A 426311-nucleotide genomic window follows, 5' to 3' on the forward strand; every position below is an offset into this window, starting at 1 on the left:
CAACTTCCGAATCGAGAATCGATTCGATGTCATTGCGAGTGGAATCAGCAGGATAAACGCCGTCATCCCAAAAAGCAGATAGGGCCGTTTGACGATATCGCTAAGCATTTGCGCCCAAAGAAGGCCCATGTCGAAGAACGCCCAGGCCAGAAGATGCAGAAAGGCATAGCTGAAACTCAAAAGACCCAAGGCGCGGCGAAGATGTGTCGCGTTGATTCTGAAAGCCATTCGAATAGGCGAAACAGCCAGAGTCACGATCAGGAAATACAGCGCCGTGCGCCCCAGACGATGCTCGATATCGCGGACAGGGTCCACGCCAAGCCGACCGTAAAGTGTATCATAGACCAGCAGCGCCAGTGGCACGGCGCCGGCAAGCCAGACCGCCCATTCCGGGATTCGGCGAAGCAGTGCATTTGCAGAACGCATCAATAGTTCTGGGCGAGATCCATGCCCTGATACATCCCGGCCACCTGATCTGCGTAGCCATTGAACATCAGGGTTTCTTGCCGACCACCCAAAAGGCCGGCACCGATACGACGCTCTGTCGCCTGGCTCCATCGGGGGTGGTCCACCTGCGGGTTCACATTCGCATAGAAACCATATTCGCTTGGTTGCAGTGACTGCCAGCTTGTGGCGGGCTGCTTATCGGTCAATGTGATCTTCACAACCGACTTGATGGATTTGAAGCCGTATTTCCAAGGGACCACCAGTCGGATCGGGGCGCCATTCTGGTTAGGCATCGGCTTGTCATACAGACCCGTCGCCAGAATGGTCAGGGGATGCATCGCCTCATCCAAACGCAAGCCCTCGCGATAGGGCCAGTCAATGCCGCCGCCGCGTTGGGCGACCATTTCCTCGGGTCGCAGCACGGTTTCAAAGGCAACAAATTTTGCGCCGGGCTGCACGCCAACCTTGTTCAGCACGCCAGCCAGAGGAACGCCCAGCCAAGGAATCACCATTGACCACGCCTCAACGCAGCGTAGCCGGTAAATCCGCTCTTCCAAGGCAGCCTCCGGAGCGAGATCATCGACTCCGTAGCTTCCGGGCCGATCAACCATGCCACCGATTTCGACGCTCCACGGATCGGTTGTCAGCGCGCCTGCGTTGCGGGCAGGATCTTCCTTGCCGAAACCGAACTCATAGAAGTTGTTGTAGTTCGTGATCTCCTCAAAGCTGTTCGGCTCTTCGTCGGTCGAAAACGCCGAAGGCGACCCGCTCAGCGCAAAGGCGGGCGTCGCGGCAAGGGCAGTCGCCCCTGCCATGAAGGCACGACGGTTCAACCATACCGCCTCCGGGGTAACGTCAGACCAGCCCAGTTTCATAGCGCCCTCCAGATTTGTGCTGCGCCCATCATGCGGCAATGGCAGGAATCCGCCAACTAAATATCAGTCACAAAAGCGTTCATTGGCGCGGCGTCAACAGAATGCCCCCGCCATTCAGGGCGGGGGCATTTAAGTCTCACTTGATGGTTCAGTGGATCGTGGCGTCCTTGGGACCTTCCCCAACGGCGCCCAGCTTGTCGCCGGCCTTACCGATGCGGTCGCCGATCCGCAGACCCTCATCATCTGCCGTTACCTCAACCGACTGCCCATCCAGAACCTCTCCGGACAGAAGCATTTCGGCCAGCGGATCCTGCAGAGCCCGCTGAATGACGCGCTTCAGCGGCCGTGCGCCATAGACCGGATCATAGCCTTCTTCGCCCAACCAGTGCAGCGCCTTGTCATCGACTTCCAGCGTAATCTTGCGATTCGCCAGCCGCGCCTCCAGCAGAGCGAGTTGAATCTTGACGATCCCATCCATGTTTTCCCGCGTCAGACGACGGAAAATGATGATCTCATCCAGGCGGTTCAGGAACTCGGGGCGGAAATGCGCCCTGACGGCCTCCATCACATCCTTCCGTGCGGCGGTCGAATCAGCATCGTCCGGCAGCGATGACAGTGCCTGACTGCCGAGGTTCGAGGTCAGAACGATCAACGTGTTCTTAAAGCTGACCTTGCGGCCCTGCCCGTCAGTCAGCTGACCGTCGTCCAGAACCTGCAACAGCACGTTGAAGACGTCCGGGTGCGCCTTTTCGACCTCGTCGAACAGGATCACGGAATAGGGACGCCGACGGACTGCTTCGGTCAGCACGCCGCCTTCATCATAGCCGACATAGCCGGGCGGGGCACCGATCAGCCGCGCGACAGAGTGTTTCTCCATGAATTCCGACATGTCGATGCGGACCATCGCATCCTGATCGTCGAACATATATTCGGCCATCGCCTTTGTCAGTTCCGTCTTCCCGACGCCGGTCGGGCCAAGGAAAAGGAAACTGCCAAGCGGTCTGTTCTCATCATTCAGACCTGCACGCGCGCGCCTGACCGACTTGGAGATCGCCGAGACAGCCTCGTTCTGGCCGATCACCCGCTGGCCGAGGATTTGTTCCATCTGCATCAGCTTCTCACGCTCGCCTTCCAGCATCTTGCTGGTCGGGATGCCGGTCCAGCGTTCCACGACTTCGGCGATCTGTTCCGGCCGAACACTCTCTTCGACCATCATGCCATCACCGGCGCCATCGGCTTCGTCCGTTTCAGCAAGCTGCTTTTCCAGACCAGGGATGATTCCATAGGAAAGTTCCCCCGCACGTGCGAGGTTGCCCTCACGCTTGGCCTGATCCAACTCGGCCCGTGCGCGGTCAAGCTGCTCTTTCAGGTTCCGGGAACCTTCCAGCTTGTCACGCTCTGCCTGCCAGCGGGCAGTCATTGCCTTTGCATTGTCGGTCAGGTCGCCAAGCTCTTTCTCAAGACGCTCCAGCCGATCCTTTGATGCAGCATCGTCCTCTTTCTTCAGCGCTTCCGCCTCGATCTGCATCTGCAAAATCTGACGGTCGAGCGCATCAAGCTCTTCCGGCTTTGAATCAACCTCCATCCGCAGGCGGCTGGCCGCCTCATCCACAAGGTCAATCGCCTTGTCGGGCAGGAAACGGTCGGTGATATAACGGTTCGACAGCTCTGCCGCGGCGACAAGCGCCCCGTCCGAGATGCGAACACCGTGGTGAAGTTCGTACTTTTCCTTGATGCCGCGCAGGATGGAAATCGTGTCCTCTACCGTTGGCTCTTCAACCAGAACGGGCTGGAAGCGGCGTGCAAGGGCCGCGTCTTTTTCGATATACTTGCGATATTCATCAAGCGTGGTGGCGCCGACGCAATGCAATTCGCCCCGCGCCAAAGCAGGTTTGATCAGGTTGGCCGCATCCATTGCACCATCCGTTTTACCCGCCCCGACCAGCACGTGCAGTTCGTCAATGAACAGGATGATCTCGCCAGCGGCGTTTTCAATTTCCTTGAGGACCGATTTCAGACGTTCCTCAAATTCACCGCGATATTTTGCACCCGCGATCAAAGCACCCATGTCGAGCGCCCAAAGCTGCTTGTCGCGCAGGCTTTCAGGCACGTCGCCATTGACGATGCGCAGCGCAAGACCTTCGGCAATGGCCGTCTTGCCCACACCGGGCTCACCGATCAGCACCGGGTTGTTCTTTGTCCGACGGCTAAGAACCTGCATCGCGCGGCGGATTTCCTCGTCGCGACCGATGATCGGGTCAATTTTGCCATCATCCGCAGCCTCGGTCAGGTTGCGAGCATATTTCTGCAACGCTTCATAGCTGTCCTCGGCACTGGCGCTGTCGGCGGTACGCCCCTTACGGACATCATTAATAGCAGAATTCAGCGATTGCGCCGACACGCCGCCAGCTTGCAGCGAATCGCGTGCATTGGTGTTCGAGATTGCGAGCGCGGTCAAAAGGCGCTCGGCAGGAACAAAACTGTCACCAGCCTTTTGCGCCAGCTTTTGCGCCTCATCCAGCACGCGCACAAGCGAAGGGTCGACATAGACCTGACCGTCGCCACCCGATACCTTCGGCAGCTTGGCCACCGCCGCATCGGCTGACTGCCGCACAACGCGCGCATCGCCGCCGGATTTCGCAATAAGGTTAGAAGCAAACCCCTGATCATCATCCATCAGGGCTTTCAGCAGGTGCTCTGGCACCACACGCTGGTTCTCTTCACGGATCGCAATCGTCTGCGCCGACTGCATGAACCCACGAGAGCGCTCGGTAAATTTTTCCATATCCATGGACTTCTCCTTTTCAGCCCCCGGAAATGCGCCGCCCGAATTGGCACGGCGCGGGCCGGGTCTCGGATATGATTTGGGTATTGAGCGCGCCGGTTGCAATGGAGCAGGAAGGGGGGCAACACCCAGAAGCTGCCCCTGAACTTCCGCCTGTTTTTTTCAGGCCGTCAGCTCAGTCATCGTTAATATCGCGGTCCCAAATGCGGACCTGCCCTGTCCTGACGCCCATGACACGCCGAAGAACCAGCCAGATCAGGCCCGACATGACCGCGATGATAATCAGCAGGACCGGCAGGGTTGGTGAAAATGCGCCGGTCAGCAGAACCAGCCCCATCAGACCGCTTGCCACCGCGACGCCAAGAAACACATAGCCCGGTGCAAAAAGCTCCAGCAGGCCCAGAACCAAGGCGATGATAATCCAGGTCCATCCGCTTTCCCACATCATCGCTTCGCGGACCCCGTCAGCATTTTGAAGGCATCGCCAAGCGCATCGGTCACGCTGGCTGGCAGAAGCACCGTCTGCTTGCCGCTGCCCTGCCCTATCGTGGTCAGCGCATCCACCTGCTTCATCGCAACCTGATATTGCGCCGCTTCAAGCCCCCCTTTCGCAATCGCTTCAGAGATCGCGGTCGTGGCGAATGCCTCTGCCTCGGCGAGGATTCGCTTTGCCTTTGCCTCCTGCTCGGCGGCGTAAAGATCGCCGTCTGCTGCGAGTTCGACCGCACGCCGCTTGCCCTCTGCCTCTGTGACATGGGCGCGACGGGCACGTTCGGCGTTCAGCTGCTGCAACATTGCGGCGCGGGTTGCATCGTCAAGGTTCACGTCAAGGATCTCTGCCCGCGTCACCTCGACGCCCCATTCGTCCACGGCATTGGCAACGGATTCCTTTACACGCTGGATCAGCTGGGCACGGTTCGCCTGCACCTGATCAAGCTCCATCTGGCCGATTTCTGAGCGGACAATACCTGCGACCGTCGTGGCAATGGCCGCATCAACGTCGCGGATGCGGTAAACCGTCTTTTCCGGCTCCAGAATGCGGTAGAAAACCGATGTTTCAACCTGAACCAACACGTTATCCGCCGTAATCGCATCCTGACTGGAGGTCGGAAGCTGGCGCTCCAGAATGGAAATCCGGTGCCGGACCCGGTCGATGAACGGGAAGATAAAGTTAATGCCCGGTCCAAGCACCGCGCGCAGCCGCCCGAAACGCTCTACCACATATTTTTCTGACTGCGGGACAATCCGCACAGCCATCATGACCATGATCAAAATGACAAAAGCGATCAGAAACAGCGCCGAATTGCGCATCAGAAACTCTGTAATGAACTGGCCTTGCATCAACTTCTCCGGTAATCGGCTTCCGGTCATACCCTGAACAGGCGTGGCCGTTAAATCAAGCGGAAGCGGACAAGAGGGTGACTAAATGGATAACAGACTGATCGTTGCACTGGATGTTGGCAACGCTCTGGCAGGTCTGCAACTTGCCGAGCGGATCGGAGACGCGGTTTCCTTCTATAAAATCGGCCTTGGGATGCTGACTGGCGGCGGTTTGGCGCTCGCGCAGGAGCTGAAGGACGAACACAACAAGAAGATCTTCCTTGATATGAAGCTGTTCGACATCGGTGCGACTGTCGAGGCTGCGGTTCGCGGGCTGGTGCAGTTCGATCTGGATCTGCTGACGGTTCATGGCGACCCCCATGTCGTTCGCGCCGCCAAGGAAGGCGCTTCCGGCTCCAAAACGAAGATTCTGGGCGTCACCGTTCTGACTTCTCTTGATCGGGCAGACCTCGATGCCGCAATGATCCAGCCTGGCGATATCCATGAACTGACGGTAGAGCGCGCAGCCCGCGCGTTCGATGCAGGTGCCGATGGTGTCATTGCGTCCCCGCAAGAGGCCGCCGCGATCCGTGCCCTGCCCGAAGCTGCTGGCCGCCTGATCGTGACGCCGGGTGTCCGGCCCACGGGTGCGGACATGGGCGATCAGAAGCGCGTGGAAACACCGGCCGATGCGATTGCAGCCGGTGCAGATCACATCGTTGTCGGCCGCCCGGTCTGGCAGGCGGCCGATCCGCGTGGCGCGGCGCAGGCCATTCTGGCCCAGCTTCCTTAAAGGCTGCTGATCACCAACCACGGGAAGATCAGCAGCAGCGCCATACGAATGACATCCGCTGCGATAAAGGGCAGGATACCGCGAATGACGGTTTCCTGCCGCAGTCCCGGTGCCGTCGCCTGCACGACAAACAGGTTCATCCCCACCGGCGGCGTAATCAGACCAATCTCGGCAACTGTCACGATCAGCACACCGAACCAGACCATGTTGAAATCGAGCGCAATGGCGACCGGTGCCAGCAAGGGCACGGTCAGCAGGATCATGGACATGGAATCCATGAAGCAGCCCAAGACCACATAAAACAGCAGGATCAGCAGCATGACAACGGTCGGGCTAAGTCCGGAATCACCGATCATCTCTGACAGGGCCATCGGAAGGCCGGTCGTCTCCAGAAAGAAGTTGAAGAAGGCCGCGCCGATCAGGATCAGAAAGATCATGCCCGTCAGTGCCGCGGTCTCTCTCACAATCTCTCGAAGCACCTGCTTGTTCAGGCCGCCCATAACCAAGGCCAGAAGGAAGGCACCAAACGCGCCAACAGCTGCGGCCTCGGTCGGTGAGAACCAGCCAAGCTGCATCCCGCCGATCACGACACCAAACAGCAGCGCCACAGGCCACACCTTGCCCAGCAGGGCAAGCCGCCTTGACCAATCCGCGCGCCCGCCCGCAGGGGCAAGCCGAGGGTTACGCCGGACCCGGATGATGACGGCAAGCGCGTAAAGCGCCGTTCCCAGCAGACCGGGAACAATCGCCCCCATGAAAAGCGCACCGATGGAGGTTTGCGTCAGCAGGCCAAATATCACCAGCAGGATCGATGGTGGTATCAGCACGCCCAACGTCCCGCCGGCGGCAACCGAAGCCGCCGCAAGGCTGTCATCATAGCCGAAGCGCCGCATCTCTGGCATCGCAACCCGCCCGATGGTGGCGACAGTTGCCAGTGACGACCCGCAGATTGCGCCGAACACCGCAGATGCGCCAACCGTCGAAACGGCCAGCCCGCCGCGCCAGTGACCGACGAAAGCATTGATCAGATCGAAAAGTGAGCGCGACAACCCCGCATGGGCAGCAAATACCCCCATCATCACGAACAGAGGAATGACGCTGAAACTGTAAGGGAAGATCGATTCGAAGGGTGCTGTGGACAGAACATAGGCAGCCTGATCCCAACCGCCGCTCAGCATGATGCCGATCAGGCCGATGACGGCCATGGAAACGGAAACAGGAAAGCCCAGTCCAATCAGCAAAAGGGTCATCAGAAAGCCGGTCAGGCCCATTAGTGGCATCGACATGGGAACCTCAATGTGCCTGTGTTCTGGTCTGTGGCAGATCAAACACCAGCCGCAGCAAAACGGGAATAAGTGCCAGCATCGACGCAGCGACGCCAAGCAGAAGCGGTAGCCAATACAGGCTGATCGGGATACCAAGCTGCTGCGACTTGTCGCCCAGCATGACCTGCATCTGATATGTACCGATGCACTTCCAAAGGATCAGCGCCATCAGGGCAGCCGCCGCTGTCGCTGCAAGCCCGCGTAGAGTACGCTGAACACCTGCGGGAAGCTTCTCGATCAGGAAATCCACCCCGACATGAGCGCCGATGGAAAAACCCCAAGGGATCGAAAGCCACGCCCCGCCCAGGATAAAAAGCTGCACCAGATCGACCACGCCGGGCACAGGTGTCCCGATGCGGCGGCCAATCACATCGGCCACGCTGACCAATGCGGCGGCGCAATAGGCCAGCACACCAAGCGCTGCCAGCAGCTCTATCACGCCGTCGATACGGCGCAGAAGCATCTGCATTTTTCTTCCTCGTCCTGAAGGTCGGGAGCGCTCTTTCAGCGCTCCCTTTTCTATGTGGCTTACTGGGCCGCCTGCTCTACCTCGGCGACCTTTTCCTGGAACTTCTGGTAAAGCTCGGTCGCGTCCTCGACACCCTCGGACTTCATCGTCTCAAGATATTTCTCTGTCATCGGCATCAGAGCCTCGCGCCAGCGGTCACGCTCTTCGTCGGACAAAACTGTGATGGTGTGGCCCGCTTCTTCGGCTTCCTCGCGCCCGATGGCGTCCCAGTTATCCCACCAGTCGCCAAACTTTGGCACGAGGTTATCGCCAGATGCCTCATCAATGCAGGTCTGAACATTTTCCGGCAGGCTGTCATATTTCTTCTGGTTCATCACAAAGAAGAAAGAGACAGTATAGGCGCCCATATCAAGGTGATCCGTCAGGGCCTCGTTCAGACCAAAGCTTTTTACCGGGTCCCAAGGGAAGACGGTTCCGTCAATAACATTGCGCTGAAGGTTTTCGTACACTTCGCCTGGCGGTAGCCCCTGAGGGGTCGCGCCAAGGAATGTCAGCATCTCGGAAACCGGCGGCGAAGGGGTGCGGATGCGCAGCCCGGCCATATCCTCCATCGTTTCGACATGCTTGCCGTTGGTGTGCAGCAGGCCGCCGTTATGCGCGTGCAGGGCAAGCACCTTCAGGCCCCTATATTCATCGCCCAGATCACCGTCGTTATAAAGCGACCACAGCGCGTGGGTCGCAGCACCTGCGTCACGTGTCAGAAAAGGCATTTCAACCAGCGAGGTGCGGTTGAAGCGCCCGCGCGGAATACCGGAAAGGCCATGTGCAATATCGACGACACCCGCCAGCACCTGCTCTTGCTGCTTGGCCACATTACCTTTTTGCGTGCCACCCGGAAAAATCTCGAACGTGACTTCGCCGCCGGTACATTCGGAAACCTGCTTCGTCCACGGCTCGATAAAATCGGTGTGGATACCATGAACGGCGGGCAGATAGTGGCTTAGCGACAGTTTGGTCTCAGCCAAAGCCGGCGATGCAGCTGTAAGTGCCAGAACGCTGGCAATGATGGTCTTTTGCATAGGTGCTTTCCTCCCTTGGGTCTTCCTAAACTTTCAGTCTCAATTTTCCCGCACCGCGGGAACAACAGGTGATAATCCGGTCGCCCTTCGCACGCTCAGCCGAGGTCAGAACGCGGTCGCGATGGTCGATTTCCCCGTCTTCGACAGCCAGTTCGCAACTGCCGCAAAGCCCCTCCTCGCAGTCCGAGGCCACATCCAGCCCTGCAGACCGCAAGGTCTGCAAAAGGCTTCTGTTCTCGGGGACCTGAAGCGTCAGATCACTGTCGACGCAAACCACTTCGAACGGCTGCCCGCTTGCAAGATCGGCTGCGGTCTCGTCAGTGGTGAAGTGCTCAAAACGCAGGGTCAGGTCTGGCCGCGTAGCGATCAGTTCGTCAAGCGCGTCAAGCAAACGCGCCGGACCGCAGGCTGCAACAAAGCTGGCCCCGGGCGCGCCATCGACAATTTCGCGCAGGTCAGCGCGCCCACCGTCGGCTGCGACGTGAAGGACCAGGCTGTCAGCGTGATCCCTGCGCACGCGCTCCAGAAACGCCATGTGATCGCAGCTTCGGCCCGCGTAGTGCAGCGTATATTCCTTGCCCAGCGACTTCAGCCGATCCGCCATCGCAAGGATCGGCGTGATGCCAATACCGCCTGCAATGAGGATATGATGCGAAGCGTCTTCATCCAGCCGGAAATGGTTGTGCGGACCGCGAACGCGCAGTGCTGCGCCGGGCCTTGCGTTTTCGTGCATCCAGGCAGAACCGCCGCGACCGGCTTCCTCTCTCAGCACCGCGATGCGCCAATCACCCGAGCCCGCTGGACCGCAAAGCGAATATTTGCGGCTTTCTCCATCCGGTAGAACAATGTCCAGATGCGCACCGGCCGTCCATGATGGCAGCGCCGCGCCGGACGGATCGGTAAGCGTCACCCCCAACACCCCATCTGCAAGCGTTTCCGTATGGGCCACCGTCAATTGCCGCAGGATGGTTTTCCGATCAGGTGGGCCAACTGGAAACTCTTGTGCTTCTTCGGTCAGCGTCGGGTCGTACCGTTCGGGATTTTTTGTCACATCCCAGCGGACCTTCAGCGCTTCGGGTCCGCGCAGCGAAATGTTCGGAAGGTAGGTGAAGTCCTGATCGGCGAGCTCGATATGCGGAATGCGACGGCTGACCTCTTCCAGGATAATCGCGATTTCCATCCGCCCGATATTCTTGCCCATGCATTGATGCGCGCCGTATCCGAAGGTCAGATGATCGGCGGAGTTGTCGCGCCAGATATCCAGTTGATCGGGATTCTCGAAATGGCGGGGATCATGATTACCCGACGCCATGACCAGCAGAATTTTTCCGCCTTCAGGAATGACCACATCGCCAACTTGCGCATCCTTCGTCGCAATCCTTCGCCATGCAACCATCGAACCCGAATGGCGAAGGCATTCTTCGACCGCAGCCGGGATCAGCGCCGGATCGTCACAGATCGCCTGCCACTGGTGGCGATGTGTCAGAAGCTCCCTGAACGCATTTGCCGATGCCAGTGCAGTCGTCTCATGCGCGGCAACGATAATCGCCATCATCATGGAATGAAGGTAATTGTCGGTGACGATATCCGGTATCTGGCGGTTTTGCCGGATCATGTCATACATCCAGCCTTGCACTTCCTCGCCCGCGTCCACCTGCACAGACATGCGGGCCAGTACCTCTCCGGAATAGTTCCAGAACTTCGCCACGCCTTCGGCCACGTGCATCTGCTGCTCTGGCGTCGGCTTGCCCCATGTGTTGACCGTGTGCGCGACCGAGAAGCTGCGAAGCACCTTCATATCGTCGTCAGGCACACCAAGAAAATGCAGCGCGACGGTCAGCGGCACATCCCACAGCATATCCTCGACCAGATCGGAATGCCCCCGATCTATGATCGCATCCACCTTTTCACGAACGAGATCCCGGATCATTGGCGCATGTGCGGCAAGGGCTTCCGGCGCAAACGCATCCAGAAGCGCGCGGCGGCGTGCCATATGAACCGGCTCATCCTCGTTCACCAAAGTGCGGTTCATGCCGTAGCCTTCGCGCTTCAGCAGGGCGAGCGCCTCTTCCGATGGCGGCGTAATACGCTCCAGAGCATTGGCGGGTGAGAAGGTGATATTGTCGCGGAAAACGGATTTTATGTCATCATACCGGCTGACAACCCAGTAGCCCATCGCCTCACTGAAAAAGACCGGCTTTTCCATGCGTGACCAGCGGAGCGCCTCGGTCGGATCGGCCTGATACGCGGACCCGAATGGATCGAACTCTCTGGCTCTGGAAGAAAAGGGGCACTGCGCGGCCACCTGCTGCTTTGTCGACACAGGCCCCTCCCTCCATTGTCGTTTATCGCACCATCTGTTATCTTATTCGATATACAAGATATATCTTTATGTCAATGCGATGGGGGCGCTGCGTATGGTTTCAACGACACTTCAGACTCTGGACCGGGGGCTCGCGGTTCTCGCCGCGCTGTCGGAGGCTTCGTCAGGATTGAAGCCCGCGGATCTCGCGCAGCGGCTGGATGTGCATAAAGCCATCGCCTATCGCCTCGTCTCCACGCTGGAAGCGCATGGTCTGGTCCGGCGCCTGCCGGATGGAAACGTCGTGCTGGGGGCCGGTCTGATTCCGCTTGCAGCAAAGGTCGAAACGCACCGCCTCGCTTCAGCGAAGCAGCATCTGGCCACCTTGTCAGAGGCCACGAGGACGACATCCTGTATCGTGCTGGCAGATGGTCCGAACGCCGTCGTCGCTGCGGTTCAGGAAGGCGGCGACGGTTTTCTGCGCGTCTCTTACCGGCTGGGTGTGCGCCATCCACTGACCCGAGGCGCATCCGGGCTGGCCATTCTGTCCGGCCGTCCGGAAGCCAACGATGATCTTCCGGCTGTCAAGTTGGCACGAAAGCAGGGATATGCGCTCACACGGGGCGAATTGCAGCACGGCGCGGTCGGCATCGCCGCACCGATCATTCCTGAAGGCGCGGAATCACCGGCGTCAGACGCAGCCGTTTCAATCGTTGCGCTTCACGAATTGCCAGAGACGACGGCGCAATATGTCATGGACTGCGCGAAGGCTATCGCGAAAATCTGGTAGAGGCGAATCATAACAGAACCGGCAGGCACCGACGCTACATTCGTCCCAGATTGACGAGGACCGCGCTCAACTGCCGGGTGAATGTCGCCCGCTGCTCTTCCCCGAAATCAGCGACCATCGCATCGTTCAGGCCGAGAACGACCGGCCGGATTTCATCATGCATCGCCAAGCCCTTTTCGGTCAGGCTGATCAGGCGCAAGCGACTGTCACTTTCGCTCATTTCCCGCCGGACAAGCCCACGCAGTTCCAGACTGTCCAAAGCTCGGCTCATCGTTGGCTGTTCGGCAATCGCGAAATTGCAAAGTTCTCCCACCGTCAACCGGTCATGGCTATGCAATGTCAGGATGACACGCATCTGCAGCATCGAAATATCGGACGAGCGCAACTTCGATTGAAGCACTTGATGATACTTATGGACGATGTGATTCAGCAGAAACGATGGCAGCGTCTCAAGTTCGACAGCATGGCTTTTCTTACCCGGCTCTGCCTTATACGAACGCATTGAAAAATCCTTATAATTCTGTGCTCGGCCTTGCAGACGCAAGAAAAACTACGCCAGACCAGATGGCAACATTATTATTCGCCGTACCTGTTCGCGCAAACCACGACCATTGCAATCCTTATGCAGCATTGTTCAAAGCTGACGCAAGGTTAAGAAATGCGTCCCCTTTGCACTTGACGCTGGTCTTTACGCGGCTTTGATTGCCATCAAAGCGACCGCAGGGGCGACATGGCAGAAATCAGCGAACAAGGTATTCAGCGCTTTCGCGCAGCCGTATTTGACCTGGACGGAACGCTTGTCGACAGCGAACCGGCATGGACGAAAGCCAAGCGGACCGTAGCGCAGCGCCACAACGTTGAAATTACGGACGCGCAGATGGTCGCCAGCGAGGGGCGCAGCATGGACGAATTGGTTCAGGTCGTTTTTGCGCCGCCGGACAAACATGCCGCGCGCGCCATAGAGGAAGAGGTATTTGCCGAGGCCGCGATATGGCTTCCAAAGCTTCGCCGCGAAATGCCCGGTGCTGGCACGTTCTTGCGCGATGTCAGGGATGCGGGGCTGAAGATCGCCATATGCTCCTCATCGCCGGAGAATCTGATTCTCGACGCCCTGCGTCAGATCGAGGTTCTGGATCAGGTCGATCTGGTGGTATCTGCCGACCCGATGCCCCGCCGCAAACCTGACCCGATGCCCTATCGCGTTACGGCGGAAAGGCTGGGAATGACACCGACTGAGATTATCGCGTTCGAGGACGCCGTGCCCGGTGCGCGGTCTGCCAAAGATGCGGGCCTTTTTACGGTTGGTATTGGCCCCGCGGCCATGACAACCGATTTTGAATTTTGTGATCTGCGGGCCCGTGACTATCCGTCATTGCGGGGCCCTCTCGGTATGTGAAACGGGCCGCGCGATGGCGGCCCGTTCGAAATATCGGGACTGATCCTACATGCCCAACATTCGCGGTAGCCACAGCGAAATCGCAGGCACATATGTCACCAGCATCAGGAAGGTCAGCGCTGTCAGCAGCCACGGCATCGCAGCCCGGCTGACTTCTGTCAGGCCAAGCCGCGATATCGCAGAACCCACATACAGGTTCAGCCCGACCGGCGGCGTACAAAGGCCGATCTCCATATTCACGACCATCATGATCCCGAAATGCACCGGATCGACGCCCAGCTTGACAGCAACCGGATATAGAATCGGGGCCATGATCAGGACAATCGCCGACGGCTCCATCACCATGCCGATCATCAGCAGCATGATATTCACAATCAGCAGGAAGCCGATCTTGCCGAAGCCGAGATCAACGATCCAAGCAGAAAGCAACTGCGGGATCTGCTCAGAGGTCAGGATAAAGGCAAACATCACCGCATTAGTGATGATATACAGCAGCATGGCCGACATCGCCGCAGACGACAGCAGCACGCGGGGCACATCGCTCAGCTTTATGTCCTTGTAGACCCAGACGGCGATGACAAAGGCGTAGACGGCACTAACCGCCGCGGCCTCTGTCGGGGTGAAGAAGCCCCCGTAAATACCGCCCATGATGATGACGATCAGCATCAGACCCCAGACGGACTCCCGGAAGGCATCCCAACGTTCGCGCCAGCTAGCCTTGTCCATACGAGGAAAATTGTTGGCGCGGGCCCGCCAATATGTCGTGCCGCCGAGCATTGCGGCAAGCAGCAGGCCCGGAATTACCCCGGCGATGAACAGTGACCCGATAGAGGCCGACAGAACGTTTTCGCCATCCGGGCCGGTCACGACCATGCCGGTCGTTGCCACCGAATACATCACCAGCACAATCGAGGGCGGAATAAGGATACCCAGACCACCCGCCGTCGCGATAGATCCCACGCCGAATTGCGGCGGATAGCCCTGCTTGACCATCGCGGGGATCAGGATCGAGCCAACCGCCATGACGGTCGCCGGGGACGAACCCGAGATCGCGGCAAATAGCGCACATGCCAGCACCGCGGCCATGCCCATACCGCCATACCAATGCCCGACCATCGAAGCCGCAAAGCGGATCATCCGCCGCGCGACTCCGCCATGGGTCAGGAAGTTCCCGGCAAGGATGAAGAACGGGATCGCCATGATCTCGAACTTTTCGATGCCGGTGAAAAGCTTCAGCGCAATGCTGTCCAGCGGGATGTCGGTGAAGGCGAACAGAAAGCTGAAAACGGTCAGGCCAAGCGCAATTGACACCGGCATCCCGGTGATCAGCAGCACTGACAGGATCAGGAAGATGACAAGTGCGGTCATGCCTTGCCCTCCGACGCGGCTTCGGCTTCTTCATCGACACCTTCGACAGTGTCAAAGCTGTGATGCGCAATCTCTCCGGTTGTCAGATACATCCACAGCGCCTGAACGAAGCGAAAGCACATCAGCGCCGAACCAAGTGGCACAGCAAGATAGACGACCCACATCTTTATTTCGAGATCTGGCGACACCTGCCCGTTGACATAGACGTGGTAAACAAAGTCAAAGCCGATCCACGCGACGATGAAGGTAAAGATAATCCCACCCGACATTGCGATGGTGGTGACGATCTTCTTTGCCGCGCCTTCCAGCCGGTCGGTCAGCACATCAACGCCGACATGGATACCAATGCGCACACCGTAAGCCGCACCGAACTTGGCCATCCAGACGAACAGATAGATGCAGGCCTCCTGCGCCCAGACGAGGTTCAGCCCCCGCAGGGTCGAGTAGAAAGAGCGTGATCCATTGGCGATCCATTCGATCCCCCAGTCACGGCTGGCGCGAACCAGATCAGCGGTCAGATCAAGCGCATATCGCTGGGTTACCGCGACGAAAATCAGGATCGTCGCGGCCGCCATCAGCAGCACGATGAAAGTTTCTTCGAAACGGTCCAGAAACCGCATCGCCCCCTCCACGGATTATTATTCTTATTGTTTCAGGAAAAGGCCGGGCGATACCGCCCGGCCCAATCGGTTATTATGTGCCCGAACCTGTGGCAGCCTTGATCTGTTCGATCAGATCTGCACCGATACGGTCAGCCATTTCTTCATGGACCGGCATCAGCGCCTCTTTCCACGCAGCTTTTTCTTCGTCGGTCATTTCGTGGAACTCGGTCGTGCCGGCGTCCATCATTGCCTGCAACGCCTTGTCGTTCTCATCCTTGGCAATGCCGTTGGCGAACTCGGTCGCCTCGTCCATTGCCTGCTCCAACTGGCCACGGATGTCGTCCGGAAGGCCGTCCCAGAACTCTTTGTTCACGATAACCGCATAGCCGAGATAGCCGTGGTTCGACAGCGTCGCGTGGTCCTGAACTTCGTGCATCTTCTGGGTGTACATGTTCGACGGCGGGTTTTCCGTTCCGTCGACGACGCCCGTCTGAAGACCCTGATACACTTCCGAGAAAGCCATGACCTGCGGCACAGCGCCAAGTGCGTTCATTTCCGCTTCCAGCACTTTCGACGACTGGATGCGCATTTTCAGGCCAAGGAAATCATCCGGCACCATCAGCGGGCTGTTGGCCGACATGATTTTGAAACCATTGTCCCAGAAGGCCAGACCCTTGATGCCCTTATCCTCCAGCTTGGCCAGCATGGATGCGCCGACCTCGCCATCGGTGATCAGGCGAAGCTGGTCATAGCCGTCAAAGATATAGGGCAGGTCGAACGCCTCGAAATCCTGGATCCCCAGCGGGCCGAATTTTGCCAGCGACGGTGCCAGCATCTGAACCGAGCCAAGCTGAAGCGCCTCAAGCTCTTCCTTATCTTTGTAAAGCTGGCTGTTGGGGTAGACTTCGACAGCAACCTTGCCCTCGGTATATTGCTCGGCCAGTTCCTTGAATTTCTCGGCACCCTTGCCCTTGGGCGTGTCCGGCGCAACGACGTGGCTGAACTTAATCGTGATGTCCTGTGCCCAGGCACCCGCGCCAAGACCCAGAGTGATAACGGCCGCCAAGCCGGCGGTTACAATACGGTTCATTGATTACCTCCCCGTTCTTATACCTAGTCGTGTCATGGAGGGACGCGCATTCCGTGCAACAATCCTCCCCCACTTCATCATTAAGACGAAATCTTTGCGATGCCTATCGGTCAATTGCAAATTGCAATCGCCACGCGACAAACTTGACCTTTGATCGTTCAGGCATAGTATTTGCCGGACAGGAAGGGGTGGAGGAGCCCTTGCCACAAGATAACACTCTGCAAACCGGCGACGCGCGGCAATTTCAGTCTGATCTGGCCGCAGTATGTGGTGCGTTCCGGGTCTATCCGGCAAACCGGCCAAGCGGCTCTGTCAGGGCTGCAAATGTCGGTGGATTCGACATCGTGCGGGTTGCCACGAACGCCAGCGCGATCGAACGGGATGAGCGCGCCGCGCGCCGTGACCACGAACCGCATTATTTCCTGATCCGGCAGTTGGCGGGCTCTGCAACAATGTCGCAGCGGGGTCATAAGATCAGGCTTGCACCCGGCGACTTTTTCCTTGCCAGTTCAACGCGACCATCAGTCTTTCGTTATGGCGTTACGTCTCTGCAGGCTTCGCTGCATCTGCCCCGCGTACAAATTACCGAGAGACTGGGCCGGAACGCAGCGTCTGGCCTTCATTTGCCAGCAGCATCCGTTATCGGCAGGGCGATGAGCCGCGCCGTCGGCCGGCTTGAACAGGGGCCCGACCAGATAGCAGAGCTTATCGCGATTGCGGCGCAGGAAACCGATCATGAAGAACTGCGCCTTTTCGATCTTGCAATGATGCTGATCGAACGGCGCTGTGGGGATCCGGGCTTTGGTCCTGCTGCCCTGGCCGAGGGCCTTGATGTTTCCATCCGCAAATTACAGCGCATTCTTGCGACAGGACAGATTTCCGCCTCTGCCGCCATTCAGGACCAGCGCATGCAGAAGGTTTGCAAGCTTTTGTCGACGCGGCCAGACCTGACCGTAACCGCCTGCGCAGAGACGGCGGGCTTTCCCGATATCTCGCGCTTTACCCGCGACTTCAGGCAGCGCCACGGCTGTACACCGGGCCACTATCGCAAATCCAGCCGTTAACGCGCGCCGCCGGATTGTCGCGATTCGCCAAGACGGCAGGTTGTCGTCGCCCCTAACCTTGCCCTTGGAGGAGTCGCTTTGGCGACGCAAAAACAGGGGGAAAGAAACGTGAGCAAAATATATCCCAATATTATCGACGGTACCCGGGATGAAACCGGCGCGACCTTCGACGTCATCAATCCATCAACGGGCGAGCCCGCCGGATGCGCGGTAAACAGCGATGGCGCTGCGCTTGACAGGGCCGTCGCTGCCGCCCGCAAAGCCTTTACCGACTGGTCCACCAAGCCTTGGGCAGACCGGCAGCAGGCGTGCGCCCGGATTGCTCAGCTCATCAATGAAAACGCGGATGAGCTTGCCCGCCTTCTGTCGACCGAGCAGGGCAAGCCGCTGAACGGCGTCGGGGCGAGATTTGAGATCGGCGGGTGTGAGGCATGGACCGGCTATACTGCCAGCCTCGAACTCAAACCGGAGATCCTTCAGGACAACGAAGAAGGCAAGGTAGAACTTCATCGCGTTCCGATTGGTGTGATCGGCGCAATCACACCTTGGAACTGGCCGGTGCTGATCGGCATCTGGCATATCATTCCGGCCATTCTGGCTGGGAATTGCGTGATCATCAAACCGTCTGAAAACACGCCGCTGTCTACATTACGGCTGGTTGAGATCATGCAGGATGCCCTTCCGCCCGGCGTTGTGCAGGCGCTTGCCTCCGACGGAGGGCTGGGTCCGCAAATGACCGACCATCCCGGCATCGACAAGATCAGCTTCACCGGCTCTATCCCGACAGGTTCAAAAGTGATGGCCGGGGCTGCCAAGGACATCAAGCGTATCACGCTGGAACTTGGCGGGAACGATCCGGGCATCGTGCTGCCAGATGTAGATCCGGCTGCCATAGCCGAAGGTCTGTTCTGGGGTTGCTTCATCAATAACGGGCAGACCTGCGCCGCCCTGAAGCGACTGTATGTGCATGAGGATGTGCATGATGCCGTCGTCGATGCCTTGGCCGGTGTGGCGAAGAACATGCCGATGGGTGACGGTCTGGATGAAGCCAGCATCATCGGCCCGGTTCAGAACAGGGACCAGTATAATATCGTCAAAGACTACGTGCAGGATGCGCTCGACAAGGGCGCGTCGCTGGTCACGGGAGGTGTGCCCGAAGGGAACGACCTGTTCTTCCCCACCACCATTCTGACCGGCGTTGAACCCGGTATGAAATTGCATGATCTGGAACAGTTTGGCCCGGCCATAGGCGTGACCAAATGGCGCGATGAGGATGCGGTGATCGCCCTTGCCAATGATGACAAATGCGGGCTGGGCGCCTCTGTCTGGTCGGGCGATGCGGACAAGGCCCGCAAGCTCGCCGACAAGATCAGCGCCGGTTCGGTCTGGATCAACAAGCATGGAATGATCCAGCCCAACGCCCCCTTCGGCGGTGTTCGTCAATCCGGCATCGGCGTTCAGTTCGGCGTCGAAGGGCTTCGCGAATGCACCAATGTGAAGACGATCCTCAGCTGATCGCAGACAGGGAGAATATGATGAAAAAGCTAATGACAACAGGGCTGACTGTGGCCGCGGCGCTTATGGGCTCCGCCGCCATGTCCCACCCCCTCGACGGGCTGACCGGCGCGGAAATCACGCGCACGACAGAGATCCTGCGCGAAGCCGGAGAGGCGACAGAGGAGACACTGTATCCACTGATCGAGTTGAAAGAGCCGCCGAAGGATCAGGTTCTGGCATGGCAGGAGGGTGACGAACTGGACCGCAGGGTCATCGTCGATTTTGCCACGCCCGAAGGCTTCAAGCGCGCCACCGTCAACCTGACTCAGGGAACGGTGGAAGAAAGCGCCCCGACAGAGGGCCAGCCGATGGTTCTGTTCGGTGAGTTCATGAAGGCAATGGAAGTAGCACTTTCCGATGAACGTATGGTCGCCGGGCTGGAAGCGCGTGGCGTTGCCCCGGAAGAGGCATTCTGTCTGCCCCTGACCGCCGGAAACTTTCTGACACCGGAATATGAGGGCAAACGCCTTATGAAGGTGCCCTGTTACAAGGCACCGTCAGGCACATCGAACTGGTATGCAAAGCCCCTTGAAGGGCTGTATGCGATGGTCGACCTGCAAAACAGCGAAGTCGTCGACGTCATCGACGAAGGCGCCCTGCCAGCACCGGAAGACGACTGGGGCTATACCGAAGCAGAGATCGCCGAACGCGCACCGCTGCGCCCGGCCAGCAATCCTGCCACACTCAGCCAGGAAGGCGGGCCGAACTACACCATCGAAAATGGCGTCGTGAACTGGGATATCTGGCGCTTCCGGTATCGCACGGACAAGCGTCCGGGCCTTGTCCTGTCCAATATCGACGTCAGGGATGGCGAGGAATGGCGCAGCGTCCTGTATCAGGCCCACCTGTCGGAAGTTTTTGTGCCCTATATGGACCCCAGCGAAGGCTGGTACTGGCGCACCTATATGGACAGCGGCGAATACGGCTTCGGCCTTTTCCTGACGCCGCTGCGCAAGAATGTCGATTGCCCGTCCTATGCGACCTTCCTGCCCGCCGTGGTCAATGATGACGCCGGAAACCCGATGGAGATCCCCGATGCGGTCTGCATCTTCGAGCGCAACATCGGTGATCCCGCATGGCGCCATTTCGAGGTCTTTGAACAGGGACCGGACAAATTCGTTCCCGCCGAAGGCCGCCCCGAGACAGAGCTTGTGATCCGCACTGCGTCAGAGGTCGGCAATTACGACTATCTGATCGACTATCGGTTCAAGGAAAACGGCGCGATCTATATCATGATCGGCGCGTCCGGTCTGGATGCTGTCAAAGGCGTTGCATCCACCAGCATGGATGATGACACGGCAGAGGCCGATACCCGCTATGGCAGCCTGATCGCCCCGAATCTGGTGGCGCCGAACCACGACCACTACTTCAACTTCCGCCTTGATTTCGACGTCGATCAGCCAAGCAATATGGCCTCGACGCTGGACATCGTTCCGGCAGAGGATCTGCCCGCTGACGTGCCCCGTAAATCAATGTGGCAGGTCAATGAGGTGATGGCCGATAGTGAACTGACCGCTCGCTATACCTTCAGCGCGTTCAAGCCCCGCTACTTCCACGTCATGGACAGCAGCAAAAAGGGACCACTTGGGCACAGCCCGGCCTATATGATCCATCACGGCAATGTCGCCTATGGGCCGTATGATTTTGAGAACGACCCCCCCTTCAAGCGCAACCGTTATCTGGAATACAGCCTGTGGAACACGGTTTACGATCCGGATCAGCGCTATGCCGGCGGGACGTTTGCAATGCAGTCGGATGGTTCGGACACGCTGGCGCAATGGGTCGAGGACGACCAGTCGCTTCACAATGCTGATATCGTCAGCTGGTTCACGGCAGGCTTCCACCACATCCCAAGGGTCGAAGACTGGCCGGTGATGTCGACCGAATGGAAGACGATTCACCTGATGCCGATGAACTTCTTTGCCATGAACCCGGCGGCGACCATTCGTCTGCCTGCTGATGACGAGGCAGCATTGCCGATTGAGCAGGCCGACGCTGAAACCGGTGAAGAAGTTGTGGAAGCAGAAGCCACTGAGGCTGAAGACGCGGAGGCCACGGATTCTGAGGCAGGCACCGCGACCGAGGCAGAGCCGGAAACTGCTACAGAAACGGGGGCGGAGAGCGCGCCCGAAGCAGACGCGGAGCCAGAAGCCGAACAAACGACGGATGAAGCACCTGCCGATCAACAAGCAGACGCGGAAGCCCCGGCCGAGGAATCAACCGAAGCACCCGCTCCCGCTGAACAAAGCGAGGAAGAGGAGGCTGCCGCTGCTATAGGCGAGGCGACTGACGAAGCAAGCGATGTCCTGAATGACGCGCTTGAGGACGCCTTGGGCGAGGCGGAAAGCATCCGCGACGCTGTCGATGGAGCGATCAGCGACCTGCCCCCGGCGCCGAAGCCGACGCAATAAGCGACGCAAGCTGAAGCACTGAAAGGCGGGCCCATAGCCCGCCTTTTTTTCATACCGAGATCCCGAGGCAGCGGGCGACCCGCCCCCTGAAATGCGGGACGGCCTCAGGGTGGACCACATATTCCGCGACAGGCATCAGACGCCAGCATTGCCCCTCATCCCCGAACCGGATTTCTTCGATTTCTGACGGTTCCAGCCGAGCGGTAAAGAAGATCGCAGCGCCTCCCTCAGCGCGAAACGCCGTTCTCTCATCCAGCCTGTCCGGCGACAAGGACAGACCAAATTCCTCGCGCAATTCGCGCAGGGCGCAGACAACCGCGCTTTCGCTGCCTTCACGTCCCCCACCGGGCAGATCCCATTTTGCGGGAAAAGGGATATGATCGAAATCATCGCGCAGCAGGACCAGCAAATCCGCGCCGCAAGTCAGGATCAGCTTCGCGGCAACGAAATCGTCGCCTTCCGTCCAGGGCAACGCCGCGTCATATAATGGCTCATTCCGCAGCAACGTCGACGCAACCGCTGTCGGGGCGCATGACCGCAACCCGCGTCAGCACCTTCCCAAGCTTTTCAGCCAATTGGGGATAATCCGCCGAAGGCTCCATCCGCTCGCTGTCAAGATACAGCGCGCGGTCAATTTCGATCTGCAGCACATGGACAGCCTGCGTCGGCCTTCCATATGCCGAGGCGACATATGCGCCCGAAAACGGCGCGTTCAGCCGCAGCCGAAAGCCGCCCTTACGGAAGGCAGAGCAGACGCGTTCGCGCAGCAAAGCACCGCAACTGATCCCATGCCTGTCACCGATGACGACTTCGGGATAGGGCGGCAACATATGCGTCACAGCGTCATGCGGCATCGAATGCATATCAATCACGATAGCCCAGCCAAACCTTGCACGAGCCTCTTCTATCAGATCGCGCAGGGCGACGTGATAGGGCCGCCAAAATGTCTCGATCCGCCTCTGCGCCTCTGCCAGTGGTATCGGCTGATTGCGAATCGGTCGCGCCCCCGAGACGACGCGCGGGATTACACCCAGACCCGCAAGCGCGCGCGGCGTCGTCGGGCGACCGCGGCCACATGCTACTGCATCCGGGTCCAACTCGGACGCGCTGCGATTGACATCAACGACGCTGCGCGGGATCCGGGCCGTCAGTGTTACCGCGCCAGCGGCAAGTGCGGGCTCTATCAGCCGGTCCGTGAACGCATCTTCGGAAGACCGCAGCTCCGCCGTGCTCAGGCAGGTTTCGGCCATGAACCATTCAGGAAAATCGCGCCCTGAATGAGGGGAACAAACAATCACACCACTGGCCCAGTTCTCAGGCATCCGCAATTCGTGACTGAAGGAGTCGACTGCCGCCGCTGGATCGTCCATAGCATCCCCGCTCTGTACAGCGGGCGCCTGGCAGCCCTGCCTGTCACGTGTTTATAACCATGCGCTTTTCTGTCGCCAACCGTCTTGAAACCGCTGCAGACTGCCTATATAGACCCCCGAACCGACGCGAGATGGTGCCTTTCCGGCGCCGAATCGCACGGGAACGGGCGGTTAGCTCAGCGGTAGAGCACTACGTTGACATCGTAGTGGCCACTGGTTCGATCCCAGTACCGCCCACCATTTTCGCGCCCCCGGGCTTTTGACCGGGGGTATTTCAGTTTCAAGGCGCTTGGCTGAGCGCTTCGATGAGGAGAAGACCGATGAAGGTTCGCAACTCGCTCCGCTCGCTCAAGAGCCGCCACCGCGATTGCCAGGTGGTGCGCCGCAAGGGCCGGATCTATGTGATCAACAAGACCAATCGTCGCTTCAAGGCCCGTCAGGGCTAAGGCGATGCCCTGACGGGCTGGAATTGGAAACCCGCTACAGAAATGTAGCGGGTTTTTTTGTTTTCAGCGCATTGCGGTTAGATTACCGGCCAGGTTCATGCCAGAAACTCTGGCGACAGCCGCAGGCCGCCGACTTCGATCCCACGCCAGTTTTTCATCGGATCGTGCAACAGCTTACCCACGACGGGATGATTGGCCTCAAGAACACCCAGATGAACCAGCAAAGCAGTGATTGCGGCCTCTGATGCCCGCGTGCCGCCATCTTCGATCTTCAGCGCGACACCCAGCTTCTTTTCCGGAATAATCGCGATGAACACGGCCTCGGCCCCCGTTTTCACAGCAACCCGACCGCCGGTTGCGCGCATCAACTCGGTGCACGCGCGGCCTTCGCCTGCCACCAGTTCCGGATGGGCCCGCATCGCATCCACCAGCCTGGCCATAGCACGACCACGGACGGAGCTGTCATCCGCCGCGGCAAAGGCAGCCATCGCGCGGGCCAGACCGGTAATGCTACCGGCAAAATTGGGGGCCGAGCAGCCATCAATGCCAACACCCGCGACTTCTTCCTGCGTCACCTCTGCCGTCGCCTGCCGGATAGCCTGCTGCAACGGATGATCCAGCTCTACATATTCCGGGCCGGCCTTGGCGTGCTTCGTCCAGCTAAGAAAGCCCGCATGTTTGCCGGAACAGTTATTGTGCAACTGGCTGGCCGCCGTGTCAGAGCAGATAAACCGCCTCGCCTCGGCCTTATCCCACGGTCGGTGACAACCGCAGCGCAAATCGCTCTCTGCCAACCCCATGCCGTCCAGCCATGTACCGACCTTCTCGACATGTTGCACCGCGCCGTTATGCGATGCGCAGGAAAGGGCCAACTGCTCTGACTTCAGCCCGAGCGCGTCCGCGGCGCCCGATTCGACAAGCGGCAGCGCCTGGATCATCTTGCAGGACGAACGCGGGAAAATGATCGCATCAGGATCACCCCATGCTTGGACAACATCGGCGCCGTCATGCATGACAACATGCCCGCGATGCACCCCTTCCTGCAGGTCTCCGCGCCATAATTCGATCAGTTCTGCCGACGGCATGATTCCGCTTCCTCTCATTTTGCTGACAAATGCGCGATTTCCTGCCAAATGGGGTTTTTTCGCGCCTCTGTTTGGCGTTATCTTGACGAAGATGAGTATCACAGGCCACAGGCATCGTTAAGAAAGCTATCGGCAGGAGGCAGAAGATGATCAAGAACAAGCTGCGCGGCGCAGCCGCGATCCTGGCAGTTGCGGCAGGTCTGACCGGCGCCGCACAGGCGCAGGAATCAACCAATGTCGTCGCGACTGAAGGCGATTGGACAGTATTTGCGGGCAGCGACCCGAAAGAGTGCTGGGCAGTCTCGCCGCCAAAATCGACCGTGAACACCAAGGACGGCAAACCGGTTGAGGTTCAGCGCGGTGATATCCGCCTGTACGTCGCCTATCGCCCGGGCGGCTCGGGCGAGGTAAGCTTCACCGGCGGCTACCCCTTCAACCCCGGCTCGACCGTTGCGGTCGATATCGGTGGTCAGAAGTTCGACCTGTTCACCGAAGGTGAGAATGCGTGGACCGGCTCTTCCGCAGAAGATGCCCGCCTGATCGCGGCGCTGCGTGCCGGCGCAGATGCGACGCTGACGGCAATGTCGTCGCGCGGAACGCAGACGGTGGACACGTTCAGCCTTTCCGGTGTTACGGCGGCAACCAACGCTGCGCGTTCGAACTGCCAGTAAGCGCAACACCTGCACATTATAAAATGCCCATGTAAAAGGCCCGCCTTGATCGGCGGGTCTTTTTTCACTATGTCTGCAGCCTTCCCAAGGATTCTGCCGCCATGACCGCCCCGATCACGCAAGACGTGCTGACCATTCCGCGTAAACTGCCCGAAGCCGGGCGGGTAAATCTTGTCGGCATGACAAGGGATCAGCTTCGCGATGCGTTAATCGCGGCAGGGACACCCGAAAAGCAGGCAAAGATGCGCGTCGGTCAGATCTGGCAATGGATCTATCATTGGGGCGTTCGCGATTTCGGACAGATGACGAACCTGTCCAAGGACTATCGCGTCATGCTTGCCGATCAGTTCGACATCGCCCTGCCCGAAGTCGTCACCCGCCAGATATCCGAGGACGGCACCCGAAAATACCTGCTGCGCATCGCCGGCGGGCATGAGGTCGAGGCGGTCTATATCCCCGAAGAGGGTCGCGGCACCCTCTGCGTTTCCTCGCAAGTCGGTTGCACATTGACCTGTTCCTTCTGCCACACCGGCACGCAAAAGCTGGTCCGCAACCTGACACCGGGTGAAATCGTCGGCCAGTTGATGCTGGTGCGCGACGATCTGGGTGAGTGGCCCGAACAGGGCAAACCAAAGGATGAGGCTCGGCTGGTCAGCAACGTGGTTCTGATGGGCATGGGTGAGCCGCTGTATAACTTTGACGCGGTTCGTGATGCCATGAAGGTCGTGATGGATCACGAGGGGCTTTCGCTGTCGCGTCGCCGCATCACGCTGTCCACCTCTGGCGTCGTGCCGGAGATTGCGAAAACGGCCGAGGAAATCGGCTGCCAGCTTGCGGTCAGCTTTCACGCCACAACGGACGAGGTCCGCGACAAGCTGGTGCCGATCAACAAAAAGTGGAACATCGCCACGCTTCTGGATGCGCTGCGTGAATATCCTCGCCTGTCGAACTCTGAGCGGATCACCTTCGAATATGTGATGCTGGACGGTATCAACGACTCGGATGAGGACGCCCGCCGCTTGGTCAAACTGATCCGCGGGATCCCCGCCAAGATCAACCTGATCCCCTTCAACGAGTGGCCCGGCGCACCCTACAAACGCTCCAGCTGGGACCGGATCGAGAAATTCGCCGACATCATCTACAAGGCAGGCTATGCCAGCCCCGTCCGCACCCCGCGCGGCGAAGATATCATGGCCGCATGCGGTCAGTTGAAGTCGGCGACGGAACGCGGCCGGAAATCGAAAGCTCAGGTCGAGGCTGAAGCACGGGCGTAAGTTAGCTTTGCGGAACGGAGCCGCCTCCTCTTCGTGTTTTGCGGGACGGCCGGTTCTTTTAGAGGAAGTCGATCTCAGGCGCAGTTACCTGGCTTATCAGACTACCCGTGTTCACGGCGCTATAGACAGACTTGGGCGGACGGGCGGCTCCGTCCACGCTGCGGCACACCCAGTGCCTTGTTTCCATTGATTTCAATGACTGTGACAACGCCCGATCCGTTATAGTTGGCAGGTTTCGTTTGATGTCGCCGAAATGCCTTGGCGTATGAAGCGATGTCAGGACCGGCAACGTCCATGATCGGCGCAGCAAGGTCCAACCTTCGTCTGCGGACACATGGTGAATCTTATTGGCAAGGTTCGCGGCGGTCTTCCCCAACGATGTGAGGCGAAATTCCGGGCGGAGCGGGTGACCATAACCGGGGTTTCGCTCAATCAAGCCCAGTGCAATCAATTGATCCATACTTTGTGAGAATGCGGTCCTGCCTGCGCCGGTCGCGGCCAGGAGTGGTGCTTGCCGCCCGGCGACACCTGAATGCATGTTAGACAAGATGGGCAGCGCCCAAGCCCTTGAAGTGATGTTGACAAGCATTTGAATGTCCATAAAGTATAGTTAGTATATTTTAAATTACAGGGAAAGCCCATGTCACTCGTTTCCGTAGATCACACCATCACCATCGCAATGTCGGTCAAGGATCGTCATGTGAGCGCGAATTGGTATGAAACCATGCTTGGATTTGAGCTGCTCCACCATATCGATGAAGCGGGCTGGTCGGAGCTTCGGACGAACACACCCGGTGTTATCATTGGCCTTGGTGAACACACGAAGCCCGCGCCTGGCAACTGCGTGCCAGTCTTCGGAGTGTCTGACCTGGATTCGTCCCGGCGGAAAATGGAACAGGCTCAAGTCAGATTTGATGGCGAAACGGATATCGTCGAAGGCATGGTCAAGACTGCGACGTTCTACGACCCAGACGGAAACGCGCTAATGCTGGCCGAAGATTTGACCGGAACTGCCGGTTAATGGACGGGTAGCTTCTTTTATCTGGCGCTGGAGCGCCCCCAATCTCAAAGGGCTTTTCCCAAAACGGCCGTTGGTGACCCTCGCAGCATCGGTTGAAATGGGCTCAAAGCGGATAAACTACCGCAAAATGCGCGAAGCAGGGCCAACGAACGACAGCGTGATTGCTTGAATTGTCCTATACCCCAGCAAACTCCTCTGCCGTCAGATAGGATTTTTGCGTCCCGCGGCGGGTGATTGTTTGAGCGGCATAGCGGGCGGCACGGCGAAGCGCGTCTGGCGCGTCAGTGCCGGAAGCAAGGAAATGCGCGAAGCTGCCGATGAACGCGTCGCCGGCACCTGTTGTGTCGACAGGTGTTACCTTGATTGGGGCGATTTCCTCAACCTTATCCTGCGTCACCAGCCGCGCGCCGCGCCCGCCGAGGGTTACGACGACCTGCTCAATCCCCTGCGCGATCAGGTGGCGGGCGGCGGCGGTGATATCATCATCCGTCGCAGTCGGCATTCCGGTCAGCGTCGCCAGTTCTGTTTCATTCGGGCAGAAGAAAGACAGACCGGCCAGGCGCGACACGTCCAGATCGGTCGACGCAGGCGCGGGGTTAAGGACGGTGACGATCCCCTTGGACGCGGCCCATGCGATGGTGTGATAGTTCACCTCCAGCGGCACTTCTAGCTGCATGAGAATCGCATCGCAGGCCGCCAACGTCTCTGCCGCACCGTCAACATGCGCGGGCGTCAGGGCGCCATTTGCACCCTTGATGATCAGGATAGAGTTCTCTCCGGACGGTTCGACGAAGATCGGGGCAACGCCAGAGGACTTGTTGGCAATCATATGCACATGAGTCGTGTCGATCCCGTTATCCTTGAAGTTGGTGATCTGCTGATGGCCGAACATGTCATCGCCGACGCAGGTGACAACCGAAACCGCCGATCCAAGACGAGCCGCGGCGACGGCCTGATTGGCACCCTTACCGCCGAAGCCGAGTTCAAATTCCGGTGCCTCGATCGTTTCACCGGGTGCCGGCATGCGGTCGGTATAGGTCACAAGGTCAATCATGTTGGAACCGACAACGCCGATCCGACCGCTATATTCAGCCATTTTGCCCACCTGTTTTTCTGATCGTCGCGGCCAGTGCCTCTGCCTCTTCCGCGTCAACATATCCGAAGCGGATGCCGAACTCTGCCGATGCGCCGGGCGCGAGATCTATGACGTTACCCTTGGCCAATTCTGCCGCCCGCCCCTCTGGCTCGCAGGTCGAGGGCAGGGCAAATGCCGCAACTTTTGCATCGCCATTCGCCATGATCCAGCGGACCAGTTTCGGAAACTGCTGCGGGCGGTAGCCCACCGCAATTCCGTCACCCTCGGCACGGCGCAGCATCAGATGCGCAATACCATGCTGATCCACAGCCGGATCACGAATATAGAACACCTGTTCGGGCTGGTATTCATCACGGTCCAGCACCTGCATCTCTGCCGGATTTTGGGCCAGCCTGTCGATCAGGTCGAGATAGTCCGGGTCCGGCACGACATGGGCGGGAACGGCCTTGCGCACCTGTGTGCGGTCGGGCGTAAAAGGTGCCGGCTGATGGATCGTCGCACCTTGCAGAAAAGCTGGGTTCAGATGCGCCATATATTGCAGCGGCATCGCAAAGGCAGAGCGATTGATCACTTTCATGCCCCAGTCGATCATTGTGCAGTCCTGATAGAACCGTACCGTCGGCTCTGCCCAGTAATGCGGGCCAAACCCCTCGACATGGTCGCGCCTGCCCCACAGTTCTACGAAAAGACCGCGAGCATCCTCTCCGAAGCGCAGCTCTGCTGTGGTGATCTCGCAAGTCGGGAACTCACCGTGAACGGGGTGGCTATCCTCTGACCCCGGCACGCCATTGGCCAGAAGACCGGAATGAAAACCAAGGCAGCCATAAGTGCCGATGATCGTATCCGCCGGTCGCGGGATCTCAAACTGGCTGGACATGCCCAGTTCAAGGCCGTCAAAGGTGGCGCCCCACAGCATTTGCCCCATATAGGGCAGCACGGTCAGGCCACCGCGGGAGTTGCTGAAGGTCAGCCCCTCTACCCCAGAAGCATAGCGGAACGCATGAACCGAGATGCCGCCGTGGCACAGTATGATACGGCCATGTGGCGTGAACTGGTCGCGATACAGTGGGATCATCGAGGTCAAGTTCAGGTCCTCCGCTTGCTCAGCAGATAGTTCAGTGCAAGAACCACAATCAGAAAGGCGCCCCAGATAAAGTCGATCAGGTGGTTAGAGACGCGCATCATCTGGAAGCCTGAGGACAGCATGACCAGCGAAATCACCGCCAGTGCAACACCCAGAACATTTCCGCGTCCGCCCGCCGGATTCGTGCCGCCCAGCACCGCGATCAGAACGGCTTGCAGCAGGTAGGACGCGCCATAATCTGATTTCGCCGCATTCGTCCGCCCCGACAGAATAATGCCCGCCATCGCCGCAAGCATACCTGTCAGCGCATAGCTGTAGACAAGCATCCTGCCACGGTTGATACCCGCAAATACCGCCGCGCGGGCGTTGGTGCCGATCAGCATGAGTTGCAGGCCGAAGGCCGTGCGCGTCAGCAGCAGCCAGATGCCGATACAAACCGCAAGGAAGATGACGAAGGGCAGCGGTACCGGGCCCAGCTTGCTGTTCCCAATCGCATTCCATGCGGCAGGGAAGCCGACGATTGCTGGCCCGCCTGTCAGCACAAGCGCAAGGCCGGTGAACACCTGCCCGGACCCCAACGTCGCCAGGATCGGCGTGATCCGCAGCCGCGAAATCAGCAGGCCGTTGACCAGCCCCGCAACCAGCCCGACGCTTAGCGCAATGGCGACGCCAAGCAGAACGACGCCAAGGCCCGCCTCTGCACCGCCCATCTTCTGGAAAAACAATCCGGCTGTAATTGCTGACAGGTTCGCAATGCCCACAATCGACAGATCAATCCCGCCGGTCAGCATGGCAATCATCACCGCGATGGACAGGATGCCCAGTTCCGGCAGGAAGAAGGCCATGGATTCGAAGTTGTAGGGGTTGAGGAATCGCGGATTAGCGAAGCTCATCGCGATAAGCACAGCAAAGCAGACCAGCAGAAGCTGAAGGTTCGTCGCCCCGCCGACCGCTCCGGTCAGGCGAGAGGTCAAAGAGGGGGTTTTGACGTCGTTCATCCTGCCCTCCTCAGACCGTTGCCTTGCGGTCGCGCAAAGCGGTCAGCGCCACCGCCGCGATCAGCATACAGCCGACGACGACGCGCTGCCATGTCGTCTCGATCCCCATCAGGATAAGCGAGTTCTTGATCATCACCAGAATGAACACACCCAGCATGGTTCCCAGAACCGATCCGCGCCCGCCAAAGATCGACGCCCCGCCAAGGACCACAGCGGCGATAACGTCCAGCTCCCACCCTACAAAGTCGCGCGGATTGGCCATCCATATCATCGAGCTATGCAGCAGCCCCGCGAAACCTGCCAAAGCGCCTGCGGCCACATAGACAAAGATCAGCGTACGGCCCGTACGAAAGCCCACGCGCTGCGCCGATTCCGGCGATGCCCCATAGGCATAGACAGATCGTCCGATCATCGTACGGCTCAGCACCAGATGCACGATCAGCGCCAGGCCGAGGTAAAGCAGCACCGTCGCGGGCAGGCCATAGCTGGCACCATTCGCATTCAACAGTGTCACAAGGTCGGTCTTGCCGAAATCAATCAATGAATCGGGAAACTTGTTAATATTCACGTTGGAGGTGCCGACCAGCCCGTTCAGCAATCCCCGCGCCATTGCCGCTGTTCCCAGTGTCACGATCAGCGGGATCATCCGCAGCTTCCAGACAAGCAGCGCGTTAACCAGGCCGAGGAGCGCCCCGATCAGCGTCGCCATAAGGAAGGGCAGGATCACACCGCTCGGGACGCCCCAATCGACCATTGCACGCACGACCAGATACATCGCCGCGACCGCAAAGGCCGGGAAACTGACGTCAATTCCACCAGCGATCATCACCAGCAACACGCCAAGCGCCATAATGCCGATAACGACATTAGACCGTGCGAGGCTGAACAGGTTTTCGAGCGACCAGAAGGCCGGGTTCACGAAACCGATCAGGATCATTGCCAGCAACAGGATTGCCGCGACCATTGCCTCGGTGCTTTTCCACCATGCTGGATTGCGCAAGCTCATGCCGGCTCCTCGACATTCAGCCGCAGGCTTTCGTTCAAGGCATCTTCGGTCAGACCATCACCGGACAATTCGGCGGTCATCCGGCCCTGAACCATCGTCACCACGCGGTTGCAGTTGTGAACAAGCTCTGGCACGTCATCGGAGATCATCAGCACGGCAAGCCCTTCGTCGCGGGCCATGTCATGAATGATGCCGTGAATGGTCGCCTTAGATCCGACATCGACGCCCACCGTCGGACCGTTCAGGATCAGAACTTTCGCGCCAGTCATCAGCCAACGCCCGATCATCACACGCTGTTGGTTCCCGCCCGACAGGGTGCCGACCGCAACTTCGGGCGATGGTGCGGCGATGGTCATGCGGTCGAACATGTCGCGCGTTGCGGCAGCCGCCCCTTTACGATCCAGCCACAGCCCCGGCGCAAAGCGGCGTATAGACGAAACGATCGAATTGTCGCGGATAGAGCGGGTCAGGAACAAACCCTCTGACAGGCGGTCCTCGGGCACATAGGCAATCCCCGCCTCAATCGCCTCCTGCACCGATTGCGGCGTCACGTCCTGCCCATCGACAATCACTTGGCCCTGATCAGGCGGCATCATGCCGAATGAGGCCAGTGCCAGTTCTGTCCGCCCCGATCCGATCAGCCCGCTGACACCCACAACCTCTCCCGCCCAGATGGACAGCGAAACGTCGAAAAGCTGATCTGTCACGCTGACATCGCGAAGCTCAAGACGGGGCGTTCCACTGGGGCGCGCGACCTCGTAATGCGCATATTCCACATCGCGGCCCGTCATCGCGCGGGTGATCGCGGCCTCGTCAAACTCTGCTATCGGATCCTCGGCGACTTTGCGGCCATTGCGCAGGACGGTCAGTTTTTCGGACAGATCCAGCATCTCGCGCATCTTGTGGCTGACGAACAGAATAGCGATGCCGTGATCCTGCAAGTCGCGGGTGATACGGAACAGGCGCTCGACCTCGCGGCCGGTCAGGGCGGTCGTCGGCTCATCCATGATGATCAGGCGCGCGTCCGCAAGCACCGCGCGCGCAATCGCGACAAGCTGGCGGCCCGATGTCGGCAATGTCTCAACAGCGGCATCCAGCGGAAGGTCAACGCCCAGACGATCCAGAACCTCACCCGCCAGTTTTCGCGCGCGCTTCCGGTCGATCAGTCTGGCACCTTCGTGCAGGAAGGTATTGATCGTCAGATTCTCGACAACCGACAGCGTCGGAAAAAGAGAGAAGTCCTGGTAAATCACCTGAATTCCAGCGGCAGTCGATTTGACCGGGTCAAGGGCACCTACAGGCTGCCCGTCAATCAGAACCTCGCCGCCATCAGGCTGATAGACGCCCGATATGACCTTGATGATCGTCGACTTGCCAGAGCCGTTTTCCCCGGCAAGGCAATGGATTTCCCCCGGCATGATCGACAGCGAGACATCATCAAGCGCCGTGACACCGCCGAAGCGCTTGGTAATGCCCCGCATCTCGATCAGCGGCGTCTGTCCCTTTGTGTTCATGAACTGCTCAAACTCAATGCGACCGGGGCGCAATCGCCCCGGCCAAATGTCACATCAGAAGTCGTATTCGGCCATGTTTTCCTTCGTCACACCGACCCAGCCCGCACCGTAAAGCTTGTTCGGCGCGGCCTCATCCGGGGCGATCAGATCCTCATATCCGGCAAGGCCAAGGTTCAGACCCGCTTTCAACTGGTCCTGCTTGCCCTCCAATGCCGCGACGGCCAGCATGTTCATCGCATAGCCCGCGACCGCCGGATCCCAGAACTGGATATATTCGACAGCGCCGTTATCGAGATACTCACCCGCAACGGAAACCAGCCCTGTGCCAGAGAAATGCACCTTACCTTCCAGCCCGGACTCCGTAATCATACGACCCGCACCGGCCGAAGTGGGCATCGGCCCGCCGACGATCCCGGTAATGTCAGGCTGGGCGGTGAACGCCTCTTTCAGCTTCGTGTAATCCTGATTGGCATCGTCATAGGTTTCCAGTCGGTCCATCGCCAGCGACATATTCGGGAAGTTTTCTTCCTGATACGCCACGGCACCGTCGATCCATTCATTCTGGCTTTTCGAGGTCAGGCTGCCGACGGTTGCGACATATTTTCCCTCGCCACCCATCGCTTCGCCGAGAATCTTCATCAGATTCTCGCCATAGGCAAAGTTGTCGAACGCCTCGATATCGTAATCGACGTTCTGGATATTCGACGCCTCGTGAGAGATCACGACGATTCCCTGATCCCGCGCCTTCTGAAGCACTGGCTCCACGGCCTCGACGCTGAAGGGCACGACTGCAATTGCATCCACACCCTGCGCGATCAGGTTTTCGATCATCTGTACCTGCGCGGCGGCATCGGCCTGCGACGGGCCGATCATATAGGTGTCATGGCCGGTATCGCCCGCGAATTGTTCGACCCCTTCGCGCATCCGGTCAAACCACGCGATACCATCAACCTTTACTACGGTCGCGATCGTATAGCTCTTGTCCTCGGCTGTCGCGATCAGGTCCTGATTGACATTGCTCACATCGACCGGACCTTCGGCAAATGCCGCAGGGCTTAATGCCATCACACCAAGAACGGCCGCAGAAAATACATGCTTCATCTGTTTCCTCCGTGAAATCCGAAACTGGCGCGCGCGACGGCCCCCAAGCCTGACGCGGCGTTCCGGCTTTATCCCGGCGCTACGGTTGCATTCGAAACCGGTTGCGTCAATGGCGATGACGATGCTTAGGGATCGGGCAGAGTCGCCAAAAGAAGAAGCCCCTGAAACCCATGGAAAGTTCAGATAAAGCTCTTCATTTGGCGAAGTGACATGCTGACCCTGCCCGGCTGATGAGGCGCCCGATCACACAGTGCGTCGAAGGCCGGGCTGCACTGTCAACGTGCGACCCGGCCTGGGTTCAGATTGCGGATTTCAGCGCTTCGGCCCGACCCGTGTCTTCCCAAGTATAGCCACGATGAGTCTTGCCGGCATAGGTGATATCCACCGGTTCTTTGCCGAAATGACCATAGGTTGCCGTATCGCGATAGATCGGATGCAGCAAATCAAGCTCTCCAATGATGGCGTAAGGCCTCAGATCGAACACTTCGCGCACCGCCGCAACGATCTTTTCGACCGGCACGGTTTCAGTCCCAAAGCAGTTGAGAGAGATCGAGGTCGGTTCGGCAACCCCGATGGCATAGCTGACCTGAATCTCACAGCGTTTGGCAAGGCCGGCCGACACGATATTCTTGGCGACCCAACGACCCGCATAGGCGGCCGAGCGGTCGACCTTGGACGGATCTTTGCCGGAAAACGCCCCGCCGCCGTGACGCGCCATACCACCATAGCTGTCAACGATGATCTTGCGCCCGGTCAGCCCGCAATCGCCGACCGGACCGCCAATCACGAACTTGCCCGTCGGGTTGATGAAATACTTGGTGTCAGCAGACAGCCACTGTGTTGGCAGGACCGGCTTGATGATCTCTTCAATCACCGCTTCGCGCAGATCATCCAGCGAGATTTCCGGATTGTGCTGCGTCGACAGCACGACGGCATCCACGCCGTCAACCTGCCCGTCATCGTCATAACGGAAGGTAACCTGCGATTTTGCATCCGGACGCAGCCAGGGCAGCGTTCCGTTGCGGCGAACCTGCGACTGGCGCTGCACCAGGCGATGCGCATAGGTGATCGGCGCGGGCATCAGAACATCGGTTTCATCTGACGCATAGCCAAACATCAGACCCTGATCGCCTGCCCCCTGCTCTTCCAGTGACGCACGGTCGACGCCCTGATTGATCTCGGGCGATTGCTTGCCGATGATGTTGATGACCGAACATGTCGCGCCGTCAAAACCAACTTCCGAAGAGGTATAGCCGATATCGTTGATCACATCGCGCACGATATTTTCCAGATCGACCCATGCGCTTGTGGTGATCTCGCCCGAGATGATAGCCACCCCGGTCTTAACCATCGTTTCGCAGGCCACGCGGGCGCGCGGGTCTTCGGCAATGATCGCATCCAGCACCGCATCGGAAATCTGGTCCGCAATCTTATCGGGATGACCTTCGGACACGGATTCCGAGGTGAAGATGTTATATTCGCTCATTGCTCAGTACCGATAGTGATCCGATTTGAAGGGGCCTGCCTGCGGGACACCGATATAGTCGGCCTGCTCTGAGGAAAGCTTGGTCAGCTTCGCCCCCACCTTATCCAGATGCAGCATCGCGACCTTCTCATCCAGGTGCTTCGGCAGGATATAGACGCCCGGCGCGTATTCGTCGCCCTTGGTGAACAGTTCGATCTGGGCCAGTACCTGATTGGTGAAGCTGGCTGACATCACAAAGGAAGGGTGGCCGGTCGCATTGCCGAGATTCAGCAGACGGCCCTGCGACAGCAGGATGATGCGATTGCCCGACGGCATCTCGATCATGTCGACCTGATCCTTGACGTTCGTCCATTTGTGATTCTTCAGCGCGGCGACCTGAATTTCATTGTCGAAATGGCCGATATTGCCGACGATGGCCATATCCTTCATCTCGCGCATGTGTTCCAGCCGGATGACGTCCTTATTGCCGGTCGTGGTGACGAAGATGTCGGCGCTGTCGACGACATCTTCCAGCGTTACAACTTCGAACCCGTCCATCGCGGCTTGCAGCGCACAGATGGGATCGACTTCCGTGACCTTCACGCGGGCGCCCGCGCCCTGCAGCGAGGCGGCAGAGCCCTTTCCGACATCGCCGTAACCGCAGACCACGGCGACCTTGCCGGCCATCATCGTATCGGTAGCGCGGCGGATGCCATCGACCAGCGATTCCTTGCAGCCGTACTTGTTGTCGAATTTTGACTTTGTGACAGAGTCGTTCACATTGATCGCCGGGAAGGGCAGCAGGCCCTTCTTGTGCAAATCGTACAGGCGGTGAACACCTGTTGTCGTTTCTTCCGAAACGCCTTTGATCGCGTCGCGCTGCTGCGTGAACCAGCCGGGACTTTGCGCCAACCGCTTCCGGATCTGGGCAAAAAGTGCCTCTTCCTCTTCACTCTCAGTTGTCGCGATCAGGTCTTCTTCACCCGCTTCGACACGTGCGCCAAGCAGGATATACAGCGTCGCATCCCCGCCGTCGTCGAGGATCATGTTCGCGGTGCCTTCGCCGAACTGGAAAATCTGATCGGTGTAGGACCAGTATTCCGGCAATGTCTCTCCCTTGATGGCGAAAACCGGCACACCGGTCGAGGCAATCGCTGCTGCCGCATGATCCTGCGTTGAATAGATATTGCAGGAGGCCCAGCGGACATCTGCCCCAAGCGCCACAAGTGTTTCGATCAGCACAGCGGTCTGCACAGTCATATGCAGGCTACCCGCGATCCGCGCACCTTTCAGCGGCTTCGAATGACCGTATTCCGCGCGCAGCGCCATGAGCCCCGGCATTTCAGTTTCCGCGATATCCAGCTCCTTCCGGCCAAAGTCGGAGAGGGCAATATCTTTGACGATATAGTCGTTCATTTTAGGCCTTTCACGGGTTTGGGCCGCGATAGCACCGGGCCAGTGAAGAATCAATAAATACCCCCTGCTTGCGCGTTTCCGGCGGCTCGCGTATCGCAGAAATTAAGCGAACATTTTAGGAGACTGTCATGGCAATGCTTCTGGCCGATGTCGGTGGAACCAATGCACGGCTGGCAATTGCGCGAAACGGGGTCATCGACGCGCCAAGTATCACGCGCTATCGCGGCGACGACTATGACAGTTTCGACAAGGTTGTTCAGACCTACCTCACCGAACAGGACAATCCGCGCCTGACAGCCGTCTGCGTGGCTGTGGCGGGCCCGGTCTCTGGTGGTGTGGCGGAACTGACCAACAGGGACTGGGATTTTTCGGAAGAAAGGCTGGCGCGCCTGACGGATGCGGATAACGTCCGGCTCATAAACGACCTGACCGCGCTTGGTTATGCCACGCCGCATCTGGGCGCGGATGGGGTGTCTGTTCTGCGTGCGGCCCCAACGCATCGCGCGCGGAACGGCCAGTCGCTGGTGGTCGGTGCGGGAACGGGCTTCAACGTGTGCAGCGTCCGCAGCCTTGCGGGCGGACACATCACCTGCATGGAGGCGGAGGAAGGCCACACCAACCTTCCGGCCAATATCGCCGGAATCCTCGCGGACCGGATCGGCAAGGACAAAATGGCCCCTTTCTTCTCAACCGAGGAAACCTTCGCGGGCCGCGGTCTGGCTGCACTTCACCACGCACTTCACGGCCAAAAGGTGGAACGGGCCGAGGCGATTTCAACCGCCGCGATGGAAGGCGATGCCCAGGCCGAGGAAACCTATCGCCTGTTCACTGAACTTTTCGGCCTGCTGCTGCGCGAACTCGCACTGCGCTTCATGCCGCTGGAGGGGATGTTCCTCGCCGGTTCCGTCGCAAGAAGCTTTTCGCACCGGACAGAGCAACTTGAGGCTGCCTTCCTGACCGAACCATATATGCGCGACATCCCGGAAAACACGCCGCTGTTGCTGATTCGTGACGATATGGCCGCGCTTCAGGGATGTTTGGCAGCGATCACCTGATATTTGCTTGTCGCGACGGGTCAAATCTGGATTCTCTGGGCATAAGCTGCGACAAACGTAGCACGAGCAGAGGGACGGGGATGCGTAAAGCGGCAAAACTTGTCGTAACGGCTACCATTGCGGCAGGAATCGTTGCGGTAGAGGCTGCTGCGCAATCGGCATCTTCCTCAAATCCTTTTGCGGGCATCTCACGGATATTTCGCGGATCGGATGAGCCGGTAACGGATGAGGACGGTCGCGTCCTTGGTCCACCGGTAGAGCTGAATGTCGTCATCATCAATGGTGATGAAGAGCTGGAGCGGCCAGTGCGCAATGCTTCACTAGTTTCCGGTGCACTGGATGAGGACCGCAATACCGGACAGGATGTTCTGGCGGCCGCGCGCGGTGATTACGCCCGCGCATTGGGCGTCATGTATGACGAAGGCTATTTTTCGGCCATCATCAATATCACCCTTGATGGTGTAGAGGCGGCAGAGATCGCGCCTCTGGACGCGCCCGCCTATGTTGGCAAGGTGGTGATCGCGGTCGATCCGGGCCCGCGCTTTAAGTTCTCTCGTGCCGATCTTGGCCCTCTTGCACCGGGCACGACCGCGCTCGAAGGCTATGCCGTCGGCGAAACGGCCGGCACCGGCATTATCAAAAGGGCCGCATCCGATGCCGTCGGAAACTGGCGCGATGCCAGCCACGCAAAGGCCCGCGTTTCAGGGCAAGAGATCATCGCCGACCACAATGTCGCGCGGATCGAATCCGATGTGGATCTGAATCCCGGCCCTGCCGTGACTTTCGGGCGGCTTCAGGCGACTGGGAACGAGCGGCTCAGCACCCGGCGGCTTCTGAAAATCGCAGGCTTTCCCGAAGGTGAACCCTTCGACCCGGAAAAGCTGGAAACCGTTCGCAAACGCCTTCGCCGCACCGGCATTTTCTCTGCCATTACGCTTGTCGAGGCAGAGACGCTCAACCCCGACAACTCGCTGGATGTCGGACTGACCGTTGTTGAACAAAAGCTGCGCCGCATCGGTGCCGCGTTCGAGATATCGACGGTCGACGGTGCGATGTTCTCGGCCTACTGGCTGCACCGAAACCTTCTTGGCGGGGGGGAACGCTTCCGCGTGGAGGCCGAAGTCAGCGACGTCAAAGCCGATGGCGACCAGTTGGACTATTCGTTTGGGATGCGTGTTGACCGACCTGCGACGATCAACGCCGATACGACAGGCTATATAGATCTGCAGTTGGAGGAAGAAAACGAGCCGGAATATTACAAGAAATCCGCAGATATCGGCATCGGTTTCAACTATATCCGCAGCGAGCGCCTTTCGGCGGATATCGCCCTGCTGTTCAGCAAAAGCCGGGTCGATTACGGCTCTGGCTATTTTGACTATGAAACGATCGCGCTGCCGACCAGCGTCACCTGGGATCGTCGCGATGACATGAAGAACGCAAAGCGCGGCTTCTGGTTGTCGGGCAGCGTCACCCCGTTCCTTGGCTTCAACGAAACAGGCTCTGGCGTCAGGCTGACGGGTGAGGGCCGCGTTTATCGCAGTATGCTGACCGATGATCGACTGACTTTCGCAGCTCGTGCCCGTGCGGGAACCGTTGTCGGCCCTGATCTGATCGATATTCCGCCGGATTATCTTTTCTTCTCAGGCGGTGGTGGCAGTGTGCGCGGTCAACCCTATGAATCGCTCGGCTTTGATGTGCCGCTGCAAGATACCGACGAAGAGGCCTATGTCGGCGGGCAAAGCATCGTGAACCTCAGCGTTGAGGCGCGCTATCAGGTGCGCGAAAAGATCGGGGCGGTTGTCTTTGTCGATGGTGGTCAGATCTGGGATGAGGGCGTCTGGCAGGGTGAGACCAAATCTCAGTCAGGTGCCGGTATCGGCGTGCGATATGATACGCCCATCGGTCCCATTCGTTTTGATGTCGCCACCCCGATTGATCCGCGCGATGAGGATGACAGCAAGGTCCAGCTTTATCTGGGTCTGGGACAGGCATTCTGATGTTGCAGCGTGTCCTGATATTCCTGGCTTTGGTGCTTTTGCTGCCATTCTCGACATCGGCGCAGGAAACCGTTGATGAAGACGCGACGATTGCCGAGATCGCAGCAGAAGAATCCAGTGACGAAGGCTTCCTGACACGCGTACTGCAAAGCAGGCTGTCGGGTGCTGGTCGTTCGGTCGACATTCAGGGCTTCCGCGGCGCGCTGTCGTCCCGGGCCACCTTCGACCGTATCACTATTGCCGACGCAGAGGGCACGTGGTTGACGCTGGAAGACGGCGCGATTCAGTGGACACGCTCTGCCCTGCTGCGTGGTCGCGTTGAAATCGGAGAGTTAAGCGCCGCCCGGATCGAAATTCCGCGTGGCCCGGGCGGTGAGGCCGAAGAAGAGCAGCAGCGGACAGAGGCCAGAAGCTTTAACCTTCCCGAACTCCCCGTCGGCATAAATATCGAACAGATTGACGCCGACAGCGTCATTCTGGGCGAGGAATTGCTGGGCGAAGAAGCCGTTGTATCCGTGACCGGCTCTATGTCTCTGGCGGGTGGTGAAGGCATCGCGGATGTCGTCATTAACCGAACAGACGGCAAGAAAGGCGACTTTACTTTCAACGGCAGTTTCGACAACGAAAGCCGCGTGCTGGACGTTGACCTGTCGCTGGACGAAGACCCCGAGGGCATTTTCAGCCGCATCGCCCGGATTGAGGGCCGCCCAGCCGTGACAGCCGAAATCCACGGTGAAGGACCGCTGAGCGATTATGCCGCGACGATCCAGATTGCCACCGACGGCGAACCGCGCATCACGGGAGAGGTCAGTTTTGCGGCGGCAGAAGACGAGGACGGCACCGCCGGGAACGACTTTAACGTGCAGATCGGCGGCGATCTTGCCACGCTTCTGCCGCCTGACAACCGTGCCTTTTTTGGAAATGAGACACAGCTTCTCGCGCAGGGCTTTCGCGCGGCTTCGGGCCGGTTGGAACTGGAGGCACTCAGCCTTGACACGGATGCGCTGAAGATCAACGGCAGGCTGGCGACCAATGATCAACGCGCGCCGCAGATGCTGGACCTGACCATCGACTTTGGTGAACAGGCCGGGGCGACCGCTCTGCCGGTTACGATACCTTTCGTTGATCCCCCTGTTACGGTCCAGTCAGGCAACCTCGCCATCGGATATGACGCCAGGCAGGGTTCTGACTGGTCACTGAACGGCTGGCTTACGGCAATCGACCGCGAGGGTGTGAACCTTTCGCGGCTGGATCTGGACGGGCAGGGTCAGGTCGTACTGGCAGAGGGCGACAGTCTGGATCAGATCAACGGATCGGTCGGGTTTGATGCGTCCGGCCTGCAGCTTGCCGACGAAAAGCTGCAACGTGTCGTGGGCGATTCGATTTCTGGGCGAACCGGTTTCGACTTCGCGCCCGGTCAGGTTCTTGAACTGACCGAGATGGCGATTTCCGGGACCGATTACGGGCTGGAGGGCCGTCTGACCGTCGACGGGCTGAGCAGCGGCATCGTCCTTTCCACCGACGAAGTGATCGCAACCCATTCTGACCTGTCGAACATTTCTGAACTGGCGGGTCGTAGTCTTTCGGGCAGCGCGACCGCCGATCTTGCTGGCTATTTTCAGGTTTTGACCGGCGCCTTTGATCTGGACGGCACCGTTACGGGTACGGATCTGCGCGTCGATAACGAGCAGCTCGATCATCTTTTGCAGGGAAATTCGACGATTGAACTGTCAGCCGGTCGAACTGAAGAAGGCACCGAACTGCGTGATCTTTCGATCAATGCGCAGCGGATCAGCCTGACAGCAAGCGGTACCGCGACGAATGACAACCTTGACCTGACAGCGGATTTCAGTGTCCCGACCCTTGCCGATCTGGACCCGGATCTTGATGGCGCGCTGAGCGCAAATGCCCGTATCGTCGGCGCACCCGGTGCGCGACAGGTGATTTTGACAGGCGACGCAGCCGGTCTTCAGACGGGGATCACAGCGCTTGACGGTGCATTTGCCGGTGAAACGAGCCTTGATGCCGAATTGCAGGAGGGTGCAGACGGGTTCAGCCTGACGGCTTTGCAATTGCAGAACGGGCAGCTCGATCTTGACGGCTCGGGCGCAATAACGGGTGGCGAAATTGATGCCAACTTCGATCTTACCTTCAAGGATCTCGGCGCGTTGGGGGAACGCTTTTCGGGCATTCTTGATGCACAGGCCCAGATCACCGGCGGAGCGGATGGGCGCAATATCCTGATCACAGGCACTGGCGAAGATATCGCTGTCGGGCAGGACAATGTCGATGGCCTGCTTGTTGGGGAGACGCAGATCAATCTGCAGGCAACCCAGTCGGGCGCGGTCATCACGCTGTCAGATGCACGCGTCACGAATGAACAACTGTCCATGACGGCCGCCGGATCATTCGGCGCAAGCGGGACAAGCGCGAATGCACGGCTGGAGATCCCGTCCCTGGCGCCTATGGGGTCCGGGTGGCAGGGTGCGCTGAATGCCGATGCGGTCGTTACGCAAGGGGCCGATGGCCAGCGGCAGATCAATGTTGATGCGGTCGGTCAGGACCTCGCCCTTGGACAGCAGAATGTCGACGGCGCTTTGGTCGGCCAGACCGATATCACCATGACGGCAGAGCAGACGGCAGCTGGTGTCCTTCGCCTGCAATCTTTGGACATATCCAACCCTCAGCTTGCGGCGCAGGCATCGGGGGAACTGGTCGATGGCCGGGCAAGCGGGCAGGCGGCGGCGCAGATCGCCAATCTAGCAGCACTTGGACAGGGCTGGTCGGGATCGCTGGATGCGACCGCACAACTTGCGACGGATCAGGAAGGCACGCGACGCGTCGAAATCGACGGCACAGGGCAGAATATCAAGCTGGGTCAGGCACAGGCAGATGCCGCCCTGACCGGCATCACGACAATCGACATTGCCGCCGCGCAGCGCCGCGACGGCGCCATTGATATCGAACGTGCGAATATCACAAACGATCAGCTGACCGCGACTGCGCAAGGCCAGATCGGACAAGACGGTACCGACGCGACAGGCAGCCTGGACGTGCGCGACCTTGCCTCTCTTGGTTTGGGACTGCAGGGCGCGTTGGATGTGGATGCGGTTTTTGCCGATACCGGCGACGGTGCGCGCAGGCTGACAGTCACGGGAACCGGGGAAGACCTTGCCCTTGGTCAGCGCGGCAATGCCGGTACGCTGACGGGCACGACCGATATCGACGTGGCGGCACTGGAGCGCGATGGCACTTACACTATCGAACGTGCGACGCTGACCAACGATCAGACGCGCATCAATGCCGAAGGCTCCATCGGTCCTGGCGGGACCGACGCCCGTGCTGATCTGGATATCAGCGACCTGTCGGCGCTTGGCCTTGGTATGGCCGGCGCAGTCACCGCAGAGGCGAGCGTGCAAGACACCGAAGCCGGCGGGCAGGCTTTTTCAGTCACCGGCACCGCCACCGATCTTGCCCTTCGTCAGGCGGGCGAAGACCGTGCGTTGCAGGGCGAGACGCGCTTTGTCGCCAATGGCAGCCTGAATGAGGGTGTCGTCACGCTGGATTCCGCGCAAATCGACAACCCGCAACTCAGCGCAAATGCCAGCGGCGTCTATGGCCCCGATCAGACCGAGCTGACGGCAAGACTTGACGCCTCTGACCTGTCATTTATCGGCGGCGGTGTTGGCGGTGCGGCGAATGCTTCGGCAGAGATTACGGATACCGATGACGGTCGCGTTTTTGATGTAACCGGCTCTGCTCAGGACCTGACGATCGGCAACGCTCAGGCCGATGCGGCGCTTGCTGGTGAAACGCGGCTGGCCGTTCGGGCGATACAGAATGGCAGCCGCTATGAAATAGAGCAGCTTCAGGCCGAAAACCCGCAGATAGAAGTTTCGGGGCAGGGCGTTCTGGGCGGTGGTCAGACGCGCTTCGAAGGCAATGCCGGCAGCGACGATCTGTCATTTCTCGGCCAAGGCTTTGGCGGCGCGGTCAACGCCGATGCAACCCTGCAAACCCGTGGCGGCGTGGTCGAGTTCGACATAAGCGGGACCGGCTCAAACATCGCTGTCGGCGTCGCGCAACTTGATGCGGCGCTTGCGGGCAATACAAGTTTCAGCGCAACCGGGCAGCAGGACGGCGCGCTGATCCGTCTGGATCAGGCGACCGCATCGAATGATCAGCTGAACGCGAATGCAACCGGGGTTTACGGTGCAGGACAAACTGACATCACGGCAGAACTTTCGGTACCAAGCGTTGGTTTTGCTGGCGGCTACAGCGGCAGCCTGAACTCGAACGCGCGCATTCTTGACGTGGCGGAGGGCCGCAGGATCACAGCCGACGCGGTTGCCAATGGTCTGGGCATCGGAAATGAGCGCGTGGACGGCTTGCTGGCTGGACAGACAGTTGCCGATGTCGCACTGCTACAAACCGAGGGCGGCATCATCGTTGAACGGCTCAACGCGCGGAATCCGAATCTTCAGGTTATTGCGGACGGCAACCCTGCACAGGGGCTGAACGTCGATGCGCGCCTGTCGGACCTGTCCTCTGTCCTGCCTGGTATCGACGGACCTGCGCAGGCGGTTGGGACCGTTCAGCAGACTGAGGCCGGAACCCAGATGGATATCGCCGTGACCGCTCCGGGCGGAACGCGCGCGCAATTGGTTGGGCAGCTTGCCGGTGACGCCACCGATCTGCGCATGAGCGGTGTCAGCGACGCAGCCGCTGCCAACCCCTTCCTGCGGACCCGCAGCGTCGAGGGGCCCGTGAGTTTCGATCTGCGTATGCAAGGTCCTCCGGATCTGAATTCGATCACCGGCAATGTCAGTATGCCAAGCGGACGTCTTGCCGAACCCCGTATCGGGCTGACCGTCGATGATCTTCGTCTCGACGCGCAACTTGAACGTGGGCTTATAGATCTGGACGTCGCTGGAAATATCAATGCAGGCGGCAGCCTTGCTGTCGATGGCGCGGTCGATCTTCGCAGCGGCTCTCCGGTGCTGGATCTGAGGGCACGGCTGAATCGGGCCGTCATTCGCGATCCCAACCTTTACGAACTGGTCGCGGACGGCACCGTCTCTGTCACGGGTGTTGCCGCTGACGGTCCCTTGGTCAGCGGCACGATCAATATTATTGAAGCCGAATTCCGCATCCCCTCGACCGGATTGGGCGGCGCACAGGACATTCCCGATATCGTGCACGTCAACGACAATTGGCGCATTGCTGCGACACGCGCGAAGGCGGGCATCGAACCCTATGGCAGTCTCGCTGCGCAAGCGGCCGAGTTAAGCGGACCGGCGGCCGTTCCGCCCGCAAACCCTGCCCGCTTTGACCTGACTATCAACGCGCCCAACCAGATCTTCGTGCGTGGTCGCGGCGTCGATGCCGAACTTGGCGGCTCTACCCGGCTGACCGGCGATGCGCGCAACCCCATCCCAATCGGCCATTTGTCGCTGATCCGTGGGCGCGTCGACCTGCTGGGCAAGCGGTTCGACCTGACGGAGGGTCTGGTAGAGCTACAGGGCAGCATGATCCCGGTTATCCGGTTGGTGGCCACCCATACCGAAGACGACATCACCATCCGCATCATCATTGACGGCGAAGTGCGCGATCCGGACATCACATTCGAATCCGATCCGTCGCTGCCGGAAGAAGAGGTTCTGTCGTATCTGCTGTTCGGGCAGGGTCTGGACCAGATCAGCCCGCTTCAGGCTGCACAGCTTGCCAATGCGCTTGCAGTGCTGGCCGGTCAGGGCGGCATCGGCGTCGTTGGCAATATCCGAGAGGCGACGGGTCTCGATGATCTGGATATGACCGTGGACGATGATGGCAGCGTAGCAGTGCGTGCGGGCAAATACCTTTCGCGCAACGTCTATACCGATGTTGAGCTTGACGATGCCGGAAAGACCCAGATCAACCTTAACCTTGATGTCACCGACTCGCTGACGGCCCGAGGTTCGGTTGACAGCGAAGGCGACAGCACGCTCGGCCTGTATTACGAAAGAGATTACTGATCAGCACCTTACGAACGCGACGCTTTACCGATGGCGCAAGCCGGACTAGGGTTCCTCTGTGAAGGCTTAACAAAAGCTGCATTGGAGGAAACTGAATGAGTAAGCGAGACGAGCTGATCGCAAAATATGCCGCAGATATCAAGGAAAAGCTGGGTCAGACGCCCGACATGGATCTGCTGACGAAAGTGACCATCGGTTGCGGTCCCTCTATATATAACGCGGACAGCGAGACGGTCGCTGCCAGCGATAACGCCGAGCTTGAGCGCGTTAAGAACAACTTCCTGATGAAGAAGCTCGGGCTGCCGGATGGACCAGCTCTGATGGAGGCGATCACAAAAGTGATGTCAGACTATGGCAGTTCGAACCGCAACAAATATCGCGCCGTCGTCTACTATATGCTGACGAAGCACTTTAACAAAGAAGCTGCTTACAACTGATAAAGCCACATGCGGGCCGGAAGTGCCTTTGTTTCGGCCCGCTTGGCGCTTGCAACTCTCTTCCCTATCCAAAGCCAGGATGCGGCGGATGCCGTCCCAACCTCTTCTGGTCAGTGATGAAAAGGGAAAACCGATTCAAATGTCACGATAATATCAACAGTTTTCAGTAAGACCTCTTGCTACCCAACGACGTTTTCATGCGTTACAGGCCCGAATAGCACTCCATTTTTGTTCAGAAGGTGACCCCAATGACCAGATTTTCCACCGCTACAGCCCTTGGCGTTATCCTCGCAGCGTCACCCGCGCTTGCCGAAATTACACCGGGTTCGGTGTGGGAGCAGCTGAGCACCTATTACGAGACGATGGGCCTTACGGTCACGACCGAAGACGTCGAAGAGGCAGGCGATACCGTCACGGTGCGCGGTCTTTCGCTTTCGCAGTCGGACGACACGGGATCAATTGACGCCCAACTGGGCGATCTGGTGCTGACGGCCACGGGCGACGGCGGCGTCACCGTCGATATGGCCGACGAATGGACGGGTACAGCATCATTCGAAGCGCCGATTTACGATGATGAAGACGACGCGACCATGGCGCCCGATGCGACAGATGATACCACGTCCGCCGCCGAAGATGCGGCCACGGACGATGCCGCGGATGCCGACACCACAGGTGGCAGCGAAGCAGAAGATGCAGCCGATGCCGAGACCACGGCACCTGATGCGGCGGACGATCAGTCCTCGGACGATGATGACGCTGAAACCCAGGAAATGGGCACCGTGGAAGTCGCTTTCACCGCGACCAATCCGGGTGAGACCATCACAGTGAACGATGACGGCGGCGCAAACCTCTATGAGTTTGCCTTCCCGACGATGGAAGTGGTCGTCGACAGTGTCATCGGCACCGATGGCATGACATATGAAACCCCCCTCACCGCGACGATCACCAACTTTACAGGTACCGAGCGGATAGATTCCACCGACGGGTTCAAACTGGTTCAAACCGGCGCCGCCGATTCAGTTGCGCTGACGGTAGATTTCGCCGACGACAATGCGAGCGCCGACATTTCCGGCACCATCTCGGATATTGCATATAACAGCGATACGAATGTCCCCGCCGGAACCGAGCTTGGCCCGGACCTGACCGGCGCATTGAAGGCCGGTCTGGATATCAGCGGCGACATGACCGCAAGCGATCTTGACTTTCAGGTCGACATGGAAGGCACGAATGACGAAGGCACGATGCAGACCGTTTCCATCGCCTCAAAGTCGGCGGACCTTGCTCTTGACGTTATGATGGCGAACGGGATGGTTGGCTATTCAGGCACGTCCGGTGCGACCACGGTGGATGCGACGCTGCCTGACATGCCAATGCCGATCAATTACGCCTCTGACAGTGCCGAATTCAACATCGAGATGCCGCTTGTTTCTGCGGCGGAGCCGCAGCCATTCAAATTCGTCTATGGGCTGACCGGCCTGACACTGTCCGACAGCATCTGGGCAATGTTCGACCCTCAGTCGGCGCTGCCGCGTGATCCGGCGAACGTCCATATCGACGTGTCCGGCACCGCTACGCTGGATGTCGACCTGACCGATCAGAACGCAATGTCCGACCCTTCTGTCGCTCCGGGAGAGTTCAACTCTGTCTCGATCAACAACGTCGACATTTCGGCACTTGGTGCCAGTGTCTCCGCCACGGGTGAGCTGAACAGCCCGGAGGGCGGCAACATGACGACGCCGGTTGGCGTTATCAATGGCCGCCTGGAAGGTATCAACGCGCTGTTCGACAAGCTGATCGAAGCTGGCATGATGCCGCAGGAACAGGCGATGGGTGTTCGCATGATGTTGGCCATGTTCGCCAAGCCGGACCCCGAAAATGCCGAGGTCATGACTTCGGAAATAGAGTTCCGCGAAGGTGGCTCCATCTTTGCAAACGGTCAGCAAGTCAAGTAAACCTGCCATCCGAATAATGAGGCGGGCCGTCGCGTTCAGTCGTGGCGGCCCGTTCGGTTTCGGGGTTGCGTCACAGACTGTTTGCCGCCCATTAACACTAATGTCACTTTTCCGCGCCCACCAAGGATCCACATGCTTCGAGATCTGACACATGCCCTGCTACAGGCGGCCCGCGACGAAGGGGCCGAAGAGGCCGAGGCGATGGCCATTCGTGCTGCTGCGACCGGCATTGATGTGCGCAACGGCAGCCTGGAACATGCCGAACGCGCGGAAGGGGTGGAGATCGGTCTGCGGGTGCTGATTTCCGGACGGCAGGCAAGCGTTTCCGGTGCCGATCACCGCCAGGACACAATTAGGACTATGGCCCGGCGCGCGGTGGCGATGGCGCGTTCGGCACCGGTCGACGATAGCCTTGGGCTTGCCGACACCGATCAGCTCGCCACCGAAACCGAAGGCGATTATCTTCAGCAGTTCGACACCAGCGAAGCCCCCGACCCCGCCGCGCTTGAAGACCGCGCCCTGCGGGCAGAGGCTGCAGCGCTTTCCGTCGACGGCGTCAGGACCGTTGAATCCGCGAATGCCAGCTATTCACACAGGGAAAGCTGGCTGGCGATGAGCAATGGTTTCGAAGGCGGCCACCGCCGCAGCCAGCACGCCACAAGCTGCACCGCAATCAGCGGTTCGGGCCCGGGGATGGAGCGTGATCACGCAGGCGAGGGCCGCATCTGGGCAGAAGACATGCCCTCAGCCGAGGAAATCGGCCAGCTCGCCGGTGAACGCGCGGTCGCCCGGTCAGGTGCGCACAGGCCGCCCACCGGTGCCTTTCCGATCATCTACGACGAACGGATCTCGTCGGGGCTGATCGGGCATCTGCTTTCTGCGGTGAACGGAACAGCCATTGTGCGCGGTGCAAGCTGGCTGCGCGATGCGATGGATATGCAGGTTCTCCCCGAAAGCATCACAGTGCAAGAGAATCCGCACCTGCCGCGCATGTCCTCTTCCCGCGTCTTCGACGCTGAAGGCCTGCCGACGAAGCCGCGCGACATCGTCCGGGACGGCCTCCTTACATCCTGGACCCTTGACCTCGCGACAGCGCGCAAGCTTGGGCTTGAAAGCACCGCCAGTGCGGTGCGCGGACTGGGCGGGCCACCGGCACCGGGGCTGTCCAACATCCGCATGACCGAAGGGGATCACAGCCGTGACGAGCTGATCGCCGATATGGGGCGAGGGTTGCTTGTCACATCTTTGATCGGCTCTTCCATTAACCCTACAACGGGTGATTACTCTCGCGGTGCGGCTGGGTTTTGGGTTGAGAACGGGAAGATCAGCTATCCCGTCAATGAATGCACGATTGCCGGCAATCTGCGCGATATGCTGATGCGGCTGACCCCGGCAAATGACGCTCGTGACTGGCGCGCGGTTCGTGTGCCCAGCCTGCTGGTTGAAGGAATGACCGTTGCCGGCGCCTGAGGAAGACCTGAAGCTGCTCGTTTCGGCCGCCGAAAAGGCCGGAGAGATAGCGCGTCGCTACTGGCGGCAGGAACCCGTGACCTGGGAGAAGGATCTTGGCGCAGGTCCCGTGACCGAGGCTGATCTTGCCGTCAACGATTTCCTGAGCAGCGAATTGTTAGGCGCGCGGCCCGAATATGGCTGGCTGTCCGAAGAAAGTCCCGATGATCCGGCGCGGCTGGATGCGCTACACTGCTTCATCATTGATCCAATTGATGGCACCCGTGCCTTTATCGATGGGCAAGAAGGGTTTTCGCATTCCCTCGCCATCGCGCGTGGTGACAGGATCGTCGCCGCCGTTGTCCATCTTCCCGTCAAGAGATTGACCTATGCCGCACATGAAAATGGCGCGGCGACACTGAATGGCAAGGCGATCAGGGTAAGCGAGGCAGCCATGCCCGATGCCGACGTGCTTACGACCAAGGCCTCCCTTGCGCCCGCTTTCTGGAAGGGAGGCAATCCGCCAGAGTTCAAACGCAGCTTCCGACCCTCGCTTGCGTGGCGGTTATGTCTCGTGGCGGAGGGTCGGTTTGACGCGACGCTGTCGCTGCGGTCAGCGTGGGAATGGGATATCGCGGCAGGCAGCCTGATTGCGGAAAAAGCGGGGGCCAGCGTAACCACCATGACTGGTCGGCCCATGCGATTCAACAATCCGCAGCCCATGCTGGATGGGCTGGTGATTGCGGGACCGACGCTTCACGCCGAATTCATGGCGCATCTTGAAGGGCGCTGAAGCAGCGCCCGAGCCCCGCTATCAGAACAACGGCGGAAGGTCCGCGTAAGGATCGCCACCGCCCGGAACGGTAGCAACAATCGTTGTGCCGGGGCCACCGAGTGCCGCAATCTGCTCTGCCAGCATCGTTATCGCGACAGAGGCCGCATTTGCCACCGCCTGGGGATTATCCTGATCGACAGGCACGGCGATATCGAAGACACGGGTATGATGAGACCCCGCACCGCCGCCTTCGGCAGCGACGAAATAGCGGCCCTTCAAGCGGAAATAGCCGTCATTTGCAGCCAAAGCCTGCTCGACACGAACATCCAGCCTGTGCTGTGGGGGTGAGGGGAACGGCCATGGTTCCGGCACGACCGAGCCGCCAGAAATTTCCGAAATGGCGCGCGCAAGCGTGATCGTGAAAGCGCGTTCGGGATTATCCGCCCAAAGGATCTTTGTGCTCGACCGTACGGCCCCGTCAGTGCCCTGCCACGACAATTCGTCGGCAGCGGCGTAATCCGGCAGCGACACCTCTTTCAGCTCTGTCGCGCCAAGCTGATCGCCGGTGAACTGCGTCGATGCCGGCGGATCAATCACATAGCGTGCGGTTCCGGTGCCGTCCCCGCAGCCCGACAACCCGATGGCAGTTAATGTGATCGCCGCAATTTTTGTTAGCCTGTTCATGTCTTTATCGTCCCAGAATAAAGGCGCGTGGGTTACGTTCTATTGTGCGTGCCAGCGAGCCGAAAGCAGTGGCTGCGCGGCCAAGCTCTGTCATCATGGCGCGGGCCTGCTGGTTAAAGACGCTGTCACCGCCATAGGCTGCAATGACAACCTCTGCCCGCGCAGCAAGCCGCTGAAAGCGTTCGGACAGCTCGGGCAGGGTCTGCGCGGCCTCGGCCACCTCATCGGCTGCGACCCGCGCTGAATCGAGCGCTTCATTCAAGCTGCCTGCCGCATTTCCATCCCGCAGATCGTTCAGCAGGCCAGAGGCGGCTTCAAGCGTGTCCGACAAGTTGCGTGGCAGTTGTTCGGCATCTTCCGTGCCCAGCATGGCACGGATATCGGCAAGTATCCCCTCTGCCTGTGCAGAAATCTCTTCGAAACCGAATTCTTCGACCGCAGCCGCAGCCTCATCAATCTGATCGACCATCTCGGGCACATCGACAGCGGCAAGCCGCACGGCCTCAGCGGCCTGCGCCGCCTCGTCCAGAGCACGGGACAGATTTGCTGCGGCTTCGCCTTCTCGCAGATCTTCGAGGACGCTTGAAGCTGCCTCCAGCGTGGCGGCCAGATCAGCGGGCAACTGCCGTGCCTCTTCGGTGCCGACGACCTGACGCAGGTCCGCCAGAACGCCCTCGGCCTCTGTCGATATTTCGGCAAAGCCGAATTCTTCGATTGCAGCCGCAGCACCTTCCATTTGCGTAACCATTTCCGGCACATTAGCAGCAGCCAGACGCACGGCTTCGGCAGCCTGCGCCGCCTCGTCCAAAGCGCGAGAAAGGTTCGCAGCCGCATTCGCCTCGCGAAGCTCAGACGTCATGGCCTGAATATCGGCGGCGGCCGCCTGCGTGTCATCCAGTGCCGTGCGCAGCGCCTTCGGAATGGCCTGCGTATCGGGCGATGCCGCAACCTGCGTGATGGCGTCCATCATATTTGTCGCGGATTGCAAAAGCCCTTCAAGGTTCAGACCGCCGAGCCTTGTAAACAGCCCCTCTGCCGAAGCGCCAAGGTCCGATACCTCCGGCGCGATGGATGGGATGATCGGATAGGGTTCGGCAGCAACGTCCAACGCGGCGGGCGCAGACATAGGCTGATCAACCAAGTCGATCACCTTCGAAATGCCAAGGAAGCCGGACGAGGACACACGCGCGCGCAACCCGCCAGCAACGCGGTCTTCGAAGAAGCGAAGCGCCTCTTCCTGCGTTGCGCCGGGCTCCAGCCCCAGACGACTTGGCGCAACGACGAACGTAATGCGCTGCTTGACCTCTTCACCCTCAGGCCGGTTCTCATCGATATCGACGCCAAGCTCTGTGACACGGCCAACGGCCAGCCCTTCATATTCCACATCGGAATCCGTGGTCAGCCCGTTCAGGTCGTTGTCCACCAGCATACTCAGGCGAATGTCATCCTCGGCAGAGCCGAACAGGCTGGCGCGCGCGGCTTCTTCGTCGGGCTGTAATCGGAACAGATGCCCGGCCTCAATCGGCTGGCCGCCTGCGGCCATTGTAGAAAAGGCAACACCGCCCTGAACCACCTGCGATAACGAGGCGACGTCAAGGCTCAACCCCTGTGCACCGAGCGAAACCGAAAAGCCCGACGTATCCCAGAATACGCTGGCAGAGGTCAGGCGCTTGTCGTGCGGTGCCTCGATAAACACATCCGCAAGCACGGATTCATCTTCTTCCGACAGCCGAAGGTTCTGCATACGACCTACTTCCAGCCCCCGGAATGTCACAGGCGCGCCTTCGGCCAAACCCTTTGCACCGGCGGATGACAGGACGAACCATGTGCCTTCGCTGGCCAGCCGCGCCAGTGTCGGCTGGTTCAGACCGACAAAGTTGGTTTCCTTTTCTCCGGCATCGGAATCCCAGAACCCTTCGATGAACACCCCCGAAAGCACGGTATCCAGACGCGATATGCCTTGCGCAGAAACGATAGGCCGGACAATCCAGAACTCTGCCTCTGTGTCGATATATTCGACGACCTCGGGCTCTACACGAATATTGACCAGCACATTGCGCAGATCATCGGTGAAGCTGACGCTTTCGACTTCACCGACGGTCACTTCGCGGAATCTCAGTGACGTTTCCCCCGGCACAATGCCCGTGGCATCACTGAACTCAACAGAGATCACCTCGCCTCGCCCGGAATAGGCGTTCCATGCAAGGCCAAGCGTTACGGCAAGTGCAAGAATTGGAACCAGCCAGACCAGCGAAAAGCCGGCCTGCGCGGCTTTGGCAGCCGTTCGTCGCGCCGGGCTTGCCGGACGGGGGGCAGAACTATCACTCATTAACGTCCTTCCGGCCACGTAGGGGTAAGCCGCGCCAGATCAGGCGCGGATCGAAACTTTGCGCCGAGAGCATGGTGAATGCAACCGACAGCGCAAATGACGCCGCAGCAGGACCCGGCTTGATCGACACGAAAAAGCCAAGCTGCACGAGCGCCGAGAGGATTGCGACGACGAAAACGTCAATCATCGACCAGCGGCCGATAAATTCCACAACCTCGAAAATATGCAGGCGGTTATGTGCATCTTCGATGGTCGCGGGCTTACCCGCCACGATGGCAAGCCAGATAATGGCGATGAATTTGCCGATCGGCACCATGACCGATGCGATGAATATCACAAGGGCGATCCACCAGTCGCCATAGTGAATAAGCTGCAAGACACCGCCGATGATTGTTGCGTCACCGCTGCCGCCCAGGCCGCCAAGCGACCTCGTGCTCATCATCGGCATCAGGTTGGCCGGGATATAGAAAACCATTCCTGCCAGCAGCCATGCCCAGACAGCCTGCAAACCGCGACGATCCGGGGGCGTCAGCGCCGCGCCGCATCTTGCGCATTCCTTGGTGTCATCAGGCCAGACACGGCCACAACTGCGGCACCCGATCAGCCCGGCACGATGCGACGTCAGTGTAGTCGCTTGGGTCTGTCTGGCCCCTGCCGCCTGTGCAGCATCTTGATTGGCTTCGGCTGCCTGCGTCATTCAAACCCCACCATTTCACGCCCATCGGTGCGCAGGCCCCCATCCTCGATCGCATCCCATATCGTTGCTGAGGACATGAAGCTCTTGTTGGCAAGGCTGACGAAGATCAGCGCACAGAACGCCCAGAAGGCTGGGCCGAAACTGATCGTTGCAAGCCCGCCGACCTTCACCATCGCCACCGCAGTCCCGATGATAAAAATTTCAGCCATTGACCAGGGCTTCATCTGCTCTGACAGACGAAAGGCTCTCGCGGCACCGGCATAGGGGCGTTTGCCGCGGGCAAGCGGCCAGAGCGTGTAAACGAGCAATCCTGCCCTGAGCGCAGGCAGCGCCACGACCATTCCCAATATCCCAACGGTCAGCGGCGCGATGAAGCCTTCGGAAAAGGCCATCGCCACACCGAAAAGCGATGTTTTGTTGCCCAGCCCCATTCGCGAGACTTCAAGGAAAGGAAAGAAAATCGCCCCGACCATCAGAACCATTGTGGTAATCGCCAGTGCGATGATCTGCGTAAAAGCACCAGCACGCGGACGCGCCAGCACCGTGTTGCAGCGCAGACAACGGGCGGTTTCACCGTCGCTAAGCTCTTCCTCGACATATAACGCATCGCAACGGGGGCAGGCGATCAGCCCCTCGCCGGTGGTCATGTCATATTCACCCGGTTGCAACATCAGAATAAAATACGGCTCACTGCGCCGCCATCAAGGCCAAGGAACCATGAGCCTGATGATTTAAGCGTGACTGCGCGTTCGCGGTTACAGATGCCACATGCTTCAATTCCGCCGCGTGACCGGGCAGAGTGGCGAAATCCGGGACGAGGAGGGGTCATGGACTACGATTTCATTATCGTTGGCGCGGGCAGTGCGGGCTGCGTGCTGGCCAACCGCCTGTCGGCCGATCCGGGCACGCGTGTTCTGCTGCTGGAGGCAGGTGGCCGCGATAACTATCACTGGATACATATTCCCGTCGGCTATCTGTATTGCATCGGCAACCCGCGAACCGACTGGGGCTTTCGCACAGCGCCCCAACCCGGACTGCATGGCAGAGAGTTGCTGTACCCCCGCGGCAAGGTTCTTGGCGGATGTAGTTCCATCAACGGGATGCTCTATCTGCGCGGTCAGTCACGCGACTATGACGGCTGGCGGCAGCTAGGGTGCACCGGCTGGGGCTGGGACGACGTCCTGCCCTATTTCCTGAAGTCCGAGGATTACTTTGCAGGCGACAGCGAACACCATCGCCGCGGCGGAGAATGGCGGGTCGAGGCGCAACGACTGAAATGGCAAGTGCTTGACGACTTCGCGCGTGCCGCCGAAAGCGTCGGGATCCCTCAGGTCGATGATTTCAACGACGGGATTGGTGAGGGCGTCGGGTATTTCAAGGTCAACCAGCGGCGCGGCCTGCGTGTCTCCACCGCCAAAGCCTTTCTTCGCCCGGCAATGAAGCGGCCCAATCTTCACCTCCGGGTCAATGTCCATGTCCGTCGCGTTGCCATTTCCGGCAATCGTGCAACCGGGGTCGAGGTCACGCAAGACGGGCAGACAGAGACCATATCTGCGCGTGAAGTGATCCTGTGCGCCGGTGCAATCGGCACCCCTCAGCTTCTGCAACTGTCGGGCGTCGGGCCGGCGGCACTTCTTCAGGATCACGGAATAGGGGTAATACGCGATGCGGCCGTGGGCGAGAACCTTCAGGATCACCTTCAGATAAGATGTGTCTACAAGGTCAGTGGCGCGAAAACGCTGAATCGCATGGCCGCCACGCTTCTGGGCAAAGCGCTGATCGCCGGACAATATGCTTTCTTCCGCTCTGGCCCGATGAGCATGGCACCAAGCCAGCTTGGCTGCTTTGCGCGCTCAACCCCCGATATGGAGACGCCCGATCTGGAATATCACGTTCAGCCGCTTTCCCTTGATGCCTTTGGCGAACCCCTGCACGCTTTCCCGGCGATTACGGCCTCGGTCGTGCCGCTGAGGCCGGACAGCCGTGGTCATGTGCGCATCCTCTCTGACGATCCGATGCAAGCACCAGAGATCTCGCCCAATTACCTGAGCGCGGATTCCGACCGCATGACCGCAGCAAACGCAATCCGCCTGACAAGAAAGATCATGTCCGCCGACCCAATGGCCCGCTACAATCCAGAGGAGTATCGACCGGGAAACGACAGTCAGACCGACGCAGAGCTTGCACATGCTGCCGGAATGATCGGTTCGACCATCTTCCACCCTGTCGGCACCGCGCGTATGGGAAGCGACCCGGAAGCCGTTGTAGATCCTGACTTGAAAGTGAACGGGGTCGAGGGCCTTCGTGTGGTCGACGCATCTGTCATGCCGCGCATCCCCTCGGGCAACACGAATTCCCCGACCATCATGATCGCGGAAAAGGCGGCCGACCTGATCAGGGAGAGATTATCCGGCATTTGATCTGTTAACTTGGTTTCAGCGCCCGGCTGCGCGACCCTTCATCGAACGTTGAATGAACGGGAAATGTGATGGCCGACCGGGGCGCGAATACACCAGTGATCATAAAACGGATCACGCTGTCTGAAAAATCCGGCCACCACGGCGGCGCGTGGAAGGTCGCCTATGCTGATTTCGTGACCGCGATGATGGCCTTTTTCCTGCTGATGTGGCTGCTGAACGCTACGACAGAAAAGCAGCGTGAGGGTCTGGCAGATTACTTCAATCCGACAATCGTCCGAACGCTTTCCGGGACAGGTGGCGCAGGCGCAACGATTGGCGATGCCAGCGGCTCGACGCACGAAGACATCGCTGATCCTGAAGCTGATGCGGTTGATGATCTGCATACGCAGATTCAGGATGAACTGGCCGGAATCGGCGCCGAATCTATGCAGAGACGGAATATTCTGCGCCATGTGGTAACGCGTGTCACCGATGAAGGGCTCGTGATCGACCTCGGCGATCTGGCGGATGCGCCTTTATTCGTTGAAGAAACTGACAAGCCGACCATGACGGCCCGCGAACTGGCGACAATTGTCGCGCGTGTCCTTTCCAGAACCGAAAATCAGCTTGCGATAGCAGGGCATGTCCGATCCTACCCCGCGGTCCTGGCAGATTCGCCGATCTGGACGCTGTCCACCCGCAGGGCCGATGCAATGCGCACCTTGCTTGAGGGTCATGGGCTTTCGACGAAAAGGGTTCAGCGAGTAACTGGAAAAGCGGATCGCCACAGCTTGCCAGCCGATCCGACAGGCGCATCCAACAACCGGATAGAGGTCATTTTACTGAACTAGTCAGGCTGCCGTCGCTGCAATTAGCGCGATCTTAACGACTATCGATCAGCTTGCGGTGCAAGACTCAGATAAAAGGGTACATGAATGTCCATTTCTTCTTCTTTGAACGCCGGTGTTGCGGGACTTGCAGCGAATGCGACCCGACTTGCCACGATCTCGGATAACATCTCGAATTCCGGCACTTTCGGTTACAAGCGCGTCATCGCTGATTTCGAAGGGATGGTCATCAATCAGGCCCGCGGTGCGGGCGTATACTCTGCGGGGGGCGTGCGCGCCTCAACGGCGCGACTGATCGATCAGCGCGGCACCTTGGTGCCCACGTCGAACCCAACAGACCTCGCCATTTCTGGCCGCGGTATGTTGCCGGTCGTCCCATCGGTTTCCATCGACAATAAGTTCGGCGATCAGCCGATGATGATGACGACCACCGGCTCGTTCAGAACGGACGCCGATGGGGTACTTCGCACGGAATCCGGTCTCGTCCTTCTTGGCTGGCCGGCAAATGCAGATGGCACGATCCCGTTGATGCCCCGTGATACAATGGGCGGTCTTCAGCCGGTCGTCATCAATGCCAACCAGACGGCTGGCGATCCCACCCGCAAAATGTCGCTTGGGATCAACTTACCAGCCACCAGAACGGAAGCTGGCGGTACAACGGACGCCCTCACTTCAAAAATTGAATATTTCGGCAACCTCGGCACGTCAGAGGCCCTGAATGTCAGCTTCACACCCCACACCTCCCATACGAATGGAATGTCCAACACCTGGACGCTGGAGCTTCGCGATTCTGCGACCGCAAACGATCCGACGACTGCTGCCGATGAGAGTATTATCGCGACTCTGACGCTGACATTTGCCAATGACCAGACACGCGGCGGAACGCTCGCCCAGGTTCAGAACACCGGCGGTTCAGCCCATCCAGACTACGATCCCGCGACTGGCACATTGTCGCTGACGGTCGGAAAGACGGACACATATGCAGGGGATCCGATGACCGTAACCATCGGCAAGTTGGGTGATCCGAATGGCCTCACACAACTTGGCGACAATTTCGCGCCAACCAATATCTCAAAGGATGGCTCTCCCGTCGGCAACCTGACGGCCATCAAGGTTGATGAAAACGGCTATATACGCGCGACATATGATACCGGCTTTATCCGCACCATCTACCAAATCCCGCTCGTCGACGTACCCAATCCCAACGGGCTAATTTCCCTCAATAACCAGACCTATCAGGTCTCACCTGATTCCGGATCCTTCTTTCTATGGGACGCTGGTGACGGACCGACCGGGGCAATCGTCGGTTATGCGCGTGAGGGGTCCACCACAGATGTCGCAGCCGAATTGACCGATCTGATCCAGACACAGCGCGCCTATTCATCAAATGCAAAGGTCATCCAGACTGTCGATGAGATGTTGCAGGAAACCACAAACATCAAACGCTGAGTGAATGTGATATGAGCATCGCCAACGCGCTCAATAACGCTATCAGCGGCCTGACCGCCGCATCACGTGGAACCGAGGTGGTTTCAACGAACCTCGCAAATGCCCTGACCCCGGGCTATGCGCGGCGCGAATTGGAACTCTCGCCTCGGTTGTTGTCGGCAAACGGGGGGGGCGTACAAGTCACACGAGTAACCCGGATCATCTCTGAATCGCTATTGGCCGATCTGCGGCTAGCTAATGCATCTCTGGCCCAATCATCGACATCGTTTGGCTTCTTCAAACAAATCGAAGCTGCTATCGGCCAACCTCTGAAGGGTAACTCGCTTTCGTCCTATCTGGCGGGGCTGGAAACAACGTTGATTTCGGCCGGAAGTCGGCCCGATAGCGATTTGCGCTTGGAGGCGGTGCTTGATGCAGCACATCAGGTCTCTGGCAAAATCAACGACATAAGCGCGTCGATCCAAAATGCCCGGATTAGTGCAGATCGCGAGATATATCTTCAAGTTCAGGAAATAAACTCTGACCCATCGCAGATCGCAAAGCTCAATCGGCAGATTATAGTGGCAGAAGCGAATGGTCGTGACTCCGCCTCTTTGGCCGATACCAGGCGCGCTGTGATCGACAGAGTATCTGGCAAACTGCCCATTCAGACCATCCAAAGGGACAACCGGCAGGTCGCCATCTATTCTAAGGGTGGAATGGTTCTTTTGGACGGCAAAGAACCTACCAAGCTGGAGTTCAAGGCAAAGGAAGCAACTGCGCCAAAGCCTGAACATCCTGTCCCGCTGGCTCGAACTGTCTGGCTCAATGGCACCCCCGCATCGCCAAGCGACTTTTCGCACCTTTCAGGTGGCTCGCTTTCCGAACTCTTCATGATCCGCGACCATCACACAGTTGCCGCTCAGAACACGCTGGATAACTTTGCGACTGGTCTTCACGACGTTTTTGCCGCGCAATCCGCCGATCCGACCATTCGGCCCGGCGGGTCGGGTTTATTCAGTGACCGAAGGGGCAATTACAGCCCGAACGATCATAGTGGTCTGGCCGGCAATCTGCGAGTGAACCCCCTTATTGATCCTGGTCAAGGCGGTGACTTGTGGCGAATAAGGAATGGTGTAGGGGCCGTTAGTCCGGGAGATGTCGGTGATGGCACTATACTTCAGTCGCTTGGTCGCATGTTGTCGGGTTCACAGACGGAAACACAAAATCAGCATGTTCAAGCGCCAAACCTCATGGAATTTGCGGCCAGCCTTTTCTCAGAAATATCGACTGCGCGGGTAACACTAGAGGAAAAACAGGCACATGATCAGTCAGTGAACTCTTCGCTTCAGGCTGCACTTCTCACCGATGGTGTCGACAGTGACCGTGAAATGGAAATGCTACTTCAACTGGAGAAATCCTATGCTGCAAACGCGAAAGTGATTCAGATCATCGACAAAATGCTAGACCAAATTCTGAGGGTTTGATCATGAACTTTTCATCAATCGGTGACCTTTCGCAGTTTATCGTGATGCGCAGCTCAAATTTAGCGCTGCGCACAGACATCCAGCGTTTGTCCAGCGAAACGACAACCGGGGTTCGAGAGGATATTCCAAAGCACCTTCGTGGAGATTTGCTCGATCTTTCCAGACTAAGTCACGCCATACAGTCGGCGGAGGCATACCAAAGAAACGTCAAGGAAGCGGAAACGGCCGCAAAGGCGATGCAGCTTGCTTTCTCAAATATTCAGAAGATTGCGGATTCCCAAGGTATCGCAATGCAAAGTGATGTGTCCTTGGCGTCGGATAAACTAAGACGCTCTGTCGCTTCGATTGCTGAAAGCCAACTGGATGACGTGATTGCTTCACTGAATACCCGTCTTGGTGGGCGGTATCTTCTGTCAGGAACCAAGGCAAACATTGCCCCAATCAAACCGGCCGAGAAAATCATTGAAGCAGCGGCGGCGTCGGCCTCTGGTGCGAAGACCGCCGAGCAGACATTGATGCAGCTGCGCGAATGGTTTGCTGATGACACCGTGAGCGGAAATGTCGGCGAAAACTTCTATCAAGGTTCTGTCCGCGATTATTCAATGCATGGTGTCGGCCCATCCCAGACAATTAGCTTTACACAGACAGCAAATGAAGAGGGAGTTAGAGAAGTACTTCTAGGTCTCACAATAGGTGCATTGGTTTCGCGAGGCGCGTTTTACAAACGCCCGGATCAACAAGCGGAATTGATGCGTGCTGGAGGCTCATCTTTGCTTGAAGGTAGTGCGGCACTTTCGCTCTCAATGGCGAGCCTGGGTTCGGTCGAGCACGCAATCGAACAAGCGAGCATAAGGCTAGAGCGTGAAATCAACACATTGCAGATCGAGAGAACAGAGCTGATATCGGTCGACAGTTACGAGGTCGGCAGCCAACTCGTTCAGGCAGAGGCGCAACTGAGGGCGCTTTATGCTGTAACAGCGCGATTATCTAATCTCAGTTTGGCGACCTATCTTTGATGCGTCGTTCAATCATATTTGTGTTGGCATGCATGATGGCCTTGTCGGCACAGAGCGCCACTGTCCGGCTGAAGGATATTGTCACGTTTGATGGTGTTCGTGGGAATGATCTGCTCGGCTATGGTTTGGTTGTGGGGTTGAATGGCAGCGGCGATAGCCTGCGCAACACACCATACACTGAGGATATCATGGCGACCCTTCTTGAACGTATGGGCGTCAGTGTAAGCGCCGATCAATTCCGTCCAAAAAACGTAGCGGGGGTGATGGTAACAGCTGTCCTTCCCCCCTTTGCTAGGTCTGGCTCGCAAATAGATGTGACCGTTTCTGCCATCGGTGACGCGAAAAGCTTGATGGGCGGCACGCTAATAATGACATCATTAATTGCAGCTGACGGTGACATATACGCGGTCGCACAGGGGTCTGTCATTTCCAGCGGTGTGTCAGCGAATGCCGAGGACGAATCCTTGGCTCACGGCGTGCCAACTTCCGGATCAGTTCCGCAGGGAGCAAGAGTCGAGCGCGAGGTCAATTTTGATTTTTCTAACCTTCGCAATATTCGACTCGCACTCAATCAGCCAGATTTTACAACAGCATCTCGCATCGAGGCAGCGATCAACCATAGCGGGATCGGCTCTGTCGCGATGCTGACAGATGCCGGCACAGTATCGCTGGATCTGACAAAGCTTAGCGATGTAAATCCCGCACGTATACTCAGCCGCATTGAGAATATTCTAATCGAAACTGATGCCAAGGCCAGGGTCGTCATCGATCACAGGTCCGGCACCATTGTGATGGGAGAAGATGTCCGGGTATCAAAAGTTGCAGTCTCCAAGGGGAACTTGACCTTGCGGGTCAGCAATATACCAATAGTATCACAACCAAGTCCGTTTTCTAACGGTGAAGCAGTAATTGTCAGGCAAGGTGCTGTAGATATCGATCAGGACAAAGGCGCCGGTTTCTCAGAGCTTCAAGGCATTTCTTCTCTTTCAGACGTCGTTTCCGGATTGAACGCTTTGGGTGTTTCGCCAAGGGATCTTGTAGATATTCTAAACTCGATCCATCGGGCCGGAGCATTGCATGCGGAAATCGTGGTGAAATGACAGAGGGATAAGGAGCTGGTTTTCTGTTAAAAACTGGATCGTTTGCAGTTACAATTTCCCTAGCTGTGAATGGAGCTGAAAAAGTGAAGTCATGGAAATTTACGGAAACGCATAAGGCTCTTACAATATCGGAGATGGCGAGCCTCACGGCACCGTCACGAACATGTTAACGTAGTCGCTCGGCAGAACCCCGCGTCAGATGTCGGCCCTCCGCTCAAGTTAGACTTGGTAGCAAATGTCGCGCACCCGCAGCCGCAGCGCTCCAATTAAAGCGATTCGACTTTAACTTGAGGCATATCCGGCAGTTTTGGAGTAATTCCAGCACTCTGTTGTGTCGTAGAGATCGCTGGTTGCGCCGATTGCCTCGAAGACTTTGGTAAATGTTCTCGCTCCGATCCGTCGCAGGTGGGCTTTCAGTTTCGAGGACGCTTGCTCTATAGAGTTCAGGTCCGACGAGTATGGCGGCAGGTAGAGAAATCAGCAGTCGTGTTCGCGGAGGGCCTTTGCCGCCTCCTTGTTCCGATGTGCTGCGAGTTTGTCGAGGATGACAACGGTCCCGGAGGTGATCTTCGGGACAAGCACTTCTCTGATGCAGGCAGCAAAGACTGGGCCATCTATGGCACCTTTGATGATACATGGTGCCATCAAAAGCATCCGGGGTCTGCCCCGCGATCAGCGTCTGCGTAACCCAGCTTCCAAACGGCGCGTCCATCGTCAGCCGCTCACCTCGCCTGGCCCTGCCACGCCAAGCTGTCGGGTCAGGTTCGTCTTCACGGCGGGTCCGCCAATGAAGGCCAGGTTCTTCGGCAGGAATGCGATGGCGGGCAAGCGGTGCCGGAGCCAATCAGCGCGTTGCGGCCTTACCCTGGCGCGACGGCGCTCGGTGGTGGCCAGCGACATTTCTCGTATGTGAACACAAGCTGGGACAGCAAGTTGGCAATCGAGGAGTGGTGGACCTGCCCGCCCTCTGCCTCAGACTTCAAGATTGATCCCACCGAGCTGAGTTGGCCCGTCGCTGCGTAGTCTTCACTTAGCGCAGTGCCGCCGGGCCAGCGGGGTTCTGCTTGTCCTAAGCCCGGTTGTTGAAGCGCCAGCTCAGAACGCCATCAAAATGTGTTCTGCTCGCGCCAACATCGATCTAATCCCATTTTGGCGGAGGCTGCAGACTCGAAATATTGGTTTGTGGCCTGCTGCCGGTTTCGTGGCCGCTTACAATTTTGCGCGCCGCCTCAAGACACTCAGCGGCCTCACGCCCTACGAATACATCTGCAAGATATGGACGTCAGAGCCAGATAGATCCATCCTAAATCCGATCCACCAGATGCCGGGACTGAACAGCTATCTGAAAGCGCACCGGACCGCGACCAGCATGGCAGGGAGTTCGGAGGATTTGGAAACAGTCCAGTGGACTGTTTTCCCGACGAACGCGGGCGTGGACGCCTGATCGGCCGAACCAAGGGCGGCATGAACACCGAACTGCATGCCATCTGAGACAGCCGGGGGCGGCCGCTCAACCTGTTTGTCACCGCCGGTCAGGTCAGCGACTACATCGGGGCACGGGCATTGCTCGGCAGCCTACCGGATGTCGATCGGCCACTCGGGGACCGCGGCTATGACGCCGACTGGTTCCGGGAAGCACTGAAAGACAAAGGGATACGCCCATGCATCCCCCGGCGAAAACAGCGCAAGAAAACTGTGAAGAACGACAAGCGCCGATACAAACGACGCAACCGCATCGAGATCATGTTCGGCAGGCTGAAGGACTGGCGACGCGTCGCAACCCGATACGACAGATGTCCAAAGGTCTTCCTCTCGACAATCGAACTCGCCGCAACCGTCATCTGTTGGTTATGAGCCATGGCCCTAGACGTGGCCGTTAAGAATTTATCCCGCAGTGATCCTTCCATTTAATGAAAGGATCACGCCATCAAAACACGGGATCAGTCAACTAGAGTCAGAGCAGAATGTCGTTCTCGTGAAGATCCGCAACTGAACGACCGATAAGCGTGATCGATGATTCGTCCCCAGTTTTGATAATCACATGTCCGGCGCTATTTGAAATCGTGCCATCTGAAATGAGGTCCGACAGTTGGCCTTCCAACCCAAGCGCCGAGATATCGATGACATCGCCATTGCCAGCACCAGGATCAAAGCCGTAAACCCGGTCTTTTCCGTGTCCCATGACGAACGCGAAGGTATCCTGGCTGTTGTTCGTGCTGTACATCCTGTCGTTTCCTTCGCCACCCCAAAGGGTGTCTCTGCCGAGACCAGCAGTAAGGACATCATTTCCTTCGCCACCATAGAGCTCGTCATCACCATTGCCGCCATTTAGGTAGTCATGACCGATGTAGCCGAACATCGTATCATTTCCGGAATAGCCATACATCTCATCATTTCCGGTACCGCCGCCCATCAGATCGTGACCTTCATGACCATCGTTTTGATCGCCAAAAAGCTTGTCTGACCCGGTGCCACCCCAGAGGGTATCATTACCCTCGCCTCCTTGCAGGGTGTCTTTGTCAGCACCTCCGCCCAGCAGGTCGTTGCCTTCATCACCCTCAAGTTCGTCAAACCCATTGCCGCCCCAAAGGGTATCGCTACCTTCATCGCCTTCAAGGTCGTCATCGCCGTCACCGCCAGCCAAGGCGTCGTTTCCGGTGCCGCCCGCAATGCTGTCGTTTCCAGTATCACCGGGACCTGCCCAGATTCTGTCATCGCCGGAGTTGCCATAAAGCTGGTCTGCACCATTGAAACCAAAGATGGTGTCATTTCCGCCAAGACCATTTATAATATCAAAAAATTCCGTGCCGAGTATTTCATCCGAACCAGGGGTCCCATTGAGAATAGCCATTTCGTGATCCTCGTGTTGATTTTTTGAGTAGTGGTCACGAGGGTAACACAGAACTTTTCACAGTAAAGTTTTCTGCGGAAACCAAGTCGCAAAGCTTCTAACTAGTCACATCGCCGTGATCAGATGAATAAATAACCGTTATCGCACGACTCGCCTTATCTAGCGATGGACGGGTTCCCGCGCCAATCTCATCCGGACCGCTCTTCCAAGGTCGCAAGTGATTTGCATAAGGGACGAATTTTTGCAGTCTGGACGGCAGGGTCGCGAGACATTCTTGATCACAGCCAAGAGAATGACCTTTGCGGCAAGCAAGATTGCTGAGAAGAATATCTCGGGACATCGGTCGTACAGGGTGGTAAAGCGGCGTCATTCCTTGAGGCGATCGAAAATGATCTTGATACGGTTGCGCCGTTTCTCGCGGCATCTGTTATCTTTCGCGGCCTTCTTGCGAGACTTTCTGGCAGGGCAAAATACCTCTATCTCCTCCTTTCAACACGTCTTTTAATTCCTTCTCCTGTCCGCGAACGGCCAGCAGCGCCGCCGCGCCGGCTTATCGCTGACCTGACCGGCCCGCATGTAGGGCCCGATTGGCCAGAACGTGATTAGCCGCCCCTTGGCATTGGGAACCGCGTGAAAACTAGTGTTCAGGTCACCCTTGTTTCGGCCGATCTGGCTTCCGCGCCGCTATCCTTTTACGCAGAGGCGCGGCCATGACCCGGGCGAAACCGCCATTGTCGTGCCGACGTTTCAAACGATTACAGAAAGTCCTCGGCAGGACGTATTCTTTCGGCGCATCGTACCAGCGCAAGTTATTCTTGTTAAAGAAGACGGTGCCATTAGGGACACGGCAATCAATGACACGAGGCGTGCCATAGGACTTTGGGGGGAAAAAACGGCTTCAGCCGCTCCATCTCGGCGTTGGTCACACTGAGGTGTTCTTCGTCGACCATGCTTACTTGCAAAGATTGAACTACGCAAAAACCTGAAATCAATGGATATGAAACCTAAGAGTTTCCTTTTCTTGTCAGCGGGCTGAACATATCAATAATGTATCAATTTTCAGGGAGAAGCAGCGCTATATGCCGACCCATTCCTCACTGCCCATTTACCTTCAGCTCAGCGAAACGCTGGCGCGCGATATAGCCGCCGGACATCTGCTGGACGGAGAGCGTCTGCCGCCAGAGCGTGAATTGGCCACGAGCCTTGGCACCTCTGTCGGGACGCTGCGCAAGGCACTTGCCGATCTGACCCGGCAGGGCCTGCTGGAACGCCGCCAAGGCTCGGGGAACTACGTCAGGGCGCAACAGAATGCGCAGAGCGTCTATGCGTTTTTCCGGATCGAGCTGTTGAAGGGCGGCGGGCTTCCCACCGCTTGGCTGCTGTCTTTGGACCGTGTGAAGAAGGCAGATGATATGCCCGCTTTCGGAAGCTCCGACGAAGCTTATCGCATCCGCCGGCTGCGCTATCTCAACGACGTGCCATGTGTGCTTGAAGAAATCTGGCTGGACGCTGGCTATGCAAATTCTCTCAAGGCGCAGGACCTGTCGGAATCGCTGTATCTCTTCTATCGAAAGCGCCTGAACCTCGCGATTTCGAGAGTCGTGGATCAGATCGGGATCGGCAAGGTCCCCGACTGGTCGCCTGCCGAATTCGCACCACGCGCCGGCAATCAGACCGGGCTGTTCCAGCGGATCAGCTTCGATCAGCACAATCACCGCGCCGAATTTTCGCGCAATTGGTTTGACACCGCGCGCGCCGCCTATATCTCAAGGATGCGATAGGACGATCATGACAGACACCATAAATTACGGCATCATCGGATGCGGGATGATGGGGCAGGAGCATCTGCGCAATATCCAGCTTCTTGCTGACACCCGGATTGCAGCGATCTTCGACCCTGATCCGGCGATGAAGGCCGCAGCGTCAGCTATCGCACCCGGTGCCGAGATGTACGATTCGCTGGATGCGCTGCTAACACGCCCCGGTCTGGATTGTCTTGTCATCGCCTCGCCTAACCGCGACCACTTGGGGCAACTTGAACATATCGCGCAGGGGCGACCGCTTCCTGTGCTGGTGGAAAAGCCTGTTTTCACATCGCCGTCCGATCGTGCCCGGCTGGAGGCGATCCGCGACGGGTATGGCGCACCGATCTGGGTCGCTATGGAATATAGATATATGCCCCCGATCGCGGCCTTCCTTGGTCAGGCAGAGGCCGCAACGGGCGGGCTGAAGATGCTGGCAATCCGCGAACATCGCTTTCCGTTCCTTGACAAAATCGGGGCATGGAACCGCTTCAACCGTAATTCAGGCGGCACAATGGTTGAAAAATGCTGCCATTTCTTCGACCTGATGCGTCTGGCCACGGGGTCAGAGCCGGTTCGCGTCATGGCAAGCGCCGGTCAGGCGGTGAACCATCTGGAAGAGCGTTATGGTGATGAAACGCCGGATGTCTGGGACAATGGTTTCGTCATCGTCGACTTTCACAACGGGGCGAGGGCGATGCTGGATCTGTGCATGTTTGCCGAAGGTTCTCGCTGGCAAGAAGAAATCTCTGCCACCGGGCCGCGCGGCAAGATAGAGGCACTTGTCCCCGGTCCGGGACGCTTCTGGCCCGCAAATCTGGGTGTGCCGCCGGTGCCGCAACTGATCCTCAGCCCGCGCAACCCCAAAGGTCCGCATGTCCGCGAAATTCCTGTCGACCCCGCGCTGCTTGCGGCAGGCGACCACAATGGCGCGACCTTCTTCCAGCACCAGAAATTCGCCGAGGTGGTTCGCGGCGATGCCTTGCCAGAGGTGACGCTGAACGACGGGATGCAAGCCGTCCTGATGGGACTGGCTGCGCAGGAATCCGCACTGACGGGTCGCGCGATTAACCTGAACCTGACTGCGCAAAGCGAACCGGCAAGGGCGGCAGGATGACGCGACGGAACTGGCCGGACTACGCCCGGCAGCTTGCCCCTGGCCTGATGATTGCGATCCTTGTCGCCATTTCGGCGCAATTCGTTGCCGAGCATTATGGCGCGCCTGCAATGTTGATGGCGCTGCTTTTCGGCATCGCGCTGAACTTTCTGGGCGATGAGGAAAGCGCTGCTCCGGGCATCGCATTTGGCTCTCGCGGCTTGCTGCGTATCGGGGTGGCGTTGCTTGGCGCAAGGATCAGTGCCGCGCTTCTGGCCGACCTTGGGCTTGCAACCTTGCTGATGCTTACGGTGTCTACCGCGCTGACGATTTTCTTTGGCATCGCGCTTGGCCGCCTGCTGAAGTTGGGGCCGCGCTTTTCGGTGCTGACCGCCGGGGCGGTGGCAATCTGCGGGGTTTCCGCGGCTATGGCGATTGCCGCCGTGCAACCCGTTTCCGAACGGTCCGAGCGTAACCTGATGTTTACCGTCATGGGGGTCACTTTGCTTTCGACCATTGCGATGATCCTGTACCCGGCCATCGCGACCGGACTGGGCCTGAGCGAGCATCAGGCCGGGATCTTCCTTGGCGGCACGATCCACGACGTCGCACAGGTCGTCGGGGCCGGCTTCTCCATCTCGCCCGAAACGGGTGAGACCGCTACTCTGGTAAAGCTTATCAGGGTCGGGATGCTTGCGCCGGTCGTGCTGATCCTCTCGATCGCCTATCGCAATAAAAGAGACCAGGGCGACAGCGCATCCATCCCGATCCTGCCCGGTTTCGTCGTCGGATTTGCGGCGCTTGCCGCCCTTTCATCGCTGGGTCTGATAACAGAATGGTTGCGCGACGTGCTTGGGCATCTGTCCCGTTGGGCGTTGCTGATCGCCATTGCAGGTGTCGGCCTGCGCACCCGGCTGGACGAAGTGCTGCAAGTCGGCGCCCGCCCGATTGCACTGCTGGTTGGTGAGACGCTGTTTCTTGGTGTCTTTATCATCGCCGCCTGCAAGCTGCTTGGGCTGTAAGCAGTCGGGCAGTGCTTGTCTGAAAGCACCGCCCTTCGGACCAGTCACAATATATCGACTGCGAAAAGCGGCCCGAGCGGGTCTAATCAAAAGCAATTGTTGCGCTGACGGCTTTCTTCCAGGCGGCATATTTGCGTTCACGGTCTGCCTCGGCCATTTTTGGAAGGAACTGTGCGTCCTTCTTCCAGCTTGCGGCAAATTCTTCCATTCCCGGCAACACGTCCGCATTCTGCCCGGCCAACCATGCCGCGCCCATTGCCGTCGTTTCCAGCACTTCGGGGCGCTCTACCGGGGCGTCGAGCACATCAGACAGAAACTGCATCGCCCATTCCGACGCGCTCATCCCGCCATCGACCCGCAGCGCCTGCATATTGGCCGCGCCATGAACTGCGGCCCAGTCAGCGCGCATCGCCTCTATCAGGTCGCGGGTCTGGAAGCCGACGCTTTCCAATGCGGCGCGCGCAAATTCAGCCGGACCTGAACTGCGGGTCAGACCGAAGATCGCACCACGGCAATCGGCGTTCCAATAGGGCGCACCAAGCCCGGTGAAGGCAGGCACCAGAACCAGCTCCTGTCCTGCATCGGCCTTTTCCGCCAGGGGTTGGGTTTCGGCGGCGTCGCGTATGATCTTCAGCCCGTCGCGCAGCCATTGGACCACGGCACCGGCAATGAAGATCGACCCTTCAAGCGCATATGTCGTCTTGCCGCCGATCCGATAGGCAATAGTCGTCAACAGCCGGTTTTCCGACATGACCGGCGTCTCACCCGTATTCAGTAGCGCGAAGCACCCGGTGCCATAGGTCGATTTCACCATGCCGGGGGAAAAGCACGCCTGCCCGATGGTCGCTGCCTGCTGATCGCCCGCAATGCCCAGTATCGGTATCTCACGCCCGAACAGATCGGCACGCGTTTGCCCGAAATTCGCATCGCAATCGCGCACCTCTGGCAGCATCTCCATCGGGATGTTCAGCTTGTTGCAGATCGTCGTTGACCAGCGGTTCTTGCGAATATCGTAAAGCATCGTCCGCGCGGCATTGGTCGCGTCCGTCGCGTGAACCGAACCACCGGTCAGCTTCCAGACGAGCCAGCAATCAACAGTCCCGAACAGCAGATCGCCAACCCTGGCCTTTTCCCGCGCGCCGTCCACATTATCGAGGATCCAAGCCAGCTTGGTGGCCGAGAAATAGGGGTCCAGCAGCAGCCCGGTCTTTTCCGTCACGACCGGCTCGAACCCCTCATCCCGCAGGCGTTTGCACAGGTCAGAGGTGCGCCTGTCCTGCCAGACAATTGCGTTATGCACCGGCTGGCCGGTCTTGCGGTCCCAGACAAGCGTCGTTTCGCGCTGATTGGTGATACCGATCGCGGCAATTGCTTCTGCATCGCCCCCGGCCTTTTCGATCACCGCACGACAGGTCGCCGCGGTCGTTGACCAAAGATCGGAAGGGTCATGTTCGACCCAGCCACTTTGCGGGTAATGCTGCTCAAATTCTTCCTGCGCGGATGCGACAACCGACAGCTTGTCGTCAAACAGGATTGCGCGGCTGGACGTCGTGCCCTGATCTATCGCGAGAATATGGGTCAAGTCTCTCCTCCCGAGTGTTTGAGCCGTTTACACTCTTATCAGCGATATGCCCGCGCGGGCACATGGCGGATAAGAGAATGGGGGCAAGTCAGCCCTGCCCCCAAAAACATTTTACTGCCAAGAGCTGACGAGTTCGTCGTAAGACACCGTTTGCGGTTCCTCACGCGTATCCTCGATGGCGGGCTTCGGCGCGCCTTCGGCGTCCAACCATTCCTGAGGATCTTTTTCCTCATTCATGACCGGACCCAGATCGCCCTGAATGCCGGCCCGCTCCAGCCGCTCCATCACGCTTTCCATATCTGCGCAAAGCGTATCGAGCGCGTCCTGTGCCGATTTCGCACCTGACATGGCATCACCGATATTCTGCCACCACAGCTGCGCCAGCTTCGGATAATCCGGCACGTTGGTACCCGTTGGCGACCAGCGAACACGGTCGGGCGAGCGATAGAATTCGACCAGACCGCCAAGGTTCGGCGCGCGCTCACTGAAGCTGTCATGCTGGATGGTGGACTCGCGGATGAAGGTCAGGCCGGTATGGGCTTTCTTCACATCCACCGTTTTCGAGGTCACGAACTGCGCGTAAAGCCATGCGGCCTTGGCGCGATCCTCGGGCGTCGATTGCATGAGTGTCCAGGAACCAACGTCCTGATAGCCGACCTTCATGCCATCTTCCCAGTAAACGCCGTGCGGCGAGGGGGCGAGGCGCCATTTCGGCGTGCCGTCCTCGTTCATCACGGCCTCGCTGTCGACCAGAGGTGCGACGAAGGTGGTGTACATGAACATCTGCTGGGCAATGTTACCCTGCCCCGGTACCGGGCCGGCTTCCGAGAAGGTCATGCCCATGGCCGAAGGCGGCGAATATTTGTTCAGCCATTCAACCGCTTTTTCGACGGCATAGACCGCCGCCGGGCTGTTGGCCGCACCGCCGCGCGCCATACATGCGCCGACCGGCTGAGAGTTCTCATTCACCCGGATGCCCCATTCATCAACCGGAAGACCGTTGGGTTCGCCCTTGTCGCCCATGCCGGCCATAGACATCCATGCATCGGTATAGCGCCAGCCAAGAGAGGGGTCTTTCTTGCCGTAATCCATCGAGCCATAGACCTCGACCCCGTCGATCTCGCGGCCGGTGAAGAATTCGGCAATGTCTTCATAGGCCGACCAGTTGACCGGCACGCCTAGCTCATATCCGTATTGTTCTTGGAATTCGGCCATGATTTCAGGATCAGTGAACCAGTCATAGCGGAACCAGTACAGGTTGGCGAATTGCTGGTCGGGAAGCTGATACAGCTTGCCATCCGGCGCGGTGGTGAACTGGGTGCCGATGAAATCGTCCAGATCAAGGCCGGGGTTGGTGACATCCGCACCCTCATTGGCCATGAAGTCGGTCAGGTTGCGCACCTGCTGATAGCGCCAATGGGTGCCGATCAGATCCGAGTCGTTGACGTAAGCGTCATAGATGTTTTCGCCCGACTGCATTTGCGTTTGCAGCTTTTCGACAACATCGCCTTCGCCGATCAGGTCATGGGTGACCTTGATGCCGGTGATCGCGCTGAAGGCCGGTGCAAGCACCTGGCTTTCATATTCGTGCGTGGTGATGGTTTCCGAAACGACCTTGATTTCCATACCGGCAAAGGGCTCGGCGGCGTCAATGAACCATTGCATTTCGGCTTCCTGCTCTTCGCGGGAAAGCGCGGACTGATCGCCGATCTCGGCGTCAAGGAATGCGGTCGCGGCCTCCATATCGGCCAGTGCTGGACTTCCCAGCAGGCCAAGCGCAAGCGCGAGCGCGGTTGAGGTTGTCAGGTTCGATTTCATGATGTCCTCCTTGTTGAACCTTATAGCTGTCGTCTCATCGCGCCACCGCAGCCCTCCGCTGCAACGGCGCGGAACTCAGACCCAGCGGAACACCGCTGCGGCGAAGATCAGGCAGACCAGAAGTGCTGCGGGCTGTGCCACGCCGACCAATCCCAGCCATGCCAGATTGATGAAGGCAGAGCCCAGCAGCGTGATAAACAACCGGTCGCCACGGGTCGTCTCTATCCCCAGCACGCCAACGCGCGGCGTTTCGGGATAGCGGATTGCCAATATCGTGAACGTCACCAGCAAAAGCGCGATGATCACGAAGAAAGCGGCGGTCGGCCATGTCCAAGCCATCCAAGCCATAGTGGTATCCTCCCCTTAAACCCGACCGAGGGCGAAGCCCTTGGCGATGTAGTTGCGGACAAACCAGATCACGAGCGCGCCCGGAATGATCGTCAGCACACCGGCGGCGGCCAGCACACCCCAATCGACACCCGCCGCACCGACGGTACGGGTCATGGTCGCGGCGATAGGCTTTGCGTTCACCGTGGTCAGCGTCCGGCTCAGCAGAAGTTCCACCCATGAGAACATGAAACAGAAGAAAGCCGCGACACCGATGCCGGATGCGATCAGCGGCATGAAGATCCGCACGAAGAAGCGCGGGAAGCTGTAGCCGTCGATATAGGCGGTCTCGTCGATCTCTTTCGGGACGCCGCGCATGAAGCCTTCCAGGATCCAGACGGCAAGCGGCACGTTGAACAGGCAATGCGCCAGAGCCACCGCGATATGCGTATCAAACAGCCCGATAGACGAATAAAGCTGGAAGAAGGGCAGCGCAAAGACGGCGGGCGGGGCCATGCGGTTGGTCAGCAACCAGAAGAACAGATGCTTGTCGCCCAGGAAGCTGTAGCGCGAAAATGCATAGGCGGCAGGCAGCGCGACAAGCAGCGAGATCACCGTGTTCATCACCACATAGATCAGCGAGTTGACATAGCCCATATACCACGCCGGGTCGGTCAGGATCGTGATGTAATTCTGAAGCGTCGGGTTTTCGGGAAACAGGCTGAAGCTGCCAAGGATCTCGACATTCGTCTTGAAGCTCATATTCACAAGCCAGTAGATCGGCAGCATCAGGAACAGCAGGTAGATCGTCATAACGATCACGCTTCCCTTTACCTTCGGCAGGCTGCGTGCGCGCGGCGCGGCGTTTGTGACGGTCGCGTCGGTCATCTCACACCCCCTTTTTGTCGAGATTGGTCATCACGGTGTAGAACACCCATGAGATCAGCAGGATGACCAGAAAATACATGATCGAGAAGGCTGCGGCGGGTCCAAGATCGAACTGACCAAGTGCCATTTTCACAAGGTCGATCGACAGAAGCGTGGTCGCATTGCCCGGTCCACCGCCGGTGACGACGAAAGGTTCCGTATAGATCATGAAACTGTCCATGAAGCGCAGCAGGATCGCAATCATCAAGACGCCCGCCATCTTTGGCAGCTCAATATAGCGGAATACTTTCCAGCGGCTCGCCTGGTCGATCTTGGCGGCCTGATAATAGGCGTCGGGGATGGATTTCAGCCCGGCAAATGCCAGCAGAGCAACCAGCGACGTCCAGTGCCACACATCCATCACGATAATCGTGGCCCATGCCGCGACAGAGTTCTGGGTGTAGTTGTAGTTGACGCCAATCGCCTCCAGGAACCGGCCCAGCAGCCCGATGTCCACGCGCCCGAAGATCTGCCAGATGGTGCCGACCACGTTCCACGGGATCAGCAGTGGCAACGACATGACCACCAGGCAAAAGGACGACCAGAAGCCGGATTTCGGCATGTTCAGTGCAACGAAGATGCCAAGCGGGATCTCGATTGCCAGGATCGTGGCGGAGAAGAAAAGCTGCCTTTGCAGCGCATCCCACATGCGTTCATCGCTGAGCATCTCACGGAACCAATCCAGCCCGGCCCAGAAGAACTGATTGTTGCCGAAGGTGTCCTGAACGGAATAGTTGACCACCGTCATCAGCGGGATCACGGCGGAAAACGCGACAAGGATCAGCACCGGCAGGACCAGAAACCATGCCTTTTGGTTAACGGTTTTCTGTTGCATCACGCAGCCTCCCCCTGCGGCGCGACGCGCCAGTCATTCGCATAGACATTAACCCGACCTGCATCGAAGCTGACCCGGTTCATATCGGCGCTGATATTGTCATCCTCACCCGCGATTATGTTGATGTCATGGCCAAAGAATTCGGCACGGATGATCTTGTGACGGCCCGCATCTTCCACCCGGCGCAGCTTGACGGGCAAGCCATCGGTCGCGCTGAGGCGGGCGAATTCCGGGCGGATGCCGATCTCGACATTCCCGTCCAACGCACCATAGCCGCCTCCAAGCGGGATTTCTGAGCCGTTGATATAGGCCCGGTCGCCCTCAACCTTGGCAGGCAGCACGTTCATGCCGGGCGAGCCGATGAAATAGCCGACGAAAGTATGCTCCGGCCTCTCAAACAACTCATCCGGGGTGCCGATCTGGACCACGCGGCCATCATGCATGACGACCACCTTATCGGCGAAAGTCCGTGCCTCCGTCTGGTCATGGGTCACATAGATCATCGTATGACCGAAATCGTGGTGCAGTTTCTTCAGCTGCGTGCGCAACTCCCACTTCATATGCGGGTCGATCACCGTCAGCGGTTCGTCGAACAGCAGTGCATTCACGTCCTTGCGCACCATCCCGCGCCCAAGGCTGATCTTCTGCTTGGCATCCGCGCCAAGCCCCTGCGCCTTCTTGCGCAGCATATCCTCCATCCCAATCATGCGGGCGATTTCCTGCACGCGCTCGGCGACATAGGATTCCTCGCGCCCGCGATTGCGAAGCGGGAAGGCGAGGTTGTCGTAGACCGTCATGGTGTCATAGACGACCGGAAACTGGAAAACCTGCGCGATATTGCGTTCTGCCGTCGGCGCCTGCGTCACATCCTTGCCGTCGAACAGAATCCGCCCCTGCGAAGGCATCAACAGGCCCGAGATGATGTTCAGCAGCGTTGACTTGCCGCAGCCGGACGCGCCGAGCAGGGCATAAGCCTCGCCATCCTCCCAGTCATAGTTGAGCTCTTTCAGCGCATAATCCGCCTCGGACAGGGGCCGTGGATTGTAGGAATGCGCGAGATTATCGAGTGTGATCCTTGCCATAACCGTTCCCCCCTCAGGCAGCCATCGCATAGGCGGCAGGCGCGACCAGATTGCCATCTTCAGCAAAAACATAGACGTGGCGCGGGTCCAGAAAGACGTCCAGCGGCCCGCCGATTTCCAGATCATGCACGCCGTGGATCAGCCCGACCCAACGGTCGCCGCCATGATCCAGGTGGATGAAGGTTTCGGACCCGGTCAGTTCAGTCACATGCAGCCGCGTGGTAAAGCGCATCGCATCCGGGCCCTGCTGGCTGATATGCAGATGGTTGGGCCGGAAACCCGCAAGGTAACGCCCATCGGGCAGTTCCGCCAGGCGGCCAAGCGCGGGCGTGCTTTGTCCGTTGCCGAACATCAGCCTGTCGCCGGCCTTGGCGATTTGCAGAAAATTCATCGGCGGATCGCTGAAAACCCGCGCCGTGGTTGCATCGACCGGCTGGCGATAGACCTGCGGCGTCAGCCCGAATTGCGTCACCCTGCCCTGCCACAGCGTCGCGGTGTTGCCACCCAGCAAAAGCGCCTCTTCCGGTTCGGTCGTCGCGTAGACGAAAATAGACCCGGAGGCCTCGAAGATCTTCGGAATCTCGATCCGCAATTCCTCGCGCAGCTTATAGTCCAGGTTGGCCAGCGGCTCATCCAGCAGCACCAGTCCGGCATTCTTCACCAAAGCCCGCGCGAGCGCACAGCGCTGTTGCTGCCCGCCCGAAAGCTCCAGCGGCTTGCGCTCAAGCATTGGGGTCAGCTTCATCATTTCAGCCGTTTCGCGTACACGTCGGTCGATCTCGTCGCGGCCAACGCCCATCAGTTTCATGGGCGAGGCGATATTGTCGTACACCGTCATCGAGGGATAGTTGATGAACTGCTGGTAAACCATCGCGACCTTGCGGTCCTGCACCCGCATCCCGGTCACGTCCTCACCTTCCCAGAAAACCTTGCCTTCTGTCGGCTGATCCAGACCGGCCATCAGCCTCATCAGCGAAGTTTTGCCCGACAGCGTCGGCCCCAGCAGCACGTTCATCGTGCCCTTTTCCAGCGTCAGATCGGTGGGTGCGATGTGCATCTGCCCCTCGACCGATTTCGTGACGCCCTTCAGTTCCAGTGTCATCCCTGTCCTCCCTGACCGCGTCTCTATTCCGCTGCCTGAGCGTGGTCGCGCCGTGACTTCATCCATTCGTCCAGCGAAGCTATCGCCGCCTCATCCATCCGCAGCCCCAGCTTTGATCGCCGCCAAACGACATCATCTGCGGTTCGGGCGAATTCGTGATCCATCAGCCAGCGGACCTCTGCCTCGGTCAGTCCGGCGCCGAAATCCCGCCCCAGATCCTCAACGGTTGTGGCATCACCGAGCAAAACACCCGCTTCGGTGCCATAGGCACGGACAAGCCGCCGCGCCCGTGCCGCGCCAAGAAACGGGTATTGCTGGCTCAGCTCGCTGACCAAATGGTTAAACTGATCGACCGCGAAATCCCCGCCAGCAAGCGGAACGCCGGCTGTCCAGGGCTTCCCCGGAACCGGCAGGTGCTGCCCGATCTTTTCCAACGCGCTTTCTGCCAACCGGCGATAGGTGGTGATCTTGCCGCCGAATATGTTCAGCACGGGCGCACCGCCATCCGCATTCACCTTCAGAGTATAGTCGCGCGTCGCGGCCGTCGCACTTTCTGCGCCATCGTCGTAAAGCGGACGCACGCCGGAATAGCTCCACACCACATCATCGGCAGTGACCGGCTGCTCAAAATACCTGTTCGCGAAGTCGATCAGGTAGTCGCGTTCCTGATCCGTGCAGACCGGACGCGTATCCGGATCATCATGCTCGGCATCCGTCGTCCCGATCAGCGTAAAGTCGGTTTCATAAGGAATGGCGAAAATGATGCGGCCATCGGTTCCCTGAAAGAAATAGCACTTGTCGTGATCGTAGAGCTTGCGCGTGACGATATGGCTGCCGCGAACCAGCCGAACGCCTTCCTTCGAAGGCAGGTCGATTGTTTCATGAATGATATCGCCAACCCAAGGCCCACCCGCATTCACCAGAAAGCGCGCGTAATAGCTGCGCGTCTCACCACTATCGTTATTTTTCGTTTCGACGCGCCAGACATCGCCTTCGCGAGCCGCATGAGTAACCTGCAAACGGGTCATCACCTGCGCCCCACGCGCCGCGGCATCCCGCGCATTCAGTGCAACAAGACGCGAATCCTCGACCCAGCAATCCGAATATTCGTAAGCCCGCTGGAACCGGCCCTGCAGCGGCGCACCTTCTTTTGTGCCACTCAGCCGAAGTGTCGAAGCCGGTGGCAGCAGCTTGCGACCGCCCAGATTGTCGTAAAGGAAAAGCCCCAACCGGATCAGCCACGCGGGGCGCCGCCCCTTCATCCAGGGCATCACAAACCCCAGCAGTTTCGAAGTCGGCGTATCGGATTCGAACCGCATATCCTGATGATAGGGAAGCACGAAACGCATCGGCCAGCTGATATGCGGCATTGCGCGTAGCAAAACCTCTCGCTCGATAAGCGCCTCTCGCACCAGCCGCAGTTCGAAATATTCCAGATAGCGCAAACCGCCGTGAAACAGCTTTGTCGATGCGGATGACGTTGCCGAGGCAAGGTCGTTCATTTCAGCGAGGACCACCGACAGCCCCCGCCCCGCAGCGTCACGCGCGATACCACAACCGTTGATGCCACCACCGATCACGAACAGGTCGACCGGGTCGTTGATTTGATGTCCCTGCACAGCAGCGCCTCCCCACAATCGGATCGTAACCGAATGGCTAACAAAAACGCAATAGATATATTTTCGTTTATGTTCGTTTGCATGAGTGCGCGGGGTCGAGAATAGAAAATTCGTGGATTCCTGCACTTCTGATCAGGACGGGTCGGATAAAAGGCTGGATTCCGCGCGCAAACTGTCGTTTTCTGGCCCCAGCGTTCGAAAACGAAAGAAAAGCGAACACCGATGTCTCAAAATTTCCGCTATCCTGAGATCCTGGAAATGGCCCGCCGTGAAGGCAAAGTCACCGTTGAAGGGCTGGCCGAACATTTCGGCGTAACGCTGCAAACGATACGCCGTGACCTGTCCGACCTTGCCGAAGCCGGACGGTTGGAGCGCGTGCATGGGGGTGCCGTACTTCCATCAGGAACCATAAATATTGGCTATGAAGAGCGTCGGCACCTGAACAGTCAGGCAAAGCAGTCAATGGCGCTTGCCTGCGCAAGGCACATCCCGAACGGCATATCACTGTTTCTCAATATCGGCACCAGCACCGAGGCCGTCGCGCAAGAACTTATGGGCCACAAAGATCTGATGGTGGCGACCAACAATATGAACGTGGCGAACATCCTCGTTGCCAACCCGGATTGCGAGATACTGGTGACCGGGGGCAGTCTGCGCCGCTCTGACGGCGGCCTGATCGGGACGCTTGCCACCGATTCCATTCGCCAGTTCAAGTTCGATCTGGCGGTAATTGGCTGTTCTGCCCTGGATCAGGAAGGGGATATTCTGGATTTCGATATTCAGGAAGTCGGCGTCAGCCGGGCAATCCTGCGACAATCCCGCCAGACAATCCTTGTCGCCGACCACTCAAAATTCAAGCGCAGCGCACCCGCTCGCATCGGCTCCTTGGCCGAAGTCGATATGTTTGTTACCGACTCGCACTTGTCCAAGGAGCTGACCGAATCGTGTCGGCAATGGGGCACAGCGATAATCGTTGCGTGACTGGACTTATCTCGGAAAAATACCGGTGTCCTCTCATGCTCGCATGTTTCATGCGGCCTTTTTTCTGGAAGTCTAAAGGGCTTTTCCCGGCGCGGGCTGTTGCAGCCGTTGATGTATTCGAACAAAGTCAATTCGACCTTCCGTTGGTTTCCCAAGCGTGACGCCAGATCAACTCGGCCTTGATCGTCCTGAAGAAGGTTTTCACTTTCGGCCCGGTTGCCGCGAAATCCTGATCAAGCACGGTGGGCGCGATATTGAAGACATGATCGCTGTCGATCCCCCTCACTCTGTCGCTGCACCTCTACCACAACCGCACTGACTGTAGCCTTCATCTTTAACTTGTCACGACGGCAGCAAAGGCGGCACATCACCGCAGCGCTAGAACATCGAAGGAAAGGCCTCCTTATGCGGATATTATCTTAGGGATTTTTGAGCGAGAAATGGTCTGATGAAGCGTGGCTTCATCTATGTTTAATATCGCGCCAAACACTTTCGCCCTGCATGAATATTCGAAATCACGGCAAAACAGGCGGCCGACGGCCGCCTGAGAATCTCTGTCTGGAACACCTGGATTATCGCTCGTTCAGATCGCGCTCATCGGTATCGCGACCTTCGATCTCAACCTCTGTCTTGCGGACCGTGTCTTCCACATGCTCGGTGCGGGTTTCCCGCTTCTTGGCCAGTTCGATTTCCTCAACGACACGCGCCTCCTTGTCAACGATAGCTTCCTCAGAGTGCTCGCGTGCCTCGATCACGCGCTCTTCAAACGCACCCGCACCAGCTTCCCGGTCAACCGGATTGCGCTGAATTTCAACGCGCTCCGACGTCAGTTGGACATCTTCCGACACCGGAACCTCTCGGACATAGGACCGGACCCGCACAGTGCCAAGGTCTACATCGCGCTTGCCGATATTTAGCTGCTCTTCGACGACATCGATCTTTTCACCGGTTGCGTCGACGTCGCGGGCGAGTGCCGGATCGGCGGATGTGTCATGACGTTCGGTCACGGCAAGCGCGGGATCGCCCGCGGCATAGGCGCCGGGAGTGCTCATGTAAGCTGTCTGATCCCAGCCATCACCGCGCCATTCGTCTTCACGCGCATCCAGATCGACAGAACCTTCGCTTTCCAGGACTTCCAGCGACGGTGCGACCAGATTTTCCGGCACATTCGTAGCGGTCACAAGATAACCACCGCGGCTGAGACCCTCGGCATAGGCAGCCCGGTCCTCATCGGGGAAAAAGAAATCCCCAAGGGCTTCGAAAAAACCACGGCTTTCCGTTTCTTCATGGCGTACTTCGCCGTAGCCTGGGTTCGATTCGCCATGTAACACAACATCCGTAGCGCCGATTTCCCGCAGCGCCGCAGCCGCCCTGTCGGCCTCGGCCTTGGTGTCGAACATTGCAGATAGAGTGCGGCCTGTTGATTCATAGGTCATTGTCTTCCTCCTTCAGGTTGGTCGCGCTGTTGGGCGCTTCCTCATTGACAGCTTCGTCTGCTTCCAGACGGGTTTCGATGACGCGCTGACTGCGCAAGCTGACCGGAACTTCAACCGTTTCACGAGTTTCGGAACGGATGAGATGCACCTCCTCGACCAGCACCAGTTCGGTGCGAAGCACCACGCGCTCTTCGAGGACGGGAATGATGGTAATGTTGCCTTCCTCGCGAATTGGTGGAGCAACTTTAACCACCTCGTCCCGCGGAACGCGTTTAACTTCGACATTTGAGCTGTTCAGGGTCGCAGAGACAATTTCATCGTGCGTTTCTGTGACCGTTTCCAAACTGACGCCACCTTGATCGACGACGCGCTTGCGGATCGTAGCAACTTCTTCCGCAAGTGAAATTTTGCGGTGGGTGTCCCCCTCGCTTTGATTCAGGTCGTCACGAGATTTGGCGTCTTCGTCAGCCACCGGGGCCCCCGTTCGCGGTTGCATCTCATGAGAAACACTCATCGGCAGCGTCGGTTCTGCTAATCTAAATCAAAGGAACGGATTGCGCGGAAGCCGCGCGAGAAAATTAATCCTGAATTCGGGGTCTTAATGACGTTTTCTTGCGTTCGGTGGCCGAAGAATCAAAAAAGTTGGTGACTAAAGTTGAGTTTGCCCCGGTTTTGGCCGAACGGTTTTGATAAGTAACAACGCCAGAGATCAGGGCTCGTCGTCATAGTCGCCATAAACAACGGCCGCCGCACAGACCATCATTGAGAAGAATTCCTTTGGACAGCTATCCTGTCTTGTCGCACCGCGCCGCCGATTCATCAGCCTACCGAGCGCGGTCTCGGCCCGATTTCGCACTTTGTGCGGGTGCTTGTCTTAACGGATGGTTCTATTGCGCTGCTCTTGGCCGGGATGGTCCGCAGGGCTTAGTAAAGAAAGGCTCAAAACGCGCCGTCTGCAGAACTATGCGACGGAGAAGATCAGACATGTTCAACGCTTGGCTTTCGAAGCGTGAATCATGCCGCCATGCAGGAATTACTTGTCTCCGACACCAAAGATTCGGCGACAGAGACGAGGCCCTCGATTTTTTATGCGCTTCCTTCGGATTTCGCGTGTCCCGGCCGCAACGGAATATGCCCACATCGCATAACCGACGCCTGGCCGACGATTGGGACAGACAGAACGTCACATTGTAACGTTCAGTGCGCCGCCATCGAGAAGCAGGTTTTGGCCGACGATAAACTTTGCCTGCTCGCTACACAGAAAGGCGCAGGCTGCGCCGAAATCTCCTGCCTCGCCATAGCGGCCGGCCGGAATACTTGCTTGTCGGCGCGCCCTGGCCTCTTCAATCGAAATACCCTCTGCCTTGGCAGTCCCGCCATCAAGGCTATCGGCACGGGCCGTCGCATGAAGTCCGGGCAGCAGGTTGTTCACATTCACGCCATGCTTGATGACATCGCGGGACATGCCTGCGACGAAACCGGTCAGACCGGTCCTTGCCGTGTTGGATAGCCCCAGTACCGCAATGGGGGCACGAACCGCTGCGGATGTTATGTTGACGACCCGGCCCCAGCGGCGCTCCATCATACCGGGCACCGTCGCTTGCATAAGGGCAATAGCGGTCAGCATGTTTGAATCAACGGCTTTGATAAAGTCGTCCCGCGACCAGTCCAGCCAATGCCCCGGCGGTGGACCGCCCGCGTTGTTAACGAGAATATCGAGATCGCCCGCAGCTTCCAACACCTTCGCCCGACCCTCGTCCGTCGTAATGTCGGCGGCGACGTGGTCAACCGTTACGCCGTAGCGGTCGGCCAGCTCGGCGGCGGTATTCGCCAGGGCTTCCTCTCCACGCGCATTTATAACCAGATCAACGCCTTCCGCTGCCAACGCCTCGGCGCACCCCCGGCCCAGCCCCTTGGACGCGGCGCAGACCAATGCGCGCTTTCCCCTGATGCCCAAATCCATCGAACCCTCCTGTATGTTAAGGGCAAAGGAAACGCGCCCGGCACGGTTTGTCCAGAGGAACCTGCCAAAGCGTCGGAGAGTTGATTTGCGGAAGCGCCACGGCCGCTTGCAACAGAATGGCGGCGATCACAGTGGGGATAATCTGGAAAGGGTATAAAATGTCCGATCTTCTGGTTGTTGCATTCGACGACGAAGCCACCGGCTTTGAACTGCGTGCGGAGTTGGTCAAGCTGCAAAGCGAATATCTCATCAAGCTGGAGGACGCCGTGGTCGTGACGCGCCCCTCTGCTGACGATATCCAGCTGCATCAGGCGATGAACCTGACGGCGGCAGGTGCGCTTGGCGGGACGTTCTGGGGGACCTTGGTGGGGCTGTTGTTTCTGAACCCACTTGTCGGCGCCGCAGTCGGTGCGGGCTCGGGTGCTTTGGCGGGGTATCTGACGGACTATGGCGTTAATGATGATTTCATGCGCGAAGTTGGCCAGAAGGTTACGCCGGGTGGTTCAGCGGTATTCCTGCTTATCCGGGAAATGACTGCGGATAAGGTGCTGGACCGGATTTCAGACTTCCACAAACGTGGGCGAGTTATTCAGACCTCGCTTTCGAACGAGGACGAAGGGCGGCTGCGTGAAGCTTTGGCGGGTGAGGGTGCGCCGACTGTCCCGCCAGCAACGTCTGCGCCGGAAGCCAACAGCTGAGCGAAGGTGAGGCTTGACGGCATATGTAAGGCCATGACACGACGCAAAAATGCGTCATCATGCCCAAGAGGATGAGTTAATTGATGACGCCGTCGCGCCCCAATCGCGACGGCGTTTTTCTTTGCTACGCTGGCTGTTGGGTTGGTTTGTCTGGCTTGGTTGGCGGTTTGCGATAGCGATCTTTGTGCTGGTTTTGCTTTTCGCGGTGATCAATCCCCCCACGACCTGGACGATAATCCGCAACGCTCGCGACTATCCGATTGCCGACCGGCAGTGGGCGGAAATCGAGGAGATTTCGCCTGTCATGCTGCGCTCTGTCGTTGCCGCAGAGGACGCCAATTTCTGCAACCACTGGGGTTTCGACATGCAGGAGATCCGGCGTGTTATCGCGCAGGGGCGCGGTGGTGGCGCGTCAACCATCAGCCAGCAGGTCGTGAAGAATGTGTATCTTTGGCAGGACCGAAGCTGGCCGCGCAAATCGCTGGAAGCCCTGGTCACGCCAGTGGTTGAGGCTGTCTGGTCCAAAAAGAGAATACTGGAAGTGTATCTGAACGTGGCAGAGTTCGGACCCGGTATATTCGGTATCAGCGCTGCCGCGCGTCACCATTTCGGAACGACACCGGATCAGTTGGATCGCGTTCAGGCTGCGCGGCTTGCGGCCGTTCTGCCAGCACCCAAGCAGCGCGGCACTGCACAGCCCAGCCAACGATCACGATCCATAGCCGACGGCGCGGCAACCATTGCAAAGGACGGTCGCGATTCCTGTTTCAGATAGGATCCCAGCCGCATGCCGTGACGGCAAAAGCAAAGGGCCGGACAGATGATCTGTCCGGCCCTTACTATAGCGAGGTTCTTTACTTCAGATCATCTACTGAATTGATGACCTTGCCCAAAAGACCGTAATCCAGTGCTTCTTGCGTATTCAGCCAGAAGTCGCGGCGTGTGTCTTTCTCGATCTTATCGACACTTTGACCCGTGGCTTCTGCAAAGATCTGATTCAGCCGTTCGCGCATCAGACGGACCTGTTCAGCCTGGATCATCATATCGCTGGACGTACCACGAATGCCGCCAGAGGGCTGGTGAAGCAGAAAGCGCGTGTTGGGCAGGCAATAGCGATTCTCCTTCGCCGCACCGACAAAGATCAGCGCACCGGCCGAAGCCACCCAGCCAGAGCCGATGCAGCGCACGGTCGGACGGATGAACTTGATCATATCGTGAATCATATCGCCGGATTCGACGTGGCCGCCGGGCGAAGAGATCAGCATCGTGATCGGATCGTCGCTTTCTTCAGACAGCGCAAGAAGATGCGCCACGGTGCGCTGTGCCAGCTTGTCGTTGATCTCACCGGCGACAATCACATTGCGGGATTTGAAGTAGAGTTTGCCGATATTGCCGGCATCCGGCAGGCCCAGACCCTCTTGCTTCGGCTGTTCTTCTTCGCGCTCGTCTTCTTCTTCGTCGTCCAGCCAAATCTTGGGCATGTTAACCTCTTGTTTCAGTGATTGCACCAGCGTCACGCGCCGGGGTTGGAGCTTACGCCGACCTTCGCGGGACGCAACAGCCGGTCATGCAGCATGAAGCCCGGCTCCATCAGTTGGATGATATCGCCGGCTTTCGTGTTCGGAAGCGGTGCCTCAAACATCGCCTCATGATGCTCTGGATCGAATTTGGTGCCCACTTCGGGGCGCAGAACGGTAATGCCATGCTTCCCAAATACATTGCCCAGCTCGCGAAGGGTCAGTTCGACGCCCTCCAGCAGCGCTGTATTCGCACCGCGCTGTTCCTCGGGTACCGCATCAAGGGCCCGGTGAAGGTGGTCATAGACAGGCAGCAGGTCGCGGGCCAGGCGTGTTCCGCCATATCGTTCGGCATCGCGGCGCTCTTTATCCGCGCGTTTGCGGGCGTTTTCCGCATCGGCAAGCGCGCGCATGAAACGGTCGCGCATCTCATCACGTTCTGCGGTCAGACGTTCAACAATATCGTCCTCGTCACTCAACGGGTCCATGAAATCCTCGGGCAGAGGGGACTCCTCGGGTGGCAGCTCATCGGAATTTTGATCGCTCATCCTCTTTATCCTTTCACACCGGACAGCACGCGCCCGACCAGTTGCGCCGTATAGTCAACGATCGGCACGATGCGACCGTAATTCAGCCGCGTCGGACCAATCACGCCCACAGCGCCAATGATCTTTCGGTCGGTGTTCATATAGGGAGAAACCACCAGAGAGGAACCGGAAAGTGAAAAAAGCTTGTTCTCAGAGCCGATAAAAATGCGAACACCGTCGCCGCCCTCGGTCAGTTCCAGAAAGCTTGCGATATCACGCTTGCGTTCCAGATCGTCGAACAGGACGCGGATGCGGTCCAGATCGGCAAACTGCGCGCCCAGCAGATTGGCACGACCACGCACGATCAGCCGTGCATCGCTGTCCTCTCCGTCCCATGCGGCAAAGCCCTGCTCGATCAGATCTGCGGCAAGGTTGTCCAGCTCTTTCCGGCGGCGGATGATATCCCGCGCGATCTCATCGCGAAGCTCGCTGAGCGTGCGGCCTTCGGCCAGGGCGTTAAGGTAATTCCCGGCCTCACGCATGGAGGATGGTGTTTGGCCCGGCGGCGGGCTGAACAGGCGGTTTTCGACATGGCCGTCAGAAAATACCAGAACGACAAGCGCCCTGTCCGTACCAAGGCTGACAAATTCGATATGCCGGATCGGGGCTTCATGCTTTGGCGTCAGAACAAGGCTGGCCCCATGCGTCAGCGCCGACAACGCACCGCCCACGCGATCAAGCAGAGCAGACACATCGGAGGATTCGGTATCCAGCGTCTGTTCGATCCTTTCTCGGTCGGTCGGGGCGACGGGATCAACCTCCATCAGCCCATCAACAAACAGCCGCAGGCCCTGCTGTGTCGGACGCCTGCCGGCAGAGACATGCGGCGCGTCCAGAAGCCCCAGATACTCCAGGTCCTGCATGACGTTGCGGATTGTCGCTGCGCTGACCTTTTCGGTCATGTCACGCATCAACGTGCGCGAGCCGACCGGCTCTCCTGTCATCAGGTAGCTTTCCACAACGCGGCGGAACACTTCGCGCGAGCGTTCGTTGAGTTCGTCAAGCATGGGTTGACTTGTCATGTGGGCTTGCGTCCGTCCTTGGCTGACCTGTATCTGGACGCCGAAACAGGAAAGGAAATCCCATGCGTCCTTCGGGCCGAAATTTAAGCGAAATGCGGCCGATTTCAATCGAGACCGGTGTTATGGCACATGCAGAAGGCTCTTGCCTGATAAAAGTTGGTGCGACGCATGTGTTGTGTTCCGCCTCGATAGAGGAGAAGGCCCCGCCCTTTCTGCGTGGCAGCGGACAAGGCTGGGTGACGGCAGAATACGGGATGCTGCCGCGTGCAACCAACACCCGCAATCGGCGGGAAGCGGCATCGGGCAAGCAGGGCGGAAGAACAGTGGAAATTCAGCGACTTATCGGAAGGTCGCTGCGTGCGGGCGTAGATCGCCGCGCCCTGGGTGAACGCCAGATCGTCGTCGATTGCGATGTCATACAGGCTGATGGCGGAACCCGCTGTGCGTCGATCACCGGCGGCTGGGTTGCGCTGCGTCTGGCGGCCAACAAGCTGCTGGAGGCCGGTCTGGTAACCTCTGACCCGCTGCTTGACCACGTTGCCGCGGTTTCGTGCGGGATCTACGCGGGTCAACCCGTGGTCGATCTGGACTATCCCGAAGACAGCGAAGCGGGAACAGACGGCAATTTCGTCATGACCGGCGCAGGCAATCTGATCGAGGTGCAGATGTCGGCTGAAGGCGCGACCTTCACCCGCGATCAGATGGGCCAGCTTCTGGATCTGGCAGAGGCCGGTATTGCCGAGCTTGTCGCCGCGCAAAAGGCCGCAATCTGATGCGGCGCTTCGACGGCAAACGCCTGCTGGTCGCAACCCACAATGCCGGCAAACTGGACGAAATGCGTGCCCTGCTTGCGCCATACGAGGTTGAAGTGGTGGGCGCTGCAGAGATGGGCCTGTCGGAGCCTGTGGAGACCGAGGATAATTTTGCCGGCAACGCACGGATAAAGGCCAAAGCGGCGGTAGAGGCCACCGGCCTGCCCGCCCTGGCTGATGACAGCGGCATCAGCGTGGACGGGCTGGACGGTGCGCCGGGCGTCTACACCGCCGATTGGGCCGAAACCGGTAACGGTCGCGATTTCGGCATGGCGATGGAGCGGACATGGCGAGAGCTGGAGGAGCGGAACGCCCCCTTCCCCCGGACAGCCCAGTTCCGCTGCACATTGGTGCTTGCCTGGCCGGATGGCCATGAAGAGATCTTCGAAGGCATTCTGCCCGGTCAGATCATCTGGCCGCCTCAGGGCGCGCAGGGTCACGGCTATGATCCGATTTTTCAACCGGATGGTCACGAGATGACGCTGGGCGTGATGAGCCCTGATCAAAAGAACGCTGTCAGTCACCGTTCCATCGCTGTGGCCAAGATGCTGGATGGCTGCTTTGCATAGGATCTCGACCGGCTCGCCATTTGAAAAAACGATGGGTTACAGCCGCGCGGTCGTGAAAGGCCCGTGGTGTTTCGTATCAGGCGTCACAGGCTATGACTATGCAACGATGATCATGCCGGATGACGTGGCAGAGCAGGCGCGGAACTGCTTCAGAACAATCGCCTCTGTTCTGGAGCAGGCCGGTTTCGCGATGTCTGACATTGTCCGCGTGCAATATACTGTCGCCGATGCCGCACTCGTCAACGCGGCCATTCCTGTGCTCGGCGAGTTTCTGGGGGACATTCGTCCCGCGGCGACAATGGTGGTCGCCGGGATGATCAAGCCCGAAATGAAGATCGAAATCGAAGTAACTGCGCTGAAGGAATGATTGCTGACTGGCAATATGGCGGCTTCGGCCTTTATGTGCATTGGCCCTTTTGCACATCGAAATGCCCCTATTGTGACTTCAACAGTCATGTTGCCACGTCGATCGACCAGACACGCTGGCTGAACGCCTATCGCAGCGAAATCGCCCGCGTTGGCGCCCTTACCCCCAACCGCGTCCTAAGCAGCATTTTCTTCGGCGGTGGCACGCCTTCACTGATGGCGCCCAAAACGGTCGCTGGTGTGATCGAAGCCGCGCGTGAGAACTGGACCTTCGCCAACGATATCGAGATCACGATGGAGGCCAATCCCGGCTCTGTCGAGGCTGGCCGGTTCAGGGGCTATGCCGACGCAGGCGTCAACCGTCTATCCTTGGGTGTTCAGGCGCTGAACGACGACGATCTGCGACGGCTTGGCCGTATGCACAGCACAGCAGAGGCCCGCGCCGCATTTGATCTGGCAAAGTCGGTATTCTCTCGCGTCAGCTTCGACCTTATCTATGCACGGCAACGCCAGTCTGCGGATGCGTGGCGCGCAGAACTGGATGAGGCGCTGTCGATGGCCGTGGATCATCTTTCGCTCTACCAGCTGACGATTGAGGACGGGACGGTCTTCGGGGCCCGTCACGCGGCGGGAAAGCTACCGGGTTTGCCGACTGACGATCTGGCCGCAGATATGTATCTGGAGACGCAAGGCTTCCTTAATGAGCGTGGAATGCCTGCCTATGAGGTGTCAAACCACGCCGTTACGAACGCTGAATCCAAGCACAACCTGATCTATTGGCGGCAGGGCGATTGGGCGGGTATCGGACCGGGCGCACACGGGCGGTTAGGGTTGAATGGCAGCAGGTTTGCCATGGTTGCAGAGATGACGCCCGGTGGCTGGCTGGATCGGGTCGAGACGCTTGGCAGTGGGGACATCGAATCCGAACGACAAGCGAATGATGAGGTCGCGACGGAGTATCTTCTGATGGCCATGCGCCTGTCAGAAGGTATGGATCTTCGCCGGTTCAAAGCAAAGGGCGGATTGCTGGATCACCCCCGCCTGTCGCGGCTCGTCGAAGATGGTTTGGTAGAGGTTGACGCAGATCGCATTCGTGCAACGACGCTTGGTCGCCCCGTTCTGAACTATATCTTGCGTGAGATGGCCGCATGAAACGCATTATATTGTTATCCGTCGGCTGGGTGGCTGTCGGTTGTGCGCTGATCGGTTTGTTCCTGCCGATCATTCCGACCGTGCCCTTTCTGCTCGTGGCGCTATGGGCCTTCGGCCAATCGTCCGAACGACTTCGCCAGAGGATATTATCCGACCCCGTCTTCGGCCCGGATATACGAAAGTGGCAAGAGCGTGGCGCGATCCGCCGCTCTGCCAAAATCTTCGCGACACTGGCTATGGCTGGTAGCGTGGTTCTCGCGTTCTGGTTCGGCGTGCCAATACTGATTGTATCAGTTCAATCACTCATACTGTTCTGCGTCGCGATTTTCATCGTGTCGCGACCGGAAGCTTAAACGCCGGCCGACAGCACCTGGCACAGCTTATCCAGCTGTTCCAAGTCGCGATAGCTGATCACCAGCTGACCGCCCTCTCCTGCCTGCTTGATCTGCACCTTCATTTTCAGAGTCGCAGAAAGGTCGCCTTCCAATGCGCGCGTATCTGCATCTTTCTCGGCCCGCTTGGATGGTTTGGCCGTCGCACCGTCCTTTTCACGCATCAGCGCCTCGACCGCGCGAACAGACAAGTCTTTGTCGATGATCTTCCTGGCCAGCGGAACCGGGTTTTCGGCAGTCACAAGCGCACGGGCATGACCGGCCGATAGCTTCTCATCACGAACCCACTCCTGCACCTGATCCGGCAGGTTCAGGAGACGAAGAAGGTTAGCAATGTGGCTGCGGCTTTTGCCAAGGGCTTCGGCGAGCTTATCTTGCGTGTGTCCGAAACGTGTCATCAGCTGCTTGTAAGAGGCAGCCTCATCAATCGCATTCAAATCGGCCCGCTGGATGTTCTCGATGATCGCAACTTCCAGCATCTCTTCGTCGCTGAAACCGCGTACCAGAACAGGCAACTCGTGCAGCTGCGCCATCTGGGCGGCGCGCCAACGCCGTTCGCCAGCGACGATCTGATAGATTTGGTCATCGTCAGGATGCTTCCGGACAATCAGCGGCTGAATAACGCCCCGATGCCGGATCGAATCGGCAAGCTCCGCCAGAGCGGATTGATCGAATACTCGGCGCGGCTGATCCGGGTTTGGCGTAACTTGTTCGATGGGAACCGTAAGCGTTCCCTCTTTAGCGGCCGGCGCATTATCCTCGGTCTGCAAGTCGGCCATCAGTGCCGACAATCCCCGCCCTAAACTGCTGCGCTTGCCTTGGCTCATTGACGCATTTCCTTTTGTCTGTTCAGAAATTCAGTAGCGAAAGCCCTGTAGGCCCTACTGCCCGTCGACCCTGGATCATACATGGTAACTGGCAAGCCATGCGAGGGAGCCTCTGAAATACGCACATTCCGGGGAATGATGGTTTTGTAAACCAGCTCACCCAACGTTGCCCTCGCATCCGCCTCCACCTGCTGAGACAGGTTGTTCCTGCCATCATACATGGTCATCACCACGCCATCGAGGCGGAGCGCCGGGTTGGCGCCCTGCCGAACCTCTCGCACCGTCATAAGAAGCTGGGACAGTCCTTCAAGCGCATAAAATTCTGCCTGCAATGGCACGAGCACCGAGTCTGCGGCCACGAGGGCATTTACCGTTAGCAATCCCAAGGCCGGCGGACAATCGATGAGGATAAACTGTTCGTCGTCAACCTCATTTATGGCTGCCTTCAGCAGCTCAATCCGCTTCGGCCGGTCAGAAAAGTCAATATCGCCAGAGCTGAGATCCGGCGTAGACGGGACGAGCCTCAGGTTTTTCACACTAGTATCGATCCTGACCCGCTGCAAACTTTGGCTGCCTGCAAGCACGTCATAAGACGTAGCTTCCCTTCCCTTGATTGAACAACCCACACCGGTGGACGCGTTGCCCTGTGGGTCAAGGTCGATGATCAAGGTCGAACTGCCCCGCGCCGCCAGTTCCGCGCCCAGATTAACAGCAGTCGTCGTTTTGCCCACGCCACCTTTTTGGTTGGCAACGGCGATTACCATGGGCTTAGTCATTTGGTTCAATATTCCTCAATTTCAGCACCGCCGCTTCCGGATCGGTCGCACTTTGAAAGCTGTCGAGTTCGAACGACCACCCCTTCCGCGCGGCCTCAACTTCGGCCTTCCAAGATCGCCCCTTCATTAGCCAAGCCTCGCCGTCCAGTGCAAGCTGCCGATGGAGTGTCGGCATCAATTTATCGAGGGCGGCGAGCGCTCTCGCGCTTACGAAGTCGTATTTTCCGGGATCAAGTGTCTCTATCCTTGTGTTTTTTACGCTAAGCTTGTTCAGACCGAGTTCACGCTTCACGGTGCTGAGAAAGGCAGCTTTTCGTTTATCGCTCTCCGCCAGAATAATCGCCAATGGGATATTCCTTGCCAGAATCGCTAAAACGATCCCGGGAAGGCCCCCGCCGCTACCCAGATCAAGCCAAGTTCCCATTTTGGGGCGAGACAGCTGAAAAATCTGCGCTGAATCAGCTATATGCCGATTGTATAGGTCCGATATTGTCGCTGGCGCTACAAGGTTAATTGTCGGATTCCACTTTCGGATTAGGTCTGCGTAAACTTGGAAAAGCTCAGTTGTTTCACGTGAAACATTCATCTTGCACGACCGACCTTCTGAGTTGTCGCGATAAGAAGCGCGAGAGCCGCTGGCGTCATCCCTTCAATGCGCGCTGCTGAGGCAATAGATTGAGGTCTGATCGACGACAATTTGCCCTGAAGTTCATTAGACAGACCGGATAGTTGCGAATAGTCCAAATTTGCGGGTATGCCCAGTGCTTCCTCTCGCCGAAGAGATTCTGCCTCGCGGCGTTGCCGCGCTTCATATTGGCTGTACAGCGCATCCGTCTTTATTTGGCGTTCCGTAGCCTCGTCCAGAATCGGCATACCCGGCCAAAGCCGCCTGATGTCGGAAAAAGAAACATCCGTCATCGCAAGTAGCTCAAAAGGCGTACGTCGCCGACCGTCTTTGCCTGCGTTGACACCGGATTCGGAAAGCTGCTTCGCTGTGAAATCAACTGAGGTAAGTGCGTGCTTCGCTCCGCTTATGCGGCTCATTTTCTCTTCAAATACCCTTTCCCGTTCTTCCCCCACGCATCCAAGCGCGATGCCCCTAGCCGTAAGTCGCTGATCAGCGTTGTCTGCCCGCAACGTCAGACGGAACTCCGCCCGAGAGGTAAACATTCGATACGGCTCGGTCGCGCCCCTAGTCGTCAGATCGTCTACCATTACGCCAATGTATGATTCGGTACGGCTGAGGTTCACCGGCTCCTCCGAAGCGGCGTTCAGCCCAGCCAGAAGCCCTTGGGCGGCGGCCTCCTCGTACCCTGTCGTCCCATTGATCTGGCCGGCAAGGAACAAACCCTTAAAATCTCTTAATTCCAGGCAGTCATTCAGAGCGCGAGGATCGACGTAGTCATATTCAACAGCATAGCCTGGTTGCAGTATTTTTGCCGATTGGAGACCGACGATTGAATGAACATATTCCTCCTGAACCACGACCGGCAACGACGTTGAGATGCCATTCGGGTAAATAACATCAGTTTCCAGTCCTTCGGGCTCCAGGAAGATTTGATGTGAGTCCTTGTCGGAGAAGCGATGAATCTTGTCTTCTATTGATGGACAATAGCGCGGTCCGACACCTTCGATGCGCCCACCATACATCGCCGAACGGTGTAAATTATCCCGAATAATATCGTGGGTGCGGCTGTTGGTGTGTGTTACGCCGCACTCAACCTGCCTTAATACAGGACCCTTACTCATAAAAGATAGCATTTCAGGGTCGCTGTCGCCTGGCTGGGTTCCGACTTCTTGCCAGTCAATAGTTTTGCCATCAATACGTGGTGGCGTACCAGTTTTCAATCGGCCAAAAGAAACACCAAGATCCCGAATTTGATCGGCGAGCATATTCGACGATGTGTCACCCCAGCGGCCAGCATGCCGTTTCTCTTCCCCTATATGGATAAGGCCGTTCAAGAACGTACCCGTCGTCAAAACAACCTTGGGTGCAGCCAAATGACCATCTGAAAGCCGAACACCCCGGATAACCCCGCCATCCACATTCAGCCCCAATACCTCGCCGAATATGATAGAAACGCCAGGCAGAGCCTTTATCGCTGCATTGGCAGCCCTTCGATAGGCGTACCGGTCGGCCTGCGTGCGCGGTCCTTGCACTGCCGGACCCTTCCGCCGGTTAAGAAGCCTATATTGAATGCCAGCGGCGTCAGCCAGCTTACCCATCAGGCCATCTAGCGCATCTATTTCCCGAACAAGATGTCCTTTGCCAAGCCCACCAATCGCCGGATTGCATGACATAGTGCCAATATCGCGCTCGGTCATCGTCACCAACGCGACCTTTTTGCCCATCCGCGACACCGCGGCGGCCGCCTCGACACCCGCATGGCCACCACCAACAACTATTACATCGAAATGTTTCACGTGAAACACTCCCTACTTACCAACGCAAAATTTGCTGAACACTGCCCCAAGATAGTCTTCCACGTCGATTCTGCCAACCAATCTTTCAAGCTCCCGTGTCGCTATCCTGATCGAATCCATCGCTATCTCTGGGGGTAGGCCAAATGTATCTTGCAAAGCGTCAACTGCGACAGCCATAGCATCAGCTTGTCGCGCATGACTCGCAAGCCCGGTCTCTGAAAGTCGTGTGCGAAGCGATTCGTAGACCGCATCGAGAAGCTCTTCAATACCGGTACCAGTAACACTTGACACCGCGCCGGGCAGGCCTGTTATATCCCCCTTCGTCTCGACCAGAATATCATCAGCGCAGCGAAGGTCAGCTACCTCAATCGGCACGGGACCAACAAAAATGCGCAAATCTGCTCCCTGCGCGCGCAATCTTGTGCGTTCAATTCCAATCGTTTCGACCATATCATCGGTATCGTGCAGGCCCGCTGTATCCAGAAAAGTGACCGGCAAACCATTCAAGTCGGCGCGAAACTCGACCACGTCACGAGTGGTGCCCGGTTGATCGGTCACGATCGCGATATCGCGCCGCGCAATAGCGTTTAAAAGAGATGACTTGCCGGCATTCGGCGCCCCTACAAGAGCAACCTCAAAACCGTTTCGCAATCGCTCATTCGCAGGAAATGCCGAAACCTGATCGGCAATAGAGTCACGTACACCGGCGATAAGCACATCAAGGCCCGAAATCACATCATCCGGAATTTCTTCATCCGCAAAGTCAATCGAAGCGGTGATCTGCGCCCCTGCCTCGATCAAAGTCTCACGCCACCCATCGACGAGCCTACCGAACGCACCGCTGTTTACTTCGACAGCCAACTTACGCTGAGCTTCGGTTTCCGCTGACAGAAGGTCCGAAAGTCCTTCTACTTCAACAAGATCCATTCTCCCGGAAATAAAACTACGTAGCGTAAATTCACCCGGTTTCGCCTTCCGCAAACCGCGACTTTCCAAGGCGGACTCCAGCCGCTTTACGACAACCGGCGCCCCATGAAGCTGGATCTCGCAGCTTTCCTCGCCTGTGAAACTGGCACCCTCATCGAACCTCACCACCAAGGCGCTGTCGATCAACTCATCCCCGTCACGAACCGAGCGGAGGTAACAATAGCGCGATTCAGGCAGTCGGCCGCAGATATCTTCGGTCACGCGTCGCGCGTCCGGGCCGCTCAACCGGATAATCGACACACCGCCACGCCCTGGTGGTGTCGCTTCTGCAAAAATCGTGTCCAAGGTTCATCACGCGTTCATAGACTCGAAGAAATCAGCGTTATTCTTGGTCTGCTTCAGTTTTGAGATCAGGAACTCGACAGCATCGGTCGTGCCCATCGGGTTAAGGATGCGACGCAACAGATATGTCTTCTGCAGATCTTTCGCATCGACCAGGAGTTCTTCTTTCCGCGTACCGGATTTCAAAATATCCATAGCGGGGAAGACACGCTTGTCGGCAACCTTACGGTCAAGGACGATCTCGCTGTTACCGGTGCCTTTAAATTCTTCAAAGATGACCTCATCCATCCGCGAACCAGTATCAATCAGCGCGGTCGCAATGATAGTCAGCGAACCGCCCTCTTCGATATTACGTGCAGCACCAAAGAAGCGCTTCGGTCGCTGCAACGCATTGGCATCAACACCACCGGTAAGCACCTTACCTGAGGACGGCACCACAGTATTGAACGCTCTACCAAGTCTGGTGATAGAATCCAAAAGGATCACAACATCTCGTTTATGCTCAACCAGACGCTTGGCTTTCTCGATCACCATTTCCGAAACAGCGACGTGGCGTGTCGCTGGTTCGTCAAAGGTCGAGCTCACAACTTCGCCCCGAACAGAGCGCTGCATATCCGTAACTTCTTCCGGACGCTCGTCGATCAGCAACACGATCAAATAGCATTCCGGGTGATTGCGTTCGATCGAATGCGCGATATTCTGCAGCAGAACCGTTTTACCCGTGCGCGGCGGCGCCACAATCAGTGAACGCTGACCCTTACCGATCGGCGCAACCAGATCGATAATACGCGCCGAGCGGTCCTTGATCGTCGGATCGTCGATTTCCATCTGAAGCCGCTCATTCGGGTATAGCGGCGTCAGGTTGTCAAATGCCACCTTGTGGCGGGCGGTCTCGGGCTCTTCGAAATTGATCTTTTCAACTTTGGTAAGCGCAAAGTAGCGCTCATTATCGCCGGGCGCGCGGATCACACCTTCGACCGTGTCGCCGGTCCGCAGGGCGTGCTGGCGGATCATATCGGGGCTGACATAGATATCGTCTGGACCCGGCAGATAGTTCGCCTCGGTCGAGCGCAGGAAACCGAACCCATCCTGAACGACTTCAAGGACGCCATCACCGCCGATATCGTAACCATCCTCGGCATGCTCTTTCAGGATCGAGAACATCATCTCGCCCTTGCGCATAGTCGAAGCGTTCTCGATCTCCCATTCTTCGGCCATCGACAGAAGGTCCTTGGGGCTTTTCGCTTTCAGATCGGACAGATTCAGACGTTCATCGCTCATTGCATCACCGCATAGCGCCCCGAATTTTCGAGGCATATTTCATTTCATTTGGAAAATATCCGCACCGGACGGCCGGATCGTTGCGCGCCGCTTAGCCGAGGACACGATTCGAGTCAATCTTTGCCAGCAATTGGCGACCGCGTTTCAGAACTTCAAGACCACGGACAGCACAATGATGACCATCAAGAGCGTCGGCAATTCGTTCATCATACGATAGGTTCGCCCGGAAAGCGCGTGACCAAGCTTCAATTGTCGCCTCTGACGCGCAAGCCACATATGAAACCCAGTCATCGCAAGGACAGATGCACTCTTGGTCCAGGGCCAGATCATGGACCAGTCCACGATACCCGGTGTCAGAACGAGCAAGACACCAAACAGCCAACTGGCAATCATTGCAGGGTTCATGATCAGCCGCAGTAGCTTGTCTTCCATGATTACGAATGAAGCAGCAGGTTCACCGCCCGCTAGGCCTCTCTCGGCATGATAGACGAACAGCCTGGGCAGATAAAAAAGACCGGCCATCCACGAGACGACGGCCATGATATGTATGGCCTTGATCCAGGGGTAGATAGAACTGAGAAGACTGCCCATGCTCTCTTCCTTTAATCATAAAGAAAGAAAGAAGAAAGATGATGTATTTGTAGGACCTGTGGGCGACAGGATTACCCGAATTTCCTTGCAATATCCACAAGCGAAACAGTTTAGAATTTTGAAAAATATAATAAAAACAATTTATTAAAATGAACCATATCGACAATCCACAAGCTGGGGATACACGCGGCTGCGTCATACCATTGTGGATAATTCAGCGTCGTTCTTGAAAGGTTCGCGAGGGATTTACACTGGCAGTCGCGGGCGCTTGCGGACTCACAGAATTGTCCACAGACTGATCCCGAAGGTTAGCAACACCGGGCGCTATGGTTTTCCCTTTCAACAGTTCCTAACAGGGGGTATCCAAGAGTTTATGACAGCCAGCATATCGAGCCATAGTGAACAAAACGTTCAGCATGCCCCACTGGCCGGGGTCATTGGCTGGCCGATTGCGCATTCACGCTCTCCCCGTTTGCACCGGCACTGGTTGGACCGCTATGATCTGCCCGGCGACTATATTCCGATACCCGTACGGCCAGAGCATCTGAGCGATGTGCTTCGAATGCTGCCAAAGATGGGCTTTGTCGGTGCCAACCTTACGATTCCGCATAAAGAGACAGCTCTTCAGATCGCTGACATCATTACGGATCGCGCGGCGCTGATCGGCGCGGCCAATACGCTGATTTTCCATGAGGACGGCAAGATACACGCCGACAATACCGATGGCTTCGGCTTCATCGCCAATTTGAAGCAACACGCCCCGGACTGGTCTGCGGCGCGGGGTGCGGCGGCGGTTATCGGTGCGGGCGGTGCGGCCCGCGCGGTTGTGGCCTCGCTTCTTGAAAGCGGCGCGCCAGAGCTGCGGATTACCAACCGCACGAAGATCCGGGCGGAGCAGATAAAGGCAGAGTTCGGCGCCAAAGTCGTTGTCTATGACTGGGCTCAAATCGGTAATATGCTGGACGGCGCGCATACCGTCGTCAATGCGACCTCGATGGGCATGACAGGAAAGCCACCCCTGCGCGTTCCATTTGACGCGCTTCAAAGCAGTGCTCTGGTAACGGACCTCGTTTACACCCCGCTGATGACAGATTTTCTGACAGAGGCGCAGACACGAGGCTGCACGGTTGTGGACGGTTTGGGTATGCTACTGCATCAGGCCGCGCCGGGGTTTGAGCGGTGGTTCGGTCAACGGCCAGAGGTTGACGACGCATTGCGCCAGGCGGTCTTGTGATATTTCGTCTGGGCCTGACCGGATCCATCGGTATGGGAAAATCCACGACCGGCAAGATGTTTGTGGAAAGAGGTCACCCGCTTTGGGATGCAGATGAAGCCGTCCATCGACTTTATTCAAAAGGTGGCGCGGCTGTGCAACGGGTGTCCGAAGCATTTCCCGCTGCCCTGAATGACGGCGCAATAGATCGTGCAGCGCTGAAAGCCGCATTGGCGGCTGATCCAGATGGATTCAGCCGGTTGGAAACGATCGTGCATCCCCTTGTTGCCGCGGATCGCAAGGCGTTCATCGCCCGTGCTGAGAATGACGGAGCAAGGATAGCTGTGCTTGATATTCCGCTGCTGTTTGAGACAGGGGCAGAGAAGCAGCTTGACGGCGTCGCGGTTGTCTCAACCGATGCCAAGACGCAGAAGGCGCGCGTGTTGGCACGGCCCGGCATGACGGCAGAGACGTTTGAGATGATCCTGTCACGACAAATGCCGGACGCCGAAAAAAGGGTGCGTGCAGATTGGGTCATCCCCAGCGATACATTGGAGTCCGCCCGGCGCGCGGTCGACGCAATTTGCAGCGAGATACTTGAGGGTCAGAATGCGTGAAATCGTGATGGATACCGAAACGACGGGCCTTGATCCTTCATCGGGTGATCGCCTGCTGGAGATCGGCGCAGTTGAATTGTTCAACCACCTTCCCACGGGCCGGACCTACCACAAATACATCAACCCGGAGCGCGACGTCCCCGATGAAGCGGTCGCCATTCACGGGCTGACAACCGCATTCCTGCAAGACAAACCCCTTTTTTCACAAGTTATCGACGAATTTCTGGACTTTATCGGCCCGGACGCGAAACTGGTGATTCATAATGCCAGTTTCGACATGAAGTTCATGAATGCGGAACTCAAGCGATGCGGGCGCGCCACACTGCCATGGTCGCGAGCGTTGGATACGCTGGCACTGGCCAAGGAAAAGTTTCCCGGCGCTCAGAACTCGCTGGACGCGTTGTGCCGCAGATATGGCATCGACAACTCTGCCCGAACCCTGCATGGCGCGCTTCTCGACAGTGAAATTCTGGCTGAGGTTTATCTGGAACTGATCGGCGGCAGGCAGCCCGATCTGGTGCTGGCGGCCCCCCAGCCGATCAAACAGGCCGGGGCGGCAGAAGGTGAAAACCAGGAAAAGGCCACGGCCCGGCAACGACCTTCGCCCTTGCCGGGCAGATTAAGCGACGCTGAAAAGGCTGCGCATAAAGAATTCGTCGCGAAAATGGGCGATAGTGCCGTATGGTCACGCTACATGAGCATCACGGACGGTTGAACTTCGCCCTGCAAAGGCTGACACTGCGGAAAAACAGCGGGCAGTCATCATGGGCGACTTGATTGCGCCACTTCGCGATATCTGGCAATTCATTCTCGCACTTGGCGAACGGATGGATAAGATTCATATGGGTCTTATCGCAGCCGGCGTTGCATTTTACGCGATGTTCGCTGTGTTTCCGGGACTTGCCGCGATCATCGCCTTCTGGGGCGTCTGGTACGATCCGACTGTCATTCAGGACTATGTTCATGTTGCCGAGGAATTTGTCCCGCCGGAAGCGATGGCGATCCTGCAGGTTCAGGTGGATTCGCTGGTATCTGGCGGGCGAACGAAGCTTGGATGGACGACTTTCTTATCGTTTATGATTGCGACCGTGGCGGCCCGCGCAGGCGTGAATGCCTTGGTTCGCGGATTAAACGCCGCTTACGGCGTTCGGGCGCATTCGACGGTTTTCGGCTTTGTGCTCGCCTACATCCTGACGCTGGCGATTGTCGGTGTGGTTTTCATGGGGCTTGTGACGATCGTTGTCGTGCCGATCGTGCTGAACATGTTTGCGCTTGGGCCGTTCCGGGCGTGGCTGATAACCGCGCTGCCTTGGGCCGGAATGCTGCTGATCGTGATGATAGGCATCGGGATTCTGTATCGTTACGGCCCAAATGTCCGCACGCCGCGAACAGCGATTTTTACATGGGGCTCGGTTGTCGCGACGATTGCCTGGGGTCTCGCCTCACTGGCCTTTTCGGCCTATCTCGGCAGTTTTAACAGCTACAACCGGATCTACGGCTCTATCGGTGCTGTGGTCGCTTTGCTGATGTGGTTCTATCTGGCTGCATTCTCCGTCATGCTCGGCGCGGTATTCAATGTAGAGCTTCGCCGCCGCCGCCGCGTTGCAGCAGCGAGAGAAGCGCGGCGGTCACTGCGGGAAGAGGCGGCAGCGCAGGATTAAAGTGGGCCGGTCTGGTACAGCCTGACCTTCAGCCCGCCATGCGCCACGAATGGCCCCGGTTCTTTGAACGGCAGCCCGGTCGCGCGGGCCAAAGCGGGTTCTGACGTCACGATCCCCACTCGCCAACCCCTGAACCGGCTGCGCAAAACCTCGCCCATCGCGGCATGAAGACCGAATAGTGGACCTTTATTGCCGATGCGAGCGCCGTATGGCGGGTTGATGATAACCAGCCCGGCCGGCCCGTCAGGAGGGGCGGCATCTGCGATCTGCCCTTGTGCAAAGCTGCACCAGTCGCCGACCCCCGCGCGATCGGCGTTTGCCACGCTCATTCTGACGGCACCTGCATCGCGGTCGGCACCGTAGAAACGTTGTGAGGGTGTTTTAAACTTGGAAGCGGATTCCATCGTGCGGAATGCTGCGGGATCATAGCTTGCAAACTGCTCGAACGCGAAGTTTCTGCTTCTGCCGGGCATCAGTCCTGCCGCGATCTCTGCGGCTTCGATAACGAATGTGCCAGAGCCACACATTGGATCGAACACAGATTCCGTGCCGACGTAACCGCATTCGCGAAGGAAGGCCGCCGCCATCGTCTCGCGCATGGGTGCTTTGGCGACGGCTTCCTTGTGACCGCGCTTGTGCAGGCTTTCACCCGATGAATCGAGGCTGATTGTGGCCAGATCATCCTCTATCCGCAGTTTGACGACGACCAAGGCATCCTTGCTGATCGGCGCGCCCAATTCCTCCCGGATCGCGCGTTCGATACGCTGCGCGGCCGCGCCGGCATGGTAGATGCGGGATTTTCGCGTCGTGGCCTCTACCCTGACCGGAATGTCCTTTTGCAGAAAATCGGCCCAGGGAAACTTTCGCGCCCGCTTATCAAGCTGCGCCAGGTGCATGGCGCGAAACTCGCCAATACGGACAAGCACACGGGTCGCACAGCGAAGGGCAAGATTGGCCCGCCAGACTTCGGGCCAGCCGCCACGCGTTTCCACGCCGCCTGCTATGACCTGCGGGTCGCTAAAGCCTGCCTGACGCGCTTCATCGGCCAGCGGCTGCTCCAGCCCCGGCGTCGCCACCAGAAAGATGCCCAGTTCGCTCAGCTGGCCTCCAGCCCTTCGGTCGAGGCAAAGAACATGGCCTGACTGACGGCAGAACTTACCTGATCTTCGGTATATGGTTTCGAGATCAGGAAGGCAGGTTCGGGCCGGTCGCCGGTCAGCAGACGTTCGGGGAACGCCGTGATAAAGATCACAGGCATATCGCCAAGCGTCGACAGCAGTTCATTCACGGCGTCGACACCGGAAGAACCATCGGCAAGCTGAATATCGGCAAGAATCAGATCAGGACGCTTTTCCTTGGCAAGCTGAACAGCCGCAGTATGCGTGCGCGCGATGCCTGTCACCTCATGGCCCATCGCCTGTACGATGCCCTTCAGATCCATCGCGATGATCGTTTCATCTTCGATCACCATGACTTTGCCGCGCAGGGCATTGCCCATTTCATTCATCGCGGTCTGCACCAGCTCTTCCGCCTCTTCGGGCGAGATCTGCATGACCTTTGCGATTTCATCAGGGCGCAGCCCCTCGATCGTGTTCAGCAGCAGCGCCTCACGCGAGTTTGGCGTCAGACCGGACAGGTGAACCTGTGCGCGTTGACCACGGGCACCGCCGTCTGCGTCTGCAACGGGCTGGCCGCTGGATTCCCAGATTGCGTGGAAGGCACGAAACAGGCCGACACGCACATCAACGCCCTCAAGCGGGCTGCGGTCAGCCAGAATGGCCTCCAGCGTGGCGGCAGCATAATTGTCGCCAGCGGATTGGCTGCCCGTCAGCGCACGTGCATAGCGGCGCAGAAACGGCAGCTCTTGCCCGATGGACTTGGCAAGGTCGGCAGAAGACATATAAACCTCTATCATCGCGGCCCCTGGTGGAACCAGTCTATGATCTATCGGTTGAGCGGGATGCGCACAAGTCAGTCGGGATTAAACATAATATGGTCACCAAGCGGGACGAGCGAAAAAAAGCCGCTCTGGAAAAGCAGATCGACGAAAACCTTAAGCGGGTCTACCAGGAGGACGCCAAGGAAGAGGTGCCGGATCGCTTCCTTGACCTGCTGAAACAGCTGCGCGAGCAGGAGTAACCCATGTCAGACAAAGCGAAACGCACCCAGACCGGTTCGTCTGGCGCATCTCCGCGCGACGAGTTGGTTGACCATCTGCCCGCGCTGCGCGCCTTTGCCCTCTCGCTGACCCGTGACGGCGCATCCGCCGACGACCTTGTGCAGGACACCATCGTCAAAGCATGGACCAATATGGACAAGTTCCAGCCCGGCACGAATCTTCGTGCATGGCTTTTCACGATTCTGCGGAACACCTTTTATTCTGCCCGCCGTAAAACGAAACGCGAGGTTTCGGATGCTGATGGCGTCCACGCAGCTCGTCTTGCGACGCGGCCTGAACATGACGGGCGGCTGGCGATGACTGACTTCCGCGCGGCATTCGCCCAGCTTCCGGACGAACAGCGCGAGGCGCTGATTCTGGTTGGCGCATCCGGCTTTTCTTATGAGGAAGCCGCGAACATGACCGGCGTGGCAGTCGGCACGGTAAAGTCGCGTGCCAATCGGGGGCGCCGCCGCCTTGCCGAACTGCTTCAGCTTGAAGATGGCGAGGAGCTTGAGATGACCGATCGCGCGACGCTTGCCGCGATGGCTGCGAACTCGCCCGTTATGCGTTGAGGCAGGCTGGCGCATGTGGCTGACCGAGACTTACCAATTTGCCAAGGGTCTCGGCTTTCGGCTTGCTGCGCTTCTTTCGGTGGCGATTCTGCCCATCGGTCTGATGTCGCTTATTCAGACGCTATATCTGTCCGGTGAGGCGGAACGATCAGCCGAAACTGCCATTGTCGGGCGGACGGGCGCTGCCGCTGCGGGTGAGCGTGCCTTGTTCCAAAGTGCGCTTGGCACGGCCGACGCCCTTGGACCGGCTGTTTTGCGGGATATCGAAAATCCCGAAGCGTGTTCTCGGATGCTCAAAAGCTTTGCCGAGCGGGGCGCGACCTATGTCTATGCGGGATTTGTTCAGCTTGACGGCATCACGTTCTGTAATTCGGGCGAAGAAACGCGCGATCTGACGGGCTTTGCAGCATATGAACACTTTGTGGCAAATCCCACCACGATGGTCGTGCCGATGCGTCGCGGTGCCGTAAGCGGGCAAGAGGTTGTTGTTGTGGGCCAGCCGCTCTACCGCGACCGCGAGTTGCTGGGATATGTCGCCGTGTCCCTGTCGCAGGAACTGCTGCAATCCACGCACAGCTCCATCTATGGCAGCGCAGGGGCACGGACGATCACGTTCAACTCTGACGGCGATATTCTGTCGGCGGATGATGGCGTGATGGAAGATATCAGCGGTGCCTTGCCGCGTGGTCAGACGTTGGAAGACCTTATCGTCCGGGCTGAAACGACCTTCACCGACATCACCGAAACCGGAGAGCAGCGGGTTTTCGCTGTCGTATCGGTCGTGCCGGGGCTGGTCTATGCACTGGGTAGCTACAGCCCGACGGAAGCGGGCGTTCAGGGTTATCGTGTGACCAAGCTGACAGCGGTTCTGTTTGCGATTGCCCTGTGGGCCGTGTCGCTTGGCGTTGCGTATTACGCGGTCTACCGGCTTGTTCTGCGCCATGTTCGGGAATTGCGCGGCCAGATGCGCCGCTTTGCAGTCGGTGACAGGGCCGCGCCCCCGCGTATTATGGAAGATGCCCCGACCGAGATCGCCGATGTTTCGCGGACGTTCCATAATATGGTCCGGATCCTGAACAGGGATGAGGCCGCACTTGAAGCCGCGATTGACGATAAGACGGTGCTGCTGAAAGAGGTTCATCACCGCGTCAAGAACAACCTTCAGCTTATCGCCTCGATCATCTCGATGCAGGGCCGTGTGATTGAGGACGCCGATGCCAAGCGCACCTTGCGTTCGGTTCAGGACCGGGTGGCCGCGCTCGCCTCTATTTACAAAAATCTGTATCAGGCAGAGCATCTGGAATCCGTTCAGGCTGACAGGCTGATGTCTGAAATCATCAACCAGATGACGCGCGCCACAATCGGCCCGGACCGTCGGCTGGATATAGAAACGGAACTTGCGCCGCTTATTTTGCCGCCGGATCAGGCCGTTCCGCTGACCTTGCTGACGACGGAGGCATTTACCAATGCTCTGAAGTATGCGGGGACGCCAAAAGGGCATGATCGTCCCTGGGTACGCGTGCATCTGACCCATGAGGGCGAGGAAATGGCCCGGCTGGAAGTCGCAAACTCTATGGGCGAAGACCAGCCCCACCACGAAGGCACAGGTCTGGGCAGCCAGTTGATCGAGGCTTTTGCGATGCAGCTTGAATCAGAGGCCGACATCAAGACAAGCGAAACGGAGTTTGTCTTTTCAATGCTGTTCCGGATAGAGCCGATCAGGCCATTGCCCGTTGATGATCGCACCGTCGTCCTGACGTCGGCTGCCCGCGGCGGGGCGCAGCACTAGCTCCGGGCTTTCCATCGGTCCCGGCAGCAGGTAGCTTCCCGCCAAAATGACAGGAGACGGCATGGAACGCGAAAAGCTTGGCCAAAGCGATGTCGAAGTAAGCTCTTTTTGCCTGGGAACGATGACCTTCGGCAATCAGACCGACGAAGTGGATGCGCATCAGCAAATTGATCTGGCGCTTGATGCTGGCATCACTTTCCTTGACTGCGCAGAGATGTATCCGGTCAACCCGGTCCGCAAGGAAACGGCGGGCCGGTCAGAGGAGATCATCGGCAGTTGGATCGCCAGAACCGGCCGCCGCGACGACATCGAAATCGCAACCAAGGTCACGGGCAATGGCAGCGTCGTCCGCGATGGAGAGGGCTATGATGGCAAGATCATCGCCCGCACGATTGATGCCTCGCTGAAGCGACTGCAGACCGATATGATCGACCTGTACCAGATCCACTGGCCGATGCGCGGCAGTTACGCCTTTCGCCAAAGCTGGCACTACGATCCATCGGATCAGCGTCGGCAGGAAAATATCGACCATATGGGCGAGGTGCTGCGTGCACTTGCCGATGCTGTGCAGGCTGGAAAGATCCGTTCCTTCGGCTTGTCGAATGAAACCGCTTGGGGCACGACCCGCTGGATCGATACCGCCGAAAGACTGCACGCGCCGCGCGTGGCCGCTATCCAGAACGAATATTCGCTGCTCAACCGCCTGTATGACACCGATCTGGCCGAGGTTGCAGTGAATGAGGGCGTGACCTTGCTGGCCTATTCGCCGTTGGCTGCTGGCTTGCTGACAGGAAAGTATCAGGGCGGCGCCGTGCCAGAGGGAAGCCGCGCGGCGGTCGATATCGCTGCGGGCGGCGCGGGCAATCTGGGCGGCCGTATGACCGAGCGGGCGCATAAGGCCGTGGACAGCTATCACCAATTGGCGCAGATGTCGGGCATTGACCCGATTCACATGGCACTTGCGTGGCTGCGGACACGTCCGTTCCCGGTCATTCCGATCCTTGGCGCGACTTCTGCGGCGCAGCTTGAACACCAGCTTCCTGGGCTGGAGGCGACAATCACGGACGATCTTAAATCCGCCATTGATGATCTGAACCGCGCATGGCCGCAGCCCTATTGACTCTGACGGGCGATGCGGAACTGACGACCGCGTTTGCCCGTGCGCTTGCGCCCGATTTGCGCGCAGGCGATACGATTTTACTGGACGGCCCGGTGGGCGCAGGCAAGTCGCATTTCGCCCGCGCCCTGATCCGCGCACGGCTTGAAAGCCCGGCAGAGGAAGTTCCAAGCCCGACATTCACGCTGGTGCAAACATATGATGGCGAACCGCCGATATGGCACGCCGATCTTTACCGGCTGAGTGATGTTGCGGAAGTTGAAGAACTTGGCCTGCTGGATGCGATGCCGGACGCTATAGCTTTGATCGAATGGCCCGACCGGATGGCGCCAGTGGAAAACGCCCTGAAGCTGCGATTTCGGTCGCATGAAAACCCTGATTTTCGGCGTATCGAGGCAGAGGGTGACGCCATCACCTGGGCGCGGATGCGGCGTGCAGGGGAACGGGCGGTTTTTGCGCAATCTGCGGGTTGGGCCGATGCAGAGGTATCATTTCTGGCGGGTGACGCGTCCGCCCGGCGCTATTTCCGGCTGAAGCGCGGAAACGACACCGCTGTATTGATGGATTCGGACGCAGACACGCTGCTGCGCTATCTGGCGATGACCGACTGGCTTTCGCAGCGCGGCTTTGACGTGCCGAAGGTGATTGCAACTGATAAGGCCGTCGGTCTTGCCCTGCTGGAAGACTTTGGCGACGCACAGATCGCCCGCGTGATAGAGACATCGCCTGATAGGGCGGGTGACCTCTATCACCGTATCGCGGCCCTGCTGGCGCGGCTCGCCAGTTTTCCACCTGCACCCGGCGTCAGGGTTCTGGACGGGCCTGAGATGGCGCGTCAGGTGGGCATGTTTGCCGAGTGGTATCCGAAGGCGGCGGGGGCTGGGGTAGAGGTGCAGGCGGCAGCAGATGAAATCGCGCCGGCCATCGCCCGACTTCACGCCGACCTGTGCGCCGATCTGCCGCCCGTAACGGGTCTGCGGGATTTTCACGCGGAAAACATCATCCTGACCCCGGATGACCGTCTTGGCCTGCTGGATTTTCAGGACGCCGTCGAGACGCATCCGGCTTATGATCTGGTTTCCGTTCTGCATGATGCGCGACGTGAAATTCCGCCCGAAGTCGAACAGGCTGCGATCACGCGCTTTATGCAGGACACGGGACTGAATGCAGACAGGTTCCGCGCGGCCTTTGCGCTGTTGGGGGTGCAACGCAATCTGCGCATCATGGGCATCTTCACGCGCCTTTGTCTGGTCGAGGGAAAATCGCGCTACCTTCAGTTCATGCCCCATGTCTGGTCCCTGATACAGCGAGAGTTGCAGGCGCCGGAACTGACAGAACTCTCCGCGCTGATCGAACAGATGCCGCCGCCCGACGCCGCTACGATTGAAAGGATTGGTTCGCAATGCCGCCGCTGATGATCTTTGCCGCAGGCAAGGGAACGCGCATGGCGCCCCTGACCGATACAGTGCCGAAGCCGCTTATCGAGGTTGAGGGGAAAAGCTTGCTGGATCGGGCGATTGACATGGGCCGCGATGCAGGTGTTTCGAAGATGGTGGTGAATACGCATTATCTGGGCCAGCAAATCCACGATCACCTTTCCGGTAGCGGCATCGGCATTTCGGATGAGGCGGATCTGCTTCTGGAAACGGGCGGCGGCTTGCGCAAGGCCTTGCCGTTGTTGGGCGATGGTCCTGTGATGACGCTGAACCCGGATGTCATCTGGACCGGCCCGAATCCGTTGTCGGCGCTGCAGATGGCCTGGGACCCGCAGCGGATGGATGCGCTGTTGATGCTGGTGCCGCATGACCGTGCCCGCGGTCGGATCGGGCCGGGTGATTTCAGCCTTGATCACACTGGCCGCATCAGTCGCAAGGGTGATTTCGTCTATGCCGGTTGCCATATGCTCAAGACTGAACGGCTGGCCGAAATAAGTGACGAGACATTCTCTCTAAACAAGCTTTGGGACCTTCTGATCGGGGATAACCGCGCTTACGGTGTCACCCATCCCGGCGGTTGGTGCGACCTTGGCCGCCCGGAAACGATCCCATTGGCAGAGGCGATGTTGGCCGAACATGTGGTCTGACTGGGACAATGGAACATTCGCGCTGCCACCGGGCGCCGATTTCTGCCGCGGTGTCGTCGAGGGGCTGATGGCGCGGACGGCTGGCAAGCCCCCCGAAGCACTGGCTGCGATCACTGTCTATGTGAATGCCGGTCGCACAATGGTCAGTCTGCGCGCGGCATTTGATGAATATGCGGCGGCGCATGGGCCCGTTTTGTTGCCACGGCTCAGGATGGTGACCGATCTGGGTGCCGATCTTCCGGGTCAGCCCGCTTCTTCGTTGGCTCGAACGCTGCAACTGGGTCGGCTGGTTGCCCACCTGCTGGAACGTGAGCCATCGCTGGGTGCAGGCCAGTCCATTCCTGCGCTGTCGGAATCGCTGGCGATGCTGATGGGCGAGATGCAGACCGAGGGCTGCGATATCGAAAGCCTTTCAAAGATCGACATCAGGGAACATGCGGCGCATTGGCAGCGCTCGCTTGCCTTTTTGCGGATTGCGGCTGGATTCTACCTGACCGATCCGCCGGTCGACGGACCCGCGCGGCAACGCCGGATGGCAGAGATACTGTCAGAGGCATGGCAGCAGGGGAAAGATGTTCCGTCAGCACCTGTTGTGGCAGTGGGATCAACCGGTTCGCACGGGGCGACGCGGATGTTCCTGAAAGCTTTGGCGATGCAGCCTTTGGGTGCGGTGGTTCTGCCCGGATATGACTTTGCGCAGCCGGAGGAGGTCTGGTCGTCAATTATAAGCGATGCTGACGATCATCCGCAGGCAAGGCTGGCGGCGCTTCGCGGTAAAGGCGTTCGTCCCTGGGCCAAAACCCCGGAAAACCGTCGCAACGAACTGGTGTCGCTGGCTTTGCGTCCCGCGCCGGTGACGGATCAGTGGATTGCAGAGGGGCCGGAACTGCCTGACCTGATGGAACCCACTGCCGGTCTTAGCCTGATCGAGGCCGATCAACCGCAAGAGGAAGCAGATGCCATCGCTGTTCTTATTCGCGATGCGATGACCCGTGGTCAGCCGGTCCGTCTGTTCGCAGCGGACCGGGGCATCGTTCGCCGTGTAGACGCCGCACTTGACCGTTGGAACCTGGCGATAGATGACAGCGCGGGCCAACCGGTGCAGCTTTCGCCTCAGGGGCTGTTCCTGCGCCATGTCGCATCGGTCTTTGGGCAAAAGCTCGGCATCGACATGCTTCTGGTGTTGCTGAAACAACCGATCACGGCAACCGGAAACGAGAACGGCCACGGAGAGTCGCTGCGGCAAACGCGTGAGCTGGAGCTGGAACTGCGCCGGAACGGGCCAGCTTTTCCCGACGCGACCAGTTTGCAGAAATGGGCTGAAAAGGGTGATGATAACCGCAAGGTTTGGGTCGGTTGGCTTTCCAGCATCCTCAGACTGACCGAAGAATGGGAAGATGATTGCGGTGAACGGCCGGTGCCGGATCGTATGGCGGACCATTTGCGGCTGGCCGGCCTGCTGGCGGCGGGGCCGGGCGGCAAGGTTGAAAATTCGGCTCTGTGGAATGGTCCGGCAGGATATGCTGCGGAATCCGCGATGCGGCACCTTTCCGATCATTCCGAACTCGCCCAGCCGATGGATCCGCGCGATTACGCCAGCTTGATCGACAGCCGACTGGCTGCTCAGGCGGTGCGCGTGCGTGGCCGCGAAAATCTGCTGATCCGTGCCTGTGGCCCACGAGAGGCCCGGACAGAGGCAAACCTTTCTGATGGTGCAATCATCATCCTCGCTGGGCTGAACGAAGGCAGCTGGCCGCAGGCCCTTCCGCCCGACCCGTGGTTGTCCCGCGCCATGCGGGCCGAGGCCGGGCTTACGCTGCCAGAGCGTCAGATCGGTCTGTCGGCGCATGATTTTCAGCAGGCCATCGCCGCGCCACAGGTTGTTCTGAGCCGGGCGAGGCGCGATGCCGACGCGGAAACCATTCCGTCACGCTGGCTGAACAGGCTGACGAATCTGATGAGCGGTTTGCCAGAACGCTCCGGTCCACAGGCCCTGACGGCAATGCGCGAAAGGGGCGATCGGTGGATTTCGCTTGCCCGCCAGCTTGCGCAGCCCCGCTTTGCGATCGAACCGGCACCACGCCCTGCGCCCGTTCCCCCTGCACCCGCCTTTGACACAATATCGGTGACACAGGTCAAAACCCTGATACGCGACCCCTATGCGGTTTACGCCGCGAAGGTGCTGAACCTGCGCCCGCTGGACCCGCTGCGGCCAGAACCGGGCGCGCAGCTTCGCGGTCAGGTTCTGCACGAGGTTGCCGAGGCATTGCTGACACCGCCCCCTGCCGCTGACATATCGCTTGAAGAACTGCGCGAGCGCTTTGTGCAGACCACGCGGACAGTGCTGGAAGATCAGGTGCCGTGGCCTGCGGCGCGGGCTTTTTGGCAGGCGCGGATGGAAAAGATCGCCGACCAGGTCACCCGTGATGAATACAGGCGTCTGCAACGTGGCGCCCCATTGGTGGTCGAGGCGACACATCGCATTCCCGTGCCGGGCCTGAACCTGCACCTGACGGCCAAACCTGATCGGATTGACCGTCTGGATGGCGGGGCCTCGGCGCATGTTTATGACTATAAATCGGGTCCGCCACCCACCGAGAAGCAGATGGCGCATTTCGACAAGCAATTGATGCTGGAAGCCGCGATGGTGCAGATGGGGGCGTTTCCCGCGCTTGGGCCGGTGGGTGTGGAAGGCGTCAGCTATATCCAGCTTGGCGGTGAGGGTGCCACGCATCCGCGGAAGTTTTCGCCAGAAGACGCGCAGGAGACATGGGCGAGATTTGTGATCCTCGCCAAGCACTATTTGCAGGGCGGGCAGGGCTTCACGGCACGGCGTGCGATGCAAAAGGCTGCAGACAGCAGCGATTATGACCACCTGTCCCGCTATGGCGAATGGGGTGTCGGTGATGCACCGGTCAAAATCAAGGTCGGTGATCATGACTAAGCGGCCCGCAGATGACGCGACCCTTCGCCAGATCACGGCGGCAGATCCTGCGAAATCAACCTGGCTGACGGCCAATGCGGGTTCCGGCAAGACGCGGGTTCTGACCGATCGCGTTGCGCGGCTTCTGCTGGAAGGCACCCGGCCAGAGCGGGTTTTGTGCCTGACCTACACCAAAGCCGCAGCGACAGAGATGCAGAACCGCCTGCTGAAACGCCTGGGCGAATGGGCGATGCTTCCTGACGAGGCATTGGCGAAAGCCTTGGCGGAACTGGGCGTATCGGGGGTACCGGACCTTGCATCGGCGCGACGCCTGTTTGCACTTGCGATCGAGACTCCGGGCGGGCTGAAGGTTCAGACGATCCACAGCTTCTGCGCCGCGTTGCTGCGCCGTTTCCCGTTAGAGGCAGGCGTTCCGCATGGTTTCGCCGAACTGGATGACAGATCGGCCAGCCTGTTGCGCGATGAAATCCTGCAGGAAATGGCAGCAGAAAACGTGCCGGAAATCCGGGACATTACGGCGATACACTCGGGCGAGCGGCTGGATACGCTGCTTGCGCAATTGTCGCGCGGTGTGTTGCCCGACGACGCAGAGGCGAAGCTTCGCGAGGCAAGCGGCTTGCGCGCGGGCCTGACAGAGCGTGCCTTGCTGGCCGAGGTTTTTGAGGGCGATGAAGGGGCTTGGATCGGCTCTTTCATCGGTGCTTTGGCGACGGGCGGCAAGACGGATATCGACCTTGCCCGAAAGCTGCAAAGCGTCAATTGGAATGCGCCGGACATGGCTGGCCTGGCGACGCTGGAAGGCGCGCTTCTGTTCGGGTCGGGTGCCGGGAACCCGTTCGGCCCAAAGATCGGCAAAATCCCCACAAGGGCGCTGCGAGAGGGCACCTGTGCCCCATTTATGGATCAGTTTGATGAGTTGATTTCCCGAGTGACAGAGACCCGCCCGCAGCGTATCGCACTTGATTTCGTCAACCGTTCCGCTGCCCTGTTTCGTTTCGGGCGAGCGTTTTCGCGCCGCTATCAGCAGCGAAAGGCTGCGGCGGGTTGGTTGGATTTCGACGATCTGATCACGCGGGCAGGGGCGCTGTTGTCAGATGCGGCGATGGCGCAGTGGGTCCTGTTCAGGCTGGATGGCGGTATCGACCATATCCTTGTGGATGAGGCGCAGGATACCTCGCCCGAACAGTGGCGGGTGATCGAGCACCTGACGGCGGAATTTACGGCGGGGCAGTCGGACAGGCTGCGCACGCTTTTTGTGGTCGGCGATCCGAAACAGTCGATCTATTCCTTCCAGGGTGCGGATATTGCCGTTTTCGAGTCGCGTCGCGACGAGTTTTCAAGCGCGTTTGCCGCCGTCGAGCGGCCGATGCAGCGGCTTGATCTTAAGTTTTCGTTCCGCTCTTCGCCCGCCATTTTGTCGGCGGTCGATGCCACCTTTGCAGATGATGCAGGCAAGGGCCTTGGTCAGGCCAGCCATCACCGGGCCTTTCTTGGCGAGCGTCCGGGACGGGTGGATATCTGGCCCGAAATCGCACCGGCTGACGATCCCGATGAAACAGCGTGGGAGGATCCGGTCGACCAGCTTGCCCCCGATGCCGCGCCGACACTGCTGGCAGAGGAGATCGCGCGTCAGCTTAAGGGGATGCTCGATCCCGTCTCTGGCACGTCGATCATGACGCGCGACGGCGTGCGTCCGCTGGATGCAGGCGACATTCTGATCCTTGTGCAAGGGCGGCAGACAGCCTTGTTCGGAGAGATCATCCGGGCATCGAAGGCCGCGGACCTTCCGGTTGCGGGCGCTGACAGGCTGAAGCTGGCGGCAGAACTTGCCGTTCAGGACATTCGGGCGATGCTGAACTTTCTTGCCACGCCGGAAGATGATCTTTCACTGGCCGCCCTGTTGCGATCACCGCTGATCGGGCTGGATGAAGACGCGCTGTTCCGCCTGGCACATGGCCGGAAGCCGCGCGAATACCTGTGGGCTCGTCTGCGGGCGTCGGATCATCAGGAGGCCCGCGAGTTGCTGGGCGATATGATCGACAATTCGCAGCTGCGGCCATTCGAGCTGATTTCTCGCTTGCTTGGGCGGCATGGCGGGCGGGAACGTTTGCTGGCCCGTCTGGGCCCTGAGGCGGAAGATGGCATTGACGAACTGCTGACGCAGGCGCTTGCCTATGAACGGACAGAGGTTCCGTCCCTGACCGGCTTTCTGGTGTGGCTGTCGGCCGACGATGTCGAGGTCAGGCGCCAGCCGGGTTCCGGTGCCGGTCTGATACGGGTGATGACCGTTCATGGTTCCAAAGGTCTGGAAAGTCCGGTCGTTATTCTGCCCGACACACACAAGCGCCGGTCATACCGGCCGCCCGAACTGCTGCGGCCCAAGGATGGCATACCGATGCTGTCCGGACGCAGTGGGGAACGCCCGGACTTCGCACAAGCCGAAGTCGAAGAAGCCGCGCGGCTGGACGCGGAAGAACGCAAGCGGCTGCTTTATGTCGCGATGACCCGCGCGGAAAGCTGGCTGATCGTCGCTTCGGCCGGCGACGTGGGGGCGGGTGACGAAAGCTGGTATTCGATGATCCGCGAAGGCGTGGCGCGCGCGGATCTGGACAAGTCGACCTTCGAAGGCGGGCTTGGCCCCGTCACGCGCTATAGCTTTGGCGATTGGCCGCAGGCCGCCGAACGCAAGCCGGTTCAGGATACGGTAAAGCAGGATGCGCCGTGGCTGTGGACCTATCCGCCCGAACAACCAAGGCGAAGCCCGCAAAAGACGGCATCTGCACTTGGTGGGGCGAAGGCACTGCCGGGGCCTGACGGTGACGACCCCCACGCTGCCATGCTGTTTGGCACGCGCCTCCATCTGCTGCTGGAAAACTTGCCGGATTTATCCCGCGATGAGTGGACAGACCGTAGCCGCGATCTGCTGGCCGGGGGTGAGGGCGGCTTGCCCGACTCCGTTATGCTGGACAGGTTGATTTACGAGGCGACGGCGGTGCTGGACGCGCCCGATCTGGCAGAGGTTTTTGCGGTCCCTGATGGTGCGACGGTGCTTAGCGAAGTCGAAACCGTGGTAAACGTAGGGACGTTCGGGCCGGTCAGGGGAATTATCGACAGGCTGATTGTCGCGCCGGATCGCGTTGTCATCATCGACTACAAATCGAATGCGACTGTTCCAGACATAGCTGACAAAACACCCGAAGGAATTTTGCGCCAAATGGCTGTCTACCGCGCGGCCATCGCCCCGCTTTATCCCGACAGATCAGTAGAGGTCGGCGTTCTGTGGACCTCGTTGCGACAGTTAATGTGGCTGCCGCATGCTTTGCTTGACCGCGCGCTTGCTGCCCTTGACCCCGTGCCGCAGGCTACTTAGCTCTAGTTTAACCTTTTCCCGCCGGTGCGTCCGGCAAGCCATTCAGGAGAGTCCGTCATGGCCACTCAACCCGTTACCGACGCCCAGTTCGACGCCGAGGTGATCAAGTCCGACAAACCAGTTATCGTCGACTTCTGGGCAGAATGGTGCGGCCCGTGCAAACAGATCGGCCCTTCGCTGGAAGAGCTTTCGAGCGAATATGAAGGCAAGGTGAAGATCGTTAAGGTCAACGTGGATGAAAACCCTGAAAGCCCCGCATCGATGGGCGTTCGCGGCATTCCTGCACTGTTCATGTTCAAGGATGGCAAAGTCATCTCTAACAAGATCGGCGCAGCACCCAAGGCCGCGCTGAAAGCGTGGATCGACGAAAACGTCTGATCCTGACAGTGCATGAGATCTGGGGCGGCGGTCAGATTGGCCAGCCGCCCTTTTTCAATGCGTTGAGAATTCGCAGTTCGGCAGTGGGTGCCATCGCGTCAATGGCCTGTTCGCGCAGCAGCCAGAACAGGTACTTTGCGTAATGCGCCTTGTGTTTGGGCGCGTTTTGCAAGGCTTTCTCAACGCCGATCTCCGCGACGTTCAGGGCGATGTGGTGAAAGTCGATCTGTGCAAACAGCACGACCGGACGCGCCAGCAGATAGGCGTCCATTGCGACAGAGCTGTTCTGGGTCGCCACATATTCCGCCCCGGCAAGCAATTGCCTGCTGTCGCCACCTATCATCAGGTTCGGATAGCGCCGCGCCAATTGCTCCAGCTCTGCCAGCTCCAGCGACGAATAATCACCATTTGGATGCAGGGTGGCTATGCACCGTTTGCCCGTATTCGCGACCGATTCCACCATCTGAAGCGGGCTCATTGTCTGGAATGACCGGGTTTCGTTCAACCGCGTCTGAAGCGGTATCAGCACATGGGTGGGCTCGGTGGGAGATATTCCCGGAAGGTTCTTGGCGCGCAGATGGTGGATGAATGCACGCGCTTCCTCTGCGTCGATCTGGTTGGGGCGGAACGCGGCCTTCACCACATCCCAACGCCATCGTTGCTGGTCAATCTCAATATGCCAGAAGGGGTAGTAATAGGTTCGGCGAAATATTTTGACCCGCTTATGCTGCGGCCCGCTCATATGATGCAGGGCGTAGACATAGCGTTCGGGCGGCAGGTCCGTTTCTGGCGCAATTTCGAACAGCCAGCCGCGGCGTGAGACGGCGGAACAGATCTTGTCCAGAAAATTGAAATGGCCTGCCTTAGCACGCTTTGCCATTTCCGTATCAAGATGAATTCGCAGGATTCTTTCGACCATGCGTAACGTTATGCTTTGGAATTGCTTCCGGCAATGGCTTGCGGGCAAGATTTCAGACACCTATCTGACCAGCAACAAAGGAGAATATGATGGCGGATGACAAATTCCCCGGCTGGCATGGCACCACAATTCTGGCCGTAAAGCGCGGCGGTAAGGTCGTCGTGGCGGGTGACGGTCAGGTCAGCGTCGGGCAGACCGTGATGAAAGGGACCGCGCGGAAGGTGCGCAGGCTTTCGCCCGGTGGTCGCGACGTCGTGGTGGGTTTTGCCGGATCGACCGCCGATGCCTTTACCCTGCTGGAGCGGTTGGAAAAGAAGCTGGAATCCGCTCCGGGTCAGTTGCAGCGCGCCTGTGTGGAGCTTGCGAAGGACTGGCGGACCGACAAGTATCTGCGCAACCTTGAAGCCATGCTGATCGTGACGGACGGCTCGCAGCTTTACGTCGTGACGGGCGCTGGCGACGTGCTGGAGCCAGAGCATGACATTGCCGCCATCGGATCGGGCGGGAACTTTGCCTTGGCCGCCGCGCGCGGACTTCTGGAAACAGAGCTCGGGGCTGAAGAGGTCGCCCGCAAGGCGATGGCCATCGCCGCTGACATTTGCGTTTACACCAATGGCAAGCTGACGGTCGAAATACTCGAAGCGTAAGCGCCTAAGACCGGCCAGGACCATTCAGCGAAATTGAAAAGAGATATCATGACTGAACTGACCCCGCGCGAGATCGTATCCGAGCTTGATCGTTTCATCATCGGCCAGAAAGACGCCAAGCGTGCCGTTGCCGTGGCGCTGCGCAACCGCTGGCGTCGTCGTCAGCTTTCGGATGACCTGCGCGATGAGGTTTATCCGAAGAATATCCTGATGATAGGCCCGACGGGGGTGGGTAAAACGGAAATCAGCAGGCGCCTTGCAAAGCTGGCCCATGCCCCCTTCGTGAAGGTTGAGGCGACGAAGTTCACCGAAGTCGGCTATGTCGGGCGCGATGTCGAACAGATCATCCGCGACCTGACCGATGCTGCAATGATCGAAACGCGCGAGACGATGCGCGAGGATGTTAAAGCCCGCGCCCATCAGGCGGCAGAGGATCGTGTGATCGCCGTTCTTGCCGGCGAGGGCGCGCGCGACCAGACCCGCAACATGTTCCGCGACAAGCTGAAGCGGGGAGAGCTGGACGATACGATGATCGAAATCGAGGTTCAGGATAACTCCAACCCGCTTGGCATGATGGATCTGCCGGGCCAGCAGGGCGGCATGGGGATGATGGACCTGTCAGGGCTGATGAAGGCTTTCGGCGGGCGTCGCGTGAAACGTAAGGTAACCGTCGCCGAAAGCTATGAATTGCTGATCGCGGAAGAGGCCGACAAGCTGCTGGATGATGAGGCGGTAAAGGCTGCCGCACTGGAATCGGTTCAGGAAAACGGCATCGTCTTTATAGATGAGATCGACAAGGTTTCCGCCCGCGCCGATGCGCGGGGTGCGGATGTCAGCCGCGAAGGCGTGCAGCGCGATCTGCTGCCGCTGATCGAAGGCACGACCGTCAGCACGAAATATGGTCCGGTCAAGACCGATCATATCCTGTTCATCGCGTCGGGTGCTTTCCATGTCGCGAAGCCTTCGGACCTTTTGCCCGAATTGCAGGGGCGACTTCCGATCCGTGTCGAATTGCGTGCGCTTACCGAAGAGGACTTTGTGCGCATCCTGACAGAGACGGACAATGCGCTGACCCGGCAGTATACGGCACTTCTGGGCACCGAAGGCGTGACTGTCACCTTTGCCGAGGATGGTATCGCCTCGCTCGCCCGAATCGCGGCAGAGGTAAATACCAATGTCGAAAACATAGGCGCCCGCCGTCTTTACACAGTTATCGAGCGCGTGTTCGAGGAGCTTTCCTTCACCGCGCCCGATCAGAACGGACAGAGCGTCACGGTCGATGCCGCTTTCGTTGAAAAGCATTTGGGTGATCTGTCCCGGTCCGCCGATTTGTCGCGCTACGTTCTTTAAGTCGAAGTCGGTAGCCTGATCGCCAGTTGAATAAATCGCTGACGATCAGGCCTTTTGCGAAATAGCGGCGCAGGTGCGGAACCTGTCGCGGGCCCGGCTCGTTGACGTGATGAAGCAAAGTAATGTCTGCGGAGAGCGCAATGCAGCTCAATATGTTCAACGGCCTGATCGGGATTGTAATTTTTGCACTTGATGTCTGGGCAATCGCACAGATCATTAACTCTGGTGCGGAAAGAACCAATAAGATCATCTGGGTTCTGGTCGTGGCGTTCCTGCCCGTTATCGGCCTGATCGCATGGTATTTTATGGGGCCGAAGGCGAACGTATCACCGCCGCGCTAGGCCCACCGATCGTCCTGCCACTGAACTGAATCGCTTTCTTTTGCTGCCAGTTCCCTAGGGGGCTGATCGACCCGTTGTGTGCTTTCCTGCTTTGTAAAGCGCACCATCCGCTTGCCGCCGCGCAGCGCAGTGACTGACCAGGCCACAGCGCCTTGTCCGTCGGGGCCAAACATCACACCACGAGCCTTCTGTTGAAGATCTTCGCTCGTCAACGACAGGCGCAATTCGTCCAGACCGGGCGCTTCCTGCCAGTCGCCTTGCCACACTTGCAATGCGTCGGGCATGCGTTCGGGCGGCTCTCCCCACAGCGATGTATAGGCAGCGTTGGTCATTACGACCTGCCCGACGGCATTAAACACAATCAGCCCCTGCTCGATCCCGTCGAGAACCTGAGCGCCAAGCGTCAGTTCCGCCCTGAACTTGCGGGTGAGCGTCACTTCAGAGGTCATGTCCTCCATCAGAAATGCGACAGCGCCGTTCGGATGCGGCCTTCCGGTGACGCGGTAGGTTCGCCCGCCGGGCAATGTCCAGGTCTCGACATGCAAACCGGCCGAAGCGGCTGATTCGAGCGTTGTCATCTGCTTTCGCCACGACCTGTAATCCCTTGGTTCGGGAACCATGCGCAGTTCTCGCATCTGGTCGAGCATGCTGTAAAGCGATGGGCGCGCCGTCAGGAATGCTGCCGGCAGCCCGGTCAGGTCGATCAAAGCGGGGTTGAATAGTTGCAATCGCCGCTCTTCGTCGAATATCGCCAGGCCGATGGGGATATCCGCGAATGTCTTGGTCAGTGTTTGCAGGAAGTCGCGAAGGTTCCTCTCAGCCTGAACCTCGCTGTCGATGGGTAAAGCATAGGTGATTTCGCCATTTGGTGCGCTTCGCTTGTGACATCTGAACCAATGGACAGCCTCGCCGGATTGAATCGTTGAACGGTGGTGTTCATCGGCGTCCGCTGCGTCGCTGTGGCCCGCCAGAATATCCGGTAATGGCCATGGCACAGCCGACGGGTCCGCCTGAAGCGCGGCTTCGAGATAGGTCGAGTTTGCCCAGACAATCTCGCCATCCCGACCGCGTCGTGTGATTGGGATCGGTGCGGATTCTACGATGCCGCGCAGCTGCGACAGCTCCTCCTCCATGGCCTGCTGCGACAATGCATCGACCACCATGCCCGCCGAACCGCTTTGCGGCAGAATGAGCGTCAGGCGAAGCGCACCGTCCAGAGTTTCCTCGGCCTGCAACCGGATCTCTATCGCGTCGCTGGCGGTCTTGCCTGTCAGGGTTGCGTCCCCGCCGAATTGGGCAACCTCTTCCAGCTTTTGCAGATCAGAAAAACGCTCCGCCAACCATATTTTCAGCGCGGGAAGATCATCGCCCGAACAACCGTCAAGGATGCGTCGTGCTGGCGCGGTAGCGTCGATCAACCGGTCTTCGCGGTAAAGGAAGACGCAAGGCTCCACCAGGCCGCCTTCCAAAAGCTCTGATCTTTTCGACCTTTCGACATAGCGAATGCAAAGGGCAATGAGCAGCGCGAACAACGCGCCGCCAGCCAGAACCAGCCAAATGGAAACGTGCGGGATCATGAATAGCCATTCAAATGTTCCGACTCACGCTCAGCTAACCCCACGACAGGTTAAAAACTGGTTAACGGGCTCAGGAAATATACGGATTTGCGCTGAGCGGCTGCCGGTCGTCGGCAATTATTCTTGCCAACGGCCAGACGATATCCGCTTTCGCTCCCTCAGCACCGTTGGTTAAGATCAGACGTGCACCGCTTCCTTCCAGCAATGCGCGAGCGATGAAAAGACCAAGGCCCATTCCGTCATAGCTTGGCCGCCTGTCACTGCGTCGGGTGATCGGAAAAGGATCTGACAATTGGCTGAGCATCGCCTGTGGATATCCCGGCCCGTTATCGGTGATGGCGATGCGCAGTTCCGTTTCGGTCCATGACGCGCTTACGATGACCTTGCTATGCGCAAAATCAACACCGTTCTGTATTATGTTCCGCAGTCCGTGAATTACTCCGGGATCGCGGCGGATCGTTGGTTGGGCGATCTCGTCCAGAAGCAAGATCTCAACACCGATACCACGATTTGTATGGGGCTCTGCCGCCTCCTCAAGAACGGTTCGCAGCGGCGCCGCATGAAGTTTCAGGTCGTCCTTTCCCGCCCGTCCCATCGAACGCATGATGTCCCGGCACCGATCTGCCGATTGGGTGAGCGTCGCCGCATCCTCTGCCAGGTCTGTTCGATACGGCAGGGCCTCTTGAAGCTCATCACGCAGCTCTGACGCGATCAACTTTATCGTCGCAAGCGGTGTGCCCATCTCGTGCGCGGCTGCCGCAACCACACCTCCCAGATGCTGAAGCTTTTGCTCCCGCGCCAACGCTATCTGTGTCGCAGAAAGCGCATCCGAGGTGGTCGCGAGCTCAGTTGACACCCTTCGTGCGTATACCGCAAAAAAGACCACGCCGATCAAAATAGCGACAAGATGGGCACCCTGCAAAATGGGCGGCATCGCAAGGTCAAGCGTGGGATGTTGCAAAGGTGCCGCAAACCATGCTGCGGCGGAAATCATGATGATGGTTGCAAGCCCGACAAGAATGGTCTGACGGTCACCCAATGCGGTTGCCGCGATTGTGACCGGAGCAAGCACCAGAAGTGCGAAAGGGTTCGATAGCCCGCCGGTTAACGCGACGAGCACAGAAATCTGCAGCAGATCAAAAACAAGCTGCCACGCTGCGCTAGTTTGGGTCACGCGCGATGGCATTGCCGTCATCCACAGGTTCAGCGCGGCGGCTATTGCGACGACAAGCAACGCGGGCACAGTTGCAAACTCGACCTCCATCATCCGCGCAATGATGATTGCGAAAAGCTGGCCGCCAAGCGCGATCCATCGAAGCAGAACCAGCGTGCGGCGGCGGATCGGCTCTGCCCGGCGGCCCGGATCGGTCGAGAGGGTGGCGGCAAGTTGCAAACCCTGCGGCATTCTGATCCTTGCGATGCGGCATCTGGTCCTGTTGATATAGGGTGCGCTTTGCGCGATCAATGCAGCGAACCCGAAACCGGAATGGCCATGAACGACAAAAAATTGCTGATTATTGGAACGGTGGCGGCGCTGGCTTTGTTGACCGGCGGTGCAACCTGGATGTCGTCGCGCAGCGGAAATGACGCTGACGCAGCAAATTCGGATCAGTTTGCGTCCTGCCGGACAAGCGTTGTTGCGGGCGGAACTGCGGCGCTTGGCGGATCGTTTGAGCTAACAAACGAGAATGGCGAAAGAGTTACCGAAGCCGACGTATTTACCAAACCCTCGCTGCTCTACTTTGGCTATTCATATTGCCCGGATATTTGTCCTTTTGATAATTCCCGAAATGCCGAAGCGCTTGATCTTCTGGACGAACAGGGAATCGACGCTCAGGCCGTTTTTGTGACCGTCGATCCAAACCGGGATACGCCGGAGGTAATGGATCACTATACCTTCAATATTCACGAGAAAATGATCGGCCTTACAGGTACCGAAGATGACATCGCGGCAGCCGCGAAGGCCTGGCGGGTCGCTTATCAGGTCCAGGACGATGGCAGCGACGATTATCCTGTCAGCCATACGACAATGACCTATCTGGTGCTACCGGAGTATGGCACGATGGAATTCTTCAACCGTGACGTTACACCAGAAGCCATGGCCGAACAGACGGCCTGTTTCGTCAACGCTGGCTAACCGGATTTGCGTCTGACTTGCCATGCGCATAAAACACGCGCATCGCAGTTGGAGAGACCGATGGCAGACGCAGACCGTGGCAAGATCGAAATCGGCGCCGACCGTACATTGCTTTTGGTCGACGATGATGAGATATTTGTTAATCGGCTCTCCCGAGCTATGGAACGACGTGGTTTTGTCCCTCGCGTTGCATATTCGGTTTCAGATGCCATTTCCGCGACGAAAGAGGCACCTGCTGCCTATGCAGTAGTCGATCTACGGCTGGAAGACGGCAGCGGGCTTGATTTGGTCGAGGCGCTGCGCGAAGCGCGTCCTGATGCAAGAATAGTTGTGCTTACGGGCTATGGCGCAATCGCAACCGCGGTTGCAGCGGTGAAACTGGGCGCAACGGATTACCTTTCGAAACCGGCTGATGCCAACGATGTGGTATCTGCGCTTCTGCAAACCGGCGAATTCTTGCCACCGCCGCCCGAAAACCCGATGTCGGCAGATCGCGTAAAATGGGAACATATTCAACGTGTTTATGAACAATGCGACCGTAATGTCAGCGAAACAGCGCGGCGTTTACATATGCATCGTCGGACATTACAGCGTATTTTGGCAAAAAGAAGCCCACGCTGATTAGACTAACATTTAATTAAATTGACACTTACCGGGCGGTTATCATATTTCTTTCTTCTTCGAGCGAAATGTGGAGACGTCTATGCTTGATTTGAATAATATGTCGCTAAAAGAGCTTTTGGAGCTGCGTAATCGGGTTGACCGTTCCATCGCCGGTTTCGAGGAGCGGCGGCGGCGCGAAGCAATGGCTGCAATCGAAGAAGCTGCACGTGAACATGGGTTCTCGTTAAACGAGCTTACCGGCGCGAAACAAAGCCGTCGCGGTGGAAAAATTGCGCCTAAGTATATGAATCCAGATGATGGAACGCAGACCTGGACCGGTCGTGGCCGTCGTCCGCATTGGATTCAGGCTGCACTGAATTCGGGAAAGACGCTGAGCGACTTGGAAATTTAAAGCTTTCACAGCAGCCAAGACGGGCCCGCTTTCAGGCGGCGAATAATTTAAACTAAACGTATCAGATCATTGAATCTATTCAGATAGGCTTTGCGTGCCTCCATCGGTGGTCGAAGGCAAATCTTTAATCCCGCGCAATGCTCTGGCTTGGGGTTTTTAAAAATTCCCCGTGCCTCTTTCTCGGCGAAACCCGCTATCTCAATTGCTTCAAGCCAGGCAGAAACATGATCTGCCTGTTTGATTAACCTTTTAACGGAAAGCGGGATTTTCGCGGGCAGTCCGAACCGCCTATGGACTGCCTCCGCAATACGGGCGTCCATTTCGACATATTCCCGCCCCAACGCGCCTTTCACCGGCGAAATCATATCACCCAGCACATATTCGGGCGCGTCGTGCAACAGCGCGGCAAGGCGCCACTTTGCGGGCTGGTCAGGCGATATGCGACCGAAAGCCTCTTCGACCAGAAGGCTGTGCTCGGCAACGGAATATGGCCAGTCGCCGTGCGTCTGACCGTTCCACCTGGCGACAAAGGCCAGGCCGTGGGCGATATCTTCGATTTCAACATCGACCGGCGTCGGATCAAGAAGATCAAGCCGCCGGCCTGACAGCATACGCTGCCAGGCTCTTTTCGTGCGGGGGGGCAAGGTGGGTTCTTACGAAACCGGCGCGTCGGCAGGCTTTTCGGCCTGCGCGCGGCGGGCGAGTTCCTGACGGTACAGCGCCACGAAATCGACGGGGTCCAGGTTAACCGGCGGGAAGCCACCATCGCGGGTGATGTCGCTGATCACGCGGCGGATGAAGGGGAACAGCATCCGGGGACATTCGATCATCAGGAACGGGTGAAGCTGATCCTCCGGCACGCCTTCGACCTGAAAAACCCCGCCATATTCCAGCTCACACAGGAACAGGTTGGATTCGTTTACAGTGTTTTTCGAGGCAACCTTGAACTTCGTGATCACCTCATACTGATTGTCGGCACTGCGCTTGCGCGCGTCGATGCTGACCTGAACGCCAATTTCAGGCTTCACTTCTGCCGTGTTCAGACCCTTTTGCGCAACAATATTTTCGAAGGAAAGGTCACGGATGAACTGGGCCAGAATCTGCATGCGCGGCGGCTGCGGCGTGGGCTGGGCTTCTGCACTGCTGTTCGGGTTTGTATTTTCATCGGTCATTTGTGATCCTTTCGCAAAACTGTTGAAGCGCTTCTATCACCGGGGCCCAAATGCCTCAACGCCTGCAAGCCATGATTAATCCGGGCGAGTCCAGCCAGAGGGCTTGCGCGCCTTGCTGTCCTTTCCGCGGGCAGGCGGAGGAGCGATGTCATCACGCGCGACATAGGGATCTTCCTGAACGGAATATTCACCATCAATCACGTCATTCTCTGCACGGCCGGGCCAGCCGTGGCGCGGCTGACGCGCGCTGTCGAAGCCAAAGCCTGACCGCGTTACCTTCACATGCCGGCCCGCGCGGCGCATCAGCCAGACGCGCACGCCGGGTACCAACAGCAGCAGGCCAATCGTGTCCGTGAAAAAACCGGGTGTCAGCAGCAACGCGCCTGAAAACAGGATCATCGCGCCATGTGCCAGTGGCCGCGTCGGATCGCTGAATGTCTGAAAGGATTGCTGCAGATCTGCAAGGGCGCGGCGGCCCTGACTGCGGATCATAACCATGCCGACAAAGGCCGACAGCAGCACCAGACCGATTGTTGGCCACAGCCCGATCAGGCCGCCGACCTGAATAAACAGGGCAATTTCGACAATCGGGACCAGAATAAACAGAATGAATAGCGGCATGTGACTCCTCTGCGTGCCGACAACTGGACTTGCGTCCGCTGCACCCCTACATAAGAGACAAGGGCGAAAATACAAACTGAGGCGCCCCGCGAAGGGTAGAATATGTCGAACTCGCTGATTCAGCTGATTGTGCTTGCCGCGATTGCGGTGTTCCTGATTTTGCGCTTGCGCAACGTGCTGGGAACACGCGACGGATTCGAGCCCACACAGGTTGACGAACGTCCGGCTCAACGCAGCATGGATGTGATCGAGGACGATCCGCGCGCGTCCGACACGGACCTGACCGATCATGTTGATCCGGACAGCCCGGCATATGCGGCTTTGGTCGAGATGAAGCGGGCAGAACCGTCATTCTCATTGTCGGAGTTCCTCGGCGGTGCGAAGCAGGCCTATGAGATGATCCTTGTTGCGTTCGAAAAAGGGGATCTGTCGGATGTCCGGGCATTTCTTGCGCCGGAAGTCGCGACGGCGTTCGATTCTGCGATCGAAGGGCGCAAATCCTCTGGTCAGTCGGCCGATGTGCAGTTTCTTGGCACGCGCGAAACCGCGCTTGCGGCAGCAGAGTTCAATCCGGCAAGTGCCGTCGCGGAACTTTCCGTTCGCTTCGTCGGCGAGATGATCGTTGCCATTCGCGACGCAGACGGAAATGTGGTCGAGGGCGATGCCAAGACGCCACGCAAGCAACGCGACACCTGGACGTTTGAGCGTGAAATGGGCGCGGCTGATCCGAACTGGCGTCTCGTCGCAACCGGCGCCTGATGAGCCGTCGGCGCGGCCTGACACCCGAGGATCGGGAGCTTTGGTCGCGCGTGGCAAGAACGGCCACCCCGCTTGAGCCGAAATCGCGATCGGTGATGCCGGACGCGTCGCCAGAGCCAAAGCTGAAATCTCCGGTTCGTTCCGCCCGCGCATCTGTGGCGCTTGCGCCGGATTTTGGTGTCGGATCAAAGGCGGGTACGCGACGCGGCAATGACCTTGCGCCTAGCCCCGCGGATGCGTTGTCCAGCCAACCGATCCGTATGGACCACCGGACACATCGACAGATGAGCCGCGGCAAGATGCGCCCGGAAGCGAAGCTGGACCTTCACGGTATGACCCTGGCGGAGGCCGGGCCAGAGCTGGCCCGGTTCATTCTGTCCTGCCATTCGCGTGGGTTCCGGTTGGTTCTGGTCATTACCGGCAAGGGAAGCAGTGGCAATGACGGGCCGCTGCCGGTCCGTCGGGGCGCATTGCGGCATCAGGTTCCGTATTGGCTGCACGCCCCGCCCATTTCTCATGTCGTACAGCAGGTCGCGCCCGCGCATCTGCGGCATGGCGGAGCGGGTGCGTATTACGTTTATCTGCGCCGCTAGCGTTTTTTTGCAGGCAGGCTGTCGGCGAAGCTGACGCCTCGCGAAATCCACATTTCCAGTGCCGCATCATCGGCCGTCCCGGCTGGTGACACTGTGACGAAGGCTTTCGGGCTGCGGCCCCCACCGATGTTCAGGGGGCCGACATCGGGATCGTTCATCGCGGCGGCTGCGCCTTCGGCGCCAAGGCGAACCATCAGCCGATCACCATTGACGCCGCAGGCCATGTTGCCACCCCGCAGAAAGCAAAGCCCGCCCATCATGGAAATTTCTTCGGCACCGCCCAAAGCCGCCAGAACATTACGAGCTCGCTCCGCCAAAGCCTTGTCATATGCCATGAAGCATTCCCCTTCTGATGTCTCGCTCGGTTCGGGTTCGGTCTTACCTATGCCGCCGCATCTTCGGCGTCGCGCAAGTGGTTGATCCTGCGCGAATGGCTGGCCTCATGCGTGACGTCGATCAGCCAGTTAGCGATCAGGTCGGGGTCTGTGACGCCGATATGCAGACCCGGCTGAATACGGCCCGTCGCAAGGGCCTCTGCCGCAAGCGCCATCATCAGAGAGTTCAGCCGATACCGTGCCGAGCCGTTGCGGCCCCCGGTTGCATCCATGACCCACTCTTTGTGCCAGCGTGTTTCGCCACCCGCCTCGGCCCGCAGTGAAACGGATAGCACCGCACGATCAGCCTCGCCCTCAACATAAGGATGTTCTTCCCACAGCTCATCGGAAAGAGAGGAAAGCGCATCCGCGTCCTTGCCCGTTTCCCGAATGCTGGCAAAAACATCGGCCCAGCCTTCATCCCAGCCTTTCAGGCGGATCGCGCCGCGCTCTGCATTGGCGATTGTCCAGTTTGGGTCGAAGCCATAGGCGTCCAGATAGGGGGCAACATCGTAATGTGGATAGACCTGATGACGCTCTGGCGTCGGCAGGTTCAGGTCGTGGTTGCGGATGACTTCGAACGGGAAGTCGGCACTCTGCCTCTCACCATCGCCGATCCAGCTTGTCGGTGTCGCAAGCGCATTCAGCAATGACAGCGGAGAGGTGTTGAATTTATGGCGGAAATTGTCGGGGTATTTCGGCATCCCCCCGCCATAGCAGGAGAAATGCAACACATCATCCGGCTGGGCATCCTGCTTGTAATCATTCACAAGGTCACGCGCCATCAGGTGTTCGATTCCCGGCACCATCCCCACTTCGGCCAGAACCGACAGACCTTTTTCTGCGGCCACGCCCACTGCCTCGCGCAACCTGTTGGAGACATGCCATCCGACAGCGAGATGTGCGCCCCTTTCCATGGCCAGCCTTGCAATGGCCAGTTCCGTCGGGCGGGGTGCGACGATGATATCACCGGGCTTAACGGCCGCCCACAGAGCCTCTGGGTCGTATGCCCGCTGGATCTCTGGCGCGACCTTGTCCAGCGTCTGGCCGTCCCGCGTCCAGACACGAATGTCGGCTGCGTCGTCACGGATAAGTCGGTTCAATCCAAACAAGGCATCTGTGCCTGCTTGCACCCAGTGGATTGTGGTCATCGGAACTCCTTCAAGTCACAAAAATACGGACCCTAGCCTAGTCGTCTTTCGTTTGCGGCAAGCCGTCTTTGATCTCGTAATAATCGCCCTTGAATGCCGTATAAATGTGACCGCCCAATGTCAGCCCTGTCGGCGCATCAATGCAGCCGGCAGAGACGTCCAGATAATCGCGATGGTCGCGCCGCCAGAACAGCGACGATCCGCATTGCGAGCAAAACCCGCGCTGCGCAAAGTCAGACGACCGATACCACCGCAGATGCGTTTCGTCCTGAATGGTCAGGTCGTGGGCGTCCATGCCAACCCAATAGTGTCCCGACCAACGCCGGCATTGCTCGCAGTGGCAGGCCATTGGCGCCTCATCACCCGCCCTTGCGCTGAAGCGCACTGCGCCACACAGACAGCCTCCGGTCATCTCTGCATTGCTTGCCGCCATGATAAGATCTCCTGTTGGAACGTTGCGCCTATGTAAACGCCTTCGGACAGCACCTGTCCAGCAAGCGGTCGGCGCTGTTTTCAGACCGGCAGGAAGGTGGTCGACTTCAGCTCTTCCATCGACAGAAGTGCGGTGACGTTGAAGATCTTCACCTCTGCAATCAGCGCCTGATAGAAGGCATCATAGGCGCGTGCGTCCGAAACACGCAGCTTGACGATATAGTCGATTTCACCCGCAAGACGGTGCGCCTCCAGCACTTCGGGTCGCGATTGCAGGGCATTCAGAAACTTCTGCTGCCAGCCTGCTTCGTGCTCGCTCGTCCGGATCAGGACGAAGAAACAGGTGCCCAAACCCACAGCATCCGGGTCGAGTATAACCGTCTGGCGCGTAATGACGCCTGCGTCCTTCAGCTTGCGGATACGGTTCCATACTGGCGTCTTGGACGAACCGATCTTGCGTGCAATATCGTCAAGCGACTGGCTTGCGTCCTGCTGCAATTCGGTCAGGATTTTCCGGTCCAGCGTATCAAGGCGGAGTTTCTTTTCGCTGACATCGTCCATAGCGGTGTTTTGTCCTGTCTGGCTGCGTTTGCAGAACACTATTCCTTATTTTGTCCGGATACTAGCAAAATTGTGGAAAAATATCCCATATTAAACCGAACAGAACCGGAGATTCGCAATGGCCCGTGCATTTGAGCCTGTCGTCATTTCAGCAAACGACCTTTTCGATGGCCGTGTCATTTACCTGACCGGGCAGGACGAATGGGTGTCTAATCTGCGTCAGGCAGAGCTGATTACCGATGAAGAACAGGCACGCCACCGCATGGCCCATGCGCTTGCGCTGTCGGACCGTGCCGTCGGCGTTTTCCTTGCACCGGCAAAAGCAGGGCCCTCAGGCCCCGAACCCGGCCACCCGCGCGAGGCGTTTCGGGCAAACGGCCCGTCCAACTATTTCCACGGCAAGCAGGCAGAGGAAGTCTGATGTATCATCATTCCGAATTCGACCGAGCTTTCGTTGTCGACCGCGCTGCGCGGTTCCGCGACCAGGTTAACCGCCGCATCTCTGGTGCGTTGACCGAAGATGAGTTTCGTCCGTTGCGCCTGATGAATGGCGTCTATCTTCAGCTTCACGCTTATATGCTGCGGATTGCCATTCCTTACGGCACGATCAGCCCCGATCAGATGCGGCAACTGGCAATGATCGCGGATCGCTGGGACAAGGGATATGGCCATTTTACGACCCGCCAGAACATCCAGTTCAACTGGCCCAAGCTGGTCGATATCCCTGATATGCTCGATGCGCTTGCCGATGTCGGGATGCACGCCATCCAGACATCGGGCAACACGATCCGCAACGTGACCGCCGACCATTTTTCTGGCGCTGCGGCGGATGAGATCGAAGACCCCCGCCCCTATGCCGAGCTGATCCGGCAATGGTCCACTGACCACCCGGAGTTTCAGTTCCTGCCGCGCAAGTTCAAGATTGCCGTATCGGGCAGCCCGAATGACCGCGCCGTGGTGAAATCGCACGATATCGGCCTGCGCATGGTCCGCAAGGATGGCGAAACCGGGTTTGAGGTTTCCGTCGGCGGCGGCCTTGGCCGGACACCTCTGGTCGGCAAGGTCATTAATGAATTCGTGCCGGTCGTTGACCTGTTGCCCTATCTGGAATCGATCCTCTCGGCCTATAACACTGTCGGGCGGCGCGACAACAAATACAAGGCGCGGCTGAAAATCGCTGTGCAGGAACTGGGTATCGACCAGATCCGCGAACTGGTGGAAGAACGCTTTGCGGAAATCCGCCCGCAATTCGACGGCTCGGATCAGGAAATCCTGGCCCAGATCCGCGCGCAATTCACCGCGCCGGAACTGGTCGAAGGACGCAGCACCGCTGAGTATGATTCCGCGCGAGAGGCCGATCCGGTTTTCCGTTCCTGGAGCGATACGAACCTTCATCCACACAAGAACCCGGACTACGCGATTGTCACCGTTTCGCTGAAAAAGCACGGGGCGACGCCGGGGGATGCGACCTCTGCACAGATGCGCCTGCTGGCCGATCTGGCCGAGAAATACGGCCACGGCGATATGCGCATCAGCCATGAACAGAACGTCGTGCTGCCGCATGTGCACAAGGCCGATTTGGCAGCACTTTACGCCGCACTGCGTGATGAAGAGCTTGGGACCGCCAATCTTGGCCTCATCAGCGATATCATCGCTTGCCCCGGTCTGGATTACTGTGCGCTTGCAACGGCTCGATCAATCCCGATTGCACAACAGATCGCGACCCGTTTCGACGAGCTGAAGCTGGAGCATGAGATTGGTGAGCTGAAGATCAAGATTTCCGGCTGCATCAACGCCTGCGGGCATCACCATGTCGGTCATATCGGGATTCTCGGTCTGGATCGCGCCGGCGTCGAAAACTATCAGGTGACGCTTGGTGGCGACGGTACCGAAACCATGTCGGTTGGCGAACGCGCCGGTCCCGGCTTCTCGAAGGATGAAATCATCCCGGCGATCGAACGGCTGGTTCTCGGCTATCTCGACATGCGCGAGGATGCGGGTGAAACCTTCCTTCAGGCCTATCGCCGGCTTGGACCGGACCCGTTCAAGGCTGCGCTGTACCCTCAGAAAGAGGCCGCATAATGGCTCAGGTCGTTACCATTCCAACGCGGGCGGCGCGGATCGCCTCGCTCAATGAACGGTATCGCCACCATGCGGCGATCCGGGTGCTGCGCGATGCGCTGAGTGATCCGGAACTGGGCCGGGTGGCGATGGTGTCGTCCTTCGGGGCTGATTCTGTTGCGCTTCTGCACATGATTTCGCTGATCGACCGCGACACGCCGGTTCTGTTCATCGACACGCAAATGCTGTTTCCGGAAACGCTGGCCTATCAGACAGAGGTTGCGGCGAAGCTGGGCCTGACCGATGTGCGCATCATCCGAGCCACGCCGGTTTCACTGTCGGCCACCGACCCGGATGGCGACCTGCACAAGACCAACCCCGATGCCTGCTGCGATCTGCGCAAAACGGTTCCGCTGAACAAGGCGCTGTCGGGCTTTGACAGCTGGATCACCGGGCGTAAGCGTTTTCAAGGTGCCAGCCGCGCCGATCTGCAGTTCTTCGAGGCGGATCCGGCAGGCGACCGCATCAAGGTTAATCCGCTGGCCCATTGGACAGCGCAGGATGTGATCGACTATATCATCAACAACGATCTGCCGCGTCACCCGTTGATCGCGCAGGGTTACCCCTCGATCGGCTGTATGCCTTGCACCAGCCCCGTCGCAGAGGGCGAGGACCCGCGTGCCGGTCGCTGGCGTGGGCAGGAAAAGACAGAATGTGGGATTCATTTCGTGAACGGAAAAATGCAGCGAGTCGTCCCGGCTGAATTCGTGCCGCAGGAAGGCCAGCCGGTTATTGTGCGTGACAGCGGCTTCGGGCCGGATGATTTCAGCGGTGAGGCGTTGGAGCTGGCACCTGATGCGGACCTGGATGATCCCGACCTGAACTATCGCGACGCCGATATGATTCGCATTGCATTCCCCAGCTTCTCGGACGGTCGTGGCTTCACCATCGCGCGCAGGTTGCGCATGGCGGGTTACAAGGGCCGTCTGCGGGCGCAGGGCCATGTGATTGCCGACCAATACCCGATGGCCCGCCGCTCTGGCTTTGATGAGGTCGAGATCGACTTTGATCTGGCAAAGCGCCAACCGTGGGAACTTTGGCAGCGCTCCTCAGAGGTCGCACCGTCTTATCTGACAAGGCTCGGTCGTCGCGCCTGAGCGACGTCGCCACGTCACACTTGCCCCCGGACGGGTGACAGGGAAAATACGCCAAACTCTGAGGAGGAGTAGCTCATGTCCCTGCCGCCCGTTCTTTCCAACCTTCGCCTTCCGGTGATCGGTTCGCCGATGTTCATCGTCTCGGGCCCGGAACTGGTCATCGCCCAATGCAAGGCCGGGATCGTTGGCAGCTTTCCGGCGCTGAACGCACGTGAAAAGCAAGGCGAGCCGATTCAGCTAGAGGCCTGGCTGACCCGTATCACCGAAGAGCTGGACCGCCACAATCAGGCCAATCCCGATAGCCCCGCGGCGCCTTTTGCGGTGAATCAGATCGTCCACCGCTCCAACGCTCGGCTGGAGCGGGACATAGAAATCTGCGTGAAGCATAAGGTTCCGCTGTGGATCACCTCTCTTGGTGCGCGGCCAGAGGTGAACGAGGCTGCCCATTCCGTCGGCGGCGTCGTGTTTCATGACATCATCAACAACACCTTCGCCCGCAAGGCGATTGATAAGGGCGCAGATGGTCTGATCGCGGTCGCGGCGGGCGCGGGCGGTCATGCCGGTATGCAATCGCCCTTCGCCTTGCTGCAGGAAATACGGCAGTGGTTCGATGGCCCGGTCGCGCTGTCCGGTTCTATCGCCACAGGTCGCTCTGTGCTGGCTGCGCAGGCCGCTGGTGCTGATCTGGCCTATATCGGCAGCCCCTTCATCGCCACGGAAGAAGCGAACGCCGTTCCGGACTACAAACGGATGATCGTCGATTCGGGGGCAGAGGATATCGTCTATTCCTCGCTGTTCACCGGCGTGCATGGAAATTACCTGAAGCCATCGGTTCGCAATGCGGGACTTGATCCGGATGCGCTTGAACATGCCGACGCATCCACGATGAATTTCGGCCAAGGCGCCTCAAAGCCGAAAGCGTGGAGTTCGATCTGGGGTGCCGGTCAGGGGATCGGTGCAATTGAAGAGGTTCTTCCGGCGGGGGTCTATATCGACCGCCTTGCGCGTGAATATACAGAGGCCCGCGCGGCCCTGTAGGGAGCGCTTCAGCGCACCTTTGCCGCAGATGGTAGCAACTCCACGGCGGCATCATTGATACCCGCCAGCGGGCCATAGAAGATCAGCGCGGGCGCGGCGCTAGGTCCGTCGCGGCGAAGTGTCTCGGCCAGTTCTGCAATGCTGCCACGCCGCATCCGCTGTCCATCCTGGGTCACGGCCTCGGCTATCAGGGCAGGGGTGTCCGGCGGCAGGCCATATGCGATCAGCCCGGCTGCAAGGTCGGGAAAACTTCGCTGGCCCATGAATACCACGGTCACGGCCTTGGGATCGGCCAAGGCTGCCCAGTTCATATCCTCTGGCAGCTTTCCGGTCACATCTGCCCCGGTCACATATTGGACGCGCCGCGCCGTTAATCTGCGCGTCAGCGGCAGCCCGGCAACTGCCGCGGCAGCGTTGACCGATGAAACGCCCGGCACGATCTCGAACAGCAGCCCGGCACCGCGAACCGCGGCCAGTTCCTCTTCCAGTCGCCCGAACATGCCGGCATCGCCGGATTTCAGTCGCACAACATGCTTTCCTGCGCGCGCGTGCTCAAGGATCAGCGCGTTGACGGCTTCCTGCTTGGCGCTTGGTCGACCGGCCCGCTTTCCGACCGGTATCAGCTCTGCCTTTTCGGCAAGGGCAAGGATAGGCCCCGATGACAGGTCGTCGTATAAAACCACATCAGCCGCCGCCAGCCGATCAGCCGCGCGGCGGGTCAGCAAATCCGGATCGCCGGGGCCGGATGACACGAATGAGACAAAGCCGTTCATTAAACGTCCGTTAACCGTTTCCTGTGCATTGGCAAGGGGCCGCAGCCTGTGCGACAGTTGCTATCATACCACTTCCGGCCCTTTGGAATCGAAATGACGGACTTTCAGCTCGACGATTTTCTGCCTTACCTGCTTAACAATGCGGCAGAAGTCACCGGGCGGGCATTTTCTGCGCATTATCGCGATGCCTATGGCATGTCCCGCGCGCAATGGCGGATCATGGCACATCTTGGGCGCGGGCAGTCACTGACCGCCTCTGACATATGCCTGCGTGCCCATCTTGAGAAGTCCAAGGTTTCGCGTGCCGTCGCCGTCCTGGAGGATGCGGGCAGAGTGGCCCGCTCTCCCTCTGCCACCGACCGGCGTGCGGAAATGCTGTCCCTGACGGATGAAGGACGGCGCATCTATGAGGATCTGGCCGATCATGCCAGACGCTTTCAGCACGCTCTGAAAGCGAAACTGGGCCCGGAAAAGGCCGAGGAGCTGGCGATGCTTTTGCGCAATTTGGCAGAGGGCTGACCACGAAGCTTGAACCGAATTCGGCACTATGTTAGTTGCGTTTGCAACAAACGTGTGAGGAGGAACAATGGAATCGGCGACCAGAAGCTGGATAGAAACGGCGAACGAACCGGATTGCGACTTTCCGATCCAGAACCTTCCCTACGGCGTCTTTTCAGTCGCGGGTGACGCGCCACGCTGCGGGGTGGCAATCGGGGATCGCGTCGTCGACCTGGCGGCCTGCGAAACCAATGGCCTGATTGATGCCGGCGGCACGTTTGCCCAACCCCAGCTGAACGATTTCATGGCCCTTGGCCGCGACAAATGGGCCGAAGTCCGCACTGCTCTGACGGCGCTTCTGGCAGAAAACGGCAATCGCGACACGCCAACGGTCGCAATGTCCGATGTCACCATGCATCTGCCGATCCATGTGACCGAATATACCGATTTCTACGCGTCGAAGAATCACGCCTTCAATGTCGGCGTGCTGTTCCGCGGGCCGGAAAACGCGCTGCCCGCGCAATGGACGCATATGCCGATCGGGTATAACGGCCGCGCTTCATCTGTCGTGGTGTCCGGCACCGACGTGATCCGCCCTATGGGCCAGCTGAAGGGAGAGGACGGGCCGGTCTGGTCCCCCTGCAAACGCCTCGATCTGGAGCTGGAGATCGGCGCAATCGTCGGCGCCCCCTCGGAAATGGGTGATCGCGTCAGTGTCGAACAGGCAGAGCAGATGATCTTCGGCTATGTTCTGCTGAACGACTGGTCGGCACGCGACATTCAGGCCTGGGAGTACCAGCCACTTGGGCCGTTTCAGGCCAAGGCCTTTGCCACGACGATCAGCCCGTGGGTTGTCACGCAGTCCGCGTTGGAGCCTTTCCGCAGTAAGGGCGCGGAGCGTGTGAATGAACTGCTGCCCTATCTGCAGGAAAAACAGCCGGGTCTTTATGACATCAACCTGTCGTGGTCGCTGAATGGCGAGGTGCTCAGCCGGACCAATTACAATGTGATGTATTATTCATCCGCCCAGCAACTGGCGCATCACACGGAATCGGGCTGCCCGATGCGGGTGGGCGATCTGCTTGGCACCGGCACGATCTCTGGCCCGACGCCGGATTCGACCGGCGCGCTGCTGGAAATGACCGAAGGCGGCAAAAAGCCGGTGAAGATCGGCGAGGCCGAGCGGACCTTTATCGAGGATGGCGATACCATCACGCTGAACGGCCATGCGCAGGGCGACGGCTATCGCATCGGCTTTGGCGACTGCACTGGCACAATCCTGCCCGCGAAGGAGTAGACGATGAGCAAGAAATTCGCTTCTGCCGGTGACATGGCAGATAAGACGGTCAGTTTCACCGAAATCGGCGAAGGCCTCTGGGCATTCACGGCAGAGGGCGACCCGAATACCGGCGTCATCATCGGTGACGAAAGCGTCATGATCGTCGAGGCGCAGGCCACCCCGCGCCTTGCCCGCAAAGTGATTGAAAAGGTCCGCGAAGTCACCGACAAGCCCATCAGCCATCTTGTCATGACCCATTACCATGCCGTCCGCGTGCTGGGGGCTTCGGCCTATCAGGCGCCGACGGTGATCATGGGTGAAAAGGCGCGCGCGATGGTTGTCGAGCGTGGGCAAGAAGATTGGGACAGCGAATTCGAACGTTTTCCCCGACTGTTCCAGGGGCATGAGGAAATCCCAGGCCTGACCTGGCCGACCACTACCTTCAACGACCGCATGACTGTCTACCTGGGCAACCGTCGCGTCGATCTGATGCATCTGGGCCGCGCCCATACGGCGGGCGACATTGTTGCCTATGTGCCCGACGCCAATGTTATGTTCACCGGCGATATCGTCGAGTATCACAGCGCGTGCTATTGCGGTGATGGTCATTTCCACGACTGGCCCGACACGCTGGAGAATATCCGCGCTTTCGGTCTGGATGCCATCGCACCGGGTCGTGGCGACGCGCTGATCGGGCCTGAGATGGTGAACAAAGCGCTCGACAATACGGCCGACTTTGTCCGCTCGACCTATTTGCCTGCGGCGCGGGTGGCGCTTCGTGGTGGTTCACTGAAAGAGGCATGGGACGCCGTCCGGGCAGAGTGTGACCCGAAATTCGGTGACTACGCCATCTACGAACATTGCCTGCCGTTCAACGTCGCCCGCGCCTATGACGAGGCCCGCGATATCGACACGCCGCGCATCTGGACAGCGCAGCGCGACAAAGAGATGTGGGAGCTTCTGCAGGGCTGACACACACCAAGGGAGGGGAGGCCCGTGGCAGACGCAAAAATCTTTGATCAGCCGCTCTATCCTTATCGTTGGCATTCCGATCAGGATGCCGCTGCGCCCGTTCGCCATCCTGTTGTGGTGGTTGGTGCCGGGCCGGTTGGGCTGACCACCGCGATTGACCTTGGGCAGAGCGGCGTGCCCGTTGTCGTGCTGGATGACAATGACTGCGTGTCGAGCGGAAGTCGCGCGATTTGCTTTGCCAAACGCCCGCTGGAAATCTTCGATCGTCTCGGCTGCGGGCAGCACATGGTGGACAAGGGCGTTGTCTGGAACCTTGGCAAAGTCTTTATGGGCGACAGCAAGGTTTATGAATTCAACCTGCTGCCCGAAGATGGCCACCGACGTCCGGCCTTTATCAATCTTCAGCAATATTATGTCGAACAGATGCTGTTGGACCGGCTGCGGGAATTGCAGCAAGAAGGCGCACCGATCCAGCTGCGCGGCAAGTCGCGTGTTTCGGCAATTGGGCAGCATGACGATCATGTCACGGTGGAGATCGACACGCCCGAAGGCAGCTATGATCTGGAGGCGGAATGGCTAATAGCCTGCGACGGCGCGGGCTCTCCGACGCGGAAAATGTTGGGGCTGGATTTCGTGGGGCGCGTGTTCGAGGACAACTTTCTGATTGCCGATGTGACGATGGAGGCAGAGTTTCCGACTGAACGCTGGTTCTGGTTCGATCCGCCGTTCAATCCCGGTCAGTCGGCGCTGCTGCACAAGCAGCCGGACGGGGTGTGGCGGATCGACCTGCAACTGGGTTGGAATGTCGATAAAGCAGAAGAGAAAAAGCCGGAAAATGTCATTCCGCGCATCCGTGAAATGCTGGGTGAAGATGTAAAATTCGAGCTAGAGTGGGTTAGCGTATATACCTTCCAGTGCCGACGAATGCAGGCGTTTCGGCATAAGCGTGTGCTGTTTGCTGGCGACTCGGCGCATCAGGTCAGCCCATTTGGCGCAAGGGGTGCGAACAGCGGGATACAGGATGCGGATAATCTGTGTTGGAAGCTGAAATTGGTACTGGATGGGCGGGCACCGGAGGGGTTGCTGGATAGCTATGATGCTGAGAGGGTTTATGCGGCGGAGGAGAATATCCTGAACTCTACCCGCTCGACCGATTTCATTACGCCGAAATCAGAAATCAGCCGGATCTTCCGTGATGCCGCGCTGGGTCTGTCTCGGGACCATGATTTCGCCCGGCCCTTTGTCAATTCCGGCCGCCTGTCCGTGCCCTCTACTTATGACGGATCGGCGCTTAACTCACCCGACGGGATGCCAGATGGACCGGCGCGCAGTCGCCCCGGCAGCCCGTGTCCGGATGCCCCGGTGGAGGACGGATTTCTGCTGGACAGGCTGGGTGGTCGGTTCACCATATTGGCCATCGGAACCAGCGCCGAAGCGGTCAGTGAAACAGCAATAAGCGCCGATTTGCTGGAGTTTCCGGCAAGCGCGGAATTGGCTGAACGCTATGGAACAGGTGTCTACCTGATCCGTCCGGACCAGCATGTCGCGGGGCGCTGGGCCAGCTTTGATGCCAAGGAAATCGGTGCTGCTATACGCCGGGCAACGGGGAACATGTCATGAGCCTGAATTTGCAACCGAACCTTACGGTCCCAGATGATGCTTATGCCAAGTTGCTGGCGGCGCATGAGGGGTTGAGCAAGGCGGAATCGGATGCGTTGAACGCGCGGTTGATCCTGATTTTGATGAACCATATCGGCGATATGGAGGTTCTTGAGGCAGCTCTGGAGGCGGCGAAGGGGCAAGGCTAGGGCTGCCGAAGCCGCCCTCGAATATCGCTAAAATGAGCGTATTTATTCCGTATCTATCGCGTAATGAATCCGTATATATCCCGTATATACAGCCACGGGCGGAGATGAACGGTTTTCCGAAAAGCGAAATCTGATGTTTCGCGGGCGGGTAATCAGAAAGATCACCCGATGGTCGAAGGGTGACAAGGTCGGACTGGTTTCATGAATGGTGCTACGATGTTTTTCAATCTGGCCGATCTTAAATTTTTGCTATTGCTCGCGCGCGGTTCGGGACTATCGCGCATGACCAGCAGGCTAAGCGCGGCGCTGACCATGTTCTTCATCGCATTCGCTGCCACCCCCGCCCTTGCCGCGTCTGATTGCAGCGTCACCCGGCTTGAGGAAGGGCCGACATTTACCAGCGGGCCGGATTGCACCTTCAGTTGGGTTCAGAACAACCGGCTTCAGACGGTGATGTGGCGTGCGGTGGAGGAGGATTTCGAACCAGCCAAGCTGCGTCAGTCCGGGGTTCTTCAGGTGATGCAAGCCTCTCGTCTGCCTGAGCTGATAGATGTCGATCAGGATGGGTGGCTGGATATTGTCTCTTTCACTCTGGTCGGGATGGTGAACGGGACGTTCGATGTGTTTTTCTATGACCCGGATGCCGAGGTTTTCAGACAGCCGCCGCCGCTTTACGGGCATACGATGGCGCGGGATCGTGATGGATTTATCCTTGTTGCGGGGCGTAGCGGGCCGGCGACGGTGATCAGCCTTTACAGTCTGGACGGTCAGTCGTTCCGGCCGCGCTATGAGATTAACCCTTATGCGATTTCACCGACACAACCTGATAGTGGCTTTGCCTGCGAGATCACTGTTCTGACCCGGAATGGAAAGGCTGAGCGCAAGATTGATCTGGAAAGCAACGATCCGGCGCATCGCGACATGCTGCGCCATTACTGCGAGCCAGAGCCGGTAACGCGGGAAGAGCGTAATGTCTGGCTGGAAGAGGATCCGGCGCAAGTGGACAGGGTTCCGGGCGGGACGCTGTTCTATTGCCGGCTGGAGGATAGCGAGAAGGCAGTGACGATAGAGCGTGTGGTCGGCGGGTTGCGCTATGCCTTCGGGCCGGTCGGCGGCGAGGCGGAATTGGTGCTGGACCGGACGGAGGATGAAGTCAGCCTGCCGTCAGAGGACGCCACGCCCCGCGCCGGAGAGATCAGCTTTGTTAACGGGGAATACACTTATACCGCCTATTACAGTCAGGGGACGCCGGACACGGATGACGTGGCGCTGCAATCGGACGCGATGTTTCCGCCGCTTTTGACGCGCGGTTTGCGCGTCACCAGAGAGGGAGAAAGAGATGAACCGGTGTTCAGCAGGGAATGCGTTCTGGAACACTCCTTTGACGCGTTCACAGCCGGGTAACGACGCCCGCAAACAGGAAGCGGCGCCCCGTCGGACGCCCCCCTGATTTGTCAGGCTGATGCGGGATCAGTCCTTCGCACGCTCGACATAGGAATTGTCGGCTGTGTTGATGACGATGCGGGTGCCGGCGCCGATATGGGGCGGGACCATGACGCGCAGGCCGTTATCGACCGTGGCGGGCTTGTAGGAAGATGAGGCGGTTTGGCCTTTCACGACCGGCTCGGTCTCTGTCACTTCGACGGTCATTTTCTGCGGCAGTTCCAATGCGATGGGCGCGCCGTTGAATACCTGCAGGAAAACCCGCATCCCTTCCTGCAGATAGACCGACTGATCGCCGACGACATCTTCGGACGCAGTGACCTGTTCGTAGGATTCCGGCTCCATGAAATGGTAGCCTTCGGCGTCGTTATACAGGAAGTCATAGCTGCGTTCGTCGACATGGGCCTTTTCGACCTGATCGGTCGTCTTCCAGCGTTCGCTGACCTTCACCCCGTCCGAAATGCGGCGCATATCGACGCTGGTGGTGGGTGTGCCCTTGCCAGGGTGGAAGTTTTCGGCCTTGAGAACGACGTAAAGTTTCTCGTCGAGCTCGACCACATTGCCTTTGCGAAGGCTGGATGCGATGACTTTCATCTGCGGTTTCCTTGCGAGTTGTCCGGTCTGCGCGTAAGCGCTTTGGCGGTGTCACTATCTTATGAAACGCCGCATTGCCAGAGAAACCATGACTGATTCCCAATGGTGGCAGCCCCATCGCCACAGTGATCGCCGCCCCGCGCTTCTGGCCCGCAACCGCATTCAGCGGGCAATACGGGGTTGGCTGGACGATAACGAGTTTGTCGAGGTCGATCCGGCGGCACTGGCCGTCAGCCCCGGCAATGAGACGCACCTGCATGGTTTCGCGACGCAGATGATCGGCAATGACGGGAACGGGCGGGCGATGTATCTGCACACCTCGCCCGAATTCGCGATGAAGAAGTTGCTGGCGGCGGGAGAGCGGCGGATCGCGGCCTTTTCCCATGTCTGGCGCAACCGCGAACGCACCGCCCTGCATCATCCGGAATTTACGATGTTGGAATGGTATCGCGTGGGTGAAGATTACACGGTTCTGATGGATGACTGCGCCGATTTCCTGATGCTGGCGGCAGAGGCGGCGGGTGCGAACACGTTCCGCTTTCGCGATGTGGTCTGTGATCCCTATGCATCGCCAGAGCGGATTTCGGTGGCGGATGCCTTTGCCGAATATGCCGGGATTGATCTGCTGGCGACGATTGCGCCGGATGGTTGGACCGATCGCGACGGGCTGGCGGCGCAGGTCACGCGAAGTGGTGTGACCCCTGCGGATGGCGACACATGGTCTGATCTGTTCTCTCGCGTGCTGGCCGATCGGGTAGAGCCGCATCTGGGTCGCGGCTGTGCGACGGTGCTGGACCGCTATCCGGTGCCAGAGGCAGCGCTTGCGCGGCGCGCGGCGGATGATCCGCGTGTCGCGGAACGGTTCGAGCTTTATGCCTGCGGGGTGGAGATTGCGAATGGCTTTGGTGAACTGACCGACGCGGCGGAGCAGCGGCGGCGCTTTCAGGCCGATATGGCCGAAAGGCAGCGCATCTATGGCGAGGCTTATCCGCTGGATGAAGATCTGCTGGCCGCGCTTGAAATCATGCCGGATGCCAGTGGGATCGCGCTTGGCTTTGACCGGCTGGTGATGCTGGCGACGGCTGCGCCTTCGGTTCAGGCGGTGATGTGGGCGCCGGTGCCTGATCCGGGTTAGGGCGACAGCCGGGCAAGGATTTCGGCGGCGGTGCCGGGTTGGGCCTGTGCGCAGCCGGTGCCTGCCCAGAAGGGGCCGTAGCCGGCCTCTCCTTTCGCGGAGGCTGCGGCGTGCAGGGCCTTCAGCGCGGAATAGGGCAGCGGGTAATCGGGTGCGGCGCTGTCATCGCGGGTGCTGATCAGGTTTTCGACGCCTCTGGCGGGGCGGCCGGATATGGCGCGGGTCATGACGGTCTTGCGGGCGGACAATGCGGCGCGGTGCGGTGCAGAGGTTCCGGCTTCATCTGCGACCAGGAACGCAGTGCCGCATTGCGCGGCGATGGCGCCAGCGTCGAGCGCGGCGCGGACATCGTCGCGGGTCATGATCGCACCTGCGGCGATGACGGGCAGGCCAATGTCTTTCAGCGCGGCCAGCAGTGCCATCGTGGGCAGCCGTTCATCGGGGCCGTTTTCGTCGGTCACGCCGCGATGACCGCCCGCTTGCCAACCCTGTGCGACAACGCCGTCAAGCCCCGCGGCCTTGACCTTCAGCGCGTCGGCAAGGTTGGTCGCCGAGCCAAGCAGGACCGCGCCGCTGTCACGCAAGGCGGCGAGCTGATCCGCCTCGGGCAGACCGAAGTGGAAGCTGACGACGCCGGGCTTTTCGTCCAGCAGCATTTGCAGCATGTCAGGATCATCCTGAAAGCGTCGATACCCGTCGCTGAGCGCATCCGGCGCAGTCGCGCCGAAGCGTTCGAAATCGGGGGCGAGGCTGTCCAGCCAGGCGGCCTCTTTCGCGGGATCGCGTTCGGGTGCGCGGTGGCAGAATACGTTGACATTGAAGCTGGCCGGGGTCAGGGCGCGGGTCCGGCGGACCTCTTCGCGCGCGCGTTCGGCATTCATCGCGGCAACGCCGAGAGAGCCGAGGCCCCCTGCATTCGATACCGCAGCTGCCAGTTCGGGCGTCGTCACCCCGGCCATGGGTGCCTGTATGACGGCTACGCGCATTCCAATCCGGTCCAAAAGCATATCGGCCCCCTTTGGGCCCATTTACAAACCCTGCCGGACAAAGGATCAAGCGCGGATGTTCGAGCTTGCCCCTGATCTTGTCGTGATGCTGATCTTTGCTGCATTTGCGGCGGGGATGATTGATGCCATCGCGGGCGGCGGCGGGCTGATTACGGTGCCCGCGCTGATGCTGGCGGGTGTGCCGCCTGCGCAGGCGCTTGCGACCAACAAGGTGCAGGGCGTGTTCGGGGCTGCGACGGCGGCTTACAGCTATGCCAGATCGGGTCATGTCAGCCCGCGCAGACAGGTGGGCGCTGCGCTGCTGGCCTTTGCGGCGGGTATGGCTGGTGCTTTCTGTGTAACATTGATCCCGACGCAGGCGCTGCGCTATCTGCTGCCGGTTTTGCTGATCGGTATCGCGGCTTTCTTTGCGCTGAAACCGGGGTTGTCGGATGCCGACAGGACCGCGCGGATCACACCGCTTCAGTTCACCTGCTTCGTTGTGCCACTGATCGGCTTTTACGATGGGCTGTTGGGACCGGGGACGGGCGCTTTTCTGATGCTGGGTTTCGTCATGCTGGCGGGCTATGGCATTCTGAAAGCGACGGCGCATACCAAGCTTCTGAACTTTGCATCCAATCTGGGCGGGCTGGTCGCCTTTGCGCTTGTCGGGAAACCGCTTTGGCTGACCGGGCTTGCAATGGGCGCGGCGCAGATAGCGGGTGCATGGGTCGGATCGCGTCTGGCGATGCGGATCGGCGCGCGCCTTATCAAGCCGCTTCTGGTCATGACCTCGGCAGGGCTTGCGCTGAAGCTGATCCTCGATCTGATCGCTCAGGGCGGTTAACCCAAACTTAACCCTGATTTGCCACCTTTCAACCACTGGTTGAAAGGACGGGATATGCTTCCTTTGGTCTTTGTGATTGGCTTCAACAAATGCGGCACGACGAGCCTGCATCGCATGTTCATGCGGGCGGGACATCGTTCGTCGCATCATCGCCACCAGCAGGCCGATGGCGGTTTCGTCAAGATCGCCTGGCAGATGCAGGCAAATGCCGGATGCGGTCTGCCGCTGCTGACGGGGATGGAGGGCGCGCAGATCTTTTCGGATATGGATTTGTGCAGCCGCAACACCTGCCTGTCCGGTATCGCCCGCTTTCGCGAGCTGGACGCGCAATATCCCGGCAGCCGGTTCATCCTTAACACGCGCAACCCGCTACATTGGGTGAATTCGCGTTTTCGTCATTTCGGCGGGGGTTATCTGCGCCGCTGCATGGCGCAGGCGGGCATCAGCGACCCGGCAGTCATGCGCGCCCATTGGCTGCGCGAATGGCACGAACATCATGCTGCGGTGACAGAGTATTTCGCCAGCCGGCCCGGTCAATTGCTGGTCTTCGATATAGAAGCCGACTGCCCGAAACGGTTCCGCAAATTCCTGCCCGGCTTCGGCCTGAAGCCCGGCCATTGGCGCCATCACAACCGCACCCCGGATGAGGTGCCGCGCCTGGAACCCGCACTGGCGGGCTAGATCGGCAGGCCGCCATCTTCCTTGGCGGATTTCAGCACGATTTCGGACCTGACCTGCGTCACCTGACTGTGGCGCAGCAGCCGGTCGTGGATGAAATCGGCAAGCGCATCCAGATTGCGGACCTGCAGTTCCAGCACATAATCCGCATCGCCCGAGACGGAATGGGCCGCGCGAACCTCTGGCTGGGCGGCGGCGAAACTGGCGAAATCCTTGTCGCCTGCCGCGCCGTGGCTGCGCAGGTTAACCCGCGCAAAGGCACGAATGCCGAAGCCCAGGGCGCGCCCGTTCAGCCGGGCAGTATACCCCCGGATTGCGCCGGATTTTTCCAGCGCCGCCCGCCTGCGCGAACATTGCGAGGGCGACAGGTGCACGATCTCGGACAGTTGTGCATTGGTCAGCCCGCCATCGCGCTGCAATGCGGCAAGAATCGCGCGATCAAAGCTGTCATGCGTCAAATCAGTCATAACACGCCGATAAAATGCAACTTTCGTGCACCATACCATGCAGGCACCCGCATTATGCAATCAAATTGTAGCAAGCATGCGTGATAGTCGGGAAAAGCGAATAGGAGGAGATCATGGGACCATTCCCGCATGACGCACCCAAGGCCGAAATCAGCAAATCCAACCCCGCCGGCACGGATGGTTTCGAATTCGTCGAATTCGCGCATCCCAACCCGGCAGAGCTTGACAAGCTGTTCCGCAAGATGGGTTTCGTGCCGGTTGCAAAGCACAAGTCGAAGAATGTGACTCTGTATCGGCAGGGCGGCATCAACTATGTGCTGAACGCAGAACCGGACAGCCATGCCAGCCAGTTCATCACCGATCACGGTCCCTGCGCCCCGGCCATGGGCTGGCGCGTCGTGGATTCGCAGCACGCGCTGAAACGCGCGGTTGAACTGGGTGCAGAGGAATATACCGGCCCCGGCAAGGTGCTGGATTTCCCGGCGGTGCTGGGGATCGGCGGCAGCCTGCTGTATTTCATCGACAAGTATGACGATACCGGCAGCGCTTGGGATGCCGAATATGACTGGCTGGGTGAAAAGGATCCGCGTCCCGAAGGCGTCGGTTTCTATTATATCGACCACCTCACGCATAATGTCGTGCGCGGGAACATGGACACCTGGTACAAGTTCTATAACCAGACCTTCAATTTCCGCGAGATCCGCTATTTCGACATCAAGGGCAAGCAGACAGGGCTGTTCAGCCGTGCGCTGACCTCTCCCGACGGGAAGATCCGCATTCCGATCAACGAATCCGCGGATGAGCACAGCCAGATCGAGGAATATCTGAACGAGTATAAGGGCGAGGGCATCCAGCATATCGCTGTCGCATCCGAAGATATCTATGCCTCGACCGATGCGATTGCGGAAAAGGGTCTGGAATTCATGCCCGGCCCGCCGGATGTCTATTATGAGATGTCCCGCAAGCGCGTGACCGATCATGAAGAGCCGCTGGACAAGATGAAGAAACACGGCATCCTGATCGACGGCGAAGGCGTGGTCGATGGCGGCACGACGCGGATCCTGCTTCAGATCTTTTCAAAAACCGTGATCGGGCCGATCTTCTTTGAATTCATTCAGCGCAAAGGCGATGATGGCTTTGGTGAGGGCAATTTCCGCGCGCTGTTCGAATCCATCGAGGAAGACCAGATCCGCCGCGGCGTGCTGAAAGAGGCCGCCGCCGAATGAGCTGGCAGGAAATCTCGACCGCCCCCGCGCCGGGGACGGTCGTCTGCGAACTGGATCAGGTCGAGGGCGTCCGCGCCTTCGACCTTTCCGGCTTCCCTTTGCTGGTGATCCGCGATGCAGCGGGGCTGCGCGGCTTCGTCAATCTGTGCCCGCATCAATATCTGCCGCTGGATTATCGCAGCGGCAAGATCCTGTCATCGGATGGCGCGCGCTTGATCTGTTCCTCGCATCAGGCGCAGTTTGACGCGACAACGGGCGAGGTCTGCGCAGGCCCCGCTGGCTGCGGACTGGATATGGTGCCGTTGCGCGAAGAACACGGACGCGTCGTCATCGGCGAGGGCTGATTCCCCGCCATCTCATTGTCACAATTCAGCTTCCCTCAGCTATCGCTGGCCCTTGGGCTGGCGTTTTGCGTTCACCAGGCCGCGAGCGCCATAATCCACCCTTTCTGTCAAGCCCTAGATAGTTCGTTAAAGCGTCATACAAAATGTTGACAGGTCATTGCCGTTTGGCACAAGATGATCAGGCTTTGATAGCGCGGGAATCATCCCGGCAGGCGGGACGAAAAGCGGGATCGAACCCGTATAGGCAACTCGCGATGAACGTCAGGGCGAAAAACAAACCATGGGGCCGGGGCCATGGCACAGCGATCGGGGAAGTCACGCTTTCCGGACAATTGTGTTCCGCCCTGTATCTAGACAGAATGAGGGACCAAATGAGCATCACCGTTTACAGCAAGCCCGCTTGTGTTCAATGCACCGCCACCACCCGCGCCCTGCAGGCGCGCGGCATCGAATTCGATGTCGTTGATCTGACGCAGGACGAAACTGCCTATGCGCATGTCTCGGGCTTGGGCTATCGTCAGGCTCCGGTCGTTATTGCTGGCGATTCGCACTGGTCGGGCTTTCGCCCGGACCTGATCGGTCAGCTTTCCTGATCACGGACATCCGCATTGCATTGGCACCGGGATCATGGCGCAGCTCGTTTTCTTTTCCTCTCGCTCGGGCAATACGGCGAAATTCGTCGCCCGGCTTGGGATGGACGCGCTGCGGATCCCGGTTTCCGCTGATGAGCCGATGCCAATGCCCGATCAGCCTTATGTGCTGATAACGCCAAGCTACGCAGACGGTGAAGGGCGCGGTGCCGTGCATCCCCAGATCGTCCGCTTCCTGAACGATCCCGCCCGCAGGGCGCTGATCCGCGGCGTGATCGCCAGCGGAAATCGTAATTTTGGACAGTTTTTCGCGCTTGCCGGCCGCCGCGTCGCTGACAAGCTGAACGTGCCGCTGCTGTATCGTTTTGAGCTGGCAGGCAATGACGAAGATATCGCCCTTGTTACCCAAGGGCTTAACCGATTCTGGAGAGAGACATGCTTGATGACCGCCTGAACCGTCCAAAGCCAGAGGCAAAGGACTATCACGCGCTGAACGCGATGCTGAACCTGTATGATGATGCGGGCCAGATCCAGTTCGACGCGGACCGGAAGGCGGCGCGACAGTACTTCCTGCAGCATGTGAACCAGAACACGGTTTTCTTCCACAGCCTTGACGAAAAGCTGGGCTACCTGGTGGACGAAGGCTATTACGACGCGGCTGTGCTGGACCAGTATTCGAAGAACTTCCAGCGCAAGATCTGGGATGAGGCCTTTGCGCTGAAATTCCGCTTCCCGACCTTCCTGGGTGCGTTCAAATATTACACCTCCTACACGCTGAAAACATGGGATGGCGAACGCTTCCTTGAGCGGTACGAGGATCGCGTCGTCATGGTCGCGCTGACGCTGGCACGCGGGGATGAGGCATTGGCGCTTCGGTTGATGGAGGAAATCATTGCCGGCCGTTTCCAGCCTGCGACGCCGACCTTCCTGAACGCTGGCAAAAGGGCGCGGGGCGAGTTCGTATCCTGCTTCCTGCTGCGGATCGAAGACAATATGGAATCCATCGGGCGTTCCATCAATTCGGCGCTGCAACTGTCGAAGCGTGGCGGTGGCGTGGCGCTGATGCTGACCAATATCCGTGAACATGGCGCGCCGATCAAAGGTATCGCCAACCAGTCATCCGGTGTGATCCCGGTCATGAAGCTTCTTGAAGACAGCTTCAGCTATGCCAACCAGCTTGGCGCTCGGCAGGGTGCGGGTGCTGTTTACCTTAACGCCCACCACCCGGATATTCTGCGCTTCCTCGATACCAAGCGCGAGAACGCGGATGAGAAGATCCGCATCAAGACGCTAAGCCTTGGCGTGGTGATCCCGGACATCACGTTCGAACTCGCGAAGAAGAATGAGGATATGTACCTCTTCTCGCCCCATGATGTGCAGAAGGTTTACGGCGTGCCGTTCTCGGATATTTCGGTGAGCGAGAAATATCATGAGATGGTCGACAACTCTGCCATCCGCAAAAAGAAGATCAACGCCCGCGCGTTCTTCCAGACGATTGCCGAAATCCAGTTCGAATCCGGCTATCCCTATATCATGTTCGAGGACACGGTTAACGCAGCGAACCCGATTGCAGGGCGCATCGCCATGTCGAACCTGTGCAGCGAGATTCTGCAGGTGAACACGGCGTCGGAATTCAATGACGACCTGTCCTATGCGCAGATGGGTACGGATATTTCCTGCAACCTCGGCTCTTTGAACATTGCGAAGGCGATGGATAGCGGCGATCTGGCTGGCACCGTTGGCACGGCGATCCGTGCGCTGAACGCGGTTTCTGAAATGTCCGCCATCGACAGCGTTCCGTCCATCCGCAAGGGCAATGACGAAGGCCATGCGATCGGGCTGGGCCAGATGAACCTGCATGGCTATCTGGCGCGGGAGCGTATCCATTACGGCAGCCCCGAAGGGATAGACTTTACCAATATCTATTTCGCGACCGTGCTGTATCACGCCCTGCGCGAATCCAACGCGCTTGCGAAAGAGCGTGGCAAAAGCTTCGCCGGCTTCGAAGAATCGAAATACGCCAACGGCACCTTCTTCGATAAATATGTCGATCGCGACTGGCTGCCGGAAACCGACCGCGTGAAGGAATTGTTCGCTGAAGCCGGGATCGAGGTTCCCACCCGCGCAGAATGGGAAGCGCTGCGCGACGCGGTCATGACCGATGGGCTGTATAACCGCAACCTTCAGGCGGTGCCGCCGACAGGCTCGATCAGCTATATCAACTATGCCACGTCTTCGATCCACCCGATCACGGCAAAGATCGAGGTCCGCAAGGAAGGCAAGATCGGCCGCGTCTATTACCCCGCGCCCTACATGACGAACGACAATCTGGAGTTCTATCGCGACGCCTACGAAATCGGCCCCGAGGCGATCATCGACACCTACGCCGCCGCAACCCAGCATGTCGATCAGGGCCTTTCGCTGACCCTGTTCTTCCCCGCCGATGCCACGACGCGCGACATTAACCGCGCCCAGATCTACGCTTGGAAAAAGGGCATCAAGACCATCTATTACATCCGCCTGCGTCAAGCGGCCCTTGAGGGGACCGAAGTCGAAGGCTGCGTTTCCTGCACGCTGTGAAGGATCAGAAACCAATGAAAGATGCCATCAATACTGCCCGCGCCGTTCCCGCCGCAGTCAACTGGAACCGTCTTCAGGACGACAAGGATCTGGAGATCTGGAACCGGCTGACAGCCAATTTCTGGCTGCCGGAAAAGGTGCCGCTGTCGAACGACATTCAAAGCTGGTCGCAGCTGAAAGAGTCCGAGCAGAAGCTGACAATCCGTGTTTTCACCGGGCTGACGCTGCTTGACACGATCCAGAACACGGTCGGCGCGCCGTCCTTGCTGCCCGACGCCATCACCCCGCATGAAGAGGCGGTGCTGACCAATATCTCTTTCATGGAGGCGGTTCACGCACGCAGCTATTCTTCGGTCTTCTCGACGCTGTGTCAGACCTCCGAAGTGGACGAGGCCTTCCGCTGGTCGTCCGAGAATGAGCATCTGCAGGCGAAATCGCGGCTGATTCTGGATGAATATAACAGCACCGATCACCCGCTGAAAAAGAAGATCGCCAGCGTGTTTCTGGAAAGCTTCCTGTTCTATTCCGGCTTCTATCTGCCGATGCACTGGTCTAGCCGTGCGCGCCTGACCAACACCGCCGACCTGATCCGCCTGATCATCCGGGATGAGGCAATCCACGGCTATTACATCGGCTATAAATTCCAGCGTGGGCTGGAGCAGATTACCGAAGCCGAACGGGCAGAGCTGAAAGATTTCGCCTTCGCGCTGCTGTTCGACCTTTATGATATCGAAACCAAATATACCGAATCCCTTTATGATCCGGTAAACCTGACCGAGGACGTGAAGACGTTCCTGCATTACAACGCCAACAAGGCCCTGCAAAACCTGGGCTATGAGGCGCTGTTCCCGCCGGAAGCCTGCAAGGTTTCGCCTGCGATCCTTGCCGCGCTGTCACCGAACTCGGACGAAAACCACGACTTCTTCTCTGGCTCCGGCTCCAGCTATGTCATCGGCAAGGCGGTCGCGACCGAGGATGAAGACTGGGATTTTTGATAGGAGAATTAAGAAATTAGGGGGCCCGAAATAAATCGAGCCCCCTTAAGAAATCTGTATCGTGCATGAGGGGCTCGACGATGCTGAGCCGATCAGTAGCAACCACAGTCCCTACACAAGACTGAATCTTAGGTCGCTCTTGCTGATTTGGCAATATACGCCCCGCCGAAGGAAAGGCTTCGATGGCGAGAAAATCTGCCACGACAAAGATTGGCCGCAGTGCCAAAACTGGTCGCTTCACAACAGTTAAGACTGCTCAAAAGAAGAAGAGCACTCATATCGTTGAGACGATAAAGAAAAAGTAAGTTCTGGTGAACTTACATTGCAACATTGGGGAGGGCGCGCAGTTGTGCGCCCTTTTCCACATCAATGAAGGCTCGCAATTTCAGCCGTCGACCCGCGCCAGTTCCCAATCTTCGCTCAACTCTGCCCCGGCACGGCTGCGGGCGCGCTTCGCCTCTCGCTCGGCGGCTTCGCGGTCGCCGAAGCGAGCGACGGCGCCAAGGCAATCCTGCAAGGTTTCCTGAACCTCGACCAGCCCGGCGCCATCACGGGCGATGGGTGCGAAGAAAACCGAATAGACATTGGCCACATTCAGCGGCGGCGCAAAGATCAGGTCGCAGGTGACCTCGTCCTGCTTATCGCTGCGCTCATGCAGGGTTTCCAGCACGCGGGTGCCGGCCCGCAGCACCTCTATCGCGGTGCCGGGGTCGTTGATGCCGGGCGACAGCGCTTTGCTTGCGACCTCGCTCAGCACGGTCATGCCATAGGTCAGATCCTGATCGAAGCTGCGCGATTCCCCCAGGGAAAAGGCGCGGCGCAGGCCGATGGTCACATCTTCGGCCACCGGGCCGGTGAGGCGCAACAATGCCTCGCCCCGATGCACATATTTGCCGGGCATCCGCAGGATTTCGACCTTGATGCCCGCATGGCTGGCGATGGCTTGCAGGTCCTCTACATCAACATACCGGACATAGCCGGATTGATCGGATGAGACCAGCGGCAGCCCGTCGGGCAGGGCATCGGCCTGCGGGCGCGCCCCAAGGGCAGGGCGGTCGCGGTATTTTCGGGCCGAGGGTTTCGCGGCATCCTCGATCCTCTCGATAATATCGCTCATCCGGCCGAATTCGTTCAGGTGGTTCACCCAACGGACAAGCGCCCAGGCGATAAGGGCAATATCGCCAAGCGTTGCGACGAACAGCAGAACCCGCGCCTTGTCGGGATACAGCCCCGCTGACAGGCCGATGATGCCGACAATGCTGAACAGGAAAGATCCGATGAAGATCGACACCGCTGTCTGGGCGGTGTGATCCTCTTCCAACAGGCGGGTGGCGCGGGGGGTGGCGTTCGAGGTGGCAGAGCCATATGCGCCGACGATGATCGACATGGAAAATGTCGTGACCGCCAGCATGGACGAGGCGATGATGTTCAGCAGCGATCCGACCGATCCGGATGCAAGGTCGATCTTCGGGATGTACGGCAGCCAAGGCCCGACAAACGGCGCGGCGAGCGCCAGTACAATGCCCGCAAGGCTGTAGAGGATCACCCGCACCCACATCTTGCGCAACTGCTCTCGCAGCCGCATCACCCATCCTGTGTCCAGCCAGCTTGTCATGCGCTTCCTTCGTTCAAGGTCGGGGCATGTTTGCCAGATTGCTCCGGCGCGTCAATGTGGGGTTGGATGACACCCTATATCACGTTGGAGTTAATTTTTAAAACCAACAAAGGGTGGATTGCGCCCGAAGCCGAGCCTTCCGATACATCAGCCGAGACAGACCAGATGCCCCGAAGCGCGAAGCACCACCGGAATGCCGAGGTCGTTCGGGCAGTCATTCGAACCGATGGCATTCCTGCCCTCACTTCGGGGCGAGGCGCGTTCGAATGCCACCCATGCCTCGACCACAGACCCGGACGCGCGGCTCGACAGGAAATCCCCCGGCACCGAACGCGCCAATATGCAGCGCGTTCGAGTGACGCAGCCGTAATGCAGGGACAGCATTCCGGATCCGGGACTATTTCAGCGGGCTGTTAAAGCGTTGCCTGACACTCTGCTTTCAGAAAGCGGGCAATGCGCGGATCATCAGCGTAGCCCACATTCAGCCGAAGATAGCCGTCTTCCGTTCCCGTCCCGTCCGGATAAAAGATTGCGCCGGGTGCAAGAAAAATATCCTGCTCTGCCGCCCTTCGGGCCAGATCGCGGTCGCTCATGCCCTTTGGCAGTTGCAACCACGCATAATAACCGCCAGCCGGATCGACGCTGACCTGCAGGCCGAGATCGCGCACCCAGCCAGTCAGCACCCCCGCGCTTTGCATGATACGTCGTCTCAACCGCCCCAGATGCCTGCGATAGGCACCGTCCGCCATGACGGCGTTCACCACACGCTCGGTATGGCCGCAGCTATTGACGACGGTCAGCATCTTGATGGCCTGAAGCGGCTTCATCAACCGCTCAGGCCCGGCGACATATCCAACGCGCAGGGTGGCCGAAAGGGTTTTGGCGAAGCTTCCAACCAACAGCACACGTTGCGAACCATCCAACGCCGCAAGGCGCGGTGCCGTTGGCGGCAGGAGATCGCCGAAAATGTCATCCTCGATGATGGTCAGACCATTCGCTTCTGCAACACGCAGGATTTGATGTGCCGTTGGCAGATCCAGCGAGCCGCCCGTAGGATTATGCGCCAGTGACTGGGTGAAAAACACCCTCGCACCGCTGGACGCGGCCGCCGTCTCCAGATGATCGGGATCAGGTCCGCGAGGTCCGCGCATGACCGGAACCATACGCGCACCCATCAGCTTCAGTTTGGCGTAAAGCGGATAGTAACCTGGGCTTTCAACCAGTACCGGATCGCCCGGCCTGATCAACTGGCGGATGATCAGGTCAAAGGCATGGTTTCCGCCAAAGGTCAGAACGATATTTGCCGGATCGACTGTGATCGCTCGTTCGGCCAGCATCCCCGCCAGGCGTTCCCTCATCGGCTCATAACCGGCCGGATCGTCGTAATGCTGCCCCGATTTCCCACCGTGGCCTGCCATGGCTTGCCGCAAATGACGTATGCCCACTGCACCGTCGATCCATGCGGACGGGGGGCGACCCTCTCCTATCCGCGTGCGGAACCGACGCTCCAACTGTTCGGTCAGCAATGTCGCAGCGTCTACGGCCTCTTGCAGATGCGGTCGCTCTGGGATCGCGGGGGCGGCGTGTTGCTGACGGATATAAAAGCCCGAACCGGGCCTCGCCTCCACCACACCGCGTGCAACCAAACGGTCGTAAGCTTCGACCATCGTATTCTTTGACACGCCGAACTGAACCATCGCCTTGCGCAGCGAAGGCAGCCGCGAACCGACAGACAGACTGCCCGCGCTGACCCTCGCCTCAATCTCTGCGGCAACCTTTCCGGCAAGTGTGTTGTCATCGCGGGTGATCAAACTGTGCCCCTGTTTTTTCTGGTACGGCCTGCGCAAGTTTCCACTCAACTGTACCTTGATGCAAGGATACGATTTCGACTGAATAGCACGACGACGCGTATTGGGGAGGAGAGACCATGACGTATCCGGCCAACGCTACAAATTCGCGCATCGAAAACATGCGCGCCATGACCCCGGCAGAGCGTCTGGCAGCTGTTGCGGATGCGGCGGGCCTTTCCCCCGACGACCGAAACCGGTTGGAAGCGGCGAATGCGCTGCCGCTGCAAACCGCTGACGGCATGATCGAAAATGTCATCGGACGGCTGGAAATTCCATTGGGCGTCGCAACGAATTTTACCATCAATGGCGTCGACCGCCTGATTCCGATGGCGGTCGAGGAACCCTCTGTCGTGGCCGCTGCCAGCTACATGGCGCGAATCGCGCGTGACTGTGGCGGGTTCCATGCCTCGACCACGGACCCGATCATGCGGGCACAGGTACAGATACTGGATGTCAAAGACCCGCATGGCGCCCGACAGCGCATTCTTGCCGCCCGCGAAGAGCTGGTCGAGTCCGCGAATGGCCGCGACAAGGTGCTGGTCAGCTTGGGCGGCGGCTGTCGCGACATAGAGGTGCATATTTTTGAGGAAAGCCCGCGCGGCCCGATGGTTGTCGCACATCTTCTGGTTGATGTGCGCGATGCGATGGGTGCCAATACGGTCAACACGATGGCGGAATATCTGGCCCCACGGCTGGCCGAACTGGCAGAAGGCACGTCGCGGTTGCGTATATTGTCGAACCTCGCCGACCGCAGGCTGGCCCGCGCCTGGGTGCGCATCACGCCAGAGGCGCTGACGACGAAGAACCTTCAGGGCGCTGATGTCATCGAAGGTATTCTGGACGCGCAGGCGCTCGCAGTTGTCGACCCCTATCGCGCTGCAACCCACAACAAAGGCATCATGAACGGCATAGACCCGGTTATCGTCGCCACCGGCAATGACTGGCGTGCGATTGAAGCCGGGGCACATGCCTGGGCCGCACGCAGCGGGCGCTATACCTCGCTGACCAACTGGGAAAAGGACGGCGCGGGCAATCTTGTCGGATCGCTTGAGATGCCGATGGCCGTCGGCATTGTCGGCGGTGCAACCAAAACGCATCCACTGGCGGCAACGGCGCTGCGTCTGGCGGGCGTCACTTCCGCACCAGAGCTGGCCGAGATTGCTGTTGTCGTCGGCCTTGCCCAGAATATGGCGGCGCTGCGCGCATTGGCGACAGAGGGCATCCAACGTGGCCATATGGCGCTTCACGCCCGCAACATTGCGATTGTCGCCGGGGCCGAGGGCGCCGAAGTCGATGAAATCGCACGCCAGCTTGCCGCAGATCACGACGTGCGCGTCGAGCGGGCGAAGGAATTGCTAGACCATATGCGCAAGTAACACACTTTTCAGACGAATCATCTAGAGGGAGGAACTCATGACCATTCGCTTTACCCGTCGCGGCTTCGTGGCTGCCGGCCTTGGCACCGTTGCCGCTTCAAGCCTTGCCGCGCCTGCGCTTTCGCAGGGCGCTGACAAGGTCAACTGGCGCATGCAAGCGCTGTGGGACGGTGGCACCACGCCGCAGGAATACGAAGAAATGTTCGTTAAGCTTGTTGGCGAAAAGACCGGCGGCGCATTCGAAATCAACCTGTTCTCTGCCGGGCAGATCGTCCCCCCGGCAGAAGCGTTTGATGCGGTGCGGGGCGGCGCGTTCGAGCTGATGAAAACCTTTGACGGCTATACCGCTGGTAAAATCCCGGCCCACGCCTTCACCGCGACGATCCCCTTCGGCTATCTGAAGGCAGAAGATTACAGCGCATGGTTCTATGACCACGGCGGCATCGACATGGCACGCGAAGCCTACAGCCCTGCCGGCCTGCATTACATTGCACCGCAGGTCTACGATCAGGAACCGATCCACTCCACCGTCGAAATCCGCTCGCTCGCCGATCTGAGCGGCAATAAGGGTCGCTTTACAGGTCTGGCCTCAACGGTGATGAGCGGATTTGGCGTTGCCGTATCTCCACTGCCGACGGCAGAAGTATATTCGGCGCTCGACAAGGGGCTGATCGATATTGCCGACCGGGGCGATCTGCAAGCCAATCTGGATGCAGGTCTGGCCGAGGTGGCGAAATTCATCATCCTGCCCGGCGTCCACCAGCCGACCACCGCCACCAGCTATGTCGCCAATACCCGTGCCCACGATGCGCTGCCCGATGACTTCAAGACAGCATTGGCAGAGGCCGCGAAAGAGGTTTCGGACGCCTATCAGGAAAATAAGAACCAAACCGATGCATCGGCACTGGAAGCCTTCCAGGCGGCTGGTGTCGAAGTGATTGAGCTTTCGGGCGACGAAGTGACAGAGGGTCGCGTCAAGGCGGCAGATATGTGGAGAGAGGCGACGAAGGACGACCCGCTTGCCGTGAAGATCCTCGATTCTCAGATGGCGCAAATGCGCGAACTGGGTCTGCTGTCCTAAGCCGTGACAGAGGGATATCCAAACCTCCCGGCGCCGGTCGCAGCCTATGTAAAAGCTGTGACCGGACTGAACCGGGTTCTGTTCCGCATCGCCGGGCTGGCGATGCTGGTGATCGTGCCGCTAATGCTGTTCGCGGTTCTGATGCGCTATCTGCTGAATGCGCCTTCGCCCTGGGCGATGGAGCTGGCACTGATGATCTTCGGGCCGTATTTCCTGCTGGGCGGGCCGTATCTTCTTCATACGCGCGGCCATGTGAACATGGACCTGATCGAGCGAAGCGCGTCGCCCTGCCTGCGTCGGATATTCCAGTTGCTGAACTATCCGATCATTATCGCTTTCTGTTTTATCCTGCTTTTCTACGCAGTCCCGTTTGCGCAGGACAGCATCGCCTATCGCGAAACCTCTTTCTCAACATGGAACCCGCAGATCTGGCCCGTCAAACTGGCCATCCCGATAGCGCTTCTGCTCATGGGCCTGCAAGCAGTGGCCGAATGGCTGCGCGTCATCTTCGGTGATCCGACAGCGCTGATCCGCCATGAACACGATCCAGAGGAGATGGTCTGATGTCACCGACGCTGATCCTTGTCCTCATGTTTGGCGGGTTGACCGCATTCCTGCTGACCGGCCTGCCCGTCGCCTTCGTGCTTGGTGGATTGTCGGTGCTGTTCACCGTTCTGTTCTGGGACGCGAATGCACTGGTGCTGATGATCCTTCAGATCTTCGACACCATGAAGTCAGAGGCATTGCTGGGCATACCACTTTACATTTTCATGGCTGTCCTGCTGCAAAGATCAGGTGTGATCGGCGATCTCTACCGCGCGATGGAGCTTTGGTTCGGCCGCCTTCGCGGCGGGTTGGCGATTGGCACGGTCGTTATCTGTATCCTGATGGCCGCGATGACCGGCGTCGTAGGTGCGGCGGTCACGGCGATGGGTATGCTTGCCCTGCCCGAAATGTTGCGGCGCGGTTACGCGCCGGGATTGGCGACCGGCACGATCTGCGCATCGGGGACGTTGGGCATCCTGATCCCCCCATCCGTGCTGACCATCGTCTATTCTGTGACAGCACAGGTCAGCATCGGTAAGATGCTGATTGCGGGCATTGTCCCCGGCCTTTTGCTGGGCGGGCTTTACATCCTGTATATCGCGATCATCTGCCGCATTCGTCCCGATATGGCACCTCTGCGCGATGATGCACCCACGGCCACGCGGGCAGAGAAGCTGGCTTCGCTGACCACGCTGATCCTGCCGGCGCTGATCATCGTCATGGTCCTCGGCTCTATCTTCTTCGGCATTGCGACCCCGACAGAGGCGGCAGCGGTAGGCGTCGCTGGCGCAGCCCTTGCTGCAGCGCTGCGCGGTACGCTGAAATGGCCGACGATCAGTGCCGCCTGCACCGAAACCATGACCGCCACGGCCATGATCCTGTGGATCACATTGGGCGCAAAGGCCTATGTGGCGATATTCACCGGCCTTGGCGGCGCAGATACGCTGCTAAACCTGATCGAAGGGATGAACGTTAACCGCTATGTCATTCTCGCGGTGATGATGGTCCTGCTGGTTTTCCTTGGCACCGTTCTGGACGAAATCGGGATCATCCTGCTGACCGTCCCGGTTTTCATGCCCATCGTGCAGCATCTGGGCTTTGATCCGATCTGGTTCGGCGTGCTGTTCGCGCTGACCATTCAGATGGGATATATCAGCCCGCCCTTCGGCTATACGCTGTTTTATATCAAAAGCACGCTGCCGCCGAATATCGGTATGGGCACGGTCTATCGCGGCATCCTGCCCTTCTTCCTGCTGCAATTCCTTGGCCTGCTGATCTGCACGGCCTTCCCGGGGCTGATGACATATCTGCCCAGCCTGATGGGCGGATGAACAAAAGGCCGCGCGGGTCTTCCCGACGCGCGGCCCTTGCCCGCTAAGTCGGACGGTTTATCAGACCCAGTCCCAGGGCCGGGTAAACACACCCAGCTTTTCTTTCACTGCGGCCTCGTTAACATTGTCGCCACGCGCGATTTTCGCGACCAGTCCACGCTTCTTGTCTTCGACAACCTCAACAACGCTGGCATCCGTTCCCTCAAGAGCCGCGTCATATATCCGTTTGATTGCCAGCCTTCGCAGGTCGGGCTTGAAGATCTTTCCGACAGCGGTCTTCGGAAGCTCGTCCAGAATTTCCAGATACTTTGGCACCGCTGCGCGTTCATGGATACGATCTCGCGCATGTTCCAGAAGCGCGTCAAGTGAGACCTGGGCATCCGCGACCAGTTCGACATAAGCGCAGGGCAACTCTCCGGCGCGGGCATCTGGCTGGCCGATGGCCCCGGCAAAGGCAACCGCCGGGTGCGACAGCAGCGCATCTTCGATCTCTGCCGGGTCGAGATTGTGGCCCCCACGGATGATCAGATCCTTTGCGCGGCCCGTAATCCAAAGATATCCATCGGCGTCCAATCGGCCCAGATCGCCGGTCCGCAGAAAACGATCCTCGGCGAACAGGTCATGGTTTTTGTCAGACTCGGTATAGGTCGAGCCTTCGAAAACGCCGGGATTCGCAACGCAGATTTCGCCAACCTCATCGGTGCCGCATTCGTGGAATCCATCGGGCGTCTTTTTCAGAATGCGAACATGCGTATAGGGCAGGGGCAGCCCGACCGAGCCGACTTTCTTTTCGCCATCGACCGGATTGCATGACACCAGACAGGTCGCCTCTGTCAGACCATAGCCTTCTGCGATCTCCACACCGGTCGCCGCCTTGAAGCGGTTGTAAAGCTCTATCGGCAGCGGGGCAGACCCCGATATCGCGGTCCGCAGCGACGATACATCGGCATCAACCTTGCGCTGCATCAGCGCAGAAATCGCGGTCGGAACGGTGATCAGGAATGTCACCTGCCACCGCTCGATCAGCTTCCAGAAATTGTCGAAGACGCCGTCGCCGCGATAACCGGCTGGCGTCGGCATGACCATATGCGCGCCCGAAGCAATACAGCTCATCAGAATGGGGTAGGCTGCGAAAACGTGGAACAGCGGCAGGGGACAGATCAACACATCGGTTTCATCGAACAGGAGAGAGCCGCCGAGGAAACCGTTATAGATCATGCCCGAATATTTATGCTGTGCGATCTTGGGCAGGCCGGTGGTGCCGCCAGTGTGGAAATAGGCCGCCACGCGATCTTTCTTCGGGTCTTCGAAATCCAGCCTGTTATGGTTCTCGGCAGAGGTCGCGGCCTCAAAATCATGGACCTTTGCGTGATGCTTCGCCGTCACCTTGGGGCGTGCAAGCGGCACGATGAACTTCTTTATGCCGGTCAGGTGGCGGTTCAGATCAATCTCTATCAGGTGCTTTACGTTCGGGGCGTTCGCGACCGCCTCTGCAGCCTTCTGGGCTACATCCGTTTTGGGGAACGCCTTCAAAGTCACCAGAACCTTGGCGTTCGTGGAGCGGAGGATACCGGCGATATGGTCTGCCTCCAGCAAGGGGTTTATCGGGTTAACGATCCCGGCCGTTGCGCCCGCCAGCAACACAACCGGCGTCTCGATCGAATTCGGCAGCAGATAGGCCACGGTATCGTCAGGCCCGACGCCAAGCTTGCGGAACAGGTTTGCCGTTTCGGTGACACGTTCACGCAATTCCCGCCAGTTCAGCGTCTTTGCGTGATCACGAGGGCCGGAAAGCAGCTGGAAAGAAACCGCTGGTCGATCGGGAAAGCGTTCGGCGGTCCGGCTGAGAAACTCGTAGATCGTGCGTGCGTTATCGCGTGCTTCATAGGGCATCTGCTGTTCAACCGCATCGCGGTCGGCAACGCTGCCGAAGCGGCAAGATTTGTTCATATTCCCCCCATTTCTCCGACCGCTGTTGGCCGCATCATTTGGCGATAACAATGGGACAGAATCGAAGCACGGGGCAAGCCCGAGGGCCGCCCCGTGTCATGAGGACGCAACGTCATCGACGCGGCGTCAATTCCCTTGTCTTACTGCGGGATGCGCAGGGTCTGACCCGGATAGATCTTGTCAGGGTCCGACAGCATCGGCTGGTTGGCCTTGAAGATATCGTTATAGCGGTTGGCATCGCCCAGATATTTCTTGGCAATGGCCGACAGGGTTTCACCCTTTTCAACCGTGTGGAACACCGGTTCTGGCGCGCTGTCACCCGCCGGCATGGCCGACGTGCCCGAGGACGATGCCCGGCCCGGCTGCTTCGGCACATCGGCCTCAACCCGGGCGATTCCTTTGATGTTACCCACCGCAAGGATAAGCTTTTCCATCGTTTCGCGATCGGCACCCTTGGACTCGACTTTCACCGTGTCGCCGCGCAGGGTCAGGTGAACATCGTCGGACCCAAGGCCAAGCTTCTTGACCTCATCGGTCAGTGCCTTGACCTTACGGTCGGTCTCGGCCTTTTCGGCGGCCTTGTCATCAGCCGGTGCTTTCGCCTCGGATGCCTCGGCAGAGCCAAAGACCGATTTGCCCGAATCTTTTACGAAATCCCAGAAAGCCATAGGCTTATCCTTTCAGTTTTGCTTCGCGCCCTTAACGCAGTTGGTGCCACGCGGTTCCCCCGCTGGCGCATTGGCGACGATTAGGGTACCGCTGACGCCAGAACCATATCAGGAAATCGTCATGTATACCGTCACTGTTCTTGCCGCACCCTCGCGCGCCGATCTGACTGTCGAGCGTGTGGACGCCTTGCGTGATCTGCTGGGGGGACAGCATACGATCTGGCTGGCAGATGGCATCGCGGCAGAGTTCCCGACGGAGGCTCTGCCCGAGGACACCGCTGCCATTGAAGATGACACGCGCCTGTCCGGATTCGATCTGGTGATCCAGCCGACCGAGGGACGACGCAAGGCAATCCTGCTGGCCGACATGGATTCAACGATGATCGAACAGGAATGCATTGATGAACTGGCCGCCGAAGCCGGTGTTGGCGAGCGCGTGGCAAGCATCACGGCGCGCGCCATGAATGGAGAGCTTAATTTCCACGAAGCATTGATAGAGCGCGTTGGCCTGCTGTCCGGGCTGTCCGAAGATGTGATCACAAAAGTTCTGAACGAAAGGATTACGCTGGCGCCGGGCGGACGAGAGCTTGTCGCCACCATGCGCGCGCAGGGCGCCTATACGGCGCTTGTATCTGGTGGATTTACCGCATTCACCAGCCGGATCGCAAAACTTCTGGGCTTTGACGAACATCGCGCAAATACGCTTCTGTCAGATGAAGGTGTTTTGACCGGCCATGTCAGCCTGCCAGTGCTGGGGCGCGAGGCAAAGGTCGAGGCGTTGGAAGAGATTGCTGTCGCACGCGGATTTACGCCCGCAGACGCCATGGCGGTCGGCGATGGCGCAAACGATCTGGGGATGATCCAGCTGGCAGGTACAGGGGTGGCGCTTCATGCCAAGCCGGTCGTTGCAGCTCAGGCCGGTGTGCGGATCGACCACGCAGACCTTACGGCGCTGCTTTACATTCAAGGGTATGGGCGGGAAGAGTTTGTCGATAGCTGGGCACCGGAGCGAGCCTGATCCGGTCCCGCGAATGCCGCCGGATTATTCATCAGCCAAGACAGCTTGCACTAGGCAAACCGGGCCTGCACCGAAATTACGGATGTCAGTGTAGCTGTATCAGTCGATCAACCGCCGGATCAGGCTGATCGTCAATGCCGCCTACGCTCGAACCGAGGGACTTTTATGCTAAGCATTTCGGGTTTGAGCCCGCGTTTGAGACGAGCCTGTTCTTCTATCTGACCGGCCTCGGCGCGCGCGCAACATTGGTCTTCATGCATGTCGACGACGCATCCCTTCCGCCGGGACCAGAGGCGTTTGGCGGCGAAGCGATGCTGTTAGAGACGCGCTGAATGCACGGCTGATATTGGTACTGGTGAACCGTATCGGCGATATGGAAGTTGAGGGAGGCGTAGGACGCGGCGCGGGAATATGGCACCGTTTGTAACTTGGGACCGCATCCGAAATGTTGGAGGAGTTAACTCCGATGGGACGCGATGGAAGTTGTCCCAAGCGGAAGCAATTGTTCACATTGAGCGCAAGGGTTGGACCTTTTTCGTCCGCTCTGGCGGGAAGCGGGTTGATTGTATCTTTGCGGTCAGCCGGACCGGCAACAAGTATATCAAGACAAAGACCGATGGGGAGGCACGAAACAAACTTCTCTGCCTTCCCGAATGTCTCGGAATAAAAAACAGCCCGCCGATCGGCGGGCTGTTTCTATCTCATAACCGAACCGGTCACAGCGTCCGTTCGACCTCTTCACGCTCGAAGATCTCGATGACGTCGCTTTCGCGGATGTCGTCGTAGTTCTCAAACGCCATGCCGCATTCCTGGCCGGACTGGACTTCCTTGACCTCGTCCTTGTGGCGCTTGAGCGTTTTCAGCGTGCCTTCGTGGATCACCACGTTGTCGCGCAGCAGGCGGACGCCGGCGGAGCGGCGGGCCACGCCTTCGGTGACCAGACAGCCGGCGACCTTGCCGACGCCGGTGACCTTGAAGACCTGCTTGATCTCGGCATAGCCGATGAAGTTCTCGCGCACTTCGGCTGACAGCAGGCCCGAGGCCGCCGCTTTGATGTCGTCCACCAGATCGTAGATGATCGAGTAATAGCGGATCTCGACACCCTTCTGGTTGGCGCTGTTGCGGGCAGGCGCATTGGCGCGGACGTTGAAGCCGATGACCGGCGCGCCCGAAGCCTCGGCCAGGCCGATATCGGATTCCGTGATCGCGCCGACGCCGTAATGCAGCACGCGGACGCGGACCTCGTCATTGCCGACCTTTTCCAATGCCTGAACAATCGCCTCGGCAGAGCCCTGCACGTCGGCCTTCACCACCACGGGCAGTTCGGCCACGTTTTCATCGGCTTTGGCCTTGGCCATCAGCTGATCCAGCGTGACCGCGGCACCGGCGGCGGCGCGTTTGTCTTTCGCGGCTTCCTCGCGGTATTCGGCGATTTCGCGGGCCTGCGCCTCTGTCTCGACCACGTTCAACACGTCGCCGGCCTCTGGCGTGCCGTTGAGACCCAGAACCTCGACCGGGACGGAGGGGCCGGCTTCTTCAACACGGTCGCCCTGATCGTTGATCAAAGCACGGACCTTACCCCACTGCTCGCCCACGACGAAGATATCGCCGCGACGCAGGGTGCCGTTCTGGACCAGAACCGTGGCGACAGGGCCGCGGCCAACATCCAGCTTCGCCTCGATCACGGCACCTTGGGCGGCACGGTCGGGGTTGGCCTTCAATTCCAGAATTTCGGCCTGAAGGGCAATGGCTTCCAGCAGTTCATCAAGGCCCTGCCCGGTCTGGGCCGAAACCTCGACATCCTGCACCTCACCCGACAGCTGTTCCACAATGACTTCGTGCTGCAGCAGGTCGGTGCGGACCTTTTGCGGGTCGGCATCAGGCTTGTCGATCTTGTTGATCGCCACGATCATCGGGACCTTCGCGGCCTTGGCGTGATTGATCGCCTCGACCGTCTGGGGCATGACCGCGTCGTCGGCCGCGACGACGAGCACGACGATGTCCGTCACATTCGCACCGCGCGCGCGCATCGAGGTGAAGGCCGCGTGACCGGGCGTGTCCAGGAAGGACAGAACCGCGCCGGATTCTGTCGTCACCTGATAGGCGCCGATATGCTGGGTGATACCACCAGCCTCGCCCGAGACCACGTTGGCCTTGCGGATTGCATCCAGAAGTGAGGTCTTGCCGTGGTCGACATGGCCCATGATCGTGATGATCGGCGGGCGGGATTTCAGATCCTCATCCTTGTCCTCAACCTGATCAATGACCTGTTCCACATCGGCATCGGATACGCGCACCGTCTTGTGGCCGAATTCCTCGATCACAAGTTCAGCGGTGTCGGCGTCGATGGTTTGGTTCATCGACACCATCATGCCCATGTTCATCAGCGACTTGACCACATCAGCCGCGCGTTCGGCCATACGGTTGGCGAGTTCGCTGACGACGATGGTTTCGGGAAGCTGAACGTCACGCACCTGCTTTTCGGCACGGGTCGCTTGGCCCATTGCCTTCTGCTTGGCGCGTTCCTGCTTGCGCTTCATTGCAGCCAGACTGCGCTGACGCCCGCCTTCGCCGCCTTGCAGCGCTGCGGTGACAGACAGCTTGCCCGACCGGCGGCCATCACGATCGCCGCCTTTGCCGCGCGAATCACGGTCATCGGTGCGATTGTTGTCGCGCTGATCGCGTTCCGGGCGCGCCGGACGGGATGCCACGCCTTTTGTTTCGGCGCGCGAAGCAGCGGCCTGGGCGGCTGCCGCATCGACCGGCGCATCCTTGGCGGCGGGCTTGCGGACCTCTTCTTTCTTCTGGGCGCGCAGCTTGGCTTCTTCGGCCTTGCGGGCGTCCTCTTCGGCCTTGGCCTTCAGCGCTTCTTCCCGCTCGCGGTCTTCACGCTCCTTGGCCTCGGCCTCGGCGCGGCGGCGCTCACGTTCTTCTTCGCGCGCCTTTTCTTCGGCGGCGCGGGCTTTGGCTTCTTCGGCCTCACGCGCTTTGGCAGCGGCCAAGGCCTTGAGACGACGCTCCATTTCCGCATCCGAGATCCCGGCGGGACGCTTGGACGAGGACGCGACAGCGCGGGCCGCCGCACTGTCCGACGCAGCAGAGCCGCGCGGCTTGTCGCCCGCTGCACCCGGCTTGGGCACAACGACACGCTTGCGCTTGGTTTCCACCACCACACTTTTTGTGCGGCCGTGGCTGAAGCTTTGTTTCACCTGACCGGGGCGGTTGCCGCCGAGGCCGAGGGGTTTTTTGCCGTCTGTATCGCTCATCTGCGTCTTATTCCTTCCCGGCCCGGATGGCCGATTGCCCCCGCAGGCCATTCAGCCTGCCAGCGTCCCGAATAACTTTGTCCGCGAGTCCGCCCTTCGAAAGCGCGCTGTGTATGACATGATCGCGTCCGAAAGCCAAACCCAATTCTGAAGCGGTGAGGCCGCCGAACCAGCGTGCCCCTTCTGGTGTCCAAAGCTTCCCTTTCCCGCGCTCGGACCCATCCGACGCCTGAAGAAGTACTTTCACCCGACCGGCCGCAAGCCAGTCCTTAACCTTTTCAAACCCGGCAACCGCATCGCCGGATTTTCGCGCCAGCGAGATGAGTTCAACGACACGTTTCGCCAGCCCGGTTTCAATCAATTCCAAAAGCCCCTCTGGCGGCTTCGCCGGGGCCTTCGCCCCGCGCGAGAACGCGCCTTTGGATACCGCCTTGCCGATCACGCCCTGATCGGCCGTCAGCCAGAAGCCGCGTCCCGGCAGCTTTTCCGCCAGATCGGGCACGACGATCCCGTCAGGACCCAGCACGAAACGGATCAAGCCCGCCTTCGGCTGAACCTCGCCGGTAACAAGGCAACGGCGTTCCGTGCCCTCGTGTTCCTTATCGCGCCCGCCTCGCGTCATGCCACCGGATCCGGGGCATCAGGCCCCGGCCTCCTCGGTTTCTGCGCCTTCTTCGGTCTCTTCCTCTTCGGCCTGCTCAAGCTCTGCCGGGTCGACCCAGCCAAGCATGACGCGGGCGGTCATGACCATGTTCTGCGCATCCTCAAGGCTGATACCGAAGGGTTCCAGCAGACCGTCATCCTTGACGCGCTGCCCGTCGACCGTGGTCCAGCCCCCGGCGAGCTCCCAATCGGCGCAGGTGGCAAAGTCTTCCAGCGTCTTGACGCCGTCATTCGCCAGAGCTTCCACCATTTGGGGGGTCAGACCTTCGAATTCAATAAGGCTGTCCTCGGCGCCCAGACCGCGGGCATTTTCCAGAGCCTTGCGGTTGGCCGCTTCGATCACGTCGCGGGCGCGGGCCTGCAATTCATCCGCCGTCGCTTCGTCCACACCGTCGATGGACAGCAGTTCGTCCTGTTCGACATAGGCGACTTCTTCCAGGTTGGTGAAGCCTTCTGCGACCAGAAGCTGGGCGAAGAATTCGTCCAGATCCAGATTGTCCATGAACAGCTGGGTGCGGGCGTTGAATTCAGCCTGACGGCGCTTGGACTCTTCTTCCTCGGTAAGGATGTCGATATCCAGACCAGTCAACTGGCTGGCCAGACGCACGTTCTGGCCGCGACGACCGATGGCCAGCGAAAGCTGTTCCTCGGGCACCACAACTTCGATGCGCGGGGCGTCCTCGTCGACGACGACCTTGCTGACCTCTGCCGGCTGCAGTGCGTTCACGAGGAAAGTCGCCTGATCTTCAGACCACGGGATGATGTCGATCTTTTCGCCCTGAAGCTCTCCCACAACGGCCTGAACGCGGGAACCACGCATACCAACACAAGCGCCGACCGGGTCGATGGAGTTGTCATAGCTGATGACGGCGATCTTCGCGCGGCTGCCCGGATCACGGGCGACGGCCTTGATCTCGATCACGCCGTCATAGATTTCCGGCACTTCCATCTTGAACAGTTCCGCCATGAATTGCGGATCGGTGCGCGACAGGAAGATCTGCGGGCCACGGGTTTCGCGGCGTACATCCTTTACATAGGCGCGGATACGGTCATTCGGGCGATAGGATTCACGACCGATCTTTTCGTTGCGGCGCAGGATGGCTTCGCCACGGCCGATATCGACGATGATATTGCCGTATTCTTCACGCTTGACCATGCCGTTGATGATCGAACCTGCGCGGTCCTTGAATTCTTCGTATTGACGATCACGCTCTGCCTCGCGGACGCGCTGCAGGATGACCTGTTTGGCCGATTGCGCGGCAATCCGGCCCAGTTCAACCGGCGGAACCTGCTCCTGAAAGACATCACCGATCTGCGGGCCGCCGGCGAAATCGTCGACCTTCACGCCTTCGCGGGTCCAGTAATTGGCCGGGTCACGCTGTGCCTCGAAATAGGGCTTCGCCTGATCGGCGGTGAATTCGGCCTGATAGTTTTCCAGCAGTTCTTCATCGACCACGGTGCGCACGCGGGTGAAGGTGGCATTGCCGGTCTTGCGGTCGATGGACACGCGAATGTCCATTTCCGCGCCGTAACGCGACTTTGCTGCACGGGCGAGGCTGTCTTCCATCGCTTCGATGACCAGCTCCGGCTCGATCATCTTTTCGCGGGCCACGGCCTCGGCGGTTTGCAGCAGTTCCAGCTGGTTGGCAGAGGTGATTGCCATCACTTACTCCTTCATAGCGGCGTCGTCTTGGTCGCCGTCTTCGGTTTGAACTTCGTCGAACATGGATTCGTCGAGATTGTCGATCTCAACCCCGGCTTCTTTCTTCTGGCGCAGCATTTCCGCGATCAGCTCGTCGGTCAGCAGCAGCTTGGCATCGGCCAGCCAGTCAAAATTCAGCCCGATGGTCTGGGTCTCCGCGCCGACTTCGATATTGATCAGCACGTCCTCGCCCTCGACCCCGGCCAGAACGCCGGTAAAGCGCTTGCGCCCGTCGATCTGTTCCGCTGTTTCCAGCTTGGCGTCGTAACCTTCATAGGTTGCGAAGTCCTTAAGCCGGGTCAGCGGGCGGTCGATTCCGGGTGACGAGACCTCCAGCATGTATTTGTCTTCGATCGGGTCTTCTACATCCAGCGTGGCGCTGACCATCGTGGAAATCTCGGCGCAGTCATCGACATTGATGCCGCCATCGGGGCGGTCAGCCATGATCTGCAAGGTGGCGGTCTTGCCGCCCTGAAGACGCAGGCGCACCAGTTCGAACCCCATGTCTTCGATCACGGGGGTCAGAATTTCCGCCAGCCGGCGGTCGATAGAGGTCTTGGCGATCAGGTCGTTCGACATGAGCATCCCTGAGAAATAAAAAACGGGCCGTCAGCGGCCCGTGCGAAATTCCGGTGGCGCAGGGGGTGGAAGCCTGCACCGCTGTTGAGCATGGATATAGCGCCGCTCGGCGGGGAATTCAAGCCGATTCGCGGTTGTCGCGCCAGATGCGCCAGTTCAACGCAGCCGCAAGCCCGATCCATGCAAAATATGGCAGCATCAGCAGACCTGCCAGCAGATCGCTTTGCAGGAACACAACCGTTGTGATTGCCAGCACGAACCAAAGCACCGCGATCACGATCATTCCTGTTGCCATCCGCCTTGCACCGAAGAAGACTGGCGTCCACAGCGTATTCAGCGCGATCTGCAGCGACCACAGTGCAAGACCCGGCGCGGGGTTTTCGCCAAGCGCGATGCGCGTCGCAGCAATCGCCGAAATCACATAGAGCACCGTCCAGACGATCGGGAACGCCTTTTTCGGCGGGGTCCAGGACGGCTTTTTCAGCGATTGATACCATTTTCCGGGCAGAAAAACGCTGCCTGTCGCAGCCGCGGCAGCAGATGCCGACAGGAACACCAGAAAGTAAAACGCCGTCATACGGGCTGTCCCCTCAACTCATCCATGACCGCGACCAGTTCCGCGGTGATGCGCGGCTCGCTCAGCGCGTGACCCGATCCGGGCACCATGCGCAATCGGCAGTTCTGCCAGTCCTTCGCCAATGCCCATGCACCAACGGGCGGGCAAACCATGTCATAGCGGCCCTGCACGATCTGGCAGGGGATATGTTCGATCTTGTGGCGGTTGCGCAGCAACTGAGCTTCTTCAAGAAAGCACGAATTGCGGAAATAGTGGCATTCCAGCCGGGCAAAGGCGCGGGCATATCCGGGCGAGGCAGCACCGGGATTGGCGACATCCATCGCGGCAAGTCCGTTTTCCCACATGATCCAATGCCGGGCCAACCGACGCTCTTCGGTTTCGTTGCCGGAGAAAAGGCGTCTGTGATAGGCGGCGATCATATCGCCGCGCTCCGCCTCGGGGATCGGTTCGCAGAAATCCTGCCAGCGTTCTGGCCAGAAGCGCGCCGCGCCGCCGCCATAGAACCAGTCCAGTTCTGCCTGCATCGCCAGAAACACGCCCCGCAGGATCAGTGCCGTCACCGCGCCTGGATGTCTCTGCGCATAAGCGAGCGCTAGCGTGGCGCCCCAACTTCCGCCGAACACGGACCATTGCGGGATGTTGAGCGCCTTCCGGATCACCTCTATATCCGCGACCAGATGGTCGGTGGTGTTCGCGATGACGCTGGCATGTGGCGTGGACAGCCCGCATCCGCGCTGATCGAACAGGATGGCGCGATAATGCGACGGATCGAAAAAGCGCCGCATATAGGGGCTGCACCCGCCGCCCGGTCCGCCATGCAGGACAACGACCGGCTCACCATGCGGATTTCCGGCCTGTTCGACATACAGCACATGCCCGTCGCCCACGTCGATCTTGCGGCGATCGAAGGGGTCAATATGCGGATAAAGGCGAGCTGCGCCGAATTGCCCTGCTGTTCGATCCATGCTTTCCGTATATACGTCGCAGGCAAGGCGCGAAAGGACCGAACCCATGACAGACAGCCGCGACCCGTCCGAAATCGCCAAGTTCGAGGCTATGGCCGCCGAATGGTGGGACCCGAAGGGGAAATTCAAGCCGCTGCATATGATGAACCCGGTTCGTCTGGGTTATATCACCACGCAAATTGCCGCGGAGTTCGGCCGCGACCTGAAGTCTACCCGCCCGTTTGAGGGGTTGCGCCTGCTGGATATCGGCTGCGGTGGCGGCCTGCTGTCAGAACCGATGGCCCGGTTGGGGGCCGAGGTCGTCGGCGCAGATGCTGCCGAAAAGAACATCGAGGTCGCGCGTATCCATGCGTCTCAGGTCGGGCTGGAAATCGATTACCGCGCCGAAACGGCAGAGGCGCTTCTGGCAGCCGGTGAAAGCTTTGACGCCGTTCTGGCGATGGAGATTGTCGAGCATGTGGCAGAACCGGCGGCTTTTGTGCGTTCTTGCCACGATCTGCTGCGCCCATCCGGCTTGCTGGTCATGTCGACGCTGAACCGGACCATGCGCAGCTTTGGCGCGGCGATTATCGGGGCCGAATGGGTGATGCGGTGGCTGCCCAAAGGCACGCATGAATGGCAGCGCTTTATCACACCGGATGAGCTTTCGCGGATGATGGAACAGGCCGGGCTGCGCGTCGTGGATCGCAAGGGCATGGTCTTCAACCCCATAAGCTGGGACTGGTCGCTATCGGATCGCGACCTTTCGGTGAACTATGCCGTCAGCGCCGTACGTTCTGCGTGAAACAACCCCTGCCGGTAGCGACCTTTTTGCTGACCGTTGAAGGTCTCAGGGGAAAAAACTACGAAATTATCTGACCGGGGTCACCGATCTTGCGGATGGTTGACGCCATCCGCCCACGGCACCGGGTCCAGATCGCGCGGGTTCACCCCTTCCAACGCGCCCGCATTCACCCCGTATTCATTGGGGTTAGAGCGCCGCTGGTGATGCGTATAAATCCCACAATGCTTGCAGAAATAATGCTTCGCCGTGTTTGTGCCGAACTGATACAGCGACAGCGCATCCTGCCCCTTAACGATGCGCAGCCCGTCCAGCGGGGCTGACACGGCCACCGCACCGCGCCTGCGGCAGAACGAACAGTCGCAGCGCCGCTTGGTGGACAGCCCGTCGCTTAGTGTGACGGCAAGCTCTACCGCGCCGCAATGGCATGTCAGACGGTGGGGGTTCCGGATCTCGGGAAGGCTCATCTGCGGACCTGCGGAATGCGCGTGCGCGAATACTGGGTCGGCGGGTGCGGCGGCTGACCATGTGTGCGCTGCCAGAAGCTGGGGCCGCCCCGGCGCAGAAAGACGGGCAGCGCAAGGATCACACCGGCAACAAAGCCACCCGCATGGGCCCAATAGGCAACGCTGTCACCGCCCATCAGCGAGAAGCCACCGAAGATTTGCAGGATGAACCAGACACCCAGCATAACCCATGCCGGAATGGTAAAAACCTTGATGAAAACGATGATGATGGCCAGAACATCAACGCGGGCTTTGGGAAATAGCAGCAGATAGCCGCCCATTACCCCGGCGATTGCGCCAGAAGCCCCGACCATCGGAATACCTTCTTGCGGATTGGCGGCAATCTGTGCGCCCGCCGCCGCCAGCCCCGACGCCAGATAGAAGATAAGAAAGCCGAAATGGCCCATCTGATCTTCCAGGTTGTCCCCGAAAATCCACAGGAACAGCATATTTCCGGCGATATGCAGCGGCCCGGCATGAAGGAACATATGCGTCAGCAGCCCCCACATATATTCACCGTTCACGACTGCGACGGGATACAGCGCCAACCGGTCCCATAATCCGGTCATGCCGAAGGCCCAGGGCATGGTCAGCAGGAACATCCCAATGTTCAGGAAAACCAGCAGATATGTGACATAGGGCGTCCGCTCGGAAGGGTTGTGGTCGCGAATGGGAAACATCGGAATTCCTTGAAGTTTCGCGGACGATGCCAAAGTGCCGCCTTTTAGGCAAGCTTGCCCCTGTTCGACGCGAATTGGCAAGGATAGGATCGGTCGCAGAATCTTCTGGGGGTGAGCCATGTCCGAACTGACAGACCGCAAGAATGCCGCAATTTCCCGCGGGGTGGGCATGACCACCCAGATCTATGCCGACCGGGCCGAGAATGCCGAAATCTGGGATAAGGACGGCAACCGCTATATCGACTTCGCCGCCGGGATCGCGGTGGTCAATACCGGGCATCGTCACCCCAAGGTCATGGCGGCGGTGAAGGACCAGTTGGATCGCTTTACCCATACCTGCCATCAGGTGGTGCCATACGAAAACTATGTCGCCCTGGCAGAGCGTCTGAACCAAGCCGTTCCCGGCGATTTCCCGAAAAAGACCGTCTTCGCCACCACCGGCGCCGAGGCGGTGGAAAACGCAATCAAGATCGCCCGCCATTATACGGGCCGTCCGGCCGTTGTATCCTTTGCCGGTGGCTTTCACGGCCGCACCTTCATGGGCATGGCGCTGACCGGCAAGGTACAGCCCTACAAGGCCGGGTTCGGTCCGATGATCAACGACATCTGGCACCTGCCCTTCCCGAATGCGCTATACGGCGTCACCGAAGAGGAATCGCTGGCCGCGCTTGAGCGCCTGTTCAAGGCCGATCTGGAGCCGGGCCGCGTTGCCGCGATGATTATCGAGCCTGTGCAGGGTGAGGGCGGTTTCTACGAAACCCCAGCCAGTTTCCTGCAGAAACTGCGTGAGGTTTGCGATGCCCACTCGATCCTGCTGATCGCGGATGAGGTGCAGACCGGCTTTGCCCGGACAGGCAAGTTGTTCGCGATGGAACATTCCGGCGTCGCGGCGGACATCACCACTATGGCAAAGGGGTTGGGCGGCGGGCTGCCGATCTCTGCCGTGACGGGCCGGGCAGAGGTGATGGATAGCCCCGGCCCCGGCGGCCTGGGCGGCACCTATGCCGGTAACCCGCTTGGCGTCGCGGCTGCCCATGCCGTTCTGGACGTGATCGAGGAAGAGCAGCTTTGCGACCGGGCCGAGCGTCTTGGCCAGCGTCTGAAACAGCGCCTTGCCGGGCTGCGCGACGACGTTCCGGAGATTGCCGATATTCGCGGACCCGGTTTCATGAATGCGGTCGAGTTCAACGTCGCGGGCAGCGACAGACCTAACCCGGACATGGCCAACCGCGTCCGGGAAGAGGCGCTGAAGCGAAACCTGATCCTGCTGACCTGCGGCGTAAACGCCAATGTCATCCGTTTTCTGGCACCGCTCACCATCCCCGATGAGGTCTTCGGAGAGGCACTGGATATTCTTGAGGACAGCGTGAAAGCGGCGAGGGGCTGAAGATTTCCTGCCGCACACGGCCTTGACGAGGCCGCTCCTTTGGAACACATAAGGTGCGCAGGCGGCCCGCAAGGCCGCCACATCCATTTTTCGGGACCGCCCGCATTTTCGGGCTGCAACAGCGCAGCATATGCGATGTCCTGTTTGTCAAAAGGCTAAGCCATGGACCGCATCTTGCTCGACCCGCGTGCGTGGGGCGTCATGCTCGCCGCAATGCTGACGATTATGTCCAACGCCACGATCACCCCGGCCCTGCCCGGTTTGCAGGCGATGTTTTCCGATAATCCACGCGCCGAGTTGCTGACCCGTCTGCTTATCACAGCACCGTCGCTGGCGGTTGCGATCATCGCGCCGTTCGCAGGTGTCATGACCGACCGGCTTGGTCGTCGGAAACCGCTGTTTACCGGTCTTATCATCTATGCCCTGGCTGGTACGGCGGGGCTTTATCTGCATTCGCTGGAAGCGATACTTGCAAGCCGCGTCGTTCTGGGCGTGGGTGTCGCCGCGATCATGACGGCGCAAGCCGCGCTGATCGGGGATTACTTTACCGGGCCAGAGCGCGGGCGGCTGATGGGTTATCAGATTGCTGCGGTGAATATGGGCGGGCTTATCTTTGTGATGACTGCGGGCTTTCTCGCGCAGCGCGATCCGCAGTTGCCCTTTCTCATTTACGGGCTGTCTATCCTGCTGTTCCCGATCCTTTGGAAGCTGCTGCCCGAACCGCCAAAGACCATTTCTGGCGCGGGTGAGGCGGTAGGCGCCGAGCGTGGTGAACCCGGTTGGCCGCGGACCGTGGCTACAATGGCAACCGCCGCTATGCTGTCTTTCGTCATTTTCTATTCGATACCAACGCAGGTTCCCTATTTTCTTGCTGAAATCGGACTGTCCGATGCGCGTTATGCTGGTGAGGTGATGGGCTCTATGATGGTTGCGGCGGCGCTGATGGCAGTCGTTTCCGGTTGGATCAGGCCCTATCTGGGCCGCATCGGCACACCTGTAACCGGTTACATGCTTCTGGCAGCCGGTTTCGCCGGAATGGCGACGGGTCACTCGCTTATCATGGCGATGGCGTCCACGGCACTGATCGGCGCAGGTCTGGGCCTGTGTCTGCCGACATTTGTGATCACGGCGCTGAACGCCTCGCCGGCGGACAAGCGGGGGCTGGTTTCGGGCTTTGTGACCTCTTCCTTTTTCCTCGGCCAGTTCCTGTCACCCATTGTCAGCACGCCGCTGGTGGCCAGTTTCGGCTATCAGAAAACCTTCGCCATTGCGGCGGTGGGTTGTGTGGTGCTGGCGGCGCTGCTCGCGGTCACCATCCGCAAGCGCCCGGCGGCTGTGGACAGACCGGGTCCCGCACACTAGCGTCGCGCCCGAAAACCGTAGGAGTCGCCATGTCCGCGATTATCGAAGTCGACCATCTGTCGAAACAATACGCCAATGGCCCCAAGGCACTGGACGATGTGTCCCTGTCCATTGATGAGGGCGAGATCGTTGCCCTGCTGGGGCCGAACGGCGCAGGCAAGACGACCTTGATCTCTGTCATTTGCGGATTGGTGGTTCCAACCGATGGGACGGTCCGCGTTGGTGGCCATGACATCCGCAACGAATGGCGCGCAGCCCGCAAGCTGATCGGCCTGGTCCCGCAGGAAATCACGCTGGAACCGTTTGAAACCGTGATGAACTGCGCACGCTTCACCCGCGGTCTTTACGGCGCACCGCCCGACGATGCCTATCTGGAGCAGGTCCTGCGCAGCCTTGCCCTTTGGGACAAGCGCGACGCACAGACGAGAGAACTTTCGGGCGGTATGAAGCGCCGCGTTCTGATTGCGAAGGCGTTGTCACATCAGCCGAAAGTGCTGTTCCTCGACGAACCGACTGCCGGCGTCGATGTCGCCCTGCGGCGAGAGATGTGGCAGGTCGTGGACAAGCTGCGCCGTGACGGTGTGACGATCATCCTGACGACGCATTATCTGGAAGAAGCCGAAGAGATGGCCGACCGCATCGGCGTCATCAATCACGGCAATCTGATGCTGATGAAGCCCAAGGCAGAGCTGATGGGTGAATTCGGCAAGAAGCACCTGACGATCCATCTGTATGAGCCCTTGCCCGAATGTCCGCCTGAACTGGCAAAGCGTGGCCTCTCGCTTTCCGATGACGGGCTGCGGCTTGGCTATGATTACGACACGAGGTCGGAACGGACAGGCATTGCCACCTTGCTTGCTGAACTGGCAGCACTGCAAATCCCTGTCCGCGATGTGGCCACCAAGCAATCCAGCCTTGAAGAGGTGTTCATGACGCTGGTCAGTGATGAAACGCAGGCGGAGGGTGCGGCATGATCAATACCGGCGCAATCTGGGCCATCTATCAACACGAAATGGCCCGCTTCTTCCGCACGATCTGGCAATCGATCGCCTCTCCGGTGCTGTCGACGGTTCTGTATTTTGTCGTCTTCGGCGCGGCTATCGGCGGGCGGATCCAATCGGTCGAAGGCATCGAATACGGCGCTTTCATCGTGCCGGGCCTGATGATGCTGACCGTCCTGCAGCAATCGGTTTCCAACGGTTCGTTCGGTATCTATTTCCCAAAATTCTCCGGCACGATCTATGAATACCTCGTCGCCCCCGCCGGCTGGATAGAGGTCACGGCGGGCTTTGTCGGCGCGGCAGCCAGCAAGGCCATACTGATCGCCTTCCTGATCCTGATCACCAGCTTCTTCTTTGTCGGCGCCCATATTGCCCATCCGTTCTGGATGCTGGCTTTTCTGTTCCTGACCGCCTTCGCCTTCTCGCTTCTGGGCTTCATCATCGGGCTGTGGGCGAAGAACTTCGAGCAGTTGCAGATCGTGCCGCTTATGGTTGTCACACCGCTGGTTTTCCTTGGTGGGGCGTTCTACTCCGCATCCATGCTGCCGCCCTTCTGGGAAGCGGTCGCAAAGCTGAATCCGGTGCTCTACCTGATTTCTGGCTTCCGATGGTCATTCTTCGACCTTGCCGATGTTCCGGTCGGGGTGTCGCTGTTCGCCGTGGCACTGATGATCGTTATCTGCATGGCCGCAATCCGCTGGATCTTCCTGACCGGCTGGCGGCTGCGGGAATAGCGCAGGTCAACGCGCCAGCGGATCGAAGCCGGCCGGGCACAGCTTGGTTGCCGGGTCCAGCTTCACATAGTCCTTGGCGCTGATCTTCACCATATCAATGCTGTAGCGCCATTCCTCGTTCCAGCGTTTCAGAATGCCGTTGCGATAATAGCTGGCCATGATTTCCGGCACATAGGGCGGAATGATGCTGGTGTTCGGAATGCGCGGCGCGTGAAAGCCAAGCGTCGCCATCGGCCCAAGGCAGGCGTTCGGCATGGTCACCAGCATCGTGCAGGCCGACCGGCAGTAGCCCCTGATCCACACCTTTCGGCCAGAGTTCTGCAGCTTCGCGCGGGTCCGGATCATATCAACGACATTGCCACCGCGATGCTGGTTGACCACAAGATATCCCCGCCCCTCGACAATTTCGGCCGAGGCGGAAAACGGCGCTGCAAGCAGCATCAGAACAATTGCGATCATGTATCTTGTCATACAGACAATCTGCGCCAGTCGCGCGGCCAAGGAAAGCCACAGCTGCGTGAATGACCGCCCCAGAATGCTGACATAAATACTACAGATTTTGGGATTATGTGTGTTTACGTTCCTTTGGCCACGGTCATCCGCCCGGATTTATGAGAGAATCAGGGACCGTCAATTATTTCGGAGTCATGGAAATGGCAGGAAAGATTTTTTGGATTATCATCGGCTGCCTGTCGATTCTGGCCGGTTTTCTGGCGCTTGCCAATCCGCTGGCAGCCACCATCACCGCAGAACAGGTCGCGGGGTGGAGCTTTCTTTTCATCGGCATCCTTCAGATCGTTGCCGTGTTCCAGCAGACCACATGGGGCGGCAGAATCTGGGTGATCTTGCTTGGCGTCCTGTTTGTGTTGCTGGGCATCAGCCTGATCGCAAACCCGCTTGAGGGCGTTATCACCTTGACGCTGACAGTCGCAGCCTTGTTCCTGGTTACGGGCATCTTCAAGATCGTATTGTCATTCTCGCTGCGCGGGGTGCCGGCGTTCTGGCTGGTTCTGCTGTCCGGGGCGGTTTCAGTCATACTGGCGGTCATGATCTTCGGGAACTTCCCGGCATCCGCGCTGACGATCCTTGGCATATTGCTGGCGGTCGAGCTTATATCCAGCGGGATTTCCCTGATCGCCTTGTCAACGGTGCGCCCAGCCACCACCTGATTGCGATCCATCCCTTTTGCAAGCGGGCGGTGACCATGCCGCCCGCTTCGCTATTTGCTCGCTTGCTTTTGCACCGGGCCAATCTTAGGAGTCCGGCGATGAGCCAGAACCCGCCAATCATACGCCCCGACCTCGCCCGTGCCAGCGTCCCCGCGGACACGCGCCGCGATGGTCAGCCTACCATCGGCATGGTCAGCCTAGGTTGTCCCAAGGCGCTCGTGGACAGCGAACGCATCCTGACACGGCTGCGGGCGGAAGGTTACGCGATCAGCCCGGATTACAGCGGCGCGGATGCGGTGATCGTGAACACCTGCGGTTTTCTGGACAGTGCCAAGGCGGAATCACTCGACGCGATTGGAGAGGCGTTGACCGCAAACGGTCGCGTCATCGTCACCGGCTGTCTTGGGGCCGAACCGGATTATATCACCGGCGCTCATCCCAAGGTTCTGGCCGTCACCGGCCCGCATCAATATGAACAGGTTCTGGATGCGGTGCATGGCGCCGTGCCGCCCGCGCCCGATCCGTTCGTCGACCTGCTGCCAGCCTCCAGCGTCACGCTGACCCCGCGCCATTACAGCTATCTTAAGATTTCGGAAGGCTGTAACCACAAATGCAAGTTCTGCATCATTCCCGACATGCGCGGTCGCTTAGCCAGCCGCCCGGCCCACGCCGTGATCCGGGAAGCCGAAAAGCTGGTCGCGGCGGGTGTGAAGGAACTGCTGGTGATTTCGCAGGATACCTCGGCCTATGGCGTCGATCTGAAACATGCCGAGGATCGTGGCCACCGCGCCCATATCACCGATCTCGCCCGCGATCTGGGCAGCCTTGGCGCTTGGGTGCGGCTGCATTACGTCTATCCCTATCCGCATGTCCGCAACCTGATCCCGCTGATGGCGGAAGGGCTGGTGCTGCCCTATCTGGATATTCCGTTCCAGCATGCCCATCCCGATACGTTGAAACGCATGGCCCGCCCCGCAGCGGCGGCAAAAACGCTGGACGAAATCGCCGCATGGCGCAGCGATTGTCCAGAGATCACGCTGCGTTCCACCTTCATCGTCGGCTATCCCGGTGAGACTGAGGCCGAATTCCAGACGCTTCTGGACTGGCTGGACGAGGCGCAACTGGATCGTGTCGGCGCGTTCCAATACGAGAACGTCGCCGGGGCGCGGGCCAACGACCTGCCCGATCACGTCCCCGAGGATGTGAAGCAGGACCGTTTCGAACGCTTTATGCAGAAGGCACAGGCGATCAGCGAAGCGAAGCTTGCGGCGAAGGTCGGCCAGACAATCGACGTGATCGTCGATGAGGTCGATGGCGAAGGGGCCACCTGCCGCACTAAAGCCGACGCGCCCGAAATCGACGGCAACCTGTTCATCGACGAAGGTTTCGAAGACCTGACCCCCGGCGATATTGTCAGCGTGACCGTGGACGAGGCCGGGGAATACGACCTGTGGGGACGGCTTTAACCCATCGTCGATGCTTCAACTTTCCCCGATGATCGCCTAAATACCGCGAAACCCTTTTCGACAGGAGCGCCCGATGGCAGCCTATGAATTCGTCTATCACATGGACGGCGTGTCCAAGACCTATCCCGGCGGCAAGAAGGTCTTTGAAAATATCCGCCTGAACTTCCTGCCCGGCGTCAAGATCGGCGTCGTCGGCGTGAACGGCGCGGGTAAGTCCACGCTGCTGAAGATCATGGCCGGGATGGACAAGGATTTCTCGGGCGAGGCATGGGCCGCGAAAGGTGCCAAGGTCGGCTATCTGCCGCAGGAGCCTCAGCTGGATGAATCGCTGAACGTCCGCGAAAACGTCATGCTGGGCGTGGCCGCGAAGAAGGCCAAGCTGGACCGGTTCAACGAGCTGGCGATGAACTATTCCGACGAGACCGCCGAGGAAATGGCGAAGCTTCAGGATGAGATCGACGCCGAAAACCTGTGGGATCTCGACAGCCAGATCGACGTGGCGATGGAGGCCCTGCGCTGCCCGCCGGATGAGGCCGATGTGTCCACGCTCTCGGGCGGGGAGCGCCGCCGCGTGGCGCTGTGCAAGCTGCTGCTGGAAGCGCCCGATATGCTGCTGCTGGACGAACCGACCAACCATCTGGACGCGGAAACCATCGCCTGGCTGCAAAAGTACCTGATCGAATATCCCGGCACGATCCTGGTCGTCACCCATGACCGCTATTTCCTCGATGACATTACCGGCTGGATCCTCGAACTGGATCGCGGCCGGGGCATTCCCTATGAGGGCAATTATTCCTCCTGGCTGGAACAGAAGGCCAAGCGGCTGGAGCAAGAGGCGCGCGAGGACAAGGCCCGCCAGAAGACGCTGGAGCGCGAGCTGGAATGGATCCGCGCCGGGGCCAAGGCACGTCAGGCCAAGCAGAAGGCCCGGATCAACGCCTATAACGAGATGGCGTCCAAATCCGAGCGCGAGAAGCTGTCGCGCGCCCAGATCATCATCCCCAACGGCGAACGCCTCGGCAACAAGGTGATCGAGGTCGAGGGGCTGAAAAAGGCCATGGGCGACAAGCTGCTGATCGAGGATCTTTCGTTCAGCCTGCCCCCCGGCGGCATCGTCGGCGTGATCGGCCCGAACGGTGCGGGTAAATCGACGCTGTTCCGCATGCTGACCGGTCAGGAGCAGCCCGATGCCGGTGAGATCAGCTATGGCGACACGGTGGAACTTTCCTATGTCGACCAATCCCGCGATGCGCTTGGCGGCGACAAGACCGTGTGGGAGGAGATCTCCGGCGGGGCCGAACAGATCGAACTCGGCGATGTGCAGATGAACTCTCGCGCCTATGCGAGCGCCTTCAACTTCAAGGGCGGCGACCAGCAGAAGAAGGTCGGCCAGCTGTCAGGCGGTGAGCGTAACCGCGTCCACATGGCCAAACTTCTGAAATCGGGCGGCAACGTGCTGCTGCTCGACGAGCCGACCAACGATCTGGACGTCGAGACTTTGCAGGCGCTAGAGGCTGCTTTGGACGATTTCGCGGGTTGCGCGGTGATTATCTCTCACGACCGCTTCTTCCTTGACCGTCTGTGCACGCATATCCTCGCGTTCGAGGGCGATGCGCATGTCGAATGGTTCGAAGGCAACTTCGAGGACTACGAAGCGGACAAGATCAAGCGGTTGGGTCCGGACGCGGTTGAGCCGAAGCGTGTGAAGTATAAAAAGTTTACGCGGTAGGTTCTGTGGACAGTTACCTGATCCGTAGGATGATTGCAGCGATCGTGATGACAGCAAGGTAGTTTCTGGCGGTTTTCTCGTATCAGGTTGCGACCCTTCGAAACTGTTTGAGCCTGGAAAAGCAGCACTCCACGAGATGCCGTTGGGCGTAGAGATCACGGTCGAGCGGATACTTAACTAACCACGCTTTGGAGGAAACCCTCCGACTTCCAGTCGGACGTGCTTCAGCGCGAAGAATCGGTATATGATCCTGTCCTCCCGAAATGAGCCGCAGCCGGGGCAAGGTCTCATTTCGGGAGGACAGGATCATGCGATATGATACCGGCAAACACTGTGTTTTTTATCACCGCTACCACATCGTCTGGTCGACGAAGTACCGCTACAAGGTGTTGACCGGTCCTCTGCGGCTGCAGGTGCGCGATATCTGCCGTCAGGTCTGCCGCGAGAACGGGGGCGACATCTTGCGCGGGGGTGCTGTCGAGCGATCACGTCCACATGTTCGTCTCGGTGCCGCCGAAGCTCGCCATTTCCGATCTGGTTCGCAAGATGAGGGGCCGTTCGTCTTATCGGGTGCAGCGGGAGTTTCCGCATATCCGAAAGCGCTACTGGGGCTTTCGGTTTTGGGGCAGGGGCTATTTTTCCACCACCAACGGCGCCATCACCGAGGACATCGCACTTCAGTACTTGGAAAATCATATCGCAGATCCTACCGGCGCAAGCCGGTAGTCGTTCATTAAGGGTTCTGCATTGAAACGAAACCGGACGCTCAGGCGTCGTTTGGGCTTGCTACGTCGCTTACAATGAAACGCCGTATGGTTTCAGCATCCTCGGGATAGCCAAGGCCTTTGGCAATGTCTGCGAAACGCACAAGCCATTCATCGGGGAATCCTGCAAGCTTTTCTGGCGTGAAGCTGGCGGAGCGTTTTTTAGGGCGAGAGTTCCGGTTGATTTCTTCGCTGCGGATAATGGGCTTGCCGACATAGTCTGCAAGTAGCGCATCATCTTCTGGTCGATCAACGCGGTAGATCAGTTGCGGCAGGAAAGACATGCACAGCTCAAACCACAAGGTGTAACTGATGACCGAGCTCAGTATACCTTCTGGGTCGGACTGCCTTTCCGGCAATGTTTCGCTAAATCGGGCGCTCAGGATATCCCTGCGAAACGCAAAGCTGCTCCGGTCGGCATTTTCCGGAATAATGGAATTCATCGCGTCGAGCGGTGACCGTGCAACGCAGAATATCCGGTGAAAATCACCAAGCGGACCAATCGCGTCACGATACGGATTGCGATATCGCTCACCCGGCAACATCCAGGATATGATGCCATCGGGTTTCACATGCTCATGCCCGATGCGCAGTCCTGCAGCCTGCAAAAGATGCGCGGTGAATCCGGTGCCGCAGCGAGGGTGGCCGATACCGACAAAAAAGTTCTTCTTGTGATGAATGCAGGCCAGCGCAGTACCTTTCCGTCGGTGTTGGTCAACACGGTGGGGTATATCGGTTTACACCGGCATGGGGCAATCCTGGCGGCAGGGTGATGCTTGTGACAGAAAATTGGCGCTGTCACTGGCGGCATCGCCTCTTGTCGGATAAATAGCCGTAAGTGCCGGTTTTATCTGAGGTATCAAATGTCGCTTGATCGTCGTCCCGTAGCCTCTCTCTGGATCGGAGAGGAGCTGCAATACCTTAACCAGCTTTGCCTGAAATCACATTTGTTACATGGTCATCCGGTCACTCTTTATTGCACTGATACGCTGAAAAATGCGCCCGAAGGGGTCGAGGTGCGGCCTGCATCCGAGATCATGAATATCGACATGCAACTGGTGAATGATACCTCTGCCTCGTTCCTGTCGAACGTGTTCCGCTACAAGATGATCCAGAAGACGGGCGCGATCTGGATCGATTGCGATGCTTTCTGTCACAAGCCTTTCCCGGACGAATGGGAATGGATTTTTGCTGGTCACGGAATGCGCGGTGCGCTGAACTGCGGTGTCGTCGGGCTGCCCCGGCAATGCGAATTGATGGACCAGCTTCTGGACTATTACGACAACCTGCCGGACTATCCCGCGTGGTGGAACAAGCGGCAGCGCAAGCAGATGGACAGGCACAGTGAAAAGGGTGGCTTGTCTCATGGTGCCGCGATCTACAAGACCGAGCGGACGGCCTTCGGCCCTCAGGCGTTCACATGGTTCGCCCAGCAGACCGGCGACATCGAGAAAGCGATGACTTCGGACGTCCTGTACCCGGTGCCTTTCCAGCTGAACGATATTTTCTACGACCCGCATGGTCGCGTTGAGGGCTGGTTCACCGACGATACTGTATCGGTGCATTTGTATACCAATGGCACAAAGCCGTGGTGGCGCAGGAATGTTCCTCTTCCGAACTCTTACGCTGCGCGCATGTGCGAGCAGGTCGGCATCGACCCGGCAGCCGCACTGGAAAGGTAGTTATACTTACCGCAATTGATCAGGGGCGTTCGGTTGTGGTGAAAGCAGATAGTATGAATTTGAAACCACACAGCAGCCACCACGGCACGGCCATGGCGGTGTCGATGATGAAGGATGAGGCGCCATTTCTGCTGGAATGGTTCGCGCATCATCTGGCTGTCGGGTTTACGGACATTCTAGTTTACACCAACGACTGCACCGACGGCACGGTCGAGATGCTGCAACGACTGGAGGAGCTGGGCCTTGGCTATCACCGGCCGAACGACATTCCGGAGGGAGTCAAGCCGCAGCCATCGGCGTTGAACTATGCACAGGACGAACCGCTCGTGCAGCAGGCAGACTGGGTGATGGTGTTCGACGCGGACGAATTTCTGTCGATCAATCATCCCTCTGCTCATCTTGATGGATTGCTTGATGATGTCGTGGCGCAAGGCGCGAACGGGATTGTCGTGACCTGGCGGATCTTCGGCTCTGGCGGCGTGATCGACTGGTCGCGCGATCCGGTGACCGAACAATATACCCGTGCGGCACCGCCACTCTGGAACAAGGGGTGGGGGGTCAAGACGCTGTTCAAGTTTGATCCCGAATACTGGAAGCTTGGCATCCATCGCCCATCTATCAGGAACAAGCATCTGGAGGATGGCTTCCCGGATAAGGTTAAATGGCTGAACGGGTCTGGCCGGCCTATGGAAGATTACTTCAAGTTCCGGGGCTGGCGCTCCATCCGGCGGACATTGGGCTATGACTGGGCGCAGATGAATCACTATGCCGTCAAGTCGATCGACAGCTATGCCGTTCGCCGGTTGCGTGGCAATGTGAACAACAAGAAAGACAAGTATAACGCGGAATACTGGTCTTTGCAGGACAGGAACGAGGTGCCGGACACTCGCATCCTGCGTCATGCCCCCCGCCGCGCGGAGATCATGTCCGAACTGCTGAAGGACCCGGTTCTTTCAAAGCTGCATTTCGCCGCATTGGACCGGGTGGAGGCGAAGCTGGATGAATATCGCGGCTCAGAGGCGTATCAAACTTTGCGAAACAGCCTCATAGAGGCCGGAAAGGTACCGATAACGCGTGTCGAGGCGAAGCCACCAAAGCCGCGTGATCCCGCCAAGATCGCCGCGCTGATGTCAGAGGTTGAACAGAAGTCGAGCTCGCGGTCTGCCAAAAAGCGCACAGAAAGCCGGGCTTCTGGCTGGAACACCGTCGGCGTGTCGCCCTATGTCGAGGGCAAGCTTAAAAACACCGGAAATTTTGGGGGCGAGTGGGTTGAATCGCAGGGGGTCGCGCTGCCAGCTGATCCGGGACTGTTCAGTCAGGACGGGCTGATGGCCGTGCTGGCCGGAAAGTTCGACCGAAAAAACACGCGCAATATTCAAAGCTATCTGGGTGACGCCAGGCGCGTGCTGGATATTGGCGCGGGCGTGGGGCTGCCGGCAATGCGTGCTGTTCAGGCAGATGACAGATTCACCATTATGGTTCAGGACGGACAGGCCGGAATGGAGCAGGCGAGTGCATCGATCCGCGCAAAGAACGGGCTGGAGGACACCGCCCGGCTGCGCTTCGTGAACGGACCGTTGGTTTTGCAGGGCGACGGGGATGCGCAGGCGGGTGGGCTGTCGGCGTATCTGAATGATTTTCGTCCGGACACTCTGCGCTTGTCAGTACGGGCGGGTCTGACGGCTGCGCAGCTTGCGGCGCAAAGTCTGGATGGGCTCAAGCGTGTGATCCTGCCTTTCGAAAGCGATGAAGAGGCGCGGGCCATTCGTGAAGAGTTCGGGCCGGTCCTGACCGCCGCCGGATTGACAGAAGACAGCGAAGCCACCGGTGGTGGCTCGATCAGATTTGATCGCGGTGTAGAAACAACATAGTTAACCGCTGGTTTCGCGTGTCGGTTTCAAGGGAAAGAGTATTATGAACAGGAAAATCGCCGTTGCCGGTTTGGGCTATGTCGGTCTTTCGAATGCGGTTCTGCTGGCGCAGAGCAACAAGGTGGTTGCTCTGGATGTTTCAGCCGAACGTGTCGAGATGGTGAATAACGGAGATTCGCCGATCGAAGATGCCGATATCAGCGATTTTCTGGCCAACCGTCACATTGACCTGACGGCGACCCTTGATCCGCAGGAAGCCTTCGGCGGGGCGGATTATATCATCATTTCGACACCGACCAATTATGACACGAAAACAAATCGTTTCGACACGTCCACGGTTGAAAACGTTCTGGCGCAGGTTCATCAGATAAATCCGGATGCCGTTGCTATCATCAAGTCTACGATCCCAGTCGGTTTTGTGGACCGGATAAGGGCAGAGATGGACTGGCAGAATGTCATCTTTTCGCCCGAGTTCCTGCGAGAAGGCAAGGCGCTTTACGACAACCTCCATCCATCGCGGATCGTCGTCGGAGAACGCTCTGACAGGGCACAGGATTTCGCGAATCTTCTGGTCGAGGGCGCGATCCGCAAGGATATGCCCGTTCAGTTCTGCGGCACTGTCGAGGCAGAGGCGATCAAGCTGTTTTCGAACACCTACCTTGCGCTTCGCGTGGCCTATTTCAACGAATTGGATAGCTATGCAATTGCACACAACCTGAATTCGCGTGAGATCATTGACGGCGTCTGCCTCGATCCGCGGATCGGTGATTTCTACAACAATCCGAGCTTCGGTTACGGAGGCTATTGCTTGCCCAAAGATACCAAGCAATTGCTGGCAAATTACGATCAGGTGCCGCAGAATCTGATATCGGCAATCGTCCAGTCCAATCGGACGCGCAAGGATTTTGTGTCGGATCAGATTGTTTCAAGGCGGCCCAAAGTCGTCGGGGTTTACCGACTGGTCATGAAGGCGGGGTCGGATAACTTCCGCGACAGCTCTATTCAGGGGATCATGAAGCGGATCAAGGCCAAGGGGATCGAGGTGATCGTCTACGAGCCAGTGCTGGAAGACGATCATTTCTTCAACAGCCGCGTGGTCCGTGATCTCGACGCGTTCAAGGCTGAAAGCGACATCGTTCTTGCGAACCGCCTGTCGCCAGAGATCAGGGACGTTGCCGAGAAGGTCTATACACGCGACCTGTTCGGCGTCGATTAAGGTCGGCAATGCGCATCCTTTCGGTAACGACTCAGCGCAATGAAGGCCCATATCTGATAGAATGGCTCGCCTGGCATCGTATCCTGGGCGTCACCGACTTTCTCATCTATTCAAACGATTGTGACGATGGAAGCGATTTGCTTCTGGATGCGCTGATGGCGCATGGTGTGCTGCGGCATGAACCCAACAATGCGCCAGAGGGGAAGTCGCTGCAATGGTCGGCGCTGAAGCAGGCATGGCAGGAACAGCTCCGCAAGGACGCGGATTGGATGCTGATCTCTGATATTGACGAATTTCCTGTCATTCATGCGGGCGACGGGTGCTTTGCCGATCTGATCGCGGCGTTGCCATCCGGGACAGATGCCGTTGCCCTGCCGTGGCGTCTTTTCGGGGCGTCAGGCATTGCCCAGTTTGAAGATCGGCCTGTCGTCAGTCAGTTCACGCGCAGCGCGCCGCTGGATATGGTTTATCCGGTTGCGGCGACGATGTTCAAATCGCTGTTTCGGCCCGAGGCCTTTTCTCGTCCGGGCGTGCATCGTCCGCGGAATCGCAAGGAAGGCGCCGCGAAATGGGCATCGGGGTCCGGCGCTACGATGCCGGCGCAATTTGCCTTGAGCGATGGATATATCTGGACGCTGAACCAGCCAGATGCGCGACAATTGGTCGAGATGCATCATTATTCCTTGCGCTCTGCTGAAGGCTTTCTGGTCAAATCCGAACGCGGCCTTCCGAACCGGTCGCATAAGCAAATTAACGCGGCTTATTGGATCGAACGAAATTTCAACACCGTGGAAAACAGCGCTGCCTTGCGCCTTCTTCCGAATCTCGAAAAAGAAATCGCGGCGCTGAAATCCCTGCCTGGCATTGCTGAACGGCATGAAGCCTGCGTCACATGGCACCGCAAGCGCATCCAGCACCTGATGGGCCAACGCGATAGTCTGGCGCTGTTTGGTCAACTGCTGCTTGCACGCGACAGCCGCGTGATGAGCCTTGGCGAACAGCGCCGCCTGATCCAGCTTACTATTCGAGCGGTCGCCAAGGGCTAGCTTAGATTGCCGTTGGCAAGCAAAATCACGCCTCAGTAGCTTGGGGCGTATTCTATATCTTGTCTGGTTTGTTGCGGAGCCAGATAGGCCCGCCATTCATGGCCCGACGCAGGCGATAGGTATAGTTGCCTTCTGCCACACTGCATTATCTGCCCGAAGCATCGGGCTCATTATATCCGAAGACGATGGCGGCGGCTTGCGGCGCTTGACGCCGCTTTGATCCGTGAAGGGCTGACCTTTCGGAAAAAGCGCCGTATAGACGCCGGATAAGCGGAGACTTTGATGGCCATTCACCTCTATCAGAACGATTTGCCCGACGGGCTGGACCTTGGGCCTGTCGTGGCCATTGATACCGAAACAATGGGGCTTGATCCCCGCCGTGACCGGCTTTGCCTTGTGCAGATGTCATCCGGCGATGGTGATGCGCATCTGATCCAGATCGCTAAGGGCCAGACAGAAGCGCCGAATTTGACCCGGATGCTTGCCGATCCGGGCGTCGTGAAGCTTTTCCATTTCGGACGGTTCGATATTGCCGCTTTGGAAAATACCTTTGGTGTTTCGACAGCGCCGGTCTGGTGCACGAAAATCGCCTCTAAGCTGATCCGGACCTATACGGATCGTCACGGCCTGAAATATCTTCTGCAATCCTTGGCCGATGTCGATATCTCCAAGCAGCAGCAGACCTCGGATTGGGGAGCGGAGGAGCTGACAGAGGCACAGCTTGAATATGCAGCGTCAGATGTACTGTATCTTCACCAGCTCAAGGATGCGCTTGAAGCAATGCTGATCCGCGAGGATCGTCTGGCGCTCGCGCAGGCCTGTTTCGACTTTCTTCCAACCCGCGCCCATCTGGACCTGCTGGGTTGGGGGGATGAAAACGACATCTTCCACCACTAAATGGCGACAATGAGCAGTTATCTGGAAACCGCCCGCCGTGTGATCGAGATCGAGGCAGATGCCCTTTCTATGCTTTCAGCCGGTCTGGGTGACAGCTTTGACCGCGCGGTCGAGGTCATTCTTGCCGCGCGCGGTCGCGTCGTCGTGTCCGGAATGGGTAAATCCGGCCATATTGCGCGCAAGATTGCCGCGACCCTTGCCAGCACTGGCACGCCGGCACAGTTCGTTCACCCGGCAGAGGCAAGCCACGGTGATCTGGGTATGGTCGCAGAGGGTGACGTGGCCATTGTCATCTCAAACTCTGGCGAGACGCCGGAGATTGCCGATATCGTAGCGCATACTCGACGGTTCAGCATTCCGCTGATCGGTATTGCCAGCCGCGAGGGCTCGACTCTGGTACGGCAATGCGATGTGGCGCTGCTGTTGCCTGCCGCGCCCGAAGCCTGCGGCAAGGGTATTGTGCCGACCACATCGACCACCATGACGCTTGCCTTGGGCGATGCGCTTGCCGTGGCGCTGATGGAGCATCGTCAGTTCACGCCGGAACATTTCCGAACCTTCCATCCCGGCGGCAAGCTGGGTGCGCAGCTGTCGCGCGTTGCCGATCTGATGCATCACGACATGCCGCTGGTTGCCGAAGACACCCCAATGACCGAGGCCCTGCTGGAGATCAGTCAGAAGGGCTACGGTGTGACGGGCGTCACCGGAACAGATGGAAAGCTTGTCGGGATCATCACCGACGGTGACCTTCGCCGACATATGAGCGGCCTGCTGGACCATCAGGCGGCAGATGTTATGACGCCCGATCCGCGGACCATCAGACCGGATCAACTGGCCGAGGCGGCGCTTGCAGAAATGCAGTCGCGGAAGATCACCTGCCTTTTCGCTGTCGATGATGGCAGTCCGCAGGGCATTCTGCATATCCATGACTGCCTGCGCGCCGGAATAGTGTGATGCGATCACGGGTGGTGGCATGGTTGCGGGTGCTGCTGCCGCTGGCGGCTCTGGCGATCTTGTCGACCCTGTTCCTTTTGCCCGATTCGCCTGATCCCGATGCCGCGATTCCCTATGCCGATGTCGATGCCGAGGAACTGGCCCGCAACCCTCGTATGACGCGTCCTGAATTCGCGGGCGTCATGGATGACGGTGCTGCCGTGACCCTGACGGCAGAACAGGCAACACCGACCGAAGGGGAAAACGGTGCGGCACAGCAATTGCGGATGACGTGGCGTGCCGAAGACGGCCTTGCCGCTGATCTGACCGCCCCGCATGGCGAGGTTAAGGCCGACACCATCAACCTCAGCGGTGGCGTGCGTGTGACGACCTCGGATGGCTGGGCGCTTACCGTGCCAACGCTGGATACCGATACCGCAAGCGGCGTCATGACGGGTGAGGGCGGGCTCAGCGCTTTTGCCCCTTTCGGCCGCGTCTATGCCGACCGGATGGAGATGTCGCGCAATGATGACGGCCAGCATGTTCTGAATTTATCAGGCGGTGTGCGTCTGCTATACCAGCCGTAATGCGCCCGAAAAGGATAGACGATGCGACGTATTTCCAGCATTGCCCTGCTTGCCATGACTATATTTGCCGCGCCGGCTGTATCGCAGACGGTTCCCTTCGGCGGTGCCGAGAATGACACCAGTGCCCCCGTTGAGGTTTCGGCAGATGATATGTTGGTCAACCAGTCGACGGGCCAAGCGCAGCTGACCGGAAGTGTCCTGATCGCGCAGGGCGATATGCGTTTGTCCGCTGACAAAGTTGTCGTGAAATACGATCCGCAGGATCAAAGCCGAATCGCGAGCATGGATGCGACCGGCAATGTGACCCTTGTGCAGGGCGAGGACGCGGCAGAGGCCGGGCAGGCGATCTATGACGTCTCCTCTGGTCTGGTGACTTTGATGGGCGATGTACTGGTGACACAGGGTGAAAATGTCATGTCCGGCGAAAAGATCGTCGTGAATCTGGAAGAAGGCACCGCGCAGGCGTCTGGCCGCGTCCGCACGATCCTGCAACCCGGATCCTCTCAATGAGCAATGCGGCGCCGGACCGCGGGTTGATCGTTCGCAAATTGCGCAAATCCTATCGCAAGCGCCCGGTCATCCGCGATGTGTCGCTCGATCTTGCCCGGGGTGAGGTGGTGGCCCTTCTTGGGCCGAACGGTTCCGGCAAGACGACCTGTTTTTACTGTATCGCGGGACTGGTCACGGCCGATTCGGGCAGCGTGCATATTGACGATGTCGATGCGACCAGCCTGCCGATGTTTCGCCGTGCGCGGCTTGGCATCGGTTATCTGCCACAGGAAATGTCCATCTTTCGCGGTTTGACGGTAGAGCAGAACATCATGGCCGTGCTGGAGGTCGTCCAATCCGATTCGCACCGTCGCCGTGACCGGCTGGAAGAATTGCTTGGCGAATTTTCTATCGGTCACATCCGCAACGCCTCTGCAATGGCCTTGTCCGGCGGTGAAAGGCGGCGCGCCGAAATCGCACGTTGTCTGGCCTCTAACCCCAGATATCTGCTGCTGGATGAGCCTTTCGCAGGCGTGGACCCCATCGCCGTCGCTGACATTCGCGCCTTGGTGCATGATCTGAAATCGCGGGGAATCGGTGTGCTGATCACCGATCATAACGTCCGCGAAACGCTGGGAATCGTTGATCGTGCTTATATTCTGCACGATGGCCATGTCCTGATGTCGGGCACGACAGAAGAAATCGTGGCCGATCCGCGTGTCCGCGAGGTCTATCTGGGCGAAAGTTTCACGCTAGCATAGCGTTATATTGTCGGAACGCCACCCGCGGCTGCCCGCCATAACCTACCCACATCGTTGACAGACCCGCGGCCCGGTCGCAGACTGATCCAGACCGGAGCAACGCTGAATCCCTAGGTTCAGGATCCGGCAACGAAAGGAAAAAAACGATGCGTTACCAGATCAGTGGAAAGCAGATCGACGTTGGTGAGGCCTTGACCCAGCATGTCGAGACGGAATTGGGCGACACGGTGGGGAAATATTCACAGCGCCCGACAGAGGCCGTCGTCACATTCTCCAAAAAGGCCCATATGCTGGTCTGTGACGCGCTCGTCCACCTTTCCACGGGTTTGACTGTTCAGGCGAAGGGCGAGGACCCTGAAATCTATGCAGCCTTCGAATCCGCGCGTGAGCGTATGGACAAGCAGCTTCGACGCTACAAGCGCAGGTTGAAAGATCACCATAAGGACAGGTCCGAACCGGTTGAATACGGCGCGGCCGGGATGTATGTCCTGCCCGCCGATGAAGATGAGTGGGAATCGCAGGATACAGACGGCCTGCAGCCTGTTATCGTGGCGGAAATGGAAGCGCGCGTGCCGACACTTTCGGTTGGCGATGCCGTTATGCAGATGGAATTAGCCGGGGCGCCTCTGCTGGTGTTCCGAAATGAGAAACATGGTGGCGTGAATGTTGTCCATCGTCGGGATGACGGAAATATCGGCTGGATCGACCCGCGCAACATCAGGTAATTGCCGCTGATTGCGGTGGCTGCCCCGTGCCACGCGGTGCGGGGTGGCAGAAGGACGGATGGGAATGCAGCTTAGCACGATTGTCAAACCCGGCGCCGTTCGCGCCTATCCACAGGTCAGTTCCAAGAAGCGGCTGTTCCAGGATATCGCCGAAATGGCCGAACAGCTTTACGGGCTCGATTCCAGCCAGACCCTCGATGCGCTGCAAGAGCGTGAAAGCCTTGGCCCAACCGGCGTTGGAAATGGCGTTGCCCTGCCCCATGCGCGGCTGCACACGCTGGATCATGTCGCAGGGATTTTCGTCAAGCTTGATAAGCCGCTGGATTTCGATGCGGTTGATCGCCAGCCGGTCGATCTTATCTTCGCGCTTTTCGCGCCAAAGGGCAGCGGTGTCGACCACCTGAAGGCACTTGCTTTGGTTTCCCGGACGCTGCGCGATGCAGATTTGCGGGCGAAGCTGCGGGCAAATTCGGACCCTGCGGCGCTTCACGCGATCCTGACATCCGGGCAGGGCGTGCAGGCAGCCTGATTTTGAATTGAACCGATTCGGCCCTATATTCGTTGAATGTTGAGGAGGATTGTTCAATGACCAAGACTGTTACGGATCGTGAACGCAGCACCGGAAACGGGCGTGTTCGTGCATTTGTGGATCAGGAACGTCAGTCCGGCGTCCATCCTGCAATCGAAACACTGCGCCGCCGTCCGCATGAAAGGGATGGCGACGAAAGCCGCAAGGCAAGCGAATATGCCCGGATCGAACGGGGCCGTGAGGTCTGACTAGATAACACTCAGTTCAGTTTCGGCCCGCTTCCAGACCTTCCGCATCAGCCCGGGAAGGTCAGTGGAAGAAAAGTCGCGACGCGGCAGCCAAAAGCCGCGCTCGGGATTGCTGACTGTTCTGGCCAGCATCACGCGCAGATCCAGCGAGAAATGCGTAAAGACGTGATTGACCGTGCCGAGGTCGTGCCACACCCCCTCTATCGGCGGCGCGAAGTCTCTGCCATCCCAACCCATTGACGGAAAGGCCAGCGTCCCGCCCAGCAAACCTTTCGGCGGGCGGCGTTCCAGCAGGATTGTATCCTCGTTGACTGCAACCCAGGCGATACCTGTTCGCCGCGGCTTTGGCTGCTTCGGCATCCTGCGGGGTAGTTCGGCAGCGATGCCGGCCTTTCTGGCAGCGCACAGATCGCTAAGCGGGCAGATCGCGCAGGCCGGACTGCGCGGCGTGCAGATCGTCGCGCCAAGGTCCATCATAGCCTGTGCGAAATCTCCCGGTCGCTGGTTCGGGGTCAGGGTCGCTGCCAGACGGCGCAACTCCGGCTTGGCAGCGGGCATAGGTTCCTGCACCGCAAAGAACCGCGCGACGACGCGTTCAACATTACCGTCAACGACGGTTTCAGGCAGGTCAAAGGCGATGGCCGCAATTGCCGCAGATGTGTAAGGCCCGACGCCGGGCAGGGCCTGCAATGCGGACTGATCAGCCGGAAACTGCTCGCCAGAAGCGGCGACGGTTCGTGCACAGGCCAGCAGGTTACGGGCGCGGGCGTAATAGCCAAGGCCCGCCCATTCAGCCATGACCCGTTCGTCATCCGCCGCTGCAAGCGCCTCTACCGTCGGCCAGAGCGAAGTGAAGCGGTTGAAATAATCCTTTACCGCTGCAACCGTCGTCTGTTGCAGCATGATCTCGGACAGCCAGACACGATAGGGATCTGTCTTTCCCTGACCCGGCGGCGTCCGCCACGGCAGCTTGCGGGCATGGCGATCATACCAGTGAAGCAAGCGCTCAGCGACCTCACACATCGTTCACGCTTTTTTTGGGCGGTCTCACTGGCTTCCTCGCTGCGGCTTGGTAAACTGTGGCCTGTTCTTTTAGCCGCAGGAGCGCGAATGTCATACCCCCCCCGCCGTCGCTCTCGCGGATTTAGGCAGGCAGCCAGTCTGGTTGCCGAGCCGATCCGTCATGCGGCAGAGGGGCGCGGTTTTGCGGTTGCGCGGCTGCTGACCCATTGGCCCGACATTGCGGGTCCGGACATCGCGGCCCGCGCGCGTCCGGTCAAGATCGCGCATAGCCGTGGCGGGTTCGGTGCCACGCTGACCCTGCTGACGACCGGGGCCGCCGCCCCGCTGGTCGAAATGCAGCTTCCGCAGATACGCGAGCGGGTGAACGCGTGTTATGGCTACAACGCCATCTCTCGCATCATAGTGACCCAGACAGCACCGACCGGCTTTGCCGAAGGACGCCCGCAATTCGATCATGCGCCTGCCGCGCCGCCGGTCGATGACCCGAAAACCCGCGATGCCGCGCAAGCAATGACGGCAGATATCGCAGACCCTGCATTGCAGGCCGCAATGACGCGGCTTGCCATGCTCAAACTGTCCAGAGAGGGCAGAACCAACCGAAAGGCCACTAAATGAGCTTCGACCTTCGCTTCGACATCCGTCACATCCTGACCGCCTCGCTGCTGTCAGCGGCAATGGCTATGCCGGCGCTTGCGCAGGATGCAGCCCCGGCCGCTGAAGGTGACACTTCCGAGCCCGCGTCCGCCGAAACCGCCGATGCTGCGGAGGCCGATGCCCCTGCTCTGGTGGACGATCTCTTTCTGGGTGACGAAAGCGCGCCGCTGACCATTTACGAATATGCCAGCTTCACCTGTCCCCATTGCGCTGCCTTTCATACGGATGTCTTTCCGTCGCTGAAATCGGAATATATCGACACGGGAAAGGTTCGCTTTGTTCAGCGCGATGTTTACTTCGATCAGGTGGGGCTGTGGGCAGGTATTCTGGCCCGCTGCGACGAATCGAAGTTCTATCCCGTTGCCGGTATGCTTTTGGAAGAGCAGTCGGATTGGCTGAACGCGGAAGACGGTGAAGACCTTGTGGCCAATCTGCGCAAGATCGGTGCCAAGGCGGGCATGACGCCCGAGCAGATGGATACCTGCTGGAACGATCAGGCGCGTGTCGAAAGCCTTGTCGCCACCTTCCAGAAGAACGCGACAGAGGATGAAATCGAAGGCACGCCGACCTTCATCATCGGCGGTGAAACCGTGCAGAATCAGCCCTGGGACAGCATGAAGCCGATCATCGACGAAAAGCTGGCCGAGGCTGAAGCGGCAGAGCCCGCAAACTGATGACGCCGCTCGCCGGCCTGAAGGTTGTCGAGCTCGCGCGTATTCTGGCCGGTCCCTGGGCTGGCCAGATCCTTGCCGATATGGGCGCAGAGGTCATCAAGGTGGAAGCGCCGGAAGGGGATGACACACGTCGTTGGGGACCCCCTTTTGTAGAGCGCAACGGGGACCGTTCCGCGTCCTATTTCCATTCGACCAACCGCGGCAAGAAATCAGTCACTGCCGATTTCCGCACGCCGGAAGGGCAGCAGAAGGTCCGTGACCTTGTCGCGAATGCAGATATCGTCATCGAAAACTTCAAAGTCGGTGGGCTGGCAAAATACGGGCTCGATTTCGCAAGCCTGTCTGCGCTGAATCCGCGGCTGATCTATTGTAGCGTCACCGGGTTCGGCCAGACCGGACCCTATGCGCATAGGGCGGGCTATGACTATATCATCCAGGGCATGTCCGGCCTGATGAGCGTGACCGGGGAACCGTCGGGCCAGCCGCAGAAGGTTGGCGTCGCGGTCACGGATATATTTACCGGGGTCTATGCTGCCACGGCGATTCTGGCGGCGGTCCAGCAGCGGCACGCCACGGGCCGGGGTCAGCATATCGACATGGCACTGCTGGATGTTGCTGTATCCATCATGGCCAACCAGGCGATGAACTTCCTGACCACCGGATCTTCGCCCACACGGATGGGGAACGCACATCCGAACCTTGTGCCCTATGCGGTATTCGACTGCGCAGATGGCTGGATCATCATCGCCACCGGGAATGACGGCCAGTATCGTCGCCTTTGCGATGTGCTTGGCCTTCCTGCACTGGCCAATGCGCCGGACTATGCCACCAATGCCGACCGTGTCCGCAATCGCGCCGATCTGACGGCTGCGCTCGGTGCCGTGACACGGGGATGGCGGCGCGACGACTTGCTGGCATCGCTAGAGGCGCAGGGCATTCCCGCCGGGCCGATCAATGAGATGAGCGATGTTTTCGCCGATCCGCAGGTGATTGCGAGGGGTTTACGGATCGACGCTGAAGGTGTGCCGGGCGTACGCCTGCCAGTCATATTCTCGGATGCAGAGCTGGCGACCGAAGCAGCCTCTCCAACCCTTGGTCAGGACGATCCGATCAAAGGCTGAATAAGGATGTCCAGTCCGGTCCAGTCTTCCAGCTCCAGCCTGACGGGGAGCGCCAGGACATTGCGTCGAAAATCGGCGGGCAGGCGCACGGCGTCCTTTTCCGTCGTGACAAGCTGGGCACCCGTGGCCCTCGCTTCTTGCTGGAGACGTTGCAGAAGTGCCGGCGTGAAGGGTTGATGATCGTCAAGCGCCTCGGCCCTAACCAGATCGGCACCAAGACCATTCAGTGTCGCGAAGAACTTCTCTGGATGGCCGATACCGGCAAAGGCGAGCACACGGTGACCTGCCCAGTCAATCCCGGTCCGAAGCGGCTGAAGTGCGCCGCGAAGATGCGGTATCGAAAGATCGCGCGCCCACCCCGCTCTGAACCGTTCCTGCATATCCGGCCGCCCGATCGAGATCAAGGCATCGGCCCGCGCCAGACCCTGCTTTACAGGCTCTCGCAATGGGCCTGCCGGGATGCACAAACCGTTACCGAAACCTTTTGCGGCATCGACGACGAGAAGCGAAAGGTCATGGGCAAGGGTCGGGTCCTGAAAACCGTCATCCAGAAGGATAAGCTGCGCCCCGTCATCGATCGCGGCGCGCGCGCCCTCTAACCGGCTGTCCGCGACCCAAACCGGCGCGAAAGCCGACATCAGAAGCGGCTCATCACCGACCTCCTGTGCAGTGTGACGGCGTTCATCAACGCGGGTGGGCTGCTTTGTCGTTCCGCCATAACCGCGACTAACGACTTGCACGGAGACGCCGGCTTGCAGCAGCCGTTGCGCCAGAGCGATGACGGTAGGTGTCTTCCCCGTGCCGCCGGCATTGATATTGCCGATGCAGATGACCGGCACCCCCAGTCGCTGGATTTTGCCCTTTGCCAGCCTGCGCCGCGTTCCTGCCGCATAGAGCGCGCCAAGCGGGCGCAGCAACTGCGCCGAGATCGTTGGCGGGCGGCGAAACCAGAATCCCGGTGCGCGACGGCTCATGCGACCTCTCCCGTTATGGTATCGCGGATGGCATGGGCGATACGGGTCGCGACGCCAGCACCGCCGGTCGATACGGCCCAGGCGTTCGTCGCAAGCATCGCAGCCTGATCGGGCGCCAGCAGCGCGATGACGGCCTGGCTCAGCTCTGCCGGTTCGTCAATCGCCCTGGCCGCCTGAGCCCCGTCAAGCTGTGCCCATTCCGCGGCAAAAGCCCCCTGCTGAGGCCCATGAATGATCGAGGACCCAAGTGATGCCGCCTCGAACGGATCGCGCGCCGCCGCCGTAGGTCCGGCCAGCGTCGTTCCCATGAAGCAAAGCGGTGCCAGCCGGTACCACAACCCCAACTCATACACATCATCGGCGAGGTAGACATTGACCTCTTCTGTCGGATCTTCGTCAAGACTGCGCTGTGCGACGATCAGCCCCGCATCTGCCATGTGCTCCGCCATCGCTCCGCACAGATGGGGATCGGCGGGCAGCATTATCAGCATCGCCCTGTGGCTATAGCCCAGCACCGTCAGGTGCGCTTCAATAACGGCGTCGAGTTCTGCCTCGTTGACCGTAACAGCCAGCCAAAGCTGACGGCCCTGAAATGCCTCTGCCAGGGCTTCCCGCTCTGCCTCGTTATGCCTCAGCGGTTCTCGGATCTGGGTGATGGGACCCGTCATTTCGATCCGGCTTGCCGGCGTACCCATATCTAGCGCGACATCACAGCTTGCGTGATCTGGCAGCAGCAACAGCGACAGGTGGGTCAGCGCAGAGCGGCGATGGAAGAACGGGATCGACCAGCCAGCCTGCGACGCTGTCAAGCGAGCCTCTGCCATAATCACCGGAATGTCCCGCTGATCGGCAGCACCGAGGATCGCACGAGGCAGCTCTGCCCCGATCAACAGCACGGCGTCGGGTTTCATGGCATCCAGATAAGCCGCAGCGGCGTCCTGTCCCGTGCCGGGATCGGGTATCGCGGAGACGCCGCGTGTGCCGATATCGGCCGGATCGCCAATCGCGCGACTGACGGCGATCTGCAGACCGGCTCTGCGCATCTGCACCAGCAACTGGATCAGCGTGGGTGGAACCGAAGCATTATCTTGCGGCGATGGTTCGTAGCCCGCGCCGATACGCATCCAGACAAGCGGCCCGTCGCCGGTCGGTAACGAAAGCTGTGGGGCGGGTTCCTGTGGGCGGGCCGGCTTTGCCAGCCAGCGTTTCAGCAAGCCGCCGGGCCCGCCGCCTGCCGTCATCAGATACCCAGTTCCGCCGTCGGGCTGGTTTCACGCCCCTCATCCATCAGGCGATGCAGGTGCGCGATGAAATATCGGGTCTGCGCGCTGTCGACGGTGCGTTGTGCGGCGCCTTTCCATGCGGCATGGGCCGAGGCGTAATCGGGGAATACGCCAACCACATCAATGGCCGAGGTATCGCGGAACTCTGTCCCGTCCAGATCGTTCAGTTCGCCGCCGAACACGAGGTGCAAACGCTGTTGCGTCATCGGAATGTCTCCTGCTGTCTTTACTGCGCGGAACCTATGCGTCCGGGGCTTCCGACGCAATCACACAGTCGGCCCGTTGCAATGCAGCTGCAATCATTTCCGGAACTTCTTCAGACAGCCCAATCGGCGGCAGGCAAGGCCCGGCGAACCCGGCCGAGGACAGCCCGGCGGGAATATCGTCGGTGACATGCTCTGCCTGCGTCGCGAACAGCGGCAGGGCAATGGCGTGGGGCCCGAGGTCGCGGGCGGCATCGTGCAGAAAAGGTGCCTCTTCGATAAAGCCTGTCACGACGCGGCCAAAGCGAGGGCGCAGAAGCTCTGCCATTTCCTCTGTCCCCTCGGCAGAGGCGCGGGCGCGTTGTGACCCGTGCGCAATCAGCAAAAGCGTGATCTGCTGCGGCTGCCAGCCAGAGCCTTTTGCGGCCTCCGTTACGCTTCTGCGGCACAGATCCGGCAGGGCGGGATCGCGACCGAAGGGGCGCAGAACGGTGCTTGCCGTTCCACCAGCCTTTGCCAGACGCCGCGGAAGCTCCGTTCCTGTGAACCAGCCCGTCGCCATGAACATCGGATAGATCAGGGCATCGGGCATGCGCGCCACCGCATCGTCAAGCGCACCGGGCTGGGCCAGCGTCGCGCCAATGACCTTGCGCGGCGACAGCGCAGCCACTTGCGCCGCAAGCGCCTCTATCGCGGCTTGCTGGGGGCCGGGTTCCGAGGGCTGGCCGTGGGATACGATGATCGCCTGTCTGGTCATGCTGGCATCCGCGCTTGGATTTGGTTAGATCAACAACAGCCAATCACGCCCGCAGCACGATCTCAAGACGGAGGCGAACATGTCTGGCTGGACAGAAGTTTCCATCGCATTTGCAGCGTTTCTGGCTGCCCATATTATCCCCATGCGGCCCGGTTTGAAAGCAAGGCTGGTCGCGATACTGGGCAGAACTGGCTATTTGATCGGGTTCAGCCTCTTGTCACTGGGGTTGCTGTACTGGCTGCTGAGGGCTGCGGGACGTGCGCCTTATGTTGAGATCTGGCCGCAACAGCTTTGGCAAAGATGGCTGGTCAACTTTGCGATGCCCTTTGCCATTGCACTGACGGTCTTTGCCGTTGGCGCGAGAAACCCGTTTGCCTTCGGCGGCAGGTCAGAGGGGTTCGATCCGGAACGCCCCGGTATCGTCGGCTTTACGCGCCATCCGCTGATGTGGGCCTTTGCGCTCTGGGCCGGGGCGCATCTGCTGGTCAACGGCGATCTCGCCCATGTCATGCTGTTCGCCCCATTGCTGCTGTTCGCACTGTCAGGCGTTTTCGCGGCCGAGGCCCGCGCACGCCGCGTTCTGCCGGATTTCCAGCGATTGGCGGCGCATAGTTCGCTCTGGCCCGGCGCGGCGCTGTTGACGGGCCGCTGGCGACCAAGGGGCCTGCCATCGCTGCCACGCCTTTTCATCACGCTGCTGGTATGGGCCGCGCTGATACACCTTCACCCGCTGCTGATCGGGCCATCGCCATTGCCCTGAAGGCGAAATCCTTCCGGCAGGTTATTGCGCCCATCCAGCACCAGATCGGCCATGACGCGGGCAAGTGCGGGTGCCATGCCGAACCCGATCTTGAAGCCGCCATTCAGAACGAAATGCCCCGGTCGCCCCGGCCAGCCTCCTGCCAGAGGGGCTCGTGATCTAGCACGCGGACGAATGCCTGCCCAACGGGAAATGACTTTCGCATCGGCCAGTTCCGGGCAAATGGCCCGCGATTTTGTGATTACATCGTCCAGTAGGTGGTCGACCTGATCATGCGCATAGCTGTTTTCGGAAGTCGAACCGATCCCGACCGTGCCGTTGAAATGGGGCACGACATGCAGGCCGTCAGCAAAGACCTGAGGCGAAGCGGCGGCATCGAATGCCAGCAACGCGCTTTGCCCTTTCACGCCCTGACCGACCTTGCGCCCAAGGTCCTCGCCCAGTTGCTCAAGTCCCGCGACCCCCGTCGCCCAGAGGGCAGGTGTAGACGTAGTTTCGATTTCTGCCACAGCGCCAAGCTCGATTTCTCCACCTCGTCTGCGGATCGCCGCCGCCAACGCATTGCACGCGTCGGGCGGCGAGATACGAGCCGTCAGATCGTCCATCAGCCACCATCCATCGGCGCTAAGCGGGCAAAGCGAGCCGTTCGGACGCTCTTGCGTCAGCCACATCCGTGCCGCACCGTCCCAGAAGTGTTCTGAACCTTCGATGCGGGCGTGAAGCTTGGGCAAATCACCACTGACCACCGGCTGAACCCTGCCTGTCCGCGCATAACCGGGGTCGACCCCACCCACATCACCGACTTCCGTCCAGAAATCCTGCGCCGACAGCAGGCTTTCAAGCTGAAACTGCTTCTTCGCGTTCCAGCTTTCCGGCGCATGGGGTGCAAGCGCGCCCACCGTTCCGCCTGACGATCCGGCGGCGATACCCTGCTTCTCCAGCACGCGCACATGCTGGCCGCGCCGAGTCAGCTCCCACGCGAGCGACAGCCCCGCGATTCCCGCCCCGACGACTGTGATGCTTGCCATTTCCGCGCCCTTTCGCCAGTGCTGCCCCTGAAGGAGTTAGCGCCGATGACGACCAAGGACCAGACACCGGAACTGCAATGGCGCGAAGGCAGCGTGCCGGTTTCCTCTCGTTTCGACGATCCGTATTTCAGCCTTGCCGGTGGTCTGGCCGAAACGCGACATGTCTTTTTGACCGGCAACGATCTGCCGGAAAGGCTGAGGCCGGGCTTTCATATTGCCGAGCTGGGCTTTGGCACGGGCCTGAACCTGCTGGCGCTTGCGGAAATTGCGGATGTGCCCATTCGCTTCACCAGCTTTGAGGCTTTTCCGATGGATGCCGGCCAGCTTGAGCGCGCGCATGAAGCGTTCCCGGACCTTGCCGCGTTGTCTGCCGAACTGCGCGATGGTGTCGCGGAACGTCGTTTTTCCGTCGGGACGGTGGATGTGCATCTGATCGTTGGGGATGCCCGAAACGCGCTGCCAGACTGGGACGGGCTCGCGGATGCGTGGTTTCTGGATGGCTTCTCGCCCGCCAAGAACCCCGAGCTTTGGGGGGCGCCGCTGATGGCAGAGGTCGGCGCACATACGTCGCCGGGCGGGACCTTCGCGACCTATTCAGCAGCCGGTCACGTCCGCCGCTCGCTGGAGGCGGCGGGTTTCGATGTGGAACGTGCGCCGGGCTTTGCCGGAAAACGGCATATGAGCAGGGGCCGAAAGCGTTAACCGTCCGTCTCGGCGGAAAGCGTTTCCGGTCTTGGTGTCGGGCGGGTTGCGTCGGGCGCGGGTGCCGCAGCCTCGGACACAACGCCCTGCTCTGCCACGGCAAAGGCTTCAGCCTCGGACGACATTTCGTCGCCCTCACGGGGCGGGCGGCGCGATTGGGTCAGCACCTCGGCCAATGTCTGGCGCGGCTTTGGCGGTGGCGGCACGAAGCCGTCCCCGGTCAGATCTTTAGTCGGCGTCAGTGCGACCGGATGCCCCGCGATGCGAGAGCGATAGACCGGCAATGCCTCTGTCACGCGCATGACATAGTTGCGCGTCTCGTCAAATGGGATCATCTCGACCCAATCAACTGGGTCGGCATCGGTCCGGATATCACCAAATCTTTCCGTCCATTGGCGAGAGCGACCGGGCCCGGCGTTATATCCCGCCGCCACGAGCGCGGATGAGGGCCCGAAGCGATCGCGCAGCGTCTGCAAATAGGCCGCGCCAAGCTGCGCGTTGTAATAGGGATCTCTTGTCAGGGCCGCCCGATCATAGCCGACGCCAACCTTATCCGCCATTTGCTGGGCCGTTCCCGGCATCAGCTGCATCAGCCCAAGCGCACCGACATGTGACGACACCGTGTGATTGAATTCAGATTCCTGGCGAGAGATCGACATGACCAGTTCCGGTGGCAGACCAAGGTCTTCACCCTCAAGCCCGGTCAGTGGGAAATAGGCGGCGGGATAAATAGCACCCTGCCCCGCTGCGCGTTTAGCCAGACGCAACGCATACCATGGATAGCGCATTTCCAGCGTCAGCCGCGCCATCCGCGCGATGTCTTCCGGCGCCGCAATTTCTGACAGGTGCAGAAAAAACCGCTGGCCCAGCTCGGGCTGACCTGCGGCGAAGGCGAACACGCCGGCCTGAAAGACGCTGTTCTCGCGAAGTTCAGACCGCCGCCATTGCGGCAATGCAGCCTCGGCCCGACCGGGGATCGACAAGGCCGGGTCCGTGGGGGCGCCGATCCGCTCGGCGGCAAGCTGGCCATAATATGCGGTCTGCATCGATGCGGCCTGTTCAAACGCAGCCCGCGCCTGATCTGCGCTTCCGGCGGCTTCATATGCGCGGCCCTGCCAGTAAAGCGCCCTCGTCTTGCTGATGACGCTGCTGGTGCCATCGGCGAGATGCTGAAAATGGACCAGTGCACGGTCCGGCGCATCGCCGCGAAGCGCTGCATAGCCCGCCAGAAACTCCAGATCGGCGAAGGCTTCCGTGCCGGGCTCCAGAAAATGCGCCTTTGCGATTTCTTCTGCGGCTGCCCAATCACCGTCACGCATCGCTGCACGCGAGTAATCCGCACGCGCGCTTGCCCAGACCTCGGGCCGGCGCAGGTCCTCGGCAGAGCCGGATTGCTCCAACATCAGTTCTCGCGCCAGATCGTGAAGCTTGGCCTGAACGCGCCAGACGAACCGGTCCATCGCAAGGCCCGGGTCGTCCTGCTGTGCTTCGGGAAGGGCAAGGATCAAAGCATCAACGCCGCCACGTCTTGCCTGTGTGGCTATCCGCGCTTCGGCCAGCGGGCGTTCGGCAACCGACATTCGGGCAAGCCCGACCTGCGCCGCCTGCCATTCCTGCTGGTCCAGAAGGGCAAAGACCCGTGCGTCGTTCAGGTCTTCAACAAGGTCGCGGTTTGCCGAAAGAAATGCGGCTTCCTCTGGCGCGGTCATCGGCAGGCTCAGCCAGATGCGCTGCGCGAGCTTCCTGGCCGCAACCGCATCGTCGTCACGAAGCGCCGCGATCAGTGCCATCGCGCCGCGGGCGGTCTGCGGCTCATGCGCCGCGAACCAGTCCATCACGTCCCGGGCAGAGGCATTGTCGGGAATCTTCGCCTCGCCCCGCTGGTACAGCAGCTCCATCCCCGGCCAGTCGGCATGATCGCGTGCGAAGGCCAGATAATCCGCAAAGCTGCCCTGACCGGCCCGAAGCGCATGCCATTCGATCAGGCTTTCGGCCACCGGACCAGACGCGGCGGCGGCCTGTTGCGCCGTTTCCCAGTTACTTGCGCCGGCCGCAGTCAGCGCGGTTGCAAGTTCGCGAACCGATTCCGCGCGGGCAGGCATTGCGACCGCGGATATGAACAGGGAAATGCAAAGCATGTTTCGAAAAGGATACATCATCCCGCCCAATCTGTGCCTTCTGCCCGCGACCTTCAATTCACAAGCTTGGCAATTGCTGCACCTGAGGCTAGTGTCCCGCCAGTTTTTCAACCACATGCAACAGGAGCGTGTCATGTTCAAAGGGTCCTTGCCCGCGCTGATCACGCCGTTCACCTCGGACGGCGAACTGGATCTGGACACGCTGAAGAAATTCGTCGACTGGCAGATCGAACAGGGCAGCAACGGTCTTGTGCCATGTGGCACAACCGGTGAATCGCCGACGCTCAGCCATGATGAGCATCGCAAGGTCGTGGAAGAGGTGATCCGTATCGCCGACGGTCGTGTGCCGGTAATTGCGGGTGCAGGCTCAAATTCCACACGAGAGGCGATTGGTCTTGCGCAGCACGCGGAAAGCGTGGGCGCGGATGGCGTTCTGGTAGTCACGCCCTATTACAACAAGCCGACGCAGGCGGGATTGATCGCGCATTTCACCGCGATCCACGAAGCGACCGATCTGCCGATCATCATCTATAACATTCCCGGACGTTCTGTGGTCGATATGACGCCTGAAACGATGGGTGAGCTTGCGCAACTACCGCGTATTGCGGGCGTGAAGGATGCGACGGGAAAGCTTGAACGCGTCAGCCAGCAGCGTATGTCATGCGGCACGGATTTCATCCAACTGTCCGGCAATGACGACACCGCGCTCGTCTTCAACGCCAATGGCGGCACGGGATGTATCAGCGTGACAGCCAATGTCGCGCCGAAAATCTGTGCTGAATTTCAGGCAGCAACGCTTGCCGGAGACTACGCCAAAGCACTGGAGCTTCAGGACAAGCTGATGCCGCTGCACATCGCGATCTTCCTGGAGCCGGGTCTGGTCGGTGCGAAATACGCGCTTTCCAGGCTGGGCATCGGGAATGAGCGCGTACGCTTACCGCTCGTTGGTCTGACCCAAGCCACCAAAACCCGCATTGATGAGGCAATGCGCCACGCTGGCATCCTTTGATAAGGCCGCGCGCGGCAGCGCGCGCTACTGTCAGTCGCCTTCGTGGGTCAGACGCGAATCCGCGCCGTCATCCATGATGCTGGGCCCGTCCGACAGCGTGGCCCAGCCAGAGCCGGTTCCAGTCGGTGGCAGTTCCTCTTTCGTCCATTGCTGGAAGATGTTGGCCTTGGCGATCATCAGGCCGGTCACAGGCGCGGTCAGGAAGATGAACAGCGTGATCATCAGCTCATGCCAGCTGAGATGGTCGCCGAACCACGCGAAATAGATCATCGAGGCCATAAGCACCGCGCCGACACCCAGTGTTGCGGCCTTGGTCGGGGCGTGTAGTCGCGTCATCGGCTCTGGCAGCTTGACCAGCCCGTAAGAGCCGACGAAGCCGAATATCCCGCTGATGACCAGCAGGGCGGTGACGATAATCTCGAATACAAAATCCATATCCGTCCCCTATTCGATGATGTTGCCGCGCAGGATGAATTTCGCATAGGCGACGGTCGAGACGAAACCGACCATCGCAAACAGCAGCGTTGCCTCGAAATACATCTCTGTGCCCTGGCGGATGCCGAACAATGTCAGCAGGGCAATCATGTTGATCGTCATCGTATCCAACGCAAGAATCCGGTCCGGCACGCCGGGCGCTATGACGACGCGATACAGGTTGAACAGCAACCCGACGCCATAGCAGGTGAAGGCAAATAAAAGCGCATATTCGATCATGCGAAGATCTCCTTCAGGCGGGCCTCGTAGCGGGTCTTGATATCGGTCACGACGGCTTCCGGTTCGGGCGCGTGAAGGCAATGGACCAGAAGCGCGTGGCCGCATTCGGACAGATCGCAGCTTACTGTGCCGGGTGTCAGCGTGATCGTGCCGGCAAGAACTGCAATCGCCTCGGGCGAGCGTAGTTCAAGCGGGACGGTGATCCATGCCGGACGAAGCTGATCGTTCGGCTTGAACAGCACGATCTTCGCGACCTCGATATTCGCGATGATGATGTCCCAGACCACCAGACCGGTATAGCCAAGCAGCTTGCCGCCCGCATGAAGCGACGGGCGCAGCGGCCAATAGGGCGCGATCAGCGCGGGGATCAGGATCGACAGTATCAGCCCGAAGGTCAGTGACCCCCAGCGGAAATCATTGACCAGCAGAAGCCAGACTAGGACCAGCAGGACGGACAGATAGGGATGTGGGAAGAAACGTCTCATTACCGCGCCCCCTCCTGTTCGATCAGGACAGAGGAAACATATGGTGCCGGGTCAAACAGTTGTTCTGCGATGGCATCGGTCATCTGCATGGCAGGGCGAGCGAACACGGTCAGCAGAACCAGTCCGGCCAACAATGCCCCGGTCGAGACAAAGGTCATCGCGGGGGATACGGCATCCTCGATATCCTGAATGTGCTCGTCCGGTTCCAGCTTGGGCGGGATCGGACCCTGTGGTCTTGGTCTGCCTTCGGCCTCGGCCTGCCGTTCAATCCGCTGCAACTGGAACGGCAGCCAGAACAGGGTAGAGCCCGCGCGCCCGAAGCCGACAATGGCAAAGAGCGAGGTGACAAGGATCGTCGACCAGATGCCGATCCACCACGGATCGGGGCGCGTGACGTCAAGGATCAGCAGCTTGCCGATGAACCCCGACAGCGGCGGCATCCCGGCGATTGCGATGGCCGTCATGAAGAACAGAGAGGCAATCAGGCCGCTGTCGCGGATCTTGGGTCGAAGCGAAAGCCAAAGCTCTCCCCCACGTCGCGCGGCGACCATGTCCGCGATCAGGAACAGCGCCGCCGCCGACAATGTCGAATGGATGGTGTAGTACAGCGCCGCCGCGATAGAGGCGGGCGTGAACATCGTCACCGCGATGACCAGCGTGCCAATGGATGCAACGGCAGACATTGCGGCCACGCGCCCAAGATGCCGTCCGCCAAGGACTCCGATCTGACCCACCACCAGCGTGATCAGCGCGGCGGGCAGAAGCATGTCGGCGATGATATGCTCGACCACGGAATCGCCGGGGAAAACCAGCGTGTAGAAGCGGATGATCGCATAGACGCCGACCTTCGACATGATGGCGAACAGTGCCGCAACGGGCCCCGGCGCGTTCGCATAGGTCGATGGCAGCCAGAAATGCAGGGGCACCAGTGCCGCCTTGATGGCGAACACCAGCATCAGAAGTACAGCCCCGGTGCGCAGCAGGGCGGTATCTTCTGCCGGCATTTCGGCGACCTTTACGGCCATATCGGCCATGTTCAGCGTGCCGGTCACCGCATAAAGGGTGCCAAGCGCAGCCAGGAACAGGGTCGAGCCAAGCAGATTGATGATGACATATTGAACACCCGCGCGCAGTCTCAGCCCGCCGCCGCCGTGGATCATCAGCCCGTAAGAAGCGATCAGCAGGACTTCGAAGAAGACGAACAGATTGAAGGCATCGCCGGTCAGGAAGGCACCCATGACGCCCATCATCTGAAACTGCCACAGCGCGTGAAAATGCCAGCCCTTCCGGTCCCAGCCAGAGCCGATCCCGTAAAGCTGCACGACCAGCCCGAGGAAGGCTGTCAGCACCATCATCAGCGCCGCCAGCCGGTCCAGCATCAGCACGATGCCGAAAGGTGCAGGCCAATTGCCAAGGCGGTAAACGAAAATGTCCCCCCCGCTCGCATAATAGGCCAGATACAGCGAGACGCCCAGCAGCAGCACAGATCCCGCGGTTGAGAACACGCGCTGCAACAGCATGTCATGCCGCATCCAGAGGATGATAAGGCCCCCGATCAGCGCCGGCAGGACGACAGGAGCAATGATAAAGTGGCTCATTCGTGGTCGCCCCCGGTTTCGCGCCGGTCAGATTCTGGCATGTCGATATAGTCGTCGCCGCCCTCGATAAACGCGCCGAGCGCCAGTAGCACGACGACGGCGGTCATCCCGAAGGAAATCACGATGGCCGTCAGCGTAAGCGCCTGCGGCAGTGGGTCGGTATAGTCGGTCAGATTGCCGTGGCCGTGAAGGATCGGCGGCTTGTCTACGGCCAGCCGCCCCGTGGTCACAAGGAACAGGTTGATGGCATAGGACAGCATGGTCATACCGATCACGGTCGGAAATGTGCGCAGGCGCAGGACAAGGTATACCCCTGCTGCGGTCATGGCACCGATGGCGATTGCGACAAGGGCTTCCATCAGACTGCCTCCCCCGTTTTATGCGTATCATTGCGTGACGGGTCGATATCCATCGGCTCTTGATTGACGGGCTCTCCGGCGCGGCGGGCGATGCGCGACAATGAATTAAGTGCCAGCATCACTGCCCCAAGGACGCAAAGGAACACACCCAGATCAAAGGCCATTGCAGTCGCAAGCTCAAACTCCTCCAGGAAAGGTAGTTTCACATAGGTATAGTTAGAGGTCAGGAAGGGCTGCCCCCACAGCCACGCGCCGATCCCGGTCGCGGCGGCCACGACGACACCCGCGCCGATCATCGCATGGAATGGCACGCGCTGACGTTCCTGCGCCCAGGCAAAGCCCGAGGCCATGTATTGCATCAGCAAAGAGATTGCGACGATCAGGCCCGCAACGAAGCCGCCGCCGGGCTCGTTATGGCCGCGCAGGAAGATGAACAGACCAACGGTCAGCGAAATCGGCAGGATCAGCCGGGTCGCGACAACCAGCAGCAGCGGGTGCCGGTCGCCCGCCCGTCGCTGATCGCGACGCCAGTTTGCCAGACGACGGGACGACGCCCCCTTCATCAGCGTTTCAGTCATGGCGTAGATGACAAGGGCCGCGATACCCAGAACAGTGATCTCACCAAAGGTATCATAGCCCCGGAAGTCCACCAGCGTGACGTTCACCACGTTATCGCCGCCGCCAAGGTCATGGCTGTTTTCCAGATGGTATTTCGAGATCGTTTCGAACGCGAAGTCGCGGCGCATGATGGCATAGGCCAATCCGCCAAAGCCAAGACCCACGGCCGTGGCAATCAGCGCATCGGCCCCGCGACGCAACCCGCCGGTTTCGACCCATGTCCGCTTGGGCAGAAAATTCAGTGCCAGCAGCATCAGCATGACGGTTGCCACCTCGACCGAGATCTGAGTGAGCGCAAGGTCGGGCGCGGAAAGATAGATGAACCCGCAGGATACGATCAGCCCGACGATCCCGATCAGCACCAGTGCCATCAGGCGGTTGCGGTGGAAGGCGACCATGCAGCCAGTCGCCGCGATCAGCAGGACAAAGCCGATGGCCGGCACAGGTTCGATCGGCAATATTTCTCGGGTGGCCGGGCCGGTCGCGCCTGTCGCCCATGCGAAAACGCCCGCCATGACGACGGTCAACGCCATCATGCTGGCCCCGCGTGCCATGCGTCCATCATGCAGCGCGTCGTTTGCAATCTGCGACCATCTTGCCGCCCGGCGAATGACGCTGTCGAACATCGTTTTCGCCTCTGGCCGGGGCATTGCGTCCCAGATGGTCTGCAGCGGCTTGTGGAACAGAACCAGCAGCGCGCCACAGGCAATCGCGATGCACGACGTGATCAGTGCGGTGTTGATGCCATGCCACAGCGCAAGATGCGGATGTGTATCCAGTCCGGTCACGGCATTGGCAGACGCGGTGACCAGCCAGCCGGCCATCGTCATGGGCATCAGGCCGATCAGCACGACGAGCACCACCAGAAAGACCGGGCTCAGCCACAGGCCGGGGCCGGGATCATGCGGGTGGTGCGGATATTCCTCGCGCTCCGGCCCCATGAAGACCTGCACGATAAAACGGAAGGAATATGCGACAGAGAATGTGGCGGCGATTCCTGCGACAATCAGAAATGCGCTGTGATAGGCGCCCCAGACTGTGTGCGCGGCCTCCTCCAGCATCATTTCTTTCGAGATGAAGCCGTTCAGCGGCGGAATGCCCGCCATCGACAATGCGGCGATGGTCCCGATTGCGAAGGTAAACGGCATCAGCTTGCGCAACCCGCCCAGAATACGGATCGAGCGTGTTCCGGTCTCATGGTCGATAATCCCGGCGGTCATGAACAGTGCGGCCTTGAACGTCGCATGGTTGATGATGTGGAAGACGGCGGCGATTGCGCCTGCCTCTGTTCCCAGTCCAAGCAACATCGTTACCATGCCAAGCTGGCTGACCGTGGAAAAGGCCAGCAGGGCTTTCAGGTCATCCTTGAACAACGCTATGACCGCACCGATCAGCATCGTCACAAGCCCAGTCGTCGCAACGATGTAAAACCATTCCGGAGTACCTGCCAGCACCGGCCAAAGCCGCGCCATCAGGAACAGCCCGGCCTTCACCATCGTGGCGCTGTGCAGATAAGCCGATACCGGGGTGGGTGCCGCCATCGCGTGCGGAAGCCAGAAATGGAACGGAAACTGGGCCGATTTGGTGAACGCACCTGCAAGGATAAGCAGCAGCGCGGGCAGATACATCGGAGAAGCCTGGATCGCCTCTTTCGCTTGCAGGATGTCGCTGATGTTGTAGCTGCCAGCGATATTGCCAAGGATCATCATCCCCGCAATCATCGCAAGTCCGCCCATCCCGGTGACGGTCAGCGCCATACGGGCACCCTGACGCCCTTCTGGCAGGTGCTTCCAATATCCGATCAGCAAGAAGGACGACAGCGAGGTCAATTCCCAGAAGACCAGCAACATCAGTATGTTGTCTGACAGCACGATGCCGACCATCGCGCCCTGAAACAGCATCAGATAGGTGTAGAACTGACCGACCGGGTCGTCCTTGGACAGATAGTACCGCGCATAAAGGATAATCAGCAGACCGATCCCGAGAATCAGGATGCCGAACAGCAGGCTCAACCCGTCGATGCGGAAACTGGCGTTCAGCCCGATCTGGGGAAGCCATGCGAAATCAGCCGTAACGACACCGCCCGCAAGCACGGTCGGGATGTGCAGGCACAATCCGATCAAAGCCAGAAAACTTGCTGTTGCACAGGCAGAGGCCGCTACGTTGCGCCCCGAACGTATCAGCAATCCGGGCAAAAGTGCGCCCAAGAAGGGCAGCGCTGCAATCAGGGCTGGCGACATCTGTCCTCCACAGAGACTTTCTTTCGTGTGTCAGGGATGGCGCTGCTGGTGTCAAGCAAACCGCGCCAGTGACGGCGGGGTCTCATTTTGCCTAAACCTGCCACAAAACCAACCCCTTTCACGATGTTCGCGTTTCGTGCTAGCGTTCCGAAAAAGAAGGAACGAGGCAGGGCATGAGAGTGCTGGGCATTGACCCCGGTTTGCAGAATATGGGTTGGGGCGTGATCGAACTTGATGGCCCACGGCTGCGTCACATCGCCAACGGTGTCGTGCATTCCGACAAGGGAGAGCTGGGCGAACGGCTGCTTCGCCTTTATCGCGGTTTGTGCGCCGTGATCACTTTACACGCGCCCACAGCCGCAGCGGTCGAACAGACTTTCGTCAACAAGGATGCCGTGGGAACGCTGAAGCTTGGACAGGCGCGGGGCATTGCCCTGCTTGCCCCGGCAGAGGCTGGGCTTGAAATCGGTGAATATGCCCCGAACGCGGTGAAGAAAGCGGTTGTGGGCGTCGGGCATGCCGGAAAGGAACAGGTTCAGCATATGGTCCGACATCAGCTTCCGGGCGTGGATTTTGCCTGCGCAGACGCAGCGGATGCCCTGGCCATCGCCATTTGCCATGCCCATCACCTGCAATCGCGCAGCATTCGTATCAAGGTGCGGGCATGATCGGACGCATCGCAGGGGTTATCGTGCATCGCGCGGCGGATCATGTCATGGTCGACGTGCGCGGTGTCGGCTATATCGTTCATATCAGCGAACGCACCGCCGCTGGACTGCCTCCGGTGGGTCAGGCTGTCGCGTTATATACCGATCTGCTCGTGCGTGAGGATCTGTTGCAGCTTTTCGGCTTCCCGACGCTGCTGGAGAAGGAGTGGCACAAGCTGCTCACCTCCGTTCAGGGCATCGGGGCGAAGGCGTCGCTTGCCATATTGGGGACGCTCGGCGCCGAGGGGCTGGGGCGTTCCATTGCGCTTGGCGATTGGGCAGCTGTTCGCAAGGCGCAGGGGGTCGGGCCGAAACTGGCGCAGCGCGTCGTGCTGGAACTGAAGGACAAGGCGCCCTCTGTCATGGCATTGGGCGGTGTGCTGACGGTGGATGCCGGAACGGCAGTGATTGAAGACGATGCGCCGCCTGTGGCAAAAGCGCCCGTCGCGCCAAAGGCTGCGGCCGATGCGCCTTCCTCTGCCGCTGCGCAATCCGAAGCGCTGTCTGCTTTGACCAACCTGGGCTATAATCCGTCCGAGGCCGCATCTGCCGTCGCGCAGGCGGCAGCAGCGGAACCAGATGCCGCAACCTCTGCGTTGATCCGCGCGGCGCTTCGTTCGCTTGCGCCGAAGGAATAGGGGAACCATGTCCAGCCTGTATCGGACCCACCCGCCAACCGAAGCACGGATCGAGGCTTTGAAAAGATTGGACCTGCATGGCCGCGCCTGACCCGACATTGCGCCCGGAACCTCTGCCAGAAGATGACACTGGCCGGGCACTTCGCCCGCAGGCGCTGAGCGAGTTCATCGGTCAGGCCGAAGCCCGCGCAAACCTGTCGGTGTTCATCGAAAGCGCCCGCCGTCGTGGCGAGGCAATGGATCACACGCTGTTTCACGGTCCGCCCGGTCTGGGCAAGACGACGCTGGCGCAGATCATGGCGCGGGAACTGGGCGTGAACTTCAAGATGACCTCTGGCCCCGTGCTGGCGCGGGCGGGGGATCTTGCGGCCATTCTGACCAACCTGGAATCGCGCGACGTGCTGTTCATCGACGAAATTCACCGGATGAACCCCGCGGTGGAAGAGGTCCTTTATCCGGCGATGGAGGATTTTGAGCTGGACCTGATGATCGGTGAAGGCCCAGCCGCACGGACGGTCAGGATCGAGTTGCAGCCTTTCACCCTTGTCGGCGCGACAACGCGACTTGGCCTGTTGACGACGCCTCTGCGTGACCGTTTCGGCATCCCGACGCGCCTGCAATTCTACAATGAGGATGAGCTGGACGAAATCGTGCGCCGCGGTGCACGGCTGATGGGATATGGTGCCGATCCGGACGGCACGCGGGAAATTGCGCGCCGTGCACGCGGCACGCCCCGGATCGCGGGCCGGTTGTTGCGGAGGGTTGCGGATTTCGCGCTTGTCGAGGGCGATGGGCGGATTTCCCGGGCGATTGCCGACAATGCGCTGACCCGGCTGGGCGTGGATGACCTTGGGCTGGACGGGGCAGACCGGCGCTATCTGGGACTGATCGCCGAAAATTACGGCGGTGGACCTGTGGGCGTCGAGACGATCTCTGCCGCTTTGTCGGAAAGCCGCGACGCGATTGAAGAGGTGATTGAGCCCTATCTGTTGCAGCAGGGGCTGATAGCAAGAACGCCGAGGGGGCGGATGCTGGCGGCGAAAGGCTGGCGGCATCTGGGGCTGAATGCGCCGAAAGCGCCTGCGCAGCAGCCCTTGTTCGAGGATTGAGGCCGGGCCGGGGCGCTGCCCCGGACCCCGGGGTATTGGGAGGTGAAGAAGAATGAGCACCGAGGAAAGGGTCCGCGCAAGCTTCGCGAAGCAGACCATGATGCAGAGTTTGGGGGCGGAACTGGAAAGCGTTGCGGAGGGGTGGGTCGTGATTACGTCGCCGATTCTGCCCACGGTTTTGCAGCAGCAGGGCGCGGGTCATGCAGGGCTGGCCTTTTCCATCGGCGATTCGGCGGCGGGTTATTCCGCGCTGACGATGATGGAAGAGGGCAAAGAGGTCATGACGGTTGAGATGAAGATCAACCTGATGGCGCCCGCTATCGGTGATCGTCTGGTGGCCGAGGGCCGCGTGATCCGCGCCGGCCGCCGTATCGTGGTGGTCGCCGCGGATGTGTTTGCCGAGAAAGACGGTACCCGCAAACATGTTGCCATGCTGCAGGGCACCATGATCCCGGTTTAAGCTTTCTCCAGCAATGCCTCTCCGCCAGAGATCGAGCATTCGCCGGGCGATTCCTCGACCTGAAGGGTTTCGATCGTACCGTCCTCGACCAGCATGGCATAGCGCCTGGAGCGGTCGTAAAGGCCAGCCGGCGGGGCGTCGAAATTCATGCCCATGGCCTTGGTGAAGCTGCCATCGGCGTCTGACAGAAAGGTCAGCCCGGCCTCGCCCGCGCCGGTGTCTTTTTCCCATGCGCCCATGACAAAGGGGTCGTTGACGCTGATACAGACGATCCGGTCGATGCCTTTCTCCCGGAACTTGTCGGCTGTTCGCATGAAGCTGGGGACGTGCTGGGTCGAACAGGTTCCTGTGAACGCACCCGGCAGGGCGAAAATGGCGACGCGACCGGCCTTATAGTCGGACATGTCCACCTGCGCCGGGCCGTCTTCGGTCATTTTCAGCAGCTTGCCACCTGGAAGTTTGTCACCTTCGGTAAGAGCCATGAGCGTATCCTTTCGCTTGGGTTTCGTGGCAGAGCCTAGCGGATGCCGACCTGGCGGCAAGGGTTCAAAGTGACGCGATGTCGTGCAGGAACGCTTCGCCGAACCGGTCCAGTCTTGCATCGTCAAGCAGGCGGGACAGCGATTCGCGGCTGGCAGGCCGGGCTTCGGCGATGCGGCGAAGCTGGGTGGTTGAGCAGCTGAGCGGCTTTTCGGTGCCATCTTCGCCTCGCGCCAGCCGCATCTGGGTTTCAGCGAGACGGTCGAAGAGTGCGCCGGCCTCGCGCCCAGCAAGTGCGCGGCGCTGCGGGTGCATGGGCGCGGCCTCTCCCGCGATTACGGATATGAAGGCATCGCCATAGCTGTCCAGCTTCTTTGCACCTACGCCGTTGATCCGGGCCATCTCATCCAGCGTCTGCGGGCGGCGTTCGGCCATTTCCTGCAAGGTCCGGTCGGGGAAGATGACATAGGCCGGGACACGCTGCGCCTCTGCCAAAGCGCGGCGTTTGGCCTTGAGGGCGGAAAACAGCGGTGCATCTTCTTCGGAGACCTGCATTTTAGGGGTGAATGCGGGCTTGGCGCGTTTGATGCTGTCTTCGCGCAACGTCACCTGCGCCTCGCCCCGCAGGATCGGGTGGGCGGTTTCGGTGATATGCAGGGCACCGTGGCGCGAGGGGTCGGGGCGGCACAGATCGCGGCCCATCATCTGGCGGATGATGGCCTGCCATTGTGGCTTGGACCATTCCTTGCCGACGCCGAATGTGGGCAGGCGGCTGTGACCACGCTCGCGTATCTTGTCGGTTTCATTGCCGGTCAGGATGTCGATGATATGGCCCGCCCCGAACCATTCCCCGCTGCGCAACATGGCCGAAAGCGCCATCTGCACGGGCTTGGTCGCATCGAAGATATCGGGCGGGCTCTGGCAGAGATCGCAGTTTCCGCAAGGCTCGGACTCGTCACCGAAATAGGCCAGCAGCAGCACACGGCGGCAAGCGGTCGCCTCTGCCAGACCGAGAAGCGCATTCAGCCTTGCGTGGTCCGCATCCTTGCGGTCATTCTCGGCCAGCCCCTCGTCGATCTGGGCGCGGCGCATGCGGATATCGTCTGGGCCATAGAGGGTCAGGGTTTCCGCCGGTGCGCCGTCGCGGCCTGCGCGACCGATTTCCTGATAATAGGCCTCGATGGATTTGGGCAGGTCGGCATGGGCAACCCAGCGGATGTCGGGTTTGTCGATGCCCATGCCAAAGGCGACCGTAGCAGCCACTATCAGCCCGTCCTCGCGCTGAAACCGGGCCTCGGCCTCGCGGCGGGCGTCAGCCTCCATCCCGCCGTGATAATGCAGCGCGGGATGGCCTGCGGCGTTCAGCGCGGCGGCCAGCGTTTCCGTCTTGGCGCGGCTGCCGCAATAGACGATGCCCGACTGGCCGGGACGCGCGGCGACGAAATCCATGATCTGGCGGCGAGGCTGGTTCTTGGGTTGAAATGCCAGATGAATATTTGGACGGTCGAAGCCGCGCAGGAAGGTGACAGGCTCGGCCCCGCCGAAAAGCCGCGTGACGATCTCGGCACGCGTTTCGGCATCGGCGGTCGCGGTGAAGGCGGAAAGAGGCACGTTCAGCGTGCGTTTCAGCTCTCCGATGCGGAGGTAATCGGGGCGGAAGTCGTGCCCCCACTGGCTGACGCAATGCGCCTCATCCACGGCAATGGCTGTGACGCCTGCACGGCGCAGCAGGTTCAGCGTCCCGCCAGAGGCGAGGCGTTCAGGCGCCATATAAAGCAGCTTCAGGCTGCGTTCGCGGATGGCTGCGAAAACATCATCCGTCTCTGCTTCCGTGTTGCCCGAGGTCAGCGCCCCTGCCGCTACGCCTGCCTCGCGCATCGCGCGGACCTGATCCCGCATCAGCGCAATCAGCGGAGAGATTACGACTGTCACGCCATCGCGCATCAGCGCGGGCAGCTGATAGCACAGCGACTTGCCGCCGCCCGTTGGCATGATGGCCAGCACGTTCTGATTGCTGGCTACGGCAGAAACGATTTCCTGCTGGCCAGGGCGAAAGCCGTCAAAGCCCCAGATATCGCGCAGATGCTGGTCCGCAATATCCTTCATGGTGCCAGTTCCAGCCGGTGCAGCCAATCGTCGACAAGTGCGCGCATCAGCGGCATTTGGTGGTCCAGCGGGTATTCGTGGCTTGCCGCGTCCAGCAAGGCGAGGCTGGCGCGCGACCAGTGCGCAAAGCGGGAAAACGCATCACGCCAGCCAACATTGTCGTCCTGCCGGGCAAGGACGATCAGCGCCGGACGTTCGAAACGGTCCAGATTGCGGCGGAGGTCATAGCGGACCGGATCATCGCGGACAGGGGAAATTGCATCAAGATTGGCGCGTCGCATGGCGGGGGCGACCCGCTCGCGCAGCTTGCGGTAAAGGTCGCGGGTCCAGATGGGATCAGCAATAAGGGGTGCCTGATCCGTGGGTAAAGTCCGCCCCGCCTCTTGGTCAGAGGGCATGTTTGACAGTGGTGCGAACGGATCTAAGTCGCGTCGATCCTCTGGCCCGTGAACCAGCGGCACGCGCAAAAGAAGGCCCCGTACCTTTTCCGGCATCCTTGCGGCCACGCCACAAGCGATCAGCGCGCCAGCCGATGTCCCGGACAAAAGAAAGGGCTCGCCCGACGTCAGAAGGTCAATTTCAGTGACCAGCAAATCGGCATAGGCGTCAAGATCATGCGGGACGGGGCTGTCTGCGCTTTCACCCATGCCGGGCATGTCGATATAGATCCGACGATAGCCTCGGTCGGCAAAGGCCGCGTCATATGTCGCGGCCTCGTCATTGTGATCCATCATCCAGCCATGCAGGAACACGACCGGCGGGCCATCACCTTCCGATCTGCTCCAGAGGCTGCTCGGCATCAGTAGCCAAGGAAGAAGCCGGCGTTGTTCGCCAGTGCCGTCCGGATAATGATTATGATGATAAAGACGACCAGCGGTGCCAGATCCAGCCCGCCGGTATCTGGCAGCATCCGGCGAACGGGGGCATAGATCGGCTCCAGCAGGCGGTTGAGGCCGTCCCAAAGCGTCGCAACCATTGGCTGGCGCAGGTTCAGGACCTGAAAATTGATCAGCCATGACATGATGATATGCGCGAACATAAGGAACCACAGCACGCTGAGGATCAGGTCAATCGCCTGGTAAAGAGTCGCCATGTGCTCAGCCCTCGATCAGAATACGCAACATGCGGCGTAACGGTTCGGCCGCGCCCCACAGAAGCTGGTCGCCGACGGTAAAGGCACCGACATATTCCGGGCCCATCGCCAGTTTGCGGATGCGACCGACCGGGATATTCATGGTGCCGGTGACGGCAACCGGGGTCAGATCACGCATCGTCGCCTCTTTCTCGTTAGGGACGACCTTGGACCACGGATTGTCTTCTTCGATCAGCGCTTCGATCTCGCCCACCGGAACGTCGCCCTTCAGCTTGAAGGTCAGCGCCTGAGAGTGGCAGCGCATCGCGCCAATGCGCACGCAGAAGCCATCCACCGGAATCGCACGTTCATCCGAGCCGCCAAGCGCATCGGGGCCACGGCCCAGAATCTTGTTCGTCTCGGCCATGCCTTTCCACTCTTCCTTGGAAACGCCATTGCCAAGGTCTGCGTCGATCCACGGGATCAGAGAGCCGCCCAGAACAGCGCCGAACTGTTCCGATTCCGCGCCGTCCAGCATCGCTTTCTGACGCGCCAGAATCTGGCGGTCGATTTCGAGGATCGCTGATTTCGGGTCGTCCAGAAGCGGCTTCACTTCGGCATTCAGCGTGCCGAACTGGGTCAGCAACTCTCGCATATGCTTGGCACCTCCACCAGAGGCCGCCTGATAGGTCTGTGTGGACATCCATTCGACCAGACCGGCCTTGAACAGCGCGCCTACGCCCATCAGCATACAGGACACGGTGCAATTGCCGCCGACCCAGTTGCGGTTGCCAGCGGCCATCGCATCATCGATCTGCGGGCGGTTGACCGGATCAAGCACGATCAGCGCATCATCCTTCATCCGCAGTGTCGATGCGGCGTCGATCCAGTGGCCGTCCCAGCCCTCGCCACGCAGCTTGGCATGAACCTGCGTCGTATAATCCCCGCCTTGACAGGACAGGACGATGTCGCAGGCTTTCAGCGCTGCAAGATCATAGGCATCTGCCAGCGGCTGATCGCCAAGGGGCGCCGATCCACCGGCATTCGAGGTCGAGAAGAAGACGGGCTCGATCAGGGCGAAGTCGCCTTCGTCCGTCATGCGGTCCATCAGGACCGATCCGACCATGCCCCGCCAGCCCACAAGGCCGACGCGTGGCGTTCCGTTTATCGCCATCGTCTTACTCCGTATAAATGCCAGCATTCACCTAAGGCAGTGTCGCGCCTCGTGCAAGCTTGCGTGGGTGGAGTTGCGCGACGTTCACATTGACACCACCGGATGCGCTGATACCCCGGCACCAACAGGAGGCCGTTGCATGTATCCGCTGATCCGCTTTGCAAAGGAAATGATAAAATTCCGGAATGCGCCCAAGCTGGGGCCGCTGGACACGCATGTTTCGACGCATATGTGCTGGCCTTGGGATCTTGATCCCTGGATCGAGCTGAACAATGGCCGGACGCTGACCCTGTACGATCTGGGGCGGATACCGATGGCGTCCCGCACCGGCCTGATCCATGTGCTGCGCGAAAAGGGCTGGGGTATCACGGTTGCGGGCAATTCGACCCGCTATCGTCGCCGTATCCGCGTGTTCCACCGCTTTACCATGCTGTCGCGCCTGATCGGCTGGGATCATCGCTTCATCTATATGGAGCAGTCGATGTGGCGGAATGGCGAATGCTGTAACCATATGCTTTTGCGCAGCGCTGTGACCGGGCCGAATGGCATCGTCGCGCCGTCCGAGGTCTTCCTCGCGCTTGGACAAGAGATGGAAAGCCCCGAATTGCCCCAATGGGCCACCGCGTGGATCGAGGCTGACGCGCAGCGTCCTTGGCCGCCGGTCGTTCCGGATGACGCCCGTGCCGCCGTCGCTGACAAAGCGCCCTAGATCAGCGATTTGCGGAAAAAGCGAAAAGAAACTTGCCAAAGCGGCGCCTGTCCGGCCTTATCGCGCGGAAACGACGACGGGCAGGACAGAAAGTGAACCGAAAACGCATCTGGGGCTGGTGGTTCTTCGATTGGGCAGGACAGCCCTATCACACGCTTTTGGTGTCGTTCATCTTTTCGATTTATTATTCCGAGGTGGCACGGCGGGAATTCATGTCTCGGGGCCTCGACGCCACGCAGGCGGGGGTAGAGGCGCAGGCGCTCTGGGGTTACGGTCTGGCAATCGGCGGTGCTGCCATTGCCATTCTTGCCCCGATCCTTGGTGCCGTGGCAGATTCCACGGGACGACGCCTGCCCTGGGTCTGGTTCTTTTCAGGCATGATCGTGGTCGGATCTGCGGGCTTGTGGTGGCTGACTCCGGATAATCCCAACCTTCTGCAGGCGGTATTCTTCTTCGGCATCGGGCTTGTCGGGCTGGAGCTTGCGACGATCTTCACCAACGCGCTTTTGCCCAGCCTCGGCTCTCGCCAAGAGGTCGGGCAGATATCCGGATCGGGTTTTGCCTTTGGCTATCTTGGCGGGCTGACCTCACTTGCGATCATGTTGATCTTCTTTTCCGAGGGTGAGTCCGGCACGACGCTTGTCGGCCTGACCCCGCCTTTCGGCCTGGACCCGGAACTGCGCGAGGGCACGCGCTTTGTCGGCCCCTTCACGGCGATCTGGTATGTCCTGTTCATGATCCCCTTTGCCCTTTGGGTCAAAGAGGCACCGGGAACCGGCCGCCCGCTTCGCCTTGGCGTCGCGATGGGCGAGCTTGGCCGTTTGCTGTCCAATCTGCCGAAGCGGCGCAGCCTGCTGAACTGGCTGCTTTCGTCGATGCTGTCGCGGGATGCGCTGAACGGTTTGTATCTGTTCGGCGGCGTCTATGCCGGAACGGTTCTGGGCTGGTCGGTCACGATGTCGGGCATCTTCGGTATCATCGGCGCAATTTCGGCGGCCCTGATTTCGTGGCTGGGCGGACATGCGGACCGGCGTTGGGGGCCGAAGCCGGTGATTATTGTCGCGATTGTCATGCTGTCACTGGTTTGCGTGATAGTTGTCAGTATGGATCGGCAAAGCCTGTTCGGTGTAGGTTTGCCGCCCGGTTCCAGCCTGCCGGATATTCTCTTTTTCATTTGCGGCGCGCTGATCGGCGGCGCAGGCGGTGCGATGCAGGCGTCGTCGCGCACGCTAACGGTCCGCCACACTAGCGAGGAACGCGCGACCGAGGTGTTTGGCCTATATGCGCTGTCCGGCAAGGCGACGGCCTTCCTTGCGCCTTTCTTCATCGCATTGGTGACAGACCTTAGCGGCAGCCAGCGGGTTGGCGTATCTCCGCTGATCGTGATGTTTATTCTGTCGCTAATCCTGCTAAGCTGGGTCAACAAAAACGGAGAGGCAGAGCAGTGATCCGCAAATTTATTCTGACTGTTGCCGCTGTGGCCGGGCTGGCGATGCCCGCTGCGGCCGATCCTTTGGCAAAAGACGTCTTTGGCCACGTTCCCGGCCCGACAGGCGGGGCAGGCGTTTCGATCGGCAGCTATTCCAAGGGCTGCGTTTCAGGGGCCGTGCAGCTTCCCGAAACGGGGCCGACATGGCAGGCGATGCGCTTGTCGCGCAATCGCAACTGGGCGCATCCAGAGATGGTGAAGTTCGTCATCGGCCTGTCGCAGGCCGCTACGAAAATGGGTTGGCGCGGTCTTTACGTCGGCGATATGAGCCAGATGCGCGGTGGCCCGATGCTCAGCGGTCATGCCAGCCACCAGTTGGGGCTGGATGCCGATATATGGATGCTGCCGCCGTCGTCGCTTGGGCTGTCGCGCGCACAACGTGAGAACATCTCTTCCATCACTGTGGTTGCGCAGAACGGGTTGAGCGTGAATGGCAACTGGACGGGTTCGCATGCCGCGATCATTCAGTCGGCGGCGATGGACCCGCGCGTTGACCGGATATTCCTTGATGCCGCGATCAAGGTCGCGATGTGCGACGCCAACCGCGACCGTGGTTCCTGGCTTCAGAAGCTGCGCCCGACGCCCAATCACGACTACCACTTCCATGTTCGCCTGAACTGTCCGGCAGGGAATAACGGTTGCAGGAATCCGGCATCGCCGGTTGCGGCACTGTCCGGCAATGACAATGGCTGCGGCGCCGCCCGGCAAGAGCTGGCGTACCGCGCCAACCCCTCAAGCCGGCCGAAGGGTACACCGAACCCGAATTACCGCCACCCCCGCAGTTTCCGGCTAAGCGAGATGCCCCGTCAATGTCAGGCAGTCGCCACCGCCCGCTGATCCTTGCGTTCCTGATCTCGACACTGGCCCTGCCGTCCTATGGCAAGGCCAGTGTCGAATATGTGGGAACCTTCGTCTGGTCGCTGCCGGAAGCTGATTTCGGCGGCTTTTCCGGCATCGAAATCAGCGATGACGGATCAGAGTTTCATATCCTGTCCGACAGGGCGACGATCCGTTGGGGCCGCGTTGATCGTGACCCGGCTGGCCGAATTCGTGGCATGCAGATGTCGGGCCGCGCACGACTGCAGGACAGTCAGGGCCGCATGCTGCAGCCGGGCTGGCAGGGCGACAGCGAAGGGCTTGCCATGGCGGACGGCGGCGGCTTCTGGGTCAGCTTTGAGGGGCTGGACCGGGTGGCCCGTTATGACGATCCGGATCAGCCCGCGATTCGTATTCCCGTACCCGACGCGTTCGAGGAACTGCCGGTGAACAGCGGGCTGGAGGCTCTGGCTGCAGATCAGGACGGCACGCTTTATGCCGTGCCAGAGCTGATGTCGCAGGCGACCAACAGCTTTCCGGTCTGGCGGTTTCGCCGTGGCGAGTGGGATCAGCCGTTCAGTTTGCCTGCCGCGTCAAAATGGCAGTCGGTTGGTGCAGATATCGGGCCTGATGGCCGGCTCTATCTGCTGGAGCGCTATTTCCGGGGAATTCTGGGTTTCCAGTCGCGCGTGCGTCGCTTCAATCTGGCAGAGGATGGTGTCAGCGACGAGGAAGTTCTGCTGGAAAGCACGACCCTGCAATATGACAACCTCGAAGGCATTTCTGCATGGAGCGATGGTCAGGGCATCCGTATAACGATGGTTTCGGATGACAACTTTCTGCCGATCCAGCGGACTGAACTGGTCGAGTATCGTATCCTGAATTGAGCGTCGCGTCAGGCGTGCTTGCCGCGCGCAAACCAATCCAGAAAGGCTTTCAGCCGGGCTGATTGCAGGATTCGCGATGGGTAATAGATGTGAAACTGAAGCGGATCAGGTTCATATTCTTGTAGCAGCTCAACCAGACGTCCGTTTTCGATGGCCTGTTCCTCTATAATGCGGAACGCCTGCGCCATGATCTGACCGGATCGCAGCGCCAGACCGATGCTGCGGATGTCATCCAGACTGATGGATGCGGGGGGATCAAGCTCCAGCGTGTGGTCGCCATCGCGAAAGCGCAAGGGTTCCAGTCGCTGGCTACCGGGGAACCTGAAGCGCTGAAGGCGGTGACCCTGCAGGTCGCCGGGTGTGGCTGGTTTGCCGTGGCGTTCGATATATTCGGGACTGGCCAGCAACACCCGGCGCAGCGGCGGGCCAATCGGCAGAGAGATCATGTCCCCTTCCAGCGATTCCCGCAGCCTGATCCCGGCGTCGAAGCCACCCTTCACAATGTCCGTCAGGCGGTTATCCGTGCTCAGTTCCAGTTGAATGGCGGGATGCGCCTGTATGAACTGGGCAAGCTGCGGCATGACGCAGATTTCCGAGGCCAGATGCGAAAGTGAGATTCGCAGCGGACCCTCTGGCTGTCCCTCACTGTCGCGAAGGGATTCGATCGCGTTCGACAGTCGTCCCAGCGGTGCGTCAATTTCAGCCAGCAACCGGCTGCCTGCTTCAGTCAGGCGCAGCGAGCGGCTCGTCCTTGCGAACAGCCGGGTGCCGACCTGTTCTTCCAACGCGCGGATGGATTGCGACACGGCAGAGGGGGTAACGCCCAGTCGCCCGGCAGCGGCGGTGAATCCACCGTTGACCGCAACCGCACGAAAAACCGGCAACCCGGCAAGGATACGAGCTTCTATCATTAAGCAAAACTAACAGAACGAATAAAAAATACCACATTTTTTCTGTATAATTCTGATCGCATATTGGTTTCCGACCTTGATCGAAGGACGGACCGAGCCATGACCCGTATTCAGCCACAGATGACCGCAAAAATGGATGCCGCAATCGACAGCGCGCTTGCAGAGCGCCGGATTGTCGGCACGGTGACCATGCTTTCAGAGAATGGAAATGTTACCTATCGACGCGCCGCCGGTTTCTCGGACCGCGAAAGCGCGCAACAGATGCAGATGGAAGACCGCTTCCGCTATGCCTCGATCACAAAGCTTTTTACCACCGCCGCGGCGCTGAAGCTGATTGAAGTCGGGCGACTTGATCCGGCGGCGCCTGTCACAAACTATTTGCCGGATTTTCAACCGCGCTTGGCGAATGGTCGGATACCAGTCATCACGATTGATCATCTGATGTCGCATATGGCGGGGTTGGACTATGATTTCCAGCAGCCTGTGCAGGGCCCATATGCCCGCGCATGCATTTCAAACGGGCTGGATAACAACCGGGCCACGATGGCGGAAAACCTGAAACGACTGTCCGGGCAAACGCTGCTGTCTGAACCGGGTGGAAAATGGCGTTACTCTATGGCGACCGATGTCTTGGGCGGGGTCATTTCTGCGATATGTGACGAACCCTTGCCAATCGTCGTTGCTGAACTGGTCAGCGGGCCCCTTGGCCTGAATGCAGGCTTTCATCGCCATCCCGATCGGCTCGTCCCGACCTATAAGGACAGCGACACCCAGCCTGTCAGGTATGACGAGCAGACGGAAATACCGTTTGGCGACGGCATCGTGCTGCGCCTCGACCCGCAGCGTATCGGTCGGAACGACAGAGCCTTCGCATCGGGTGGTGGCGGGATGGAGGGCGACGCGGCATCAGCACTGGTGCTGATCGAGGCGCTGCGCGACGGGGATTTCCTGTCGCCCGGTATGCGGCAGCAGGCGATGAAGTTGCGCACCCCGCCAAATCAGCCGACACGCGGTCCGGGTTGGGGCTTTAGCTGGCTGGGTTCGTATCTGATTGATCCGAATGCCGCTGGCACGGCACTTGCCGCCGGGACAATCGCCTGGGGTGGCGTCTACGGTTATTCCTGGCTGATGAGCCCGCAACTTGGGCGCTGCATGGTTGCGCTGACCAATACCGCACTGGAAGGGATGATCGGGCGTTTCGCTGCGGAAATCGCTGAAGCGACGGCGTAAGGTCCGGACATGGACGGGTCTGGCATTGACTCCGCCGCTGCGCTGCCTTATCGCCGCGATGTCCCGGTTTCCGGGGCCGAGTTGTTCCGCGACCTTGTAAAACGGAAATATCATGACCCGCTTCATTCCCGGCGCTATCGCCATGGCCATTATCGTGGTGGCCTCAAACATCCTCGTGCAATTCCATCTGGGCGCATGGCTCACCTGGGGCGCGATTACCTATCCCTTCGCCTTTCTGGTCACCGATGTGATGAACCGCGTCTATGGACCCGCCGCTGCCCGGCGCGTGGTTCTGGCGGGCTTCGCCATCGGTGTCGTCTGTTCGCTGGTCGCCGCAGGCATGGACAAAACGACGCTTCGAATCGCCATCGCATCGGGCGCGGCCTTTTTGATTGCACAGCTTCTGGACATTTCCGTGTTCAACGCCATGCGCACAAGCGGCGGCTGGTGGAAGGCGCCTCTGGTTTCGTCATTCTTCGGATCGGCTGTGGATACGGCACTTTTCTTTTCCATCGCCTTTGCTGCTCAGTTCAGCTTTATCGACCCCGCTGACAACGTCGGCTGGGCGAATGAGATGATCCCGCTGCTTGGTTTCGGCCCCGCTGCGCCGGTTTGGGCCTCGCTCGCGACAGCGGATTGGTTGATGAAAATGTTGCTTGCTTTGCTGGCTTTGGTGCCATTCCGCCTCATGGTCCGCAATATCTTGCGTCGGAACGCTGCATTTTGAGTTGACTTATCCACAGGCTGTGGCAGGCTTCCTTCAGTGGCAACATTTTGAAAGGAGGTGGTCCAGTGTCGAGAGTGATATTGGAGAGAGGTGTCGGGACAGTCAGGGGGGCCGCGGCCTGAGGGCAGACCCCAGGTTTCAGAACTCTGACTGGGACGGTCGGATCTTCGATCCCTAACCGGACCATCTTCGTAGATCTCGCGGGTCGTTGCCGAAAGGCACGGCCCGTTTCTATTTTTTGGCGGGCTTCACGGTACGTTAGGAACTCTGCGCTATCCGGGCCAGATGAACAGGATAGCACCCGATAGATCACCAGCGACGCCAAAGGCGACCGACAGGCGCCTGATCATGCTGGTCGATGACAGCCGATGGCAGCGCCGTTTGTTCGCGCGCTATCTGGACGGCACGGATTTCGATGTCGTCGAAGCCGAAAGCGGGGCAGAAGCATTGCGGCTGTTCCGTCAACGCAAGCCGGACTTTATCCTTTCTGATTGGGTGATGGAAAATATGACCGGCCCCGAACTTTGCGCCGAGGTGCGCGAACTCAGCACGGACAGCTATACCTATTTCATCCTGCTGACGTCGAAGGCCGATCCCGCGGATATCGCTTATGGCCTTGAAAACGGTGCTGACGACTTCCTGACAAAGCCGACCTCCTCTGCAGAGTTGCGGGCGCGTATTTGTGCGGCAGAACGTATCCTGCACTTGCAGGAGCGTGCGCGGCGCACCAATGAGAAGCTGACCGAAGCGCTGCGGATACTTCACAAAACCCAATCCGCGATGGAACGCGATCTGAAAGACGCGAGCAAGCTGCAGCAAGGTCTGATCGGGGAAAGAAGCGAAACCTATGATGGTTTTGCCGTATCCAACATCCAGCGGCCCGCCGGGCATGTCGGCGGCGACCTGACCGGCAGCTTTGCCATCAATGCCCGGCGCTTCGGTGTGTTCGCAATCGACGTCTCGGGTCATGGCGTGGCGGCAGCCCTGCTGACCGCGCGGCTTGCGACACAGTTCTCCCCGTCAGTCGATCAGAATGCCGCTTTGCTGATAAATGAGTTCGGCTTGTACGAGGCGCGGCCACCTGCGGTTCTGGCGCGTTATCTCAACCATCTGATGCTGACCGATCTTCAGACGGACACCTATTTCACTATGGTTTATGCGATGGTCGACCAGATGAGTGGTGAGGTCCGCATGGTCCAGGCCGGTCACCCGCATCCCATCGTGCAGCGCAGCAATGGCGAGATCGAGATGCTGGGAAAGGGCGGCTACCCCATCGGCGTCATCGAAGAGGCTGGGTTCGAGGAGATATCACTGACACTCGAACCGGGCGACCGTCTGCTGATCGCGTCGGATGGGCTGTCGGATGCCACGGATGCATCCGGCGCCATAATGGGTGAGGCTGGCGTTGCAGCCATCATGCGGGCCAATCCGGATGCACGTGGTTCAGATCTTTGCGACGAACTGGTTCGGTCCGTCAATGCTTTCAGCGATGGGCGACAAAGCGACGATATTTCCGCCGTTCTGATTGAGCGGTTGAGGCCGATCTGAAGACGTCCCGGTTGCAACCAATCGCAGAGATTCGCCGCCAGTGGCAGGACCGTTAAGCCCCCCATGCGCCACATTGTCAGGCCGCAGCGCCCGCCAGCTCGTTCATCACCTTATCGGCCTCTTCACGGTATTTGGCGATGGAAGCATGCTTTACAGGCCCGTATCCGCGCATCTGCATGGGCGCAGACAGTACAGCCTCGGCCTTATCCACCCCTTTTGCATTTATCAGCGCCGGAAGGTCATCAAGCACCTTTTCAAACCACCGGATCAGATCGCGTTCCTCGCGTCTCTCGGCCATCCAGCCAAAGGGATCAAATGCCGTTCCGCGCAATTTCTTGCCTCGTGCGAGTATCCTCAACCCCGGTGTCAGCCATCCGCCAAATTGACGTTTCACCGGTCGCCCGCGTGCATCGCGTCGCGCAGGAAGAAACGGTGGGGCGAGGTTGTAGACGATGCGGCCACCTTCCCATTCCGCATCCAGCCGCGAAGAAAACTCTGGCGCGGTCAGCAGTCGGGCCACTTCGTATTCATCCTTATATGCCATGAGCCGGAACAAGGCTTGCGCCGCCGACCGGGTTAGCTCGTCGGTTTTTTCCTCTGGCAAGGCCGGCAGGGCAGAACGGAAACGGTCGATTCGGTCTGAGAAGCGTTTGGCGTAACCGCTATCCTGATAGGCCGTCAATTCCGCCGCGAAGCGTGTCAACATTTCCGGCAGCGCTTCGGCCACGCGGGTCTCTTCTGCAAGTGGCAGCTTCTCAGGCGTGGCCGCCAGCACGCGACCCAGATTGAACGCACGCTGGTTGGCGGGAATCGCGGTGCCGTTCAGAACAATGGCCTGCTGCAACGACAACAGCCCGACCGGGACCAGACCCGACTGCCAGGCATAGCCAAGCATCATTACATTCGCGAAGACACTGTCACCCAGCAAACGCTGGGCGATCTGATTGGCGTCAAACCCTTCGACATTTCGCGCACCGACGGCTTTGCGGATCGCCTCGACCCGCGCGGGCACGCGCAGATCGGCGTCGCGGTTCAGGACAAGATCACCGGTCGGCATTTCCGCAAGGTTCACAACAACCCGCGTTCCCGGACGATAAAGCGCCGAGGCTTTCGGGGCGGATGACACGACAACGTCGCAGCCGATCACAGCATCGGCTGACCCCGTCTCGATACGTAGCTGATTGATATCTTCTGGCCGCTCGGCAAGCCGAACATAGCCAAGAACCGTGCCGAATTTCTGCGCGAACCCGGTGAAGTCCAGCACAGAGGTGCCCTTGCCCTCCAGATGGGCGGCCATGCTGATCAGTGCGCCGACGGTCACGACCCCGGTACCGCCGACACCGCCCACCAGCAGGTCGTAGGGCTGTGAAAGTGCGGGAAGGGCAGGTTCCGGCAGGTCGCGCATCAGGGCGTCCATATCCAGATCGACGGCCTGTGCCGTGCGGTGGGTTGCACCTTCGATGGTGACGAAGCTGGGGCAGAAGCCGCCGACGCAGGAAAAATCCTTGTTGCAGCTGTTCTGATTGATCTGCCGTTTGCGACCGAATGGGGTTTCGACCGGCTCGACGGACAGGCAGTTCGAGGCGACAGAGCAATCCCCGCAACCCTCGCAGACACGGCTGTTGATGACGACCGCCTTGGCCGGATCCTCCATCAGCCCGCGCTTTCGGCGGCGGCGTTTTTCGGTGGCGCAGGTTTGTTCATAGATCAGTACCGTGACGCCGGGAATATCGCGCAGCTCACGCTGGACTGCGTCCAGACGGTCGCGATGGTCAAAGCTTGTATCGTCCGGGAACTCGGCGCCGTCGAATTTCGCGGGCATGTCACTGACGACGGCAATGCGTTCGACCCCCTCTGCGCGGCAGGATTGCGCAATGGAGGCCGCGCTGACCGGCCCGTCAACGGGCTGCCCGCCGGTCATGGCGACCGCGTCGTTATACAGGATCTTGTAGGTGATATTTGACTGAGCAGCGACGGCCTGCCGGACGGCGAGAGAGCCGGAGTGATACCACGTCCCTTCGCCGAGGTTCTGGAAAATATGTTTGCCGCCATTGAACGCCTGCCGCGCGATCCACGGCACGCCCTCTCCGCCCATCTGCGCATAGCCGACTGTGTTTCGGTCCATCCAGCTTGCCATGACATGACAGCCGATGCCGGATGCCGCCATGCTGCCATCGGGGAGTTTGGTCGACGTGTTATGCGGACAACCAGAGCAGAAATAGGGTGTCCTTGTCGCGCCGGACACATTCAGGGTCAGGTCGGGCACTTGCGCCAGAGCGGCTGCACGTGCGGGCAGGTCTTCGGCCGGGAAATGCCGGTGCAGGCGCTCGGCAATGATCGGCGCCAGCAGGCGCGGCGATAACTCTCCTGAAAATGGGATCAGGGCCGCCCCGGTTTCGTCATGCTTGCCGACCATCGCCTGCGGCTTGTCGCCGGGCCAGTCATAGAAATGTTCCTTGAACTGGCTTTCGATGATGCCGCGCTTTTCCTCGACAATCAGAACTTCATCCTTGTTGCGCACAAAGCGCAGCGCGTCCTGTCGTGCCAGCGGCCAGACCATCCCGACCTTGTAGATGTCGATGCCCAGCCGACGGCATTCGTCCTCATCCAGCCCAAGCAGCCGCAGCGCCTCCATCAGGTCCAGATGGCCTTTTCCGGTCGTGACGATCCCATAGCGGGCGTCCTTGACGTCATAGATACGGCGGTCGATGGGGTTGGCGTTCACAAAGGCCTCGACCGCGCGCAGCTTGTGCGTCAGCCGGGTCTCGATTTCGGGGCTGGGAAGGTCGGCGGGGCGCACATGCAGACCGCCGGGTGGCGGATCAAAGGGCGGCAAGGTGAATACGCGGTCCTTTGGCAATTCGACCGAGGCACCGGATTCCACCGTTTCGGAGATTGCCTTGAAGCCCACCCATGTGCCGGAATAGCGCGACAGGGCATAGCCGTATTCGCCGAAGGTCAGGAATTCCGCGACAGAGGCGGGGTTCAGTACCGGCATGAACCAGGACATGAAAGCGACGTCGGATTGATGCGGCATAGAGGATGAGACACAGCCGTGATCGTCACCCGCAACGACCAGAACGCCGCCTTTGGGTGCGCTGCCATAGGCGTTGCCGTGGCGAAGCGCGTCGCCCGAACGATCCACGCCCGGACCCTTGCCATACCACATCGCAAAAACGCCCTCGACCCGCGCATCCGGGTCCAGAGTTGCCTGCTGAGAACCCAGAACAGCGGTCGCGCCAAGGTCTTCATTCACCGCAGGCAGAAAGGTGATGTCATGCGCCGCGAGCCTTTTCTTGGCGCGCCACAACTCCAGATCGACAGCACCAAGGGGAGAGCCGCGATAGCCCGATATATAACCGGCGGTGTTCAGACCTGCCGCCTTGTCGCGACGGGCCTGATCCAGCAGAATGCGAACCAGTGCCTGCGTTCCGGTCAGAAAAACCCGGCCTTCTTCGGCCTCGTAACGATCCTCAAGTGCGTAGCTGTGCGGAATCGACTGATCCAACATGGCGTGCCTCCCTATCTGTGACGATAAGGATAAGTCAAAATCCTTGGTAAATCTGGTCCATTCCGCTACTCAATCGACTGGCTGATGGAAAATGTGACCGGATAGATCGTCATGTCTGACAAGAATGACCTGCAAGCGGTGGACCGGGCGATTCTGCGTGCCGTGCAGCAGGATTGCCGGCTTTCCAATGCGCAGCTTGCGGAAAAGGTTGGGCTGTCTGCCTCTGCCTGCTGGCGGCGGGTTCGGATGCTTGAAGAAGCGGGGGTCATCTCCGGCTATGCTGCGCAGGTGAATCCGGATCTGGCCGGGCTGGAGTTTCATGCCATCGTTCATGTTCGCCTGACCCGACATGACCGCGATGCAGTGCGCCGGGTGATGACCGAACTGACCGTCCGGCCGGAAATCGTTGAATGCTATGCCACCACTGGCCAGTATGACTATCACCTTCGTGTCCTCTGCGCGGATATGACGGCCTATCGGCATTTTCTTGACGATTTCCTGTTTCGTTTGCCCGCTATCGAAAGCGCCCAAACCAATGTCGTTATGGAATCGATCAAACCGCGTGGTGTTATTCCGGTCTGAACGTGCTGTTCAGACCACCGCGTGACTATCGGGCCGGGACGCCGGGTTGAACGACAATTGGGGCTTTGCCGTCTCATTTCGCCTCGTCATCGGAGGCTGCCAGTATCGGAATCGGTGACAAGGTCTCGCTTTTGTGGCAAGTGCCACGCGATGGCAGCGTTATGCGGAGATTGTTGAATTAATGCGTGTTCTGGTTACCGGCGCTGCCGGATTCATCGGTTTTCACTTGTCCGAGTTGCTGCTGGCAGAGGGGCACGACGTGCTGGGTCTCGACAGCCATAACGACTATTACGATCCGGCGCTGAAGCTGGCGCGAGAAGCACGCCTGCTTGCCCGCACAGGTTATCAGAATATGCGTGGCAAGGTGGAAGATCCGGGCCTGCTGACGGACCTGTTTTCAGAGTTTCGGCCCGATGCGGTCATTCATCTGGCCGCTCAGGCCGGTGTTCGCTATTCAATCGAAAACCCGCGCGCCTATGTCGAGGCAAACCTGCAAGGTACGTTCGAACTGCTGGAGGCCGCGCGGGCGCACAAACCGGCGCATCTTTTGCTGGCTTCGACCAGTTCTGTCTATGGGGCGAACACCGAAATGCCCTATCGCGAGACGGACAAGGTCGACACCCAAATGTCCTTCTACGCGGCGACCAAGAAATCGAATGAGGCGATGGCGCACAGCTATGCCCATCTCTTCGATATTCCGACAACCATGTTCCGGTTTTTCACAGTCTACGGGCCTTGGGGCAGGCCGGATATGGCTCCCTACCTGTTTACCTCTGCAATCTTCGAAGGCCGCCCGATCAAGGTTTTCAACCATGGGGATATGCAACGCGACTTTACCTATGTCACCGACCTTGTACGTGCCATTCGCCTGTTGATCGATGCAGCGCCAGAATGTCCCGCGCAGGCCAGTCAGATCGACGAAGGTGACAGCCTGTCGCCCGTCGCGCCCTGGCGTGTGGTAAATATCGGCAATGGGGAATCGGTGCCGCTGATGGAGTTTATCGCCGCCATCGAGTGCGCCTCGAACCGCAAGGCCGAAAAGAACATGATGCCGATGCAGCCCGGCGATGTTCCGGCGACCTGGGCCGATACGGCGCTGCTGCGTAAACTGACCGGCTATGCGCCGAAAACCTCGGTGCGAGAGGGTGTTAAGGCCTATGTGGATTGGTATCGCAGCTATTACGGGATTGAGGGCTGATCACCGGCGCTCAGCGCCACGATAAAAAATGCCGGGCGAGGTTGCCCGGCATTTCAGTTTTTCAATCCGCTAGCAGGATCAGAACGGGCTGTCCGGGAAGTGATACTGCTCTGCATTCTCGGGCGTGATAAGCTGGCTGCTGATGATATAGCGGCCGGTCACCGGCGCGTTTGAGACGAAGTTCAGTGCCGTCATCTCGATTGCCGAGGAAATCAGTGCGGGCGGGTAGGTGACGTTCACCGGCAGCTGCGGATCGCCTTCCATGATGCGGCTGACGATTTCCTTCATGCCGGCACCGCCGACCACGACCATCTCTTCTTCGCGGCCTGCCTGCGCAATGGCTTCCAGCACGCCGATGGCCATGTCGTCATCCGCCGCCCAGACCGCGTCGATCTCGGGGTATTTCGCAAGGTAATCCTGCATCACGTTGAAGGCGTCATCACGGTTCCAGTTGCCGTGCTGCATGTCGAGGATTTCCTTATCCGAACCCTCAAGCGCGGCCTGGAAAGCCTCTACCCGTTCATTGTCCAGCGTGGTCGGAATGCCGCGCAGCACGACGATCTTCGCGCCCGCATCCAGATTGTCGCGGAAATATTCGCCTGCGACGCGGCCAAAGGCGGTGTTGTCGCCAGCGACATAGAGATCTTCGATCCCCTCCTCGGCAAGGCCACGGTCGACGACGGTCACGAACTTGCCCGCTTCCTTCACCATCTTGACCGGGTCGGTCAGCGGTTCGGATTCGAAGGGCAAGACGACCAGACCGTCGATATTCCGGGTGGCCAGCATGTCTTCGATATCCGAAACCTGCTTGCCGGGATCACCGGCAGTGGACAGAACGAAGTCCAGGTTGGGATATGCCTCTTCCAGACGGTCGATGGTGTCCTGCGCATGCCAGTTCAGGCCGCCCATGAAGCCATGCGTGGCCGACGGGATCGAGACGCCGATCACGGTTGTCTCATCCTGCGCCATCGCGCCCCCGGCCATCAGCGCCACGGCAGCGGCAGCCATCGGCATTTTCAGCAGATTACGACGTTTCATTAAATTTCCTCCCCGTTGTGCCGCTACTCTGCGGCGCGTTTTTCCCGCTGTAGCACGACAGCAAGAACAATGATGACGCCCTGTATGGCCCCGTTCAGATAGGGGCTGACCAGATCCGTCAGATTAAGGATATTGTCGATCATCGACAGGATCAGCACGCCGACCACGGTGCCCCAGACCCGGCCCCGCCCGCCCTTCAGCGCGGTCCCGCCAATGATGACGGCTGCAATCGCCTCGAGCTCCCACAGAACGCCGGTAGAGCCGGAGGCCGAACCGAGCCGTGGGACATAAAGGATTGTGGCAAGGCCGACCAGAAGCCCCAGAAGCACATAGGTCATCAGGCGCACACGTTCGACATCGACGGCGGAATAGCGCGCGACCCGGTCGTTCGATCCGATCGCCTCGACATGGCGGCCAAAGCGCGTGTGACGCATCACCCATTCGCCCAGCACAGCGACAATCGCGAACGTGATGATCGGCCAGGTGATCCAGCCGATGCCCCCGTAATAGACCGGGCGATAGATGCTGCGCAGCCCGGAATCGAGGCTCAGTGTGCCGCCATCGGCCAGCCATGTGACGAGGCTGCGGAAAATCCCCATCGTGCCCAGCGTGACGATAAACGCCTCTATTCGGGCCTTGGTAATCAACGCGCCGTTCACGAAACCGGCAGCGGCCCCGCCTGCCAGTGCGACGCCCATGCCCAGCATGATCGTGCCCCAGTTCTCACCCGTCACACCGGCAAGACCGTTCATCGCCATGATCGTGACGCCGGCAAGAAACGCCGCCATCGACCCGACGGACAGGTCCAGACCGCCTTGCGTGATCACAAATGTCATACCTACCGCGATCAGCCCGATAAAGGCGGATCGTGCCAGCACATTTGACAGGTTTGCCGGTGCCAGAAAGGCGGGGTTGAGCAACGCGCCAAGGATGAACAGCGCGACAAGCGCGATGAGCGGGCCCAGCACATGCAGGTCGATGCGTTTCACGCGGTTTCCTCCTCTCGTTCCAGCCCCATTGCAAGGCGAACGATGTTTTCTTCTGTGATCCCTGTGCCCGCGACGTCGCCAGAGATACGTCCCTGACGCATCACCAGCACGCGGTCGGAAAGGCCGATGATTTCGGGCATCTCGGACGAAATGACGATGACGCCCTTGCCCTGCTTTGCCAGTTCCCGGATGAAGGCATAGATCTGCTGCTTGGTGCCGATGTCGATGCCGCGCGTCGGCTCATCAATGATGATGATTTCGGGGTCTGTCAGCATTGTCTTGGCCAGAAGCAGCTTCTGCTGGTTTCCGCCTGACAGCGCGCCTGCCACCATGTCGTCGGATGCTGCGCGAATATCGAACTCTTTCCGGGCGCGCAGCATTTCAGCGGTTTCGCGTTTCCGGTCGATGCGGAACCCGAATTTTTCCAAAGCCGCCAGCGTCAGGTTTTCCGGCAGGGGCTTGTCCAGCAGCAGCCCGGCCTCCTTACGGTCCTCTGTCAGGTAGGCGATGCCTGCCGATGCTGCATCGCGCGGGCTGCGGATCGCCAGCTGCTGGCCGTGAATTGAAATCCGGCCTGTGGCGGGACGCAACCCGACGATCCCCTCTGCCAGTTCGGTGCGGCCCGAGCCGACAAGACCTGCAATGCCCAGCACTTCGCCCTTATGCAGCGTCAGTGAGACATCTTCTACCTGACCGGCAACGCTCAGCCCTGCGACCTCCATCAGCGTTTCGCCGGGACCATCGCCTTTTGCCGGGAAAATATCGTCCAGATCGCGGCCAACCATCGCGGTCGCCATTCCGTCCTCGGTCAACTCGCCCCGGACCGCCTGCCGCACGACAGAGCCGTCGCGCAGGACAGTGATCCTGTCGGCAAGGTGACTGACCTCGTCCAGCCGGTGAGAGCAGAACATCAGCGCCACGCCCTCTGCCCGCAGCCGGTCGACCTGCGCATAAAGCGCGTCGACCTCGCGATGAGTCAGGGCGGCGGATGGTTCATCCATGATCAGAACACGGGCGTTGCGCGACAGGGCTTTCGCAATCTCAACCATCTGGCGGTCAGGCACTGACAACTCACGGATCAACGCATCGGGACTGATCGCCGTATCCAGCCGCTGCAACAGCTCTGCCGTGGCAGAGCGCATGGCGCCGTGATCAAGGCGCAGGCCCTTTCGCAGCTCTCGGCCAAGGAAGATATTGGCGGCAACCGACAGGTCGGGGACAAGGTTGAACTCTTGATGTATGACGACGACGCCCTGTGCCTCTGCATCTGGCCCGTTGCGATAACCGGCGGGTTGGCCGTTCAGCAGAACCTGCCCCGAACTGGGCGCAAGATAGCCGCCGAGGATCTTCATGATCGTCGATTTGCCGGCGCCGTTCTCGCCTATCAGGGCATGAACCTCACCCGCGTTCAGCGCAAGATCAATGCCGTGCAGGACCTCAACCGGGCCAAAGCTTTTGGTGACATTGTCGAGGGCGAGAACCGCAGTCATGCCCCGACCCTTGTCCATGCCCCATCCTGCGTCGAGGATTCTTGCGCGGCAGCGATAAACGCCATGCCTGACAGCCCGTCGCGGATGCCCGGAATACGGTCCAGATGGGTCTCGTCGCCGCGGATAACCTCGGCGATGTCTTTATAAAGATTGGCAAATGCCTCCAGATAGCCCTCCGGATGGCCGGGCGGGGTGCGATAGGACTGGCTGCGATCACGCGCGCGGGTCAGGCGTTGGGACTGATTGTCCTTTCCGGTGAAGATCAGCGCCTCGGCATCCTGAAGCCGCCATTCAAGCGCACCCTCGGTCCCGAACAGGCGAAGCGAAAGCCCACCTTCTTGCCCGACCGCTACCTGCGACACCCACAACCCACCTTTCGCGCCGCTGTCGTAGCGCAGCGAAATACGTGCATCGTCATCGACGCGGCGACCATCCACCATGCTGGACAAATCGGCTGACAGGGATGAGGGCGTTTGCCCGGTCACGAACTCCGCAAGCTGCCAGGCATGGGTGCCGATGTCACCGATTGCACCTGCGCCAGATTGCGCGGGGTCGGTGCGCCAGCCAGCCTGCTTGTTCTGAACATCCCCTGACAGCCAGCCTTGCAGATATTCCGCCTGCACAAGGCGCAGCTTGCCAAGGGCACCTTCCGCGACCATCGCCCTCGCCTCTCGCACAAGGGGATGGGCACAGTAGTTGTGCGTCAGGAAAAACCGCGCTTTGCTGCGCTTGACCGCCTCGGCCAGCTTCTTTGCATCTTCCTGTGTTGCGGTCAGCGGCTTGTCACAGATGACGTTGATACCTGCATCAAGGAAGGCGATCGAAACCGGCGCATGAAGGTGGTTCGGCGTGACGACGGATACAGCTTGGATGCCATCCGGGCGCGCGGCCTCTGCCTGCGCCATTTCATGATAATCCGCATAGCTGCGTTCGATGCCCAGAGCGTCGGCGGATTTCTGCGCCTTTTCCGCGTCGGATGACAGGGCACCGGCAACAAGCTGATAGTCGCCATCCATGCGTGCAGCGATGCGGTGGATTGCGCCGATAAAAGCGCCGTCACCGCCGCCGACCATACCAAGGGGGATAGGTTTGCTCATCCGTCCAGCCCCAATGCCCTGTGGTTGGCCGCATCGTCTGTGCCCTGTGCCGCAAAATCGTCAAAGGCGTGCGGCGTCGTTCGGATGATGTGCTTTTTCACGAATTCAGCCCCCTCACGCGCCCCGTCCTCGGGGTGTTTCAGCGCACATTCCCACTCTACCACGGCCCAGCCGGAAAAGTCGTATTGTGTCAGCTTGGCGAATATCTGTCCGAAATCGACCTGCCCGTCACCGGGGCTGCGGAACCTTCCCGCACGGTCGGCCCAGGGTTGAAAACCGCCATAGACGCCCTGCCGCCCCGTCGGATTGAACTCGGCATCCTTGACGTGGAACATCCGGATACGGTCGTGATAGATGTCCAGATGCTGGATATAGTCCAACTGCTGCAGCAGATAATGCGACGGATCATACAGCATATTGGCCCGCGCATGACCCCCGACGCGATCCAGAAACATCTCGAACGTTACGCCGTCATGCAGGTCCTCACCGGGGTGGATTTCATAGCAGACGTCGACGCCGTTTTCCTCTGCCAGATCAAGCAGAGGACGCCAGCGTGCGGCCAGCGTATCGAAAGCGGTTTCCACAAGGCCCGGCGCGCGCTGTGGCCAAGGGTAAAGATAAGGCCATGCAAGCGCGCCTGAAAACGTCGCCATCGCGTCCAGGCCAAGCAGGCTGCTGGCCCTGATCGTCTTGCCAACCTGCTCGACCGCCCATTCCTGACGCTGCTTCGGATTTCCGTGAAGGACCGCAGGCGCGAAGGCATCGAATGCGTCATCATAGGAAGGGTGTACGGCCACAAGCTGTCCCTGGATGTGGCTGGAAAGCTCTGTCACCTCGACACCGTTCTGCCGGGCGATGCCCAGAAACTCGTCGCGCCAATCCTTGGAGGTTACGGCAAGGTCCAGATCGAACAGCCGGGCATCATTGCTGGGAACCTGCACGCCCTTATAACCAAGCGAGCCGGCCCATGCGGTGATCGAAGCCCAGTCGCTGAAGGGGGCGGTGTCCCCCGCGAACTGTGCCAGAAACAAGCCCGGTCCCTTGATCGTGCGCATCGCGTTCCTCCTCCGGATCGATTGAATACACGGAATGTAATCGTTTGCAAACTGTAAGATTTACCCTACTAATCTTTTTTGTGTTAGCCAGAGCCACCTAAAGCGATCAGGAACCATTGATGTCAGACATAGGGCAACCGTCAAGCGCACGTCTTGCCGACGTTGCCCGCCATGCCGGCGTTTCCTCCGCTACTGTCAGCCGGGCGCTTTCGCGGCCCGAAATGGTAACCGAGGCGACGCGAATCGCCGTGATGGAGGCCGTTGCCGCCACTGGCTACCGCGTCAATCAGGCCGCGCGTAATCTGCGAAAGCAGCGAACCGGCGCGATCGTTGCCCTTGTCCCGAATCTCAGCAATCCGTTCTTCGCCCGCATTCTTGCGGGAATGGGTCAGGAACTGGGTGCGGCTGGCTATGACCTGCTGGTCGGCGACACACGGGATGGCGGCGGCAAGCATGTCACCCTGAACCGATTTCTGGACCCCTCGCGTGCGGACGGAATCATCCTGCTCGATGGTCAGGTGACAGAGGCCGATCTGGCTGCGGTGCCGTCCGCGCCGCCTCTGATCATGGCTTGCGAATGGATCCGGGGCGCCGCGCTGCCCCGCGTGGTGCTGGACAACGCGTCTGGCGCAGAAATGGCGACGCGGCACCTGCTTGACCTCGGCCATCGACGCATCAGCTGGATTGGTGGCCCGCAGGAAAACGTGCTGCACGGCGCCCGTCTTGAAGGCGTGAGCAGAGTGATGGGCCGCGCTCCTGACGGCTATGCGGGTGATTTTACGCTTCAGGCCGGCGCAAGTGCCGCCCGTGACTGGTTGGCGCAACCGCCAAGCGAACGCCCGACAGGCATCGTCGCTTTCAGTGACGAATCGGCCGCAGGTTTCATGGGCGTTCTTCAGCGCAACGGCGTGGCCATTCCTGACGAAGTCTCAATCGTGGGGTTCGATGGCATTGATTGGGTCGCTCATCTGGCCGTGCCGCTGACCACTGTCCGCCAGCCGAAGTTCAGGCTCGGCCAAACGGCGGCACAAACCCTGCTCGCCCATATGCGGGGCAAGGCGGCGTTGTCCACGATGCTGATGCCAGAGCTTGTGATTCGCGAATCAAGCGCCGCAGCGCCGGGTTAGCGTCGCCGGCTGCGCGACCACCATATCGCACCCACCGCCAAAGCCGCCGCTGCCCCATACATGACGTGGCGTGAGGTGAGGCCGAGCCTGGCCGCCGCACTGCTGCGATAGCGGGGGTCGAAAAAGCGCGTATCCGCCAGAAGGCTGCCGAGAAATGTTTCTTTCCGGGGATGGATCGGACGAAGTCCCTTGCCAGTCGGCCTGTTCAACGCGTCAATCGCTGCAATGATGCTGTCCCGGCGCTCGATCTCTTGCCCGACTTCATCCTTTTCGCGGCCAAGATGCTCGGCAATCAGGCTGTCTCTCATCCCGCGAATGGTCCGGCGATCCTCTTCGCTGTCGGCAAGCAGCGCGACGTCGCATTCGGTGTCAAAGCCCAGAGAGCGCCTGTCGATATTGCTGGAGCCTACGCGCAGGAAACAATCATCGAAGATCGTGATCTTTGCGTGCACATAAATTCCCCCATTCGCCGAGTCCGAGGGGTAGAGGATCCTGAAACGTCCATGGGGATCATGCGCCGCCAGATGACGGATGAAGCGGCTGCGTGTGACGTGCATCGCCTCATCTTCCAGCATAACCTGCGCGGCAACCGGGTTGATGACGATCACCTCGGGCCCGTCAGGCTCTTGCAGGCGCTGAGCAATCGCAGACGCAATCTCATCGCTCGAGAAATATTGTGACTCCAGATAAATGTAATCCTGCGCAGCCGCGATGGATTCGAGATATAGCGCCTCGATCTCCGTGATCGGCGGATGATTCTTGCCCGGCGGCTCTGTCCGGCTGATTGCTATGTCGATATTTCTGAAGTCCGGTTCGATGCTGTCCGGCCAGCGGTCCATGCCGGGGGTGAAAGGTTCGTCCATCTCGGAATCCTGGGCGCGCGCCCAACGCATCCGGCACAGCTTGCCCAGTTCTGCTGCCGCATCGCCAGAGATGACAGTGGTCGCGTCATGCCAGGGCTGCGCGATCTCCCCGTTTTTAAGGTGGCGCAGCGGATTGTTCGGGGCGTGATCACGCTGATCCCAGCGTCCGTCGGTGACGTCAATGCCCCCGCAGAAAGCCAGCGAATCGTCCACGACGACGATCTTCTGATGGTGGCACGCGCCAATGGGGTGCCTGCCGTCAAAGCCCAGATGCACCTGATCCGGCGACAGCAGCTTTATATGCGCGGTCGGCAGCAGGCGCCCCGGCGCGATCAAGGCCCCGCCGCTCCACTTCAGCAAATAGATTTCCAGTTCAGGCCGCCGGTCGACCAGAGCTTCAAGGAAAGGCCCTATCTGGTTGGGAAAACCGTCGGGCGCATTGCCTTCATCGTCGCTTTCACCGGGCAACATCTCGATCTCAAAGTCGAAATCCCAGCCGACAAGCGTGATAAGACGATCTGCCATAAACAAAGTCTCGCGCAGCGCGCGAAAATAGTCTGCCCCATCCACGATCAGCGCAAATCGTTCGGCAGACGCCACGCGCCAACAGTTTTCACCGGGCTCGAAAGATAAACGATTCATTTTGCCTGTCCGCTTGGTGCTGTCTGCATCTAGAACAAGTCTGATGCAGGTGAAGTTCCTGCTAATCTTGCCTTCATTTGCGAAGGTAGTCCTCCCCGCGAATCAAAGGCGCGCTTGGGAGCTTCCAATCTCGTGATTTTCAATATAAGTAAATGCGAGTCATGTTTTCTGTCGGATGACGTTTATCCATCCAGTCCAACCAATAAATACGACAACAGATCGTTTGGATAATGAAATTGGATCGCCTGATAACGCTGCGGTTGCGCGCCGTTTTTGCTGCGACAGTACTGGCGGCTGTCGGACTTTTGGCAGCCATAATCAACAGCATTTCGCATGCGCGAAGTCATTCAGCTGGCGCCGGCCATTCCCATGAGCTTGGTCAGCTGTTCGGGCTGGCGCCGAACGACGCTTTGACGCCGATTGGCATCTACCGAATGCAGCTTGACTGGCTTCCGAACTGGCTGGCACTGATTGTCGGCAGGTGGATGCATGTGGAGATATGGCTGTTCGCGGTGTGCTGCATTCCGCTGTTGCTGGTCGTGTTCAGCATCGCATTTGACTGGGCGATCCGGGGCGATGTTCGGGACGATGTTGGTCGCGATGAGGACTATCTCTGACTGAACGACCGGCAGTTTTAGCTGCACAACAGAAAAGCCGCTGCAAACCGCAGCGGCTTTTCTTGTAGTGGTGCCCAGGAGAAGACTCGAACTTCCACGCCTTGCGGCACACGGACCTGAACCGTGCGCGTCTACCAATTCCGCCACCTGGGCAGGTGTCGTGAGGCGGGTCATTATCCCCCCGGCATGGGGCTGTCAACGGGGATTCCGTAAAAACTTTGTTGGCGCGAATGGCGCAGCAACGGGCAGAGCTTGCCCGACCCGTCCAGTCGCGCTATCAGCGGAAACAAAGCCGCGAAAAGGGGGCAGATGATGTCGAAGATCGTCACGATTTACGGCGGTTCGGGTTTTCTCGGGCGTCACATTGCGCGCCGGATGGCGAAGCTGGGCTGGCGTGTCCGCGTCGCTGTGCGCCGCCCCTCGGAAGCGCTTTTCGTGCGGACCTACGGTGCCGTCGGACAGGTGGAGCCGGTTCCCTGCAACATCCGTGACGATATGTCGGTCCGCGCGGCGATGGCCGATGCCGAGGTCGTGGTGAACTGTGTTGGCATCATGGTTAGTGAGGGCAAGAACAGGTTCGCGCCTGTCCATGCCGACGGCGCTGAGCGGATCGGAAGGCTTGCGAAAGAGATGGGTGTTTTGCGCGTTGTGCATATCTCCGCTCTTGGTGCTGACGAGAATTCCGACAGTGAATATGCCGTTACCAAGGCACAGGGCGAGGCGGCACTGCTGAAGGCCCGTCCGGATGCCGTGATCCTGCGTCCTTCCTTTATGTTTGGCGCTGAGGGTGGACTGTACGAACGTATGGCCAGCTCTCCCAGCCTTGGGCCGATCATGAATATTGTCGGTGGCAATTCCAGGGTGCAGCCCGTCCACGTAGATGACGTTGCCGCAGCAGCGTGCAAGGCCGCTGTCGGTGATGTCGGATCGGATGTGTACGAACTGGGCGGCCCCGACGTCAAAACGCTGCGCGAAGTGGCCGAGCAGATGCTGCAAGCGACCTATCGCCGCCGTGCCATTATCAACATTCCCTTCTGGCTGGCGCGGATTGGGGCTGCGGTGCTTGATTTCGGTTCCTATGTGACGGGCGGGCTGCTGACCAACCGGCTGCTTACACGTGATCAGGTCAAGCTGCTGGCGCAAGATAATGTCGTCGCGGATGGTGCCAAGGGATTTGCGGATCTGGGAATTAAGCCGGTCGCGCCTGGGGCTGTCATTGATGAATATCTGTGGCGCTTCCGTCCCAATGGGCAATATGCGGACATGACCGCCTCGGCCAGGAATCTGCGCCTCCGCTGATTGCCGCCAGACATTCCGAAGGGAATCCGACTTGTCTTACTTCAATGACGTGCTCTTCGGTATCATCGAAGGCATTACAGAGTTTCTGCCGATCTCCAGCACGGGCCATCTGCTGCTGGCAGAGCATTGGCTGGCCCCGCGCTCGGACATGTATGTCGTTGTCATTCAGGCAGGCGCGATTCTGGCCGTTACGCTGATCTACTGGCGTCGTTTGGTCGGGCTGACGCTGGGTTGGCGCGATGCCGAAAACCGCGACTATCTGGCCAAGCTGATGACCGCGTTCCTTGTGACCGCAGTGCTGGGCCTGATCGTGGACAAGGCAGGATTTCAGCTGCCAGAGACGATTACCCCGATTGCATGGGCCTTGGTCATCGGCGGTATCTGGATGATGGTCGCGGAATATTTTGCCGATAAACTGCCAGACAGTGCGCGCATCACATGGCGGGTGGCGCTTGCCGTTGGGGTGGCGCAGGTTGTGGCGGGTGTCTTTCCCGGCACGTCGCGATCGGCCACCACGATCTTCGTGGCAATGCTGCTTGGCACGTCCAACAGGGCCGCTGCGACAGAGTTTGCGTTCCTCGTCGGTATACCGACAATGTATGCAGCCAGCGGCTATAAACTGCTGCAAAACCTCTCGGACGGCTCGCAGTCCGAGGATTGGACCGGTCTTGCCATTGCTTTCGTCGTGTCGACGGTCACCGCCTTTGCATCGGTAAAATGGCTGCTGTCCTATATCCAAACGAACCGCTTCACGGTCTTTGCGATCTACCGGATCGTTTTCGGCGCATTGCTGCTGGCTTTGGCTTGGGGCGGCATCATCGCCTGATCTGTGCTATCGTCTGTTAAGGGGTCGGATGATTCTCCGACGGTTGATGTATTTTCTGGTGCTATTTTCGGGGTTTATTGATGATGGGTAATTTGTGCTGACCTAAATATGCTATTTTAGCCCTCCCGACCTGCGCCAAACCCACAAAAATCGACAAATAGGTCAGCACTGCTGCCTTTTAATCAATTGCCGTCAAGTATAGTGGGGTATCGTGAAATAGGGGCGAAGCGATATGGCCACGCAAAAAATGCTGAAATTTGTCACCATCGGGCGCGAGATGCCCGAGAAGCGATCCGCTGAGGAGCGTGGTGAGGATTTCCACGAAATTTACCGTGAATTCGCGGATGCCAAGGCGACGGAACAGGCAAGCCGGTGCAGCCAGTGCGGCGTTCCCTATTGTCAAAGCCATTGCCCGCTGCACAACAATATCCCCGACTGGCTGCGCCTGACGGCAGAGGGTCGCACGAAAGAGGCTTATCTGGTCAGCCAGCAGACCAACACCTTTCCGGAAATCTGCGGCCGTATCTGCCCTCAGGACCGTTTGTGCGAAGGCAACTGCGTCATCGAACAATCCGGCCATGGCACTGTGACCATCGGCGCGATTGAGAAATACATCACCGATACCGCCTTCGAGGAAGGCTGGGTCGAACCCATCGCCCCGACAGAGGAGCGCGGCGAATCCATCGGGATCATCGGGGCTGGTCCGGGCGGGCTCGCGGCTGCTGATCGCCTGCGCCGCATGGGTTTTCAGGTCACTGTTTATGACCGGCATGACCGTTCGGGCGGGTTGATGATCTATGGCATTCCCGGCTTCAAGCTGGAGAAAGAGATTGTTGAACGCCGCAACCGCCAGCTTGAAGAGGGTGGGGTAGAGTTCGTGCTGAACTGCAATGTCGGCGAGGATCTGAGCTTTGATGCCATTCGCGGCAAGCATGATGCGGTGCTGATCGCGACAGGCGTTTATAAGACCCGTGATCTGGATATCGACAACGCAAATGCGCAGGGCGTTATCCGCGCGCTTGATTACCTGACCGCTTCGAACCGCATCGATCTGGGTGACGAAATCCCCGATTATGAGGATGGAGAGCTGGACGCCAAGGGCAAGCGCGTGCTGGTCATCGGCGGCGGTGATACGGCGATGGACTGTGTGCGCACCGCGATCCGTCAGGGCGCGAAATCGGTCAAATGCCTGTATCGGCGCGACCGTGCGAACATGCCGGGCAGCCAGCGAGAGGTGCAGAACGCTGAAGAGGAAGGCGTTGAATTTGTTTGGCTTTCCGCGCCCGGCAGCTTTGTCGGCGGCGTCGAGGGCGAGACCGGCCATGACACGCCGATCAATGACGAACAGCCAACGATTTCAGCGGTGCGCATCCAGAAAATGCGTCTGGGCAAGCCGGATGTGTCAGGCCGCCAAAGCCCTGAACTGATCGAGGGTGCCGATTATGACGAACCGGCAGAGATGGTCATCAAGGCGCTTGGTTTTGAACCCGAAGAGCTGCCTCGTCTGTGGGGCACAGAGGGTCTGGAAGTGACCCGCTGGGGCACGATCAAGGCCGATTTCCGCAGCCACGAAACCAGCCTTCCGGGCGTGTTTGCGGTAGGCGATATTGTGCGCGGCGCGTCGCTGGTGGTGTGGGCGATCCGTGACGGGCGAGAGGCTGCGGACAGCATTGCCGACTTCCTGGGCAATGCCGCGCAGGTCGCGGCGGAGTGATGGAAAAGCGGTGTAAATATCGCGTAAACAACGCGTCTATATCGCGTCTATATCGCGTATATACAGCGTCCGACGCTTGGAAAATCGGCGGACTCTGCGCGATTTTCGCGGCAGCATCACTGACCTTTTCGCCCGCCCGCGCCGCAGACTTCCAGCCGCCGCAAGGTTGCGAGTTGAAAATGACGGTGCAGCTTCGCGGTTGCGTCGCGGCGCAGCACTTTGTTTGCAGCGCGGATAATCCGGGCGATCAGTGGGTGACCTATTATGATCAGGAGGGCGCGCGCTACTCCTCTCGGATAGATGCGGAAACCCGCTGGATGGAATCCATCAATCTGCGCAACGGCATCATCGACGTTCTGGAGCCTGAGGCAGAAGATCACGCCTCATTCTCTACCCTGATGAAAACCGGGCGCGATGATTTCGATTTCTGGACGCGCTCGAACTCTGGTGAGCGGTTGCGCAATATCGGTGAGGATCGCCTGACCGGCGAAACCACAGTGATTGACGGCGTGCCGCTGCAACTGACCGAATTCCAGATGCGTATCTTTTCGGAGACCGGCGATCTGCTGATCGAGTCGACTGGCCAGCAATTCGTCAACGCCGATCATGGGCGGTTCTATGGCGGGGTAGAGGAATCGCGCGACTGGACGGGCGAGCATCGCGAAACAGATGACAGCCCGGTCACCTTCGCCATGCCGGGCGAGGCGGGCTTTGGTTCGACCGAGCCGGTCTTTGACTGCGATATGCAGATGGTTCTATCGCGCCCGTTTTCCGGCAATGCGTCGTGATGACGTTCCGTCTTCATAAGATCGAGACGCGGTCATGAGCGCGAACAGCCTGACGGGTCTGTCGCGGCTGCGGCGGTTCAATGGTGTCGCTTTGCTGGCGATGGCGGCTGTCGAGCTGGTTTATGGTGTCATCACGATCCAGTATCTGGAGTTGATTTACGCGGATCGGGCCAGTCTGGACCCGGCGGCGTTGGATCAGGAATGGGTCGGTTTTCAGGCGCGGCAAGATCGGGTCGTGTCGATTTATTCGATGATTCTTGTCGCCAGCTATATTCTGGGCGCGACCTGGGTCTATGGTGCGGTTCGCAATGCCGATCTGCTGGACCCTGACCGTAAACGGATCTCTCCGGGTTGGGCGATTGGCTGGCATCTTGTGCCGATTGCCAATTTCTTCATGCCGTATCGGGCGATGAAGCAGACCTATAACAGCTCTACCCGGCCCGCCCGCGAACTGGATGCGCCGCTGCCGCGCCTGTTCCCTGTCTGGTGGGGGTTCTGGCTGGCGACGAATATGGCCGTGATCGTGCCAGGCTTTATCTATGGCGGTGCGAGCCCTTCGGACCGGATGCTGGTTTTCGCCGGTGTCACCGATGTGGTGCTGGCGCCGCTTTCTGTCGTGGCCATTTACCTGTGGTGGATGGTCATCACCCGTATCACCGATTTGCAGGGGGCGCCGCGCCCTGGTGCATTCCATTCAAATAAGGAGGTCATCCAATGACAGAACTTCCGCAAAACTGGCAAGCCAACGAAGAAGCCCGCCGCACGTGGATGGCCGAAAACAGCCTGTACCGGCAGGAGGATGAGCATTCGTCCTGTGGCGTGGGCTTTGTGGTGTCGATCGACGGCAAGCCCTCGCGTCAGGTGGTGCAAAACGGCATCGATGCGCTGAAGGCGATCTGGCATCGCGGGGCGGTGGATGCGGATGGCAAGACCGGCGACGGGGCGGGCATTCATGTACAGATCCCGGTGCCGTTCTTCTATGACCAGATCCGCCGCACCGGGCATGAGCCAGATGCCGACAAGCTGATCGCGGTCGGGCAGGTCTTCCTGCCGCGCACGGATTTCGGCGCGCAGGAACGCTGCCGGACTATCGTTGAATCCGAAGTGATCCGCATGGGTCACTATATCTATGGCTGGCGGCACGTGCCGGTGGATATCTCTGTATTGGGCGACAAGGCCAACGCGACGCGCCCGGAGATCGAGCAGATTCTGATTCGCAATGAAAAGGGGCTGTCTCAGGTCGAGTTCGAACGTGAGCTTTACATCATCCGTCGCCGGATCGAAAAAGCTGCCGCTGCAGGTGGTGTGCAAGGGCTGTATTTCTGCTCGCTGTCCTGCCGGTCGATCATCTACAAGGGCATGATGCTGGCCGAACAGGTGGCAGAGTTCTATCCCGACCTGAAAGACCCGCGTTTCGAAAGCGCATTCGCGCTGTATCACCAGCGGTATTCGACCAACACCTTCCCGCAATGGTGGCTGGCCCAGCCCTTCCGGATGCTGGCCCATAATGGTGAGATCAACACATTGAAGGGCAACCTGAACTGGTTGCGCAGCCATGAGATCCGCATGGCCTCGGGCGCTTTTGGCGAGATGGCAGAGGATATCAAGCCGATCGTTCCGGGTGGTTCGTCGGATTCAGCCGCACTGGATGCAGTGTTCGAGGTGATGGTGCGGTCAGGCCGTTCGGCGCCGATGACCAAGACCATGCTTGTTCCGGAAAGCTGGTCCAAGACCGTGACCGACATGCCCAAGGCCTGGGCGGATATGTATGCCTATTGCAACGCCGTGATGGAGCCGTGGGACGGCCCCGCTGCCCTTGCGATGACCGATGGACGCTGGGTCTGCGGCGGGCTGGACCGCAACGGGCTGCGTCCGATGCGCTATGTCGTAACGGGAGAGGGGCTGCTGATCGCCGGTTCGGAAGCGGGCATGGTGCCCGTGGATGAGGCAACGGCGGTGGAAAAAGGCGCGCTTGGTCCGGGGCAGATGATCTGCGTCGATATGGAAGAGGGCAAGCTTTACCACGATTCCGAGATCAAGGACAGGCTGGCGTCGTCTCAGCCCTTTGGGGAGTGGCTGGCGAAGGTCACGCAACTTTCCGAACAGATGCGCGACCTGCCAGAGCGCACGACGCTGAAGGGCGAAGATCTGCGCCGCCGCCAGATTGCCGCAGGCTACACGCTGGAAGAGCTGGAAAATGTGCTGTCCCCAATGGCAGAGGACGGCAAGGAATCGCTGGCATCGATGGGCGATGACACTCCGCCCGCGGTGCTGTCGAACCAGTATCGCCCGCTGAGCCACTTCTTCCGCCAGAACTTCAGCCAGGTGACGAACCCGCCGATTGACTCGCTTCGTGAGACGCGGGTGATGTCGCTGAAAACGCGCTTCGGCAACCTGAAGAACGTGCTGGACGAAAGCAGCAGTCAGACCGAAATCCTGCTGCTGGAAACGCCATTCGTCGCCAACCGCGAATTCGCCGAGATGATGGAGATGTTCGGCGCTTCGGCGACGCGCATCGACTGCACCTTCCCCAAAGGCGCGGGACCAGAGGCGCTCGGCGATGCTCTGGCGCGTATCCGCAACGAGGCAGAGGATGCCGTGCGCTCAGGCGCGGGTCATCTGGTGCTGACGGATGAGGGGATTGATGAGGTCCGCGTTGGCGTGCCGATGATCCTTGCCACCAGTGCAATCCACAGCTGGCTGACCCACAAAGGGCTGCGGACCTTCTGTTCGCTGAACGTGCGTTCCGCCGAATGTATCGACCCGCATTACTTCGCGGTTCTGATCGGCTGCGGCGCGACGACCGTGAACCCTTATCTGGCGCAGGACAGCGTGGCGGACCGGATTGATCGTGGCCTGTTGGAGGGCTCTCTGATCGAAAATATGCGCCGTTACCGCGACGCGATAGATCAGGGCCTGCTGAAGATCATGGCCAAGATGGGGATTTCGGTTCTGTCATCCTATCGCGGTGGTCTGAACTTTGAAGCCGTGGGCCTGTCCCGTGCGCTTGTGAACGAATATTTCCCCGGTATGCACAGCCGGATTTCCGGCATCGGGTTGCATGGTATCCAGCACAAGCTTGAAGATGTGCATTCGCGCGGATTCAGCGGCAATGGCGATGAATTGCTGCCGGTTGGCGGTTTCTACAAGCTGCGCCGTTCGGGCGAGAAGCACGCCTGGGAAGCCAATACGATGCGGCTGCTGCAACTGGCCTGCGAAAAAGCCAGCTATGACGTCTGGAAGCAGTATTCCAAGGCGATGCGGGCCAATCCGCCGATCCACATCCGCGATCTGCTGGACATCAAGCCGCTTGGCAAGCCGGTTCCGATCGAAGAGGTGGAGAGCATCACCAGCATCCGCAAGCGTTTCGTGACGCCGGGGATGAGCCTTGGCGCCTTGTCGCCCGAGGCGCATATGACGCTGAACATCGCCATGAACCGGATCGGTGCGAAATCCGACAGCGGCGAGGGCGGCGAGGATCCGGCGCATAGCCATCCGCTGCCGAATGGCGACAATCCCTGTGCGAAGGTGAAGCAGGTGGCGTCGGGCCGGTTCGGGGTCACGGCGGAATATCTGAACGCCTGTGAAGAGCTGGAAATCAAGGTCGCGCAGGGTGCGAAACCCGGTGAGGGCGGGCAGTTGCCGGGCATGAAGGTGACGAAGCTGATCGCCCGCCTGCGCCACTCGACGCCGGGGGTCACGCTGATCTCGCCGCCGCCGCATCACGATATCTACTCTATCGAGGATCTGGCGCAGCTGATCTATGACCTCAAGCAGATCAACCCGCGTGCGAAAATCACCGTGAAGCTGGTGGCGTCCTCGGGCGTTGGCACGATTGCGGCGGGTGTGGCGAAGGCGAAGGCCGATATTATCCTGATCTCTGGCCATAATGGCGGGACGGGGGCTTCGCCCGCGACCTCGATCAAGTTCGCGGGGCTGCCCTGGGAGATGGGCCTGACCGAGGCGCATCAGGTTCTGGCGATGAACAATCTGCGCGAACGTGTCACGCTGCGCACCGATGGCGGGCTGCGGACGGGCCGCGACATCGTCATGGCGGCGATGATGGGGGCCGAGGAATACGGCATCGGCACCGCCGCGCTCATCGCCATGGGCTGCATCATGGTGCGTCAGTGCCAGTCGAACACCTGCCCCGTGGGCGTCTGTACGCAGGACGAAAAGCTGCGTTCGATGTTCAACGGCAGTGCCGACAAGGTGGTCAACCTGATCACCTTCTATGCAACCGAGGTGCGCGAGGTTCTGGCATCCATCGGGGCGCGGTCCCTGGATGAGGTGATCGGGCGTGCGGACCTGCTGACTCAGGTCAGCCGGGGTGCCGCGCATCTGGACGATCTGGACCTGAACCCGCTGCTTATTACGGTCGATGGGTCGGACAAGATCGTCTATGACCGCACCAAGCCGCGCAATGCCGTGATGGAGACGCTGGATTCCGAAATCATCCGCGATGCAGAGCGTTTCTTCAGCGCGGGTGAGAAGATGCAACTGCATTATGCGGTGCGCAACACGCTGCGGACCATCGGGACGCGCACATCCAGCATGATCGTGCAGACCTTCGGGATGCGGAACCAGTTGCAGCCCGATCACCTGACGGTTCGCCTGACAGGCAGCGCCGGGCAGTCGCTGGGCGCCTTTGCTGCACCGGGCCTGAAGATCGAGGTCTCGGGCGATGCGAATGACTATGTCGGCAAGGGGTTGTCGGGCGGCACGATTGTGGTGCGTCCGCCGATGGCCTCCCCGCTGGTTGCGGCGGATAACGTCATCATCGGCAATACCGTGCTGTATGGCGCGACAGAGGGTTATCTGTTCGCCGCCGGTCGTGCCGGTGAACGTTTCGCGGTGCGCAACAGCGGCGCCAGCGTCGTGATCGAGGGCTGCGGGACCAATGGTTGTGAATATATGACCGGCGGTGTTGCGGTGATCCTTGGCCGGATCGGTGCCAATTTCGGCGCCGGGATGACCGGCGGGATGGCCTATCTGTATGACCCCGAGGGGTTGGCGCAGAAATACATGAACATGGAATCCATCGTGACCTGCCCGGTCACAGTGGCCCATTGGGAGGATCAGCTGAAATCGCTGATCGCCCGCCATGTGGAGGAAACCAACTCTGTCAAGGCGCGTGAAATCCTGGACAACTGGGATATCGAGCGGGGCAACTTCATGCAGGTTTGCCCGAAGGAGATGCTGCCTTTGCTGGAGCATCCGATAGCCGAAACCGGCGATCTGGCGGCGATGCCCGCCGAGTAGGGGTTTCAGACCAAACCAGCGGGGGCCATCTGGCCCCCGCTTTCATTTGCGGGCATGGTCGTGGAAGACCGCGAGGATTCGCTTTGCCTTGACGAGCGAGAGACCGGCACCGAAGGCGGCTTTGCCCTGGTCAATGAAGACGGTGTGATGATCTTCCAGCCCGCCGCAGGCTAACGCTCACGTGGATTTGGCTTTTGCGCCAGGGGCGCTAAGGCTAGGATGTTGCATAACAATATGGAGTTCGCGATGCGCCACTTGCCGCTTCTTGCCGCCCTTTTCCTGCCCGCGACCGCATTTGCCGAAAGCGAGATGTTCACTGTCAACTATGTTTGTCCCAATGATGCCAGCTTTCAGGTGGCTTTCATCAATGCGGCAGAGGACAGCTTTGCGGTGATGGATATTGGCGATGGGCTGGTGCCGATGCAGATTGCGCAATCGGGATCGGGCGCCCGGTATTTGTCCGAGGATGCGGGATTGGAACTGTGGACGAAGGGTTCGATGGCCACGGTTAGCGGCGATGAGGCCGCGAGCGCGTCCTATAAGGATTGCGCCGAGATGGAGGCGGGCACCCAGCCCGGCTAGGCCCGGTGATAGGGTGCGCCTGCAAGAATACTCGCGGCGCGGTATAGCTGTTCGGCCAGCATGACGCGCACCAGCATATGGGGCCAGACCATGCGGCCAAGGCTGATCTGCCAGTCGGCGCGGTTGCGTAGCGCAGGGTCCAGCCCGTCCGCGCCGCCGATCACAAAGCAGATGTCGCGGCCCTGATCGCGCAGGCTGGCGATGCGGTCGGCGAAATCGGGCGAGCTTGGCTGCTCGCCGCGTTCGTCCATCATCACGACAAACGCACCGGCCGGAATGGCGCGTTCGATCAGCGGGGCTTCGGCTGACATGCCGCCGCCGCGCTTGTCCTCGACCTCGATCACCTGAACGGGCGGCAAGCCCAGAGAGCGCCCGGATTTGGCGAAGCGATCGAGGTAATCGTCGATCAGAGAAAGCTCCGGCGATTTCCGCAGGCGGCCGACGGCGAGAAGGGTGATCTTCATTGCGGCAAGGGCGTTACCGGAACATCAGGGCAGTTGGCCCCTTTCCGCCAGTGATAGAGTGCCGTGGCCTTTTCCTGCGCGTCTACCGTGTCAGCACGGCCGATCCCTTCTGCGTTCAGGATACCGATCCTCAACTGGTCGAGCGTTCCGTGCCGCTCCAGCAGATACCAGAACAGGGCGAAGTCGGCAGGGTCCTTTGGCAAAAGGGGAACGGGCACTGCCGGACCCGTTTCAGCCGTTGGCGGACGGGCGACCGGGCATTCGAACTGCGCCTGTTCGGTTGGCGCACAGGCCACGAGCCAAAGGCTCGCGGCGCTTACAATTGCTGCGGCCTTCAATGCGCGGCTTCTGTCCGCAGGGACTTCAGCTGGTCGGTGGGCATCCACATCTTTTCCAGCTGATAGAATTCGCGCACTTCCGGGCGGAAGACGTGGACGACGACATCGTCGGTGTCGATCAGCACCCAGTCGCCTGCATCCTTGCCTTCGACACGCGCGGTGCGGCCGGTGGCTTCTTTGATGCGCTGCGCCAGCTTTTCGGCGATGGTCGCGACCTGCCGGGCGTTGCGGCCCGATGCGATGACCATGTGATCGGCCATTGCCGAACGACCGCGGAGGTCGATTGTCACGACATCTTCGGCCTTGTCATCGTCAAGAGAAGTCAGGATACGCTGCAAGATCTCGTCGCTGCTCAGATCATGCGGCGCGGCGGTCACATTCGGCTGTTCTGCCGATTGGACGTGATTGGACAGGGGTATATCCTCCGGTCTTCGCGCCTGATCGCCCCGGCGCCGGGATAAGCTTAATATAACATTGAACGACACATTCTCAATCGCCTGCGATAAATTTCGGCACGTCGTTGCCGGCGGCATCGTTCAGCACCCGCACTTCGCGCTGCGGGAACGGGATGGAGATATCGTTTTCCCTGAAGGCGTCCCACAGCGCCAGATAGACCATTCCGCGCACATTGGTCAGCCCGCCCTGCGCGTCCGAGATCCAGAAGCGCAGCACATAATCGACAGAGCTGTCACCGAAACCCGTGATCCAGCAGACCGGCGTGCGCTGCGCCAGCACACGTTTGACCGTCATCGCGGCGTTGATGGCGACCTTGCTGACCTTATGCGGGTCATCCCTATAAGATGTGCCGAAATGCACGTCGAGCCGCACGAAATCATTGGTATGCGACCAGTTGACCACCTGACTGGTGACAAGGTCTTCATTGGGGATAAGGAATTCTTTCCCGTCGCGGGTAACGACAGAGACATAGCGTGCGCCAAGCGCGTCGATCCAGCCGAAGGTATCGCCAAGGCTGATGACGTCGCCGGGTTTCACCGATTTGTCCAGCAGGATAATCACGCCCGAGACGAGGTTCGAGACCACCTTTTGCAGCCCGAAGCCGAGGCCCACGCCGACGGCACCCGAAAAGACGGCAAGCCCGGTCAGGTCGACACCGATGGCCCGCAAGCCGACGACGATGGCCAGCGTGAACAGTACGATTTGCAGGATTTTTGCCACCAGCACGCGCATGGTCGGCGACAAATCGGCGGATTCGCCCAGTTTGCGCGACACAAGCCCGGTAATCAGTCTTGCGCCCGCCAGCAGGGCGGTCATGACCGCGACGGCCGTGATGACTGTCAGCGCAGACAGTCTGACAGAACCCAGGCTGATGGCGATGCTGTCCAGCAACTGGCCGGCCTCTGGCGTCATGCCAAGCAGATACAGGACCGCCCATATCCATGCGCCCCACTTGACGATGCGGCGCATCAGTGAATTGGCAATCAGCCGCGACATGAAGGCAATAGCCAGAACCGCGCTTGCGATCGTGGCCGCCTGACGGATCACCTGACTGAGCGAGGGCCAGGTAATCTGTTCCATCACCAGCACGACCGCCCAGGCGATCAGAGTGAACAGGATAAGCCGCAGGCGACGGTCGATCATCAGGCCAAGGCGCAGCCGCCATTTTGGCCAGCCCTCGCGCGTGCGCAGCCAGGCACGCAGCCTGGGCGAAAGGAAGCGGGCAAGGACATGCGCGATGACCATGATCACCAGCACGGCCCCAACCTGATTCAGCCGATGGGGCAGGGTCAGGTTGCGCACGAACTGATCAAGCTGCTGCCAGAAGCCGCCTGCCGCATCAATAATCTGTTCAGGTGTGCCGGGGGTTTCGTTTTCCATGATCCGATTAGACAATCGGCAGACCGATACGACAAGTGCCTGACCGCAACAGGCGGCGCAAAATTCACTTGCCAGAACGCGGCCCTGCGTCTAGGCGTGTGGCCGGAACACGGGAGACGCTGGCGACCGTCAGGGCCGAAGGAGCAACCGCCCCGGTAAACTCTCAGGCAAAAGGGACCGGTTCCTGATAAACTCTGAAGAGTGGCCCATCCGGGCCCGCCGAAGGATAACGATCTCAGGCGCCCGTATCCGGGCAGGGACAGAGGGGGCAGCCAAACCGCGCGAACATCCGCGCAAGGAGGATGCCTGTGAGTGACCTGAAACGAACGCCGCTTTATGATCTGCATGTCTCGCTGGGGGGCAAGATGGTGCCTTTCGCCGGCTGGGAAATGCCGGTGCAGTTTCCGATGGGCGTGATGGGCGAACATCTGCATACGCGCGAAAAGGCCGGGCTGTTCGATGTCAGCCATATGGGGCAGGTGATCTTGCGTGTTCCCGGAGGAACGGCGGCAGATGCGGCGGCGGTGCTGGAAACGGTGGTGCCCGCGAATATCGTCGGTTTGCCGGAAGGGCGGCAGCGTTACGGGCTGTTCACCAACGATCAGGGCGGTATACTGGACGATCTGATGATCGCGAACCGGGGCGACCACCTGTTTCTGGTCGTGAATGCCGCCTGCGCCGATCAGGATATTGCCTTGCTGCAGGGCCTGGACGGGCTGACGGTGGAGCCGGTGACGGATCGTGCATTGCTGGCCTTGCAGGGGCCAGAGGCGGGCCGCGTCTTCTCCGCGATCATCCCCGAGGCTGCGTCGCTGAAATTCATGGATGTGGCGATCCTCGGCTGGGACGGGGAAGAGCTTTGGGTCTCGCGCTCTGGCTATACGGGCGAGGATGGTTTTGAGATTTCCGTTCCCGCCGCTCGTGCCCGCGAATTTGCCGAGACTCTGCTGAAGGATGAGGCGGTTGCGCCCATCGGCCTTGGCGCACGGGATTCGCTGCGGCTTGAGGCGGGGATGCCGCTTTACGGGCACGATATGGATGCAGGTGTCACACCGGGTGCTGCGGCGCTGCACTGGTCGATTCCGAAGGTTCGCCGTCAGGGCGGTGAGCGCGAAGGCGGTTTTCCGGGCGCGGATGTGATCCTGCCTGAGCTGGCAGAGGGTGCCGCCAAAGTCCGCGTCGGATTGCGCCCGGAAGGTCGTGCACCGATCCGCGAAGGCGTGGCGATTTTTGACGCGGAGGATGGCGGCGCGGAAATCGGGCGCGTCTGTTCGGGCGGGTTCGGGCCGTCGGTCGGCGGGCCGGTGGCGATGGCGATCCTGCCCTCGACCCTGTCCGAAGGCGATACCGTCTGGGCAGAGTTGCGCGGAAAACGGATTGCGGTGAAGATTGCCGCACTGCCCTTTATCAAACCTGACTACAAACGCTGAGGAGCCTCCCCATGCTGAAATATACCGAAGATCACGAATGGCTTAAGCAGGAGGGCGACGAGGTTGTCGTCGGCATCACCGCCCACGCCAGCGAACAATTGGGCGACGTGGTTTTCGTCGAACTGCCCGAAGTTGGGCGCGAGGTCGAAAAGGGCGAAGAGATCGTGGTGATCGAATCGGTCAAGGCGGCATCCGACATCGTGGCGCCGATTGCCGGTGTGATTACGGCTGTGAACGAAGAGTTGCCCGACAATCCCGGCGCAGTAAACGACGACGCGATGGCCGCGTGGTTTTTCCGCATCAAGCCGGCAGAGGGCGAAGCGATTGACGGCTTCATGGATGAGGCGGCCTATCAGGCGCTGATCGGCTGATGTCGGACCGGGGGCGCTGCCCCCGGACCCCCAGGGTATTTGGGTGAAGAAGAATGGCAGTTCTGCGCATCGTCCCGAACCTTCCTGCCCGCGATCCGCTGTCCCTGGCGGGGTTCTATCGCGAGGTGTTCGGGCTTGAACTGCCGTTCGATATGGGCTGGATCGCCTTCCTGGAGACGGGCGGCATGCAGAAGGTCGAGCTTCATACCGCGTCACAGGGTGGATCTGGCACGGATCTGCCGGTGATCTCGATCGAGGTGGATGATCTCGACGCGGTAGAGGCGGCGGCGCGCCGGTCCGGTGCGCCCATCACCTACGGCCCGGTGACCGAAGCGTGGGGATTGCGCAGATTCTATCTGCGCGACCCCGAGGGAAATCTTGTGAACGTGCTCTGCGCTGGCAGGGCGGAAAGCTGAAAGTAGGCCATGACCCGCTGGAACCCCACCGACTATAACCCCGACGATTTTGCCAACCGGCGCCATATCGGGCCGTCCCCGTCAGAGATGGCGGAGATGCTGGCGGCGGTGGGGGCGGATAGTCTCGAATCGCTGATCGAGCAGACCGTGCCCGGCTCGATCCGGCAGGACGAGGCCCTGGACTGGGCACCCTTGTCCGAGGCCGCGCTTCTGGACAAGATGCGGGGCGTGGCCGCGAAGAACGAGGTGATGACCAGCCTGATCGGGCAGGGCTATTACGGCACGGTGACGCCGCCTGCGATCCAGCGGAACATTCTGGAGAACCCGGCATGGTATACGGCCTATACGCCCTATCAGCCGGAGATCGCGCAGGGACGGCTTGAAGCTTTGCTGAACTATCAGACTATGGTGTCCGACCTGACCGGGCTGCCGGTGGCGAATGCCTCGCTTCTGGATGAGGCGACGGCGGCGGCGGAAGCCATGGCTATGGCGCAGCGGGTGGCGAAGTCAAAAGCCAAGGCGTTCTTTGTCAGCGAGAACCTGCATCCCCAGACGATTTCCGTGATCGCGACACGGGCGCTGCCGCTGGGGATCGAGATCATCAAGGGACAGCCCGAGGACCTTGACCCCGAAGCCGTGTTCGGCGCGATCTTCCAGTATCCCGGCACTTACGGCCATATACGCGACCTGAGCGCCGAATGCGCCGCCTTGCACGAGGCGAAAGCGGTCGCCGTTGTTGCAACAGACCTTCTGGCGCTGTGCCTGCTGCGCGAGCCGGGCGCGATGGGCGCGGATATATGCGTCGGATCAAGCCAGCGGTTCGGGGTGCCGATGGGTTATGGCGGGCCTCATGCTGCGTTCATGTCCTGCCGGGATGAGTTCAAGCGGGCGATGCCGGGGCGGATCGTCGGCGTGTCGATCGACGCCAAGGGTAACAAGGCTTACCGGCTGGCCCTGCAGACGCGCGAACAGCATATCCGGCGTGAGAAGGCGACCTCGAACGTCTGCACGGCGCAGGCTCTGCTGGCGGTGATGGCGTCGTTCTATGCTGTGTTCCACGGGCCGGTGGGCTTGCGGGCCATTGCGCAGCGGGTGCATCTGAACGCCGTGACCGTGGCTGATGCGCTGCGGGCTGCGGGTGCCGAGGTTTCGCCGGATGCGTTCTTTGACACGATCACCGTGCGGGTGGGCGTCGGGCAGTTGGGTATTCTGGCGGCCGCCCGCAATCACGGGATCAATCTGCGCAAGATCGGGCGCGACCGGGTCGGGATCTCGGTCGATGAAACCACCGATGCGAGCGTTATTGCGCGGCTGCTGGACAGCTTCGGGATCACCGATCCCGCCACTCCCGCGACCGCGCCGGCCATCCCCGAGGATCTGCTGCGCGAGAGCGATTATCTGACCCATCCGGTCTTTCACATGAACCGGGCTGAATCCGAGATGATGCGCTATATGCGCCGGCTCTCGGACCGGGATCTGGCGCTTGACCGGGCGATGATCCCGCTTGGCTCCTGCACGATGAAGCTGAACGCCGCGGCCGAGATGATGCCGATCACATGGCCGGAATTCGGCGCGCTGCACCCGTTTGCGCCGGCGGATCAGGCGGCGGGCTATGCCGAGATGCTTGACGACCTGACGCAGAAGCTGTGCACGATCACCGGCTATGACGCGTTTTCCATGCAGCCGAACAGCGGTGCGCAGGGGGAATATGCGGGGCTGCTGACGATTCAGGCCTATCACCGGGCGAATGGCGACGATCAACGGGATGTGTGCCTTGTGCCGTCGAGCGCGCATGGCACGAACCCCGCCTCGGCCCAGATGTGCGGCATGAAGGTCGTGGTGGTAAAATCCGCGCCGAATGGCGATATCGATCTGGAAGATTTCGGCGACAAGGCGAAGGCGGCGGGCGACCGGCTGGCGGCGGTGATGATCACCTATCCCTCGACCCATGGCGTGTTCGAAGACACGGTGCGCGAGGTCTGCCGGATCACCCATGACCATGGCGGACAGGTCTATATAGATGGCGCGAATATGAATGCGCTTGTCGGGCTGGTGAAACCCGGAGAGATCGGCGGCGATGTCAGCCACCTGAACCTGCATAAGACCTTCGCCATTCCGCATGGCGGCGGCGGTCCGGGCATGGGGCCGATTGGTGTGAAGGCGCATCTTGCGCCGCATCTGCCCGGCGACCCCCAGACCGGGGAGGGGGCCGTGTCGGCGGCACCTTTTGGCAGCGCTTCAATCCTGCTGATCTCATGGGCCTATATACTGATGATGGGCGGGCAGGGGCTGACACAGGCGACGCGGGTGGCGATCCTGAACGCCAATTACATCGCCGCGAAGCTGGCCGGCGCCTATCCGATATTGTTCATGGGCAATCGGGGGCGGGTCGCGCATGAATGTATCATCGACACCCGGCCCGTTGCCGAGCATGGTGTGACCGTGGACGACATCGCCAAGCGTCTGATCGACAACGGCTTCCATGCGCCCACGATGAGCTGGCCGGTCTCTGGCACGCTGATGGTTGAGCCTACCGAGTCTGAAACCAAGGCGGAAATCGACCGTTTCATCGCCGCCATGCTCTCTATCCGCGAGGAAATCCGGTGTGTGGCAAATGGCGATATCGCCGTCGAGGCAAGCCCTCTGCGCCACGCACCCCATACGGTGGAAGATCTGGTCGCCGAGTGGGATCGCCCCTACAGCCGCGAACAAGGCTGCTTCCCGGCGGGTGCTTTCCGGGTGGATAAGTACTGGCCGCCCGTCGGACGTGTCGACAACGTGCATGGCGACCGCAATTTAATCTGCACCTGTCCGCCGGTCGAGGACTATGCCGAGGCGGCAGAGTAGATCAGCGCGAGCTATACCTTTCCGTTCGTGGTAATCGACCGAATTACCAATGCCCGTGTAACCCGTCCCCCGAAACTTGATCGGAGGACAGAATGACCTGTTTTGCAATCGGCCACGTTCATATGTAAGAATGGGCGACTGGATCGTCGCCTATCTGCGCGGCATCGAAGCGACACTGGCACCGTTCAGCGGGCGGTTCATCATTCATGGCGGCGAAAAAACTATGCTGGAAGGAGATTGCCGGGCGATCTGATTGTGATCGCGTTCCCCGACTGCGCAGAAGCGCAGGGCTGGTATCAATCTGGGTTTATATCAACAAACCCTGCAGCACAGGCGCGACAATGCCGATGGCGCGGTGTTTCTGATCGAGGACGTAGGAGGCCGATCACAAGGCGGCGGATATTCTATCCTGACAGTAATCTGTTCGGGGCCTGGAACTATCCTGTTCGATTCAGGAAATGCTAAACCTTCGTGGCTAATGGAGGAATCGGGACGTTGGCTGAACCAGTTGTGAGGCGATCGCGAGTCCCGAAAACTTTGCTCATTTTTCTTTAGGCCGGAATGATTTGATTCTGGCGGGATCGGTTTCGATATAGCCCGCGCCAAGCAGGTCCAGGCAATAGGGGACAGCCGCGAACACTGCGTTCAGGCAGGTGGCGATGGCCGAAGGCTTGCCGGGGATCGTGATTATCAAGGTTTTTCCGACGCTTACGGCGGTCTGGCGCGACAGGATCGCGGTGGGGACTTCTCGCAGCGAGGCGCGGCGCATTTCTTCGCCGAAGCCGGGATATTCGCGTTCGGCGATGTCGGAGACGGCCTCGGGCGTCAGGTCGCGGGGGGCCGGCCCGGTGCCGCCGGTGACGAGGATCAGGTCGGCGGTTTCGGCCAGTTCGCGCAGCTTCGCGGCGGTGCCCTCGCGCCCGTCGGGGATGATGGCGCGGGTGATGTCCACACGAGAAACAATGGTTTCGCGCAACCACGCCTCGGCGCCGGGGCCGCCCTTGTCTTCGTATTCGCCACGCGACGCGCGGTCCGAAACGGTGAGAATGGCGATGCGGGCGGGGCGGGTTGGATCACTCATGCCGCGCAGTCTGGCCGGAGCGGCGGCGAAGCGCAACGGGAAGCGTGCGCAGGGTGTTGCGCAGGCGCGGGACAGGGCGCGGCACGGCCAGGAATTGCAGGGGATGACGGGCGCACAACACGTCCACCGGGCGTACACAGGCTGTACACGGGGCGTACACCGGTTTGCAGGCTGGGCAATGGTGGAGTGACGCGTGGCAGCGGGCGACCGTAGGGGTCCGCTGCCTGCCTTTGTGGCCGGGCGGTTTATGATGACGTGTCGCTGTGCGGCTGCTCGGCGTGGAGGGGTGGCGAAGCGGGTGCCCGTGGGGCGATGCTGCGTCGGTAAAACCGTTTGGGATGCCGGGCGGGAGATGTAACGCGACCGCTGGCTGTTGCGCTTATCTATTGGCTGTCCGGGGCTGAGAACCAACAGAGGGCAGCGGGCGACCGTGGGGGTCCGCTGCCAGCCTTTGTGGCCGGGCGGTTTATGATGACGTATCGCTGTGCGGCTGTTCGGCGTGGAGGGGTGACGAAGCGGACGCCCGTGCGGGCGGTCGTCCGCTGCCCGGCGGCGCTAAAGCGCCTTGTTGCGGGCGGGTTCTGAGAAAGGCACTGGCGAACCCTTCGGACGAGATCTAGGCTAGGAACGTTGATAGCAGAGGGTCATAAATTGCAACCTTTATGCGGTGGCATTATGCGCGACAGACTAGTGAATTGCTCGTAGCGACCCTCTTTCCTTTCGTTCACCGTCAGCATCTCCGGCAGTTAAACTCCAGACGAGCGCCTCAATTTCTCCAAGCGGGAGGCTGAGTTCTCGCGCGATGTCCGCCTTGGTTACGCGCTCTTGCCAGAGCATCGTCAGAACTTGACGCCAGACCTTTGATTTCTCGCGCCGGATGCCGTTCGGCTCGCCGGTGCGATAGCCGCGCTTAGTCAGGTCGATGCATATCGACTTGTATTGCCACTCCGACAGTCGCTTCAACCGGTGAAGACGATAGGCCATCGCCATTGCCGAAACACGCCATCGGGCTTTGGCGCGAATGACTGTATCAGTCGTTACTCGCCTCGGAATGCGGGCTATGACATCCTCGGCGGGCATCAGGAACGCCGAAGCAAAGGCATTGGCCTCTCGTTCGACATTTCTTCCCTTCTTGGGGTCGCCATGCATGTGCATGACGAGGTGAGCAAGCTCATGTGCGGCATCGAAGCGACTGCTTTCAGCGGTCTTGAAATTGTTAAGGAACATGTACGGTTTGCCCCCGCGCCAGAAAGAGAAGGCATTGACCGACGCGGTATTCTCGGTGAGTGAGAACAGCCGAACTCCTTTGACTTCCAGAAGCGCCATAAGGTCTGCGATGGGTTGCTGCCCGAGCGACCACTGCTGCCGCATTTGAGATGCTGCAACCTCGGGGTCGCTTTCATACGACAGATCGATCAGATCGGGCTCGGGCAGGCCAAATCGCTCCTCGACCCATCCGCTTAACATCAGCCCCACCGATCCGGCGCCGAGAGAGGCATCGCGCTCCCTAGCCGTCATCTTCGAGAACGAGCGGAAACTGACAGCGCCAGGATCGACGGCATCGACCTTGGGTCCGAAGAAGAACTCTTCTGGGTATTCCAGCGCCTCTGCAAGCTTCCCTACCGTATGCGGCTCAGGCTCGTTCCGGCCCTGCTCAAGACGTTTGACGGTGTCGACGCTTAATCCAGCCTGTTCGGCAAGCGCTTTTGCCGTCAGCCCTCGCCGCGCACGTGCCAATTTCAATCGTGATTCTTCGAACATAACGCGCCTATTTGCGTACGATCTTGGGCTCGAAGTCCTCTGCGATACCTTCGTCGTCGAGATTCAGAAGCGTATCTTCTTCATCGCCTTCTGGAAGCAGGAAGATGCGTTCGACGGCACCTTCGAAAGTTTTTCCGGAAATCTTGGGGCGGGTAATTTCTGCCCGTCCTGCTCCGTCGACCATGAGGTAGTAGAAAGCGTGGCCCACTGCATCGTCGCGCACAAAATACCGAAGCTCGTCAGGATCGAATAGCATTGGGCCGCAAGCGCGTTCCGACGCCGCACCCTTGTCGGAGCGCGGCTTCGGGGCCTTTTCGCCACATGCGCGATCGACGTTGCAGAAGCCGATTCTCAGCCCCATCTCATCATTGCGTATGGTCTCGACGCCGCCTTTCCTATCGATGCGCCACTTTTCACCAATAAAACCTTGGCGAAGAGATGCGATGCCCTCATGATAGCCAAACGTGCCCGCCGCGTTCGAAGGATGCAGCGCCGTCGCGTTTCCGCTCGCGGTGCGAGCAGCGCGGACCGCGTTGATCAAACCCTCTGTCGACAGGCCCATCTCGGCGATACGACACTCAGCATCCCAAGATTCCTTCAGTACCTTCGTCGCAACCCATTCAGCCATCTTTAGTCCCTCATGCCCGTTTTCTTTCCCTACTTGTAGGTCAAAAAAAGGGGCACGGTCAAGATAGCCGTTGCTTTCTTGCTCTATGCTTTCGTGCGCTTCAAATCTGCTCAAGTCGGCCTTGGCACTGCGCTGACTTGATTAATTGAATTCTTTGTAAGGGTTCTTAATTCCCTCAAACCCGCCCATTCCGCGCCGCGATCAACTTCAACCGCAGCGCATTCAGCCGGATGAAGCCCGCCGCGTCCTTCTGGTCATAGGCGCCGGCGTCGTCCTCGAAGGTCACATGGGCCTCGGAATAGAGGGAGTGGTCGGACCAGCGGCCGACCGTGTGCGCTGACCCTTTATAGAGCTTCAGCCGCACCGTGCCGGTGACGTGTTCCTGCGATTTGTCGATGGCGGCTTGCAGCATCTCACGCTCGGGCGAGAACCAGAAGCCGTTATAGATCAGCTCGGCATAGCGGGGCATGAGGCTGTCTTTCAGGTGGCCGGCGCCCGCGTCCAGCGTGATCTGTTCGATGCCGCGATGGGCCTCCAGCAGGATGGTGCCGCCGGGGGTTTCGTAGATGCCGCGGGACTTCATGCCGACAAAGCGGTTCTCGACGAAATCCAGACGGCCGATGCCGTGTTTGCGGCCGAGATCGTTCAGCTCTGTCAGGATGGTCGCGGGGGACATCTGCTGGCCGTTGATGGCCACGGCGTCGCCGCGTTCGAAGGTGATCTCGATATGTTCGGGGGTGTCGGGCGCGTCCTCGGGGCTCACGGTGCGCTGATAGACGTAATCGGGGGCCTCAACCGCGGGATCTTCCAGCGCCTTGCCCTCGCTGCTGGTATGCAGGAGGTTGGCATCGACGCTGAACGGGGCCTCGCCGCGCTTGTCCTTGGCGATGGGGATCTGGTGTTCCTCGGCGAATTCGATCAGCTTCGTGCGGCTGGAGAGGTTCCATTCGCGCCAGGGGGCGATGACGCGGATATTGGGGTCGAGCGCGTAGCAGGAAAGTTCGAAGCGGACCTGATCATTGCCCTTGCCGGTGGCGCCATGGGCGACCGCATCCGCGCCGTGTTCGCGGGCGATTTCCACCAGCCGCTGCGAGATGAGCGGGCGGGCGATGGAGGTGCCCAGCAGATAAAGTCCTTCATAGACGGCATTGGCGCGGAACATCGGGAAGACGAAATCGCGGGTGAATTCCTCGCGCAGGTCGTCGATATGGATGTTCTCGGGCTTGATGCCCAGCAATTCGGCCTTTTTGCGCGCCGGTTCCAGTTCCTCGCCCTGACCGAGATCGGCGGTGAAGGTGATCACCTCGCAGCCATATTCGGTCTGCAGCCATTTCAGGATGATCGAGGTGTCGAGACCCCCGGAATAGGCGAGGACGACTTTCTTCGGCGCGTCGGACATGGCGAACCCCTTTTTGAACTGGCGTAGGGAATAGGGCTTAACGCAGCGCGTCACAAGGGGCCGGGGCGTCAGATCAGAAATTGCGCCAGCAATTCGTCCTGGGTGATATCCTGGAAGGTAAACCCGCCCTCTGTCAGGCGGGTTGCCAGCGATGTCAGGTTCGCGGGGTCAGTGGTTTCGATGCCGATTAGGACAGAGCCGAAGTTGCGGGCCGATTTCTTCAGATACTCGAAACGGGCGATATCGTCATCCGGGCCGAGCAGCATCAGGAAATCGCGCAGCGCTCCCGGACGCTGCGGCAGGCGCAGGATGAAATATTTCTTGAGGCCCGCATAGCGTTGACCGCGTTCCTTGACCTCTGGCAGGCGCTCGAAATCGAAGTTGCCGCCAGAGCAGATGCAGACGACGCGGCGACCGGCAAGCTGGCCGCGTTCGGCGAGGTCTTGCAACACATCCACGGCAAGCGCACCCGCCGGTTCCAGAACGATGCCTTCGACATTCAGCATCTCAAGGATGGTGATGCTCAGCCGGTCTTCAGGTGCGGTCAGGACCTGTTCGGGTGAGAACTGGCGAAGCTGCGAAAAGGGCAGGTCGCCGATCCGCGCGACGGCGGCGCCATCGACGAAGCTGTCAACGGCGGGCAGGGTGACTTGCGTTCCGGTTTCAAGCGCGCCTTTCAGGCTGGCCCCGCCGCGCGGTTCGACAAAAACGAACTCCGTCTGGGGCGAGGCTTCAGCCAGATAGCGTGTCACGCCCGCCGACAACCCGCCGCCGCCAACCGGCAGGACAACCAGATCGGGAGGGGCGGGAAGCTGTTCCAGCATTTCCAGTGCCACCGTCGCCTGCCCCTCAATCACGTCGGCGGCGTCGAAGGGAGACAGGAAGGCTGCGCCATGTTCCGCGGAAAACGCCTGCGCGGCGGCAAGGGTCTGATCGAAATAATCGCCGGTCAGCACGATTTCCACGCTGTCGCCGCCGAAGATGCGTGTCTTGGCGATCTTCTGCTGTGGCGTTGTCACCGGCATGAAGATTGTGCCCCTCGCCCCGAAATGGCGACAGGCGAAAGCCACGCCCTGCGCATGATTGCCCGCGCTTGCGCAGACGAAATGCCGGGTGCTGCCCGCTTCAATTGCCTTGCGCATGGCGTTGAAGGCACCGCGCAGCTTGTAGCTGCGCACCGGGGTCAGATCCTCACGCTTCAGCCAGATCTCGGTGCCGTAGCGGGCCGAGAGGTGGTCGTTCAGTTGCAGCGGAGTGGCCGGGAAGAGGTCGCGGAGCGCGGCTTCTGCGGTTACGACGGAGGAGGTGAAGTCGGTCATGCGGGCACCTGTGAGATGTGGCGACACGGGTGGCATGTTGGGGAGCGGAGGTCAATGTGGGGTGGTAGGTGAGTGGCTGGTATGCGGGACAAAGCATACCTCGCTTCCAGCGAACAGTTTTCCTAGTTGCGGGATATTCTGGGATTGGAACGGCTCGATAGTCGAGTGGCAATCCGTCGACGCCGCCAGATTGCAACAATCGATCGAAGTGCCCCCTGAAAGACCTTCGCTCGGGCTGCCTCCATAGATCGTCGATTTTGATCGTAGATATGTCTCATGGCGTCACTCCATCTGACAAGTTGCGGGCCTTTGATGCTGACCAGTTTCGCGGAAGGGCTGCTTTCCGGCCAGTGAATGGACGGTATCGCCGCCGGTACACTATCGGAACTAGGTGAAAGTAGCTGCAAGCGGTTAAGCTGGCTTGACAGGAGGAAATGAAAATGGGTGAGAAAGGCTACAATCTCTTTTGCCCGCTTGCGATGGCCTGCGAGGCGCTGGAACCGCGCTGGACCCTGCTGATCTTGCTTGAAATGTGGAATGGTTCGACGCGGTTCAACGAGTTGCGTCGCGGCGTGCCGGGAATTTCGCCAAGCCTGCTCTCCAGGCGCCTCAAGGATATGGAGGCGCAGGGGTTGATCGAGAGGCTGCACGATCCAGCCAAGGACACGGTGGATTATCTGCGAACCCCGATGGCCGTCGAGCTGGAGCTGATCATCGACCAGCTTGGTAAATGGGCACGGCGACACATGCGGGCGGATGTGGCGCTCGGCGATCTAAACCCGGACTATCTGATGTGGAATCTGCGCAGGAAGATCGATCGGTCCGCCCTGCCCATACGCCGGACCGTCATTCGCTTTCACTTCACGGATTGCACGGGCGATCAGGAATACTACTGGCTGATCGCAATGCCCCATGGCGAGGTTGATCTTTGCAAGAAGGACCCGAAGTTCGAGATCGATCTGTTCATCGAAGCGACAAGCAGGTCCGTTGCGTCGATCTGGCTGGGCTATTCTTCATGGCGGGCAGAGGTCGCACGCGAGCGCGTGTTTCTCAGCGGCGACCGGGTGCTGGCGAAGAACATCGATAGATGGCTGTTGGAATGTGGCTTCGTCGGTCGCGGCTAGCACGGGTTAGCTTCGTAGCTCGTATTCAAAATGTCACATTTGGGCTCAATCCAGACAAAGGTTTCGTCTCGCTTTCTGCCCGGAGCAAGGCGCATCGCGCCGCTGGGCGAGCGCCTGCCCGTTCGGGCGGGCTGGCGCTTTGGTGACGTCGGCCTTGTAGTTCCGCGAAGAAATGTAGGTGGCGGGATAAAGTGCTCCGCTCAGCCGTTGCTGCGCCATCCCACGGGCAGGCGCTCGCCCTTTTGCTGCGCTTAGGGCAAGCGTTGCGGCGTCAGATCCGCTCTATTGCCAGTGCGATGCCCTGACCGCCGCCGATGCACATGGTGATGAGGGCGCGTTTGCCTTGGGTCCGGTCCAGTTCGTACATCGCCTTGACGGTGATGATCGCGCCGGTGGCGCCGACGGGGTGGCCAAGGGCGATAGCGCCGCCATTGGGGTTCACCTTGGCCGGGTCGAGGCCGAGTTCCTTGTTCACGGCGAGGGCCTGGGCCGCGAAAGCCTCATTCGATTCGATGACGTCGAAATCGCTGGCGCTCAACCCGGTTTTCTCCAGCAGCTTCTGCACGGCGGGGACGGGACCGATGCCCATGACCTCTGGCCGGACGCCTGCGACGGCATAGCCCAGAACCCGGAAACGCGGGGTCAGGCCGGCGGATTTGGCGGCGTCGGCGCGGGCCAGAACAATGGCCGCCGCGCCGTCATTGATGCCCGATGCGTTGCCTGCGGTAACGGTGCCGCCTTTCTTGAACACGGTTTTCAGGCCGGCAAGCTTTTCGGCCGAGGTGTCCTTGGGGTGTTCGTCGGTGTCGAAGGCAACGATGCCCTTGCGGGTCTTGACCTCTACCGGGACGATCTGGTCCTTGAAATAGCCTTCGGCAATCGCCTTGGCCGCGCGCGTCTGGGATTCGAGGGCGAAGGCGTCCTGCGCCTCACGGCTGATGTCATGCTCGTCCGAGACGTTTTCGGCGGTGACGCCCATATGGCCAGTGCCCATGGGGCAGGTCAGCGCGCCGGTCATCATGTCCAGCATCTGCACATCGCCCATCTTCGCGCCGAAACGCGCGGCAGGGACAGCATAGGGCGCGCGGGACATGCTTTCGGCACCCCCTGCGACGGCGAAATCGGCGTCACCCAGTTGCAGCGCCTGTACAGCAGAGACAATAGCCTGCGCGCCGGAACCGCACAGCCGGTTGACGTTCATTGCCGGTGTCGTGTCTGGCACGCCCGCCTCCAGCATGGCGACGCGGGACAGATACATGTCACGCGGTTCGGTGTTCAGGACATGGCCAAAAACCACGGTGCCGATCTGGTCGGGGGTGGTGCCCGCACGTTCAATGGCGGCCTTGGTGACGGTGGCGGCAAGGTCTATCGGCGGGATCGCGGCGAGGCTGCCGCCGAATGTGCCGATGGCGGTGCGCGCGCCGGACAGGATGACGATATCGGAATCGGACATATTGGTTCCCCCAGATGATATGGCGCTAATCTATGTTGCCGCGCAGGCTGTGCCTAGGTTAACCCTGCGTCGGTTTGATACGCGGGCCGGTGCCGTCGCGAAACGCCGCAAGCCTTTCGCGGGCGGCTGGTTGGGTGTTCACGACCCCGGCAATGACGGATTCGGAATATGAGGCATCCAGCGGTGACATATTCTGCATATGGCTGATGGCAGAGCAGATGGCGAAATTGGTCAGCGGCAGGTTTTCGGCGCAGCGGCGGGCGATGTCATAGGCTTTGGCAAGGCTGTCTTCGGCGATATAGTTGGCGAGGCCCACGGTCACGGCCTCTTCCCCGCGATAGAGCCTGCCGGTCAGCATCATGTCGATCATGCGCGATTTGCCGATCAGGTCGGCCACACGGATCGTGGCACCGCCGCCGGTGAACAGCCCGCGCTGTCCTTCGGGCAGGCCGAAATATGTGCTGTCGTCGATCACCCGGATATGCGCGGCGGATGCCAGCTCCAGCCCGCCGCCGACCACGGCACCCTGCAGGGCGGCAATGATCGGCACGCCGCCATACTCCATCTTGTTGAAAGCCTCATGCCAGTGCAGGCAGACACGCATGAAATCAGACGGCGAGCGGTCTGCGGCGTGATGTTCGACCAGATCCAGCCCGGCGCTGAAGTGATCGCCCGCCCCGCGCAGCACGCAGGCCCGAACATTGTCGCGGGGCAGGGTGCGGAAGATCTCTATCAGTTCATCAATGGTGGCTTCGTTCAGCGCATTGCGCTTGGCGGGACGGTTCAGGGTGACGGTGGCAATGCCGTGATCGTCGACCTCCAGCAGGATGTTTTCCAGTTTCAGCTCGGCAATGCGGGGCATGGGTCAGCCTTTCTCGATCAGGTGGATGACAACCGGAATAGTCGCGACGCTGGCCGCCGTCGAGATCAGGATCGCGGACGAAACGCGCTGCACGGCGATACCGAAATATTCGGCCAGCATGAACACATTGCCCGCAACCGGCAGGGCTGCGGCAGCGATCATGACCCCGGCGGCGAAGGGGTTGACGCCGAACAACCAGCAGGCGGCGGCGACGGCGGCGGGATGCAAGGCCAGCTTGGCAAAGGACAACCAGACGGCGATGACGGGGCGCTCGGCGCGGCGACCGACAAGGCTGGCACCGATGGCAAACAGCGCGCCGGGTGTGGCAGCGGCTGACAGGATGTTCAGGAATTCCAACGCCGGACGGGGCAGGGGCAGGTGCAAGGCCGACCACAGCAGCCCTGCCAGCATCGACATGATCATGGGATTCGCGACCAGCCCGCGCAGCAGCAGCCAGATGGTTTGCAGGCGCAATCTGCCCTGTCTTGCGCCGGTGATGATGACGGTGATGAGTGTCGAGAACACCACGAGGTCAATGATAAGGATCAGCAGGACCGGACCGGCAGCGGCTTCCCCCAGCAGCACGATCAGCATCGGCACGCCGAGGAAGCCGGTATTGCCGATGACATAGCAATGCGCCTCCATCGCCGCTTCGGGCCAGCCGAGGTTGCGGGCGCGTCCTATCGCCATTGCGATGCACCACAGCAGCATTGAACCGCAAAGGTATGCGGCAGCGAAGGCGGGGTCCCAGATTTCGTTTATGTCCAGCGTGGCGGCAAAGCGGAACAGCATGGCCGACAGCGCGAAATAAAACACGAAGCGGGTCAGCCAGACGGCCCCTTCCGGCGGGAAGATGCGGGTGCGGGCGGCGAACCAGCCAAGCCCGATCAGGGTGAAGAATGGCAGGGTCTTGATGAAAATCGCCAGCATTGATCCCATCCCGCTGGGGGCGAGGCCCCTGACGGGGTGAACAGATCATCCGAGGGACGGAGTTGCAAGGCGGTTGAGCGGGGGTGAGGCCATTGCCCCGAAGCAAGGGGCGACAGCCCCGCCGGACCAGCGTCCGAACGCCCGCTCGGGCGGACGCTGACCCTCTGTCTAGTCGTGGATCGCGCCGATATGATCTTCGCCACGCTTTTCGGCCAGCTCGACCTGATGCTGGCGTTCGCGAAAGCGAGAGCGGTCCGCGTCGGTATATTCCGACAGGCATCGGTGGCATGAGACGCCCACTTCATATTCCGGGCGAGCCTTGTCCTGCGCCGACAAAGGCCTACGGCAGGCGTGGCAGAGGTCGTAACTGCCATGTTTCAGCCCGTGGCCAAGGCTGACGCGCTTGTCAAAAACGAAGCACTCACCCTGCCATTTGCTTTCGGCTTCCGGGACCTCTTCCAGATATTTCAGGATGCCGCCCTGCAGATGGTAAACCTCCTCGACCCCTTGCGAGATCAGGTAATTCGTCGATTTCTCACAACGTATGCCGCCCGTGCAGAACATGGCGATGCGCTTGTTGTGGAAGCGATGCTTGTTCTCCTGCCACCATGCCGGGAAGTCGCGGAAGGATTTTGTGCCGGGATCGACAGCACCGTCGAATGTGCCGATCTCAACCTCGTAATCGTTGCGGGTGTCGATGACGGCGACATCTTCTGATGAGATCAGTTCGTTCCAGTCAGCGGGCGCGACGTAGTGGCCCACGCTTGACAGCGGGTCCACATCGGGCTGGCCCATTGTGACGATTTCAGGTTTGACGCGCACCTTCATGCGACCGAAGGGCATGGTTTCGGCGGTGCTTTCCTTCCAGACCAGATCGGCGCAGCCGGGCAGCGCCCGGATATGGGACAGCACAGCGTCGATCCCCTGGCGCGTACCGGCAATGGTGCCGTTGATCCCTTCCTTCGCCAGCAGCAACGTACCCTTGACCCCCTGCGAACAGGCCAGCCTGGCCAGCGGGGCTTTTATGGCCTCTGGCTCGGGGAAGGGGGTGAAATGATAAAGCGCGGCAACGGTCAGCATTTGCTGGCCTTAACCGCCGCGTCCCGAGTCGTCAAACTACAATGGGGTATAATGGACCAGCCGTACCATGAAACCTGCGGTATGGTTGGGGGATTGTTCAGTATCACCCTTACGCAATATGTGCTGCGCATTGACGCCGGGGACGCAACTGCTACGAAAGATCAACGGAGGATTTGCCGATGCCCAACGCCTTGATCGTGATCGATATGCAGGTCGATTTCTGCCCCGGTGGCCGTCTGGCGGTCGGTGGCGGGGATCAGATCGTCGCACCCATCAACGACCTGATGGCGGATTACGATGCGGTTGTGCTGACGCAGGACTGGCACCCGGAGGATCATGCCAGCTTTTCCGATAATCATGAGGGTGCGGAACCATTCTCGACGGTAGAGATGCCTTATGGCACGCAGGTGCTGTGGCCGCGCCATTGTGTGATCGGATCGCCGGGCGCAGCGTTTCATCCGGCCTTGGCGGTGGATGTTGCGGATATGGTCGTGCGCAAGGGCTATCGTCCCCAAATCGACAGCTATTCGGCTTTCTTCGAGAATGACCACAAAACCCGCACGGGTCTTGAGGGCTATCTGCGCGAGCGCGGGCTTATGGTGGTGGACTTCGTCGGCCTCGCGCATGATTTCTGTGTAGCTTGGTCTGCCATCGACGCCGCGAAACTGGGCTTTACCGTGGGCGTAATCGAGGATGCGACGCGTGCCATTGACCTGGACGGATCGAGGAAAGCGGCGCAGGAAAATATGCGCGCAGCAGGAGTGGTGCTGAAATGATGATGCCCAATGTCGATATCGCAAGCCGCGTCTACAACCACCGCTGGAAGATCGACCCGATCGTGCGGTCGCTGCTGGATACGGATTTCTATAAGCTGCTGATGTGTCAGTCGGTGTTCCGCAACAAGCCGGACACGAATGTCACGTTCCAGCTTATCAACCGCACCAAATCGGTGCCTCTGGCCGAGATTGTGGATGAGGTGGAACTGCGTGAACAACTGGATCAGGTGCGCAATCTGCGGCTGACTCGTGGAGAGTCGACCTGGCTGCGCGGCAACACCTTCTACGGCAAGCGCCAGATGTTTCGCCCCGATTTCATGGAATGGATGGAGAACGTCCAGCTTCCTGAATATGAGCTGTCGAAGCGTGATGGCCAATACGAACTACGCTTCGAAGGCAAATGGCCCGAGGTGATGCTGTGGGAAATCCCTGCGCTTGCGATCATCATGGAATTGCGGTCTCGTGCGGCGACAAAGGATATGGGCCGGTTTGAATTGCAGGTCCTCTATGCCCGCGCGATGACGCGGGTGTGGGAGAAGATCACCGAACTCAACAAGCTGCCGGACTTGAAGATTGCTGATTTCGGGACGCGTCGGCGGCATTCCTATCTGTGGCAGGACTGGTGCGTTCAGGCGATGGGCGAAGGTTTGGGCCATGCGCCGGATGGAAAGTTTATCGGCACCTCGAATTGCCTCATCGCCATGCGCCGCGATCTGGAGGCCATCGGCACGAATGCGCATGAATTGCCGATGGTCTATGCGGCCCTTGCCAACAGCGATGAGGAGTTGCAGCAGGCACCTTATCGCGTGCTGGCGGACTGGCATGAGGAACATGACGGTAATCTGCGGATTATCCTGCCTGATACCTATGGGACAAAGGGATTTCTGGACGGCGCGCCGGATTGGCTGGCGGGCTGGACGGGGATCCGCGTGGACAGCGGCGATCCGGTCGAGAATGCGGAAATCGCGATCCAGTGGTGGAAGGATCGTGGAGAGGATCCGACCCAGAAGCTGGTCATCTTCTCGGACGGGCTGGACGAACAGAAGATCGAAGATCTTTACAACCGCTTCAATGGCCGTGTGAAGGTCAGCTTCGGTTGGGGCACGCTGCTGACCAATGATTTCCGTGGGCTGGTCGAAGGCAATGGGCTGGACCCGCTGAGCCTGGTGTGCAAGGCGGTCGAGGCAGAGGGGCGCCCGACGGTCAAGCTGTCCGACAACCCCGCCAAGGCGATGGGTCCGGCGGATGAAATCGAACGCTACAAGCGGGTCTTCGGCGTCGGCGAGCAGGAGCGGGTCGAGGTTTTCGTCTAATCCGGGATCGGCGCCCAGAGCGCCTGCGCCTCTGCCGACATGCGCGACAGCACGCGGTCAAAGTCGATTTCGCGGACTTCCTTGCGGATTCCCCAGACCAGATCGTCAAGGATGCCTGCGGGCGCGAAATTGTGGTCTTGTCGGAGCGTAAGGATCTCTGCCTCGATCTCTGCGCGGGGAACCCACGGTTTCAATGGCGCAGAAATGTCCCACCGCCATGTCAGTATCGCCCGCATGACGGCCGGCAACTCATTGCCGAATGTCAGCACCTGATCCGGCGGGACGCGGCTGCGGAATGCGCGGAAAATGCCATCGGTTGCGGTGTAGATGACGTTGTCACTTTCCAGAAGTGTGCGTTCGCGCATGCTTTTCAGATAGCGCCGCCATTCGTCGGTGGCGTGGCGATAGGTGAAGGGCATGGGCATGGCTCGGCCTTTCAGTGACGGGTGAAGCTGGTGACCGTTTCGACATGGGCGCTCCACCGGAACTGATCAACGACGTAAAGCGGACCCATCCGCCAGCCTGCCGCGATCATCGTGGCAGCGTCGCGCGCAAAGGTCACAGGATCACAGCTGACCCATGTGATGTGTTTCAGGTCCGATGCGGCGAGTTCCGCTGCCTGCGCCGCCGCACCGCTGCGGGGCGGATCAATCACGGCGGCGTCGAACCCGGCCAGCTCGTCGGGCTGCAAGGGGCGGGCGGACAGGTCGCGGGTTTCGGTGGTGACGCGATGCAGGTCGGGCGCTTCGCGCCATGCGGCATCCAAAGCTTGCAGCGGCGCTGAAAGGCCCTCCACCGCGTGAACATCTGCATGGGCGGCGAGGGGCAGTGCGAAGGTCCCGCAGCCTGCGAAAAGGTCGACGATCCGTCTGCTGCCGTCCAGCGTTTTGCGCACGACGCTGAGCAGCGCTGCCTCTCCTTCAGCTGTGGCTTGCAGGAACGCGCCGGGCGGCGGGGTCACGCGGGCGGCACCCATTTGCCGGACCGGCGAGCGGCGGGTCATCGGCGTGCCGTCCCAGTCGAGGCGCGCGAAATCGCCCTGCCGCATGATCTGTCCCAGCTTTTCAGTCAAAGCGGCATCAAGTCCCTTTCCCCCGCTGACCGCAACATCCAGACCGGCAGGGCTTTCGGTAACGGTCAGCGACAGCTCTGCGCCCCGCGATGCGCCGCTGATGACCAGATCACGCAGGACAGGTAGCGCGGCATTGATGGCGGGCCTCAGGACAAGACAGTCATGCACATCGACGAGTTGATCCGACGCCCGCCCGTGAAACCCGACCAGAGCCCCCTTTTTCGTCCGGCGACCCGAAAGAACCGCCCTGCGGCGAGAGCGTTCGGGTGATGTGGCGACGCCCGCTATCTGTGCGCTGATGCCATGCGCCGCAAGCGCGGACGTGACCAGATCGGCTTTCCAGCGTGCGACAAAAGCATCATCGGCGTGCATCAGCGCACAGCCGCCGCAGCTTGCATAATGCGGGCAGGCGGGACGTTTGCGGTCGGGCGACGGCGTGACGATACGTGGGGCGGTGATGCGCCCGTCCGCTGCATCGCCCTCGATCATTTCGCCGGGCAGGGTGCGGGCGGCAAATGCCCGCGCGCCATCAGATGCAACGGCCACACCGTCGCCATGTCGGCCCAGCCTTTCGATTTTCCACTGTGTCATAGCGGCCTAATTCACCAGCCGGTCGATCATACGGATATTGGATGCCGTCCGGTTCGCCGTTCCCACGCCATCGTTAAAGGCATCAAGCGCCTGTCGTTCAGGCGTGCCCGCACAGGCGGCCAGTCCAAACAGCAAGGTTAAAGCGATCAGGTGGCGCGGCATAAGCTGGCTTCCTTTGACAGACGCGGCCAGTCTAGGCGGTCGCGGCCTTCGCCGAAACCTCTTCATCCTCATCACAGCCAAGAAAACCACCAGACTGACGGTTCCAGTATCGCGCATAGGTGCCTTGCTGGGCCAGAAGTTCTTCATGGCTGCCCTGCTCGACGATGCGGCCATCCTCCAGCACGACGATGCGGTCCATCTCGGCAATCGTGGACAGGCGGTGGGCGATGGCAAGCACGGTTTTACCCTCCATCACCCGGTCCAGAGAGGTCTGGATCGCCGCCTCAACCTCGCTGTCGAGGGCAGAGGTCGCTTCATCCAGGATCAGGATCGGGGCGTTTTTCAGGAAGGCGCGGGCAAGGGCGATACGCTGGCGCTGACCGCCGGACAGCTTCACCCCGCGTTCGCCCAGATGTGCCTCATAGCCCTGCCGACCGTCATGATCCTGCATCTCGGTGATGAATTCATCGGCCTCCGCCGCTTCGGCTGCGGCCGTAATCTCTGCCTCGCTGGCGTCCGGGCTGCCATAGCGGATGTTGTCAAAGGCCGAGCGGTTGAACATCGCCGTTTCCTGCGTGACCATCCCAATCTGACGGCGCAGGCTTTCCTGCGTCACATCGCGAATATCATTCCCGTCGACCCTTATCGCGCCCTTTTCAACGTCATAAAGGCGCAGCAGCAAACCGACGAGCGTCGATTTCCCTGCACCCGACGCGCCGACAAGCCCGACCCGTTCGCCAGGTTGGATGGTCAGAGAAATGTCATGAATGCCGCCACGCTCATCTTCACGGCCATAGCTGAAGCTGGCGTTTTCGAATCGGACTTCACCTTCGACCTGCGTCAGATTTATGGCATTCGGCGCGTCAATCAGTGCGTGTGCCGGGGCCAGCGTTTCCATCCCGTCCTCAATCTCACCAACTGAACCCCAGATACCCATTAGCGTCATGCTGACCCAGCCGGACATCTGCGACAGGCGCAGCGAAATGGCCCCGATGGCAGCGATGTTCCCGGCAGTCGCATTCCCCGCTTGCCATTGCAGGATGGCTCCGCCGATCAGAATGACTGGCAGGACACCGGCCAGCGTCATCAGCGAAAGTCGGAACCAGGTCGATACGACGCCGAAATCCACTGCACGTTCGCGGAAACCGGCCATTGCAGCAAGGGCGGCGCGATCTTCGTGATCGGCATGGGCGAACAGCTTGACGGTCTTTATATTGGTGATCGTGTCGACGACCTGCCCCGTCACCGTGGCACGTGCAGACGCGCGGGCAGCGGAATGACTGCGGATTCGTGGCAGGAAAAAGCGGATCAACAGCGCAAAGCTGGCCAGCCATGCGATCAGCGCGACGGCACCCCAGATGTCGATGGACAGAAGAAACGCAGCAGAGCCGATGATAGCGGCAAGCGCAAAGGTCACGACATTCACCATCTCGCCCGCGACATCGGTGATGGCACGCGCGGTCTGCATCTGTTTTTGCGCCAGCCGTCCGGCGAAGTCGTTGTCGAAGAAACTGACCGATTGCCCCATCGTCCAGCGATGCAATCGCGACAACACCAGCGGCAGGATATTCGGCCCGATAATCACGTTTGAAGAGGCCGTCGAAAAGCCGAGGATCAGGGGTCTGATGACCAAAAAGAACAGCACGAAACCCAAGATGATCGGCCAACTTTGACCCCAGATCGTATCTGGTGTGTTGCTGGCAACTGCATCGACGACCGCGCCCAGAAGCGTTGCGGATATCACATCCGCCGCACCACTCGCCGCCGAGGCAACCGCGGCAATCGACAACCCACGGCCAGAGCCTTTCAGCGCCCAGCCGATAAAGCGCAGCAGCGATTGCGGCGGCGGGCCGTCGGCCGGGCGGAATGCGTCGATCTGGCGCGCGAATACGGAATGGATGCTCATGCGTCTTGTTTCCCTGCCTGCCGAGCCGTTTCAATCAGCGCCGCGCGTTCAGAGGAAAAGCCCGACGCAAGCCAAAGTTCCTCTGCCGCCTTCAACCCGCGACCGAGAGCGGCGCCTTGCAAGTCCGGCATCAGATCTGTGGCAGCTATCGGAAGTGCAGCGTTCGCGGCGCGCCCGACCTGTTCCTGCCAATCTTCAGGCAGCGGTTCCCGCCTTGCCAGCCGCACCAGCATTGCGTCATGGGCAAGCGCCTGGCCGTGGTAGTAGCCGGCTTCGGCGGGGCTGAGCTCAGCGGCAAGTGTCAACGCCTTCAAGCGGTTCGTTTCAGCCCGCGACAGGCGTAGCCCGGCCAAATCAACCTGCGCCGCAATCAGCGACAAGCGGCGCAGCCAGTCAGGGCTGGTGCCGTCAGTCTTTTCTGCTTCGATCAGCGCGGGCATGGCTGAGATATCTGCACCCGCCAGAACGAAACTCAGCACACCGGTTTGCGCCATCAACGCCAAGGCATGTGACGGATCGGGCGCGGACAGAAGTTTACGCATTTCTGCCCCGATACGCTCTGCCGAGACGCGGGGCAGCCCCTCTTTCTCTGCCGTGATCGCCTCTGTAGCGCCGGGGGCTGAACTGTCCGCATACCAGGCATAGAAACGAAAGAACCGCAGAATACGCAGATAATCCTCGCGGATGCGGGCGGTGGGATCGCCGACAAAGCGCAACACGCGCCGCCGAAGATCAGGCCAGCCACCGACCGGGTCCAGAACCTTTCCGGATGCCGTTGCGTAAAGGGCATTCATGGTAAAATCGCGACGTGCGGCGTCGTCCTCGATTCGGTCAGAGAACGCGACGGTTGCGTTCCGGCCATCGGTTTCGACATCGCGGCGAAAGGTCGTGACCTCGAAAGGCGTGCCATTCGCAATCACAGTGACGGTACCGTGCTCGATGCCGGTCGGCACGGTTTTCAGCCCTTCGGCGGTCGCCAGCTCCACCACGCGCAAGGGAATTGCATCGGTTGCGATATCGATATCATCGACCGGCTGACCCAGAACTGCATTGCGCACGGCACCGCCCACGACGAAGGCACGATGCCCGCCGTTTTCCAGCATTGTCAGAACCCGCCGCAGCGCGGGATCATCCAAAAACGCGGCGGAAACCCTCATACCGACAACCGTTCTGCAAAGGCGTGCAGGATGCGTGCCGTGGCGCCCCAGACGTAATAGGGCCCGTAGGGCGCCACGCGATAGGCGCGCCAGTTGCCCCGCCATATCCGGCCCTCCAGCCGGTAATTCGCTGCATTTGCGATATGGGCGAAGGGCAGAGCAAAAACCTCTGCGACCTCACCGGGTTCCGGGACGGGCGTAAACGCCCCGCGGATGATGCCGACAACGGGCGTGATGCTGAATTGGGTGACGGTGCGATGCGCAGGCAGTGTGCCGATCACTTCAACTTGCGAGGGAAGAAGGCCGATCTCCTCCTGCGCTTCACGAAGTGCTGCGGCGACGGCGTTTTCATCGGACGGGTCGACCTTGCCGCCCGGCAGCGCGATCTGACCCGGATGATGGCGCATGGTCGCGGCGCGTTTGGTCAGGTACAGCCGCCCGTCCGTTTCGTGAAAGGCAACAAGAACACCGGCGTCGCGCAATGGAAAGTCCGGTGGTTTGACATCCGGGCTGGCATCGTAGTCCGAGGTCGCGGCGGTACTTGCCCGGACCGCCGCGATCAATCGATCGACAAGCGCCTGACCACAGGGCCGGTTCAGCCATGCCGCATCACGGCGCGCAGCATCGCCCGCCCCGTGATCCGTTACAGCAGCTGATCCGATCCGGATACTCATTCAGCGGCATTGTCCTGTGGCAAGTCATTGCCGTCGGCGTCGACCGTTGCCTCAAACCCCAAAGAGCGGGGATCAAGTTCGTAATGCGCGCCGCAGAACTGACAATCGGCGGTGACCAGCCCTTCCTCTGTCGTCATATGGCCGATGTCCTTCTGCGAATAGATGGACAACGTACCGCGAACCTTATCCTCGCTGCACGGGCAACCGAACTCGATGCGCTGCGGGTCAAACACACGCGGTTGTTCTTCATGGAACAGCCGAACCAGCAAATCGGTCGGTGCGAGCGTCGGGCCGATCAACTCCATCTCCTCGACCGTCGAGAGGAGGTGATTGGCGCGGGTCCAGTCTTCTGATTCCCGGCCTTGCAGGATATCTGCAGCTTCGACCAGGCCATCCTGGCCGCTGCCGCCCTCGCCACCTTGTGCGGGCTTTGCGGGCAGGGTTTGCAGCATGATACCGCCCGCACGCCAGCCGGTTTTCTGACCGGGCATGATGGACTGGCCGTAAGACAGGGCAAAGCTGCTGGGCAATTGTTCCGATTGGGCGAAATAGGTGCCCGCGCAGGCAGAAAGCGATCCGCCCGCCAAGGGCGTGATCCCTTGATAGGGCTGCTTGCCGGTACCCTGATCAATGAGGATGGCAAAATAGCCTTCGCCGATCTGGCCGAAATGCGGCTCTTCGGTCAGCCGCTCGGCATCAAAGCTTGCCCATGCGCGGATGCGGGCCGGACCGCCTTCGGTCTCTGGCGCGTAGTAATCTGCCGCGACCGTGCGGATCGCGCCCTTGCCGCGCACCTGAAGCGACAGTTTCCAGCGTAACTTGATCGTCGGACCGATCAGGGCGGTCAGCAGCGCGAGTTCGGCAACGGCGGCCGCGACCGGTGCAGGGTAGTCGTGACGGGAAAGAATATGGTCAAGGACGCCGTCCAGCCGCGCCATCCGGCCGCGTATATCAGAGCGGTCGAACTGGAATGGCAGGACCGTATCGTCCCATGCGATCTGGTTGATCTGTGTCATGATTGGCCTTCGGAGTTCGTGGCGCCGGTATGGCGCCTGTCACGGACCAATATAGTGCAACAGTCGGCGATCCCAAGGGTCCGTAGGCTTCAGGCGCTGCAAGCGGTCGCGTGCGGGTCGGCGCCGGGGGCGTGTTTCGATGGATTATTGATAACCCCTGACAAGGGCCGCCGATACAAGCGCCCAGCCATCGACCACCACAAAGAAGGCCAGTTTGAACGGTAATGCGACGACCGCAGGTGGCACCATCATCATGCCCATCGCCATCAGAACCGCCGCGACGACCAGGTCAATGACAAGAAAAGGCAGGGCGACCAGAAATCCGATCTCAAAGGCTCGCTGCAGTTCTGACAGCATGAAAGAGGGGACAAGGATGCGCAGGCCGTCCGGATTAGTCCCTTCCGGCAACAGGCTGCGCATATGATCCAGAATGTCGGGACTGGCCCGGGCCGACATGAATTCCTCAAACGGCTGAACGGCGCGGAGCAAAGCCTCTGCAACCGTAATATCGCCCGCTTGCAGCGGCGGGCCGGCCGCCTGCCAGGCCGCGCTGAGGACCGGGTCCATGACAAACCAGGTAAGAAACAGGGCCAGACTGACGATCAGCATATTTGGCGGTGATTGCTGAAGGCCCAGGGACTGACGAAGGATCGACAGAACCGTGACCATGAAGGGAAAGCAGGTCACGGTAATGGCGATTGCCGGGGCAAGCGAAAGCACGGTCAGCGCGATGAAGATAACGATGGAGCTTTGCCCGACGCCACCCGCCCCGCTGATGGCACGTCCGGCGGCGCCCGCTATGTTGTCCGGCTCGAAGATGCCAACACCTTGATCCGCAGCGATTTGGGCACTCGCGACTGTTGCGAATGCCTGCATAATCAGCGCGGCCAGCGTGACAACCCGTCGCAGCTTGGCGCGAAGCGGCATCTAACCTTCCTCTGCCGCCGCGCGGATGATGCGCACCATCAGGCTGTCGGATCCGCTGTCACCTTCGATCAGTTCGCCATAGGCGATGATATGGTCGCCCGCACAAATCTCGACCCTGTCGTCAATGGGTTGATCAAGCGGCAGGATATCGTCTTCCTTCACCCGCGAAAGCTCTGCAACTGTCAGCCTGCACCGGCCGATGCGTATGGTTATCTCAACGGGAATGTTGTCGGTCGGGACAATCTTGCCCAGGTCCATCTGGTTCCTCCTCTATATCCAGCATCTCTGCGAGAAGTTCGCGGATAGCCGCTGTGATCTGTTCCGTTTCGATGGTTATGCGACCGCCATCAAAGCTGATTTCGGTTGCCGTTCCCGGCAGAAGCGTGACCCCCTCAAGGCCGAGTTCCTCGATCCGGTCCGCTACGCTGGCCAAGGCCGATGCGCCGCCAGAGATGCGGCAGGTTGGTGCTACGCCCGCCAAGCAAAGTCGTTGAAGTTCGGCTGACAGAACTTCGGTCACCCGGCCGGCGGACGTGGTTGCAAGTTGTCCGGTGATCGCGTCCAGCACAGGTACTATCGCGGCAAGCGTTGAGCGGATGGTTTCGGCGCGCAGCTCTGCTTTTTCCTGTGCTGCCGATGCCGCCAGCTTCAGCGCTTCGGTCATCTCTGAAAGCGCTGCGTCTCCTGCTGCTGCCTCTCCATCCGCCAGGCCACGAAGGTACTCCTTTTGCAGATCTTCTGCTGAGAAGGTTTCTGGCGGCGCCACGACCGGGCCTGCGAAGTTTTCGAACCGAAGCAGCGCGCTCATGTCGTTGGCCTGTCGTCTGCCCCGATCCATCCGTTAAGCAAACGAACGGTTTCTTCCTGCCGATCCCTCATCAAGCGTTTTAGCCGTTCGATGGGGTCGCTGTCGCTGAAGTCAGTATCGGGCGTGTCGAAGTCAAAATCGGCCGCTGCCATCGACAACATCGGCAGGTCGTTGCTCAGGTTCATGTCCTGGCTGGCCTCGCTGTCGACTGCAGACCCGTCCGACATAGCGAAGTCATTGACCTGCAACGGTGCCGTCGTGTCCAGAACGGCACTGGTGCCGGGGGCGGTCCTGCGAATGGCGCGCAGTGTAAGCGCCATGGCAATGATCGCGAAAACGCCGACCAGTGCCAGCTTTGCCAGCGATGCAACGGCCAACCTGTCAAACAATGTGTTGGTCTGAGCGATCTCGGTGCCGGGACTGGCATTGGCAACAAAAGGCATTGAACGAACGATCAACTCGTCACCACGCTCTTCATCATAGCCGACAGCGGCTGCCACAAGATCCCTTATCGCCGACAGCTCATCCTCTGTTCTCGGGGCGGGGGCGGGCGTTCCGTCTTCGCCAGTCGCCGTTGCCTCTCTGACAAGAACGGCGACGCTCAGACGCCGGATCGCACCCGGCTGACGTTCGATCTGGCGAGTGATGCCGCCGAATTCGTAGTTGGAGCGCTGCCGGGTCTCTGCCCGCTGGGAGGTTTGCTTGCCGGTCTCGTTTCCGCTCTGCTCTGGCAGGTTCGAGGCCGCGGTAACAGGCGCATCGCCAACAGAACTGCTTTCGTCAGTCAGCTCTTCCGACTCCTCCGAAATCATCGCTCTTTGCGCCGGATCGATGCTGCGCTCGACAAGCTGTTCGGACTGGGTGACAAGTTCGATGCTGAGTTCAACGATGGCATTGCCTGCACCAACATGCGGGCTGAGAATGCGCTCCACATTCGCTTTCATCTGCGCCTCACGATCCGCTGAATTCTGATCGTCCGGCGGACTGATTAGCCCCCGCGCACTGTCTATGACCGAGACATCATCGGCCGTCAGCTCCGGCACCGCGGATGCAATCAGGAAGCGCATCGCACTGGCTTGTGCGGGACTGACCGGGGTGCCATCGGTCACAACCGTGACGGAAGCCGCGCCGGGCTGTCCGCGCCGGTAACCCCGTGATTGCGGCACGGTCAGGTGCACGCGCGCCGAGCGGATCGTCGGGATCGACAGAATCGTCCGCGCAAGCTCACCTTCCTTGGCGCGCCAATAGGCTGCATCGAACATCTGCGACGTGGTGCTGAACCCCGACATTTTGTCCAGAATTTCATAGCCTGCACCTCCCATCTGCGGGAGGTTTTGTCCCGCAAGATCCATGCGCACCCTGTCGCGCTGCGCCTCGTCGACCCAGATCGAGCCGTTGCGGATTTCAAAACGAATGCCGCTTTGCTCAAGATGCGTAACGATAGGTGCCGCCTGGACATCGTCCAGCCCGGAATAAAGCAAAGCCATCGGAACGCGCCCGGCCAAGGCGATAAAGGCAAGCATCAGCAGGAAACTTAAGGCGAAGCCGCCGCATATGGCCAATCTCTGCCGGAAGGTCCGTGAGGTCCAGAATTTCAGCAGCTCATTCAATTGGGCACCCTTCGATTCGTGCGTTCAGCCTTCCCGCTTCTGGCACGATGCCCGTTAATTATTGGTTAGTTCAGCACTGCTATCCCCTGTTTCCGAGAAGGGAGAATCGTATGGCTGATACAACGAAGAACCCAAGCACATCGCGAGGGCGTGGCCGTCCGGCCCTGATAATGGCCGCGTTGCTGTTTCTGGCAGGGGCCGGCTCATTCGCCGCAGCTTATGCTGGTCTTGTTTCGCCCTTGGCGATGCTGCGTTCTGGCGAGATGACCGGAAAGAACGCCGCGGTGGGTTTCGTGGAGGTGCCGCGAATCATGGTGCCGATGTTGGGCGGCACACGTCAGATCGTGCTGAGCGTAAAGCTTGAAGCAGAGCCTGAAAGGGTCGCCGCGATCAAGCAGCAGATGCCACGCATTCTCGACAGCTTTAACCTCTTCCTCAGCAATATCGCCCCCGCCGCAATCGACCGCCGCGGCGTGCTGGAGATCATCCGAACAGAGCTGCAGACGCGAATTGACATGCTCCTCGGTGAGGTCGGCGCCGCAAAAGTACTGATTACGGAGTTTGCGATACAATGAGCTGGGACCTCATCCTTTCTGTTGCCTCTGCAATGCTGCCCGTGCCGCTTGCGCTATATTGCTATGTGCTGTCGCGCAGGCTGCGAAAGCTCAACGATCTGGAAAGCGGCTTGGGTGCGGCAATCGCAGTCATGTCGGCTGAAGTGGCACGACTTGAACGCTCGATCCGGCGCGCAAAGACAGAGGCAGAGCAGGCAGCGCATAATCTTTGCGGAACAATTGCAACTGCGCGGGATGAACAGGCGCAGCTGGCCCTTCGGCAGGACATAACACGGGCTGGTGGTATCCGTCCAAGGAGGTTGAAGCCGCGCCGAACGGAAAGGGCAGGTGCCGATGCCTAGGTTAATCGGAGCCTTCTTTGCCCTTTCCCTTTTGCCGGTCGCGGCGCTTTCACTGCAACCGTCTCAGCAGGCTGATAAAGCTGAAAATGAGGGCGATCTTCTGGCCGGGTGTGGCGACGTCCCAGAGGTCGTGGAGCTTGTGTCCCGCCTGACAGTGAGGGAAGACAGAATTGCCAAAGCCCTGGCCGCGCTCGACCGCAAGAGGGCCGGGATCGAACAAAGCCGTGCCGCCATCACGGCAGAGTTGCGCAGACTTAAGGGTAAACAGGGCCAAGCAACCGGCTCCAGAACCAACAAGCAAAAGGCCGTAGACGACGACATTCATCGCCTTGTCGCGGTGTATGAGGCGATGAAGCCCAAAGACGCGGCCGCCGTGATCGACAGCCTGCCGCCCGAATTTGCAGCAGAGCTTCTGATGCGGCTCAGCCCTGAATCCGGAGCGCGCATTATCGCGGCAATCGACCCCCAGAATGCAGCGATCCTCACCGCTTTCATGGGCGCCCGCAGCGCAGCAAAAAAATAAGAGGGCACCATGTTCGGCGCATTTGGCATACTCCTGACCGTCAGTATGGTTTTCGGCGGATACGCGTTGGCGGGTGGCAAGATCAGCGTGATCCTTCATGCGCTGCCATTCGAAATGATGATTATCGGCGGTGCTGCTGCGGGTTCATATATTTTGTCAAACAGCGGCAGCATCCTCAAGCAGACGTTTCCGTCGCTGTTGCAGGCATTCAAAGGGCCGGTGTGGAAGGCGCAGGACCATGAGGATTTGCTTTGCCTGCTGTTTCAACTGCTGCGGCTTGCCCGCAGCAACCCGGTCGAGCTGGAAGAGCATATCGAGAACCCGCAGGACAGCAGCATCTTCAGGGCCTATCCACGGGTGATCGCCGATCACGAGGCGGTTTCGATCATTGCCGACACCCTGCGCTCGGCCAGCCTGAACTACGACGATCCGTATCAGGTCGAGGATATGCTGTCGAAGCGCATCGCACTGATCAAGGAAGAACAGATGCACGTCCCACATGCCCTGCAAAGCATGGCTGACGCATTGCCCGCGCTTGGCATTGTCGCGGCCGTTCTTGGCGTCATCAAGACGATGGGTTCGATCGATCAGCCGCCGGAGGTGCTGGGCAAGATGATCGGCGCCGCCCTTGTCGGCACCTTTCTGGGCGTGTTTCTGGCCTATGGCCTTGTCGCGCCCATCGCCAAGCGGCTGGAGACGGTGCGCGGCTGTGATCTGGCGTTTTACGATGTCATCAAATCGGTGCTTGTGGCTGGCCTTCACCAGCACGCAACAAATCTTTGCGTAGAGGTCGGTCGCCAAACCGCACCAGAGGATCTGCGACCCAGCTTTGTCGCGCTCGAAACTGCACTGCGCGAGATAAAGAGGGCTGCGTGATGTGGCAAATCTTCCTGCTTTCGGCTGCACTGTCTTCCGCACCGGATGTTCATGATCTGACGTCATTCACGCAAGAGGTGGACCGGATCGTTCTGTCGGGGCGACGTATGCCACCGGCGCTGCTGCTCGATGTGGCGCGGCTGCAGCGCCCCGCCGATCGCATGCTGGCACTTGTCTATCTGCGACGTACTGGCCTGCTGACGGGTGAGCCTGTGTCGCTGGATCGCGTTGTTTTCCACGAAGACGATGGAAACGGCTCTGGCGCGGAACCTTCCGAGGATCCGTCGGATGCAGATTGACGCAGCCCGTCACAATGCGAAGGACGGCGCGTTGAAGGGCACCCTTGTCACGGTAGGTCTGGTGCTGATCGTCCTGATGATGGTCATCCCGATGCCAGCGATGGCACTGGATTTCGGGATTGCGGTCTCTATCGCCACTGCGACGATGATACTGGTCATGGCATCCACTGTGGCACGGCCAACCGACTTTCAGGCATTTCCCGTGCTTCTTTTGGTATCGCTGGCGATCCGTCTGTCGCTGAACGTGTCCTCGACCCGCCTTATCCTGACCGAGGGCCATACCGGAACCAGTGCCGCAGGGCATGTCATCGACGGTTTCGCCCGCTTCGTCGCCGGTGGATCATTGCTGATCGGTCTGACCATCTTCGCGGTTATCTCAGCCGTGAACTTCGTTGTCATCACCAAGGGTGCGGGCCGCATGGCGGAGGTCTCGGCGCGCTTTGCGCTTGACAGCCTGCCCGGCAAACAGCTTGCGATTGATGGCGACCTGAATTGTGGTGCCATAGATCACAACGAAGCAAGGCGACGCCGCGAAAGCGATCAGCGCGAGATCAGCTTTTTCGGCTCTCTCGACGGGACGACGAAATTCGTCAAGGGCGATGCAATTGCGGGCATTGTCATCACGCTGATCAACCTGCTGGTCGGTATGGCGATGGGGGTTGTTGTCCATAATTTGCCGGCGGCTGACGCACTTCAGAACTACTCGCGCCTGACGATCGGGGATGGGCTGGTGACGCAGGTGCCGTCATTGATCACGTCAATGGCGGCGGCGCTGCTGCTTTCGCGTGGTGGCGCGACAGAGGAAACCTCGAACCTTATCCTCGGGCAGGCAACGGCAGATTGGCGAGCGCCCGCCGTCGTCGCCGCAACGATGATTTTGCTGGCGCTTGTTCCGGGTATGCCCAGCCTGATTTTCATCCTGCTCGCGGCAGCGTTGGCTGTTGCAGCATGGAAGATCAGCCTGCGCACGCCTGAAACCGGGCCGGAACAGGCGGAGGATGAGCCAACGACCGAGCTTCCCATCCGGCGCATCGGTGACGATATTGATGTCGATGATATCTCGGTCGAAATAGGTGCCGATCTCGTTATTGATGCGCTCGATACAGGCAAAGGGCTCGCACCGCGCATTGCCAGCCTTCGGACACATATCGGGCGAAGCTTCGGCCTCGTTTTGCCAGAGGTCCGGATTACGGATGACACCGCCTGTGCGCCTGATGAGTACCTGATCAGGGTTCATGGCGTCAGGCGCGGTCGTGGCAGTCTGAAAATCGGCATGCTGCTGGCCCTTGGGGATGAAGATGTGCTCGGCAACCTTCCGGGCGAGACGATTGCCGAACCGGTTTTTTCTGCATCGGCGAAATGGGTAGAGCCGGGATTGCAGGAAGCCGCCGCCCTTGCGGGGGCAACCATCATCACCCCGATGGAGGTCCTGTCAACGCATCTGATGGAAGTGACGAAATCCTGCATGTCGGATCTGCTGACCCTGTCATCTCTGCAACGCCTGATCGCCGAGCTGAAAGAGATGAGCGACCCCTCGCGCGGAAAGACCTATCAGCAGTATTTCGACAATATGCTGCCGGACAAGGTAGCCCCCGAACTGTTGCTTGGTGTCCTGCGGCTGATGCTGGATGAGGGGCTGCCGATCAGGAACCTGCCCCTGATCGTGGATGCGATCCATGAACACCGGAACGCGGGTTCGGCGGAAAATGTGTTCGAGGCGATCCGGCACCGGATGCGCGGTCAGATCACGCAGGCCATGATCGGCAATTCTGGCCGATTGAATGTGCTGCAGCTGCACCCGGTCTGGGAAACCGAACTGTCGAAGCTGGAAGCTGCGGGGCAAAGGAGCGGTGAAGGGCTGCCGGTCACCGACCTTGCGCGCAAACTTGCGACACAGCTTCGCAAGACCCTGGCGACACTCGATCAGGGGCAGGAACTCGTTCTTGCCGTTGCAGATCATCGAAGACGGTTGGTTAGAGAGATGGTGATCTCTCAATCGATCAGAATACCTGTTCTTGCATTGGGTGATATTGATCCCGCCGCTGACATCAGCCTGCTGGCGACAATCGGCAACGAATGAAGTCGGCTTTGTCTTTTCTGCCGCCGGATATGCTGACCGTGCTTCTTCCGCTGATCCTGACCTATATGCGGGTGCAGGCTATCATTCTGGTTTTGCCCGCATTTTCGGCGCGTATTTTGCCCGCCAGACTTCGCGTCGGCCTGGCTATGGCGCTTTGTCCTTTCGCTGCGATATTGGCGCCAGAACATCACCGGGCCGATGATCTGGCTTTGCTAGCATTCGCGATTGTCGCGCTGAAAGAGCTTTTTCTGGGCGTTATTGTGGCACTGCCGGTGCGGCTTATCACCTTTGCGCTACACACGGCCAGTTCAGCGATAGGTGCAACCGCCTCTTTGTCGCAATTGATCGGAACTGGGACAGAGGCCGCGCCGCATCCCATTGGCAACCTGTTTCATCTGGCAGGTCTGGCGCTGCTGATGGCTTTGGGCCTTCCCGTGATGCTGATCGAAATGATCGTTCATAGCTATCTCGTCTTCCCGCCGGGTTTCTCAGTTGATGTTGTGCTTCAGGTACACGCTGTGGTTGGGCTGGTCGGTCAGTCCTTCGTTCTGGCAATGGCACTGGCATCGCCGTTCATTCTTGGCGGGTTGCTGTACCAATTGCTGACTGCGGTCGTGAACAGGGTCATGCCCACTTTGCCCGTTGTTTTCATTGGTGCGCCCGCGATTATCCTTATGGCGCTGATCGGGTTGGCCGTTCTGTCACCGGGAATTCTGCAGATCTGGGCGGATACAGTGCTAGGGGCGGGTGCCCTACCGCGATGAGCGAAGAGCAGAACGACGACAAGCAGTTTGAGGCCACCGAACAGAAACTGCGAAAGGCGCGGGAAAAGGGTGACTTCCCACGATCGACCGAGGTCAATGCGGCGCTCGCCTATCTTGGCGCGTTGGTGGGGGGCGCGGTCATCATTGACTGGTTGCTTCCCGCATGGATGCTGGCGAGCACCGGGGTGTGGTCAGATGTCGGGTCGACCCGCGCCCCTGACGGCAGGACGACGACGGGATATGACCTCGACATGGCAATGCGGGTCTGGGGTTCTGCGGCGATCTATACGCTCGCTGCGATCGCGATACCGGCGGCGGTTGTTCTGATAGGGTTGGTGGTACAGCGTGGGGTGGTGTTTGTTCCCAGCAAACTTTCCGTCGATATGTCCCGTATCAATCCGGTGAAAAACGCGGGTCAAAAATTCGGTAAAACAGCGCTCGTGACCTTCGCCATATCCGTTTGCAAGGTTGCTGCGGTCGGTTTGGGGGGCTGGTTGCTTTTTCGGACCATGCTGGCCGAATTGCTTGCGACAGGGGCAGCGAAGGGATGGCTGACTGGTTTACGGGCTGTGATTGAAAATGCGCTGCTGCTTTCCCTCGTCATCTCGGCGGTGTTCGCGATTGCCGATCTGGGATGGAAACATCTGGATTTTCGGCGTCGCAACCGCATGTCCATGAAGGAGATGAAGGATGAGATGAAGGAAAGCGATGGCGACCCGCATATGAAATCAGCGCGGCGCCAGAAATCCATGGAGATCGTCATGAGCTCCATGCTGGCTGATGTGGAGCGGGCTGACGTCGTGATCGTCAACCCGACGCATTATGCCGTTGCGCTGACGTGGAAACGGGGAAGTGGAAAGGCACCGGTCTGCGTCGCCAAGGGTACAGACGCAGTTGCCGCGCGGATCAGGCAGCGAGCGGCTGAGCATGATGTGCCGGTTTGGTCCGATCCGCTATGCGCGCGTGCGATTCATGCGAGCGTCGATATCGGCGCGGAGATAGAGCCGGACCATTTCGCTGCCGTGGCAGCCGCAATCCGGTTCGCTGAGACGATGCGGGAAAAGGTGAAGCGCGGCTGGTAAAGGCTCACCGTGGGCTGGAGGCGAGAGAATGAAGCTGGAGAAAGAAAAGCTCGGGAAACTGGCACGGCTGGCCGGACTGCGCTCGGACGCAGAGCTGGAGCGTTTTGCCGCCTTTCGTCGTCATGTCGAGGCGCTGAGGGCCGAACGTGCCGAGCGAAGTTCAATGCTTCACCAGCTTCTGATCCGGCAAGAGCCATTCACGCTTTCCGGTGCCGCGTCGGCACATGTGCAGGCCGGAAGGCTGGCGCGCGATATCGCGCGGATCGATGACGAACTTGATCGGCTGAGGCCGAACTACACAGCGGCGCTTGGAAAAGCGCAGAAAGAGTTCGGGCGCGTCAGGGTGCTGGAGGAGCTGGCCGATAGAGCGCAGCCGAAAAAGGCACTCAGACGGTGACCACCGGTTCTGTAGGTAAAAACGCTGTCACTGGCGCGCGCCGCTTAAACCTGTTCGCCGAACCCGAACTGGATATAGTCCCGCTGATAGGCAGCCTGTGCAGCCTTTTGCAGCGTGTTATCGGTCAGAAATTCCGGCATCGGCTCTGACAGAGGCGTGGCCGGCGCCGGAAGGCCCGCCGCACTCGCCATCCAATTCAGATCCCGTTCCAGAGTATCTTCGCGCATAATCATATCGGGCGACAGGAATTGGGCGAAACCGGCCAGAACCTCTGTCTGGCTGGCCCAAACAGGCAGCATCTGCAAGCTTGTCTGTCCGTTCAGGCAGCGCCGCAGAAAGCCTAGAAAGTCCATGAACAGCTGGTGTTGCTGCTCTGGAGTCATGTCAAAAAGCGCCTCATCAGCGGGCAGAGGGACACGGTGCGTTTCGCGCATTTGCTGGCGAAGCTCTGCCGGGGCCGCGCCGATCAGATGCGAAAAGGCCGACCATGCACGCCGAAGCGGGTGGCGCAGAACGGTGAAGCTGCGGTGATCGGGGTGACAGCGCAGCCATTTCCGCAGGCTGGTCTGGTTGTGATTTCCCTTTATGGGGGCATCAATGGCTTTCAGCCATGAAAGGATGGGATCAGTCGGGCCGCCTTTGACCGGCATAAAGACAAGGCCGCCGCCTGCCTCACTGGTGTAAAAGCTGGGAACGGCGGGGCCGCGCTTGGGTTCGAATGTCGGAATGCGCGACAATTCAAATGGATCGAACTCTGACAGATCCCGGCGCATGGCGTCGAAATTGCTGACCTTGGACGACATCTCGCGCGGGTTCTGCGGCACCTGATCCGATGCCGGGCTGACCTTTTCCAAGTCCGTGCGGCCCAGCCAATGCAGCAATCCCGTCATGATCTGACTGTCGCGCAGATCGTCGTAGTTCAGCCAATATGCTGCCTGACCTGACGTCTGCAGGCGGTGCAGAACGCGACCCTGAAACTCTCGGATTGACGCAAGCGTTTTGCGAAAGGCCGCCCCGTCATATTCGATTGCGGCCGGTATCGGTGTCTCTGTCTGGTTCAGCTTCCACTGGTTCGTGTGCCATGCCAGTTCGGTCGAAACATAGCTTTCAAGCGGATTGCGGGTCAGCACAATCTTGGCGCAGCGTCGGTTTGCCATGATCGCATCGAACACGCGTGGGTCGTGATCGTGGAAATAGCGGAAGCCTGACAGATGGTCCTCGCGGCCAGTGATAGCGGCGAGCAACGACAGCGGATCTTCCTCGCGCTGCTGCTTGGAGATCCCGCGGATCTGATCGGTGTCATGCCAGCCGAGCATATAGGGGTTAAATGCCTCGCCAAAGCAGGTGACACGCTTGATGGCGTTCAGCGTCGCCTCCAGCAGGTTAGAGCCGGTGCGCATTTCCGCAAATATCACGAAGCTGTTGAAATCAGACATGCCATTCCTGTTCCGAACGCGTGGCCGGGAAATCGCCCATCAGGCGTGGCTGAAGACCCGCGTTTCGCAGGCGTTGAAGAAAGCGCCCCAACTGGTCAAGATCGCGCTGCGCGGGTAGTTGATCGTATAAAGGCCATGAACCGGAAGCGTATTCCAGGTCGCGCACCACCCGTTGAAGGATTGCGCCGGGACGCGCGGCAAAGTCAGAAAGCTCCCATGTTTCGATATTTGCCTTGACCCAGACTGATCGCAAAACTCCAAGTTGCGCCAGTTCGATCTGCTGCAGGCGGGCGGCGACACGCCGAATATCGTCGAAAGGCATCTCCGAATGCATCAGGGGGACAACCCATGCCCCTGTGACGACCCGGATGGTAGCGTTTGGATCTGTGGCTGTGAACCAGTTCAGCGCCTGATTGTCGCGCGGGCCAAATTGAAAGACCTGTGGCCTTTCTGTGATACGGATAAGGCTGGTCAAAAAACCTGCCGCATCGTAGTCGCGGCTTTCCGGGTATGTGGATAAGCCGCCCGGACCGATCTTAGGCCGACCGGCGAATTCTGCACCGTCCGGTCCCAGCAGATGCCCGTGAACGTCGGCTTCAACCCGTGCGGCAAGCCAGTTTTCGAAATTAGGGAAAATGTCCGTAAAACCTTGCAGGATGGCGTAAGGGGCGGCGGTCTTGCCGTTCTCCTGATCTTTCTTGGGAAAACGGCTTTGCATGTAAAGACCAGGCCGACCCAGTTTGCTCCGCGCGACGGTGGCACTGATCAGGCGCTCTATTCGCGCGGGGTCGGGTTCATCGCGGACATTTCCCGGCCCCGCATCCTCCGGGAAACGTGACAGGAGTTTTTCGGCGCCGGGCCAGATCTTGCGGGCAACAAAGCAGCGCGATGCGGCCAGCATATCGGCGTGATCGTCGTAAAGGATATAAGGCTTTCCGCGGTAGTCAAAGCTCGACACAGTCAGCGAGCGGCTTTCGATCCGTTTTGAATGCCTGCGCGCCAATGTCTGAAAATAGCTTTCGTCAGGTATCCAGGACCACCTGAAGAAGCGATCGAATTCTCTGCGTCGCGGGTCTTCAAGGATGTTGGATAAAGTTTTGCGAGTCAGACACCACCATTGCGAGCCGAGGTGAGGGACAATTCCCTGTGGTAGCCTGCGTTTCAGCCCGATACTGCGTTGAAGCGCGACAAGCTGGTCGAACAGCCGTCGATTTCTACGCCATGAGACAGGGAAATAGTAAAGGAAACGTTCCATGTTCAGACCGCCAACCGTCCAGCCGACATCCTGAGCGGTCACGCTCTCAATGAAGTCAACTGCAGGGTGCCGTGTCAGATACTCGCAGAGTTCGGGAACTGGGCGCAAGGGAAGGCAACTGCCCGACGCCACGAAAACATGAGTAACGTCGTCGAATTCGTCCAACAGGGTTCTGCCGGCGGCCTGTGTCGCCTCTACCATAGAGAAGCGGCCCCAATCGCAGCGCTGACGTTCTACCCACGCAACATCTGTCTGACCCGACAGAGAGCCGCGCAATTGGTCATATTCTTCTTGCCTGGCCCTTCGGTCGACATGGATCGCCACCGCGGCACCGCCATCCCGCCATGCGCGTACCATGCTGGCCGCGACCTGCAACTGATCGTGGCACAGGAGAATAACGCCGATCCGTGTCGGTGCCGTCATGCCCAGTTCCCTTGCGAGATAAGGCCAAGTTCTTGCAGTTGCCGCCAGCCTTCGTAGCGCCGGGATTCCTCGTTCCAAAGCGTCATGTCACCCTGAAGTCCGGCGGAATAGGCACGGTATTCCTGGCTGTTGGCGTAATGTTGGCCGCGCAGCATTTCTTCATCGGATTTTTCGATGAATGTGGATAGAAATTTCGCGTGCAGAAGGGCCCCGGCGATACGCTCACCACCATTTTCGTCATAGACGAGGTTCAACGATCTTGGCAGCGCCATATGCGTCGAGGAGACGTAGACATAGTTGCGCTGCCATTTCACCAAGGGGATCTTATTCAGCGCCGGGGCGAGTTTTGGATCGCGGCCGAAAAAACTTCGCGCACGGGGCCCGCCCTGTATCCACAAATTTCCATAGCGCCCGTTCTTGTGGATCATATAGTTGGCGGGATCAAAGTAGCAGGCAATTTCCAGCGGGTTGGTGCCAGACCGGTAAGGCTCATCCCCGATCCGGCCCTTGGGATAGACGTCCAGCAACATCGCCGGAAGCGACTTTATGGCCGAGGCATTCATCCAATGCGTCAGGGCCTGTATGGGTCGGCTGTCGCAATGTGGGTAGACCAGAAATTCATCGGGATCGACTGTCAGGCACCAGTGCCCTGAGCCATAGCGGAAAAGCAGCCAGTTCAGCCAGTCCATCCCGAACCGAGAGGCTTTGTAGCTTCCCGATGTGCTCCAGACCGAAACGTCTTGTTGCTCCTTGAGGTATTCAAGGCTTCCATCGTTTGACCCGTTATCGACGATCAGGAAATGCCCTATCCCCATATTTCGATAATAGTCCAGAAAGAAGGGGAGTCTTACAAGTTCGTTGCGAAGCGTAACGAAGCATAAAATTGCGTCCGAAGGTACTTTCCGCAGGCGTGTTTCGACCGGCACCACCTGTTTGCGGCGTCGGATGGCGCGGCCAAGATACCATTGCCGTGTCGCCCGTAATCTCAGGGCGTTTAAACTTGAACGAATTCCTACGCTCACTTTGGATTACCACATTATGCGTTCAAATCGAACTTTCTTATGCTCCTCTACCCTGAGGAGCAAATTCTAGCGCGTGATTAACAATACGGAAATGGTTCTCCCACCCGGAAATTTCTAATTTCTTCATACGGATAGGGTTGATATTCGCAAGCTCAATGATTTTTCCGGCCCATTCGTCAGGGTTGGATGCGGGCAGATAGGTCGCATAGTCGCCAATGAGTTCTCGTGCAGACGGCAGCGGTGTGCACAGTAAAGGGACACCGCGCGCTGCTGCTTCGGTCAGCGGCAGGCCGAAGCCTTCAGCGAAGGACGGCATAAGCAAACCGTGGCAACGTTCGACCAGTGCAGCGACCGCCCCATCGTTCAGATGATTGCGCTCTTTAACCGGTCCATCGAGGGGGAGAGCGTCGAGGCGAGCGAAAACTTCGTGGTTATTCCAGCCGCGACGTCCAATGATGAAAAGCTGTGGAATATCCTCGCCCGACATCCGGTCGCGGATAATATCCCACGCATCCAGAAGCAGGGCGTGATTCTTGCGCGGCTCTATCGTGCCAAGTGCCAAGAAAAACGGTCGTCTCAGATCGAGATCGCCGGGAATTTCGTCCGGGCGCGAGGGCGACAAAGTCGTGCCGATATGCGCGACAGCAATGGGCGCGCGCCGTGTGATTGCCAGCCTGCCGCGCCACAATTCGATCCGCTCTGCCGTGGCCTGAGAGATTGCGATGATCTGATCGGCGAATGTCAGCGCTGTCATAAAGCGCGTGCGGAATTTTTTTGTCTGACCCTCTCGGGTATATTCGGGATGATCCAGCGGTATCGTGTCGTGGATCATCACGACGCGCTTGCACTCCGACATGTTGGCCAGAAAAGCGCGATCCAGATTCGAATGGCCGACATTCAGATAGGTGATGTCACGGCCAAGGGACTGCATCGCTTGTCGGACCAAACCCTTCCCGGACCGCCCCGCAGAGAAAAGGGCCATTTCGCGAAGTGCTGTTTTGGCGCGGGCCGCGCCACCGTTCTGGCCAGCGAGCCGTTCCCGCCATCCCGGTTGGACCGGAAGGTCCCACCTGTTGCCCGAAATCCACCGAAGAATCTTCGGCCCCGCTTCTGGTGGCAGCAAAAGCTGTCCACGGCTGACGCGGCAGATCAGGTTGTGCTTGCGGCTCGCGACATGTCCAAGCCAGGCGGCCTCGACCCGGTCTATCCCTGTCAGAGGGCCAGTGCCGATGCGAGACACCAGCCTAGAGACGTCCAGAATGACCGGCGCCTCAGCCGCCATATCCACCGATCTGATGCCAACGCCATGCGTCGCGCACCATCTGCGGCATCGTCGAACGTTCGGGTTTCCACCCAAGAACCTTGCTTGCCTGCTCACTTCCCGAGACGAGCTTCACCGCGTCGCCCGCGCGCCGAGGGCCTTCCTGGGTCGGCACTTCACGGTTGGTGATGCTGTCCGCGGCTGAAATAACCTCTCGGACAGAGAAGCCTTTGCCGGTGCCAAGGCAAAACACCTCTGTCCCGCCCCTTGTCGGTCCATTGCCGGCGCGAAGCCAGTTCAGTCCCAGAACATGCGCATCGACCAGATCCATCACATGAACATAATCGCGGATGCAGGTACCATCTTCTGTCGGGTAATCCGTTCCGTGAACCGTCAGTGCCGCGCGCTTCCCCTCGACCGCATCCAGGATCAGCGGAACAAGATGCGTCTCGGGCTGGTGAAACTCTCCGACTTCGCCATCGGGATCTGCGCTAGCGACGTTGAAATAACGGAAAATCACACTGTTCAGGCCATCAGACGCGCCGAAATCCTTCAGCATATCCTCGATCGCGCGTTTCGATGCGCCGTAAGCGTTCAGCGGGGCCTGCAAGCTGCCCTCATCCAGCACCACCCCGTCCTGATCGCCGTAGGTCGCGCAGGTCGAAGAGAAAACGAAGTCACGCACTCCGGCATCGATCGTCGCTTCTATCAGGTTCAGCGAGGCGCAGACATTGCCGCGCCAATACTTGCCGGGCTGGCTCATCGCCTCACCGACCTGACTGAGCGCGGCGAAATGCATGACTGCAATCGGCTGGTATTCACTGAAAGTCTGATCCAGGAGAACACGGTCCATCAGGTCGCCGTGAACAAACGGACCGAATTTGACAGCCTCACGCCACCCCGTGACCAAGCTGTCATAAGTGACGGGAAGGTATCCTGATGCTTTCAGCGCCTTGCACGCATGTGAACCGATATAGCCGGCGCCGCCGGTAACAAGAACGGTTGGCGGCATTACTCAGCCGCGCGCTGCATCGACATAATTTCTTGAAGGTAATCGAGAAAATCTGCCCGCAGATCTTCACGCTCCAAGCCAAAGGCGACGGTTGCCTGCAAGAAACCGGCTTTGGAACCGCAGTCGTATCGCTGGCCGCGGAAGCGCAGACCGAAAACGTCGCGGCCTTCGGTGATTTCGTCAGCGATGGCGTCGGTCAACTGTATTTCACCACCCGCACCTTCGCGCAGCTTGTTGAGGTTCTGAAGCACGGTCGGCGCAAGAATATAACGACCGATCACCGCAAGGTTGGAAGGCGGGTTTTCTTTCGGCTTTTCAACAAGACCGCGCGCCTTGACGATGGCACCCATATCCTCTGCCACGTCCAGAACACCGTAGGCTTTGGTTTTTTCCATCGGCACTTCCATGGTGGCAACCATTGTGCCGCCGGTTTCGCCATGTGCCTCGATCATCTGCTGAAGGCAGGGCGGCTCACCCATGATGACGTCATCTGTCAGAATGACGGCGACAGGTTCATTTTCCGGGACAAGGCGGCGCGCGCACCAGACGGCATGACCCAGACCCATGGCCTTGTGCTGGCGGACATAGGCGATTGCCCCCGAATCCATGTTTGTCGCGCGCAGGATGTCCAGCAGATCGTTTTTGCCGCCGCGCTTGAGATTCGCTTCCAGTTCATGTGCATGATCGAAGTAATCTTCCAGTGCACCCTTCCCGCGAGAAGTCACAAAAATAAACTCTTCAATCCCTGCAGCGCGGGCTTCGTCGATCGCGTATTGAATAAGCGGCCGGTCTACCAAAGTCATGATTTCCTTCGGAATAGACTTCGTCGCGGGCAAAAATCTCGTGCCGAGTCCGGCAACAGGAAAAATGGCTTTTGTAACTTTTCGACTCATGAAGCAAATTCCTTTTCCAGGGACGCCCCCCATCGACTGACCTATTACGCCATATACCCGTCGCGGGACAAGCGCGCGGCTCAAACGTTTGACATATTTGATCGGTTCCGACGAATCTCGCTCAGGCTCCGCTCTCTCTGTAGTCTTTCGTTTTGCTGCCAAGGCCGTGTTGCTTTGTCGTCCGCCTCGGACACGCCCCAAAGGCCGCCCGTCTGTTCGAACCACCCGCCTTTGGTCAGGCGAAGCCGGTGCGGCATGAAACCTGGCGTCAGCAGAATCACGGTTGCCAAAGCTCCATGACCTACCACTTTCGCCGCATTGGCACGCAACTGCTTTGCCTGCCAATGCCAACCTGAGAAAACTCTATGATCCCGTGCTTTGGATGGCATGGGCAGAAACTCTGTCAAGTCGATTTGGATCGCAGCAGGCGGATCGGGCAGCCCAACTGCGTGACCAGACCTGAGACCTGCCTTGAGCGTATTGATGATGCCGTTCACTCGGGTGGGATCCAGTTGGCCAGAGAGCATGTGCCTAATCAGCTTACGCCGGGTACGTTTCACTATCTTATCATTCGGGTCCGGACCGCTGTGGCGCCTTGAGAATAGCGCCGCTGACCGACCGGTTGCGGTAAGATCGGTTGGAATACTGCTTTGGTCGCGGTAATCCGCCGCTGCGCGGGCGTGAATAACCTGTGCGTCAGGAACAACCGCGGTCAGTGAAGAGGGCCAATTCACTGCAAGCCGCATGGCAACATCGGATTCGTCCAGATGATAGGCGAAGATCGGGTCAAAGCCTCCAATTTCGCGCAGATTACGGGCGCGAAAGGCGCAGTTGGTTCCGTGCAGATTGACCGGATGCCCGTTCTTTGGCGAGAGCAGAGTCGTCCGATCAGCCGGAATGTTCAATTCGACCGGGAAGCCCGCCGCAGTCATCCGCGCCCCCCGGCTCTGCCAGCGAAAACCGTCGCGGTCGCGTGTCCAGCCCGTCGCGGCGATCACGGTCGGATCCGTGAATGGCGCAGTCAACCGGTAAAGCCAGGTTGGTTCAGCAATAGAGTCATCATCTATGAATGCGATGATTTCGCCGGCGGCCTCTTTGATCCCCAGATTTCGAGCGATGGAGATATTAGGCTCATCAAATGCGACTTTTTTGATGGGCAGATCAGTGGCCCGGCCAAGACCGGGCTTGTCTGCGACCAGAATAATCTCAAATTTGCCATGATGTTGCAGTGTCAGAGAGAGAAGGCACTGTGAAGATGATCCGGCCTTCCACGAGAGACAATGACGACGCTGACCGGCGTGTCGGTCACGCTTCATCCATCTCCGCCAGCATGGCTTCGATACGGGGAATATCCTCGGGGTTGTTGAGTTCCCAGAACTGACGTCCGCGCGCCTCGACCTCGACGCATAGAATGCGATGGCTGTTTTCCAGGAAACGCAGCTGCTCCAGCCCTTCTAGCCTTTCCAGCGTGCCTTCGGGCCAGCCGGGATAAGCCGCAAGCGCGTCGGGGCGATATGCGTAGACGCCGACATGGTGAAATATCGGAGTCGGCTCATCTGCAGCGTAATCGCGGCCAGTGAAAGGAATGACCTCTTTCGAGAAATAAAGGCCCTGCATCTGGCGCCCAAAGACCACTGTTGTCCCGCCGACGCGACCCGCTGCGCGGTCGGCCAGCAGGTCGGCACGCATTCGTCCCGAACAGCGCAGGACCGGAGTCGCCAGTCCCGCATCCTTATCGGCGCGCAGTCCCGCGATCAGGTTTTCGATGAACCAGGCAGGCGTCAGCGGCGCGTCACCTTGCAGATTAACCACGATCTCTGGCGAGACGCCCAGATTCGCGACAGCCTCGGCACAGCGTTCGGTACCGTTGCGGCATTCGCTGGAGGTCATCACGACTTCGGCCCCGAAGGCTTCCGACGCTTCGCGAATACGATCATCGTCGGTTGCCACTATGACACGGTCGATGCCGGCGACGCCTTTGGCGGCCCGCCAGCTGCGTTCGATCAGCGACGCGGTTTCCCCGCCGGCCCCTTTCAGCATCGCCAGCGGCTTGCCCGGATATCGCGTTGAAGCGTAACGTGCCGGAATGACGATAATGACGGACATCAGTCGGGTTCTTTGACCAGCAGCACGCCGGGAGCATAGGCAATGAAGAACGGGTTCTCGAAGCCCGGTTTGCCGTAAGTCATGGGGGTATGGTCGTCGAACCGGACAACCTCGCCGCCAGAGCCGCGCAGAACGGCATCGCCTGCGGCAGTGTCCCATTCCATCGTCCGGCCCAGCCGGGGATAAAGATCCGCCTCGCCGGTGGCGACAAGACAGAACTTCAGAGACGACCCGGCAGAGGCCATGTCGCGGGTCTTATACTGGCCGATATACTCATCCGTTGCGGCGTCGCGGTGCGATTTTGACGCGACGACCATGAGGCCGCGATTGTCGGGCATCGGATTAACGCCGATCGCATGCGTTTCCTGCGCGGTTTCACCGAAGGGACCGGTTTCTTCAACCGAGCGTCCGTCGGCAGTGGTATAGAACAGCCGCCCCTTGGCAGGGGCGTAGACGACACCGCGAAGGGGAACGCCGTCCTCGACATAGGCGATGTTCACCGTGAAGTCGCCGCGCCGCTGTACGAATTCTTTGGTTCCGTCCAGAGGGTCGACGATCAGGAACGTGGTCGCTTCCTGACCATGACTTTCCGCCTGCTCTTCGGTCACAAGCGCGATTTCAGGGAAGGCCGCCCGAAGACCTTCAGAAATCAGAGCATCGGCAGCTTCATCCGCTTCGGTGACGGGAGATGAATCCGATTTCGAGCGAACCTCGAAATCATCTGCATCATAGATCTGCATGATCTTGTTACCGGCTGCCAATGCCAGCTGTCGCATCACGACGGTGAGCTTTTCGAAGTCCATGTCGTCACCTTACACATATATTTACCATCGCGCCGCAGATTCATTGTGCCGCGCTTTCCTGCCTCTTATGATGCGGGCTTGAGGTCAGGGCAAGTCGCACGACCAACGAGGCAAGAATGTTCGAGCAGCGTCAGACGAAAAACATGTTCTCGGCGGGACTGACAACTGTCGCGCTGATCTATCACATGACGGTCTACAAGCTGCGCAAGGGTGATCGGAGTGCCATCATCGGACTGTTGATGACTGTCGTGCGCGCATGCCTGATGGTCGCGGTTTTCTTCGTCCTGTTCATGGTGCTTGGTGTCAGAAGTTCTCCGATCCGGGGAAGCTTCATTGTGTATATCATGTCGGGCATCTTCATGTTCATGACGCACAATCAGGCCATTCAAGCCGTTGTCGGGGCTGATGGGGCGGTGTCGGCCCTGATGAAACATACGCCGATGAATACGGCGATCACGATAAGTGCATCTGCGCTTGCGGCGCTTTATCAGCAGTTGCTTTGCTGTGTCGTGCTGCTTTTGCTGGCAAACGCATTTATCGAGCCTGTGAACATCGAAAACATCTATGCATGTCTCGGCATGTTCGTGCTGGCGTGGTTCTCTGGTTGCTGTATCGGACTGGTGTTTCGCGCTTTGGAACCCTGGTGGCCCAAGGGGGTCAATATGATCAGCATGCTGTATCGGCGCCTGAACATGATTTCATCCGGGAAAATGTTCGTTGCCAACGCCCTGCCTTCGTCGATGCTCGCCATGTTCTCATGGAACCCGCTCTTTCATGTCATTGACCAGACCCGCGGATTCGCTTTCATCAATTACACACCGCACAATTCCAGTGTTATCTATCCGATCTATTTTTCGCTTGCTGTAGCGATGATTGGGCTGATGGGCGAATTCGTCACGCGTAATAGTCAGTCGCTCAGCTGGTCGGCGGGTCGTTGACGCGGCAATAAGGCGGCGAACAGCTATATTGCGGTTCTTGCAGCCCGAAAATCCCCTTCCTATATAGCCTGACAGAGTCGGCCACCGGGCCGGCAGGTCAAACAATTGGGATCAGGTCTTCGGGGGCCGAAACCGGACCCGCGGACCACGAACATCGCCGGAAGAGAGGTTTGAACATGTCAAAAGTAATCGGGATCGACCTGGGTACGACCAACAGCTGTATTGCGATCATGGACGGCAGCCAGCCGAAAGTGGTTGAGAACAGCGAAGGTGCGCGTACCACGCCGTCGATCGTCGCGTTCAAGGATAGTGAGCGCCTTGTGGGTCAGTCGGCCAAACGTCAGGCTGTGACGAACCCCACCAACACAATTTTCGCTGTTAAGCGTCTGATCGGTCGCCGTCTGACCGATGCAGAGGTTGAAAAGGACAAGAAGCTGGTCCCTTACGACATTGTCGATGGCGGCAATGGCGATGCATGGGTCGAAGCGCAGGGTGAAAAATACTCTCCGTCGCAGATCAGCGCCATGATCCTTGGCAAGATGAAGGAAACCGCCGAAAGCTATCTCGGCGAAGATGTGACGCAGGCTGTCATCACCGTTCCGGCCTATTTCAACGACGCGCAGCGTCAGGCCACCAAAGACGCCGGCAAGATCGCAGGACTTGAAGTTCTTCGCATTATTAACGAGCCGACCGCCGCTGCTCTGGCTTATGGTCTGGACAAGAAGGACAGCAAGACCATCGCGGTTTATGACCTTGGCGGCGGTACCTTCGATATTACCATTCTGGAAATCGACGACGGTCTGTTCGAAGTGAAATCGACCAACGGGGACACGTTCCTTGGCGGCGAAGATTTCGACATGCGCATCGTCAACTATCTTGCTGACGAGTTCAAAAAAGAACACGGCGTCGATCTGACCAAGGACAAGATGGCCCTTCAGCGTCTGAAAGAGGCGGCAGAGAAGGCCAAGATCGAACTGTCCTCCTCCAGCCAGACGGAAATCAACCAGCCGTTCATCTCGATGGACAAGGACACCGGCACGCCGTTGCACATGGTCGTCAAGCTGACCCGCGCGAAGCTGGACAGCCTTGTCGGTGAACTGGTCAAGCGGACGCTGAAGCCTTGTCAGGACGCGCTGAAAGATGCTGGCGTTTCGAAGTCGGAAATCGACGAGGTGATCTTGGTCGGCGGTCAGACGCGGATGCCGCTGGTGATCGAAGAGGTGACCAAATTTTTCGGCAAGGAACCGCATAAAGGCGTGAACCCGGACGAAGTCGTGGCCCTCGGTGCCGCGATTCAGGGCGGCGTTCTGCAAGGTGACGTGAAAGACGTCGTTCTGTTGGACGTGACCCCGCTGTCGCTGGGTATCGAGACGCTGGGTGGTGTCTTTACCCGCCTGATCGACCGCAACACGACCATTCCGACGAAGAAGGGTCAGGTCTTCTCGACCGCCGAAGATAACCAGAACGCTGTGACGATCCGGGTTTTCCAGGGTGAGCGCGAAATGGCAGCTGACAACAAGCTGCTGGGTCAGTTCAACCTTGAGGATATTCCGCCGGCACCGCGCGGGATGCCCCAGATCGAGGTGACTTTTGACATCGACGCCAACGGCATCGTGAATGTCAGCGCCAAGGACAAGGGCACCGGCAAAGAGCAGAAGATCACGATTCAGGCGTCGGGCGGTCTGTCCGATGAGGATATCGAACGTATGGTCAAGGATGCCGAGGATAATGCCGAGGCTGACAAGGACCGCCGTGAGCTTGTCGAGGTGAAGAACCAGGCCGAAAGCCTGATTCACAGCACCAAGAAGTCACTGGAAGAGCATGGCGATAAGGTCGACGAATCCACCGTTGAAGCGATCGAACTGGCCATCGGTGCGCTTGAAGATGCGCTCAAGACCGACGATGCCGGCAAGATCAAAGGCGGTATTCAGAACGTCATGGATGCGTCTATGAAGCTGGGTGAGGCGATCTATAAGTCTCAGTCGGACGAAGGCGAAGCTGCGCCGGATGCCGATGCGCCGCGTGACGTCGACGACGATATCGTCGATGCCGACTTTGAAGATCTCGACGATGACAAGCGCAAGTAAGCGCGAATGAAAGTTTGGGCCGGTCCGGGTCATCATCCCGGACCGGCCTATGCGTAAGAGGCACTATTCATGGCGAAACGCTGCTATTACGATATGCTCGGCCTGTCGAAGGGCGCCAATGGCGATGAGATCAAGAAAGCTTATCGCCAGAAGGCGAAAGAGCTTCATCCCGACCGCAACGGCTCTGACCCGACCTCTGAAGCGAAGTTCAAGGAAGTCAATGAAGCCTATGACTGCCTGAAGGACCCGCAGAAGAAGGCGGCCTATGATCGCTTCGGTCACGGGGCGTTCGAACATGGCGGCGGCGGATTCGGTCGCGGCGGGAATGGCGATTTCGGGGCAGCATTCGCCGATGTGTTCGAAGATCTGTTCGGTGATTTCATGGGTGGCCGTGCGGCCGCCGGTGCCGGACGGACCCGCGCGTCACGCGGGCAGGATCTGCGTTATAATCTGAGCGTCAGCCTGGAAGAGGCGTTCGAGGGTATTCAGAAAACCATCAATGTCCCGGGCTCTGTCACCTGCAAGGAATGCGAGGGGACCGGTGCCGAAGGCGCGGTAGAGCCTGTGACCTGCCCGACCTGCTCTGGCATGGGCAAGGTTCGTGCCAGCCAGGGCTTTTTCACCGTCGAACGCACCTGCCCAAGCTGTAATGGCGCCGGTCAGATGGTGAAGAACCCCTGTCAGTCCTGTCAGGGTCAGGGCCGTGTCGAGACGCGGCGGGCGTTGCAGGTCAATATCCCCGCCGGTGTCGAAACCGGCACCCGCATCCGCCTCGCCGGAGAGGGAGAGGCCGGACTGCGCGGTGGTCCTTCAGGGGACCTTTATATCTTCGTTACTGTTAACGAGCATTCGATCTTCCTGCGTGACGGCAAGATGCTGGCCTGTCAGGTTCCGGTCGGTATGGCTACTGCGGCACTTGGTGGCGAGATCGAGGTGCCGACGATTGACGGTGGTCGCAGCCGGGTCAAGGTTCCGGCAGGCAGCCAGACGGGCCGTCAGATGCGTTTGCGCGGCAAGGGTATGCCGCCGCTGCGCCACGGCAATGGTGCTGCGGGCGAGCTTGGCGATATGCTGATCGAACTCGTCATAGAAACCCCCGTTAATCTTACCGCCCGACAGAAGGAGTTGTTGCGCGAGTTTGACGAGATCAAGGCCGACAACTCTCCGCAATCGACGGGCTTCTTCAACAAGGTCAGGCATTTCTGGGACGGCATGACCGGCACCTGAGCGATGCCCGGGCAGAATATTGATGACGCCGGCACTGGCTTGTGCCGGCGTTGTTCGTAGTTAATCGCCTTGCTGACTGAAATGATGGATCGCGGCCACTGCGCATGAAGCCAGTCGCGACATCGCCCCATCAGAGCGTGAGTTAAGGATAACCGGCACCTGTGCGCCCAGCACCAGCCCGGCCGCCTCGGCGTGGCTGATATAGGAAAGCTGCTTGGCCAGCATATTCCCGGCGTCGATTCCCGGCACAACAAGGATATTTGCGCGGCCAGCGACGGCCCCCTTCAGCCCCTTGGTCCGCGCCGCAGCCATATCCACGGCATTGTCCATCGCCAGTGGGCCATCGACGGCACCGCCCTTGATCTGCCCGCGATCCGCCATTTTCGACAACAGCGCCGCATCGACCGAGGACTGGATGTCGGGATTCACCGTTTCCACAGCCGACAAGATACCCGCGCGAGGCTCTAGCCCCAGCGATACTGCAAGCTCTATCGCGTTCTGCGTGATGTCGACCTTGGTTTTCAGATCGGGCGATATGTTGATGGCCGCGTCTGTCACCAGCAGCGGCTCTGGCTCCCCCGGCACATCCATGACGAAAACATGGGTGAATCGGCGGCCCGTGCGCAGACCGGTCTCTTTGTCGACCATCGCGCGCAGCAGGTCATCTGTGTGCAGGTGCCCCTTCATCACCGCATTGGCACGGCCATCCCGCGCCAGTTGGCAACCCATTTGAGCCGCGCCAGTGTCGCTCGGTTCGTCGATGATCTCGATCCCGGTCAACTCTCGCCCAAGGCTTTTGGCCGCCGCCTGGATCTTGGCGGCATTCCCGATCAGGATCGGGGTGATGATGCTGTCATCGGCGGCCAGAAGCGCACCGTTCAGCGATTCTTCGGTCACCGGACAGACGACTGCGGTTATCAGCGCCGGCAATGGTGCCGCCTGTTCAATCAGCGCGTCGAAGTGACGGTGCCTTTGGACGAGCAGCCCCGGGATATGAATGTCCTTGGCTACGAACTTTGTTTCCGGCGCCATGACCTGCGCCTCGCCATTGACGATCACGGCATCGTCGCTGGCCCGGATCACCTCTGTCCGAAGGGTAATCAGACCCCCGGCCTGTTTGTCGACGACCGTGACGCGGGCCAGAAGTTCCTCACCTGCATGGGCGCGCTCCATAAAGGACAGTGTCTGATTGCGATACAGCGTCCCCGGTCCCGGAAGCATCGATCCCAGAACGCCGGCGATCAGGCTGGCGGTAAACATGCCGGGCGCGACCTCTTCCGACTTTCCGTCGCCGTCGGTGTCGAATCCGGGCAGGTGCATGGTGTTGTAATTGCCCGACGCGGTCGCAAAGATGATCAGGTCGTCTGGCGTGATCAGCCTGCGCAGTTCTGCACTGTCGCCGATCTGAAGCTCATCAAATGTCTTGTTCTCAATCTGCATGATGTCCTGTCCGCTGTCGCTTGCTTGCGGTGAGGTTGTGGGCCCCGTCGCGGGGCGTCAAGCCATACAAAGCAAAACCGCCGCGTCATAGATGGCGCGGCGGTATAGTGATGGACCCGGAGATTGGCAGGCTATGGGTTTATGACCACCTGCGTGCCGGTTTGAAGCATCGCATAGATTTCTTCTATTTCCGCGTCTTCCACGGCAATGCAGCCGGCCGTCCAGTCGGCCTTGCCCGCGCGGCGGGCCTTTTCGCCATCCGGCCCGCGACCGTGGAAGAAGATGTCGCCACCGGGTTTCCGGCCGACAGACATGGCGCGCGCAGTATCCTGGGGCCGGGGATAGTTGATCCCGACGGAGAGGTGATAAGCGCTGCGCGGATTAAAGCGGTCGATGACAAACACGCCCTCGGGGGTTTTTCCGTCGCCCTCGAACTGTTTGGTGCCTTGCGGCTCATTGCCGAGTCCGATTTTATACGTCCGCAGGATCGTCTGGCCCGACAGCAGATACATCATCCTGTCGGATTTGTTGACCACGACCTGCGTAACACGCGGCCCGTTATAGCTGAGAAATCTGGGCGGCGCTTGAGAATAGGGCGCGCTGTCGCCGCCGCAAGCTGCCAGAATTGCAAGAAAAGCCAGGGCAAGCCCGGCACGTACCGCACGAATCATCACTGCCTCATTTCACGCTTTTCGCTGCGTTTTATGCCTTTTAGCTACCACGTTCGGCAGTTTTTCGCCAGTTGCAAAGAATTAGATCACGAGTGAAATCAGCGCGTATGTTACTGCTGCAACGCATCCCGCCCCCGGCACCGTGACGGCCCAGGCGGCCAGCGTCGTCCAGACGTGACTGCGCCTGACAAGCTGCCGGCGCACAACCTCTTCTTCGGGCAGGGATTTTCGTGTTTTGCGCCGCAAGCGGTCCTCCCATTCGCGGTAGAAGCCGACGCCGAATATACCGCCAACCGCGCAATGCGTGGTTGACACAGGCAGCCCAAGTGCGGAACAGGCCAATACGGTCGAGGCGGCGGCAAGCGCCGCACAAAAGGCCCGTGCAGGGTTCAACCGCGTGATCGACATGCCGACCATCTGGACCAGACGGCGACCAAAGATGAACGATCCCGCCGATATGCTAAGCGCGGCCAGCCCGACCGCCCAGCCAGAAAGCGGCGCGCTTTCGGTGGAAGCAAGCAGCACCGAAAGCGGACCCGCGATATTGGCGACATCATTGGCACCATGTGCAAAGCCAGAAAGCAGCGCCGTAATCACCAGCGGGCCGGTCAGCAGACGCTTCAGTGTCAGCTTGTGATCCGCACCGTTTTTGATCTCGCCCTCCAGCTGCAGGCGGGCCGCGATGCCTGCCGCAAGGCCGAGCAGAGCGCAGAGGACCAACTCAAGATAGCTTGGCGGGTTTTCCTGAATGAGAATGATCAGATATGTCGCGAAGACGGCTGCGGTAGAGCCGATCATGACGGGCAGCCAGACACGCGCGGCGGCCGCCCTGTCCGGTGCGAAATGCACGCGCCAACGCAGGAAACCCAGCAGTGCCGCGGCAAACAATGCCGAAATGACTGGGGCCGCGATCCAGCTTATCGCGATCCCGGCGACGACCGGCCAGTTGACGGCGGCCAAGCCCAGCCCCGCCATGCCCCCACCGGAAACCGCGCCGATGACGCTATGCGTGGTCGAAACTGGCGCCCGTGCCCAGTTGGCAAATGTAATCCACAGCGCGGCACCTATCAGCGCCGCTGCCATGATGCGTGCTGACGTCGCGCCGGTCCCTACGGCGCTGATTTCCAATATGTCGCGGGCGATTGTTTCGGTTACGGAATGACCGGCGACATGTGCCCCCGCCAATTGGGCCAGGGCCACCGCCGCCAGACCCAGACCAACCGGCATGGCATTTGCCCCAATCGCCGCCCCGGCAGAGTTTGCAACGTCGTTCGCGCCAATATTAAGGCCGAGATAGATGGCAACGCTGAAGCCAAGCACAACCGACGCGGACACCGGCAACCCGGTGCCACCGACAACCGCCAGAAGCACGGCCAGCAGCAAGATGGCCAGCACAAGGCCAATACGACGCAATGGGCGCGACGCGATACGCCCGGCACCCTCTGCATGGCCGAGCCGGGTCAGATCCTTGTCGAGTATTCTGTAATCGTTCTTTGTCGGCATGGCGGCATAAATAGGGGATAGACGGTCGTCGGCAAGGCTTGGATTATGGCTCAGGGCCGGAAGTTGCGAAGCAGTTTCTTCAGCTCGTCCTCATCCACAAGCTTTGCCGCCTCTGCCGGGGTAAACCATTTGCGGCTGCGTTCATTGGCTTCGGGAAATTCGCTGTCCATCTTGTTCACGCGGATCAGGTGGACCTGCACGTTGATCGGGATCGTAAGCCCGTGCCCTTGCCCTTTGTTATAGCCATAGTAGCCGATCGGCTTTTCTTTTGCAGTCCCGCGAACGCCGGCTTCTTCCCATGCTTCCAGCAATGCCGCGCCCGAAGCGCTGCGACCGCTCATCGGCCAGCCTTTGGGAATGATCCAGCGACCGGTGCCGCGACTGGTGATCAGCAGGACCTTTTTTGTCTTGGGGTCGAGACACAGGGCTGCGACCTGCAAGACAGGCGGTCGCCGGCCGAGTATTTTGCCGATTGTATTGCGCACCGTGCTATTCATCGCTGTGATCGACCCGGCCGCGCAGGGCTTTCACTTGCCCGCGCTGCGTCTTGCTGGCCAGCCTGCGCCGTTTGCTGCCCAATGTAGGTCGCGTCGGAATGCGCCGCTTCGGTGCGACCGTGGCGCGGCTGATAAGCTCTGCCAGCCGTTCTCTGGCAAGTTCTCGGTTGCGGGCCTGACTGCGGGTTTCCTGCGCGAGAATCACGATTGCCCCGTCTTGCGTCCAGCGGCGGCCTGCAAGGCGCTTCAGGCGGCGCTTCACCGGGTCCGGCAGGTTCGGCGAACGCTCAGCTTCAAAGCGAAGCTCCACCGCCGAGGCGACCTTGTTGACGTTCTGCCCTCCGGGCCCCTGCGCGCGGGTAAAACTTTCTACCAACTCCCATTCTTCGATGCTGATCTGATCACTTACTCGCAACATATTTTTAATCTTCGGTTTCGCCTCTGACCCGCCCCACTGAGATTTACAATCATCGAAGCTGCGGAAAGTTCAATCAATCAGCGGTCTGGGCCGATGTTAACGCTAATATCGGTCAAACTTGCGACATTCATGTAACTTTAGCGCACTTCCTCTTAGACAAATTTCGTGTCTATATCCCGTCTTCGGGTGCTAGTGCCGCAGATTGGAGCTAGTCCATCCGTGACGTTGCGGCAACCTGCCTGACCCCAGACTTTTAATTTTCCGCTATCTCATTCATTTATGACGCAGATTTTGGAGCAGCAAAGATGTTTCCCGAACGCTCATTTACGTACTCTTGCGCATTTGTCGTGATAGTATCTGCCTTTGGCGCTGAATCAGCAAGGGCAGCAGACCCGCTGCTGGTCGAGTATGTTGAGGCGGAATCCAGTCAGATCGGCGTCGCAGTGCGTTTGACCGGCACTCTGGAGGCGCTCGACAGCGTCGATATCGGCTTTCGTGAAGGTGGCCGCATCGTCGAGATGCTGGTGAGCGAGGGAGATGAGTTCACCCAAGGCCAGCTTCTTGCGCGTATCGACCCGCTTCAGCTGCAGCAATCGCTTAACGCGTCGGAGGCGACGCTGGAATCGGCGGTTGCCACCGAAAATCAGGCGCGGCAGGCGGCTGAGCGGGCGCAGGCCCTGCTGGATCGCGGTGTCGGCACCCGCGCCGCCCGCGACGAGGCAAGGCAGGCATTGAGCGAGGCCGAGGCCGCAACCAAACAGGCTGAAAGCGCCCAGGATCAGGCGCGACGCTCTGTCGAGGATACAGATCTGGTTGCACCCTTCGATGGCGTCGTGACCGCCCGCAGCGGAGAGCCGGGGCAGGTCGTCGGTGAGGCGCAGGCGGTTCTGTCGCTGGCGGCCGTCGGCGGGATCGAGGCTATCTTTCTGACCCCGGATATCGCGCATCTTGGCGATGCGATGGGAAAGCCTGTCGCGTTGGAAACGATTGATGTCGAGGCGTCGCCGATGACGGGCGAAATAACCGAGATTGCGCCGCTGGTGGATGCCGAAACGGGTTCTGTTCGCATCACTGCACGGGTTCACGACGCGCCTGAGGACGTCGCCTTGCTTGGCGCATCTGTCAGCGGCGAAATGGTTCTGTCGACCGGCGAGGCTGTTGTCGTGCCGTGGACGGCGCTGACTTCCTCCGATGGTAAGCCAGCCGTCTGGGTGGTGACTGCGGAATCGACCAGCGAACTGCGCGAAGTCGAGGTAGAGCGATTCGATGACGGGGTCGTGCTGCTCTCCGGCGGTGTCGAGGACGGTGAAACGGTTGTCGGCTCTGGCTCGCAGCTTCTGTTTCCCGGACGGGCCATTGCAAATGCGGGGGCAGACAGTTGATCCGTTTTGTCCTTATGGCGCTGCTGTTGGCCGCGTCTCATTCCGCGCAGGCGTTCCAGCTTCCCTGGGCCAGTCATGACGAACCACAAGCAGACCTGCCACCTCGTCCCGTCGTGTCAGAGATCGTGCAGGACATTCCGTCAGAGCGGCGCAGCTTTCCCGGTGTGGTGGTTGCAGCGACAGAGGTTGATCTGGGGTTCCAGACGCTTGGTCGCCTGTCCTCGCGTCCGGTCGATGTGGGCGACAGGGTCGAGATGGGCGATATTCTGGCCGAACTGACGCCCGACGACCTGCAGGACAATGTGCGTGCGGCGCGTGCCGCCGTGGACACGGCAGAGGTGACGCTTGAAACGGCAGAGACCGCGGCAAACCGTGTTCGCGACCTTGAGGCGCGCAACGTGGCCACGCAGGCGCAGCTTGAACAGGCAGAACGCAGCCTCAGCGCCGCGCGGGCGGGGCTTGAACAGGCGCGATCTGAATTGCTTCGCGCCGAGGATGCCGAGGGATTCGCACGGTTGGCGGCGCCATTTGACGGTATAGTTTCTGCGGTGCTGGAAAATCCCGGCGCGGTGGTCGCCGCCGGCACCCCGATCCTTACCCTTTCCGATGAAAGCACGAAGGAAGCGGTGATCGACTTGCCCGAATCCGTAGTCGTGGGCCAGCCGGTGGGGACGGAGGTCTCGATCTGGCTGGAATCCGACCCGGATACCGCAACCAGCGGGCATGTCAGCCGGATAGATCCTCTGGCAGATGCCGCGACCCGGACGAGGCGCTTGCATCTGACGATGGATGATGCGGCCGAATTTCGGCTGAACGCGCTGATCCGCGCCCAGCGTGCGGATGAGCCGGGAGCCGTGCTGACCTTGCCCGCTGTCGCAATCGCAGGCAGCGAGGAAAAGCCGACGGTCTGGGTGGTGACACGTCAGGGCGACGCAGCCAGCGTGTCAGAACGCGTGGTTTCGGTTGCTGCGATTGTCGATGGTCAGGCGCAGATTGCCTCTGGCATTGAACATGGCGAGGAAATCGTCATTCGCGGTGTCCATTCCCTGACGGAAGGACAAGCCGTAGGAAGAAGGGTAGAGCCATGACGCCCCACCGCCGGTTCAACCTGTCCGACTGGGCGCTGAAACACCGCAGCTTCGTGTGGTTTCTGCTGATCGTCTCTATGCTGGCAGGGGCAATTTCATATACCAATCTCGGCCGTGAAGAGGATCCGAATTTCACCATCAAGGTGATGGTCATCGCCGCAGCACTTCCCGGCGCCACGATCGACGAAACGCTCGATCAGGTGACCAAGCGGATCGAAAACAAGCTTGAAGAGCTGGATGAGCTGAAATTCACGCGCTCTGTCACCATGCCCGGTCAGACGGTGGTGTATGTCGAACTTCTTCCGACCGTAAAGGGGCCCGAAGTTCCCGAGGTCTGGAAACGTGTCCGGCAGATGATGTCCGACATTCGCCCAGATTTCCCGCAGGAATTCGCGGGTTTTCAGTTCAACGACAATTTCGGCGACGTCTTCGGCAATATCTACGCCTTCACAACCGATGGTTTCTCGATGCGAGAGCTTCGAGACCGTGTCGACGATATCCGCGATCAGGTGCAGGCCCTGCCGCTGGCTGGCAAGGTAGAACTGCTGGGCAATCAGGAGGAGGAAATCTATCTGGAATTCTCCCCCTCGCGGCTGGCGGCACTGGGGCTTAACCTTGATGAGGTTGTGGCGACACTGACCAATCAGAACGCCATCGCGCCATCCGGGGTGATTCAGTCGGGGCCGGAACGCATTCTTGTCCGCGTGGACGGACAATTCAGCACGACGACTTCAATCTCGAACGTCAACCTGCGGGTGGGCGACCGCTATTTCAACCTCGCCAATGTCGCCACGGTTCGCCGCGGCTATCAGGATCCGCCGGATTCTCTGTTCCGCTATAATGGCAAACAGGCAATCGGATTGCAGATCGGCATGAAGGAAGGCGGCAATATTCTGGAATTCGGCGAGCAGGTCGACGGTCTGATGGCCGATGTAGCCGCTGATCTGCCCATCGGGATAGAGATGGCGAAGTTCGCCGATCAGCCCCATGTCGTCGAGGAGGCCGTCGGCCATTTCGTGCAGGCACTTGTCGAGGCCGTGGCGATTGTTCTTGTCGTCAGCTTTATCAGCCTTGGCCTGCGTGCCGGGATGGTGGTGACGATGACGATCCCGCTGGTGCTGGCGATTACTTTTGTGTTGATGGATTACTATGGAATCACCCTGCAACGGGTTTCGCTGGGTGCTTTGATCATCGCGCTTGGCCTGTTGGTCGATGACGCCATGATCGCGATTGAGACCATGATTTCGCGGTTGGAGCTGGGCGAGACGCTGACGGATGCGGCGTCCTATGCCTGGACGTCTATTGCTTTTCCGATGCTAAGCGGCACGCTTGTGACGGTCGCGGGTTTTATCCCTATTGGCCTGAACAACTCTGACGCGGGGGAATTCACCTTCTCGCTGTTCGTGGTGATCGCGGTATCTCTGGTTGTCAGCTGGGTGGTCGCGGTGCTGTTCGCGCCGATCCTGGGCGTGACCTTCCTGCCGAAGAAGATGAAGCACAAAAGCGAGAAGCCCGGTTGGCTGCGGCGTAACTTTCACCGTGCGCTTTACGCTGCGATGCGATTCAAGTGGGTGACAATTGCCGTCACGGTGATCGCCTTTGGTACGTCCATATGGGGAATGCAGTTCATTCAGCAGCAGTTTTTCCCGACGTCGGACCGGCCAGAGATTCTGGTCGATGTCGAGTTGCGCCACAATTCGTCCATCGCCGCGACACAGGACGTGTTCGACCGTCTGGAAAGCTATCTCGAAGACGATGAGGACGTGCTGTTCTGGACGTCTTATATCGGGGACGGAGCGCCGCGCTTTGTTCTGGCGATGGATGTGCCGACAGCAGGGCCGCATATGGGTCAGATCGTCATCCAGACGCCGGATCTGGAAGCACGCGATCGCCTGAAGGCGAAGCTGAACGACCTCGCCAGCACGGTTTTCGTGGGTGAGAGTCTTTATGTGAAGAACCTTGAGATCGGGCCGCCGGTCGGCAAGCCCGTGCAATACCGCGTCACGGGGCCAGAGATAGAAAGCACACTTGATGCCGCCCGCCAGCTTGCGGCGGTTCTGGCAGGTGATGAGCGGCTTCGTGACGTGGCGCTCGACTGGAATGAGCCTGCGCGGACGGTTCGTCTTAACGTCAGTCAGGATCAGGCGCGACGGCTGGGCATAAGTTCGGCTGATATTGCCGACGCGCTGTCGGTGCTTTTCTCGGGCCAGACGGTCACGCAACTGCGCGATGGTGAGTTCCTGATTAACGTGGTCGCGCGCGGCAACGCGGATGAGCGCAGCTCTATCGACACGCTGCGCAACCTGCAGCTTTCGACGGCTTCGGGCACGCCCATTCCGCTGGCGAGCCTGGCAAGTGTTGAATATGGTACCGAACAACCCCTGATCCTTCAGCGCGACGGGCTGCCAACGGTTACGGTGAAGGCTGATATCGCCAGCGGAGATCAACCGGCAACGCTTGTCGCCGATCTGTCCGATGAAGTCGCCGCCTTTCAGGAAACGCTGCCGCCGACCGTGAAGGTCGTGGTGGGCGGCACCGTTGAAAACTCTGCTGAAAGTCAGGAACCGATTGCGGCAGTCGTGCCGATGATGCTGCTGGTCATGGCGGTGTTGATCATGGCGCAGATGCAAAGCTTCCGGCTTGCCGCCATTGTATTCGCCGCGGCACCGCTTGGCTTGATTGGCGTGGTGATAGTGCTGGTTGGCTTCAACGTGCCAATGGGGTTCGTCGCAATTCTGGGGATTTTGGCACTTGCCGGAATCCTGATCCGAAACTCGATCATCCTTGTGCATGAGGTGCAGAACCTTATCGAACATGGCCATGATCGCTGGCGTGCTGTGTATGAGGCATCCGACAGCCGGGCGCGGCCGATTCTGCTGACGGCAGCGGCGGCCAGTCTTGCGCTGATACCAATTGCCCGGCAGGTATTCTGGGGACCGATGGCCTATGCAATGATGGGCGGCATTATCGCGGGAACGCTGATCACGCTGCTTTTCGTGCCCGCCCTTTATTGCGCTGTCTTCAATGTGAAGGCGCCAAAGGATCGGCCAGCCGCGTAATGGTGGCGCAAACCGATTGAGGGCCCTTCGCGCTGCGCGTAGAGAGGCCGTGACATCTGGCCGGAGGACTCCATGACCGACAACAAGCCCCGCACCGCCCGCATTACGCCGGAAGAGGCGCTTTCCTATCACATGGACCCCCGGCCGGGGAAATTCGACGTCGTGCCTTCGACCCCGATGGCGACGCAGCGCGATCTTTCGCTGGCCTATTCGCCGGGCGTCGCAGTCCCGGTCGAGGCGATCGCCGAACGACCCGAGACAGCCTATGACTATACGACGAAGGGGAACCTCGTCGCTGTCGTCTCTAACGGGACGGCGATTCTTGGGCTTGGTAATCTGGGGGCGCTTGCGTCGAAGCCGGTCATGGAAGGCAAGGCGGTTCTGTTCAAACGCTTTGCCGACGTGAATGCCATCGACATCGAACTGGATACCGAAGACCCCGACGAGATCATTCAGGCCGTTCGCCTGATGGGGCCAACCTTCGGCGGCGTGAACCTTGAAGATATCAAGGCACCGGAATGCTTCATTATCGAGCAGCGCCTGAAAGAGCTGATGGACATCCCCGTCTTTCATGACGACCAGCACGGCACCGCGGTGATCTGCGCGGCGGGGCTGATCAACGCGCTCGAACTTTCCGGTAAGAAGATCGAGGATGTGCGCATCGTCCTGAACGGTGCGGGTGCGGCCGGCATCGCATGCCTGGAACTGCTGAAGGCGATGGGTGCGCGGCACGACAATTGCATCATGTGCGACACCAAGGGCGTGATCTGGCAGGGCCGGACAGAGGGCATGAACCAGTGGAAATCGGCCCATGCGGCCGTGACGGATGCCCGAACGCTGGAAGAGGCGATGAAGGGTGCTGACGTGTTTCTTGGCGTTTCGGCCAAAGGTGCGGTGACGCAGGCGATGGTGGAAAGCATGGCCGAAAACCCGGTCATCTTCGCCATGGCCAACCCCGATCCGGAAATCACCCCAGAGGATGCGCATGAGGTCCGTCCCGACGCCATCGTGGCGACGGGCCGCAGCGATTATCCCAATCAGGTGAATAACGTCCTTGGTTTCCCCTATCTGTTCCGGGGTGCCCTGGACATTCATGCCCGCGCCATCAACGACGAGATGAAGATCGCCTGTGCGCAGGCACTCGCGGAACTGGCAAGAGAGGATGTGCCGGATGAAGTCGCCGTCGCCTATGGGCGCAAGCTGCAATTCGGCCGCGACTATATCATCCCCACGCCATTTGATCCCCGTCTGATCCATGTCGTGCCGCCCGCCGTTGCCAAAGCCGGGATGGATACCGGCGTGGCGCGGCGGCCCATCATCGACATGGAAACCTATCGCGACGCGCTACAGGCCCGCATGGACCCGACGGCGGCAATTCTTCAGGGCATTCACGCCCGCGCAAGGCAGCGACAGGCGCGGATGATCTTCGCTGAAGGCGACGATCCGCGTGTTCTGCGTGCGGCCGTGGCCTGGCAGCGGGGCGGCATGGGCGCGTCCATCGTGGTGGGTCGCGAGGACGATGTGCGCAAGAAGCTGGAAGCAGCCGGGTTGGGCGATGCCGTGCGCGAACTGACGGTCGTGAACGCGGCCAATACGCGGCACCTCGATGCCTATCATGATTTCCTTTACGCTAGGTTGCAGCGCAAGGGCGTCGACCGCGAGGACGCGCATAAAGAGGTCAACCGCGACCGTCACATTTTTGCCTCGCTGATGCTGGCGCATGGGCATGGCGACGGGCTGGTGACGGGTGCGACACGCAAGAACGCGCATGTGCTGTCCCAGATCGGGCAGGTTTTCGATGTGCGCCCTCAGGACGGGACGGTCGGCATTACGGCTGTCCTGCACAAGGGCCGGATCGTGCTGATCGGCGATACTCTGGTTCATGAATGGCCCGAGGCCGAGGATCTGGCCGATATCGCCGTGCGTGGTGCCCATGTCGCCCGCCATCTGGGGCTGGAGCCTCGCGTGGCCTTCCTGTCCTTCTCGAATTTCGGCTATCCGATTTCGGAACGGGCCGAGAAAATGGCAGAGGCGACCCATGTCCTCGACCGGCGCGGCGTCGATTTCGAATATGAGGGCGAAATGACGGTCGATGTCGCGCTGAATATGGATCAGGCGGCGAAGTTCCCGTTCTCTCGGCTGAGCGCGCCGGCGAATGTGCTTGTTGTGCCTGCGCGGCATTCTGCCTCTATCTCTGTCAAGCTGATGCAGGAAATGGCAGGCGCAACGGTGATCGGCCCGATTCTGACCGGGGTGGCCAAGCCGATCCAGATCTGCTCGACCTCTTCGACTGTCAGCGACATTCTGAATATGGCGGCCATTGCCGCAGGTCGGTTGGGTCAGGCGCGCTGATCGTCGGCGCGGCAGGCGTAGGCATCGCCGCGCATGACCTCGTAACGCGTCTCGCCGTCGCGTTCAGTCACGGAAAGCAACTCATGCCCGGCCTGCGTGCAGAAATGCGGGACGTCGACGGCGGCCATTTTGTCGGTGGCGATCAGGGTAACACGGCTGCCTGCGGGCAGCCCCGTCAGGACTTTACGCAATCGCAGGACGGGCAGGGGGCACAACAGCCCGCGCCCGTCAATCTCGATCTCGTCGATTTCGGTCATGCGGCATCGCCGGTTTCCGGCTGATCAAGCCATGCAAGCATCAGCGCCGGCGGTCGCGGCGCGAGCTCATGGGCTGAAACGCAACGCCGACATGGGCCTCGCAATAGGGTTTGCCTGCCTGGCTGGGCAAGCCGCAGAACCAGAACCTTTCGGTTGCCGGATCGCCGATCGGCCATTTGCAGGTGCGTTCGGTCAGTTCCATCAGCGACAGCTTACGGGCCTTCTTCTCGACCTCGCGCACATTGGCCAAAGCTTCCGGGCTGATTTCATTCGCGGAAGGCTGCGGCGGCAGCGGCTGGCCCGCTGGCACGATAGGCCGCCGGTTAGAGAAAGAGACCGTTGCAGGCGGTTCTGCCGATTGGGTCGATGGCTCCGGCTCTGCCGGGGCGGGCTTGGCCTCGGCCTTTGCTGGTTCTGCCTTGGGCGCAGGTTTCGCCTTTGGCGCGGGCTTGGCCTTGGCCTCGGCTTTTGCCGGTTCTGCCTTCGGTGCAGAAGTCGATGCCTCTGCCTCCGGCTCATCCCGGTTGGACAGGCCGAGGCGGTGAACCTTGCCGATCACCGCATTGCGCGTGACGCCGCCCAGCTCTTTCGCGATCTGGCTGGCGGACTGGCCTTCGGACCACATCCGCTTCAGCGTTTCGACCCGTTCGTCGGTCCAGGACATATCGGCCTTTCCGGCGGATCGTCCGCCCATCTTGCATTTTCAGACTTGCCCGGTCACACCGGGAATGCCCAGAAATATCCTGCCCCGCCTGCCAATTCAAGAAGCCGACATGACTGAATCTGACACGATTTCCCGCCAACCCATGGGTTCCCGCCGATTCGGGCGGATAAACTGGCTGGGTCTGTACACCTTGTCCCGCCGCGAGATCATGCGATTCATGGCCGTCTGGCAGCAAACGATCTTTGCGCCCTTGATGACGGCGGGGCTGTTTGTCATCGTTTTCAGCGTCGCCCTCGGGCGAGGCGACAGAGAGATCATGGGCCTGCCCTATCTCGCCTTTCTTGGCCCCGGCATTCTGATGATGTCGGTCATCCAGAACAGTTTTGCCAACACGTCGTCCAGCATCGTTTCGTCGAAAATGCAGGGCAATATCGTCGACACGCTGATGCCGCCCCTTTCGGGCGGAGAGATTTTGGCAGGTTACCTGATTGGTGCCGTCGCCCGTGCGGGACTTGTCGCCGTGGTCATCGGCGCGGGCATGGCGCTGCTGTTGGGTCAGCTTCCCGAACATCCCGTAATTGCGGTGGCTTTCGTTGTCCTTGGTGCACTCCTCATGGGCGGGCTGGGTCTGCTGGGTGGCATCCTCGCGCAGAAATTCGACCAGATGGCGGCGATTTCCAATTTCATCGTGACACCGCTCAGCTTCCTTTCCGGCACATTCTACTCGATCGAGGCGCTGCCACCCTTTTTTCGCGCGATCAGCCATGCCAACCCGATCTTCTATCTGATAGACGGTGCCCGCTTCGGATTCACAGGCGTCAGCGATGCAAGCCCGGTCTTGGGCTTCGTGGTCTGCCTGCTGGTCGTCATCGCGGTCTGTACACTGGCGTGGTGGCTTCTGCGCAGTGGATACCGGTTGAAACCATGAGCCATCTTGCCCTGATCACCCTTGTCATCGACGATTATGACCGTGCGATCGATTGGTTCCGGCGAGCTCTGAATTTCGATCTGGTCGAGGACAGCCCTTCGCTGACCGATGACGGGCGTCCGAAACGCTGGGTCGTCGTCGCGCCGAAGGGTGGGGGCTGTGCCATTCTTCTGGCCCGTGCCAATGGGGAAAGGCAGCAGGGTTTTATCGGTAATCAGACCGGCGGGCGCGTCGGGTTCTTCCTGCACTCTGATGATTACGACGCGGATCACGCCCGTATGCTGGCCGAAGGCGTGCATTTCGAAGAAACCCCGCGCGAGACCGAATATGGCCGTGTCGCGAAGTTCCGCGACCTCTGGGGCAATCGCTGGGATCTCTGGCAGCGAAAATAGCGCTTGCCGTCACGTCGCTTTTGCCCCATTCAATCCGCATGATCGTATGGACTGCCCTTATTGCCTGTCCCCGACGCCGCTGAGGCGTATGATCCCGCATGTCCGGCGGTTACACGGGCGCAATCCATCTGCTATCCCGACCCAAGGCCAGCCTGAAGGAGCCTTCTCATGTCCGACTTCCCGCATGTTCTGCCGACCTATAACCGTGCGCCCATCACGTTTGAGCGTGGCGAAGGGGTCTGGGCCATTGCCCAGAACGGAACGCGCTATCTGGATCTGGGGGCGGGTATTGCGGTCAATGCGCTCGGCCACGCCAATCCCGATCTGGTCGGCGCACTGATCGAACAGGCGGGCAAGATCTGGCATGTCTCAAACCTCTACAATATCCCGCAGCAGGAAAAGCTGGCCGATCTGCTGGTCGAAAACACCTTCGCGGATACGGTTTTTTTCACCAATTCCGGGACCGAGGCCGCAGAGCTGGCGATCAAGATGGCCCGCAAATACCACGACGAAAAGGGCGAGCCCGAGCGCGTGGAGATCCTGACATTTGAGGGCGCTTTTCACGGCCGCTCCACCGGTGCCATCGCGGCGGCCGGATCCCAAAAGATGGTCAAGGGCTTCGGCCCTCTGATGCCGGGCTTCCGTCAGCTTCCCTTCGGCGACACAGAGGCGTTGCGCACGGCCATTACCAACCGGACCTGCGCCGTGATGATAGAGCCTGTGCAGGGCGAAGGCGGTATCCGGCCCCTGCCTGATGAAGATCTGCGAGAGATCCGAAAGCTCTGTGATGATACCGGCACCCTGCTGATCCTTGACGAGGTTCAGTGCGGTATGGGCCGCACCGGTCGGCTGTTCGCGCATGAATTTGCGGGCATCGCGCCCGATATCATGATGGTCGCCAAGGGCATTGGCGGTGGCTTCCCCTTGGGCGCAGTGCTGGCCACGCAAAGCGCCGCAGCGGGCATGGTCGCGGGCACGCATGGTTCGACCTATGGCGGCAACCCGCTGGCCTGCGCGGTCGGCGTACGCGTAATGGAAATCGTCGCCGAACCTGACTTCCTGGCCGAGGTCACGCGCAAAGGCGCGCTGATGCGCCAGAAGCTGGAGGGTCTGGTCGCCAGTCATCCCCGCGTTTTCGAAAGCGTGCGCGGGCAGGGCCTTATGCTGGGGCTGAAATGCAAGATTGCGCCCGGCGATCTTGTGCAGGCGGGATATAGCCAGCAGCTTCTGACCGTCGCGGCGGCGGATAATGTGGTGCGGCTTCTGCCGCCGCTCAACATCACCGACGAAGAAATCGCCGAAGCAGTTGATCGTCTGGACAAGGCGGCGGGATCGCTGAATGGCTGAGTATGATTTCCGCGCCGTCACGGGCAATGATCTGACCATGCTTTCGGGCTGGCTTGGCCAGTTACAGGTCAGCCGCTGGTGGCCGAACGGGCCGGACCAGATAAAGGGCATACGCGAACATATCGCCGATCCGTCAGTTTCGCCGATGATCGTCAGCCTAGATGACGAACCCATCGCATATGTCCAGCACTACCGCGCACGCCGCTGGCCGGCACCGCAATTCGGCCATCTGCCGTATGACACCATTGCGCTCGACCTTTTCAGCGGGCCGAAAGGTTTCGGTCACGGCGGCGCGTGGCTGCGCCAGCTTGGCGACAGCCTGCTGGCGGATGTCTCGATGCTGGCCATCGACCCGACAACAGATAATGTCGCCGCCGTCCGCGCCTATCGCAAGGCAGGCTTTGACGGCGACGTCATCCGGCCCGATGCCGATGGCAAGCCTGTGCTGGTGATGACGCGCCGACGATAACGGGTCTTTGGTGCCGAAATACCTCGGGGGAGGTGCGCGGAACGCGCGCCGGGGGCAGCGCCCCCTTGACCCCGGTTCAAGTTATGGGCTTGCTGGCCCGATCCAGCCGAAAGACAGACAGATGAAGCACTTTCTTGATATTCACACCACGGATAAGGCCGAACTCAGATCCATCATCGACAATGCACGCGCGATGAAAACGGCCCGCAATGGCCGGCCAAAGGGAACGCCGGATGACGACCAGCCGCTTGCCGGGCGCATGGTGGCGCTGATCTTTGAAAAGCCGTCGACCCGCACGCGTGTCAGCTTTGACGTCGGCGTCCGCCAGCTGGGCGGTCAGACAATGGTTCTGTCCGGCAAGGAAATGCAGCTTGGCCATGGCGAAACGATTGCCGATACCGCGCGCGTTCTCAGCCGTTACGTCGATCTGATCATGATCCGCACCTTTGAAGAGGCGACGCTGCACGAAATGGCGGAATATGCGACGGTTCCGGTCATCAACGGGCTGACCAACCGCACCCATCCCTGCCAGATCATGGCCGATGTGCTGACATATGAGGAACATCGCGGTCCCATCGACGGCAAGAAAGTCGTCTGGTCGGGCGATGGAAACAATGTCTGTGCATCCTTCCTTCACGCGGCGGGCCAGTTCGGCTTCGACTTCACCTTTACGGGCCCCCAAACCCTCGACCCAGAGCGTGAGTGGCTGGACTTCGCGCGTCAGCAGGGCGTGAGCGCCGAGATTGAGCGGGATCCGAGCAAAGCCGTTGACGGTGCCGATCTGGTCGTGACTGACACATGGGTCAGTATGCACGATCCCGAATCCGCGAAAGAGCGTCGGCATAACCAGCTTCGCGGCTATCAGGTCAATGAAGAGCTTATGGCGAAGGCTAAGCCGGATGCCTTGTTCATGCATTGCCTGCCTGCCCATCGCAATGATGAGGCGACGAGTGCGGTGATGGATGGCCCGCACTCTGTCATTTTCGATGAGGCCGAAAACCGGCTTCACGCGCAAAAGGCGATCATGCGGTGGTGCCTTGGCGTCTGATGCCTAGCCTGCGGCGCAACCACGAAATTCGGTTGCGCCATCCTGCCCAAGCACGGTCAGGACCACGGCAGCGGGATCGACCGGGAACGGCTTGCCGCCTGGCGCGACCAGATCGACCGTTACTTCGGAGCGCTCAGCGTTGAACTCTGGCGCTGACACCCAGATATCCGGCGCGCCGCCATATTCGACGGCCAGTTCCGCGCCGGGTTCGGGTGTGCTTAGCGTGACGCTCATCCCGTCCTCGATCTCGCCAATCTCGCAGGCAGGCTTCCGGTTCACAAGCGCGGGCGCGGCATCCATGGCCGCCTGAATTGCGGGGTCGGGCACAGCGCCTGCTGCGGGCGCGAAAAGTTCCAGAGATGCGGGGATACAGATATTCTCACACAAGCCGAATGTGACATCGGCAGAAATGCCGATAGGCTCGCCGCCCTGCTCTGGCTCGACCGTGAAGGGCAGCACCAGACGGTCATGGTATCCCAGCGTCCGAATGCCGTCCGACACGATCACCTCCGGCGCAGGCCAATGGAACGTCACCTTCCCGATATTGCTGCCCTTCCAGTCGAATTCCGGCGGCAGGCCGGCATCACCGGGGCTGCGCCAATAGGTCTTCCACCCAGGCTCCAGCACCAGTTCCAGAGCGGCGGTCCTTTGCCCGTCCTCTGTCATCCATCCGGGCATCAGGCGGGCAGATTGCAAGCCTTGGGGAAGGTCTTGCGCGGCGGCGGGCAGGGCGGTGATCAAAATCAGGACAGGCAAGAGTTTCATGCCCCTCGTCTACCGCGCCAACGCCGCCTGCTGAAATCACCTTTTCGACAAGCCCTTGCCGAAACGCCGGCGAAGGCCGATCTTGAAGGCTAGGAGGTACGCGATGACCGATGAAAGCGACCTGACCGGCAAGATACTGATTGCCATGCCTGAAATGGGTGATCAGCGTTTCCAACGCTCTGTCGTGCTGATCTGCGCCCATTCGGAAGAAGGGGCGATGGGAATCATTCTGAACCAGCCGATGCGTGGTATGGTATTTCCCAAGCTGCTGGAGATGCTGGGGATTGAGGACAGCGGCGGAAATGCCGACCTGCCCGTTCGTACCGGCGGCCCGGTAGAGCCTGTGCGCGGCTTCGTTCTGCATCCGCACCATGAGGTCGACCCCGAAGGCTCTATGGATGTCGGCAGCGGGCTGGCGCTGACAACCACTCGCGATATCCTGGTTGATCTGGCAGAGGGTCGCGGCCCGGCCAAGGCAATTCTGGCGCTTGGCTATTCCGGTTGGGGACCGGGGCAGTTGGACGATGAAATCCGGGCGAATGGATGGCTGATTGCCGATATGGACCCCGATTATGCCTTCGGTGAGCCCGATGCTGCCTGGATGCGGGCGCTTGGCTCGCTAGGTGTTGATCCGCTGTCGCTATCGGGTGCGGCGGGGCGCGCCTGACGGTAACGCGAGCGGCGGCTCTAGCGCGGCGCGGCTGCCCTGCGCAGGCGGTCGTTTATGGCGCGGCCCAGACCGTTGGACGGCACAGCCGCGATGGCAATGGGTCTGCCGGTTTCGTCAGCTCGGTGAAGGGTGTCGAAAAGCTTCGCCGCGGCCTCGACCATATCACCCGTGGCGGACAGGGTGATGTCTCCGGTGACCGCACCGAAGCCGATCAGGAATTCACCGTCTTCAGCCGCCTTGGCGTTCAGCCTGACCGAAGCTTGCGGGGCGTAATGGCTGGACAACATGCCGGGCGCTGCCGGTCTGCTCGGGTCCATATTCGCGGCGGGCAGGGTCACTGCCTGCCCGAGACTGTCGGAAATCGCCTCGATAGGGATGCCGCCGGGGCGCAGCAGGACCGGGCGGCCCGCCTGCCAGCCGATGATCGTCGATTCGACACCCACTTCGCATGGTCCGGCATCAATCACGGCGGCGATCTTTCCATCCAGACCACCCATCACATGCGCCGCTGTGGTCGGGCTGATCCGGCCCGACAGATTCGCTGACGGGGCCGCGACAACCCCGCCAAATGCGTGCAGCAGATCCTGCGCAACCGGATGGGCGGGCACGCGTATCGCAATCGTATCCAGCCCCGCCGTCACGATTGACGCGATCCCCGATTCCGGCAGCAGCGGGACAACCAATGTCAACGCGCCCGGCCAGAATGTGGTGGCAAGTTGTTTTGCCTGATTATTGAAAATTCCGATGGTTTCGGCCGTTGGCAGGTCCGGCGCGTGAACGATCAGAGGGTTAAAGCTTGGCCTGCCCTTGACCTCATAAATTCTTGCGACAGCGTCCGCATTGCGGGCATTCGCAGCCAACCCGTAGACCGTTTCTGTCGGCATGGCGACCAGGTGGCCCTGCGCAAGCCTCATCGCTGCATAAGCCAGATGTTCAGCTTCGGGGGTGAGCAGGCGGGTTTCGACTTGCATCAAACTCTAAGACCGTCGTTACGCAGGGTTTTTCCGGACAGGGCTTGCTAGGCAATGCTGGCCCGGTAATCATGTCCTCAAGTCAACTTGAATAAACGCCGCAAGCCTTTCCGGCAAGACGGCGAGGGGGAGATCATGCCGTATCGTGCGCCCGTGGATCAGATTAAGTTCATTCTCGACAACGTAGTTCCATTCGACAAGGTCGCCGCGACGGACGACTTCGCGGAGGCCAGCGGCGACATGGTTGATGCCATCCTGACCGAAGCAGGCCGAATGGCCGCCGAAGTGCTGGCGCCGTTGAACGTGGCTGGCGACCAGAATCCGGCCCGGCTTGAAAACGGTGTGCTGCGCTCCTCGCCCGGCTTTGACAAGGGTTTTGCCGCAATTGCCGAGGGGGGCTGGATCGGTCTGTCTGCCGATCCCGAACATGGCGGCGCGGGCTTGCCGCAATCGCTGAACATGTCGGTGGCGGAAATGATCGCCGGTGCTTGCCTGTCATTGCAGCTTAACCCGCTGCTGACGCAGGGCCAGATCGAGGCGTTGGAGCATCATGCGACTGACGAGATGAAGGCGCTCTACCTGCCGAAACTGATTTCGGGAGAGTGGAACGGGACCATGAACCTGACCGAGCCCGGCGCCGGCTCGGATGTGGGGGCACTGAAAACGAAGGCAGAGCCGAATGGCGACGGCAGCTATTCGATCACCGGGCAGAAGATCTTCATCACATGGGGCGACAGCGATGTGAATGAGAACACATGTCACGCCGTTCTTGCGCGCCTGCCTGACGGGGTGAAGGGGACCAAGGGGATCAGCCTGTTCATGGTGCCGAAATTCCTGCCCGACGAAAACGGCAAGCCTGGACAGGCAAACAGCCTCAAGGTCGTTTCGCTTGAGCACAAGATGGGCATCCACGGCTCTCCGACCTGCGTGATGAGCTATGAGGGTGCGAAGGGCTGGCTGATCGGGAAAGAACATGGCGGGATGGCCGCGATGTTCACCATGATGAACGCAGCCCGTCTGGGTGTCGGTGTGCAGGGCGTTGGTGTTGCCGAGGCAGCGCTGCAAAAAGCCACCGAATACGCGGCAGAGCGCGAACAGTTCGGCCCGATCATCCGTCACGCCGATGTGCGTCGAATGCTGGCCGTGTCGCGGGCAGAGGTCTTTGCCGCCCGCGCGATCTGCCTGGCCTGCGCGACGGCACTTGATCTGGCCAATGCGACGGGCGAGGACGAATGGTCTGCCCGCGCGGCCCTGCTGACGCCGATTGCAAAGGCCTATGGCACCGATGTCGGCTGCCGCGTTGCCGATGCGGGTGTGCAGGTTCACGGCGGTATGGGATATATTGAGGAGACCGGTGCCTCGCAATATCTGCGCGACGTTCGCATCACCCCGATCTATGAAGGCACCAACGGGATTCAGGCAATGGACCTCGTCGGTCGCAAGATGATGGATGGTGGTGCGGCGGCACAGGCTTTGCTGGATGAGATACAGGATGAGGCCCGCGGCCACAGCCAGACCTTCGGCGCGCGTGCCGAGGCTGTCTGGACAGCCGCGCAAACCTTGTCCGAGGCGACGGCCAAACTGCTGGAAATGGATATGAACGACCGCAATGCCGGCGCGGTCCCCTATCTGTCGGCTTTCGCGCTTGTTCTTGGTGCGCATTATCACCTGAAGGCCGGTGCGGCTGGCGGTGAGGACGAAAAGGCACTCGCCCGGATCTTCATCGATCGCCTGCTGCCCCGACATGAGGCCGATCTGGCAGAGGTCATGGCAGGCGTGGCCGATCTGGAAGCTGTCAGCGACGCAGCGCTTGGCCTCGCGTGAGCGCAGCTATCAGATACCCGTGGGAGACAGCACCCACCAACGGTGAGGCGGTTCAGGTTGCCGAGGGCGTGCTTTGGATGCGCCTGCCGCTTCCAATGAAGCTGGACCATGTGAACGTTTATGCCTTTGAAGACGGTGACGGTTGGACTTTGGTCGATACCGGCTTTGACAACGGCAAGGCCCGCGCAATCTGGCAGCTCTTGCTGGATGGTCCCTTGGCGGGCCGTCCGGTTAACCGGGTGATCGCGACCCACCATCACCCGGATCATCTGGGGCTGGCCGGCTGGTTCATGGATCACGGGGCCGCTTTCTGGACGACGCGCACCGCTTGGCTGATGGCCCGTATGCTGGTGATCGACGAACAACAGGCCCCGCCGCCAGAAAGCATCGCGTTCTGGCGGGCTGCCGGAATGCCGCCGGGCCTTCTGGCGCAGCGCGCGGCAGAGCGACCGTTCAATTTCGCTGATTGCGTTCACCCGATACCCGCAGGTTATCGGCGCATTGTCGAGGGTGAAATGCTGCATTTCGGTGGCCGCAGCTGGAAGGTCGCCATCGGCAATGGCCACGCGCCGGAACATGCGACCTTCTGGTCGATGGATGATGATCTGGTGATTGGCGGCGACCAGCTTTTGCCCGGCATCTCGCCCAATCTTGGGGTCTACCCGACCGAGCCAGAGGCGGACCCGGTGGGGGAATGGCTGGAAAGCTGCGGACGTTTCGCAAAGATGGCAGAGGACCGGCATCTGATTCTGCCAGGTCATAAACTGCCCTTCACCGGCCTACCCCTGCGTCTGGCGCAAATGCAGGAAAACCATGTGGCCGCGCTCGACCGAGTGGCAGCGGCTATGGCTGATTCTGCGATGACCGCGGTTGATTGCTTCCCGGTGCTGTTCAAACGTCCGATCGGAACAGGGGAATTCGGCCTCGCGCTTGTCGAATCGGTCGCACATATCAACAACCTTGCCAGAGCATGCAGGATCACACGCGCAGGCACGAATAATCACGGTGGCGTGCTGTGGCGCGCGGCGGCGTGACAGGACCGCCGCGATAGGCTATGCAAACGCAAAACCGGCGTTTTGAGGGACAGGCCATGGCAGATCATGAAGTGACAGAACACGAACACGGCACGATGGACGTAAGCGACCATCAGAAGACCTTCGCGGCATTCATCCGTTTTTCGACCTGGGTCTGCATTCTTGCCGCAGTTGCCCTGGTCTTCATGGCACTGACGAACGCCTGATGTTTCGCCGCGTCCTGCTTGCACTGGCGCTGCCGCTGTTTCTTGCGGCCTGCGGCGCCGACAACAAATGGGCCAGCGACGAATCCGTTCGCGCGGCGCGTTACACCTCGAACGAGCAACCTTCGATCTCTCTGATCACGGTCATTGGTGTGGCCCGTGGCGAGGGCGGGCATTCCGCGCTGCTGATCAATGGCAGCCAGCAGGTCATCTTCGACCCGGCCGGCAGCTTTGAGCATCCGCGGGCGCCAGAGCGTCATGATGTTTTGTACGGGATCTCTCCGCAGATGCGGAACGTCTATATCGACTATCACGCCCGCGACCTGCCGGGTGAGCGTTATTACGTCACTGTCGATACGGTCCCGGTCTCTCGCGAAGTTGCCGACACCGCGATTCGCGCGGCAGAGGGGAACGGGCCGGTGAACAAGGCTTTCTGTGTCTCTGGCGTGTCCAATGTCCTGCGCTCTACCCCCGGCTTTCAGGGTGCACCCGGCGGTTTCAGCCCGCTGCGTCTGCGGAACTGGTTCCTGACCGTTCCGGGCGTCAGCACGGCAGAGTATCGTGATGGCGACCCCCGGCTTGTCCACGGTGATCTTCTGAAGATGAGCGATGGCTCGCTTCGGACCTACGACAGGTAGAGCCCCAAACTCAGCATGGCCGCCCCCGCAAGGATGGCGGCCAATGCGCTGCGCGTCATCACACCGGCAACAACCGTTGCGCAAGCCGCGGCCAGCCGCGCCGGATCAGGCTGACCGTTTGCTGCATCCGGCCAAAGCACCAGCGGCGCCGCCAGTGCCGGAAGGACCGAAACCGCAGTATAGCGCAGGATGCGCAGCAGCCACGGCGGCATCGGCCGGTTCCCTATCGCGCCCAGAAAGCTGTAGCGCATGAAGAAGGTTCCGGCGCCGACAAGTGCGATGACCAGCCAGATCTGAAACGTGCTGTAGTTTATCATCGGCTCGCCCTCCGCCGCAGCAGCAATGTTTCAACGCCTGCGCCGGTCAGCATGGCAAGAACCGCCGCAATCATCGGCCCCACGCCAGCAGGCAACCACGCCAGGGCGAGCGATACGACAACCGCGACCGTCGCGGCGGCGACATGGGCCGGGGTGCGCAGCGCCGGTGCGATCATGGCCAGAAAGGTGATCGGCACGACGAAATCCAGCGGGATGCTTGCCGGTATCGCACGCCCTGCCGTCGCACCGATAAAGCAGAACAGAATCCACGAACCGCACATCACGACAGCGGTTCCGGCAAAGTAGGACAGGCGCTGTGTCATGCTCAGCCTTGGCGTGTTCTGGAAATAGTCGATGGAAAGGACATAGGTCTGATCTATCAGCGCATAGGCCACCGCTGCGCGCGACATCTGCGTTGCGCTGCCCAGCCATGGCACCAGCGAGGCAGAATACATCGCCATCCGAAGGTTCACCGCCACACATGACAGGACCACAAGCCACACCGGCGCATGATCGGTCATCAACTGCACGGCCGTGAACTGCGATGCGCCCGCCAGCACGAGGACGGTGAAGCCCATCACTTCGGGCAGGTTGAAGCCCGCCTTGGTCGCGACCACCCCGAACAGCAGCCCGAACGGAATCATCACCAGCAGGAACGGGGTCGACTGCACAGCACCATGAAGCGCACTTTGCAGCGGGTTGCGGGCCAGTGCCCGCGTGCGTGAGGCTTCTATCGCGGCGGCGCGGCGATTTGCGCGTTGCTTTGCGTTCTTCATGATGTCAACGGAGGCTGTTATTCGCCGCCACCATATCCGCGTGGCCGGTCGGCGCAACCCCTGCCGAGGTTGCCGCCCCGACGGACTACTCGGTCTGGCCGAAAAGCCCTGCCGCGCGTGCCAGCAGCATGAATGCCAGTGCCGACCGTGTCTGCGCCATCCACGCGATCTCATCATCAGCCAATTGCGGCATCAGGCCCGTCACGCTGCGGTCGAAAAGGCGCAGGAAATGGTGGACGGCATCGCGAAAGACATCATCGGCGCGCATCGCCGTTGTCGCGGCCTCCAGCATGTCAGGATCACGCACGGCACCGACAGCACGCACCGCATTTCCCCGCTGCCCTTCGGCAAAACGGCGCCATGCACCAATATCGGCGGCTTCGGCCTCTAGCTCATCGGTGTAGATGCCGCGCTCTGCCAGAAGGGTTATCACATCCTGTGCGCTTCGGATCAGCCGCGCCTGATCGGAGTCTTTCAAGGTCTCGCGCAAGGCGGCGATGGCTTCCTGGTCGTCCGGGCCGTCCGGAAAGTTCAGCGCCCGGATCACGGTGGTGGCTGGCAGGTCTACAGCTTCCGGGGTGTCCAGACCAAGCGAGGTCTGGCGCGGATCACCTGCAGTGGTCCGCGCAATATCATCCGCACGGCGCTGCTGCGGCATGGGCTTTGGTGGCTGGACGCGCTTCACTGTTGGCGCTTGTGCAGGACGCTCCGCCCGTTGCGGATCGGGTTCGGTATTGCGCGGCAAGCGCGGATCGGCACGGTAGAAAGAGCCATGCTGCAATTCAGCCCGCAACGCGTCAGCTTCTGCCCGCAGCGCATCGACGGATCGGGCCAGCCCCACCGCCATCCAGATCAGTGCCAGCGGCATCAGTGCTGCCACCGCAGAGATCCAGCCGGGTGCGCCCGTGCCATCGCCCGATGTCAGCCAGAACACCAAGAGCATCAGCAGCCAGATCGCTGTCAGCGCCGCGCCGATGACAAGGGCGCGGCCACCCGGGCCGGAAGCGCTGCGCCAGTCAGGCATCACTCGAACCGGACCGACAGGATTTCATAGCTGCGTACCCCGCCCGGCGTCTGTACATCGACGGAATCGCCCTCTTCCTTGCCAATCAGGGCGCGGGCCAGCGGCGAACGCAGGTTCAGCAGCCCTTTTTCAAGGCTTGCTTCATGCTCCCCGACGATCTGATAGGTCTTTTCCTCATCCGTGTCTTCGTCCAGCAGATCGACCGTGGCACCGAATTTGATCCCGCCCGACAATTTCGAGGGGTCGATGACTTCGGAGCGCGACAGGACGCCCTCAAGCTCTGTGATGCGGCCTTCGATGAAGCTCTGCTTTTCGCGGGCAGAATGATATTCGGCATTCTCGGACAGGTCGCCGTGTTCGCGCGCTTCGGAAATAGCGGCGATGATGGCGGGGCGTTCCTTTCCCTTGAGTTCACGCAGCTCTGCATCAAGCTTATTGTAGCCGGCGCGGGTCATGGGGATCTTTTCCATCGTCATTCCTGTATCTGCATGGCTGCGCGGCCCTTCCGCGCTTCTTGAATTTAGACAACGCCCCCGCCAAACAAATGGCAGGGGCGCGATTCCGTTGTCCCAAGCGTTCCCTGATCCGTGCCCATATTGCAAGTGAAACACTCGTTATGCGGCAATGGATCGCTGAAATCGCCGCAACTTCATGCCAAGTTCGATAAAAACGCCTTAAGATTGCGCTAACGTTGCAGCAGGTTCGCCGCGTAACGATTGCCGTGTGGGCCAGCAGCGTCTAGGAACGTTCAAACAGCTGCGAGCAGGAGGCCAGCAATGAACGACGAGAAAACCGCCCCCGACCGTGAGTCGATGGATTTTGACGTTGTTATTGTTGGCGGCGGTCCTGCGGGCTTGTCTGCGGCGATCCGGCTGAAGCAGATTGATGCTGATCTGAATGTCGTTGTGCTGGAGAAGGGTTCCGAGATCGGGGCGCATATCCTTTCGGGGGCGGTTCTGGATGTCTCCGGCCTCGATGCGCTGATCCCGGATTGGCAGGACAAAGGAGCGCCGGTCAGCCAGGAGGTGACGCAGGATAACTTCTATATCCTGGGCGAGCAGGGGCAGATGCGGGTGCCGAACTGGCCGATGCCGCCTCTGATGAGCAATCATGGCAAATATATCGTCTCGATGGGCAATGTGACCCGCTGGATGGCCGAGCAGGCCGAGGCGATGGGGGTCGAGGTGTTTCCGGGCATGGCCTGTTCGGCGCTTGTCATGGATGGCGATCGGGTGGCGGGCGTCATCGCGGGCGAGATGGGTCTGAATGCCGACGGCACGCCGGGGCCGCAATACGAACCGGGGATGGAACTGCGCGGCAAATATGTGATGCTGGCCGAAGGGGTGCGGGGATCTCTGTCGAAAGAGGTGATCGCGAAATACAACCTCTCTGACGGGCATGATCCCCAGAAATTCGGCCTCGGCATGAAAGAGATCTGGGAGGTCGATCCGGCCAAGTTCAAAGCCGGGACCGTGACCCATACGATGGGCTGGCCGCTTGGCAGGAATGCCGGTGGCGGCAGCTTCATCTATCATTTCGAGAACAATCAGGTGCTGGTCGGCTTCGTCGTGCATCTGAACTATGCCAACCCCTATCTGTACCCTTATATGGAGTTCCAGCGTTTCAAGCATCACCCGATGGTGGCCGAACTGCTGGAGGGCGGAAAGCGCGTGGCTTATGGCGCGCGGGCCATCACCGAAGGCGGCTGGCAGTCGATCCCGAAGCTGACCTTCCCCGGCGGTGTCCTGCTGGGTTGTTCGGCCGGGCTGGTCAATGTGCCGCGCATCAAGGGCAACCATAATGCGATGCTGTCAGGCATTGCGGCGGCCAATGCGGCGGCGGCGGCGATTGCGGAAGGCCGCGAGGGCGATGAGCTGACCGCTTACGAAGATGACCTGCGCTCTGGCCCGATTGCCAAAGACCTGAAGCCGGTGCGCAACGTCAAGCCGATCTGGTCACGCATGGGGCTGTGGGCCAGCCTCGCGCTTGGCGGCTTCGATATGTGGGTGGCGAACCTGACCGGCTGGAACCCGCTGGGGACGTGGAAGCACGGCAAGACCGATGCCGCTGCGACCGGCAAGGCTGCGGATCACCAGCAGATCGACTATCCCAGGCCCGACGGCAAGCTGTCCTTCGACCGGCTGACCAATGTCAGCTTCAGCTTCACCAACCATGAAGAAGACCAGCCCTGCCATCTGAAGCTGAAGGATCCCTCGATCCCGATCAGCGTCAACCTGCCGCAATATGCCGAGCCCGCGCAGCGCTACTGCCCGGCCGGTGTCTATGAGGTGATCGAAGAGGGCGGCGATGCCCGCTTCCAGATCAACTTCCAGAACTGCGTCCACTGCAAGACCTGCGACATCAAGGACCCCAGCCAGAACATCAACTGGACAACACCGCAAGGCGCAGACGGGCCCAATTACCCGAATATGTGATCAGACCTGAACGGCGCGGCCCCGGCGCGGCGTTGCCACCGGGGCTTGCCGGCGATAGGGTCGCGGCCAAACCGTAAATCGGACGCGCTGATGAAATTCATTAATCTAGTGGTTCTCGCCCTTCTGATCGCGCAGCCTGCGGTCGCAGAGCGTTTTGCGCAAGACGCGCGGCCTCCTCTGCCACGCCCCGAACAGCTGACGCAGAACGGTGAGGCAGAAGAAACGGCAGAGGACGATACGCCGCCCGCACCGCTGACCCGTGATCTGGCGGGTCCTTATCTGGCGGCGAGGACGGCCGCACTGGAAAATGAATATGCCTCAGCCGCCGATTATTACCTGCGTGCGCTAAGGCAGGACCCGACATCGGAATACCTTGGTGACAGTGCGCTTGTGGCTCTGCTTGCCGCAGGGGAGGTCGACCGGGCCGTGGAACTGGCCGAGAATCGCCCGCTGGAGGGCGCAATGTCGTCCAGGCTGGTCGAATTGGTTGAGCGTGCGCGGGCTGCGGAGAGCCAGGATTGGGCACGATTGCTGGAATTGCTTGATGGAAACAGCGAAGGCAATGACGGCAGCGAACGGCTTCTGGATGGCATGTTGCACGCATGGGCCCTGCTGGGCGATGGACGGGCCGCCGATGCCGACGCGGCCTTCGAACAGATCCGCCAGATTCAGGGTACGGACAATCTGGTGAACTATCACATGGCGCTTGCAAAGGCGCTTGTCGGCGATTTCGAGGCGGCGGCCGGCCTGCTGGACAGCGACAATCCCGAACAGAACGTTATGGCTGCCATTGTGCGGGCCCAGGTGCTGGCCCAGCTTGACCGGCGGGACGAGGCGCTGCAGGTCATGGAGCAGGTCCGTGGCATCGGTATCGACGGCGTCGCCGATGAACTTGCCCGCAAGCTGGAAGCGGGTGAGCCGGTCGCTTTCGATACCGTGCAGGACCCTCGGGACGGTATCGCGCAGGTTTATCTGACCTTCGCCACGCTGCTGGCAAATGATGTCGATCCCAATCCGCTGGCTTTGATCCATGCAAGACTTGCCAGCTATATCGCGCCGGATATGGCTGACGCGCGCCTGATGGTTGCCCAGATGCTGCAAGCACTGGGCCAGTTCGACGCGGCCGAGGAAGAATTCGACTTGCTGCGGGACAAAGGCCAGCTTCGCCCGACCGCAGAGCTGCTGCGCATCGATGCCCTTGCCCGATCCGATCATATGGCCGATGCCGAAAAGGCGGCACTTGCGCTGACCGCTGCACGCCCCGATCTTCCACAGGGCTGGATTGCCCTGGGTGATCTGATGCGCCAGCAGGAGAAATGGACGCAGGCGGTTCCGGCCTACGACAAGGCGATTGCCCTGATTGATCCGGAAAATCAGCAGGAAATCTGGTTCCCGACCTATGCCCGCGCCATAGCACTGGAACGTCTTGGCCAATTCGACCGGGCTGAAACCGACCTGAAAGCCGCGTTGGAAATCCAGCCGGACAATCCGCAATTGCTGAATTATCTGGGCTATTCCTATGTGGACCGCGGCGAAAATCTGGACGAGGCGCTGCAGTTGATCGAACGCGCGGTCGAGCTGTCGCCGAACGATGGCTATATTCTCGATTCGCTCGGCTGGGCAATGTATCGTCTTGGCCGCTATGAAGAGGCGGTCGCCCCGCAGGAACGTGCGGTTGCCGCGATGTCCAGCGATCCGTTGGTGAACGATCATCTTGGCGATATCTACTGGATGGTTGATCGTAAGCGAGAGGCTGAAATCCAGTGGAAACGTGCGCTGAGCTTTGAGCCGGAGACCGAGGAACAGGCAAATCGCATTCGCGCCAAGCTGGATCGTGGCCTCGATGCGGTGCTGGCCGAAGAGGCTGAAAATGGCGGTTCGCTGCCGGTTCCAATGCCCGTCGACATACCGACAGAGCCGGCACAACCCTCGGATTGATCCGGTATGGAAATCACCGAATTTGCGCCGGCAAAGTTGAACCTTGCACTGCACATCACGGGGTTGCGCGAAGACGGCTACCATATGCTGGATTCTCTGGTCGTGTTCGCTGGTACGGGTGATCAGGTGGCCCTTTTGCCGGGGCCGCTTTCGCTGACAATGGACGGGCCGTTCGCGTCCTGCCTTTCCACCCATGATAATCTTTGCCTGAAAGCAGCACAGATGGCGGGTGCCGATGTTCAGATTGCGCTGACGAAGAACCTGCCGGTCGCGTCCGGCATCGGCGGCGGGTCCGCAGATGCAGCGGCGGTGCTGCGCGGATTGGGCAGGATGGGTGTCGCCTTGCCATCCCGGCCTGAACAGCTTGGCGCTGATGTGCCTGTCTGCCTTGCGGGCGTTCCAACGCGCATGCGCGGTGTCGGAGAGATACTCGAACCCCTGCCGCCAATGCCCGACCTGCATCTGGTGCTGGTCAATCCGCGCCTTGAGGTTTCGACTTCGGACGTGTTCAGGCGCCTTGAGACAAAGGAAAACCCGCCATTGCCCGAACTGCCGGACAGCTTCGATCTGCATGGGTTGGTTGCCTATCTGACGGGCTGCCGGAATGACCTTCAGGTACCGGCAATATCGCTTTGTCCTGCCATCGCGACGGTTTTACGCGCATTGCAGGACGAAGGTGCGCTGCTTGCCCGGATGTCAGGCTCTGGTGCGACATGCTTTGGGCTGTTTGAAAGCGCGTCTGCTGCGGGCCTTGCGGCGTATCGGATTGGCGCGGCTTATGAGGATTGGTGGATCACGGCAACAGGACTCGCGCCTGTGACAGCGGCGGGCTAACCTGACAATGCAGGAGGTGCCAGCATGTTGAGACTCGGCGTGAATATTGACCATGTGGCGACGATCAGGAACGCGCGGGGCACGCCTTGGCCGGACCCGCTGCGCGCCGCCAAGCTGGCCGAGGATGCGGGCGCGGATGGCATTACCGCGCATCTGCGAGAGGACCGGCGCCATATCTCTGACGCTGATATTGATGCGCTGATGGCGGGTCTGCGCCTGCCGCTGAACCTCGAAATGGCGGCGACGGCCGAGATGCAGACCATTGCGCTGCGGCACAAACCGCACGCGATCTGCCTTGTGCCGGAAAAGCGGGAAGAGCGCACGACTGAAGGCGGGCTGGACGTCGCGGGCAACGACAACGCGCTTGGACGCTATATTGAACCGCTGCGCGAGGCGGGTTGCCGCGTCTCGCTGTTCATCGGTCATGAGCCTGCACAGATACGCGCGGCAGCCCGGATCGGTGCGGCTGTGGTAGAGTTGCATACCGGCGCCTATTGCGATTTCGACACCGAAGGCCGGATCGCGGAACGCGATGCCGAGCTGGCCGGCCTGCAAGAAGGCGCGGCACTGGCCGCAAGTTTGGGGCTGGAGGTTCACGCGGGCCACGGTCTAACCTTCGATACAGTTGGCCCGATTGCAGCGATCCCTGAGGTGAAGGAGCTGAATATCGGTCACTTCCTGATTGCGGAATCGGTCTTCATCGGCCTTCCGGAAGCAATCAAGGAGATGCGCCGCAAAATGAATGAGGCACGAGCATGATCAGATTTTTCCTTGTTTTCCTGATGGTTGCCACGCCATCTTTCGCGCAGAGCGTTGGAGAATGCACCGAAATCGCATCGGCGCGGAATCTTGCGGAACCGTGGGAGGAGAACACGGCAACTTACGCGAAGGGCGAGGTGCGCGTGGCGCTTATCGACACGATGGAGCCCGCGGCGGCTGCGGTACATCTGATGGTGATCTCTCCACCACGGAATGAGATCGGGGATCGGCAATGCCGGATGGTGTCTTTGACGCGGCCGGATGGTGGCGGGGCGATGGGTTTTTTCAACGTCGATTTTCCCGCGCATGAGGCTGAATATGATCCTGCGCGTGGGCTTGTGTTGAGCGTTCCGATCTCGATCTATCAGCCGGAAACCGGCGATGGAGAGCCTGCCGAACTGACCGTGACAATCAACCAGTCGACGGGGGATGTGCAGGCAGAGGTATCCGGTTCGTGATCCTGGGAATTGGCACGGATCTTGCGAATATTGAACGTATTCAAGGGGTTCTGGAACGACATGGCGACCGATTCCGGAACCGGGTCTTTACCCCGACAGAGCTTGCCAAGGCCGCGCGCCGCAAGGACGAGGCGGGCACGCTGGCCAAGCGTTGGGCCGCGAAAGAGGCTTGTTCAAAAGCGCTAGGGACCGGGCTTGCGATGGGGATCGCCTGGAAGGATATGGCGGTGTCGAACATGCGGACGGGCCAGCCCGTGATGCATCTGACGGGCTGGGCGGCGGAGCGTTTGGCGAAGATGACCCCGGACGGATTTGAGGCCGTGGTGCATGTCACACTGACCGACGATCACCCCTGGGCGCAGGCTTTCGTGGTGATCGAGGCGCTGCCGTCCGCGGCGTGAAAACAGCAAAATATTCCGTCTATAATCCGTCCATAAGCTGTCAATGACCCGTATATAAAGCGTATATACAGCCGCGCCGACATTTTCGGCGCCGCAATGGCGTTCCCGCAAGGGGCGCAAAGCACGCCGATCCGGCCTTACGACATTCTGGGGGGTGCAAGGTCGGCGCGTGTCAGGTGGTAGAGATTTTCTTTCGGACCGGCTGCCGAGAGGCGCATCCCGATCCTTTCCGCCACTTTGACCGACGCGATGTTGCCGGGGTCGATTCGGGCGATGATGTGCGACAAGCCGAAGACCTTGAGGCCGTGTTCCGCGACGGCCCGGGCAGCTTCTGTGGCGATGCCTTGGCCCCTTGCGCTGCGGGTGAGGCGCCAGCCGATTTCGACTTCTGGTCCGGTCATGTCCTCGGGGATGAGCAGGACCCAGCCGAGGAAGTCCGAGGGGCGATGCCGGTGGAAGATGGACCAGTAGCCGAGTCCGGGGCAGTAATCGGCACTGATGCGTTCCGTGACGAAGGCGCGATGGCGGATCGGGTCGGCCCATGGACCGGGGATGAAGCGCGTCACCTGCGGATCCCGATCCATGGTCAGACATGATTCCAGATCGGCCATGCCGCGCGGTCGCAGATGCAGCCGGGCGGTGTCCAGATTTGGCAACATGTCCGGCCTATTCCGGGCGCAGGCTGGTTTCGTTGTGCAGCCGGCGCCTGCGGTCACGCGCTGCGCGGATGAGGGTGTAGGAATAGATCACGAGTGCCAGCCAGATCAGCGGAAAAGCGATGCGTTTTGCGCCGTCGAAGGGTTCGCCGAAGATCAGGACCGCGACAAGGAAGATCATCGTTGGCGTGATATATTGCAGGATGCCGATGGTGGACAGCTTCAGCAGCTTGGCGGCATTGGCATAGAACATCAGCGGAATTGCGGTGGCCGGGCCGCAGCCGATCAACAGCAGCGTGTCGGCCCAGTTGCGCCCGAAATGACCGCCGCCATTCATATGCAGCCAGATCAGATAGGCCAGGGCCGGGAAGGTCAGGATGGCAACTTCCAGCGTGAAGCCCTGATTTGGGCCAAGCGGCAGGCTGCGCTTGAAGAACGCATAGAAACCCCATGACAGAAACAGCCCGACAGCCACCAGCGGAAGGCTGCCGGTTTCCGCGGTCAGGATGGCGACGGCCAGAAAGGCAAGGCCCACAGCGACCCATTGCAGCCAGATGAGGCGCTCGCCCAGCAGCAGGGCGGCAAGGCAGACCGAAAACAGCGGGTTGATGTAATAGCCAAGCGCGGCTTCTACCGTATGGGCATTGGCGATGGACCAGACATAGATCAGCCAATTGCAGGTGATCAGCGCTGCCGTCAGCGCGGCCATCGCCAGCAGGCGAGGGCGGGTGATGGCGGCGCGAATATCGGCCGTGCGGCCCTGCAGAATCAGTGCCCCGGCGGCGATGGGCAGGGACCATATGACGCGGTGTGCAATCACCTCTGCCGGGGGAATATGCGACAAAGCTTTCAGATAAAGCGGCAGGACACCCCAGAAGATGTAGGTCGCCAGTGCGAAGGCAAAGCCCTTTGGCGAATCAATCTGTTGAGGTTGCTGTGTCATAAGGCGGACCCTAGCCTGCCGTTTGGGCGAAGGGCAGGGGGGATCGGCGGGAAAACTCTCATACCCTTTCGTGAAGGATTGTTGCGTTGCACTCGGCCCGGGCATGGGCCCCAATATGCGCGACGGCAGAAACGCCGCAGATTGACGAGGTATATGATGTTTAAGTCCACAGTTATTGCATTTGGTCTGGCAATGGCCGCAAGCGCGGCAACGGCGCAGGACGCGCAGGACCCCGACGCCGCTGTGTCGGCGGCGCGCAACCAGCTGGGCGTTCTGGAATATTGTCAGGCGGAAGGTCATATCGACGGCAATGCGGTCGAGATCCAGGGCAAGATGATCGAAATGCTCCCTGCCGCGACCGACGAGGACGCCGCCGTTGCCGCCTATGAGAAGGGCAAAGAAGGTACCGTCAGCGCCATGGGCGTGGAACAGACGCTGGCTGAGGCCGCGACCGCCCAAAGCGCCGATGAGGCCGCACTTTGCGCCCAGCTTGCCCAACTGGTCGAGCAGGCGGGCGAGCAGCTTCCGCAGTAATCGCCGCTTATCAGTCCGGCCGCCGGGTCCTTTCGGGTCCGGCGGCTTTTTCATGAGCCGGGATTGATGCAGGCCGGTGCCGCGCCTAGGCTGGCGCGGTCGGTTCAGGGGCGGCTCATGTTTCGTGTTATCTGGTTTGCGTTGCTGTTCGCGCTGATGGGGCAGCCGCTGTTTGCGCAGGAAGATGGCTGCGGGCCGCGTGCCCTGCAGATCATGCAGGTTCTGTATTCCGACGCCGAAAGCCTTGGCGATGGCGAATATGCGGTGGAGGGTGGCCGCGTGCGTCTGGCCCGGGGTGGATCTGTCCATCCCGGTCAGCTTGTGATGATCTGCCGTCAATGGCCTGCCTATCCGGGGCACCTTCTGGTCGCGGTGCCGGTGATGCATGTGCTGGAAGGGCCGGATGCGCCTTATACGCAGGAAGGCGATCTGGATCTGGTGGTGATGAACCACGAGACGCTGGAAATTCAGGCGCGAGAGGTCTTTTCAGACTTTCTGTTCGGTGATGCCGTTGCACTGACCGGGATGAGCTTTGATACGGCTTACTACGATGTGTTCGGCCATGGCCCGGCATTTGGTCTGCGGCTGGATTACCGGACAAGCTCGCGACCCAACCCCTATGCGCATCAGGCGCTGTGGCTGTTCGATTATGGCCCGGACGGGCCGAGGCCGATCCTGGAAAACCTGATCGTGTGGCAGCAGGGCGGTGAATGGGACGCGACCTGCGAAGGTGAGTTCTATGAGTTGAGCCGCGTGCTGCAGATTTCCGAGGCGCGTCATAATGGTGCCGCTGATATTGTCGTTAAAACTGATGCAGAGCAAAGCACGAACGACGAGGTTGATGGCGAATGCGTCCGGACAGAGTTCACGTCGCAGGATCCTGCGCGTCCGATATCTCTGGAATATGACGGCGAGGCCTATGCGCTGCCCGAGGAAATGCAGGGGTGGTGACGCGGGGTATCTGTTTCCAAGGGTTTGGCAGTGGCTTCGGCAGCGCGAGGCGGCGCCGGGGACATGCTCCCGGCGCGCGCTCCGTTCCTAGCTGCGGATGAATTCCAGCAGATCCTTGTTGATAGTCTCCGCCTCTGTCGTTGGCATACCGTGCGGAAAGCCCGGATAGGTCTTGAGTACGCAATTCTGTAGCAACTCGGCCGATTTCTTGCCGGAAATCTCGAACGGCACGACTTGATCGTCTTCGCCATGCATGACCAGCATCGGAATGGTGATGCCTTTCATTTCCTCGCGGAAATCCGTTTGCGAAAATGCGACGATGCCGTCGTAATGCGCTTTGGCGCTGCCCATCATGCCCTGACGCCACCAATTGTGGATCAGCGGTTCCTCGCTTTTTACGCCTTTCTTGTCAAAGTTGTAGAACGGACCCGACGGCACATCGGTGAAGAACTGCGACCGGTTTTCTTTGGTGTTCTTCTGGAAATCGTCGAAGACGGATTTTTCGAGACCGTCAGGATTGTCCTTGGCCTTGACCATCAAGGGCGGCACCGCGCTAATCAGCACGCCCTTGGCCACCTTGTCTTCCGGGTGGCGGGTGATGTAGCGCACCACGACGCCACCCCCGGTCGAATGCCCTACGTGAATGGCCCCCTCAACGGCCAGATGTTTGACCACGGCGGCCGTGTCATCGGCGTAGTGATCCATGTCGTGGCCGTCCCAGACCTGCTCGGACCGGCCATGGCCGCGGCGGTCGGCAGCCACCACGCGGAAACCTTCGCCCAGGAAAAACATCAGTTGTGCATCCCAGTCATCGGCGCTCAGCGGCCAGCCGTGATGAAAAAAGATGACCGGTGCGTCTTTCGGCCCCCAATCCTTGTAGTAGATTTCGACCCCGTCTTCGGTTTCAACATATCCCATGGATCGTCTCCCGTTGTCTGGTAGTGTTCAAAAACTCTCGTGAGTGACAGAAACCTGATGCTCCCCGCCTGAACAGGGAACACTGCAACAGGCTGGAAGCTGAGGTTTGATACATGCCCATCTCGGCAAGCAAACACGCCACGCTCGTCAGGGTTGCATCGTTTGTGAAGAATTGAGTCGTTTGGATAGCCGCGATTAGTGCAGCCCCACCTGATCCAGCAGGGTCCTGCCATCATGGCTTTCGATCTCGATCACCCACAGATCCGGGTCGAAATCGGATTCGCGGCGGGTGGTTTCGTCGATTTCGGCCTCGGGGCCGGTGGCGATCAGGGTCCAGGGTAGGGTGTCGGTTTCAAAATCCCATTCGCGCCGCCAGAGGGTCGCGTTGCCGTCCAGCGTGGCGCATTTGACCATGACGGCCCCTGCCGTGTCATCGCCGTGGCGGGTCACATAGGCGGGGATGTCCGCCAGCGACAGGCGGCGCAGATAGGCGCCGACCCAGACATGCGCGGCAAGGCGCGGCTCAGGCGCCATCGTTGAAATCGAGGCCCATTTCGGTGAAACGCTCTTTCTCGTCCAGCCATTTCTCGCGGACCTTGACGGTCAGGAACAGGTGGACCGGTCGGTCGAGGAATTCGGCCAGTTCCTCGCGCGCGGCCTTGCCGACGGCGCGGATCGCCTCTCCCTTGTGACCCAGCACGATCCCCTTATGGCCGTCGCGGGCGACATAGATGATCTGGTCGATCTTGGCGGAACCGTCCTTGCGGTCTTCCCAGTTTTCGGTTTCGACGGTCAGCTGATAGGGCAGTTCTTCATGCAGGCGCAGGGTCAGCTTTTCGCGGGTTATTTCCGCCGCGATCATGCGCATGGGCAGGTCGGCGATCTGGTCTTCGGGATAAAGCCACGGGCCGGGGGGCAGCTCCGCGCCCAGCCATTCGCGCAGATCGTCGGTGCCATAGCCCTTTTCGGCAGAGATCATGAAGGTCCGGGTGAAGGGATAGGCTTCGTTCATCTGCGCTGACAGGGCCAGCAGATGTTCGGCCTTGACGCGGTCGATCTTGTTGATGGCAAGCGCGACAGGGCGTTCGCCCGCGATTTCGTGAAGCTGGTCGAGGATGGTCTGGACGCCTTCTGTCAGGCCGCGATGGGCTTCTATCAGCAGGACGATGATGTCGGCGTCGGCGACCCCGCCCCAGGCGGCGGCAACCATGGAACGGTCGAGGCGGCGGCGCGGGCGGAAGATGCCGGGCGTGTCGACAAAGACGATCTGGGCGTCGCCCTCCATTGCGATGCCGCGGATGCGGGCGCGGGTGGTCTGAACCTTGTGGGTCACGATAGAGACTTTCGCGCCGACCATGCGGTTCAGAAGGGTGGATTTTCCGGCATTGGGTTCGCCGATGAGGGCGACGAAACCTGCGCGGGTGTTGGGGGTATCGGTCATGTGTTGGGTCCGGTGAGGGCGTTTGAGGGGGTGGTGCGCCGTCGGGCGGTGGCGCGCGGGCGTTGTTTGGTCGGTGCGCGAGGGGGGCGGTGCGCTGAAGCGCTTCCTACGGGTTGGGTCCGGGGGGCGGGATGGTGTGTTGAAGCGCATCCCAAGGGTTGGGTTTTGCGGGTGTTGTATTGAAACGAGCCGAACGGATGGGGTGTTGCGGGGATGATGGCGCGTTGCATTCCCGCGATCTGTCGGGTGCGCTTCAGCGCACCACGATGTCCGCAGTTCAAACCCCGATCTCCTTCAGCATGGCGGCGGCGGCCTGCTGTTCGATGCTGCGCTTGGTGCCTTTGCCGCTGGCTACGCCCTGGCGGCCATTGTCGAGGCGAACGGTGACTTCAAACTCTGGCGCGTGGTCGGGGCCTTTGCGGCCCGTGACCTCGTATTTCGGCGGGGCCATGCCGTTGGCCTGCGCCCATTCCTGAAGCGCGGTTTTGGCGTCGCGGGCATCCTGTTCGACCCCGTCCAGCCGGTCGGCCCAAAGGTGCAGGATCACGGCCCTGGCCTTGTCAAACCCGGCATCGCGGTAGATGGCGGCCAGCACGGCCTCCATCGCGTCGGCAAGCAGGGCCTCTTTCCGGCGGCCACCGGACATCATTTCGGAACGGCCGAGCTTCAGCACATCGCCCAAGCCGATCTGGCGGGCGACATCGGCGCAGGTCTCACCGCGCACAAGCGCGTTATAGCGCGGCGCAAGCTGACCCTCTGTCGCGGCGCTATCGGCGTTATACAGCGCCTCGGCGATGGTCAGGCCAAGGACGCGGTCGCCCAGAAACTCCAGCCGCTGATTGTGGGGCCGCGTGGGCGAGGCGACAGAGCCGTGTGTCAGCGCCTGAACCAGCAATTCGGGGCGCGCGAAATCGTGGCCCAGCCGGGCCATGAAGTCGCGCAACTCCCGTGCAACCTTCAATGGATCGCCTTGAAGAAGCGGTCGCCGCGCCATGTCCAGAAATACAGCAGAGACTTGCCGGCAGAGGAGAACATGATCCGGTCCGCGCGCCCGATCAGATATTCGGCCGGCACGAAGCCCAGACCGCCGGATACGGCCGGGAAGCGGGAATCTTCGGAATTGTCGCGGTTGTCGCCCATGAAGAAATAGCTGCCTTCGGGGACCGTAAAGACATTGGTGTTATCCGCAATCCAGCCATCGACAATGTTCAGCACATCATGGCTGACGCCGTTGGGCAGAGTTTCGGTCATGCGGGTCTTGATGCATTCGCCCCCATCCGGCACCGGATCGTTGACGCAGCGCGGCATAAGCTGCTGGCTGCCCTGACGTGATTTGACCTCGATGAAATCGGGCTGATCTTCGTATTGGACCGGCTCATCATTGATGATCAGGCGGCCATCGCGCATCTGGATCCGGTCGCCCGGCAGGCCGATCACGCGCTTGATGAAATCCACGCCGCGCGTCGGGTGGCGGAATACGACCACGTCGCCGCGTTCCGGATCAGAGCCAAGGATACGCCCGTCAATCGGGCACATGGAGAACGGGCAGGACACCGCAGAATAGCCGTAAGCCATCTTGTTGACGAACAGGAAATCGCCGATCAGCAGCGTGTCCTTCATGCTGCCGGACGGGATCCAGAAGGGCTGGAAAAACAGCGTGCGAAAGATGCCCGCGATGATCAGCGCCCAGAAGACGGTCTTGACCGTTTCCCAGATGCCTTCCTTCTTTTCCGCCTTCGATGCCATGTTCCGTCCTTCGGGCTGGTCGCTTCGGGGTGAATGGTGCGGGGGGGCAGGAAAGTCAAGTTGTGCAGCGTTTAAGCCGCACTTGCCGCCCCCGTCTCAGAAGGGTGATTTGGCCAAGAAATTCATCTGCACGCCGGATTCCGGGTGCTTGAACCGCAGCGATTCCGCGTGGAGCATCAGGCGGGGATGATCTGCCGCCGCGCCGGTTGCATAAAGCGGATCGCCAAGGATCGGGTGGCCGCTTTCTGCCATATGCACCCGAAGCTGGTGAGAGCGCCCGGTCAGGGGATACAGGCGGATGCGGGTTTCTTCATCGGTGGTCCTCACGACACGCCAGTCCGTTTTCGCCGGTTTGCCCTGTTCGAAATCGACCTTCTGCCGGGGCCGGTTCGGCCAGTCGACGATCAGCGGCAGCTCTACTGTGCCGGTTTTCTCTGCGACCCGGCCCGCGACACGGGCGATATAAGTCTTTTTCGTCCGCCGTTCTTCGAACTGCTTTGACAGCTGGCGCTGCGCATGGGGTGTCAGGCCGAATACCATGACGCCGGATGTGTCGAGGTCCAGCCGGTGCACCAGCAGCACGGTCGGGAATGCGCCGCGCAGCCGGTTGATGAGGCAATCGCTGCGGTCATCGCCGCGGCCCGGCACCGACAGCAGGCCGGATTGCTTATCGACCACGAGGATTTCGTGATCTGCGTGCAGGATCACCGGGGGATCCGGGGGCGGTGTGTAGACAAAGCTCATTTTGCGATCATGCGGATGGCGAGGCCAGCAAAGATGACCGAGGCGATACGGTTCATGATTTCCATATGCTTGCCAAGGCGCAGCCCCATGACACCGGCAAGGATACCGTAGCCCATGGTGACAATTGTGCCGGTAACCACGAAAACCAGGCCCAGCCCAAGGATCTGCTGCCATATCGGACCATATTCCAGCCGGGTAAATTGCGGCAGAAAGGACAACAGGAACAGCACGGGCTTTGGGTTCAGAAGGTTGGACAGTGCCCCCCGCTGGACGATGCGCCAGCTGCGTTCGGGGGTGTGTCTGGACGGTGCATCGGGCCTGGAGTTCCAGCTTTGCCATGCCAGGAACAGAAGATAGCCCGCGCCTGCAAATTTGATTGCTTTGAGAACACCGGGATGCTCTGCCACGATGGCGCCAAGGCCGACCGTCGCAAGGATCAGGTGAAAGCAGACCCCAAGGCCGACGCCAAGGCCTGCAAGCATCCCGGCCCGTGGCCCGCCCCTGATGCCGCAGGCTGACGCGAACATGACATCCTGACCCGGCGCAAGATTCAGCAGCAGCCCGCCGCCGATGAACGCCAGCAGGTTCGCAGTCGGAATATTGGCCATGGTGTCCCAGATCATCCGGTCTGCTTAACGCGGCTTTCGGGCGCTGACGAGGGGTGATATTGGCGGGAACAGCCCCAAAACAGGAAGCACGCGATGACCGAGAATGCGCGACTTGAACAGATCAGCAAGCACCAGCCCGAATTTGCCAAGCATCTGGGTATGCAGATGATTGAGGCCGTTCCAAACCGCGTCGTCATGGAACTGCCCGTGACCGAGGCGTTGTCCAATCGCAACGGTGTGATGCATGGCGGCGCGATTCTTGGGCTGACCGACAATACCGGTGGCACCGCGGCTTCGATCAACCTGAAGCCGGGTGAGAATACCGTGACGGTGGAATCCAAGGTCAACTTTCTGCGCCCGATCCGTATCGGAGACGTCGCGCGCGCAACGGCGACGCCGATTCATATCGGCGGCACGACGCAAATCTGGACGATTGAAGTGACGCGCGGCGATGGGAAGCTGGCTGCGCAGGTTACGCAGACGCAGATGACGATTCAGTGGAAAGAACCGGCCGAGGTCAGCCGGGGCTGAACCGACCAGTATGCTTTTCAGGCCGCGGCAGGCAGGCGGGTCGGGGCCTCTTTGATGGGCAGGTGGATGAGGGCCGAGAACGCACCGACGCCGACACCGATCCACCAGACATAGGTGTAATCGCCGAACTGGTCATACATCGTTCCGCCCAGCCAGACGCCAAGGAACGAGCCAAGCTGGTGCGACAGGAACACAAAGCCGTAAAGCGTGCCCATATAGCGCAGCCCATACATATAGGCGACAAGGCCCGAGGTCAGTGGCACCGTGGCCAGCCAGAGCGCACCCATGACCACGCTGAACAGAAGCACGGTGCCCGGCGTGATCGGCGTCAGGATAAAGGCGGCGGCGGCGATGGTGCGCAGGGTATAGATGCCCGCCAGCAGATATTTCTTCGTATAGCGCTTGCCCAGCCAGCCCGCGAAGATCGAACCGGCGATATTTGCGGCACCGATCACGGCGATGGCCCATGCGCCGAGGGCAGAGGTGGTGGTGATCCCAAGGCTCGCCAGCAGACTGCCCGGAGCAATGGGGCTGCACATCTCTGTCACCATTGCCGGGAAATGCGCGGTGACGAAGGCAAGCTGATAGCCGCAGGAAAAGAAGCCGGCGAAGATCATCAGATATGACGGATCGCGGAAGGCGCGTTTCAGAACGCTGCCCATGCTTTCTTCCAGTTCGGAGGGCGAGGCGGGCTTGCCTTTGCCCAGCATGGGGATGAACAGGATCATCGTCATGGCGATGGCAGCGAAGACGAGGAATACGCTCTGCCAGCCCATGACGGACAAAAGCCCTTCGGCAAGCGGTGCACCCACGACCTGACCGGCAGAGCCTGCGGCCGTGGCGATGCCAAGTGCAAGGCTGCGGTTTTCATCGCTGGCCGCGCGGCCGACGACGGCAAGGATCACGCCAAAGCCGGTGCCGGCGATGCCAAAGCCTACGGCGACTTCCCAAAGCTGCATCGCCTCGGGCGTCATGGCGAATGTCGACATCACCAGACCGAGCGCATAAAGCGCAGAGCCGAGAATGATCGCCCAACGGTCGCCCCAGCGTTCCGCCAATGCACCGAAGATCGGCTGACCGATGCCCCAGGCGAGGTTCTGGATGGCGATGGCCAGCGAAAACTCGGAACGGGCCCATCCGAACGTTTCCTGAACCGGGATCTGGAAGACCCCGAAGCTCGCCCGAAGCGAGAAATTGATCAGCAGGATGATGCAGCCCCCGACAAGGATCGGGGTCATGAGCCTGGACGATTGGGACATGACAGAAAACTCCGCTTCCGTGCCGCAGCATTGGGCGACCGATCGGTCAACGTCAAGGGCTGACGTATCAGCGCTTGCAGCCGGTCGCGCGGCGTCCTAGCCTGCTTTTTGAACAGGGAGTTATGGATGTACAAGGTCATCGGGACACGGGATACCCGTGCGTTCCGCGTCATGTGGATGCTGGAAGAGCTTGAACAGCCGTTCGAGGTCGTTCATGCCGCGCCGCAGACGGATGGGGTGGTCGCATTCAATCCCTCGGGGAAGGTGCCGGTGCTGATCTATGACGGCACGCCGATCACCGATTCAACCGCAATCATCCAGTTTCTGGCGGATCGCCATGACAAGCTGACCCATCCTGCCGGGACGCTGGAACGGGCGCGACAGGACAGTTTGACCCAATTCTTGCTGGACGAATATGATGCCGTCCTGTGGACCGCCGCCCGCCACACCTTCGTTCTGCCAGAGGAATTGCGTGTCACCGGAATCAAGGACACCTTGCGCTGGGAGTTTGAGCGGAGCCAGAATATACTGAAGCAGCGTGCAGGCGCTGGCCCGTTCCTGATGGGTGACATGATGACGGTGCCGGACATCATTCTGACCCATTGTCTCAGCTGGGGTCAGGCCGCGCGGTTTCCGATAAAAGACTGCTGGCTGGGGAAGTATTGGGACGTCATGCGCGAACGACCAGCTTATAAGCGCGCGGCTGCCAGATAATCAGCCGCTGCTCGTCCGGCCCATCTTCCGCTGCCAAGGCTGTGGGTCAGCAGATAGCCGCCGGTCGGGGCCTCCCAATCCAGCATTTCACCCGCCGCGAAGACACCCGGCAGGGCGCGGAGTTCAAGATCAGTTGTCAGCGAATCAAGACGGATGCCACCTGCGGATGAGATGGCACGTTCAAGACCGAATGGGCCGGCATGGCGCAACGGCAGGGATTTGCTGCGCTCTGCCCAGCCGGAGGGATCGGTTGGGAAGGGCTTTCCCCATTCCAGCAGAAGCGCGACCTTGACCGGGTCGGAAAGGATGCGGCGCAACCAGTTGCCCAGTGACAGCTTGCCGCGCGGTCTGGCGAATCGTTTGCAGAGGGTCGGGCGGTCCAGATCCGGTGCGAGGTCCAGCACCGCCTGCGCCCCGTCGCGGATCGCGGCCGCGACGGCATAGACGCCGCCGCCTTCGATCCCCTGGCGAGAGATGATCCATTCGCCGCGGCTGATCTGATCCCCGGCACTCAGCGCCGTTCCCTTGACCGGCCGGCCGAAATAGCGTGCCATTTCGCCGGACCACGCGACGCGAAAGCCCATATTTGCCGGTTGGAAGTCAGCAATGCGGACACCTTTTTCCCGCAGCCAAGGCACCCATGCCGCGTCAGAGCCGAGCCTGGGCCAGCTTGCCCCGCCAAGTGCCAGAACCGTTGCCTGGGGGTGCAGCACCTGCCGCCCCTCGGGCGTGTCAAAGGCCAGTCCATCGCTTTCGAAACCCTGCCAGGACCAGCGAGTCCGCAACTCTGCCCCGGCCGCGCGAAGGCGGGCCAGCCACGCCCGCAGCAGTGGCGAGGCTTTCATGCCGGTTGGAAACACGCGCCCGGTGGAGCCTGTGAACAGCTTGATCCCAAAACCTTCGGCCCATGCCATCACGTCTTTGGGCCCGAAAATCGACGTATCGGTTCCAAAATAACCATCCGGCCCGACGGGCGAGCCAAGCGACAGATTCGACATGAACTCTGCCGTGCCTTCGTTCCGCGTCAGGTTCAGCCCGGACTTTCCCGCCATCAGAAATTTGCGCGCGGGCGTCGGCATCGCTTCGGCAATGGCAACGGGATGACCGGCGGCGATGATCTGTTCGGCTGCCATCAACCCGGCGGGACCGGCGCCGATAACAAGCGCCCCCTTCACCTTGCGCCGCGCGGCATCATCGCCAGCCGGATCAAGGCCCGTTCGATCAGGGCCATCTGCGGCGCGCGAGAGGAACTGCGCAACTGCTGGTCGGTTTCCAGCAGGTGATGCACGGCCTCTTCAAGGTTGCGCATTCCCCATGCTTGCGCCTGTCGGGCCATGCGGTCGCGGCGGGGACCGAAAACCGGCGGGCGCATACGGGACAACCCGGCCTGCGGGCCGCCGGGATCGGCGCTTGCCATATGCAGGGCGCGGAAATGGCGTAGGGCGGCGATACACAGCGTGACCGGCGCGATTCCCTGTCCCTCGATCCGCCGCATCAGCTTGCCGAAAGCGTCGGATTTGCCCTCTGCAACCACGTCGATCAGCTCATCCACCTCTGCTTCGATCGTGGCGGGGGCCATCAATGCGATCTCTTCCGGTGTCAGAGGCGATTCGTCGCCGTGCTTGTAAAGACTGATCTTCTCGACCGTCTGGCGAAAATCACCGGGATCGAGCGCGCGGGACAGCGCCAGAAGGTCCCGCATCGCATTCTGCGGAACATCGCCAAGACCTGCATCCTTCAGCCAGCGGGTGATTTCTTCTTCCCCGGGCGGATCGTCATAGATGGGCGTGGTGACGGCGGCCTGATGAGGTTCGAACAGCTTGCGCAGGGCGGATGATTTCGCCAGTGCGCCCGCCGTGACGACAATTACCGCATCGCCATGCGCCCATTCCTTAAGGGCGGCGGAAATGGCCGGGGCGGCGGCGTCGGGTGTGTCTTCGACCAGAACGACCCGCTGGCCGGGAAAGAAGCCGACTTCCTTTATCGCATCCAGAACGAGTGCCGCGTCCTTGCGCAGGTCGGCACCGGGAATGCGGGTCAGGCGCATTTCCTCATCTGCATTTGGCCCGGTCAGCGCGGCAACGGCTTCGGCCCGTTTCAGGGCCACGCGCATCGCATCCTGCCCATAGATCAGCAGGGCAGGCCGTGTCGGATCCGGCTTGGCCAGATAGCGGCCGATTTCTGCCCCTTTTAGGATCATGGCGCCCGCGCAATCATTGCGGACGCGGGCCGGTCGCCAGAAGCCGGGTGACGATCTGATCGGCCAGCATGACCATCAGGCGTTCATGGGCATCACGCTCTGCCGTCAAAGTGGCGATTGTGGTGCCGACAGCCGAATAGCTGGTGAAGCTGCTGACGCGGCCCCGCGTCACCACCGCGCCGGTGGCGATATCGGTCAGCGCGAAATCAGCGGTGCCGTTCAGCGAATAGCGGGTCGTCACATCATCCGGGGTGATCCCCTGCCCGACTGAGGCCGTGGTCAGCCGGTAATCCAACGCATAGGCGGCGGAACTTTCGGGGCCGAGGCGTTCCGTCAGGCGACGGTTCAGCGAAAAGCCGTCAACATCGTTCGGCTCTTGCAGTTGAACGCGGCCATGCAATGCGGTTCCCGCGCCCGATGGGCCATAGGCTGGCGTCATTGCGCAGGCGGCCAGCACCGCTAGCGCCCCAAGCAGGGCCACGCGGCGGGTCAGGCGGTTACGCCACGACATTGACGATCCTTCCCGGCACCACGATCAACTTCTTAGGCGCGGCACCGTCAAGGAAACGCTGAACGGTTTCATCTGCCATAACAATCGCCTCTATCTCGTCCTTCGGCATCGCTTTGGGAACAGAAATTTCCGCCCGCCGCTTGCCGTTGATCTGGATGGGAAGCGTGACGGTGTCATCCTCCAGCAGGGCCGGATCGGCTTTGGGCCAGCCTGCATCGACAACCATACCGGTGCCGCCGGATTTGGCCCAGACCTCCTCGGCCAGATGAGGAACCATCGGGGCCAGAAGCTGCGCCAGGATGCGCAGCACCTCGCGCCGCGATTCACCTCCTGCCTTTGATTTGCCGATGGCGTTGGCGAGTTCATAGAGCTTCGCCACCGCCTTGTTGAAGGCAAAGCCTTCGATGGATTTGGTCACATCGGAAATGGCGCGATGGGCGCTTTTCGTCAGATCGGGATCATCGCCGCCCTCGGGTGCCTCATCGGCCAGCCGCCAGACGCGGGACAGGAACTTATACGCCGCTTCCGCCCCGGCAGCGGTCCATTCCACGTCGCGTTCGGGCGGGGAATCGGACAGCATGAACCAGCGTGCGGTGTCGGCACCGAAATTGGCGACAATGTTGACCGGGTCCACGACGTTTTTCTTGGATTTCGACATTTTGGCCGAGGGGATGATTTCGACCGCCTTGCCGTCGGCAAGTTTGCCGTCGGTTACATCCTCGGGCAGGTGGTAGACCGGGCGATCCTTGTCATCGCGGGTCATATAGATCTCATGCGTGACCATGCCCTGCGTGAACAATGCGTCGAAGGGCTCTTTTGCGTGTTCGGGCAGATGGCCGGTCTTGACCATCGCGCGCGCGAAAAAGCGGGAATAGAGCAGGTGCAGAATCGCATGTTCGACCCCGCCGATATACTGGTCCACATTCATCCAGTAATCGGCGTCGGCCCTGTCGGTGGGCGTCGCCGCGTGTGGAGAGGTGAAGCGGGCGTAATACCAGCTTGAATCGACGAATGTGTCCATCGTGTCGGTCTCGCGCGTGGCCGCGCCGCCGCATTTTGGGCAGGTTGTCTGACGCCATGTCGGGTGGCGGTCAAGCGGGTTGCCGGGTGTGTCGAAGCTGACATCCAGCGGCAACAGGACGGGCAGGTTTTCCTTTGCCTCAGGCACGGTGCCGCATTTCTCGCAATGCACGACCGGGATCGGGCAGCCCCAATAGCGCTGCCGCGAGATGCCCCAGTCGCGGAGACGGTATTTCGTGACGCCCTCTCCATAACCCTGTTTCTCAGCATGGGTGATGGCGGCAGTGACGGCATCCTCGCCGGTCTGTTCGGGCTGGCCCGCGAAGCCGCGCACATAGCTGACCGTTTCGGATTTCAGCGGCGCATAGGGCGCTTTTGCCACCATCGCATCGGCGGCGGCGAGGTCCATGCCTTTCTCGCCGAATGTCGCGCGAATCGGCAGGCCGTATTTCGTCGCGAACTCATGGTCGCGCTCATCATGGGCCGGGCTGCCGAAAATTGCCCCGGTGCCGTAATCCATCAGCACGAAATTCGCGATCCAGATCGGCAGTTTCCATTCCCGATCAAGGGGATGCGCGACGGTCAGCCCGGTGTCGAAGCCCATCTTCGGGGCGGTTTCGATGGCCTCTTCAGTGGTGCCGATGCGGCGGCATTCGTCGACGAAATCAGCCACAGCGGGGTTCGTTTCGGCCAGTTGCTTAACCATCGGATGATCGGGTGACAGCGCGACGAAGCTCGCGCCCATCAGCGTGTCGGGACGGGTGGTGTAGACCTCGATCTCGTCGAATCCTTCGGGCGCGTCCACAGTCTGGAAACGGAATTGCAGCCCGCGCGACTTGCCGATCCAGTTCTGCTGCATGAGCCGGACCTTTTCGGGCCAGCCCTCAAGACCGTCGATGGCTTCCAGCAATTCCTCGGCATAGTCCGTGATGCGGAAGAACCATTGCGTCAGTTCCTTCCGTTCGACCGGCGCGCCGGACCGCCAGCCCTTGCCGTCGATCACCTGTTCATTCGCCAACACGGTCATATCGACCGGATCCCAGTTCACCTGCGCCGATTTGCGGGTGATCAGCCCGGCGTCGAGGAAATCGAGGAAAAGGGCCTGTTGCCGGGCGACGTAATCGTCGTCACAGGTGGCGAATTCGCGGTTCCAGTCGATGGATAGGCCCAGCGGTTTCAGCTGATCCTTCATCGTCGCGATATTGCCATAGGTCCAGTCGCGCGGATGCCCGCCCTGTTCCATTGCGGCGTTTTCGGCCGGCATCCCGAACGCGTCCCAGCCCATCGGGTGCAGCACGGAAAAACCCTGCGCGCGCTTGAACCGCGCCACCACGTCGCCCATCGCATAGTTGCGGACATGGCCCATATGGATGCGCCCCGAGGGATAGGGGAACATCTCGAGCACATAGTATTTTGGCCGTTCGTCCCGCACAGCCGTAAAGCTTTCGGCATCGGCCCAGGCCTTCTGCCAATGCGGTTCGCTGGTGGCGGGTGAATAGGACATGGTAACTCCGGGCGTTATATTGCCCGGAGGGTTTAACGCCGCAGCGCGTAAGAAGTAAGTGCCTAGTTGGCTTACAACCGGCCGTCTGCGACGCGAAGCTGACGTGCGCGGGTCAGAATCGCATCTTCGACCGCCTGAACGGTGCCGGGCGCGACTGCCCCGCCGCCAGAGCTTTGCATCGACAGTTTCAGCGAACGAGCATCAAGCGCAGGATCGGTAATATGAACCGTCGCGCGATAGGCGCGGCCACCGCCGGGCGGGGTGCCGTAGCCGGTTACGATCACGCCTGTAAACGGATCAATGGATTGAATTGGAAGGAAGTTTAACACTTCAAGACTGGCGTTCCAGAGATACTTGTTAACGGCTACAGCTTTATTGGAATCCCGGTTGTTGCTGAACAGATCCCAGATTGTCGATTCGCGCCGCTCAGCCGTGCTGGTCTGTTGTTGCGCCTGCGAATTGCCTCCGCCGAATATTCCGCCACCACCACATGCAGCAACTGACATTGTCAGCGCGAGTGTCGCGGCGGCACGAACGGCAAAACGGGTCATGGCACTGTCCTTATATTAGTGTCGCCCGCTCGTTTAACGGGGCTTTGCCGCTCATTAGCGCGGAACGGGCAGCGCGGACAAGCTTTTCCCTAAGAAGCGGAGAATCACAGGCCGCTCAAGCGGGTGTGACCATTGTGCACCACAAATCAGGCAATCCCGCGAAACACGGGGCCTTTTAATTGCATTGGAAGCATGAACCGGCGACACATTATCCATACCCAAGGGCAACCTGCGCCATTGGGGGGTAAACACCGAGAGACAAGAGGGAACATCATGAAAAAGGTTCTGTTTGCGACCACCGCGCTCGTCATGACCGCTGGCGTTGCTGCTGCCGAAGTTGCTGTCTGGGGTGACGGCCGTCTGGGTCTGCGCTATGAAAGCGATACCAGCTACACCGCCGATAGCTCTTACAACGTAATCAACCGTCTGCGCGTTCGCTTCCGCCTGACCGGCGAATCGGACTCGGGCATCTCGTTCGGCGGTAACCTGCGTTCGGACCAGGCTGCCAGCGCTGGCGACAACGCCTCGGCCACCTCGGGTGATGTCTGGGTTTCGGGCGCTTATGGTAAGCTGACCGTCGGCGACGTTGACGCCGCTCTGGAAAAAGCTGTCGGCGACCTGCCGGAAGTCGGTCTGTCGGGCCTCGACTACTGGAACGAATTTGCTTACGGCACCTCGAGCGAAGCCGATGGCGACGCCTCCATGCTGTATGAATACAGCATCGGTAATGCTAACCTGTATGCCTCTTTCTCGGATGGCTATTACGGCAACGGCGCTGACGAGCGTGACACCCAGTCCTGGTCGCTCGGCGTCGGCTACGACCTCGGCAACTACACCTTCGGTATCGGTTACGAGAAGTCAGACTACACCGTTAACCCGTTCAGCATCGAGCAGGATGACGGCACCATCACCACCGTCTTCGGCGATCTGGGCAATGCTGCTGACTCCGAATCCTGGGGTATCTCGGGCGGCACCTCGATCAGCGGCGTGACTTTCAAGGCTGCTTACATCGACACCAGCTCGGACAATGAAAACTGGGACAGCACCCAGTACGGTGTTGGCGCCGGCTATGAAATGGCGAACGGCGTTGGCCTGTCGGCATTCTACCGCAAGACCGAGTTCGACAACGTAAACGTCGAAGGCCGTGCCTTCGGTCTGGGCGCGTCCTACGATCTGGGCGGTGGCGCTGTTGTTAAAGGCGGTATCGTCGATACCGACGCCAACTTCGCTGACATGAACTACGACAACACACTGGCTGACTTCGGTCTGGCCTTCACGTTCTAATCCATCCGATCAAACGGGAATACAGAAAGAGCGGGCCTTGCGCCCGCTCTTTTCTTTTGGAATTTTCGCCGCATGGGACTTGAACAGATCACCGCGCGTATACGCGCAGCAGAAGCAGCGGCAGGACGGCCCGAAGGCTCGGTCACGTTGATTGCAGTCAGCAAGGTACAGCCGGACGAACGGGTCGCATCAGCATTGGCCGCGGGGCAGCGCGTTTTCGGCGAAAATTACGTGCAGGAAGCGCAATCCAAATGGCCCGCCTTTCGCGAGCGTTTCGGCGACGTGAAGCTGCACATGATCGGCCCGCTGCAATCCAATAAAGCGAAGGCCGCAATCGGCCTGTTTGACGTGATTCACACGCTGGACCGCATGTCGCTGGCCCGCAAGCTGGCCAATGCGAGTGAAGCAGGTGGGCGCGTGCCTGATCTGTTCGTGCAGGTCAATACGGGTGATGAGCCGCAGAAGGCGGGTATCCTTCCGGACGAATTGGGGGGCTTTCTGGAGCAGGTTCGGGCTTTGGGTCTGACACCGGGTGGGCTGATGTGTATCCCGCCCGAATCAGAAGACCCGCGCCGGCATTTCCGGATGCTGCGCAAGCTTGCGGAGGCCGAAGGGTTGAGGCAGCTTTCGATGGGGATGAGCGCGGATTTCGAGGATGCGATCGCCGAAGGTGCGACCCATGTCCGCGTCGGCAGCGCGATTTTCGGCGCGCGGGATTACTCTGAAAAGTCCTGACGTATTCAGATCGTCGTTTCCGGGGCGCTGCCCCGGACCCCGAGGTATTTGGGCACCGAAGAGGGCACGATGAGTCTGGTTCCGGGGCACGCGTTGGCCGCCAGCCAGATAAGGTGCCTGCGTGACATAGCGATGCATCCCGCGGTCACATAGCCGGGGCGGCGCCATTGGTGCAGAAAGATGGCAGAGCCCTTGCCGGGAAGGGCGTCGGGCCAGTTCCAGTCGGTTGTCAGGATGATGTCGTAAAGCGGATCGGCGCGGCGCAGATCCTCATGACTTGCATCAAGTGGGATGCGGGCGTGCTTGTTGTAAAGCGGGTGTCCGGGATCGTCGCACCACAGATCGCCGGGTCCGATGGGCTTAGCCCAAGGCGCGGGGGGCGCCAGGCGGTCCGGCCGGTACCAACATTCCGCAATATGGTGGATGCCTGCCGGGGTCGCGCCGTCGCCTTCGTGTTTTTCGGTTGTCACCCCGCCGCGCCCGATGCTGCAGGGTATTCTGCGACCGCGATAGAGCAGCCCGCCGGGCGTCAACAGAACAGCGTTCCTCACAGCAGATGCCCGGATTTTGCGGCTTTGATCGCCAGATAGTCCTTGTTGAAGCGATTCGGTGGCAGGATCAGCGGCACGCGTTCGACGACGTCGATCCCGTGGCTTTGCAGCATGGCGACTTTGCGCGGGTTGTTGGTCATCAGGCGGAGGCGCGAGAAGCCCATCTCGCGCAGGATCGCGGCACCGATGCGGAAGTCGCGCTCGTCATCTTCGAAGCCGAGGCGATGGTTCGCGTCTACCGTGTCGAATCCCTGATTCTGCAGGGCGTAGGCGCGCATCTTATTGGCAAGTCCGATGCCCCGGCCTTCCTGATTAAGATAAAGGAGCACCCCTTCACCGGCGGCGCCCATCGTTGCCAGGGCCGTGTGCAGCTGCGGTCCGCAATCGCATTTCAGGCTGCCCAGCACGTCGCCCGTGAAGCAGGCGGAATGCAGGCGCACCAGCGGGGTGCCCTGGCGCGACGCTTCTCCGATTTCGACGGCGTAATGTTCGATCCCGCCATCTTCGGGGCGAAAGACATGCAGGCGCGATTGCTCTGATGCCTCCAGCGGCAGACGCGCGGCAATGACGGGGTGCAGGATCGATTCGGCGGTGAGCGTGTCGATCACCGTCCGTGGCGGCAGGTCCGGCATTCCGAGCGGCGGGTCTGCCCTGACCATCAGCATCGCGGGCAGAAGCCGGGCAGATTTTGCCAGCATTATCGCGGCCAGATGCGGAAGGGTGTCGCCGCCACGCTGTGTCTGAAACGGGCCCTTCATCGGCGTCATCAGATCAGCCGCCGGGTCCGCTGTCGCGCGCAGCCATGCAAGGTCTGCCTCTGTCGGGACGATGATCCGCGCCAGATCTCCATCATAGGCACGCGCTTTCAGCGTATCGGCGCGCCGGGAGGTGATAGTCAGTGCGGGTCGTCCAAGCGCGCGCATCGCGGCCAAACGGTCGGGCCGCAGTGTTTCAACGGATGCCGCAATCCATCCGCCCACCGCAACGGCAAGCCCCATCCGCAGCTCTGCACGGGCGCGGAAAATCTGTTCTTCGAGGGTCGGTAGCAGGCTCATCTTGAAACAAACTGAAACATATCGCGCCCCAGCGACAAGAGCGCGTGAGGATTTTGCAACATGGCTGGACGCGGTCCTTTGTGCAAGTCAGCTTGCGGTCGAACGAGCTTATTGGAGGCAAGATTATGGCAGGCCTGAAGAAAATACTTCTGGTAGACGACGAAGAGGATCTGCGCGAGGCATTGGCCGAGCAACTGGTCGCGACAGAGGATTTCGATGTCTTCGAAGCCGGGACGGGCGCCGAGGCGGTCGATAAATGCAAGAATGCAATATTCGATCTGGTCGTGCTGGATGTCGGCCTGCCCGATACCGACGGGCGAGAGTTGTGCAAGCGGCTGCGCAAGCAGGGGGTGAAATGTCCCGTTGTGATGCTGACCGGGCACGATACGGATGCCGATACCATCCTTGGTCTGGACAGTGGCGCGAACGACTATATCACCAAGCCGTTCAAATTCCCGGTTCTGCTGGCGCGGTTGCGTGCGCAGCTGCGGACCCACGAACAGTCTGAGGACGCGATCTTTCAGCTTGGGCCTTATACGTTCAAGCCGGCGATGAAGATGCTGGTCGATGAAAAGGATCGCAAGATCCGGCTGACGGAAAAGGAAACCAATATTCTGAAGTTCCTTTACCGGGCGCAGGATGGCGTCGTTGCGCGCGATGTTCTGCTGCATGAGGTATGGGGCTACAATGCCGGTGTGACGACACATACGCTGGAAACGCATATCTATCGTCTGCGCCAGAAAATCGAGCCCGATCCGTCCAATGCGCGGCTGCTGGTTACGGAAAGCGGCGGATATCGGCTGATCGCCTGACCCCGGGGAAAGCTGGCGGGAACTGAACACCGTTAAGGGTGTTGATGCCCCGAAGCCCAGTGGCTGGGGATGCAGCCACACCCTCCCTGTCTCGACTGGCCCCGGCAAATTGCCGGGGCCTTTTCTTATGGTCGCTTGGCTGCGGCCACCCGGACCGGGTACAGTCTTAGCCGATGGCCCGATCGCGGGTTTCGGTTTTGACCAGCAGCAGCGCCAAAGCCGCCAGTGCAAGCAGCGCGGCGAATACGCCGATGGCAAAGCCGAACCCTTTCGCGAAAGCGAAAGTCAGCAAGGTTGGCGCGAATATACCGCCAAGGCGGGCGACGGCAGAGGCCGTCCCCATACCTGTGCCGCGCAGATTGGTCGGATAAAGCTCTGGCGTGAATGCGTAAAGTGCACCCCAGCAGCCCAGCAAAGCAAAGCTCATGATGACCAGAGAGATCGCAACCAGAGACGGGTTCAGCGACAGGGTGAACAGGAAGCAAGCGATGGCCGACAGGATCAGGAAACCCATCAGCGTCGGTCTGCGTCCCCAGCGTTCGACACCATAGGCGGCCAGAGCATAGCCGGGGATCTGCGCGACCGCCAGCAGCACCAGGAAGCCATAGCCGCGCACCCAGCCCATGCCCTCATTGGCGAGCCAGCCCGGCACCCATACGAACACGCCGTAATAGGACAGCGACACAAGGAACCAGACCGCCATGATGCCCAATGTCCGCCGCATCAGGGACGGCGCAAAGATCGACGGCGGCGCGCCTTCTGGGGGCGTGACAAGGATCAGGTCTGTATCGGCCGAAAGCGGTGTGGCGCCATTGGCTTTCAATACGCGATTGACCACTGTGCGCGCCTTATCGGGTTGCCCGGATTTCAGCAGGTACATGGGCGATTCCGGCACCCAGAACCGCAAGAATATACCGATAAGCGCGGGCAATGCGGCAACCAGGAAAATCCAGCGCCAGGGTGCAGCGGCACCGTAACTTGCCGCCAGCCATGCGGTCAGCGCGACCACAATCGTGCCGACTGCCCAGAAGCCTTCAAGGATGACCAGCCAACGACCGCGATTCTTTGCGGGCAGAAACTCTGCCATCATCGCGTAGTCGACGGGTAATGTGCCCCCGACGGCAACGCCTGTCAGGAAGCGCAGCATCAGAAGAAACTCAAAGCTTGGCGCAAAGACCGAGGCGAGTCCGAAGACTGCATCGGCCGCAACCGTCAGCAGCAACACGCCACGCCGGCCGATCCGGTCAGCAACACGTCCGAACATGAAGGCACCGACGAACATGCCCAGAAAGAACAGCGTTCCGACCTGCAGGGCAACAGCGCGTTCCAGACCGAAGGTCGCCATGATCGAAGGCGCGGCGAAGCCTACGGCAATGACCTGCATGGCATCAGCCGCCCAGACCAGTCCGAAAATGGCCAGCAATCGTTTCTGAAACTTGCCCGCCCCGCCTCTGGCCAGTGCGTCGTCAATCGTAATTTGCATGGGTGCTCCGCATTTGTCGGCGCACTTCTAGCGGCCAAGTCTGTAAGTTCAAAGGGAAAACTGGCCGCACTCGACAGTTAGGGAATGTGTCGTTAGGCTCCGCGCTCCGACAGAAAGGCTGCCCATGTTCACCATCGCCACTTGGAACATCAACTCTGTCAGGCTGCGTGAGGAGCTGGTCACGCGCCTGCTGCGCGAGGAGGCACCGGATATCCTGTGCCTGCAAGAGATCAAATCGCCGGTCGAAAAGGTACCGTTGGATGGTTTCCGGGCGCTTGGATACAACCATATCGTGGCGCGCGGGCAGAAGGGCTATAACGGTGTCGCAATCCTGTCGCGCCTGCCGATCGAGGATGCGGGTGATCGCGACTATGCATCGCTTGGTCATGCGCGGCACGTTGCGGCGCGTATGGAAAACGGTGTGACCATTCACAATTTCTATGTTCCCGCAGGTGGCGACATTCCCGACCGCGAGGTGAACGTCAAATTCGGCCAGAAGCTGGATTTCCTGACCGAAATGCGCGATGCCTTTCACGCGGACAATCCGCAGAAATCCATCATGGTCGGCGATCTGAACATTGCCCCGCGCGAGGATGACGTCTGGTCGCACAAGCAGTTGCTGAAGATCGTCAGCCATACGCCGATAGAGGTCGAACATCTGGGCGCGGCACAGGATGCCGGGAAATGGGTCGATATCACGCGCAAGGATATACCCGAAGGATTGCTGTATAGCTGGTGGTCCTATCGCGCGAAGGACTGGGATGCATCGGACCGGGGGCGCAGGCTGGATCATATCTGGGCGACACCCGACATTGCGAATGCCGGTCATGGCAGCCGCGTCCTTCGCCCGGTGCGCGGCTGGGAAAAGCCGTCGGATCATGTGCCTGTCTTTGCCAGCTTTGATCTTTAGCGCCCCTTCCACCGCGCTGCCGGACGTCCCATATTGACGTCAAACACGAGAATCTGAGGTTGAAATGGCTGAAATGCTGATTGGAAGCGGTGCAGATGCGCCGGCCGCCGGGGACATCATCAAGGATGTGACCGAAGCCGACTTCATGACCGAGGTGGTCGAGAAGTCGATGGAGGTTCCGGTTATCGTCGATTTCTGGGCGCCATGGTGTGGGCCGTGCAAGACGCTTGGCCCCGCGTTGGAGGCAGAGGTCACGAAGGCCAAGGGCCGCGTCGTGATGGCCAAGGTCAATGTCGACGAAAACCAGATGATCGCAAGCCAGTTGCGCGTTCAGTCCATTCCGACGGTCTTTGCCTTCTACAAGGGTCAGCCGGTCGATGCGTTTCAGGGTGCGTTGTCGCAAAGCGAGCTGAAGAAGTTCATCGAAAAGCTGACAGCGCTGTCTGGCGATGACGGCGGTCTGGGCGAGGCTCTGGAAGCGGCTGAGGCGATGTTGGCTGAAGGTGCGTTTGACGATGCCGCCGAAACCTTCGAGGCAATCGCTGGCGAGGAAGAAGAAAACGCAGAAGCTTGGGGCGGCTGGGTCCGCGCGCTTCTGGCTGGTGGCCGCGCGGATGATGCGGCGGCAACGCTGGAAAAGGTGCCTGCGGCCATTGCTAATGCCGGTCCGGTGGAGGCCGCGCGTGCGCAGTTGCAACTGGCGCGACAGTCCGAAAGCGCGGGCCCTTTGGATGAGCTGCGCGGCAAGGTAGAGGCCGATCCCACCGATCAGCAGTCGCGTTTTGATTATGCGACCGCGCTCTATGCGGCGGGCAACACCGAAGAGGCGGTCGATCAGTTGCTGGAATCTTTCCGCCGCGACCGCGAATGGAATGATGGGGCGGCCAAGGCGCAGCTCATCACCATTTTCGATGCGCTGAAGGCGACTGATCCCATTGCACAAAAGGGTCGGCGTCGAATGTCCAGCCTGATTTTCGCATGAGCAGACACGAATTCGATCTGCCAGAAACCTTACCGCTTTTCGTTTTGCCCGGCGCGGTGCTGATGCCGCGTACGCGAATGCCCCTGAATATCTTCGAGCCGCGCTATCTTCAGATGGTCGAGGATGCACTGCGCACGCCTCATCGCCTGATCGGTATGATCCAGCCTATCGACGAAAACGGCGAAATGCTGGCTGATGTCGGCTCTGCGGGGCGGATCGTCGGCTTTTCAGAGCAGGAAGACGGGCGCTACATGATCTCGCTTGGTCAGGTGTCGCGATTCAGGCTGACCGGGGCTGAGGACGGCTTTCATCCTTATGCAACAGGAAGCGTGGACTGGTCCGGGTTTGAGCAGGACGGCAAAGAAGGAGAGGATGATCCCGGCTGGAACCGCGACAACTTTTTGGGCCTGATGCGACGCTTCATGGATGTGCATGAGCTTTCGACTGACTGGGACGAAGCAGGCGACGCAGAGCCGGAGCTGTTGGTGAATTCGCTGGCGATGGCCTTGCCGCTGGAAATTCAGGACAAGCAGGCCCTGCTGGAGGCCGCGACATTGCCGGAACGGCGCGCGCTGCTGGAAGGGTTGATGGAATATGACCTTCGCCACGGCGAAAATGAGGAGGTCATGCAATGACCGACGAAGAACCTAAGGCAGTCAAACAGCCCGAGTTTGACCGCCACATGCTGGAAGCGCTCGTCTGTCCGGTGTCCCATGCTTCGCTAAGCTATGATGCTGCAAAGCAGGAACTTGTATCCAGTACTGCGGGGCTGGCCTTTCCGATCCGCGCCGGGATTCCCATCATGCTGATCGAAGAAGCGCGCCAGATCAAGGCGGACTGATCGCTACAGCGGCTGACCGGCCAGCAATCGCGGCATGGGTCGGGTGGATAGCCCGGCGGCCTGCCGCATAAAGCGCCGACGCAGCGCGGGCACAGCGTTCACAGCGCCCATACCAAGCCCACGAGCTGTCCGCAGGATCGGATTGTCGTTGGAGAACAGCGTATTCACGCTGTCCATGCCAAGAGCCAGCGATGTCGAGTCGAAACGGCGCCACCCCTGATAGCGGTCCAGCACTGTCGCAAAGCCGATATCTTCGCCATTGCGCGCCGCATCGACCAGACATTCCGCCAATGCCGCAACATCCCTGAGCCCAAGGTTAAGGCCCTGACCGGCGATCGGGTGCACACCGTGCGCCGCATCACCAATCAGCGCGACACGCTCGTCCACGTAGGCATTCGCCAGCGTCAGGCCCAACGGATAGGAAAAACGTGGGCCGGCAAGGGTGATCTCCCCGGCAATGTCGCGGATATGCGGCGCCAGCACCTCCAGAAATGCCTCATCGGGCAGATCGGCAATGGTGCGGGCTTGCGGATTTGTCATCGACCAAACGATTGAAGCGCGGTTGTCCCGAAGCGGCAGAACCGCAAGCGGGCCCGTCGGAAGAAAGACCTGATGTGCGGTGCCATGATGCGGGATTTCAACGCTCAGCGCCGCGACAAGCGCCGTCTGATCATAGCTCCAGCCGGTGCGACTGATCCCGGCACGTTCGGCAACGCCTGACCGGCGGCCATCGGCACCGACCAACAACCTGGCCCGCAATTTGCGACCGTCCGACAGCATGACGTCGATCCCGCCCGTATCGGCCTGTTGTCCGATGACCTGCGTTTTGGGAATATGCGTCAGGCGTTGCGGCATGGCCTCGATCAGGGCGCGGTAGAGGAAGCGATCCTCCAGCATCTGGCCAAGCACGCCTTCCTCGATCTCGTTGGCATCGAAGAACAGGCCGAGATCGGAAATATCCTTGCCCCGCCCTTGTCGCGCGACAACGCGGGTGATGGGTTGTGCGGTGGGGGCCAGTTGATCCCATAAGCCGATGCCCTTCAACAGCCGCACCGAGGCTAGCGCCAGTGCATAGGCCCTGCCGTCGAAGTTGTCCGACGCACGCGCCCGCGCAGGTGCCGCATCGACGACCGCCACGCGCATTCCTGCATCCGCAAGGGCCAGACCCAATGCAGGCCCGTTCAGCCCGCCGCCTGCAATCACAACATCGAAATCCTGTTTCATGGCAGCAATCCTATGGCCCGGCAGCACGCTCGTCCATGCGGCAAAAGCGATAGACGGACTGGTCGGCGGCGATTAGGTTCGATGACAAACGCAGGAGCTTTATGATGGACTGGCTGACCGCTACGGCGAGCGAACAGGGGCGGGGCATTCTGGCGGGTCTCGTTTCGCCTGTGGATCTGGTTGACGCCTACCTGGACGCGATAGAGCGTCACCCCGATGGCAATCTGATCTTCGCCCGACTGACGCCGGAACGTGCCCGGTCCGAGGCGATAGCGGCGCATGACAGGGCGAAGGCCGGTCTGCGGCGCGGATTGCTGGATGGTGTGCCGATCAGCTGGAAAGACAATATCGACACGGCCGGAACGGCGACAGAGGCGGGATCGGCGCTTCTGAAGGGGCGGGTGCCCGACACTGATGCCGGCGTGCTTCAGAATGCCGATGCGCAGGGGCTGGTCTGTCTGGGCAAGACCCATATGACAGAACTGGCCTTTAGCGGGTTGGGACTTAACCCGATGACAGCGACGCCACCCAACGCGCTTGATCCGGCACTGGCACCGGGGGGGTCGAGTTCGGGTTCTGCAGTGTCGGTGTCACTTGGGCTGGCTGCGGCGACTATCGGTTCGGATACGGGCGGCTCCATCCGGTTGCCTGCGGCCTGGAACGGCCTGGTCGGGTTCAAACCGACGCCGGGGCAGGTGCCTATGCGCGGCGTTGTGCCGCTTTGCCCGCGCTTTGACGTTGCAGGGCCGCTCGCACGGAATGTCGAGGACTGCGCTGAACTTTTTGCGGCTATTGCTGGCAGGTCCGCGCCCGATCTGACCGATGCGCAGCCTTCTGGCCTGCGCCTTCTGGTGCTGGACGGCGTGCCTTTCGAAGACGCGCGGGAAGGGCCGGTAGCGGCGTTCGAAGAAGCGGTTGAGGTGTTGTCACAGGCTGGGGCGTCGATCACGCGGGCTGCGCCGCCCTGCGTGGCAGAGGCGATGGCACTTTCGGGTAAGCTTTTTTCGCCGGAAGGCTATGGTGTCTGGTCCGCCCATATCGAGGACGCGCCAGAGGCGATGTATCCACCCATCCTGGCGCGTTTCCGGGCGGGGAAAGACGTCTCAGCACCGGAATTTGTCGAGGCTTGGCTGACACTTGATCGTCTGCGCGCGATCTGGGCCGAAACGGTCGCGGGCTTTGATGCGGTCATTCTGCCCTCTGCCCCGATCATGCCGCCGGATCGTGAGGCGCTGCTTGCGGATGCGGATTTCTTCGCGTCCGAGAACCTCCTGACCCTGCGCAACACCCGCATCGGCAACCTGTTCGGTCTGCCCGCGATCAGCCTTCCGACGGTCCGTCCTGCCTGCGGCATCATGGCGATGTGTGCAGCGGGCGATGATCTGCGGCTTTTGCGCGTCGCACGCGCCATGGAGGCAGCGCTTTCCGGTTAAGTTGGCTGGACTGCGCGCCCGTGTTTCTGTAACCTTCAGGAATAACGGGGCGAAACGACCCTGATCGAGAGGCAGTCATGGCAATACCCGAGCGGTTTTCGAACCTGCCGGATTATGCGTTCCCGCGTCTGCGTGCGCTTTTGTCGGGAATCGAACCCGGAGGCGAACCGATGGTCCTGACCATCGGAGAGCCCCGTCATGCCATGCCTGATTTCGTCGCGGCCACTATGGCCGAAAACATTCATTTGTTTGAGAAATATCCTTCGAATGAAGGGACTGCCGCGCTGCTGGATGCGATTTCCGGCTGGATCGGTCGCCGCCACGGGATAGAGGTCTCTCCCAGCCGGATCATGACGCTCAATGGCACGCGAGAGGGGCTTTTCAATGCCGCCTTGGCCTTGGCGCCCGAGAAGAAGAAGGGCAAGCAACCGGTCATCCTGGTGCCGAACCCCTTCTATCAGGTCTATGCCGTCGCCGCCGCTGCCGTCGGGGCAGAGCCGGTTTTCGTGCCCGCGACCGACGAAACCGGACACTTGCCTGACTATGCGTCGCTTGGTGCCGATGTGTTGGACCGGACCGTCATCGCCTATATCTGCTCTCCCGCCAACCCGCAGGGATCGGTTGCGGACGAGGATTACCTAGAACGGCTGATCACTCTGGCCGATAAGCACGATTTTCTGGTTTTCTCTGACGAATGCTATTCCGAGATCTGGCGCGAAGCCCCGCCGCCCGGTGCGCTTGCTGTGGCAACCCGAATGGGGCTGGCTGACAGGGTGGTCATGTTCAACTCTCTGTCGAAGCGGTCCAACTTGCCGGGGCTGCGTTCCGGCTTTGCCGCTGGCAGTGAAGGGAACATCGCCCAGATGCGCCGTCTGCGCAGCTATTCCGGTGCGCCGCTGTCGCTTCCGGCGCAGGCTGTCAGCACAGCGGTCTGGTCAGATGAGGCGCATGTGGATGCCAGCCGGGCGCTGTATCAGCGCAAATATGATGTGGCAGACCGGGTTTTGGGCAATGTGCCGGGTTATCGCGGGCCGGAGGGTGGCTTTTTCCTTTGGCTGCCGGTCGAAGACGGCGAAGAAGCCGCAACGCGGCTTTGGCGCGAGGCAGGAATTCAGGTTTTGCCAGGGGCCTATCTGTCGCGTGAGGTGGACGGCCAGAATCCGGGTCAGGGATATATTCGTGTCGCACTGGTTGCGGACGAAGAAGAAACAGAACGGGCGCTCGGACGCCTGAAAGACGTTATATATAAAGAGGGCAGTTGAATGGCGAGCTGGCAGGCGAAAGGGCGCGATCCGCTTTTCGATCAGAACACGCAGGCTGCGCTTGAAAGGCGCGGGAAAGAGCTGGTCGGGGCAGGTATGGTTGTGCTGTCGGTTGTGCTGGCGCTGATCCTGTACAGCTGGTCGCCCGATGATCCCAGCTTTCTGGCCGCGACCGATCAGCCGCCGGTGAACCTGCTGGGACGGTTCGGGGCCTATCTGGCCGCGCCGCTGATGATGATCGCCGGCTATGGCGCCTGGGGACTGGCGCTTGGTGCGCTTGTCTGGGGTCTGCGGCTGATGCTGCACAAGGGCGAGGAACGCGTCATGCGCGCGGTGTTCCTGCCAATCGCTGTCGCCCTCGGGTCGGTATATTGCGCGTCGCTGGTGCCGCCGATGGGCTGGCAGGAAAGCTTTGGTCTGGGCGGTCATTTTGGCGACATGATGATGGGCGGGCTGATGACGATGCTGCCTTTCGGGCCGGCTGCGTCGCTGAAGATCGGTGCACTGCTGATGGCAGCGGGGGCGATTGCCTTCTACGGTTTCGTTCTTGGTTTCGACCTGACCGAGGCGCGTCGTCTGCTGCGTTGGCTGGTGACGGGCCTCGTGACGGCATATGACATGCTGCTGCGCCTGCTGGGTCGCAGCGCGGTCGGTGCTGTCGGCGCAGCGAAAGGCATGAAGGCGCGCGCGGCAGAGCGGCGCGAGCAGGGCGAAACCGATGCCGAACTGACGGGTCAACCCAAGCGCGGCCTCTTCCGCCGCCGCCCGCAAGGTGATGATTGGGAAAATGACTCTGAATTGGTCGAACCGCAGGCGCATGATGCGCAGGCACCGACGGATGATGAGGTTTCGGCGCGTATCACAGATGCGATCTCAAAGCGCGAGGGCGGTCTGCTCAGCTCTGTCACGCAGCGGTTGAACGCGAACCGGCAGGATGTCGCACTGGCGGACATGGAAGACGAAGATGAGGGGGTAGAACCCGCCGATCCGCATCCCTTCGGGGCCGATACCGCACGCGTTGTCGTTCCGGCAAAGCGGCCCGCGCAGCCGTCGCGTCAGGCGAAATCCGAGGCGCAGCCTTCACTTCGCTTCGACGAATCCGCAAGCGCGTTTGAATGCCCCCCTCTGTCGCTGCTCGCCGCAGCCAGCACGATAGAACGCCACCAGCTTTCGGATGAGGCACTGGCAGAAAACGCCCGTATGCTGGAGGCTGTGCTGGACGATTACGGTGTGAAGGGCCAGATAACGGCCGTGCATCCCGGTCCCGTCGTGACGCTGTATGAACTGGAACCCGCGCCGGGATTGAAGGCATCCCGCGTGATTGGTTTGTCGGACGATATCGCGCGGTCCATGTCGGCGCTGTCGGCGCGAGTCTCCACCGTGCCGGGCCGCACCGTGATCGGGATCGAACTGCCAAATGCGCGGCGCGAGAAGGTTCTGCTGCGCGAAATCCTGTCGGCGAAATCCTATGGCGATGCGTCCTATCCGCTGCCGCTTGCGCTTGGGAAAGACATCGGCGGCGGGCCGGTGGTGTCCAACCTTGCGAAGATGCCGCATCTGCTGATCGCGGGGACCACGGGGTCGGGCAAGTCGGTGGCGATCAACACCATGATCCTGTCGCTGCTGTACAAGCTGACGCCGGATGAATGCCGGCTCATCATGATCGACCCGAAGATGCTGGAACTGTCGGTCTATGACGGCATCCCGCATCTGCTCTCGCCGGTCGTCACCGATCCCAAGAAGGCCGTCGTCGCCCTGAAATGGGTCGTGGCCGAGATGGAGGAGCGTTACCGCAAGATGTCCAAGATGGGCGTCCGCAATATCGAGGGCTATAACGGCCGCGTCCGCGAGGCGCTCGCGAAGAACGAGATGTTCAAGCGCACCGTTCAGACCGGCTTTGACGAAGACACCGGCGAGCCGATCTTCGAGACCGAGGAGTTCCAGCCCGAGACCTTCCCTTATATCGTCGTCATCGTCGATGAGATGGCGGACCTGATGATGGTCGCGGGCAAGGAGATCGAGGCCTGCATCCAGCGTCTGGCACAGATGGCACGGGCCTCGGGCATCCACCTGATTATGGCGACGCAGCGACCCTCGGTCGATGTCATCACCGGCACGATCAAGGCGAACTTCCCGACCCGAATTTCCTTCCAGGTCACATCGAAGATCGACAGCCGCACCATTCTGGGCGAGCAAGGGGCCGAACAGCTTCTGGGTCAGGGCGACATGCTGTATATGGCTGGCGGCTCCAAAATCACCCGCGTGCATGGCCCCTTCGTCAGCGATGAAGAGGTCGAAGAGGTTGTGAACCACCTGAAATCCTTCGGCCCGCCCAGCTACAAATCCGGGGTGGTAGACGGACCCGAAGATGAGGTCGCGGGCGATATCGACGCCGTGCTTGGCCTGGGCAATTCGGCGGATGGCGACGATCAGCTTTACGATCAGGCGGTGATGATCGTCGCCAAGGACCGCAAATGCTCGACCAGCTATATCCAGCGTAAACTGGCCATCGGCTATAACAAGGCCGCGCGGATCGTCGAACAGATGGAAGATCAGGGCGTCGTCAGCAGCGCCAACCATGTCGGCAAGCGCGAAGTGCTTGTGCCGGAGATCTGATTGACGCCTCGGCCGGTAAGCCGGGGCGATATAGTTCCTTAGCCGGGATGATCGGCGTCACGCAGCAGGCGCGCCCACCAAGCAAGTTCGTCCAGCATCGTGTCGGCGTTCCTCGCAAGATGGGGAATATCGGCCAGGTCGGCATTGCCAGACATCACCGGCTTCAGATCGGCATAGTTGATGTGAACGGCGTCGCGCACGGAAACCATACGCAGTTCTGCCGTGATGGCCCGCAAATGTTCGACGGCGCGTGCGCCACCGACCCCGCCATAAGCCACATAGGCGACAGGCTTGCGCATGGCGTCCAGATGATCCAGTGCGTTTTTCAGCACCGCAGTCGGCGCATGATTATATTCCGCGACGGTAAGAATATAGGCGTCGAACACTTCGATCAGCTTAGCGAACGCGGTGGCCGCTTTTCTTTGCGCATCCGTAGTTGTGGGAGAGCCAAAGAACGGCAGATCGTGATCGCGCAGGTCGATTGGTGAGACGTCGAAACCTTCATGCGCCTGCGCCGTTTTCAGAATCCATTCGGAGGCTCTGTCGCCGAACCGTCCGTCGCGCGTGCTTCCTGTAACAATGCCAAGTTTGACTGGCTGCTCAGGCGCGCGGCTTTGTGCAACCCGGGTCAGTTCCCTGCTCTCCACCGCGTCAAGCACGGGATCAAGCCTTGCCAGATGCCGTTTGAACTCTTTCGTTTCGTGCCATTCCCCCGGCGTCTGATCCGCGGAAAAGTGCGTCACGATCACCAGTTTGCCGGCCTTGTCCGCACGATAGATCGTGTTACTGCGCCACCCATAGTTTGCGCTGATCGGCCCCAACAGCTTCGAGTCGCTCTTCTGCAACGTTTCCAGTTCATCCAGTTTTCCCGGCTTCGGCGTAAAGATGTTCAGATAGGTTCTTATGCTTCGCACCGCATCTTTCCTTAACTTCGGTTATAAGCTTACCTAATGTAAGTTCAATCACCCTGTAAGAACGGATCTGAAAGACAGGTGCGGATATGGAAGTAAGTTCAAAAGACGCCGATCCCATGCGGTCCGACTGCCCTGGTCGCGATCTTTTCTTGTTGGCAACGGGGAAGTGGACGCTGCTCATTCTGTGGGCGCTCAAATCCGGCCCACGGCGCTTTCACCAGCTGCGGGATGAGGTCGACGGCATAAGCGAGCGGGTACTTTCCGCTACGCTGAAAAGCCTCCGCCGCAACGGTCTGGTTATGCGTCATGTTGAACCCAGCGTGCCCCCGAAAGTCAGCTATGAGCTGACCGAAATCGGCACCGGCTTGTTGTCTGTCATGGAAGGGTTGACCGGCTGGATTGCGCAGGAACTTGATGCGGTAGAGGCTGCGCAGGCGCGCTATGACCGTGAAAACGACGCTGCCTGAATTCGCTTCGCGCAGTCTTGCCGATCGGACCGCCTGTATGTTTTTCCGGTGGCGCGACGTCCCTGAACTTGCGAAAGAAAGGACATGACGGTCTGGAACATTCACTACCTCAACGCCCGCAAGACGCTGAACAGCGTCATGCCAGAAACACGCGCCGCCGCAAGAGAGGCCGTCGCCGCGGTGGAAGAGCATGTCGAACTCCCGCGTTTTGATCTGGTCATTCGCGCGGGTGAAGAGGTCGTGCAGGGTTGGGCGGTCGGAGGCTATGCGCCGGGGCCGGGACATATTCAGATCACGCTGGAGCCAGAGCGTTTTTCGCCCGAACCCTTTATCCGCACGCTGGTCCACGAATTGCATCATCTGATCCGCTGGGACGGTCCGGGTTATGGTAAGTCACTGGGCGAAGCTCTGGTCAGCGAAGGGCTTGCCGGCCATTTTGTATTGCAGGTTCTGGGTGGCCAGCCTGATCCGTGGGATGCGGTCAATCCGTCAGAGGGGCTGACACGGCGGGCATCGAATGAGTGGTCGCGCCTGGGCTATGATCATGCAGAGTGGTTTTTCGGCACCGGCAAGATCCGCAGGTGGTCAGGCTATGGTCTGGGGCATCGGCTGATTGCCGAATACCTGTCGCAGAATCCGTCCGAGGATGCTGTCAGTCTGGCCAAGGCCCCCGTCGATCGGTTCAGGGGTGCCATGCGCCAGCTTGCAAAGACCGACGCAGATTCCGAACCTGAACAGCCGGAGACAGAGACGAATGCAGGCTGACCGGACGCAGCGACCCGACGGCCCGCCATTCGGTCAGCCTTTTTGCAGGTGGTCGCGGCCCAGCAGTTCAGCAATCTGAACAAGGTTCAGCGCCGAGCCTTTGCGCAGGCTGTCGCAGACGATCCACAGGTTCAGCCCGTTCTCAACCGTGGCATCTTGCCGGATGCGGCTGACAAAGGTTGCGAAGTCGCCGGCGCTTTCGACCGGCGTGACGTAACCACCGTCCTCGTTCTTGTCGATGACCAGCAGGCCGGGAGACTCTCGCAGAATGTCCCGCGCCTCGTCCTCATCCAGAAAATCCTCGAACTCGACATTGACCGATTCAGCATCGCCGACAAAGACAGGCACGCGAACGCAAGTGACCGACACACGGATCGAGGGGTCGAGTATCTTCTTGATCTCTGCCTTGATCTGCCATTCGGCGCGGCTGTTGCCGTCCTCCATGAAGTCCCCGACCTGAGGGATCACGTTAAAGGCCATCTGGCGCGGAAAGACCGAAGGTTCGACTTCCTGACCGGGGACATACATGCCCTTGGTCTGGTTCCACAGCTCATCCATTCCCTTCTTGCCCGCCGACATGACCGACTGATAGGTCGAGGCGACGACGCGACGGATGCGGGCGCGATCATGCAGCGGTTTCAACGCGACGACCAGCTCAGCCGTGGCGGCATCCGGGCTGGCGATGATCATGCGTTCACGATAGCCCTCAATCACTGCCGGGTTCACCTCTGGCACGATCAGAGGAACCGCGGGGTCCATGCGGAAAGCCGATGAGGCGTCGATCACGACGCAGCCCTGATCGGTTGCGAGATGCGCATATTTGCGCGCATCGTCCGCATCCATTGCAAAAAGGGCGATATCATATCCGCCGAAATCGAAGCTTTCGATGTCGCGGGATTTCAGCGTGTCGTCGCCAAAGCTGATCTCGGTCCCCAGTGAACGGCGCGGGCCAAGCGCTGCTACTTCGTCGGCGGGAAACTCTCGCTCTGCCAGAATGTTCAGGATTTCGCGGCCCACATCGGTCGTGGCGCCGGCAACTGCAATTCTATAACCCATCAGGAAAACTCCTTTGCTTGGGGCGCGATATAGGTGCAGGGTTCGTGTAGGGGAAGTGTAATTCCCTTATTCTTCAGCGACAGGACGGTGCAAGCGTGCCGATGCCGGGCTCAGGCCCCAAGAAACTGACGGCGGGGCTCTCCGGCGATCGAAAACGCTTCGGCATCCCCATCCCATACGACCTGACCGCGTGACATCAGCGTCACGCGATCCGAAATCGCAGTGGCAAAGCTGACATTCTGTTCCACCAGAAGCGTAGTCATTCCGGCTGATTTCAATTCAACCAACGCATTTCGCAAGATGTGCAGCATCTGAACCGACAGCCCCTCCGCCGGTTCATCCAGCATCAGCAACCGGGGCGAGGTCATCAGAGCCCGCCCGATTGCAAGCATCTGCTGCTCTCCGCCCGACAGCGCGCCGGCGAGGGCATTCAGCCGCGTGCCCAGATTGGGAAACAGCGCTATGACGCGGTTCACATTCCACTCGCCAGAACCGATACGACCGGCGAGCGTCAGGTTTTCGCGAACGGACAGTGTTGCAAAGACCTCGCGCCCCTCGGGGACATAGCCGATACCCGCCCGCGCGATCTTCGTCGTCGACCAGTGCGAGATATCCTGTCCGGTAAAGGTCACGCTGCCGCGCTGCGCGGGCACTATACCCATGATGCGCCGCAAGGCCGTGGTCTTCCCGGCGCCGTTCCGCCCCAGAAGCGCGTGGACCTTTCCGTCAGTAACCAGCATGCACAAGCCATGCAGCACGGGTGTGCTGCCATATCCCGCAGTGAGGCCAGAAAGCTCAAGCATCATAGATGGCTTTCAGCGCCGGGCGGGCACCGGATGGGCCTCCGTCAAATGCGATGCGGCCTGCATCCAGTACGACAATGCGTTCAGCGACAGAGAACGCAAGATCCAGGTCATGTTCGATCACAATGATCGTCAGGTCCCGCGGCAGGTTTGCGATAAGGTCATGGATCTGTCGTGCCCCGCCCGGACCGAAGCCAGAGGCCGGTTCATCCAGCAGCAGCACATCCGGGCGTCCCGCAAGCGCCAGCCCAAGGTCCAGCCGGCGTCTATTGCCGTGATCGATGTCCCGGGCTGGTCGTTCCAGATCAACCAATCCCACCTGTTCCGCAATGTCACGGGCCGCACGGCGCAACGCGGGGTCGCGCAAGGGATCGCCGCCAATGCTTCGCTGCTCCAGCCCGGCAATGATCAGGTTCTCTTCCAGCGTAAAACGCTCAAACAAGGTTGCTTGCTGAAAGCTGCGCCCCAGCCCTGCACGGGCCCGGACATGCGGCGGATCGTGGGTGATGTCGTTGTCCTTCAACACGATCTTTCCGGCTTCGGGTGTTATTTCGCCTGCGATCAATCGAAACAATGTGGTCTTGCCCGCGCCGTTGGGACCAAGGATGACCAGGCGTTCGCCTCGCATTACCGACAATGTCAGGTCGCGAATGACCTCAACGCCGCCAAAGCTCTTGTGCAACCCCTTAACCGAAAGCATGCCTGTACCAGCGTTCGAACTGACCATAGATGCCGTGACCACCCGCCAGCACCACCGCGATCAGGACAGCCCCGATGATCAGGTGCCAATGATCCGTCCAACCGGCTGACCAGTATTTCAGCGTCACGAAGACGGTCGCGCCAAGGGCGGGTCCAACCAACGTTCCAATCCCACCCAGGATCAACACGACCAACACCTCTCCGGATGCGGTCCACACCATCATTGCAGGAGAGATGAATTGCATATGCTGCGCCGCAAGCACCCCCGCAAACCCGGCAAGGGCCGAGGAGGCGGCAAAGCCAATGGTTCTGACGCGGATCAGAGATAAACCGAGCGACGCGGCGCGTTGCGGGTTTTCGTGAACAGCTTCGAAGGTGCGGCCAAGGGCGCTGCGCAGAAACAGGGTTGCGAGGCCAAAGACGATCACGATCACCGCGATAGCGTAGAGCGCAAAGCTGAGCGGGTCGGTCAGGTCGCTGAACGGCAGGCTTGGACGCATGATACCCCCCAGCCCATTGTCGCCACCCAGCCAGTCGGCGCTGAACGTCAGCGCCCAGATCATCTGACCAAAGGCCAGCGTCGCCATGATGAAATAGACGCCCTGCGTCCGCCCTGTGACCACCCCGATCAGCGCACCTGTCAACCCGGCTGCCGCGATGCCCGATGCGGCGGCGGGCCAGGGCGTCATCCCGTTCTGACCCGCCAAGGCATAGACATATGCGCCCACGCCCATGATCGCGCCGTGAGCCAGTGAAACCATGCCACCAAACCCGGCCGCAACATCCAATGCAATCGCAAGCACCGCAAGAATGGCGATTTCGGCAACGATCTCGCGCGCGAAGAAGCCACCAAATCCTGCGTAAAGCGCCAGTGAGATGACCAGAAGCACAAATGTGGCAAGGCGAAGGGGATTCAGCCTGAACATCAGTGCGACACCGCGCCTTTGAACAAGCCCTGCGGGCGCCAGATCAGTGCTGCGGCGAGTGCCGCGTAAATCAGGACGGAGCTGGCAGCGGGCCAGATTGCCGCGCCGAATACCTCGATAGCGGCCACGACAAGCGCACCTGCCGCCGTGCCGGAAATGCTGCCCATGCCGCCGATCACGGTTACGATCAGGGCGGGAACAAGTGCGCTGACCGCCATGCCTGCACTGGCAGAGGTGATCGGGGCCGCAACCACACCGCCAAGCCCCGCCAGTGCGGCGCCAAGCGTAAAGACCCAAAGGAACAGCCGGTCTGTATCAATCCCGATGGCCCTTGCCATCGTCCTGTTCTCAACAGACGCACGCAGTGCAGCACCAAGGCCGGTCCGGTTCACCCCGAGCCACAGGAGCAAAGAAACCACGGCACCAATTGCGATGACAAACAGACGGTACAGCGGATAGCTGACCGACAGCATGTCGAGCCGCCCGCGCAGCGCAGAAGGGATATCGATCGACAACGGAACATCGCCCCACAGGATGCGCACGATCTCTGTTGCGATAAAGACCAGCCCAAAGCTGACCAGAACCTGCGGCATCGGCCCCAATCGTGCGACCCGGCCCAGCAGGCCCAGGTAAAGGATCAGCCCGATTGCCCCGACTGTCACAGGGGCCAGGAACAGCGCCGCCCAGAAACCTGCCTGCACGCTTAACGTGACGCCGATAAAGGCCCCGAGCATGTAAAGCGCCCCATGCGCAAGGTTCACAAATCCCATCAGCCCGAAACTGACGGACAGCCCGGCCGCGATCAGGAACAGCAGCGCAGCATATTGCAGCGTATTCAGCGTCTGCAATATCCAGAAGGTCGTCATTTACGGCATCGCGCAACCGTTGGGCGCATCCTGAACGGCCTCGACGGTGTCCAGCAGCTTGTGGGTCATGCCCTCGTCGCCTTCGACGGTCTCGAACACATAGACATTCTGCACGATATTGTTGGTCGCCGGGTCAATCTTCAGCGGCCCACGTGGGCCGGTATAGGATACATTGGGCAAAGCATTCGCCAATGCCTCACGTCCCTCGACACCTTCTTCCAGAGCTCCAAGCAGAAGGCGACCCGCGTCATAGCCTGCGACCACATATTCAGATGGCAGCGTATCGGGATGTTCCGCCTGATAGGCCGCGACAAATGTGTCATTTTCCGGCGATTCCAGCGATGGAAGATAATGCAGCGCCCCGATCACGCCAGTGGCGGCCTTCCCCTGCTCTCTCAGGTAAAGCGGCGCGGTCAGGAAGCCGACGGAATAAAGCGGCATCTCTTCGGCGAGGCCGAAGCTGTCATACTGCCGGACAAAGCTGATCGCATCTGCGCCGCCGTAAAAAACATACAGTGCTTCAGCACCCGATGCCTGTGCCTTGGCCAGATACGGGCCAAAATCTTCTGTCTTGCCGAAAGGGGTGAACTCTCCTCCGACTATATCGCCGCCCGCCGCCTCGAACGCGGCAGAGAAGGCGCCGATCATCTGCTGGCCTGCCGCATAATCCGGGGCAAGCGTGTAGACGGAGCTTATCCCCTGCGCTGCCATCCATTCGCCCATCGGCCGGTTAAGCTGATCGTTCGAAAAGCTGACCCGCGTGATATAGGCAGAGCAGTCCTTTCCCGTTGCGTCGCTGTTACCCGCATTGGCGACGATCAGCGGCACCTGTGACTGATGCACAAAGTTGCGCACCGCGCCCAGCACGGCAGAGGAGACCACGCCCACCAGAACATCAGCCTCATCCTGCATAACCAGCTTGCGCGCCATCGTCAGGCCGGTCTGTGGGTCGGCCTCGGTATCGGCCTCGACAATCTCGATATCGCTGCGCCCGCTTTCGGCAATGGCCATGCGAAAGCCGTCTTCGATGTCCTGACCGAGTGCTGCGTAATTGCCCGATGCGGGCAGCAACAGGCCGACCTTCGTATCTGCCGCCGCAGGAAGGGCGACTGCGGCCAGCAGGCAGGCGATACAGTATCTGTTCATGAGGGGGTCCTTCGTGCAGTCCTCAACCCGGTGATATTGCGAGGATTCACGCCTGTCCATGGCGAAGGGCTGTAGTTTTGGCTATCTTCCGGGCGGTTCCAGAAACCACATTGCCGTTTCTTCGTCTGGGATCAGCCCATTGATCGGCGCGCCCTGGCAGGGCTTCAGGGCGCCGATGCGCTGTCAGCTGCCGTGCGCAGCGCCCTGTCGGTTGAAGACACGCTGGACCGCCTTCTCCGCCGCCAAGCTGGTCCGGATGGCCGAAAACGAACCAGACGCGCGCGCGCGGCCTTACCAGACAAACCCGATCAGTCGGGCAACTTCCGTGCACGGATCAGCGTGTGCTGACTGACGATTTCATAGCCCAGACGTTCCGCCAGTTCAGCGCGAAGCCGGTTGATCTCATCGCTCGCCAGCTCGATCATCTCGCCGGTTTCGACATCGACAAGGTGGTCATGCTCGGCCGCGGGCGAAATCTCGTAGCGGGCGGGTTCGTTTTCCAGCGACAGCTTGCGGATCAGCCCGGCCTCTTCCAAAGCTGACAGCGTCCGATAGACGGTCGCAAGCGACATGGAATCGTCCAGCCCTCTGGCGCGTGAAAGCAGTTCGTCCGCATTGGGGTGGTCCGCCGCCTCCATCAGAACAGACATCAGCGCCATGCGCTGCTGGGTGACACGCAGCCCGGCCTCTCGCAGGGCCTTTGCAAAATCGGTCGTCTCTGCGCTCATCAGCGTGGCCCTTTGCTGTGTCGTTCCGGTCTAGCGTGAACTCGTCCTCCTGACAAGCAAATGCGAGCCATTTGCATTTAGACTTGACTATTGCGAATGAATTGCATTTACAGCAATGAGGAGGTGATGGTGCAGTGATGGGCAGTTCAGTCAAGAGAGCGGTAGCGTTGGGTCTTGTGCTTGGGGCAGGGCCGGCAGCCGCACAAGAAGACCGGATGAAGGTGGTCACGACCTTCACCGTTCTGGCCGATATGGCGCAGCAAGTGGCAGGCGATGCCGCCGATGTCGTGTCGATCACGAAAGCAGGCGCGGATATTCACAGCTATGAGCCGACGCCGCGCGATTTCGTCCGCACTCAAGGCGCCGACCTGATCCTGCGCAACGGTATGAATCTGGAAATCTGGTTCGAACAGTTCCTGTCCAATCTGGGTGACCTGCCTTCAGTGACGCTGACCGAAGGGATCACGCCGATTCCGGTCGCGGCCGGTTCCTATCAGGGAATGCCGAACCCGCATGCCTGGATGAGCCTGTCGAACGCGATGATCTATATCGACAATATCGCCGCCGCATTCGCCACACATGATCCGAAGAACGCAGACGTTTATGGTGCGAATGCCGAAGCCTATAAGGCCCAGCTTGCCGAAGCGATATCACCATTGCGCGAAACGCTGGGGGCATTGCCTGAAAACCACCGCTGGCTGGTGACCTGCGAGGGCGCCTTTTCCTATCTTGCAGAAGATTACGGGCTGAATGAGCTTTACCTCTGGCCGATGAATGCCGACCGGATGGGCACGCCGCAACAGATCCGATCCGTTATTGACGGGGTTCGCGATCACAACGTCCCGACAGTGTTTTGCGAAAGCACCGTCAACACCGCGCCCGCCCGCCAGATCGCCCGCGAAACCGGCGCGTCTTATGGGGGGGAGCTGTATGTCGACAGCCTGTCCGAATCTGACGGCCCGGTGCCGTCCTATCTGGAACTCTTGCGCAAGACGACCGGAACCATCGCGGCCGGTCTGGGCGGCGCAAAAGGAGCAACGCAATGACCGCTGAACACGCCGACGATGGCATCCGCGCCGATGACGTCACCGTCACCTATCGCAACGGCCTGACGGCATTGCGCCATGCCAGCTTTGCCGTTCCGCGCGGCACGGTGACAGCCCTTGTCGGCGTGAACGGTGCTGGCAAATCAACGCTGTTCAAGGCGATCATGGGCTTTGTCCCCCTTGCGGGCGGTGACATCAGCCTTCTGGGGATGAGCGTGCCAGAGGCTTTGCGCAAGAACCTTGTCGCCTATGTTCCCCAGTCCGAGGAAGTCGACTGGGCCTTCCCTGTGCTGGTCGAGGATGTGGTGATGATGGGCCGCTATGGAAAGATGAATTTCCTGCGCATCCCCACCAAATCCGATCATCAGGCGGTCGAGGCGGCACTTGCCCGCGTGAATATGCTGGACTACCGCCACCGCCAGATCGGTGAACTGTCGGGCGGCCAGAAAAAGCGCGTCTTTCTGGCGCGCGCATTGGCGCAGGACGGGCAGGTCATTCTGCTGGATGAGCCGTTCACCGGCGTCGATGTGAAAACAGAAGAACAGATCATCCGCCTTCTGGGCGAACTGCGCGACGAAGGCCGTGTGATGCTCGTTTCGACCCACAACCTCGGCTCCGTCCCGGAATTCTGTGACCGTGTCGTGCTGGTCAAGGGAACCGTGCTGGCCTATGGCCTGACCGAGACAACCTTTACCCGTAAAAACCTGGAGGAAGCCTTCGGCGGCGTGCTGCGCCACTTTACACTCGGCGGCACCGATCTGCATGACGACGATGACGCCCGCAGCATCACCATCTTCTCGGATGACGAGCGCCCGCTTGTCCATTATGGCGAGGAAATGAAGCGCCGTGAGGATGCGAAATGAGCATCCTTCTGGACCCGTTCACTTATGGCTTCATGCTCAGCGCCATGTCGGTCGCGGCCCTTGTCGGCGCGGTCTGCGCCTTCCTGTCCTGTTTCCTGATGCTGAAAGGCTGGTCGCTGATCGGCGATGCGCTGTCCCATTCGGTCGTGCCGGGTGTGGCGGGCGCCTATCTGCTGGGCTTTCCTCTGGCGGTTGGTGCCTTTCTGTCCGGCGGGCTGGCCGCAGCCGCCATGATGTTCCTGTCCGAACGATCCGGGCTGAAAGTTGATGTGGTGATCGGGCTGATATTCACCTCTTTCTTCGGGCTTGGCCTGTTCCTTGTGTCCGTCAACCCGATTGCCGTGGACCTGCAAACCATCACCATGGGCAATATCCTGACAATATCCGCCTCAGAGACACGGCAGCTTGCCATCATCGGTGTCGTCTCCATCGCCATATTGCTGCTGAAATGGCGCGATCTGATGGTGGTGTTCTTCGACGAAAGCCACGCCCGGTCCATTGGCCTTCGCGCCGGGATGCTGAAGGCGCTGTTCTTCACGCTCCTGTCAGCATGCATCGTCGCGGCCATGCAGACGGTCGGCGCGTTTCTGGTCATCGCCCTTGTCGTGACGCCGGGTGCGACCGCCTATCTGCTTTGCGACCGCTTCGGGCGGCTGATCGTCACCGCCGTCGCCATCGGGGCCATCACCAGCTTTATCGGCGCCTATATCAGCTTCTTCCTGAACGGCGCGACCGGCGGCGTCATCGTGGTCTTTCAGACCCTGATCTTTCTCGCCGCCTTCATCTTCGCACCGAAACACGGCATGCTCGCCGCCCGCCGCCGCGCGGCTCAGGCGCTGAGGGCCGCGCCATGATCGACACCCTTCTTCAGCCCTTTACCTTCCCCTTCATGCGCGACGCCTTCCTGATCTGTCTGCTGGTCGCGCCGCCAACAGCCCTGCTGTCCTGTTTTCTGGTGCTGAAAGGCTGGGCGCTGATGGGCGATGCAGTCAGCCACGCCGTCCTGCCGGGGATCGTGCTGGCCTATATGCTGGGCCTGCCCCTGATCATAGGAGCTTTCGCAGCGGGGATGCTGACCTCGCTTGCCACCGGCTATCTGTCCGAGAACAGCCGCATCAAGCAGGACACCGTCATGGGGGTCGTGTTTTCTGGCATGTTCGGGCTGGGCATCGTGATGTATGTTTCGATTCAGACGAATGTCGATCTGGATCATGTCCTTTTCGGAAACATGTTGGGCATCGGTCCGGCCGATCTGCGCACCGCCGGCCTGATCTCTCTGATCGTCTGCGCCAGCCTGCTGCTGAAATGGAAAGACCTTATGCTGCACGCTTTCGACCCCGCGCAGGCAAAGGCATCCGGCCTGCCGGTCGGGCTGTTGCATTACGGGCTTCTTACCATCCTGTCACTGACCATCGTCGCCACGCTGTCGGCCACCGGCCTGATCCTCGCCGTAGGCCTGCTGATCGCACCCGGCGCGATAGCCTTCCTGATCGTCCGCCGCTTCGGCTGGATGCTGACCGTCGCCGTCATCGTCAACCTGATCGGCATGTTGGGCGGCGTCTATGCCAGCTTTTTCCTCGACAGCTCCCCCGCCGCGACGATCATCCTCGTGCTGACGGCGATTTTTATCGTGGCGTTCATCCGGCGCGTGACGATCAACAAGCGGCGGGTGGCGGCGGTTTGAGGGAGACCGCCGCTTTTTCCGGGCCGTCAGTGCCAAGCAACCGACGTCAGTTTCCGGCCTTTTGCGACCGCACCGGCATCGAAGCACGAACCTCGGCAGTCCTGTTTGATCACTTAATGAAGCGGGCTAGGGCGATCACGCTCGGGTGCAGGCCGCCCGCACCGCTTGTTTACCCTCGAATTTTCGGCTAACGACAGTTCAGCACGGGGCGTTTGGCCTCATGCAGTGGAGATTTTATGCAAGAGCCCCGGGCCAACGCCCGTTCCTGAACTCTAAAGTTTTAGGAACAACAGACAGCTAAAGGACACTCACGCGAGATGCTGAGTGATCCTGTTCCTGTACTCTCATAAAATCGAGACACTCAATTGAATATCTCAAAGCACGAGCAGCGTGTTTTGCATGAGCTCGCTCTTGGTGGGGCAATCCACCACGAACGGCATGCAAACGGCAAAATACGCAGTATCACATGCTACACCCGCGAAGGTCATGTTCTAACCGACTGCACATTCGACCTTTTTCAGCGCCTTCGTAAACGGCGCTTCATCCATTCGCAAAACGGGCATTCCTACCGCGTGTCGCGGCTGGGAATGAAATCCGTTCGCGCGCAACTCAATCAAAGATAGAAAGTACAAGAGAATGACAGACACTAAGCATTCTATCCGCCCTTATAATCCCGACGATATCGAACCTGTGATTCTCGTCTGGCAGAGATCAAACGCCCTCGCGCATGCCTTTCTGACGCCGGAATTTGTGACCGAGGTCCATCAGGCAATGCGCGACATTTATCTGCCCAACGCGGAAACATACGTGCTGGAAAAAGACGGCACCGTCGTCGGCTTCATAGCACTTCTCGGAAACGAAATAGGGGGACTGTTTCTTGAACCATCGCTGATTGGGCAAGGCTATGGAAGGACGCTTGTTGACTATGCTTTTGCTCTCAAAGGGCCGCTCAAGGTTGAAGTCTTTCGTGACAATCACGTCGGTCGGCCTTTTTACGAACGCTATGGTTTCGAGTTTGTGGAAGATGAGCTTCACGAAGCTTCCGGGCATATAAGCCGGAAGATGGCCATGCCCGGAGCGTGATGCGCGACACAGACCGCCCCTATTCGAAGGGGCGGTCACTCTTCATCGCAAGCCGTAATGGGGGGCAAGCTGAAAATTTGCCAATGGGTCCTGCTACAAAGAAATACGGCGCTCTCACTGGTTACAACCAAAGGCTGGACAATCGCCAACTTTCTCACCCCGCCTCATAACTCCTGATCACCGCAACCTTCTTAGCACTGGTCGAGGTGAACCCGATCACATGGGCGAATCCCCTTGCCTTCCCATCGCGCCCGGTGCTGATCCCGTTCGCCGCGCCGACCTTGCCGTGGGAAATCGCGTGATCGACCTTCACCAGTTTCGGTGCTTTCACGCGGTCCAAGGCAGCAAGCACCGCCTCGGCCCCTTCAATTTCCTTGCCGTCGGCCCTTTGCCACACCACATCATCGGCCAGCAGCTCGGCGGACAGCCCGCCTGTTTCCAGCCCCACCGCAATATCCTGCGCCAGCTTGTTCTTGGGGGAGTTGCCGCAATCGCCGCTGCCTTCGACTTTGGTATCAGGCATCGCTGGACTCCTCCGCCGCTTCGATCCGGCGTTGCAGCAGGATAGGCAGTTCCGGGCGGGACATGATGTTCATATGTTCGGTATGCGGCAGCACGGCCAGCCACGCATCGGGGATTGTGTCCTTCATGTGCAGCGCGTGATCCAGCGTCACGAAATCATTATCCCCCAGCAGGATCTGCACGGGCAGGGGGATCGCCGCCAGTTCCTCATCCGTCCAGCCCCAGTCTGACGCGATCAGGGCAGAGGTCTTGGCCATCATCTGCTCGAACGCCTCGGCCCCGCCGGGATTCATTTCGGCCACTTGGGCGGCCATCTGAGCGAATTCCGCCTCGCTTGGCATCAACGCCGCCACCTCGGGCGAGGGCTGGTGCGTAGGGTCACGGTTCATCTGCACCAGATCGGGCAGCATCCCCTCGCCGTTCTGGCTGGCAGAGATCGCCGTCAGAGATGCAACCCGATCCGGCGCATTCACCGCCAATTCCAGCCCCAGCATCCCGCCCATCGAGAAGCCGATGACATGGGCCTGCTCGACCCCCAATTCATCCAGAACCGCCAGCGTATCGGTGCGCATCGTCTCCAGCGTGAATTCGCCGTCATGAACCGGCGTATGGCCATGCCCCTGCTGTTCGACGCCGATGACAGCGCGATCCTCTGACAAGGTCGGGATCATTCCGGCAAAGGTCGAGGTGATGTTCATCGCCCCGCCATGCAGCAGCAGGATGGGCGGCTGATCCGCCGAAATTTCGCCGTGAACTTCGTAATAGACATCGTGACCTTCGACAGTGACTGTCTCTGCCCCTGCCATCGCCGGTAAGGAAATCGCGGCCATCAGTGAAAATACTTTTTTCATCTTCAACCCTCCGAGATTTTTGCCGCACCTGTGCCCGGTTCCAGATCCAGGGCAGCGCGTTGGTTATCGTCCATGTAGAACGGAACCGAGGTGTGGTTATGTGTGATCCGCCAGCCATCCGGCCCGCGCCGGAAGGCCCATGTGCAGCGGGTCCAGTATCCGCCATCCTCCCCGCCGCGGCGCACGGCGGTATGGACAAAGCCCCATGCCACCGCCAGATCGCCCGCGACCTCTACCTCCAGATCGCGGTAGGTCACGACGGGCGGCCTGTCCCAGCCGTCGATCCATTCCTGCAGCCCCGCCGCATCGGCATCGACCTGCATGGGCGGCGGCAGATCGAACAGCACCGGCCTTTCGCTGAATCCTGTCATCACCGCCTGCGCATCACCTGCCGCCATGTCGCTGGCCTGCCGGTCCAGCAAGGCGCGAATATCGCTCTGATCGCTCATGATATTTCCCCTCAATAGCTCAGCTTCGGATACCAATCCGTGCCGCGCCCCTCTGGCGTCATGTCCAGCAGGTTCCACAAGGGCGCGATGTCCACCGCCCCGCGCGGGTCCTGCCCCGGATCGGCGGCCTCGGACGGCATCTCGCCGACAAGGAAATAGCAGACCTTATCACCATCGCGGCGGTAGACGGCGAAGATCGGGTATTCGTACCCCTCATCATCCAGCCCCTCGTGGTCCCGGGCATAGTCGTCGCCCACGGTCTGCACGAAATCCAGATCGCGCCAGCCGCGTTCGGCGCCAAAAGCCTGCTGACGCGCCACCGGGCTGCGGCCGAGTATCTTGAACGCCGCGCGTTGCTTCACATCGGCGGCGTTGCCGTTCACCCCGCCCAGCCAGTTGGTGCACATCGGGCAGGGGCGCTCGCGCTCCGGACCGTACATCCAGAAATAGGTGATCAGCGTGTCATGATCCCCGAACAGATCGATCAGCCCGACCTCCTTGCCGCTCGCGTCACGGAAACGGTAATCCTTTTGCACCAGCGGCCCCTGCGGCAGCGCCTGCCGCTGTTCCGCCAGCCTTGTTATCACCCGGCGCGCCTCTATCTCGGCTTGCAGCAGTTCGGTTCGGGCCTGCGTATAGGCCGCGCTTTCGCCCGGCAGAGGCCGCTTGCGGTAAGTTTCGGCCAGTTCCTTCGCGGGCTTCAGTGTGGCTTGTTCCATCTTATCCTCGCTGCGTTGTGGCATCATGGTCCCGGCCCCCGCCCCGCGGGCGTGGCTGGAACGGCGGGTTGGTACTGGTGATGCCGCGCGGCCCGCTATCTCAGGACGCGCGGCAGTTGCGCCGGTTACTTCTCTGGCCCGACCACGGCGAATGCCGCGCCCTGAGGGTCTTGTGCTACGGCGATATAGGCCGGGCCGGGGACCTCAATGGGGCCGTGCAGCACGTTGCCGCCTGCCGCCTTGATCTCATCCACCTTGGCGGCGACGCTCCCATCCACGCCGAAATAGGGCAGCCAGAAGGGAACGGGGGACTCGCCCAGACCCATCATGCCGCCAATGTCTTTCCCGTCACGGCGGAAAAGCTGATATGTGCCCATCTCGCCCATATCCATGGCATCACCCTTGGTCCATCCGAACAGGCCGGAATAGAAGGTAAAGCCAGCCTCGGGGTCGCCGCTCATCAATTCGTGCCAGTTGCCGTGACCGGCTTTTTGCTGATCAAAAGCCTGCCCCTCGGCGGATGGAGTCATAGGTGCCGGCTCCAGCACGCCAAATGCCGCACCCTGAGGATCAGCGAAGATCGCGAACCGGCCCGTGCCGGGAATTTCGGTGACGTCGTGATGAACCTGCGCCCCGGCCTTGGTGGCATCGGTCACGAACTGATCAATGTCATCGACGGCGAAATAAACCATCCAGCAGGGCGGCATACCCGAGACATCGTCGGGCATGTTCATCAGACCGGCAACGACATCCCCATCCGATTTCGCAAGGTGATACTCAAACCCCTCCATACCCGAATCGGCAACATTCCAGCCCAGCACCTTGGCATAGAACGCGCCCGCATCGGCCAGTTTGCCCTGCGTCGTCGTCAACTCATACCAGCATGGGTTTCCGTGATAGCTCATCTCGTCTCTCCTCGTGAATACTTAACCGGATTGCGCTGCTTTTGCGGCATCGGCGGCGGTCCAATGCGCCATATGATCGTCCATCGCGCGCTTGAAGGCAGGCCGCGCCGTCGCGCGCGCGATATAGGCCGTCAGCGCAGGATAATCCTTCGTCGCCTCGCCGCCCTGTCGCAGCACATCGACAAGGATAATATCGGCGGCGCTGAAATCGCCGACGATCCACTCACGATCCGCCATCAGCTTTTCCAAAGCTGCAAGCCGCCCGTTCATGGATTTCAGAAACTGCGCCTCCAATTCCTCCGAGGCAGGCGGCCCGAATATCTCCGGCATCTTCTTCGACAACTGGCTGGTCATCCAGTTCGCGATCTGAGGCTCCAGACTGTTCAGCGCCGCGATCACCCATTGCGTGACCTCGGCCCGCTTACCCTCGGGCAGCAGGGCAGAGCCCTCTGCCAGATGCAGCACGATCGCGCCGGTTTCGAACAGCGAGACCTCGCCATCCTCGATCATCGGCACCTGCGCGAAGGGCTGCTTTGCCTTATGCGCATCGGATTTGGGATGGACCGGCACAGTCGCGATTTCATATGCGCGGCCGAGTTCCTCTGCCGCCCACCGCACACGCAGGTCGCGCACGAAACCACGCGGAAATTCGGGTAGCCAGTCATAGGTATAGATGGTCAGCTTATCGTCCGGCATCTCAGTCCCTCGCTCATATGCTCGTTCGGGTTGGCTTTGGTAACCCGCCCCCACATGCGCAGAGACGGGCCTTGCACGTCAGGCCAGAGCCGGATCGCCGGTCATGACCATCCAAGAGGTTCCGAACCTGTCCCGGCACATGCCGAAGCCTTCCGAAAAGAACGTCTTGGAGAACGGCATCGTCACCGCGCCGCCCTCGGCCAGCTTGTCGAACAGCGTCCGGGCGTCATTCGCATCATCCCGCCAGATCGCGACGGACACACCCGCCTGTTTCTGCCCGCCGAATTGCGGAGGCATATCCGCGCCCATCAGCATCGCGCCGTCATCCAGCATCAGTTGCGCATGCATGACCCAGTTCTGCTGTTCGTCCGGCAGCGGCGGCATATCGCCGCCCGGCGGGATTTCTGAAAAGCGGTTCAGGACCGGGGTGGCCCCGAAAAGCTCGCCGTAAAAGGCGAACGCATCGGCGGCTTCGCCCTGAAAGGACAGATAAGGTGTAAAGCTCATGGCTCAGCCCTTTCCCGAATCGAAGATGGTTTCGAAGCTGCCCCACATCATGCGCTTGCCGTCAAAGGGCATTTCGGGCATCTCGACGCCCTCCATCTCGGCTTCCATCTTCTTGGCCGCCTCGTCGCAGGTCGCGCGGTCGGGCCATGCGGTCCAGCTGAACAGCACGGCCTCGCCATCCTCGGCCTTGGTGGCGCGGTAGAAATCCGTCTGCTTGCCGCGCGGCACATCGACGCCCCAGTTTTCCGCCATGCCCAGACAGCCATATTTCTCGAACATGCCCCAGGCATCATGGGCCATCTTTTCATAGGCGTCCTTGTTCTTTTCCGGCGCCGCGAGCAGGAAGCCCTGATAGAAATCCGCACCATCGACCTGCCCGACCGACATCAAAGGCTCGAACCCGCCGAATATCATACGGCTGCCGTCAAAGGGCATGTCACCCATCGCGGCCATCTCAGGATCGCTTTCCATCGTCTGCCATGCCTTGTCGGCGGCAGCACGATCCGGCCATTCGATCCAGGTGAAAACGATGCTCTCATCATCCTTCGCCTGAACAGCGCCCTGAAAATCCGTGACCTTGCCCTTGGGCGTATCGACGCCCCAGGTCTCAACCGTCCTGACCGCGCCATACTTCTTGAACAGCGGCCAGGCATCCTTTGCATGATCGATATATGCCTGCTTGTTTGCCGTGGGCACCGCTGCAACCATTCCGGTGTAATACGTCATTGCGAAACTCCCCAAATGTCCCGTTTCGAATCGCATCATGCCACTTGCAGTATTAAAAAACAACTGATAGTATTTAAAAATGAGTAAAGACGGCAAAAAACTGCGCTATGACGAAGGCTGCCTTGCGTCCCATGCGCTGAATCTGATCGGGGATCGCTGGGCGTTGCTGGTGGTGCGTGAACTGATGTTCGCACCCAAACGCTTCCAGATGATCCGCGCGGGACTGCCCGGCATTACGGCCTCGGTACTGACCCAACGCTTGGCACAGCTTCGTGACGTTGGCGTGATCACGCATGACGAAAAGCTCGGCATCTATGCGCTGACCGACCTTGGTCGGGAATTGCTGCCGGTGCTGGAGGCTCTTTGCCGCTGGGCCCTGATCGCACCCGGCCACGATCCGACGCGCTTCATCAGCCCCTCGGCGCTTATGATCTCGATGGGCGTGAACCTGATGAGCGACCGGGCAAGCGGTATCACGGCAAAGGCCGGCTTCGATTTCGGATCGGAAGCCTTCGAGATGCAGGTCGCCGACGGTCGCCTCATCACCAAAGCCGTCAACACCCCTGACGCGCCATTCACCTTGAAGGGCGATGGCAACACGCTGGCCTTCACCGTCTACGGCGCAGCCCCCCTGACAGCGATGATCGCCAAGGGTTTCGCCAGTGCAACCGGCGATCTCGCCGCCGCACAGATCTTCATCGACCTTTTCAGATTGGAGCCTCAGACATGACCCGTCTCACCCCTTGCCTCTGGTATCATCAGGACGCCATCGCAGCAGCAGAATTCTATGCCGCCACCATCCCCGACAGTCGCATCCAACGCATATCGGATCAGAATGCCGACAGTCCGGGCGGGAAGGCCGGCAGCGTCAAGACCGTCGAATTCACCGTCGCCGGAACGCCGCTTTATGCGTTCTCTGCCCCCGGCCCGGATAAGTTCAACCTCGCCCTGTCGCTGATGATCGAATGCGACAGTCAGGCAGAGGTAGACCGCCTGTGGGACGCCCTGTCCGAAGGCGGGCAGACGATGGAATGCGGCTGGGTGCAGGACCGCTGGGGGCTGAACTGGCAGATCATCCCGCCGGGTATGATGGATCTTATGGCCGCCGATGACCGCGAGGCCGCGGGTCGCGCTGCTGCCAGGATGCTGACCATGACGAAGCTGGATGGCGAGGCGATCAGACGGGCGTTTGAGGGCAGCTAGGGCACACCGCCCGGAAAAAGGGGCGCAGCCCCGCCGGGCGAGCGTCCGGCCGCCCCCACGGGCGGACGCTTCGGTGCCGTTTCACGCTGCACGGTCCTTCTGCGGGAAGGAACGATAAAGCGCGCCGCACGTCCGTTGCAGGCGTCCCCCCGCGGCCGGACGCTCGCCCTCTGCCTGTGCAGATATACCGGAAAGTTCCCTTCCTTGATCTTTACTAATCCCGCCCTGTTTTTGCCCCTGCCGATGCAACGATTTCGCACCCCGTGCCGTTATGCCGGTCCAAACATGGAGAGGATTAGACCCATGAAAAATCTTTATCTGACCACCGCAATGATCCTGTCGCTCGGCGGCGCAGCTTTTGCACAGACCGCAACGACCGAAGCCCCTGCCGACGCAGAAGCCCCGGCAGACGCCGCTGCCCCGACTGCTGCTGCCAACGCCACCGCTGCTGACGCAGCTGCCTCGGATCCGGGCGATGCCATGCAGACCGGCCTTCTGCGTGCCTCCGCTCTGGAAGGTGTCGACATCTATTCTGTTGACGTGACCGGCACCACCACATGGAGCGACGGTGAGCGTTACAGCGAAATCGACGCCGATTGGGAAAAGATCGGTGAGATCGAAGACCTCGTGCTGAACGGCGACGGTGACATCGTCGGCGCCATTGCCGAAGTCGGCGGCTTCCTTGGCCTTGGTGAAAAGGAAGTCATGATCGAGCCTTCCGAGATGAGCTTTGTCATTACCGAAGATCGTATCGCAGTGGTCTCGGCTCTTGGTCAGGAAGCGCTTGAACAGCGTGAAGAGACTGCCGAAGAAATCCGCGACGACGACTGATCCGTCACGCTCAAAAAATCTTGCAGCACCCCGGCTTGTCCGGGGTGTTCTCATTTGAAACGCAGGCGAGGATGCTTTATCTGGCGACACACGCCGCAAGGCCCTTGTCACCCGCGATCATGGAAGGTGCGATGACACAGCAGAAGACCGTCTGGCAGAACCCCGCAGAAATCATCCGCGAAACGAAACCGGAAAACCCGGTCATGGTTTTTGCGCCGACCGTCCTGCAGGACACGGCCAAACGCTTCATCAAAGGCTTTCCCGGACTGGTCACCTATGCCGTGAAATCAAACCCGGATGAGGCCGTCGTCGAGAATCTGTTTTCCGCAGGCATCAAGGGCTTCGATGTGGCCTCCCCTGCCGAAATCGAACTGATAGGACGGCTCGCCCCCGGTGCTGCGCGCCATTACCACAACCCTGTTCGTGCACGGGCAGAAATCAGCGCGGCAGTAGATGCCGGGATCAAGGCATGGTCCGTTGACAGCGCGTCAGAGCTTGAAAAGCTGATAGAGATGGTGCCGGCCGAGGATTGCGAAATCTCGCCGCGCTTCAAGCTGCCGGTGGCCGGCGCAATCTATGATTTCGGCTCCAAATTCGGGGCGACACCGGCACTGGCCGCCGATCTTCTGAAGCGCGTGGCAGAGGCAGGTTTCATACCCTCGCTGACCTTCCATCCCGGCACCCAATGCACGGATCCCGGCGCCTGGGAACAATATGTCCGCACCGCGCGCGACATCTGCGACATGGCTGGCGTGCAGGCCAGGCGCCTGAATGTCGGCGGTGGCTTTCCGTCGCATCGTGTTTATGGGGTAGAGCCAGATCTGGAAGCGATCTTCGACCTGATCGGCGCAACTGCGGCAGAGGTGTTTGGCGATGCCGTGCCCCAGCTTGTCTGCGAACCCGGTCGCGGCCTCTGCGCAGATGCGTTTTCGCTGATCACGCGGGTCAAGGCAGTCCGCGATGGTCAAGCCGTGTTCCTGAATGATGGCGTCTATGGCGGGCTGGCAGAGTTGCCGGTGGTCGGCAATCTCGACCGGGTGGATGTATATTCACCCGACGGCAAGAAGCGCGAGGGCGAAGAATCCGGGCGCGTCATTTTCGGCCCGACCTGTGACTCGGTCGACCGTCTGCCGGGCGAGTTGCTGATGGCAGCCGATGTGCAAGAGGACGACTATATCGTCTTCAACGGTGCCGGTGCCTATTCGGTCGTGACGAACACGCGCTTCAACGGTTTCGGGGATCTGATGCGTGCCACCGCGCTGCGGCTGGACTGATCCCGCGCCGCGCCTCGTCGGCTCCGCGCTGTATATACGGATTATATACAGCATATCTACGGATTCCATACAGAGATAATACGCCCTGTCGCGGCCTTTCGGTGCCTGCGGAGTGATTTGCAAAACCGGATTTGGTGTTAGGCTGGTGACATGAGTCGCCCGTCTGTTACCCATGTCGTGCTGGTTGATGGCACCTTCGCCTCGCTGATGGAGGGGCGGTCCTCCAACATCGGCCGCATCTATCGTCTGCTGCGCCCGCAGCGCGGCGTAGACCTGCGCGTCCGCTATGCCGCCGGCCAGCAATGGGAGGCGTGGGGCAGCTTGTTGGGTGTGGTGATGGGCCACGGATTGGGCGGGCGCATTCGCGATGCCTATGGCTGGCTCGCCACCGCTTACCGCCCCGGCGACAGGGTGTTCCTGCTAGGCTATTCGCGCGGTGCCTTCGCGATACGCTCCCTTGCCGCGATGATCGAAAGGGTGGGGCTGCTCAGGCCGGAAAACGCGACCGAACGGAACATCCAGCAGATCTGGCGCGCCTATCGTGATGAGGCCGAGGCCGAACGTTTGTTGGAACTCCGCGCGCGGCTTTGCCACGAGCGTGTGCCGATCGAATTTCTGGGCGCATTCGATACCGTCATGGCGCTTGGCATCAGGCTTCCGGTGCTGTGGGTGCTGACCGAACCGCGCTTCCGGTTTCACGATCAGCACCTTGGGCTGGACGTCCGGCGCGGCGCACAGGCACTGGCGCTGAATGAAACCCGTGCCGCCTTTCAGCCGATTCTGTGGGACAGCGATGGACGCGAACCAGGCGCGATTTCGCAGATGTGGTTCAACGGTGTTCATGCCGATATTGGCGGCCAGCTTCTGGGCGAGGAAACCGCGCGCCCCCTGTCTAATATCCCGCTGGTCTGGATGCTTGAACAGGCTCAGGCGGCGGGCCTGCCCTTGCCAGATGATTGGAGGTCACGTTTTGTGTGTGACCCCGCCGCCCCCTCGGTCGGGAACTGGCGCGGATGGGGCAAGGCATTTCTCGCCCGGACGCCGCGCGTTGCAGGCATTGATATCAGTGAGGCGCTGCATTCCAGCGTAGCCCGCCCCTATGACGGCCCGGCCATATTGGCGGGGCATCTGGCCAATGATTCCGCCGATGCCGGGATCTTCAGAATGACCCGCCGCCGCCAACGCCGATTGCGCCGCGCCGACCAAAGCTACCATTAGATCCGGACGGCAGGGTCAGGCAGCAAGGCCGTCCTCTCGCAGGCCGAGTTCGTGGCAGACAGCCAGGGTCAGCTCTGGTTTGTTCAGCGTGTAGAAATGCAGATGCTCTACACCGCCGCTCCGCAGGTCGTTGCACAGCTTGACGCAGATTTCCTCTGCCAGCTTCGCCTCGCCCTCTTTGCCTGCCGCGTCGAAGGCGTCGATGGCCCAGTCAGGAACATTCGTGCCGCAAAGTGCCGCGAATTTGCGCGCGCCGGCCCAGCTTTGAATGGGCAGGATACCCGGCAGGATCGGCACGTCGATACCGGCGGCCACGCATGCGTCGCGGAAGCGGAAGAACGTTCCCGCATCGAAGAAAAACTGGGTGATCGCGGAGGTTGCGCCCGCATCGACCTTGCGTTTCAGAAAGGCCACATCCGCTGCGGAAGAGCCGTTTGAGTCCGGGTGTGGCTCTGGATAGGCGCCGACGCGGATCTTCATGTCGCCGCGCTTCGCAATCGCCTCGATCAGTTCGACCGAGGATGCAAACCCTTCGGGATGGGCGGCCCATTCGGCCTGACCCTTGGGCGCATCGCCGCGCAGGGCCACGATCTCTTTCACGCCGGCTTTTGCGTATTCGTCAACGATCTGCATGGTTTCGTCGCGGCTGGCGTCAACGCAGGTCAGATGCGCCGCGACGTTAAGGTTGTAATGGTTGGACAGCGCCGTCACCGCCTCATGCGTCAGCTGGCGGGTCGTGCCGCCTGCGCCATAGGTCACAGATACGAACTCCGGGCCAAGCGGTGCAAGCGCACGCGCCGTATCCCAAAGCCGGAAAGACGCATCCAGATTGCGCGGCGGGAAGAACTCAAAACTGACGGCAGGCGTGGACATTGCAGATTCCTTTCAATCGCGCACTTGTGTCAGACTTGGCGGCGTGAGACAAATTCATATTCCGCATGATCATCATGAGGGCCATGCATCTAGAGCTTCGCCATCTTCGCACAGTTCGCGCGATTCATGAACAGGGCGGCCTTGCCCGCGCGGCTGAGGTTTTGAACATCACGCAGTCGGCGCTGTCGCATCAGGTCAAAGCGTTGGAGGATCAGGTCGGGGTCGAACTGTTTGTCCGCCGCGCAAGGCCGATGCGGCTGTCGGCCGCCGGTATGCGCCTGCTGCGCCTGGCAGAGCAGGTTCTGCCGCTGATCGAGGCCGCCGAATCAGAGCTGAAGGGGGTAGAGGCGGGGCGCGTCGGTCAGCTTCATATCGCGTTGGAATGCCACGCCTGCTTTGACTGGCTGCTGCCGGTGCTTGATCAGTTCCGCCGGACATTTCCAGAGGTCGACCTGGATATCCGCCAGCGGCTGGCCTTTACCGCGCTGCCGGCCCTTCAGCGCGAAGAAGTAGATCTGGTCATTTCGATGGATCCGGAGGATTTGCCGGGTATCCATTTCGAACCGCTTTTCGAATATGCGCCTACGCTGGTTGTCCCGGCAGGGCATCCGCTGGCCGCAAAGGGCTTTGCCGTGCCGCAGGATCTGTCCACCGAAAACCTGATCGTCTATCCGATGGATCGAGAGCGGCTGGATGTGTTCTCCGAATTCCTGACCCCCGCCGGGATAGAGCCATATCATGTCAGGCAGGTCGAGCTGACCGATGTCACCTTGATGCTGGTTGCGGCAGGGCGCGGCGTCGCGGTGATGCCGGACTGGGTGCTGCGTCGCCACGCCTCTAACCCGGAACTGGCACTCGTGCGGCTGACAGAAAAGGGGGTGCGCCGTCGTGCCTATGCCGCCGTGCGCGAACCAGATCTTGCCCAGCCCTATATGCAGCACGTGCTGCGACTGGCGCGCGCCGATGGCGTTCGCGGCGGGCGGGTCGGCGGTTAGCCACGCCTCGCGGCGTGGTTAAGGGTCAAGATCACGCAATGGCTTCCCTTTATGCAACAATCCCCCTAAACGGCTGGCAAAGCCGACAGCCGACGAATGCAGGAGCGCCGCGATGCCAAGCGCCAATATGAACGTGATGATCAAGGCAGCCCGCAAAGCCGGACGCAGCCTTGTGAAAGATTTCCGCGAGGTCGAGAACCTTCAGGTCTCTGTGAAAGGTGCGGGCGACTTCGTCAGCCGCGCCGACAAGGAGGCCGAGCGGATCATCAAGGAAGAATTGCGCGGTGCGCGTCCCAACTATGGCTGGGTGGGTGAGGAAACCGGTGCCGAGGATGGCGAGGACCCGACCCGTCGCTGGATCGTCGATCCGCTGGATGGAACGACGAACTTTCTGCATGGCCTGCCGCATTGGGCCGTTTCCATTGCATTGGAGCACAAGGGAGAGATCGTCGCCGGTGTGATCTTCGATGCCGCGAAGGACGAACTGTACAGTGCTGAAAAAGGCGGGGGCGCCTGGATGAACGGGCAACGCCTGCGCGTGTCGGGCCGCCGTCAGATGATCGACTCGGTCTTTGCGACCGGCGTGCCGTTTGGCGGCCGTGGCACGTTGCCGGCGACCTTGAAGGATCTGGCCCGGCTGATGCCCCTGACCGCGGGCGTGCGCCGATTTGGCGCGGCTTCGCTTGATCTGGCCTATGTCGCCGCAGGCCGTTTCGACGGGTATTGGGAACGCGGCGTCAATTCATGGGATGTCGCCGCAGGTGTCGTTCTGGTCAAGGAAGCGGGCGGCTTTGTCGAATCGATCCGTGGCGAGGGGCCCGTCGTGGATGCGGGCAATATCGTCTGCGCGAACACGCAGCTTTTCGCAGAATTTGCCGGAATCGTCCGGTCGCGCGACTGATGCATCGCTGGCCGGTTCGCGTCTATTACGAAGACACCGATCTGGCGGGCATCGTCTATTACGCCAATTACCTGCGCTTCATCGAACGCGCCCGGACCGAGTGGATCCGAGAGCTTGGTATAGACCAGACCCGGCTTAAGGTTGAGGATGGCGCGGTTTTTGCCGTCCGCCGGGTCGAGGCTGACTATCTGTTGCCTGCCGTGTTTGACGATCAGCTGACCGTCCTGACGCAGGTGACACGTATGACCCCGGCACGGATCGAGTTGGAGCAGAAGGTGATGCGCGCGGATGCGCTGCTTTTCGCGGCTCGCGTGACCCTTGCCTGCCTTGGCGGGGACATGCGGCCGCGCCGCCTGCCGGCTGCTCTCGCGGAACTCATGCGAAGTTGAACGGCATTTCGTTGGTCGCGGCGCTTAACATCTGCTAGAACGCCTTGCAAAGGCCGGAAAATGGCCAGGCAGTCACGGGCAGACCATGGAACAAATCGACTTTTCGCTGATCGCGCTTTTCATGCGCGCCTCGCTGATCGTGAAGATCGTGATGGTGGTGCTGATCCTCGCATCCTTCTGGTCTTGGGCAATCATTATCCAGAAGCTGCTGAAGATCGGTGCCGCGCGGGCAGAGGCCGCGAAGTTCGACCGCACTTTCTGGTCGGGCGAGCCGCTGGATGATCTTTACGACCGGGTTGGTGAACACCCGCGTGGTTCCGCCGAACGGATTTTTGCCGCAGGTATGGGGGAATGGCGCAAGTCGCAGGATGACCTCGGTGCGATGATCCCCGGCACGCAAAGCCGTATCGACCGGGCCATGAACGTCGCCATCGGCCGTGAAGAGGCGCGGCTGACGCGCGGGCTTTCCCTGCTGGCGACGATCGGTTCGACGGCGCCTTTTATCGGGCTTTTCGGTACGGTCTGGGGGATCAAGACCGCCTTCGAACAGATCGCGATTTCGCAGGATACATCCTTTACCACCGTCGCGCCGGGCATTGCCGAGGCGCTTCTGGCGACGGCGCTTGGCCTTCTGGCCGCTATTCCGGCGGTGATCTTCTACAATAAATTCATCGCGGATGCCGATAGGCTGGGTGCGAATTACGAGAATTTCGCCGATGAGTTCTCGACCATCCTGTCGCGTCAGTTGAACGAGGGCTGACCGATGCAGGTCCAGTCGCGTAACAAACCCGGACGCCGCGGCCGAAGCCGCCGCCAGCCGATGGCAGAGATCAACGTCACGCCCTTTGTCGATGTGATGCTGGTGTTGCTGATCATTTTCATGGTCGCGGCACCGATGCTGACCGTTGGCGTTCCGCTGCAACTTCCTGAAACCGCAGCCAATGCCGTGGCTGCCGAACCTCAGGAACCGCTGACTGTTTCAGTGCCTGCCGAGGGGCCGCTGATGCTGATGGAAGATACTATCGAAGAGGATCAGCTTGTCTCGCGTCTGCGTGAAATGGCCGAGGGGCGGCAGTCCAGCAAGATCTTCCTTCGCGCCGATGGGGGCATCCCTTATGGCCGGGTCGTTCAGGTCATGGGTGCGCTGAACGCGGCAGGCTTCAATGACATCGTGCTGGTGACCGACACCGGCGGGCCGCGGATGGACGGCTGATCCGATGCTGGATCCGCTGGAGGTTGAGCAGCAGGGGCAGGGCAGGGACCGCGCCGAACGTGCCGGGATCTGGATCTCTGGCGTCGGGCATACGGTGCTGGTGCTTTGGGCCGCAATCGGCGGTGCCCTGTTCGCGGCGCGGGACAACCCACCGCCGCAGATGACCGATGTTTCCACCATCTCGACGCAGGAGTTCGAGGAACTCGCGGCGCGTTCGCGCGGGGCTGGCCCGGTCGGTCAGGCCGATGGCGAGGCGCCGGAGCAGCCGCAGATGCCGGGCGACACGACTGCGCCGGAAGGGCCGGATCTGGCACTTGATGTGCCCGATCCAGATAGCACGGTGTCTACGCTTGAGGCACCTCCGCCGCAGTCGGAGGATACGCCTGATCTGAGCGATGTCGAGAATCAGACTCCGCCGGTTGATGTGGCGACGATTGCCCCTGACCCGGCCAGTCTGCCAGAGGTCGACGACGCCCCCAGCACCCCTTCTGCCGAGACCGGCCCGCAGACGGATGCGCCCTCTCGCCCCGACACGCCGACACCGACTGCACCGCCGGTATCGGAACTGGCCCTTTCCTCGTCGCGCCCGCCGCCCGACCGTCCCGCCGGTTTGCGCGAGGCCGTGCTGGCCGAACGTCAGGCGCAAGAGGCAGAGGCCGCCGCCGCTGCCCAACGCGCAGAGGAACAGCGCCTTGCAGCCATCGCGCAGGCGGCAGAGGAGCAGCGCGCCGCCGAAGAAGCCGCGGCCGCGCAAGAGCAGGCGCGACTTGAAGCGGAGGCGCAGGCAGAACAAGAGCGTCAGGCAGAGGCTGCGCGCGCCGAAGAAGCCGCAAGACAGCAGGCCGAGGCGGAGGCTGAAGAACAGCGTCTGGCGGCTGAACGAGCCGAACAGGAGCGGCTGGAACAGGAACGGCTGGCCGAAGAAGCACGCCGCGCGGAAGAACAACGGCTGGCAGAGCAAGCGCGCCGTGAAGAAGAGCGCCTGGCCGAAGAAGCCCGCATTGCCGAGCAGGAACGGCTTGCCGAGGAAGCCCGCCGGGCCGAGCAGGAGCGTTTGGCAGAGGAAGCACGGCAGGCCGAACAGGAACGGCAGCGCCTTGCGCGTGAGGCTCAGGAACGGGCAGAAGAACAACGGCTCGCCGATGCGGAGGCAGAGCTTGCCCGCCGTGACGCACTTGCCGAACAACTGGCCGAGCAAGAGCGGCTTCAGCGCGAAGCCCTTGCCGCAGAAGAAGCAACGCCCAGCCCGTTCGACGGTAACGCCCCTGAAGGCGAGGGCGAGGGCGGCGGTTCCGACGTTCTGACCGACGCACTGAACGAAGCAGGTGCGACCGCGATCCAGCCCGATGTACTGGACGACGCACTTGCCGATGCGATGGGCACCACCCGGCCTTCCGAAATTGAGCGCGATATAAGCGTCGAAATCGCCTCTGTCCCGATGACGGCGGACGAGAAAGATGTTTTCCGCAACGCGATCCAGACTTGCTGGAACCTGACGCCTTTGTCCTCGGAAGCTGCGGCAATGCGCGTTGTGGTCGGCTTCACCATGAACCGTGACGGCACACCGGACAGCGACAGTTTCCGTATCGTCGGTGATCCTGAACCCAACCCTGACCGTGAGCGCGCGTTCGAGGCCGCACGCCGTGCCGTTTCGCGTTGCGCGAATGGCGGGTATGAACTGCCGGCGGATAAATACAACGAGTGGGACGATGTCGAAGTGACATTCTCGCCGTCCGGGGTCGAGAGGATCGAATGAAGGTTTGGGTGGCCTTGTTGATGGCGGCTCTGTGCCTACAGGGCACGGCGGCATTGTCTCAGGATGAACCGCTGCGGATCGAGATTACCGAAGGCAGTATGCAGCCCATGCCAATCGCGCTGCGTTTCGAGGCGTCGGAAAATGCAGGCGAACTGGCTGCAGATATTGCGACGGTGGTAGAGGCGGACCTTGCCGGGACCGGGCTATTCGCCATCGCAGAGATCGAGGATGCACCCAGCACCAGCTTCAACAAGGTCGTGGACTATGTTGGCTGGAAGCAGGCCAATACCGAGGCACTTGTGACCGGCTCTGTCAGCGAAAGCGAGGAAAAGATCACCGTCCGCTTTCGCCTGTTCGACATCTTCGCGGGCCAGCCGCTTGGCGACGGGATGCAGTTTGAGGCGCCCAGGGAAGGCTGGCGGCGCACAGCCCATAAGATCGCAGATCAAATCTACAGCCGAATCACCGGTGAGGCCCCCTATTTCGACAGCCGCATTGCCTTTATCGGCGAAAGCGGTCCCGCGACCGAGCGCGTGAAGCGCGTCGGTGTGATGGATGCAGACGGTGCCGACGTCAAATGGCTGACCGCAGGCAGCGACCTTGCCCTTTCGCCCCGTTTTGCCCCTGACGGGCGGACGGTTCTTTATACCAGCTTTGCCAGCGGCATGCCGCAGATCATGTCGGTCGATGTGGAAACCGTCACGACCGCGCAGCTGACCTCCGACCCACGCGCGATGAGCTTTGCGCCGCGCTATTCGCCTGATGGCAGGTGGATCGCGTTTTCGCGTGAGACCGCGGGAAATACCGATATCTGGGTCATGCAGGTCGATAATCCCAGCTTTGCCAAACCATTGACACGTGGTCCATCCATCGACACGGCGCCCTCGTGGTCGCCGGATGGGCAGCGGATCGTCTTTGAGAGTGATCGTTCCGGAAGCTCCCAGCTTTATGTCATGCGGGCCGACGGCTCTGAGCCGGAACGGATTTCTTTTGGTGAGGACGGGGTCAGCTATGGTGAGCCGACATGGTCGCCACGCGGTGATCGCATTGCGTTCACGCGGCACGGAAAAGACGGCTCTGCCATAGGGATTATGCGCGCCGACGGCTCTGACGAACGTATGCTGACGGATGCGGCACAGGCCGCCGGGCCAAGCTGGGCGCCGAATGGGCGTGTGCTCATCTTCACACGGCAGGGGGGCGAAGATGACGGCGCGAAGCTTCATTCAGTGGACATCACCGGGCGAAACATGCGACCTGTAGCCCTGAATGATGCGGCGTCTGATCCTGCCTGGGGTCCGCTGCTGCCCTGAGCGAGGCCGAGGAAGAGACTGATGCGCCTGACACTTACCCTTATGGTTGCCGTAGCGGCGCTGTCGGCCTGCGACATGCCGGGCAATGCCCCGATCGCATCCGCCCCCGTTACGGACCCCTATGTCACCGGCGCGAACGGTGCCGCAGTTTATCAGGGTGATGTGAACATCCCCGGCTCTCGCCTGCCGGGCGATGCGGCTGCCCCGCCTGCGGCAGATACGCAATTCGCCGCGGTTGGAAACACGGTTTACTTCGACGAATCCGAGGCGACGCTGTCCGATGATGCGCGTGAAACGCTGACACGTCAGGCAGCGTGGCTGGTCCAGAACCAGACCGTGACTGCCACGGTCGAAGGCCATGCCGATGAGCCGGGGACGCGAGAGTTTAACCTTGCACTTGGCGCGCGTCGCGCGACCTCGGTTCGGGAATATCTGGTCGCCAAAGGGGTGGAGGCCGGTCGCATCCAGACCATGTCCTTCGGGAAAGAGCGTCCTGCGTCTATCTGCGCATCCGAGGCATCGTGTCTTGCGCGCAACCGTCGCGCCGTCACGGTTGTCAGCCAAAGTGAGGCAGGCGCCTGATGCGCCTTCGGCTGATCGTCGCGCTGTCGGCAGGTCTTGTGGTACCTGCGGCGGCGCAGGATCTGGCGGCCCCGGACGGGATCGTGATTGACGATCCAGCCCTTGCCGAAGGGTTGGAGGCGATGCCGCAGCCGGATGATATCGTTGCCACGGTCGAAGCCGAGAACGCCGAAGCCAGCCCCGCGGTCGCTCCGGAAACTCTGGCCGAGATGCAGGCGGCGCTGCGCGCTGTTGCCTCTGATCTGCAGACGCTGCGGGCAGAGCTTCTTGCGTCAGGCGCGACAGGTTTCGAGGCTGCAGGTGGCGATTCGGCGATCGACCGCATGAATGCGATGGAAGCGCAGATTGCCCGCCTGACCGATCAGACGGAACAACTGTCAAACCGGATCAAACGCGTTGTCGCAGATGGCACCAATCGTATCGGCGATATCGAATTCCGGTTGTGTGAGATGGATCCGAATTGCGACCTTGGTGCGCTTATGACCGCCGAACTGGGCAGGCAGGGTGGCGGTGCGATGCCCGCGGATATATCGGGCGTGGTCGAGCGGCCATCTGACATAAGTGCGCAAACGCTTCCGCCGATGGAAGATCCCGTGGCGGGCACAGCGCCGCCAACGGAAGAGGAAGCGCGCGAATTCGCATCGGCCCGCCGCGCCGTTGAGGCCGGGGAATGGCAAAAGGCAATTGAAGAGCTTGACCATCTGACAGGCTCTCATGCAGGTGGTCCGCTGACCGCAGAAGCCCTTTATCTGAAGGGTATCGCATTAGAGGCAAACGGACAGGTCGAGCCGGCGGCTGAAGCTTGGTTGACGACCTTCGCGGCGGCCCCTGATGGTCCCCGTGCCGCTGCCAGCTTGCTGGCTTTGTCTCGCGCTATGATCGCGCTGAATACACCCGCCGATGCCTGTCCCCATCTGGCCGAACTGGCGCGACGCTTTCCCAATTCGCCAGAAGCCGCTGACGCAGCCAGCCTGAGCGCGGACTCCGCCTGCCCGCAGGTGGCGGAGCAGGAAGTTGCAAACTGACGGCAAAACGATAGAGGAACGGGTTCTGTCCAGTCTCGACCGGCTGGGCGGTGGCGTGGCAGGCCTTGGCGTTGCGCTTTCCGGTGGCGGCGATTCGGTTGCTCTCATGCATGTTGTTGCCCGTTGGGCGCGTGAGCGGGGTCTAAGGGCCGCTGCTGCGACGGTCGATCATGGCTTGCGCGAAGGGTCGGCAGCAGAGGCCGAAGGGGCTGCTGCTGCGGCGAAAGCGCTTGGGCTGGAACATGCAATTCTCCGTTGGGATGGATCAGGTCAGGGCAACCTGATGGATAGGGCCCGACGCGCGCGCCAACGCCTGCTTTCGGACTGGGCGCGGAAAAATGGGCTGGATGCCGTCGCCCTTGGTCACACGCAGGACGATCAGGCGGAAACATTGCTGATGCGCCTGACCAGAGGTGCGGGATTGGATGGTCTTGCCGCGATGGCGGCGCGACGCCGGGCGGATGATATGTTGTGGCTGCGACCAATGCTGGATTGCGGTCGGGCGGAACTTCGCGATTGGCTGCGGCAAATCGGCGCGGAATGGACCGACGATCCGACGAATGAGAACCCCCGGTTCGAGCGGGTCCGTGTCCGCCGGTTGATGACAGAACTGGGGATTGATCCGGCCACGCTTGCCCGATCGGCGCAACATTTGGCCGGCGCGCGGGATGCGTTGAACCAGGCATTGCTGCCGGTGCTTGAGGGTGCTGAACTGCGCATGGGCTCTGTCCTGCTTGATCGTGAGTTGGTTGCGGGATTGCCGGCGGAACAACGCCGTCGGCTGATTCTGATCGCTGTGGGCTTTGTGACGGGCGCCGACTATCCGCCCCGGCGGTCTGGCACGGATCATGCGCTGTCTGAGTGGGCGGCGAATCGTCGCGTCACGCTGGACGGAGCCGTGCTGGATCCGGGCGAGAAGCTGCTGATCCATCGCGAACCCGCAGCCGCGATGCGCGGGCGTCTGGTTTCAGGGGTCTGGGATAATCGCTGGCGGATCAGCGGATTGCAGGCAGGCGACGAAGTGCAGGCGCTTGGCGCCGATGCTGTGCTGTTTGATTGGCGAGCAAAGGGCCTCAGCCATCTGGAGGCGCAGGCGCTGCCCGCAATCCGTCGCGGCGAGAACCTGCTTTGCCCGGCGCTGCTTGCGCAGGATGGGCTGGCTGCCGAGCCTATTCGTGATAAGGTCGATCTGATCGAAAATCGCTTGGGCATTGAACCCGGCGAGTGAATCCCTATTTTCACGGCATAGAATCCCGCCGGAGGAGAGCCCTTTGGGTAATACACGCAATATCGCCTTCTGGGTCGTCCTGTTCCTGATGATCCTGATGCTGTTCAACCTGTTCAGTGACGGTGCTTCGCAAATGAACAGCGGACAGCTCAGCTATTCCGAGTTTGTTGAGCGGGTTGAACAGGATCAGGTCTCTTCGGCCACAATTGATGGCGAGGAAATTCAGTTCCGCACGACCGACGGCAATCAATATGTGACGGTGCGCCCGCAGGGCGAAGAGATCGCCGATCTGCTGATCGCGAATGACGTAGAGGTGAACGTCAAGAAGCAGCAGCAGTCGGTGTTCCTGTCATTCCTCAGCGTATGGTTGCCTTTCATCCTTCTGATCGGTGTGTGGATCTTCTTCATGAACCGGATGCAGGGCGGCGGCAAAGGCGGCGCAATGGGCTTTGGCAAATCGCGTGCGAAGCTGCTGACCGAAAAGCATGGCCGTGTGACCTTTGACGATGTGGCCGGTATCGACGAGGCGAAGGAAGAACTGGAAGAGATCGTCGAATTCCTGCGCAATCCGCAGAAGTTCAGCCGTCTGGGCGGCAAGATCCCGAAAGGTGCGCTGCTGGTCGGCCCGCCCGGCACAGGTAAGACGCTGCTCGCCCGCGCGATCGCGGGTGAGGCGGGCGTGCCGTTCTTCACCATCTCGGGTTCTGATTTCGTGGAAATGTTTGTCGGTGTGGGTGCGTCGCGCGTCCGCGACATGTTCGAGCAGGCGAAGAAATCCGCCCCCTGCATCGTCTTTATCGACGAAATCGACGCCGTTGGTCGTGCCCGTGGCGTCGGCATCGGCGGCGGTAATGACGAACGCGAACAGACGCTGAACCAGCTTCTCGTGGAAATGGACGGCTTCGACGCAAATGAAGGCGTCATCATCATTGCCGCGACCAACCGCAAAGACGTGCTGGACCCTGCTTTGCTTCGTCCGGGTCGCTTTGACCGCCAGATTCATGTTCCGAACCCGGACATCAAGGGGCGCGAGAAGATTCTGGAAGTGCATGCCAAGAAGGTTCCGCAGGGGCCGGATGTCGATCTGCGCATCATCGCCCGCGGTACGCCTGGTTTTTCGGGTGCCGACCTGATGAACCTCGTGAACGAGGCCGCGCTGATGGCGGCGCGCATTGGCCGCCGTTTCGTGACGATGGATGATTTCGAAAATGCCAAGGACAAGGTTATGCTGGGTGTCGAGCGCCGCAGCATGGTTCTGACGCCTGAGCAGAAGGAAAAAACGGCTTATCATGAGGCCGGACACGCCATCGTCGGCCTGTCGCTGCCCAAATGTGATCCGGTCTACAAGGCGACGATCATCCCGCGTGGCGGTGCGCTTGGCATGGTTGTCAGCCTGCCCGAAATGGATCGGCTGAACTTCCACAAAGACGAAGCCAAGGAAAAGCTTGCCATGACCATGGCGGGCAAGGCAGCTGAGATCATCAAATATGGTGAGGAAGGCGTCTCCAACGGTCCGGCAGGCGACATCCAGCAGGCATCGGCGCTTGCGCGTGCGATGGTGATGCGTTGGGGCATGTCCGACAAGGTCGGCAGCGTCGATTACGCCGAAGCGCATGAAGGTTATTCAGGCAATACCGGCGGTTTCTCTGTCTCGGCAGCGACGAAAGAGCTGATCGAGCAAGAGGTCCACGACCTGATCGAGGAAGGCTACCAGACTGCCCGGCGCATCCTGACGGAAAAGGAAGAAGAGTTCGAACGTCTGGCGCAGGGTCTGCTGGAATATGAAACCCTGACCGGCGAAGAAATCGGCAAGGTGATCCGCGGCGACAGCCTTGGAGGCGATGATGATACGCCGTCCTCCGGTATTCCGCAGGTCACGTCCATTCCGAAAGCAGGCCGTGGCGCCCCGGAAGGTGGTGCGCCCGTCCCGCAATCCTGATCGGATGATCATAAACGAAGAAGCCCCGGCCAGCGGACCGGGGCTTCTTCATGTTCATGCCTGTAACGTATCAGATAACCATCAGCACTGATGCACCAACGACGAGCGCGATGGCAAACCCGAGATTTATGATTACGCCAAGCTTTTCCATGGCGTTTCCTTTCGATACGGCAAGTGGCCGCTTTCACCCCTCGGCGAAGAAACGTGCGTGTCTGGGGCAGAGTTCCCTGACGCATCTGTCAGTTTCTGCGCTGCGGCAAAAATGTCACGCTTCATGCTTGCGAACTGACTGACAAGCGGGGATAAGGTCGCGCATGACGCATGAAGATATCCAGGATATGGCGACGCTGCGGGTGCATATTGACGCGCTCGACGCGCAGCTGATCGAACTGTTGGCGGAACGCAGCCGCCTGATCGACCGGGCCGCCCACATCAAGGCGCGTGACGGCCTGCCCGCCCGCATTGACAGCCGGGTAGAACAGGTTGCGATGCTGGCCCGCCAAAGGGCCGACGCTGCGGGCCTGCACCCCGATCTGGCCGAGGATATATGGCGTTTGATGATGGAATATTTCATTGCGCAGGAAGATGCGCAGCTTGGGGGCGAAAATGGTGGCAACCCGGATCGACGGTAAGGCTTTTGCAGCAACGTTGAGAGAGAAGATCGGTGGACAGGTCGCTGCGCTGAAGGACGAACATGGGATAACACCCGGTCTGGCCGTCGTTCTTGTCGGCGATGATCCGGCCAGTCAGGTCTATGTCGCGTCCAAGGGCAAGCAGACGAAAGCGGCCGGCATGAACTCTTACGAGCATCGCTTGTCGGCAGATGCCTCTCAGGCAGAGCTTCTTGCCCTGATCGGCAGGCTCAATGCCGATTCAGCGGTTCACGGGATACTCGTCCAATTGCCGCTTCCGGATCATATTGACGAGGCAGAGGTGATAAACGCGATTGCCGTCAAGAAAGATGTGGACGGCTTCACGATCGCCAATACCGGGCGATTGACCACCGGGCAGCGAGCGATGGTGCCGTGCACGCCGCTGGGTTGCCTGATGTTGCTGCGCGATCAGCTGGGTGATCTGTCGGGAAAGAATGCGGTCGTCATTGGGCGTTCGAACATCGTGGGCAAGCCGATGGCGGCGCTGCTGCTGGCAGACAGTGCCACCGTAACCATCGCCCATTCGCGCACCAAGAACCTGCCAGAGGTGGTGCGCCGCGCCGACATCGTCGTGGCCGCCGTGGGTCGTCCGCAGATGGTCAAGGGCGAGTGGATCAAACCGGGCGCGACAGTGATCGACGTTGGCATCAACCGCACCGATGACGGGCTTGTGGGTGACGTGGACTACGACAGCGTTGCAGAGGTCGCGGGGGCCATTACGCCGGTGCCGGGCGGCGTCGGCCCGATGACCATCGCCTGCCTGTTGGCGAATACGCTGACGGCCTGCTGCCGGGCCAATGGGCTGCCCGATCCGGCGGGGCTGTCACTTTAAGCCTGTTGCGCGGTCAGGGCAGGGCTTTGGTCATTCGGTAGTTGGTCAGTTCAACACCGCGCTTGACGACGCGCTGCCCTGCCACGACATGCCAGCCCATGCGTTCGAAAAAAGGCTGCGCTGCCAGACTGGCCTCTGTGGTCAGAGTCTGAATGCCACTGATCCGGGCGTGCTCCTCGATGGCACGATAAAGTTCCGCTCCTACGCCCTGCCGCGCACAATCCGCCCGCACGAAGGCGAGATCGATATAGCCGTTATCGTCCAACGTCATGAAGCCGACCAGTTTCCCCTCTATCCGAGCCGAAAAGCCGTCGACACCGTCAAGCCTGTGGCGCCAGCCTTCGGTGTCGGGAACCGTTCCAGCCCAAGCCGTTCGCTGTTCAGCGGTATAGACCCCTGATGTGCCGTTATGGACAGCGTCGAAAAAGACATGCACGGCCTCTTCGCTGTCTGCCGGGCGAAGTGGCGCTATCACGGTTCGCGGCATGGACACTCACCAGATCAGAAGTCGACGCAAAGGCCCTTTTTCTCGTAATCGCCGAAACGCACAGGCTCTGGCCCGTCACGTCCGCCAAGCTCGGTCGGCAGTGCAACGGCTTTGGCTGCCTTGCGGCGCTCTGCGGCTTCGGCTAGCGCCCGGACGGCCTCGGGCGGCAAATCGCGTGTCTCGGTCATGGCGGGCGGCCTTTCATTGCGTTAACAGGGCTAAATCTAAGGAAAGGGTCGGGATTGGGCAAGCCAGCGGGACGCAAAAGACAAGGCAGCACTGTGCGCATTGATGCGGCGCGGAAGGGGGCGCTTCGGTTGCTTGCAGGGGTGCGTGACGGAATGTCGTTATCGGATCAGCCGAATGCGATTGCGGGGCTGGCACCGGCTGACCGGGCGCGGGCGCAAAGGCTGGCTCTGGCTGTGCTGCGTAATATCGACCGCGCTGATACGCTGCTGGTTCAGCATCTGTCGAAAAAGCCCCGGCCCGACGTGCTGGACGTTCTGCGCCTTGGCACGGTTGAATTGCTGGAGATGGGCGAGGCGCCGCATGGCGCGGTTAACGCGGCTGTCGGGCTGGTGCAGGGCATGGGGCCAAAGGGTCGTGCGGCCGCCGGAATGGTCAATGCGGTTCTGCGGAAGATTTCCGGGCAGTTCAAGGAATGGGTATCGCTTCCGCCCGAAGAAATGCCCGAATGGCTGCGTGAACCCGTGCTGGCCCAATGGGGTGAGGATATTACCACCGCGATCGAACTTGCCCATCAGGCCGGTGCGCCGGTGGATTTCACCGCGAAACCCGGCAAAACCGCGCCCGGTCAGGTGCTTCCCAGTGGCAGCTTTCGGCTGCACGAATCTGCACAGGTCAGCGCATTGCCGGGATTTGCCGAGGGTGACTGGTGGGTGCAGGACGCCGCCGCTGCAATGGCCGTGCGTGTACTGGACCCGCAGCCCGGTGAGGATATCGTTGACCTGTGCGCCGCGCCGGGTGGCAAGACGCTGCAATTGGCGGCGGCTGGCGCAAACGTGACGGCCGTTGATCTTTCGGCGCAGCGTCTGGAACGGTTGCACGAAAACCTGAAGCGCTGTGGTTTGGCGGCAGAGGTCATTGCAGCTGACGCTCTGGAATGGCGGCCCAGGGCTGCACCTGATGCGATTTTGCTGGATGCGCCTTGCTCTGCCACGGGGACGATCCGCCGCCACCCTGACCTGCCGCTGATCCGTGACGGTTCCGCGATTGAGGCTTTGGCAGAACTTCAGACACGCCTGATCGACCATGCGCTTGATATTCTTAAGCCGGGGGGCAGGCTGGTATTCGCCACATGTTCTCTGCTTGCGGCGGAGGGTGAGGATCAGGTGACAGCGGCCCTTGGACGACATCCGGGGCTTGCGGTCGAACATCCTGAATGGGCGGAAGAGTGGCTGTCACCTGTCGGTGGTCTGCGCCTGCGCCCTGACCATTGGTCAGAGATCGGCGGAATGGACGGGTTTTTCATCGCCCGCTTGCGGAAGCCAGAGACAGCCCGGTAAGTTCACGTCATGACCGACATAAGCCGCCCGCATGGTTTTACGATCCGGCCCGAGCCGCGCAGCCTCGGCTCTGCCCTGCGTGGTCAGGAGATTATAGAGGGAACCCTGCGCCTGACCGGCTGCAGCGTCGACGGTGACCCATTCACGGGCGATGCGCCCACAGGGGAGCTTGCAGCGGAACTGCATGGCTTTGGCTGGCTGGATGATCTGGCCTCTGTCGGCAATGCCAAGGCGCGTGACATGGCGCAGTCGCGTGTGCTGGGCTGGATTGAGGCGCACCCGAAGCCACCTGAATCCGGGCAGGACGATCCGGCGTGGCGGGCCGACGTTACTGGTCGCCGGTTGCTGCGTTGGCTGTTCCACTCTGGCCAGATACTGCCGGGGCTGGACAAGGAAACCGCACAGCCGGTTTTCGACAGTATGCATGATCAGCTCGCCTATCTGGAACGGGCGGAGGCCACGACGGGTCTGCCAATGATCGAGGCTTTGTCGGGCAGGGTAATCGCCGCGATGATGCTGCAAGGCGCGGGCGATAAGGTTGGCGCGTCCATGTCCGATCTGGCGCAGGCGATCGATGCGTCGCTGCATAAAGGGGTCCTGCGAAGCCGCTGCCCCGAGGCGCTGCTGGGCTGTCTGTCGCTGCTCGGCTGGGTCAAGCAGACTGCCTCCGATTTGGCGATAGCTCTGCCTGAAGAGATTGCGGCTGCTATCGAGGAAGTGGCGCCGATCTTGCGCGCTCTGCGACATGCCGATGGCGGACTTCCGCGCTTTCATGGTGGAGGGCGCGGCGTCGCAGGGCGTCTGGATCACAGCCTGCGCGCCGCTTCGGGTCCTGCGACGACCGCGCAGGGTCATGCGATGGGCTTTGCCCGGATGTCGCGTGCGCGTGCGACGGTGATCATGGATGCTGCCGCGCCGCCTGCCGGTCCGGCAGCGGCACATGCGCACGCATCTACATTGGCCATAGAGTTCACCTCGGCCCGGCATCCGATCATCGTGAATTGCGGTTCGGGCAGGATGTTCGGGCCGGCATGGGCGCGCGCCAGCCGGGCCACGTCATGCCATTCGACGCTGAATCTGTCCGGTCTCAGCTCTGCCAAGCTGCTGCCGCCCGACGGGCAGGGCCAGGAACGTCTGACATTGCTTCCGCAGAAGGTATGGGCGGGTCAATGTGACGCCGAGGGCAATGTCCTGCCCGCCGATGCGCCCCCTGCGCCGCCAAGGCAGGCGGAAACGATCCTGTCGGGGCATGATGCCTGGCTGGGAACCCACGGGCTGACGCATCTGCGAGAGCTGAGCCTGTCACCCGATGGCGATCAGCTTGATGGCGAAGACACGCTGGCGGCACTGGATATCGACGGCAGGGGTCGGCTGGCGCAGGTACTGACGAACGCTCCGGACGGAATCGGGTTCGAAATCCGTTTTCACCTGCATCCAGACGTCGATGTCTTTCCGGAAGGTGATGCCGTTCGTCTGGCTCTGCCGGGCGCAGAAGAATGGTATTTCAGCCATGATCTGGTCGCGACCCTTCGGCTGGAGCCCTCGGCCTATCTCGAACGCGGCCTGTCGCAGCCGTGCCCGACCACCCAGATCGTTTTAAGCCACAGACTTACGGACGATGCGGTGCAGATCGGCTGGACCTTCGTGCGGGCAGGCGCTAGCTAGGCGGCATCCGAAAACAGACTCCCGCAGGAACACATGCCGCAAGATATCGTCCCGCTGAAACGCGCCCTCATTTCTGTCTCGGACAAGACCGGGCTGACAGAGTTTGCAAAGGCGCTTGATGCAGCGGGTGTCGAAATACTTTCGACGGGCGGCACAGCGAAGGCGCTGCGCGATGCTGGCATCGCGGTCAAGGATGTGTCCGAGGTAACGGGTTTTCCGGAAATGATGGATGGCCGCGTCAAAACCCTGCATCCGGTGGTGCATGGCGGCCTGCTGGCCCTGCGCGATGACGACGCGCATCAGGCCTCGGCGGCCGAGCACGGGATCGGCATGATCGACCTGCTGGTGGTTAACCTCTATCCGTTCGAGGAGACCGTCGCCAGGGGCGGCAGCTATGAGGATTGCGTCGAGAATATCGACATTGGCGGCCCGGCCATGATCCGCGCTGCGGCCAAGAATCACGCCTTTGTCGGTGTGGTCGTGGATGTCGAAGATTATGACAGCGTTCTCAAACAGCTTGCCGCGCAAGGCGGAACCGACCAGGCGATGCGCAAGAAACTGGCGCAGACGGCCTATGCGCGGACCGCCGCCTATGATGCTGCAGTTTCGAACTGGATGGCCGGCGCTGTTGGTATTGAAACCCCGCGCCGCCGTGCTTTTGCCGGAACGCTGGCACAGGGCCTGCGCTATGGTGAGAACCCGCATCAGCATGCGGCCTTCTACACGACCGGCGAAATGCGCCCCGGCGTTGCCAGTGCCCGGCAGTGGCAGGGCAAAGAGCTATCCTACAACAACATCAACGACACCGACGCCGCGTTTGAACTGGTTGCGGAATTCGATCCCGCTGAAGGCCCGGCCTGCGCAATCATCAAACATGCGAACCCTTGCGGCGTCGCCCGCGCCGATACTGCGGCAGAAGCCTATCGCCGTGCGTTCGACTGCGACCGGACGTCCGCCTTTGGTGGAATCATTGCGCTGAACCAGACGCTTGACGGTGATACGGCAAGAGCGATAACAGAGATATTCACCGAAGTTGTCATTGCGCCTGACGCGACCGAGGAAGCCAAAGAGGTGTTTGCGGGCCGCAAGAACCTGCGCCTTCTGACGACAGGTGGCCTTCCGGACGTGGAATCTGCGGGAACATCTTTCCGTCAGGTGGCGGGCGGTTTCCTTGTGCAGTCGCGCGACAATGGCCGCATCGCACTGCCGGAACTGAAGGTCGTGACCAGGCGGCAGCCCACCGATGACGAAATGGCCGATCTTCTTTTCGCCTGGCAGGTCGCCAAGCATGTGAAATCCAACGCTATCGTCTATGCAAAGGAACTCGCGACGGTGGGTATCGGTGCCGGTCAGATGAGCCGCGTTGATTCGACCCGCATCGGTCGTAGCAAGGCGCAGGATATGGCAGAAGCTCTCGCCTTGCCGTTGCCGCTGACCTCTGGTTCCGCGGTGGCTTCTGACGCGTTTTTCCCGTTTGCCGACGGGGTCGAGGCGCTTGCCGATGCGGGTGCTGCCGCGGTTATCCAGCCCGGAGGTTCCATGCGCGATGCAGAGGTGATCGCCGCCGCGGACGCACGCGGCCTTGCGATGGTGTTCACCGGCCAGCGGCACTTCCGTCACTGATGGCGAAAGAAGCGACCAAGAAACCGGCGGCAGCCAAGGCATCCAAACCCGCATCGCGGTCACGGACCAAGGCGCAGCCCGTTGCCGAGCCTAACACATTGCGTGTGCTTGGCTGGGTGACGCTGGTGATTTTGCTGCTGGATCAGATCACCAAATATTATGTCGTCCACATCCTGCGCCTTGACCTCGTGCGCGAGATAGAGGTGCTGCCGCCTTGGATCAACTTTCACATGGCGTGGAATCAGGGGATCAATTTCGGTCTGTTCAGGTCGTCCGAAGATATTGTCCGCTTGGGACTGATCGCGCTGTCTTTGCTGATTTGCGCGGCGCTGTACATCTGGATGAGACGCACCCGCCCCGGCTGGCCTTCGCAATTGGCGGCGGGGCTGCTGATTGGCGGCGCCATTGGGAATGTGATTGATCGGATTTACTACGGTGCGGTCGCGGACTTCCTGAACATGTCTTTGCCGAACTGGCGCAACCCCTACAGCTTTAACGTCGCAGATATCGCCATATTCCTTGGTGCATTCGGCCTCATCCTGATGCCACCGCAAGGCAGAGATGCCGATAAAGACAAGACCCGTGACGCGCCTTCAAAATCGGGCTAGAACGGGCAGCAACGAATTACGGGGGACCCTGATGCGGGCTATTTCTGTGTTGATCGGTGCGGCGGCACTTGCCGGTTGCTCCAACGATCCGCAGTTGCATAATATTTCGGCGGGTCGCGATACCCCCGATGAATTTGCAATTCTGCCAACCCGTCCACTGTCGATGCCGCCGGATCTCAACCAGCTTCCGCAACCGACGCCGGGCGGGGCGAATATCACCGACCCCAATCCCAAGGGCGATGCGGTCGCGGCACTTGGCGGCGATCCACAGCGGCTGGCACCGACAGGTATCGGTTCGGCAGATGGCGCGCTTGTGAATTACGCCTCGCGGTTGGGTGTTACGCAGGGCATCCGCCAGCAGCTTGCGCAGGAAGATGTGGAATGGCGTGCGAACAATTCGCGGCGCCTGCTGGAAACATGGGCACGGACGGATGTCTACTATCGCGCTTACGAACCCATGACGCTGGACAGCTGGGCAGAGGATCTGCGTTGGAAACGCGCAGGCGCAAGAACGCCGACCTCGCCGCCGGTTCTGGATTGATCTGAAGCCTCCTCACCCGGTCGTGATTTGCCGGGAGGGGCGACAGACAGCATTTTCGCCCTGCTTTTGCTTTTCTGACGGGCCCTTGTGAAAGGATCGCCTATGCGCGCGCTTTATATAGCGGCTATTCTTGCTGCTTCCCTTACCACACAAGCTGATGCAGAGACGCCCCCCGGCGTGACCAGCTTCACGCTGGACAACGGCATGGAAGCGGTCGTGATCGAAGATCATCGCGCCCCGGTTGTTGTGCAGATGGTTTGGTACAAAATCGGCTCTGCCGATGAAGTGGCCGGAAAAACCGGCCTTGCGCATTATCTGGAACATCTGATGTTCAAAGGCACCGAAAAGCTGGAGCCGGGCGAGTTGTCGAAGACTGTAGCCGCGAATGGCGGCATGGATAACGCCTTCACCAGCTATGACTTCACGGCGTATTTCCAACGTATCGCCAGTGATCGCCTGCCGCTGATCATGGAAATGGAATCGGACCGGATGCAAAACCTTCGCGTTGGCGAAGAAGACTGGCAGGCAGAACGTCAGGTCGTGCTGGAGGAGAGGGCGCAGCGCACCGACAGCGATCCCGCCGCTTTATTCGCAGAAGAACGGACGGCGGCGCAGTTCCTGAACCATCCCTATGGGCGCCCGGTCATTGGCTGGCGCGATGAGATGATGGCCCTGACCCGTGCCGATGCGCTGAAATGGTATGAAGATTACTACGCGCCCAACAACGCGATCCTGATCCTTGCCGGCGACGTGACGCCCGACAAGGCGCGCGAACTGGCAGAGCAGTATTACGGCTCGATCCCCGCGAAAGCAGGGGTAGAGCGTGCCGCCCGCCCGCAAGAACCGGATCAGCGAGCGCCGCGGCGTGTAACCATGCGCGATCCGCGCGTACCGCAGCCGCGCATGACCCGCAGTGTGCTGGTTCCTGAACGCAATCCTGGCGATCAGAAAACGGCGGCGGCGCTCAGCGTGCTGGCAGAGCTTCTTGGTGGTGCGCCGCAAACATCGGTTCTTGGGCAGAAGCTGGTGATGACCGGGCAGGCGCTTTATGCCGGTGCGGGCTATGAAGGTTACGCGGTCGATCGGACGAGCTTTTATTTTTCGCTGATTCCCGCCGATGGTCAGACTCCGGAAGAAGCAGAGGCAGCGCTTGATGAGGTTCTGGAAGACTTCCTGACCGAAGGGCCGGACCCGGCCCAGCTTGAACGGATCAAGACACAGATCCGCGCGAACCAGATATATGAACAGGATTCGGCCCACGGTCGCGCCTACCAATACGGGCAGGGGCTTGCGACCGGGCTGAGTGTCGAAGACGTCAGCGACTGGCCCGACATCCTGGCAGAGGTCACGGCAGAGGATGTCATGGAAGCCGCTGATCTTGTGATGAACAGCACCGCGACCGTCACCGGCTGGCTTTTGCCGGTTCCGACCGAAGGCATGCTGTCAGAAGACGGTCGAAGGGCGGTGGAAGAACTGGCCGCCGATCCGCAGTTCGGTGCAATTCCGCCAGAGACGGAATCCGAATCGGATGCTGCATCAACCGATGAGGCGGCAGAACCCGCAACGACCGAACCCCAAGACGAAGAGGTCACAGAATGAGCTTCTTGCGCGCCATACCGTTTCTGCTCGTCAGCCTGATCGTCACCCCGGTCGCGGCGACCGAGATACAGGAAGTGACCTCGCCCTCGGGCATCAAGGCCTGGCTGGTTGAGGATCACAGCATTCCCTTTACCGCCCTGAACATCGCCTTCCGTGGTGGCGCCAGTGTTGATGCGCCCGGTAAGCGCGGCGCCATCAACCTGATGACCCATACGCTGGAAGAGGGCGCGGCTGACATGGACGCCACCCAGTTCGCCGCCGCGAAAGAGGCACTGGGTGCACGGATCAGCTTTGATGTTGGTGACGACGCGCTGACGGTCTCCAGCCAGATACTGTCAGAAAACCGGGACGAAGCGGGCGCGCTTATCGCGGCCGCTCTGGTCGAGCCGCGTTTTGATGAGGATGCCGTTTCGCGGGTGAAGGGGCAGATCGCGTCGATCATCCGGTCCGAGGATACGGACCCCAACTCCATCGCCAGCAAAGCGCTTGCCAAGTCGATCTGGGGCAGCCATCCATACGGCTCCTCGATCAACGGGACGGCTGAATCGATTTCGTCACTGGGTCCGCAGGACATGGTAGAGGCGAAAAACAGGGTCGTTGCCCTGGATCGTGTCATTGTCGGCGCAGCCGGTGATATCACACCGCAAGAGCTTGGCGTTCTTATCGACCGGATTTTGTCGGACCTGCCTGCAACCGGAACTGTTCCCTTGCCCGAACAGGCGCAGTTCAGCGAAACCGCCAGTACCGAGGTGATCGACTGGGACAGCCCGCAAACCGTGATCAGCTTTGCCTTGCCCGGCCTGAGCATGGACGATCCGGATTATTTTGCTGCCTTCGTGGCGGATCATATACTGGGTGGCGGGGGTTTCTCGTCCCGCCTCATGGAAGAGATCCGTGAAAAGCGTGGTCTGACTTATGGCGTCTATACCTCGCTGGTGAACGGCGTTTATGGCCAAAGCTGGATGGGCGGGATGTCAAGCTCCAACGCAACCGCGGCCGAAGCGGTTGAGCTGCTGAACGCTGAACTGGCGCGGATGGGAGAGGGCGTGACCGAGCAAGAGCTTGCCGATGCCAAGACATATCTGACAGGTGAATATCCGCTGCGATGGGACGGCAACGCTAAGATCGCCGGTATTCTCGCAGGGATGCAAATGATCGGACTGCCGATTGACTATCCCGACTACCGCAACGAACGGATTGAGGCTGTCACCGCAGATGACGTCGCCCGCGTGGCACGTCAGCGGCTTTCGGATGACCGGCTGAACCTCGTTCTTGTCGGACGCCCTGAAGGATTCGCCCCGTGAGCACTGCCTGATATGCCAAAGAAGGCCGCGCAATCCATGAGGATGCGCGGCCTTTTATCTTACTTTGCGACCTTGCCCCGTACGAAACAGGGGCTGGTCGCTGGTCAGCAACGTTACTTAACCTGAACTGCGCCGGACCCACCAAGGGCTGCACCAGCGACAGCGCCAGCCGGGCCAGCGACAACCGCGCCGGTCGCTGCGCCGGTCGTGGCGCGGGTGGCGGCGTTTTCACCGCAGGCCGACAGGGTCAGGGCGGCACCAAAAAGAGCAATTGCAGCAAGTTTCGTCATGGTAATTCTCCTGGCGGTGTGTGTTTTGAAGCTGCCATTCAACGAACATCACAACGCAAAGTTTCGTGACTCCGCCTGTGAGCATTCCGAATCATTTCATCGAGGCTGCAGCGGTGCTAGATATAGGGGCATGAACAACCACACCCCCCAGATACGCCCTGTTATTCGTCAGCTTGAGGACAGCGTTGCAAACAGAATTGCCGCTGGCGAGGTTGTGGAACGTCCGCCATCAGCGGTGAAGGAATTGGTGGAAAACGCGCTTGATGCCGGGGCGCGACGCATTGATGTCACGATTTCGCAGGGCGGCAAGGCGTTGATCCGCGTCGAGGATGATGGCTGCGGCATGACGGCCGAGGACCTGCCTCTGGCGCTGTCGCGACATGCGACCTCTAAAATCGACGGTTCGGACCTGCTGGACATTCACAGCTTCGGCTTCAGGGGCGAGGCCTTGCCAAGCCTTGCTGCCGTGGGGCGACTGACCATCACGTCGCGGGCGGAAGCAGACGGCGCGGTCATCAAGGTCACAGCCGGGCATGCAGAGCCCGTGCGCCCCGCCGCAGCGAACCGGGGAACGGTTGTCGAGTTGCGCGATCTGTTCTTCGCCACCCCGGCGCGGCTTAAATTCTTGCGGAGTGAAAGGGCGGAAACTCAGGCTGTGGCCGATGTGATCCGTCGCCTCGCAATGGCAGAGCCATCGGTTGGGTTTACGCTTCACGATGACGACAGGCTGCTGTTCCGTGCCGATGCCGAACAGGGCGATCTGTTCGATGCGCTTCATGCCCGCCTTACCCGCGTCATGGGCAGGGAGTTCATAGATAACGCAATTCGGATAGAGGCAGAGCGGGACGGGGTCCGTCTGACCGGCTTTGCTGCTCTTCCGACATATTCTCGTGGCGCGGCCGTCGCTCAGCATGTTTTCGTGAATACGCGCCCGGTGCGGGACAAGCTGCTGACCGGCGCGCTGCGGGCCGGCTATATGGATGTGCTGCCGAAGGGCCGGTATCCTGCAGCTGTACTGTATATCGACTGCGCCCCGCATTTTGTCGACGTCAACGTGCATCCGGCCAAGGCAGAGGTGCGGTTCAGGGACCCTTCACTTGTGCGGGGGCTGGTGGTTTCCACCCTGCGCAATCAACTGGCACAGAACTCGCGGCAGACGTCGGATACCGTTGGCGCCGCGACTTTGGCTGCATTTCGTGCGGAGGTTGCCCCTCAGCCCGGTGCCCGCCACCCAGGCTATCAGATGGAGTACCGGCCTTCACAACGGGCGATACAATCTGCCTATGTCGCGCAGTCCCCGGGTTTAGATGGCTTCTCCGACGCTCCTTCCGCCCGGTTTGAGCCAGAGCCGGAAGCGGCTGTGCCTTCTGACACGCTGCTTGGCGCTGCGCGTGCGCAATTGCATGAGAATTACATCATCGCGCAGACGTCGGAGGGCATGGTTATCGTTGACCAACATGCGGCCCATGAGCGTCTGGTGTACGAGCGGTTGAAGGCCCAACTGGCCGAGAAGGCGATCACGAGCCAGGCGCTGCTGATACCCGAGATTGTCGAATTGCCTGCCGATGACGCCGAACGTGTTCTGGTGGTGGCCGATGAACTGGCTGAACTCGGCCTGCATGTGGAAGCCTTTGGTCACGGTGCCGTTGCCGTGCGCGAGGTGCCGGCGCTTCTGGGTAAGGTGGATGCAACCGCGATGATCCGCGATATTGCCGATGATCTGGCCGAACAGGGCGCATCAGACAGACTGAAAGCGCGGGTCGATGCTGTGTTGTCGTCCATGGCCTGTCATGGTTCGGTCCGCTCGGGGCGACGCATGACGGCAGATGAAATGAATGCGCTTCTGCGCGAGATGGAGCGGACGCCGCGCTCTGGCCAGTGCAATCATGGCAGGCCGACATGGATCAGGCTGTCGCTGACCGATATCGAAAAGCTGTTCGGACGTAGGGATTGAGCGAGCCTGCGTGCACAGGTGAACGTTCTCTGTCGATCGCTGCGCAAGGTTGAGGTGGTTTATTCCCGTGAACACGGCTACAAACCGACGGCGCCGTGCCCTTCAAATCGGTCCGGCGCGAACGGAAACGCGAAAAGGGCCGCGAAATGAGTGACGTCGCAAACATGTCCTTCGAGGACGCCATGAAAGAACTTGAAAGCGTCGTGTCGAGGCTGGAAAGCGGCAATGCTTCGCTGGAGGATTCGATCAAGCTGTATGAACGTGGCGCCGCGTTGCGCGCCCATTGCGAGGCACGCCTGCGCGAAGCGGAAGAGCGGATTGAAAAAATCACGCTTGCGCAGGGCCAGCCTACCGGCGTGACCAAGGCCGGAGAACAGTAATGGACAGACGGATGGAGGAGGTCAGGTCGCAGGTCGAAACCATTCTGAATGCGGCAATGACGAAGTTGCCCGAAGGCGAGTTGAGCGACGCCATGCGTTATGCCTGTGTAGGGGGTAAAAAGCTGCGCGCCTTTCTGGTGATGGAATCCGCGCGGCTGCACAACATCGCAGATGATGCGGCGTTTCCAGTTGCAGCGGCAGTAGAGGCTTTGCACGCATATAGCCTGATCCACGATGACCTTCCGGACATGGATAATGACGATCTGCGCCGCGGTATGCCGACCGTGCATGTCCAATGGTCGCCGGCCACCGCGATTCTGGCTGGCGATGCCTTGCAGACCCTTGCGTTCGAATTGCTGACCGATCCTGCCATCGGGGACGAGGCTGTGCGGTTGCGCTTGGTGAAATCCTTCGCGCATGCCGTTGGCGGCTCTGGCATGGTGCACGGGCAGATGATGGATATCGCGGCCGAGAATGCGGCTGTTCCGCTGGACCTCGCCGGTATCTCACGGATGCAGGCGGCAAAGACCGGTGCGCTGATTTCCTTTGCGGCGACGTCCGGGGCCCTTATGGCGGACGCCGAAACCGAGGCGCTGCGGATTTATGCGGCCAAGCTGGGTTTGGCGTTCCAGATCCATGACGACATTCTGGATGTGACGGGCGATCAGGAAACGATCGGCAAGCGCGTCGGCAAGGATGCCGAGGCGGGCAAGGCGACCTTTGTTTCGTTGCTGGGGCTGGAAGGCGCGCGCGCCCGAGAGGCAGAGTTGATTGATAAGGCGGTGGCAGCGCTTTCACCATATGGTGATGCGGCTGGAAACTTGCGCGATCTGGCGCGTTTCGTTATCGACCGCCAAAGCTGAACGCCCCGGAAAGGGTCGCCATGAGCCAAGATCAACCCAAGACGCCGGTTTTGGACCGGGTCCAACTGCCATCTGACATGAAAGCACTGTCGGACCGAGAGCTGCGGCAGCTTGCCGATGAGCTGCGGGCCGAAACCATCAGTGCGGTGTCCGTGACCGGCGGGCATCTGGGCGCGGGCCTGGGTGTTGTGGAGCTGACGGTCGCGCTGCACGCTGTTTTCGATGCGCCGCGCGACAAGATCATCTGGGACGTTGGCCACCAGTGCTATCCGCACAAGATCCTGACAGGTCGCAGGGACCGTATCCGGACATTGCGGACAGGTGGTGGCCTGTCCGGTTTCACCAAACGTTCGGAAAGCCCATTCGATCCGTTCGGCGCGGGGCACAGTTCGACCTCGATCTCTGCGGCGCTTGGATTCGCAATGGCACGCGAACTTGGCGGCGATCCGGGTGATGCGATTGCGGTGATCGGTGATGGCGCGATGTCGGCAGGTATGGCGTTCGAAGCGTTGAACAATGCCGGTCATCTTGGCAAGCGGCTGTTCGTCATCCTCAACGATAATGAGATGTCGATCGCGCCTCCTACAGGTGCGCTGTCGACCTATCTGACGAAGCTTTATACCGAGGGTCCGTTTCAGGAGTTGAAATCAATGGCCAAGGGCGCTGTTGGTTTTCTGCCGGAACCAATTCAGCAAGGCGCGCGCCGTGCCAAGGAAATGCTGAAAGGCATGGCTGTCGGCGGCACCTTGTTCGAAGAGCTTGGCTTTTCCTATATCGGGCCGGTTGACGGTCACGATCTGGACCAGCTTCTGCCGCTTCTGCGCACGGTCAAGGCGCGTTCGAACGGGCCTGTTCTGATCCACACGATCACCCGCAAAGGGAAAGGTTACGCGCCGGCCGAAGGCTCTGCAGACCGCGGTCATGCGCGTGGCAAGTTCGATGTCATCACGGGTGAGCAGGCGAAGGCCAAATCCAATGCACCCAGCTATACCAGCGTATTCGCGAAAACACTGATCGCCGAGGCAGAGCGTGACGACAAGGTGGTTGCCGTTACGGCTGCGATGCCTGACGGGACCGGGCTGAACCTTTTTGCCGAGCGTTTCCCGCGGCGCTGCTTTGATGTGGGTATTGCCGAGCAACATGCGGTGACTTTCTCGGCAGGTCTCGCGGCCGGGGGGCTGAAACCATTCTGCGCGATCTATTCGACCTTCCTGCAGCGTGGCTATGATCAGGTTGTCCATGACGTGGCCATCCAGCGGCTTCCGGTGCGCTTCGCCATCGACCGGGCCGGCCTTGTCGGTGCCGATGGTGCGACCCATGCCGGGGCGTTCGATGTGGGCTTTATGTCCAGCCTGCCCGGAATGGTCGTCATGGCCGCGGCTGACGAGGCTGAGCTTGTTCATATGGTGGCAACCGCCACGGCATATGATGACGGGCCGATTGCCTTCCGTTTCCCGCGCGGTGAGGGCACAGGGGTGGATATGCCCGAACGCGGTGTTCCGTTGGAAATCGGTAAGGGCCGGATCATCGCAGAGGGCAAGCGCGTCGCGATCCTTTCTTTTGGCACGCGCCTGTCAGAGGTGATGAAAGCGCGTGAGGCGCTGATCGCGCGTGGCATCACCCCAACCGTTGCCGATGCACGTTTTGCCAAGCCGCTGGATCAGGGCATGATCCTTGATCTTGCTGCCCGGCACGAGGCGTTGATCACGATCGAAGAGGGCGCGGTCGGCGGCTTTGGCAGCCATGTTGCTCAGCTTCTGTCCAACAGCGCAGTGTTCGATCAGGGGCTCAAGTTCCGCTCGATGGTGCTGCCGGATACCTTCATCGATCATGACAGCCCGGCGGCCATGTATGCCAGTGCCGCCATGAGTGCCGCCGATATCGAGGCAAAGGTGCTTGAAGTTCTGGGTGTGGCGTCCTTATCTGCGCGGGCCTGAATGCCTTCCAGACGAAAGATGCCCAATGTCCCGACACACCCATGCCGACGCCCATCCTGACGATCCGCATTTCATTTCGCGATCCGGCTGGCTGAGGGCGGCTGTCCTTGGTGCGAATGACGGGATCGTTTCCGTTTCCTCGTTGCTGGTCGGAATCGCAGCATCGGGCGCCGATCGTCATGGCGTGCTGCTGGCGGGCGTGGCCGGGCTGTCTGCCGGCGCCTTGTCCATGGCTGCGGGTGAATATGTCTCTGTCTCAAGCCAGTCGGATATTGAGCGCGCGGATATCAAGCGAGAGACGCGGGCGCTGAAAGAGGACCCTGAAACAGAGCTGCGCGAATTGGCGGAGATCTATGAGGCACGCGGCCTTGCACCTGAAACGGCGTTGAAGGTAGCGCGGGAAATGACGGAATATGATGCATTGGGCGCGCATATTCGTGATGAATTGGGATTGTCCGATGTAACTGCGGCCAATCCGCTGCAGGCTGCGGCGACCTCGGCGCTGACATTTTCAGCCGCTGCTGCGGTGCCGCTTCTTGGTGCTCTTGCCGCGCCGGAAGGTGCGCTGATCCCGTTTGTGCTTTTTGCGACGCTGCTGGCGCTTGCCGTGCTGGGATTCATTGGCGCAAGAACCGGCGGTGCGCCATGGGGCCGCGCGGTGGTTCGGGTGGTATTCTGGGGATGCGTTGCGATGGGTGTGACCGCGCTGATCGGGCGAATATTTGGCGTGGCGATGGGGTAGGAAGATGCTGAAGCGGATTGTGTTACTGGCATTGCTGGCAGCAACGCCTGCGGCTGCAACGCAGGAATATATCCTGCCAACGCTGTTCGATGTTTCGGGGGTCGCCGTTGATGATGTCCTCAACATCCGCGCAGCGCCGTCGGCCTCTGCCGAGATCATCGGAGAACTGGCTCCCGATGCCATGGGAGTGGAGGTTGTCGGTTTGGATCGCAGCGGCAACTGGGGCCAGATCAATACGGGCGAGCGGGCAGGCTGGGTGTCGCTGCGCTATCTGCAATACCGCAGCGATGTCTGGTACGATGGGCAGTTGCCCGAAGGTTTTTCCTGCGGGGGCACGGAACCTTTCTGGGGATTCCGAGAAGACGGCAATGGCGGCCTTCAGTGGGAAGAACCCGGTCACAGCACCAGCATGACAGTTGAGCGCGTTCTGAGCACCGGCATCTTTCGCGACCCTCGGCGGATGATCTATGTCGAGGATGACCACAGCCTCATGGTGGCCAGCGTCACGCCAAAACAGTGTTCAGACGGCATGTCGGACATGCAGTTCGGACTTGAGGCCACCGTTCTACTGCAAAGCCGTGATGCACCTGCACAGATGTATACCGGCTGTTGCAGCATTGCGCCGCCGCGCTAGGCCATCAGCACAAGAAGCGCCGTGAAAACAGCCATCGTGCCCGCCCCGATCGCGGCAGAGCGCCAGTGGAACGGTCGCGGCTGAGGGTGCTTTGGCTCCTCCGCCCGCTGACGCGCACGCCATAGCGCATCTTCCAGCAGGGCAGGCATCAGCGGCATGGCGCGTTGAAGGGTCATGACGATCTGCTTGCTGTCACTGAGCAGCGCACGCGGGCCGAGATTGGCCTTGATGTAGTCTTCGACGACGGGACGCGCAGCGTTCCAGATATTCAGGTTCGGATCAAGCGAACGCGCGACCCCTTCGACAACAACCATCGTGCGTTGCAGCAGAATAAGCTCTGTCCGGGTCTGCATCCCGAAACGCTCTGTCACCTCGAACAGATAGCCCAGCAGGTTTGCCATCGAAATCCGCGTCGCGTCTGCACCGAAGATCGGCTCACCAACCGCGCGCAGGGCACGGGCAAAAGCCGCCGGATCGCGGTCACGCGGGACATAGCCTGCCTCGAAATGAACTTTGGCGAGGGCATCGTAATCGCGACGGATAAAACCCATCAGGATCTCGGCATAGATGCGGCGGGTGTATTCGTCGATTTCGCCCATGATACCAAAATCATAGGCGATGAGGTCGCCATTGGGCGCGACCTTCAGATTCCCCTGATGCATATCGCCATGAAAGAACCCATCGCGCAGGGCGTGGGACAGGAAAAGCTGCAAAATCCGTTCTGCCAGTGCAGACGTGTCGTGACCCGCGGCGCGGATCGCCGCCACATCGCCAAGCGAAATTCCTTCTGCCCAGTCCGAAGTCAGGATGCGGCGTGATGTCAGCTCCCAATGCGGCTTTGGCACCTCAAACTGCAGGTCGTCCTTTGTATTCTCGGCAAACAAGGATGCCGATGCGGCCTCCAGCCGAAGATCGAGTTCACCACTCACGACGCCTTCAAAATGGCTGACCACGTCTTTGGGCCGCAGCCGACGGGTAGAGGGAGAAATCGCCTCGATCATGTCGGCGCCGAAATGAAAGGCGTCGATATCGCGCGAAAAGGCTGTGGTTATATTGGGTCGCAAAACCTTCACCGCGACCTCTTTCCCGTTATCTGCGCGTCGGGCACGATGAACCTGCGCGATAGACGCAGCCGCCACCGGGTCGGAGAATTCGCTGAACATCTGATCCAGCGGCATACCCAGATCGGCTTCGATCATGGCCTTGGCCTGCGCGGTCGGGAAGGGCGGAAGCTTGTCTTGCAGATAGCTGAGCTGATTTGCCAGATCGACACCGACAACATCGGGGCGCGTCGAAAGGATCTGGCCGAACTTGATATAGGCCGGACCCAGTGCCGTGATGGCCCGCGTGACAGGCGGAAGCGACGGATCTCCCCCATATCCAAGCCAGCGAAATGGCCAGCCGAGGATGCGCGCTGCTGCACGGACATTGCGCGGTGCGTCGACCGCATCAAGCGCGACACCCATGGCGCCGGTGCGCTCGAAGGTGGCGCCCGTTCTGATGAGGCGCCAGATATTATGTGGCCCGCGCATCCCTACAGCTTCCAGCCCGAATGCAAGGCGGCGATGCCCATCGACATGTTGCGATACTGGACACGTTCGAATCCCGCCTCCCCGATCAGCGCGGCAAAAGCGTCCTGGTCGGGGAAGCGGCGGATTGATTCCACCAGGTATTGGTAGCTGTCGCGATCATTCGCCACCATCTGGCCAAGCGCCGGAATGACATTGAAGCTGTAGCGGTCATAGGCCCATTGCATCGCAGGAACGGGAAGCTGGCTGAATTCCAGCACCATAAGCCGCCCGCCGGGGCGGAGGACGCGGAACGCCTCTGCCAAAGCGTCCGGGATGCGGGTGACGTTACGGATGCCGAAGCTGATCGTATAGCGATCAAAGCTGTTATCAGCGAAGGGCAGGGCCATCGCATCGCCCGTGACCCATGACAGGCTGTCGGCGAGGCGTTCGGCCTCGGCCCGTTTGCGGCCTTCGACCAGCATGGATTCGGTCATGTCGCAGACCGTGACCTCTGCCCCTGGTGCCCGGTCAAGAAAGCGGAATGCGATGTCGCCAGTCCCGCCAGCCACATCCAGCAGCCGTTGGCCGTTGCGCGGGGCCAACCAATCCATCATCGCGTTTTTCCAGATCCGATGAATCCCGGCGCTCATCAGGTCGTTCATCACGTCGTAACGCGATGCGACACGCGAGAAGACGCCGTGGACCATCCCGGCTTTCTCGTCTTCGTCCACGGTCTGAAAGCCGAAATGGGTTTGCCTGTCGCTCATCGCTCTTGCCGTATTAGGTTTCGGGGCACAATTAAGGGTGAAACCCCGCGGCCACAATGCGACGAAAGCGACGAAGATGCCAGAACTGCCCGAAGTCGAAACAGTGCGCCGTGGTCTGCTGCCCCATCTGGAAGGCCAGCGGATCGCAAAGCTGACGCTGAACCGCGACGGTCTGCGGTGGAAATTCCCCGTCGACCTTGTCCAGGTCGCGACGGGTGCAACCGTGACCGGTCTGCGCCGGCGTTCCAAATATGTGCTGCTGGACCTGGATCGCGATGCGTCGATCCTGATCCATCTGGGCATGTCCGGCCGGATGCTGATCGAGGGGCAGGGCGTGGGTGATTTTCACCGCGATCCTTCGATCCTGCCGCGTCATGATCATGTCGTGATCGAGACGGGGTCCGGTACGCGTATCACCATGAACGATGCACGCCGATTCGGTATGGTGGATCTGATCCGAGACGATGCCTCGCCGATGCTGGACGGGCTGGGGCCGGAACCGTTGGGTGATGAATTTGATGGCGCGCGCCTTGCTGCCGCCTTCGCCGGAAGAAAGGCACCGGTAAAGGCGCTTTTGCTGGATCAGCGTGTGGTTGCGGGTTTGGGTAATATCTATGTGTCAGAGGCATTGCATCGCGCCGGGATCGACCCGCGCCGTGCCGCTGGTCGGATCGGGCGCAAGCGGCTGGACGATTTAAGCGGTCATATCAAGGATGTACTGGTCGAGGCGATTGCCGCAGGTGGATCATCCCTGCGCGACCATCGCCAGGCAAGCGGAGAGCTGGGCTATTTTCAGCACAGCTTTCGCGTCTATGGCCGCGAGGGTCAGGAGTGCCCCCGTTCAGGCTGTGGTGGGAAGATTCGCCGGATCGTGCAATCCGGCCGTTCCAGCTTCTGGTGCCCAAACTGTCAGCGCTGAGTCTAGCCAGCCGCTCATGCCTTTGTTAGGACAATGCGATCCGCAACCGTCAGGGGCAGCCCATGGGTTACCAGAATATCAACGTCGAGATCACAGATTATGTCGCATTGATCCGGCTTAACCGACCCGACGCGCTCAACGCGCTCAGCAGTGGGTTGCTGGCAGAGCTTACGGCAGCGCTGAAAGACGCCGACAGCAATGAAAAGGTCCGCTGCATTGTCGTAACCGGCAGTGAAAAGGCTTTTGCGGCAGGCGCCGACATCAAGGAAATGTCCGAAAAGACATTCGCCGATGTCTATGATGAGGATCTGTTCACCGGCCCGACCGAAGCGATTCTGAGCGTGCGCAAACCGATCATCGCCGCCGTTTCAGGCTATGCGCTTGGTGGCGGGGCAGAGCTTGCGATGGCTTGCGACTTTATAATCGCCGCCGACACCGCAAAATTCGGTCAGCCCGAAATTAATCTTGGGGTGATTCCCGGCATCGGCGGCACGCAGCGCCTGACGCGCTTTGTCGGCAAGTCCAAGGCGATGGACATGAATCTGACCGGTCGCTTCATGGATGCCGAAGAGGCAGAGCGTTCCGGCCTCGTCAGCCGTGTCGTGCCTGCCGCAAAGCTGATTCCCGAAGTTCTGACCATCGCGCGCAAAATAGCCGAGAAATCGCAGGTCGCCGTCAAGGCCGCGAAAGAGGCCGTCAATCGCAGCTATGAAACCACCCTCCGTGAGGGGCTTCAGTTTGAACGCCGCCTGTTCCACTCGTTGTTCGCGACCGAGGATCAGAAGGAAGGCATGGCCGCATTTCTGGAAAAGCGTGAGCCGCAGTTCAGGGACCGCTGATTCTGCTTGGCTTTTCGGCCCGGCGCCTGTATAGGCCCGGGCTTACATGCGCGTGGGCCCGCTTCAGGCAAGAATCATGACCATCCGATTCGGATGGTGCCGTGGGGCTTTTGCGTAACCGAGATCGAAATTCGAATAGCAAACAGGACCCGTACCCATGGCAAATACGCCCCAGTCCAAAAAACGCGCCCGCCAGATCGAGCGCCGCACGGAAGTTAACAAAGCCCGTCGTTCGCGCATCCGCACCTACCTGCGCAAGGTCGAGGAAGCGATTGCATCTGGCGATGCAGATGCTGCGAAATCTGCCCTGCAGGCAGCTCAGCCGGAAATCATGCGTGGCGTGACCAAGGGCGTCTATCACAAGAACACCGCCTCGCGGAAAATCTCTCGTTTGGCTTCCCGCGTGAAAGCCGTCGCCGCGAAATAATTCTGCGCCATATGGTGAAGCAATTATTAATGAAAAGTTAATGCTAGGGCGCACCATTCGGTGCGCCCTTTGTTTTTTCCGACTGCAAGGTTCTGAATTTTCAACAGTTTCAGGCAACCCTCTGGATTTGCGACGGGATTGTGACAAGCGTCCCGGATTCGTTCCTGTGATCTTTCTGTCAAGCGCGAAGATCGGTTGCGAGAGCACCACGAGAACGTCTAACTTCGATCCTGCGATTCACGTCGCCTT

General features: G+C 60.0%; 423 protein-coding genes, 2 tRNA genes, 7 pseudogenes and 1 riboswitch (1 of these 433 only partly in view). Of the genes and pseudogenes, 233 read left to right on the forward strand and 199 right to left on the reverse strand.

The features are described from left to right. From msrQ to PAF20_RS14570, 5 genes are all read right to left on the reverse strand, one after another. On the reverse strand, nucleotides 1-426 hold the 5' portion of the coding sequence (msrQ, locus tag PAF20_RS14550; protein ID WP_491899793.1) for a protein-methionine-sulfoxide reductase heme-binding subunit MsrQ. It extends 192 nt beyond the left edge of the window; the window shows 426 of its 618 coding nt (coding positions 1-426); the start codon lies at nucleotides 424-426; its stop codon lies off the left edge, out of view. After that, nucleotides 426-1322 (reverse strand): protein-methionine-sulfoxide reductase catalytic subunit MsrP, encoded by an 897-nt coding sequence (msrP, locus tag PAF20_RS14555; RefSeq protein WP_271071318.1) that lies wholly within the window; start codon nucleotides 1320-1322, stop codon nucleotides 426-428. The genes msrQ and msrP overlap by 1 nt, the downstream gene beginning before the upstream one ends. A 148-nt stretch (nucleotides 1323-1470) precedes the next feature. After that, a complete protein-coding gene (gene clpB / locus PAF20_RS14560) occupies nucleotides 1471-4113 on the reverse strand; it encodes an ATP-dependent chaperone ClpB (protein ID WP_271071319.1) in 2643 nt (880 codons plus the stop codon). A gap of 169 nt (nucleotides 4114-4282) precedes the next feature. Next, entirely contained in the window at nucleotides 4283-4555 is a 273-nt protein-coding gene (locus PAF20_RS14565; RefSeq protein WP_271071320.1) for an NfeD family protein, read from the reverse strand. After that, a complete protein-coding gene (locus PAF20_RS14570; protein WP_434802960.1) occupies nucleotides 4552-5418 on the reverse strand; it encodes an SPFH domain-containing protein in 867 nt (288 codons plus the stop codon). The genes PAF20_RS14565 and PAF20_RS14570 overlap by 4 nt, the downstream gene beginning before the upstream one ends. Nucleotides 5419-5533: 115 nt before the next feature. On the opposite strand from PAF20_RS14570, the gene pyrF reads away from it, so the two are divergent. Further along, a complete protein-coding gene (gene pyrF / locus PAF20_RS14575; RefSeq protein ID WP_271071322.1) occupies nucleotides 5534-6220 on the forward strand; it encodes an orotidine-5'-phosphate decarboxylase in 687 nt (228 codons plus the stop codon). Here pyrF and PAF20_RS14580 read toward each other — a convergent pair. From PAF20_RS14580 to PAF20_RS14595, 4 genes are read right to left on the reverse strand one after another with little or no spacing between them, the layout of a single operon-like run. Then, on the reverse strand, nucleotides 6217-7506 hold the full coding sequence (locus PAF20_RS14580; RefSeq protein WP_271071323.1) for a TRAP transporter large permease: 1290 nt from the start codon (nucleotides 7504-7506) through the stop codon (nucleotides 6217-6219). The two genes, pyrF and PAF20_RS14580, sit on opposite strands and share 4 nt — an antisense overlap. A 7-nt stretch (nucleotides 7507-7513) precedes the next feature. After that, the gene (locus tag PAF20_RS14585; RefSeq protein ID WP_271071324.1) at nucleotides 7514-8014 is read right to left on the reverse strand and encodes a TRAP transporter small permease; all 501 of its coding nucleotides are present in this window, start codon (nucleotides 8012-8014) and stop codon (nucleotides 7514-7516) included. A gap of 59 nt (nucleotides 8015-8073) precedes the next feature. Beyond that, nucleotides 8074-9093, reverse strand: a complete 1020-nt coding sequence (locus PAF20_RS14590; RefSeq protein WP_271071325.1) for a TRAP transporter substrate-binding protein — start codon at nucleotides 9091-9093, stop codon at nucleotides 8074-8076. A gap of 25 nt (nucleotides 9094-9118) precedes the next feature. Continuing rightward, a complete protein-coding gene (locus PAF20_RS14595; RefSeq protein ID WP_271071326.1) occupies nucleotides 9119-11416 on the reverse strand; it encodes a cytochrome P450/oxidoreductase in 2298 nt (765 codons plus the stop codon). 79 nt (nucleotides 11417-11495) lie between these two features. Here PAF20_RS14595 and PAF20_RS14600 point away from each other — a divergent pair, with 79 nt between their 5' ends. Continuing rightward, a complete protein-coding gene (locus PAF20_RS14600; RefSeq protein WP_271071327.1) occupies nucleotides 11496-12185 on the forward strand; it encodes an IclR family transcriptional regulator in 690 nt (229 codons plus the stop codon). Nucleotides 12186-12219: 34 nt separating this feature from the next. On the opposite strand, the gene PAF20_RS14605 is transcribed toward PAF20_RS14600, so the two are convergent. After that, nucleotides 12220-12687: a MarR family winged helix-turn-helix transcriptional regulator gene (locus PAF20_RS14605; protein ID WP_271071328.1), complete on the reverse strand. Its 468-nt coding sequence runs from the start codon at nucleotides 12685-12687 to the stop codon at nucleotides 12220-12222. Between the two features lie 228 nt (nucleotides 12688-12915). Here PAF20_RS14605 and PAF20_RS14610 point away from each other — a divergent pair, with 228 nt between their 5' ends. Next, on the forward strand, nucleotides 12916-13581 hold the full coding sequence (locus PAF20_RS14610) for an HAD family hydrolase (protein WP_271071329.1): 666 nt from the start codon (nucleotides 12916-12918) through the stop codon (nucleotides 13579-13581). 45 nt (nucleotides 13582-13626) lie between these two features. Here PAF20_RS14610 and PAF20_RS14615 read toward each other — a convergent pair whose 3' ends face one another. From PAF20_RS14615 to PAF20_RS14625, 3 genes are all read right to left on the reverse strand, one after another. Further along, nucleotides 13627-14949, reverse strand: coding sequence for a TRAP transporter large permease (locus PAF20_RS14615; RefSeq protein WP_271071330.1), 1323 nt, complete (start codon nucleotides 14947-14949; stop codon nucleotides 13627-13629). Next, nucleotides 14946-15569, reverse strand: a complete 624-nt coding sequence (locus PAF20_RS14620) for a TRAP transporter small permease (protein WP_271071331.1) — start codon at nucleotides 15567-15569, stop codon at nucleotides 14946-14948. The genes PAF20_RS14615 and PAF20_RS14620 overlap by 4 nt, the downstream gene beginning before the upstream one ends. A 73-nt stretch (nucleotides 15570-15642) precedes the next feature. Further along, nucleotides 15643-16641: a TRAP transporter substrate-binding protein gene (locus tag PAF20_RS14625; RefSeq protein ID WP_271071332.1), complete on the reverse strand. Its 999-nt coding sequence runs from the start codon at nucleotides 16639-16641 to the stop codon at nucleotides 15643-15645. A gap of 200 nt (nucleotides 16642-16841) precedes the next feature. Between PAF20_RS14625 and PAF20_RS14630 the strand changes: the two genes are divergently transcribed. From PAF20_RS14630 to PAF20_RS14640, 3 genes are all read left to right on the forward strand, one after another. Next, nucleotides 16842-17705 carry a helix-turn-helix domain-containing protein gene (locus PAF20_RS14630; protein WP_271071333.1) on the forward strand — a complete coding sequence of 288 codons (864 nt, stop codon included), beginning with the start codon at nucleotides 16842-16844 and terminating at the stop codon, nucleotides 17703-17705. 108 nt (nucleotides 17706-17813) lie between these two features. Beyond that, the gene (locus PAF20_RS14635; RefSeq protein ID WP_271071334.1) at nucleotides 17814-19220 is read left to right on the forward strand and encodes an aldehyde dehydrogenase family protein; all 1407 of its coding nucleotides are present in this window, start codon (nucleotides 17814-17816) and stop codon (nucleotides 19218-19220) included. Between the two features lie 20 nt (nucleotides 19221-19240). Beyond that, entirely contained in the window at nucleotides 19241-21673 is a 2433-nt protein-coding gene (locus tag PAF20_RS14640) for a copper amine oxidase (protein WP_271071335.1), read from the forward strand. Nucleotides 21674-21722: 49 nt separating this feature from the next. Here PAF20_RS14640 and PAF20_RS14645 read toward each other — a convergent pair whose 3' ends face one another. Then, complete coding sequence (locus tag PAF20_RS14645) at nucleotides 21723-22145, reverse strand: NUDIX hydrolase (protein ID WP_271071336.1); 423 nt, start codon at nucleotides 22143-22145, stop codon at nucleotides 21723-21725. Nucleotides 22146-22164: 19 nt separating this feature from the next. Continuing rightward, complete coding sequence (locus PAF20_RS14650) at nucleotides 22165-23043, reverse strand: N-formylglutamate amidohydrolase (RefSeq protein WP_271071337.1); 879 nt, start codon at nucleotides 23041-23043, stop codon at nucleotides 22165-22167. A gap of 165 nt (nucleotides 23044-23208) precedes the next feature. On the opposite strand from PAF20_RS14650, the gene PAF20_RS14655 reads away from it, so the two are divergent. After that, nucleotides 23209-23283, forward strand: a tRNA-Val gene (locus tag PAF20_RS14655). 80 nt (nucleotides 23284-23363) lie between these two features. After that, the gene (gene ykgO / locus PAF20_RS14660; RefSeq protein ID WP_042245282.1) at nucleotides 23364-23489 is read left to right on the forward strand and encodes a type B 50S ribosomal protein L36; all 126 of its coding nucleotides are present in this window, start codon (nucleotides 23364-23366) and stop codon (nucleotides 23487-23489) included. Between the two features lie 95 nt (nucleotides 23490-23584). Here ykgO and PAF20_RS14665 read toward each other — a convergent pair whose 3' ends face one another. Further along, complete coding sequence (locus PAF20_RS14665) at nucleotides 23585-24574, reverse strand: asparaginase (RefSeq protein WP_271071338.1); 990 nt, start codon at nucleotides 24572-24574, stop codon at nucleotides 23585-23587. Between the two features lie 146 nt (nucleotides 24575-24720). Between PAF20_RS14665 and PAF20_RS14670 the strand changes: the two genes are divergently transcribed. Beyond that, on the forward strand, nucleotides 24721-25245 hold the full coding sequence (locus PAF20_RS14670) for an invasion associated locus B family protein (protein WP_271071339.1): 525 nt from the start codon (nucleotides 24721-24723) through the stop codon (nucleotides 25243-25245). Nucleotides 25246-25346: 101 nt separating this feature from the next. Next, complete coding sequence (rlmN, locus tag PAF20_RS14675; RefSeq protein WP_271071340.1) at nucleotides 25347-26519, forward strand: dual-specificity RNA methyltransferase RlmN; 1173 nt, start codon at nucleotides 25347-25349, stop codon at nucleotides 26517-26519. 58 nt (nucleotides 26520-26577) lie between these two features. Here rlmN and PAF20_RS14680 read toward each other — a convergent pair whose 3' ends face one another. Next, complete coding sequence (locus tag PAF20_RS14680; protein ID WP_271071341.1) at nucleotides 26578-27120, reverse strand: winged helix-turn-helix transcriptional regulator; 543 nt, start codon at nucleotides 27118-27120, stop codon at nucleotides 26578-26580. A gap of 39 nt (nucleotides 27121-27159) precedes the next feature. Here PAF20_RS14680 and PAF20_RS14685 point away from each other — a divergent pair, with 39 nt between their 5' ends. Continuing rightward, nucleotides 27160-27540 carry a VOC family protein gene (locus tag PAF20_RS14685; RefSeq protein WP_271071342.1) on the forward strand — a complete coding sequence of 127 codons (381 nt, stop codon included), beginning with the start codon at nucleotides 27160-27162 and terminating at the stop codon, nucleotides 27538-27540. 175 nt (nucleotides 27541-27715) lie between these two features. Here the strand turns inward: PAF20_RS14685 and rbsK are convergent, their stop codons facing one another. The 8 genes from rbsK to ahcY form a co-directional block, all read right to left on the reverse strand. Further along, nucleotides 27716-28636 (reverse strand): ribokinase, encoded by a 921-nt coding sequence (gene rbsK, locus PAF20_RS14690; protein ID WP_271071343.1) that lies wholly within the window; start codon nucleotides 28634-28636, stop codon nucleotides 27716-27718. Next, nucleotides 28629-29711 (reverse strand): DUF4432 family protein, encoded by a 1083-nt coding sequence (locus PAF20_RS14695; RefSeq protein WP_271073340.1) that lies wholly within the window; start codon nucleotides 29709-29711, stop codon nucleotides 28629-28631. The genes rbsK and PAF20_RS14695 overlap by 8 nt, the downstream gene beginning before the upstream one ends. An 11-nt stretch (nucleotides 29712-29722) precedes the next feature. Then, a complete protein-coding gene (locus PAF20_RS14700; protein WP_271071344.1) occupies nucleotides 29723-30718 on the reverse strand; it encodes an ABC transporter permease in 996 nt (331 codons plus the stop codon). Nucleotides 30719-30728: 10 nt separating this feature from the next. Further along, nucleotides 30729-31724 (reverse strand): ABC transporter permease, encoded by a 996-nt coding sequence (locus tag PAF20_RS14705; RefSeq protein ID WP_271071345.1) that lies wholly within the window; start codon nucleotides 31722-31724, stop codon nucleotides 30729-30731. Then, the gene (locus PAF20_RS14710) at nucleotides 31721-33238 is read right to left on the reverse strand and encodes a sugar ABC transporter ATP-binding protein (RefSeq protein ID WP_271071346.1); all 1518 of its coding nucleotides are present in this window, start codon (nucleotides 33236-33238) and stop codon (nucleotides 31721-31723) included. The genes PAF20_RS14705 and PAF20_RS14710 overlap by 4 nt, the downstream gene beginning before the upstream one ends. A gap of 54 nt (nucleotides 33239-33292) precedes the next feature. Beyond that, on the reverse strand, nucleotides 33293-34339 hold the full coding sequence (locus PAF20_RS14715) for an autoinducer 2 ABC transporter substrate-binding protein (protein WP_271071347.1): 1047 nt from the start codon (nucleotides 34337-34339) through the stop codon (nucleotides 33293-33295). A gap of 298 nt (nucleotides 34340-34637) precedes the next feature. Further along, complete coding sequence (gene metK / locus PAF20_RS14720) at nucleotides 34638-35825, reverse strand: methionine adenosyltransferase (RefSeq protein WP_271071348.1); 1188 nt, start codon at nucleotides 35823-35825, stop codon at nucleotides 34638-34640. A gap of 3 nt (nucleotides 35826-35828) precedes the next feature. Further along, nucleotides 35829-37220, reverse strand: coding sequence for an adenosylhomocysteinase (ahcY, locus tag PAF20_RS14725; protein ID WP_271071349.1), 1392 nt, complete (start codon nucleotides 37218-37220; stop codon nucleotides 35829-35831). Nucleotides 37221-37348: 128 nt separating this feature from the next. On the opposite strand from ahcY, the gene PAF20_RS14730 reads away from it, so the two are divergent. The 7 genes from PAF20_RS14730 to PAF20_RS14760 all read left to right on the forward strand — a co-directional run bounded on the left by PAF20_RS14730 (nucleotide 37349) and on the right by PAF20_RS14760 (nucleotide 50917). After that, nucleotides 37349-38275, forward strand: coding sequence for a glucokinase (locus PAF20_RS14730; RefSeq protein ID WP_271071350.1), 927 nt, complete (start codon nucleotides 37349-37351; stop codon nucleotides 38273-38275). A gap of 80 nt (nucleotides 38276-38355) precedes the next feature. After that, entirely contained in the window at nucleotides 38356-40272 is a 1917-nt protein-coding gene (locus tag PAF20_RS14735; RefSeq protein WP_271071351.1) for an autotransporter assembly complex protein TamA, read from the forward strand. Then, nucleotides 40272-46286: a translocation/assembly module TamB domain-containing protein gene (locus PAF20_RS14740; protein WP_271071352.1), complete on the forward strand. Its 6015-nt coding sequence runs from the start codon at nucleotides 40272-40274 to the stop codon at nucleotides 46284-46286. Before PAF20_RS14735 ends, PAF20_RS14740 begins: the two co-directional genes overlap by 1 nt. Nucleotides 46287-46381: 95 nt before the next feature. Beyond that, nucleotides 46382-46723 carry a DUF2853 family protein gene (locus PAF20_RS14745; RefSeq protein ID WP_271071353.1) on the forward strand — a complete coding sequence of 114 codons (342 nt, stop codon included), beginning with the start codon at nucleotides 46382-46384 and terminating at the stop codon, nucleotides 46721-46723. A gap of 248 nt (nucleotides 46724-46971) precedes the next feature. After that, nucleotides 46972-48675, forward strand: coding sequence for a DUF2125 domain-containing protein (locus tag PAF20_RS14750; RefSeq protein ID WP_271071354.1), 1704 nt, complete (start codon nucleotides 46972-46974; stop codon nucleotides 48673-48675). A gap of 132 nt (nucleotides 48676-48807) precedes the next feature. Further along, nucleotides 48808-50145: a TldD/PmbA family protein gene (locus tag PAF20_RS14755; protein WP_271071355.1), complete on the forward strand. Its 1338-nt coding sequence runs from the start codon at nucleotides 48808-48810 to the stop codon at nucleotides 50143-50145. After that, the gene (locus tag PAF20_RS14760; protein WP_271071356.1) at nucleotides 50132-50917 is read left to right on the forward strand and encodes a 3'(2'),5'-bisphosphate nucleotidase CysQ; all 786 of its coding nucleotides are present in this window, start codon (nucleotides 50132-50134) and stop codon (nucleotides 50915-50917) included. The genes PAF20_RS14755 and PAF20_RS14760 overlap by 14 nt, the downstream gene beginning before the upstream one ends. 21 nt (nucleotides 50918-50938) lie before the next feature. Here PAF20_RS14760 and PAF20_RS14765 read toward each other — a convergent pair whose 3' ends face one another. The 4 genes from PAF20_RS14765 to PAF20_RS14780 are packed head-to-tail and all read right to left on the reverse strand — an operon-like array spanning nucleotide 50939 to nucleotide 55280. Beyond that, on the reverse strand, nucleotides 50939-51583 hold the full coding sequence (locus tag PAF20_RS14765) for a PqiC family protein (protein WP_271071357.1): 645 nt from the start codon (nucleotides 51581-51583) through the stop codon (nucleotides 50939-50941). Between the two features lie 4 nt (nucleotides 51584-51587). Continuing rightward, nucleotides 51588-53912 (reverse strand): MlaD family protein, encoded by a 2325-nt coding sequence (locus PAF20_RS14770; RefSeq protein ID WP_271071358.1) that lies wholly within the window; start codon nucleotides 53910-53912, stop codon nucleotides 51588-51590. Further along, nucleotides 53905-54609, reverse strand: coding sequence for a paraquat-inducible protein A (locus tag PAF20_RS14775; protein ID WP_271071359.1), 705 nt, complete (start codon nucleotides 54607-54609; stop codon nucleotides 53905-53907). Before PAF20_RS14775 ends, PAF20_RS14770 begins: the two co-directional genes overlap by 8 nt. Beyond that, entirely contained in the window at nucleotides 54606-55280 is a 675-nt protein-coding gene (locus tag PAF20_RS14780) for a paraquat-inducible protein A (protein ID WP_271071360.1), read from the reverse strand. The genes PAF20_RS14775 and PAF20_RS14780 overlap by 4 nt, the downstream gene beginning before the upstream one ends. 156 nt (nucleotides 55281-55436) lie before the next feature. Here PAF20_RS14780 and PAF20_RS14785 point away from each other — a divergent pair, with 156 nt between their 5' ends. The 6 genes from PAF20_RS14785 (at nucleotide 55437) to PAF20_RS14810 (ending at nucleotide 62887) form a co-directional block, all read left to right on the forward strand. Further along, the gene (locus tag PAF20_RS14785; RefSeq protein ID WP_271071361.1) at nucleotides 55437-57029 is read left to right on the forward strand and encodes a GMC family oxidoreductase; all 1593 of its coding nucleotides are present in this window, start codon (nucleotides 55437-55439) and stop codon (nucleotides 57027-57029) included. 68 nt (nucleotides 57030-57097) lie between these two features. Beyond that, entirely contained in the window at nucleotides 57098-57859 is a 762-nt protein-coding gene (locus PAF20_RS14790; RefSeq protein ID WP_271071362.1) for a flagellar motor protein MotB, read from the forward strand. An 84-nt stretch (nucleotides 57860-57943) separates the two neighbouring features. Beyond that, on the forward strand, nucleotides 57944-59305 hold the full coding sequence (locus tag PAF20_RS14795; protein WP_271071363.1) for a flagellar hook protein FlgE: 1362 nt from the start codon (nucleotides 57944-57946) through the stop codon (nucleotides 59303-59305). An 11-nt stretch (nucleotides 59306-59316) separates the two neighbouring features. After that, nucleotides 59317-60771 (forward strand): flagellar hook-associated protein FlgK, encoded by a 1455-nt coding sequence (flgK, locus tag PAF20_RS14800; RefSeq protein WP_271071364.1) that lies wholly within the window; start codon nucleotides 59317-59319, stop codon nucleotides 60769-60771. Between the two features lie 2 nt (nucleotides 60772-60773). Then, complete coding sequence (locus tag PAF20_RS14805) at nucleotides 60774-61787, forward strand: flagellin family protein (protein WP_271071365.1); 1014 nt, start codon at nucleotides 60774-60776, stop codon at nucleotides 61785-61787. Further along, nucleotides 61787-62887: a flagellar basal body P-ring protein FlgI gene (locus PAF20_RS14810; protein WP_271071366.1), complete on the forward strand. Its 1101-nt coding sequence runs from the start codon at nucleotides 61787-61789 to the stop codon at nucleotides 62885-62887. Before PAF20_RS14805 ends, PAF20_RS14810 begins: the two co-directional genes overlap by 1 nt. Nucleotides 62888-63169: 282 nt before the next feature. On the opposite strand, the gene PAF20_RS18875 is transcribed toward PAF20_RS14810, so the two are convergent. Then, the gene (locus PAF20_RS18875) at nucleotides 63170-63355 is read right to left on the reverse strand and encodes a hypothetical protein (protein ID WP_353620620.1); all 186 of its coding nucleotides are present in this window, start codon (nucleotides 63353-63355) and stop codon (nucleotides 63170-63172) included. Between the two features lie 724 nt (nucleotides 63356-64079). Between PAF20_RS18875 and PAF20_RS14815 the strand changes: the two are divergent. Continuing rightward, nucleotides 64080-64226 (forward strand): annotated as a pseudogene (locus tag PAF20_RS14815) (IS481 family transposase); the annotation flags it as partial. Then, nucleotides 64224-64741, forward strand: a pseudogene (locus tag PAF20_RS14820) (IS5 family transposase); the annotation flags it as partial. The pseudogenes PAF20_RS14815 and PAF20_RS14820, both read left to right, overlap by 3 nt. Nucleotides 64742-64841: 100 nt before the next feature. Here the strand turns inward: PAF20_RS14820 and PAF20_RS14825 are convergent. Both PAF20_RS14825 and PAF20_RS14830 read right to left on the reverse strand, forming a co-directional pair. Next, the gene (locus PAF20_RS14825; RefSeq protein WP_271071367.1) at nucleotides 64842-65738 is read right to left on the reverse strand and encodes a calcium-binding protein; all 897 of its coding nucleotides are present in this window, start codon (nucleotides 65736-65738) and stop codon (nucleotides 64842-64844) included. 291 nt (nucleotides 65739-66029) lie between these two features. Then, nucleotides 66030-66688, reverse strand: a pseudogene (locus PAF20_RS14830) (transposase family protein); the annotation flags it as partial. A 129-nt stretch (nucleotides 66689-66817) separates the two neighbouring features. Between PAF20_RS14830 and PAF20_RS14835 the strand changes: the two are divergent. From PAF20_RS14835 to PAF20_RS14845, 3 genes are read left to right on the forward strand one after another with little or no spacing between them, the layout of a single operon-like run. Next, entirely contained in the window at nucleotides 66818-67519 is a 702-nt protein-coding gene (locus PAF20_RS14835) for a GntR family transcriptional regulator (RefSeq protein ID WP_271071368.1), read from the forward strand. Between the two features lie 7 nt (nucleotides 67520-67526). Further along, the gene (locus tag PAF20_RS14840) at nucleotides 67527-68657 is read left to right on the forward strand and encodes a Gfo/Idh/MocA family protein (protein ID WP_271071369.1); all 1131 of its coding nucleotides are present in this window, start codon (nucleotides 67527-67529) and stop codon (nucleotides 68655-68657) included. Further along, complete coding sequence (locus tag PAF20_RS14845) at nucleotides 68654-69658, forward strand: YeiH family protein (RefSeq protein WP_271071370.1); 1005 nt, start codon at nucleotides 68654-68656, stop codon at nucleotides 69656-69658. The genes PAF20_RS14840 and PAF20_RS14845 overlap by 4 nt, the downstream gene beginning before the upstream one ends. A gap of 82 nt (nucleotides 69659-69740) precedes the next feature. Here PAF20_RS14845 and glpK read toward each other — a convergent pair whose 3' ends face one another. From glpK to glpD, 8 genes are all read right to left on the reverse strand, one after another. Continuing rightward, nucleotides 69741-71240 carry a glycerol kinase GlpK gene (gene glpK / locus PAF20_RS14850; protein ID WP_271071371.1) on the reverse strand — a complete coding sequence of 500 codons (1500 nt, stop codon included), beginning with the start codon at nucleotides 71238-71240 and terminating at the stop codon, nucleotides 69741-69743. 111 nt (nucleotides 71241-71351) lie between these two features. Beyond that, the gene (locus PAF20_RS14855; RefSeq protein WP_271071372.1) at nucleotides 71352-73058 is read right to left on the reverse strand and encodes an ABC transporter substrate-binding protein; all 1707 of its coding nucleotides are present in this window, start codon (nucleotides 73056-73058) and stop codon (nucleotides 71352-71354) included. A gap of 75 nt (nucleotides 73059-73133) precedes the next feature. Continuing rightward, nucleotides 73134-73406 carry a DUF2160 domain-containing protein gene (locus tag PAF20_RS14860; protein WP_271071373.1) on the reverse strand — a complete coding sequence of 91 codons (273 nt, stop codon included), beginning with the start codon at nucleotides 73404-73406 and terminating at the stop codon, nucleotides 73134-73136. Nucleotides 73407-73421: 15 nt separating this feature from the next. Continuing rightward, nucleotides 73422-74273 carry a carbohydrate ABC transporter permease gene (locus PAF20_RS14865; RefSeq protein WP_271071374.1) on the reverse strand — a complete coding sequence of 284 codons (852 nt, stop codon included), beginning with the start codon at nucleotides 74271-74273 and terminating at the stop codon, nucleotides 73422-73424. A 1-nt stretch (nucleotide 74274) separates the two neighbouring features. Next, a complete protein-coding gene (locus tag PAF20_RS14870; RefSeq protein WP_271071375.1) occupies nucleotides 74275-75147 on the reverse strand; it encodes a carbohydrate ABC transporter permease in 873 nt (290 codons plus the stop codon). Next, the gene (locus PAF20_RS14875; protein ID WP_271071376.1) at nucleotides 75147-76229 is read right to left on the reverse strand and encodes an ABC transporter ATP-binding protein; all 1083 of its coding nucleotides are present in this window, start codon (nucleotides 76227-76229) and stop codon (nucleotides 75147-75149) included. The genes PAF20_RS14870 and PAF20_RS14875 overlap by 1 nt, the downstream gene beginning before the upstream one ends. Before the next feature lie 13 nt (nucleotides 76230-76242). Continuing rightward, nucleotides 76243-77331: an ABC transporter ATP-binding protein gene (locus PAF20_RS14880; RefSeq protein WP_271071377.1), complete on the reverse strand. Its 1089-nt coding sequence runs from the start codon at nucleotides 77329-77331 to the stop codon at nucleotides 76243-76245. Nucleotides 77332-77354: 23 nt separating this feature from the next. Next, on the reverse strand, nucleotides 77355-78950 hold the full coding sequence (glpD, locus tag PAF20_RS14885; protein WP_271071378.1) for a glycerol-3-phosphate dehydrogenase: 1596 nt from the start codon (nucleotides 78948-78950) through the stop codon (nucleotides 77355-77357). Between the two features lie 222 nt (nucleotides 78951-79172). On the opposite strand from glpD, the gene PAF20_RS14890 reads away from it, so the two are divergent. Further along, nucleotides 79173-79931 (forward strand): DeoR/GlpR family DNA-binding transcription regulator, encoded by a 759-nt coding sequence (locus tag PAF20_RS14890; protein WP_271071379.1) that lies wholly within the window; start codon nucleotides 79173-79175, stop codon nucleotides 79929-79931. A gap of 86 nt (nucleotides 79932-80017) precedes the next feature. Here the strand turns inward: PAF20_RS14890 and PAF20_RS14895 are convergent. The 4 genes and pseudogenes from PAF20_RS14895 to PAF20_RS14910 form a co-directional block, all read right to left on the reverse strand. Next, a pseudogene (locus PAF20_RS14895) lies at nucleotides 80018-80136 on the reverse strand (IS3 family transposase); the annotation flags it as partial. 367 nt (nucleotides 80137-80503) lie between these two features. Continuing rightward, nucleotides 80504-81367 (reverse strand): YsnF/AvaK domain-containing protein, encoded by an 864-nt coding sequence (locus PAF20_RS14900; protein WP_271071380.1) that lies wholly within the window; start codon nucleotides 81365-81367, stop codon nucleotides 80504-80506. Further along, complete coding sequence (locus PAF20_RS14905; RefSeq protein ID WP_271071381.1) at nucleotides 81357-81839, reverse strand: DUF2382 domain-containing protein; 483 nt, start codon at nucleotides 81837-81839, stop codon at nucleotides 81357-81359. The genes PAF20_RS14900 and PAF20_RS14905 overlap by 11 nt, the downstream gene beginning before the upstream one ends. Nucleotides 81840-82550: 711 nt before the next feature. Beyond that, nucleotides 82551-83330 (reverse strand): SDR family oxidoreductase, encoded by a 780-nt coding sequence (locus tag PAF20_RS14910; RefSeq protein WP_271071382.1) that lies wholly within the window; start codon nucleotides 83328-83330, stop codon nucleotides 82551-82553. A gap of 158 nt (nucleotides 83331-83488) precedes the next feature. Here PAF20_RS14910 and PAF20_RS14915 point away from each other — a divergent pair, with 158 nt between their 5' ends. Both PAF20_RS14915 and mtgA read left to right on the forward strand, forming a co-directional pair. Further along, nucleotides 83489-84028: a DUF1269 domain-containing protein gene (locus PAF20_RS14915; protein ID WP_271071383.1), complete on the forward strand. Its 540-nt coding sequence runs from the start codon at nucleotides 83489-83491 to the stop codon at nucleotides 84026-84028. A gap of 49 nt (nucleotides 84029-84077) precedes the next feature. Next, nucleotides 84078-84803: a monofunctional biosynthetic peptidoglycan transglycosylase gene (mtgA, locus tag PAF20_RS14920; protein ID WP_271071384.1), complete on the forward strand. Its 726-nt coding sequence runs from the start codon at nucleotides 84078-84080 to the stop codon at nucleotides 84801-84803. A 79-nt stretch (nucleotides 84804-84882) separates the two neighbouring features. Here the strand turns inward: mtgA and PAF20_RS14925 are convergent, their stop codons facing one another. From PAF20_RS14925 to hrcA, 3 genes are all read right to left on the reverse strand, one after another. Continuing rightward, entirely contained in the window at nucleotides 84883-85509 is a 627-nt protein-coding gene (locus PAF20_RS14925) for an ATP-dependent Clp protease proteolytic subunit (protein ID WP_271071385.1), read from the reverse strand. A 32-nt stretch (nucleotides 85510-85541) separates the two neighbouring features. Then, nucleotides 85542-86033, reverse strand: coding sequence for a nucleotide exchange factor GrpE (locus tag PAF20_RS14930; protein ID WP_434802961.1), 492 nt, complete (start codon nucleotides 86031-86033; stop codon nucleotides 85542-85544). Nucleotides 86034-86098: 65 nt separating this feature from the next. Next, a complete protein-coding gene (hrcA, locus tag PAF20_RS14935; protein WP_271071387.1) occupies nucleotides 86099-87154 on the reverse strand; it encodes a heat-inducible transcriptional repressor HrcA in 1056 nt (351 codons plus the stop codon). Between the two features lie 62 nt (nucleotides 87155-87216). On the opposite strand from hrcA, the gene rph reads away from it, so the two are divergent. From rph to PAF20_RS14960, 5 genes are read left to right on the forward strand one after another with little or no spacing between them, the layout of a single operon-like run. After that, a complete protein-coding gene (gene rph, locus PAF20_RS14940; protein WP_271071388.1) occupies nucleotides 87217-87927 on the forward strand; it encodes a ribonuclease PH in 711 nt (236 codons plus the stop codon). Continuing rightward, complete coding sequence (locus tag PAF20_RS14945; RefSeq protein WP_271071389.1) at nucleotides 87927-88535, forward strand: non-canonical purine NTP pyrophosphatase; 609 nt, start codon at nucleotides 87927-87929, stop codon at nucleotides 88533-88535. The genes rph and PAF20_RS14945 overlap by 1 nt, the downstream gene beginning before the upstream one ends. Further along, nucleotides 88528-88902, forward strand: a complete 375-nt coding sequence (locus tag PAF20_RS14950) for a RidA family protein (protein WP_271073341.1) — start codon at nucleotides 88528-88530, stop codon at nucleotides 88900-88902. The genes PAF20_RS14945 and PAF20_RS14950 overlap by 8 nt, the downstream gene beginning before the upstream one ends. Further along, entirely contained in the window at nucleotides 88902-90053 is a 1152-nt protein-coding gene (hemW, locus tag PAF20_RS14955) for a radical SAM family heme chaperone HemW (RefSeq protein ID WP_271073342.1), read from the forward strand. The genes PAF20_RS14950 and hemW overlap by 1 nt, the downstream gene beginning before the upstream one ends. Next, nucleotides 90050-90406 (forward strand): YbaN family protein, encoded by a 357-nt coding sequence (locus PAF20_RS14960; RefSeq protein WP_271071390.1) that lies wholly within the window; start codon nucleotides 90050-90052, stop codon nucleotides 90404-90406. Before hemW ends, PAF20_RS14960 begins: the two co-directional genes overlap by 4 nt. Here PAF20_RS14960 and PAF20_RS14965 read toward each other — a convergent pair. The 7 genes from PAF20_RS14965 to PAF20_RS14995 all read right to left on the reverse strand — a co-directional run bounded on the left by PAF20_RS14965 (nucleotide 90403) and on the right by PAF20_RS14995 (nucleotide 97613). After that, entirely contained in the window at nucleotides 90403-91272 is an 870-nt protein-coding gene (locus PAF20_RS14965) for a ParB/RepB/Spo0J family partition protein (protein ID WP_271071392.1), read from the reverse strand. The genes PAF20_RS14960 and PAF20_RS14965 overlap by 4 nt on opposite strands. Next, nucleotides 91269-92048, reverse strand: a complete 780-nt coding sequence (locus PAF20_RS14970; RefSeq protein WP_271071393.1) for a ParA family protein — start codon at nucleotides 92046-92048, stop codon at nucleotides 91269-91271. Before PAF20_RS14970 ends, PAF20_RS14965 begins: the two co-directional genes overlap by 4 nt. Continuing rightward, the gene (rsmG, locus tag PAF20_RS14975) at nucleotides 92041-92634 is read right to left on the reverse strand and encodes a 16S rRNA (guanine(527)-N(7))-methyltransferase RsmG (RefSeq protein WP_271071395.1); all 594 of its coding nucleotides are present in this window, start codon (nucleotides 92632-92634) and stop codon (nucleotides 92041-92043) included. The genes PAF20_RS14970 and rsmG overlap by 8 nt, the downstream gene beginning before the upstream one ends. After that, nucleotides 92631-94472, reverse strand: a complete 1842-nt coding sequence (mnmG, locus tag PAF20_RS14980; RefSeq protein WP_271071396.1) for a tRNA uridine-5-carboxymethylaminomethyl(34) synthesis enzyme MnmG — start codon at nucleotides 94470-94472, stop codon at nucleotides 92631-92633. The genes rsmG and mnmG overlap by 4 nt, the downstream gene beginning before the upstream one ends. Before the next feature lie 12 nt (nucleotides 94473-94484). Next, complete coding sequence (gene mnmE, locus PAF20_RS14985; protein WP_271071397.1) at nucleotides 94485-95744, reverse strand: tRNA uridine-5-carboxymethylaminomethyl(34) synthesis GTPase MnmE; 1260 nt, start codon at nucleotides 95742-95744, stop codon at nucleotides 94485-94487. A 6-nt stretch (nucleotides 95745-95750) separates the two neighbouring features. Further along, complete coding sequence (rho, locus tag PAF20_RS14990; RefSeq protein ID WP_271071398.1) at nucleotides 95751-97022, reverse strand: transcription termination factor Rho; 1272 nt, start codon at nucleotides 97020-97022, stop codon at nucleotides 95751-95753. A gap of 144 nt (nucleotides 97023-97166) precedes the next feature. Then, entirely contained in the window at nucleotides 97167-97613 is a 447-nt protein-coding gene (locus PAF20_RS14995; RefSeq protein WP_271071399.1) for a CopD family protein, read from the reverse strand. Between the two features lie 373 nt (nucleotides 97614-97986). On the opposite strand from PAF20_RS14995, the gene PAF20_RS15000 reads away from it, so the two are divergent. Genes PAF20_RS15000 through PAF20_RS15015 form a run of 4 tightly spaced genes read left to right on the forward strand, consistent with a single transcriptional unit; the run spans nucleotide 97987 to nucleotide 101104 of the window. Beyond that, a complete protein-coding gene (locus tag PAF20_RS15000; protein ID WP_271071400.1) occupies nucleotides 97987-98847 on the forward strand; it encodes a shikimate dehydrogenase in 861 nt (286 codons plus the stop codon). Next, nucleotides 98844-99443 carry a dephospho-CoA kinase gene (coaE, locus tag PAF20_RS15005; RefSeq protein WP_271071401.1) on the forward strand — a complete coding sequence of 200 codons (600 nt, stop codon included), beginning with the start codon at nucleotides 98844-98846 and terminating at the stop codon, nucleotides 99441-99443. Before PAF20_RS15000 ends, coaE begins: the two co-directional genes overlap by 4 nt. After that, nucleotides 99436-100158: a DNA polymerase III subunit epsilon gene (dnaQ, locus tag PAF20_RS15010; RefSeq protein ID WP_271071402.1), complete on the forward strand. Its 723-nt coding sequence runs from the start codon at nucleotides 99436-99438 to the stop codon at nucleotides 100156-100158. Before coaE ends, dnaQ begins: the two co-directional genes overlap by 8 nt. 49 nt (nucleotides 100159-100207) lie before the next feature. Further along, on the forward strand, nucleotides 100208-101104 hold the full coding sequence (locus PAF20_RS15015) for a YihY/virulence factor BrkB family protein (protein WP_271071403.1): 897 nt from the start codon (nucleotides 100208-100210) through the stop codon (nucleotides 101102-101104). On the opposite strand, the gene PAF20_RS15020 is transcribed toward PAF20_RS15015, so the two are convergent. Further along, nucleotides 101101-102204, reverse strand: coding sequence for a THUMP domain-containing class I SAM-dependent RNA methyltransferase (locus PAF20_RS15020; RefSeq protein ID WP_271073343.1), 1104 nt, complete (start codon nucleotides 102202-102204; stop codon nucleotides 101101-101103). The two genes, PAF20_RS15015 and PAF20_RS15020, sit on opposite strands and share 4 nt — an antisense overlap. Further along, nucleotides 102201-103004, reverse strand: coding sequence for a response regulator (locus PAF20_RS15025; RefSeq protein WP_271073344.1), 804 nt, complete (start codon nucleotides 103002-103004; stop codon nucleotides 102201-102203). The genes PAF20_RS15020 and PAF20_RS15025 overlap by 4 nt, the downstream gene beginning before the upstream one ends. Nucleotides 103005-103096: 92 nt before the next feature. On the opposite strand from PAF20_RS15025, the gene PAF20_RS15030 reads away from it, so the two are divergent. From PAF20_RS15030 to trxA (PAF20_RS15075), 9 genes are all read left to right on the forward strand, one after another. Continuing rightward, on the forward strand, nucleotides 103097-103243 hold the full coding sequence (locus tag PAF20_RS15030; RefSeq protein ID WP_271071404.1) for a NepR family anti-sigma factor: 147 nt from the start codon (nucleotides 103097-103099) through the stop codon (nucleotides 103241-103243). Nucleotides 103244-103246: 3 nt separating this feature from the next. After that, entirely contained in the window at nucleotides 103247-103837 is a 591-nt protein-coding gene (locus PAF20_RS15035) for an RNA polymerase sigma factor (RefSeq protein ID WP_271071405.1), read from the forward strand. A 13-nt stretch (nucleotides 103838-103850) separates the two neighbouring features. Then, nucleotides 103851-105626 carry a sensor histidine kinase gene (locus PAF20_RS15040; protein WP_271071406.1) on the forward strand — a complete coding sequence of 592 codons (1776 nt, stop codon included), beginning with the start codon at nucleotides 103851-103853 and terminating at the stop codon, nucleotides 105624-105626. Between the two features lie 61 nt (nucleotides 105627-105687). Next, nucleotides 105688-106746 carry an aldo/keto reductase gene (locus PAF20_RS15045; protein ID WP_271071407.1) on the forward strand — a complete coding sequence of 353 codons (1059 nt, stop codon included), beginning with the start codon at nucleotides 105688-105690 and terminating at the stop codon, nucleotides 106744-106746. Further along, entirely contained in the window at nucleotides 106728-108158 is a 1431-nt protein-coding gene (tsaE, locus tag PAF20_RS15055) for a tRNA (adenosine(37)-N6)-threonylcarbamoyltransferase complex ATPase subunit type 1 TsaE (protein ID WP_353620598.1), read from the forward strand. Before PAF20_RS15045 ends, tsaE begins: the two co-directional genes overlap by 19 nt. Next, on the forward strand, nucleotides 108146-108826 hold the full coding sequence (locus tag PAF20_RS15060) for a nucleotidyltransferase family protein (protein ID WP_271071408.1): 681 nt from the start codon (nucleotides 108146-108148) through the stop codon (nucleotides 108824-108826). The genes tsaE and PAF20_RS15060 overlap by 13 nt, the downstream gene beginning before the upstream one ends. Beyond that, entirely contained in the window at nucleotides 108816-111770 is a 2955-nt protein-coding gene (addB, locus tag PAF20_RS15065; RefSeq protein WP_271071409.1) for a double-strand break repair protein AddB, read from the forward strand. The genes PAF20_RS15060 and addB overlap by 11 nt, the downstream gene beginning before the upstream one ends. Further along, on the forward strand, nucleotides 111763-115140 hold the full coding sequence (gene addA / locus PAF20_RS15070) for a double-strand break repair helicase AddA (protein WP_271071410.1): 3378 nt from the start codon (nucleotides 111763-111765) through the stop codon (nucleotides 115138-115140). Before addB ends, addA begins: the two co-directional genes overlap by 8 nt. 57 nt (nucleotides 115141-115197) lie before the next feature. Next, nucleotides 115198-115518 (forward strand): thioredoxin, encoded by a 321-nt coding sequence (gene trxA / locus PAF20_RS15075; RefSeq protein ID WP_271071411.1) that lies wholly within the window; start codon nucleotides 115198-115200, stop codon nucleotides 115516-115518. A gap of 31 nt (nucleotides 115519-115549) precedes the next feature. Here the strand turns inward: trxA (PAF20_RS15075) and PAF20_RS15080 are convergent, their stop codons facing one another. Further along, a complete protein-coding gene (locus PAF20_RS15080; protein ID WP_271071412.1) occupies nucleotides 115550-116398 on the reverse strand; it encodes a hypothetical protein in 849 nt (282 codons plus the stop codon). 128 nt (nucleotides 116399-116526) lie between these two features. On the opposite strand from PAF20_RS15080, the gene hslV reads away from it, so the two are divergent. The 3 genes from hslV (at nucleotide 116527) to PAF20_RS15095 (ending at nucleotide 118775) form a co-directional block, all read left to right on the forward strand. Continuing rightward, entirely contained in the window at nucleotides 116527-117084 is a 558-nt protein-coding gene (gene hslV / locus PAF20_RS15085) for an ATP-dependent protease subunit HslV (RefSeq protein WP_271071413.1), read from the forward strand. A 48-nt stretch (nucleotides 117085-117132) separates the two neighbouring features. Further along, complete coding sequence (gene hslU / locus PAF20_RS15090; RefSeq protein WP_271071414.1) at nucleotides 117133-118434, forward strand: ATP-dependent protease ATPase subunit HslU; 1302 nt, start codon at nucleotides 117133-117135, stop codon at nucleotides 118432-118434. Between the two features lie 140 nt (nucleotides 118435-118574). Beyond that, nucleotides 118575-118775, forward strand: a complete 201-nt coding sequence (locus PAF20_RS15095; RefSeq protein ID WP_271071415.1) for a PLD nuclease N-terminal domain-containing protein — start codon at nucleotides 118575-118577, stop codon at nucleotides 118773-118775. Here PAF20_RS15095 and PAF20_RS15100 read toward each other — a convergent pair. Next, complete coding sequence (locus PAF20_RS15100) at nucleotides 118772-120352, reverse strand: PAS-domain containing protein (protein WP_271071416.1); 1581 nt, start codon at nucleotides 120350-120352, stop codon at nucleotides 118772-118774. The genes PAF20_RS15095 and PAF20_RS15100 overlap by 4 nt on opposite strands. A gap of 70 nt (nucleotides 120353-120422) precedes the next feature. Continuing rightward, entirely contained in the window at nucleotides 120423-121757 is a 1335-nt protein-coding gene (locus tag PAF20_RS15105; protein ID WP_271071417.1) for an ActS/PrrB/RegB family redox-sensitive histidine kinase, read from the reverse strand. 87 nt (nucleotides 121758-121844) lie between these two features. Between PAF20_RS15105 and PAF20_RS15110 the strand changes: the two genes are divergently transcribed. From PAF20_RS15110 to PAF20_RS15120, 3 genes are all read left to right on the forward strand, one after another. After that, the gene (locus tag PAF20_RS15110; RefSeq protein WP_271071418.1) at nucleotides 121845-122489 is read left to right on the forward strand and encodes an SCO family protein; all 645 of its coding nucleotides are present in this window, start codon (nucleotides 121845-121847) and stop codon (nucleotides 122487-122489) included. A gap of 60 nt (nucleotides 122490-122549) precedes the next feature. After that, the gene (locus PAF20_RS15115; protein ID WP_271071419.1) at nucleotides 122550-123110 is read left to right on the forward strand and encodes an ActR/PrrA/RegA family redox response regulator transcription factor; all 561 of its coding nucleotides are present in this window, start codon (nucleotides 122550-122552) and stop codon (nucleotides 123108-123110) included. Nucleotides 123111-123192: 82 nt separating this feature from the next. Beyond that, complete coding sequence (locus PAF20_RS15120) at nucleotides 123193-123504, forward strand: H-NS histone family protein (RefSeq protein WP_271071420.1); 312 nt, start codon at nucleotides 123193-123195, stop codon at nucleotides 123502-123504. A gap of 47 nt (nucleotides 123505-123551) precedes the next feature. Here the strand turns inward: PAF20_RS15120 and PAF20_RS15125 are convergent, their stop codons facing one another. The 3 genes from PAF20_RS15125 to PAF20_RS15135 form a co-directional block, all read right to left on the reverse strand. Continuing rightward, nucleotides 123552-124115 (reverse strand): HD family hydrolase, encoded by a 564-nt coding sequence (locus tag PAF20_RS15125; protein WP_271071421.1) that lies wholly within the window; start codon nucleotides 124113-124115, stop codon nucleotides 123552-123554. A 42-nt stretch (nucleotides 124116-124157) separates the two neighbouring features. After that, nucleotides 124158-124676: a protein-export chaperone SecB gene (gene secB / locus PAF20_RS15130; RefSeq protein WP_271071422.1), complete on the reverse strand. Its 519-nt coding sequence runs from the start codon at nucleotides 124674-124676 to the stop codon at nucleotides 124158-124160. 75 nt (nucleotides 124677-124751) lie between these two features. After that, entirely contained in the window at nucleotides 124752-125297 is a 546-nt protein-coding gene (locus PAF20_RS15135; protein WP_271071423.1) for an FxsA family protein, read from the reverse strand. Nucleotides 125298-125399: 102 nt separating this feature from the next. Between PAF20_RS15135 and PAF20_RS15140 the strand changes: the two genes are divergently transcribed. Next, nucleotides 125400-126056: a Tim44/TimA family putative adaptor protein gene (locus PAF20_RS15140; protein WP_271071424.1), complete on the forward strand. Its 657-nt coding sequence runs from the start codon at nucleotides 125400-125402 to the stop codon at nucleotides 126054-126056. Next, nucleotides 126056-126649, forward strand: a complete 594-nt coding sequence (locus tag PAF20_RS15145; RefSeq protein WP_271071425.1) for a Smr/MutS family protein — start codon at nucleotides 126056-126058, stop codon at nucleotides 126647-126649. The genes PAF20_RS15140 and PAF20_RS15145 overlap by 1 nt, the downstream gene beginning before the upstream one ends. Here the strand turns inward: PAF20_RS15145 and PAF20_RS15150 are convergent. From PAF20_RS15150 to PAF20_RS15165, 4 genes are all read right to left on the reverse strand, one after another. Then, nucleotides 126646-126984 (reverse strand): TfoX/Sxy family protein, encoded by a 339-nt coding sequence (locus tag PAF20_RS15150; protein WP_271071426.1) that lies wholly within the window; start codon nucleotides 126982-126984, stop codon nucleotides 126646-126648. The genes PAF20_RS15145 and PAF20_RS15150 overlap by 4 nt on opposite strands. Before the next feature lie 47 nt (nucleotides 126985-127031). Continuing rightward, nucleotides 127032-128174, reverse strand: coding sequence for a saccharopine dehydrogenase C-terminal domain-containing protein (locus PAF20_RS15155; RefSeq protein WP_271071427.1), 1143 nt, complete (start codon nucleotides 128172-128174; stop codon nucleotides 127032-127034). Nucleotides 128175-128211: 37 nt separating this feature from the next. Then, complete coding sequence (locus PAF20_RS15160; protein WP_271071428.1) at nucleotides 128212-128607, reverse strand: GFA family protein; 396 nt, start codon at nucleotides 128605-128607, stop codon at nucleotides 128212-128214. A gap of 80 nt (nucleotides 128608-128687) precedes the next feature. Continuing rightward, entirely contained in the window at nucleotides 128688-129167 is a 480-nt protein-coding gene (locus PAF20_RS15165) for an Lrp/AsnC family transcriptional regulator (protein ID WP_271071429.1), read from the reverse strand. Between the two features lie 118 nt (nucleotides 129168-129285). On the opposite strand from PAF20_RS15165, the gene PAF20_RS15170 reads away from it, so the two are divergent. From PAF20_RS15170 to PAF20_RS15190, 5 genes and pseudogenes are all read left to right on the forward strand, one after another. After that, on the forward strand, nucleotides 129286-129588 hold the full coding sequence (locus PAF20_RS15170) for a DUF2849 domain-containing protein (protein ID WP_271071430.1): 303 nt from the start codon (nucleotides 129286-129288) through the stop codon (nucleotides 129586-129588). After that, entirely contained in the window at nucleotides 129588-131249 is a 1662-nt protein-coding gene (locus tag PAF20_RS15175; RefSeq protein ID WP_271071431.1) for a nitrite/sulfite reductase, read from the forward strand. Before PAF20_RS15170 ends, PAF20_RS15175 begins: the two co-directional genes overlap by 1 nt. Beyond that, nucleotides 131249-131977: pseudogene (locus PAF20_RS15180) on the forward strand (phosphoadenylyl-sulfate reductase); the annotation flags it as partial. The gene PAF20_RS15175 and the pseudogene PAF20_RS15180, both read left to right, overlap by 1 nt. Continuing rightward, nucleotides 131969-132385 (forward strand): DUF934 domain-containing protein, encoded by a 417-nt coding sequence (locus tag PAF20_RS15185; protein WP_271073346.1) that lies wholly within the window; start codon nucleotides 131969-131971, stop codon nucleotides 132383-132385. The pseudogene PAF20_RS15180 and the gene PAF20_RS15185, both read left to right, overlap by 9 nt. Before the next feature lie 75 nt (nucleotides 132386-132460). Further along, nucleotides 132461-133423, forward strand: coding sequence for an NAD(P)H-dependent flavin oxidoreductase (locus tag PAF20_RS15190; RefSeq protein WP_271071432.1), 963 nt, complete (start codon nucleotides 132461-132463; stop codon nucleotides 133421-133423). An 8-nt stretch (nucleotides 133424-133431) separates the two neighbouring features. Here the strand turns inward: PAF20_RS15190 and cobA are convergent, their stop codons facing one another. Next, the gene (cobA, locus tag PAF20_RS15195) at nucleotides 133432-134196 is read right to left on the reverse strand and encodes a uroporphyrinogen-III C-methyltransferase (protein WP_271071433.1); all 765 of its coding nucleotides are present in this window, start codon (nucleotides 134194-134196) and stop codon (nucleotides 133432-133434) included. Nucleotides 134197-134289: 93 nt separating this feature from the next. On the opposite strand from cobA, the gene PAF20_RS15200 reads away from it, so the two are divergent. The 6 genes from PAF20_RS15200 (at nucleotide 134290) to PAF20_RS15225 (ending at nucleotide 140157) form a co-directional block, all read left to right on the forward strand. Continuing rightward, a complete protein-coding gene (locus PAF20_RS15200) occupies nucleotides 134290-134715 on the forward strand; it encodes a MarR family winged helix-turn-helix transcriptional regulator (RefSeq protein WP_271071434.1) in 426 nt (141 codons plus the stop codon). A 67-nt stretch (nucleotides 134716-134782) separates the two neighbouring features. Beyond that, on the forward strand, nucleotides 134783-135991 hold the full coding sequence (fahA, locus tag PAF20_RS15205; protein WP_271071435.1) for a fumarylacetoacetase: 1209 nt from the start codon (nucleotides 134783-134785) through the stop codon (nucleotides 135989-135991). A 3-nt stretch (nucleotides 135992-135994) separates the two neighbouring features. Next, nucleotides 135995-136945: an MBL fold metallo-hydrolase gene (locus PAF20_RS15210; protein WP_271071436.1), complete on the forward strand. Its 951-nt coding sequence runs from the start codon at nucleotides 135995-135997 to the stop codon at nucleotides 136943-136945. A gap of 24 nt (nucleotides 136946-136969) precedes the next feature. Further along, nucleotides 136970-138565, forward strand: coding sequence for an FAD-dependent oxidoreductase (locus tag PAF20_RS15215; protein ID WP_271071437.1), 1596 nt, complete (start codon nucleotides 136970-136972; stop codon nucleotides 138563-138565). Beyond that, nucleotides 138562-138753 (forward strand): DUF2783 domain-containing protein, encoded by a 192-nt coding sequence (locus PAF20_RS15220; protein WP_271071438.1) that lies wholly within the window; start codon nucleotides 138562-138564, stop codon nucleotides 138751-138753. The genes PAF20_RS15215 and PAF20_RS15220 overlap by 4 nt, the downstream gene beginning before the upstream one ends. Nucleotides 138754-139035: 282 nt before the next feature. Beyond that, complete coding sequence (locus PAF20_RS15225; RefSeq protein WP_271071439.1) at nucleotides 139036-140157, forward strand: hypothetical protein; 1122 nt, start codon at nucleotides 139036-139038, stop codon at nucleotides 140155-140157. 66 nt (nucleotides 140158-140223) lie between these two features. On the opposite strand, the gene efp is transcribed toward PAF20_RS15225, so the two are convergent. Next, the gene (efp, locus tag PAF20_RS15230; RefSeq protein WP_271071440.1) at nucleotides 140224-140790 is read right to left on the reverse strand and encodes an elongation factor P; all 567 of its coding nucleotides are present in this window, start codon (nucleotides 140788-140790) and stop codon (nucleotides 140224-140226) included. An 88-nt stretch (nucleotides 140791-140878) separates the two neighbouring features. Between efp and epmA the strand changes: the two genes are divergently transcribed. After that, nucleotides 140879-141925, forward strand: coding sequence for an EF-P lysine aminoacylase EpmA (epmA, locus tag PAF20_RS15235; protein WP_271071441.1), 1047 nt, complete (start codon nucleotides 140879-140881; stop codon nucleotides 141923-141925). On the opposite strand, the gene PAF20_RS15240 is transcribed toward epmA, so the two are convergent. Then, nucleotides 141922-142932 (reverse strand): NAD(P)H-dependent flavin oxidoreductase, encoded by a 1011-nt coding sequence (locus tag PAF20_RS15240; RefSeq protein ID WP_271071442.1) that lies wholly within the window; start codon nucleotides 142930-142932, stop codon nucleotides 141922-141924. The two genes, epmA and PAF20_RS15240, sit on opposite strands and share 4 nt — an antisense overlap. Nucleotides 142933-142987: 55 nt before the next feature. Between PAF20_RS15240 and PAF20_RS15245 the strand changes: the two genes are divergently transcribed. Both PAF20_RS15245 and PAF20_RS15250 read left to right on the forward strand, forming a co-directional pair. Continuing rightward, on the forward strand, nucleotides 142988-143758 hold the full coding sequence (locus PAF20_RS15245) for a TSUP family transporter (RefSeq protein ID WP_271071443.1): 771 nt from the start codon (nucleotides 142988-142990) through the stop codon (nucleotides 143756-143758). Between the two features lie 54 nt (nucleotides 143759-143812). Continuing rightward, nucleotides 143813-144439, forward strand: coding sequence for a sulfotransferase (locus tag PAF20_RS15250; protein WP_271071444.1), 627 nt, complete (start codon nucleotides 143813-143815; stop codon nucleotides 144437-144439). Here PAF20_RS15250 and PAF20_RS15255 read toward each other — a convergent pair. Next, complete coding sequence (locus tag PAF20_RS15255; protein ID WP_271071445.1) at nucleotides 144436-144903, reverse strand: Lrp/AsnC family transcriptional regulator; 468 nt, start codon at nucleotides 144901-144903, stop codon at nucleotides 144436-144438. The genes PAF20_RS15250 and PAF20_RS15255 overlap by 4 nt on opposite strands. Nucleotides 144904-145016: 113 nt before the next feature. Here PAF20_RS15255 and hppD point away from each other — a divergent pair, with 113 nt between their 5' ends. The 6 genes from hppD (at nucleotide 145017) to nrdF (ending at nucleotide 150638) form a co-directional block, all read left to right on the forward strand. Then, nucleotides 145017-146129, forward strand: coding sequence for a 4-hydroxyphenylpyruvate dioxygenase (hppD, locus tag PAF20_RS15260; RefSeq protein WP_271071446.1), 1113 nt, complete (start codon nucleotides 145017-145019; stop codon nucleotides 146127-146129). Beyond that, nucleotides 146126-146473, forward strand: a complete 348-nt coding sequence (locus tag PAF20_RS15265; RefSeq protein WP_271071447.1) for a Rieske (2Fe-2S) protein — start codon at nucleotides 146126-146128, stop codon at nucleotides 146471-146473. The genes hppD and PAF20_RS15265 overlap by 4 nt, the downstream gene beginning before the upstream one ends. Nucleotides 146474-146844: 371 nt before the next feature. Continuing rightward, the gene (gene nrdH / locus PAF20_RS15270) at nucleotides 146845-147066 is read left to right on the forward strand and encodes a glutaredoxin-like protein NrdH (RefSeq protein WP_271071448.1); all 222 of its coding nucleotides are present in this window, start codon (nucleotides 146845-146847) and stop codon (nucleotides 147064-147066) included. 34 nt (nucleotides 147067-147100) lie between these two features. After that, complete coding sequence (gene nrdI / locus PAF20_RS15275; RefSeq protein ID WP_271071449.1) at nucleotides 147101-147517, forward strand: class Ib ribonucleoside-diphosphate reductase assembly flavoprotein NrdI; 417 nt, start codon at nucleotides 147101-147103, stop codon at nucleotides 147515-147517. Then, nucleotides 147499-149643, forward strand: coding sequence for a class 1b ribonucleoside-diphosphate reductase subunit alpha (gene nrdE / locus PAF20_RS15280; RefSeq protein WP_271071450.1), 2145 nt, complete (start codon nucleotides 147499-147501; stop codon nucleotides 149641-149643). The genes nrdI and nrdE overlap by 19 nt, the downstream gene beginning before the upstream one ends. Nucleotides 149644-149657: 14 nt before the next feature. Then, nucleotides 149658-150638 (forward strand): class 1b ribonucleoside-diphosphate reductase subunit beta, encoded by a 981-nt coding sequence (gene nrdF, locus PAF20_RS15285; RefSeq protein WP_271071451.1) that lies wholly within the window; start codon nucleotides 149658-149660, stop codon nucleotides 150636-150638. A 385-nt stretch (nucleotides 150639-151023) separates the two neighbouring features. Here nrdF and PAF20_RS15290 read toward each other — a convergent pair whose 3' ends face one another. Continuing rightward, on the reverse strand, nucleotides 151024-152253 hold the full coding sequence (locus PAF20_RS15290; RefSeq protein ID WP_271071452.1) for a DUF2254 domain-containing protein: 1230 nt from the start codon (nucleotides 152251-152253) through the stop codon (nucleotides 151024-151026). Nucleotides 152254-152446: 193 nt separating this feature from the next. Between PAF20_RS15290 and PAF20_RS15295 the strand changes: the two genes are divergently transcribed. After that, on the forward strand, nucleotides 152447-152623 hold the full coding sequence (locus PAF20_RS15295) for a hypothetical protein (RefSeq protein ID WP_434802963.1): 177 nt from the start codon (nucleotides 152447-152449) through the stop codon (nucleotides 152621-152623). Nucleotides 152624-152666: 43 nt separating this feature from the next. Here the strand turns inward: PAF20_RS15295 and PAF20_RS15300 are convergent, their stop codons facing one another. Beyond that, nucleotides 152667-154064, reverse strand: coding sequence for an aminotransferase-like domain-containing protein (locus tag PAF20_RS15300; protein ID WP_271071453.1), 1398 nt, complete (start codon nucleotides 154062-154064; stop codon nucleotides 152667-152669). A gap of 116 nt (nucleotides 154065-154180) precedes the next feature. On the opposite strand from PAF20_RS15300, the gene PAF20_RS15305 reads away from it, so the two are divergent. Genes PAF20_RS15305 through PAF20_RS15320 form a run of 4 tightly spaced genes read left to right on the forward strand, consistent with a single transcriptional unit; the run spans nucleotide 154181 to nucleotide 158437 of the window. Beyond that, the gene (locus PAF20_RS15305; protein ID WP_271071454.1) at nucleotides 154181-155479 is read left to right on the forward strand and encodes a hydroxymethylglutaryl-CoA reductase, degradative; all 1299 of its coding nucleotides are present in this window, start codon (nucleotides 154181-154183) and stop codon (nucleotides 155477-155479) included. A 37-nt stretch (nucleotides 155480-155516) separates the two neighbouring features. Next, nucleotides 155517-156560: a TRAP transporter substrate-binding protein DctP gene (gene dctP / locus PAF20_RS15310; RefSeq protein ID WP_271071455.1), complete on the forward strand. Its 1044-nt coding sequence runs from the start codon at nucleotides 155517-155519 to the stop codon at nucleotides 156558-156560. A gap of 57 nt (nucleotides 156561-156617) precedes the next feature. Then, complete coding sequence (locus PAF20_RS15315) at nucleotides 156618-157124, forward strand: TRAP transporter small permease subunit (RefSeq protein ID WP_271071456.1); 507 nt, start codon at nucleotides 156618-156620, stop codon at nucleotides 157122-157124. Then, nucleotides 157124-158437: a TRAP transporter large permease gene (locus PAF20_RS15320; protein ID WP_271071457.1), complete on the forward strand. Its 1314-nt coding sequence runs from the start codon at nucleotides 157124-157126 to the stop codon at nucleotides 158435-158437. Before PAF20_RS15315 ends, PAF20_RS15320 begins: the two co-directional genes overlap by 1 nt. A gap of 60 nt (nucleotides 158438-158497) precedes the next feature. Here PAF20_RS15320 and PAF20_RS15325 read toward each other — a convergent pair whose 3' ends face one another. After that, on the reverse strand, nucleotides 158498-160387 hold the full coding sequence (locus tag PAF20_RS15325) for an acyl-CoA synthetase (protein WP_271071458.1): 1890 nt from the start codon (nucleotides 160385-160387) through the stop codon (nucleotides 158498-158500). 140 nt (nucleotides 160388-160527) lie between these two features. Continuing rightward, nucleotides 160528-161055, reverse strand: a complete 528-nt coding sequence (gene lysM / locus PAF20_RS15330; RefSeq protein ID WP_271071459.1) for a peptidoglycan-binding protein LysM — start codon at nucleotides 161053-161055, stop codon at nucleotides 160528-160530. Between the two features lie 121 nt (nucleotides 161056-161176). Here lysM and serB point away from each other — a divergent pair, with 121 nt between their 5' ends. The 4 genes from serB (at nucleotide 161177) to PAF20_RS18885 (ending at nucleotide 162859) form a co-directional block, all read left to right on the forward strand. Then, entirely contained in the window at nucleotides 161177-162073 is an 897-nt protein-coding gene (gene serB / locus PAF20_RS15335; protein WP_271071460.1) for a phosphoserine phosphatase SerB, read from the forward strand. Nucleotides 162074-162207: 134 nt separating this feature from the next. Next, nucleotides 162208-162405: a hypothetical protein gene (locus PAF20_RS15340; protein ID WP_271071461.1), complete on the forward strand. Its 198-nt coding sequence runs from the start codon at nucleotides 162208-162210 to the stop codon at nucleotides 162403-162405. Between the two features lie 11 nt (nucleotides 162406-162416). Further along, nucleotides 162417-162500 (forward strand): hypothetical protein, encoded by an 84-nt coding sequence (locus PAF20_RS18880; RefSeq protein ID WP_353620621.1) that lies wholly within the window; start codon nucleotides 162417-162419, stop codon nucleotides 162498-162500. Beyond that, nucleotides 162485-162859 carry a DUF3892 domain-containing protein gene (locus PAF20_RS18885; RefSeq protein ID WP_353620599.1) on the forward strand — a complete coding sequence of 125 codons (375 nt, stop codon included), beginning with the start codon at nucleotides 162485-162487 and terminating at the stop codon, nucleotides 162857-162859. The genes PAF20_RS18880 and PAF20_RS18885 overlap by 16 nt, the downstream gene beginning before the upstream one ends. On the opposite strand, the gene infB is transcribed toward PAF20_RS18885, so the two are convergent. The 6 genes from infB to pip form a co-directional block, all read right to left on the reverse strand. Next, nucleotides 162790-165339 (reverse strand): translation initiation factor IF-2, encoded by a 2550-nt coding sequence (gene infB / locus PAF20_RS15345; RefSeq protein ID WP_271071462.1) that lies wholly within the window; start codon nucleotides 165337-165339, stop codon nucleotides 162790-162792. The two genes, PAF20_RS18885 and infB, sit on opposite strands and share 70 nt — an antisense overlap. A 7-nt stretch (nucleotides 165340-165346) precedes the next feature. Then, entirely contained in the window at nucleotides 165347-165961 is a 615-nt protein-coding gene (locus tag PAF20_RS15350) for an RNA-binding protein (RefSeq protein WP_271071463.1), read from the reverse strand. An 18-nt stretch (nucleotides 165962-165979) separates the two neighbouring features. Then, on the reverse strand, nucleotides 165980-167665 hold the full coding sequence (gene nusA / locus PAF20_RS15355) for a transcription termination factor NusA (RefSeq protein WP_271071464.1): 1686 nt from the start codon (nucleotides 167663-167665) through the stop codon (nucleotides 165980-165982). Nucleotides 167666-167668: 3 nt separating this feature from the next. Next, on the reverse strand, nucleotides 167669-168283 hold the full coding sequence (gene rimP / locus PAF20_RS15360) for a ribosome maturation factor RimP (RefSeq protein ID WP_271071465.1): 615 nt from the start codon (nucleotides 168281-168283) through the stop codon (nucleotides 167669-167671). A 118-nt stretch (nucleotides 168284-168401) separates the two neighbouring features. Then, nucleotides 168402-168860: a tryptophan-rich sensory protein TspO gene (gene tspO, locus PAF20_RS15365; protein ID WP_271071466.1), complete on the reverse strand. Its 459-nt coding sequence runs from the start codon at nucleotides 168858-168860 to the stop codon at nucleotides 168402-168404. Continuing rightward, a complete protein-coding gene (gene pip / locus PAF20_RS15370; protein ID WP_271071467.1) occupies nucleotides 168857-169825 on the reverse strand; it encodes a prolyl aminopeptidase in 969 nt (322 codons plus the stop codon). Before pip ends, tspO begins: the two co-directional genes overlap by 4 nt. Nucleotides 169826-169871: 46 nt before the next feature. Here pip and ubiG point away from each other — a divergent pair, with 46 nt between their 5' ends. Further along, entirely contained in the window at nucleotides 169872-170609 is a 738-nt protein-coding gene (gene ubiG / locus PAF20_RS15375) for a bifunctional 2-polyprenyl-6-hydroxyphenol methylase/3-demethylubiquinol 3-O-methyltransferase UbiG (RefSeq protein WP_271071468.1), read from the forward strand. A gap of 80 nt (nucleotides 170610-170689) precedes the next feature. On the opposite strand, the gene PAF20_RS15380 is transcribed toward ubiG, so the two are convergent. Next, nucleotides 170690-171073, reverse strand: a complete 384-nt coding sequence (locus PAF20_RS15380; RefSeq protein WP_271071469.1) for a GFA family protein — start codon at nucleotides 171071-171073, stop codon at nucleotides 170690-170692. Further along, entirely contained in the window at nucleotides 171070-171792 is a 723-nt protein-coding gene (locus PAF20_RS15385) for a rhomboid family intramembrane serine protease (protein ID WP_271071470.1), read from the reverse strand. Before PAF20_RS15385 ends, PAF20_RS15380 begins: the two co-directional genes overlap by 4 nt. Before the next feature lie 118 nt (nucleotides 171793-171910). On the opposite strand from PAF20_RS15385, the gene PAF20_RS15390 reads away from it, so the two are divergent. The 4 genes from PAF20_RS15390 (at nucleotide 171911) to PAF20_RS15405 (ending at nucleotide 176276) form a co-directional block, all read left to right on the forward strand. Beyond that, nucleotides 171911-173179 (forward strand): 4-aminobutyrate--2-oxoglutarate transaminase, encoded by a 1269-nt coding sequence (locus PAF20_RS15390; protein WP_271071471.1) that lies wholly within the window; start codon nucleotides 171911-171913, stop codon nucleotides 173177-173179. Between the two features lie 162 nt (nucleotides 173180-173341). Continuing rightward, nucleotides 173342-174541 (forward strand): MFS transporter, encoded by a 1200-nt coding sequence (locus PAF20_RS15395; protein WP_271071472.1) that lies wholly within the window; start codon nucleotides 173342-173344, stop codon nucleotides 174539-174541. Nucleotides 174542-174570: 29 nt separating this feature from the next. Next, complete coding sequence (locus PAF20_RS15400) at nucleotides 174571-175515, forward strand: ABC transporter ATP-binding protein (protein WP_271071473.1); 945 nt, start codon at nucleotides 174571-174573, stop codon at nucleotides 175513-175515. Beyond that, a complete protein-coding gene (locus tag PAF20_RS15405) occupies nucleotides 175515-176276 on the forward strand; it encodes an ABC transporter permease (protein ID WP_271073347.1) in 762 nt (253 codons plus the stop codon). The genes PAF20_RS15400 and PAF20_RS15405 overlap by 1 nt, the downstream gene beginning before the upstream one ends. 6 nt (nucleotides 176277-176282) lie before the next feature. Here PAF20_RS15405 and PAF20_RS15410 read toward each other — a convergent pair whose 3' ends face one another. After that, nucleotides 176283-176735, reverse strand: coding sequence for a hypothetical protein (locus PAF20_RS15410; protein ID WP_271071474.1), 453 nt, complete (start codon nucleotides 176733-176735; stop codon nucleotides 176283-176285). Nucleotides 176736-176929: 194 nt separating this feature from the next. Between PAF20_RS15410 and PAF20_RS15415 the strand changes: the two genes are divergently transcribed. The 3 genes from PAF20_RS15415 (at nucleotide 176930) to ettA (ending at nucleotide 180640) form a co-directional block, all read left to right on the forward strand. After that, complete coding sequence (locus PAF20_RS15415) at nucleotides 176930-177445, forward strand: HdeD family acid-resistance protein (RefSeq protein ID WP_271071475.1); 516 nt, start codon at nucleotides 176930-176932, stop codon at nucleotides 177443-177445. Between the two features lie 98 nt (nucleotides 177446-177543). Beyond that, nucleotides 177544-178911: a 30S ribosomal protein S12 methylthiotransferase RimO gene (rimO, locus tag PAF20_RS15420; protein WP_271071476.1), complete on the forward strand. Its 1368-nt coding sequence runs from the start codon at nucleotides 177544-177546 to the stop codon at nucleotides 178909-178911. Between the two features lie 73 nt (nucleotides 178912-178984). Further along, the gene (gene ettA, locus PAF20_RS15425; protein WP_271071477.1) at nucleotides 178985-180640 is read left to right on the forward strand and encodes an energy-dependent translational throttle protein EttA; all 1656 of its coding nucleotides are present in this window, start codon (nucleotides 178985-178987) and stop codon (nucleotides 180638-180640) included. A gap of 13 nt (nucleotides 180641-180653) precedes the next feature. Here the strand turns inward: ettA and PAF20_RS15430 are convergent. Beyond that, a pseudogene (locus PAF20_RS15430) lies at nucleotides 180654-180815 on the reverse strand (transposase); the annotation flags it as partial. 133 nt (nucleotides 180816-180948) lie between these two features. Here PAF20_RS15430 and tnpA point away from each other — a divergent pair. After that, a pseudogene (tnpA, locus tag PAF20_RS15435) lies at nucleotides 180949-181366 on the forward strand (IS200/IS605 family transposase). A gap of 40 nt (nucleotides 181367-181406) precedes the next feature. On the opposite strand, the gene PAF20_RS15440 reads toward tnpA, so the two are convergent. After that, nucleotides 181407-181976: a hypothetical protein gene (locus tag PAF20_RS15440; protein ID WP_271071478.1), complete on the reverse strand. Its 570-nt coding sequence runs from the start codon at nucleotides 181974-181976 to the stop codon at nucleotides 181407-181409. 6 nt (nucleotides 181977-181982) lie between these two features. Here PAF20_RS15440 and PAF20_RS15445 point away from each other — a divergent pair, with 6 nt between their 5' ends. The 13 genes from PAF20_RS15445 (at nucleotide 181983) to PAF20_RS15505 (ending at nucleotide 192388) form a co-directional block, all read left to right on the forward strand. Then, a complete protein-coding gene (locus tag PAF20_RS15445; protein WP_271071479.1) occupies nucleotides 181983-182177 on the forward strand; it encodes a hypothetical protein in 195 nt (64 codons plus the stop codon). 90 nt (nucleotides 182178-182267) lie between these two features. Further along, nucleotides 182268-183086 (forward strand): glycosyltransferase family 32 protein, encoded by an 819-nt coding sequence (locus tag PAF20_RS15450; RefSeq protein WP_271071480.1) that lies wholly within the window; start codon nucleotides 182268-182270, stop codon nucleotides 183084-183086. Nucleotides 183087-183139: 53 nt separating this feature from the next. Then, entirely contained in the window at nucleotides 183140-184957 is a 1818-nt protein-coding gene (locus PAF20_RS15455) for a glycosyltransferase family 2 protein (RefSeq protein WP_271071481.1), read from the forward strand. 43 nt (nucleotides 184958-185000) lie between these two features. Continuing rightward, entirely contained in the window at nucleotides 185001-186173 is a 1173-nt protein-coding gene (locus PAF20_RS15460; protein WP_271071482.1) for a nucleotide sugar dehydrogenase, read from the forward strand. An 8-nt stretch (nucleotides 186174-186181) separates the two neighbouring features. Beyond that, entirely contained in the window at nucleotides 186182-187219 is a 1038-nt protein-coding gene (locus tag PAF20_RS15465; protein WP_271071483.1) for a glycosyltransferase family 2 protein, read from the forward strand. A gap of 282 nt (nucleotides 187220-187501) precedes the next feature. After that, the gene (locus PAF20_RS15470) at nucleotides 187502-188116 is read left to right on the forward strand and encodes a ribonuclease D (RefSeq protein WP_271071484.1); all 615 of its coding nucleotides are present in this window, start codon (nucleotides 187502-187504) and stop codon (nucleotides 188114-188116) included. A 9-nt stretch (nucleotides 188117-188125) separates the two neighbouring features. After that, nucleotides 188126-189070, forward strand: coding sequence for a KpsF/GutQ family sugar-phosphate isomerase (locus PAF20_RS15475; RefSeq protein ID WP_271071485.1), 945 nt, complete (start codon nucleotides 188126-188128; stop codon nucleotides 189068-189070). Next, a complete protein-coding gene (locus PAF20_RS15480; protein ID WP_271071486.1) occupies nucleotides 189070-189636 on the forward strand; it encodes a hypothetical protein in 567 nt (188 codons plus the stop codon). The genes PAF20_RS15475 and PAF20_RS15480 overlap by 1 nt, the downstream gene beginning before the upstream one ends. A gap of 21 nt (nucleotides 189637-189657) precedes the next feature. Then, nucleotides 189658-190146, forward strand: a complete 489-nt coding sequence (gene lptA, locus PAF20_RS15485; protein WP_271071487.1) for a lipopolysaccharide transport periplasmic protein LptA — start codon at nucleotides 189658-189660, stop codon at nucleotides 190144-190146. Further along, nucleotides 190143-190886: an LPS export ABC transporter ATP-binding protein gene (gene lptB, locus PAF20_RS15490; RefSeq protein WP_271071488.1), complete on the forward strand. Its 744-nt coding sequence runs from the start codon at nucleotides 190143-190145 to the stop codon at nucleotides 190884-190886. The genes lptA and lptB overlap by 4 nt, the downstream gene beginning before the upstream one ends. Nucleotides 190887-191032: 146 nt before the next feature. Next, nucleotides 191033-191611, forward strand: a complete 579-nt coding sequence (gene hpf, locus PAF20_RS15495) for a ribosome hibernation-promoting factor, HPF/YfiA family (RefSeq protein ID WP_271071489.1) — start codon at nucleotides 191033-191035, stop codon at nucleotides 191609-191611. A 64-nt stretch (nucleotides 191612-191675) separates the two neighbouring features. Continuing rightward, entirely contained in the window at nucleotides 191676-192140 is a 465-nt protein-coding gene (locus PAF20_RS15500; RefSeq protein ID WP_271071490.1) for a PTS sugar transporter subunit IIA, read from the forward strand. A 56-nt stretch (nucleotides 192141-192196) separates the two neighbouring features. After that, on the forward strand, nucleotides 192197-192388 hold the full coding sequence (locus PAF20_RS15505) for a hypothetical protein (RefSeq protein WP_271071491.1): 192 nt from the start codon (nucleotides 192197-192199) through the stop codon (nucleotides 192386-192388). On the opposite strand, the gene mutY is transcribed toward PAF20_RS15505, so the two are convergent. Next, on the reverse strand, nucleotides 192389-193411 hold the full coding sequence (gene mutY / locus PAF20_RS15510) for an A/G-specific adenine glycosylase (RefSeq protein WP_271071492.1): 1023 nt from the start codon (nucleotides 193409-193411) through the stop codon (nucleotides 192389-192391). It abuts the gene before it with no gap. Nucleotides 193412-193498: 87 nt separating this feature from the next. Here mutY and PAF20_RS15515 point away from each other — a divergent pair, with 87 nt between their 5' ends. The 3 genes from PAF20_RS15515 to PAF20_RS15525 are packed head-to-tail and all read left to right on the forward strand — an operon-like array spanning nucleotide 193499 to nucleotide 195860. After that, nucleotides 193499-194026 carry a DUF721 domain-containing protein gene (locus PAF20_RS15515; RefSeq protein WP_271071493.1) on the forward strand — a complete coding sequence of 176 codons (528 nt, stop codon included), beginning with the start codon at nucleotides 193499-193501 and terminating at the stop codon, nucleotides 194024-194026. After that, the gene (locus PAF20_RS15520; RefSeq protein ID WP_271071494.1) at nucleotides 194023-194739 is read left to right on the forward strand and encodes a DsbA family protein; all 717 of its coding nucleotides are present in this window, start codon (nucleotides 194023-194025) and stop codon (nucleotides 194737-194739) included. Before PAF20_RS15515 ends, PAF20_RS15520 begins: the two co-directional genes overlap by 4 nt. Further along, the gene (locus PAF20_RS15525) at nucleotides 194736-195860 is read left to right on the forward strand and encodes a CaiB/BaiF CoA transferase family protein (protein WP_271073348.1); all 1125 of its coding nucleotides are present in this window, start codon (nucleotides 194736-194738) and stop codon (nucleotides 195858-195860) included. Before PAF20_RS15520 ends, PAF20_RS15525 begins: the two co-directional genes overlap by 4 nt. Here the strand turns inward: PAF20_RS15525 and lpxK are convergent. Genes lpxK through PAF20_RS15545 form a run of 4 tightly spaced genes read right to left on the reverse strand, consistent with a single transcriptional unit; the run spans nucleotide 195836 to nucleotide 199077 of the window. Further along, nucleotides 195836-196834, reverse strand: coding sequence for a tetraacyldisaccharide 4'-kinase (lpxK, locus tag PAF20_RS15530; RefSeq protein WP_271071495.1), 999 nt, complete (start codon nucleotides 196832-196834; stop codon nucleotides 195836-195838). The two genes, PAF20_RS15525 and lpxK, sit on opposite strands and share 25 nt — an antisense overlap. Continuing rightward, nucleotides 196831-198075, reverse strand: coding sequence for a 3-deoxy-D-manno-octulosonic acid transferase (locus PAF20_RS15535; protein WP_271071496.1), 1245 nt, complete (start codon nucleotides 198073-198075; stop codon nucleotides 196831-196833). Before PAF20_RS15535 ends, lpxK begins: the two co-directional genes overlap by 4 nt. After that, nucleotides 198075-198323: a DUF4170 domain-containing protein gene (locus tag PAF20_RS15540; RefSeq protein ID WP_271071497.1), complete on the reverse strand. Its 249-nt coding sequence runs from the start codon at nucleotides 198321-198323 to the stop codon at nucleotides 198075-198077. Before PAF20_RS15540 ends, PAF20_RS15535 begins: the two co-directional genes overlap by 1 nt. Before the next feature lie 34 nt (nucleotides 198324-198357). Further along, a complete protein-coding gene (locus PAF20_RS15545) occupies nucleotides 198358-199077 on the reverse strand; it encodes a sirohydrochlorin chelatase (RefSeq protein WP_271071498.1) in 720 nt (239 codons plus the stop codon). A gap of 79 nt (nucleotides 199078-199156) precedes the next feature. Here PAF20_RS15545 and PAF20_RS15550 point away from each other — a divergent pair, with 79 nt between their 5' ends. Further along, nucleotides 199157-199837 carry an NnrU family protein gene (locus tag PAF20_RS15550; RefSeq protein WP_271071499.1) on the forward strand — a complete coding sequence of 227 codons (681 nt, stop codon included), beginning with the start codon at nucleotides 199157-199159 and terminating at the stop codon, nucleotides 199835-199837. Here the strand turns inward: PAF20_RS15550 and PAF20_RS15555 are convergent. Beyond that, nucleotides 199801-200865, reverse strand: coding sequence for an NAD(P)/FAD-dependent oxidoreductase (locus PAF20_RS15555; RefSeq protein WP_271071500.1), 1065 nt, complete (start codon nucleotides 200863-200865; stop codon nucleotides 199801-199803). The genes PAF20_RS15550 and PAF20_RS15555 overlap by 37 nt on opposite strands. 45 nt (nucleotides 200866-200910) lie before the next feature. On the opposite strand from PAF20_RS15555, the gene mnmC2 reads away from it, so the two are divergent. Next, nucleotides 200911-201567: a tRNA (5-methylaminomethyl-2-thiouridine)(34)-methyltransferase MnmC2 gene (gene mnmC2, locus PAF20_RS15560; protein ID WP_271071501.1), complete on the forward strand. Its 657-nt coding sequence runs from the start codon at nucleotides 200911-200913 to the stop codon at nucleotides 201565-201567. On the opposite strand, the gene PAF20_RS15565 is transcribed toward mnmC2, so the two are convergent. Beyond that, complete coding sequence (locus PAF20_RS15565) at nucleotides 201564-203705, reverse strand: lytic transglycosylase domain-containing protein (RefSeq protein ID WP_271071502.1); 2142 nt, start codon at nucleotides 203703-203705, stop codon at nucleotides 201564-201566. The genes mnmC2 and PAF20_RS15565 overlap by 4 nt on opposite strands. A gap of 133 nt (nucleotides 203706-203838) precedes the next feature. Between PAF20_RS15565 and dapA the strand changes: the two genes are divergently transcribed. Then, nucleotides 203839-204714, forward strand: a complete 876-nt coding sequence (dapA, locus tag PAF20_RS15570; protein ID WP_271071503.1) for a 4-hydroxy-tetrahydrodipicolinate synthase — start codon at nucleotides 203839-203841, stop codon at nucleotides 204712-204714. 30 nt (nucleotides 204715-204744) lie between these two features. Here the strand turns inward: dapA and PAF20_RS15575 are convergent, their stop codons facing one another. The 6 genes from PAF20_RS15575 to PAF20_RS15600 are packed head-to-tail and all read right to left on the reverse strand — an operon-like array spanning nucleotide 204745 to nucleotide 210728. Then, the gene (locus PAF20_RS15575) at nucleotides 204745-205149 is read right to left on the reverse strand and encodes a Na+/H+ antiporter subunit G (protein ID WP_271071504.1); all 405 of its coding nucleotides are present in this window, start codon (nucleotides 205147-205149) and stop codon (nucleotides 204745-204747) included. A 9-nt stretch (nucleotides 205150-205158) separates the two neighbouring features. After that, entirely contained in the window at nucleotides 205159-205428 is a 270-nt protein-coding gene (locus tag PAF20_RS15580) for a K+/H+ antiporter subunit F (RefSeq protein WP_271071505.1), read from the reverse strand. Then, complete coding sequence (locus tag PAF20_RS15585) at nucleotides 205425-205913, reverse strand: Na+/H+ antiporter subunit E (protein WP_271071506.1); 489 nt, start codon at nucleotides 205911-205913, stop codon at nucleotides 205425-205427. The genes PAF20_RS15580 and PAF20_RS15585 overlap by 4 nt, the downstream gene beginning before the upstream one ends. Next, entirely contained in the window at nucleotides 205913-207511 is a 1599-nt protein-coding gene (locus PAF20_RS15590; RefSeq protein ID WP_271071507.1) for a monovalent cation/H+ antiporter subunit D, read from the reverse strand. The genes PAF20_RS15585 and PAF20_RS15590 overlap by 1 nt, the downstream gene beginning before the upstream one ends. Further along, nucleotides 207508-207870, reverse strand: a complete 363-nt coding sequence (locus tag PAF20_RS15595) for a Na+/H+ antiporter subunit C (RefSeq protein ID WP_271071508.1) — start codon at nucleotides 207868-207870, stop codon at nucleotides 207508-207510. Before PAF20_RS15595 ends, PAF20_RS15590 begins: the two co-directional genes overlap by 4 nt. Then, entirely contained in the window at nucleotides 207870-210728 is a 2859-nt protein-coding gene (locus PAF20_RS15600; protein ID WP_271071509.1) for a monovalent cation/H+ antiporter subunit A, read from the reverse strand. The genes PAF20_RS15595 and PAF20_RS15600 overlap by 1 nt, the downstream gene beginning before the upstream one ends. A 173-nt stretch (nucleotides 210729-210901) precedes the next feature. Here PAF20_RS15600 and ruvC point away from each other — a divergent pair, with 173 nt between their 5' ends. The 4 genes from ruvC to PAF20_RS15620 all read left to right on the forward strand — a co-directional run bounded on the left by ruvC (nucleotide 210902) and on the right by PAF20_RS15620 (nucleotide 213642). Beyond that, nucleotides 210902-211396 carry a crossover junction endodeoxyribonuclease RuvC gene (ruvC, locus tag PAF20_RS15605; RefSeq protein ID WP_271071510.1) on the forward strand — a complete coding sequence of 165 codons (495 nt, stop codon included), beginning with the start codon at nucleotides 210902-210904 and terminating at the stop codon, nucleotides 211394-211396. Further along, complete coding sequence (gene ruvA / locus PAF20_RS15610; protein ID WP_271071511.1) at nucleotides 211393-212073, forward strand: Holliday junction branch migration protein RuvA; 681 nt, start codon at nucleotides 211393-211395, stop codon at nucleotides 212071-212073. The genes ruvC and ruvA overlap by 4 nt, the downstream gene beginning before the upstream one ends. A 77-nt stretch (nucleotides 212074-212150) precedes the next feature. After that, nucleotides 212151-213182: a Holliday junction branch migration DNA helicase RuvB gene (gene ruvB / locus PAF20_RS15615; RefSeq protein ID WP_271071512.1), complete on the forward strand. Its 1032-nt coding sequence runs from the start codon at nucleotides 212151-212153 to the stop codon at nucleotides 213180-213182. Between the two features lie 52 nt (nucleotides 213183-213234). Next, nucleotides 213235-213642 (forward strand): PaaI family thioesterase, encoded by a 408-nt coding sequence (locus PAF20_RS15620; protein ID WP_271071513.1) that lies wholly within the window; start codon nucleotides 213235-213237, stop codon nucleotides 213640-213642. Here PAF20_RS15620 and PAF20_RS15625 read toward each other — a convergent pair. The 5 genes from PAF20_RS15625 to asd all read right to left on the reverse strand — a co-directional run bounded on the left by PAF20_RS15625 (nucleotide 213639) and on the right by asd (nucleotide 218474). Beyond that, on the reverse strand, nucleotides 213639-214124 hold the full coding sequence (locus tag PAF20_RS15625) for a peroxiredoxin (protein ID WP_271071514.1): 486 nt from the start codon (nucleotides 214122-214124) through the stop codon (nucleotides 213639-213641). The two genes, PAF20_RS15620 and PAF20_RS15625, sit on opposite strands and share 4 nt — an antisense overlap. A 64-nt stretch (nucleotides 214125-214188) precedes the next feature. After that, a complete protein-coding gene (gene recQ, locus PAF20_RS15630) occupies nucleotides 214189-216228 on the reverse strand; it encodes a DNA helicase RecQ (RefSeq protein WP_271071515.1) in 2040 nt (679 codons plus the stop codon). Further along, nucleotides 216225-217028: an alpha/beta fold hydrolase gene (locus PAF20_RS15635; RefSeq protein WP_271071516.1), complete on the reverse strand. Its 804-nt coding sequence runs from the start codon at nucleotides 217026-217028 to the stop codon at nucleotides 216225-216227. The genes recQ and PAF20_RS15635 overlap by 4 nt, the downstream gene beginning before the upstream one ends. Beyond that, the gene (locus tag PAF20_RS15640; RefSeq protein WP_271071517.1) at nucleotides 217028-217321 is read right to left on the reverse strand and encodes a YggT family protein; all 294 of its coding nucleotides are present in this window, start codon (nucleotides 217319-217321) and stop codon (nucleotides 217028-217030) included. The genes PAF20_RS15635 and PAF20_RS15640 overlap by 1 nt, the downstream gene beginning before the upstream one ends. Before the next feature lie 4 nt (nucleotides 217322-217325). Further along, a complete protein-coding gene (gene asd, locus PAF20_RS15645; protein ID WP_271071518.1) occupies nucleotides 217326-218474 on the reverse strand; it encodes an aspartate-semialdehyde dehydrogenase in 1149 nt (382 codons plus the stop codon). Nucleotides 218475-218613: 139 nt separating this feature from the next. On the opposite strand from asd, the gene PAF20_RS15650 reads away from it, so the two are divergent. From PAF20_RS15650 to PAF20_RS15665, 4 genes are all read left to right on the forward strand, one after another. Further along, nucleotides 218614-219183: an acyl-CoA thioesterase gene (locus PAF20_RS15650; RefSeq protein WP_271071519.1), complete on the forward strand. Its 570-nt coding sequence runs from the start codon at nucleotides 218614-218616 to the stop codon at nucleotides 219181-219183. A gap of 92 nt (nucleotides 219184-219275) precedes the next feature. Continuing rightward, nucleotides 219276-220631: an MFS transporter gene (locus PAF20_RS15655; protein ID WP_271071520.1), complete on the forward strand. Its 1356-nt coding sequence runs from the start codon at nucleotides 219276-219278 to the stop codon at nucleotides 220629-220631. Next, nucleotides 220628-221509, forward strand: coding sequence for a penicillin-insensitive murein endopeptidase (mepA, locus tag PAF20_RS15660; protein WP_271071521.1), 882 nt, complete (start codon nucleotides 220628-220630; stop codon nucleotides 221507-221509). The genes PAF20_RS15655 and mepA overlap by 4 nt, the downstream gene beginning before the upstream one ends. Then, nucleotides 221482-222375, forward strand: a complete 894-nt coding sequence (locus PAF20_RS15665) for an esterase-like activity of phytase family protein (protein ID WP_271071522.1) — start codon at nucleotides 221482-221484, stop codon at nucleotides 222373-222375. The genes mepA and PAF20_RS15665 overlap by 28 nt, the downstream gene beginning before the upstream one ends. A gap of 8 nt (nucleotides 222376-222383) precedes the next feature. Here PAF20_RS15665 and PAF20_RS15670 read toward each other — a convergent pair whose 3' ends face one another. Next, nucleotides 222384-223286, reverse strand: coding sequence for a LysR family transcriptional regulator (locus PAF20_RS15670; protein ID WP_271071523.1), 903 nt, complete (start codon nucleotides 223284-223286; stop codon nucleotides 222384-222386). Nucleotides 223287-223385: 99 nt separating this feature from the next. On the opposite strand from PAF20_RS15670, the gene PAF20_RS15675 reads away from it, so the two are divergent. The 3 genes from PAF20_RS15675 (at nucleotide 223386) to PAF20_RS15685 (ending at nucleotide 226791) form a co-directional block, all read left to right on the forward strand. Beyond that, the gene (locus PAF20_RS15675; protein ID WP_271071524.1) at nucleotides 223386-224516 is read left to right on the forward strand and encodes a serine hydrolase domain-containing protein; all 1131 of its coding nucleotides are present in this window, start codon (nucleotides 223386-223388) and stop codon (nucleotides 224514-224516) included. A gap of 112 nt (nucleotides 224517-224628) precedes the next feature. After that, the gene (locus tag PAF20_RS15680) at nucleotides 224629-225243 is read left to right on the forward strand and encodes a queuosine precursor transporter (RefSeq protein WP_271071525.1); all 615 of its coding nucleotides are present in this window, start codon (nucleotides 224629-224631) and stop codon (nucleotides 225241-225243) included. A gap of 285 nt (nucleotides 225244-225528) precedes the next feature. Further along, nucleotides 225529-226791 carry a PP2C family protein-serine/threonine phosphatase gene (locus PAF20_RS15685; protein ID WP_271071526.1) on the forward strand — a complete coding sequence of 421 codons (1263 nt, stop codon included), beginning with the start codon at nucleotides 225529-225531 and terminating at the stop codon, nucleotides 226789-226791. A gap of 76 nt (nucleotides 226792-226867) precedes the next feature. Here the strand turns inward: PAF20_RS15685 and PAF20_RS15690 are convergent, their stop codons facing one another. Next, a complete protein-coding gene (locus PAF20_RS15690) occupies nucleotides 226868-230302 on the reverse strand; it encodes an indolepyruvate ferredoxin oxidoreductase family protein (RefSeq protein ID WP_271071527.1) in 3435 nt (1144 codons plus the stop codon). Between the two features lie 111 nt (nucleotides 230303-230413). Between PAF20_RS15690 and PAF20_RS15695 the strand changes: the two genes are divergently transcribed. Beyond that, nucleotides 230414-230884: an Lrp/AsnC family transcriptional regulator gene (locus PAF20_RS15695; RefSeq protein WP_271071528.1), complete on the forward strand. Its 471-nt coding sequence runs from the start codon at nucleotides 230414-230416 to the stop codon at nucleotides 230882-230884. A gap of 181 nt (nucleotides 230885-231065) precedes the next feature. Continuing rightward, nucleotides 231066-232082 carry an NAD-dependent epimerase/dehydratase family protein gene (locus tag PAF20_RS15700; protein WP_271071529.1) on the forward strand — a complete coding sequence of 339 codons (1017 nt, stop codon included), beginning with the start codon at nucleotides 231066-231068 and terminating at the stop codon, nucleotides 232080-232082. A gap of 78 nt (nucleotides 232083-232160) precedes the next feature. Here PAF20_RS15700 and PAF20_RS15705 read toward each other — a convergent pair whose 3' ends face one another. The 5 genes from PAF20_RS15705 to PAF20_RS15725 are packed head-to-tail and all read right to left on the reverse strand — an operon-like array spanning nucleotide 232161 to nucleotide 237751. Then, complete coding sequence (locus tag PAF20_RS15705; RefSeq protein WP_271071530.1) at nucleotides 232161-233120, reverse strand: ABC transporter substrate-binding protein; 960 nt, start codon at nucleotides 233118-233120, stop codon at nucleotides 232161-232163. Between the two features lie 23 nt (nucleotides 233121-233143). Continuing rightward, nucleotides 233144-234109 (reverse strand): ABC transporter permease, encoded by a 966-nt coding sequence (locus tag PAF20_RS15710; protein WP_271071531.1) that lies wholly within the window; start codon nucleotides 234107-234109, stop codon nucleotides 233144-233146. After that, the gene (locus PAF20_RS15715; protein WP_434802924.1) at nucleotides 234106-235617 is read right to left on the reverse strand and encodes a sugar ABC transporter ATP-binding protein; all 1512 of its coding nucleotides are present in this window, start codon (nucleotides 235615-235617) and stop codon (nucleotides 234106-234108) included. The genes PAF20_RS15710 and PAF20_RS15715 overlap by 4 nt, the downstream gene beginning before the upstream one ends. Next, nucleotides 235596-236696, reverse strand: a complete 1101-nt coding sequence (locus tag PAF20_RS15720) for a Gfo/Idh/MocA family protein (protein ID WP_271071532.1) — start codon at nucleotides 236694-236696, stop codon at nucleotides 235596-235598. Before PAF20_RS15720 ends, PAF20_RS15715 begins: the two co-directional genes overlap by 22 nt. Then, nucleotides 236693-237751 carry a sugar phosphate isomerase/epimerase family protein gene (locus PAF20_RS15725; RefSeq protein ID WP_271071533.1) on the reverse strand — a complete coding sequence of 353 codons (1059 nt, stop codon included), beginning with the start codon at nucleotides 237749-237751 and terminating at the stop codon, nucleotides 236693-236695. Before PAF20_RS15725 ends, PAF20_RS15720 begins: the two co-directional genes overlap by 4 nt. A 119-nt stretch (nucleotides 237752-237870) precedes the next feature. Between PAF20_RS15725 and PAF20_RS15730 the strand changes: the two genes are divergently transcribed. After that, on the forward strand, nucleotides 237871-238878 hold the full coding sequence (locus tag PAF20_RS15730) for a LacI family DNA-binding transcriptional regulator (protein ID WP_271071534.1): 1008 nt from the start codon (nucleotides 237871-237873) through the stop codon (nucleotides 238876-238878). Here the strand turns inward: PAF20_RS15730 and PAF20_RS15735 are convergent. After that, nucleotides 238875-240383: a phospholipase D-like domain-containing protein gene (locus tag PAF20_RS15735; protein ID WP_271071535.1), complete on the reverse strand. Its 1509-nt coding sequence runs from the start codon at nucleotides 240381-240383 to the stop codon at nucleotides 238875-238877. The two genes, PAF20_RS15730 and PAF20_RS15735, sit on opposite strands and share 4 nt — an antisense overlap. Before the next feature lie 230 nt (nucleotides 240384-240613). Here PAF20_RS15735 and PAF20_RS15740 point away from each other — a divergent pair, with 230 nt between their 5' ends. After that, nucleotides 240614-241000, forward strand: coding sequence for a hypothetical protein (locus tag PAF20_RS15740; protein WP_271071536.1), 387 nt, complete (start codon nucleotides 240614-240616; stop codon nucleotides 240998-241000). Between the two features lie 68 nt (nucleotides 241001-241068). Here the strand turns inward: PAF20_RS15740 and PAF20_RS15745 are convergent. After that, nucleotides 241069-241153 (reverse strand) — tRNA-Leu (locus tag PAF20_RS15745). Between the two features lie 159 nt (nucleotides 241154-241312). Between PAF20_RS15745 and PAF20_RS15750 the strand changes: the two genes are divergently transcribed. From PAF20_RS15750 to PAF20_RS15780, 7 genes are all read left to right on the forward strand, one after another. Further along, complete coding sequence (locus PAF20_RS15750; protein WP_271071537.1) at nucleotides 241313-242299, forward strand: complex I NDUFA9 subunit family protein; 987 nt, start codon at nucleotides 241313-241315, stop codon at nucleotides 242297-242299. A gap of 31 nt (nucleotides 242300-242330) precedes the next feature. Beyond that, nucleotides 242331-243125, forward strand: a complete 795-nt coding sequence (locus PAF20_RS15755) for an undecaprenyl-diphosphate phosphatase (RefSeq protein ID WP_271071538.1) — start codon at nucleotides 242331-242333, stop codon at nucleotides 243123-243125. Between the two features lie 232 nt (nucleotides 243126-243357). Next, nucleotides 243358-244839: an NAD(P)-dependent oxidoreductase gene (locus PAF20_RS15760; protein WP_271071539.1), complete on the forward strand. Its 1482-nt coding sequence runs from the start codon at nucleotides 243358-243360 to the stop codon at nucleotides 244837-244839. A gap of 179 nt (nucleotides 244840-245018) precedes the next feature. Further along, nucleotides 245019-245627: a hypothetical protein gene (locus tag PAF20_RS15765; RefSeq protein WP_271071540.1), complete on the forward strand. Its 609-nt coding sequence runs from the start codon at nucleotides 245019-245021 to the stop codon at nucleotides 245625-245627. A gap of 34 nt (nucleotides 245628-245661) precedes the next feature. Next, a complete protein-coding gene (locus PAF20_RS15770) occupies nucleotides 245662-246345 on the forward strand; it encodes a DUF4328 domain-containing protein (RefSeq protein WP_271071541.1) in 684 nt (227 codons plus the stop codon). Continuing rightward, a complete protein-coding gene (gltB, locus tag PAF20_RS15775) occupies nucleotides 246342-250889 on the forward strand; it encodes a glutamate synthase large subunit (protein ID WP_271071542.1) in 4548 nt (1515 codons plus the stop codon). Before PAF20_RS15770 ends, gltB begins: the two co-directional genes overlap by 4 nt. A gap of 246 nt (nucleotides 250890-251135) precedes the next feature. After that, on the forward strand, nucleotides 251136-251471 hold the full coding sequence (locus tag PAF20_RS15780) for an MliC family protein (RefSeq protein ID WP_271071543.1): 336 nt from the start codon (nucleotides 251136-251138) through the stop codon (nucleotides 251469-251471). On the opposite strand, the gene rlmH is transcribed toward PAF20_RS15780, so the two are convergent. The 4 genes from rlmH to PAF20_RS15800 form a co-directional block, all read right to left on the reverse strand. Beyond that, nucleotides 251468-251935, reverse strand: coding sequence for a 23S rRNA (pseudouridine(1915)-N(3))-methyltransferase RlmH (gene rlmH, locus PAF20_RS15785; protein WP_271071544.1), 468 nt, complete (start codon nucleotides 251933-251935; stop codon nucleotides 251468-251470). The genes PAF20_RS15780 and rlmH overlap by 4 nt on opposite strands. Continuing rightward, entirely contained in the window at nucleotides 251932-252273 is a 342-nt protein-coding gene (locus PAF20_RS15790) for a hypothetical protein (protein ID WP_271071545.1), read from the reverse strand. Before PAF20_RS15790 ends, rlmH begins: the two co-directional genes overlap by 4 nt. Then, the gene (gene rsfS, locus PAF20_RS15795; RefSeq protein ID WP_271071546.1) at nucleotides 252270-252650 is read right to left on the reverse strand and encodes a ribosome silencing factor; all 381 of its coding nucleotides are present in this window, start codon (nucleotides 252648-252650) and stop codon (nucleotides 252270-252272) included. Before rsfS ends, PAF20_RS15790 begins: the two co-directional genes overlap by 4 nt. Before the next feature lie 112 nt (nucleotides 252651-252762). After that, nucleotides 252763-254109, reverse strand: coding sequence for a mechanosensitive ion channel family protein (locus tag PAF20_RS15800; RefSeq protein ID WP_271071547.1), 1347 nt, complete (start codon nucleotides 254107-254109; stop codon nucleotides 252763-252765). A gap of 99 nt (nucleotides 254110-254208) precedes the next feature. Next, nucleotides 254209-254299, forward strand: a riboswitch (glycine riboswitch). A gap of 118 nt (nucleotides 254300-254417) precedes the next feature. On the opposite strand from PAF20_RS15800, the gene gcvT reads away from it, so the two are divergent. The 5 genes from gcvT to PAF20_RS15825 all read left to right on the forward strand — a co-directional run bounded on the left by gcvT (nucleotide 254418) and on the right by PAF20_RS15825 (nucleotide 259426). Beyond that, nucleotides 254418-255539 carry a glycine cleavage system aminomethyltransferase GcvT gene (gene gcvT, locus PAF20_RS15805; RefSeq protein WP_271071548.1) on the forward strand — a complete coding sequence of 374 codons (1122 nt, stop codon included), beginning with the start codon at nucleotides 254418-254420 and terminating at the stop codon, nucleotides 255537-255539. An 11-nt stretch (nucleotides 255540-255550) separates the two neighbouring features. Beyond that, a complete protein-coding gene (gene gcvH / locus PAF20_RS15810) occupies nucleotides 255551-255910 on the forward strand; it encodes a glycine cleavage system protein GcvH (RefSeq protein WP_271071549.1) in 360 nt (119 codons plus the stop codon). Nucleotides 255911-255963: 53 nt separating this feature from the next. Then, nucleotides 255964-256326 carry a VOC family protein gene (locus PAF20_RS15815; RefSeq protein ID WP_271071550.1) on the forward strand — a complete coding sequence of 121 codons (363 nt, stop codon included), beginning with the start codon at nucleotides 255964-255966 and terminating at the stop codon, nucleotides 256324-256326. A 9-nt stretch (nucleotides 256327-256335) separates the two neighbouring features. Then, nucleotides 256336-259173, forward strand: a complete 2838-nt coding sequence (gene gcvP, locus PAF20_RS15820; protein ID WP_271071551.1) for an aminomethyl-transferring glycine dehydrogenase — start codon at nucleotides 256336-256338, stop codon at nucleotides 259171-259173. A 130-nt stretch (nucleotides 259174-259303) separates the two neighbouring features. Continuing rightward, nucleotides 259304-259426, forward strand: a complete 123-nt coding sequence (locus PAF20_RS15825) for a DUF1330 domain-containing protein (RefSeq protein WP_271071552.1) — start codon at nucleotides 259304-259306, stop codon at nucleotides 259424-259426. A 288-nt stretch (nucleotides 259427-259714) separates the two neighbouring features. Here the strand turns inward: PAF20_RS15825 and mog are convergent, their stop codons facing one another. The 5 genes from mog to ilvA all read right to left on the reverse strand — a co-directional run bounded on the left by mog (nucleotide 259715) and on the right by ilvA (nucleotide 265361). Continuing rightward, entirely contained in the window at nucleotides 259715-260290 is a 576-nt protein-coding gene (gene mog, locus PAF20_RS15830) for a molybdopterin adenylyltransferase (RefSeq protein ID WP_271071553.1), read from the reverse strand. Between the two features lie 651 nt (nucleotides 260291-260941). After that, the gene (locus PAF20_RS15835) at nucleotides 260942-262015 is read right to left on the reverse strand and encodes a helix-turn-helix domain-containing protein (protein ID WP_271071554.1); all 1074 of its coding nucleotides are present in this window, start codon (nucleotides 262013-262015) and stop codon (nucleotides 260942-260944) included. Nucleotides 262016-262022: 7 nt separating this feature from the next. Next, nucleotides 262023-262757, reverse strand: a complete 735-nt coding sequence (locus tag PAF20_RS15840; RefSeq protein ID WP_271071555.1) for a hypothetical protein — start codon at nucleotides 262755-262757, stop codon at nucleotides 262023-262025. 61 nt (nucleotides 262758-262818) lie between these two features. Beyond that, nucleotides 262819-264042 carry an argininosuccinate synthase gene (locus PAF20_RS15845; protein WP_271071556.1) on the reverse strand — a complete coding sequence of 408 codons (1224 nt, stop codon included), beginning with the start codon at nucleotides 264040-264042 and terminating at the stop codon, nucleotides 262819-262821. A gap of 68 nt (nucleotides 264043-264110) precedes the next feature. Next, a complete protein-coding gene (gene ilvA / locus PAF20_RS15850; protein ID WP_271071557.1) occupies nucleotides 264111-265361 on the reverse strand; it encodes a threonine ammonia-lyase IlvA in 1251 nt (416 codons plus the stop codon). Between the two features lie 440 nt (nucleotides 265362-265801). Between ilvA and PAF20_RS15855 the strand changes: the two genes are divergently transcribed. Then, nucleotides 265802-266485, forward strand: a complete 684-nt coding sequence (locus PAF20_RS15855; protein ID WP_271071558.1) for a winged helix-turn-helix transcriptional regulator — start codon at nucleotides 265802-265804, stop codon at nucleotides 266483-266485. A gap of 271 nt (nucleotides 266486-266756) precedes the next feature. On the opposite strand, the gene PAF20_RS15860 is transcribed toward PAF20_RS15855, so the two are convergent. The 4 genes from PAF20_RS15860 to trhO all read right to left on the reverse strand — a co-directional run bounded on the left by PAF20_RS15860 (nucleotide 266757) and on the right by trhO (nucleotide 270810). Continuing rightward, nucleotides 266757-267938 (reverse strand): acetyl-CoA C-acyltransferase family protein, encoded by a 1182-nt coding sequence (locus PAF20_RS15860; RefSeq protein WP_271071559.1) that lies wholly within the window; start codon nucleotides 267936-267938, stop codon nucleotides 266757-266759. A gap of 58 nt (nucleotides 267939-267996) precedes the next feature. Beyond that, a complete protein-coding gene (locus tag PAF20_RS15865; RefSeq protein ID WP_271071560.1) occupies nucleotides 267997-268800 on the reverse strand; it encodes a crotonase/enoyl-CoA hydratase family protein in 804 nt (267 codons plus the stop codon). A gap of 3 nt (nucleotides 268801-268803) precedes the next feature. Beyond that, nucleotides 268804-269730 (reverse strand): AEC family transporter, encoded by a 927-nt coding sequence (locus tag PAF20_RS15870; protein ID WP_271071561.1) that lies wholly within the window; start codon nucleotides 269728-269730, stop codon nucleotides 268804-268806. Between the two features lie 168 nt (nucleotides 269731-269898). Then, complete coding sequence (gene trhO / locus PAF20_RS15875) at nucleotides 269899-270810, reverse strand: oxygen-dependent tRNA uridine(34) hydroxylase TrhO (RefSeq protein ID WP_271071562.1); 912 nt, start codon at nucleotides 270808-270810, stop codon at nucleotides 269899-269901. 179 nt (nucleotides 270811-270989) lie between these two features. Here trhO and pncA point away from each other — a divergent pair, with 179 nt between their 5' ends. Both pncA and pncB read left to right on the forward strand, forming a co-directional pair. Further along, on the forward strand, nucleotides 270990-271586 hold the full coding sequence (pncA, locus tag PAF20_RS15880; protein WP_271071563.1) for a bifunctional nicotinamidase/pyrazinamidase: 597 nt from the start codon (nucleotides 270990-270992) through the stop codon (nucleotides 271584-271586). Further along, entirely contained in the window at nucleotides 271583-272899 is a 1317-nt protein-coding gene (pncB, locus tag PAF20_RS15885; RefSeq protein ID WP_271071564.1) for a nicotinate phosphoribosyltransferase, read from the forward strand. Before pncA ends, pncB begins: the two co-directional genes overlap by 4 nt. Here the strand turns inward: pncB and PAF20_RS15890 are convergent. The 11 genes from PAF20_RS15890 to fliF form a co-directional block, all read right to left on the reverse strand. Next, entirely contained in the window at nucleotides 272896-273324 is a 429-nt protein-coding gene (locus PAF20_RS15890) for a DUF2267 domain-containing protein (protein WP_271071565.1), read from the reverse strand. The two genes, pncB and PAF20_RS15890, sit on opposite strands and share 4 nt — an antisense overlap. Before the next feature lie 11 nt (nucleotides 273325-273335). Continuing rightward, nucleotides 273336-274562 (reverse strand): class I SAM-dependent RNA methyltransferase, encoded by a 1227-nt coding sequence (locus PAF20_RS15895; RefSeq protein WP_271071566.1) that lies wholly within the window; start codon nucleotides 274560-274562, stop codon nucleotides 273336-273338. 6 nt (nucleotides 274563-274568) lie between these two features. Next, nucleotides 274569-274724, reverse strand: a complete 156-nt coding sequence (locus PAF20_RS15900; protein WP_271071567.1) for a hypothetical protein — start codon at nucleotides 274722-274724, stop codon at nucleotides 274569-274571. A 31-nt stretch (nucleotides 274725-274755) separates the two neighbouring features. Beyond that, a complete protein-coding gene (locus PAF20_RS15905; protein WP_271071568.1) occupies nucleotides 274756-276630 on the reverse strand; it encodes an ABC transporter ATP-binding protein in 1875 nt (624 codons plus the stop codon). Continuing rightward, nucleotides 276627-277787, reverse strand: coding sequence for a CCA tRNA nucleotidyltransferase (locus PAF20_RS15910; RefSeq protein ID WP_271071569.1), 1161 nt, complete (start codon nucleotides 277785-277787; stop codon nucleotides 276627-276629). Before PAF20_RS15910 ends, PAF20_RS15905 begins: the two co-directional genes overlap by 4 nt. Then, entirely contained in the window at nucleotides 277784-278461 is a 678-nt protein-coding gene (locus PAF20_RS15915; RefSeq protein ID WP_271071570.1) for a CoA pyrophosphatase, read from the reverse strand. The genes PAF20_RS15910 and PAF20_RS15915 overlap by 4 nt, the downstream gene beginning before the upstream one ends. Then, entirely contained in the window at nucleotides 278458-279477 is a 1020-nt protein-coding gene (gene hslO, locus PAF20_RS15920) for an Hsp33 family molecular chaperone HslO (RefSeq protein WP_271071571.1), read from the reverse strand. The genes PAF20_RS15915 and hslO overlap by 4 nt, the downstream gene beginning before the upstream one ends. A 144-nt stretch (nucleotides 279478-279621) precedes the next feature. Then, nucleotides 279622-280404, reverse strand: coding sequence for a flagellar type III secretion system pore protein FliP (fliP, locus tag PAF20_RS15925; RefSeq protein WP_271071572.1), 783 nt, complete (start codon nucleotides 280402-280404; stop codon nucleotides 279622-279624). Next, a complete protein-coding gene (locus PAF20_RS15930) occupies nucleotides 280405-280662 on the reverse strand; it encodes a FliM/FliN family flagellar motor switch protein (RefSeq protein WP_271071573.1) in 258 nt (85 codons plus the stop codon). Then, a complete protein-coding gene (locus PAF20_RS15935) occupies nucleotides 280619-281212 on the reverse strand; it encodes a hypothetical protein (protein WP_271071574.1) in 594 nt (197 codons plus the stop codon). Before PAF20_RS15935 ends, PAF20_RS15930 begins: the two co-directional genes overlap by 44 nt. Beyond that, the gene (fliF, locus tag PAF20_RS15940) at nucleotides 281209-282822 is read right to left on the reverse strand and encodes a flagellar basal-body MS-ring/collar protein FliF (protein ID WP_271071575.1); all 1614 of its coding nucleotides are present in this window, start codon (nucleotides 282820-282822) and stop codon (nucleotides 281209-281211) included. Before fliF ends, PAF20_RS15935 begins: the two co-directional genes overlap by 4 nt. A 110-nt stretch (nucleotides 282823-282932) precedes the next feature. On the opposite strand from fliF, the gene PAF20_RS15945 reads away from it, so the two are divergent. Genes PAF20_RS15945 through PAF20_RS15985 form a run of 9 tightly spaced genes read left to right on the forward strand, consistent with a single transcriptional unit; the run spans nucleotide 282933 to nucleotide 289759 of the window. Then, nucleotides 282933-283397, forward strand: coding sequence for a flagellar basal body-associated FliL family protein (locus PAF20_RS15945; RefSeq protein WP_271071576.1), 465 nt, complete (start codon nucleotides 282933-282935; stop codon nucleotides 283395-283397). Further along, nucleotides 283394-283738, forward strand: a complete 345-nt coding sequence (locus PAF20_RS15950; protein ID WP_271071577.1) for a hypothetical protein — start codon at nucleotides 283394-283396, stop codon at nucleotides 283736-283738. The genes PAF20_RS15945 and PAF20_RS15950 overlap by 4 nt, the downstream gene beginning before the upstream one ends. Continuing rightward, nucleotides 283731-284261 carry a MotE family protein gene (locus tag PAF20_RS15955; RefSeq protein ID WP_271071578.1) on the forward strand — a complete coding sequence of 177 codons (531 nt, stop codon included), beginning with the start codon at nucleotides 283731-283733 and terminating at the stop codon, nucleotides 284259-284261. The genes PAF20_RS15950 and PAF20_RS15955 overlap by 8 nt, the downstream gene beginning before the upstream one ends. A gap of 9 nt (nucleotides 284262-284270) precedes the next feature. Beyond that, nucleotides 284271-285137 carry a flagellar motor stator protein MotA gene (gene motA, locus PAF20_RS15960; protein WP_271071579.1) on the forward strand — a complete coding sequence of 289 codons (867 nt, stop codon included), beginning with the start codon at nucleotides 284271-284273 and terminating at the stop codon, nucleotides 285135-285137. Next, the gene (locus PAF20_RS15965; RefSeq protein WP_271071580.1) at nucleotides 285137-285436 is read left to right on the forward strand and encodes a hypothetical protein; all 300 of its coding nucleotides are present in this window, start codon (nucleotides 285137-285139) and stop codon (nucleotides 285434-285436) included. The genes motA and PAF20_RS15965 overlap by 1 nt, the downstream gene beginning before the upstream one ends. Then, nucleotides 285426-287516 (forward strand): FHIPEP family type III secretion protein, encoded by a 2091-nt coding sequence (locus tag PAF20_RS15970; protein ID WP_271071581.1) that lies wholly within the window; start codon nucleotides 285426-285428, stop codon nucleotides 287514-287516. The genes PAF20_RS15965 and PAF20_RS15970 overlap by 11 nt, the downstream gene beginning before the upstream one ends. Before the next feature lie 8 nt (nucleotides 287517-287524). Continuing rightward, complete coding sequence (locus PAF20_RS15975; RefSeq protein WP_271071582.1) at nucleotides 287525-288280, forward strand: flagellar biosynthetic protein FliR; 756 nt, start codon at nucleotides 287525-287527, stop codon at nucleotides 288278-288280. Continuing rightward, on the forward strand, nucleotides 288277-289362 hold the full coding sequence (gene flhB / locus PAF20_RS15980; protein ID WP_271071583.1) for a flagellar type III secretion system protein FlhB: 1086 nt from the start codon (nucleotides 288277-288279) through the stop codon (nucleotides 289360-289362). Before PAF20_RS15975 ends, flhB begins: the two co-directional genes overlap by 4 nt. A 28-nt stretch (nucleotides 289363-289390) precedes the next feature. After that, the gene (locus PAF20_RS15985; RefSeq protein WP_271071584.1) at nucleotides 289391-289759 is read left to right on the forward strand and encodes a hypothetical protein; all 369 of its coding nucleotides are present in this window, start codon (nucleotides 289391-289393) and stop codon (nucleotides 289757-289759) included. 44 nt (nucleotides 289760-289803) lie between these two features. On the opposite strand, the gene PAF20_RS15990 is transcribed toward PAF20_RS15985, so the two are convergent. From PAF20_RS15990 to cysQ, 9 genes are all read right to left on the reverse strand, one after another. After that, entirely contained in the window at nucleotides 289804-291195 is a 1392-nt protein-coding gene (locus PAF20_RS15990; protein ID WP_271071585.1) for a sulfotransferase family 2 domain-containing protein, read from the reverse strand. Beyond that, on the reverse strand, nucleotides 291188-292873 hold the full coding sequence (locus PAF20_RS15995) for a DUF5927 domain-containing protein (RefSeq protein ID WP_271071586.1): 1686 nt from the start codon (nucleotides 292871-292873) through the stop codon (nucleotides 291188-291190). Before PAF20_RS15995 ends, PAF20_RS15990 begins: the two co-directional genes overlap by 8 nt. After that, the gene (locus tag PAF20_RS16000; RefSeq protein ID WP_491899794.1) at nucleotides 292870-293688 is read right to left on the reverse strand and encodes a glycosyltransferase family 2 protein; all 819 of its coding nucleotides are present in this window, start codon (nucleotides 293686-293688) and stop codon (nucleotides 292870-292872) included. Before PAF20_RS16000 ends, PAF20_RS15995 begins: the two co-directional genes overlap by 4 nt. Before the next feature lie 244 nt (nucleotides 293689-293932). Further along, the gene (locus tag PAF20_RS16005; RefSeq protein ID WP_271071587.1) at nucleotides 293933-295177 is read right to left on the reverse strand and encodes a glycosyltransferase family 4 protein; all 1245 of its coding nucleotides are present in this window, start codon (nucleotides 295175-295177) and stop codon (nucleotides 293933-293935) included. Next, nucleotides 295167-296168 carry a UDP-glucose 4-epimerase GalE gene (gene galE / locus PAF20_RS16010; protein ID WP_271071588.1) on the reverse strand — a complete coding sequence of 334 codons (1002 nt, stop codon included), beginning with the start codon at nucleotides 296166-296168 and terminating at the stop codon, nucleotides 295167-295169. The genes PAF20_RS16005 and galE overlap by 11 nt, the downstream gene beginning before the upstream one ends. Beyond that, nucleotides 296168-297061, reverse strand: a complete 894-nt coding sequence (locus PAF20_RS16015; RefSeq protein ID WP_271071589.1) for a UTP--glucose-1-phosphate uridylyltransferase — start codon at nucleotides 297059-297061, stop codon at nucleotides 296168-296170. Before PAF20_RS16015 ends, galE begins: the two co-directional genes overlap by 1 nt. Nucleotides 297062-297141: 80 nt before the next feature. Further along, nucleotides 297142-298377 carry a glycosyltransferase family 2 protein gene (locus tag PAF20_RS16020; RefSeq protein ID WP_271071590.1) on the reverse strand — a complete coding sequence of 412 codons (1236 nt, stop codon included), beginning with the start codon at nucleotides 298375-298377 and terminating at the stop codon, nucleotides 297142-297144. Further along, complete coding sequence (gene kdsB, locus PAF20_RS16025) at nucleotides 298367-299167, reverse strand: 3-deoxy-manno-octulosonate cytidylyltransferase (RefSeq protein ID WP_271071591.1); 801 nt, start codon at nucleotides 299165-299167, stop codon at nucleotides 298367-298369. The genes PAF20_RS16020 and kdsB overlap by 11 nt, the downstream gene beginning before the upstream one ends. Beyond that, on the reverse strand, nucleotides 299167-299970 hold the full coding sequence (gene cysQ, locus PAF20_RS16030) for a 3'(2'),5'-bisphosphate nucleotidase CysQ (RefSeq protein WP_271071592.1): 804 nt from the start codon (nucleotides 299968-299970) through the stop codon (nucleotides 299167-299169). Before cysQ ends, kdsB begins: the two co-directional genes overlap by 1 nt. Nucleotides 299971-300086: 116 nt before the next feature. Here cysQ and PAF20_RS16035 point away from each other — a divergent pair, with 116 nt between their 5' ends. The 3 genes from PAF20_RS16035 (at nucleotide 300087) to dnaJ (ending at nucleotide 304222) form a co-directional block, all read left to right on the forward strand. Then, entirely contained in the window at nucleotides 300087-300908 is an 822-nt protein-coding gene (locus PAF20_RS16035) for an ABC transporter permease (protein ID WP_271071593.1), read from the forward strand. A 176-nt stretch (nucleotides 300909-301084) separates the two neighbouring features. After that, nucleotides 301085-302995: a molecular chaperone DnaK gene (gene dnaK / locus PAF20_RS16040; protein WP_271071594.1), complete on the forward strand. Its 1911-nt coding sequence runs from the start codon at nucleotides 301085-301087 to the stop codon at nucleotides 302993-302995. Nucleotides 302996-303064: 69 nt separating this feature from the next. After that, a complete protein-coding gene (gene dnaJ, locus PAF20_RS16045; protein ID WP_271071595.1) occupies nucleotides 303065-304222 on the forward strand; it encodes a molecular chaperone DnaJ in 1158 nt (385 codons plus the stop codon). A 60-nt stretch (nucleotides 304223-304282) separates the two neighbouring features. Here the strand turns inward: dnaJ and PAF20_RS16050 are convergent, their stop codons facing one another. The 5 genes from PAF20_RS16050 to arfB all read right to left on the reverse strand — a co-directional run bounded on the left by PAF20_RS16050 (nucleotide 304283) and on the right by arfB (nucleotide 308751). Then, nucleotides 304283-305662 (reverse strand): bifunctional enoyl-CoA hydratase/phosphate acetyltransferase, encoded by a 1380-nt coding sequence (locus PAF20_RS16050; RefSeq protein ID WP_271071596.1) that lies wholly within the window; start codon nucleotides 305660-305662, stop codon nucleotides 304283-304285. 131 nt (nucleotides 305663-305793) lie between these two features. Then, nucleotides 305794-306333: a L,D-transpeptidase family protein gene (locus tag PAF20_RS16055; protein ID WP_271071597.1), complete on the reverse strand. Its 540-nt coding sequence runs from the start codon at nucleotides 306331-306333 to the stop codon at nucleotides 305794-305796. A gap of 81 nt (nucleotides 306334-306414) precedes the next feature. Then, on the reverse strand, nucleotides 306415-307836 hold the full coding sequence (locus tag PAF20_RS16060; RefSeq protein WP_271071598.1) for an inorganic phosphate transporter: 1422 nt from the start codon (nucleotides 307834-307836) through the stop codon (nucleotides 306415-306417). A 50-nt stretch (nucleotides 307837-307886) separates the two neighbouring features. Next, the gene (locus PAF20_RS16065; RefSeq protein WP_353620600.1) at nucleotides 307887-308276 is read right to left on the reverse strand and encodes an NUDIX hydrolase; all 390 of its coding nucleotides are present in this window, start codon (nucleotides 308274-308276) and stop codon (nucleotides 307887-307889) included. 49 nt (nucleotides 308277-308325) lie between these two features. Continuing rightward, the gene (gene arfB / locus PAF20_RS16070) at nucleotides 308326-308751 is read right to left on the reverse strand and encodes an alternative ribosome rescue aminoacyl-tRNA hydrolase ArfB (RefSeq protein WP_271071600.1); all 426 of its coding nucleotides are present in this window, start codon (nucleotides 308749-308751) and stop codon (nucleotides 308326-308328) included. 347 nt (nucleotides 308752-309098) lie between these two features. Here arfB and PAF20_RS16075 point away from each other — a divergent pair, with 347 nt between their 5' ends. From PAF20_RS16075 to PAF20_RS16090, 4 genes are all read left to right on the forward strand, one after another. Further along, nucleotides 309099-310133 carry an efflux RND transporter periplasmic adaptor subunit gene (locus PAF20_RS16075; protein ID WP_271071601.1) on the forward strand — a complete coding sequence of 345 codons (1035 nt, stop codon included), beginning with the start codon at nucleotides 309099-309101 and terminating at the stop codon, nucleotides 310131-310133. Next, a complete protein-coding gene (locus PAF20_RS16080) occupies nucleotides 310130-311221 on the forward strand; it encodes an efflux RND transporter periplasmic adaptor subunit (RefSeq protein ID WP_271071602.1) in 1092 nt (363 codons plus the stop codon). Before PAF20_RS16075 ends, PAF20_RS16080 begins: the two co-directional genes overlap by 4 nt. Next, a complete protein-coding gene (locus tag PAF20_RS16085) occupies nucleotides 311218-314280 on the forward strand; it encodes an efflux RND transporter permease subunit (RefSeq protein WP_271071603.1) in 3063 nt (1020 codons plus the stop codon). The genes PAF20_RS16080 and PAF20_RS16085 overlap by 4 nt, the downstream gene beginning before the upstream one ends. 72 nt (nucleotides 314281-314352) lie before the next feature. Further along, nucleotides 314353-316632 carry an NADP-dependent malic enzyme gene (locus PAF20_RS16090; RefSeq protein WP_271071604.1) on the forward strand — a complete coding sequence of 760 codons (2280 nt, stop codon included), beginning with the start codon at nucleotides 314353-314355 and terminating at the stop codon, nucleotides 316630-316632. Here the strand turns inward: PAF20_RS16090 and PAF20_RS16095 are convergent. Both PAF20_RS16095 and PAF20_RS16100 read right to left on the reverse strand, forming a co-directional pair. Further along, nucleotides 316620-316889 carry a sulfurtransferase TusA family protein gene (locus tag PAF20_RS16095; RefSeq protein ID WP_271071605.1) on the reverse strand — a complete coding sequence of 90 codons (270 nt, stop codon included), beginning with the start codon at nucleotides 316887-316889 and terminating at the stop codon, nucleotides 316620-316622. The genes PAF20_RS16090 and PAF20_RS16095 overlap by 13 nt on opposite strands. Before the next feature lie 40 nt (nucleotides 316890-316929). After that, entirely contained in the window at nucleotides 316930-317553 is a 624-nt protein-coding gene (locus tag PAF20_RS16100; RefSeq protein ID WP_271073351.1) for a GcrA family cell cycle regulator, read from the reverse strand. A gap of 109 nt (nucleotides 317554-317662) precedes the next feature. On the opposite strand from PAF20_RS16100, the gene PAF20_RS16105 reads away from it, so the two are divergent. The 5 genes from PAF20_RS16105 to argF all read left to right on the forward strand — a co-directional run bounded on the left by PAF20_RS16105 (nucleotide 317663) and on the right by argF (nucleotide 321737). Further along, nucleotides 317663-318481, forward strand: coding sequence for an ABC transporter permease (locus PAF20_RS16105; protein WP_271071606.1), 819 nt, complete (start codon nucleotides 317663-317665; stop codon nucleotides 318479-318481). Continuing rightward, the gene (locus PAF20_RS16110; RefSeq protein ID WP_271071607.1) at nucleotides 318478-318873 is read left to right on the forward strand and encodes a VOC family protein; all 396 of its coding nucleotides are present in this window, start codon (nucleotides 318478-318480) and stop codon (nucleotides 318871-318873) included. Before PAF20_RS16105 ends, PAF20_RS16110 begins: the two co-directional genes overlap by 4 nt. A gap of 168 nt (nucleotides 318874-319041) precedes the next feature. Next, nucleotides 319042-320220 carry an aspartate aminotransferase family protein gene (locus tag PAF20_RS16115; protein WP_271071608.1) on the forward strand — a complete coding sequence of 393 codons (1179 nt, stop codon included), beginning with the start codon at nucleotides 319042-319044 and terminating at the stop codon, nucleotides 320218-320220. Beyond that, complete coding sequence (locus PAF20_RS16120) at nucleotides 320213-320689, forward strand: GNAT family N-acetyltransferase (RefSeq protein WP_271071609.1); 477 nt, start codon at nucleotides 320213-320215, stop codon at nucleotides 320687-320689. The genes PAF20_RS16115 and PAF20_RS16120 overlap by 8 nt, the downstream gene beginning before the upstream one ends. A gap of 121 nt (nucleotides 320690-320810) precedes the next feature. Further along, nucleotides 320811-321737, forward strand: coding sequence for an ornithine carbamoyltransferase (gene argF, locus PAF20_RS16125; protein WP_271071610.1), 927 nt, complete (start codon nucleotides 320811-320813; stop codon nucleotides 321735-321737). A gap of 3 nt (nucleotides 321738-321740) precedes the next feature. Here the strand turns inward: argF and PAF20_RS16130 are convergent, their stop codons facing one another. Beyond that, nucleotides 321741-322502 carry a protein-disulfide reductase DsbD domain-containing protein gene (locus PAF20_RS16130; RefSeq protein ID WP_271071611.1) on the reverse strand — a complete coding sequence of 254 codons (762 nt, stop codon included), beginning with the start codon at nucleotides 322500-322502 and terminating at the stop codon, nucleotides 321741-321743. A 103-nt stretch (nucleotides 322503-322605) separates the two neighbouring features. On the opposite strand from PAF20_RS16130, the gene PAF20_RS16135 reads away from it, so the two are divergent. Further along, the gene (locus tag PAF20_RS16135; protein ID WP_271071612.1) at nucleotides 322606-323169 is read left to right on the forward strand and encodes a YqgE/AlgH family protein; all 564 of its coding nucleotides are present in this window, start codon (nucleotides 322606-322608) and stop codon (nucleotides 323167-323169) included. A gap of 20 nt (nucleotides 323170-323189) precedes the next feature. Here the strand turns inward: PAF20_RS16135 and PAF20_RS16140 are convergent, their stop codons facing one another. Continuing rightward, nucleotides 323190-324143: an L-threonylcarbamoyladenylate synthase gene (locus PAF20_RS16140; RefSeq protein WP_271071613.1), complete on the reverse strand. Its 954-nt coding sequence runs from the start codon at nucleotides 324141-324143 to the stop codon at nucleotides 323190-323192. A gap of 135 nt (nucleotides 324144-324278) precedes the next feature. On the opposite strand from PAF20_RS16140, the gene PAF20_RS16145 reads away from it, so the two are divergent. From PAF20_RS16145 to PAF20_RS16160, 4 genes are read left to right on the forward strand one after another with little or no spacing between them, the layout of a single operon-like run. Further along, nucleotides 324279-325967, forward strand: coding sequence for an acyl-CoA dehydrogenase family protein (locus PAF20_RS16145; protein ID WP_271071614.1), 1689 nt, complete (start codon nucleotides 324279-324281; stop codon nucleotides 325965-325967). Next, the gene (locus tag PAF20_RS16150; RefSeq protein ID WP_271071615.1) at nucleotides 325964-327001 is read left to right on the forward strand and encodes an MBL fold metallo-hydrolase; all 1038 of its coding nucleotides are present in this window, start codon (nucleotides 325964-325966) and stop codon (nucleotides 326999-327001) included. Before PAF20_RS16145 ends, PAF20_RS16150 begins: the two co-directional genes overlap by 4 nt. Nucleotides 327002-327057: 56 nt before the next feature. Continuing rightward, a complete protein-coding gene (locus PAF20_RS16155) occupies nucleotides 327058-327207 on the forward strand; it encodes an aa3-type cytochrome c oxidase subunit IV (RefSeq protein ID WP_271071616.1) in 150 nt (49 codons plus the stop codon). Further along, the gene (locus PAF20_RS16160; RefSeq protein WP_271071617.1) at nucleotides 327207-327842 is read left to right on the forward strand and encodes a hypothetical protein; all 636 of its coding nucleotides are present in this window, start codon (nucleotides 327207-327209) and stop codon (nucleotides 327840-327842) included. Before PAF20_RS16155 ends, PAF20_RS16160 begins: the two co-directional genes overlap by 1 nt. Here the strand turns inward: PAF20_RS16160 and PAF20_RS16165 are convergent. The 4 genes from PAF20_RS16165 to greA form a co-directional block, all read right to left on the reverse strand. Then, entirely contained in the window at nucleotides 327830-328159 is a 330-nt protein-coding gene (locus PAF20_RS16165) for an AzlD domain-containing protein (protein WP_271071618.1), read from the reverse strand. The two genes, PAF20_RS16160 and PAF20_RS16165, sit on opposite strands and share 13 nt — an antisense overlap. Continuing rightward, nucleotides 328156-328935: an AzlC family ABC transporter permease gene (locus tag PAF20_RS16170; protein ID WP_271071619.1), complete on the reverse strand. Its 780-nt coding sequence runs from the start codon at nucleotides 328933-328935 to the stop codon at nucleotides 328156-328158. The genes PAF20_RS16165 and PAF20_RS16170 overlap by 4 nt, the downstream gene beginning before the upstream one ends. A gap of 85 nt (nucleotides 328936-329020) precedes the next feature. Then, nucleotides 329021-329959, reverse strand: a complete 939-nt coding sequence (locus PAF20_RS16175) for a hypothetical protein (protein WP_271071620.1) — start codon at nucleotides 329957-329959, stop codon at nucleotides 329021-329023. Next, the gene (gene greA, locus PAF20_RS16180) at nucleotides 329959-330429 is read right to left on the reverse strand and encodes a transcription elongation factor GreA (protein ID WP_271071621.1); all 471 of its coding nucleotides are present in this window, start codon (nucleotides 330427-330429) and stop codon (nucleotides 329959-329961) included. Before greA ends, PAF20_RS16175 begins: the two co-directional genes overlap by 1 nt. Before the next feature lie 306 nt (nucleotides 330430-330735). On the opposite strand from greA, the gene PAF20_RS16185 reads away from it, so the two are divergent. The 6 genes from PAF20_RS16185 to acpS all read left to right on the forward strand — a co-directional run bounded on the left by PAF20_RS16185 (nucleotide 330736) and on the right by acpS (nucleotide 336784). Then, entirely contained in the window at nucleotides 330736-332394 is a 1659-nt protein-coding gene (locus PAF20_RS16185; protein ID WP_271071622.1) for an electron transfer flavoprotein-ubiquinone oxidoreductase, read from the forward strand. A 90-nt stretch (nucleotides 332395-332484) separates the two neighbouring features. Further along, on the forward strand, nucleotides 332485-334332 hold the full coding sequence (locus tag PAF20_RS16190) for a tetratricopeptide repeat protein (protein ID WP_271071623.1): 1848 nt from the start codon (nucleotides 332485-332487) through the stop codon (nucleotides 334330-334332). A 6-nt stretch (nucleotides 334333-334338) separates the two neighbouring features. Next, nucleotides 334339-335166, forward strand: coding sequence for a 4-(cytidine 5'-diphospho)-2-C-methyl-D-erythritol kinase (locus PAF20_RS16195; protein ID WP_271071624.1), 828 nt, complete (start codon nucleotides 334339-334341; stop codon nucleotides 335164-335166). Between the two features lie 24 nt (nucleotides 335167-335190). Continuing rightward, nucleotides 335191-335925, forward strand: coding sequence for a pyridoxine 5'-phosphate synthase (locus tag PAF20_RS16200; RefSeq protein ID WP_271071625.1), 735 nt, complete (start codon nucleotides 335191-335193; stop codon nucleotides 335923-335925). Beyond that, nucleotides 335922-336383: a hypothetical protein gene (locus PAF20_RS16205; RefSeq protein ID WP_271071626.1), complete on the forward strand. Its 462-nt coding sequence runs from the start codon at nucleotides 335922-335924 to the stop codon at nucleotides 336381-336383. Before PAF20_RS16200 ends, PAF20_RS16205 begins: the two co-directional genes overlap by 4 nt. Continuing rightward, nucleotides 336380-336784, forward strand: a complete 405-nt coding sequence (gene acpS, locus PAF20_RS16210; RefSeq protein WP_271071627.1) for a holo-ACP synthase — start codon at nucleotides 336380-336382, stop codon at nucleotides 336782-336784. Before PAF20_RS16205 ends, acpS begins: the two co-directional genes overlap by 4 nt. Before the next feature lie 137 nt (nucleotides 336785-336921). Here the strand turns inward: acpS and PAF20_RS16215 are convergent, their stop codons facing one another. Together PAF20_RS16215 and rarD are read right to left on the reverse strand one after the other, a co-directional pair. Beyond that, complete coding sequence (locus tag PAF20_RS16215) at nucleotides 336922-337443, reverse strand: GNAT family N-acetyltransferase (RefSeq protein WP_271071628.1); 522 nt, start codon at nucleotides 337441-337443, stop codon at nucleotides 336922-336924. 7 nt (nucleotides 337444-337450) lie between these two features. Continuing rightward, complete coding sequence (gene rarD, locus PAF20_RS16220; RefSeq protein ID WP_271071629.1) at nucleotides 337451-338383, reverse strand: EamA family transporter RarD; 933 nt, start codon at nucleotides 338381-338383, stop codon at nucleotides 337451-337453. Nucleotides 338384-338539: 156 nt separating this feature from the next. Between rarD and PAF20_RS16225 the strand changes: the two genes are divergently transcribed. Further along, the gene (locus PAF20_RS16225; protein ID WP_271071630.1) at nucleotides 338540-338917 is read left to right on the forward strand and encodes a pore-forming ESAT-6 family protein; all 378 of its coding nucleotides are present in this window, start codon (nucleotides 338540-338542) and stop codon (nucleotides 338915-338917) included. A gap of 117 nt (nucleotides 338918-339034) precedes the next feature. Continuing rightward, complete coding sequence (locus PAF20_RS16230; RefSeq protein WP_271071631.1) at nucleotides 339035-339868, forward strand: PA3715 family protein; 834 nt, start codon at nucleotides 339035-339037, stop codon at nucleotides 339866-339868. An 87-nt stretch (nucleotides 339869-339955) separates the two neighbouring features. Here PAF20_RS16230 and PAF20_RS16235 read toward each other — a convergent pair whose 3' ends face one another. The 7 genes from PAF20_RS16235 to PAF20_RS16265 all read right to left on the reverse strand — a co-directional run bounded on the left by PAF20_RS16235 (nucleotide 339956) and on the right by PAF20_RS16265 (nucleotide 345340). Then, nucleotides 339956-340786 (reverse strand): alpha/beta fold hydrolase, encoded by an 831-nt coding sequence (locus tag PAF20_RS16235; protein WP_271071632.1) that lies wholly within the window; start codon nucleotides 340784-340786, stop codon nucleotides 339956-339958. A gap of 195 nt (nucleotides 340787-340981) precedes the next feature. Beyond that, nucleotides 340982-341320, reverse strand: a complete 339-nt coding sequence (locus tag PAF20_RS16240; protein ID WP_271071633.1) for a DUF1491 family protein — start codon at nucleotides 341318-341320, stop codon at nucleotides 340982-340984. Next, the gene (era, locus tag PAF20_RS16245) at nucleotides 341310-342227 is read right to left on the reverse strand and encodes a GTPase Era (protein WP_271071634.1); all 918 of its coding nucleotides are present in this window, start codon (nucleotides 342225-342227) and stop codon (nucleotides 341310-341312) included. The genes PAF20_RS16240 and era overlap by 11 nt, the downstream gene beginning before the upstream one ends. A 277-nt stretch (nucleotides 342228-342504) precedes the next feature. Further along, nucleotides 342505-343188, reverse strand: coding sequence for a ribonuclease III (gene rnc / locus PAF20_RS16250; protein ID WP_271071635.1), 684 nt, complete (start codon nucleotides 343186-343188; stop codon nucleotides 342505-342507). Further along, nucleotides 343185-343973, reverse strand: coding sequence for a signal peptidase I (lepB, locus tag PAF20_RS16255; protein ID WP_271071636.1), 789 nt, complete (start codon nucleotides 343971-343973; stop codon nucleotides 343185-343187). The genes rnc and lepB overlap by 4 nt, the downstream gene beginning before the upstream one ends. Nucleotides 343974-344069: 96 nt before the next feature. Beyond that, complete coding sequence (locus PAF20_RS16260) at nucleotides 344070-344717, reverse strand: pseudouridine synthase (RefSeq protein WP_271071637.1); 648 nt, start codon at nucleotides 344715-344717, stop codon at nucleotides 344070-344072. Continuing rightward, nucleotides 344714-345340, reverse strand: coding sequence for a LysE family translocator (locus PAF20_RS16265; protein ID WP_271071638.1), 627 nt, complete (start codon nucleotides 345338-345340; stop codon nucleotides 344714-344716). Before PAF20_RS16265 ends, PAF20_RS16260 begins: the two co-directional genes overlap by 4 nt. A gap of 78 nt (nucleotides 345341-345418) precedes the next feature. Between PAF20_RS16265 and PAF20_RS16270 the strand changes: the two genes are divergently transcribed. Continuing rightward, complete coding sequence (locus tag PAF20_RS16270; RefSeq protein ID WP_271071639.1) at nucleotides 345419-345856, forward strand: PaaI family thioesterase; 438 nt, start codon at nucleotides 345419-345421, stop codon at nucleotides 345854-345856. A 17-nt stretch (nucleotides 345857-345873) separates the two neighbouring features. Here PAF20_RS16270 and PAF20_RS16275 read toward each other — a convergent pair whose 3' ends face one another. After that, nucleotides 345874-347115 carry an MFS transporter gene (locus PAF20_RS16275; protein WP_271071640.1) on the reverse strand — a complete coding sequence of 414 codons (1242 nt, stop codon included), beginning with the start codon at nucleotides 347113-347115 and terminating at the stop codon, nucleotides 345874-345876. A gap of 126 nt (nucleotides 347116-347241) precedes the next feature. Here PAF20_RS16275 and PAF20_RS16280 point away from each other — a divergent pair, with 126 nt between their 5' ends. Further along, nucleotides 347242-347829, forward strand: a complete 588-nt coding sequence (locus tag PAF20_RS16280; protein WP_271071641.1) for a glutathione S-transferase family protein — start codon at nucleotides 347242-347244, stop codon at nucleotides 347827-347829. Here the strand turns inward: PAF20_RS16280 and PAF20_RS16285 are convergent. From PAF20_RS16285 to PAF20_RS16305, 5 genes are all read right to left on the reverse strand, one after another. Continuing rightward, the gene (locus PAF20_RS16285) at nucleotides 347805-349004 is read right to left on the reverse strand and encodes a BaiN/RdsA family NAD(P)/FAD-dependent oxidoreductase (RefSeq protein ID WP_271071642.1); all 1200 of its coding nucleotides are present in this window, start codon (nucleotides 349002-349004) and stop codon (nucleotides 347805-347807) included. The genes PAF20_RS16280 and PAF20_RS16285 overlap by 25 nt on opposite strands. Next, the gene (gene holA / locus PAF20_RS16290; RefSeq protein ID WP_271071643.1) at nucleotides 349001-350029 is read right to left on the reverse strand and encodes a DNA polymerase III subunit delta; all 1029 of its coding nucleotides are present in this window, start codon (nucleotides 350027-350029) and stop codon (nucleotides 349001-349003) included. The genes PAF20_RS16285 and holA overlap by 4 nt, the downstream gene beginning before the upstream one ends. 13 nt (nucleotides 350030-350042) lie before the next feature. Continuing rightward, nucleotides 350043-350540, reverse strand: a complete 498-nt coding sequence (lptE, locus tag PAF20_RS16295) for an LPS assembly lipoprotein LptE (RefSeq protein ID WP_271071644.1) — start codon at nucleotides 350538-350540, stop codon at nucleotides 350043-350045. Continuing rightward, nucleotides 350527-353064 (reverse strand): leucine--tRNA ligase, encoded by a 2538-nt coding sequence (leuS, locus tag PAF20_RS16300; protein ID WP_271071645.1) that lies wholly within the window; start codon nucleotides 353062-353064, stop codon nucleotides 350527-350529. The genes lptE and leuS overlap by 14 nt, the downstream gene beginning before the upstream one ends. Nucleotides 353065-353135: 71 nt before the next feature. Beyond that, on the reverse strand, nucleotides 353136-353615 hold the full coding sequence (locus tag PAF20_RS16305; protein WP_271071646.1) for a DUF3576 domain-containing protein: 480 nt from the start codon (nucleotides 353613-353615) through the stop codon (nucleotides 353136-353138). A gap of 273 nt (nucleotides 353616-353888) precedes the next feature. Here PAF20_RS16305 and PAF20_RS16310 point away from each other — a divergent pair, with 273 nt between their 5' ends. Both PAF20_RS16310 and PAF20_RS16315 read left to right on the forward strand, forming a co-directional pair. After that, nucleotides 353889-354899, forward strand: coding sequence for a porin (locus PAF20_RS16310; protein ID WP_271071647.1), 1011 nt, complete (start codon nucleotides 353889-353891; stop codon nucleotides 354897-354899). A gap of 72 nt (nucleotides 354900-354971) precedes the next feature. Beyond that, complete coding sequence (locus PAF20_RS16315; RefSeq protein ID WP_271071648.1) at nucleotides 354972-355634, forward strand: YggS family pyridoxal phosphate-dependent enzyme; 663 nt, start codon at nucleotides 354972-354974, stop codon at nucleotides 355632-355634. Between the two features lie 5 nt (nucleotides 355635-355639). Here PAF20_RS16315 and PAF20_RS16320 read toward each other — a convergent pair whose 3' ends face one another. Both PAF20_RS16320 and ribA read right to left on the reverse strand, forming a co-directional pair. Beyond that, a complete protein-coding gene (locus tag PAF20_RS16320; protein ID WP_271071649.1) occupies nucleotides 355640-356185 on the reverse strand; it encodes a L,D-transpeptidase family protein in 546 nt (181 codons plus the stop codon). Next, nucleotides 356182-357240 carry a GTP cyclohydrolase II gene (gene ribA / locus PAF20_RS16325; RefSeq protein WP_271071650.1) on the reverse strand — a complete coding sequence of 353 codons (1059 nt, stop codon included), beginning with the start codon at nucleotides 357238-357240 and terminating at the stop codon, nucleotides 356182-356184. The genes PAF20_RS16320 and ribA overlap by 4 nt, the downstream gene beginning before the upstream one ends. 125 nt (nucleotides 357241-357365) lie before the next feature. On the opposite strand from ribA, the gene PAF20_RS16330 reads away from it, so the two are divergent. Next, nucleotides 357366-358052, forward strand: a complete 687-nt coding sequence (locus PAF20_RS16330; RefSeq protein WP_271071651.1) for a response regulator transcription factor — start codon at nucleotides 357366-357368, stop codon at nucleotides 358050-358052. Nucleotides 358053-358218: 166 nt separating this feature from the next. Here the strand turns inward: PAF20_RS16330 and PAF20_RS16335 are convergent, their stop codons facing one another. Further along, nucleotides 358219-359535: an MFS transporter gene (locus tag PAF20_RS16335; RefSeq protein WP_271071652.1), complete on the reverse strand. Its 1317-nt coding sequence runs from the start codon at nucleotides 359533-359535 to the stop codon at nucleotides 358219-358221. A gap of 124 nt (nucleotides 359536-359659) precedes the next feature. Between PAF20_RS16335 and PAF20_RS16340 the strand changes: the two genes are divergently transcribed. From PAF20_RS16340 to PAF20_RS16355, 4 genes are all read left to right on the forward strand, one after another. Next, the gene (locus PAF20_RS16340; protein ID WP_271071653.1) at nucleotides 359660-360445 is read left to right on the forward strand and encodes an exodeoxyribonuclease III; all 786 of its coding nucleotides are present in this window, start codon (nucleotides 359660-359662) and stop codon (nucleotides 360443-360445) included. Nucleotides 360446-360518: 73 nt separating this feature from the next. Continuing rightward, nucleotides 360519-361427 carry a thioredoxin gene (trxA, locus tag PAF20_RS16345; protein WP_271071654.1) on the forward strand — a complete coding sequence of 303 codons (909 nt, stop codon included), beginning with the start codon at nucleotides 360519-360521 and terminating at the stop codon, nucleotides 361425-361427. Then, complete coding sequence (locus PAF20_RS16350) at nucleotides 361424-362062, forward strand: LON peptidase substrate-binding domain-containing protein (protein WP_271071655.1); 639 nt, start codon at nucleotides 361424-361426, stop codon at nucleotides 362060-362062. Before trxA (PAF20_RS16345) ends, PAF20_RS16350 begins: the two co-directional genes overlap by 4 nt. Then, nucleotides 362059-362268, forward strand: coding sequence for a Trm112 family protein (locus tag PAF20_RS16355; RefSeq protein WP_271071656.1), 210 nt, complete (start codon nucleotides 362059-362061; stop codon nucleotides 362266-362268). The genes PAF20_RS16350 and PAF20_RS16355 overlap by 4 nt, the downstream gene beginning before the upstream one ends. Before the next feature lie 3 nt (nucleotides 362269-362271). On the opposite strand, the gene PAF20_RS16360 is transcribed toward PAF20_RS16355, so the two are convergent. Further along, entirely contained in the window at nucleotides 362272-363492 is a 1221-nt protein-coding gene (locus PAF20_RS16360) for a UbiH/UbiF/VisC/COQ6 family ubiquinone biosynthesis hydroxylase (RefSeq protein WP_271071657.1), read from the reverse strand. Between the two features lie 104 nt (nucleotides 363493-363596). Here PAF20_RS16360 and PAF20_RS16365 point away from each other — a divergent pair, with 104 nt between their 5' ends. The 3 genes from PAF20_RS16365 to PAF20_RS16375 all read left to right on the forward strand — a co-directional run bounded on the left by PAF20_RS16365 (nucleotide 363597) and on the right by PAF20_RS16375 (nucleotide 368803). Continuing rightward, nucleotides 363597-364925, forward strand: a complete 1329-nt coding sequence (locus PAF20_RS16365; protein WP_271071658.1) for an amidase — start codon at nucleotides 363597-363599, stop codon at nucleotides 364923-364925. A 77-nt stretch (nucleotides 364926-365002) separates the two neighbouring features. Beyond that, nucleotides 365003-366187, forward strand: a complete 1185-nt coding sequence (locus PAF20_RS16370; protein WP_271071659.1) for an aminotransferase class I/II-fold pyridoxal phosphate-dependent enzyme — start codon at nucleotides 365003-365005, stop codon at nucleotides 366185-366187. Continuing rightward, nucleotides 366188-368803, forward strand: coding sequence for a DNA translocase FtsK (locus PAF20_RS16375; protein WP_271071660.1), 2616 nt, complete (start codon nucleotides 366188-366190; stop codon nucleotides 368801-368803). Nucleotides 368804-368841: 38 nt separating this feature from the next. On the opposite strand, the gene PAF20_RS16380 is transcribed toward PAF20_RS16375, so the two are convergent. Beyond that, a complete protein-coding gene (locus PAF20_RS16380) occupies nucleotides 368842-369717 on the reverse strand; it encodes an NADPH-dependent FMN reductase (RefSeq protein WP_271071661.1) in 876 nt (291 codons plus the stop codon). Between the two features lie 152 nt (nucleotides 369718-369869). Here PAF20_RS16380 and PAF20_RS16385 point away from each other — a divergent pair, with 152 nt between their 5' ends. Both PAF20_RS16385 and PAF20_RS16390 read left to right on the forward strand, forming a co-directional pair. Then, nucleotides 369870-370184 carry a winged helix-turn-helix transcriptional regulator gene (locus PAF20_RS16385; RefSeq protein WP_271071662.1) on the forward strand — a complete coding sequence of 105 codons (315 nt, stop codon included), beginning with the start codon at nucleotides 369870-369872 and terminating at the stop codon, nucleotides 370182-370184. Nucleotides 370185-370268: 84 nt separating this feature from the next. Then, nucleotides 370269-370949, forward strand: a complete 681-nt coding sequence (locus PAF20_RS16390) for a DUF2268 domain-containing putative Zn-dependent protease (RefSeq protein WP_271071663.1) — start codon at nucleotides 370269-370271, stop codon at nucleotides 370947-370949. Nucleotides 370950-370982: 33 nt separating this feature from the next. On the opposite strand, the gene PAF20_RS16395 is transcribed toward PAF20_RS16390, so the two are convergent. From PAF20_RS16395 to PAF20_RS16425, 7 genes are all read right to left on the reverse strand, one after another. After that, a complete protein-coding gene (locus PAF20_RS16395; protein WP_271071664.1) occupies nucleotides 370983-372005 on the reverse strand; it encodes an aspartate-semialdehyde dehydrogenase in 1023 nt (340 codons plus the stop codon). Nucleotides 372006-372115: 110 nt separating this feature from the next. Next, entirely contained in the window at nucleotides 372116-372811 is a 696-nt protein-coding gene (locus tag PAF20_RS16400) for an ABC transporter ATP-binding protein (RefSeq protein WP_271071665.1), read from the reverse strand. Next, on the reverse strand, nucleotides 372801-373508 hold the full coding sequence (locus PAF20_RS16405; protein ID WP_271071666.1) for an ABC transporter ATP-binding protein: 708 nt from the start codon (nucleotides 373506-373508) through the stop codon (nucleotides 372801-372803). The genes PAF20_RS16400 and PAF20_RS16405 overlap by 11 nt, the downstream gene beginning before the upstream one ends. Then, a complete protein-coding gene (locus PAF20_RS16410) occupies nucleotides 373495-374433 on the reverse strand; it encodes a branched-chain amino acid ABC transporter permease (protein ID WP_271071667.1) in 939 nt (312 codons plus the stop codon). The genes PAF20_RS16405 and PAF20_RS16410 overlap by 14 nt, the downstream gene beginning before the upstream one ends. Next, nucleotides 374433-375299 (reverse strand): branched-chain amino acid ABC transporter permease, encoded by an 867-nt coding sequence (locus PAF20_RS16415; RefSeq protein WP_271071668.1) that lies wholly within the window; start codon nucleotides 375297-375299, stop codon nucleotides 374433-374435. The genes PAF20_RS16410 and PAF20_RS16415 overlap by 1 nt, the downstream gene beginning before the upstream one ends. Beyond that, a complete protein-coding gene (locus tag PAF20_RS16420; RefSeq protein WP_271071669.1) occupies nucleotides 375300-376505 on the reverse strand; it encodes an ABC transporter substrate-binding protein in 1206 nt (401 codons plus the stop codon). 248 nt (nucleotides 376506-376753) lie between these two features. Next, a complete protein-coding gene (locus PAF20_RS16425) occupies nucleotides 376754-377173 on the reverse strand; it encodes a Fur family transcriptional regulator (protein ID WP_271071670.1) in 420 nt (139 codons plus the stop codon). A 137-nt stretch (nucleotides 377174-377310) separates the two neighbouring features. On the opposite strand from PAF20_RS16425, the gene PAF20_RS16430 reads away from it, so the two are divergent. The 6 genes from PAF20_RS16430 to PAF20_RS16455 all read left to right on the forward strand — a co-directional run bounded on the left by PAF20_RS16430 (nucleotide 377311) and on the right by PAF20_RS16455 (nucleotide 381849). Next, the gene (locus PAF20_RS16430) at nucleotides 377311-378219 is read left to right on the forward strand and encodes a metal ABC transporter substrate-binding protein (protein WP_434802925.1); all 909 of its coding nucleotides are present in this window, start codon (nucleotides 377311-377313) and stop codon (nucleotides 378217-378219) included. Continuing rightward, complete coding sequence (locus PAF20_RS16435) at nucleotides 378216-379082, forward strand: manganese/iron ABC transporter ATP-binding protein (protein ID WP_271071672.1); 867 nt, start codon at nucleotides 378216-378218, stop codon at nucleotides 379080-379082. Before PAF20_RS16430 ends, PAF20_RS16435 begins: the two co-directional genes overlap by 4 nt. Then, nucleotides 379079-379936, forward strand: coding sequence for a metal ABC transporter permease (locus PAF20_RS16440; RefSeq protein ID WP_271071673.1), 858 nt, complete (start codon nucleotides 379079-379081; stop codon nucleotides 379934-379936). Before PAF20_RS16435 ends, PAF20_RS16440 begins: the two co-directional genes overlap by 4 nt. Next, complete coding sequence (locus PAF20_RS16445; RefSeq protein ID WP_271071674.1) at nucleotides 379933-380766, forward strand: metal ABC transporter permease; 834 nt, start codon at nucleotides 379933-379935, stop codon at nucleotides 380764-380766. Before PAF20_RS16440 ends, PAF20_RS16445 begins: the two co-directional genes overlap by 4 nt. A 365-nt stretch (nucleotides 380767-381131) precedes the next feature. Next, nucleotides 381132-381389, forward strand: a complete 258-nt coding sequence (locus tag PAF20_RS16450; RefSeq protein WP_271071675.1) for a YjhX family toxin — start codon at nucleotides 381132-381134, stop codon at nucleotides 381387-381389. Between the two features lie 13 nt (nucleotides 381390-381402). Further along, nucleotides 381403-381849: a GNAT family N-acetyltransferase gene (locus tag PAF20_RS16455; protein WP_271071676.1), complete on the forward strand. Its 447-nt coding sequence runs from the start codon at nucleotides 381403-381405 to the stop codon at nucleotides 381847-381849. A gap of 154 nt (nucleotides 381850-382003) precedes the next feature. Here PAF20_RS16455 and PAF20_RS16460 read toward each other — a convergent pair whose 3' ends face one another. From PAF20_RS16460 to PAF20_RS16495, 8 genes are all read right to left on the reverse strand, one after another. Further along, nucleotides 382004-382372 (reverse strand): nuclear transport factor 2-like protein, encoded by a 369-nt coding sequence (locus PAF20_RS16460; RefSeq protein ID WP_271071677.1) that lies wholly within the window; start codon nucleotides 382370-382372, stop codon nucleotides 382004-382006. Next, complete coding sequence (locus tag PAF20_RS16465; protein WP_271071678.1) at nucleotides 382365-383222, reverse strand: alpha/beta fold hydrolase; 858 nt, start codon at nucleotides 383220-383222, stop codon at nucleotides 382365-382367. Before PAF20_RS16465 ends, PAF20_RS16460 begins: the two co-directional genes overlap by 8 nt. A gap of 2 nt (nucleotides 383223-383224) precedes the next feature. Continuing rightward, complete coding sequence (locus PAF20_RS16470; protein ID WP_271071679.1) at nucleotides 383225-383671, reverse strand: YybH family protein; 447 nt, start codon at nucleotides 383669-383671, stop codon at nucleotides 383225-383227. An 11-nt stretch (nucleotides 383672-383682) separates the two neighbouring features. Continuing rightward, nucleotides 383683-384414: a DUF899 family protein gene (locus PAF20_RS16475; protein WP_271071680.1), complete on the reverse strand. Its 732-nt coding sequence runs from the start codon at nucleotides 384412-384414 to the stop codon at nucleotides 383683-383685. A gap of 101 nt (nucleotides 384415-384515) precedes the next feature. Further along, nucleotides 384516-385295, reverse strand: coding sequence for a VOC family protein (locus tag PAF20_RS16480; RefSeq protein ID WP_271071681.1), 780 nt, complete (start codon nucleotides 385293-385295; stop codon nucleotides 384516-384518). A 21-nt stretch (nucleotides 385296-385316) separates the two neighbouring features. Beyond that, entirely contained in the window at nucleotides 385317-385991 is a 675-nt protein-coding gene (locus tag PAF20_RS16485; RefSeq protein WP_271071682.1) for a glutathione S-transferase family protein, read from the reverse strand. Nucleotides 385992-386069: 78 nt separating this feature from the next. Then, nucleotides 386070-386498 (reverse strand): VOC family protein, encoded by a 429-nt coding sequence (locus PAF20_RS16490; protein ID WP_271071683.1) that lies wholly within the window; start codon nucleotides 386496-386498, stop codon nucleotides 386070-386072. Nucleotides 386499-386501: 3 nt separating this feature from the next. Next, nucleotides 386502-387224, reverse strand: coding sequence for a DUF1428 domain-containing protein (locus PAF20_RS16495; RefSeq protein WP_271071684.1), 723 nt, complete (start codon nucleotides 387222-387224; stop codon nucleotides 386502-386504). Nucleotides 387225-387303: 79 nt separating this feature from the next. Between PAF20_RS16495 and PAF20_RS16500 the strand changes: the two genes are divergently transcribed. The 5 genes from PAF20_RS16500 to PAF20_RS16520 all read left to right on the forward strand — a co-directional run bounded on the left by PAF20_RS16500 (nucleotide 387304) and on the right by PAF20_RS16520 (nucleotide 391750). Next, complete coding sequence (locus tag PAF20_RS16500) at nucleotides 387304-387954, forward strand: winged helix-turn-helix transcriptional regulator (RefSeq protein WP_271071685.1); 651 nt, start codon at nucleotides 387304-387306, stop codon at nucleotides 387952-387954. Beyond that, nucleotides 387951-388427, forward strand: a complete 477-nt coding sequence (locus PAF20_RS16505; RefSeq protein ID WP_271071686.1) for a VOC family protein — start codon at nucleotides 387951-387953, stop codon at nucleotides 388425-388427. The genes PAF20_RS16500 and PAF20_RS16505 overlap by 4 nt, the downstream gene beginning before the upstream one ends. A gap of 303 nt (nucleotides 388428-388730) precedes the next feature. Beyond that, a complete protein-coding gene (locus PAF20_RS16510; RefSeq protein WP_271071687.1) occupies nucleotides 388731-389258 on the forward strand; it encodes a PRC-barrel domain-containing protein in 528 nt (175 codons plus the stop codon). A 131-nt stretch (nucleotides 389259-389389) separates the two neighbouring features. Beyond that, nucleotides 389390-390532, forward strand: coding sequence for a type III PLP-dependent enzyme (locus PAF20_RS16515; RefSeq protein ID WP_271071688.1), 1143 nt, complete (start codon nucleotides 389390-389392; stop codon nucleotides 390530-390532). Nucleotides 390533-390682: 150 nt separating this feature from the next. After that, nucleotides 390683-391750 (forward strand): T6SS phospholipase effector Tle1-like catalytic domain-containing protein, encoded by a 1068-nt coding sequence (locus PAF20_RS16520; protein WP_271071689.1) that lies wholly within the window; start codon nucleotides 390683-390685, stop codon nucleotides 391748-391750. A 15-nt stretch (nucleotides 391751-391765) separates the two neighbouring features. Here the strand turns inward: PAF20_RS16520 and metF are convergent, their stop codons facing one another. Next, nucleotides 391766-392623 carry a methylenetetrahydrofolate reductase [NAD(P)H] gene (gene metF, locus PAF20_RS16525; protein WP_271071690.1) on the reverse strand — a complete coding sequence of 286 codons (858 nt, stop codon included), beginning with the start codon at nucleotides 392621-392623 and terminating at the stop codon, nucleotides 391766-391768. Nucleotides 392624-392706: 83 nt separating this feature from the next. Here metF and PAF20_RS16530 point away from each other — a divergent pair, with 83 nt between their 5' ends. From PAF20_RS16530 to folD, 13 genes are all read left to right on the forward strand, one after another. Continuing rightward, the gene (locus PAF20_RS16530) at nucleotides 392707-393618 is read left to right on the forward strand and encodes a LysR family transcriptional regulator (protein ID WP_271073352.1); all 912 of its coding nucleotides are present in this window, start codon (nucleotides 392707-392709) and stop codon (nucleotides 393616-393618) included. A 112-nt stretch (nucleotides 393619-393730) separates the two neighbouring features. Further along, on the forward strand, nucleotides 393731-394519 hold the full coding sequence (locus tag PAF20_RS16535; protein ID WP_271071691.1) for an inositol monophosphatase family protein: 789 nt from the start codon (nucleotides 393731-393733) through the stop codon (nucleotides 394517-394519). Next, nucleotides 394516-394908: a tol-pal system-associated acyl-CoA thioesterase gene (gene ybgC / locus PAF20_RS16540; RefSeq protein ID WP_271073353.1), complete on the forward strand. Its 393-nt coding sequence runs from the start codon at nucleotides 394516-394518 to the stop codon at nucleotides 394906-394908. The genes PAF20_RS16535 and ybgC overlap by 4 nt, the downstream gene beginning before the upstream one ends. 85 nt (nucleotides 394909-394993) lie before the next feature. Beyond that, entirely contained in the window at nucleotides 394994-395668 is a 675-nt protein-coding gene (gene tolQ, locus PAF20_RS16545; protein WP_271071692.1) for a protein TolQ, read from the forward strand. 60 nt (nucleotides 395669-395728) lie between these two features. Continuing rightward, nucleotides 395729-396121, forward strand: coding sequence for an ExbD/TolR family protein (locus PAF20_RS16550; protein WP_353620601.1), 393 nt, complete (start codon nucleotides 395729-395731; stop codon nucleotides 396119-396121). 4 nt (nucleotides 396122-396125) lie between these two features. Beyond that, a complete protein-coding gene (locus PAF20_RS16555) occupies nucleotides 396126-397877 on the forward strand; it encodes a hypothetical protein (RefSeq protein WP_271071694.1) in 1752 nt (583 codons plus the stop codon). Beyond that, complete coding sequence (gene tolB, locus PAF20_RS16560) at nucleotides 397874-399187, forward strand: Tol-Pal system beta propeller repeat protein TolB (RefSeq protein WP_271071695.1); 1314 nt, start codon at nucleotides 397874-397876, stop codon at nucleotides 399185-399187. The genes PAF20_RS16555 and tolB overlap by 4 nt, the downstream gene beginning before the upstream one ends. Nucleotides 399188-399208: 21 nt before the next feature. Beyond that, nucleotides 399209-399769 carry an OmpA family protein gene (locus PAF20_RS16565; protein WP_271071696.1) on the forward strand — a complete coding sequence of 187 codons (561 nt, stop codon included), beginning with the start codon at nucleotides 399209-399211 and terminating at the stop codon, nucleotides 399767-399769. Then, entirely contained in the window at nucleotides 399769-400794 is a 1026-nt protein-coding gene (locus PAF20_RS16570) for a tetratricopeptide repeat protein (RefSeq protein ID WP_271071697.1), read from the forward strand. Before PAF20_RS16565 ends, PAF20_RS16570 begins: the two co-directional genes overlap by 1 nt. Further along, nucleotides 400784-402022: a tRNA lysidine(34) synthetase TilS gene (tilS, locus tag PAF20_RS16575; protein ID WP_271071698.1), complete on the forward strand. Its 1239-nt coding sequence runs from the start codon at nucleotides 400784-400786 to the stop codon at nucleotides 402020-402022. The genes PAF20_RS16570 and tilS overlap by 11 nt, the downstream gene beginning before the upstream one ends. 43 nt (nucleotides 402023-402065) lie before the next feature. Next, a complete protein-coding gene (ftsH, locus tag PAF20_RS16580; RefSeq protein ID WP_271071699.1) occupies nucleotides 402066-403961 on the forward strand; it encodes an ATP-dependent zinc metalloprotease FtsH in 1896 nt (631 codons plus the stop codon). A 314-nt stretch (nucleotides 403962-404275) separates the two neighbouring features. Beyond that, nucleotides 404276-404593 carry a chorismate mutase gene (locus PAF20_RS16585; protein WP_271071700.1) on the forward strand — a complete coding sequence of 106 codons (318 nt, stop codon included), beginning with the start codon at nucleotides 404276-404278 and terminating at the stop codon, nucleotides 404591-404593. Beyond that, nucleotides 404568-405446 carry a bifunctional methylenetetrahydrofolate dehydrogenase/methenyltetrahydrofolate cyclohydrolase FolD gene (gene folD / locus PAF20_RS16590; protein ID WP_271071701.1) on the forward strand — a complete coding sequence of 293 codons (879 nt, stop codon included), beginning with the start codon at nucleotides 404568-404570 and terminating at the stop codon, nucleotides 405444-405446. Before PAF20_RS16585 ends, folD begins: the two co-directional genes overlap by 26 nt. A gap of 13 nt (nucleotides 405447-405459) precedes the next feature. Here the strand turns inward: folD and PAF20_RS16595 are convergent, their stop codons facing one another. Both PAF20_RS16595 and PAF20_RS16600 read right to left on the reverse strand, forming a co-directional pair. Beyond that, nucleotides 405460-405933, reverse strand: coding sequence for a GNAT family N-acetyltransferase (locus PAF20_RS16595; protein WP_271071702.1), 474 nt, complete (start codon nucleotides 405931-405933; stop codon nucleotides 405460-405462). A gap of 14 nt (nucleotides 405934-405947) precedes the next feature. Continuing rightward, entirely contained in the window at nucleotides 405948-406121 is a 174-nt protein-coding gene (locus tag PAF20_RS16600; protein ID WP_271071703.1) for a DUF1674 domain-containing protein, read from the reverse strand. A 93-nt stretch (nucleotides 406122-406214) separates the two neighbouring features. Between PAF20_RS16600 and PAF20_RS16605 the strand changes: the two genes are divergently transcribed. The 7 genes from PAF20_RS16605 (at nucleotide 406215) to PAF20_RS16635 (ending at nucleotide 414799) form a co-directional block, all read left to right on the forward strand. After that, on the forward strand, nucleotides 406215-407459 hold the full coding sequence (locus PAF20_RS16605; protein WP_271071704.1) for an RsmB/NOP family class I SAM-dependent RNA methyltransferase: 1245 nt from the start codon (nucleotides 406215-406217) through the stop codon (nucleotides 407457-407459). Between the two features lie 9 nt (nucleotides 407460-407468). Then, complete coding sequence (locus PAF20_RS16610) at nucleotides 407469-409124, forward strand: heparinase II/III family protein (RefSeq protein WP_271071705.1); 1656 nt, start codon at nucleotides 407469-407471, stop codon at nucleotides 409122-409124. Nucleotides 409125-409157: 33 nt separating this feature from the next. Further along, nucleotides 409158-410747 (forward strand): bifunctional phosphoribosylaminoimidazolecarboxamide formyltransferase/IMP cyclohydrolase, encoded by a 1590-nt coding sequence (gene purH, locus PAF20_RS16615; RefSeq protein WP_271071706.1) that lies wholly within the window; start codon nucleotides 409158-409160, stop codon nucleotides 410745-410747. Continuing rightward, nucleotides 410747-411355 (forward strand): signal peptidase II, encoded by a 609-nt coding sequence (lspA, locus tag PAF20_RS16620; protein WP_271071707.1) that lies wholly within the window; start codon nucleotides 410747-410749, stop codon nucleotides 411353-411355. Before purH ends, lspA begins: the two co-directional genes overlap by 1 nt. A gap of 31 nt (nucleotides 411356-411386) precedes the next feature. Beyond that, entirely contained in the window at nucleotides 411387-411896 is a 510-nt protein-coding gene (locus PAF20_RS16625) for a DUF3035 domain-containing protein (protein ID WP_271071708.1), read from the forward strand. Nucleotides 411897-411998: 102 nt separating this feature from the next. Continuing rightward, nucleotides 411999-413495, forward strand: a complete 1497-nt coding sequence (locus tag PAF20_RS16630; protein WP_271071709.1) for a M16 family metallopeptidase — start codon at nucleotides 411999-412001, stop codon at nucleotides 413493-413495. After that, nucleotides 413492-414799 carry a M16 family metallopeptidase gene (locus PAF20_RS16635; protein ID WP_271071710.1) on the forward strand — a complete coding sequence of 436 codons (1308 nt, stop codon included), beginning with the start codon at nucleotides 413492-413494 and terminating at the stop codon, nucleotides 414797-414799. The genes PAF20_RS16630 and PAF20_RS16635 overlap by 4 nt, the downstream gene beginning before the upstream one ends. Nucleotides 414800-414912: 113 nt before the next feature. Here the strand turns inward: PAF20_RS16635 and PAF20_RS16640 are convergent, their stop codons facing one another. Continuing rightward, nucleotides 414913-415089 carry a hypothetical protein gene (locus tag PAF20_RS16640; RefSeq protein WP_271071711.1) on the reverse strand — a complete coding sequence of 59 codons (177 nt, stop codon included), beginning with the start codon at nucleotides 415087-415089 and terminating at the stop codon, nucleotides 414913-414915. A gap of 130 nt (nucleotides 415090-415219) precedes the next feature. On the opposite strand from PAF20_RS16640, the gene mutL reads away from it, so the two are divergent. The 6 genes from mutL to PAF20_RS16670 all read left to right on the forward strand — a co-directional run bounded on the left by mutL (nucleotide 415220) and on the right by PAF20_RS16670 (nucleotide 421599). Next, entirely contained in the window at nucleotides 415220-417043 is a 1824-nt protein-coding gene (mutL, locus tag PAF20_RS16645; RefSeq protein WP_271071712.1) for a DNA mismatch repair endonuclease MutL, read from the forward strand. Nucleotides 417044-417189: 146 nt separating this feature from the next. After that, complete coding sequence (locus tag PAF20_RS16650; protein WP_271071713.1) at nucleotides 417190-417423, forward strand: exodeoxyribonuclease VII small subunit; 234 nt, start codon at nucleotides 417190-417192, stop codon at nucleotides 417421-417423. Continuing rightward, the gene (locus PAF20_RS16655) at nucleotides 417423-418286 is read left to right on the forward strand and encodes a polyprenyl synthetase family protein (RefSeq protein WP_271071714.1); all 864 of its coding nucleotides are present in this window, start codon (nucleotides 417423-417425) and stop codon (nucleotides 418284-418286) included. Before PAF20_RS16650 ends, PAF20_RS16655 begins: the two co-directional genes overlap by 1 nt. A 20-nt stretch (nucleotides 418287-418306) precedes the next feature. Continuing rightward, nucleotides 418307-420223, forward strand: coding sequence for a 1-deoxy-D-xylulose-5-phosphate synthase (dxs, locus tag PAF20_RS16660; RefSeq protein ID WP_271071715.1), 1917 nt, complete (start codon nucleotides 418307-418309; stop codon nucleotides 420221-420223). 25 nt (nucleotides 420224-420248) lie between these two features. Next, nucleotides 420249-420965, forward strand: coding sequence for a VIT1/CCC1 transporter family protein (locus PAF20_RS16665; protein ID WP_271071716.1), 717 nt, complete (start codon nucleotides 420249-420251; stop codon nucleotides 420963-420965). A gap of 4 nt (nucleotides 420966-420969) precedes the next feature. Continuing rightward, nucleotides 420970-421599: an SH3 domain-containing protein gene (locus PAF20_RS16670; protein ID WP_271071717.1), complete on the forward strand. Its 630-nt coding sequence runs from the start codon at nucleotides 420970-420972 to the stop codon at nucleotides 421597-421599. Here the strand turns inward: PAF20_RS16670 and ubiB are convergent. Together ubiB and ubiE are read right to left on the reverse strand one after the other, a co-directional pair. Continuing rightward, a complete protein-coding gene (gene ubiB, locus PAF20_RS16675; RefSeq protein ID WP_271071718.1) occupies nucleotides 421596-423131 on the reverse strand; it encodes a 2-polyprenylphenol 6-hydroxylase in 1536 nt (511 codons plus the stop codon). The genes PAF20_RS16670 and ubiB overlap by 4 nt on opposite strands. 2 nt (nucleotides 423132-423133) lie before the next feature. Next, complete coding sequence (ubiE, locus tag PAF20_RS16680) at nucleotides 423134-423877, reverse strand: bifunctional demethylmenaquinone methyltransferase/2-methoxy-6-polyprenyl-1,4-benzoquinol methylase UbiE (RefSeq protein WP_271071719.1); 744 nt, start codon at nucleotides 423875-423877, stop codon at nucleotides 423134-423136. A gap of 76 nt (nucleotides 423878-423953) precedes the next feature. Here ubiE and mutM point away from each other — a divergent pair, with 76 nt between their 5' ends. The 3 genes from mutM to rpsT all read left to right on the forward strand — a co-directional run bounded on the left by mutM (nucleotide 423954) and on the right by rpsT (nucleotide 426062). Next, nucleotides 423954-424796: a bifunctional DNA-formamidopyrimidine glycosylase/DNA-(apurinic or apyrimidinic site) lyase gene (gene mutM, locus PAF20_RS16685; RefSeq protein WP_271071720.1), complete on the forward strand. Its 843-nt coding sequence runs from the start codon at nucleotides 423954-423956 to the stop codon at nucleotides 424794-424796. A 62-nt stretch (nucleotides 424797-424858) separates the two neighbouring features. Next, a complete protein-coding gene (locus PAF20_RS16690) occupies nucleotides 424859-425635 on the forward strand; it encodes an enoyl-CoA hydratase (protein WP_271071721.1) in 777 nt (258 codons plus the stop codon). A 157-nt stretch (nucleotides 425636-425792) separates the two neighbouring features. After that, nucleotides 425793-426062: a 30S ribosomal protein S20 gene (rpsT, locus tag PAF20_RS16695; protein WP_271071722.1), complete on the forward strand. Its 270-nt coding sequence runs from the start codon at nucleotides 425793-425795 to the stop codon at nucleotides 426060-426062. Nucleotides 426063-426311 lie beyond the last annotated feature (249 nt).

The sequence above is a fragment of the Paracoccus albus genome (genome assembly GCF_027913035.1).
In the GTDB taxonomy this organism is placed as follows: domain Bacteria; phylum Pseudomonadota; class Alphaproteobacteria; order Rhodobacterales; family Rhodobacteraceae; genus Paracoccus; species Paracoccus albus.

Coding starts and splice junctions, on each gene's coding strand:
- ubiB (WP_271071718.1), bottom strand. CDS start 423,131: ATGCGCGGGCCACATAATATCTGGCGCCTCATCAGAACGGGCGCCACC.
- PAF20_RS14970 (WP_271071393.1), bottom strand. CDS start 92,048: ATGACTAAGCCCATGGTAATCGCCGTTGCCAACCAAAAAGGTGGCGTG.
- PAF20_RS15750 (WP_271071537.1), top strand. CDS start 241,313: ATGTCGAAGATCGTCACGATTTACGGCGGTTCGGGTTTTCTCGGGCGT.
- PAF20_RS14615 (WP_271071330.1), bottom strand. CDS start 14,949: ATGACCGCACTTGTCATCTTCCTGATCCTGTCAGTGCTGCTGATCACC.
- PAF20_RS16305 (WP_271071646.1), bottom strand. CDS start 353,615: ATGACCCGTTTTGCCGTTCGTGCCGCCGCGACACTCGCGCTGACAATG.
- PAF20_RS15175 (WP_271071431.1), top strand. CDS start 129,588: ATGTATCATCATTCCGAATTCGACCGAGCTTTCGTTGTCGACCGCGCT.
- PAF20_RS15855 (WP_271071558.1), top strand. CDS start 265,802: ATGGGTGAGAAAGGCTACAATCTCTTTTGCCCGCTTGCGATGGCCTGC.
- PAF20_RS15740 (WP_271071536.1), top strand. CDS start 240,614: ATGAAATTGGATCGCCTGATAACGCTGCGGTTGCGCGCCGTTTTTGCT.
- lptE (WP_271071644.1), bottom strand. CDS start 350,540: ATGTCGTGGCGTAACCGCCTGACCCGCCGCGTGGCCCTGCTTGGGGCG.
- PAF20_RS15730 (WP_271071534.1), top strand. CDS start 237,871: ATGTCAGACATAGGGCAACCGTCAAGCGCACGTCTTGCCGACGTTGCC.
- gcvH (WP_271071549.1), top strand. CDS start 255,551: ATGCTGAAATATACCGAAGATCACGAATGGCTTAAGCAGGAGGGCGAC.
- PAF20_RS15250 (WP_271071444.1), top strand. CDS start 143,813: ATGCTTCCTTTGGTCTTTGTGATTGGCTTCAACAAATGCGGCACGACG.
- PAF20_RS15865 (WP_271071560.1), bottom strand. CDS start 268,800: ATGCCCCGCATTGCCGAGCTGAAACTGGAAAACATCCTGCTGGAGGTC.
- PAF20_RS15095 (WP_271071415.1), top strand. CDS start 118,575: ATGCAGCTCAATATGTTCAACGGCCTGATCGGGATTGTAATTTTTGCA.
- PAF20_RS15705 (WP_271071530.1), bottom strand. CDS start 233,120: ATGAAACGTCGTAATCTGCTGAAAATGCCGATGGCTGCCGCTGCCGTG.
- PAF20_RS16530 (WP_271073352.1), top strand. CDS start 392,707: ATGCATCTAGAGCTTCGCCATCTTCGCACAGTTCGCGCGATTCATGAA.
- PAF20_RS15870 (WP_271071561.1), bottom strand. CDS start 269,730: ATGCTGGCGATTTTCATCAAGACCCTGCCATTCTTCACCCTGATCGGG.
- purH (WP_271071706.1), top strand. CDS start 409,158: ATGCCGCAAGATATCGTCCCGCTGAAACGCGCCCTCATTTCTGTCTCG.
- PAF20_RS16375 (WP_271071660.1), top strand. CDS start 366,188: ATGGCGAGCTGGCAGGCGAAAGGGCGCGATCCGCTTTTCGATCAGAAC.
- lepB (WP_271071636.1), bottom strand. CDS start 343,973: ATGGCATCGAAGGCGGAAAAGAAGGAAGGCATCTGGGAAACGGTCAAG.
- PAF20_RS15545 (WP_271071498.1), bottom strand. CDS start 199,077: ATGACCAGACAGGCGATCATCGTATCCCACGGCCAGCCCTCGGAACCC.
- PAF20_RS15245 (WP_271071443.1), top strand. CDS start 142,988: ATGTTCGAGCTTGCCCCTGATCTTGTCGTGATGCTGATCTTTGCTGCA.
- hrcA (WP_271071387.1), bottom strand. CDS start 87,154: ATGACAAGTCAACCCATGCTTGACGAACTCAACGAACGCTCGCGCGAA.
- PAF20_RS15265 (WP_271071447.1), top strand. CDS start 146,126: ATGAGCTGGCAGGAAATCTCGACCGCCCCCGCGCCGGGGACGGTCGTC.
- PAF20_RS15680 (WP_271071525.1), top strand. CDS start 224,629: ATGACCCGCTTCATTCCCGGCGCTATCGCCATGGCCATTATCGTGGTG.
- secB (WP_271071422.1), bottom strand. CDS start 124,676: ATGACCGATGAAAATACAAACCCGAACAGCAGTGCAGAAGCCCAGCCC.
- PAF20_RS15240 (WP_271071442.1), bottom strand. CDS start 142,932: ATGCTTTTGGACCGGATTGGAATGCGCGTAGCCGTCATACAGGCACCC.
- hppD (WP_271071446.1), top strand. CDS start 145,017: ATGGGACCATTCCCGCATGACGCACCCAAGGCCGAAATCAGCAAATCC.
- PAF20_RS15635 (WP_271071516.1), bottom strand. CDS start 217,028: ATGCCGAGCAGCCTCTGGAGCAGATCGGAAGGTGATGGCCCGCCGGTC.
- rbsK (WP_271071343.1), bottom strand. CDS start 28,636: ATGGCTGAATATAGCGGTCGGATCGGCGTTGTCGGTTCCAACATGATT.
- PAF20_RS16480 (WP_271071681.1), bottom strand. CDS start 385,295: ATGAGCTATCACGGAAACCCATGCTGGTATGAGTTGACGACGACGCAG.
- pncA (WP_271071563.1), top strand. CDS start 270,990: ATGCCCAACGCCTTGATCGTGATCGATATGCAGGTCGATTTCTGCCCC.
- PAF20_RS15395 (WP_271071472.1), top strand. CDS start 173,342: ATGGACCGCATCTTGCTCGACCCGCGTGCGTGGGGCGTCATGCTCGCC.
- PAF20_RS15945 (WP_271071576.1), top strand. CDS start 282,933: ATGGCTGATACAACGAAGAACCCAAGCACATCGCGAGGGCGTGGCCGT.
- PAF20_RS18885 (WP_353620599.1), top strand. CDS start 162,485: ATGGCACCGTTTGTAACTTGGGACCGCATCCGAAATGTTGGAGGAGTT.
- PAF20_RS16690 (WP_271071721.1), top strand. CDS start 424,859: ATGGGTTACCAGAATATCAACGTCGAGATCACAGATTATGTCGCATTG.
- PAF20_RS15845 (WP_271071556.1), bottom strand. CDS start 264,042: ATGTCCGACGCGCCGAAGAAAGTCGTCCTCGCCTATTCCGGGGGTCTC.
- metF (WP_271071690.1), bottom strand. CDS start 392,623: ATGTCCACGCCTGCCGTCAGTTTTGAGTTCTTCCCGCCGCGCAATCTG.
- PAF20_RS16365 (WP_271071658.1), top strand. CDS start 363,597: ATGGACTGGCTGACCGCTACGGCGAGCGAACAGGGGCGGGGCATTCTG.
- PAF20_RS16020 (WP_271071590.1), bottom strand. CDS start 298,377: ATGAAGCGTGACCGACACGCCGGTCAGCGTCGTCATTGTCTCTCGTGG.
- PAF20_RS14930 (WP_434802961.1), bottom strand. CDS start 86,033: ATGGACCCGTTGAGTGACGAGGACGATATTGTTGAACGTCTGACCGCA.
- PAF20_RS15145 (WP_271071425.1), top strand. CDS start 126,056: ATGAGCCGTCGGCGCGGCCTGACACCCGAGGATCGGGAGCTTTGGTCG.
- PAF20_RS16105 (WP_271071606.1), top strand. CDS start 317,663: ATGACTGAATCTGACACGATTTCCCGCCAACCCATGGGTTCCCGCCGA.
- PAF20_RS15600 (WP_271071509.1), bottom strand. CDS start 210,728: ATGTCGCCAGCCCTGATTGCAGCGCTGCCCTTCTTGGGCGCACTTTTG.
- PAF20_RS14780 (WP_271071360.1), bottom strand. CDS start 55,280: ATGTTGCAACCGGGTGAATATGACATGACCACCGGCGAGGGGCTGATC.
- pip (WP_271071467.1), bottom strand. CDS start 169,825: ATGGATCGAACAGCAGGGCAATTCGGCGCAGCTCGCCTTTATCCGCAT.
- PAF20_RS15115 (WP_271071419.1), top strand. CDS start 122,550: ATGGCAGACGCAGACCGTGGCAAGATCGAAATCGGCGCCGACCGTACA.
- addA (WP_271071410.1), top strand. CDS start 111,763: ATGACTAAGCGGCCCGCAGATGACGCGACCCTTCGCCAGATCACGGCG.
- PAF20_RS15690 (WP_271071527.1), bottom strand. CDS start 230,302: ATGTTGGATCAGTCGATTCCGCACAGCTACGCACTTGAGGATCGTTAC.
- PAF20_RS16015 (WP_271071589.1), bottom strand. CDS start 297,061: ATGAGTCGAAAAGTTACAAAAGCCATTTTTCCTGTTGCCGGACTCGGC.
- nrdE (WP_271071450.1), top strand. CDS start 147,499: ATGCTTGATGACCGCCTGAACCGTCCAAAGCCAGAGGCAAAGGACTAT.
- tolQ (WP_271071692.1), top strand. CDS start 394,994: ATGGAACAAATCGACTTTTCGCTGATCGCGCTTTTCATGCGCGCCTCG.
- PAF20_RS15965 (WP_271071580.1), top strand. CDS start 285,137: ATGTGGCAAATCTTCCTGCTTTCGGCTGCACTGTCTTCCGCACCGGAT.
- PAF20_RS15380 (WP_271071469.1), bottom strand. CDS start 171,073: ATGAGCCTTCCCGAGATCCGGAACCCCCACCGTCTGACATGCCATTGC.
- clpB (WP_271071319.1), bottom strand. CDS start 4,113: ATGGATATGGAAAAATTTACCGAGCGCTCTCGTGGGTTCATGCAGTCG.
- flgK (WP_271071364.1), top strand. CDS start 59,317: ATGAGCATCGCCAACGCGCTCAATAACGCTATCAGCGGCCTGACCGCC.
- PAF20_RS15045 (WP_271071407.1), top strand. CDS start 105,688: ATGGAACGCGAAAAGCTTGGCCAAAGCGATGTCGAAGTAAGCTCTTTT.
- PAF20_RS15035 (WP_271071405.1), top strand. CDS start 103,247: ATGTCAGACAAAGCGAAACGCACCCAGACCGGTTCGTCTGGCGCATCT.
- PAF20_RS15695 (WP_271071528.1), top strand. CDS start 230,414: ATGTCTGACAAGAATGACCTGCAAGCGGTGGACCGGGCGATTCTGCGT.
- dctP (WP_271071455.1), top strand. CDS start 155,517: ATGACCATTCGCTTTACCCGTCGCGGCTTCGTGGCTGCCGGCCTTGGC.
- PAF20_RS16555 (WP_271071694.1), top strand. CDS start 396,126: ATGCTGGATCCGCTGGAGGTTGAGCAGCAGGGGCAGGGCAGGGACCGC.
- PAF20_RS15305 (WP_271071454.1), top strand. CDS start 154,181: ATGACGTATCCGGCCAACGCTACAAATTCGCGCATCGAAAACATGCGC.
- PAF20_RS14925 (WP_271071385.1), bottom strand. CDS start 85,509: ATGCCCAAGATTTGGCTGGACGACGAAGAAGAAGACGAGCGCGAAGAA.
- PAF20_RS14995 (WP_271071399.1), bottom strand. CDS start 97,613: ATGGGCAGTCTTCTCAGTTCTATCTACCCCTGGATCAAGGCCATACAT.
- ettA (WP_271071477.1), top strand. CDS start 178,985: ATGGCAGCCTATGAATTCGTCTATCACATGGACGGCGTGTCCAAGACC.
- PAF20_RS15465 (WP_271071483.1), top strand. CDS start 186,182: ATGCGCATCCTTTCGGTAACGACTCAGCGCAATGAAGGCCCATATCTG.
- lysM (WP_271071459.1), bottom strand. CDS start 161,055: ATGGCTTTCTGGGATTTCGTAAAAGATTCGGGCAAATCGGTCTTTGGC.
- PAF20_RS14795 (WP_271071363.1), top strand. CDS start 57,944: ATGTCCATTTCTTCTTCTTTGAACGCCGGTGTTGCGGGACTTGCAGCG.
- PAF20_RS16170 (WP_271071619.1), bottom strand. CDS start 328,935: ATGAAGAACGCAAAGCAACGCGCAAATCGCCGCGCCGCCGCGATAGAA.
- PAF20_RS15445 (WP_271071479.1), top strand. CDS start 181,983: ATGCCCGATGCGCAGTCCTGCAGCCTGCAAAAGATGCGCGGTGAATCC.
- hslV (WP_271071413.1), top strand. CDS start 116,527: ATGGCGGATGACAAATTCCCCGGCTGGCATGGCACCACAATTCTGGCC.
- PAF20_RS15410 (WP_271071474.1), bottom strand. CDS start 176,735: ATGATCGCAATTGTTCTGATGCTGCTTGCAGCGCCGTTTTCCGCCTCG.
- PAF20_RS15890 (WP_271071565.1), bottom strand. CDS start 273,324: ATGCCCATGCCCTTCACCTATCGCCACGCCACCGACGAATGGCGGCGC.
- PAF20_RS15900 (WP_271071567.1), bottom strand. CDS start 274,724: ATGCCGCGCCACCTGATCGCTTTAACCTTGCTGTTTGGACTGGCCGCC.
- PAF20_RS15905 (WP_271071568.1), bottom strand. CDS start 276,630: ATGAGCATCCATTCCGTATTCGCGCGCCAGATCGACGCATTCCGCCCG.
- PAF20_RS16390 (WP_271071663.1), top strand. CDS start 370,269: ATGACGGTCTGGAACATTCACTACCTCAACGCCCGCAAGACGCTGAAC.
- nrdF (WP_271071451.1), top strand. CDS start 149,658: ATGAAAGATGCCATCAATACTGCCCGCGCCGTTCCCGCCGCAGTCAAC.
- dnaJ (WP_271071595.1), top strand. CDS start 303,065: ATGGCGAAACGCTGCTATTACGATATGCTCGGCCTGTCGAAGGGCGCC.
- PAF20_RS16115 (WP_271071608.1), top strand. CDS start 319,042: ATGTCCGACTTCCCGCATGTTCTGCCGACCTATAACCGTGCGCCCATC.
- PAF20_RS15080 (WP_271071412.1), bottom strand. CDS start 116,398: ATGGCAAAGCGTGCTAAGGCAGGCCATTTCAATTTTCTGGACAAGATC.
- PAF20_RS15290 (WP_271071452.1), bottom strand. CDS start 152,253: ATGACAAGCTGGCTGGACACAGGATGGGTGATGCGGCTGCGAGAGCAG.
- PAF20_RS15715 (WP_434802924.1), bottom strand. CDS start 235,617: ATGGACAAGGGTCGGGGCATGACTGCGGTTCTCGCCCTCGACAATGTC.
- PAF20_RS16175 (WP_271071620.1), bottom strand. CDS start 329,959: ATGCCTGACTGGCGCAGCGCTTCCGGCCCGGGTGGCCGCGCCCTTGTC.
- gltB (WP_271071542.1), top strand. CDS start 246,342: ATGACAGAACTTCCGCAAAACTGGCAAGCCAACGAAGAAGCCCGCCGC.
- PAF20_RS16185 (WP_271071622.1), top strand. CDS start 330,736: ATGAACGACGAGAAAACCGCCCCCGACCGTGAGTCGATGGATTTTGAC.
- PAF20_RS16265 (WP_271071638.1), bottom strand. CDS start 345,340: ATGATCTGGGACACCATGGCCAATATTCCGACTGCGAACCTGCTGGCG.
- PAF20_RS15350 (WP_271071463.1), bottom strand. CDS start 165,961: ATGACGCGAGGCGGGCGCGATAAGGAACACGAGGGCACGGAACGCCGT.
- PAF20_RS15650 (WP_271071519.1), top strand. CDS start 218,614: ATGTATCCGCTGATCCGCTTTGCAAAGGAAATGATAAAATTCCGGAAT.
- PAF20_RS16395 (WP_271071664.1), bottom strand. CDS start 372,005: ATGGGTTATAGAATTGCAGTTGCCGGCGCCACGACCGATGTGGGCCGC.
- PAF20_RS14890 (WP_271071379.1), top strand. CDS start 79,173: ATGTCTCAAAATTTCCGCTATCCTGAGATCCTGGAAATGGCCCGCCGT.
- tsaE (WP_353620598.1), top strand. CDS start 106,728: ATGGCCGCAGCCCTATTGACTCTGACGGGCGATGCGGAACTGACGACC.
- PAF20_RS14750 (WP_271071354.1), top strand. CDS start 46,972: ATGACCAGATTTTCCACCGCTACAGCCCTTGGCGTTATCCTCGCAGCG.
- serB (WP_271071460.1), top strand. CDS start 161,177: ATGTATACCGTCACTGTTCTTGCCGCACCCTCGCGCGCCGATCTGACT.
- addB (WP_271071409.1), top strand. CDS start 108,816: ATGTGGTCTGACTGGGACAATGGAACATTCGCGCTGCCACCGGGCGCC.
- msrP (WP_271071318.1), bottom strand. CDS start 1,322: ATGAAACTGGGCTGGTCTGACGTTACCCCGGAGGCGGTATGGTTGAAC.
- mtgA (WP_271071384.1), top strand. CDS start 84,078: ATGCGTCATCATGCCCAAGAGGATGAGTTAATTGATGACGCCGTCGCG.
- PAF20_RS14705 (WP_271071345.1), bottom strand. CDS start 31,724: ATGAGCTTGCGCAATCCAGCATGGTGGAAAAGCACCGAGGCAATGGTC.
- PAF20_RS16565 (WP_271071696.1), top strand. CDS start 399,209: ATGCGCCTGACACTTACCCTTATGGTTGCCGTAGCGGCGCTGTCGGCC.
- PAF20_RS15520 (WP_271071494.1), top strand. CDS start 194,023: ATGAGCTTCGACCTTCGCTTCGACATCCGTCACATCCTGACCGCCTCG.
- PAF20_RS16505 (WP_271071686.1), top strand. CDS start 387,951: ATGACCCGTCTCACCCCTTGCCTCTGGTATCATCAGGACGCCATCGCA.
- PAF20_RS15670 (WP_271071523.1), bottom strand. CDS start 223,286: ATGATAGAAGCTCGTATCCTTGCCGGGTTGCCGGTTTTTCGTGCGGTT.
- PAF20_RS15100 (WP_271071416.1), bottom strand. CDS start 120,352: ATGATCCCGCACGTTTCCATTTGGCTGGTTCTGGCTGGCGGCGCGTTG.
- PAF20_RS15140 (WP_271071424.1), top strand. CDS start 125,400: ATGTCGAACTCGCTGATTCAGCTGATTGTGCTTGCCGCGATTGCGGTG.
- PAF20_RS15460 (WP_271071482.1), top strand. CDS start 185,001: ATGAACAGGAAAATCGCCGTTGCCGGTTTGGGCTATGTCGGTCTTTCG.
- hpf (WP_271071489.1), top strand. CDS start 191,033: ATGCGTTACCAGATCAGTGGAAAGCAGATCGACGTTGGTGAGGCCTTG.
- PAF20_RS15725 (WP_271071533.1), bottom strand. CDS start 237,751: ATGCGCACGATCAAGGGACCGGGCTTGTTTCTGGCACAGTTCGCGGGG.
- efp (WP_271071440.1), bottom strand. CDS start 140,790: ATGAAAGTCATCGCATCCAGCCTTCGCAAAGGCAATGTGGTCGAGCTC.
- rimO (WP_271071476.1), top strand. CDS start 177,544: ATGAGCCAGAACCCGCCAATCATACGCCCCGACCTCGCCCGTGCCAGC.
- PAF20_RS15255 (WP_271071445.1), bottom strand. CDS start 144,903: ATGACTGATTTGACGCATGACAGCTTTGATCGCGCGATTCTTGCCGCA.
- PAF20_RS15165 (WP_271071429.1), bottom strand. CDS start 129,167: ATGGACGATGTCAGCGAAAAGAAACTCCGCCTTGATACGCTGGACCGG.
- dnaK (WP_271071594.1), top strand. CDS start 301,085: ATGTCAAAAGTAATCGGGATCGACCTGGGTACGACCAACAGCTGTATT.
- PAF20_RS14785 (WP_271071361.1), top strand. CDS start 55,437: ATGGACTACGATTTCATTATCGTTGGCGCGGGCAGTGCGGGCTGCGTG.
- PAF20_RS14695 (WP_271073340.1), bottom strand. CDS start 29,711: ATGATCCCACTGTATCGCGACCAGTTCACGCCACATGGCCGTATCATA.
- ruvB (WP_271071512.1), top strand. CDS start 212,151: ATGGCCGCGCCTGACCCGACATTGCGCCCGGAACCTCTGCCAGAAGAT.
- PAF20_RS16315 (WP_271071648.1), top strand. CDS start 354,972: ATGGGACTTGAACAGATCACCGCGCGTATACGCGCAGCAGAAGCAGCG.
- kdsB (WP_271071591.1), bottom strand. CDS start 299,167: ATGTCCGTCATTATCGTCATTCCGGCACGTTACGCTTCAACGCGATAT.
- PAF20_RS16330 (WP_271071651.1), top strand. CDS start 357,366: ATGGCAGGCCTGAAGAAAATACTTCTGGTAGACGACGAAGAGGATCTG.
- nrdI (WP_271071449.1), top strand. CDS start 147,101: ATGGCGCAGCTCGTTTTCTTTTCCTCTCGCTCGGGCAATACGGCGAAA.
- tspO (WP_271071466.1), bottom strand. CDS start 168,860: ATGACGGCGTTTTACTTTCTGGTGTTCCTGTCGGCATCTGCTGCCGCG.
- PAF20_RS16205 (WP_271071626.1), top strand. CDS start 335,922: ATGATCAGATTTTTCCTTGTTTTCCTGATGGTTGCCACGCCATCTTTC.
- greA (WP_271071621.1), bottom strand. CDS start 330,429: ATGGAAAAGATCCCCATGACCCGCGCCGGCTACAATAAGCTTGATGCA.
- PAF20_RS14945 (WP_271071389.1), top strand. CDS start 87,927: ATGCGGCGCTTCGACGGCAAACGCCTGCTGGTCGCAACCCACAATGCC.
- motA (WP_271071579.1), top strand. CDS start 284,271: ATGTTCGGCGCATTTGGCATACTCCTGACCGTCAGTATGGTTTTCGGC.
- PAF20_RS16055 (WP_271071597.1), bottom strand. CDS start 306,333: ATGATTCGTGCGGTACGTGCCGGGCTTGCCCTGGCTTTTCTTGCAATT.
- lspA (WP_271071707.1), top strand. CDS start 410,747: ATGGCGAAAGAAGCGACCAAGAAACCGGCGGCAGCCAAGGCATCCAAA.
- PAF20_RS15500 (WP_271071490.1), top strand. CDS start 191,676: ATGCAGCTTAGCACGATTGTCAAACCCGGCGCCGTTCGCGCCTATCCA.
- PAF20_RS16355 (WP_271071656.1), top strand. CDS start 362,059: ATGACCGACGAAGAACCTAAGGCAGTCAAACAGCCCGAGTTTGACCGC.
- PAF20_RS16340 (WP_271071653.1), top strand. CDS start 359,660: ATGTTCACCATCGCCACTTGGAACATCAACTCTGTCAGGCTGCGTGAG.
- PAF20_RS16000 (WP_491899794.1), bottom strand. CDS start 293,688: ATGGGGATAGGGCATTTCCTGATCGTCGATAACGGGTCAAACGATGGA.
- PAF20_RS16495 (WP_271071684.1), bottom strand. CDS start 387,224: ATGACGTATTACACCGGAATGGTTGCAGCGGTGCCCACGGCAAACAAG.
- PAF20_RS15385 (WP_271071470.1), bottom strand. CDS start 171,792: ATGTTTCCCATTCGCGACCACAACCCTTCCGAGCGGACGCCCTATGTC.
- PAF20_RS15760 (WP_271071539.1), top strand. CDS start 243,358: ATGGCCACGCAAAAAATGCTGAAATTTGTCACCATCGGGCGCGAGATG.
- PAF20_RS16060 (WP_271071598.1), bottom strand. CDS start 307,836: ATGCCGACAAAGAACGATTACAGAATACTCGACAAGGATCTGACCCGG.
- PAF20_RS14765 (WP_271071357.1), bottom strand. CDS start 51,583: ATGAACAGGCTAACAAAAATTGCGGCGATCACATTAACTGCCATCGGG.
- PAF20_RS15620 (WP_271071513.1), top strand. CDS start 213,235: ATGAGCACCGAGGAAAGGGTCCGCGCAAGCTTCGCGAAGCAGACCATG.
- PAF20_RS16440 (WP_271071673.1), top strand. CDS start 379,079: ATGAGCATCCTTCTGGACCCGTTCACTTATGGCTTCATGCTCAGCGCC.
- PAF20_RS14605 (WP_271071328.1), bottom strand. CDS start 12,687: ATGCGTTCGTATAAGGCAGAGCCGGGTAAGAAAAGCCATGCTGTCGAA.
- PAF20_RS14610 (WP_271071329.1), top strand. CDS start 12,916: ATGGCAGAAATCAGCGAACAAGGTATTCAGCGCTTTCGCGCAGCCGTA.
- PAF20_RS16350 (WP_271071655.1), top strand. CDS start 361,424: ATGAGCAGACACGAATTCGATCTGCCAGAAACCTTACCGCTTTTCGTT.
- ahcY (WP_271071349.1), bottom strand. CDS start 37,220: ATGAACGACTATATCGTCAAAGATATTGCCCTCTCCGACTTTGGCCGG.
- PAF20_RS16140 (WP_271071613.1), bottom strand. CDS start 324,143: ATGCAAGTCGAAACCCGCCTGCTCACCCCCGAAGCTGAACATCTGGCT.
- PAF20_RS16410 (WP_271071667.1), bottom strand. CDS start 374,433: ATGTTCAGGCTGAATCCCCTTCGCCTTGCCACATTTGTGCTTCTGGTC.
- PAF20_RS15895 (WP_271071566.1), bottom strand. CDS start 274,562: ATGACACAGTGGAAAATCGAAAGGCTGGGCCGACATGGCGACGGTGTG.
- PAF20_RS14565 (WP_271071320.1), bottom strand. CDS start 4,555: ATGATGTGGGAAAGCGGATGGACCTGGATTATCATCGCCTTGGTTCTG.
- PAF20_RS15060 (WP_271071408.1), top strand. CDS start 108,146: ATGCCGCCGCTGATGATCTTTGCCGCAGGCAAGGGAACGCGCATGGCG.
- ubiE (WP_271071719.1), bottom strand. CDS start 423,877: ATGAGCGACAGGCAAACCCATTTCGGCTTTCAGACCGTGGACGAAGAC.
- PAF20_RS16535 (WP_271071691.1), top strand. CDS start 393,731: ATGCCAAGCGCCAATATGAACGTGATGATCAAGGCAGCCCGCAAAGCC.
- PAF20_RS16280 (WP_271071641.1), top strand. CDS start 347,242: ATGTACAAGGTCATCGGGACACGGGATACCCGTGCGTTCCGCGTCATG.
- PAF20_RS16420 (WP_271071669.1), bottom strand. CDS start 376,505: ATGGACAGGCGTGAATCCTCGCAATATCACCGGGTTGAGGACTGCACG.
- PAF20_RS14640 (WP_271071335.1), top strand. CDS start 19,241: ATGAAAAAGCTAATGACAACAGGGCTGACTGTGGCCGCGGCGCTTATG.
- PAF20_RS15665 (WP_271071522.1), top strand. CDS start 221,482: ATGTCAGGCAGTCGCCACCGCCCGCTGATCCTTGCGTTCCTGATCTCG.
- PAF20_RS14745 (WP_271071353.1), top strand. CDS start 46,382: ATGAGTAAGCGAGACGAGCTGATCGCAAAATATGCCGCAGATATCAAG.
- PAF20_RS14685 (WP_271071342.1), top strand. CDS start 27,160: ATGTCACTCGTTTCCGTAGATCACACCATCACCATCGCAATGTCGGTC.
- nrdH (WP_271071448.1), top strand. CDS start 146,845: ATGAGCATCACCGTTTACAGCAAGCCCGCTTGTGTTCAATGCACCGCC.
- PAF20_RS15390 (WP_271071471.1), top strand. CDS start 171,911: ATGTCCGAACTGACAGACCGCAAGAATGCCGCAATTTCCCGCGGGGTG.
- PAF20_RS14735 (WP_271071351.1), top strand. CDS start 38,356: ATGCGTAAAGCGGCAAAACTTGTCGTAACGGCTACCATTGCGGCAGGA.
- PAF20_RS14665 (WP_271071338.1), bottom strand. CDS start 24,574: ATGCCGTCGGCAGAACTGATCGAATTATGGCGCGGAGACCTGCAGGAA.
- trxA (WP_271071654.1), top strand. CDS start 360,519: ATGCTGATTGGAAGCGGTGCAGATGCGCCGGCCGCCGGGGACATCATC.
- PAF20_RS15535 (WP_271071496.1), bottom strand. CDS start 198,075: ATGACGGCAGGCGGCGGGCCCGGCGGCTTGCTGAAACGCTGGCTGGCA.
- PAF20_RS16235 (WP_271071632.1), bottom strand. CDS start 340,786: ATGGGATATGTTGAAACCGAAGACGGGGTCGAAATCTACTACAAGGAT.
- mnmC2 (WP_271071501.1), top strand. CDS start 200,911: ATGACGACCAAGGACCAGACACCGGAACTGCAATGGCGCGAAGGCAGC.
- PAF20_RS14880 (WP_271071377.1), bottom strand. CDS start 77,331: ATGACACTGGAACTGAAGGGCGTCACGAAATCGGTCGAGGGGCAGATG.
- PAF20_RS15015 (WP_271071403.1), top strand. CDS start 100,208: ATGGGCGACTTGATTGCGCCACTTCGCGATATCTGGCAATTCATTCTC.
- metK (WP_271071348.1), bottom strand. CDS start 35,825: ATGAGCGAATATAACATCTTCACCTCGGAATCCGTGTCCGAAGGTCAT.
- PAF20_RS16595 (WP_271071702.1), bottom strand. CDS start 405,933: ATGCCGCGAACCGTGATAGCGCCACTTCGCCCGGCAGACAGCGAAGAG.
- PAF20_RS16005 (WP_271071587.1), bottom strand. CDS start 295,177: ATGGCGGCTGAGGCGCCGGTCATTCTGGACGTCTCTAGGCTGGTGTCT.
- PAF20_RS14900 (WP_271071380.1), bottom strand. CDS start 81,367: ATGACCTATGAATCAACAGGCCGCACTCTATCTGCAATGTTCGACACC.
- galE (WP_271071588.1), bottom strand. CDS start 296,168: ATGCCGCCAACCGTTCTTGTTACCGGCGGCGCCGGCTATATCGGTTCA.
- PAF20_RS16135 (WP_271071612.1), top strand. CDS start 322,606: ATGACCGATGAAAGCGACCTGACCGGCAAGATACTGATTGCCATGCCT.
- PAF20_RS16630 (WP_271071709.1), top strand. CDS start 411,999: ATGCGCGCGCTTTATATAGCGGCTATTCTTGCTGCTTCCCTTACCACA.
- trhO (WP_271071562.1), bottom strand. CDS start 270,810: ATGCTGACCGTTGCCGCGCTTTATCATTTCACCCCCTTCCCCGAGCCA.
- PAF20_RS16260 (WP_271071637.1), bottom strand. CDS start 344,717: ATGAGCTTTGTCTACACACCGCCCCCGGATCCCCCGGTGATCCTGCAC.
- PAF20_RS15825 (WP_271071552.1), top strand. CDS start 259,304: ATGGGCGACTGGATCGTCGCCTATCTGCGCGGCATCGAAGCGACACTG.
- PAF20_RS14700 (WP_271071344.1), bottom strand. CDS start 30,718: ATGAACGACGTCAAAACCCCCTCTTTGACCTCTCGCCTGACCGGAGCG.
- PAF20_RS16090 (WP_271071604.1), top strand. CDS start 314,353: ATGACCGACAACAAGCCCCGCACCGCCCGCATTACGCCGGAAGAGGCG.
- rimP (WP_271071465.1), bottom strand. CDS start 168,283: ATGTCGAACGACCTGATCGCCAAGACCTCTATCGACCGCCGGCTGGCG.
- pyrF (WP_271071322.1), top strand. CDS start 5,534: ATGGATAACAGACTGATCGTTGCACTGGATGTTGGCAACGCTCTGGCA.
- PAF20_RS16200 (WP_271071625.1), top strand. CDS start 335,191: ATGTTGAGACTCGGCGTGAATATTGACCATGTGGCGACGATCAGGAAC.
- PAF20_RS15990 (WP_271071585.1), bottom strand. CDS start 291,195: ATGTCTGATTTCAACAGCTTCGTGATATTTGCGGAAATGCGCACCGGC.
- PAF20_RS14965 (WP_271071392.1), bottom strand. CDS start 91,272: ATGAGCCAAGGCAAGCGCAGCAGTTTAGGGCGGGGATTGTCGGCACTG.
- PAF20_RS15565 (WP_271071502.1), bottom strand. CDS start 203,705: ATGCTTTGCATTTCCCTGTTCATATCCGCGGTCGCAATGCCTGCCCGC.
- PAF20_RS16155 (WP_271071616.1), top strand. CDS start 327,058: ATGGCAGATCATGAAGTGACAGAACACGAACACGGCACGATGGACGTA.
- PAF20_RS16635 (WP_271071710.1), top strand. CDS start 413,492: ATGAGCTTCTTGCGCGCCATACCGTTTCTGCTCGTCAGCCTGATCGTC.
- PAF20_RS16415 (WP_271071668.1), bottom strand. CDS start 375,299: ATGACGACCTTCTGGATATTGCAGACGCTGAATACGCTGCAATATGCT.
- PAF20_RS16490 (WP_271071683.1), bottom strand. CDS start 386,498: ATGAGCTTTACACCTTATCTGTCCTTTCAGGGCGAAGCCGCCGATGCG.
- PAF20_RS16160 (WP_271071617.1), top strand. CDS start 327,207: ATGTTTCGCCGCGTCCTGCTTGCACTGGCGCTGCCGCTGTTTCTTGCG.
- pncB (WP_271071564.1), top strand. CDS start 271,583: ATGATGATGCCCAATGTCGATATCGCAAGCCGCGTCTACAACCACCGC.
- PAF20_RS15580 (WP_271071505.1), bottom strand. CDS start 205,428: ATGATCGAATATGCGCTTTTATTTGCCTTCACCTGCTATGGCGTCGGG.
- PAF20_RS14810 (WP_271071366.1), top strand. CDS start 61,787: ATGCGTCGTTCAATCATATTTGTGTTGGCATGCATGATGGCCTTGTCG.
- infB (WP_271071462.1), bottom strand. CDS start 165,339: ATGAGCGATACAGACGGCAAAAAACCCCTCGGCCTCGGCGGCAACCGC.
- PAF20_RS15595 (WP_271071508.1), bottom strand. CDS start 207,870: ATGGAAGCCCTTGTCGCAATCGCCATCGGTGCCATGACCGCAGCAGGG.
- PAF20_RS16145 (WP_271071614.1), top strand. CDS start 324,279: ATGCCGTATCGTGCGCCCGTGGATCAGATTAAGTTCATTCTCGACAAC.
- PAF20_RS15150 (WP_271071426.1), bottom strand. CDS start 126,984: ATGGCATATGACAAGGCTTTGGCGGAGCGAGCTCGTAATGTTCTGGCG.
- PAF20_RS15735 (WP_271071535.1), bottom strand. CDS start 240,383: ATGAATCGTTTATCTTTCGAGCCCGGTGAAAACTGTTGGCGCGTGGCG.
- PAF20_RS15770 (WP_271071541.1), top strand. CDS start 245,662: ATGAGCGCGAACAGCCTGACGGGTCTGTCGCGGCTGCGGCGGTTCAAT.
- PAF20_RS14870 (WP_271071375.1), bottom strand. CDS start 75,147: ATGCAACAGAAAACCGTTAACCAAAAGGCATGGTTTCTGGTCCTGCCG.
- PAF20_RS16225 (WP_271071630.1), top strand. CDS start 338,540: ATGTTTAAGTCCACAGTTATTGCATTTGGTCTGGCAATGGCCGCAAGC.
- era (WP_271071634.1), bottom strand. CDS start 342,227: ATGACCGATACCCCCAACACCCGCGCAGGTTTCGTCGCCCTCATCGGC.
- PAF20_RS14855 (WP_271071372.1), bottom strand. CDS start 73,058: ATGAAATCGAACCTGACAACCTCAACCGCGCTCGCGCTTGCGCTTGGC.
- dnaQ (WP_271071402.1), top strand. CDS start 99,436: ATGCGTGAAATCGTGATGGATACCGAAACGACGGGCCTTGATCCTTCA.
- PAF20_RS15320 (WP_271071457.1), top strand. CDS start 157,124: ATGTCACCGACGCTGATCCTTGTCCTCATGTTTGGCGGGTTGACCGCA.
- gcvP (WP_271071551.1), top strand. CDS start 256,336: ATGACCCGCTGGAACCCCACCGACTATAACCCCGACGATTTTGCCAAC.
- PAF20_RS14835 (WP_271071368.1), top strand. CDS start 66,818: ATGCCGACCCATTCCTCACTGCCCATTTACCTTCAGCTCAGCGAAACG.
- PAF20_RS16240 (WP_271071633.1), bottom strand. CDS start 341,320: ATGGCGCCTGAGCCGCGCCTTGCCGCGCATGTCTGGGTCGGCGCCTAT.
- PAF20_RS16435 (WP_271071672.1), top strand. CDS start 378,216: ATGACCGCTGAACACGCCGACGATGGCATCCGCGCCGATGACGTCACC.
- PAF20_RS16510 (WP_271071687.1), top strand. CDS start 388,731: ATGAAAAATCTTTATCTGACCACCGCAATGATCCTGTCGCTCGGCGGC.
- PAF20_RS14600 (WP_271071327.1), top strand. CDS start 11,496: ATGGGGGCGCTGCGTATGGTTTCAACGACACTTCAGACTCTGGACCGG.
- PAF20_RS16485 (WP_271071682.1), bottom strand. CDS start 385,991: ATGCCGGACGATAAGCTGACCATCTATACCTATGACTGGCTACCCGAA.
- rho (WP_271071398.1), bottom strand. CDS start 97,022: ATGAGCGATGAACGTCTGAATCTGTCCGATCTGAAAGCGAAAAGCCCC.
- PAF20_RS16270 (WP_271071639.1), top strand. CDS start 345,419: ATGACCGAGAATGCGCGACTTGAACAGATCAGCAAGCACCAGCCCGAA.
- mutM (WP_271071720.1), top strand. CDS start 423,954: ATGCCAGAACTGCCCGAAGTCGAAACAGTGCGCCGTGGTCTGCTGCCC.
- PAF20_RS15555 (WP_271071500.1), bottom strand. CDS start 200,865: ATGGCAAGCATCACAGTCGTCGGGGCGGGAATCGCGGGGCTGTCGCTC.
- PAF20_RS16550 (WP_353620601.1), top strand. CDS start 395,729: ATGGCAGAGATCAACGTCACGCCCTTTGTCGATGTGATGCTGGTGTTG.
- PAF20_RS15765 (WP_271071540.1), top strand. CDS start 245,019: ATGACGGTGCAGCTTCGCGGTTGCGTCGCGGCGCAGCACTTTGTTTGC.
- tolB (WP_271071695.1), top strand. CDS start 397,874: ATGAAGGTTTGGGTGGCCTTGTTGATGGCGGCTCTGTGCCTACAGGGC.
- PAF20_RS15860 (WP_271071559.1), bottom strand. CDS start 267,938: ATGTCCGATTCCGATATCGTCATCCTGTCCGGCGCGCGCACCGCCATC.
- PAF20_RS16665 (WP_271071716.1), top strand. CDS start 420,249: ATGTCCCGACACACCCATGCCGACGCCCATCCTGACGATCCGCATTTC.
- PAF20_RS15995 (WP_271071586.1), bottom strand. CDS start 292,873: ATGACGGCACCGACACGGATCGGCGTTATTCTCCTGTGCCACGATCAG.
- PAF20_RS14730 (WP_271071350.1), top strand. CDS start 37,349: ATGGCAATGCTTCTGGCCGATGTCGGTGGAACCAATGCACGGCTGGCA.
- PAF20_RS15025 (WP_271073344.1), bottom strand. CDS start 103,004: ATGTCTTCTGCCGACCTTGCCAAGTCCATCGGGCAAGAGCTGCCGTTT.
- PAF20_RS15125 (WP_271071421.1), bottom strand. CDS start 124,115: ATGCTGTCAGGCCGGCGGCTTGATCTTCTTGATCCGACGCCGGTCGAT.
- PAF20_RS15155 (WP_271071427.1), bottom strand. CDS start 128,174: ATGACCACAATCCACTGGGTGCAAGCAGGCACAGATGCCTTGTTTGGA.
- fahA (WP_271071435.1), top strand. CDS start 134,783: ATGGAATCGGCGACCAGAAGCTGGATAGAAACGGCGAACGAACCGGAT.
- PAF20_RS15415 (WP_271071475.1), top strand. CDS start 176,930: ATGGCAGGAAAGATTTTTTGGATTATCATCGGCTGCCTGTCGATTCTG.
- PAF20_RS15210 (WP_271071436.1), top strand. CDS start 135,995: ATGAGCAAGAAATTCGCTTCTGCCGGTGACATGGCAGATAAGACGGTC.
- trxA (WP_271071411.1), top strand. CDS start 115,198: ATGGCCACTCAACCCGTTACCGACGCCCAGTTCGACGCCGAGGTGATC.
- hslO (WP_271071571.1), bottom strand. CDS start 279,477: ATGACACAGATCAACCAGATCGCATGGGACGATACGGTCCTGCCATTC.
- PAF20_RS15325 (WP_271071458.1), bottom strand. CDS start 160,387: ATGAACAAATCTTGCCGCTTCGGCAGCGTTGCCGACCGCGATGCGGTT.
- PAF20_RS14910 (WP_271071382.1), bottom strand. CDS start 83,330: ATGGATTTGGGCATCAGGGGAAAGCGCGCATTGGTCTGCGCCGCGTCC.
- PAF20_RS16585 (WP_271071700.1), top strand. CDS start 404,276: ATGACGCATGAAGATATCCAGGATATGGCGACGCTGCGGGTGCATATT.
- PAF20_RS15185 (WP_271073346.1), top strand. CDS start 131,969: ATGCAGCGAGTCGTCCCGGCTGAATTCGTGCCGCAGGAAGGCCAGCCG.
- PAF20_RS15340 (WP_271071461.1), top strand. CDS start 162,208: ATGCCGCCTACGCTCGAACCGAGGGACTTTTATGCTAAGCATTTCGGG.
- PAF20_RS14960 (WP_271071390.1), top strand. CDS start 90,050: ATGAAACGCATTATATTGTTATCCGTCGGCTGGGTGGCTGTCGGTTGT.
- PAF20_RS16405 (WP_271071666.1), bottom strand. CDS start 373,508: ATGCTTTCGGTTAAGGGGTTGCACAAGAGCTTTGGCGGCGTTGAGGTC.
- holA (WP_271071643.1), bottom strand. CDS start 350,029: ATGATCCTAAAAGGGGCAGAAATCGGCCGCTATCTGGCCAAGCCGGAT.
- PAF20_RS15120 (WP_271071420.1), top strand. CDS start 123,193: ATGCTTGATTTGAATAATATGTCGCTAAAAGAGCTTTTGGAGCTGCGT.
- PAF20_RS15040 (WP_271071406.1), top strand. CDS start 103,851: ATGTGGCTGACCGAGACTTACCAATTTGCCAAGGGTCTCGGCTTTCGG.
- PAF20_RS14570 (WP_434802960.1), bottom strand. CDS start 5,418: ATGCGCAATTCGGCGCTGTTTCTGATCGCTTTTGTCATTTTGATCATG.
- PAF20_RS16100 (WP_271073351.1), bottom strand. CDS start 317,553: ATGTCCTGGACCGACGAACGGGTCGAAACGCTGAAGCGGATGTGGTCC.
- mutY (WP_271071492.1), bottom strand. CDS start 193,411: ATGTGTGAGGTCGCTGAGCGCTTGCTTCACTGGTATGATCGCCATGCC.
- rarD (WP_271071629.1), bottom strand. CDS start 338,383: ATGACACAGCAACCTCAACAGATTGATTCGCCAAAGGGCTTTGCCTTC.
- arfB (WP_271071600.1), bottom strand. CDS start 308,751: ATGTTGCGAGTAAGTGATCAGATCAGCATCGAAGAATGGGAGTTGGTA.
- epmA (WP_271071441.1), top strand. CDS start 140,879: ATGACTGATTCCCAATGGTGGCAGCCCCATCGCCACAGTGATCGCCGC.
- flhB (WP_271071583.1), top strand. CDS start 288,277: ATGAGCGAAGAGCAGAACGACGACAAGCAGTTTGAGGCCACCGAACAG.
- dapA (WP_271071503.1), top strand. CDS start 203,839: ATGTTCAAAGGGTCCTTGCCCGCGCTGATCACGCCGTTCACCTCGGAC.
- PAF20_RS16370 (WP_271071659.1), top strand. CDS start 365,003: ATGGCAATACCCGAGCGGTTTTCGAACCTGCCGGATTATGCGTTCCCG.
- PAF20_RS14845 (WP_271071370.1), top strand. CDS start 68,654: ATGACGCGACGGAACTGGCCGGACTACGCCCGGCAGCTTGCCCCTGGC.
- PAF20_RS16425 (WP_271071670.1), bottom strand. CDS start 377,173: ATGAGCGCAGAGACGACCGATTTTGCAAAGGCCCTGCGAGAGGCCGGG.
- PAF20_RS15540 (WP_271071497.1), bottom strand. CDS start 198,323: ATGACGCAACAGCGTTTGCACCTCGTGTTCGGCGGCGAACTGAACGAT.
- lptA (WP_271071487.1), top strand. CDS start 189,658: ATGCGACGTATTTCCAGCATTGCCCTGCTTGCCATGACTATATTTGCC.
- PAF20_RS16110 (WP_271071607.1), top strand. CDS start 318,478: ATGAGCCATCTTGCCCTGATCACCCTTGTCATCGACGATTATGACCGT.
- PAF20_RS15935 (WP_271071574.1), bottom strand. CDS start 281,212: ATGAGCGCGCTGCTTCGGTTCGAAAACTTCGCAGGCCCGGTCGTGGCG.
- PAF20_RS15515 (WP_271071493.1), top strand. CDS start 193,499: ATGTCATACCCCCCCCGCCGTCGCTCTCGCGGATTTAGGCAGGCAGCC.
- PAF20_RS14590 (WP_271071325.1), bottom strand. CDS start 9,093: ATGCAAAAGACCATCATTGCCAGCGTTCTGGCACTTACAGCTGCATCG.
- PAF20_RS15585 (WP_271071506.1), bottom strand. CDS start 205,913: ATGAGACGTTTCTTCCCACATCCCTATCTGTCCGTCCTGCTGGTCCTA.
- PAF20_RS15815 (WP_271071550.1), top strand. CDS start 255,964: ATGGCAGTTCTGCGCATCGTCCCGAACCTTCCTGCCCGCGATCCGCTG.
- PAF20_RS14915 (WP_271071383.1), top strand. CDS start 83,489: ATGTCCGATCTTCTGGTTGTTGCATTCGACGACGAAGCCACCGGCTTT.
- PAF20_RS14580 (WP_271071323.1), bottom strand. CDS start 7,506: ATGTCGATGCCACTAATGGGCCTGACCGGCTTTCTGATGACCCTTTTG.
- rlmH (WP_271071544.1), bottom strand. CDS start 251,935: ATGAAGATCACCCTTCTCGCCGTCGGCCGCCTGCGGAAATCGCCGGAG.
- PAF20_RS15220 (WP_271071438.1), top strand. CDS start 138,562: ATGAGCCTGAATTTGCAACCGAACCTTACGGTCCCAGATGATGCTTAT.
- PAF20_RS14865 (WP_271071374.1), bottom strand. CDS start 74,273: ATGACCGACGCGACCGTCACAAACGCCGCGCCGCGCGCACGCAGCCTG.
- PAF20_RS15950 (WP_271071577.1), top strand. CDS start 283,394: ATGAGCTGGGACCTCATCCTTTCTGTTGCCTCTGCAATGCTGCCCGTG.
- PAF20_RS15030 (WP_271071404.1), top strand. CDS start 103,097: ATGGTCACCAAGCGGGACGAGCGAAAAAAAGCCGCTCTGGAAAAGCAG.
- PAF20_RS15800 (WP_271071547.1), bottom strand. CDS start 254,109: ATGGAAAACGAAACCCCCGGCACACCTGAACAGATTATTGATGCGGCA.
- argF (WP_271071610.1), top strand. CDS start 320,811: ATGAAGCACTTTCTTGATATTCACACCACGGATAAGGCCGAACTCAGA.
- PAF20_RS16625 (WP_271071708.1), top strand. CDS start 411,387: ATGCGGGCTATTTCTGTGTTGATCGGTGCGGCGGCACTTGCCGGTTGC.
- PAF20_RS14650 (WP_271071337.1), bottom strand. CDS start 23,043: ATGGACGATCCAGCGGCGGCAGTCGACTCCTTCAGTCACGAATTGCGG.
- PAF20_RS15780 (WP_271071543.1), top strand. CDS start 251,136: ATGCGCCACTTGCCGCTTCTTGCCGCCCTTTTCCTGCCCGCGACCGCA.
- PAF20_RS16455 (WP_271071676.1), top strand. CDS start 381,403: ATGACAGACACTAAGCATTCTATCCGCCCTTATAATCCCGACGATATC.
- PAF20_RS14825 (WP_271071367.1), bottom strand. CDS start 65,738: ATGGCTATTCTCAATGGGACCCCTGGTTCGGATGAAATACTCGGCACG.
- PAF20_RS16500 (WP_271071685.1), top strand. CDS start 387,304: ATGAGTAAAGACGGCAAAAAACTGCGCTATGACGAAGGCTGCCTTGCG.
- PAF20_RS15675 (WP_271071524.1), top strand. CDS start 223,386: ATGACCCGTATTCAGCCACAGATGACCGCAAAAATGGATGCCGCAATC.
- PAF20_RS14585 (WP_271071324.1), bottom strand. CDS start 8,014: ATGCAGATGCTTCTGCGCCGTATCGACGGCGTGATAGAGCTGCTGGCA.
- PAF20_RS15170 (WP_271071430.1), top strand. CDS start 129,286: ATGGCCCGTGCATTTGAGCCTGTCGTCATTTCAGCAAACGACCTTTTC.
- PAF20_RS15455 (WP_271071481.1), top strand. CDS start 183,140: ATGAATTTGAAACCACACAGCAGCCACCACGGCACGGCCATGGCGGTG.
- PAF20_RS16445 (WP_271071674.1), top strand. CDS start 379,933: ATGATCGACACCCTTCTTCAGCCCTTTACCTTCCCCTTCATGCGCGAC.
- PAF20_RS15505 (WP_271071491.1), top strand. CDS start 192,197: ATGACCAAGACTGTTACGGATCGTGAACGCAGCACCGGAAACGGGCGT.
- PAF20_RS16655 (WP_271071714.1), top strand. CDS start 417,423: ATGGACAGACGGATGGAGGAGGTCAGGTCGCAGGTCGAAACCATTCTG.
- PAF20_RS16195 (WP_271071624.1), top strand. CDS start 334,339: ATGGAAATCACCGAATTTGCGCCGGCAAAGTTGAACCTTGCACTGCAC.
- PAF20_RS14680 (WP_271071341.1), bottom strand. CDS start 27,120: ATGGACATTCAAATGCTTGTCAACATCACTTCAAGGGCTTGGGCGCTG.
- lptB (WP_271071488.1), top strand. CDS start 190,143: ATGAGCAATGCGGCGCCGGACCGCGGGTTGATCGTTCGCAAATTGCGC.
- PAF20_RS16515 (WP_271071688.1), top strand. CDS start 389,390: ATGACACAGCAGAAGACCGTCTGGCAGAACCCCGCAGAAATCATCCGC.
- PAF20_RS16430 (WP_434802925.1), top strand. CDS start 377,311: ATGGGCAGTTCAGTCAAGAGAGCGGTAGCGTTGGGTCTTGTGCTTGGG.
- ruvA (WP_271071511.1), top strand. CDS start 211,393: ATGATCGGACGCATCGCAGGGGTTATCGTGCATCGCGCGGCGGATCAT.
- PAF20_RS16400 (WP_271071665.1), bottom strand. CDS start 372,811: ATGATGCTTGAGCTTTCTGGCCTCACTGCGGGATATGGCAGCACACCC.
- hslU (WP_271071414.1), top strand. CDS start 117,133: ATGACTGAACTGACCCCGCGCGAGATCGTATCCGAGCTTGATCGTTTC.
- PAF20_RS15915 (WP_271071570.1), bottom strand. CDS start 278,461: ATGAGTATCCGGATCGGATCAGCTGCTGTAACGGATCACGGGGCGGGC.
- PAF20_RS15475 (WP_271071485.1), top strand. CDS start 188,126: ATGAGCAGTTATCTGGAAACCGCCCGCCGTGTGATCGAGATCGAGGCA.
- PAF20_RS14775 (WP_271071359.1), bottom strand. CDS start 54,609: ATGACGCAGGCAGCCGAAGCCAATCAAGATGCTGCACAGGCGGCAGGG.
- ruvC (WP_271071510.1), top strand. CDS start 210,902: ATGAGAGTGCTGGGCATTGACCCCGGTTTGCAGAATATGGGTTGGGGC.
- PAF20_RS16335 (WP_271071652.1), bottom strand. CDS start 359,535: ATGCAAATTACGATTGACGACGCACTGGCCAGAGGCGGGGCGGGCAAG.
- PAF20_RS15400 (WP_271071473.1), top strand. CDS start 174,571: ATGTCCGCGATTATCGAAGTCGACCATCTGTCGAAACAATACGCCAAT.
- PAF20_RS15970 (WP_271071581.1), top strand. CDS start 285,426: ATGCAGATTGACGCAGCCCGTCACAATGCGAAGGACGGCGCGTTGAAG.
- PAF20_RS16475 (WP_271071680.1), bottom strand. CDS start 384,414: ATGCCACAACGCAGCGAGGATAAGATGGAACAAGCCACACTGAAGCCC.
- ribA (WP_271071650.1), bottom strand. CDS start 357,240: ATGAGCCTGCTACCGACCCTCGAAGAACAGATTTTCCGCGCCCGTGCA.
- PAF20_RS16190 (WP_271071623.1), top strand. CDS start 332,485: ATGAAATTCATTAATCTAGTGGTTCTCGCCCTTCTGATCGCGCAGCCT.
- PAF20_RS15590 (WP_271071507.1), bottom strand. CDS start 207,511: ATGAGCCACTTTATCATTGCTCCTGTCGTCCTGCCGGCGCTGATCGGG.
- PAF20_RS15955 (WP_271071578.1), top strand. CDS start 283,731: ATGCCTAGGTTAATCGGAGCCTTCTTTGCCCTTTCCCTTTTGCCGGTC.
- mutL (WP_271071712.1), top strand. CDS start 415,220: ATGAACAACCACACCCCCCAGATACGCCCTGTTATTCGTCAGCTTGAG.
- ilvA (WP_271071557.1), bottom strand. CDS start 265,361: ATGACCGACTTCACCTCCTCCGTCGTAACCGCAGAAGCCGCGCTCCGC.
- rlmN (WP_271071340.1), top strand. CDS start 25,347: ATGACCGCCCCGATCACGCAAGACGTGCTGACCATTCCGCGTAAACTG.
- PAF20_RS15160 (WP_271071428.1), bottom strand. CDS start 128,607: ATGGCGGCAAGCAATGCAGAGATGACCGGAGGCTGTCTGTGTGGCGCA.
- ubiG (WP_271071468.1), top strand. CDS start 169,872: ATGACAGACAGCCGCGACCCGTCCGAAATCGCCAAGTTCGAGGCTATG.
- PAF20_RS16085 (WP_271071603.1), top strand. CDS start 311,218: ATGACGCCCCACCGCCGGTTCAACCTGTCCGACTGGGCGCTGAAACAC.
- PAF20_RS15135 (WP_271071423.1), bottom strand. CDS start 125,297: ATGCCGCTATTCATTCTGTTTATTCTGGTCCCGATTGTCGAAATTGCC.
- PAF20_RS16610 (WP_271071705.1), top strand. CDS start 407,469: ATGACCGACATAAGCCGCCCGCATGGTTTTACGATCCGGCCCGAGCCG.
- PAF20_RS14840 (WP_271071369.1), top strand. CDS start 67,527: ATGACAGACACCATAAATTACGGCATCATCGGATGCGGGATGATGGGG.
- PAF20_RS16600 (WP_271071703.1), bottom strand. CDS start 406,121: ATGACCGAGACACGCGATTTGCCGCCCGAGGCCGTCCGGGCGCTAGCC.
- PAF20_RS15550 (WP_271071499.1), top strand. CDS start 199,157: ATGTCTGGCTGGACAGAAGTTTCCATCGCATTTGCAGCGTTTCTGGCT.
- PAF20_RS14860 (WP_271071373.1), bottom strand. CDS start 73,406: ATGGCTTGGATGGCTTGGACATGGCCGACCGCCGCTTTCTTCGTGATC.
- PAF20_RS14625 (WP_271071332.1), bottom strand. CDS start 16,641: ATGAACCGTATTGTAACCGCCGGCTTGGCGGCCGTTATCACTCTGGGT.
- PAF20_RS14875 (WP_271071376.1), bottom strand. CDS start 76,229: ATGGCAAGGATCACACTCGATAATCTCGCGCATTCCTACAATCCACGG.
- PAF20_RS15190 (WP_271071432.1), top strand. CDS start 132,461: ATGTCCCTGCCGCCCGTTCTTTCCAACCTTCGCCTTCCGGTGATCGGT.
- PAF20_RS15470 (WP_271071484.1), top strand. CDS start 187,502: ATGGCCATTCACCTCTATCAGAACGATTTGCCCGACGGGCTGGACCTT.
- PAF20_RS15450 (WP_271071480.1), top strand. CDS start 182,268: ATGTCGCTTGATCGTCGTCCCGTAGCCTCTCTCTGGATCGGAGAGGAG.
- cysQ (WP_271071592.1), bottom strand. CDS start 299,970: ATGGACTTCGAAAAGCTCACCGTCGTGATGCGACAGCTGGCATTGGCA.
- PAF20_RS15640 (WP_271071517.1), bottom strand. CDS start 217,321: ATGGCGACTCTTTACCAGGCGATTGACCTGATCCTCAGCGTGCTGTGG.
- PAF20_RS15720 (WP_271071532.1), bottom strand. CDS start 236,696: ATGAGCAAACCTATCCCCCTTGGTATGGTCGGCGGCGGTGACGGCGCT.
- PAF20_RS16650 (WP_271071713.1), top strand. CDS start 417,190: ATGAGTGACGTCGCAAACATGTCCTTCGAGGACGCCATGAAAGAACTT.
- PAF20_RS15930 (WP_271071573.1), bottom strand. CDS start 280,662: ATGGACCTGGGCAAGATTGTCCCGACCGACAACATTCCCGTTGAGATA.
- PAF20_RS14710 (WP_271071346.1), bottom strand. CDS start 33,238: ATGAACACAAAGGGACAGACGCCGCTGATCGAGATGCGGGGCATTACC.
- PAF20_RS15625 (WP_271071514.1), bottom strand. CDS start 214,124: ATGGCTCTTACCGAAGGTGACAAACTTCCAGGTGGCAAGCTGCTGAAA.
- PAF20_RS14715 (WP_271071347.1), bottom strand. CDS start 34,339: ATGAAGCATGTATTTTCTGCGGCCGTTCTTGGTGTGATGGCATTAAGC.
- nusA (WP_271071464.1), bottom strand. CDS start 167,665: ATGGCAATCACCTCTGCCAACCAGCTGGAACTGCTGCAAACCGCCGAG.
- PAF20_RS15985 (WP_271071584.1), top strand. CDS start 289,391: ATGAAGCTGGAGAAAGAAAAGCTCGGGAAACTGGCACGGCTGGCCGGA.
- PAF20_RS16570 (WP_271071697.1), top strand. CDS start 399,769: ATGCGCCTTCGGCTGATCGTCGCGCTGTCGGCAGGTCTTGTGGTACCT.
- PAF20_RS16120 (WP_271071609.1), top strand. CDS start 320,213: ATGGCTGAGTATGATTTCCGCGCCGTCACGGGCAATGATCTGACCATG.
- PAF20_RS15000 (WP_271071400.1), top strand. CDS start 97,987: ATGACAGCCAGCATATCGAGCCATAGTGAACAAAACGTTCAGCATGCC.
- PAF20_RS15200 (WP_271071434.1), top strand. CDS start 134,290: ATGACGGACTTTCAGCTCGACGATTTTCTGCCTTACCTGCTTAACAAT.
- PAF20_RS15295 (WP_434802963.1), top strand. CDS start 152,447: ATGCCGAGGTCGTTCGGGCAGTCATTCGAACCGATGGCATTCCTGCCC.
- PAF20_RS15910 (WP_271071569.1), bottom strand. CDS start 277,787: ATGAGGGTTTCCGCCGCGTTTTTGGATGATCCCGCGCTGCGGCGGGTT.
- fliP (WP_271071572.1), bottom strand. CDS start 280,404: ATGCCGCTTCGCGCCAAGCTGCGACGGGTTGTCACGCTGGCCGCGCTG.
- rsmG (WP_271071395.1), bottom strand. CDS start 92,634: ATGAATGTTTCACGTGAAACAACTGAGCTTTTCCAAGTTTACGCAGAC.
- PAF20_RS16095 (WP_271071605.1), bottom strand. CDS start 316,889: ATGACCGAAATCGACGAGATCGAGATTGACGGGCGCGGGCTGTTGTGC.
- PAF20_RS14755 (WP_271071355.1), top strand. CDS start 48,808: ATGCTTCGAGATCTGACACATGCCCTGCTACAGGCGGCCCGCGACGAA.
- PAF20_RS16275 (WP_271071640.1), bottom strand. CDS start 347,115: ATGTCCCAATCGTCCAGGCTCATGACCCCGATCCTTGTCGGGGGCTGC.
- asd (WP_271071518.1), bottom strand. CDS start 218,474: ATGGCGATAAACGGAACGCCACGCGTCGGCCTTGTGGGCTGGCGGGGC.
- PAF20_RS15105 (WP_271071417.1), bottom strand. CDS start 121,757: ATGCCGCAGGGTTTGCAACTTGCCGCCACCCTCTCGACCGATCCGGGC.
- PAF20_RS16310 (WP_271071647.1), top strand. CDS start 353,889: ATGAAAAAGGTTCTGTTTGCGACCACCGCGCTCGTCATGACCGCTGGC.
- PAF20_RS16165 (WP_271071618.1), bottom strand. CDS start 328,159: ATGATAAACTACAGCACGTTTCAGATCTGGCTGGTCATCGCACTTGTC.
- PAF20_RS15835 (WP_271071554.1), bottom strand. CDS start 262,015: ATGTTCGAAGAATCACGATTGAAATTGGCACGTGCGCGGCGAGGGCTG.
- cobA (WP_271071433.1), bottom strand. CDS start 134,196: ATGAACGGCTTTGTCTCATTCGTGTCATCCGGCCCCGGCGATCCGGAT.
- PAF20_RS14620 (WP_271071331.1), bottom strand. CDS start 15,569: ATGCGGTTTCTGGACCGTTTCGAAGAAACTTTCATCGTGCTGCTGATG.
- PAF20_RS15225 (WP_271071439.1), top strand. CDS start 139,036: ATGACCAGCAGGCTAAGCGCGGCGCTGACCATGTTCTTCATCGCATTC.
- ykgO (WP_042245282.1), top strand. CDS start 23,364: ATGAAGGTTCGCAACTCGCTCCGCTCGCTCAAGAGCCGCCACCGCGAT.
- PAF20_RS14790 (WP_271071362.1), top strand. CDS start 57,098: ATGGCCGACCGGGGCGCGAATACACCAGTGATCATAAAACGGATCACG.
- PAF20_RS15575 (WP_271071504.1), bottom strand. CDS start 205,149: ATGGATTTTGTATTCGAGATTATCGTCACCGCCCTGCTGGTCATCAGC.
- PAF20_RS16035 (WP_271071593.1), top strand. CDS start 300,087: ATGTTCGAGCAGCGTCAGACGAAAAACATGTTCTCGGCGGGACTGACA.
- PAF20_RS14805 (WP_271071365.1), top strand. CDS start 60,774: ATGAACTTTTCATCAATCGGTGACCTTTCGCAGTTTATCGTGATGCGC.
- PAF20_RS16130 (WP_271071611.1), bottom strand. CDS start 322,502: ATGAAACTCTTGCCTGTCCTGATTTTGATCACCGCCCTGCCCGCCGCC.
- PAF20_RS16230 (WP_271071631.1), top strand. CDS start 339,035: ATGTTTCGTGTTATCTGGTTTGCGTTGCTGTTCGCGCTGATGGGGCAG.
- PAF20_RS16215 (WP_271071628.1), bottom strand. CDS start 337,443: ATGTTGCCAAATCTGGACACCGCCCGGCTGCATCTGCGACCGCGCGGC.
- PAF20_RS16460 (WP_271071677.1), bottom strand. CDS start 382,372: ATGCCTGATACCAAAGTCGAAGGCAGCGGCGATTGCGGCAACTCCCCC.
- folD (WP_271071701.1), top strand. CDS start 404,568: ATGGTGGCAACCCGGATCGACGGTAAGGCTTTTGCAGCAACGTTGAGA.
- PAF20_RS16520 (WP_271071689.1), top strand. CDS start 390,683: ATGAGTCGCCCGTCTGTTACCCATGTCGTGCTGGTTGATGGCACCTTC.
- PAF20_RS14740 (WP_271071352.1), top strand. CDS start 40,272: ATGTTGCAGCGTGTCCTGATATTCCTGGCTTTGGTGCTTTTGCTGCCA.
- recQ (WP_271071515.1), bottom strand. CDS start 216,228: ATGAAGGATATTGCGGACCAGCATCTGCGCGATATCTGGGGCTTTGAC.
- rpsT (WP_271071722.1), top strand. CDS start 425,793: ATGGCAAATACGCCCCAGTCCAAAAAACGCGCCCGCCAGATCGAGCGC.
- PAF20_RS16360 (WP_271071657.1), bottom strand. CDS start 363,492: ATGAAACAGGATTTCGATGTTGTGATTGCAGGCGGCGGGCTGAACGGG.
- dxs (WP_271071715.1), top strand. CDS start 418,307: ATGAGCCAAGATCAACCCAAGACGCCGGTTTTGGACCGGGTCCAACTG.
- rph (WP_271071388.1), top strand. CDS start 87,217: ATGCGTCCTTCGGGCCGAAATTTAAGCGAAATGCGGCCGATTTCAATC.
- PAF20_RS16640 (WP_271071711.1), bottom strand. CDS start 415,089: ATGACGAAACTTGCTGCAATTGCTCTTTTTGGTGCCGCCCTGACCCTG.
- PAF20_RS16050 (WP_271071596.1), bottom strand. CDS start 305,662: ATGCAGATTGAGAACAAGACATTTGATGAGCTTCAGATCGGCGACAGT.
- leuS (WP_271071645.1), bottom strand. CDS start 353,064: ATGTCCTATTCACCCGCCACCAGCGAACCGCATTGGCAGAAGGCCTGG.
- PAF20_RS14770 (WP_271071358.1), bottom strand. CDS start 53,912: ATGAGTGATAGTTCTGCCCCCCGTCCGGCAAGCCCGGCGCGACGAACG.
- PAF20_RS16465 (WP_271071678.1), bottom strand. CDS start 383,222: ATGAAAAAAGTATTTTCACTGATGGCCGCGATTTCCTTACCGGCGATG.
- PAF20_RS16670 (WP_271071717.1), top strand. CDS start 420,970: ATGCTGAAGCGGATTGTGTTACTGGCATTGCTGGCAGCAACGCCTGCG.
- PAF20_RS15685 (WP_271071526.1), top strand. CDS start 225,529: ATGAACAGGATAGCACCCGATAGATCACCAGCGACGCCAAAGGCGACC.
- PAF20_RS15480 (WP_271071486.1), top strand. CDS start 189,070: ATGCGATCACGGGTGGTGGCATGGTTGCGGGTGCTGCTGCCGCTGGCG.
- lpxK (WP_271071495.1), bottom strand. CDS start 196,834: ATGAGCCGTCGCGCACCGGGATTCTGGTTTCGCCGCCCGCCAACGATC.
- PAF20_RS15700 (WP_271071529.1), top strand. CDS start 231,066: ATGCGTGTTCTGGTTACCGGCGCTGCCGGATTCATCGGTTTTCACTTG.
- PAF20_RS14670 (WP_271071339.1), top strand. CDS start 24,721: ATGATCAAGAACAAGCTGCGCGGCGCAGCCGCGATCCTGGCAGTTGCG.
- PAF20_RS16470 (WP_271071679.1), bottom strand. CDS start 383,671: ATGAGCGATCAGAGCGATATTCGCGCCTTGCTGGACCGGCAGGCCAGC.
- PAF20_RS15110 (WP_271071418.1), top strand. CDS start 121,845: ATGAACGACAAAAAATTGCTGATTATTGGAACGGTGGCGGCGCTGGCT.